This window comes from Orrella marina, assembly GCF_003058465.1.
Taxonomy (GTDB): Bacteria; Pseudomonadota; Gammaproteobacteria; order Burkholderiales; family Burkholderiaceae_B; genus Algicoccus; species Algicoccus marinus.
This window is the reverse complement of sequence record NZ_CP028901.1, coordinates 173,014-634,386: the sequence shown is the minus strand read 5'-3', so window position 1 is coordinate 634,386 and position 461,373 is coordinate 173,014. Positions and strand designations below refer to the sequence as shown.

The following is a 461,373-nucleotide window of genomic DNA, read 5'->3' as shown; positions in this document are numbered from 1 at the left end:
TTACTCACCGAAATCGCCCGGGAGCGAGACTGGGACATCTCGGCCGTCAGTTGCCACTGGCAGGAGTGTCTGGATGCACTGGAATCAGGGCGTATCGACCTCATGCCCGATGTCGCACTGACTCCGCAGCGCGCGCAACGCTACGACTTTCATACCGTACCGAGCCATCACAGCTGGTCGCAACTGTTCGCTCGTCCCGGTATCGATGTTGATTCGATACTTGATCTGGACGGCTTGAGGGTAGCCGTGCTCGACGGGTCAGTGCAGCAGGAGTATCTTGCCTCCGCTCTGGACGGATTCGGGATCAAGGCCGAGCTCATCCCCTTTCGCAATTTCGAAAGTGCCCTGGCTGCCTTGGAACAAAGCAAGGCCGACCTTATCGCCACCAATCATCATTTTGGTGCGATGGCAACACAGCGCTCAGACATTGAACCCACCAACATTCTGTTTGATCCGGCACGTCTTTATTACGCCACGCCAAAAGGCCAGAATGCAGACTTGCTGACAGCGATTGACGAACATCTGTCAGACTGGCGGGCCGATACAGACTCTTTCTACTACGACAATCTGAAGCGATGGGCTGGTGGAACTGTCATTGAGGAAGTGCCTGATAATGTCTGGTGGGGACTTGGTGGCGCGACTTTGCTGTTGCTGATCACGCTGGCAATGGCATTGTTTCAGCGCAAGACACTGCGCGAACGAACCGCACAGATACGCACGACAGAAGCAAAGTTTGAAACCATCCTGAATTCAATTGACGCTGGCGTTTTTATCAAAGACAAGTCACTGGTCTATCAGTATGTCAACGACAATCTGTGCAAGCTGCTGGGCATGCCCGCCCAGCGCATCATCGGGCATACGGACAAGGAACTGTTCGATGAGCCCACTGCGAAGTTGCTCTCAGAGAGCGACATCGATCTGCTCGCGGAGAAAGAGCGTTTTTTCAGCAAAGAGGAATCTCTGCAGCAAGCCAACGGTACCCGCCTGGCGGTCTTCACTGTCAAGATGCCTTTGCTTGATGAGCACGGCAAGCCTTATTCCATCTACGGTGTGGCAACCGACCTGACCCGGGAACACGAGGTCGCCAGGCGCATGGACGAGCTCAGCCGGTTTGACAGCCTGACCTCGTTGCCCAACCGAAGCAGTTTCCTGAATGCACTTGAATCGGAGATGGCCATCATGCGCCAGGAATCTGGCGCGCTAGGACTGATTCTGGTCGATCTCGACAATTTCAAAAGCCTGAACGACACGCGCGGACATGCATACGGTGATTTGCTTTTGATTCAGGTCGCAAAGCGACTACGGACATTTTGTGGGCGGCATGGGAGTACATCGCAGGCTGCCAGACTATCTGGCGACACATTCGCCATTCTGATGCGTTTAAACGCGCCAGGTGCAACCCATGGAAACACCCAGCTGCGTGGTCTGGCCCAGCAGATCCTGGGCGCACTGACCGAGAACTATCTGCTGGATGACGTCAACTATCGTGCCAGTGCATCGATTGGTGCCGCGATGGTTCGCTCAGGAGGCGTGTCATCACAACGCGTGTTACGTCATGCAGAACTGGCGCTCTACGAAGCCAAATCCAGTGGCACCGGCGAAATCAGACTGTTCGAGATCTGGATGGAGCAAGCCGCTACTTTGCGCTCCCAACTCGAACACGAGCTGCATCAGGCGATCGAGAACAAGGAGTTCCGGGTGTTTTACCAGATCCAGGTCGACTCGAATCTGGCGCCTACCGGCGTCGAGGCACTGGTACGCTGGCAACATCCGACCCGTGGTCTGCTTGCACCGAGCGAGTTCATCGGGTTTGCGGAAAGCAGCGGCATGATCGTTGAAATCGGACTCCAGGTACTGGAAACCGCCTGTCGCCAGATCACGCAATGGCAGGACGCGCCGCAGACCCGGGAACTGGTTGTGGCAGTCAATGTCAGTGCCAAACAGTTGTACGCACCCAGCTTCGTGGACCAGCTCAAGCAGGTTCTTCGAACGACTCGCGCGAACCCGGCCTGCTTGGAGATCGAGATCACCGAGAGCCAGCTGATCGTGGATATGCAGGTCGCAATCCAGACCATGCAGGCGATACGCGCAATGGGCGTGCGAATCTCGCTTGACGACTTCGGAACAGGATTCTCTTCTCTTAGTCACTTGCGCCAGCTTCCGCTCGATCAACTCAAAATCGACCAGGCATTTGTGCGTGACCTGTCGCTCAATCCGAACGACGACGCCATTGTGCGCACGATTATCGAACTGGGCAACACACTCAAACTCGATGTAATCGCAGAAGGCGTTGAAACATGGGCGCAGCATGAGCGACTGGCCCAGATGGGATGCGAGCGTTATCAGGGATATCTGTTTGGACGTCCTTGCAGCGTCGAAGATCTGAACCTCGCCCCCGGCACCGTTCGCCATGAACGCGCCGGGCTCCATTACCAAACCGCCTATTCTTTATGTGAAACGCTTTATCAGAGCCGTTTGATGTCTATCCTGGCGTGATCGGACAAGCGCCGCGCCCTCGCGCGTTTTTTTATTGCCCCCTTGTGCCCTGTCGCCCTCGCCCCTCTGGCGGCCCTCTATTTCACAGACATTGAACTGACATGCTGACACCACCCCTTCCTGAGCGGTAGGATGGCAATCAGTCACATCGTTCTGACCAGACACCGTACAACCAGAGCAGAACAACCTCCCACCTGATATCGTTGCCTCCCGCCATGAACAGCACTCACAACCCCCGTCACTCTCAAGCTGAGTCTAGCTCCCCACCTACCCTCGTGTTCGCGAGTCCTCTGGATCGCTTTGATGACTGGAAACAGGCCCTTGGCCAGGCGATGCCGGAACTGAACGTCGTGCGCCACGGCGATGACATCGATCCACATTCCGTACGATACGCACTGGTCTGGAAGCCCGAAACCGGGTTCTTTGAAAAGTACCCTGAACTTGAGATGGTGATTAATCTGGGCGCAGGAGTGGATGCACTCGTCGGGCGTCAGGACCTGCCAGCGATTCCGATCACCCGGCTTGTCGATCCGGATATGAGCCAGATGATGGCCGGATTTGTCCTGTTTGCTGTCATGCGTTACGCCCGCCACATTCACTTGCATGAGCAATACCAAAGACTCGGGCAATGGCACTACATACATCCGAAGAATCCTGAGGACGTCCGGGTAACGGTACTTGGACTGGGTGAGCTCGGTACGCGGGCAGCAACAGAGATTGCCCGTCAGGGGTTCGATGTCTGGGGATGGTCGAGATCGGAAAAATCCGTGAAAGGCATCACCTGCCGACACGGCCTGGAAACCCTGCAAACCGTGCTCGGTCGCAGCGATATTCTGGTCATTCTGATGCCGTTGACCTCGGAGACTCATCACTTACTTAACGCACAACGACTTGATCAGCTACCGCAAGGCTGTTGTCTGATCAATGTGGCGCGTGGACAGATCATCGACGAAACCGCACTGACCGAGCGTCTGCAAAATGGTCAGATTGGTCATGCAACGCTCGATGTTTTTGAGAAAGAACCGCTGAGCCCGGACAGTCCGCTCTGGAAAATGGATAACGTGTTGATCACACCTCATCTGGCCTCAGTCGCACTGCCCAGGTCCGCCGCCAGACAAATCGCCCTGAATATTCGACGGGTGCAACAGAACCAGCCACCGTTACATCAGATCGAAGTCGGGCGCGGGTACTGATATCGAATGGATCGCACATGCTGCTGCGCGTGAATGCCGAGCAGCAGCAAGCGGGATCGCTCATTTTAAGCAGCCGCATTTAAAAACCGCATTTAAAAACCTCACTCACCAGAATCATCGGTCAGAACTCGCCACTGTGGATACCGCACTGGTGGCGCTGTATCCACCAGGCCCGCCATGTGTCTATGATTCCTTGCGTCATCCGCTGATCCAGGTTCGCCGCGATCGATTCGTCCGTCAAGGATCAAAGCCAGTCTGCAATGAATCCGGTTCAGTCAGGTGACAGACGTAACAGAGACAGCACACCGCATACAAACCACAATCAAAACTCAAAAGGGGAACCCACACATGTCCGCCTATGTCATTGACAGCGAACTATTCCGTGACCAGTTCGGCACGCAAGTCATGCGAGACATCTTCAGCGATCAGACCACCGTCCAGCGCTGGCTTGACGTCGAGGCCGCACTGGCCAAAGTCCAGAGTGACATGGGCATCATTCCTGAATCCGCTGCCCAGGAGATCATTCGCCAATCCAGAGTCGAGAACATTGACCTGGCAAAGCTCAAGGCCGAGATGGACCGCACCTCTCATCCGATCGTGCCGCTGCTTCGCGCGATGAAACAAGTGTGCTCAGGTGATGCCGGCGAATACATACACTGGGGTGCAACCACGCAGGACATCATGGATACGGGCACCATCTTGCAGGTGCGTGACGCGCTGGACGCCATCGAAAGCAGTTATCGCGAACTCTACGCTAACACGCGTGAACTGGCCCGGAAGTATCGTGACCAGGTGATGGTCGGACGCAGCCACGGACAACAGGCACTGCCGATCACCTTTGGCTTCAAGGCTGCCGGCTGGACGGAAGAGCTGCGAAGGAATTTCCAGCGGTTGCGCCAGATGCGCGAACGTGTACTTGTCGGGCAGTTCTCTGGCGCAGTAGGTACCCTGGCAGCACTCGGTGAATCCGGCGTCGAGGTTCAGGAAAGACTTTTCAAGGAACTCGGACTGGGATGCCCGGTCATCACCTGGCACACTTCACGCGACAGTATGGCCGAACTGATTTGTGTTATGGCGATTGCCTGCGGCACGGCTGGCAAGATTGCGCATGAGATATTCAGCCTCCAGAAGACTGAAACGGCCGAGCTGGAAGAACCGTTTGCCACCGGCAAAGTCGGCAGCAGCACGATGCCACACAAACGCAACCCACCGATCTGTGAGGGGGTCATCGCCGTCAATCGTATTGTCAAGTCCACGGTGACGCTCGCCATTGAAGGCATCGTCGCTGACCATGAGCGCGACAAGGTCGTGCTTCAGTCAGAGCGCGAGTACGTTGGCAAGGTGTTCAATCTTACCCATGCCGCCATCAAGAAAATGGCGTTCGTGACTGGCGGACTCAGCGTGCGCACGCAGAACATGGAACGCAACCTGTTCACCCAGCAGGGATTGTTGATGTCGGAGTCCGTGATGATGGGGCTAAGCGAGGCGTTAGGCCGTCAGGAAGCGCACGAGATTCTCTATCAGATCTGTATGCAGGTGTTCGAGAAGCAAACACCCCTGAAGGACGCGCTGATGCAGAATCACGAGATTGCAGAACGTCTGAGCGAATCCGAAATTGACCAGATGCTCTCACCACATGCTTACATCGGCCATGCGACAACATTTGTGGACAAGGTGCTGGCGCAGTCTCTTGACGAGTAAGCGCAGAATCTGAAGTGCTGTGTCCTGGCTGCTCATTGCGCCAGGATGGCAGCAGACAGTTGCGGACGGTTGCGGACGGTTGCAGAATGTTCTTTTACGATGCCTGCACCATCCGCAGAAATGCCTTGCGGACCTGATGTCTCACAACAGCAGGCAAGCCGGGGGCGTACTTTCCAGGGTCGGGTAGAACGCGTTCGGACTTATCCCCACGATCTGTGCATAACCCTTGGGACAAGCCGTTGGCAGACGCTGCAAGTGTCCGTTGCGCAAAGGATTTGAACAACCTGCCCAATTATTGCGATCAGGTGACAGCGCCTGAGCGATCAAGCTGCAAACACTGACCCGCTACGCATGACAACCCGAACAGACCGGGTTAATCCGTACTTTTTGACGGGCTGAGCAAGATCATGTAAAGAGCATCACGTCCATCCGCAAAGCTTCTAGACGTTCCATCCGTAGTTATCCCCATCATCTGTGCATAACCCTTGGGACAAGCCGTTGGCAGACGCTGCAAGTGTCCGTTGCACAAAGGATTTGAATAACCTGCCCAATTATTGCGATCAGGTGACAGCCCCTGAGCGATCAAGCTGCAAACACTGACCTGCTACGCATGAAAACCTGAGCAGACCGGGTTAACCCGTGCTTTTTGACGGGCTGAGCAAGATCATGTAGAGAGCATCACGTCCATCCGCAAAGCTTCTGGACGTTCCATCCGTAGTTATCCCCATCATCTGTGCATAACCCTTGGGACAAGCCGTTGGCAGGCGTTGCAAGTGTCTGTCGCACAATGGATATGAACAATCTGCCCAATTATTGCGATCAGATGACAGTAGCCGTATCAACAATGATCGGGCAGACCCACGGTGGGATCAAGGACCCGCATCGCCAGAGTTCATCCTGCGCACTACGCATCAGACTCTTTTCTGGGTGCCTCACTGGCTAGCAGTGAGATTGGCCGGCAGATTCCCGGTGAAGTTGGCGACCATGTCAGCGTATTCCTGTCCGGTCCGCGCAACTCGGTTCGTAGTTATCCCCATCATCTGTGCATAACCTTCTGGAAAATGGCTTGGCAACTGCGGCAATGCATTGATGTATCGACCAGTTCTCTGCCCTGGTCAAACTCTGCCATCCGCCGCTCCGTTTCAGAGCAGAAGCAGCAATGCGGCGGGATGGCAGGCACAAGCCGTTCTCTGACGCAGCAGGACCAGCAAACAAATTCGAGCAGTCACATCGTATCTGCAACCCGGGGCGATCACAAAATGTTGCCTGGACGAGACAGACACCGGTCAGCATCACTTCCAGAGTTGATCAGGTGCAAATTTGAGCATTTCACTCACAAAATCAACCCATAACCACATAAAATGAATTTGTTATTTTTTTCACTAAAATTCACATTTTTATTGATGCTCCATGCTCCTGCAGCCTCTTCCTGATCCGGTTTTTCCTCCAGACTCAGCCTTCAGGTATTTGACGAGTCCTATGGATCAGGCTTTAGCGCTTGAGAGCGTTCGCCCCATGCCATGGATTCCATCTGACACATGACACCTTCCTCGCCTCCTTCTTCCCGAGCGCGAACGCTGGCTTATCTGCTAGCCACAGCCCTTACAGTCGGGCTGTGGACCATCACGCTGTATCAATTGCACCTGGCCAGAGACATGCATATGCAGATGACTCAGCGCAATCTCGTATCAGTGACCCGCTCTCTTCACGCCCACGCTACCCGCACAATCCAGCTCGCAGATCAGGCTGCAATCTATATAAAGCGTGAGTTCCAGCGTCAGGCAATGGCCCTGGACCTGAACCAGATGGTCCAGGACAAGGCACTGACTGAAGACATCTTTACACTCTTTACGGTTGTCGATGCGAATGCAGATGTCGCGCTGTCAACTCGCTCCTTTGAACGCGTCAATCTGTCTGACCGGGAACACATCAAGGTGCATCTCGACCAGGACTCGGAGCAGCTCTACATCGGTAAGCCGGTGGTAGGCCGGGTATCTGGCAAAGCCTCGATCCAGTTCACACGACGCATCAATACAGATGAAGGAACATTCGGCGGTGTGGTCGTTGTCTCGATGGACCCCTATTACTTCACCGATGTCTATGGTTCTCTCAGCCTGAACGAGCAAAGCGTGATCAGCCTGACCCGCACCGACGGTCTGATCCTGGTTCGACGCACTGGATCTGACCAGGCCATAGGAGTCGATGTCTCGGATTCAGTCGTCTTTCAGACAATGATGAAAAATGGCCTGTCCGAGGGCATATTTGAAGCCTCCAGCGAGATTGACAAGGTCAATCGCATCTGGTCATACCAGATGCTTGACCGTATGCCACTTGTGGTCGCGGTCGGCGTGGATCTGGGGGAAGAACTGGCACCGTTTCACGAGATGCAGTCCCAGATCTACGTCCTTGCCACCCTGCTTTCTCTGGTCATCTACGGGTTTGCGTTTGTCGTAGGTCGGTTTGTCGACAAGATTCACGAAAGCAGGCAGGAGGCCGTTCAGGCCAACAGCGCCAAGTCCGAGTTTTTGTCAAATGTGTCGCACGAGCTTCGCACCCCGATCAATGGCATTCTCGGCTATGCCGAACTGCTCGAGATCCAGGAAACAAATCCGGAGAAAGCGGGATTTTTACGCAACATTCAGCAAAGCGGCTCGCACCTGCTCTCGCTGGTGAACTCAATCCTGGCACTGAACCGGATCGAGAAAGGCCAGATGGATCTGGCTCTCAAGGATGAGGATCTGAGACGTCTGCTTCAGGAGGCGATCGATTCCCACCAGCAAAGTGCACGCGCAAAAGGACTCAGCCTGACCCTGGAAGTCGCCCCGGACGTCCCACAAAAATACACCTGTGATCGAGTCAAGCTGCTACAGATTCTGCACAACCTGATTCATAACGCCATCAAGTTCACCCCCAAGGGTAGCGTGACTGTACTGGCGGGTACGGGACCTGGTGAGCTCATAATCCAGGTTCGCGACACAGGTCGAGGCATTTCTGAAGAACACCAGTCCACAGTGTTTGACCGATTCTTCCAGTCTAGTTCAAGTGGACATGAGCAGACAGAAGGATTTGGCCTGGGCCTGGCGATCGTCAGACAGCTTGTGCAGTTGATGCAGGGCCAGATTTCAATGGTATCCCGACCGGGAATCGGAACAACATTCACAGTGAATTTGCCATTGAGACCAGTCGCTCACGATTGAAACTGTTGCACCACCGTATAACCCGCATCGCCAGCCCTTCACGCCTGGTCAAGCCCCAGCAATGCCTGACTCTTTAACTCACACTCCCCCACAGCCATGTCTCTCATCCATACATACAATCCTCACGTACTCGTTCTGGAGGACAATGAGTTTCAGCGCATGGCTGCGGTCGCTGCACTTCGGTCCATTGGCGTGACTCGTATCACACAGGCCGCCAGTGCAGAAGAGGTGCTCACCTGTCTGAACAGCCAGCCAGGCTACTTTGATGCCACGATCTGCGACCTCAGACTAGAAGGCATGGATGGACTGGCGTTCCTGAAAATTGCAGCGGCTGACCGTCTCGGCACCATCGTGCTGACCTCGGCTCTGCCAGCCGATATATACCAATCCAGTTTGCGGGTCTTGCAACAGTCAGGGACCAGAATCGCTGGCTGCCTTCCCAAACCAATTGACACGACGGCACTCAAGCTGATGTTGCTCGACCCTCCGCGTAAGTCCGCACATACCCGGGGCTGCTCCGTCAGTGCACTGATGGAATCCACTAGCGTGACGCAGGAGTCCATTGTCGAGGGGCTGAAAAACCATGAGTTCATCACCTGTTTTCAGCCAAAAATCGATCTTCAGACGGATCAGTTCAGCGGGGCTGAAACCCTGGTTCGCTGGCAAACGCCTCAGTGGGGTCTTTTGCAGCCCGGCCAGTTTATCGATCAAGTGCAGGCTTACGGCCTGATGGATGCCCTGACATGTCAGGTTCTGGCGCAAGCCTGTGACCTCATCGTTGCCTGGCCCAGAGATCTGCCCTCCCTGCGTCTGAGCGTGAACATTTCCGCCACTTCCCTGCAAGACAGCGAGAACATCAATCGCTGGAGAGAAATTCTGGATTCTCGCTGGATTCTGCCATCACAGATCTTGCTCGAACTGACCGAAACAACGTTTGTTGCCAATGATCTCGAACTGCTGGAGGCGCTGACCCGGCTTCGTATTGCAGGATTTGGAGTTTCTCTGGATGATTTCGGAACAGGCTTCACGTCCTTGAAGCAGCTCAGAACCTTACCTGTGACTGAACTCAAGATTGACCGCTCCTTCATTCATGACGCGTCAACTCAGTCTCGTCCAGCCATTGTTCTGGATTCCATCATCAATGTGGCCAAGCGACTGCGCATCACCACAGTCGCCGAAGGCATTGAAACCATCGAAGATGCAACTTACCTGACGGACCTGGGGTGCAAGATCGGACAAGGCTACTACTTTTCTCGACCGCTTCCAGCAGACCGACTAATCCTGTGGCTCAGACAAAGACAGCGGGAACAGGACAGCAAACACGCCTGAGTCTATTGAGATGGTGCCAGGGAACATGCGCCATCTGAAGCCGGCACAGCCCCGCATTGCACGCAAAGTCGTCATGGATCCCGAGTCAGCCACTAGCCAAAGATTCGCCAACCACTGCCTGACATATGCTTTACGCCGTCATAAACGGGTCGATTCGGGCGCGCTCGAATGCTGGTCGAGCCTGGATGGCCGCCCACCACTTTGTGACTTTCGGATTCACAGCCTGGGTGACGGCAGATGGCGAAATCTCTTCACTGATGCGCGCAATGAACGGCACAACAGCGATGTCGGCAAGAGAATACGCTCCACCGATCAGCCAGCCTCCTGTCATCATCGATTCCATCTCCCGGACCAATGCTTCCAGATTTGACCGCGATTGAGCAAGCTCAGTCTCCGTGTAAGGATTTCGTGCAACACGTCGCCACGCTTCCCGGCGCTCTGGGCTCGGAATCCGGGCAATCATCTGCTCCAGTTCTTCATCACTCATCGACTCGGCCCGTTTCTGAATACGGTGCCGCCAGTTAAAGCGGATCAGATTGCCAATCAACCCATCGACATGACGCACCCAGTTACGCATCCTGGCCCGATCATACGGGTCTGAGGGGCATAGTGGGGGCTCTGGAAAGACCTCATCGATATACTCACAAATGGTCGCGCTTTCATGCAACGCACGTCCATCATGAATGATGGCGGGTATCACCCCGTTGGGATTGATCCGAAGGTACTCCGGACTATGCTGCTGCTGAGCAGCCAGATCAATCTCGTGAGACTCGTAAGTGAGGCCTTTCTCTTCCAGGAACAACCGGACTCGTCGCGACGCACTGGATGTCCAGCCGTGATAGAGCACGAGTGACATGACATCTCCTTGAAAATTTCTGTTGATTCAAACTTCGATCAAGACCACTCAGCGTGAAAATCAGGGCACAAGCACAACAGGTGCCGATAACTGCCTGGACTCGAGCTGACGGTGCGCTGTTGCGGCTTCTGCAAGGGGCAAACGAGCACCGATCGGAGTCTTCACAGTCCCGCTTGCGAGTACGTCAAAGAAAGCGCGGGCAGCCTGGGCAAGTTCATCCGGGTCACTGATCCAGCTGCGCAAGGTTGGACGGGTAACGATGATTGACTTTGAGTGCAAGAGCTGCAAGTCGAACTCCCCGACATTACCCGAGGCCGTTCCGTAACTGATCACCATCCCTCTGGGTTTGACACAGTCCAGGGACCCCCTGAAAGTTGCCTTACCAACCCCGTCATAGATCACGTCCGCTCCGCGGCCATCAGTCAGCTCCAGAACTCTGGTAACAAAATTCTCGGTCGAATAGTTGATCACAGCGTCATAACCATGTTGAAGCGCCATCTCGGCCTTGGCCTGACTACCAACCGTGCCAATCACACGCGCTCCGAGTCTGGCACTCCACTGCCCAAGCAGCAGACCCATACCACCCGCAGCAGCATGAACCAAAACGGTCGAACGCTCACTAACCGGATACAGGCGACATAGCAGATACTCTGCTGTGAGCCCCCGCAGCAGATAGCCACCCACGACATCATCTGCCACATGGTCAGGTATCTTCACGACCCTGCTGGCTGACACAAGGGTGTGCGTTGCATAGCTGTCTGGCGCAATGTAGCCAACGCGATCACCAGGTTTTAACCCGGCCACCGCCGCCCCGGTACTCTGCACGATGCCTGCTGCCGTTCGTCCAAGCGTAATGGGCATTTTGCGGGCGCTATGGGGACCACCATGATCGCCTTCACGTTCATAGATGTCCGCATAGTTCACACCAATGGAGGTGTTGCGCACCAGTACCTCCTGACTGGCTGGTGATTCAATGTTGATTTCTTTCAGTTGAAGGCGATCCGCACCGCCGTGCTGATCAATACGGATGGCGTGTGCCTTAATCATGCTTGTCTCACTTGTTCAGTACTTGTTCGGTATGGTTCGGTACGGTTTGGTACGGTTTGGCAAGAACGGGTGTACTGTGCCCGAAACAGAGAGCAAAGCCCACTGTTCTGGTGCCTCCAGTCTTATTGATGTCAATTGCAGCACACGGACTTGCTCAGTGCAGTTGACCGTTTCAATACGCTCAAGCAAAGCGGCAAGATCATCGGGACCGGGGCGATTTGCCTGGTCCGCACGCATCAGACATGTTGTGGCAAGCGCTCCTTCTAGTTTGAGCTCGGGAAGCCCCATACCAGTTTCCTTATCAGTTTGTTTTCTTCGATACTTTTACGACTCAAGTATCAGCTGACTGCCACGAGGATCTGGCAGGTTCGACATACAGAAAGAGAAAGGCATTATTGATCAAGCGCGTCCGTACTGGAGCGTAGCAATGCAATCATGGCGTCGCCTCCCCTGCTGATGTGCACCCGCATGCATGACTGGGCAAGCGAGGTCTCTCCTTGCTCAATTGCATGAACAATCTGCGAGTGCTCATCATGGGAGATATTCAAACGCCCTGGAACTTCGAAACTGCGATAACGATACGCTACCAGCAGACTACGCGAGTTCCGGATATGATCAGCTAGCACCGCGTTTCCTGCTGCCTGATGAATCGCCTCGTGAAGTCGCGTGTTGGCATCGCGATACCCCTGGATATCCTGCATCTCGGCGGCCTGGCCTCCTTCTGCGAGCGCGAGTCGCATGCGGTCAATGTCGGATTTCGTGGCTCTCTTCGCTGCGAGACCTGCAACCACGGCTTCGAGCTCGCAAATCGCCTCCAGCGCACTGACCAGCTCAGCCATACTCGCCTTGCGAACGTAAATACCGGAACGCGCAGCGATCGTCACCAGACCGCGAGCCGAGAGCGCAATCAAAGCCTCTCTGACAGGAGTACGTGAAGCGTTGAACGCTGCAGCGACGTCTTTCTCGTCAATCGTGCTTCCGGGTGGCCGTCTGCCACCCAGAATATCCGACTCGATCTGACTTCTTATCCGCTCCTGGAGGCTTGTCTGCCCACACTCAGTACTTGCCTCTCGCTTCACAAATCCTCCATCAGATACCTGGAATCACTTGGGCTTGGCACCGGTACTTTCCAGTCGTTCGAGCGCGAACTCGCCATTGCTCTTTGCCCACTGGTAGAACGCTTCGGAAGACTCCATTGGCGCAGCCTCATTTCCGGCCTTGACCATTCGTTCCTGAATCTCTTCGCTGCTGAGAATCTCGATCGATGCCTCGGCCAGTTTATCCCTGATCGCATCAGGCAGGCCGGCCGGACCGAACAAACCAAACCAGAAGCTGAACTCAAAGTCAGGCAGCCCCTGCTCAGCGATTGTCGGAACGTCTGGGGCAATTTTTGAGCGTTCGGCTGACGATATGCCCAGCATCTTCACTTTCCCGCCCAGGCCGAGCGGCAGCACAGATGCTGCCGTACCAAACGAGAAGTCCACATCCCCCGCCGCAACTGCCAGCAAGGCCGGGCTCCCCCTTTGTAGGGAACGTGCGTGAATTCGGTACCGATCGCGTTCTCAAGGACCAGCGATGACGTCTGAGGTGACCCACCTATCCCTGACGAGGAGTAAAACATCGTGCCGGGGTTTGCTTTCGCTTTCTCAAAAAACTCCGGGAAAGTATTGATGTCACTTTCCGCGCCAACGGCCAGAATCAGCGGAGACATAGAAAGGCGCATGATCGGTGTGAAATCATCCGGAGAGTATGAAACGTTGTAGACGTATTTATCGATCCCGTACAACGTGCCGCTGGCCATGCCCAGCGTGTAACCATCGGGATCGGCTTTTGCAATCGCAGCCGAGGAGATCGTGCTGCCTGCACCGGGACGGTTCTCGATCACGACAGGCTGACCCAGCTTGTCCGCAAGCGCCGCGCTGTAGATCCGCGCGACCGCGTCCGCTGCTCCACCCGGACTGTAGCCAATGATCAGCTTGATCGGACGCTCCGGATACTCGGCAATCGCTGCGCCTGAGATCAACAGACTTCCCGCCAGAACTGCAAGACACTTTAGTTTCATTTCCGTTCTCCTCCGGTTTCGCTCGTTGTAAACTGATATATCAGTTTTAATTGTTGATATATTTGGACACATGGATCTCCTTGTGTCAAGGATCGGATCGATCTCACGACAGCCACCGCGGCCAGATACAGGCTAGTCACCATACGGTCCGCAAAACTGGCATCACACCATGAAACGCACAATTAGTCATATGGCGCATCGTGCCTGTCTGGCACCCTGAACGGAATCAGACTGCGTCGATTCCCGTCCTCCCGGCAAGAGTCATAGCAGCGACTCCCACCATGAAAACTACCCTGTCTGATGAGCGCAACAGTGCGCCTGACTGATATGCTTGGCGGGTCTTCTCCTGATCATTGACAACCCTGACATGACTCGATCCAATCGCGACCAGCCGACTCTTTCCACGGAAACCTCACGAGCCCCGCAAGGCACGCAAGGTACGCAAAGCACACAAAGCACGCAAAGCACGCACCAGACCGAGGCAACCGGGCGTGTCATGCCAGGTGACGCCAGCGCGTATCAGGCACCCGATACGAGACGCACGCTCAGACAGATCCTGAGCGCTGATGAATGTCTGGTTGCCGCGTCGGTTTTCGATGCGGCATCGGCCAGACTGGCCCGGCATATCGGAGCCGAAGTTGGCGTTCTCGGCGGATCGGCGGCTGCTCAGGTTGTACTGGGTGTACCCGATATCGTGCTGCTGACAGCGAGCGACCTGGTCGAGCAATCCAGACGGATCTGTCGCACGGGATGCGTTCATTTGATTGTGGATGCGGATCACGGCTATGGAAATGCCTTGAACGTCATGCGCACCATCAGTGACCTGCAGGCGGCCGGTGTGGCGGCTACCTGTCTTGAAGACTCCCGACTTCCAAAAGAACACGGTTCAGGCCCGCAACAGGCGCTTGTCAGTATGGAGGAAGGTTGCCAGAAGATGCGGGCGGCCCTGCACGCCAGAGGGGATGGGCCCATGTTGATCCTGGGGCGAACCAACGCGATTGATTCAACGGGTATTGACGATGCGATTGCACGTCTGCAGGCCTATGAATCCGTGGGAGTCGATGCCTTGTTTGTCCCGTACCTGAAACAACGTGATGATCTGGAACGGATCGCCTCTGCGGTACGGTCGACTCTGGTCGTGGCCGGTGCACATGCCTCTCTGTTTGATCCGGCCTGGCTGGCACAAATGGGGGTCAGGGTATGGATGTGGGGACACCAGCCACTTGCTGTAGCAACTGCTGAGTTGCTACGGGCGATGCAGTCAGCGCAAAACGGGATGCCTGCTAGCGAGCTGCTCAACGAAGACGCCAGGCGTGCCAGCAAACTGGCAACCGCCAGCCAGGCGTACGAAGGTTTAACAGATCAGTTTCTACGTTGACACCCGGCGGGCCGCTACCTATAGTCCCCTTGATATTCCTTACGTACTGACACTTGCCATACCGTGCGAGAGCTCGAGCAAATCGATCAAGAGGCGGGTCGCAAGTGGCTCACAAGTGGGTCGCAAGCGGGTCGCACACAATTCTACGCATTGAGTGATCACGCAGGCCGTACGTCAGGAAATACCGCTGTTTCTATACGCCGGATTCCGTTTTCTCAGATGATCCGTCGCACATGCACCACTGATTCAGAACCACCCACTCTGAACCACCACTCTCCAGGCTCACCAACCAGGCAACCACGCGTCATGACTGTATCCCCATCTCAATCCACCCAGCCAGCCGAACCCACCTTTCTGACTCTTCATGAGATCATCCAGAAGGCCAGACAGAAACTCAACCATGACAACTGGGACTATATCGTAGGTGGCACGGAAACCGAAACAACGGTATGCCGCAACCGGGCAGCCATAGACGCGCTAGGATTTCGGCCCCGGGTATTAAGAGATGTGAGCAATATTGATACGGGCACACAATTCCTGGGTGAACAGTTACGTCTGCCACTCCTGCTCGCCCCGGTCGGCAGTCTGGAGCTGTTTGCACCAGACTCAGCCATCGCAGCTGCCAGAGCGGCACAACAGTTTGGCATCGGCCATATGCTGAGTTCGGTCTGTCTGGTGGATTTCAAGCAGGTTGCCCAGGCGGTTCCGCACGCTCTCAGAATGTATCAACTGTATGTGCACGGCGACCCTTCCTGGGTCGACCAGCGGGTTGACGAGGTCCAGCAGGCTGGCTGCAAAGCGTTCTGCCTGACGGTCGACAGTGCCTATTACAGCCGGCGTGAGAGGGATCTGGCCAAGCGCAATATCCGTCGCAGTAACGTGCCCGGGCGTCACCACCAGGCAACCCTGACGTGGAAAGACGTCGAGCGCGTCAAGTCTCGCCTGCATATCCCCCTGATCCTCAAAGGCATCGCGACTGCTGAGGATGCCAGAATCGCCGCGGACATGGGCGTTGACATGATTTACGTCTCCAACCATGGTGGCCGCCAGATTGACCATGATCGTGGCACCATGGATGTTCTGCCAGAGGTAGTCGATGCGGTCGCGGGCCGTGCCCGCATCGTCATTGACGGTGGCTTTAACCGGGGCACTGATATTGTAAAAGCCATCGCCATGGGTGCTGATCTGGTCGGGCTGGGTCGGATGCAGTGTTATGGCCTGGCGGCAGATGGGGTCGCCGGTGTGGTTCGCTTGCTTGAACTGCTCGAAACCGAAGTACGCACAACCATGGGACTGCTAGGTGTCACACGTCTGTCTGAACTCAACCCGTCATATCTGAGCAGACAGGCTCCCGTGCACAACAGTACGGTCTTGAGCGCATTTCCTCATCTGAGTCTGGATGAACGATCGTTCTACTGAGAACAGCTCTGAGCAGAGCTCATCCAGATCATTCATGGCGTGAGGCAAAGCGATAGTTGTTACGACCCGAGTTCTTGACCTGATACAAGGCCGAATCTGCGCGGCCAACCAGTGTGTGTGGAATGGTACCGTCGAACGGACAGACCGCAACACCGATGCTCACGCCAAGATGTCGCGGCTGGTCGCCGATCAGGATGGGCTGATCAAACACATGGAGTACGCGTTCACAGACCTGCTCGATGCTGGCCAGGTCTGTCACGTGAAACTGGATGATGGCGAACTCGTCTCCGCCAAAGCGCGCCACCACGTCCCGATCACGAACACAGGCCTTTAGCCGATTCCCCACTTCGATCAACGCCTGGTCACCCGCCTGGTGACCGAACTCGTCATTGATCGGTTTGAAATAATCCAGATCCATCATCAACACCGCACAGTAAGCATCCGAACGCAGGCTGGCCTGAACGGCCAGCTTGAGTTGATCATCAAAACCCGCACGATTGATCAAACCGGTCAAACCATCGGTCAGGGCCTTGCGCTTGAGATCAAAGCCCTGTCGCAGTTCTTCCACCAATTGCAGCAAATTTTTCGCTTCCTGAAGCTCGATGTCAGTCCACGGCTCAGCCTGCCCAAAAGTCTGCGATTTCCAGAGATCGAATGAGTGACGCGGCGTAAGCGGCTTGGTCTTGTCTTGCTCAGGTGGCTCTCCCGCCCAGTTGACATCAAGCAACTGCTCGGATCGCATCATCACCAGAAAGTCATCAGCGGGCAGACGAACACACAACACACCACTGGCACAGGCTCGCAAAGACGGGCATTCACGCATCGGTTCCGGTAGCTGGTCGAACGACACAACGGCTTGTCCTGGGTTGTCAACGATCCAGTCTTCAAGCAAGCGCAAGGCTGCATCGTCAGGCACGTTCCCCTCAAAATGGGAAACCGCATTCAGACGCACCCAGACCCCATCTGCATCAAACAGATGCCTCAGCTTGCTGATCTGAGTCGCGATCGACTGGCGCCCCATTCCCAGATCAAGCAGCTCATACTTGATCTGTTCCCGAGTCATGAGGTGCCTCAACCGCTGCCGCTCAATCACCAGGTGGGTCTGATCCTGCATTCTTACGGAACCGACGAATGCGATCTGCTCACACACCTGGCGCCTGAGAAAGCCGACGGGCTGGACGGTGAAGTGATGACAAGCCACCAGACCCCAGAGCTTGCCGTTGACCACAAGCGAAACACTGAACGAAGTTGCGACACCCATATGTTTCAGATAGTCGATATGAGTGGGATGCACGGACCTCAACTCCGAGCGGGACAAATCAACGCTCAACCCAGCATTCAGAGCGACTACGGGAACAGGCTGATCATCAACGTCCTGAATCACGCGTTGTCGCTTGAGCACATATAGACGCCGAGCAATCTCAGGGATGTCACCCTGAGGAAAATGCAGACCGAGATAACTCGGCACATCCTGTTTAAGCACTTCCGCGAGAACCTTTCCATGCCAGTCAGGCAAAAACTGGTAAAGCATCACCCGATCGAGTCCGGTCACCCTGGCAACTGCCTGCATCACGGCGGTCGCTGTCTCCTCAATACTCGAGGTCGACTCGAGCTGCGCCAGACTTCGCATGAACTGACGATCTCTCCACACAAGATCCAGAGCCGGCAAGTCGATGCGCTCGAACTCCAGCACCCAATGGTGCGCAGTCAGATGAATAGCGACATAAAGATGCTGATTATTGAGCAATACTGGATGAAACTCGAATCCGGCCGACGTCGTCTGCTCTGCGGCCGACGGCAATTCCACGACATGCAGGCAGCTCACATCATCAAAACTGCGATCAAGCAGCCTGTTGACTGACTCCCCCAAAAATGCCTCGATATTCTCTGATGCCGCCACAATCTTGCGACTCGCCTTTTCGACAACGAGCATCGACCCAAACGACTGGATCGTATTTCCGCGATGCAGTTGTGCGGTGAGACAGTCACCAAAGGGTGCGTTGATCAATTGCACTCCTCCGATGCGAATCCATCGCGAAAAACCTGAAAACAAAGGTTGGCGGAGGCCGTCACAAGAGGAATCTTCTGGCCTGGGACATCAACACCACAGGACAGGCTTTGCAACCGATTCCGGATAAGCGGCCAGTCCTTGCCAACCAAGGCTTGCACCTGCCAGAAATGCCATGCCTGCCGGACCATGTCACCAAGCTGGGCGAACAGGTGTCGGCAGATCAGTCGCGACCCCATGCTGGAACCATCCAGAACATAACGCACGCCAAGCTCGAACTCAGCTGGCGAATTCCTGACCAGTCTGTGCATCGGGTCACGCAGTGAAGAACCCACCTCGTAAGGCACGCTCTCGGGTCTCGAATCATCTGTCACACCCGGCCCATCCGGGAGAGCTCGAAGCTTACCGGAGACAAAAGATCCTCGCCCCTCACCTGCAAGATGGGCGAGATCGCTCTCGAGCGCAGGGAATCGCTTGCGATACGGCGCAACGCCGGACAGCCATCCAGCCTCAGCGCGCTCGACCATTCTCTCTCCGGCTGAATCAATCAATGACTCAAGCAAGCCGAAACAGGAACGGTATCTGGCAAGTACCTCCCTGTAGAAACTGAGGTCAACAGGTCCCCTGGCCAGCCGCCCCAGCCGGGGTGACGAGTCAAGCTCTTGATGTTGCGTTCGAGTCGCCTCTCTGAGAATTCCCAGTAGCTCTGCACCTTGCATTCTCCCTCCTGGACAAACTCAACAAGTGACACCCACAATCACTGCCAGACACCCAGGTTCGACCAGCAAAGTGGCGATATTAAACAATCTTTGCGCAGTTTATACATGAATATATTCCGGTTCGCGAGTTCCCGTATCGGAAATACTGGATTGAGATACCGATTGATGGGATATGCCAGACCTCGATCCCGCGCATGCAGCATATCGTGACGGGTCCAGACTCATCTGGTGAACGGGATAAATACATAAACACTCACACCTGACCATCTGCTCGTCACATCACAAAGCTGCAACATCGAAACACAGTCACCAGATCCGGACATACAAGCCCTGTTTGCAGGGCGTCTAAGTAAAACGGGTGCCGTAGCACCCGTTTTTTACTACTCTGCGTGCGCAAGTGAATCAGTTGTCGCGAGACGATTCTTTCTTCTTGCCTTCATTCTTGCCTTCACTCTTTCCATCAAAGGGGAATGCGGAACCGGACGACTCTCCCTCCTTCGCAGGAAACTTGACCGACAAAATCATGGTTGCGGCCAGCACCAGCACTGTGAATCCGAGCGAAATACCAATCGGGATCTTGTAGAGGTCAATCAGCAGCATCTTGGTGCCAATAAAGACCAGCACGATCGCGAGCCCGTAGGACAGCAAGTGAAACTTGTCGTGCATGCTTGCAAGCAGAAAGAACATGGCGCGCAAACCGAGAATGGCAAACACGTTTGAGGTCAGAACGATAAATGGATCCGTCGTGATCGCAAAAATCGCCGGAATCGAGTCAACCGCAAAGATGACGTCAACAATGCCGATCAGCAGAATCACCACGAACAGCGGGGTCGCCATACGGATGCCATTCTGATAGGTGAAGAACTTCTCACCGTCGTAGCCAGACGAAATCCGGATATGACGGCTGACCCAGTTCAGGGCAGGATTCGACTCAAGGTCGGGTTCCTCGCCGGACGCCCACCACATCTTGATCCCCGTGAACACCAGAAATGCCCCGAAAATGTACATCACGAAATGAAACTGGGAAATCAGCCAGGCACCGACCAGGATCATGATTGCCCGCAACAGCAGCGCTCCGATGATGCCGTACATCAGGACCCGCTTCTGAAACTGGGCAGGCACCCCAAAATAAGTAAACAGCATCAGAAAGACGAAGATGTTGTCGACCGCCAGCGCCTTCTCGACCAGATAACCTGTGACAAATTCCAGCGCCTTCGCATTGGCAAGCGTTTTAGTTGCCGGATCGCCTGACAACCCTCCCAGGTACCACCACAGCCAGGCAACAAAAACGAACGACACCGCAATCCAGATGAGCGACCAGATCGTCGCTTCGCGGATCGAGACGGTGTGTGCGCCTTGCCTTGCCATGGCAAAGAAGTCCACGGCAAGTGCAACGACAACGAAGGCCACAAAAAGTGACCACAGCATGGGTGTACCAACAGAAATCATGATTCGAGAACCTGAAACATTGTGCTGGCAAAGCACAATTGACGGGATATGTCAGAAGGTCCTCTCCAGTCTTGCCACCCTGAGATACATTTCAGGTCACGATACCGGGTGCAGATCATCTGCCAGTCAGACCTGCGCCGTAGTGACGACATCGTGCGCGACACATTGCATGCGCGCTGGCTACTCCCCGTGGAGGAGTGTGTATTTAACCAGTCCCCCGGTTTGCCGTCAAGTGATCTCTCTCAAATAAATTGACTTGAATCAATTTATTTGAGAGAGATCTGACATCTGATCTGCGTCAGGATGAACTTTTCTGATCGCAGCCACCCGGAACCAAACTGTCGATGCTGTCAATGCCAGGTGATACAGCTTGAACCGCATCAATTGATTTGTTCACCCGGATCACACACCGCGCAACATACGCTGGCTACCTGCGGCCAGATGGACCAAGCTGGCTGTCTGGCAGCAGATGCAGACCGGTGCGCTCGACAAACTCTGCATAGGAAATGGGGGGACCGGCTTTTGCGGAAGCATCATTGGCCTGCCAATGTACCCAGGATCTGGCCGTATTGGGGTCATAGACGACTTTGTACAAATAATCGGGCACGGCGACCCTGCCATCACCGATCGTAGACGTAGCCCCGTCCTCACGGCTCCCATAAACCGGTCCCGTCAACACATACACATCACCCTTGGCCCGCATGATGTACTTGCGTGTCGCCTGCTCGATCTGATTCCAGGGTCCGGCATTCTGGCGCTGATTCTGAGGGACCATGTTGGCAAGTGAGAAACTCTGCGCCATACCTTCTTCTGTGTGCATATCGCCTGCCGGTGCCATGTGGCCACGGGAATAGCCCGAGCCACGATAATCAGCCAGACGGGCCCGCTCACGCTCTGGCAGTCGCGCCTCTTCGTAAAACCGGTCACGCCTGTCCACAGATTGCGCTTGCTGCAACATCTGGCGATTCAGGCGCTGGGCCACAAAAACCGGGGTTTTTGTGTGGCCGCTGTGCAAAACGGCGAATACGCTGAAGCACAACTCTCGCAGCTCGGGCATGGCCGGAACAGTTGGCATACTCCCCGGCACAAAAAACTCCGGACAGTGCGCGAACAAAGTCCGATGTGTCGCATTTCCTTGTTGAACTGAATGCCGGGAGGCAGGAAAGCCGTACCCACTTCGGGCTGCACCAGAAACATCACTGGCACTCTCGCCTGACCCGTCTTTCAGGAAGGCAAGAACCGGAAACTGCTCGAGATCCCCCCAGTCGTAAGGGATCCACTGCGCAAGCGACCACTCTTGCGTGACCTCGGGCCTGGTCAGCCATTCTGGAGCCGTCAGGTAGTCTCGCCACTGGGGGATGAGGGCATAGCTTGCAACGCTGAAAGAGGCGAATGCCGAAATCAGCATCGCACGCAAGAATCGCTTCACAGATCCGGATGACCTGCGCCGGGATGTTGCGGCACCAGAACGAGACCTGGTGGTTCGGGAACCCGCGCTCATGACAACGCCGCCTGTGACCTGACCACACCAGCTACAGAAACGAATGGCCGGAAAGTCGATCTCAGACCATTTCGACGCCAGCAGACATTCAAGACTCCAGTCGACTGCGGAACCTGCCGACGACTTCCACAACAATCCAGAACAGGCTCCATAAAGCCAGTCTGGCTGGCGCCAAGACTGAGGCACGAAACACCGCCGCCGACCAAATGGCTTGCAGAATGGATGGGAGAGACTGAAATGGTGTGGTAAACCTGAACAGAAAGGCGCATTCGAACAGACCTGCGTTGTGCCATAGCCACCCGATAGGGGTGACTTCAGCAATTAATGACAACTGAGTAATCCGTATTTATACGTGCTTAGGCAGCAAGGGGCAAATCGAGGTCAGGTTCACGACTCTTGACAAGCCCGACAATTTACTCGCTGCAAATCACCCTTAGCCGTACACACGCGACAACCCTGACACGAGATGAAGGAGCAATGGATGAGCAACTGGTGAGCAACTAGCACGATGTGCGGGCATGAACACAGACTCCGTATTAGAAAGGGCGCTACACCCGTCATGTCGAGTGCAGCGCCCTGTCAAACCACCACCTGCCCATCGGAAGTGAGACAAGGGAGTGGTCGTGCCCGAGGTTCTCAGATGATGGTGATCAACTGATGAAGAACGATCACTTCGGCATGATCACGGAATCAATCACGTGGATGACACCGTTATCCGCCACGATGTCGGTCTGAACGACAGTGGCGTTATCAACCATGACGCTCCCATCCTTTGTGGTGATCGAAATCGCACTGCCTTGAACCGTGTCAACCATACCAGGCGCAACATCCGCCGCCATGACCTTACCGGGGACGACGTGGTAAGTCAGGACTCTGGTCAGTGCTGCCTTGTCTTGCAGCAGCGCCTCGAGATCAGCCTTGGGAATCTTTGCGAACGCATCGTCGGACGGAGCGAACACGGTAAACGGACCAGGACCTTTCAGGGTGTCGACGAGATCGGCTGCCTGAACGGCCGTCACGAGCGTATTGAATGAACCAGCAGAGACAGCGGTATCCACAATGTCTGCCGCTTGTACAGTACCCATGGCAAATGCGACGGAAACTCCAGCCAGAATGCGTTTCATGAAATGCTCCTTAGTTGTCATTGGAAGGCACTGCTACTGCAGCGCAGCAAAACTCACGTGCGATTTAAACTAATTGGTATTTTTTTAAACCAAATAGTCTTAAAATAGTTATAGGAGTCTATTCATAAGCACTTTGTTCCGATAAAATCCCGTAAAACACGGTTCAACATCGTTTCGTACTGGAGTGCACACAATGACCGCACAGCATGTTGCAGGTAGTCCATCTACCGAAAGCGCCCCCAACACAGACCGGATCATGTACCGCAGCGGTGCGGCGGCAAGACTGGCTGGTCTATCCCCAGAGACCCTGCGAGTGTGGGAGCGACGATATAAGCTGACCGAAGCGGCACGATCTGCCCGTGGACAGAGACTGTATTCAGCGCTACAGGTCCAACGACTCGGGGTGATCAAACAGCTTGTTGATCAAGGGCATGCCATTGGCGCACTGGCAAATCTGACGACTCAGGAAATGCTGGCCATGCGCTCTGCAGCACTAGCGTCGACATTGATTGAAGGCTCGCTCAACATTGGTGTCGTGGGTAGTCTGCTATCCAGACGAATTTCAGCCAGTGGACGCGACACCGTCGATCTGGCGATCCGGCAACAATGGCCGAACCTGGCCCAGGCAGTTGCATCACCCGAACTGCCTGATCGCGGCCTGGAGGTCCTGTTCATTGAACAGTCCGAGTTTGACGAGAGTGCGCTTGAGGACATCAAGACCTTTCGTAAACGTTGCGCGAACCCGCCGACTGTCATCCTTTATCGCTTCTGCTCAAGCGCGACTATTCGGGCCTTGCGCGCGCAAGGATGCATGGCGGTGCGCATTCCGGCCGACATGGGTGAACTCCCACTGATCGCCCGTGCTGCCATCTCGGGAGAACGAACGCCTGCACGACCTCTGACATCCGTCTCATCGCCTCGGTTTGACGAGCAGTTTCTGTCCTCCATCACATCAAAAGGTACGCAGATCGCCTGTGAGTGCCCGAAACATCTCGCAGAACTCCTTATGATGGTAGGTAGTTTCGAGCGCTATAGTGCTCGTTGCGCGCACAGAAATGCAGAAGATGAGCACCTGCACAGCGAACTCGCTACTGCCGCAGGCCAGGCTCGTGCCTTGCTTGAGTCTGCCATGGAACGACTGGCGCGCGCAGAAGGAATTGAAGTCCCGCCACCTTACCAGACAGACCCGCGATGATGGCATGAAAATGAGGACCCGTCTTTCTTGTGCAGAGATATGCAGCTGGGATTAACCCGTCGTGGCGAGTGCTGCCACCCGGAGCGGATGGATTTGATCACCTTGAAAACAGTTCGTCCTCACCCGGTGAATCACAATACCCTAATACTTCAACAAAGATCTGTGTGAAGCGGTCGAGCTGAATCGTCCTTTTGTGCAGACCCTTTGACCTGACAGAAAAACAGGAAGTGATACTGATTATGCAGCCCCAAGCAACGCCAGCAACCTCAGCAACACCATTCGATCGACTCGGCGGCGAAGTCAGGGTTAAAGCGCTTGTGGATCGCTTTTATGACCTGATGGATCTCGAACCCCAGTACACAGCGTTACGTGCAGTTCACGGAGAGGATTTGAGTCGAGCGCGCGAGCATCTATTCTGGTTCCTGTGTGGCTGGCTCGGCGGACCTTCATACTTCACCGAGAAAGTCGGCGCCCCCATGCTCAGGAGACGACACCTGCCCTTCTCAATCGGTGTACTTGAGCGTGATCAGTGGATGGCCTGCATGAATCAGGCAATGGTCGAGACAGATGTCCCGGACGATCTTCGGGAACAGCTTTATCCAGCCTTCATGAAAACCGCTGACTGGATGAGGAATCGCGCAGACTGACCCGACCTTCGTTCATTCTTAGTGTGGCCAATCCCCTGCGGACTCAGGATTGTTCGGTTGACAGGCAGTCACGCCGGTCATCACACTGGATGTCTTTCTCTGTTGGTAAAGGTCAAGCAGACCCAGCAAGCCAGACAGACCGATAGAGACCACTTTATCAACAAACAACAGATAGCAGTGCACAAAGCAGTGCGCGGAGATAATTGAATGAAGTCATACTGGATGGGCATAAACGACGGAGTGGCGCAAGTTGAACTCAAGGACTGCCCAAGCCCCGAGCCGGGCACAGGACAGATTCTGATCCGGATGCGGGCCGCCGGCCTGAATCGCGGCGAATTTCTGCTTAAACACGGCCTGCACAAAGCAGGCGCTCCAAAACCAATCGGGATTGAAGCCGCAGGCGAGGTCATTGCGGTCGGCCCGGGTGTCTCTAGCTTCAAACCGGGCGATGAAGTACTAGGAAAGTGCCAGGGAGGATTTTCAGAAGAGGTTCTGCTCTCTGAAAAGGAAGCGATGCACAAGCCTTCCACACTATCCTGGGAGCAGGCAGGCGGTCTTGCCCTGACCGGACTCACTGCACATGACTGCCTTGTCATTCAGGGGGACCTCAAACCCGGAGAGTGGGTTTTTATAGCGGGTGTGTCGAGCGGAGTCGGCGTGAGCGCGCTCACAATGGCCAAGGCACTCGGAGCCAGAGTCATCGGCACATCGGGTTCAGAGCAAAAACTCGCCAGACTCAAGACACTCGGCCTGGATGTCGGTCTTTGCATGCGTGGTCCCGGCTTTTTTGATGCAGTCATGCAGGCGACTGACGGCAAAGGCGTGGACCTTGTCGTGAACACCGTCGGCGGAACAGTTTTTGAGGAATGTATCCGCATCCTGGGATTCCAGGGCCGCCTGGCGACTGTCGGTTATGTGGATGACGTCGTCTCTTCCACCATTGACCTGAAGACCCTGCACGCCAGACGCCTCAGATTGTTCGGTGTGTCAAACAAGCAGCGCACGGCAGACCAGAAGGCCGAGTTTGTACCTGACTTCAGAAACCAGATTCTCCCCCTGGTCGAGGCAGGAAAAGCCCTGCCACTCGTCGACCACGTATTTGCATTTGAAGATCTGCCCAAAGCCATTGAAATGATGGAGGCCGGCGGGCATGTGGGCAAAATCATACTCTCGGGTAAGGCCTGAACCTGGTTTCAGACAACAAAATGACACATCGTGTCAGCAGTCGCAGTCAGGCACGAAATCGGCAGACACTCCTGCTCGGCTGAATATAAATAAATAAGTAAATAAACAAATGGAGACAGACCCATGAAATGCATTCCCAGAAAACTGACCCGGCATCTGGTTGCAGCGATGCTGGTAGCCGGACTTGGCCAGAGCGCACTGGCACAGAGCGACTATCCGAACCGGCCAGTCAAGCTGATCGTCGGATTCTCCCCAGGTGGTGCCGCTGACACCACCGCGCGCACCGTCAGTGAGGCCCTGGGCAGGGAACTTGGTCAGCCGATCGTTATTGAAAACAAGCCAGGTGCCGGATCGAGCATTGCAGCTGACTATGTGACCAAAGCAGATCCAGATGGTTACACCATCCTGATCGCCAGTCCGAGTGCCATTTCCGTCAATCCGGCAATCAATCCGAAGCTGCGATACAAAGGGTCCGACCTGCTGCCGATCACCAAGATCACTTCCTCACCCCTTGTACTCGCAGTCAACCCGGACCTGGGTGTCAAGTCAGTCGAGGAACTGGTTGCGCTGGCCAAGAAGGATCCGGGCGCACTGAACTTTGCCAGTTCTGGTATGGGTTCAGCTCCCCATCTTGGTGGAGCACTGTTTCAGGACGTAGCCAACATCAAGATGCAACACGTTCCCTTCAAGGGAGGTGCACCGGCAATCCAGTCTGTCGTGGCAGGTGACACGCAGGTAACGATCGGAACACCGCCATCGGTGATGCCACAGGCCAACGCTGGCAACCTCAAGGCCCTGCTCGTCACCAAAGAGAATGGATCCAGACTCTTCCCCGACCTGCCAAGCGCAAGTTCGGTTGGTTTGCCTGCGTTCGATCTGGACTTCTGGTATGGCTTTTTCGTGCCACTCGGCACGCCGGATGCCGTGGTCCAGAAGATTTTTGATGCGACCCAGAAAGCCATGCAGGACCAGAAAGTGATTGACGGGCTGGCGGCTTCTGGCACTGAGGTTTCCGTATCAGCCTCTCAGGAAGACTTCAAGAACTATCTCGTTCGCAACGAGAAGTTCTGGGTTGAACTTGTAAAAAGTGCCGGAGTGACGGCTCCTTAAGCCAGTCCTGACTCCATCGAAATACGCATCCGGTGGAACTCACAAACTAAGAGCCTCTGCATATGAACTTGTGAGTTCTACCGAATGTAGTCATTAAGGAGACGTCGTCGCGCGACACTAGAAGTCTGCCGAACCTGGCCCTGCATAGATCTCCGAGACCTGATTCGCTGCATGTAGCAACGCTGACGTCATCCCTTCCTGACTTCTGCCAACTTTATTAAGAAAAATTGAGAATTGAAAAATAGTTGTTATTTTTCAATTCCTTGCAATTTCCCAGAAGACGTAAACACGTACTAAATGCTATCTTTTCGCTCATGCGAGGAGATCTCACCGTCAGAAAGACCCGGACCAAATCAGGCGCGACCGCCGTTCAGGTGGTGCGATACAAGGCATCGCGCTGTGAGGTCGTCAAACACATGGGCAGTGCGCACGATGACAGCACCCTCCAAACCCTGCTGGCCGAGGCCCATCGCTACGCAGAGGCACATTGCGTGCAGCCCAGTCTCTTTGCCGAGGAGCTGGCACCACCCCCAGCGGTTGACATGCGTCACGCCAGTGTCATCGGCGTCACCCATCAGTTTGCCCGTTCGGCATTGCTGGCCTGTGCCAAACGTTGCGGTTTGAGCGAACTGCACGAGCTATACCTCGATCTGGCCCTCATGCGGATCATTGAGCCAGCTTCCAAGCTGCGCACTCTACAACGACTACAGGAACACTTTGACGTGCGCTATGCGGAGCGCACCGTCTACCGCTTGTTGCCTCGACTCGTTGAGCAGCAACCGCATATCGAGTCAGCCGCCATTGCCCTGGTGCAGAATGAGCTCAAGGAGCCGTTGAACCTGGTTCTCTATGATGTCACGACGCTGTACTTCGAGTCGTTCAAGGAATATGACTTTCAACGACCCGGTTTCTCCAAAGACAACAAACCCCAGCAACCTCAGATCGTCATCGGTCTGATCACCACCACGTCAGGCTTTCCCGTCATGCACGAAGTCTTCGAGGGCAATACCTTCGAAGGTCACACGATGCTGGACATTCTCAGGCGCTTTGAGCAACGTGTCGGATCGGCTTGCAAACCCGTCATCGTGGCCGATGCTGCCATGCTTTCGACGGAGAACATGCACCAGTTACAGCAACAAGGCTATCGATACATCGTAGGGGCTCGACTGGCCAACCACAGCAAGGCATTCATTGATCAGATCGACGCAAAAATGCCACGCATTGACAAAGCTGTGCGCCGGTTCTCTCACACACTCAGGAATAGCAAAGTTCAAGTTGACGTCAGTATCGTGTGCCAGTTCTCGGACGCACGCTACAAGAAAGACAAGCGAGAGCTCGAAAAACAGGTCAGCCGTGCGCGAGCACTGCTCGATCGCGACGAGCCAGGCAGAAGGGCTCGATTCATCAAGAAGTCCAACAGCAAGGGCCAGTTCGAGTTCAACGATGAACTCAACGAAAAGGCGCAGACGCTGCTTGGCATCAAGGGTTACGTGACCAATATCTCACCACAGGATTTGTCTGATGAGGACGTGGTGCGCCATTATCACGACCTCTGGCATGTCGAACAGGCATTCCGGATCAGCAAGTCAGATTTGCAGGCACGGCCCATTTATCATCGTACGCAGGACGCGATTCGTTCGCACATCGTCACCTGCTTCATGGCCTTGATGATGGCGAAGTATCTGGAAATCAAAACCAGTGTGTCGATCAGGCGAATTCGAGATGAGTTGTGGAAAGTGCATGATGTCCGGATTCGTGACGACCGCACCGGGTTCGTCCACCCCCTGAGGATGCAATCGGAATCCGCCGTGATCAAAAAGCTGACCGAGCTGTTGAAACTCGAAAACACGTACTAAATGGCAGAACTCGGGAGACGTCGTCGCGCGACACTAGAAGTCTGCCGAACCTGGCCCTGCATAGATCTCCGAGACCTGATTCGCTGCATGTAGCAACGCTGACGTCATCCCTTCAATCACGTCTTCTGTCATTCGCTCTGAGGGGCCGCTGATACCAATTGCCGCCACGGACTTGCCTGAACGATTCAGGATCGGAGCCGCAATTGAATTCACATTCAAACGCCAACCACTAAGACTGATGGCGTATCCAGTCTGGCGAATCTTTTCAAGTTCGGTCAGAAGTTTCTCCACATCCAGATCACGGGCCTGAGGATGGGAACTGATGATTTCCTGGCAAACAGCGCGCGCGTCCTCCCTGAAAGCCAGAATGGCCTTGCCTGATGCAGGAAAGACTGCAGGCACCCGGCTTCCTGGCGATGCGGTCGTCCGAAGCGGATAGGGAGAAAGGACATTATCCAGATACAGGACTTCCTTCCCAACCAGGATGGACAGGTTCACATTTTCCGAAAACTGTCTGTTTAACGCATGCATCGAGGGCTGCGCGCACCGTTTGATGACGTTCCTGCCAAGCACTTTCACCCCAAGCTCCCATGTCTTGAGACTAATCTCGTAGCGACTGGTCGAAGTGTCCTGGCGGACGTAACCAAGCGCCTTGAGCGTTGACAGCAGGCGATGAACATTACTCTTTTGCCAGCCAAAGTGCGTGGCAATCGACGACACACCAATGGGCTCGTCCTGATCAGCAAGGAATTCGACCAACTCGAACCCTTTGACAACCGTCGAGTCCAGACTAGGCGCTTTTTTCGGGGGAGCCACTTTCGTTGTAGGCTCATTCACGGGGGAAGTTGGGGCATAAGTTAGATATCCTTGCCATGGACTCATCATGGAACCCGTTCAATGACAAGGCGAGCTGTGTAGCAGACCATTGGATTATAGGTGAGCTGCCACACACAGCCGAAATGGCGGCCGCCAGCACTCTTGCAAACATCGAAACCGTGAAGCACGGCTTCAGTTTGCAGTCTTTTCCTTTGCGTACGCATCCTTGTACATCTGGATGTTCTTTTCCGCGTCTTTCTTGTAGTCATCCAGGGTTCCCGGATAATCTTCAAGTGAGACCTGTTCGCGGGACTTCTTCATGGCGTCAGACACGGTGACTTCATTAAGCGTCTGACGCAGTTTATCTTTAATCGGCTTGGGCGTATCCGAGCGAACTGCCACGCCATAGAGACTCAGAAACTGAAGATCTTCAACACCGAGATCGACAAATGATGGCACACCCTCAAGGAACTTGTTATTGCCGGGGTTACCTGTCGTCGCAAGAATGTTGACTCGGTCGTTGCCTTCCAGCGTGCGTGTCAGTCCGACCGTTGCGAAGTAGACATCGACCTCACCTGCCATCAATGCATTGACCCCCTGGGCGCCACCTTTGTAAGGAATAAAAACTGGCTTGACGTCCAGCGCAGCGGCCAGTGCATTGCCCATTATGCTGTATGAGCTCACGCCAATGCCCAGCGTACCGATCGTCAGCTCACCATTGTTTTTCTGTGCGTGAGCCTTCAGATCATCCAGGCTACGGATGTTCAGGCCGGCGGGGGTGAGCAGTGCATAAGGTGTCTGTGACAGAGGGGCAATGATCTCGAAGTCTTCGATTTCGTATGGAATCGTAGGCGACGAGAGCTTTCCATTGAATAACCCGTCCACCTGAAACAAGAGTGAATACCCATCAGCCGGGGCGTTCTTCACATTAAGCGCACCAACAGTGGTTCCCCCGCCTGGCTTGTTATCCACAATGACCGGCATGCTCGTCGCCTTTGCTAGTTCCTGCGTGAAGACACGTGCCAGATTGTCAGTACTGCCTCCGGGTGGATACGGCACGACCATGCGAATAGTCCTGTCCGGAAAGCTGCCCTGTGCAGACACTGAAGCCGACAGCCCCATGACTGCCATTGAGGCCAGAATCAGACTGACGACTCTGGCCTTCCCTCTCATACTGTTTGCAAACATCTTACGTCTCCATTGATCAATTGTTGTTTTTGGCACCGGACCGGCGCATTCAGGCTTGTCAGATACTGAATCTTGCTAGCGGTTGTTCAAGGCCAAGGTCAACCTTCAGCCTGACGGTCTCACCCACGGCCAGACGTTGTGTGTCACCCTCGATATTGGTAATCAACTGAGGCCCCTCTCGCAGGCGTACGATGGCCACGTTGTAGGGGAGCCTGTCCTTGAACTCGGGGTTGTACGCCACGTGGTAGACGACCCAGCTGACAACTGTCGCCTCGCCACTGGCCTGCTGCCATGTGACATTCTCGTTCAAGCAAGCCGGACAGTGCCGACTCGGTGGCAGCCAGTGATGTCCGCACTGACATGCCTGATAGAATAATTGCCCTTGCTTCAATCCATCCCAGTAGGGCTTGTTGATGGAATCCACATCAACTGCAATTTCTGTTGTCATCTGCTTCAAGCTCCGAGGATCATCGTTGCATGGGTATGCATGGTTCCACCCTGATTACTGACAAGGCTGTAACGCACATCCGGCACCTGGAGATTGGCGCTCCCACGCACCTGACGTACCGCTTCGAGTACGAGTGGAAGGCCCGGCGTTCCGGTTTCAGACAACAAGCCACCGCTGGTATTGACGGGCAAGCGTCCACCGTGCTGAATCTGTCCATCGCGCACGAACTCGTAGACGCCACCTTTGTCGCAGAATCCATAATCCTCAAGCGTCATCAACCCGGTGATTGTGAAACAGTCGTAAATCTGGGCGACACTGATGTCTGCTGGCTTGACTCCTGCCATCTCGAACGCCAGCTTTGCGCTGCGTGCAGCCTGCGTCGTTGTCAGGCATGGCCTTAGATGAACGTCATATGACTCCTGTGCGCCGCCAATACCCAGAATCGGAACTGGCTCGCGAACCTGCAACTGCCGGGCCTTCTCTGCACTCATGACCACCACCGCCGCTGCGCCATCCGACACCAGGCAGCAATCATCACGACGCAAAGGATCAACAACCCAGGCAGAGGCCAGATAATCATCCATCGAGATCGCCTTCTGCAACTGTGCATTGGGGTTCTGTGCACCATGCTTTCGCACCGCAATCGCAAACTCGCCGAATGCTCTCGGATCAGTCTGGTACTGTGCCACGTGCGCCCGATGAATCATCCCGTAGCCAGCAGCGGTCGAGAACCATCCGTAGGCTGCATCGTTACCCCTTGGGCGACCGTAGACCTGCCGGTTACCACTTCTCGGGTTGTCAGCGTATGACACCAGAGCAATCTCGCACTGCCCGGTTTCGATCGCCATCATCGCTATATTGATCAGTGTCAGATTGGCCGCGCCGCCTTGATCCCAGGCTCCGCCCCAGCGGGGTTGCATTCCCATGGCCTGGGCGACCTTCTGGCCATAAAGAATTTCTTTCGCCGAGGTTGGAGTTTTGAGTAGCAAGGCGTCGACATCAACCTTGTCAACGCCAGCGTCTTCAAGCGCCGCCTTGCACGCCATCACATTCAAGGTGACGGTGTCGAGCCCCAGTTTGCCAAACGCTGTGTTGCCGATTCCCGCGATCACATATTTGCCTCGCATCATCTGAGCACCCATCAGTTTGCCTTGAACACGGGAGCACGCTTTTCCTGAAACGCCCTGGCGCCCTCTTTTGCGTCTTCTGTCATGCGCAACATGCGATTGACGTATTGCTCCATCCTGAGGCCGGCCGACAACCCCAACTCTGGCGCTTTGACTGCCAGCTCCTTGGTGGCCTGCAATGCCAGCGGCGCGTTGGCTGCCACGCGTCTGGCGTATTGCATGGCCTCATCCAGCAGACGATCGTGCGGAACAATCTTGTTGATCAGGCCCCAGCGTAGTGCTGTCTCGGCATCAATCGCATCGCCCGTGAGCAACAACTCCATCGCAATGGGATATGGAAGTTGTGCGACAACCCGTTGTGTACCACCATTGGCCGCGACGATTCCTCGCTTGACCTCTGACAGGCCGAAAGTCGCGTGCTCCGATGCCACACGAATGTCAGTGGCCAGAAGCAACGTCATACCACCACCGATGCAATAACCATTCACAGCTGCAATAATGGGCTTCCATACTTCCAGCCCACGGTTCAGAAGCTGATCTTTCTGGGTCAGCCAGTGTTCAGACATACTGGACTCGCGACCGACATAGGTCTTGAGGTCAGCCCCGGCACTGAATGCTTTATCACCTGCACCGGTGATGACGGCGACCCTGATTGCAGGGTCGTCGCGCACGGTCTGCCATGCTTCAGAAATCAGGCGATAGTGCTCAGCATCAAATGCATTTCTTCTCTCAGGACGATTGATCGTCACAAGAGCAATCCCTTCCTGGTCTAATTGGAGGTCAATCGACATATTTCTGCCTCTCAGACGTTGTTGCCACTGAAAAGCTCGCGTGCGAGCACCATGCGATGCACTTCAGAGGGACCTTCGCCGATCCGCTTGATTCGCATCTCCCTGTACCAGCGCTCGAGCGGCATTTCTTTCGAGACACCCATTCCCCCCAGAATCTGGATACAACGATCAATCACTCTGCCGGCGGTTTCGGTCGCGACAACTTTGGCAATCGACGCTTCTGTCTTGAAAGACAGCCCCGCATCACAACGTCTGGCTGCCTCATAGACCAGCAGACGAGCCTGACGCAATTCCATCTCACTATCAACGACCATCCACTGAATTGCCTGTTTCTCCGACAGTTTCGACTTGAAGACCTCCCTTTCGCGAGCCCAGTCGATGGCAATTTTCAGGGCTGCCTGCGCAATGCCGATCGTACCGGCAGCGTACGGCACCCTGCCCTCGACCAGCCAGCGCTCTGCCAATGCAAACCCCTGCCCTTCTTCACCAAGGCGGTGCTCAACCGGAATCTCGACATCCTCAAAATGCAGCTCATACGGGGAATACGAACGAATCACGCCGATCTCTCGTACGCTCATACCTTTGGGTCGGCCATCGACGATGAAACAGGTGATGCCACCACGCTGGCCCTGTTCACCCGTTCTGGCAAAAAGCAGGCCCCAGGAAGCCTTGGCAGCGCCAGTGATCCACATTTTTGTGCCATTGACGATGTACCGGTCACCTTTCAGGACCGCACGTGTCCGGATCGACCGGGCGGGATCCGCCCCACCCGACGCTTCGCTGATGGCCATGTAAGCCTTGCTGCCATCACGAATCGCAGGCACTGCAAACTTCTCGATCTGCTCTTTGGTGCCCAGGAGAATGGGTGCTGGCGGATTGGAACCCGTTGCACCACACGCCGGGATGTATGCACCCATTCTGCATTTTGCGGTTTCCTCTGCGATCACCGTTGACTCGAGCAGATTCAGACCAGCCCCACCGTATTCAACAGGTGAGCGGACCGCCCACAAGCCTATTTCTTTGGCGCGTGACTGCAGCGGTTTGAGCAACTCGGGCGGCAATTCGTGGGCGTCGTGTTCCACCTTGGCTTCGACTGGCAGAACCTCCTTCTCCATAAAGCGCCGAGTGGTTTCACGAATCTGGATCAGGTCCTCAGATAGACCTGCGTCATGGTTCAGCATTCAGTTGTCCCCTTGTAAATAGATACGAAACATCGTTAAAAGTGTTCAGTGCTGCCAGGTTATTACTGCGTGTCACTCAGGCGTGCTGGAGCGACGAACGATCAGGCTCCACGGGTCACCGACATGACCCGTTCTACGTCATCTGAATCGAGCCCCAACATCTCCTTAAGCACATGCTCTGTGTCTGCACCGAGTCGCTTGCTCGGTTGGTACTGCGGCATGTCGTGTCCTTCAAACTTGAGCGGACTGCCATGCGCCAGAACATGTCCATATTCAGGATGTTCAACCCAGGAGAGCATGCCGGTCTCGTGCAGATGCTGGTCCTGAATGACCTCGTCAAGCTCACGCACAGGCGCACTCGGAATGCGAGCCTTGACGAGCATTTCGAATAGATCCTGTTTGGCGATTCTGGCGGTCAACTCACCGATGCTCTCATCCAGCAGATCCATGTTTTTGACACGCATTTCCTTATTGCAAAACTTCGGATCGTCCTTCCATTGCGGTTTGCCGAGCACATCGGTCAACGAACTCCAATGGGCTTCGCTAACGGCCAGAATGGCAACATTGCCGTCCGCTGCCGGATAAACGTTGTAAGGCGCCATGGTCAGTCCGCCATGCCGGTTTCCGGTTCTCTTGCAGCTTGTATCACCAAGCTTGTGCATACCCAGACTAGAAAGCATGGTCGGGAATGCGGAATCCAGCATCGACACCTCGACTTCGCTCGCGCGTCCGGTCGCAGCGCGTTCGTAGAGAGCGGTCATGATGGCCCCATACAAATGGATTCCCGCGAGAAAATCACACACAGCTGGACCCGCTTTCAATGGTGGTGTTTCGGGCGATCCCGTAATCGACATAAAGCCAGACATTGCCTGAAGCGTCAGATCCATGGCTGGATAGTTGCGGTAGCGACCGCTGGTGCCGTAACCGGTGCTGCAAGCAATGATGATGTCCGGATTAGCTTGCCTGATGACCTCGTTGCTTAGTCCAAGTCTGTCCATCGCGCCTGGCGCAAAATTGTTCACGATCACATCAGCCTGCGACACCATCTTCAAGAGTGTCTGCACGCCGTCAGGGTCCTTCAGGTCCAGACATACACTGAGCTTGTTCGAGTTCAGAACCCCGAACGGTTCGCAAACACCACTTGAGCGATGCCGCTTTCTCAAATGCTCGCCACCAGGGGGTTCGACTTTGATAACGGTTGCACCGGCGCGAGCCATTAAAAAGGTTGCATACGGTCCGTTGTAAATCTGCGTGAGATCCAGAATTACGACGCCTGTTAGCGGAGCAGGTGCATGTGAAGACATAAACAGTGAGGTCCTGATGTGTGTGATTGAACAAATGCGAAAAAAGATGAACAATACATATTTTGCTACTTCGTTCTGAATATCGGAACAAAGTAACCATGTTGAGACGAAATACCTCGTCTCGCAATTCGGGTAAACCCTTTATTCCAGATTTACCGGGCGTTCACCGGGATCCCGCGAATGGTTGCTCCCAAGCCTTCGGGTGCGCGGCCCAGTCGCGCAGGAAGTCGAGAAACAGGCGCAGGCGTAGCTGGATGTTCTTGCGCGATGAGTAGATGGCGTAGATATCCAGACTGGTCGGTAAGTAGTCAGGCAGTACAACTTTTAACAATCCCTTCTCCAGCTCCTCGGCGACCATGTAGTACGGATGCATCGACACGCCAAGCCCGGCAATGGCTGCATCTTTAAGCGAATCGCCGAAGTCAGATTTGAGGTTACCCATGACCCGGACAGAAACTGCCCCTTGCGACCCATTCAGGGTCCAGATCCCGGTAGGAGATTTATTCAAATTGATCAGACAATTACACTCAGAAAGATCCTGGGGGTGCTGAATCGGCCCGTGTCTGGCAAGGTAGCCTGGTGACGCGACAAGCGCCTGCGGAGCTTGTGCAAGAGGGATGGCCACATGACTCGAGTCTCTCAAAACCGGAACAATGATGATCCCGACATCGAGCCCCTGCTCAACGAATGTTTCCTCCTTGCGAACGGTCAGCAGAGTCAGAGAAACCGACACTTCGGGGTACTTCTGCAGAAACTCGCTCACGACAGGCAGCATTCTGCGCGTCCCAAATGAAGGTGGAACGCCAATTCTGATCTCTCCACTGACTTCCCCTGACAAGTTGGTGACCGATTCCCGCAGTCCTTCGTACTGTTCGAGTAATGCAGCAGCGTTCTCGAGAACCTTCTCTCCGGCCCGTGTCAAGCCCATCTGCTTGGTCGTGCGATTAATGAGCTTGGTGTTGAACGATTTCTCCAGCCAGGCAATCTGTTTGGTGACGGATGCGCGGGACACCCCAAAATGGCCTGCCGCCCCTGCAAAGCTATTGCGGCGAGCCACCTCCAGAAAGGTTTTAAGGCAACGCAACTCGTCCATGCTCATAGCTCCTTACTTCGGCAAGAGGATTCAGGGATCCAAATCCGCACCGATTCTCAACTGCGGATGAATCAATGCCCGCAAAGAATCAACTCTGCATCCAACCCCGAGGTGCCCGCAACAGCGGGATTGCGCAGAGCGTCTCAAACATGCCCAACAGACAGTAAAGCGGCGTACTGGACTCAAGCCAGCACGCCGCTTACGCATGAACTGATCGGCTGGAATCAGATCAGAGACCTGACCGGCACAATCTCATTTTCAGTTCACTGGCATGTTGAGTGCCTTGGCTTCGCGCGCATAGAACTCTGCGAACTCATTGATCTGCTTCTCGTACGCTGTCGCATCCCCATCAAATGGCTCCATGCCGAGATTGCGCAGCACCTCCTTCATCTCTTTGGAATTCATGACTTTAGCCATGGCGTCGCGTAGCTTCTTCTGGATATCGTCTGGCGTGTCGGACCTCACGATCAATCCGTAATCTGCAAGCGCATAGACACCGGGATAGCCCTTCTCTGCAAAAGTCGGGATGTCTGGAAAAAACTCACTGCGAGTCTTGCTAGTCACCGCCAGTGGCGTGATACGGTCTTGCCCCTTCTGGCTGGTCGCAAAGGAAACCGTTGCCGAATAGGACACCACGTCTCCTGCCAGCAATGCATTCATGGCTGGCGCGCCTCCCTTGTAAGGGATATTGGTCCACTTGAAACCGGCCTCTTTCTGAAATGCATTGCTAAGCAGAACATGAACTCCTCCTTCACCGAGCGTTGCAACGTTGAGCTTGCCTGTGTTTGACTTGAGGTAGTCAACAAATGTTTCAAGGGACTTCGCATAGTCCTCGTTCTGGGCAAGCATGATGAAGGGCGTATAGCCAAGCGCGCCAATCGCGTTGAAATCACTCATCTTGTAGCCAGGATTCTTCATGCCATATAGCGATGTCATGAATCCACTGGACTGCATGAGAATTGTGTAGCCATCCGCATCGGCGCGCAGTGCAGCGTTAGTGGCAATGGACGTCCCGGCACCAGGCTGATTTCTCACAATCACAGGCTGCCCTAGAATGTCCTGAAGTCCCTTGGCTGCGGCCCTGGTGAGATTATCTGTCGAGGCACCCGGTGTAAACGGCACAATGACCGTGATTGGACGATCCGGATAGGATTGTGCCTGCGACACAACCGGCAAAAAGCCTAGTGAAAGAACTGCGGTAGCGATTGCGAATTTACATTTCATCATCAATGTCTCCTTTCTATCCCCGTTTAGTAATTGTCTAGCAAGATTAAATTCACATTGTTCTATTATTCAGAATATCGTATCAAAATAATTGATCAAAGTGCTGCTTGACTTAGTGCAAAAATCGCACGCGCATGATCAGACCGTCAAAGCATCTGACTGGCAAATGTGTCATACAAATATTTCGGACTCACCCTGCTGATATCCGGGCAACCGATTAATCCCTGCGTCCGGACGATTTCCTCTTGCAACAGCGACAGGACGCGGTGGGCGCCAGACTGCCCGCCCACCGCGACACCGTATAGAGTCGCTCTGCCAACCATCACGGCTGTAGCACCGAGCGCCAAGGCTTTGACCACATCGCTGCCGCGGGAAACACCACTATCCACAATAATGGGACAGCGTCCGTTCACCGCATCCACAATCGCCGGCAAGGCCAGAAGCGGCGGGATCGAATGATCAAGCATGCGCCCCCCGTGGTTAGACACAACGATTCCGTCTGCACCGGCGTTAATCGCCTCGCTTGCATCCTGTGGATGCAGAACCCCTTTTGCCAGCAAAGGACCTGTCCACATCTTGCGAATTTCTTTGAAATCAGACCAGGTCATGTTGTCTGCCTTGGCCATGGCTCTGCCAATTGGTTTAGCCGTCACCGTCGAACGCAGTTGCGCTGGGTAATTCTCGTACTTTGGCATACCGGTCGACATCATGTAACGACCCAGGACATTGACAAGCCAGCGCGGGTGACACATGACATCAGTGATGTTGCGACGACTGAACTTGAATGGAATACTGAAACCATTGCGAAGGTTGTATTCCCGGTTCGAGCCGACAGCTGTGTCCACTGTGACTAGGAGCGCCCGACAGCCAGCAGACTGTGCCCGCTGAACCAACTCGAGGGACAGTGCCTTTTCTGGCCACATGTAGAGCTGGAACCAGCAGTTGCCCCCTGATTCCTCGACCACACGTTCGAGCGATGCAAGCGAGCCGGTTGCAACTGTGAAAGGCACACCCTTTTGCGCTGCGGCTTTGGCCAGAGCGACCTCTCCGTCGTGCCACATGAGTCCAGCCGCACCTGTCGGTGCGATGGCGACAGGCATTGCCATCTTCCGCCCAAACAGCTCGATCGCACTGGTTCTTGCAGAAACATCTACCAACGTGCGAGGCACAAACTTGTAGCGCGCATACGCCTGACGGTTGGCCAGGAGTGCCACCTCATCCTCGGTTCCCCGGTCAACAAACTCGTACAGCCCTTTCGGAAGCCGCTTGCGGGCGAGAACCCGGAAGTCTTCTATATTCAGGGCCTTCTCTACAACTGAAGCCATCTTTAGCAGACACCGTGGTCGAGTGTACCGATGCCCGAGACCGAGATCCGGACCTGATCTCCCGCCTTGAGCCAGACCGGTGGCTTTCTGGCTGAGCCCACGCCTGCGGGCGTACCTGTTGCAATTACGTCACCAGGCTCGAGTTCAACATACTGCGTGATGTACTCAATCAGTGTACGCACGGTAAAGATCATCTGTGCCGTGTTGCCGTGCTGCATCTGAGTACCATTAAGTTCGAGCGAAACATCGAGCGCCTGGGGATCTGGAATCTCATCCGCGGTCACCAGCCATGGTCCCATCGGACAGAACCCGTCCATGCTTTTGGCAAAGGAGGTCTGGGCCTGCGGGACGTCATGCTGAAACTCGCGCGCACTGACGTCATTCAGGATGGTGTAACCAGCAATTACATCTAGTGCCTGCTCAGCCTTGACTTGACTGGCAAAGCTGCCAATCACAACAGCCAGTTCCGCTTCGTAATCCATCTTTCGGATGATCGGCTTTGCGTGCACCTGGGCACCGGGCCCCACAACGACGCTTGGAAACTTGGAAAACAGCTTTGGTGCAGCCAGTGTCGCCGACCCGACTTCTGCCGCGTGATCCGCATAGTTCTTGCCAACGCCAATGATTTTGCCTGGCCGCATAACGGGCGCCTGCAAGTCAACTTCCTGTAAAGCGTAGTGTTTGAGCGACTGGGGGCCTGACTTCAAAAGCGAACGCAAACTTTCCAACCCACTAGACCCACAGCCCAGCAGCTTGAGCATGCCGGCCTGGGGAATCTGTTCGAACCAGCGCGCCTGCCTGGTGCCGGACACCATGGGCTCAAGGCCACCAACAAAGTCGGTCACATCATAAACCCGGTCATTCTGAACCACACCGACTCGAGGCGACGACTGCGAAACACGGAATGTCACAAGCTTCATGCTGGCACTCCTGTTGACTTGAACATGATGGGGTGAGCTGTTCCTTGCGCACCGTAAAACCGGGTTGCCATGACCTGGCAACGCTTCATGAAACGGTGTTGCTCAGGGGTGTAATCTGCCACTGCATTGTGGGTCGTCCCAATGTTGTCCCACATCAGAACCGAGCGTTTCTTCCACTGATGAGAGTACAGATACTCTGGTTGAGTCTGAAACTCGAACAAGTATTGCAACAGCTCATCGCTCTGCTCCCGGGGCATGTCATTCACGAACATGGCATAACCCGGGTTGGCGTAAAGAACTTTCTTGCCAGTGATCGGATGGGTGAGAAATGCCGGGTGTTGTACCGGCGGTCTGGCGGCCTTCTCCTTTTCTCCGAGTGGCGGTCTGGTGCTGCCTGGTCGCTGGCGCATCATCTCCCAGAACTTGTTGAAGTCATGGGTGATCGTCTTGCCTTCCAACTGTTTTTTAATGGACTCGGGCAGATCCTCATACACCTTGTGCATGTTCAGAAACTGCGTGTCACCCAAGGGTGTACCAGATGCATCATGTGGAACTTCGATTCCATAGAGCACATTGGCCAAGGCAATCATGCGCGCATAGGACATGTCAGTGTGCCAAGACTGACCGGCATCGGCCAAGCCCAGTGGTTTGCCGTCTTCCTTCATATTGCTCAGAAACATGACTTCAGGATGTTCCGGATCCTGGGCACGACCTCCGGGGCTCACCCAGAGCTCCCCGAAATTCGCGCTGAACTGTTTGAGTCCGACCGTGGTGAGATCCTGATCAGGAAACTCGAGCACACCATGTTGACCGAGCGCCATCATCAGGGCCTCGAACGTTTCCTTGTTCAGCGGTCTGGCAAGGTCTATCTCCTGCACCTGAGCGCCGAGCACTGCATGATTAGGAACTATTCTCATCATTTTCTCCATACTTGTCATCCTGACCAGTCAAGCAATCAAGCGAAACCAGCCTCATTTCCGGAAGTTGAATTCCACGTGACTCGACTGAGAAACAATTTTCCACACGTCATCAACCCGCATCACGTCACTTTCCAGTACAAACAGCTTGGACGGGCCAGCGAGATCGACCGGAAGCGGGTGCATCGACCCATCATCGAACGTATAACTGAGCATATAGGCCCTGACCGTCACTCTGTCTTCTGTCTTTGACTCGACATGGGTGTTCGTGATTACGTGACGAACAATCTGGGTTGCAGGCCTCTCGTTGAGCGAAGCAAGAATATCGTCACGTCCGATACGCCACTTATCCTTGCGCAGCCATTTGCCATCGGGCACAAACAAAGCCAGGATATCCTGGTATCTGCGCTCGTCCAGAAAATAGAAAAGCTTGGTGACAGTGTCGACTGGATCGGATTTCTGCATGATATTTTTCCGCTACCTTGATGTGGATTAAAGACTTGTCTCGAGTATTCGATTATGAGTAGTGGAAGCACCGCCAACAAGATGGCATCAATAAATTCACAATTTCGATTCTGGAAACAATGGTGACACTCATCGCTTCCATATCGGAGACATGAAGGCTCCCCGTTAGCAGCCACTTGCTCCTGAACACGTTAAATGCCGGGTCGTTCGACACGGGTCCCGGCGCAGGCCTAATATCCAGTTACCACCATCGCCTACGAGCCGCATTCACTTGTGAACAGCAAAGACGAATCAATATCCTCGATACGGGTGATGCCAGAGAGTCTCATGGCTCTGGCGGCCTCATCCTGAAGAATCTCCAAGGCCCGGATTGCGCCAGGTTCGCCAGCCGCAAGCGCACCGAAAAGGGTTGCTCGCCCAACAAGCACACCTTGTGCACCCATGGCACGCGCTTTCACGACATCCACACCGCGACGGATGCCGCCATCCACAAGGACAGGAACCCGGCCATTGACTGCACGCACAATACCAGGCAAGGCATCGCAAGTCGCCGGTGCAGCGTCAAGCTGCCTGCCGCCATGGTTGGAAACAATCACGGCATCAATCCCCATTTCGACTAGCCGCACTGCGTCGTCTGGCCGGACCACCCCTTTGACGATCAGTTTGCGTTTCCAGCCATCTCGGATCTTCTGAAGATCGTTCCAGTTAAACGACGGGTCATAGTGCTTGCCAACAGACGACGTTGACTTGCGCACAGTGCTCGCCGATCGCCTCTGCATTTCTTTGAGATTCTCCATCACGGGAACCCCTTGCGTGAGCATGCGCAAAGCCCAGGCGGGACGCGCAGCAAAACCCAGCACATTGCGTGGGGTAAATTTCAGCGGAAACGACAGTTGATGATGCAAATCGCGCTCACGCTTGCCACCGACAGGCAGATCGACGGTGATCATCAATCCTTCATAGTCAGCCGAAAAAGCTCGATCAATGAGTCTCTGGAGCTCGTCCTTATCACTGAGGATGTACGCCTGAAACCACAACCTTCCTGGTGCTGCCAGTGCAATCTGTTCGATCGATGCTGTAGCAGACGTGGACAGAGTATACGGAATGCCCATTGTTGCAGCTGCCCTTGCAATGGCAATATCCCCTCCGTGCCGTCCAAAACCCACCCCACCCGTTGGTGCCACAGCAAGGGGCATCGGGCTGTGTCCTCCGATGATCTCGCAACTCAGATCAACTTTCTTCACATCGACCAGCACTTTGGGACCCAGCGTGATCTGGCGCCATCGATCACGGTTTCTCGTGAGCGCCAACTCGTCCTCGGCTGCTCCGTCAAAAAAGTCATAAATACTTCGCGGCAGACAGCCTCGTGCAAGCGGCCAGAAATCCTCTACGCAATGGGCTCTGGCGGCACGTTTTTCAAGCAGCGAGTTCTGTTTCATAGGTTCTTTATAGTTAGCTCTGAATGCATTGGTCCTGGCGAGATATCTTGTGATGGGGTGTCTTCGGAGGGGATGGGTCCGATCAGGTCCGACGCAAGATCCGGCCACCGCCCGCCACGCGTAAGACCGCACCGGAAACATAAGATGCCTCGGCGGACAACATCCACATGATCGCGTGCGCAATTTCCTGTGGTGTTCCCATACGCCCCATCGCAATCGTCTGTGCCAGCGCCTCCATCGACTTGCGGACCCCGTCTGGATAATGAATATCCGTATCTATCACCCCAGGAGAGACAACATTCACCCTCACACCTTTCGCGGCGACTTCCTTGGCCAGTCCAACCGAGAAGGTTTCAACTGCCGCCTTGGAGGCACCATATGGAATGTAGTGAAAAGGAGCTCCCTCTTGAGCAGCACCTGACGACAGGTTCACGATTACACCAACGCATTCGCGACCGCTACCTTCTGGCACCCGGTCAACACGAAGCAGAAACTGTCGGCAGCACTCGATTAATCCAAGCACGTTGACTGCGAACACATCGGCTACCGACTCGGCCGAAATATCCAGCATAGAACCTCTCTGGCCGATGATGCCGGCATTGTTCACCAAGCCATAGAGTGGAGGAAAGTCGACATCGAGTGCCTCAAACAGCGATCGCACCTGTGTGAGATCGCCCACATCGGCCTGGATCGCCCGAGCCTGTACGCCATAGGACTTCGCCTGTTCAACGACAGAGTGCGCTTCGGTTTCGTTCTGCACATACGTGATACAGACCGGGTAACCTGCCCTGGCTGCCTCAATCGCGGTTGAGCGGCCGATCCCCCGGCTCCCCCCTGTTACCAGCACAGCACCGGGTTGTTGCGTCTTGTTCATAGTCATCCTCTTTCATCAAGCCCCAGATGTCTCCTCTCCTGCTCGACTGTCAGGATGACTGTTCGGAGGAAAGCGTCAGCAGCCGGGGACAGTTTCTCTCCAACCCGTCGGATCAGACCAACGGTGCGGGACATCCGCAAGGAACGGATCGGAATCGCGACCAGGCCAAGTGCCTTGAGTAATTCCGGATTGACGGCAGGCATGACGGTCGCGCCTAATCCGGCCGCCGCCAGCGAAAACAGTGTAGGATACTGCAGCGCCTCATATCGAATATCAAACGTCAACCCGTTCTCCCTGGCCGCCTTGTCGAGCACTTCGCGTGCGGTCGTGCCAATAGACGAACTCACCAGGTTCAGCGATACCAGATCCTTAGGACGCGCAAAGCCTCTGGCCGCAAGCGGGTGATCCTGAAGAATGATCAAAAAGAACGGTTGCTCGAAAATAGGTTCGAATGAAACACCACCAGGAACGCTCTTGTAGGGACCGATCCCAAAATCGATTGATCCCCCTGACACTGCGGACAGCATCTCATTTCCCAGATCCTCTCGCAGTAGCACCTTCACGTTCGGGTAGTGCTCCTGAAAGACCTTTAGCGATGGCGGGATCAGACCAAATGCCACTGTTGGTGCGAACGAGACGTAGACCTGCCCTTTATCAACGGATGCGTGCGACCGGAAGTCGGCAACCAGGCGATCAGTGTCAACGAGAAGCTTCTTGGAGCGATCAAGCAGATCGGCCCCCGCAACCGTCAAACGTACCTGGCGAGTCGACCGGACAAACAACGACACCCCCAGATACTCCTCAAGCTGTTGTATCTGGGCGGTGATTGCTGGCTGTGATCTCCCGATGATATTTGCGGCCTTCCTGAAATTCAATGTCTCGGCAACCACCACAAAAGAGGCAAGACGACGCGCAAACAAGGACAGATTGACGAGTTCTGAACCATTTAACATGGCAAATTCAACTTTAATAGCAATGGGTCATTGAGCAAGATCATCAGGTCGCATCACCTCGAACACATCGCCAACACGACAGTAATCTCGATAACCACACCGCGCGACTGTTTGTGCCTTGACCATGTCAAACTGTCCATCCACGATGTACTCATCCTGAATGTGAACGCCCACCACCTGACCGACAATCAGATACCGATCAGTAGGTTGACCTGAGAGCTGGGTGAACTCGCTGAACATGACGACTTTGCACTCGATCGCGGCTGGAGACTGTGCAACTCTCGGTGCCTTCACAATCCGGCTCTCGGCCATCTCTATGTCGGCAAAGTCGAATTCACTGATATCTGATGCGACCGAAGCCGAACTCAGATTCATCTTGTCGAGTAGCGGCATCGTTACAAGGTTGAACACAAATTCGCCACTGTCGCGAGCGTGCCGGGCACTGTCCTTCAATCCCTCGCTGGTAAACGCGATCATGTCAGGACTGCTTGAGACCGCATTAAAAAAGCTGTACGGAGCCAGATTGGCCCGGCCGCTGGAGTCAACAGTCGAGATCCATCCTATCGGACGCGGCGCAATGATCGCTTTGAATGGATTGTGGGGCAAGCCATGCCCATGACCCGATTCGTAATACATTCAGACTGCTCCAGAATAATCGTGATTTCGTTACACTGTCTGACCATATGCACCACTGGCTTTGGCGTAAGGTGACTCAAAAATCCAGTCAGCCATCACCTGGCAGCGATGAATGTATCGATGTTCGTCTGGCCCGTAGTCGGAGAGTGCATTGTGCAAGGTACCAATGTTCTCCCACATCAGCACATCCCCCTCGTTCCACTCATGTGTGTAAATGTACTTGTCCTGTAACTGGTGCTCGAAGAGATAGGCGATCATCCGGTCACTTTCTTCCTGGGAGAGTTCGTTGATCTTCATCACATACCCGGGATTGGCGTAGAGAACTTTCTTGCCCGTGATCGGATGAGTCAGAAACACCGGATGATTGACAGGAGGTTTGCGCCGGCGCTGTTCCTCGGTGAGCGGTGGTCTGAGGCTGCCCTCTCGCCTTCTCATCATTTCCCAGAATTTGTTGAAATCATGCAATGCCGTGGCGTTGGCGAGTCTGTCTTTTATATCCTGAGGCAGATCTTCATATGCTTGGTGCATGTTGGCAAACTGGGTACCTCCCAGCGCCTTGCCGTTGCGCCTTGGAATCTTGATCGCATGCAGCACATTTGCAAAGGCAATCGTCTTGCTATAAGACATGTCCGTGTGCCAGCCTTGTCCCGCATCGCCGATGCCAACCGGTTTACCGTTTTCTTTCATGTTCGAAAGAATCATCACTTCTGGGTGTCCCGGGATCTGGTACATGTTGGCGACATTGGTTTCAAGCGAACCAAATCTTGAACTGAATGCCTTCTGCTGCTCGGGATCCACCTTCTGACAGGGAAAACAGATCACTCCGTAATCACCCAGCGCGTTGACCACCTGGTCAAATGTCTGTTGATCTAGTGGTTCAGCCAGATTTACCCCGTGAATACGTGCTCCCAGGGTCTGGCCAGTCGGTTCAATTGTCAGGTTGTTAGCCATCTCTCATTCCTCTCAGTCTTTCGGGTTGTCTTTCACTGCGTCGTGCCGCCCGCGTCTGGTCTGTTTCGTGTTTATCCTGTCACTCGACTGTATTGTGTAACTCACCAATTGCCGGGCAAAACAACCTGACCCGATCGCCAGATTGCAGATACCTGGGCGGTTTCATGAAATGCCCCACTCCAGCGGGTGTCCCCGTCGCAATAACGTCGCCCGGATCGAGGGTAATGAAGCGACTGATGTAAGACAGGATGTACCCGACCGGAAAAATCATGTCACTCGTGCTGCCATCCTGGACCAGTTCATCGTTGACCCAGCATTTGAGATCAAGATTGCCCGGATCTGAAATCTCGTCGCATGTGACGATGCACGGTCCAAGAGGAGTGAAGGTGTCCATACTTTTTGCGAAGGTGGTCTGCGGTGGCGTGACATCAAACTGAAACTCTCGGGCCGAAATATCGTTCAGGAGAGTGTATCCAGCGACTCTTTGCATGCACTCGCTGACCGACATGTTGCGCATGACCGATCCGACTACAGCCGCCAACTCCACCTCCCAGTCGAGCTTGTGCACCGATGCCGGACTCACAATGTGCTCGCCTGGACCTATCACAGATGAACTGAGCTTGACAAAAAGCCTGGGTTCCTCCTGCCGGGCCATTCCACCTTCCTGTGAATGCGCTCCGTAGTTACGACCCACGCCAATAATCTTTCCGGGGTTCGGTAGCGGCGCAATGATTCTCCAGGCGCTCTGGTCCAGAAAACACCGTGAATCAGCCTGTGCCGCGACGAATCCAAGCTGGCGCAACGCAGTTTCTCCCAGTCCAAGCAGTTCGATCATGGAACAAGGGACTCTGATGCCATTTTCTGGCTGACGTTCCAAGGCAGAAGCGGTGGCCAGCCATTTCTCGTAGGCCATCCGCAGGTCAATGATGTTGTCTGCCCGCAAGGCACCGATTCTCACCTCACCTCGATTCACCACACTCACCAGCTTCATGGTCTCGTCTCCTAGCGCAACAGTTCTGGAAGGAACAAGGAAATGGCCGGGAATGCCAGCAACAGGCCTAGAATCACTAGATCCATGACGATGAATGGCGCAGCCCCTTTAAAGCCGTTCTGCGGACTGACGCCTGTGACGCCAGATGCGACAAAAACATTCAACCCCAGGGGCGGTGTCACCAATCCGATCTCAGCGGTTTTGACAATAATGATTCCAAGCCAGACTCCATCAAACCCGAGCCCGGTCAACACCGCATGTGAGACCGGTACAGTCAGAACGATGATGGCGAACTGATCCATGAACATGCCAAGCATCAGATACACAAACACGATCAACAACAAAACGACGTAGGGCGACAGTCCGACATCGGCAATCCATTGAATCATCGCGTCAGTAACCTGCGTGTAGGCCATGAAGTAGCCAAATAGCATTGCACCAAAGATGATGGTGACAATCATGGAGGTCGTTCTGAGCGTGTTTCCCGTCGCCCGAATGACCGCCTTGCGGGACATTCTCCCGAGCATCATGCTGATCAACAGCGCACCAAAGGCTCCGATCGCCCCAACCTCGGTCGGGGTGGCAAGTCCGCTGTAAAGCGCACCCATCACGATGATCACCAGCAACACGACTGGCCATACTTTTCCGTATTGCTGCAGCGCCGTTCCGCCTTGCTTCATCTGTTCGGCAATTTTCTTTGGATCAGGTGCGAGATGTGGCCACACTCTAACGGCAACCGAGATAGTCAGCACGTATCCCAGCGCAGTCATCAGACCGGGAATCATGCCTGCAATAAAAAGTCTGCCGATACTTTCTTCAGTGATGATGCCGTAAACCACAAACGCAATCGAAGGTGGGATCATGATCGCGAGTGTTCCGGCAATCGCCATGGTCCCAATCGAGAAGCCTTCGTCGTAGCCCAGACTCTTCATTGTCGGAAAGGCCGCACTAGCGATTGATGCGACCGAAGCCGTGCTACTTCCCGATGCGGCAGCCAGTACCGAACCGGCCAGCACACAGGCCATGGCCAGCCCACCCTTGATCTTGCCCAGCAGACGGTTGCAGGCAATCATCAAATCTTTTGCCATGCCGCTCGCGGTCAGAAGCTCCGCCATCAATACGAACATCGGAATCGTAAGCAAGACATAATTGGAAGCCGTATGGTGGACGACTTCAGCCATCAAGCCCATCACGACAGGGGTTGGAACCATCATGAAAAGGCTGATAACACCAGAAATTCCAAGTGCAAAACCGACAGGAATGCCAGACACAATGAGTGCTAGCAGCAAACCGACACCGATCAGGATATCCATGCAGTGATCCAGATATGTTTATTGGGTATGTTCAGGACGAGTGCGAACCTGGGCAGACTCAGTGGGCGCCGCCCATCACTCTGAGTCTGGACGCGGTGGCATCCAGCAACAGCCGGGTGCTGAGCAATGCACAACCGATCGGCACCCAGATCCAGGACCAGGCAACAGGCCAGTCGATGACACCCATGACGACAGTGTCTCTAACCCATGCCCTCTCAAAAACCTCCCAGGCTTTCACCGCAAGAACGGCCACGTAGGCCGATGACGCAAGCAGCCCAGCTCTGGCGACCAGACCACGGATGTTCTCCGGTAGTCGGTTGACCAGAAACGTAATCTGGATGGATCCGCCCGAGCGATACCCCCAGGACAGACCGAGCATGGTCAGCAAGACCAAAAGGTAATACTGGGTAAGATGCAACTGAAAGGTAAGCGGTGCAGCGAATGCATACCGCAACAAGGCATCAAACGACACCAGCACCATGCAGAAGAGCAGCACCGAACCCGCGATGACGGCCCCAATGTTTTCCAGAACCTGGACGAACCGGTCTAGCACACCATGCAGTTTGTTCATGTTTCATCCCGACACTCGAGTCAGCAAAAGGCCTCAAAGACTTGCAAATAGACCTGACTGCGCCGTGTGACCAAGAATATCCAAGCGTGCCAGGACAATCTCGATCACGCGGTACTTGCCCGCTTACTTCACGCCCAGCAGAGTCTTGTATCCATCCAGTGTCTCTTGAGCTGGCAGACCTCGTCCGCTCAGTCGCTTGACCCAGTCGCTCTGAACGTTACCCAGTGCCCCATTGATCGCAGCCAGATTCTCGGGGGTGAACTCGTAAATATCGATACCTAGTGCAGCGAATTCCTTAGCCAGCTCTTTGGCTTCGGCATCCATGGTTTGCGCAAACTTTTGCTCGGTCTGGATCCCACAATCTATGAACACCTTCTGAGTCTCAGGCGACAACGCATCGAATTTGTCTTTCTTCATGGCCATGACATTAGAGAACGTACCGAACGCACCATTGGAACTCATGCTTTTCATGATTTCCTGCAAGCTGAACGGCTTGACGCTGGCGAATGCCGAAATGGTGCTGTCAGCTGTGCCACGTTCCAGTGCGATATAGGTTTCACCAATTGCGATTTCTGCCGGAGAGCCACCAAGCTGCTGAATAGCCAGATTCATTGCACCACCAGCGGACCTCACGACACGACCCTTGAAGTCATCCAGTGAGTTGATCTTACCTCTGGTGGATACGATCTGATAAGGCGGAAACGCCATGGCCCAGATCGGAACAATATCAAGCTGTTCAAACTCCTTGGACAGAATGCCACCCGGGCGAATGGCCTTTGAATAAGCCGTGACAATCTCTGTCGAAGTACTTCCAAGGCCAGGCAACATCACCACGCCACTCAGGGGCATTTCATCTGAAACGTAGCCAATTGGAACCGGAGCCAGGTCCGCCACGCCACTATCAAGCGCCCGAAGCAATTCAGGCGTCTTGGAAATCTGGCCGGCTGGATAGTAGTTGAAATCAACCTCCTTGCCAGCTTTCTCCTTCACACACGTCATCCAGGGTTCTGCACCCAGAATGGAAACAACGTGCTTGACCGGACTGCCATGCACAACTGAAAGTTTGGTCTGGGCACTTGCTGGCGCAACCGCCAGCGCAGTACAGGCAGCAAGCAGTCCGGCTGAGATCGTCGCGAACTTTCTAGTCATCATTAGTCTCCTTGTTCTTTAATTTGATGAACACACTGGCCCTGATCGACCACGGTTCTTCGTCCCAGGAACAAGCCATTAGAAATGGCGATTGATCCGCGCACGGATAGGAAACCCGAGCGCTCAGGACGATCCAGCCTCAATACAATCTGCATCTCTCTGGATGCCTTCTGTGCACTGAAAACTCAGCGTAGATCAAAGAATCAATAAGCGACCAGTCGTTTTTTTGAATTGTTTGATCCGTTTATCTGATCAATAACTCAAGTCACCCCTATGAATAGAGTACATTTTCCACAGCCCGTCATTCAGCACTCACCGAAGGTCGGTGTCAGCATGACTCTTACATGCAATATGAGTGCGGCTCCCGCCTGACGGCCGGGCGCATGGGGAAAACCATGGGTTGCTCCACCTTGTTCTGGGTGAGATAGTTTTTGCGAATCAACACAAGTAAAACCACGAAATCACCAGACGAATGAACAACTATCAGAATCTGTCAGCACCCGACACCTGGCTGACACATAGGGGGCGGTTCGTCAACGTCACTTTTCTGCTCAAGTCGGGCGCAGACGAGTACCTGATCACCATTCGTGACGGCGCGGTGCATGAAATCAGACCCGGGCCGCATGTGATGCCGTGCTGGACCTTTGCTCTTGTCAGCGATCCCCAGTCCTGGTCATTGTTCTGGGCTGACAATCCAAGACCCAGATTTCATGACCTGATGGCGATGGTCAAGTTCAAGACTCTTCGTATAGAAGGCGATCAGGCGATTTTCATGGCCAATCTCCTGTATTTCAAGGAGCTCGTTTTTCGCCTGGGGAGTGAGATCCATGCGCGCTAGAAAAGAGTCCACCGTTGGCGGCTATGTCCACTTTGACATTGGAGGAGTGACGCACCGTGTCTACTACGAAACAGCGGGACAGGGTCAGCCACTGCTGTGCCTGCATACAGCAGGAAGCGACACCAGACAATTTCGTGGTCTGCTAAACAGCCAGCGAGTCACCGAGAATCATCAGGTCATCTGTTTTGATATGCCTTTTCACGGCAAGTCATCGCCACCTGAGGGCTGGCACACAAAACCGTATCAACTGACCAGCGACACCTACGTCGAAATGATTCTGGCCTTCATGCAGGCCATGGAGATCGAGCGTCCCATCACGATGGGTTGTTCGATTGGTGGTCGGGTCGTTTTACATATCGCGCTGAGAGCGCCCTCAAGCTTCAAAGCCCTGATCGGTCTGCAATCTGGTGCGCACGTCGAACCCTATTACGATCTCCAATGGTTGCACCGACCCGACATTCACGGCGGTGAAGTCTGCGCGGGTATCGTGTCCGGGCTGATTGCACCCGGTTCGCCTGAGAAAGAACGATGGGAGACGCTCTGGCACTACATGCAGTCTGGTCCGGGCGTCTTTAAGGGAGATCTCCATTTTTACAAATCGGAGGGCGATTTGCGGGGCATTGTCGAGAACATCGACACGAGCAACTGTCCCCTGTATCTCCTGACGGGTGAATACGACTATTCCTGTACACCAGAGGACAGTCAGGAACTTGCGTCTCTTGTTCGGGGCTCAAAGCTCACGATCATGAAGGACATGGGTCATTTCCCGATGAGTGAGCACCCGGAACATTTCATTGACTACCTCATGCCGGTCCTGGAAGACATTCGAAGGGGCTAGATGACATCGAAGTGCAGTAGTGAAGACTCATTGTCTGAATGAGCGCCGGGTGAACGCGTGAAGCAGGACTCGACCCAAACGAATAAAACAAAAGCAGATGCAGTTCTAAAGGAGACATACATGAAGTCATTTACAAAATCAGCTGTTCAGCTTGGCGTGGCAGGTCTCATGGGCGTGACCGCCTGTAGTGCACTTGCTTCAGAAAACAAGATCAGTGACGGTGTGGTCAGAATCGGCGTCCTGACGGATGTGAACGGCCCGTTCATGGACAACGTGGGCCGCGGGTCCATTGTGGCGACAGAGCTGGCGGTCGAAGACTTCGGCGGTAAAGTGCTTGGGGTCCCAATTGAAATCGTGACCGCCGACCATCAAAACAAGGCAGATGTGGGGTCAGCCCGAGTTCGTGAATGGTTTGATGAGGGCAAAGTCGATGTGGTCTCGGAACTCGGCAACAGTGCGGTCGCTCTGGCAGCCATGAAACTTGCGCAGGAGAAAAACCGATTGGCGCTTGTAACTGGCGCCGGTGCTGTCAGAATTTCGAACGAAGACTGCTCTCCCAACAGCCTGCACTGGGTTTACGACACCTATTCGTTAGCCAAGGTTGGCACTCAGCCTATCGTCAAGGAAGGCGCAAAGAAATGGTACTACCTCACGGCAGACTATGCATTTGGACACTCACTCGAGAACGACGGAAAGACATTCATTGAACAGGCTGGCGGCGAAATGCTTGGTTCCTCTCGCTACCCTTTCCCGGGCAATGACTTCTCGTCCTACATTCTGCTGGCACAGGCTAGTGACGCCGATGCAGTCGCGTTTGCCACAGCAGGACTCGATTTGCAGAACGCCATCAAGCAGGGCAAGGAGTTCGGCCTTGGAGAAGATGGCAAGCAGTCAGTTGCCATGCTCATGAGCATCATGGATGTCCACGGACTTGGACTTAGTGACGCTGCAAACATGATGTTTGCTGAGTCTTTCTACTGGGATCTGGATGACGAATCCCGCGCATTCGCCAAACGTTTTCAGGAGCGCACTGACCGCATGCCAACCGCCCTTCAGGCAGGCCAGTACTCCGGTGTTCTGAATTACCTGAAAGCAGTCGAGAAATCCAAGTCTGACAACGTCACCGATGTGGTTGAAACCATCAAGACCATGCCGATTCAGGATGCGTTTGCGAAGAACGGTAAGGTCCGCGCTGATGGCAAGATGGTTCACGATATGTATCTCGTCCGGGTAAAACAGCCTGCCCAGTCCAAAGGTCCGTGGGATTACTACGAAATCGTCGAAACAGTATCCGGAGACCAGGCATTTCACCCTCTCTCAGAGAGCAAGTGCAGCCTCGTCAAATAAGCATACCTTTCCATCAAAAGACGCTGGAAAGACTCGCGTGAGACCTGTCACGGGAGTCTGGACAGACTTTGAATCGATGCAAGACACTCGGGTAATCCGTTACCAGTGACCGATAACGCAGCGTAAACATGACCCAAGATATCATCCTGCAGACAGAGTCTCTGACGCGAGACTTCAACGGCTTTCGGGCAGTCGACAGCGTATCGCTGTCCGTCAGGCGCGGGCATATCCATGCGATCATCGGACCTAACGGCGCGGGTAAGACGACGTTTTTCAACTTGCTCACCAACTTCATCCGACCGAGCGCTGGCAAGGTGATGTACGAAGGCGTCAACATCACCGCCCGATCTTCAGCCGATATTGCCAACCTGGGGATCGTCAGGTCATTTCAGATTTCTGCCGTGTTTCCTCATCTGACCTTACTGCAGAACATCCGGATTGCGCTTCAGAAACGAGCCGGAAAGGGACTGAATTTCTGGAGTTCCAAACGGATTCTGAATCAGTTCGATGATCAGGCCATGCAGATACTGGCGCTGGTCAGACTTGAGTCACTGCACGACAAGCTGGCCGTAGAAATTGCCTATGGGCAAAAGCGCGCACTTGAGCTCGCCACCACAATCGCCCTGGACCCAAAGCTTGTCCTTCTGGATGAGCCCACGCAGGGAATGGGCCACGAGGATGTGGAACACATCATGGAACTGGTCCGGCAGGTCGCACAAAACAGGACTGTCGTCATGGTTGAACACAACATGAAGGTTGTTGCAGGCATCAGCGACCAGATCACAGTTCTGGCACGCGGAAAAGAGCTCGCAAGCGGCACTTACTCAGACGTCTCCCGCAATGAGGCCGTGATTGAAGCCTACATGGGACGCAAGCGCAAAAGAAACATCGGAACGGCACATGACAATGCATGAAGGCACCACTGACATGGGAGCGACGGTACTCGGGATTCGGAATCTTCACGCATGGTATGGCGAGTCCCATGTCCTGCATGGTGTGAATCTGCAGGTTGCCAAGGGGGAATGTGTCTGCCTGCTGGGCAGGAACGGTGCGGGCAGAACAACCACACTTCGCGCGATTCTGGGCTTGACAAGCAGACGCACCGGCCAGATCTCGCTCAATGGCAAGGAGACGGTAAACCTCTCCACTCACCAGATTGCACGGCTCGGCGTCGGCTACTGCCCGGAAGAGCGAGCCATCTATTCTTCACTGACCTGCGAAGAGAACCTGACGTTGCCACCTGTTCTCAAGCCGGGGGCATGAGTCTGGAAGAGATATACGAACTTTTTCCGAACCTGAGGGAAAGACGAAAAAGTCAGGGCACCAAGCTTTCCGGGGGTGAGCAGCAAATGCTTGCAATGGCCCGGATCCTGCGAACCGGGGCTGACATCCTTTTTCTGGACGAAATCTCCGAAGGCCTGGCACCAGTGATCGTCGAACGTCTGGCGCATGTCATTGAAACGCTCAAGCAGAAGGGATTCACCATCGTACTGGTCGAACAGAACTTCGAGTTTGCGTCGGAGCTGGCCGACCGAATCTACATCATCGAGCACGGCAAGGTCGTGGAACACCTTGCCGCCCGCGAGATACCCGAAAAGCAACAGCAACTCACTGAACTGCTTGGAATTTAAGGATCAGCATGGATCTGTTTGGTTTACCGATGCCAGTCGTCATGGGACAGTTGATGGTCGGCGTGGTCAATGGCTCGTTCTATGCTGTCTTGAGCCTGGGCCTGGCCGTCATCTTTGGAATGCTCAACATCGTGAACTTCGTTCACGGTGCCATCTACATGCTCGGCGCCCTCCTTTCCTGGCTTTTGCTGACAAAACTCGGAATCGGGTACTGGTACTCCCTCCTTCTCATCCCGTTAATCATCGGTGCGATCGGGTGTGTGATCGAACGCACCATGCTGCGCAAGATCTACAAGCTTGACCACGTCTTCGGCATTCTCATCACACTCGGTATCGCTTACGTGATCGAGGGACTTGCAAGATACTGGTTTGGCGTGGCTGGCATGGCCTATACCTCTCCTGAAATACTTCGGGGGACGGTCGACCTGGGCTTCATGCGCATGCCCAAGTACCGACTCTGGGTCATTGTGGCATCCCTGACTGTGTGCTTTTCTGTGTGGATTCTGATCGAGAAAACCAAGCTCGGCGCCTACCTCAGAGCGTCAACAGAAAACCCTGCAATCACTCGCAGCTTTGGCATCAATGTATCTCTGTTAGTCACCCTTACCTACGGTTTCGGGGTTGCCCTGGCCGGGTTTGCAGGTGTGCTTGCCGCGCCAATCTATCAGGTCAGTCCGCTGATGGGACACAGTCTGATTGTCGTGGTGTTTGCTGTGGTCGTCATCGGCGGGATGGGGTCGATCATGGGATCGATTGTCACCGGCCTTTCTCTGGGCGTCATTGAAGGACTCACACGCGCGTACTGGCCACAAGGCTCATCGGTCGTGATTTTCATTGTGATGATTCTGGTACTCATCGTTCGGCCATCCGGCCTGTTTGGCAAGGAGTGAATTTTGAACGACGAATTTCTTGAACGCAAAATCACGTGGGCTGTTCTTGCGATTGCCATTGTGCTTCCACTGTGGGTCTACCCGGTTCTACTGGCTCAGGTGGCGTGCATGGCGTTATTTGCCTGTTCGCTCAACCTTCTTTTCGGGTATGCAGGTCTTCTCTCTTTCGGGCACGCAGCCTTCTTTGGCATTTCGTCCTACGCGACCGGATACATGATCAAGGATGTCGGACTCACTCCCGAACTGGCCTTGCTTGTTGCGATTGCGATCACGCTGGTGACAGGGTATGTCTTCGGTTCACTCGCCATTCGCAGAAAAGGCATCTACTTCGCCATGATCACGCTCGCCCTGTCGCAACTGGTTTACTTCATCATTGTTGCTGCTCCTTTCAGCCACAACGAGGACGGTTACCAGGGTGTACCGAGAGGTGAGCTGTTTGGTCTGATCAGCCTGCAAAACAACTACGTCCTCTACTACGTGATACTGATTGCGGTCGCACTGACCTGGTGGGGGGTGCATCGTGTCGTGAACTCGCCGTACGGTGAAGTACTCAAGGCGATCAAGGATAACGAGCCGCGGGTTACTTCTCTGGGTTACAACGTCAATCGCTACAAACTGGTCTGCTTCACGATTTCAGCGGTGGTTGCAGGCGTGGCCGGAGGACTGAAGACCATCGTATTCGGGCTGGCAAGCCTGTCAGACGTTCACTGGCAACTCTCAACTGACGGTGTCATCATGATGATCCTCGGCGGTATCGGATCCATCATTGGCCCGGTATTCGGCTCCGTGGTCATCGTACAGATCCAGCATATGCTTGCTGGTCAGTTTGACTCACTGGTCCCCGTCATCATGGGTCTCATTTTCATTGCCTGTGTGCTGGCGTTCCGCGGCGGGGTTGTGCACTATGTCAAGTCAGCGCTGAACATGGTGATGAAGAAATGAGCAGCAAGCTGTATTCCATCCCGACCAGAGCCAGGCCGTCACACCTGAGAGAAGAATCCAGAGAGAATCACAATCGGTCACCCGTTCAACATCACATCGAGAACGTGCTGAACACAGTGATCAACTCGCTGCCAGTCGTCTAGCCATCGGCTGCATCTCTGAGCAGACTCGCCGCGGTGAGCCTGAACTGTCTCTGCAAGTACACCACGCCTGATCCCAGCACCAACAGACACAACGAGGCCGCCACCAGAAACCCTGTCTCAATCTGCACGGAATCCGGTAGTCCGATCCGGACTCTCAACAGGTAGCTACCGATCGCCGCGCCCACGGAGGCACTAAAAGCCACCAGTACCCCCGCCAGAAGCAGGTACTCGAGCAGCAAGGCATTTCGAAGGACGCTCACCCTGGCACCCATGGTATGCAGGATCGTCATGGTGTGTGCCTGCCGGGCACGGATAGCCGACATGACGCTCAATAGCACCAGCGCGCTTGCAAACAGCGTGATCAATCCCGTCAGCGCGAGTGCGAGACCCGCACTGTTCAAGATCGATCTAGCCCTCTCCAGCAGCAGATCCGTCCTGACGGTGATGACCGCCGGAAAGTGCCGGGCCACGTCATTCTGGACGCTGACCACTTCAGCCGGATCAACAAACGCCATACCGACATAGCGAGTGACAAACGGATCAAGCGCGCCTTTTGAAAAAAGGCCTTCAAGCCACAACCGTGACTGCAGACGCTTCTGGGCATAAATGGCAGCCAGTCTGCCCTCAAGCACTTTCCCCTGAATCTCAAACTGAACCCGGTCACCAACCTGCAGCCCCATCTGATCTGCCTCCCGATCTTCCATGGCGAACAGGGGTTCCCCGGAATAGTCCTCGTCCCAGATGGCCCCTCGCACGACCACAACCTCGTCGAAAGACCTGTTCCAGGTACTGAGTTTGTGTTCATCCCGGGACGCCATCTGGTTTGCGACGTCATTTGACTCTCGCAGCACATCACCGTTCACTGCGGATACCCGCCCCAGCACCAGAGGCATGAGATCCAGACTCGCCACCCCCGGACGCTGCTCCACCTCGCTGGCAAACGCACTGCGCTGGCTTTGCGGGATGTCATAAAACACCAGGCCAGGTGCGTTTGCGGGAACAGTCTCGGTGACGGTGACAAACAGCGCCATGACGGCCAATGTGGAGGTCACGACCAGCGTCAGTGAGGCACCCAGTGACAGCAACAACGGTCTCAAAGGCGAGTCTGTCCGGTTCAGTGATGACACAGCCAGTCTCCAGATGAATTGCCCATTGAACAGACTTCCCCTGGTCACCAGGCCTGCCAGTACCCGGATAAGCCGAACAATCAGTTCGAGCCCGGCAAATACTCCAATGACAGCAAGCAGGTAGATCGAGCCGAACCAGAGGTCGGGCAAGAGCATCAACATCAAGGCGACGGATATCAGACCTAGTGAGATGGTCACAGTCCAGTCTCGAGTCCCGACAGAGCCAGTTTTAAGATCGGAGCGAAACAAGTCAGACGGCGAGACAGTCAGTGCTCTGGCTAACGCCGGCCAGGCAAATGTCATGGCAACCGTCATGCCCAGACACCAGGCCAGTACCCATGAGCTCACCAGCCCCTGCCAGGCCAAGGGCACTGGCAACTGCCCCTGGAGCACCTGCATGCCGACCATCGCCAGCGCACTACCGATCAGACTGCCCACCGCAGAACAGACACTGGCCAGAAGCAGTAGCTGAAACCCGTACACCCAGCGCAATCCGGCATCACGCAGCCCGATCGCACCCAGCGTGGCAAAGGTTCGCAGTTTTGAGTTCAAGTAAGCGCTCACGCTGTTGTATACGCCGAGTGATCCAATCAGAAGGGCACTAAATCCGATCAGAAGGATCCCGGACCCGATCTGGCCCAGCACTTCACCGAGGCGTACATTGCGATCTTCAAACGTCCTGACTTCTGCCTGCCCTTGCGGGAACGCCGCCATGAAATCGGCCCGCCACTGCTCGACATCCCCGGGCACCCTCACCCGATAGCGATAATCCGCCCGACTGCCAAACTGCAACAGTCCAGACGCATCCAGCGCCTTGGCCGAGACGATCACCGGCAGTCCGTTCCAGTCTGCGTTCAGCCCCCGATCCGGTTGATAGTCGATCACACCCGTGACGTTAAACTGTCCTGAGCCCAGCGATACCGTGCTGTCCAGGTCAAGCCCCAGGCGGTCAGCGAGTACCCGATCAATGACAACGCCCTTTTTCTGGTCTGCACCTTCACCGCCTTTTGCCTGTCCATCGGGCACTGCTGCCCTACTTTCACGAATCGCCTCGGACAACGAGCGATCAGGGTCCAGGACGACCTCCCCATACAGCGGGTAGGCATCATCGACCCCTTGCAGCAACACCAGCTGCGAGTCCCCTTGAGGCGTCATCAGCATCGTCCGAAGCTGGATGAGCAATGAAACGTCCGAACGCTCCTCAATCCATGAGAGCTCGCTTTCGGACAGAGGAGCGCGCGAGAACACTTCTGCGTCGCCCCCGATCAGCACACGCGTCTGCGCCATCAGCGCCTGTTGAACCACCCGGTACAGACCAGCGCTCGCGGAAATGAGCGACACACCCAGAACCAGACAAAGTGCAAAGACCCAAAGTGTTCGTCGACTGCCTCGCAAATCTGCCAGCGCGAAGCGAAGCAAGGACCTTCGCTGCAGCGCATCAGACATGGTCGCTGACCTTCTCTTGAAGCTTGCCCGCTGACATGGTGAGAACACGGTCACACCGGTTGGCAAGCGCCATGTCATGGGTCACCAGTACCAGTGTTGTCCCGGCGATTGCATCGAGTTCTAGCAGCAGGCTGGCCACCTCAGCGCCAGTCTGTGCATCCAGGTTACCCGTCGGCTCATCAGCCAGTAGCACACTGGGTCGATGCGCAAGCGCTCTCACGATTGCCACCCGTTGCTGCTCTCCTCCCGATAGCTGACGTGGATAATGGGTCAGACGATGTCCGAGTCCGACTTTTTCCAAAAGTTTTCTGACCCGCGATCGGGCATCCCGGGCCCCGGCAATTTCAAGCGGCAAGGCGGCATTGTCCAGAGCATTCAGGCTGGGAATCAGGTGAAACGACTGAAACACGATCCCGATCTGGTCACGACGCATATCCGCCAACGCATCCCGACTGAGCGCATCCAGCCGTTCACCGTTGAACTCAACCCAGCCTCCAGTTGGCGCTTCGAGCCCCGCCAGCAAAAGTAGCAGTGATGTCTTCCCGCTACCGGATGGCCCGGCGATGGCAACGCGCTCGCCTGCAGGAAGAGCCAGGTCGACGTTACGCAGAATGTCGATCGGGCCTTGCTCGGTCTGGTACTGCAGATTGACACTGTTCAACGTGATCATATTCGCCCTGGATGATGATTCTTGCGGGTGATTCCGTTTTGTAACCTGGTTGCGACTATGTGATCAGACTTTGGTTCCTGTCCGTTCCTTGAAAAAGCTGGTCAAGAGACGGACAAAGCGAACAAAGCGGACAACACGGGCAATCCTTTGCAATATGAAAAGTTTCAGAAATGAAATATGCTTTTGACAACATATGCTTTCTAAGCCATAATTAATCTCTGCCCTGAAATCGTATGGTTGTTACATGGCAAAAAAACAGAAGTACCGGAAACCGGACCAGCGTCTCGCTGCAAACCCACTCACGGGAGCCGAAACGATGTCCCTCACGACACTGAAAGATCTTCGTAAACGAGCGGGCCAGACCCAGGAGGAACTGGCGGCGTCCCTTGGTGTCGGGCAAGACACGATCTCCCGACTGGAAAAACGCAGTGATATGTTGCTGTCCACCCTGCGGCACTACGTTGAATGCATCGGCGGAAAACTCGATCTGGTCGCCACTTTTCCAGGTCAGCCGGCGATGATCATCGACTACCGCGACGTTAAACACCACGAACCCAGGAAACGGGGCCCTAAACCCACCCCTGCCGGAGCCGAAACGCTTTGACCGATACCACGCTTCAGACACCTTACTACCTGATTGATGAATCAGCCCTGCATCGAAACCTGCAGGTAATGGACCAGATCCGCAAGCAATCGGGTGCCAGACTCCTGCTGGCACTCAAATGTTTTGCGACCTGGTCTGTGTTCGACCAGATGCGCCAGCACATGGACGGCACCACGTCCTCCTCACTCTACGAAGTCAAGCTCGGGCAGCAAAAGTTTGGCAAGGAGACACATGCCTACAGCGTGGCTTTTGCAGACCATGAAATCGACGAGGTAATCAGTCACTGTGACAAGATCATTTTTAACTCCCTGAGCCAGCTGACTCGCTTTGAGTCACGAGCAAAGAAAAAACCGGTTGGTCTGCGACTGAATCCAGGCGTGAGCCTGGCAGGCTTTGATCTTGCAGACCCAGCCAGGCCTTTTAGCCGGCTGGGGGAGTCCGACCCGCATGCGATCCTTTCAGTCATCGATCGCATCAGCGGCGTGATGATACATAATAACTGTGAGAACGCCAGCTTTGAGCGCTTTGACGCACTGTTAACCGAGGTGGAAAGCCGCTACGCAGACGTCCTGCAACAACTCGAATGGGTCAGTCTTGGCGGCGGCATCAGTTTTACGGAACCGGACTATCCGGTCGAGGCTTTCTGCGAACGATTGAAGCGGTTTGCACAAGACTATGGTGTTCAGGTCTATCTCGAACCTGGTGAAGCCGCAGTCAGACATACCACCACGCTCGAAGTAAGTGTGCTGGATGTGGGGTTTCGGGGCAAGCATCTGGCGGTGGTCGACAGTTCGACCGAGGCCCACATGCTGGATCTGCTGATCTATCGCGAGTCGGCTCCACTTGGCAATGCCAGCGGTATCCATCAATATCAGGTCTGTGGCAAGACGTGTCTGGCCGGAGACATTTTTGGGGAGGGTCTGTTTGACCAGCCATTACAAGTCGGTGATCGACTGTCCATAGGTGATGCCGGTGGGTACACCATGGTCAAGAAAAACTGGTTTAACGGCATTCACATGCCGGCAATCGCCATTCGCAAGGTCGATGGCACCATTGAGCTCGTGCGCGAGTTTTCTTATGACGATTATGTTGCCAGCCTGTCTTGAGACCCGGGTCTGCAGAGATGCACTGCATACTCGTGCTGCAGACCCGCTCTGAACGAATTTGCTGACGACATCGCTTAACTTTAAAGAGATCAAATCGATGAAACGCAACGTCCTGATCATCGGTGCCGGCGGGGTTGCTCACGTAGTGGCCCACAAATGTGCACAAAACAATGCCCTGCTGGGTGATATCCATATCGCGTCTCGCACGCTTGCCAAATGTCACGCGATCATCGAATCCGTCCATGACAAAGGCAGCTTGCACATGCCCGGTCTGCTTCAGGCCCATCAGCTAGACGCCATGGACATTGAGGCAACCAAGTTTCTGATCCGAGCCACTCGCTGCCAGATCGTCATCAATGTCGGCTCGCCGTTCGTCAACATGTCGGTTCTGCAGGCGTGCATCGAAACGGGTGCTGCTTACATGGACACCGCGATCCATGAGGATCCAGCCAAGGTGTGCGAGACCCCGCCCTGGTATGCCAATTACGAGTGGAAGCGCCTGGACGCCTGCAAGCGAGCCGGAGTAACCGCCATACTCGGCATCGGCTTTGATCCGGGAGTGGTCAACGCCTACGGCCGTTACGCGATGGACACTTACTTTGATCAGGTCGATTCAATCGACATCATCGACGTCAATGCTGGAAGTCACGGGCGCTACTTTGCGACCAACTTTGATCCGGAGACCAATTTCCGGGAGTTCACCTCGACCGTCTGGTCATGGGAGAACGGCGCCTGGAAAGCCAACGCCATGTTCGAGCGCAAGAAGGAATGGGATCTGCCAGTCACAGGCAAGAGCACAACCTATCTGACCGGGCACGACGAACTGCACTCGATGTCGCGCAATCTCGGCGTTCCAGACATTCGATTCTGGATGGGCTTTGGTGAGCACTACATCAACGTTTTCACAGTACTGAAAAACCTCGGCCTGCTTTCAGAGCATCCCGTACGCACGGCCCGCGGTCAGGAGATCGTACCACTTGAGGTTGTCAAGGCAGTATTGCCAGATCCCGCTTCGCTGGCTCCGGGCTACACCGGCAAGACCTGCATCGGTGACCTGGTCAAAGGCACCAAAGACGGCAAACCTCAGGAGGTCCTGATCTACAACATTTGCGATCATGAAGAGGCGTACAAAGAGGTCGGCAGCCAGGCAATATCCTACACAGCAGGTGTCCCGGCGGTTGCTGCGGCCATGCTGATCGCCGACGGCACCTGGGATATGGGTGGCATGGTGAATGTCGAGGAGCTGGATCCGGCCCCGCTGATCTCATTGATGAACCGGATGGGGTTGGTCACCCGGGCGCGCCACGGAACCGAGGACTATGTGGTGGAACCACAAATGGCGATCGCCGAACAGGTTTCCTGCGACAAAGTAGCAAGCATGGGATAGTGGACCATTCGTCTGCAGACCTGGCCTGATCGCACTGTTTTGTGATCAGGCCCTGAATACCCCAAACCACTGGCCCTGCTCCGGGACGGACCGACCAGCAGGAAGCTCGCCTTTGCGGACCCGTTCGGCTCACCGCTACGTGTGCGTCCATCCAACCTTCGTTATGATGGCGGTATCGACATCAAGTCAATGAAAGACGCCCACCTGAACCCGGGCTGTGTACCACCGTATCTACCGAGGCAGACACGATTTCGGGTGCCATGCATCGCCTCTCGCACGATGTCATGCACGGTTTCAGGTGAGAAAGAAAGCATTGACCAGTTACAACCGCCTAAAAAGGAATTTGGCATGAATTCATGGAGTTTTACCGGCAACCTCGGACGTGATGCAGAGGTACGCTACACCCCCAACGGAGATTCGGTCGTCAGTTTTTCTGTTGGTGTGAAATCCGGTTTTGGCGAAAGGGCGAGCACCGTTTGGGCACGGTGCTCCATGTTTGGCAAACGCGGGGAATCCGTTGCACCGTTCCTGATCAAAGGACAGCTCGTTGGCGTGAGCGGCGAGTTGTCCGTGCGGGAATGGCAGGACAAAGAGGGGCAGACCCGAAACAGCGTCGAAGTCAGAGTCAACGACCTGACGCTTCTAGGTAAGCGAGACGACCAGTCTCGCAGTTCGGGACAGAACTACGAACCTGCAAAGCCACAACCTCCCAGGAATCAAACGCGCTCGACTCCCCAGCCCGTCAGCGATTTTGATGATGACCCACCGTTCTGATCATACAGACCCGGTCTAACAGCGCAACCTGTCCGGCAACGCGATGGGCGCCCGGGCGCCCGGTAGACTATCAAATGGCCGCGCGCGCAAGTCGCGCGTCTGCCCCACAATTACCTGACCAGCCCATGCATGAGCACGTTCACCATCTCTCGCGCAAGGCTTTCGCGAGAGGCGGGACTGGTGTCTTGATCGGGTCGATACCAGACAAGTGACCACTGGATCCCCCCTAGCAATGTTTTGGCGGCAACCGACACACTGGCGTGCCTGAGAAAGCCGGCTTTCTTCAATCGAGCCAGTTGACCCTTGAAAAGGCTCTCGAAAGCGTCCCGACTGGCAATCAACTCATCGAGAGTCTGTCGTTCTTCAGGAGTCATCGCCCCAAAGCGATGCAGGTGCACACCTTGTACCACCACACTTTCATAGGTGTGGTGCTCCAGCAAGGCCAGCGCGTGGGCCTGCAACATGGCCTCTAATGTTTCTAGCGTGCTCTGTCCTGTATCTTCCTTTTGCACAACTGGAACAACGGCGTCGAACAGGCGTTTCATGCCCTCTCTGTGCACCGCAAAGAAAAGATCAATCTTTGAAGCAAAGTGATGATAGACACGACCTTTGGTCGAACCGAGCGCGCGTGCGATATCATCAATGCTGGTGGCGTGGTATCCCTGCCGCATGAAGCACTGCGCAGCGGTATCAAGAATCTTCTGACGAGACAATGCGCCCGCTGTCACGTTCACGCCCCCCTCTTCCGGATAACCGATGCGTATTCACGCGCAGCCAGCCCAGGCACGACCCGGGCAAGCAGGATGGCTCCGATGATGAGTCGCAAGACCATTAGCGCTGAATCAGCCAACACCGCCCTGACGGTCACGACTGCCCCGCTTTTCCGTAACGCACGTCAGTTGACAACTGGCGGCGATACGTCAGCCCATCCACTTCCAGGGTATAGCGTGCAGACCCAACGTACTGACTGGCGATCTTATTCTGATGCGCGTCGACTTCGGCCTGCATCACACCCTGTGCAGGCAACTGCATGCTGCCATCAAGTACGCGAGCCAGCCATGTCGCCTGCACCTGAACCAGTGGAATTGTGGGCCCGATTGGCTGTATCAGTCCCAGCATGAACAGGCCCGGCGCACTCAGAGGAACCATGCGTCGATACAAGGCCGCCTGACCATCTTCAATCTTGAACACATCGGGCTTGAGAAACGGGAACGTGGACCGATAACCCGTCGCGTAGATGATGGCATCAATCTCCTGACGAGTTTCGTCCTTGAACACCACCGACTTGCCGTCAAGCAGTTTGATGTCTGGCTTGACCTTGATCCAGCCATGCCCACAATAAGGCAACAGCTCCTGACTTAACGTTGCATGTTCCTTCCAGATTGGGTGTCCGGGATGCGGCACCCCAAAGCGCGCCTGATCGCCCGTCACAAGATAAGCCAGTCGATGAACCAGAACGCGACTCCATTTTGTGGGTAGTCGCAACCGCTTTGTGAAAAATGTACCCCACCGATCGGTCGGGATGCCCATGATGTACTTGGGCAGAATCCACGCACTGCGTCGGGTCGAAAGAAACGTCTGACGCGCATTCTTGCAGACATCGACCGCAATATCGACTGCCGAATTACCGATGCCGACCACCAGCACATTCTTGCCCTCGTACGGCGCGGCCGTTCGGTAATGATGAGAATGGATGGCCTCGCCATCAAAGGATCCGGGAAACGCGGGCATTCTTGGATCCCACAAGTGACCGTTTGCTACAACCACTGCCCGGTATCGTCTGGAGGTTCCATCATCGAGTGTCACCAGCCAGTTTCCGTCCGCATCGGGCGAGACGTCGACCACAGAAGTATTGAAGGTAATGAGAGGATAAAGACCAAAGTGAGCGACAAACGCCTCCAGGTATTCGATCACCTCGTAATGAGACAGATAGTCAGGGTAATGGTCCGGAATGGGAAAATCCGAGTAACCCAGATTCTGGCGGCTGGTATCAATATGCAGACTCCGGTAGGCAGAAGATAGACCATTGTCGTTCTCGTAGCGCCACATCCCACCTATAGCTGAACCGCTCTCGAAGCAATCAAACCGCACGCCTCGTTGCTGAAGGGCCTTGGCTGCGCAAAGGCCTGATGAACCCGCACCGATAATGCAGACCGGCAACTGATCGGACTGCTGTGATGGGCAAGCAGATTGATTTGCACTCATGGCTCAACCCTCCCGGAACGCTTTGCATGCAAACTGCTTTCGGGCACTCCTGATCTTCTGAGCAAATAGTCATTCACAATCTCATCCACGCCTGCATCGGCCCGGATACCAAGTGAAAGTGCGTGCTCGGAGGTGAACTGCCGTGGCCAGCCATCGACAATGGTCTGCAACATCGGATCCGGTTTAAAAGACACCTGGCCGACCGTCTGGCCGTGCGCATGACGAGCCACGGCGTGAATCATCTCGGCAGGCGTAACCGTCAGGGACGGCAGGTTCATGACCCGGCTTGGGGGAAGATCATGTTCTGGCAACTCGCTAAGTTTGAGCAATGCCTTTGCGACAGCCGTGACCGACGCCACCGGCATTCGGGTATCCGGTCTGAGCCCACAGTCGAAGTCACGCCCTTCAAGCGGCTCACGCACGATCGCAGCAACTTGATCCGAGACCGTGGGTTGTGGACTCGAGTCTCTCACCAGCACGATTGGCAAACGCAAGCTCCGAGCACTGACCCGACCTTTGCGCGAGGCGTCGGCCAGCATCAGTTCAGACATGGCTTTGTGCGTCCCGTATGTCGTTTCTGGGGCGGGCGCAACCGTATCATCGACAGCGTCAGGTAATGTTCCCCCGAACACTGAGATCGAGCTGGGGTAGATCAGCCGGCACTGAGTATGGGATCTCTGGATCATCTCATGCAGGCAGGCGATATTGAGCTGATAGGCCAGATCGTCCTCACGCTCTGCTGTCAGGGTCAGTGCGGCAGCAAAATGAAAGATGACATCCGGAGAAAACGACATCATCTTCTGCACAAAATGTCGTTGCGTGAGGTCACCGCACTGGGCCGAAACCGCCAGCCCGGGACGTGCCCAGCCCGCCGGTTTAGCAGGTGCCGCGCGATCGACCAACAACAAATCCGTCACCTTCACGGCAACTCCATCCAGGTCTGGCTCTAGCTCGCCACGCTGCACAATCGCGGCACTCACCGCCTGACCCAGGAAGCCGCTCGCTCCTGTCATGAGTACTCTCACATCACCCTCCTTGCTGACTCGACGTAGAGCGAACCCGGCGCCCTGTTCTTTGTGTACATTTCAGATTCGTCGATAAAACATACTACTCAGTATGTTTTTAGTCAACACGAGTATGTCTGCATGAACGCGTTATCCTGTTACGTGCTGAAGACCACCAGGGGCAACGCGGTCCTCACGGTCTGTACAGCAGCGTGAGTAATGTCCATGGCTGAGTTGCAAACCAGAAACTGGCTGCAGACTTGACAGATGCAACGTCTGACTGCACTCGAGCCAGATCACCTGTCACGTGTTGCGTTGATCTTCGTCCACCCGGGTCAGGCAGCGGCAACACGCGCCAGAGAATGTGCGTCACGAAATGACTGACGTAGCGCCTTTATAACCACACTGGAACGGGCAGTTGCGGGCGTCTCACTTGTATGCCTGCAAGTATCGGACCACGCCACACAACTCGCTCATGACAAAAAGCGCCAAAAGTGTCCGTCGCTTTGGTATGCTTCTTCCCACGGGGTTCGACCCCACCCATGCTCCAGAGGCGTCTTCAAATGACAGACAGCAAAGCAAACGCTGCGGGCAGCATTCTGATTCTGGATGACGACGAATCGGTTACAAATACCGCCCGGATCATCGCCCGTCGAGCCGGGTTTGATGTGCGCGCCTCACTCAATGCTACTGATTTTTTCAAGTCACTGCGTGACTGGCAACCGGATTGCGTCTTGGTTGACCTGGCGATGCCTGATATGGATGGCATCCAGGTCCTTCGTGAGCTACAGGTGCTTCACTATCCCGGCAGAGTGATCCTGACCAGCGGACTGAGCAACCGGATACTCGAGGCAGCGGGCCGAACGGCCACGGAATATGGCCTGAATCTCGCTGGCATCCTGCCCAAGCCGTTCACTCCCGAAATGTTTCGCTCTCTTCTTGGCGCAGGTGCCGAGAAACAGCAGGTCAGGAACCCGACAGACCAGATTGTCGATGAAGACATGCTTGTTCAGGCAATCAAAGAGTGCTGGATCGAGCCCTATTTTCAGCCGAAATTCACTTGTCAGACACAAAGACTATGTGGATTTGAGGCACTGGCCAGACTGAATCATCCGGAGTTCGGAATGATCAGCCCTGACAGCTTCATCCCGCTGGCCGAGCGCACCGGACTCATCACGCCGCTCACGCTGCAGATCCTGGAGTCCGCCGTACTCTGGCTTAAGCAACTGGACGCGTACGAGATCGGTCTGGCGGTGAACTTGTCGCGTAGTCAGACCGACCCGGCACTGGCCGACCAACTCCTGACGCTGTCATCCAAGCATGGTGTTTCCCCTGGTCGCATCACACTAGAAGTAACGGAAACAGCACAGCATCAGGACCCCATGCAACTGCTTGAATTTCTGACCCGATACCGGATTCAGGGATTCCATCTGTCGCTTGATGATTTCGGGGTCGGATACTCGTCTCTTGTCGAACTGGCACGTCTGCCTTTTTCCGAGATCAAGATCGACAAACGATTTGTCGGCAATCTGGCCCAGTCAACGGAGTCTCAGAAAATTTGCGCTGCCATCATTGGACTCGGTCAGGCAATGGGCCTGGAGGTCACGGCAGAAGGTGTCGAGAATCAGCATGCCCTTGATTTTCTGGCGCAAGCGGGTTGCGACAAGGTTCAGGGGTATTACTTTTCGCGACCCATGCCAGGTTATGAGGCGCTGCGATGGAGCAGACAGTACAGTTCTGGCGCATCGGCAGGCACACTGTGAACGCTGATCACAGCCTTCTTTTTACTTGCCATCCGGATCCGATGTGGGTCTATGATCTGGAGACACTGGCATTTCTGGCGGTCAACGATGCAGCCATCCGCGCCTATGGTTACACACGGCAAGAGTTTCTGGGCATGACGATTCGCGACATTCGCCCGACAGAAGATATCGACAGACTGGAACAGAACATCTCGGCACTCGACAGTGGAATCGATCAGGCTGGCTCCTGGACGCACATTCACAAATCAGGCGCCAGACGCACGGTTGACATCACGTCCGAAGTCATCGAGTTCATGGGGCGCAGAGCCGAGCTGGTGTGCGCGAGAGACGTGACGGAGCAACGAGCGATGACCGAGCGACTGGCACAAGCCAGAAAACTCGAAGCAATCGGTATTCTGACGGGCGGCATCGCACATGACTTCAATAACCTCCTGACAGTCATCCTGGGCAATTCAGAACTGATCTGCGAGTTGACGAAGTCTTCTCAAGAGGGTGAGCCTTTACAGGACATTCACGAACTGGCATCGATGGTGACTCTCGCAGCAGAGCGCGGAGCCGCACTGACACAGAAACTGCTCACGTACGCAAGACGCCAGACCCTGGCGCCCAGACTGACTGACGTGAACAACTTGATCCGCAACATCGACCCTGTACTTCGACAAGTGACAGGACCCGCAATCGCCCTGAAACTGACACTTGAACCTGCACTATGGTTATGTCATGTCGATCCTCAGCGGCTTGAAACTGTCATACAGGATCTGGTCATCAATTCAGTGCAGGCCATGCCCAGTAGAGGATCAGTCGAGATCGGTACAGCCAACGTCGTCCTCTGCGAACCCAGTCTTAACACGTATGCGAACATTCCTGCCGGCGAGTACGTTTTACTGTCAGTCAGCGACGACGGACACGGCATCCCCGGAACAGTCATGGAGCGTATCTTCGAACCTTTCTTTACAACCCGGGCAGCTGGCAAGCACTCCGGTCTTGGTCTGAGTGTCGTTCACGGATTTGTCAAACAATCGGCCGCACACATCCACATCGCATCCTCTGTCGGCCAAGGCACGACGGTCAGCCTGTACTTTCCGATGATGAGATCGACCCACTCCGACCAGAGTCAAGCCGAACTCGCCACACCAGAAACCTCAAATCCGGCTCCATCAAGGGACAATCAAGGCGAATCCATTCTCGTCGTGGAGGATGATCTGCTCGTGAGACGCCATGTGACGAGCCTGCTCAGTGCCGAAGGATACCAAGTAAAGGAAGCTTCTGGCCCCGACGAGGCCCTGAGTCTGCTCGCAGCACACCCGGAAATCTCGCTTTTGCTCACCGATGTTTTCCTGGGGACAGACATGGATGGTCGCCAGCTTGCAGAGCACGCCCAGCGTCTGAGAAAAGGACTGCGTGTCCTGTTCTGCTCGGGCTATTCGGGACTGGCACTCAGCGGCAAGGGTGGCCTGCCAGATGGAACATCTCTTGTATCGAAGCCGTACACACGGGATGCTCTGCTGGATGCCGTCTGGACGACACTGAAAAAACATTAATCACATCTGAGCCCCCTGGGCTGCCGTGTCTGCCAGATGCGCACGACTTAACTGTCCAGTACCGACCGAATCCTGGATGCGAGCTGATCACGGCGATAGGGTTTGGTCAGCAGTTCGACGCCTTGATCAAGCCGGCCATTATGCACAATCGAGTTCTGGGTGTAGCCAGAGGTAAAGAGCACTTTGAGCCCCGGCAGCATGGCCTGTGCAATCTGCGCCAGCTCCTTGCCACCCATCCCGCCTGGCATGACCACATCAGTGAACAGCAGATCGATATCCGCGTGTTGCTTCAGGATTTCGAACGCGCTCGGTCCGTCAACCGCTTCCAGCACCCGATAGCCCAGACTTCGGAGTTGGGCCAGGACATGGGCTCGTACCAGCGCGTCGTCCTCTACCAGAAGAATCGTCTCGGAGCCACGGGCCATGATTCGCCGGGAGGAGCCTGCCCTTTCGGTTTCACTGGGACGATATGACCTCGGAAAGTAAAGCTTGAAGGAAGTCCCCTCGGAAACCTCTGAGTAAACCCGGATGTGACCGCCTGACTGCTTGACAAATCCGAACACCATGCTCAGCCCCAGGCCTGTGCCCTTGCCAGGTGATTTGGTGGTGAAGAACGGTTCAAATACCCTGCCCAGATGTTCAGGTGCAATACCGTGACCGGTATCGGTCACGATGATCATGACATACTGACCCGCGACGATGTCGAGCTCGTTGGCGACGTAATCATCGTCCAGCTGTGCGTTGACGGCTTCGATTGTCAGGCATCCGCCATCAGGCATGGCATCGCGCGCATTGAGCACCAGATTCAGCAAAGCCGACTCGATTTGTGCAGGATCGACCTCCGCACTCCACAGGCCACCACCACACACAATTTCGATGTTGATGGTCTCGGGCAAAGTCCGTCGAAACAGGTCCTCCATACCCAGAATCAGGTTACGCACATTGACCGAGCGCGGCTCGAGTGGCTGTCGTCTGGAGAATGCCAGCAACCGACTCGTCAGTTCAGCGCCTCGCCCGGCAGCATCCACAATCATGCTGGCCGCTGTATACAGACGCGGGCTGTACTCGAGCGTCTGTGTCAAGGTTTCTGCATTACCCAGAATAACCGTAAGCAGGTTATTAAAGTCATGGGCCACGCCCCCGGTCAACTGGCCCACCGCTTCCATTTTCTGGGCCTGATGCAATCGCTCCTCGAGTTGCAAGCGTTCGGAAATGTCATTCACGCTACCAAGCACTCTCACCGGTGCACCAGATTCATCCTTGATCACGAAGGCACTATCTTGCACCCGGGCCCACGTACCGTCTGCACGTCGAAACCGGTACTGCTCGGTAAAGCTGTCCGCGTCCTGGGTGAGCAATCTGGCCAACCCTGCCAGCAGTCGTGCCTTGTCATCTGGGTGAATGTTTATGTTCCACACATCGCGAAGATCCTGCACGGACCCGGGCTTGTGCCCGAATATCTCGGTCAGGCCTTCACTCCACCATTGATTTCCGGTCTCGATATCCAGTTCCCACACTGCGTTGCCCGTTGCTCTGGCGACCAGCCTGAAGCGCTCCTCACTCAACTGGAGTGCCTGCTGGGCAAGCTTGCGGTCCGTGATGTCGCGCTCGATCGCAACCCAGTGCGTGAACCACCCTGACGCATCTGCCAGCGGCACGATATCAAGCTCTATCCAGAACTCCTCGCCAGATCTGGTGTAGTTAATGAGTTCTGCACGCACCGGTTGCCAGTTCTCAAGGGCTTGCCGAATACGGTCAAGCTCAGCGCGCTGTGTGCGTGGACCTTGCAGAATCCGGGGGGTCTTGCCGATAGCCTCCTCGCGCGAGTATCCGGTGCGACGAACAAACGCGTCATTGACATAAACAATTTCGGGTCCGGCATCGCTGTCAATCGGCTCCGCGCGGGTGATCAGCAAGATGTCATTCTGGCGCGAGACGGCAGACTCAAGCAACAGCAACTGCTCGTCGCGGGCTCTTTGCTGGGTCACATCCCGAAAGTACACCGCCAGCCCTTCATCGGTAGGATACGCGGCGACTTCGAACCACTTTGCTAGCGTTTGATAGAAAGCAAGAAAGCGCACTGTTGTGTTCTCGCGAACAGCTTTCTCGTATTCCGTCTGAAACGTGGTTCCAACCGCTGCTGGAAACTCTTGCCAGACAATTCGCCCCAGTAGCTCCTCGCGCGGGCGGTGCAGGACGACCTCTGCTTGATTATTCAGAAATGTGAAACGCCACTGGTCATCCAGCAAGAAGAAGGCATCACTGATTCGCTCCAGAGTCTGCCGCAGCCGTCTCGAGAGGTCTTCAGAGAGGTCTCTTGCGGCAATGAACTCGGAGATATCCTGAAACGCGCCTTCGGCGGCAACCACCTGTCCGTGTGATCCGTACACGGGCTCTCCGATCGCCCGAACCCAGATGCATCGTCCTTTACTGGTGGTGAGCTGCAGTACCTCGTCGAACGGCTTGCCCTTGCTCACGCAGGCATCCACCATCTCCTTGACCAGGTCCCTGTACTGCGGTGCGTAGTACTTGATCGACTCTTCCAGTGACGGCGATGTCCCTTCGGGCTCATCGTGCATTGCTGCGGTCTCGGCACTCCACACGATGCGTTGCGGATTGAGTTCGAGCTGCCAGGTCCCGAGTCTGGCCATGTATCCCGCCCTTCTCTGAAGACGCGCCGCCTCAAAAAGCTGATGCTCAGCATGCTTGATCTCTGTGATGTCCTGAACGTACCCAAGAATGACTTCGCGGCCCTCGATCGCGTGTCGGGCGCCGACCCCGCGCACGTATGCAACAGAGCCATTGGCACGCACGATTCGGTGTTCAAAAACAAGGCTCGGCGCACGCTCGCGCTCGAACTCTCTGTATCTGGCGAGCATCTGCTCACGGTCATCCGGGTGAACATTCGCGACATATCCGTCCAGACTGACAGGCAGCTGCTCGGTCGCGAGCCCGTAAACATCAAACACCCGGGGCGACCAGCTAAACCGTTCTGATGCCAGATCGAACTCCCACACACCGAGCTCAAGCAAGGACTCGGCGGCTCTGAGGCGAGCCTCACGATTCTGAAGTGCAGTGAGTGCGGCGGACATCTCGGCGACCGGCGCATAGCCCCCTGGCTGGCCAGAGGCCATTGCCAGACCATTTTCAATCCCGGCTGCCTTGCTCTGCGCATCTGCGGTCCGCAACAATCCAGTCACGTCCTCCACTCTGTGAATGATGAAGAGCAGTTTGCCCGCATCATCCAGTACAGGCTTGTTCAGCGAGAGCCAGTACCTTTCCTCGAAGTGTCCATCCGGCATCAGAACGGGGTAACGCTGGATGTTCATGACGTCGGTCACATGCAAAGTCATGACACGATTCAGGGAAGCCTGCAGATTACGCGACCCATCGGCTTCTGGCTCATCAGGGTCATCCGGAAACGCATCGAAAAGCTGACGACCGATCAGATCCTCACGCGTGCGTGAAACAGCTTTGGCGTACTCATCGGTGACCCCGGTGATGACAAATCCGTCCGGCAGAAGCGCCAGCATCTTTCCCGGCACGGATTCGAATAGCCTGCGAAACTGTTCTTCATGGAGCACCATCCGCTCACGCATGGAGGCCAGGCTGGAACTTAACGAAAGGCTGGTGGCCCGCTCCTGAAAAATATGGGTCATGTCACGGATGCTTGCAACAATCGCCTCCTGCTCATCGAACAGGACTTTCGTCCACCCGAACTCGACCCGAAACTGTGCACCGCTTCCTGCGATGATGGTCCAGATACCGGCGTCAATGTTGCTGCCTTCAAATCCCCGTATGCTGGCCAGAAATCGCGCCCGTTCAGTTGCAGGCCGGATATCGAGCACTGTCATCTGAAGCAAAGTCTCGCGCTCATAACCGAGCCATGTCAGCGCTGCCTGATTGACGGCCAGTACCCTGAGGCTGTCTCGCGCAAAGACCCATACTGGAACTGTCAGTAGTTCGTATGCCTCGAACGCATCACGGGATAAACCAGGCACTTTGTTCATTGTTCTTCCTTGGCAGGAATATCATTGCCTCGATGCGTGACCCAGATCACAGGTAACCCTCACAGGGATCGCAACCCTCAGGAGCGTCGCACCTGTTCAACGAGACCTTGATCCGGATACCGCACACGGCACAGAGGTCACTACCACAGCGAGCCCTCGTTAATGCGAGAGCTTAGAACCGTCAGAATAACTGATGCATATCAAGGCGCACAGCCTGCCAGATGGATTCACACGCAAGACTGATTTGCGCTATCGTAAGAGCAGTCAGCCTGATTCGCGATCAGGTTGCGCCCAGTTCCATCACAACCAACCACATTTCATCCCATCCCATCTCATCCCATCTCATTGCCAAGCGTTATTTTCAGACTATGACAAAACCTGGACGAAATGACCCATGCCCCTGCGGTAGCGGTATCAAATTCAAGAAGTGCTGCATGATCCAGCAGACCACCCCCGCCAGAACAGACGTAACGGAAATGGCTGACACTGCAGGCAAGCGCGATGCTGGATTAGCCAAGCTCAAACGCACGGCAGAATCTTTGCTGTTTGCTCTGTTTGAGCATGCGGATATGTACTACGCGTCTGACTCTGTTGTACGCGCATGGGAAACGATGACACTGGATGCCGAACTGATGATGGACAAGGACGTGTTTCCGGAGGTGGAAACCCTCTTTCCACACTGGTTCCTGCATGACTGGCGCCCGGATGAAGTCAGGCTTCTTGAAACGGGCAACGCTGAGCCCGAACAACCCGTTGCCGAGCACTACCTGCAAACGCGGGGACGTAGCGTTGCAGCGCTTGAGCGTCGAATTATCGAGGCCATTGACAGGTCGTACTTCAGCTACTACCGCGTTCTGGACTATCAGACGGGACACTCGGTCATGTTTGATGATTTGATGACCGGCAAGCAGCATGTTGTGCACGATCTGCAGTATTTCGTCGACCTGGAGCCTGGCATGGTTTTCTACATGCGGTTACTCACTGTCGACGGGAACACGATTCCCTACGGGCTTGGGCCTTTGATCATTCGTGCGCACTGGCTGGACGACATCCAGAAGTTGCACATACATCTTGCAATGACCCACACAGGCTTGTCCGACTCACCAGACACACTGCCATTGCTCGACCCGGAGGTTTTACGGGAGGAAGAACCCACGCTGCGGAAGCTGTACTTCAGCATCCGGAGAAAGGATGACGAAAGTTACGGCAGGATGTGGCCCAGTATCTACGATGAATTCAAAATCACCCAGATTATCTACTCCCTGAATTGCCAGCCTTATGAGGCATTGGATGCACTGGCCAGCCTGTCAGGGTTTGATGTCTCTGATCTGATGGAATTTGATGCGGTCTATGACGACGATGACAACCTGGTGTACGTCTACATCCCCTGGTTCGACCACGAGGACCCGGACAATCCAAGCTGGGACAGCGACACACTGGCCGATATTTATATCGACCAGGACGGCATCACTGTCAACATGAACTCCATAGAAATGCTTGACGAGATCGAAACCGAAATTACCTCACTGCTGGGTGATCTGGCCAGACTGGAGTCCAGCGGCGAGGTGGTGATCCCCGAGATATTCGATGAATCTGACTTCCTGGATGACGCCTACGACCCTTTGATCGACTCATTGCCATCGCTCACCCGGAGCCTGAACAATCAGACGGCGTTCGATCGCAATGCTGAGGATTACTGGGAGAAATGGATGGACGACAAGCTACCAGAACTGGGCGGGATCACTCCGCGCGAAGCGTCCCGGACGAAGGAAGGATGCCAGGCGCTCAACGTGATGCTCGCAGAGTTTGAAGACCTGGCCAAACGCCATATCTGGATCCGCCCTGTCATAGAGATGCTCAGACGCAAGCTCGGACTGACTGATTGAGACGATCAGTAACCTTTCGTGCAAACCTGTGAGAGACTGACTGAGAACTCATGGATCATCACACGACAGGCATTTCTGATCAGTCGATCTTACCCAGGCTCAGTCAGTCACGCGCCGGCACATCCAGCAAAGGAAAACGAGAGCCGTCCATTTAAAGCGCCTGACAGACAGTTCAAGAGTCGGCTTCAGCATCTGCGATCAGAGCGTCAACGGGGATCCCCAAATCGGGGAGAATGCGACGAGTCATTAAAAAGCTCAGCAGCCTTTTGCGCGCCAGCGCTGGCGATACGTTGAATCCACCTCGACAGAACCTGTGTCGGGACGTCAGTGGGTTCGCCGGCGTTATCATTCTGGTCTCCAGATACTCACCAGCTCAAAAAAACAAGGCGGTCTCAATGGCGCTCGGCGCAACGATCTACAAGGTGGACATTCATGTCGCAGACACTGATCGGCACTACTACGACAGTCATTCTCTGACGATTGCCCGTCATCCGTCGGAGACCGCCGAGCGGATGATGGTCCGTCTGTTGGCATTTGCCCGGCACGCTCAGGAAGATCTGAGCTTTACCAAGGGTTTGAGCGAGACCGATGAACCTGACCTCTGGCTCAAAGACCTGACCGGTGAAATCAAGCTCTGGATCGAGGTTGGCCAACCGACCGACACCCGCATTCTTCGCGCGTGTGGCAAAGCAGACCAAGTGATCATCTATTGCTTCAACGGACATGCGAGCAAGCTCTGGTGGGACGGCGTGAGCAAAAAGGTGGCGCGCGCCAGAAACCTTCGGGTCATCTGCCTGCCTACCGAGCCAATCCGCACACTCGCCCAGAAGGTCGAACGGAACATGGACTTGCACATCAACATTCAGGAAGGCGAACTGTTCGTACCGACAGGCGACGAACAGATCAGCCTGACGCCCAGCACCTGGCATGACAGCGCGAGTCGCTAACAGATCACAATCGTATGCAAAGAGCCCCATCGCCAACAAGACGCGTTCTTGCATTGCGTTCGTTTTAAAGGGTTTTCCCTTAGATCAAACCACCTCCATTTGAGAAGCCCGGTCGATATACTCTTGACGATCAGGCAGGTCTGAACAGACCCAACAGGTTGCGGGATCGTCAATCTGAGCGCGCCATGAGGTCATGTCACCAGATTACGTTGGATGTTTGCTGGTCTGACTTGATGCTTTGTGCAGGTTGCACCGTCATTTGATCCTTGGCTCGCGCCCTTCTGTTTCAGTTTCAGTGCTTTTTCTCTGCAGTGCTCTTGCCCCAACAACAAACCCGGGTCACAAGGAGCGTCAGCATGACTTCAAAGTGTCAGTTCTCGAATCACCAGACATCTAGTCAGATTTGCACAGACAGCGTTGCCTCCATCTCGACTGAGGGCTCTGTTGCTGGTGACTGCACAGTGAATTCCATTTTCATCACAGATCGACCTGGAAATTCGCGTTCGTTTCTTCGATCAAACCGGAAGATGACAATGCCTCCAGCTCTTTCGTGCACGAATATGAGCCGCCTGGCTCTGATCAAACTGCTATCCCTGGCGTTTTTGTCGATGGCTCAGGCCCAACCTGATCCCACCACCTTTGCAGCCTATATCCAGTTGCAGCGCCCCGTCCTCATCAACGCCGATCTCTGGACCGACCGTCCCGAGATTCTGGCAGCCGGATACGGGTTTGAGGGCATCATGGGCGTGCCTGGCCTGTTCAATGCCGGCGATCTGAACCTTGCGATTGAGGCTGGTGCCGGTGTCAACATGGACTGGGCGGGACTTGATCCCGTACCACCGCTTCGAAACCTGACCAGTGCAGCAAGTCCGATTGGCGTTGCCGCGGCCGGATTCGGGACTTACCCGCTATACGCTGATGCCATGCCGATTGAAGTCAGCTGGCCACTGTTGCCTGGCACGGTGGCCCCTGAGAACATCGCAATCACCCTGAATACCGGTGAGACCGTTAACCCGGTCGCTGCTGCACTCAATCCGAATTACGATCACAACGAACGTCACGTGGTCGTGGTCTTCGGTCGCTTTGGCAACCGGTTGACCCCGGGAACACCCGGTGCGGTCTACCCGGTGAACGTGAGCTTTGTGGAGGGGAATTCTTCCATGATGGCAGTCGGTCCGAATGGCCCGGTCTCTGTGACCGGATTGTCCAGAACCAGTTCCAATCCCTATGTGGCGGGACCATCGCTGGTGGGCGCAAAGCTGAACCACTTCTCGCCCGTAGGTGATTCGCCCCCGCCTGCTCTGGGCGGAGCCTTTCCGAACGACGCTTACACACTCTACGGAGACGATGCCCAGTACCGGTTGCGGCTCTACACATCCGGGGGCTTTTCACCTGACGGCGTGAGCGGATTTCTGCCCACCGACTTCGAGCAGTCATTTCGTCTGCACGCAGTCGATGCGAACGGCAATGAGGTTGTGATCACCCGCACAGGGGTCAGTTACGACCTTGGAGTGGGCAAGGTCCAGGTCGTCGGCCTGGCTGAAGTGGGCCCGCCACTTGAAAGTCCGATTGTCGAAGGTCAGCCGGATCGTGCCTACTACGTCGAAGATCACGACAACTATTTCGACATTGTGCTCAAGGGTGACGAGGAGGCAATTCGTCTGCTGCAATGGGTCGAGATTCCCACCTCGGCAGAACCCGGTTATACCGACATCTACAACCCGGGTGGTCCGGGCCGCACGCCCGCCCCTGGCGTGGCTTACACCAAACCGGCATTGCAACAGAAGTTTGCAATAGCTCTGAGTCTGGATGCAGACGGGACGATCAGTTACGCCGGCCAGGCACTGGCTGATTACGACCAAGACGATGACCTGCCGGTCGTACTACGGCTACGCGACCCATCTGGCGCCGAGACACTGACATCGAGTTCCATCGTCGCGGCCAATCTCGTGGATACCGGGCAGGATCTGGTGGACATTCCGTTCGCCAACGAACCCGACCGACCCGGTGTGAGTGACGTCAAGTCTTATCTGAATCAGAAGACTGGTGCGCGGATCTACACGATGGATGTTGGAGAACAGACTGCGCTGGATAACAACCCCGCCTGGCAGGACGAAGGTCGCATATTCGGCGCGTTTGACCGTGCCTGGCCGGGTGCCGACGCCTTCTACCGGTTCTACGATGCAAGTACCGGGCAGTACTTCTTTAATGGCAATCTAAACGCCGTCTTGCAAGACGCTGATCTCGGCTATCAAGGGATCGGCTGGTATGCCGCGCAGTTTGTTCCGCAGCCAGCCGAGCTGTCGTTCTCGCGCAGCGATTCCCTGGTGCTGACGAACTTCATCAGCGCACGCAGCAAACTCCTCACGCAGGGCAGTGGCGCACTGACGCTTGCGGCAGGTGGGCGTTTTGATGGGGGAGTCGAAGTGGTCAACGGCCAGCTGATGGTCAACGGTCCGTTATCAGGCGGCCCACTGACTGTTCGGCCGGACGGCACGCTGGGCGGAACCGGCACAATTGCCAGTGCGAGCCGAATTGAGGGCCGTCTGGCGCCGGGAGGCTCACCTGGAACGCTGACATTTCTTGCTCCGGTCACCATGGCAACTGGCAGCACACTGGAAATCGAGGTAGACGGTCCGGGAACGGGTTCTGGTCCAGGAAACTATGATCGCACGGTCATGCTGGGGTCCGGCAATACTTTTACCACGGCTGGAACGGTCGAAGTGCGCCTGCGCGGTATCACGCCACCTGCCAGCAACAACTTTACACCCACGATCGGTCAGCGATTCGCGGGCATCGTCACGGCTCAGGGTGGCGTGCTAGGCGGTTTTGACGGATTGCAGCAACCTGGCGCAGGTTTGCCACCGGGTACCCGGATGGATCTGCTTTATGCGCCGCAATCAATCGATCTCGTGGTCACACCTGCGAGCTATGGCAACCTCGGTGCAGCTGGCATCACGGCCACAGACAATGAGAATGCTGTCGGAAGTGCACTCGACTCGTTCCGCCCGGCGGCCGGTATTCGACCCACGGGAGTTGCTGCGGATTTCTTTCCTGCACTGGCCACCCTCCCCGGCAACCAGATTCCGGGCGCACTGGCTAGCCTTTCAGGTGAGATCTACGCATCTGTTCAGTCACCAATGATCGAGAACAGCACCTTTGTTCGCAACGCCGTGCTCGATCGGATGCGTGGGGCATTCGGCGGTGTCGCCGCGTCCCGACTTGCGCAACAGCCCTATGGGCTGTCTGCAGTGGCGGGAAGTCCTGGCACCACCGATCTGACAAGAAGAGGGGCGACCGGGTGGGCACAAGCCTTTGGAAGCTGGGGACAGTACAGCAGCAACGGCAATGTGACTGGACTGAGATCGGATACCAGAGGACTGTTTGTGGGTGTTGATACACCGGTGGGAGATGCCTGGCAATTGGGCCTGGCCGGTGGTTACAGTCGCACATCTGTCGACCTGGATTCCTGGAGCTCCTCTGCAGATATCGACTCGTACTCGCTCGGTGTATACGGCGGGGGCAGTGGGATGTTATTGGGCTGAGACTCGGTGCCACATACGGCTGGCACAACGTAAGCTCAACTCGCACGGCCGCCTTCTCCGGATTCAGCAACAACTTGTCAGCGTCTTACCAGGCACGCTCAGTCCAGCTTTTCGGGGAAGCTGGGTATCAGATCGACGTCCGGCCAGCACGTCTTGAGCTCTTTGCGGGTCTGGCATACGTCAATCTGAGTACCCCGGACTTCGCGGAGTCCGGCGGTGTTGCAGCTCTGAGGATCAAGGGGAATGACTCGAATACAACCTTCAGCACACTGGGCATGCGGGGCGATACGCAGTTCAGAATGGGCCAGATGCAGGCAACGCTGCGTGGCACCCTGGGATGGCGACATGCCTTCGGCGATGTCACGCCAACATCAACGAATGCCTTCATCTCGGGCTCGCCCTTCCCGGTCAGTGGTGTGCCCATTGCCCGAAATGCAGCCATTGTGAGCGCAGGGCTGGACATGCAGATCAGTCAGCAAGCCACTCTCGGTATTTACTATGAAGGTCAGTTTGGCAGTGGTGAGCAGCAACATGGCGTCAACGCAAGTCTGAGCGTGAGGTTCTGATGCCCTGATCCGGAATGGGCGACACCACTGCTCGAGTGCCACCTCCTTGACTCGTGGAAGACTCTGCGGATCCGTTACTGAGCGTAACAGTGCAGAGTGGAGCGCGGCAACACGTTCATCAACCGGGTTGAGATGATTGAAATGGACGGCGAGAGCGACCATGTGCACTTGCTGGTGGAGTACCCGCCGAAGGTGTCGGTATCGGCGCTGGTGAATAGCCTCAAGGGCGCATCCAGTCGGCGGCTGCGTAACGAGCGTCCAGACATTAAGGGACGGTATTGGAAAAACATGCTTTGGTCGCCTTCCTACTTTGCCGCATCTTGTGGCGAAGCACCTATCGGCATCGTCCGCCAGTACATCGAACAGCAGCAAACACCGCATTAAGAGCCACGACAAGGACGGCTATGCCGTGCGCGCTATCCTTCCCCGACCAAGTTCGGCGGCTTCGCCTAAAGGTTGCTACGCAACCAAATCACTTGGACGAGGTTTGCCGCACATTCCGATCAACCATCTCTCTTGCACAGTGGGGGAGAACGTCAGCATCGTTCCGGACGCGGGCATTTCAGCTGCACTGGTCTACCGATACTTCTCTTTCTACGGTCAGAGAAGACTATACGCGACGATGGCAGGTGTCATGGGGTTTGGAATACCCGGCTCTATCGCGGTCGCACTTCGGGAACCACGAAAGAAGGTTATCTGTCTGGTCGGGGACGGCGGCTTCATGATGACTGGATTTGATCTCGCCATCGCAGTCGAAAAGAAGCTTCCCATCTGCATTTTTCTGGCAAACAATCGGTCACTGGGCCCCATCTATTTTCATCAGGAGAAACACTATCCGGGTGGTGCGCATGCCACTGCTCTCCCTGGACCGGATTTCAAAGCGTTAGCCGAATCGTTCGGATGTACCGCCTTGCGCATTGAATCCGAAGAAGATATTGCCAACGTGGCCACTCAGGCTTTAAAAGTTGAAGGACCTGTACTGGTCGAGGTCAACACCAGCCTGACTATCTTGAGAAAGTGACCCATCCTTTTCAAATACCAGCATTCCGTTTCGACTCATCTAACCGTAGAAGAATGAAAGCAAAATAGATGCTGGTGCAACATCACAAACAAACAAGCAGTCGACACAAAGCTCCGGGGCTCTGAAATCGATTCTATGTCACCGCTCGCTTAACGCCACTGACTTGATCTGAACCCAGACACTGACTTGCGCTTCGAGCTTCAAACTGGCAACTGCCTTGCGTGTCACCCGGGCAATCAGACACTGGTCAGCGTGTCTGATTCGAACCAGACAGCTTGCAGGGTGGCTGTCATCGTCAATGACGTCGACCACACCCCTCAGAATGTTCTGAATCGAGGTATCCCGTGGCTCGGAGGTGGCAAGACTCACATCATTGGCATGGATATGCAATCTGACAACTGTCCCTATTCTCGCGTCGCGCTTTCGCACCCAGATTTCTGATCCATGCAGATCCACGCAAGTGAGATGGAAAGCATCATCGTGCGACTTGATTATGCCGGTCAGAACTGTACCTGCCTCGCCACCGACTGCGGCGGCAAACTGAGGATCGGACAAGACCTGCGAGACCGGGCCTTCAATCCTGACCTGTCCACCCTCCATGAGCACTACGTGATCAGCGAGCCGCGTGAGTTCCTCCATCGAATGGGTGACATACAGCACAGGGATTTGCAACGCCAGGTGCATACGCTCAAGCCAGGGCAAAAGCTCCTGGCGACGCACCACATCCAGGGAGGCCAGTGGTTCATCCAGCAAAAGAATCCTGGGTTGCGTCGCTAGTGCCCTTGCAATCGCCACACGCTGGCGTTCACCACCGGACAGGCTCTGAGGTTTGCGTTTGAGCAAATGACCAATGCCAAGCATTTCAACGGCAGCATCCAGTGCTTGCTGTCCACTGGCCGTCTTGGTACGCTGCAGCCCAAACCGAAGATTGGCCTGCACATCCATGTGCTCGAACAGACTGGCCTCTTGAAACACATAACCCAGATCGCGTGCCCATGTGGGCAACCAGGCACCACGGTCACTGTCTTGCCAGGCCTCGTCACCGATCAGAACACGCCCCCTGCCCCGCTCGAGCCCTGCCACACAACGAAGCACCGTGGTTTTACCGGATCCTGATGGCCCGAACAGTACTGTTACACCCGTTGCAGGCAGGCTCAGATCAACCTGCAGACGAAAGTCCTTCCGATCCAGTTGTAGCTTCAGAGCCAGATTCTGCTTCATCGTCGAACGCAACGGTGCGATCACTCTCGATTGCTCGCTCATGGCATCACTCTGTCGGACCGTTTCTTTAAAAATGAAAGCGAAATCAGCACTCCGAATGAGAACACCACCATTGCTCCTGCAAGCCAGTGGGCTGCGGTGTACTCCATGGCTTCGACATAACCGAAGATCTGAGTCGACACCACCCGCGTCTGTCCTGGGATGTTGCCACCAATCATCAATACAACCCCAAACTCACCCACCGTATGCGCAAAACTCAGAACCGTGGCGGTCAGCAGTCCAGGCCTGGCCAATGGCAACGCGACGTTGAAAAATGCATCAAGCGGCCTGGCTCGCAAGGTGGCTGCCACCTCAAGCGGCCTTTTACCGATCGCTTCAAACGCATACTGAATCGGTTGCACCGCGAATGGCAGCGACGCAATGATCGAACCAGTCAGCAGCCCGCCAAACGAAAAGGAGAGAAGTCCAATACCCAGCCACTCTGTCAGCATGCCAACCCAGCCCTGAGGGCCGAGAAGCACCAGAATGTAGAAACCAAGTACAGTGGGTGGCAACACCAGGGGCAAAGTCACAAGCGCTGCGATCGGGGCGCGCCATCTGGATTGCGTCTGAGACAGCCACCAGGCGAGCGGCGTGGCAATCACCAGCAAAGTCAAAGTCGTCATGGCGGCAAGCTGCAGCGTCAGTCCAATCGCCTGCCAGGCCTCAGGTCCGATAGGCCAGTCATGCATTGCCACAACCTGTTCTAGCTCGATTGACGCAGTCGTTTTTATCCAGCATGGTATTCATTCCAGAGGTTTGTCCATTGTTATGCACAAGATAAAAGAAGTTACCGGAAAATGCAGGTTGACTGGTGCTCACATCAGATCGCAGAGTCGATCAACAGAACCTGAACCACTCCATGGCTAAAGCCAGGGGCTTGCGCTCATAGTTGGTCAACAAAACCGCGACCACCGCTACTGCACCACATATCCGAACGATTCGATCACGGCTTTGGCTTTGTCGCCATGCAGATACTCCAGCAGGGCTGTTGCAGCTGGATTGTCTTGTCCTGAACTGAGTAAAACTGCGTCCTGACGGATCGGTTCATACAGACTCCCCGGTACGATCCAGCCCGAACCTTCTCTGATCTGCCCTTTCTCTAACACCTGTGAAAGCGCGACAAAGCCGATCTGAGCGTTGCCTGATGAGACAAACTGGAAGGTCTGGGCGATATTGCTCCCCTCCACAACCTTCGGTTTGACTGTTGACAACAGATCGAGCTTGTCCAGCACGTCGTATGCAGCACGTCCATAGGGTGCTAGCTTTGGATTGGCGATGGCAATCCGTTGAAACCGGGCTGTTTTCAGAACATCAGCCGAATCCTTGATCAGATCGGGCTGCCTGCTCCACAACACGAGCTGTCCGGTTGCATAGGTAAAGGACGTTCCCTTCACCGCAAACCCTTCGCTCTCCAGTCTGGACGGCGTCTCCTGGTCTGCAGCCAGCAAGACACCAAACGGAGCACCATGACGAATCTGCGCATAGAACTGCCCTGTTCCCCCGAAAGCCAGTATTGCCTTGTGCCCCGTTTTCTGCTCGAAAGACTGAGCAATCAGTTTCATCGGCGCTGTAAAATTCGCGGCCACCGCCACGTTGACCTCGGCAGACTGCGCAACCAGCGGCGTACTGAAAGCAGTCATTAGAAGCAGCAATTTTTGAGCAAAGAATGTGCCAGACGTTTCTGTGCCGATTCGAGAGTCCGCTCCAGATGATCGATAGGACGTTCGCTTGAAGCGGATTGGAACCATGACTGAAATCAACGCTGACTCCGCTATTATTATCAGGAACATTAAATCTAACACGCTATTCATTTTTGGAATAGCGATATCAGCACCAGCGAGCTTTCAGAAGCACCGAACCTTGACGTCGACATTTAGCGTCAATGGCGTGAGACCTTGCTTTGCGATCCTGCAAGCGAACCATTTTCAAGGCAATGCACGATGACCGAATCAGCCATTCAGTTTGAAGAGGTTCTGGGTAGTACGACAACCGATCGGAGAATCGAGATTCTCCGATCGATCCATCTGTTTGGATCGATCTCCGAGGCGGCGCGCGCCAATGGAGTCAGCTACAAAGCAGCATGGCAAGCTGTTGAAACGCTTGGCAATCTCGCAGGCGTGCCACTGACTGAAAAAGCTGTGGGTGGATCAGGCGGTGGCGGAACCCACCTGACCCGCGCAGGACTGCAGCTCATGCAGGCGGCCGAGATCCTGAATACTGCCAGAGCCGATGCCCTGACGCGTATTCGTGCAGCCATGAATGCTGAGGCAGTTGAAAACATCGCTGTAAAAGACAGCGGATCCAGGCCCGAACTACGAAATATCGTCGGCATCGGGTTGCGCACCAGCATGCGCAATCAGCTGCCTTGTGAAGTCGTCGAAATCCAGACGCGACATGCAGACGTGCAAGTGACGCTAGCACTTGCAGATGGTCAACACCTGGTTTCCAGGATCACTCGAGAGAGCCTGGAACTGCTGGGCCTTGCCAGAGGCATGTCTGTACTTGCGCTATGCAAGGCAACAGCGGTCACTGTCGCCCCCACTATCGTGGGTGTTGGGGAGGTCAACATCCTCAAAGGCACCATCTCGAGGCGATCGCGATCCTCCACAGATCGCCAGGTGTCGCTGGCATTGTCACCAGGCTTGCAGATTGCCGGACTCACCAGCCCTGATTCGACTTCACCTCTCAGACTCAGACAATCCGCTATGGCGGCGGTCCAAGCGTCTGCGGTCGTGATCGGTCTGACAGGCTGAACATAAACACAGAACCAGCCGATTCCGTCGCGATCACCTCACTTTAAAATCAATCTGCCCGGTTTCTGATGATCGGCACCATGATGACCAGCGATCATTTGACTTTCAGGGATACACGATAGACCGTACCGAGTTCGCCCGCAGTTCGTGTGGACACCGCGTTGGCGCCGTAGCCTTTGGCCAATGATGCAATGTCGATGCCCGGCAGTTCCAGACCCGCAACGTTGGGGGTTTCCTCAAGTTCAGCGAGCTCTTTCAGAATATCGTACTCCTCTTTCTGTAAAACGACATGGGTCAGGTGCGCCTCACGCTGCACTTCCGTATACACACTTTGCAGAGAGTATTGGCAGGAACTACCCCCTATCACACACAATACCGGTCGGTTGCGTCCACTCTCTTGCTCAGCCAGAGCCAATTCGACAGAAGCAGGCACCAAGCTTGAAGCGATCTCTGCTCTATATCGAGAGTGGGCAAAAAAAATGACGGTCAGCAACCCGGAACCAGTTAACGATTCTTAAGCGCTGCGTTATAAAAGAAATAACTGATAAGACTCAATATTGTTATTGGTTGACACGGTCCAAACATCGTACTGAGCAACTGGCATACGGGCACCGTTCCATCGGAGATGCTTCAGATCGAACGCCCATCTCATGCATCAAGGACAGAGAGATGACTGCTACGCATGAAAACCCTAAAACCTCAATTGAGCACCTCCATGTGGTGCGATCCGGAATTTTCAGATCAGTACGGCGTTACTGGCTGGAAGGCGAGTTTTTCTGCTGGAGCGATGCGGACGGCCAGAACGCACAAAGCGTTTCTCTGGCCGACGTTTCAAGTCTGCGCATTCAGTCCCGGACTGCTGGCATGCAAAGTCAGGCCTTGTGCTACCTGACAGAGAAATCGGGGCGCAGACACCTCATCACGGACCTGCACTGGCAAAGCCGTGCAGAAAGAAAAGAATCCGCAGGCGCACGCCACGCACTGCGTTCGCTATCCTACTGGGAGTTGGTATCAACCATCATCAGGCGACTGCGACTGGCCAACCCGGATGCCCTCTATCTGAAGGGACCAAGTAAAATCGAATGGATATCCACAATTGTGGTCGCCATCGCCTCGGTGTTGATCGTTGTGATTGGTCTGTACCTGATGATCTCGGAGCAAACCTATCCATTTCATGTGATCGGCTTCATCGCGATGGCAGCGGTGTACCTGCCCTTGTTGTGGCCTACCATCGAATCAGGCGGACCCAAACCGTTTGATCCGGAATCTATCTGACACAGGGTTACTTGAACACCCATCACGAACGTCGCACACCAGATTTCCCTGAGGGTTGATTTGCTCGATCCTGGTCAGGACATACTGACTATCTTTCTCGATCGCATCAAAGCGGACTTGGTGAGTGACCTGGATCCCCTTGAGAATTGAGGGCGACTGCGCGACAAACACCATTGTCACAGACTCTGTATAGGCTCATACAGCATCCCTGGTTTGAGGTTAGGGGCAGCACTCACTCGGGCTGTATTTTGCCGACCATTCCCGCCTGAAAATGTCCTGGTAGCAGACACGCAAAACCAAACGTCTCCAACCGATCGAACTGCCAGATCACGTCGCCCTGCTGGCCGGTATCCACGTGGGCCATATACGACTCGTCGTGCGCCATGTCGGGAAGCTTCTCCACCGGTTCGGCATGCTTGTGCAGTTCTTCTGTATTCAGTCCATTGACCACATCATTGTTTCGTAAGCGCCTCTGGCGGATCATGTCACCGATACTTTTTTCGGCGTCAGAGGTAGATGACACAGTACGATTCGTACGCAAGCGATCAAGCGGATGACTCTCTCGCCACGAGATGCATAGCCAAATCCTTGTCATGAAGTTCCACGGCAACGACGTTTCGTAGTCATCACCGGTCTGGGCCAGCGGCAGCAGCTCGATCACATCAAGCTCCCGACCCAATCCGCCGTGAATCCCTGTCCGCGTTCCTGGCGTTGGCCATATCCGGGCCATGGCGATCCCTTCCTTATCCTGTCGTCAACCGATCAAACGCCATCGCAGCCACCCTTGCCACGCTCCGCAAGGTAGTCACACCAGTCGAGCCAGAACATTGACTCGGGCCATGTTCTCGACCGAGCTCACGGGAGTACGAAACAATGCTGGCTGACCCACCACGATGGCCAGCGCCTGTGCGCGCGAGATCGCGACATTCAGTCGGTGCTTGTCGAACAGAAACTCCAGGCCGCGAGGTGCTTCGGAAGCATCGCTGCAACACAAGCTGAAGAAAACAACCGGCGCTTCCTGCCCCTGAAACTTGTCGACACTGCCCACTCTGGCCTGCTCACCCAGCGCCTGCCTGAGCTTGCCGACCTGGTGGTTGTAGGGTGCAACAAACAACATGTCGCGCCAGTCCAGCGCCCTCACTCCACCCTTTTTGTCCGTAAAGGCACGCCCCAGTAACTGACTGGCGAGCCGGGCGATCGTCTGGACCTCTTCGTCACTTGCCTGAGTATTGCCCTGATGCTCGACCGGCACGAACATCACCCCGGCAGCAAGGTCGGCTCGACGAGGAGAGTCCAGTTGGCTCATCTCCTCCAACGGTTCCTCGCAGGACACCGCAACCTCGATCTGCTGTCGGGCGTTGTCCGGGTGGGCTTTGAGTTCGCCTTCGTAAATAGCCTGGCTGATAAACCGGTTTACCGCGGGATGCATGCGGTAAGTGGTATCCAGAAACACGCCAAGTGCGGGATCGATGATGGGCTGATCGTGCAGCAGATAGTCCAGGACCGAAGCACCACTTTCGAGCGGATGGGTGCCCTGGGTGGGTTGGCCCAGTTGCATCTGATCCCCCATGAGAATCAGATTTCGAGCACTTCGGCTCATACCAGCCAGATTGGCCACTGCCACCTGACCGGCCTCATCCACGAACAGATAGTCCAGCGTGCCGGCCATGTCCGGGCGAGTGAAACCCCAGGCCGTCGACCCAAGCACACACCCTGGCTGGACATGAAGATGCAGTTCGGCATTCTTGATGCACGCCACACCCAGATCCGCCAGTTCCGGCTCGGTGTCCCTGGTGCAGCAGCAGTGCGCGACAATTCCAGTGTCCTGGCAATATCTCGCGACACCTAGCAGCAGATTATTGATCGCCTTGTGACTGTTGCTACTGATACCGACACGCTTGCCCTGACTGACCAGGGCGCCGATCATGCGCGCTGCAGTGAAGCTCTTGCCTGCGCCAGGTGGTCCTTGAATCGCCAGGTAACTGCTCTCCAGCGACTCCGCTGCTGCAATGACCTGATCCAGCCGCTGAGCGGGTTCTTCGGCAGTCACCAGAGGCTGCCCCGTCAGCTCTCCGCGTCTGGGGCTTGCGCGCAACAAAAAGTCGACAATCGCCGAGGGAGTCAAGGTTACGTTTGCCAGATTGTCTGCCCAGGCGCGCGCGACATTTTCGATCGCACCGGGGATAGAGGCCGGGTCGACATATTCGTCTGGTATCAGGGTGATTACAGGCCCAGGATCGGCCTTGCACTGCACCACGATCAGGCCCTCATCCAGCGCTGATGCGCTGGCGAGAAAGGTGACTTTGAGCTGCTCCTGACTGCCCAGGACATGAAACGGTGCTTTATCATCACGTGGCGGTTTGAACTCCTGATCCGGATTGAACCGGTACTCATACGCGTGATTGCGTGCCCGGGATGTCGGCAGAAACGGTTCGCGCGCGGTACGCACGCAGTTGGCCACACAGTCGATGTCATCTTCGAGCTCGTGATGGTCCTGACCCAGTCGATCGAACAGACGCCAGAACACGGGTTTACTCTCGCGTCGGTGAAACTCCAGCATCCAGGCAAGATTCTCGGTTACTCGAGCACGATCCGGATGCGCCTGCCGTTGAACCTCGGCAAGTTGCAATAAACGATCGCGCAATGACACCCGTTCCTGAATTTCACTGGACACCTCTGGTTCCCGGACCTCTTTCATGCCCTCATAGACCATACCGGATTCTTGCTGACGGGCTCTGAGCCACTGCGCCAGTTCCTCGGTCGAGTTGCAATCATCCCGGTTGTAGTCACGCAAGCTGCGCAAGATCTCCGAGGTTTGCCATGTATCGCCGTCCAGGCCAGCCGAATTGGCTTCACGCCAGGCCTCATAGGCGACAACCGAGTCGCCACCCGAGGCCACATCGGTGCTGCGTCCCGGTCGATACAGGTGTTCGATGTTCTTGATGGAATAGCGCGGCTCCCCGACTCGCAGGCCGGTCCTGACCACGGCATACAGATCCACGAACACACCGTTGCGCAGCAACTGGTCAACTTCGTGTTCCCGAATCCCATAGCGACCCATGAGTTTGCGGCAGGCAGTGATCTCGTAGCTGGCGTAGTGGTAGATGTGCATGCCGGGATCCTGCAGCCAGCGTTCATAGACCCAGTCGATGAAGTCGACGAACGCCCGCTTTTCCTGCTCTGCATCGTGCGCCCAGAAGTCGCGAAACTGACGCTCACCACACTCGTCGAAGTAAGTACATCCCCATAGGTACTCCAGACCGCCCTGCTCCAGGGGATAGCCTTCGATGTCAAAGAACACATCCAGCGGACTGTGTGGCGGCAAGGCCGACAGCCCCCAGCCAACTCGCTCTGGATGCGGTGGCAGCAAATCAAACAGAGGGACTGGCAATCCTTCGCTTCGCTGCTGCAGACTGGCTTGCGCACGCAGGCGGTGCAGTACTTCGTTCTGAAGGCCCGGTACCGTATCGGGGGACGATTCGATCAGTTGCTGACGTGTTTTGATACCTGCCTTGTTGAGTTTTTTAATCTGGGAGCGACTCATGGTGGCCACTGTGCCAAGATGGTCGAGCTCCACCAACCGTTGCTGTGCATGGGTTGACCAGCGACCGTGCGATGCATAGTCCGCCGGATCAGGAGCCCGATCCGGATCAAAACCGTTGCGCGCTTCAATGAAAGCAGCTTTCAGGGCCTGATAGTAGTAAAAATAGTCATCGGTCCGAAACCGTGCAAGTTCCCCACTGCCCAGTGCAACCACCACCGACTGCGAACGCACTCCCTGTATCGCTTCGAGCATATCAGCGTAGCAACACAACTGCAGCAGGTGCGACGGTTTGACCGTTGAAGACAGTTTGGTATCCCAGACTTCATATTGATACTCGCCAAACTCGCTGATGCCGGGCACTTTCACCAGAAAGTCTGCCAGACCACGAAACGGTCGCTGTTCCAGCAGCGCCTGAAAGATCACATCGGCACCCTCCTTCATGGCCTGCCGTGTCATCTGGCGTGCCTGCGCCACACTTTCAGGTCTACGCGCACTTACGTCAGGAATGGTCACCACCTGCTTGCCCAGATCACGAAACATCGAGAGTTGTCTGGCCTCGTGCCGCAGTCCTTTGCGCGCAAGCGCCATACTCAAGGGATCAGCGGGGTCGGACTGCGGCGCCCGGTCGGGGTGAAGCAGGCGCAATTGATCCATCCACGCGGCATAAGGACTCGCTGCAAAGGTGGTCAAATCGCTTGGAGAAAAAATGATGTCTCGGGTCAGGGCATCCAGGTACATGGGACTCCGCTCAATCTGTCAGTCAGGCACGGTGAATCAAAACCTCAACCAAAGCTTAACTTAAAGCAGGCACGAGTGAAGTGTTCCGTGCAGTCTGTGCAGTACGTGCGTGAACGGTCAGTGGATCGTACAAGGGGTGAGGATGCCGGGCAATGCGACTTCTGACCGAAGCTTCTGAGCCACCGAAGGGATGGATGTGCCACAACTGGTCGAGACGGCTCGCCCGACATTGTCTGTCCCGGAAATTACTCCCAACTCTGCGTCGTGTTTCACTCTTTTCCCATGCATGCTGCGAGCACCATTCCTGACGTGCCAGCACCGTCTGCTCAAGGCCGGCATATGCTAATCAGAACTTATTATTTCCGCTTCTGATCGGGACTCTACATAATGCCTTCCATCTGATTCTTCGACTTTGAGGCATGACATGAGAGCCCTGTTCAAATCCCTGGTGATCGCCGCAACACTGGCTGCCACCACTTCCGCTATCTCGCCCCCGGCCCAGGCGCAACAAAGCCTGCTGAACGTCTCATACGACGTCGCACGCGAGTTCTACAAGGACCTGAACGCGGCATTTGTCGATCATTACAAGAAAACGACCGGCCAGGACATCAGGATCGACCAGTCTCACGCCGGATCCTCGGCGCAGGCACGTGCCGTGGCTGACGGACTCGAGGCCGATGTGGTCACCATGAACACCACCACGGACGTGGACTTCCTGGCCAGCCGTGGCGTGGTTGCACAAGACTGGCGAACCCGGTTTCCGGACAACGCAGCACCCACCACGTCAACCATGCTGTTCCTGGTCCGGGATGGCAATCCCAAAGGGATCAAGGATTGGGACGATCTGATCAAGCCTGGCATCCAGGTGGTGGTTGTCAACCCCAAAACCGGCGGCAACGGCCGGATGGCCTACCTCGCAGCCTGGGGCAACGTACTCAGCAAAGGCGGGACACCCGGGCAGGCACAGGAATTTGTTGCCAACCTGTACAAGAACGTGCCCGTGCTCGCGCGCGGTGGACGGGACGCGACCGGGATTTTTCTGCAGCGCAACATCGGTGACGTGCTGATCACGTTCGAATCCGAAGTGGTGTCGGTCGAGCGTGAATTCGGCAAGGGCAAAGTGCAGGCAATCCATCCGTCTGCAAGCATCATCGCCGAGAATCCTGTGGCGATTGTAGAGCGTACGGTCCAGAAAAAAGGAACCGAAGAACAGGCTCATGCCTACCTGACGTTTCTCTACTCCCCCGAAGGCCAGCAGATTGCTGCCCGCCATGGCATTCGTCCACGCCTGGAAAGCGTTCTGAAACAGTATCAGGACACGTTCAAGCCATTAGAACTCTTCACCGTCGAACAATACTTCGGATCGCTAGGTGAAGCTCAGAAAGTGCACTTTAACGATGGCGGCTTGTTCGACAAGCTTTACACAGTCGGTCGCTAAGCCATGGCCCACAAGCGTGTTCTACCCGGGTTCAACATCACCCTGGGATACAGCCTGCTCTACCTGGGTCTGGTGGTGTTAATCCCGCTCAGTGCGCTGGTGCTCAAAACGCTGTCGCTATCCTGGCCCCAGTTTGTGGAAGCGGTCACCTCACCCAGGGTGGTCGCATCCTATCAGCTGACCTTTGGCGCATCGCTTCTGGCTGCACTGGTCAACATGGTGCTCGGCCTGCTCGTGGCGTGGGTTCTGGTGCGCTACTCCTTTCCGGGCAAACAGTTCATTGATGCCATCGTCGACCTGCCGTTCGCACTGCCTACAGCCGTGGCTGGCATTGCGCTAGCCACGGTTCTGGCCAACAACGGCTGGGTCGGCCAGTTCCTGCATCCGCTCGGGATCGAACTCGCGTTCAATCAGAAAGGCATCGTGATCGCACTCATCTTCATCGGCCTGCCTTTCGTGGTTCGCACAGTGCAACCCGTCCTGGAGGACAGCGAGCGTGAACTGGAAGAAGCCGCACTGTGCCTGGGTGCCAGTCGCCTGCAGACCTTCATCAAGGTCATTCTGCCCACCATTCTGCCCGCCTTGCTGACCGGTTTTGCGCTGGCTTTCGCGCGTGCAATCGGTGAATACGGATCGGTGATTTTTATTGCGGGGAACGTTCCCATGGTGTCCGAAATCACCTCGCTGGTCATCATCGGAAAGCTCGAGCAGTACGACTATGCCGGTGCGACAGCGGTCGCCTGCGTCATGCTGCTCATCTCGTTTGTGATGCTGTTTTTCATCAACGGACTGCAAGTCTGGCAACGTAAACGTGCAGGAGCCTGATCATGGGAGTTTCTTCGAACGCCATCCCGAAACCCTTGTCCGAGCCACGCTGGGTGCAGTACTCACTCACGGCGCTGGCGCTGCTGGCCCTGCTGTTGTTTCTGGTTTTACCGCTGACTGCCGTCTTCGCTGAAGCGTTACGTAACGGCTGGCATGCCTACTGGCAGGCGGTGACCGAGCCCGATGCCATCTCGGCCATCTGGCTGACCCTCCTGACGGCACTGATCGCCGTACCACTGAATCTGGTCTTTGGCGTTTGCGCGGCCTGGGCCATCGCCAAGTACGAGTTCAAGGGAAAATCGTTTCTGACGACACTGATCGATCTGCCGTTCTCGGTGTCGCCGGTAGTCGCCGGTCTGACCTACGTCCTGGTGTTCGGCGCACAAGGCTGGCTGGGACCATGGCTGGCCGAGCATGATATCAAAATCATCTTTGCGATTCCGGGCATCATCCTGGCCACCATCTTCGTGACCGTGCCGTTCATCGCACGCGAACTGATTCCCCTGATGCAGGCTCAGGGAACCGATGAGGAACAGGCCGCCATTGTGCTCGGCGCCTCGGGCTGGCAGACATTCTGGCGCGTGACGTTACCCAACATCAAGTGGGGACTGATCTACGGCGTGATTCTGTGCAATGCGCGCGCCATGGGTGAATTCGGTGCTGTCTCGGTCGTTTCCGGGCATATCCGTGGACAGACAACGACCATGCCACTGCAAGTCGAGATCCTGTACAACGAGTACCAGGCCGTTGCCGCGTTCTCTGTAGCATCCTTGCTGGCGCTGCTGGCGCTGGTGACCCTTGCGATCAAGACCACTGCGCAGTGGCGTATGGATCGCGAGATGCGAGCGCTCGAGCAAACAGCCGAACCACCCCATCCGGACACTGATCTGCTGACACCTTTGTCGCCCTTGCCGGTCAGATTGCCGAACATGCAGTCGCGATAAGCCTATGACAGAAGCCATCGCAAGATCTCACCTGGGAGCACACCGTTGATCGGTGCGCTCTCCCACTGGCTCACGCACTCTTGCTGGCCAATTCGACAGCTATCCGAACCATCTTTACTTGCCACCCTATCATGAGCATTCAAATCCGCAATCTGAACAAGCACTTCGGGAACTTCCAGGCACTCAGGAACATTGATCTGACTATCGAATCCGGCGAGCTACTTGCCTTGCTCGGTCCCTCCGGATGTGGCAAGACCACGCTGCTTCGCGTCATTGCCGGACTGGAGTCGGCCGATTCAGGGCAGATTGCATTCAGCGGCGAAGACGCCACGCACCTGCACGTCCGGGATCGAAATGTGGGGTTTGTGTTTCAGCACTATGCCTTGTTTCGCCACATGAGCGTATTTGAGAACGTCGCATTCGGACTGCGCGTCAAACCCCGGGCGACCCGTCCTTGCGACAAAGAAATCGAGCACAAGGTGCATGAACTGCTCAAGATGGTTCAACTGGACTGGCTTGCAGACCGATATCCATCGCAACTCTCTGGCGGTCAGCGCCAACGCATCGCACTCGCCCGCGCACTGGCCGTCGAGCCCAAGGTCCTGCTGCTTGATGAACCATTCGGTGCACTTGACGCGAAGGTGCGCAAGGAGCTGCGCAGGTGGTTACGACGCCTGCACGATGACCTGCATGTGACGAGCATATTTGTGACGCACGATCAGGACGAAGCACTTGAAGTATCTGACCGGGTGGTACTGATGAACAGGGGGGTCATCGAACAGAGCGGATCTCCGCAGGACGTGTGGACCCATCCGGCGAGCCCTTTTGTGTACGGATTCCTGGGTGATGTCAATCGCTTCGAAGGCGTCGCCGACCGCGGCATGATGCACTTTGAGGGCATCAAGATCGAGGCGACAGGACTTGAACATGCACGCGACCAACCGGCTCAGGCGTACGTGCGACCCCATGATCTCGAGCTCTCCCGTTTGTCAGATGGGCACCAGGGCATTGCGGCCACACTGGATCGGGTGTTGATGATCGGACCGCTGGCTCGCCTGGAACTGACTCCGATCACCCGACCAGGGACATCGGGTCAGGATGACAGGATGGCGACGTTCATCGAAGCCACGGTCAGTTCAGATCAGTTCTCGTCTCTGCATCTGCGAGAGGGCGACAAGGTCTCGGTACGTCCCCGACACGCACGGGTGTTTCTGAACACGTAATCCCTTCTTTGCCGTTTGAACGACGGCAAAGACGAGGGGCAGTCACGTCTGGCCAGAACTGATCGGGGCATGGCTTGCTCCTCTTAAAAGGAACGTAGGTCGGGTCCGCATTCTGCAGTTTCTGGATGATCCGGATTGTGGAGGGCCTGATCCGCAGTATGCGGCAGGAGTCCTGATTGGGGCTACGCAGGTAATGAGAATTTTTCTCTAGCAACAATTCAATCATTCTTGTATTATTGAATAATGCATGAAGCACAAACCATTTCCGCACTTGGTGCACTGGCCCATGCTCAAAGGTTGCGTACCTTTCGCGCGCTGGTGATAGCCGGACCGATCGGACTCACTCCGAGTACGCTGGCTGACCAACTGCAGATCGCTCGCAATGCCATGTCTTTTCATTTGAAGGAACTGGCCCATGCAGACCTGGTCAGTGTCGAGCAACGAGGACGGCATCTGATCTATCGCGCGAATTTCGGACAAATGGACAAGCTGATCGGTTACCTGACCGAACACTGCTGCCAGGGAAGTGACTGCTCGCCTGCTCCGGCATCATCAACACCCAGAGTGACAGATGTATCAACCACGCTGCATACGCCGTCCTCATTGACTTCACCGGTCTCACCGACTTCCTGTTGCAAACCCGACTCTTGAGAGGCCTATCACCATGAAGCGTTTTCACGTACACCTGCATGTCGATGATCTGAGCCGCAACATCGACTTCTACTCAACACTGTTTGCAACGCAACCGGCCCGCGTCGAGAGTGACTACGCAAAGTGGATGCTGGATGACCCGCCGGTCAATTTTGCGATATCAACTCGCGGCAGCGCACCTGGAATCGATCACCTGGGTGTTCAGACAGACGATACAGAAGAACTCGACACTTTGAGAATGCGTGCCCAATCCGCCGACATGACGCTGCTCGATGAAGGAACCACGACCTGTTGCTATGCACGCAGCCATAAGCACTGGGTCACGGATCCACAAGGCATCGCCTGGGAACACTTCAAGACACTTGGCGATATCCCGGTATTTCATGAGACGGATCCGAGAACGGAGTCGGACCCACCCACCCTGCCGGTTACCCCCTGTTGTGAGCCGGTTGCGCGAACCTGCTGCTGAGGCGTCAGACAGACGAGAGTGGGAGATTTGCAATCAGAATTCAGGGTGACCATCGCCCGGAACCGGATCCAGATGTCATTGTCGACCTGCTGGACCGGATCACCCTCAGAGACTCGGCCCTGAGTCTGAACAATGAATACTATGCTGGAGTTCAAACATGCACGAATTCTTAGTCGACTCGCCCAATATCGACCCCGAGCTGTTTCATAAACCCGATGGGCTTTCACTGTTCTCACCCGAACGAGCGAATCACCCTCCCCGGTTTCTGCTGCTGTATGGGTCTCTGAGAGACCGCTCGTACAGTCGCCTGGTCACAGAGGAAGCGGCGCGCATTCTGCAGGCACTAGGCGGCGAGACCCGGATATTCAATCCATCGGGGCTTCCACTGGTCGACGACGCACCGCAGGATCACCCCAAGGTCAGGGAGCTGCATGAGCTAGTGCAATGGGCTGAGGGCATGGTCTGGTGCTCACCCGAGCGGCATGGCGCCATGACAGGTCTCATGAAAACCCAGGTTGACTGGATTCCGCTGTCGGTCGGTGCGGTACGCCCCACCCAGGGCAAGACACTGGCCGTCATGCAGGTATCCGGTGGGTCACAGTCCTTTAACGCCGTGAACCAGATGCGTGTGCTGGGTCGCTGGATGCGCATGATCACGATCCCCAACCAGTCATCTGTTGCCAAGGCCTATCAGGAGTTCGACGAAGCAGGAAGAATGAAGCCGTCTGCCTACTATGACCGCATCATGGACGTGATGGAAGAACTGATGAAGTTCACCCTGCTGACTCGGGACGTCGCCCCCTATCTGGTCGACCGGTACAGCGAGCGCAAGGAAACGGCCGAAGCCATGAGCAAGCGGGTGAACCAGACGGCCCTCTGAGCACGCCACTGGCGTTCAGTGCCTGGCTGCGAGTTTGCCTGATTACGCATTTTCCTGGCATTATCCGCTGACTCTGTTCATCCAGTTGACGCCTTTCGGCCAGATCGCCCGGAAGGCCTTGCACACTGTCTGTGCGCTTTGCGCGAGCTGATCGGGCGCAAACTGCCGGTCAGGAGTAATCAAACTAGAATCAGGCATAGCGTTGACACAGGACTGACTGGGGAAAGTCGGCAGATTCAGCTCATCTTTCGCTCCGACTTCCGGGCCAACGTTGATCCCCCTCTTCATCTGACTTTGCATCGCATCGTGAAGGTTTACGCCGCATGCCCTGTCCCGGGCCATGGCTTTTGTCCTTCGAACGTCACCGCGCCTGACGCTTTTTACGCATACACTTCAATCAGCATACTGACACGCACACCCATAGAACCCCGGAATCTCGATAAAGCATGGTGAAACCCGAGGCAAACCAATCGGTCAAAGGAATTGCAGAAGGCTCGGCCACGAACGCAACAGCAGGCTCGCCGCAAAACTCACCAAGGGTACCCCCAACGGGTATCACCACAGCCCCCAGCTCTCAGTCAGCAGGAGCGACCACACCAGTGGACCGTGGCCCCAACGCCACGCGGCGAGCTCTGGCTGTGACGTGTGCCCTGGGCGTTTGTGCTGCCATTCTCTACTTTCTTGCCTTGTATCTGCCGCAAATGTCATGTTGGCAAATGCTGGCCGCGATCTCAGTGGTCTCGATTCCGATCTGGATTGCTCAGCGAGAACGCGCCCTCTCTGGACGCCGGATTCTACTTGAGGGTGCCACCGTCGAGCGCAACGTGCTCAGGCGAATGTTCTGGTCGGGGCAGATTACCTCGGCGCTGTTGCTGATATGGGCTCCAATGTGGGGCGGTGTGATGCTGGTCACTGCTTCGCAGCTGCAATCGGCTCACTGGATTGCGCTACTGCTCGCCTTACTGGCTTTTCTGGCGCTCGTTCCACTCCTGTATCGCCTCTTTGGCAAGGGACTCAAGCCGCAACACGCGGGTGCCCTTATGCGCCGCTGGCCGTTGCGGATGACGTTTTTACTGCTCACGATGCTCGCCTTGTTCTGGGTGGACTTTGCGGTGGTTGGAAGCCCGGACGTACGCGCCCTGCCGTGGCGGGAACTGGTGACGGATACGTTCGCGCAGACGCGCGAGCATTTCGATTGTGCACTGGCGGGCTCGGCTGCAGGTGTCGCACAGGCCACTCGCGTACTGGGTTGGCACTTCGCCCAGATGGTGATCCCTGGGCAACCTGCCTTTGATATCCGTGCCGCAGCCTGGATTCTCTTTTTGCTGCCAGGCGGCCTGCTGGCTGTGACGCTCTCAAACCTTGTATGCGGGGTGATGGCAGTCAGTGATTACCGGCGGCGCAGACCGGGTGCTCGATCGAATCCACGCGAGCGCGCATTCTCATGGGGTTTCTTTTCTGTGATTGCACTGGCTGCCTTGCTCACTCTGTATGCCAAATCACGTATCGCATCCATTGATCTGAACGCGTTTCAGGATCCCGTTGTTGCGCTTGGAAGCGCGCTCGACCCATGCCAGCGCGAGCGGTCAGTCATCGAGGCAAAAACAAGCCGCTTGCAGTCAACCACAGACAAGGAGATCGGCCAGGCGCATGCGCACATCGATAGTGAGCAAGCGCGCCAAATTGATGAAGCCGTCGATCGTCTGTTCGCAGAGGCAGATCGGCGTGTTGATGCCTATCTGGACTGGTACTTCTCGCTGACCGGGGAATATACGCGCCTACTAGCCGCGATGACAGGCGGTTTCCCTGAACTGATGCAACGCAAACTGGAAGAAACGGTGTTCGCAGACAGTGACCTGGAATCCGGTATCAGCGCCTTGCGTGAGTCGGTTCTGACCTCGACCATCGCCTCCTTTTCTACAGTGGCCAGCGTTGCCCGCAAATCCCTTGAACAAGCGCTGAGCGAGAACGCCTGTCTGAACGAGGCCATTCAGTTTCAGCCCATGTTCAATGTTCAGGCGGACATCGCCCGGGCGGGTACAGCATTTGCGACTGGCTCAGTGGTGGGCACCGTGACCAGCGCCGCGCTGGCCAAGAAGGTGATTTCAGGCACACTCGCAAAAGTTGCTACCAAACAAAGTTTCAAGCTCGCAGCGGGCGCAGCTGGCAAGGCTGCTGCCAAGAAGGGAGGGTCTTCGCTGCTCTCGGCGGGTACCGCAGCCGCCATCTGCGCACCGTCCGGTCCGATTGCACTGTTATGTGGAGCCGGGGCCGGTGCACTCACCTGGCTTGGTACCGACAAGATATTCATCGAGGTGGAGGAAGCTTTGCATCGTGACGAGATGAAAGCTGACATTCTCGTCACACTGGATCAGACGAGACAGGAGTTAAGCGCACAACTGCGTGAAGAGCAGCTCGCACTGTCGAATTTCCTTGCGAGCACAGTCCGCAGCACCGTGGACGGGGTGTTCATTCCCCGTCGAGACGGGTTGTGAAACCAGATAGCGGGCATCCGCCGACCAGACTGGAACGAAGTAGACTCATCAAACCAGACGATCGCATGAGTCTCATCGCATGAGTCGATCCACCGGTTTCGGAACAGAAGCTGCTGCGTTGCGCCAGGCCGGCCGAGCTACTACCGTTAACTGTCGTCGCTCTTTTGGGGATCGAAAACCATCCACAGCCTGTTATTCGTTAAGGGCAAGGGTCACCTGTGATGAGACTTAAAACGCTCACGCTCTACGCTGCGGTCCTACTCGGGATCATTCTGATATCTGGCGTATTCATTTATCTTTACAGTGCCGTTCAAATCCATTACGCGGTTGATTGCGGCCCAGATTGCCAGAAACACGAGTCTGTCTGGCACAGCCGCTGAAGGCGCCGGTATCCCATGCCAATGATCGCACATCCAGGAATGAGAGCAGTCGGATGTCAGAAAGGGAAAAAGTATGGCCATCGCACTTCCCACCCAGCTGAGATTACAGCCCACAAAAGGAACACATCCTTTATGGGATGACTCGTCGGGCATGGCTGAGGCCACTGCAATTGACCCTGCTTCGCCGGGACTGAGTCAGGGATTGCTGATTCGCCTGCGGCAGTGGGATGAAGTGTTCCAGCGTGCCGCACCGGACCCGACAGAGAAGAACCTGCCACAAGGCAAGTTGGCACCCTTTGTCTGGCATTTTGCGGACATGAAGAATGAGTGGGCCTGGTACGAGCAAGGTGTTTCAATCGCGGCAGATCTGAATCAAGAGATGCAAAGACTCTGGGCGACTCAGAGCACCCTCGGAAAACTGGTTGTGCGACTGTCAAATCTGGAGACCCTGATCAGACGCGCGATGGGTACGCAATCACCCTGGGAATGGAAGCCGGAAGATCACGTTGCCGAGATTGGCCAGCAATGCGGGGTGCCGGAGATCGGCAGAGTCATCGAAAGGCTGAATGAGCTTTCGGTCGCACGTGCAGAAACGCCCGACTGGGATGGGGATACCAACGAAGACATCGCCAAGGCGCAGCTCATGTTCGGTCAGATACTGGGTGCCGTCCCATCGCACTATCTTGATGACATTGCACAAGGATTCTCAAGCGATCAGGCGGATACACGTTTTTACGTGGGATACGGCATGGCCAAACATGGCAAGGCTGCCCTGCCATGGCTGACCCGTGCAATCCAGAACGAGTCCAACCTCGTCACACGCACCACGCTGGACATGCTGATCGGTGCGATCGAGTAAACCCTGACAGCAAGCAACAATCGACGACCGTCAACCATTTACATCCCCTCAATGCGCACCAGGGTGATTTCAGGGTAGTTCCGTCATGCCAGCTGCGCGCAGCCATTGCATCACTTCTGTTTCTGTTGACAAAAGGGGGCAGTTGAGAGAATGATTGTCGCGTTTCAGGCAAACCGGCAGCCGGTTCGACAAGGTGGCTTCATGGGCATGATTCTCCTTTCGATGTCGCATATTTGTGCTCGCTGGGCGGGTATCGACCGTACTGTGCGCTGGCTGAGCTGGCTCGGTCAGCGTACACGCAAACGTCAGCCAGGTCTGATAACCGCCCCGATCCTGGCAGAAAAGGCTCTCTCAGGAATGGCTTACCTACCCATGCGGATTGAGTGTCTGGAACAGAGCCTGGCGGTCTGGTACCAGCTCAACCGGTACGGTCACCCCGCAGAGCTCAAGATCGGCATGCGAATCACCCCGTTATCAGGCCATGCCTGGGTGGTCTGCGAAGATCAGACCTACGTGCAGACACCAGGGCTGGAGGACTTCACTGTGGTGGCGAACTATCCACCATGGGCACAGTCAAGCGTCTGAATCAGCTTTGCACCTGAACCAGATTCGCATCGGACAGTCCATCAATAAGCGCCTGCAAGTCCTCACTCAGCTCCTGGGCATTGACCGAATACTCCTCAGCGAGCTTTTGCACGGTCCGTGCAACACCGAGTTCGAGGCACAGCGTCAGCATGTGCGCTGCGGTTTCATTCAAGCCAAATGACTCTCCCGACTTCACAGAAAACAAGACGTGCTTGCCGCCCACCTCAGTGAGCGTCGTTCCCTCGGCCAGTTTGATCGAATCGTTCATGTGTCCGTCCTGTTGAGTGTCTCAATTGATGAGGTACTTAGTTGGTGTTCCTTGGGACTATCCTGCGAGTGCTGGCGTACCGACTGATGACGCCACAGGCGCCCGTACAGCCCATCGCGTGCAAGAAGCTCGGCATGGCTACCAGATTCCAGTATTCTTCCTGCATCCATGACCAGAATCCGGTCCATTCCCCGCAAGGCGGAGAGCCGATGGGCAATGCTGATCACCGTCATCCCCTCGCGCAAGGTATCGACCTGTGTCAGGACTTCGCGTTCGGTTTCACTGTCTAGTGCCGAGGTGGCCTCATCCAGAATCAGGATATGTGCGCGCCGTAACCACGCCCTGGCCAGGGTAATACGCTGGCGCTGCCCACCCGAAAGCCGGCTACCGCGCTCTCCTGCGTTGGTATCAAGCCCCTGGAGCGGGTCGCCGTTGCCAAGTGCCGCGACAAAGTGCTCGGCATCTGCCTGGCGTAACGCTTCGAGTAATTGTTCTTCGCGGGCATCTCCGGCGCCGCACAAGAGGTTCTCGCGCAGACTGCGATGAAACAACGAGACGTCCTGCGTCACCACCGCCATCTGTTCGCGCACACTCCCCGCGTCAAACTGACTGATGTCCTGTCCGTCGATAAGAATCCGTCCTTTGTCAGGCTCCACCAGTCGTAGCAGCAACGCCATGAGAGTGCTTTTCCCAGCACCGGAACGTCCAACGATTCCGAGCTTTTCTCCGGGGGCAATGCGCAAGGAGAAGTTATCCAGAACCGGTGCTCCATCCGGATACCCAAAACTCACGCTTTCAAACTCGATTTCTCCATGCGTGACCTGAAGCTTGTCAGAGTGAGGGTCCTGAAGGTCGGGATTCGAGGCCGCGATAACACTCATGCCTTGCCTGATCTCGCCAAGGTTCTGATAGATACCAGCCACTTCAAAGGCCACCCAGCCGCCGGTACCGGCGATCTGCCAGACCAGTGGCAACGCCATCGCCACAGCGGCGGCAGCCACCATCCCGTGCAACCAGAGCCATCCTCCTATGATCGCGGTCACCACCAACAAGAACGTGTTGAGCCAGGTGAGACTGGCGATCAAACCCGTCACGGCCCCCATCTGATTTGCTTGTGATTGCTCGTGTGCGCGAAGGCGTGTGCGTATCCGCTCGTCCGAGGTAGCCGCGATTCCAAAAAGCCGCACTGCCAGCACATTGCCATAGATATCTGAAAGTTCTGACAGGAGGTGCGAATACTGCTCGGCGTTGTGGTTCGCCAGTGCGCGCATTTTCGGCACAAAGTACTGCAACAGCAGCACATAGACCACTAGCCAGACAATCAGCGGGAGCATCAGGCGCCAGTCTGCATTAGCCAGCAACACCAGACTGGTCAAGCCGTACATGCCGAGATACCAGACCGCTCGCAAGGCTGACTCGGCCACTTCCCGAATCGCACCCGGTGTCTGCATGACCCAGTGCGCGAGCTGACCAGGAGACTGGCCTTGAAAAAATCCCCAGCGTTGCCGGATCACGTACCAGTGACTAATCCATCGCATTCGGGTGGTGACGCCTGGTATCAGCCTCGCGTTGCGCCAGTACAGATCAAGCCAGATCAGGATCGGCCGGATGACACCAATCACCATGAGCAGTCCCAGCAGTGTTGGCCATTGCGCGTCCCAGGCAACCTGCCGGTCAGACTGTCCCACCAGTCCAACCAGCTTGCCAATAAAAACCGCCACCATGGCATCCGCGCCTGCCACGAGAAACCCAAGCAAAAACAGCCAGGCAAAAACCCGCCTGTGTTCGTTCAGAAGGAATCGGCAGAACCCGTAAATCGTCTCAGGAAGGGGTACGACAGGATCAAGGTCGTCCAGCACCGCGCGATGCCGAGCAGTTCGATCGGGAGGTTCGGGACGCAAAAGAGGAGAACAAACGCAGGAAAGACATGGAGCTCCGAGCGTGGTGAAGGGACTCGAAACTCCGGAAACTGGCGCCCGGATCAGACCGTGACGCCAGGGGGCTGTTTACTTGAAAAAGCCGGAATATTTGCGTCCATCGGTGCTTGGACCGGTGGCGTTCGAACGGATCAGACGAATGTCGCCAAGCTTGACGAAGGTGGGCTTGATGTAACGCTTCATATTTTTCTCCAGAATAGAAGTTCAGGTTCACGTAAAAAATGAAAAAATCAAATCAACGACTGAAATACCACACACAGGAAACGACATGGAAGTCGATTGAAGCAAAAACTCAAAACTAACCAAAACCTTAAAGATTGATTTCAAGATGCCTGAGTATCAGGCAAATTAAATTTACCAGCAAGGCATCGTTAGAGCAACTGTTGTCAGCAGGCAGCAACCAAGTTGACATGCCCCGACAAAGATTGGGCAATGGTTTCTCTATCGGAGGCGATCGACTCCCTCACTGCCCCTCCCTCTTGCTCACTCTCTCTCACTCTCCCGTGCGACCACTCGCAGTCCATCGCACCCTTGGTATTCTTGCGGGGCAGAAGGAACCGGATAGGACGAATTTAACCCCCCTCCAACCAAGCAAGTCAGCACTGGTTTTTTGAGAACGCACCTCGTACACTCCTGGAGAACTTTCTTGTCGCTGGCGCTTCACTCATCAACGCTTCTCACTGGCTACTGACTATTCCTTTTGGAGCAACCCATTTGTGAAGATTTGTGACGACTAGTAAAGCAAGTCTGACACTGCCAGACTGTTGCACAGGTTTTAATAGAGTTCGTGAGAAAACGAACGCGCAGTTCCGGCTAGTCGGACTGCAGGGCTGCCGAATATTTCATTCGCTGGTCATTTCCCTGGAATCTTTTTATGTCCTGATCATAAGCATGATCGATCAACCGCTTGATATACCTGTCAGTAACGCTCACTGCACCACGTTGAAGTGGCGTGCAGGGATCGTGTTCATCGAAGGAATCATTCAGCGCGTACAAGGTGACACCGGACAAAAGGCACTAGAGAACCTGATATCCATGCTGGATGCGAGTGGCCCTGCAGCCCTGGCTGACGTTCAGGGTGATTTTGTGGCGCTGGTCAGATCGGAGGGCGCGATCCATGCATTCAAGAGCTTCACCTCCCAGTTTCAACTGTTCTATCGGCCGAAGGACCGTCTTGTCTCAAATCGTCTCTACCCTCTGTGGGACTCAGACTCTGAATGGAACCCTGCTTACTTCGCGCGCCACTGCTTCATCGTGCCTGGCTACCAGTTCATGTCTGCCGAGTCGCCCATCGCGGGGGTGAATCGTGTCTTGCCGGGAGAACTTGTGACGTTTACGCGCTCTGGCATCGAACACCAGACGTATGTTCAACGTCAGTATCGCTACAAGCTCGATACGACACAGACGCGAGAACAGGAAGCACCGGGGATTCTGGCGTTACTGCGAGATGCCATCGCCACCCGGTTGCAGGCACGCCCTGATGCCGACATCTGCGTCGAGATTTCTGGTGGACTGGACTCTTCATTTGTTGCCTGTCTGCTGGGAGAACAACGCAAGAACGTAAACGCTTGCCCGGAAGGGACTCGGGCGATACGCGGTGTGATGTTCTCGCAGCCCGACATTCCCTCTCACGCCATCAGTGAACGGTACGCACGTGAGGTGGCTGATCGCTACGGCATTGATCTGATCATCGTTGCACCCGATGCGCTGCCTTGGGACAGCGTGCACGTCCAGCACTATTCAGATGAACCCAGTGACTTCTTCTGGTATGGGGACCTTTTTTCGAGAGCGGTAGCCGAACTGGCCGATCCAGGATCCTACGTCTTTACGGGATTTGGTGCAGATCAATTGTTTCTGCGTTCGCCAGCGTTTCTACCCTACCTGCTTGGGCGAGGCGAGTTTGCCGCCTGGTACAAGACATTACCGCATGTCAGCAAATTGCTCGCGCGCGGGCAGATCAATCTGACCTGGCAGTGTCTCTTGTCCCAAATGCCGGCTTCCTGGCACCGGACGTTGTGCAACAGCCGTCTGTTCGCCCGGTCGAGTCTCTGGGACGTGAGTGATGTCAATATGGACCGGATGCTGACCAACGAGGTTCCATGGCTCAAGTCCAGGCAAAGCCTCGCGGCATTAACCGAACAGCGTCGTCAGCAAGAGGCACAGCTTGTGGGAGTTGACGGCATCATCTGTGATGACTGGGGATATTTTTCTGCGCCACGCACGGTTTGCCAGTCGCACTTCGATCATAAAGGGCTGGTCGACGCATCACCATTCTGTGACCTTGCGCTCATGGATCATATGTACAACCATGTGAGTGCACATCTGGTGCATGACTTCGAAAGCCCCTACAAATCGCTTCTGAGAGAAGCCCAGAAGGGCATCGTTCCTGAAACGTTGCGCCACCGTAAAAGTGACACCTTCGTTTTCAATTCCTTTCAGCTGCGTTACATCGAACAATCCAGAGAACGATTCGAGGCTTTGATCGAGAGCGCCAATGCGGACTGGATTGACATCGCCGGTGCGCATCAGGCGCTCGAACAAGTGACATTCGGCATGGCCACCAGCTCCACCCGATCGGTGGTGGCTTTGCTTGGCTACCTGCAGTGGCAGGAGACATTCAGACAGAAAGCGCCACGCCTGAAGTCACAACCTGAGGCGACATGCCATATGGCGCAGATCTGACGGCGTGTGAGAATCTCAGCCAGACGAGTCTGAGCGGTAGCCAGTGCGCCTGAAACTTTTCCCTTATTTTGCAGGAACTTGCTCAGAGACTACCTTTGACGGACACTAGGGTGACCAGGCCTTGAAAACATCTTCGCCTGTCATCTCGCGGGTTCTCTGGATGAACGCATAGTTTGCGGGTTTCTCGTCCACAAAGACCTGTAACTCGAATGGCCAGTGTTCTGCCTCTTCGAACAGCCCCGCCGGCAGCGCGTAGAACTCGCCTTGCTTGAGGCGATAGAAAAGATGCGTGCCACACGTACCGCAAAACCCGCGTTCAGCCCAGTCGGATGACGAGTAAGTCCGCACATTCTCCGCCCCCTCCATTTGAGGTGCCTGGTGCGACTCTAGCGTCAAGAATGGGCCACCACTCCAGCGCCTGCAGATTCGGCAATGACAAGCACTCATGGTGGGATTGTCATGCTTTAACCTGATCGAGACGCCACCGCAAAGGCATTGTCCTTGAAGCAGCTTTCCGTCTTTCATATCAGCCTCCTGGAATCTGTTAAATCCCCACACTGCATTTCACCACAGGATGCGTTATGTGCAGCCGGCCACTTGATGCAACCGCACGGCGCGACACATCAGTCCGTCGGCAATTCCACCTCAATTGGCAAATCGTGATGAGCCGACCACTCGTGCATCGACCCAATGAAATTACGAACCCTGGCGTAACCGGCGTACCGGAATGCGAAGTACGCGTTCGCAGACCTGGCTCCGCGATGGCAATACGGGACCAGCTCATTCTGATCTGTGATGCCTTTCGATGCAAGTAACTGTCGAATGGACTCGGCTGATTTGTAGCGTCCATTTTGCAGAAAGGAGGTCCATTCAAGCCAGACAGCACCAGGTACGTGACCACGTCTGTCGCAACACACAGTGTTGTCGAGTCCACGATACTCGTCGCTATCCCGAACATCAATGAGTTTGCGACTTCCCTTGTCTAGTGACTGGCTGATTTCGTTCGCAGTGATCACGAGCTCTGGATTGATGGTGGGCTCGAACTTTGACGGTACCGCTTTCACCTCACGGTGCTCGACATCACCACCCATCGCCCGCCAGGCATCAAGGCCACCATGAAGCATACGGACGTTGCGGTGACCGAGCCACTCGAGAATCCACATTTCCCGTGCGGCACGCATGCCAGTGGCATCTTCGTACACAACGACCGGTGTGTCGTGGGTGACGCCTATTGCCGCGTATCGGCTTGACACATCCATTGCAAACGCATGCAATCCGGCCTGGCTCGAATCGGGAATAAAACAGCCGTAAGTAGACAGGAACACAGCGCCCGGTATATGGCCTGCCTGATAGGCTTGTGGCGTTCTGGCATCAATGACCAGAGCACCCCTGGGGTCGTAATTGGCAAGCAGTTCATCGGCTTCAATCAGAAATTCAGCTGTCATGGTGTGGGGGTCCAGATCTCTTGTTCAGGGGTACTTCTTATCATAATGGACGGTTGAAGTGCGACGGTTCTTAGCAAGGCAAACAAGGACGTCTGCCCGTGTGTTAGCCAAACGTCCTGAGCTTTCTGTCACGTCCTGACCTCCCGGCAAGATCCCACGCTGGCAATGCATTATGTTTGAATCCCCCGCTCAACTGGCCAGGAACTTTCAATCAGACCGACAGGACAAGAACAAGCAGAGGTACAGATGGGCTGACAGAAGGACTCATCCAGCGTCTGGACATCGAACTCACCGGACTCCTCGAAAACCACAAACTTCTGCAGGCCATCTCGAGATTTTCGAGCGTGTTGGTGCAGATTTATTCGGCTGGAACGAACCGTGAACATCTTAGAGAGAAAGAGAGAGAGAGAGTGAGAGAGAGTTCGACACTTCTTTTCAGGCTCTTTTCACCAAGCCTCCATCCGCAACAGTGGTTGGTGTAATCCTGTCGGCGAGATATCCGACGCACGCCAGCTGACCGGCAGCACGGTGATCGGGACCATCTGCTTTGAGCAATCGACCCTGTCCCTCCTCGCAGTGTCTCGCAGTATCCCGTAAGGGTACCGACGCGCAGGTGGTGGGCGCAAAACTGGGCAGACGAACCAGCGAATGCGCGGGACAGACTGGCAGTCTAATACTACTGACCACGCCACGGAGCATGGACGCAGGAGGTTTGCAGCCAGGTATCGAATCCACGAAGGACAACTATCCGGATTCCGGAGGAGGTGCAGACGATTACGCAGCCACGACCCATTCGATGATATTTGCCGGCAACATACAGCTTGCTCAAGGAGCTGTCCTCTGCATTTTCTGGAGAGGATATGGATCTTAAATCAATAATTTGCCCGGGATGGCGACCATTGAGAAAAACGATGCAAGTGACCGGGGTCGAGGTAGCGCAGCCAGAAGTGAGAAAGACCTGGAGAAGTGATGCCAACTGGTAACTGGTGTGTGGACTGGGTATAACGAGTCCACAGTGCGGCTTGTGCTTGATTCGTACTGTCGTCCCCATCGTCATCAAACTCGTCCTGGTTTCGGGTAGGTCAGGCTCAGAATCATTTGATAATGAGGCACAAACTGGTGCGACAATCCACGCATCCTGGTTACAAGTGCAGTGCAGACGGTGTGACAATGTAAACAAGCATACAAGTCACGCACAGTGTGGACGCGTATGATCGGTTCGCAGGCGCAGCCTCTCACAACTATTCAGACGGCTTAGGCCGCACAGACTGACCTGCGTACCACTCTCAGGAACGCCCGAGAAACACTACAAGCAACCAAGAAAATGACTGGACCTTACGAAACCACCGCCTTGCTGCACGCACTTTTTCTGATTGCAATCGTGGTTGAAGCCATGACCGCAGCACTGGTCGCCGGCCGTCGTGAAATGGACTGGGTCGGCGTCTGCCTTCTGGGTTGTGTGACTGCGCTGGGTGGGGGTTCGATGCGCGATGTGCTATTGGGTAATCACCCACTGACCTGGGTCGCCCATCCCTACTACCTGCTCTTGACCGGTGGAGCTGCATTGCTGACCATTGCCGGCGCCCGCTATATGCACAAGTTGCGCAATGTATTTCTGGTGCTGGATGCGGTGGGTCTGGTGGTCTTCACGGTCATCGGGTGCAATGTGGCGTTAAGCCTGGAGTTGCCGTTTGTGGTAGTGATCGCTTCTGGCATGATCACGGGATGTGTCGGCGGTGTACTGCGTGATTTGTTGTGCAACACCATTCCGTTACTGTTTCGAGCCGAACTCTACGCAACCGTATCTATCCTGACCGGCATTCTCTATGTGGGAGGTCTGCACCTGGATCTGAATCACGATGTGGTGATGGCATCTGCCATGGCGGTCGGACTCAGTCTTCGACTGCTGGCCATTCGCTTCAAGTGGGGGATGCCCAAGTTCATTTACAGCGGCAACATGGATTGACGCCGGAGATCGACCATATAGGGAAGCATCAGATCATCAAGTTCCATACTGATCGTATTAAGTGTCTGCGGGTCAATGCTGAACTTAAGAGTTAGATCAATGTCCGAGCCTTTCCGGAATCGCCCCATCGACCTTGATGCATACAGGACTGCCTCTTCGACAGCAGGATATTTTCGGAGGATTTCACAAATCACAGCCCCCTGATCCGGTCTCAATCCATCGGGTTCAATCGTAAATCGAGAACTCGCAGACCTCACTCACCCCCCCATCAAGGACTCCAGCTTTGATTCCAGTACTTTGAACAACGGATGATAATGCGTCAAAATGAAGGCCACGATCGCGTCTGCAGTCGCCTGATTATATGTATCTGAAGTGCGGTTCCTGGTGACGATCATGTTCATCCATTGCTCGCCATCAGAAATGAGCCCAACCGCGAACGCTTGTCGGTTCGCGTCACGCGGACCCATCAAAGGCTGAATGCCCTGGAACTGCAAATAGTCTTTAAGACAGTTCCACGCAAGCTCATGGGTGTACTCAAACGCTTGTATCAGTCATTGCTTTTCCAGGTCCGAGTAAGGCCGCACTTTCCCGAGATCAACCGCATCAGACAGACTCACGAGGGCTCGTTTGTAGTTCGAAAACCGTTGTCGCCAGCGCAAATCTTCGTTCACTTTTGCTTTGCACTTGAAAACATGACCTAAACCCTGCAACTGAAGCAAAGGGACTCAACGCCCCAGATCACTAGCTCCCTCAACAATCAAGCCCGCTGCTCCTGGATGGCAGCTTAACGTTGACCCTGTACACAGGCAAGCGACCTTCGAATCAGCATCACTGCAGAAGCTGTACACCGAAGTGCTGGGTACAGAATTTAGCCTGGATGATTACGACGGTAAAACTCCCATTCATCAACCCGGGTGCCATCCGATAGCACGCATGTGCTCACATCGCCTTGCGGACTCTCCCTGATGTCTATTGTCCCGCCTCGTTCGACGCAATACACAGATGCAGGATTGGGCAACTGGACGGCCAGTAGCGGATCAGGTCCCGAGATTGTGCAACCACTGATCACAAATGAAGCAAAGGGGATGGCTAACCAGATTCCTTTCATATTGGCTCCTTGTCCGACTGACCAAGAGTGTACTGCCGGAAAACAATGAGCATTCCAGTCGATCGTGACCACTTTCGAATCATCGGTTGGTTCATGCGCGTGAGAACTGTTATCGGCAGACGTGATGCCGACCTTAATTCTGTGATCAGGAATCAGGACCGGTCAGGTGTGATTAAATGGGTTTGCCTGACGTTCTGAGCCACGGCAGAAATAGCTTTTCCCGTTTACAAGTTGCCTTTCTCTGACATAGCGTGGGGGATATAGACTATGGAACACGAACTGACTGCCCGGCTCTGCGTCAAGAACCGATTAGAACCTTTGCGTTGCCAGAAGGCAGATCAAACACTGGGCTTATTTCGATCCAGGCAGAGCTCATGCCAGAATCAAGGCGTGCGGGCACGTTCCGGTGTTTCGGATGGTGGGTCGTTCAGGGTGATGGAGTACATGATGGAACCCTTTCTTTGACGGATGCTTGTACTGGGGTTTGTGATGCCAGAAGTGATGCCCTGGGCGGTGCTCAGTGTGACGCCTCGTCTGTGTAGCTGCTTAAATATACAGTATTTATAGCAAGAGTGTCACCCGCTGGGCAATCTGCAGATCATGTCTGGGTACCCGTGGCTGGATTCGTCCATGATCGCATCTGAAACATTGATGAAAGAGGACAGACCAGGACAAGGATGATTCAAACGGAACAGTTGCGTGATGACCGAATACTCGGCAAGCCCCGTCCAGGTCAGGATCAGAAATCAGCGCAAAGCTGGTCAGCGCTGAGGACGATGCTGGAATACAGGTGCCATCAGGCTGGTATCGTCTTCGAGGCAGTCAGCGAAAGCGACACGATCCAGACTTGTTCATGCTGCGGGCGCATTCCCGCCAGCAGTCTGAAAGATAGAGCAGGTTTGCGAATAAGAGAATGGGTTTGCAGCGAATGTGCAACGGCACACGACCGGGACATCAACGTGGCCAAGAACATTCTCGCAGCGGGACATCGCCGTCTTGCAGAAGGAATCGCCTTCTCCTCCGGGCGGTGAGGATGTCAACGTGAACCGTACGCAACCGGAGGGATATGAACCGAAGCGGGCACGACGCGACCGAGTTCGGTTCCCCGGGCGATCAAGGCGCCGAGCAAGCAGACTGGAGGCCTGCGTTTGAGGATGAATGTCATGGATCGTGCGAGGGATTTAACCCCAGCCGATTCCACTCCAGTCTGCGGCGGCTCCAGTGCTCCACGATCGTTTGCGTGAAATCCGGACGCACCAGCTTGACCCTGGCTTCACACCAGTCTGCGCTTTCCTGACGAATAACAATTCCTTCCAGTTTTCCGGCCCGATACTGACTATCTACATTGTCAAGCATGGCTTTCAGATCGTCCAGGGAGAACCGGCCGTGAAACAAGGTTGGCACCGTCGCCAGACCACATTGTGCGGCCAGTGCATTGCGCCTGGCGCTACTCCAGAAGCGTTGGCTGGTCCGCTCATAGACGTCAAATAACAGGAACCAGTCGGGTAGTGCTGTGTAATCAAGCGAATGCCGTGCAGCACACCATTCGCCAAACAATATCAGGCCCGCATCGGCATGAAGCTCCAGCGCAGCGTGGACATCACCGCCGTGTACAGCCAGCCATTCGGGCAGGCGAGCAAACTGACCGGCATGCGGCTCATGCAGATACTGTCCACGGTTTTGCGCGCGAATCGTTCCATCCGGAGCCAGAGAAAATCCCAGATTGGCGCCGTCAATTTTTTCTTCAACGAATACATCACTGACCAGAAAAGTATCGGCTTGATCCGGCGAGAGCACCTTGTCTTCACGCGGGGTGCCTTTGGCCAGCCATGCGATGTGTGTCGTGCCAGGAAATCGAAAAAAATCACTCATGTCTTGTGTCGCTTATCGTTTCAGCTTTTCAGCATGTTTTTGTCTTGACCATTTCTCAATGATAGGCTCAAGCAGCACCTGGTGCTGAGCCAAAGCGTCTTCCCAGTCGTGCCAGTCCGTATCACCGGCAAACGCCACGCAACCTTCACCAAATATGAGATGTGAGGAAAGGGCTGCGGCCACCATTTTCCGGTCAGCGCCATCATGGATGACTGGCGACAGAGACTCCGGCAGCAAGGCACTGCCGTCTGCATCGTATTCAACCGGAACGTTATCGACTGCGGCCGTACTCCATTTGTGCATGACAACTTGCATGCCGTAATCGTTGAAACCGAGCTTGCGACGGTACTCGTCGAAGATTTTGAGTTCGGTGTCCAGGACCAGTCGGGAGTCACTTTGCTCAAATTGATTGAGCCACTCCCACACTTTCATCCGCAGCGCAGGGTCATCCGGTGTCGCGTCATTGTCTCTGGGGTGGGTCGGATCGGCGGCACTCGCGGCAATCAGAACGTTGGTGTCCACCACATAGCGTGCCTTCATGAGCGGGCGCCTTTCTGGCGCTCGAGCATCAGACGGGCCTGTTCCCGGGTTTCTCCCATTGCGTCCCCAAAGAAACCGTCTGGCCAGTTCCTGAGACGACCAAACTCATCAATCTCCAGTTCGCGCAATTGTGCAGACTGGCCGTGATGTTCGACAAAATACATCGCAGCCTGATCGGTGGAAACCTCTTGCCTGGCGATCAATGTCTGCATCCGCCGGAAAAGGTGCTCCGAATGCGTTTCGACGATGAACTGCACATTGCGCTCCTGACTGACCGTGACAAACAACTCAGCAAGGACTGACTGTGCCAGTGGATGCAGGTGTACCTCCGGTTCTTCCAGCACAATCGTACTGCCGGGTGGCGCGAAGTATGCAACAACCAGAACGGGCAGCACAAGTGGTACGCCAATACCCACATCACTCAGGTTGCTTGTTACACCATTGCGGTGCACGATGAGTTCATAGCGACTGGATCGCCCTTGCTGGCGGACCTCCAGTCGGTCGGCTACCTGCATCCGTTTCAACCAGTGCGAGACGCCTTGAATAATGTCGCTCTGCTCATGGCCTTTGAGTAAGGCACTGGCCAGTAATGCATCCATGGCGCTGCGACCGTCCACACCTACTTCTCCCGGTCTGCTTTTGTTCCAGGTGTAGTCACGCTCAGGCTTACTGCGCAGCGGGCCGAGATAGCAGATGCCTTCGAGCTCGCGCCGGATGGCCAGGCTCAAGTCCTCCACCACGGCACCGTCCTGATTCAGATCGGCAATCGCCGCAGCTGAGAACGCAATCGAGCGTTCAGGTGTGTACTCACGGCCTTTCAGGCGCGGACGCGACGCCTGGTCAACCACGATGGAATACGCCCCCTTGTCACGGCGGATCGCCGAAAAAGTTCTATTGGCCGTTCGGAGGATCAATGCTTGTGTCGCGACGCCGCCCGAAGCCGTTTTGACATAGGTGCTGTCGAACTGGCCTTCAGTAATCCGGTCATTGCCTGGGCGTTCAAAGTCAAATGCAATCGAGAACTGCCGCTCACCTTGCACACTCTGGTGCAACACATCGTCAAACCCGCCAAAGTGAAACAGATCGTTGGCCTCGTCACCGCCCAGATTCAAATGGACAGTGCGGTCGGGGGACAGGACGGTCTGTTTGAGCAGTAGCAGGCTCTGGATCAGAGTCGACTTGCCCGAGGAGTTTGTACCGAGGAGCATGGTGACAGGCTTTAAGCGCACGTCTTCGGTATCAACCCAGGCTTTGAAGTTTTTCAGGCGAACTCGAGTAAACATCAGCGCGTATTTCCTTTGTTTGCAATGGTTCCAGCGATGGCAGTGACTGCCTTTTGGCATCACGCTCACGTGGATGTTCTTGCGTATCTTGGATTGATCTGCTGATTATCGCAAATGGCGATAGCCAAGGTCTGACCACGGTGCGAGGGGCGAGCTCTGGCGACATCTCTTGGTGCCGCTTGTTCGCAATCCAGCCGGTATGCAGGTCGATAAACCATAGTCGCTTTTCCGCTTCAGACCATTCGGCTTCTCCAGACGCGCCATGCTCACCGCTCCAGGGGCCCGATCATCGATCGGCTGTCCCACACGGCTGAGAGTGCCGGCGGCAAGCTCGTGGCATTGAACACCCACCGCCTGGCGATGCGTCAATATGATCAGGTATCGGACTCACGCACGAAGAAACCACTGTCGCAACGCTGGCACCGCTTGAGTGGTGCGAGCCTGATCGTGCCGCGGGATTGCTATAGCATTTTCCCGGCAAAACACGCCACACAAGACGGGCACAGTCCGTCCCGGCTCGCAAAGGGCTGGGCGGTTGCGCAACCGCTACCAGAACGCGCGGGACTGTGCCAGCTTCTCGAATCGACAAGCGGGTTGCCTTGCGGCAATCCCACGGTGGCTATACCGTCAGAGTCGATCGCGCCAGAAAGAAGGTTTGTGCAAGGTCTCGGCCGGGATGCTGTACATCGCCAGACGCAAGAGCCCGAATTTCAATCAACGATCTCGGTTCTTCCGGATATCATGCCCACCTTTTCATGAAAGGCAGCCCGCATTTGCTGTGCGGGTTGCGCCAGACGAATCGCGAGATAGAAGATGCCTAAGCTGAAAGCTGCGGACAGAGTCATCATAGCCACAAAGCCGACATGACCGTGCCCACCAAGCTCGCCGGGTGCAGTCCATGCCAGTAGCCACATACCAGCAAAGTACGGGGCAAGCCACCAGGCATGGCCTGCCCCGAACGTAGACCAGGGCTGCTTGCGCCAGGCGAAGTGAACCGTATGGATGACAACGATCAGAAGCACCAGACCGAAGATGAATTGCAGTGTAGCCAGTCCTGCCCACAACATCACCCAGTTGGCACAAATGAAGGCAACGGGCACCAGCCCTCGCGCGCCCCACAACTTGAATGGTCGGAGCACATCAGGAAGCGATTGGCGCAGACAAATGAGCAAGATAGGTCCGATGCCGTATGACAGAACAGTAATTGAAGAAACGTACCCCACCATCTTCTGCCAGGAGGGAAACGGCAGAAACAGCACAAGCCCGGAAAAATAGGTTAGCAACAACGCAGCCCAGGGCACGCCCCGGGAATTCACTCTGGCAAAGAAAGCGGGCAAGCTGTGATTCTGAGCGCTCGCCATGACGATTCGCGAGGTCGTGGTGGTGTACACAAGTCCACAAGCACCCGGTGACACGATAGCATCTGCATACAAAATCGTGGCCCACCATGCTGCGCCGATTGCAGCCGCGAGCGCCGCCAGCGGGCCTGCAATGCCCTTGAAATGCAGACTCGCCCATCCACCTTGCGCAATCATGTCAGGGTCAATGGCAGCGATGAAGCCAAACTGCAGAAACAGGTAAATCATGGTCCCGATCAAGACTGTCCCGATAATGGCAATCGGCACATCGCGCTGCGGGTTGCTACTCTCGCCAGCCAGATCCAGTGCCTGCCGAAAGCCGAACAAGCTGAAAAACACACCGCCGGTCGAGATTGCTGTGAAGATACCCTCAGTACCGATACTGCCCGTATGAGAGAAAAAGTTCTCGGGGTGCCAGGAGTAACTGACCAGCACGATAGCAGTGGCGACTGGGACAAAAACCTTCCACACCGTGATCCATGAATTGACAGCCAGCACAGTACGGATCATCAGGAAGTTCAAGCCCACCATGAGTGCGAGCACCAGTGCCGATACGAGAAATCCTTTCGCAGTCAATACACTGTCAGTCGGGTGGGTCAGATCTGGAATGTAGGCACTGGCGTAACTGACGATGGCCATGGCCTCAATTGGCGCAATCGCGATATACGCGAGAATCAGGATCCAGCCCCAGACAAATCCGACCAGAGGGCCATGACTCACATCGCTCATGTGAACCAACGCACCAGAGAGCGGAAACAAAGTGGCAAGTTCGGCAAATACCAGCGCAATCAGTAACACCACCACTCCACCGATGAGCCAGGAAGCCATACTCCATGGCCCCGCCTGCGTGGCAGTTTCCAGCGGACCAAACAACCAGCCGGATCCGATCATGCCGCCAACGCCTGCGAAGAGCAGGCCAAACAGACCGGCTTGTTGTTTGAGGGAAGCGTTCGTGGCCGGTTTGCTCATGGCATCCTGTAGACTCAATCATCAAGGACTTGAAGGATGTCCAGTATGCGCTTCACTGACCGGATTTAACCAGCGTTTTTTCAACCAACCTCACATTGACGGTCAAAATGTACCGTAGCTAGCAAATACGCCCAGAAATGTCGGAGGATATCCCGGATGCTCATTGAGATTTACTGTTGTCTGAGAACTTAAGTCCCTTCTTCTCCCTGACCAACACCAGTCCCTTCTGACACGGCACTAGCCAAAGTCACCTCACTATCATGAATATCCTCAAACTGCTTGTTCGAAATCCGAAGTTGAGATGACCCCGACAATCGACACCAGACTCCCATTTTGAAGCTGTGCTCAGTTTGCCTGGTTACGCCGTCGCTGGCTCTGAATCGATGAAGCGAACCTTTGATGGCCGTAGCGGCATATGGAGTATGCCGTTAGCCTGCATCCCACCTACAGTACCCGGCATGCAGATCCGCACAGGGCGATTCGAGAGATTGAGGTCAGATTGGATAGAGACGGGGTACTAGGTGGTAAAAATAAACGATAGATAACACTCGATTGATCTGACCAGCACTGTTCAGCCCCATCGGCGTGCATGTGTCGATATTCTTTTACTCGGTCACTTACTCTCCTTCGGTCCTTCGCTGCACAACCGCCGCGTTTACCCAACTTCGCCGTAGTCACAAGAACTTTGCGGTTTTATGCCCGCTCGCCCAACCCCTTCTTGCCAGAGCATCCTCTGCGATTTCTATTCGTCGACTCGCAACCTATGCTCGGTGCTTAGCTCTCCCCACCACCCTAAGCTGTGCGGCCACGCGAGGCCCTCAACTCAAAAAGGGCGAACGCCAATATGGTGTTCGCCCTTTGAAACTCGCCAATCTAGACTATCGAATGGCCGCTTTTCTTAACTCAGATCAAGTGCTGTTACAACGGCGGCAGATTCGCATCCGTGGCAATTCGCTTCCAGTTTTCACCTTCTTTCTTTACCGTTTCCATCATGCGATCAGGTCCGCCCGGCACGATATCAAGATAGGTCACTGCCAACTTCTCCTTGAGAGCTGGATTTTGTTGGACTTTGGCCAACGCATCGCTCATCTTCTTTACAACTGCAGGATCTGTTCCCTTTGGTGCGACCAGACCGTTCCAGATATAAAAATCAATGTCAGGAATGCCTGATTGCGCGATGCTGGGAATATTGCGTGCTTTGGTGATTTCTGTCGAACTGGTTGCAGCAATCGCACGGGCTTTGTTACCTTCAATCAGAGGATAGGCAACATTCGGGGCAATCATGGCCAGATCAATCCTTCCCGTCGAGAGGTCACTCACCACCGCAGCAGCGCCTTTGTAAGGTACCTGGGTGACTTCAATATCAGCCAGCGCCTTGATCCACTCTGTCGCCAACTCGTTGACACTGCCAACTTGAGCAACATTGAGCGTTCCTGGGCTGGCTTTAGCTTTCTCGATGAAATCCTGAAATGAAGATATGTCGCTTTCAGGACCGACAACCAGAATATGGGGATATCCTGCCACCATTCCGATCGGCACAAAATCCGTAAGCGGATCAAAGTCAAGGCTCGCGTAACGAGCAGGTACGACAGTCATCGGTCCGTTGGAGACCAGCATGATGGTATAGCCATCTGGCGACGAGTTAAGAAGATCTCTGGCCGCAATCACTCCCCCTGCACCCGGCTTATTCGAAACAACAACTGGCTGACCAAGCTCTTTGCTGAGCTCCTCAGCAACCACTCGCGCTGCGTTATCCGTTGGCCCCCCAGCCGAGAAACCAACCGTCATGGTAATCGGACGAGTTGGGAAGTTCGCATCGGCAAAGGCCGATGACGAAACCACGAGCATCGATACAAGCATGATCGCTGAGGCACAAAAAACCTTTAATTTACTGAAAATAAATAGCACTTTCATTACGCTGTCTCCTTTTATAAACCCACCTAAACCGGGCGGTGTAATTAGCTGGTAATCAGAATAATTCGTACCAAATGGATGGTGTTGTTTCGTCAGTAATCGAACACTCACAGCCATAGCTTCACACACAGTGAAGTGCCCTGGTCACGTGACAGTCACCTGCTCACTTGATCAAGACATAAGTCAAGCATTGCTTTCAAAAACTGACGTCGTCGACTTGACCTGATTAACCTGTAGCCTTCCATCACAATACTATAACTTTACACTTGTGATTAATTAATTTATAGATGTAAATTACAAATCAAACTAAGAGCTGACGCTTACTGCCCATCCCTCAAGCAGAACAGACAAGTTACAGAAACAGGAGACAGTGTTGACCATTGAAGTCATGCGATTCCCATCATTTCGTGAACCCGAGGCTTTGCGAAATTTCAGACGTGAAATCAGAACTTTTCTTGACGATCAGCGTGCACTCGGCTTGTGGGCACCTAAGCCCAGTGGCTGGGCAACATTCGATCCTGGCTTTAGCAAAACTCTGGCAAGTCAAGGCTGGATTGGCATGACTTGGCCCAAAGCATACGGTGGGCATGAGCGCAGCCCGATTGAGCGACACATTCTCACAGAGGAGTTGCTCGCCGCCGGAGCCCCCGTGCGCGCGCACTGGGTGGCCGATCGACAAAGTGGCCCTCTGTTACTGAGGTTCGGCACGGACTCCCAGAAAGAACGATTTTTGCCTCGTATCGCAAAAGGAGAGTTGTACTTCTGCATTGGCATGAGTGAGCCGAACTCGGGTTCAGATCTGGCATCAATCCGCACCCGTGCGACGCAGGTACCTGGGGGCTGGCGGATCAACGGATCCAAGATCTGGACCAGCAATGCGCATCGTGTTCATATGATGATACTGTTTGCCCGCACTGGCGATGCCGGGAAAAGCCGCCACGAGGGGGTCAGCCAGTTTCTGATTGATATGCAATCACCTGGTCTTACTATCCGACCGATTCGTAACATGTCAGGCGAGCACGACTTCAACGAAGTGTTTTTTGATGAAGTCTTTGTCAGCGATGAAGATGTCGTTGGTCAGATCGGCAACGGATGGAAGCAAGTGACTAGCGAACTCGTTTACGAGCGAAGTGGACCCGATCGTTGGATGAGTTCAATCGGCCTGCTCAACGATCTGCTGGAGCAAGCCAGCCCAAACCACAACAGCGTGGCACAAGAGGAGATCGGACGACTGGTCGCTCATCTGTGGACGCTGCACCACATGTCACTCTCAGTGGCAGACCTTGTCAGACAAGGGTCCATGCCAACCACCCAGGCTGCCCTGATCAAGGATCTAGGAACCACATTTGAGCAAGAGATCCCCGAGATTGCACGAAGGCTGATACCGCAGTCATTGCGAGACGATCCAGCCAGTGTTGGTGCATTCGAACAGGCTCTCGCATTTGTAACGCTCAACGCGCCGGTTTACAGCATTCGCGGTGGAACTCGCGAAATTTTGAGAGGCATGATCGCAAAAAGCCTGGGGATGAGATGACTTATCACGATAAAGAACATCAGGACGAAATCGAGTTTCGACACATGCTGCACGCAGCGGGGGCGCGAATACTTTCGGACTACTGTGATACACACGTACTTGAAAAATGTACCGCTGGTCATTGGCCTCAGGCACTGTGGGATGCCTTGCAAAAATCGGGGCTGACCGATGCGGTCAAGCCTGATTCCACCGGCAATGAGCTACTAGACTGGGAAACTCTCTCAGTCCTGATCTCACTGGCTGGTGAGTTTGCTGCACCCATCCCGTGGGTCGAAACCCTGCTCGCCCAGCGCCACTTCACATTTGCGGGCTTGGCATTTCCAGATGGACCGCTAAGCATTTCCAACAACATCCCAGGCGTTGCACTCCCCACGCTAACCTCGACTAAAAGCGGCTGGCGTGTCAACGGGCGGATCTCTCGTATCGGCTGGGGCCACCGTGCCGCTGCAATTGCGGTACCTGTCCAGTATCAGCAAGGCACAGCACTTGTCCGGCTTGAGCCGGCCATTCTGTCAGCAGATAGCATATCCCCGTCGTTCAATGTCGCAGACGAGCCCAAAGACGCGATAACACTGTCCTCTGTCAATGTGTCATCAGACTGTGTCAGCCTGAGCTACAAACCCGTTAACAATCTGCTAGCAGAAGGATCCCTTGCACGAAGTCTGCAGATGGTCGCAGCAATGCGCAAGGTTCTCGACTTGACACTGCAATACAGCAAGGACCGAGTTCAGTTTGGCAGACCAATCGCGAAATTTCAGGCTATCCAGCATCTGGTCGCCGTTCAGGCAAGCCACACCGCCGCAGCGAGCGCCGCGGCACTGGCAGCGACATTCGCTGCGAAGCAAGGCCCCGCCATGTTCGAAATTGCAGCAGCTAAAGTGCGAACTGGAGAAGCAGCAGGCCTGGCCGCCAGAACCGCACATCAGGTGCACGGAGCCATGGGCATCACTAAGGAATATTCGCTCCATTTCTGGACACGGCGGCTCTTTGCTTGGCGAGATGAATTTGGCAATGAAGCCCAGTGGGCAGACGCACTCGGCAAGATTGCACTGCATGCCGGTGGGGTTGGTCTGTGGCCACTCATCTGCGACCCGTCACCGACCGCGTCCAGACTCACGGCCTTGATGGAGGGCTTGTCCACATGAAGCAGTTCTTTTACCCCGAAAGTATTGCCGTGATTGGTGCAAGTGAAGGCACGGAAAAAATTGGTGGCAAGACACTTGATGCCATTATCTCCCACGGATATGAGGGGCGGATCTATCCCATTCACCCTAGACATACCCATATTGGTGGCCTTAAAGCCTACCCGGATGTAGTGTCTATTGAAGACAAAATTGACTTGGCTATCATCGCCATTCCTGCCCAGCTTGTATGTGAGGCTGTCCGTCAGTGCGGCCAAAAAGCAATCCCGTATGTGCTGGTGGTGAGCTCTGGGTTCAACGAGGCTGGGGCCGAAGGACAGGCACTGCAGGCAGAGCTCTTGCGGGTCTCAAAAGAAGTCGGTGTTCGGGTGAGTGGGCCCAACTCAGAAGGCCTGTTCACGACGAGAACCAAGCTGGCTGCGACTTTTAGCCCCGCTATCAATATCGAAATCGGCGATCTAGCCGCCAAGCGTCAAATCGGCATTGTGTCGCAAAGTGGAGGTCTGGGGTTTGGGTTTTACAACCGAGGACGACGCGACAATCTTAACTTTAATCATATCGTCAGCGTAGGTAACCAGGTCGATCTCGAGCTCAGCGACTACGCGGATTACATTATCGAACAACCTGAAACCGCAGTTGTAATGATGTACGTTGAATCATTTGCGAATGCCAAGCGGTTTGTCGAGTTAGCACGTCGAGCTGCAGTTCTGCGTAAACCGATTGTGATCGTCAAGGTTGGCCGTTCCGTGGCCGGTGGGAAAGCTGCTGCATCGCACACCGGAGCCCTGGCCAGCCCGGCCAAGGTCGTGGATGCCGTGCTAGACGCGTGCGGAGTCTTGCGCGCTGACGATCAAGGTGAGTTGCTCGATATCGCAGCTGGTTTGACCAACTACGCACTCCCAAAGGATGACCGAGTTGCAGTCGTGTCGCCCTCTGGTGGTACCGCTGTCTGGCTAACGGATGCCCTGCAGGCACAGGGATTCGAGCTACCCACACTAGACGAGAACAGCCAGTCAGTATTACAGACCTTCATTCCCTCTTTTGGATCTACGGCCAATCCGGTAGACATCACAGCGCAGACGACAGTGCATGGCTATAGCGAAACGTTGGAAGTTCTGGCAAAGGCTGACAACATCGATGCAATCATACTGGCCGCGTCTTTCGCCCACGAGAAACGTCTTATCAGCGAAGGCCAGCGAATTGCCGAGCTGAGTCGCAGCATCGGAAAACCCGTACTGCTCTATAGCTACACACTCATTTCAGAAGGGTCACGAGCCAGACTTAGAGATCTTGGACTGCACTGTTTCACCACGATCCGAGGATGCGTGCTTGCTCTGGCTGCCATGCGCGATTATCGCAACTTTCTGGATAAGGAAAAACAACCCGAGCGAGTCGACTGGTTACCCGGTCCAGTACAAACCAAAGTAAAAGCAGTACTGAAAAGTTATCCCGGCAAGGTCATTGCCGAATTCCAGGCCAAACAGTTAATGGAACTTTACGGCATCCCGATCGCGCAAGAGGCTATTGCTACAGACCCTGAACACGCAAGACAGATCGCCGCCAGAATCGGCTATCCGGTTGCACTCAAAGTCCATAGCGCGGACATCACCCATAAAACGGAAGCGCAAGTCGTACAGCTTGGCTTACCGGATGATCGCTCGATTGAGCCAGCCTTCAGGCAAATCCTTTCCAGGGCGAAGCCCTACGCCCCGGATGCCGTTATCGATGGCGTTCTGGTACAGGCAATGGCCAAACCGGGGGTCGAGATGATGGCTGGCATCGTGATGGATAAACAGTTTGGCCCGATGATCATGATTGGATCTGGTGGAATATTCGCTGAAGTGCTTGAGGATACGGCACTTGCACCTGCACCACTTTCTCTGTCGGAGAGCCATTCATTGATCCGACGCCTCAAGGGCAACAAGCTACTCGATGGCGTCCGAGGACAGCCAGCCGCAGACAGGAACAGTCTTGCACAGTTTCTCGTCAGACTATCAATCATGGCTGTGAACTTGCAGAACGATCTGGTCGAATTTGATGTCAACCCTGTGTTTGTTCATCCAGACGGTCAGGGCATCACGATCGTTGATGCCCTCGGAATCCGCAGCACTGATGAAGGATGAAGCGCAGGTCTGAGTGTCTTTGCCACATCTGAACCCTTGACCAAATACCATCAAAACCTGATTACTACATAGTCCTGATCTACCAGTAACCGAACTCAAATCCAGAGCCAATAACAACAAACAGGCATCTACTAATTATTAACAAGGAGCGGAACTCATATGCAACAAGAGCTGGTTTACGAAGTGAAAGACAACATTGCAACGATTCGACTGAATCGTCCAGAAAAACTTAACGCGTTTACGGGGGAAATGCTGCACGCCTGGCACGATGCGTTGTTGGAGTCCGAGCAACGTGATGATGTGAATGTTGTTGTTCTCACCGGCACGGGCAAAGGTTTTTGCTCAGGCGGTGACGTTGGAAGCTTTGCAGAGCGCCATGGCGTGGAGACCGCATACAGCCGCAAACAAAGTCTGGCCCACAGGGTCCACAGAATCCCACTCCTGATGGAGCGCATGGATAAGCCAGTGCTTGTCGCTGTTAACGGGGTTGCAGCCGGTGCAGGCATGGACATGGCACTTATGGGTGATATCCGTATTGCAGCGCGTAGTGCGCGCTTTGCTGAAACATATGTCCGCATGGGAATATTTGCGGGGGACGGTGGTGCGTGGTACCTTCCGCGTATTGTGGGGGTTCCCATGGCACTGGAACTACTCTTCACAGGAAGATTTGTCGATTCTGACGAAGCCAAGCAACTCGGACTGGTGAATCGAGTCGTTGATGATGACCAACTGATGGAGGCCACCTACGAGATGGCTGCCAATATTGCTTCACAGCCACCGCTGGCAATAAAAATGATGAAACGAGCTGTGTACCAAAGCATGCATATTGATCTCAGAACACACTTGGATCTTGCTTCATCTCACATGGGTACAATCTTTACGACAGAAGACCACAAGGAAGCAGTAGCGGCGTTTCGCGAGAAAAGAAAACCTGTTTTCAAAGGCTGCTAACGCGCAAGGCAAAGTCAGAGGCACTGGGCTTGTTCAGCCAGGACAATCGATGGAGTGTCCGGATCTGCGCGGGTGCAACGAAGATCCGGACCGGCGCTATAGCTAACAATTCACATCGAACAGTCAGATACTTCAGATGCCCACAAACCGATCAATCGCAGTTGAACCAAACATGGTTCCAGAAGATGACAGCGAACTCTCTGTGACCCGGTCTTCGACCGTGAAGTCTGCGCAGCGCGTACTCGAAATTCTCGAACTCTTTGACCGCGTCCAGCGTCCCATGTCACTGACTGAACTGGCTCGCAGGCTGTCCTACCCTGTTCCCAGTGCGCTGGCACTACTCAAATGTCTGCAGTCGATGGAATATGTTTTTTACGATCCAGTCGGCAAGCTATACACCCCGACCATGCGCGTCTGTATGCTCGGGGACTGGTTGCACGGTCAGATCTTTCAGGACGGCGCGGTGATCGCTTTGATGTCAGACTTACAGCAGAAAACGGGGGAAACCGTGATGCTGGCCATGCAGAATGACATATTTTCTCAATACGTCCATACAATGCAGTCCCGTCGCGCGCTTCGCTACTTTCTCAGGCCTGGTTCTTTAAGACCCATTCATCGCAGCGCAACCGGGAAAATGTTACTCGCCCAGATGACTGAGTTATCTGTCCTCAAAATGCTCAAGCGCATTAATTCACGAGTCCCAACACACGAACGCATCGAAGATCCAGATGCATTTATGAAAGAGATCGACCAGATCCGTACGGCCGGGTATGCGTACAACGATCAGTTCACGGATGGTGCGGCTGCGATCGCTGTCGTATTGCCAGTCCCAGAAGGGATGGCAAGCGCTGTGTTGGGACTTGGCGGCCCCTCTCAGCGCATTCAGATCAGAATATCAGACCTCGTCAAGTTGATGCACAATCTCATCGAAACACACATCGAGCCCAACATACTAAACGACCTGAAGTAAGCCGTGTTTGCAACAAGGAAACACTCCAAATGCTCCGTACCTGACACGTTCTCCAGCTCTTTTACCGCGCTCGCTGCCCGAACGACCAAGCCTTGTATATTCCCTGCGTCTGAGTCTTGGACCGTGACAAACGAATCGCCGTCAGCAAATTGACTTCACTAGACGCAAACGCAGGCAGTAACACCGAACCGTGCCGCCTCGGTCGTTACGATCAGACAAACCTGAGAATGTCCCGATAAACGAAACGTGAGGTTGACCAGTCAGTACTCATGCTGCGTTCGCTTCGAACTGGCGACCAGATAGGTACGAATATCCCCAGACACATCCAGATCCCTTGACGAGAACCCAAAGAGTATCCATATGTGAGATGCGTTCTGCCAGACACGACGCCCGAATATCTCAGACGAAATTGCAAATGCTGACCTGATTAGCAACGAGTCTCAGCCGCACGGATCTTCCGCTGGGGCAGCGGTCCACAGTCCGCCACTGCAACGACAAGACGCTGGTGCAGTGTTTTCAGATCGAAACGACGGTTGAAACGATAGGCAAATGCAGCAAGGTACTGGGCGGCATACTTGCGAAAGGCAAATGCATGATGACTTCCGCTCAGACTGGTCTTGAGATTACTCAACACGGTATTGATCCAGCGAAACTCCGGCATATCTTTGGGCTTTCGCCCGCCCACAACGGTGCGCTGATGATGGCATTGTGCCGCCATCACGCCTGTGAAACAGGCCAGTCCGTCAGAATGGACCGTACTTCCAGGAGCGAGGTTGCCTTTGGCCCAATCAGCCACTGCCTCGATACTGAAGGTCGCAACAGGCGTGAGCTTGACACGAATCGGATGACCGTCATCGGTCAGACTGACGGCGGCGATGAATGGAACCTTGTTCTCTGAGCCACGGCCCGATTTGCCGCTGCGCTCACCACCAAGATAGGCGTCATTCAGTTGCACTTGCCCTTCTAGGGTATAGCGTCTCTCCCTCTGGGCCATGGCATGCATCAGTTTGTGATGCATGAGCCAGGCGCTCGGGTAGCTCACGCCCAGATGGCGTTTGAGCGCCAGTGCTGAAAGACCTGTCTTGGCCTGACTGATCAGGTAAATGGCCAGAAACCAGGTGGTCAATGGCAGCTTGGTGCCCTGCATGACGGTGCCCGCAATGAGTGATGTCTGATGCCGGCAGGCTTGGCATTGAAACAAGGCATGCGTACGACCGCCAATCTTGCTGTGATTGGACTCATGGCACCGTGGGCAGACAAATCCGCTGGGCCAGCGAGCCTTCTCAAGCGCTGCCTCACACTGAGATTCTGTGCCAGACTGCTGTATGAATTCCGGCATGGAGAGTCCCTGTTGAAATTGAATTCGATTCATCGCCATTGTGTCACCTCGCCAAGAATACTGATCATTTAGTCAGTATATGCGAGATTGGTGTGTGACGCCAGTGTGGCTGAGGTTCGTTTCTAATCAAGAATGCTGATGACACTTAGTCGGGGCTGATGAAACGGCGTGTAAAACGGTATCACCATTGTCATTTTGGAACGCTCCTCAAATCTGTGTGTTAGCGCTTTAGCCCGAACGTTTCATAAACCGGGCCTGAGTGCTGCGACTTCCCTGGTTCTTCCTGATTTCTGCACCCTTTGACGTTTCCGTTGTATGCGCTCCATTATGACGGGGCTGTTCGTTATTTTCCGAGCATGCGATTCTCTCGTTGTCTTGCAACTGGAGATTCCAACATGTCAGAGACTGAACAATTCTGGCGAAAGCACCTGGATGCCATCGACGCTTCAGGATTGACCACCAAAGTCTATGCCGAGCAGAACCAGCTCAAAGCGATCGAGCTTTACAAGTGGCGCAATCATTTCCGGCGACAGGCTGAGCGTTCGCGCAAGCAGCAGTCAGGCTTCATGCGCGTGAATCTGAAGTCTGTCCAGTCGCGACCAGCACCGCTAGCTACCTCACGACCCGGCATTGCCTGCACGATCATCCTGGACGATATGCGCATTGAGCTGGCGAAGTTGCCACCCGCCAACTGGCTCCGTAGTCTGTGTCTGACCGCTCAGGGAGATCAGTGATGCACCCTGGATACGCGATTGAGCGGGTCTATCTGAGTTGCCACCCCGTGGACTTTCGCAAGTCCATTGCGGGCTTGAGTGCCCTGGTCGAACAAGAGCTCGGATTGAATCCGTTTGATACCGCATTGTTTGTATTCATGAACCGTCACCGCAACCGGATCAAAATTTTGTATTGGGATCGCAACGGATTTTGTCTTTGGTATAAACGTCTCGAGATTGACCGTTTCGCCTGGCCCAGGGGTGAGGCAGGGTCAACGGTCAATCTCTCGCCACGGGCCCTTCAGTGGCTTCTGGAAGGGTTTGATGTCTGGGCGCACGGTCCACATAAAACGCTTAATTATCAATCTGTTACATAGATTTTTGGGGCAGACTATGCTACAATGACGCATGTCTGCACCATCAAGCAAACCTCTCATCGAGATGCCTGAGATCGATCCCGAACAGTTCGGGATCAGCGCCTCGGCGCTCGAGCAATTAACGCAGACCTTGCACGAACAGCTCAGTGCGCAGTACGCCGCCCACTATGAGGCGCATTACTCGGCACACTACGCTGCGCACTACGATGCTCATTATGATGCCCACTACTCGGCACACTACGAGCGTGAGTTTCAGCAGCGCATGCAAAAGCTCTACGAAGACCTCATCCTGGCCCGACGCCGAATGTTTGGCCGCAGCAGCGAAGCGCATCCGGCCCAGGGTCGTCTGTTCGCCCGAGACCACCGAGGCCGATGACCAGGCGGTGATTGCACCGGCCAGCTCCGAGTCTTCCAAAACGCCCAGAACACCCAAAGCGCGCGGTAAACGTGGGCCAATGCCCAGTGATCTGCCTCGCGTGGATATCGTGCACGACGTGCCCGAGAGCGAGCGGCTCTGTGCTTGCGGCACACCGATGGTGGAGATCGGCGAGGAAGTCTCCGAGCAACTTGACATCGTGCCCATGCAGATCCGGGTGCTGCGCCATATCCGCAAGCGCTACGGCTGCCCGGACAAGAGCCAGAATCCGGTGATTGCCCCTGTGCCCAAGCAGGTGCTGCCACGCAGCAACGCCAGCCCCGATTTGCTGGCGATGTTGCTCACGGTCAAGTATGTCGATGGTCTGCCGCTGGCTCGTTTCAGTCACGTGCTCGAACGCTCGGGTGCGCGTGTCACCCGCCAGACGCTGGCCCGATGGGTGATCGGCACCTCGCAGGCGCTGCAACCCCTGCACAACCTGTTGCGAGATTCGCTGCTCGACAGCCCAGTGCTTGTGATGGACGAGACGATTGTGCAGGTGCTCAAGGAGCCTGACCGAGATCCGACAGCCCAAAGCTACATGTGGGTGCAGGTAGCAGGCCCGCCTGGCAAGAAGATGGTGCTCTATGACTACGATCCAAGTCGCTCCGGCACGGTCCCTGTGCGACTGCTCGAGGGGTGGACGGGATACCTCATGACCGATGGATACAGCGGCTACTCGGCCGTGGCCCGAACACCTGGTGTGGAACATCTCTCGTGCTGGGCGCATGCGCGTCGCCCGTTTGTCGAAGCCCGGGCCGTGCACAAAGGCAAATCCGGCAAGGCCGATCAGGCGCTGGCCATGATCGCTCGTCTCTACAAAATAGAGAAAGACGTGCGTCAGGCCAGCGATGCAGACCGATACCTGGCTCGCCAGCGGCGCAGCCTGCCCATTCTGAACGAGATTCGACAGTGGGTCGATCAAAATCTGCCACTGGTGCCGCCGAGCACCAAACTGGGTGCAGCGCTGGCTTATCTGGACAAGTTCTGGGGCCGGTTGGTGCGATACACCGAACGCGGCGATCTGCCCAGTGACGGCAACCCAGTCGAGAATGCCATTCGCCCGTTCGTGGTGGGCCGCAAGGGCTGGTTGTTCAGTGACACACCGGCTGGCGCACATGCCAGTGCAGTCATCTACTCCCTGGTCGAGACGGCCAAGGGCTTCGGGTTCGAACCCTACCTGTGGTTGCGCCACGTCCTGCGTCGTCTGCCATTGGCGCAGACTGTCGAGGACTATGAGGCCTTGATGCCGTGGAATCTTCATCCACAGGATTTAATCACTCAGCGCGAAATCTGAACATCCTGTTATTGCTGGATCGCGTACTTTCCGTTGCGCGTGCCATGCAGATTGGAGAGTGGATTTTGCCAACTTCTTACCTGCTTTCGCCGATTTCGGCCTGAACGGGTCAGCAACAAGCGTGCATCAACCTCCGATGTCTCGGTTTTGAATTTTTAAAGGGTTGTCTGATCGCGTGTCTGCGCTCAGGCCGGTGCGGGTGGCCGCTGTGTCTGGTAGAGCAGTTCGGTCACCCGCTCCAGAATCCCTTTCACCGGACACCCTGTGGGCAAGGACAGACGGTATTTGTCGAGTCAGCCCGGGGCACTTCCCCCCGAGCTGCTCACAGAACCGTACGTGACACTCTCGCGTCATACGGCTCTTGTCATTGAACCTTTGCGACCTGTATACAGAAGACGCCAATGCGCAAAGAGTCTGGGCATCCGCTGACGAAAGCTCAGGAGAATGTCCCAGGATTTCTTGCGGTTTCGGCGCACACTTTTGTATTTCCGTCGTATCCAGCTTGCAAGTCGCTCCTCAAGTCGTTTGAACAACAGACCCAGCTCGGCATGATTGAAACCTCCGTAATAGTCGATCCATCCACGCAACACCGGATTGATCTCACTCGCCAATCCTTCCAGCGTGTGCAGAACCTTCCGGTGCAGTTTCCAGCTCCGAATCTGAGCGCCCATGGCTTTGAGGGCTTTCCTGCTAACCGCCGGATTGAAACCCACAAACAGGGACCCATCGTAGGCCCGGGTCGGACGATTTCTGAAGGTATATCCCAGAAAGTCGAACGAGCGGTTTGGATAAGGATCCGGTGGGTTGCCTTTGCGACAGTCCACAATACGCGTCTTCTCGGGATGAAGCGTCAGCCCACACTGAGCAAAGCGTTCCTCCAGACTTGCCTTCAACTGTTGGGCCTGTTCCATACTGTCACAGTGACACACCACATCGTCCGCATAGCGGGCAAAGGGTGTATCCGGCCAGTTCCGGTCCATCCAGCAGTCAAAGACATAGTGCAGAAACAAGTTTGAAAGTATTGGACTGACCACACCGCCCTGGGGGGTGCCGAGAGTGCGCGTACGCCGTGTCCCATCGCTCAGGATCAGGTCGGCTTTCAGCCACCGCTCGATGTACAGCAGTACCCAGCGTTCTTGCGTGTGACGACGAACTGCTTTCATCAGCAGTTCATGATCGATCGTGTCAAAGAAACCCTTGATGTCGAGATCGACAACCCAGCCATAACGCCAGCAGCGTTTTCGCGTGATTGCCACGGCATCCAGTGCACTTTTACCCGGTCTGTACCCGTAGGAGTCAGCATGAAAGTGCCGTTCCAGCTCCGGTTCCAGATACCGTTTCACGACCATCTGCGCCACACGGTCCGAGACGGTCGGAATGCCCAGCGGCCTGACACCACCCCCTGCCTTGGGTATTTCAACCAGCAACACAGGTGGCGGCATGTAACTGCCAGAACACATCCGGTTCCAGAGTTTGTAGAGGTTATTGCCAAGATTGGCTTCAAACGCCTCCAGACTCTGGCCGTCGTGACCCGGTCCGCCCTTGCGTGAGCGAACCTGCTTGAAAGCTTCCCAGACCCACTGTTTGGGGATTTCGAAAGGTTTTGTCTTGCTCATCAGATCCTCCCGCCAGGCGGTTGTCGTAACAAACAAGACCCAATGACGTGACCCCTTGGCTCGACCGCCATTACAGCGGCTTCAACGCTACTACGGGTCACTCCTTCCCTGCGCTCTGCATCGGTACGCTGGATCTTGCGGGGAGCGCCCGCTTGATCGTCTCCCTTGCCATCAGAGCAACAGGTTCCCACGTTCCATACCCACGCCTGAAACAGCGTCACGCCGTCTATACACCGGATGCCGTCTGGCCAATCATCAGGCACTCGCCAGACCTTGTCCCGGGTCTCTGACATGACCACGGTTTTGACATCATTTATAACTTTTCGATGCTTCATCAACGGTTCACTTGCGTTCGTCTCAATGTTTCATACCTGACAGGTCACGCCTGCCGTTTCCTCAACGCTCACGACCACGACTCTTGACCGCAGCCGCTTGAGGCGGTTTGACACCTCCACCTGAATGGCGATGTCGAGGGACCTTCCCTCATCATGGGTACAGCATGCAGCCTGTATAAATCCTGCCACTGGCTGCTTCGTGGCACACGTCAGAATGGTTGTCGCCTCGATAAGTTTTGAACCCGAGGGTGGTTTTGGAAGATCAAATTGGCCAGATACGGACAAGCATTTAAAGACAAAGCAGTGGCACGGTTGTTGCCTCCCGAGAGCGCTTCGCTGGAAACGGTTTCTCGTGAGTTGAGTATTTCTGTTCAAACCCTTGAGCGCTGGCGTGCGCAAGCTTTGACCATGCCCGCTCGCGAGCGGGCATGGTCAGCGGCGGCTCGATTCGAGGCGGTGCTCGTCACCGCAGCCATGGACGAGGCAGGCAAGAATGCGTGGTGCCGGGAGAAAGGCATCTACCCCCAGGAGCTTGACCAATGGCGACAGACAGCGACCCAGTCGCTGGCCGATCCGCAGGATCAGGCGAGCGCTAACGACCAGCGATCCAAGGTCGATCGCAAGCGGATCCGGGAGCTCGAGCGCGATCTTAATCGCAAGGACAAAGCACTGGCAGAAACTGCCGCCTTGCTGGTGCTTTCAAAAAAGCTCTCGGCGATCTTTCCAAAGGACAGGGGCGAGGACGAATGATTGCCCTGAAAGATCGCCAGACACTTGTCCAGCACATTGATTCAGCCCATCAGCAAGGGGCCAGGCTTGACCGTGCCTGCTCACTGGCGGGCCTGACCATCCGGACGCTGCAGCGATGGAAACGTGATCAAGAGAAACTCACGGTAGGTGATCGTCGTCCGCTTGTTGCCCGACCGACCCCGGCCCATGCGCTGACACCACAGGAGCGTCAACGGATTCTGGACGTGGCCAATGAAAGCCGGTTTGCTGACTGTCCGCCTGCGCGCATCGTGCCGATGCTGGCTGACGAAGGTGTTTATATCGGCTCTGAGGCCACGATCTCTCGTGTACTCAGACAACACGGGCAGACCACCCACAGAGGCCGTACACGCCCGCCACAGCCTTCCAGGAGACCCACTACGCACGTGGCAACGCGACCGGGTCAGGTCTACTGCTGGGACATGACTTATCTGCCTACACACGTGCAGGGACACTGGTTCTACATGTATCTGATTCTTGATCTTTACAGCCGAAAGATCATCGGCTGGGAGATCCATGAGAAGGATGACTCGAGTCACGCTGTTGCCTTGCTCAAACGCACGGCGCTCGCCGAAGGCGTGCATGCCATGGCCGACAAGCCCGTCATGCATGGTGACAATGGCAGCACACTGAAAGCCACATCGGTGCTGGCCATGCTGCACTGGCTTGGTATCGAGCCGTCGTACTCGCGCCCAAGGGTGTCCGATGACAACGCATTCGTCGAATCGTTGATCAAGACTGCAAAGTACCGGCCCGAGTTTCCTGCACGGGGATTCGACACACTGGAAACCGCTCGACAGTGGGGGGCTACCTTCGTGCATTGGTACAACCATGAGCACCGCCACAGTGGCATCCAGCACGTCACGCCGGATCAACGGCATCGTGGTGAAGACATCAAGATTCTGGATGCCCGCCATGCGCTGTACCAACAACAGAAACGGAAGAATCCGGCCCGTTGGTCAGGACAAACCAGGAACTGGTCGCCGGTCGGTGCAGTCACCCTGAACCCGGAACGAGAGGAGGCGGTGAAAGCCGAGATTCAGATCAAAGATAAAAAGCGATTTGTTGCATGATTCAGGCGACAACCCCCTTGACATGCTCCGGTTGTACCAGGTCACAAATCGATGCACCCACTGGCGCGCCTGCTCAATGTCGGCAAAGGCTGTCGACGGGTAGCTGGGTGCGTACTTCAAGGTACGGAAGAGCGCCTCCGAGAATGTCATCGGATACCGATGGCCTGCTGAACGATGGGACGACACCAAGCCTTTGCAAGGTGGCCAGCATCGTCGCGCCCTTCATAGGACTGCCATTGTCGGAGTGCAGAATCAGCTGATCAGGTTTGATCTGGTGCTTCAGACAGGCCTTCTCCATCAGGCGCGCAGCATGCTCGGATCGCTCATCCTCGTGGATCTCCCATCCGACAATGTTGCGACTGTAGACGTCGATCATCATGTACAGACGCAGGAACTGGCCCCGTATCTGTGTCGGTAAAAAGGTAATGTCCCAGCTCCAGGCGGTATTGGGTGCCCGGGCAACAACGGGTGCCGGTTTGGGTACCTTACGAACCGGTTGTGCCTTGCCCCGATGGTTGTTCTGACCATGCTCTTTGAGGACCCGGTAAAAGCTCGACTCACTTGCAATATAGATGTCACGGTCAGCCAGTTTCGGCACGATCTGCGAGGGTGGCAAGCTCTTGTAGGCAGGCTGATTGGCCACCTCCAGAATCCGTCGCTTCTCCCAATCTGTCAGAGCGTGGGAAGGTATACGTTTAACCCGCCCACGCTTGTCCTGAAGATCGTCAGTGTCCTGGTGCCAGCGTCGCAAGGTTCGGCAAGACAAACCCAGCACATTACAGGCCTGTGCGTAACGGGCACCGGCTTGAACCGCTTCATCAATCAACTGGATGGCCATCTGTTTCATCTCCACCGGAATCAGTCTTCCTCTTTGATGCCCCAGATGGCCGATGCTTTTTTTGACAGGGCCAGCAAGGCGGCTGTTTCAGCCAGCGCCTTGTCCTTTCGGTTCAGTTCACGTTCAAGTTGCTTGACCTTCTTGCGTTCGGCTGCCAAGTCAGCTTTGCTCGTAGGCTGGCCATCCAGATCAGCCGACTCCAACGCAGCTTTCCACGCATCGAGCTGTTCCGGATACAAACCGTTGGCACGGCAGTACTCACTGCGCTCGGCTTCATTCATGGATGCGGTCTGAATGATCGCAGCCAGCTTTGAACGGGTATCCCACTGATCAGGTCTGGATGGTTTGGCAGGCACAACATGTCCCTTGGCACGATACTGATTCTTCCAAGCATACAAGGTTGGTGCAGAGATGCCCATCTCCTTGCTGATCTGACTCACACTCTGACTGTTCGGTGGCATCATCTTGCGCACAACCTGGGCCTTGAATTCATCACTGTAGGATGGCATGACTTTCACTCCATCCGCCCCTCTTTTGATTTAAGAAAAAGAAATTAAATGACCGGACATGTATTGTGACGCAGGGGGCATTTCACCAAGTACTAACCTTGTGCACCTCGAAAAACCTCATTCCCAGGAATCCTGCTCTTTATAGATCAGTTGCTTACGCAACGCATCCGAGCATAGTGGTAGGTTATTCGAGGCGCCCTACTGCCACCCCGGCACAGCAGTCGGGGGATTTCCCACGTTTGTTTAAGAAGAACAACAAAGAAACGCGGGCATACAAGCCTGAAAGTTTCAAATAAATGGAAAATCAAAAATTGAAAAGGCAGCCACGACATTCCTGAAAAACAAAAGGTCACGAATAAGAAATATCTCATATCGTGGACCAACAGAATTGCTGAAAGCAAAACTGTATGATACCTTTACCGCACTAAGATAATTTTTTGCTATAAGCCACTTTCCAAGATACGACTGGAAAACTACGGCGCTTCTGACGTCCATAGAAAATTCAGCATAATTCACAAGAGCAACAAATCCAAATAAAATCCAGCATTCTCTGGAATGGAAAGAATTTATTACCGATCAGATTATAAATATCTGATCGCATCAATCTCAAAAATAAAATATTTTCTAAAAAATATATAAATTTTAATTTAATAAAAAAGGAGGATCCATCCAAATCCAGAAAATCTACACAGAAGCCGCATGAATTAGTTTTTTTATATTAAAAAAATAATAAGAGATAAAGAGAGGATGACATGAATTACAAGAGAAAATTATTAAGTTATTGTGGCCTTACTTTTTGTACTATAGCCTCACTCGGAGTATTGGGGATAGCAGTTGCAAATACACAGGATAACTTTCCGCAGCGCCCCATAACAATAATTGTTGGCTACGCTGCCGGGGGTCCCACTGATCTTGCAGCCAGAACCATTGCAGAACAAATGAGCAAGGAATTAGGCCAGCCAATCGTGGTGAGCAACAGGCCGGGGGCAAGCAGTCTGGTAGCAGCAAAGGAGCTTATGTCATCAAACCCAGATGGCTATACAGTATTGGTGACGGCAAATGCATTTTTTACACATGGCCCAGCGCGATATGAGTCTGTGGAATATGATTATGATAAAGATTTCACGCCAATAGGTGGAGTATCAGGGTTTCCTCACATATTGACTGTTTCTCCAGATAGTCCGATAAAAAGCACCGCCGATCTTATCGCATATTCAAAAGAAAACCCCAACAAAGTAAATGCCGCACGAGTGGGGTTCGCGAATGAGATTGCAATTGAATGGCTAAATCTTACTGGAAACGTGGATATAACCCAGATCCCTTATAAAGGAGCCGCAACGGTCGTTAGTGATTTAAGCTCAGGACGCGTTGATATGGCCCTAGTAGCGCCTTCAGTTGCATATCCACTCGTAGACGGCGATAAAGCAAGAACCATTGCAACGACCAGGAGCACATCAATAACCGAGGCCCGAAACATCCCCAGTATCTCGGAAACTCCAGGCATGGAAGATTTTGATATGTATATATGGTACGGTCTGCTGGCGCCAGCTGGCCTACCGACCTCTGTGGGAAAGAAACTGAACACAGCGCTCAACGACTCCCTGAAGAACCCGGCCGTTGTTCAGCATCTTATGAATGTATATCAAGAACCTATGATTATGAGTCCGGAAGAAATGACCGCGGCAATTCATAAGGAACGCAAGATTGCTGATGATCTGGTCAAGGAAGCGAATCTGCCTCTACTAAAGCATCAGTGACTGAATTAAAATAATTAACATTTGGCTGGCCTACAGAAAATGCTAGCCGAAATACGGGTTCCATCATATTTAATTTAACCATTTAGTATGTAAGTTGTTTAATTTGTGAAATGATGGAACCCATGCCAATCAATTTCATTGAAATAGAAAGCATGAAAAAATTCTTTTATCCTGAAAGCATAGTGCTAGTTGGCGCAAGCGAAAACAAGAACAAAATAGGCGGAAAAATACTGAATGCAATTGTATCCTGCGGATATAACGGCACAATCTATCCAGTAAATAACAAAAGGGAATATGTTAATGATATAAAATGCTATCCCGACGTGACTTCGGTATCAAAAAAAATTGATCTTGCAATTATATCAGTACCAGCCCCTCTTGTTCTAGAGTCAATTTCCCAATGCGCTGAATGCAATATTCCCTATGCAATCATCATAAGCTCTGGATTTTCAGAGGCAGGCAATTCAGGCAAAAATCTGCAACTGGAACTAAAGAATATTCTCAGAAATCATTCCATGAGAATAAGTGGACCGAATGCTGAAGGCTTTTATGCTGCAAACAACAACCTAGTCGCCACTTTTAGCCCTGGTATACGCATAAAAAACAAAAATCAGGAAATAAAGCACGTAAAAATCAATAAAAGCATAGGTTTAATATCACAGAGCGGCGGGCTTGGATTCTCTTTTTACGAACGCGGGAAACTCGTCAATCTGGATTTTAACTATATTGTAAGCACCGGAAATCAGGTTGATCTTGAAATTAGTGATTATGCAGACTATATGCTCGGTCAGGACGACACAGCAGCACTTCTTATGTATGTCGAGTCTTTTATTAACCCCAAGAGATTTGTTGAAATTGCAAAGAATGCGCTGAAATCTAGAAAACCAATTGTGATGATCAAAACCGGGCGAACGGATGTAGGGACTCGTGCCATCGCCTCTCATACAGGTGCAATTGCAAGCTCTTCTCGAATAGTTGACGCAGTTCTTGAAGATTGTGGCGTCATACAAGGATATGATCAGAGCGAACTCCTTGATATTACTGCTGCTTTAACTCAGAACCCAACACCAAACGGAACCCGGGTTGCGGTCATATCTGCATCAGGAGGTGCGGCAGTTTGGATGTCGGATGCGTTGCGTGAAGAGAAATATGACCTCCCAATACTGACAAAAGAACATCAGAACGCACTTAGCAAGTTTATCCCATCATTTGGATCTGTCATCAATCCAATAGACACTACGGCGCACATGTTTGGCAAAGGAATAGCCGATATTCTTGAGATGGTCATACAGTTTGATTATATTGACGCCATCGTTCTCGCTGTGTCATTGGCTAACACACAGCGTTTAGTTAACGAGGGTGAAAGGATAGCATCGCTGATTCGCTCAGTTGAGAAGACAATTCTGATTTACAGTTACACTGTTCCATCAGATGAGTCTGTTCAACTTCTAAGATCCTTCGGACTGTACTGTTTCACTAGTATTCGGGGATGTGTGATCTCTCTAAATGCATTGAGGGATTATGGGAAGGCATATTTTTTTGAAAAGAACAACACAAAAATTTCTTCTATTAATAGCAACACAAAATCAGATTCAGTTTCATTAATTGAATCTTCAATAAAAAAAATTATTCCAGAATTTCATTCCAAGAAGATTTTAAGAAAATACGGAATTAGTTCTGTTGATGAGGGAATTGCAAGAAATATCCAGGATGCCAGAGCCATTGCATCCCAGATTGGCTATCCAGTCGTCCTAAAGGCACACAGCTCAGATTTGGCGCACAAGTCTGATGCTCATGCCGTTATTTTAAATATAAATAACGACGCTGAACTTGAGGCTTCGTATAAAAAAATAATTAACAATGTTAAGGATTTTGATCCCTCATTGGTTATTGAAGAAATGCTTATTCAATCAATGGCAGGTCAGGGAATCGAGATGATCATGGGCATTCAAGTCGATAAAGACTTTGGCCCGATAGTCATGATAGGCGCAGGAGGTATTTTCGCAGAAGTTTTAGAAGATGTTGTTCTTGCTCCAGCCCCATTATCCTTAGAAAAAGGATGGGAATTGATTTCACGATTGAAAATTTCAAAAATTCTCTCGGGAGTTCGAGGAAATCCCCCGGCAGATGTTGAGGCATTAGTTGATGCTATTGTGAGGTTCTCTATCCTGGCAAATGACCTTCATGAGGTAATTTCTGAGTTCGATGTGAATCCAGTCATTGTCCATCCAAAAGGACAAGGGATAAGTATTGTCGATGCATTATGTGTCAAGAGATAGAACTTTACAACTTCATATTTCCATAGAAATCTCCACAATCAAAGTGTTTTTTATATTCATGATGAGTAAAAAATAAAAAAGGCATTGTATTTTAGGTTGCACCTAAAATATCACTCTAATATGGGGTGACGTGGAAGTTTTATTTTCAAATGCAAGTGAATTCATTGGCTAATAATGTACAAGCACATAATAACATCCGCAGATGAAGGCATTTTTATCATCAAGATCAATCGCCCCGAAGTTCGCAACGCCGTCAATCACGATTGTGCCCATGAAATGGCCCGCGCCTTCGAGCAACTGGATAACGATACATCACTGAGGGCTGCTATTTTGACAGGTACGGATGAGGTATTCAGTACCGGCATGGACCTTAAAGCTTTTGCGAGCACGCGCTCTCGCCCTCATGTCGAGGGAAGAGGCTTTGGTGGTCTGGCGGAGAAGCCTCCTGCCAAGCCTCTCATTGCAGCTGTTGAGGGTTATGCTCTGGCGGGAGGCTTCGAAATGGTGCTGGCGTGTGACTTGATCGTCGCATCAAGCGTTGCCAGGTTCGGTTTGCCGGAAGTCAAGCGTGGACTCGTTGCAGGTTCCGGAGGAATGCTTCGTCTGCCTAGAAGGCTACCTTATCACATAGCGATGGAATTAATTCTGACTGGAGACCAGATTACTGCAGAGCGTGCTGCAGAGTTTGGCTTGATTAACAGATTATGTGAGCCAGGTACTGCACTTCGCACGTCGATTGAACTCGCCAGACGTATTGTCGAGAACGCACCACTTGCTCTTCACATCGCCAAAAAAATTGTAAATGAAGGACTGGACTGGCCGCAAAGTGAGATGTTTGAGCGCCAACGGCCGTTGAAAACATTTGTTTCATCTTCGAAAGACGCTCTGGAAGGTGCACGTGCTTTTGCTGAGAAACGTAAACCCGTCTGGCGAGGAGAATGATATCTCAACATATCAACAGGCTGATCGCCGGACCCCAGCGACTCCAGTCCGTTATAGAAATGCAATTCTCTCCGCTCATAGGCTGCCTGCAGTCGCATCAGAAACAGCCGACGAAACAGTCTGGAGAGTACGCGAACCAGTAGGAAGAACCCCGGGCGACAAGCCACCCAGCGATCACCCTGTGGGCTCAGTCCTCCCCGGGGACTACACAGTGCAGGTGCGGATGATGCTGCAGGTTCTGACCCCAGGTGGCCAGGATCGCAATCAACCCGATCTCGGCACCCAGATGTTTCGGATCCCGGGCAATCGTTTGCAAGGTTTCGGCTGTGGCCTGAAACAGCAGATCATAGACGGCGGGAAGCGGTGATGAGGAGGCGTATCCCCTGCTGATCGCATATCGATAAAACCCCGAGAGCAGACGAAACTTGACTCTCCAGGTTGAAGTGACTGGACCCTTGCCTTGAAGAAACGACAGCACCTGGTGTGCTACCGGAGTGTCAATATCCACATCACCCATCGTGCACGCATACTGGCGTAAAGTGCGTCGGGCTGTCGTAGACTTCAGACCCATCGATTTCTGAAACTCGATATACGTCTCGATGGCGTTTGCAAGTTTCATGGCAGATCTCCCAGATCGAAATTCCCAACTTGCCGCAGTGCCACCATGTCAACCTTCGCGTATGTCCGGGTTGCCAGCATAGTCTGGTGACCAAGGTGATCACCAATCTCCTTGAGGGTCGACCCTTGATTGATCAGACGGGTCGCACAGGCATGGCGAAGTGCATGAGGCCCGCGATGTGCAGCCTCAATGCCGAGAGCGGTGAACTTCTTGTTTACGATCTTGTAGATCGCTGCCCGAGTCATTGGGCGCAAAGGGGAATGCACACTCAAAAACACTTCTGGGAAAGATCTATCAGAACGTACGTGATCAACGTAGTGTGCAAGGGCTTGTGCCACGGATTCCACCAAGGGGTACTCCTGGGGTTGCCGCCGTTTGAGCCGGAACACTCTAATGACACGTCGGCGCCAGTCAACCTGATCCAGTCGTAAAGTCGCGACTTCCGTGGCCCGCATGCCATAGATCGACAACAGCATCAGAATGGCTCGATCGCGAACGTCATTCACACGATCGCTCTGGGTTGCCGCCAGAACTCTTTGCACATCATCCCAACCCGGTGCGTAAGGTAGCGTCTCTTGCCCATAAATGCGGGGGCTGCGTATCGTCTCGGCCAACAGGGGCTTGCACCAACCTTGCGAGGCCCCATAGCGCAGAAAGATTCTCAAGATCGTGGCTATATTGGCTACAGTGATGCGACCCCAGTGATGGGCATCCTCATCCATGAAGTAGTTATCGATGTCGGATGGAACCAGTTTCCCCAGGCCTAGCCCGTGCGTGTCGCACCAGATCAGGAAATCGCGAACGCGGGATCGCCAACCTGCAATGGTGGTCTGCGAGAATCCGCGCTCATTGCGCATCCACAGGCAGTACTGATCAAGTTGATCTTGAAACGAGTAGGTCTTGACAGGCTCCGTCCACCAACCAAGGAATCGCAACCACGGTCGGGTGACATTAATGAATCGCGCTCTGGTGGTCGATGAGTTGTGATGACTGACTCGCCTGTCAGTCAGATCATCCAAGGCCTCGGAGTCAAAAACTTTGGTGCCATTCGAGCCAATCAGTTTGGCTGCCCACAAGAGCTCATTGCACTTGGTGCGCAACGACCAGTAAGTTGCTCCGGAATCGGCGCAATGCTTTATGTACCGATCCCGCTCCTGAGCAAGGGGACCTTCTTGATGCCGACGTAGAGCATCGGCAGAAAGCAGAAGCGTCTCAAACATGGTGAACCTCCATTACATAGGTGGATCACCAGATCACTCCTGATTTTATGTTGCGTCAAGCTCCTTGAGTCTAGGCCCGCGCTGGCTCATGTACATTGGCAGCACAACATATCTTCGGGCGCAACATACTAGGGGAAAATGTGTTCGAACACATTTCCCATTCGCCGAATCGCTTTTTAAAACAGCCAAGTACCGACCCGAGTTTCCGGCCCGTGGATTCAAGTCGCTGGAAGCTGCACGTCAGTGGGGAGCGACGTTTGTGCATTGGTACAACCATGAACACCGCCACAGTGGCATCCAGTACGTCACGCCGGACCAACGGCATCGTGGTGAAGACATCAAGATTCTCGGTGCCCGCGATGCGCTGTACCAACAACAGAAACGGAACAATCCGGCCCGTTGGTCAGGACAAACCAGGAACTGGTCGCCGGTCGGTGCAGTCACCCTGAACCCGGAACGAGAGGAGGCGGTGAAAGCCGAGATTCAGACCAAAGATAAAAAGCGATTTGTTGCATGATTCAGGCGACAACCCCCTTGACATGCTCCGCCCATCTGACACAGACTTTTAAAATTAGCAACGATCCGAACTTTGCAGAAAAAGTGGTCGACATTGTCGGACTCTATATGAATCCCCCTGCAAACGCGATGGTGCTATCCTTCGATGAGAAGACACGGATCCAGGCATTGGACAGAACTCAGGTCCAGTTGCCACACTTACCTCCTCGTCCCGGTCAGGTCGAGCGTCGTACGCATGATGACAAGCGCAACGGTACCGCCAGTCTGTATGCCGCCTTTGACTTGGCCTCAGGAAAGATCATCGGGCGAGTGACCGAGCGCCATCGTGCGAAAGAATTCCTCGAATTTATGCGGCAGATCGAGCGCAACACACCAAAAGAACTGAACCTGCACGTGATTCTGGACAATAGCTCAACGCACAAGACCGCTGATGTGAAAGCCTGGCTGGAAAAGCACCCTCGCATCAAACTGCATTTCACGCCGACCAGTGCATCCTGGCTCAATGCGGTTGAACGATGGTTCGGTCAACTCGAGCGCAGAGCCCTGTACCGCGGATGCTTCACCAGCGCGTGAAAGATCTGCGAGACGCCATCAAGACATTCACTGAGACGCACAACAAGCTCAGCGCCAAACCGATTCGCTGGGCCAAATCGGATGATCCGATTCTGGCCAGCGTGGATCGTGCAAAAACGGCGATGTTTTTAAATAATTGAACTAACCAATCAGTACACTAGAGTTCGAACAGCTTTACAGATCCATACTTGCAAACTCGGCCTCTTTGAGCCGGCTCTGGATTGTCGCCACCGCATTTTGCAAAGAAGAGACCTTATCCGCAATGTTCGGACCTGACAGTCGCTCTCTGAGCGCCGAGATACTCAATGCACCAACAGGTCGACTCATGGTTCCAATGATTGGTGTCGCCATCGACCGGATCCCGTCGACTTCGACGACTTCGTTGATCAGGTAGCCGTCCACCCTGGAGTTATTGATCTGTTTCCACATTTTCTCCAGACTGAAGGTCGGATAGTTTTGTTCGATACGAGCTCTGTTCGCACTCCAGATGCGCTCAATCTCATCATCTGGCAAAGCGCTCAAAATTGCCAGCGCTCCACCACCGATGTTAAGCGGCCTGCGTCGTCCGATATCAAGCACAAACGCCTTGATCGGGAACGCACCCTCCGCTCGCCCAATGCAGACACCATCTAGACCGGAGCGGATCGTCAGAAAAACGGTGTCTCCGGTCTCCTGTGCAACGCGCTGCAGCATCGGCTGGCAGATGTCCCGCAAATCAAGTGGCGGTGCAGCAGCAACCCCCATTTCATAGACCAGAGAGCCAAGGTAATAGCGACGATTATTCTCATCCTGCCGCACAAGGCCCTCGGCAACCAGTGCCTGAAGAATCCGGTGAGTCGTTGGCCTGGTCAGCCCTGCACCTCGATACAAATCGATCAATCTCATGCCGGCCCTGTTGTGGGTTGTGATCAACCGCAATAACAACGCACAACGCTGGATCGTTTGAGTTCCGCTGCGGAGATTTTCAGTAGTCATTTTTATGAATTTTACAAAGTGGACTTTTTGACAGAAATACCAACATTATTTTCGCTCTCACCCCATTAATATCTCACTATCAGACAACAAAAGTCCACAATAAGGGAGATTCGCATTGTGCAAGATAACATAGCAGATGGAAGCACGGATACATCGGACATCTCGGCTGTCGTCGGGATAGGACACACAGATTATGTCGATGACTATAGACGGGTTCGCAACGGAGAGAAGCCACACGACTCCTACGGCTATGCAACCGTCGCGTTCAAGAAAGCGCTCGCCGATGCGGGCATTGATCGCAGCGAGGTCGATGGCCTGATCGTAGGGCCAACCACCGCATACGAACGTATGGGCGAGATTCTGAACATTGATCCAACCTGGGGAGGCCAGGCCGATGCGGTGCAGGCTGTATTTCAGGCCGTGATGGCGATCAAGTCTGGCATGGCAGAAGTTGTGGCGCTGGTGTACGGCAATGATCAGCGCTCGGCGGCGGTTCAGTACGGAGGACCGCAAGCCATGGGAGGCCAGTCGTTTCTCTCGTACGTTTACCACAGCCCTTGGGGCCTGACTTCTCAGGGAGCGCTTTACGCACTAATGTTTCAACGTTACAAAGCGCTTTGGGACCTCTCGGACAAGGATCTCGGACAGGTCGCAGTCGGTCAGCGGCAATGGGCCTCTCTCAACCCTAATGCCATCATGAGCAAGAAGCCGTTGACAATTGACGACTATCTTGCTGCACCGTACGTCGCAGAACCCTTGCGCCTGAACGACTATTGTCTGATCAACGATGGAGGTGTTGCGTTGATCATCATGGAGGCCAGTCGCGCAAGAAAGGTAGCACAGAAACCGGTCTACATTCGTGGCCTGGGTCGCTCTGATCTGAACCACCAGGCAACAAGCCTCGGTCCTCGACTCGTTGACTTCTACCGACCCGCACAACAGAAAGCGGCTCAACAGGTTTATTCGGCTGCCGGAATCGGGCCGAAAGACATTGACGCGCTGCTTGTCTATGACAGCTTCACACCGCACATATTCTTTGCACTGGAAGGATTCGGTTTCTGCGAACAAGGCGAGGCAGCGCACTTCATCGCGCAAACAGGAATTGGTGTGAACGGCAAGCTACCCATCAACACACATGGCGGCCATGTTTCTGAGTCGTACATGCAAGGATGGAACCACCAGATCGAAGCAGTTCGGCAGGTACGGGGCGGACTTGACCAGCGCCAGGTGACGGATTGCAGGCATGTGCAGTACATATCCGATGTCGCAGGAAAAGCCATGTCCGTCATCTACGGCGCTTGAAAGGAGTCTCGAATAATGAGTCAGCAACCCCGCCTCTACTCTCCATATGACGAACCCATGTGGAAAAGTATCGCCCAGGGAGAAATGAAACTGCAACGCTGTACAGAGTCCGGCGTGTTCCGTTACCCGCCTGGACCTGCGTGCCCGGAAACGCTAAGTCTGAATTATGAGTGGGTTCCTATCTCCGGCAATGCGAAGATCATCTCCTGGACGGTATTTCACCGAAAGTACCTGCCTGCCTATCCCGCTCCGCATCTCGTCGTGGCCATTGAGCTTGAAGAAGGTCCCATCATGGTCAGTTACATGGATCATGATGTGATCGACCGTATCCGACTGGACGCACCGGTGAAACTTGAATACGTTGATCATCCTGACGGATACAGGATCCCGAAAGCCGTTCTGGCAGACTGAGTACGCCGCTAGCCTTTGTACGATCTTCGCGTTCGCGATCAACTGCAATACTGGTTGGTTGCGAACGCGAGATTAAGCTGACACCGCACTGGACTGGCCAGGGTTCGCGCATTTTCTTTAACCGCATGGAGGGACGACTCATGATTGCCTCAGGCGCAAACGACCCGCCACACAGACAGGACTGACCCGGTGCGCGACAAGCCCCGCCGTTCAGGCCTGGGAGGAAGTCAATAATCTTGCATGCTGACTGAGGTTCATTCAGTGATTCGGAATCAAGAATTTTCTGCACGTCCCACACTGGCCAGAATTGCATCAGCCGATTTGGTCCAGCGAAACGGTTTGGCGCTGAGCTTGTTGTGTGTATCAATGAATGTCTTGATGGTTTCCCGTAAATCTTTCACGCTGGTGAAGCCTCCCCGATCAAGGGCCTTGCCCTCGAGATGACCGAACCATTGTCCGACCTCCTCAAGCCAGCATGCGCTAGTAGGCGTGGAGTGCAGCTTGATGCGAGGATTCCTCTCCAGCCAGGCTTTTACTGCTACGGTCTTGTGCGCTGAGCTGTTGTCCAGAATCACATGCAGGTCCAGCTCTTTCGGGGTGTCGTGATCGATCTGCCAGATGAAATCGAGGAAAGCTTGTGCACGATGGCGCTCGGTCACGCGCCCGATGACCTTGCCGGAGGCCACATCAAAAGCGGCATACAGACTTGCAGTACCATTGCGCTTGTCATCATGCGTACGACGCTCGACCTGACCGGGACGAGGAGGTAAGTGTGGTAACTGGACCTGAGTTCTGTCCAGAGCCTGGATCTGTGTCTTCTCATCGACGGATAGCACCATCGCGTTGTCAGGAGGATTCATGTAGAGCCCGACGATGTCGATCACCTTCTCGACAAAGTCCGGATCGTTGTTGATCTTGAAAGTCTGGCTCAGATGAGGTTTCAAGCCTGCGGCTTCCCAGACCTGACTGACTTGCCAGACTGTGGTGTCCGTGTACTTGGCCATCAGGCGCAGGCTCCAGTGGGTGGCTTCTTTCGGCACCTGATGCACGGTCTTGTCCAGGATCTCCCGAACCTTCTTCTCACTGAGTTTGCGGGGCTGACCCGGGCGAGGCAAATCGTTCAGTCCCTCAATGCCTTGCTCCAGATAACGCTTGCGCCACTTGAAAACTACTGGAGCCGTAACATCGAGCTTCTCGCTGACTGCCCGTGGCGTCATTCCTGCACCGAGCTCCAGCAAAATCCTGGCTCGCTGAGCCAGCCGCTGATCCAGTGTACTTTTGCGCAGCCAGCCCTGTAATGTTTCCCGATCGAGCAAGGACAGATTGAACGGTGCAGCGGGCTTGGCCATGGCAAACATCCGAAAGACTCAATAACCTTTCATGTAACTGGGTATCACCCTATAAGTCGATACATTCCAATCAAACAGCTTGCTGGATCGATTCGCACGGTAACAGAACCATGAGCTCTCGAACCGTTCGATCGGAATGAGTGAGCGCTGTTTCAAAAAAAGCATCCCCCTGGTCAGCAAAGCCACCAAATGACATACAGTCATCCCATTTTATCTTGAGTTCCTGGTCGCTTAATGGATGTTGCATGGATCCATGCAAGGTCGTGATTTTTTTTCGGATAGATTGACCATTTACAAGTTCAACAGTCAGTTCGTTCCAGCGAGGAGTCTGGGGACCAGCACACTCTGCTTTGGTAACTTTCGACAGGAATGACTGAATTTCGGGCCTCATGACAGCCTCATCCGTAAAACTAGCCAGACTCATTCGTCGATCCACGACTGCCGCTGCCATGGCATATTCCATGCTGAATTTGGCCTCAAGACCAGTTGTGGGCCGGCTGTGAATCAAAGGCACTAAAGCGCGGTAGTTGCTCGTCACATGAATCGCCCTCACCTGTTGCGCCTCAAACCGGTGTTCACGGACAAGCGAAAGTATCCCGTCCAGGGAGCGGTGCGCTGCGTAGCACATCGGGTACTTCTTGATTTCAATGCCACTGTTCAACAATTCATGTGGGCTCGACTCCAATCCGGCAAGGCACTCGTCCAGCCGTTCATACTCACCATACAGGCGCGTAAATCCTTGCTCCCCGTCAAGCGCTTCATCACTGGCAGTCATCCCGAACTGTGCAAGCAGCGCAGCGGTCATGCCGGCAACCCCACACTGTCCAGTCTGAAAAGACTTGGCCATCGTCCCAAAGTTTCCCCGGGTACCAGCAGCTTGTGCGACGGCAAGTCCAATGCAGTTGACCGTTTGATCCTCAGTGAGCCCAAGCAAGTTCGAGCAGGCGATCGCTGCACCAATTGTGCCCAGTGTAGTGGTCGCGTGCCAGCCCTTTGCGTAATGATCCTGGACCATTGCACGGGCGATTCTGACCATTACCTCAAATCCGACGACGTACGCAGCAGCAACTCTGGAAACTGTCAGATCGTTTGCCTCTCCCAGTGCCAGCAATGGCGGCAACAACGCAATACTGGGATGCCCGCGAAGCGGTGAGTTCACATCGTCGAAATCTAGCACATGCGCAGCAATTCCATTATACAAAACGCAGGCATGCAGCGACAGTCTATGCCTTTCACCCCAGGCGCGCGCCACTTCCTGCGAAGGCAGGGACCGTGCATATTTCATACCGATCAAGCTGGCTGGCTCGTGTCTGCCTGCTACACCAACCCCTACCGTATCAATAATGGCCCTGCCCACCTGATGGGACAGATCATCAGTCAGATGCCGCTGATCAAGCTGACTTGCAAACTTTGCAATCAACCGGGAAGCATTCAATTCACTCATATATTTGGTCCTGCTGCGATCGCGAGTTAAAGAGACTGCTCCAGGATCCGCTCGAGCCGATCCCGGTGCAGATGCAGTCCCCCGCTACGGTTGGCGTTGAAATTGTGTAAAGAATTATGCAAAGCTGGAAGGAGATCACTTAGCTCGACCCCATGTTCGCCCAGCGTCAACGGAAATCCAAACTGAGCAAAATAGTCTCTGACTTGCTGGCAGACTCGATCTGGGTCCCCAGCCTCGCACGGCTCGAGACCGAGTCGCGCACCAATTGTTTCGACCGCGGTTGAAGACAGGTCGTGAAAGTTCTGAATTGCTGCCGGAGTCAGTATGGCATGCGTAATGCCCTGATCCAGGTGCCGCACACGATTGAACAATGCTGCGCCCAGCGCATAGACACTACTGGCAATCCAGTGAACATCAAATGGGCGTCCACCATCATCCTCGTCTCGGTTCTGCAGCAATGCAGCAGCGCAAAGACTCATGCGAGCGGTCACATCCTCAGGATCACCCGCCCGGGGAAGACTGGTTCGAGCCAACTCGAACGCATGCAGACGAGAGGCCTGGACCAGCGGGTTCGCCGTATCAATCGCCGCAATGTTCATTAGCGATCTCCAGAAAACGCTTACTCCCGTCGATATCGCCAGGGAGGGTGGCGCGGTCATGAGCGCTTCGTGATCCCAGAAAACAGCACACGGTCGTGTCTTGGGGTCGAAAAACTCCAGACGCGGACCACCGGTCGGGTTATGGATCGCCGCCCCCGCCCTGTTCTGAGCAGAGGTCGCAGCTGTAAGCACGTTGATGATGGGAGGCTTGGGAGCGAGTAGTTTTGGGCTCACCGGTGGACGGTCTTCGAAGAAACGGGTTGCAATATCCTGCACGGATTTATTCTCGCCAAGCATCATCGCCACAACTCTGGTCGCCTTGAGGACACTGCCCGCACCGACCGCAATCAGCACATCAGCTTTGATCTCGCGTGCATACTCTACCGCGCCAAGTACGTCCTCGAGCGGAGCATCCTTGCCCATATAGCCAAACATGCCAGCCCAGGATTCACCGAGTATCTCTCTGATACGGTCCGGCAACGAGGTTCTGGTGGCAACACTATTGCCACAAATCACCATTGCCTTGCTCGCTTTGAGCCGCGACATCTCTCGTGGCAAATTCTCCAGAGCCCGCTCGCCGGCATACAGGCGCATGTCACGGCTTTGCGAGATAAAGTTTATCATCAGGCTTCCTTTAATTTTCCGGCAATCCGTTTCTCAGAAGCTCACGGGCAATTACCCAGCGATGAACTTCACTTGGCCCTTCAACAATTCTCATGACGCGACACATTCTCGAAATATATTCAAGAGGTAGTCCCTTTGACACACCCATTCCACCAAAGAGCTGGATCGCACGATCGACAACCCTGGTGATCATTTCGGTACCCTGCACTTTGACCATTGAACCATCAAGGCGCACATCACCTGCGCCCGAATCCATTTTCCAGGCCATCTGGTAAACCATCAGCCTGACCATCTCCAACTCCTGGTAGCTGTCAGCAATCCACCATTGAATCGCCTGCCTGTCGGCCAGTGGCGCACCAAATGTGTGCCGGGTGTTCGCTTGCTCAATCATCATTGAAAGGCAGCGACTCGCTAATCCCAGGCACCGGGAAGCGATTTCCAGACGACGCACACCAAGGCGCTTGGACAACGGAGCGAACCCTTGCCCGACCTCGCCCAGTACCTGACTGTCGTCAAGCTCCACATTGTCAAGGACTACCTCGTAAGGGTGGTACTCACCAATCATCGGATAAGAACTGGGAACTGATAGACCAGGGGTTCCCTGATCTACGAGGAACGCAGTGAAAGCTCCTTTCTTGCCCGCTTTTCGGTCAGTAACAGCCATGACAATCATGAAATCGGATCTGCGGGCGTTGCTTATCCATATCTTGGTACCATTCAGTACCCATTTGCCGTTCCTTCGTTCTGCGCTAGTCTTGATCGCTGCAGCATCCGAGCCGGCACCAGGCTCGGAGAGAACCAGGCAGCTTTTCTTTTCACCTCGCGAGTATGGCAGCAGATACTTGTCGATCTGATCGCCCTTGCACAACTCCTTGAGCATGAAGAGATTCGGGCTCTCGGGAGGCAAGACAAATGGCACGATGCTGTGCTTGAGCTGTTCGATCACCAGACACTTGGTCAGCATTCCCAGATCCTGTCCGCCAAACTCTTGCGGAACATCAATTCCCCAAAGGCCAATCTCCCTGGCTTTGTTCTGCAGGTGTGCATCAAGCTCGGCAGGAATCAACGCTGTGTCTTCGAACCCGCGCTCAGCTTCACGTCGAATAATCAGCGGCTCGTTCGGGATGAGCTCAGATTTGACAAATCGTGCGACGGTGTCACGGACCATCCGTGAAGATTCAGGCAATTCAAAATCCATCTGTATATCCGGTCAGTTTAAAAGGAGCCTGATTCAGGCATTGAATGATGCTTAAAACGAAGTAACCCGGGGTCAGCGTCCCTTGTACTCTGGCTGGCGCTTCTCCTGAAATGCTCGACGCCCTTCGATCCGGTCCTCGGTGTCGCGCAACAGGCCGAACACGTAGCGCTCGGCGTCCATGGCGGCGGGCAAAGGCATATCCAGACCCTGATACACCAGGCGTTTGATTGCGCGCACCGATAAAGGTGCGTTTTGCGCGATTCTCAGGGCGATTGCCCGCGCCTGCGCCATGAGATCGGCGGCGGGAACAACCTGACTAACGAGACCAACCCTTAGTGCCTCTCTTGCATCAAATCGGTCACCCGTCAAGAGCATCAGCATTGCGTTCGATGCGCCGATCGCTCTTGGCAGACGCTGTGTTCCGCCGGCGCCAGGGATGCTGCCAATTCTGACTTCGGACAGTGCAAACTGTGCCCTTTCTGAGGCGATGCGAATGTCGCAAGCCAAGGCTAGCTCCATTCCACCTCCCATCGCGTAACCATTGATGGCGCAAATCAACGGTTTGTCCGTATCCAGTCCGGCAAGTAGATGATCAGACTCGGACCGGCCAAACGTCAGCTCCGCAAAGCTCTCCCTGGGTGGCATGGTTTTCTTCAGATCGGATCCGGTGCAGAACGCTTTCTCGCCTGCGCCGGTCAGTATTGCGACACGTATTGCATCGTCTGTCTTGATTCTGATCCAGGCATCATGCAGCTGCGACCGGGTTTCCGGATCAATACTGTTCATGGCCTCTGGTCTGTTGAGCGTAATGGTCGCAACGTGGTTATCGACTTCAAATACAAGTGGCATGTCTTTTTCCTCGAGAGACTGTTTCTTGAACGTATCCGTCAGTTGAGTACGCCCGATTTGCGCAACTCTTGCAACTGGTCCAAATTCAATCCCAACATGCCTTCGAGTACTTCATCGGTGTGCTGACCGATCAAGGGCGCTGGCGCATTCGGTGTGGATTGCGCCTCAGAGAACCGGTAAGGCGAGTTGTTGTACAGACTTGGTCCGACCTCAGGATGATTTAACGTAACCCAGTGCCCGCGCGCTGCCAGTTGAGGGTCGTTGCTGACAACATCGCGAGAATCGTTGACTGGACCAGCAGCAATCGACAACTGCTGCAGTCGCGCAGCCAGCACCAGTGCATCGTGCTTGCTGGTTTCCTCCTCGATCAATCGATCGATCTGGTCATGGTCCCGTCTACGATTCTCGACCAGGTCCCAGTCATCATTGACAGGCAGTCCAAGGGCTTTGACCAATGCCAACCACTGTGTCTGATTCTGTATACTGATCGTGATCCATCGGTCATCCCCATTCGCACGGTAGACACCTTGCGGCGCATAGTCCCGATGCCGATTGCCGCACCTGGTGTCAACCACGCCGTTGACGGTGTAGTTCATAAGCGAAGGGGCTATCATGCACAACGTAGGTTCGACCTGCGCAATATCAATCTGTTGTCCCTGACCCGTCCTTCGCTGATGACGCAAAGCTGCCAGAATCGCAAAGGCGGCATGGCCCGGGTTGGGGATATGATCAGGATAGTTCGTACCCGTACCGGCAGGCAGGCGATCGGGCAAGCCAGTCATGTGCTGAAATCCGGTAACTGCCGTGATCGTAAGTCCGTATCCCAGGTCTGCTCGCTCGGGACCTGTAGACCCCTGCATCGACATCGCGGCATAAACGATTCGTGGTGATATTGCCCTGATCACGTCATAGCCAAGTCCAAGCTTTTCCATCACGCCTGGCGTGAAATTGTTGGTGACGAGATCGGCCTTGACGATCAGCTGCTTCGCCAGGTCCAGCCCCTGCGGATGCTTGATATTGAGTGTGATGCTTTTCTTGCTTGAATTTCGATCTGCAAAATATCCGCTTCGATTTACACCTGGCACCCCATCCTTGAACGGCTTGGTGACCCGCAGGGTATCGAGCCGGCTGGCCGTCTCGATCTTGATGACATCTGCACCAAGGTCAGCTAGCAACTTGGTCGTGTAAGAGCCTGCCCCGATCCAGGTAAAGTCAATTACCCGCAATCCATCAAGAATTTTTTTCATGATTTCCCCCGCCCCGCACTTGACTGTTCAACCTGTGACGCATCGAAACCGGCCCAATTCAGAATCTCGGCGTTATGTTCGCCAAGTTCAGGTGCCGCACGTTCAAGTCTCCATGGAGTTTCAGACAGAAGCGAAGGAGCCCCAGGCATTCTGATGCGTGTATGTTTCGAGTCCTCAATATCGACAAAAAACTTTCTGTGCTCACGTTGTCCGCTCGAAGCGATATCGCTGGCATCACAGATAGGCGCAACAGGGATACGGCGGGCACGGCCTTTTGCCTGCAGTTCGGCCTTGGTTAACTGGCGCGCAAATGGTGAGAACACATCATCGAAGATCGCCTTGGCTTCATCACTGGCCAGAAATGCCTGATCGTTCCATCTTGGCTCTCTGAACTGCCGTGCTTTATCCAGCTTTTCTTCGAGCAACCAGTCTGTGGTGATTGACCAAAATCGGTTGCTGCCAATACCACCGGCCATCAGATAAATGAAACCGTCCTTGCATGCAAACACGCCCGTACCGGCAAGTCTCTGAGTGCCTGCATTTCGCTTTCGAACCGTGCCCTCCAGGTCATAGAACTGCACGGCGTTCTCTAGCCCCAACACCACACATTCCTGCATGGATACGTCAATGTGCTGCCCTTGTCCCGAAATTTCGGCATCCAGAATGCAGGCCATTGTCGCGACGGATGCAAACAGGTTGGCCGCTCCGATCGCTTGCTCACCGCAGGCGACCATCGGAGCTGTGTCGGGATAGCCTGCAAGGTAAAGCATGCCTCCCATGCCCATCGCCGTCAGATCTGTTGCCTGCCAGTGCGCAAACGGACCGTCCTGACCAAACGCAGTCACGCTCGTCATGATCAGTGCCGGATTGATCTTGCTAAGCGTCTGATAGTCAAGTCCTCGTGCAGCCATGACTCCAGGCTGCTCACTTTCCAGGACAATCTGGCATTTTCTCGCCAATGCGAGAAACACGCTCTTGTCCCGAACACAATCCAGATTCAGTGCGATGCTGCGTTTGTTCGTGTTCTGATACTGAAAAACCAGACTTGCATTGAGGTCGTCACGACCATTGATGAATGGGGCGGATTTCCGCGTTGGAGCACCATCGGGTGGTTCAACAAGGATTACATTTGCCCCCATATCGGCAAAAAGCTTGCCGCAGTAATTACCAAGTGGACCTGCGATATCCAGGATTGTGATCCCTTCAAGTGCATTGCTGGGAGTAATCTTCTGAGTCTGCATCAGTAAAGTTCTATGGACAGTAAAAAAGAGAACCGGATGTAATCGTGCCCAGTCCGGCGAGCTCCACCCGGAGGTTCTGCGGGATGAACTGGCCTCACGGCCCTGGAATTGATCTGAGCGCCACCTCGTTTACAAGGAGGTGGCTTCTTCACATTCCTGTAGTGAACGACACTGTGGAACCGGGCACATCCTCTGGACTACTGGGACTGGTAGATGCCAGCCTTCTTCGCTGTGGTTGCCCACTTCTGAAGATTGGTTTCAATCGACTTGCGCATTTCATCAGGCGTGCTTGCAACGATGGTGTACCCCAGCGCCTCGAGCTTCGGACGATTGTTGTTCAAACCCTGAACAATCGCCTCGCTGAGTTTTTGCTGAACAGCAGGATCCGCCCCACCCGGCATATTGAACCCATACCAGGTGTTTGAATCGTAGCCATCCAGCCCTATTTCCTGAAAGGTTCTGACGTCAGGAAGGATCGCGCTGCGCTCCGGGCTTCCAATGCCCAGAATTCTGATCTTGTTGTCTGCAGCAAGCGCCTTGGCGGATGCTGTTTGCACGAGCATCATGTCAATGTGCCCGCCGAGCAGGTCTGTCATAGCCGGAGCGCCGCCACGATAAGGGATATGCTGAATATCCACTTCAGCCATTTCCTTCATTAATTCCCCGGCCATATGCTGGGAGCTGCCCACACCGGCCGAACCATAACTGAGCTTGGTTGGGTTATTTCGTGCAAAATCCAGCAATTCCTCCATTGTCTGAAAGGGCGAATTCGTGTTAACAACCAGCACCAGAGGAACGCTCACTGCAACGGACAGTGGACTGAAATCCTTTAGTGAGTCATACGCCAAAGACTTGTAGATTGCCGGATTCACCGACATGATTCCGTCGGTTGTCAACATGAATGTATAGCCATCAGGATCCTGGCGCCTGACATAATCCGATGCAATGGTGCCACCAGCCCCGGCACGATTCTCGGCAATCACCGGCTGCCCGAGTATTTCGGAAACTTCATTACCGACCAGACGAGCCAGGCCGTCCGTGCTGGCACCGGCAGCGTATGGAACAACGACTTTGATCGGCTTACTCGGATAGTCATTGCTTGCAAGCACGGACGAAGCCACCATCATCGTAAGGCTCGTCATCAGCCCTTTAATCAATCGACCTTTCGACACGTTTATCTCCTCTATGTTGTTTCCGGCATCTGGTCGGCATGGTGTTCGGCAAACTGAACTGAAGGTCTTGCCTCTGACCAGATCAGAGTTGGGGATCGTAAGAAACCACCACCAGAACGTCAATTCAAAAAAGTCCATATTGCAGACTAAAATATGGAATAGAATGCCAGTATCAATCATTAACCAATTAAATATCAAATGTTTATGATAAAAATTTGGACATAATTCATTCTTGATTTAATCACATTAAGATTATTTTTATCTCGTATTGTGGACTATTTTGTGGTATTGGGGACTTTCTCTCGACACTAACCGGAAGTTTTGGTTTGATGGACTGCAAGACTCCAGCGACCATTCGGAATCCGGTCGACGGCATGAAAAACAATCTGAGTCTGCAAACAGAGGAGACAGAAATGAAGGTACGTTTACTTGCGAGTGCTTTGTGCGTGGCATTGACGTCAGGAGTCGCTCATGCCGAATACCCGGACCGGCCGATTCGTGTTCTTGTCGGATATAGCCCTGGCGGTTCGGCTGACTTGATTGCCAGGCTTGTAACAGGCGCGATGTCAGAGAAGCTCGGACAGCCGATAGTGATTGAAAGCAGACCGGGTGCAGGTAGCACGATTGCCTCCAATGCACTTGCGAAAGCCCCTGCTGACGGTTACGTGCTGGGTCTGGCAACCGGCAACATCTACGGAGTCGATCAGACGGCATACAGTGTGTCATACACGGCCGACGACTTCACTCCGATCAATCTGCTCGGTAGCTATCCGCTCATTCTTGCTGTCAACACCGAAACCGGCCCAAAGTCTTTTTCTGAGTTTATGGACAAGGCGAAAGCAAACCCAGGAACGATGTTCTATTCATCTTCTGGTATCGCCGGTTCTCCGCACACATCGGCGGTCATGCTCCAGGATTACATGGGCACAGAGTTCACACACGTTCCTTTTAAGGGAGGAAACCCGGCGCTCGTTGCGGTTGCGCAAGGCGAAGTCGACTTTTCAATGGGAACAGCCCCGTCAGTACTTCCGCTAGGTCGCGGCGAAAAAGTCAGGATGCTCGCCATATCATCTGCAAAGCGGTCACCGATTGCACCAGAGCTACCCACGATTGCAGAGTCCGGTGTGGATGGATTCGAATACAGTTTCTGGTTCGGTCTGTTTGGACCAGCCGGTCTGCCAGATGATGTGACACAGAAGCTATTTGAAGTCAGCAAGGAGGTGCTTGCCGATCCGCAGGTTCAGGACAAGCTGATCAAAATTGGTAGTGAAGCCGGGACGTTTCAGAGCCGTGAAGACTTCGTGACATTCGCCAAAGAGAACGGTGAGTTCACCCTGGAGAAAGTCAATCGCGCCAGATCACTTGAATAACACATAGCTCGGACTTTGCGCCAGGCAGCCCGAAACAGTCGATTGACCAGATCGCAGATCCATTGGTCTGACGAATTGCGGCCCATGCCACGGTACCGTCAATCGAAGCGCCTGCCTGGCTACTTCTTGCTGAACCATACGGGGTTGTACCATCTGGTCGCCATTATGGCGACCAGCCTGCCCACTACGACCCGATTGTCCGTAAACCGGAACACAGAACCTTGATACTTCGGGGCGAGGACGTGACAAAGACCAACCCGCCATTCATCGTTACCCGCGAGCAACTTCCTGCAAGAACCCAGCGAGGCAGGCGATCGTACTCAATCGCAGCACTCAACCCCGTCCTGAACCCGCAAGCCCGCTTGTGAGGACGCGCCCGTAAACTCGTCTGCTCTCAGTCATCCCAGACCTTCTGGGGCATAGGCAATCCGGCAAACGCCTGGTCTGGAATGGGATCTTTCACCAGGACGTTCATGCCCTCGAGCACCCACATCAGCTGTCGTGCATGCTGGCCACAATGCCAGACAGTCCGTTCAAGAAACTGGTGCTGATTCTGCTCCCCGTAAAACACGTCAGCTCGCTTCTTCCAGTCACACGCTGCAAACGTTTTGTCATGCCAGTCGTTGAGCCGGGAACGAACAGTCTGTGCATAGGCAGCAATGTGCTCGCGACCATTGGCCCCCTCGGCAGGCCGCCGGCGATAAGACTCGACGACCAGTGGAATGCCTTCTTTTTCTTCTACGAAGGCATCGGCATTGCTGAAGATGTGATACACAAGATCCGTGTAACTGCGTGGTCTGTTGGGCAGCAGATTATGCAAAGCGTCATCTGGTATCTGAGCGTATAAACGCATTGTCCCGTCGAGAAACAGCTCCAGACGTCGCCACAGTTCCTGCGGTGGCAACATCGTCATGTCGACACCTTCAATACCGACCAGATCTGCCACATCCTTCAAGATGGCACCATTGGCCCAGCGATCACCGCGCGTGACGATCGGAACATGACGCAGCCCGAACCGGGCGAGTTCTTCAAAGGCCTGATCGTCAGCCAGAACATTACGTGACTCGAACGGCACGTCATACCTTGTCAGAAACTCTTTGGTTCTGAGACAACTGGTGCATCCGGGCTGCCAGTAAACACGAATCACATCATCCTTGCCCATCCCTGTACTCCCTCGTCTGCTTTCCTGTCTTACGAATGACGGTGTCATTGAACCTCTATAGAGAGTTAACGCAAGGAACGGGTCACGAACAGATATTTACGGATGTAGAGACGGCAACGGGGTAACAAGTTGTGACTGTTTCGGGAAACGAAACATCAAAGACTATTGCCGAGAACCCGGTTTCTCCCTTCAGCCTTGGATTGATATAAGGCCTCGTCAGCGCTGCGCAGCCAGTCGCTTGCCTGACTGTTCGCAAGCGGTATCTTCAGACAATAGCCGATGCTGACAGTCAGATTGATCCGGTTACCCTCAAAGTAGACTGGCTCGCTCGCGACACTCTCTCGCAACTGTTCCAGCTTGGTGAATGCATCAGGGTTCTGGGCGTCTTGCGTCATCAGCGAAAAAACAAGGAACTCCTCGCCACCGTAACGAACCAGACGATCCTCGGATCGAGCAAAGTGTGCTCTGAGTATCTCGGCTATACGACGCAGAGACTCATCACCCGCAGCGTGACCAAAGTTGTCATTCACCGATTTGAAATGGTCCAGATCAAGCATCGCAACCATGAAATACACTTGCTCTTGCTTCGCCTGACTGAAGAGTCTCTCGAAATCCTGGTGAAACAATGTGCGATTGCCCAGACCGGTCAAATGATCCGTCATGCCAATCAAAGCCAGCTTGCGATTGGCCAGAGCCAGCTCATTATTCAATGCCTTTAGCTTGCGCAACCAGTACGCCAGCAAAACGAGCAGGATAATCGCCCCGCCCAGCGCCTGCCATATGAGCGTGTAGTCGGTCTGCTGCTGTAGCCGCACGGTTACCCACTCGTCGCCAAGCCGACGCAACTGCGCTGGCGGAATCGAACTGACCACACGGCGCAAGATACCAGCCAGGATCTCCTGATCAGCCTGAGTGGCCATGGCAATCGATGTGTCGCCCGGCACCCGACCAATCACGCGAATATCGGCCAGCCCAAGGTCCTGAAGAGCCTGACTACTCGTTGCCAGGGTTCCGACATAACCGTAGACATCACCACTGGCGACCAGTTTCAAGCCTTGTGCCTCGCTTTCGACCTCAACAAGATCCAGGCCCGGATAGCGAACTCGCAGTTCCTGAAACAGCCCCGTCTCAGCCAGCACCGCCAGCGTCTGCCCCGCAAGCTCAGACATGGATCCGAAAAAAGCAGACTCAAGCCTTCCAAGCACCACCGTCGGCAAATTGTAATAAACGTCCGTGAACAACATAGGATGTGTTGACCGCAAGGCAACCGGTGCGGCAGCCAGCAGATCACACTGACCAGCTTCGAGCGCATCAACCGACTCGGTCCATGAAGCAGTTCTGTGGAGCTCGAGCTCAACAACAACCTGGGAGTGAACCCGGCTCAACATCCCTGACGCGAGTCCCATTTGACGCCCCGAAGTATCCACACCCTCGATCGGCATCCAGTCAGGGTGGGCACAAAAGCGCAGAACCCTGTTTCTGGAGGCTAAAAATGCCTGTTCCGCATCAGTCAGAAGCAAGGGTTCAACCCAGCCATCGGTTGCCATGAACTTGGCCCCGAGCCAGCGATTCTCGATTGCTCGCATTTCCTTGGGAGAAATCGACGCCAGCGCCTGATTCAGAATAGGCACCAGCGGCTCAAGAGCGGGTCGAACGGCAAACCTCAAGTCCTCACGAACCACATCATCAATACTCAACTCACCGGCGATATAGACATCGCCCATACCCAGCTCCCGGATCCAGTGGTTCCCGTTGTCCAGAGCGGCGAGCACAAGATCGACCTTACCTTGCTGGAGCGCCTGGAACATCGCCTCCTGACTGTCAAACGCTATCGCATTCTCGCCGATCGCAGCACGCAAGGCGGTTTCATAGAAAATACCGCCCCCGTAACCCACCCGCAGGTCTTTGACATCGTGGATCGACTTCATCCGCCTGGAAGAAGACAAGGTAAAACCGACGACTGACACATCATGATACGGATCTGTAAAACGCGCAAAAGAGTGCCGCGCCGGCAGATCAGAGATGTTCGTCATGACGTCGATTTCGCCGCGTTGAAACATCTCGATGAGCTGCCCCCAATGGCCGACCACCGGGATTGCCTGCAGGCCCGACATGTCCATCACCCGCGCCAGTACATCCACCGCAAATCCAAGAATCTGGCCACCATCTTCAAAGCTTAAAGGCGCATAGTCCCGAATCAGTCCCACGCGTAAAGGAGCTTGCTGCCTGACCGTTGCCTGCTGCGCGGGTGTCAGCACAAACCGGGCAGTTTGCAGAGACTTTCCTCCATATTCCTGCCAGCGTTCCAGCACATTCCGGATCCAGTTCGGATCAATGGCCAGAATTGCCCTCTCCAGCTGGTCATGCAGATCGAGATCATCGAGCTGAACTGCAATCCGGAAGTCCTCTGCCTCCTGACCATTGAGTGGGGCCGGCCCGACGACCTGCAAGTTCGCAAAACCCTGTTGACGCGCAAAAAACTGAAGAGTGGCCTCGGAGCCAATGATGGCATCGACCCAGCCAAATGCCAGTGCGCGCACCAGATCAGATTGCAGGTTGTATTCATGCAAATCCAAATCGGCGCCACGCAAGGAATCTGCGTAGTAAACGTCACGCAACATGCCGATGCGCAAACCCCTGAGGTCCTCTACCGAAGAAACACCCTTGAGCGGACGATTGGCATCGTGCATGACGATAGTCTGCCTGACGTGATACGGACTGGTGAAAAGCATGCGCTCGGCTCTGTCCTCACGCCAGGAAATCTCATCGACCGCATCGAGCTCGCCACGCAGAAACGCCCCATAGATCTCCGGCCAGCTTCCCATCCTGTACTCAAAGCTGACGCCACTGATTCGGCTAACCTCGTCAAGCACATCAATCGAGAAGCCCTGCAAGCCCGCGCTGCCAAAACTCGAATAAGGCTCGTTATCCGCCACCACACCTATAGAGACAGCTCTGGCGAAAGCTGTCTGACAGACAAATACCAGCAAGACAAAGCTTACGAACCGCAGGGCACTGATCCAGCCCACACGGCCGCTTATGCTATACATGTAATATAAATTTTTGATTTTGATGAGTTTTCTGCAAACCAGCTGAACGTGAGCTTAGTGTATAGGCCGCACCTCATTTCGGACACAAACAAAGCCTTAGCGCCAGAACCCATCGGCTCTTGCTCACACGCATCCTGGACAGTTGTCTCAATATATACGGTTGAACGGCCGCTCATGCAATGAGAGTCCGGGCTCTCACACCGGATCCTCCGAACGTGCCCGACCCGCCTGATGCCCCCGAACGCTCAGCACGCAGAGGTCCGACTGCGCCGGGTTGCCGGAATGGGCAAGCAAGCGCACCTTGCCTCACCGGACTCAGATACCCGCTGAAATGAGCATATGACCCAGGCAGGGTTGGAGGATATCCTCTCCTCAGGCTGTCACCAGATGAGTCGTGGTGACACATTCAATGGCTCAAACACTGGATGGCGAGCGAGAAGATTCCATGATCTTAATTACCCATGATTATAAAAAAATGACAAAAATGTCGTTCTGGTTTTAACGGGTTTTCATTACTCTGTCCCATTGTCCGGGTGTGCCGTTCCGGACAGCGTTTGTGTAGCCGGCGCCGAGAAGATGGGATATGTCGAAAATTTATGTGATTCATGAGAACTCCGCCTGGGTGGAACCATTGCAAGCTGCTTTTCGGGAACTGGATTTACCTTACGAAGAGTGGTTTCTCGACGAAGGCAACCTGGATCTGTCCGTGCCACCGCCCGAGGGGGTGTTCTACAACCGGATGAGTGCTTCGTCGCACACGCGTGATCATCGTTACGCACCTGAATACACGGCAGCGGTTCTCTCCTGGCTTGAAGCGCATGGTCGGCGGGTTGTCAATAACAGTCGTGCCCTGCAACTTGAAGTGAGCAAGGTCGCCCAGTACGTTGCCTTGCAGAACTACGGCGTCAAGACCCCGCGTACCATCGCTGCGGTTGGCAAGCAGAACATCATCGAAGCCGCCCGCCAGATGACAGGATCATTCATCACCAAACATAACCGGGCGGGCAAAGGACTGGGCGTACAGCTTTTCCATAACATCGATGCGCTGCAGGACTATGTGAACGGCGAGCAATTCGACCCGTCCGTCGATGGCATCACGCTGATCCAGCAATACATTCGCGCGCCACAACCCTACATCACACGCGTCGAATTCGTGGGCGGAGAATTCCTTTATGCCGTGCGTGTTGATACGTCACTGGGGTTCGAACTCTGCCCGGCAGACGTCTGCCAGATCGGTGATGTGTTTTGCCCGGTGGGGGAAACCGCAGCGGCAGCACAGGCAGCACCTGCAGCACCCTCGCCACGCTTTCATATCATCGAGGGTTTTGACAACCCGGTCATCCAGCGCTACCAGCGTTTCATTGCAGAAAACGGGATAGAAATTGCCGGGATTGAGTTCATCGTTGATGAAGCAGGTGAAATCTACACCTACGATGTCAATACCAATACCAACTACAACAGCGACGCTGAAGCGGTAGCGGGCGTGTACGGCATGCGTGCAATTGCGCGATATCTGGGGGAACAGTTGCATGAACTGAACGCCCGCCAGGCAAATATCCCCCAGTCTGCAGCCATTGCCTGACTGAATGTCGTTTCTATCCTTACCATTGCAACCCGAGCAGACTTCCTGCATGGGTTGCAGTGGGTTTGAGCCGAACCAATCTAACAGAACGCCTGGGCTGAGCGACGCAGTCAATGATGACGGGTTTGACAGTGTTTCTGTGAGGATGCACTGATCAAGGAGCTGGTCAGTCGGTGAACAACGTGAAATTCCTGTCATCACCCAGGCCAGAGCAATTTTACCGGATGTGGTCAGCTACGAGGCAAAGCAGGAAACACTTGCATTATTGAAAGTGCTGGCCTTCGGGCAGCAGGAAGTGGCCTGCAGTAAAGTCAAACCACTTTCTGATATGTTGGCAAGGCTCAGGGCCAGGAAAGCGTTGGCCCGATGACGTCGAACGACAACGTCCTGTTCACAGAGGGAGCATGATCTGGATACGATCTACGTATTACATCACCGAGTTCGATGACCTGACGAGCGAAAATCACGTTCTGGTTCGGTTGTTGGCGACCACAGAGTCACTTGCTACCATACCGGGGTGCAACCGCTACGCAGAGAATTTCTCGAACTCGTAGACATACCGCCTGGGTACTCTACAAGCCGTATCGCCTCGTCTATTGATTGATGGGGCATGACGGTGTGGTGTTCATGATTGCCCAACGGCCACCGCGACATGCAGCCACTTCTCGCGCGTCATTCGCTGGATGCCTGATCAGTCGCATTGCAGGGATCAGGGTGTGCAAAATGCCGGGAACAATGACACCTGTCTTATTGCTCTGTGCTGCGACAAGACCAGATGATCAACACTGCGGGGTCGCGATCATGAGGGCAGGTATTCCTGGTCTGGTGCGGGCGGGTTGGGGCAAAACAGAAAGAGATTGGCCCAGATGACCTCTGGTAGCAGGAACACATGACCAGGCGACGCGTTCCATACCGCATCGCACTCACCGTTTCTTGTGACATGCCAGCCTTGTTCAGAGTGGGCCACTATGGCATCAAAGGTGGCCAGATCGGCAGGGAATAATTCAAAATAATGCTCGTACCAGCCGGGTTCCTTCCAATATGGCTCTGGAGCATGGAGGGTGCTGGGCGAGAACGCAGCCAGGGCAGTCAGCAAAGCCTGATGATGGCCATTCGCATCGCAGGGATCAGCGGCAGGCAAGAAGATGCGAATCCGCAGGCTGGCAGGATTGGGACAAGAGTCGCCTGCCGTGCAGGATTCATCAAACACGTCATACCCTGCCGAGGCCAACTCATGCTGAAGTCGCGAAAAGCCATCCTGTGCAGCCAGCCGAAAGCGCGTTTGTTCCTCAGCAGACCAGCGCGCAGGCCCTCCAGCATCATCCCAGTCCAGCGAAGTATCAAACCAGGCAATCAGATACCGCAACCATTGTCGGGTGTTGATCGATAACGGCAGATCGTCAGCGTCAATAGCAAAACCGTATTGTGCCTCTGTCGCATCGTCACCCGACCACAGACATACGCCACTGCCTGCATCAAAAAAGTAACGCAGTCGCAACTTGTTCCCTTTGATCATCTTGTCCAAATGCTGCTTTATGCCTTTCAAGGAAGAGAGCCATGCAGGAAGCCAGAGCAAAGCCGCGCAGGCGATGAACAACCAATTGCTTTGATCATCCGCATCAGAGCAATTTCACCGAATTCGCCGGAAAGTGCAAGTAGATAGACAAACCTCGGCACCTCTTCAGGTGAGCGCTTTGCTTTGAGGTGATCTGGTGCGACAACCAGCCTGCACTCATCAGGGTAACGTTCAACAGACCACGGAGCCTTTCGCAGAAAACCACCCACCAGAATCACGCATGTGTCGGTGCTCACAGTGCAGCAAGCCATGAACGCCCTTCTTGACGTCACCCGTCTTTCGCGTGATCGGACACGTCGATGGACACGCCTGCATACTTCCTGACCGTGGCGCAGGTGTTCCCGATACTGTGTTCAGCGCATTCACCGCGGGTTGATTCGAGCGTAACCTGATTCATCGCCAGATTCATCGTCAAATCTGGTTATTCACACTCGACTGCAAAGACGCATGGCTGCCACCCACAGTCTGGTCCGGCACCTGAATCTGTGTTTTCTGTGTCTTCTCATCGTATACATTCCCACAGTCTCGCCCCTTTCCGGGCGACGCGCAGATCAAGGTGCATTTTGTTGGGCACTCACAGCAATTGCGCGAATCCCTAATACACTCCCCTGAACTCACTTTCGGATCGATATACTCCGGGAGAATGGTCTGACTTGAGGCAATAGAATGGCAATTTGGGGTCGTGGTCTTCGTGCCAAAGCGTTGTTAGCACTGATGCTGGCCTGTCTGATGGCACTGCTACCCGCCAGTTTGATCGGCTGGCAGGTGCTGGAAAGTGTTCGCAACTATTTTGGTAACGCCTATGCCGTCAACTTCACGCAACTCAAGAGACAGAGCATCATGGCCCCGGTTGCCATGGAACTCGCGCTATCTCAGCGTTTTGCTGATTCAGTGCTGACGCGCCAGTGGTTGCTGGACGAGCAGAACAAGGAGAAGAAAGCACTTTTCTTCAATGAGGCCGAGGGCTACCGCAAGGATTTTAGTGATCAGGCCTATTTTGTTGTGAGTGATTTGAGCCAGAATTACTACTCCAACGACAACAGCAATCCCTACAGCGAGTCACCGCGCTATACCCTCGAGAAGGGCAACCCGACCGACGCCTGGTTTTTTAGCTCAATGGACAGTGCTGATGCTTACAACATCAATGTCGATTTGAACAGCGAACTGCAAACCACCCGGGTCTGGCTGAATGTCAGCATTCGCGAGAACGGTCACAAGATTGGCATTGCCGGCACGGGTATCGACCTGAGCAGTTTTCTCGAAGAATACATTGCCGGAAACGAAGCAGGTGTGACGACGATGATCATCAACGAGACGGGTGCGATCCAGGCGCACCGCGACGAACAGTTGATCGCCTTTAACCAGACTGGCAGCACTGCCAGCCCTGACCAAACCCTGGCAGGTCATCTGCCGGAAGGCGCACCACGCGCAGCGCTGGCAGCAGCCATGAAGCAGGCGCAGGCTCACCCGGGTGAAGTCAGCACCTTGCTCGCAGACCTCGATGGCAAGGAGCAGCTACTGGCCCTGTCCTACATTCCTGAGCTGAAATGGTTCGTTGTCACCGCGGTCGACCTCAAGTCTGCACAGGTGCTCGACAAAAACTGGTTGAATGCTGCCATTCTGACCCTGGTTGTCTTGATCAGCATCTGGCTGCTGTTTTTTCTCTTCGCCATGGAAAAACTGGTATTGCAACCACTGCGCAAACTGCGGTTTTCAGCGACTGCCATGGCAAAAGGTGACTTTGAAGTTTCCCTTCCACCACCAGGCGGGGACGAACTGGGCGATCTGAGCCGGGCGTTCGGCATCATGGCCGAACAGGTTCGCAGTAATACCGAAGAGCTGGAAAACAAGGTCCAGGCACGCACCCAGGCGCTGGAGTCTGCCAATCAGGACATGCGGCGCGCTCACCAGAAGATCAACGACTCGATCGACTACGCGAGCCTGATTCAGCGGGCCATACTTCCCGATCAGCAACTAAGGCAATTGCTCGGGCCGCATCACTTTGTGCTCTGGCGTCCGCGAGATGTCGTAGGCGGAGATTTTTACATCTTTCGCGTCGAAGGCGAGCGATATCTCGTTGGCGTCATTGATTGCGCCGGGCATGGCGTGCCCGGCGCACTGATGACGATGCTGGCGCGCTCGGCGCTGGATCATGCCATGAACCAGGTCGGCATCGCATCCCCGGCCAGCATCCTGAGCCACACCGACAACACCATTCGCGGCATGCTGCAACAATGTGACTTGCCACGAGCCATTGCCACCAATATGGACGCGGGCCTGGCCTATGTAGATCGTGAGAACCGGATACTGCGCTACGCGGGTGCCAAGATTGGTTTGTACTGGAGCGATGGTCAGGAAGTAGGCGAAATCAAAGGCGGTCGCCGGGCGATCGGGGACAGGCGACAAGGTGTCTATGTCGATACGGAAATCAGGCTGCGCCCCGGCGTGACCTACTACCTGGTAACGGACGGCTTCCTCGATCAGGCCGGCGGAGACAGAGGTTATGGTTTTGGTAACAGCCGTTTTGCCCAGTTGCTTTTGCAGCATGCCCGCTTGCCCATGGAGCAACAGGCCAGTAAACTGGATCAGGCTCTTGAAGCCTATCGAGGCAATTACCCGCAACGGGACGATATCACGATACTATCGTTCCGATTCGAATGAACAGGATCTGCAATGGACTCAATAGATCTCGTTGGATTGAGAGAGCATTTCAATCGCCGCAATATTCTGCTGTGTTTCAACGGTCCTATTTCTCGCAGTCTGATCGAAGAGATCGGCAATGCCCTGAAAAATTACCTGCAAGCAGACCAGGCGCAACCTTCTGCCGCGATGGATGTTTTTAGTGCCTATATCGAAATGACCCAGAACATCCGCCACTATGCAATGGCCCAAGGCTACAATGATCTGGAAAGCTCCGCCACTGTGGTCGTGGCACGGGATGCGGAAGGTCATTATGTCGTCGAAGCGGGAAATCTGGTCCGGCAATCCGATGGCGAAGCGCTTTTGCTGCGCGTTGATAAACTGGCAAGCATGGACAAGGCCGCACTGAAAAATGCCTACAAAATTCAGCTTCGCCAGCCTCGGGATGAAGACGCCGTCAGTGGCGCAGGCCTGGGACTGATTGATATTGCGAGAAAATCGGCCCGGCCGTTGCAAGGCAGTTTGACCACCACCCCAGACCAGCGTGCCTTTTTCAGCCTGCGTGCCGTAATCTGAATTTTTGCTGGTATCGTATCACCATGAACGCGTTAAATATTCAAGGCAGTCAGTCCACGCCGACCATCATCGGGACGTGGGAAGAAGGTCGCCTTTTCATGCAAGGGGATTCCTATCCAGAGAACTCCTTCGAGCTCTTTAGTCCCGTCATTGACTGGATTGAGTCCTATCTTAAGGAAACCACAGCACCGCTGCAGCTGGAGCTGCGCCTGGTTTACATGAACACCAGCTCAGTCAAAGCCATGATGGACATCTTCGACCTGCTGGAAGATGCGCACAGCAAAGGCCGCGGCGTGCGCGTGAGCTGGTACTACGACCCGCAAAATGAACGGGTGTTAGAAGTAGCCGATGAGTTCAGAGATGACTGCAGCTTCCCCTTTCAGATCGCGGCCGATGAGCGATAAGCACTTGCATGCTTCTGAGGAAGAGCAGCTGCTTCGAGACATTCAAGCCCTTCTGGCGGATTCTCAGCACAGCGACAATCCTTTGTATCCCTTTCTCTCTCAGTTGTTCAGCCTGAATGAGCGGCAACGGGAGCGCCTGTATCGTCTTGTGCGAATATCCGACGGTTATCACGGCATATCGAGAGACCGGAATCTGACGCTGGTGCAGCAATACGACTGGCAATTGCGTCGACTGGAGAAACTCGCGCGCATTTCAGACCGATATCAGAACAGCCTGCGTGAAATGACCGAAGCGCTGCGAGACGCATCTTTGCAAGATCCGCTGACCGAACTGGGCAACCGCCGTTTCCTGATGAACCAGCTAAAAGAGGAAACCAAACGCGCGAATTGCAAAGGCACTTCCTATGTTCTGGGCGTTTTGGACGTCGATCGCTTCAAGGAAGTCAATGACAGATACGGACATGAGGCCGGAGACAAGGTGTTACGTGAAATCGCCTTTGCCATTCGAGATGCACTGAGAGAGCAAGATCTCTGCGGCCGTTGGGGTGGCGAGGAATTCCTGATCATACTGCCGGAAACCTCCATTGAGTCCGCTGTGCCGGTTTTCGGGCGTGTGAGCCAAGGTATCAAGCAGATCCAGGTCGATTTTCTTGAGAAGCTCGTCTCGGCCAGCATCGGCCTAACGAGTTATCAACCTGGAGAGTCCTACTCCAGCACCTTGAATCGGGCCGATACGGCATTACTGCAAGCAAAATCTGCTGGGCGTGACCAGATCAAAACGCTTTAACCTGGACTTGTACGGGTATCTTCCAGCACCCACTTGCAGCATTCACTTTTTTGCAATTTTGGCCAACCGCGTGCGCTGGCTGACGCGCGCCTTGGTTGAAAATCTGATGGCTTTCTTCTTTCCTTGGAACGCGAGGCACCTCGACAATCGCAATCAGAGCGCCTGCTCGAAGGACTCACTGCACAACGCTATGCACTGGATCTGCTTGAGACCATTCCAGGTGTAGATCGTATCGGTGCAGCCATGCTGATCGTTGAAATCGGTACCGAGATGCAAGCCTTGCCGCTTATTCAGGCGAGTGAGTGTGCTCACGTGATTTGATGGACTGGTTTTCACGTTTGACGATGGTCAACATGCGGCGGGAGGAAGGTAAAAATGGCGCCGTCGGCGCCATGATTCCTTTCAAGGGGTCTGTGTTTCTCAGAACGGCAACTCGCCCTGGGTGGGTCGTAAACACATAATCCAGCTTCTCGCCTGCACTGAACATGAAGGCTGCTTTCTGTCTAAGATAAAAAGCAGATCAGAACTCCTCAGGAGCGACGAACAGTTATAACTGGCTTGCTAACTTCAGAAGCCGCTTCATGTTGTCAGGGGGCGAAAATATTGCGACCGTCAAGCACTATTACCCAACCAAACGCGTTGAGATGAACCCCTGATCCGCAAGCGAACGCATAATTCCACGAACCAAGTAACTATTCGCAAGTCCTGCCGTGTAAATGCGAGACTTCGGCCCGGTAGGTACCAGCATTCTTGATTCAACCAACTTGCCGATGCGCCTCGTACGTTGTGAGTCACTTAAGTCCGGCATAGCAACAGCAAGATCAGCAGATCTCACCTGACCTCCATTGGCATTAAGGGCGATCATCAGCACTTTTGACTCCAACTCGGTAATCCAACGACGTTCCACAGAAAACCGAATGGCTGGAACCAATATCCAAGGAAGGAGATATGAAAAGTCAAGGAGTTGATCCACCTTCTTCAACTCCGCAAGCACACCTGTGAGGACGTAGGTGCACCAGCACTCCAACCCATCATCAGTACCTGTGTCGGCAACACCCAACATCTCGTAGTATCTGTCCCGGTCACTACAAAAGACCGCGGTTAGATTCAAAAGCCTGCCGCCCTCCTGGACATTGAAACCGTACTCGATCATCAATGCATATGTAAGCAGTCGCACCACCCGACCATTGCCATTACCAAACGGATGTATCCAGCCAAACCGATGGTGCGCAAGGGCAACCTTCATCAAATCATATTTCTGAGGATCTTCGCGGTTTACAAAAGCGACAAATTCAGCCATGTACTGAGGAACGAGGACAGTATCAGGAGGCAAATGCTTGGATTGGGCAATTGAAACCTGGTTGGTGCGATATGAACCAGGATTTCGATCTCCTTCACGATCAAGTCCCTGTACAGTAAGAGTATGCAACTCTCTGATAAAAACTTCTGTAACGATTGACCCAGGCTTTATGCTTTCCTCTACGAAGTCCATCGCGCCTTAGATATTCTCAATTTCCCTAAGCTGATCAACCTCGCCACCCCTGATTCTCTATGACGTCACGACGTTGTATTTTAAGTCGTTCAAAGAGTACGACTTTCAGCGACCCGGCTTCTCCAAGGACAATAAACCCCAGCAGCCGCAAATCGTCATCGGTCTGATCACCACCACGTCAGGCTTTCCTGTCATGCACGAGGTCTTTGAGGGCAATACCTTTGAAGGTCACACGATGCTGGAGATTCTCAAACGCTTTGAGCAGCGCGTCGGATCAGCCTGCAAGCCCATCATCGTGGCCGATGCCGCCATGCTGTCAACTGAAAACATGTACCAGTTACAGCAGCAAGGCTATCGATACATCGTGGGCGCTCGATTAGCCAATCACAGCAAGGCATTCATTGATCACATCGACTCAAAGATGCCACGTATCGACAAGGCGGTGCGCCGTTTCTCTCACTCGCTCAGGAACGGCAAAGCCCAGGTCGACGTCAGTATCGTGTGCCAGTTCTCGCACGCGCGCTGCAAGAAAGATAAGCGAGAGCTCGAAAAACAGGTCAACCGTGCGCGGGCATTACTTGATCGTGGCGAACCGGGCAGAAGAGCCCGATTCGCCAAGAAGGCCGATCGCAAGGTTCAGTTCGAGTTTGACGATGAACTGAACAACAAGGCACAGGAATTGCCCGATGAGAACGTGGTACGCCACTACCACGACCTCTGGCATGTCGAGCAGGCATTCCGGACCAACAAGCCAGACTTACAGGCACGTCCGATCTATAGCCGCACGCAGGATGCCATTCGTTCGCACATCGTCACCTGCCTCATGGCCGTGATGTTGGCGAAGTATCTGGAGATCAAAACCGGTGTCTCGATCAGGCCAATTCGCGATGAATTGTGGAAAGTGCGCGATGTCCGGATTCGTGACAACCGGACCGGGTTCGCCCACTTGCTGAGGATGCAGTCAGAATCAGCCGTGGTCAAAAAATTGACCGATCTGCTGAAACTCGCAAACACATACTGGCCAATAATCAGGCACTCCCCAGACCTTGTCCCGGGCCTCTGACATGACCACGGTTTTGACATCATTTATCGTCTTTCGATGCTTCATCAAAGGTTCACTTGCGTTCGTCTCTATCCCGGATTTTTCACGGAAATGGGCGGCATTTGTTTAACCCATTGATATAATTGGGATTACGCCAATAACGCTTCGTAAGAAGCTTAAACAAAACCGCCCATGAATGATTCTATCCCAACCCAGCTTCGCTTTCCTGCCAGTGCTGGTTTCACCGAGCGTGCATAGTTTGATGGTGGTGCCCTGTCGAGCGATTTCGGCGCCATCCTGCTTCGGGGTACGGATCTGCAAACCGGGCTGATCTCGCGTCTGGCTGGCGCAATCCATGACAAACGCCATCCGTCGTATATCTCTCATTCCATGACCGATCTGCTGCGCCAGCGCGTGTTCCAGAGCGCATGCGGATATGCCGATGGCAATGACGCCAACGCCTTGCGTGCAGACCCGATGTTCAAGCTCGCCGCGGGCCGTGCACCGCTGGACGCAGACACCGACCTTGCCTCAGGCCCGACGCTGTCACGGCTGGAGAACAGTCTGACTCGTCGTGATATCTATCGTCTTGCCAAAAGCTTTGTGAGCGCATGCGGATATGCCGATGGCAATGACGCCAACGCCTTGCGTGCAGACCCGATGTTCAAGCTCGCCGCGGGCCGTGCACCGCTGGACGCAGACACCGACCTCGCCTCAGGCCCGACGCTGTCACGGCTGGAGAACAATCTGACTCGTCGTGATATCTATCGTCTTGCCAAAAGCTTTGTCCACGCCTTTATCGACAGCTATGCCCAGGCCCCGGCCTTGATCGTGCTCGACATGGATCACTCCGAGGATCTCACTCACGGCCAGCAGGAACTCGCCTTTTACAACCACCATTACCGCCACCACTGCTACATGCCGCTGTTTCTGTTCGAGGGACTCTCGGGCAAGCTGATCACGGCCATCCTGCGCCCGGGCAAGCGCCCCACAGGTCGGGAAAATGCCGCCATCATCGCGCGTGTGGTGCGCGCGCTGCGCCAGGCCTGGCCCGACACCCACATCATCTTGCGCGGTGATGGCCATTTCTCCAACCCGGAACTCATGGCGTTATGTGAGCAGGACCCCGCAATGGACTTCATCTTTGGACTGGCGGGCAACAAGGTGCTGCTACCCCTGGCGCAACCGTTGCTTGAGCGAGCAAAGTCCCATTACCAGTCGCGCTGCGAAAGCGCCCGCCATCTCGGCTTGCCTGCCCCGGGTGCAACCCGCCTGTATGACGACCTGTCCTATCAGGCCGGCACCTGGCGGGTCGTGCTCAAGGCTGAGGTGATGGCGCTGGGCGAGAACCCCCGGTTTGTGGTGAGTTCACTGAACGAGCCCACAGCCGAGTTGCTCTATCGCGAGCTGTACTGCGCTCGCGGCCAGGACGAGAACTACATCAAGGCCATCAAGAACGATCTGGCCAGCGATCGCACCTCTGACCACACCTTCCTTGCCAACCACATGCGGATGTTCTATGCCTGTGCAGCGTATGTGCTGATCCACAGCCTGCGTGAGAATACGCTGGCACACACGGAGCTGGCCAGAGCGCAGCCCGGGACCATCATCCTCAAGCTGTTCAAGCTCGCCGTGCGGGTCGTGCAGTACAAAGACCGGATTCGTCTGTCCTTGCCCACAGGGTGTCCGGTGAAAGGGATTCTGGAGCGGGTGACCGAACTGCTCTACCAGACACAGCGGCCACCCGCACCGGCCTGAGCGCAGACACGCGATCAGACAACCCTTTAAAAATTCAAAACCGAGACATCGGAGGTTGATGCACGCTTGTTGCTGACCCGTTCAGGCCGAAATCGGCGAAAGCAGGTAAGAAGTTGGCAAAATCCACTCTCCAATCTGCATGGCACGCGCAACGGAAACGTCAAAGGGTGCAGAAATCAGGAAGAACTAGGGAAGTCGCAGCACTCAGGCCCGGTTTATGAAACGTTCGGGCTATATCCTTTAGTATCAAAAACAAAGCTTCTTGTAAGTTTTCACAGAGGAGCTGGTAGTGAAACCCGTCTCCCCTTGAAAGACGAAAAATCGAGGGAAGGTCAGATTGGTTGCAGGATGAAAAAGACCATTGCCGTAAACAGCATGACATCGCGTGGTCGGCCAAAGTTGCTCGATAGGCCCCAGCGATGAAAGAGGTAACCGCCAAGCATGCCCTTGGCAGCATTGAAGATGCCAATGAAGAGACCGCCAAAGAGGGGTGGCCCAGACCAATAGGACAATAGCGCCTGTCCGAGCAGTACACCAGGGGCCATACGTGGTCCCCAGAGAATGAACCTATAAACAGCAGTTAGCCCGTCGCCGGCAGTGTCAGACAGGCTGGATGGTCGTCCATCCGGGGTGCAATTCTCTGGCATACGTACTTCAGCAAGGTGCCCCATCGGTCAACATCCTTGAACTGCTCCGCGGTCGATCTGACATGCCGCAAAGCCGCACGAACGTTGATCAGCAACTGATTGATGGTGTCCGTTCTGGCATGCATGGACGTCAGATACAGAGTCGTCTGTCCGGCATGGCTCGCGGCCTTGCCCACCGCAGCCAGCAACAACGGGCGACTCGTGATCGCCTCGAGTCTGCCGCCCGGGTGTGCGGCCCGACAGTACCAACTCCACCAGTTATAGATCAGAGCTCCCGCACGCGCTGTCGTCTGACTGCGATTCAGGTCCCGGGTGGTGAATCCTGACAGTCCCCACTGATTCTTCAGCTCATCAAAGCCATTCTCGCAATCACAGCGATCCCGATACAGCTGGGCAATCGATTCTAGGCGATAGTCCGCGTTGGTCACCAGTACGGTGTATTCCCACATCCGGGCTGCATCCAGAATATGGTGATCGGCAAAGTCCAGACGCAGCTGGCCATGATCATCCATCGCCTCCCGGGCAATGCCTTCGCGCAGCCGGCGACGCAGAATCACCACCCGTCGTGCCTGGCTCCAGCCTGAGAGCCTGACCTCGTCCTGAATCGCCTGAAAGCCCTGCGAATCGGTACGGCTCCAGTCCAGCCGCTCAAACTGGCGTTGCACCAGGCGCTGAACGTTCGCCGTCTGGCGAAGACGCAACAGATAGGGTTGCTGGCGTTGCTCAAGCGCCACCAGAACCCCCTCGTTACCATAGCCACTGTCATCGCGCACCAGCGCAGGCGTCTTGTCACCCAGATCGCCCAGAAGCTGTTCCAGTCCAGCTCAGGCGTGAGCGCTCGCGTGCTGGTTACCCGCCGTCAGCTGCACATCCAGAACCTGTCGCAACGGACTCACCCAGTAGGTATGCAGCACGTGACTGGGTCGCCCGGGCTTGCGCGGGTTGTACCCCTTCAAGGCCCCTTCCTCTTTGCCGTACAACGGCTTGACGCTCGCATCAATGTCCAGTATCCAGTCCCGATCCAGTGCCTCGCGTACACTCGACATGAGTGCGGGGCGCAACCACGCCTGACTGGCTTGCTCATCGATCCGGGCCAGTGCCCGGCGTAAGGAGTCCTCGCTAATGATCTTGTTCATGCCCAGAGATTTCTTCGCCACCTGATCACCCCCCTGTCGTTACGAAAGGCGGTCACGTGTGCATAGCGCTGGTGTCCGGCCAGGATGGCCAGCAGCAACGTCCCCAGCACGTCCCGGTTGCCCGGCGAGTTAGGGCTGGTGTAGGTCAGCGGGCAGCGCTCGACCCAGCGATCAAAGACACCCGTACAGGCGAGAAACTCGGCAAAAAAGACCAGCTGTCCATTGGGTATGGCTTGAGCCGACTCGTCCCACTACACGTGGATGCGACCACCCATGGTGCCCACCACCATCGGCTCAGAGACAGTCGCAATCGCCATTTTTTGCTTGTTTTTGCGCTCACCCATTTGGTGAATACCCCCATCTGATGCAAACCCGCACAAACATTAGCGTCTAGCCGGATTGGAAGCAAGCAACTGACGGATTTAGGATGAAAAAAACCAGGGCCACACCCTCAGGAGCAAAAGCCACACTGGTGACATTGCCAAATTGAACCGAACCAAGAAAGGTCAGGCGACCCAGCAGGATGTAGGCCAACATGTTAACTATTCGGTGAAGACGTCTGCCCGACTTGATGGGTTTTTAAGTATGTCTCAGCAGCACAGCGAATGTCTGTATTGCTTGTGAAGCGGATACAGCCAGATGTCCTTGGTGGGTAGCAACTGTTTGCTGGTTTTGCTCATCTTGCCCCGTCCGGCAGTTCGGCCAATGCACTGCCAGTTCGCAGCCTTGTAGCAGGTGCCGGCATGACGAGGACTCTCGACAAAGGTTTCAAGCAACACGGGTTGGTAGTCGTAGCGTTGTTGCCAGTCGTGCGGCAACTGGCGCGCCACCTTGGCCAGGATCTTGGAGGCCAGGCCCTTGGATTTGATCCAGGGCAGGATCAGAAAGCGGGTGTTGTTGATCACTTTGTGCAGATTGCGCAGGCGTTGCTCATCGCTCCAGCCGATCAGGCGCTCGCGATCGGCGAGCTTCCAGGCACTGGCCCCAAACCCGAGCAACGCCACCAGGGTGTCACCGGCGTAGACCTGATAGCGCATCTGGTGGCCCGACAGCGGGGTGTAACCCAGATAGTGATATCGAGCCATGTACTCGTTCCACAAGCGTGACGTGGCTTTCTGTCCCTGCACAATTTCAATGCGCAACGGTGGCAACTCGTGAACAGGTTGCTCAATCTCAGGCTGCGGGTCCGTCAGTGCGGTGGGTTCATATCGGGCGCGACGCCTGGGATTGGGAATCTGCGAGACCGGCAGGGTGATCAGGCCATCGCGTTGCAACCTTAGCATGATCACCCGACAGGTCATCTCGCTCAGGCGTCCATCCACGCCGCGCCAGTCGAGCGCCTCGCAGACCAGGCGCGAGAGCGGTGAGCGCTTGATACCGGGATTTGCATTCATCAACCGGGTGAGCGTCTCTACCAACACACTGGCCGGATAGCCACCGTAGGTCTTCATCCCTTTACCTCAGATCGGTCGTCAGTCTTGCCGTAATGTAGCAAGTCGTTCTTCACACATCTTTCTTGGGGCGATCCCTTCCAGAATGGTACGATGAAGTTATCATGCCGTATCGACTGACACACCACGGCCCGGTAATTCACAGCAACCCGATGAGGCGGGAATCAGCCTCAAAAACCTTTGATACCTCATCCAGCTAAGGGAACGTGCCGCCCTCAGCTTTTGTGGCGAGAGGTGAAGAAATGCCAACTAACCATAAACACCAACCCGCTATTCTTAAATTCATTGCAGGCGAAGCCGCCGATCAGGCGAACCGATCTCTCGAGTTATTGAGGGCTATCGAGGTTACGTTGCAAGCGAATCAGATGCTCGCAGAGAGATTTGAACAAACCAACGCCCGAATGCTGGATGCTATCGAACAACTCTGTGGGAAGTCTGGTCGAAGCCAAGGCGAAATGCTTGACGAGTCTGGTGAAATTCAAACCTCATTTGAACAGACTCTAGACGCCATCTCCATGATCATAGATCAGCAACGGGCTGCAAGAGAGTCTGCAGTAAGAGACCGTGAGCTCAACCATGAAGATGGCGTGGTTGAATCATTTGACAGATTCATCTCAGCCTTGATTGAGGCTCACGACCTTATAAACGAGTTGAAATGGGCCATCATGGAGCACGATGCAGATCGCTCCCCGTCTTCAGGCAAGGGTCCGTTCAGATCCGCCAAGGAACTTCTGGCATCATTCCAGTAGGGCCTGCTTTCTATGCAAATCAATGGAATTGACGCAAAAGAATCATTTCAAAAGGATTTCAAGAAGGCTCCCGCCAATGTCCAGGAAGCTGCAACGAAAGCTATCGATGACCTGTTGAAGAACCCGCAGCCAAACAAGCTGCGTCTGCACTCCTTGTCCGGCTGCTTCAATCCCAAAATCTTGAAGATTGATGTCATGCCGAACAAATCCTGGCAAATCACCTTCGAGATGGATGGTTCAACAGCAATATTGCGCAGATTGGGCACACACAAAACTATCGACAGACGCCCCTGAGCGCATCCCATTACATACAACTTTAGGAATGGCGCCTAACACACTGACTTCGTATTGGGTTGCGCAAAAGCGGCGTGAGTTGAGCAGCAGAAGAATTCAAGAACATCGATCTGGGCGACAAGCGCCTGAACAAACGCACGGCGCTGCTCGCCGAGCAAATGGCAGCCAATCTCATGGCGAGCATTCCTCAGGCCGTTGGCGGCATGTCGCCTTCAGGCGCATTCAGTGTCGGCGCCGGCCCCCTTCCGCTTCTGAAGTCTACCGGATGGGAAGCATCACATGGAACTGGAACCGACCTACAAACGTGCCATTGGGCTCGATATTCACCAGGCGCAGATCACGGCCTGTGCCTTGATCGAACACACCAATGGCTCGGTTCGTATCGAACAACGGCAATTTGGCGGCTTCAAGAAAGACAGGCCAGCGCTGGCGCAATGGGCGGCGTTGCTCACGCGCGGGGCTTTGCGGGCCTCGTTTGTCCCGCCCGCTTTATTGCCTGAACTGCGCCTGATCGCGCGCCAGAGGCAGAATCTTGTCGGACAGCTGGCCTCTGAGAAGAACCGTCTGCAAAAGTGCTGACCGATGGCAGCACTCGTCTGGGCGTGGTGGTCAGCGATCAGCATGGGAAGTCGGCCTGCGCAAATGGTACACGCCATTGCTCAAGGCAAGTCCGTGCCCGAAGTCCTCCAATACGCCAGCACCCGTCTGCGAGCCAGTAAATAAGAAATATTTTATTTACTGCGGGGAGATCTCTCGGCGTCAAACCGGTTTGTCCTGCAAGAGTTGCTGGCACCCGCCCCAGCGATCAAATCCGAGGTTTTCGAGGTTCCCATAAACTCACATTCTGGTTTGGTTCACTCATGTTTCACCTTTCGAGGACTCGTATGTGCCCTGATCAGCCGACTCGGCCAGATCCAGCAACTCCTGCACCTCGGTTTTGAGTTGGGCATCGATCTCGCGGGTATGGCCATAAGACAGTGCCCGGTGCCGACTGGCATTGGCACGAATCCTGGTGCCACCCAGACTGACGATGCCAAAGCGCGAGAGTTGGGTCTCACGGGCGACTTGCAGGATTTGCACAAGGGCTTTGGAGAACCACTCACCGAACCGGCGACGAAACGTGGGAAGGGTGTCACGATCAGGATGCTAATCACAGGCGATGAATCGAAAGGCAAGCGAGTCATACGTGGCCCGCTCGATCTTGCGGCTCGAATGAATGCCTGTGGCGTAACCGTAGATTAGCAACGACAACAGCATGGCGGGATGGTGAGCATCGCTACCCCGACCCGCGTAGGCCATTTCCAGCTCTGACGAATTCAGACTGTCGACCACATCCACCACATACCGTGCCCGATGAGATTGTGGCAACCAGTCCTGAACCTATGGGGGTAGAAGAAAATCTGTCTGGCGGTCAATCAGACGAAAGCGCATGAACCCGGACTGCAAAAGCGTTACGCTCTTTTACCGAACGGCAAAGTCCGACGTGCTCCTAGTGCCACACAGCAATTATATGTACAATTAACAGTACAAGTTTTACGCTTGCAAAACAAAACCTCCAATAAATGCTGTGAATTTTCTGATCAACCAACACACGAGGTAGCCTAGGAGAATGAGAGTCGTTAACTTCAGCGACGCTCGCAACGGACTGAAGTCTCTAATTGATAATGTGGTTAACGACTGTGACGTTGCAGTCATTACCCGTCGCGATGCGCCAGATGCAGTGGTCATGTCGCTGGATCACTACAACAGCCTTTTGGAAACGGTACACCTGTTGAAGTCTCCCGCAAATGCTGCTCATCTTGCTCGTTCCATAGCTCAATTGCGCTCTGGTCAAGCGAAGCGTCAGCCATTAATCACGGATGAAATGCCTGATGAGGAACATCCTGTTCACCCCTGACTGCTGGGATGACTATGTTTACTGGCAATCTCAGGACAAAAAGACCCTGAAGCGAATCAACAACCTCATCAAAGACATACAACGTTCCCCATTTGAAGGGATCGGTAAGCCAGAACCCCTCAAAGCCAACCTTTCGGGATTTTGGTCTCGAAGAATCGATGAAACAAACAGGCTGGTGTACGAGTTTACAGACGCAGAAATTATCATTATTTCCTGTCGTTATCACTACTAGCAGATCGTTTCATCAATGCATGTAGGTCAAGTCGCCACCCTTTATGGCGCAGCTGAAATTGGTGATCGTTGTTTCGTGACGGCACAAGACGCACCAGACGTTGGACAGTAGCCGCTGGCGGATGTTGGCAGGGATGGACTCCCCGCACTGGCTGGCCGGTTTGGTAAAAGTGAGAAGTGATTAGATGGTCATGACTCACCGGACCCAGCGACGGGCGTCCTTCAAGAGCAGCAGCAATTGCGGTTCGCGCAGCGGTGACGCGATGAACCCGAACCGGGTGCAGAACCTCGCTGCTTCTTCATCGATGGGGTGAGTCAGCATGGCACGGATGCCGGCCTGCTCGGCAATCAGCATCGTGCGGCGAATGGCATTCTGTAGCAGACCAAAGCCGATGCCTCGCCCCTGATCGTGAATGGATACGGCCAGTCTCGCCAAGATCACCACTGGTAAAGGGTACTGCCCCATCCCCTTGCGGATGCGCTCCGGCGCCTCCAGCGTGTCGACTTGCCCCACGGTCAGGCTGAAGTAGCCCGCCACGCGGCCATCGTCCTCGGCAACAACAAAGGTCTTGGCCGAGCCACTGCCCTGGGCCTGGCGGGCGTAGCGCAACAACCAGTCATTGAGCGCAGGCTTGCCGCAATCAAAACCCTCCAGCCGATGTTGCGCGTCCAGAGGCTCCGGTGCGCGCAACGTCACTTCGTGTCCCAGGGCGCCTTGCAGGCAAACAGGTCACGCAAACCCTCATTGGCCTGTTCAGGGCGATCCAGCAGATCCATCAGGGCCTGGTACTGGCTGCCCGAAACCATGAACAATCGTTGATCGAGCAGGGTCTGCTCGGCGGCCAGGCACGCACTGTCGAGGATGAAGTCAGTCAACGACTTGTGGGCCACCTCGGCAGCGCGGCGCAGCATCACCTCCTGTTCGGGGGTGGCGCGTAGCCCCAGCCGGGCAGAGCGGGCGGAAGACGACGATGCAACAGCGGTCATGGCAGCACCTCTTTTGTTAGATCAATTGTCGTTATGTTAGTACAAGCGACGTACATCGTCTAGTTGTGCTGGTGACTGATGGCCTTGGTTGACGCTGAACCGACGCGCGTAAGTGGTTGTTTTTTCACCAACCATCTGCGCCTACCCGCGGGCCAAACGGAGAACAGAGACGACTCTGGCCGAGGAAGTGGCCGATTCGGGCTTTTGCGAGGATGGTTTCTTGCGGCACCTGGAGCACCAGCAACTGCGCTACACGGTCGCCTTGAAGATGGTTCGCCCCTTGCAGCATCGCCCGGTCAGTGCCACGTGGTGGCCCTTGCAAGACACCGATGATGCGGGCAAACCGACCACCAAGGTGCCTGGTGGCATTGAGTTGTGCGAATTCGAGTATCAGTCAGACAGTTGGGACAGGCCGCGTCGGGTCATTGGCATACGTCAGCACATCAAGCTGCGTGATCAGGCCAAAGGCAAGAACCTGAGCCTGTTTGAGGATGATCCGGACCTGAGCCAATGGCGTTACGGAGCAATTGTCACGAACCTGGGTCTGTCCGCAGTCGAAATCTGGCGGCTCTACCGCGGGCGCGCTGACTGCGAGAATCACATCAAGGAGCTGAAGTACGACTTTGCACTGGGCACGTTAGCTCGTCAGAACTTCTGAGCCACCGAAGCAGCGCTGCACTGGGTGATGCTGGCGTTCAATCTGATGAGCTTGTTCAGAACGGCACTGCAGCGCCAGCTGAACCGAGGTGCGTCGATGCAAACACTCGCAACCTTGCACCAGCAACTGCTGACTCAAGCCGGATTCATCACCAAGACGGGCCGACTCAGGACCCTTAAACTGGCCACGGCCCGATAACGACGGGAGTGAATCACAGGCCTGTGGGATGCGACCAAAACCTTTGAGATCCCGAGGCCAGTCAAACCCATCTTCAGCCCTGTTCAAACTGTCTAATGGGATATCTGGGTTCAATGCGCACTGGAGAGAGTCTACATGACCAGCTGTGCGGCCCTGGCAGGCAGTTAGCCATTCCCGCATCAATGCCCAACTGGCTGCCCACTACCCCAATGACCCTACGGTTGGTTTGACGGCATCGCAGAGATGTCCGGATTCACAAGGTTATTGACATCCTGAGAGGTTTGCGCAGCCAGGGCACTGAGCTGGGCCAGCAACTGCCTGGCCAGATCAGGGGACAGGGTCGGGGTCTGTGGTGCTGTCTCCCGGAATTTAGCGTGAATCGCATGTTTGCTGATGTGGATGTAGCGCTGCAGGCTTTGCAACGTCTTGTGACCCGAGATGGCTTGAATCTCGGGCAGCGTCCAGCCTTTCTCAGCTAGTCGCGAACACGCCTCGTGACGCAGATCATGCCAGGTGAAGTCCCTGATCTCCAGGGCATCACAAGCCGTTTTGAGCAACCGGTACGCCCGATCCGCCACCAGAGTTCCGAACACCGGATCATCCGGACCTCCCCTGCCCTCCCGGTCGGCCTGAACTTTGAGATCACGCAGAATCTCAACCGCACGCGGTGAGAGTGGAAGGTAGGCCGGCACCCCTTTATTGATCGGACCCAGATACTTGACGGGGATGAGCAAATGCTCGCGCTCCGGCTCAAAATTCACCCAGCCCCACGCTACAGAAAAAAGTTTGCCGCGACGCAGCGCACACTCGATGGCAAGCAGGAAGGCCACGTGGATGTATCGCAGGCTGTCGTGCGGCGGCACCTGCACGGGCTTGTCGTTGCAGGAGACGATGACATGATCGCGGGTGGCCTCGGGCGCATCACTTTGCGCCTTCGCGATGGCTTGCAGCAGCGTATCCAGTGCGCCGAGTTCTCCCTGGCCCAGACGGCGATCACGCTGTCGGGACTGTCCGATTTTTCTAGCAGCCGTCGCGGGTCCGACCGGATCGTCGATTTGCCAGTGCCATCCAGGTGCGAGATAGGTACTGGTGGTGGCCGCCGCATGTTTGAACAGGCGCGACAGCAGGTTCAGGTCGTTGGCAATCGTGGAGTCTGCCCGGTCCTCCTCGCGGCGATCATCAATGAAAGCCTCCACCTCGAGTTGCCCGATGTCTCGCAAGGCGACGTTGCCAAAAGGTCCCTCGGACCACAGTTTGGCCCGACTCTTGTCCTTGATGAACCGTTGGTACAGGCTCTGGTACTTGGGCTCATCGGGGCGGGCCTTCATGCAGCGCTCCAGATGCTGGCGGGTTTCCTCGCGCCACAACCGGATGGCCTGGGCGAGCGTGATGGCGGTCGGCATGATGCGACCATTCTTGCGGATTTGCTTGAGCGACTCGTCAACGGCATCAGCCCACGCCTGCGCCTCGCGTTTGGTATCAAAAGTGCGAACCTTTCTGACCGGCTTGTGACCAAGGCGCACGGACCGCACTTCTGCGCGCCAGGTTCCTGCGGATGTTTTCGAGATATGTGCCATGTTGAAATATTCCCATGTAAGAAAAAATTTACAAAGGCGAAACAGGCAAAAAACTGAAACTTCCTGAAAATTTTCAGAAAGCCGATCCGCATGAGGGTCCGCATGGAGGCGATTATTTCGATCACCTCCCATCACCGCCACCGTGGTGCCACTGCGCCCATTTCTGGAGAGGCGCACCAGCACTGGCTTTGCGCGATGGGTGGCAAGTCGATTTGCCACCGGAATTTCAAAAGTGCCACTAAAAGTGCCACTATTTGCTCACTTATTGAGCACATCAGAGAAACCTAAATACAAGCAAAAAGCCCGAAAGCCGCATGGATAGTGGCTTTCGGGCTAGGTATCTCTGGTGGCGCATCAGGGACTCGAACCCCGGACCTGCGGATTATGATTCCGTCGCTCTAACCAACTGAGCTAATGCGCCGATGTCTTGATGACAGGAACGAGAATATAACATCTTTTTTAAAACATTTCAGCAGACGTTTTGGCCATCCATTAATGAGACCAAGCTAAACTACTTTATGCGCTAACGGTGTCCCCTGGCCTCTTTGGGACATGCCGTTCCAGCAACCAATTTCCCGTCACTGCATGAGATTCAAAATGAGTTCATCCAATCGATCGGCCATTCGCGTCTGGGACTTGCCCACACGCTTGTTTCACTGGCTGTTTGCTACCTGTGTCATCGGCGCAATCGTGACCGTCAAGTCTGGCAATGTTCTCTGGATGGAATGGCACATCCGGTTTGGCATCATTGCGCTAGCCTTGCTGGTTTTCAGAATCATCTGGGGATTCACTGGTTCTCGTTACGCCCGATTCGCGAACTTCGTGAGATGCCCACGCACAGTGATTGAGTACCTTCGCTCCGGCACACCTTCTCTGCCGGGTCACAACCCGCTTGGAGCCCTCTCCGTCGTCGCATTGCTACTGGCTATTGGTGTGCAGGCTGTCACTGGGTTGTTTGTGTCGGATGACATTCTCTATCAGGGCCCCTTCTACAACGATGTGAGCGGTGAAACAGCCGCGATCATGCGTACGATCCATCAGACCAACGAGTATGTAATCTTCAGCCTGGTGATCCTGCATTTGCTGGCGATCATTGCCTACACCATCAAAGGCAAACGTCTGGTCACTGCCATGGTCACAGGCGATGCGCCCGCCAACCTATACTCCAGCGACAGCCCTGTCGCACGGGACGACATCGGCATTCGCCTATGGGCACTTGTTCTCGCTATCGGACTCGGGATGGTAGCCTGGTGGCTGATCGACAAGACACTGTCTGCGGGCATGAGCTTCTGACGCACTGGGATAATCCGGGATACAACGCAAATCGACCCATAGGCCGTAACGGCCTATGGGTCGATTCTTTTGATTACAAACATGCGTTCAAACCAAGTCAGAGAGTGAGCCTGACTGTGTCACGCTGTCATCTGATGAAGCAAGCCCCAAACTGATACGCACCGATGGACCTGTCCCCCTGGCCGGGTATCAAGGCAACGCCCCTCCCTGTACTCACCAGAGGTCTCGCAACCCCTTGCGGGTGAAGCGATCGTGGTTCACCCGCAAGAATGCATGCAGCAATCAGTTCCGGTAGGAGTCGTGACAGGCTTTACAGGACGCACCGGTCTTGGCAAATGCCGCGCGCAACTTGTCGAGATCACCCTCATCTGCAGCTGCCGTCAAGGGCTTGAGCGAATCCAGAAAATTCTGTTTGGCTTTATTGAAACCCTCTGGATCGCTCCAGACATTGTCTTTGGCACCGCCACCCTGAGTACCTTCAGCGAACGCGGCCCATGGCAGCCTGGCCACGACATCTAGCACATAGATGTCTGCGGCCACAGCATCTTTATCGTAAGGCACCTGCCCTCTCACAACAGGTTGCAAAGTTCCAAAGTGCGTTTTGATGAGCTGGAACGCGCCCTGCCGGTATTTGATGGCATCCTCAGGCTTTGCGAACTGGATCGTCTGGGCACCAGCTGAAACAGCAAACACAGCGGCACAGCCCGCGGCAACCAGTGAACCAATCAAAGATTTCTTCATGCAATACCTCCAACAGTTGAGTCGGGCTTCAAATAACGCCCCGAGCTAATATACCTTTAGATCGTGCTCATTCAAACAATGAACAGAAACAAATGCGTTCAAATGCTGTTTGCAAATCCGGTTCACGCTCGCCTGGCCAGTTCGATAGCCTGTCCCAGATAGGTCCTTGGCGTCAGCGCCAGCAGCCTGCTGCGTTCAGCTTCAGGCAGATCCAGTCCGGCAATGAACGTCTGCAGTGCTTCCTGGGTGATTCCCTTGCCACGCGTTAGCGCCTTGAGTTGCTCATACGGCTCCGGTAGACCATAGCGGCGCATCACCGTCTGAACAGGCTCTGCAAGCACTTCCCAGCAGGCATCCAGATCGGCATCAATCGCAGCCGAGTTGACTTCGAGCTTGCCCAGACCGCGAGCACAGGCGTCATACGACACCATGCAGTATCCGAATGCCACACCGACGTTACGCAGAACAGTCGAATCGGTCAGATCCCGCTGCCAGCGTGAAACAGGAAGCTTCTCGGACAAGTGGCGTAGCAAGGCATTGGCCAGACCAAGATTACCTTCGGAGTTCTCGAAATCGATCGGATTGACCTTGTGCGGCATGGTCGACGAACCCACCTCACCTTCCTTGAGCTTCTGCTTGAAGTAGCCCAGCGAGATGTAACCCCAGACATCGCGGTTCAGATCCAGCAACACCGTGTTAGTGCGAGCAATCGCATCGAACAGACGCGCCATCCAGTCATGCGGCTCGATCTGGATAGTGTGTGTATTCTGCTTCAATCCCAGTCTTGCCAGCACATCGGCACTGAATGCTTCCCAGTCAAGATCGGGATAGGCACTGAGGTGCGCGCTGTAGTTACCGGTTGCGCCATTGAGTTTAGCGAGCGGCACAACCGCTGCAATCTCGTCGATACACGCCTGCAGACGATGGGTGACGTTGGCAAACTCCTTGCCAAGCGTTGTCGGTGTCGCTGGCTGCCCGTGTGTACGGGACAACATCGGCTGATTGGCATGCTCGAGTGCGAGTGACTTCAACTGCGCCAGCAGACCATTGAGTGCCGGTAACAGCACGTCCTGACGACTGCGTCCGAGCATCAGTGCATGGGAGGTGTTGTTGATGTCTTCGGATGTGCAGGCAAAGTGGATGAACTCGGCCGCAACAGACAGTTCCGCGTCGTCCTTGACTTGTTCTTTGAGCCAGTACTCGACCGCCTTGACATCGTGATTGGTGGTGCGCTCGATGGCCTTGATCCGCCCGGCATCTGCTTCGCTGAACTCCGCAACGATCCGGTTGAGTCTGTCGAGTGCCGCCTCGGAAAACGGCTTGACTTCAGGCAGGCCAGCCTGACTCAAACCGATCAGCCAGGCGATCTCGACTTCGACACGATGGGCCATGAAGGCTGCTTCAGACAGAAAGCCCCTCAGGCTCTGACAACGACCGGCATAGCGACCATCAAGGGGGGACAGCGCATTCAATGCGCTCAGTTCGGGAGAGATTTGCATGAGATTGTTTGCAAAAAACCAACAGTTTTGATGCCGGAGAGTTTAGCACTGCGCTAATGCCACCGGTTCACCATCATGCAGGGATACACTGGAAAGTCTGGAGCAGACTCAACGCGCCATCCTCTCTGGATCAGCACCCAGGGCGAACAACGCCTGCAACCCTTGATGGCCTGACGCACACGGTTATTCCTGGCTTATGAAACTGATTGGTTCCCTCACAAGCCCCTACGTCCGCAAGGTTCGGATCGTTCTGGCAGAAAAAAAGCTCGACTACCAGCTCTCTCTGGACAATGTCTGGTCCCCCGACTCCACCGTTCAGTCTTACAACCCGCTTGGCAAGGTTCCGTGCCTGCTGGTTGATGAAAGCGCCTTGCTTGATGGTGCGCTCTTTGACTCACGTGTGATCGTCGAATACCTCGACACCATGTCGCCGGTGAGTCGTCTGATCCCGCAATCCGGGCGTGAGCGTGCAACCGTTAAGTGCTGGGAGGCATTGAGTGACGGGGTGCTCGATGCTGCAGTAACCATCGTCAAGGAAAAGCAGCGTCCCGCAGAACAGATCAGTGAGGAATGGATTGCCCGCCAGCTAGGAAAGATCCAGGCCTCGCTCAAAGCAATGAGCGAAGCACTGCAAGATCAGAATTTCTGCACCGGCATCAACTATTCACTGGCCGATATCGCCGTGGGATGTGCACTGGGGTACCTGGACTTCAGATTTGGCGAGATCGACTGGCGATCGCCCTATCCAAATCTGGAGCGGCTCCACAAAAAGCTGTCTGCCCGTGCTTCGTTTGCAGACACCCTTCCACCGGTTGCTTCCTGAAGACAGGGCACTCGCAAGCAGAGCAGTCTGAACCGAGCCGTCCTCGCGAATCAACGCTATACCTGTCCCATGATGATCCCGCCCCCGAGGCAGATATCACCGTTATACAGCACGCTGGACTGGCCAGGAGTCACCGCCCACTGCGGCTCCTCAAACGCCAGGGTCAGTGACTCTTCATTGGCACTGACAAGCTTCGCCTGTGCATCAGTCTGCCTGTAACGGCTCTTGACACCAAAAGTCCGTCCCGCTTCTGGTGGCTCACCTGCCACCCAGCTCGTCTGTCCGGCGGTGAGCTCAGATGCCAGCAGCCACGGGTGATCATGTTCAGGTACGACATACAACGTGTTGGACTTCAGATCCTTTCTTGCCACGTACCAGATGGGTCCGCTGCCATCGGCACGCTGATAGCTGCGCACCCCCCCGATACCCAGCCCTTTGCGCTGACCCAGCGTGTAGAACGACAAACCATGGTGCTGACCAATCAGCTCCTCCTTGTCGGTCTTGATGGGACCGGGATCCGAGGGCAGGTAACGGTTCAGAAACTCTCTGAACGGACGCTCACCAATAAAGCAGATGCCCGTGGAATCCTTTTTGGTGGCATTGGGCAGCCCAATCTCCTGGGCGATTTTTCTGACCTGGGTCTTGGGAATCTCGCCCAGCGGAAACAGGCTGCGTGAGAGCTGCGCCTGATTCAGGCGATGCAGAAAGTAGCTCTGGTCTTTGGTTGCATCGACGGCTTTCAGCAATTCGTAGCGTGAGGCATCCAACGGACTCTGGCGAACCCGCGCGTAGTGTCCAGTTGCAATGGTCTCGGCACCTAGCGTCATGGCGTGATCGAGAAAGGCCTTGAACTTGATCTCAGCATTACAGAGCACGTCCGGATTGGGGGTACGCCCCGCTGAGTACTCGCGCAGGAACTCGGAAAACACCCGGTCCTTGTACTCGGCCGCAAAGTTCACTGCCTCGATATCAACGCCCACCAGATCAGCCACACTCACGGCATCGAGCCAGTCCTGACGAGTTGAGCAATACTCGTCATCATCATCGTCCTCCCAGTTCTTCATAAAAAGTCCAAGCACCTTGTATCCCTGTTGCTTGAGGAGCCACGCTGTGACAGACGAATCCACGCCTCCGGACATCCCCACCACAACCGGCTGACCTTTTGCGGTGGGAGTTGGCAAAGCGCCAGGAAGACCGGTGACTCCGGCAGGGGAGGAAGAAATAGGTTGGGTCAATGTGTTCATTTGCCTATTTTAATCGGCCGTTCTCACCCTCGATGTATAACCTGTTACAACTTCCTGATACGCTTAGCGTTTGACAAGCCTTGAGCAAAGCGCTTGAACACCTCGTCCAAGGAGTCGAGTCGGTGAAGATTGGTATACCCAGAGAGACACGGGATGGTGAAACGCGCGTAGCCGCAACACCGGAGTCCGTCAAGAAGCTTGTGCAGGCGGGTCACACCGTGCTTGTTGAGCACGGTGCCGGATTCGCGGCCCAGTTCCTGGACGAGCAGTACCAGGACAGCGGCGCGACGCTGGTGACGGCCAGTGAGGCACTGGATGCAGAACTGGTCCTGAAAGTGCGCGCCCCGGACCAGATAGAGCTGGCGCAGATGTCGGCAGGCACCGTCCTGGTCGGTATGCTAGAGCCCTACGATGCTGTCTCAATGGAGCGTCTGGCAGCCGCCGGGCTGACAGCGTTCGCCCTGGAGTCGGCTCCACGAATCTCCCGCGCTCAAAATATGGACGTTCTCTCTTCCCAGGCCAACCTGGCCGGATACAAAGCGGTGATCCTTGGTGCCAATGCATTCGGAAAGATTTTCCCCATGATGATGACCGCGGCCGGCACCGTCAAAGCCGCCCGGGTGGTGGTGCTCGGTGCGGGCGTAGCAGGATTGCAGGCGATTGCAACGGCCAAACGGCTGGGTGCGGTGGTAGAAGCATCGGACGTCAGACCCGCAGCAAGGGAACAGGTCGAGTCCCTTGGTGCCAAATTCATCGACGTACCGTTTGAGACAGAGCTGGAGCGACAGGCTGCGCAAGGGGTGGGTGGCTACGCGCAACCCATGCCACCGAGCTGGATGGCTCGCCAGGCCGAGAAAGTGGCCGAGCGCTGCAGTCAGGCAGACATCGTGATCTGCACGGCACTGATTCCAGGTCGCCCTGCCCCGCAGCTAGTCAGTGTTGGCACAGTCAAAGCCATGAAGCCTGGTAGCGTCATCGTCGACATGGCAGTCGAGCGAGGCGGCAACTGCCCGCTAAGCCAGCTCGGACTGACAGTCGTGGAGCATGGCGTCACTATCATCGGGCTGCCGAACCTCCCGGGCCTGCTGGCAACCGATGCCTCAGCGCTCTACGCGCGCAACCTGCTCGAATTTCTCAAGCTAATCCTGGCCAGGCCCGATGACAAAACGGCAAAGGCTGAAGCAAACGGGACAGCGAATACAAATGCAGACACTGGTGCAGAGAAAAGTGTTAATACCACGGCACCCGGTCTCGCGATCAATCGTGACGACGAGATCGTGCAGGCGTGTCTGGTCTGCGAAGATGGTCAACTCTTGAAAAAGGCATGACATGGAAGCCATCGATCCCACCCTGGTCAATCTGATCATTTTTGTGCTGGCTGTCTATGTGGGCTACCACGTTGTCTGGAACGTGACCCCGGCCCTTCACACCCCGCTCATGGCCGTCACCAATGCCATTTCTGCCATCGTGATCGTGGGCGCCATGCTGGCTGCTGGCCTGACCGAAGGTGGACTCGCCAAAACGATGGGCGTGATTGCGGTTGCCCTGGCAGCCGTGAATGTATTTGGCGGTTTTCTGGTGACTCGCCGCATGCTGGAAATGTTCAAAAAGAAAAACAAACCAGCAACGGGTAACAAGCCGTCTAACTCGGGATCCGGAGGTCAGTCATGATCTCGATGAATCTGGTGACTCTGCTGTATCTGATCGCATCGGTCTGCTTCATCCAGGCACTTAAAGGTCTTTCACACCCCACAACCTCCAGAATGGGGAACGTCTTTGGCATGGCTGGCATGACCATTGCGATCCTGACCACTGGCGCACTGGTGGTCAGCCTGTCGGGCAAGACAGCGGAATCAGGATGGGGGCTGGGATGGGTCATGGCTGGCCTTTTGATCGGCGGCACGGCCGGCACGATCATGGCCAAACGCGTGCAAATGACCAAGATGCCCGAACTGGTGGCGTTCATGCACAGCATGATCGGTCTGGCGGCTGTTGCGATCGCGGTGGCCATCGTGGCCGAGCCACACGCCTTTGGCATCACCTTGCCAGGCACACCCATCCCTGCGGGTAACCGCATTGAGCTCTTTATTGGCACGTTTGTCGGAGCGATCACCTTCTCGGGCTCTGTGATTGCCTTTGGCAAACTCTCAGGACAGTACAAGTTGCGCGTGTTCCAGGGCGCGCCGGTCGTGTTCAAAGGCCAGCACGTACTGAACCTGCTACTGGCGATCGTCATGGTCGCCTGCGGAATCTGGTTTATGGTGAGTCAGGCCTGGACGCCGTTCATCATCATGACGCTGATCGCATTTTTACTGGGCGTATTGATCATTATTCCGATTGGTGGCGCCGACATGCCGGTGGTGGTCTCGATGCTCAACAGCTACTCGGGATGGGCGGCCGCGGGAATAGGATTTTCACTGAACAATTCGATGCTGATCATTGCCGGGTCCCTGGTTGGCTCGTCCGGTGCGATTCTTTCCTACATCATGTGCAAGGCCATGAATCGCTCGTTTTTCAATGTGATTCTGGGGGCTTTGGTGGCGAAGGTGCCACGGGTGCCAGTGGCGCAGCAGACGGGCATGAGCGCAATGTACGCTCGGGTAGCCCGGACGACGCAGCCTTCCTCCTGGGCAATGCCGAAACGGTGACCATCATACCGGGATACGGACTGGCAGTTGCCCGCGCGCAGCATGCGCTCAAGGAACTGGCAGAGAAACTGACTGAACAGGGAGTCACTGTGAAGTATGCCATTCACCCGGTTGCAGGCCGCATGCCCGGGCACATGAACGTGCTGCTGGCCGAAGCCGAAGTACCCTACGATCAGGTTTTCGAGATGGACGACATCAACGGCGAGTTTGGCCAGACCGATGTGGTGCTCGTGCTAGGTGCCAACGATGTCGTGAACCCGGCGGCCAAGACCGATCCTGCCTCACCGATTGCCGGCATGCCGATACTTGAGGCCTACAAGGCTCGCACCGTGATCGTGAACAAGCGCTCGATGGCTGCCGGTTACGCCGGGCTGGACAATGAGCTCTTTTACATGGACAAGACCATGATGGTGTTCGGTGATGCCAAGAAAGTGCTGGAGGACATGATCAAGGCCACTTGATCTTCAGTTCTGCGTGCGTGGCTTGAGCGCCTGATCGATCACCTCGACCCAGTGTCTCACAGGCACGTCGGTGCCTGACTGCAGTTGCCCGATGCAGCCAATGTTCGATGAGACGATCATCTGCGGCCTGACAGCCTCGATATGTGCCACCTTGCGATCCCGCAGCCTGGTCGCGATTTCGGGTTGCAACATCGAGTAGGCACCGGCTGAACCACAGCACATGTGCGACTCGTCAAACTCCTTGAGAGCCACACCTAACCGCGAGAGAACGGTCTCGGTGATGGGGCGCAGCTTCTGCCAGTGCTGTAACGTGCAGGGAGGATGAAACACAATGTCTTCCGGCACCTTGAGCGGATCAATTTGCTGCAGCAACTGCTCGCTCAGCGGTTCCAGAATCTGGGCGATGTCCAGTACCTTTTCAGTGATAGTCTGCGCCTTGTCTGCATAGGCCGGGTCCAGACGCAGGTGATGCGCATATTCGCGGACCATTGCGCCACAGCCCGACGCGTTCACGACGATTGCCTCGACCTGGCCGGATTCGATCAGAGGCCACCACGAGTCGATATTACGCCGCATCTGGTTGCGTGCCTCTTCTTGCGCATCCATATGAAAACTCACGGCCCCACAGCACCCCGAGCCCGGTGCAATCTGTGTACCGATGCCCAACCGGTCCAGAACCCGGATGGTTGCCTGATCAATCGACGGCATCATGACAGGCTGAACACAGCCAGCAATCATCAGCACCTGCCTCTCGTGCTGTCTGCCAGTCTGCAGATCAGTACGAGAGGGTTTGATCGGGGGCTTTGCCTGCCTGCCGGGCTGGACCTTCTCCTGAATGCCCGGCGGCAACCATGCATGAATCTTTTGTGCCAGGCGATAGGCTGGCCCAAACCAGGGGCTCGTAATGACGCGGCGCAACCCTTCAATCCGAAGCTTCTCCAGTCGAGGACGCGGGGCTTTGATCTCCACGATATGGCGTCCGATATCCAGGAGATGTCCGTATTCGACGCCTGAGGGACAGGTGGTCTCGCAGTTACGGCAAGTCAGGCAGCGATCCAGGTGCTCGCGCGTAGCCGGCGTGACGGGAGCCCCCTCGAGTACTTCCTTGATCTGATAAATACGACCTCTCGGGCTATCCAGTTCACTGCCCAGCACTTCATAGGTCGGGCAAGTCGCCAGACAGAATCCGCAATGAACACATCTGCGCAGAATCTCGTCAGCCTGTCGGCCAAGCTCCGAGTGTTTGATTTCGTCGGACAGGTTCGTTTGCATGGATGATTCCTACAGATCCAGGACCAGACGACCCGGGTTAAAGACGCCTTTTGGATCGAACTCCCCCTTGAGGCGGCGTACCACGGCGTGCATAGTGGGCGCCAGAGGCTGAAACACTCCGTCTGCAGGGATCCGGGTTGTATGATCGTGCCGAAACAGTGTCGCATGGCCACCCGCCTTCGACGCCACTGAGCGGATCGTGGTTGCATCGTTATCCGGCACCAGCCATCGCACCTCGCCCGCCAGATCAAACGCGCACGGACCCAGATCAAGGGCGGGTGTGCCGGAACGTACCGCCAGCCGCCAGAGCGGGCGCCGTGTAAAAAACGAATGAGTCTGCTCGCGCAAGGCTGACCACCAGGCACTGGCCTCTTGCTGGTCGAGCACCTGACCACCCAGGGACTGGCGTGCATGCTCCACAGCCGCCTGTGCCCCTGCCAGCCTGACGCAAAGCGTGCCCGCACCAACACCTGCGTCGCCGGGTAACCAGGCGGCGGCCTTGACTGGCCAGGTACTGGCCCGAAAGGATCGACATACCGCCAGCGCAGCAGCTTCAGACAGTTCCAGCACACAACTGATATCGTGTTCTGGTCGTGGCAGCACTTTGATCGAGACCTCTACAATCGCTCCGAACATCCCCATGGAGCCAGCCAGCAGTCGGGATACGTCGTAGCCTGCGACGTTTTTCATGACCTCACCCCCGAAGCGGAGGATTCTCCCCTGGGCATCAAGCAAGCGGATGCCGAGCACGTAATGTCGCAAAGGACCGTAGCCAAAGCTCGACGGACCAGACAGTCCGGCAGCGACCACGCCACCTAGCGTGGAATCCGGCCCAAACCCAGGCGGGTCAAACGCCAGCATCTGATTGCGCTCATGTAATAGCTGACTGATCTCTTGCAGACGGGTCCCTGCCCATGCGGTCAAGACGAGCTCACTGGGCTCGTACCGGATCACGCCATCCAGACCACCCATCTGCAACTTGAAGGCATTGTTGTCAGAGGCCTGCATCGGGTTGCCGTAAAACCGCTTGGTCGCCCCCCCGACGATCTCGATGGGACGGTAACTGGCGCGCGCAGTCGTCACCTGCTCTGACATTTCTGTAAGCCGATAGTCCATGTGCTAGAACCTCGGCAGATCGGCAAAGGGTAGTTTGCCACCATGGACGTGCATCTTGCCGTACTCGGCACACCGTGCCAGTGTGGGAATCACCTTGTCCGGATTGAGCAGACCATCCGGGTCGAAGGATCGCTTGACGCTCAGAAACGCATCAAGCTCCTCTCTCTGGAACTGCACACACATCTGGTTGATTTTTTCCATGCCAACACCGTGCTCACCAGTAATGGTTCCGCCAACCTGCACACACAACTCAAGAATGGCCGCGCCAAAGAGATCGGCCCGATACACCTCATCGGAATCATTGGAGTCAAACAGGATCAAGGGGTGCAGATTACCGTCACCTGCATGAAAGACGTTGGCACACCGCAGCCCGTAGGCTTGTTCCATTGACTCGATCTCTCGCAGGACCCGCGCGAGCTGGCTTCTGGGAATCGTGCCATCCATGCAGTAGTAGTCCGGCGACACACGACCTGCTGCCGGAAACGCGTTCTTGCGCCCTGCCCAGAATCTGACACGTTCGGCTTCGTTTTGAGACACTTGCAGCCGGGTCGCCCCGGCATCAGAAAGCACCTGCTGCATACGGGCAATTTCCTGCTCCACTTCAAGCTCGGTCCCATCCGATTCACACAACAGGATGGCCTTGGCGTTCAAGTCATATCCGGCCTGAACGAACGGCTCAACCATCTCGGTTGCACGCTGATCCATCATTTCAAGTCCCGCTGGAATGATGCCTGCGGCAATTACGGCTGCCACCGCATCACCTGCAGCCTCCACATCCTCAAAACTGGCCATGATGACCTTTGCCAGACCAGGCGTTGGCAAAAGTCGCAGCACGACTTCAGTAACCACCCCGAGCATTCCTTCGGATCCGATTGCAACCGACAGCAGATCAGGCCCGGCGGCATCGGGGGCCTCGCCTCCGAGCACCAGAACCTCGCCGTCAAGGGTGATCATCCTGACTTGCATCACATTGTGCAGGGTCAGGCCATACTTCAGACAATGCACCCCTCCGGAGTTCTCTGCGACGTTACCCCCGATCGTGCAGGCAATCTGGCTCGAAGGATCAGGCGCGTAGTACAGGCCGTGCTGACTGGCAGCCTGTGACACAGCAAGGTTGCGAACCCCCGGCTCGACCACCGCGATGGCGGACTCCGGATCAATCAGCTTGATCCGGTTGAATTTGGCCATACCCAGCAGCACCCCTTGCGCGTGCGGCATGGCGCCTCCGGACAGACCGGTACCCGCCCCTCGTGTAACGACCGGGACATTCAGACGACGGCAGGCTCGCAGCACACCGCGCACCTGTTCTTCTGTTTCCGGCAAGACCACAACCATCGGAATCTGCCGATAGAGCGACAGTCCGTCACACTCGTAAGGCTTTTTCTGCTCGGCACGAAACAGAATGCAATGCTCGGGCACCACCGCCCTCAGGGCATGGAGAATTTCCTGCAGATCAGGAATCACCAAGTCGGCTGGTCTGTCTTCAACGTTCAGATTCATCGCGCCGCACACTAAAAATTACTGTGGAACAATTCCATTCTGAACCATACCCCGTAAGAGAGCTTCTCGCGAACAGGATAAACCCCATATATCGGTCCAACCTAGGGTAAATCCGGCGGCAAAACCTTGCCTGGATTAAGAATATTCTTGGGGTCATACGCTCGCTTGAGGGCCCACATCAACTCGAGCGCATCATGGCCGTGCTCCTCTCGCATGAAACCGAGTTTATGCAGACCAATGCCATGCTCTCCCGTGCAGGTGCCGTCCGCGTCCAGGGCAATCGAAACGATTCTTTCGTTGATCGTTTCAGACGCTTCCCATTGCGCCGCATCATCGGGGTCGAGCAGCATCAGCACGTGGAAGTTTCCATCACCAACGTGCCCGACAATCGTGGTTGGAAACGGCGCGCTCTCCAGTAATGCCGTGGTCTGGTCCAGGCAGTCAGCCAGTCTGGAAATCGGCACACACACATCCGTGGTGCTCGCCCTGCAACCCGGTTTGAGTTGCAAGCCCGCAAAATACGCGTTATGCCGGGCGGTCCACAGTCGGGTCCGGTCTTCTGGCCGGTCAGCCCATTCGAAATCCAGTCCGTTGTGATCGCGTGCGATTTCCTGAACAGTCTGCGCCTGCTCCTTGACGCCTGCCTCTGTCCCGTGGAACTCAAACAGCAATAGTGGTGTTTCTCTGAGATCAAGCTTGCTGTAGAGATTGCAGGCTTTCACAGCAGCAGCATCCATCAGCTCCACCCGTGCCACTGGCACACCAAGCTGTATGGTCTGAATGACGCATGCAACCGCATCGTGCACGGTTGGAAACTGACATACCGCGGCACTGATGGCCTCGGGTTGCGGGTAAAGCCGCACTGTCACCTGCGTGATGACGCCAAGCGTTCCTTCGCTACCGACAAAGATGCGAGTCAGATCATATCCGGCCGAAGACTTGCGCGCCCGCCTGGCAGTGCGTACCACCTTGCCTTGTGCGGTCACAACTTCGAGACTCAGAACGTTCTCGCGCATGGTGCCATAACGCACGGCATTGGTGCCGGATGCGCGGGTACTCGCCATGCCACCGAGCGATGCGTCTGCCCCTGGGTCGATCGGAAAAAACAACCCCGTGTCCCGCAGTTGCTCATTCAGCTGCTTGCGGGTCATTCCCGGTTCAACAGTCACAGTCAGATCTTCTGTATTGAGTGACAGGATCCGGTTCATACCACTGACATCAAGTGAAATACCACCGTGCAAAGCCAGCGTGTGCCCCTCCAGGGACGAGCCCGCCCCGTAGGGGATCAGCGGCACTTCGAAGGCATCGCATGCCTTGACCACACGCACCACATCATCGGTGGAGGTGGCAAAAACGACTGCGTCTGGCAGCATCTCGGGAAAGGGTGATTCATCACGCCCGTGATGCTCACGCACCGCCTGCGCCGTCGAAAACCGGTCCCCGAAGTGACTGCGCAACTGTTCGACCAGAGCCTCTGGCAAGGGCTTGCGCAAGACACTGGCCTCATGAACGGATACCTGACTCATTGCGACCTCACTTTCCGGATGTGGCGACAACGCGTCTGCGCTCGCGTACGGCCTGGGCAAGATTATCCAGCACCGCCTCGGAGGCTTCCCAGTCGATGCAGCCGTCGGTGATGCTCTGGCCGTAAGTCAGTGGCTGCCCCGTCACCAGGTCCTGACGACCGGCAACAAGGTGGCTTTCCACCATTACACCAACGATACGCGTATCGCCTGCAGCGATCTGCTGACCGATGTCCTGGCAGACAGCTGGTTGATTCTCGGGCTTCTTGCTGCTGTTGGCGTGGCTGGCGTCAATCATCAGACGCTGAGCCAGTCCGGCTTTGGCCAGATCCTCGCAGGCCGCCTGAACACTGGCGGCATCGTAGTTCGGTGCCTTGCCACCACGCAGGATGGCATGACAATCTTCGTTGCCGCCAGTCGATACGATGGCAGAGTGCCCACCCTTGGTGACCGAGAGAAAGTGATGCGGTTGCGAAGCCGCCTTGATGGCATCGACTGCGATGCGTACGCTACCGTCCGTACCGTTCTTGAAGCCCACCGGGCAGGACAGCCCCGAGGCCAGCTCGCGATGCACCTGACTTTCTGTCGTTCGGGCACCAATAGCGCCCCATGACACCAGATCCGCAATGTACTGAGGGGTGATCATGTCCAGGAACTCGCATCCAGCCGGCAGGCCTTTCGCGTTGATCTCCAGCAGCAACTGGCGGGCCAGACGCAGACCTTTGTTGATCTGGAAACTACCATCCAGATCGGGATCGTTGATCAGGCCCTTCCATCCAACCGTCGTACGAGGCTTCTCGAAGTACACCCGCATGATGATCTCGAGGTCGTCCTTGAGTCTTTCGCGCACAACCTTGAGCTTGTCGGCGTACTCCAGTGCGGCCTCGGGATCGTGGATCGAACATGGGCCGATCACGACTGCAACCCGGTCATCCATGCCGTGCAGGATGCGATGCAGGGCCCCGCGGGCATCGTGAACCAGCTCGCTCACGAACTCGGTGCAGGGGAACTCGCGCATCGCATGCGCCGGAGGCGAAAGCTCTTTGATTTCTCGAATACGAATGTCATCGGTGTTGTGTGGCACTTCTTACTCCTCGGTCAAGTCAGTCTGGGATCGTTCGATTCATTGTGATACTGAAAACAGGGCCTGTTCGATCGGTCTGATGTTCACAGGAAGATGGTGTCGGGAAACTTGCAACTCGGTCGCAACACAGTGACTTCAGTTGCAGCAGGTTAAAAAAAAACCGCCAGCTCAGGCTGGCGGTTTTTGGATTCTCTTGTTTCATTGGGCACTACGCATCCGTCCTTCCGCCAGTTTGGTAGGAAAGCCATAAAAGTAAAACCAGAAGAATGTGGCTGCGTTTTTCATGACAACGAATCTAACACAAAAAATCTTTCCGAATACGACAACTCACGAAAAAACTGTCAGATTATTACAACAGGAGCGGCATTCTGCAGGCCAGGAAAATGCGTTTTTCGTCCTCATGAAACTCAAAAACCGCCTGTAAAACAACGAGATCAAGCTGAACCACCCCATGGCTAAAGTCAGGGGCTTGCGCTCACAGCTGCTCAAGCTGTGCCGCCGACCGTCAGCCCGTCCATACGGATGGTCGGCATGCCGACACCCACCGGAACACTCTGGCCTTCCTTGCCGCAGGTACCCACCCCGCTATCGAGTTGCATGTCGTGACCAATCATGGACACCCGTTGCATCGCCTCAGGGCCGCTACCGATCAGCGTTGCGCCCTTGACCGGGTACGTCACCTTGCCATTCTCGATCATGTAGGCTTCTGAAGCAGAAAACACGAACTTGCCGCTGGTGATGTCGACCTGTCCGCCGCCGAAGTTGACCGCATACAGACCACGTTTGACCGAGCCGATGATCTCCTGCGGATCGTGCGAGCCCGCCAGCATGTAAGTGTTGGTCATCCGTGGCATGGGCAGATGGGCATAAGACTCGCGACGTCCGTTACCCGTCACGCCAACACCCATCAAACGCGCGTTCATGTTGTCCTGCAGGTATCCCTTCAGAATGCCGTCCTCGATCAGCACATTGTGCTGGGAGGGGTTGCCTTCATCGTCCACGTTCAGCGAGCCACGGCGCCCCTCCAGGGTGCCATCGTCCACCACGGTCACGCCTTTTGATGCGACCCTGTCGCCAACGCGACCGGCAAAGGTGCTGGAGCCCTTGCGGTTGAAGTCACCTTCAAGGCCATGTCCAACCGCTTCGTGCAACAGGATGCCCGGCCAGCCCGAACCGAGCACGACCGTCATTTCACCAGCTGGCGCAGGTCTGGCGTCCAGATTGACCAGTGCTTCGTGGACTGCTCGCTCGACGTACTGCGCCAGCACATCATCCGTAAAGTACGCCAGATCATGGCGTCCACCGCCACCGCCGTGTCCCATTTCGCGCCGGCCGCCCTTCTCCGCGATGACGGTCAGCGACATCCTGACCAGTGGACGGATATCAGCCGCCTGGCGGCCATTACTCGCCACCACCATCATCACGTCATACTCCATCCCAAGGCTTGCCATGACCTGGACCACATGCGGATCCCGGGCGCGAGCCATGCGCTCTACCCGCTCGAGCAACTTGACTTTCTGCTCTGCAGGCAAAGACATAAGCGGATCAATACCCTCATACAAACGTGAGCTCGGCACCAGGATGTCTGAACCGATGGTGGCACGCCTGGACTGACCCGAGCGGGCAATCTCTCGCACGGCGTGCGCACTTTGCATCAGGGCATCGGCTGACAAGGCATCGGAAAAGGCAAAGGCGGTTTTTTCGCCGGAGATTGCCCGGACACCGACACCCTGGCTGATCGAAAAGCTGCCGGTCTTGACGATCCCTTCCTCAAGACTCCAGCCTTCGCTGCGCGTGTACTGAAAATACAGGTCCGCGTAGTCGACCTGATGACGAAAGATTTCACCCATGGCATGGTCCAGATTGCTCTGGGTCAGCCCCCAGGGCTGCATCAACAGAGAATCGGCACACTGCATTGGGTCGGTCATGACAAGACTCATCTAATATTCACTCGCATCAAAAAGATTGCATTCACAGCATTGCGTTCGTTGGATGGCGTACGCAGGGGCTCAGATCTGGAACACCCGGTTGCATAGCGCTGGCAAGGACTGACGGACTGCTCGCAGTCGCTCAAGGCTCAATTGTCCCATGATCACACCGGGCCCCTGTGGCAGTTCTCCAATGATCTCACCCCATGGGTCGATCAGCATCGAATGACCCCACGTGCGACGTCCATGTGGATGGGTGCCACCCTGTGCGGGTGCCAGCACGTAGCACTGGTTTTCAATGGCCCTCGCCTTAAGCAGCGTTTCCCAGTGCGCATGTCCTGTCGTATATGTGAAGGCAGACGGTACAAGAATCAAGTCCACCTCCCCCATCTTTCGATACATTTCCGGAAACCGCAGGTCATAGCAGACCGACATACCGACGCGAATCGTAGTGCCACTGGCTGACTCGACATCAGGCGTCCCGATCCGCTCCCTATCAGCTACTCCGAACCGGCACGTTGCCACAACGGACTGTGTGCCTGCCAGGATCGTTCTGCCTTCATCGAACTGTTCCGTATCGGACGTATACCGAAAAAGATGGATCTTGTCGTAACGGGCAACGCTCGCGCCGTCAGGCGCAAACATCAGACTGGTGTTGTAGACCTTGGCGGGATCCGGGCTTTGCAATGGCAGGGTCCCTGCACAAACCCAGACACCAAGCCGCCTGGCCAGATCTGACATGAAGAACTGGATTGGTCCCTGCCCTTCAGGCTCGGCCACCTTGACCTTCGCTGTCTCGTCCGGACCAAGCAGGCAGAAGTACTCTGGCAAAGCCACCATCTGCGCACCTTGGTGCACCGCCTGTTCTACCAGCGTCCGCGCCTGCTCCAGGTTGTCCTGAACGCAGGGACCCGAAACCATCTGGATCGCTGCAACAATCACCTGTCCAGTCGCGCCTGTTTCGACCTGGTCCTGGGTGCCACTTGAGTCATTATTGGTACTCGTGCGAGTGTTCATATGAGCACTCCTACTTGATCAGCGCCAGCGCTTCACGGAACTTCGGATGCCTGCATGTTCGAAGCCACTCAAACGCCACCATTTCAACCGATGCGAGCACCAGGCCTTCGTGTTGGAGCATACCCAGTCGTTCAATTGCCGCAAGTCGGCTGAGATCGGCCCGTGATCCAATTGCATCGATCACCAGTGTGACCCGAAAATCGCGTTCCAGCAAACCCATGCAGGTCTGCAAGACACAGACGTGTGCCTCACAACCTGCCACGATCGCGTGCCGAGAGGTTGCCGGCAGCATCTCGGTCAATCCCTCCTCGCATGCATTGAAGTGGGACTTGCTCATGACCCGGTCACACTCGGCCTGAATACGCGGGTCACTGTGACCTAATCCTTGCGGGTTCTGTTCCGTTGCGACAACAGGCACGCCGAGTACGCGGGCGATCCGGGCAAGACGCACGGCCTGCGTCACGATCCGCTCACCCTCATGGATACTCGGCATCAGCCTGGCCTGTAAATCAACGAGAATGACTGCGGACTGATCGGCCCGGTGCAACATTTCCATGACTTCTCCTGCCTACAAAAGAGTTTTCCAAACAACCGGGTTTGCCCAGCCACCTTTACCGCAAAAGATGCGAAGCCGGATTGAATCGCTGCTGAGTCGAACGATAAGGCTGTGAGCTCACCCGAGAGAACTTGTCTCACGACACACCAGATGTAACGCGTACATCGCTAACGAGGCCGTTGCCCCTCCTTTGCCGTTTCGCAGGCTTTTGCTTGCGGTTATCTGATAGTACGTCCGGACTGGTCGTTCAATCGTGAAATACGCCCCTTTCGTCAAGGTTGGGCGCCGTTGCAACAAAGAAACCCTGAACCACCCAATGACTAAAGTCTGGGGCTTGCGCTCACAGTTGGTCAACTGCTGCAACGCGCACTTAATCCATCCCGGAATCCGCCTTGCGGACTATCCGGATTTCTACTTCGACACTTTGCAAAGGACTTTCTGAAAAATCCAGGCACTGCAACCAACACCTTGGCAGACTCAATGTACCGGGCGCACTTTGGCCGTCTTGCAGCAGCTCTCATTCTGGTGTTTATGGTCATACCGACTGCTTCCTGTTTGTTCCGACCACGGGACTGGATCGTAGTATCGAGTTCTCGTTTGCGACCAGCGCATGCGTATCAAAAGAGACTCGCAGGGATATTATGGGACCTCGCCGCGCTGACAACTGACCAGACTGGCCAGTCATCCTCTGGACCGCTGAAACTCGACAGCTCTTTTGAATATTTTTAACAACAACTCCTTACATCCTCCGGATTGAATTGACTATACCTCGCTCGATGTTATGCAACTAAAAAGACGCAAGTACAGTGACACGACTCACTTTCAGGCAAGGTAAGACAATCCCGGGAATCTCTCCCTCAGTTACGCGCATCCTGCCATGCTTTCGCGCAACGTTAGGAAATCATCCGCCCCTGGCAAAATTCTACTTAATCCTCGGATCGAGAAATGGATATTACATTTGTCCGGACATGATAATAATTTCACCAGTGACAAGCATTTATATGGATTAATGTTTATAATTCGCAAAAACATGAACCATGCAATCAATAATAGCTCTCAAGATACAGGTCGAAATCAGTTGCTCACTGGATCAAACAGCTGGAAAGCCGCTTCCGACTTAACCGGAGCGTCTGTCAGGAAACCAGCAGTTGCACAGCCCGCACCCGTGTGGTTACAGGCGCCTCGAAGTGCAACTGTCGTTCAGCGCGTGATGGTGCCAGGCAAGACTCAACAGTACGACTCACGTGGACTGTGCATCAAACGGATCAACACTTACAGATACGAGCTGCCGGCGACTCAAGGCATGGAATGTGAATCACGACTTTTATGAGCTAGCGCCTTTGATTCTCTCCCTCAACGAGTCTGCCCTGGTTACTCCTTCAGTTTCCCTTTAAGTTGTTTGGCTGTTTTTGAGCTGTTTCATTGTTTGTTAATTTGCTGGAAACTTTGCTGGTTTCCCTATCTGAAAGCCGGTACTGATGAATTTTAGTTGCACTGAACCAATGGTTTTATTTGGCAGGATGGTGTGTTCCATCTGGACAACTCCAGATCTCTCTTCTTCGAAGGATGTCTTTTAAAAGCAAGGACTCTTTGGTCATGCTTTACATACCGACACCGCAGAAAATCGTTATGTTAACGATGGGTGGTGTTACAAGAAGACTGTTTGATGACTTCGTGCAGACCGACTTTAAAGCTCACATTAGAACCAGATTAATTTAGAGAATGCTGTTTTATGCACTACTGTTTTATAAATTGCTCTTTTACTCATCCTGCATCCGTGACTGAAAAATAAAGATTGATTTGATATTCAGCCAATGAGGAGTGGTTTGCCCCAGGCGTGAACACCTTAAGAACTTGCAAACCGGATTAACCAAAATTTAGTCGCACTCTATTATGACTGTGCCTTTTTTTGAGCGTCTGTTTGGTAACTGACTTTTTACCCCGCTTGTTCGTCGCGTTTTTTGTTATCCGCCTTGTGGACTTTTCGGGAACAGTCCTGCACAAGAGATTCAGGAGACTGAAGGAATCGATCAGTGATCCGAGCCCATCAAAAGGCTGACCAGGCAATTCAGATTGCTGAAACAGTGCCTGCGCATAGAGATCATTGTTTTTACCGTTCGTTTTTTTAAATTTTCTTTTATTCACAATCAATTAACTTTTCCAACCATAAAGGGGAAGCACTCATGGTACGCAACAGCTTTGCAGCCAAAAAAGCCAAGATCAAGAAAGAGATGGAGAAGCTGCAGCGACAGATCGAGCTTCTTGAAAGCAAGAATCGTCAGCCAGTGATTGACAACATCATCCGGTCGATGAAAGAGTATGAAATCACCCCGGAGGAGCTGCTTGCAGCCTACGCCAAAGGTGGGCGCGTCGCGGCCAAGACCCGCACAGCACGCAAATCAGTCGGCGCACCTCGCGGACCCGTTGCACCCAAGTATCGCAATCCGGAAACTGACGACAAGTGGACTGGTCGTGGCAAACCACCACGCTGGATCACAGAAGCAGAAAGCCGTGGCGTCAGCCGGGATCAGTTTCTGATCGAACCCAAGGAGCAGCCACAGCCTTCAGCCGATCAGAACACTCTGAGCCTCAGCAATAGCACGTCTGGCATCTGAGGACCCGGCAAACGCCAGTCCTTCGCTTGACTGAATCGGAATATGGCTAGCCATACATGGCTGGTCGCACGCTAGTGGTCGCACGGAGCGCGACAGACCTTATCGAGTGCCTTGCTTGATCGTCAAGTACTTCTCTTTGACGAGCACGCCACTCCTGCACTCCAGTCACAGTGAAGAATCTGGCTCCATCGGCGCGACATAGCGGGAAACTCTGGTGGCAGGACCCACCGCACTCGGGCCCTGGCATCCCCGCTGTATCCAGATAAACAACGCTTCCATCGAGATCCCGTTTACTCTCAAGTAGAGACCAGTCCGGTTGATGCCCTTCTGGGCGCACGCGCCATGTTGCCCGAATGGCTTCAGTATTCATCACAACTGGATCTCGTGGGGGAAGGCGCTGTTGCGAAGATGATGATCGGGTAATGTTCCGGAGAAACGCACTTCCACAATGAACCTCCACGATTTCTGCTGTTTCTGCTGGGGCTGTTTCTGATAGCAGACAACCACTTGCCAGACGCAGGTCATGGCAGAAGACCGTCTGGCATTGAGGGTTGAGAAACGTCTCCCGAACGCCAAACATCAACGCACACGGCACCTTCGCCATTGGTCACTCATGTCTGCGAACAGCATTACCTTAGGACTGAGCCCATCCTGGTTCTACCTGGGACGGGAGACTAATCGACCTCCGAGCACTCATGCCCGGAATGCCCACCATTTCGTTCGGCGATAGCGATTTCATGAGCGAACCTGAACTGCAAAATTTGCCCACTCCCGGCGTTCAAGCAGTTCCGCTCTAGCATTGCTGCGCAATGCTCGCCTGCTTCCAGAACGAAACGATCACAGGCGCCCATCCCTCCGGCCGACAAGAAGAGAGGGGTTCTGTTCAGATCTTTCGCCCGTTGCTATGGTAGAGAGAAGATGTGAAGTGAAGAAAGCAAGTCTGCCCTTCGAACCAGACCGGATCCTCCGGGGCCTGGGATCAAGTTGCTCTCAGTTACGTACCGTGAGCGAGGGGCAGCGCATAACCGATGGAGATGAGTTTTGAGTTCTGAACGACCAGGGTGGGTTTTCTATGTTTCAGCGCTGATATTAAGCGGGTTTGTGTTTTACGGGGCAGTGAGCCCTGCAGAGCTCGCCACCACCGCTGCCAACGTGTTGCACTTCACAACTTCTCATTTCGGCTGGCTGTATCTAGTCATTACCACTGGCTTTCTTGTATTTTGTCTGGGAGTGGCCTTTAGTCGATACGGCGATATCCGCCTTGGTGTCGAGGGTGAGGCACCCGAGTTTTCGTATTTCTCCTGGCTGGGCATGATTTTTTCGGCTGGTATGGGGGTGGGTCTGGTGTTCTGGGGTGTGGCCGAGCCTATGACTCACTTCATCACGCCGCCTTTGGGCAGGGCAGAGCCCGCCACTGCACAGGCAGCCAGTCTGGCAATGCAGTATTCCCTGTTCCACTGGGGTTTCCATCAATGGGCCAACTTTGCCGTGGTTGGCCTTAGCATTGCGTACGTGCGCTTTCGACTGCAACGCGGCGGCCTGATCAGCGAAGGATTTCGTTCGACGCTGGGTAACCGCGTTGACGGCAGCCTGGGACACGCCATTAACATTCTGGCGGTGGTGTCCACCGTGTTTGGTGTCGCCACGACTCTGGGCCTGGGCATGATTCAGCTCAATAGCGGGGCTCAGGCAGTCTTTGGTTTCCCATTTGGTTTCGAATCACAACTTATGATTCTTGCCGGGGTCAGCCTGATTTTCATGCTGGCTTCATTGACGCCACTTGAAAGCGGTATCCGCTATGTCAGTGATCTGAACATTATGCTGGCGGCAGTATTGCTCGTTTTTGTTTTCTTCGCTGGCCCTACCGACTTTATTACAGCAGCCATGACAAACGCCATTGGCGACTATTTCAATAACATGTTTGGCATGAGCTTTGTCATGTCGCCCTACACCGGCGAAGACTGGGTGCAGCGCTGGACGATTTTCTACTGGGCCTGGGGGTTGTCGTGGGCGCCCTTCGTCGGTTCGTTCATTGCGCGCATTTCACGTGGACGCACAATACGCCAGTTCCTGCTTGGCGTCATCGGCGTACCTGTCTTGCTGAGCGCTGTCTGGTTTGCCACGTTTGGCGGATCAGCACTGTATTTTGAAATGTTTGAGAACGCCCATCTGGCGCAACTCGTAGACGTAGAAGTGAGCGCTGGCTTGTTTGGCATGCTGGAGCTATTGCCAGCCTATAACGTTAGCAGCATTCTTTTTCTGATTTTAATCGGGCTGTTTGTAATCACGTCCGCCAACTCCGCCACCTTTGTGCTGGGCATGTTTACCGCAAAAGGGGCTTTGGTACCCAGTCGTACTTTGCGCTTTGTCTGGGGTGGAATCCAGGCTGGGGTAGCAGGCGTTTTGTTGCTGACAGGTGGGCTTCAAGCCTTGCAAACCATTTCAATTGTCGCCGCATTTCCGTTCATGGTGCTGATGGTGTTCATGGCCGCGTCATTGTTAAAGTCACTACGCGACGAGGTGCGTCAAACCGAACTGCACGATGCAATGATCCGCGAGCGCGTTCTGCGCATGCTGGATGAGCATGAGGCGCAATCCCGGGTTGCTACTGCATCAGAACTCGTGTCGCAGGCAATGACCCAAAGCGAAAAATCCGGGGCGGATCAGTCTTTAATTGCAAACTCCAGTCAACCTTGAAAGCATGACGCCCGCCTCGCTTCATAGCGATACCCGATGTGGTGCGCCAATCCGGGCTAGCCTTTCAAAGGGCGGAGACAGCCCGCCATACGACTCAGCCAGGCTGATCGGATGCGCTCACCTCCGTTCGCAGAACAACACAACCACGCCCAACCCGGCCTCCAATCGACCTTGAATCAAGCAAGGCTTGAATGTCGGTCATACAATGAGGCCCATATGGAAGGATTCCTGAAACGCATTTAACCGGGCCCCTGGGCAGATCTGCGCATGACAATTCAACGAACTGATTACACCCCCTACCCTTACGAGCTTCCTGCCATTCATCTCGAATTCGATCTCGATCCGAAGTGCACGCTGGTGCATACGAAGATTGACGTCAAGGCCAAGGCCGACACGATGACAGGCGAGGCGCTGATACTTGATGGAGAAGCGATTGACCTGAGAGGCCTGCGGATCGACGGGCAGAGCTGGGACCACTACGAACTCGACAAAGATCTGGGCAAGCTCATTATTCGAAGCTTGCCGCGGGCGTGCACACTGGAGATCGACAGTTCCTGCAATCCGTCGTCCAATGATGCCCTGATGGGGCTTTACGTATCGGGGAAGAGTCTCTTTACCCAGTGTGAACCGGAGGGTTTCAGGCGCATCAGCTGGTTTGCCGACCGGCCAGATGTCATGTCACGGTTCCAGGTCACCTTGAGAGCAGATCCCGATGTGTATCCCATTCTGCTGTCCAATGGCAACCGGATTCACGCTGAGCAGTTGCCCGACGGGCGTCAGTCCTGCGTCTGGGAAGATCCGTTTCTCAAACCCAGTTATCTGTTCGCCCTGGTAGCCGGACAGTTTGACTGCCGCGAACAAACTGTGCGCACCCGCAGTGGGCGAGAGGTGTTGTTGCAAATCTACAGCGACCCAGGGACGTTTGACCGAACGCTGTGGGCCATGGAGAGCCTCATCAGGGCACTGCGCTGGGACGAATCCCGATTCGATCTGGAACTTGATCTGGACAGATTCATGATTGTGGTTGCAGCCGACTTCAACATGGGCGCCATGGAAAACAAAGGTCTGAACGTCTTCAACGCAGCATATGTACTTGCTGACCCGGAAACCGCAACTGACTCTAATTTTGAGGGGATTGAAGCAGTCATCGGCCACGAGTACTTCCACAACTGGACTGGCAACCGGGTCACCTGCCGGGACTGGTTCCAGCTCAGCCTCAAGGAGGGATTGACTGTATTTCGGGACCAGGAGTTCACAGCCGACATGAAGGCTGAGGGGCTTGACCCGGCCCGCGCAGCGAGTGCCCGCTCAGTCAAGCGCATTGATGATGTGGCGATGCTGCGTGCGGCGCAGTTCCCGGAAGATGCCGGCCCGATGGCACACCCGATCCGCCCGCAAAGCTACGAAGAGATCAGCAATTTCTATACCGCCACAGTCTACGAGAAAGGCGCGGAAGTCATCCGCATGATGCATACACTGCTGGGAGAGGAGATCTTTCAGCTGGGGATGAAAGAGTATTTCAGACGCCACGATGGCCAGGCGGTGACCTGCGACGACTTTGTGGATGCCATGCAGCATGCATGGCAGACCCGTCACCCGGAACGTGACCTGACCGTGTTTGCACGCTGGTACTCGCAAGCAGGTACGCCGAGCGTCAAAGTGACGACCGAGAGGACCTCCGAACACGACCAGATTCGACTGACACTTTCTCAGCAGTGTCCGCCAGTTGGCGTGGAGCGCAACGCAAATATCGAGAAGCAGCCATTTCACATTCCTGTTCTGCTCGGTGCAATCAACCAGCAAGGTGAGTCGCTCACACTCCAGTGCGATGAGCAACATGGGCAGACCCTTTTGCTGGAACTGACCAGGCAGTCCCAAAGCTGGCTGATCAACGGCTGGACGCAGGACGCAGCCGGGTCCTTCCTCAGGGATTTTTCGGCACCTGTCCGGCTTGAGATCTCGCAGCCACAGGAGGCGCTGCATCGGCTGGCGCGACACGATCCGAACGCCTTTGCGCGCTGGGAAGCGACCCAGATACTCTTGAGCAACGCAGTACTGAAACTTGCAGAACTGGCGGACGACGGGCAGGCCCGGACTGATCTCCCCGAGAGTCTGACAACCAGTATCCATACACTATCGGATACGTTCTCGCTGATCCTGCAGGACACCACACTGGACGATGCTTACCGTACCCGACTGCTTGAGATGCCAAGTGACAAGTATTTGCTGCACCAGATGGATCAGATGGATCCTCTGGCCGTTGCACAGGCAAAGAACAGACTCGTCCAGATTCTGGCGCGCCCCCTCGAAACAGCGCTGGTGCAGATCGTCACTGAGGCGCAGGCTGATGGTGATGATAGTAAGGACGTGTTTGACCCCTCGGCACTGGCTGCGGGTCGCAGGGCGCTGGTTAATCTGGCACTGGACTGGCTTTGCCAAATGGGCAGCACCCAGGGTAAGGCGCTTGCGTTGGCACAATATGACAGGGCTGGCAACATGACCGCCAGACTTGGTGCTTTACTGGCTCTTTTCCGTCACCCAGAGCATGATTCTGCCGTGCTCGATGCGAGCGAATCTTTCTACACACGTTTTCAGGACAATGCACTCGTCATTGACAAATGGTTTGCCCTGCAGGCGAGCGCACCGACGACAGATGTAGCCAAAGCCCGTTCGCTCATGCAGCACCCTGCCTTCAACCGACGCAACCCGAATCGCGTCCGGGCTTTGCTGTTCCAGTTCTGCGCTAACAATCCGCTCGGATTCCACGCTGCAGACGGCAGCGGCTACCAGTTCTGGGCCGAGCAAGTCATCGATCTGGACCGCAGCAACCCGGAAGTTGCTGCGCGTCTGGCACGGGTATTGGACCACTGGCGTCACCACCGTCCGGTTACGCAAGATATGATGCAGGCTGCACTACAGTCAGTTGCGGACCAGTCCGATCTGTCACCAAACACGCGTGAGGTGGTGGGCAAGGCACTTGCGCTCTGACGACCATGCCGGCCTTTTCAGGCTTGGGGAGGATATCCCCGGGCCTGATCACCTGATGAATGCGGTTTCCTGTTGAACCAACAAGCTTTAAACGAGTGACCCCACGATGAACAAGAAAAGAACTTCCCTCACCCAGTACCTCGTCGAGAAACAACGTACTGACAAAGCCTTGCCGCCAGAGCTTCGCCTGCTGATCGAAATTGTTTCACGTGCCTGCAAGACCATCAGCCACCATGTCAGCAAAGGTGCGCTTGGTGGTGTACTGGGCAGTCTCGGGACCGAGAATATTCAGGGCGAAGTCCAGAAAAAGCTCGATGTGATCTCCAATGAGTATCTCCTTGAAGCCAACGAGTGGGGTGGCCACCTGGCTGCCATGGCATCAGAAGAGATGGAGGCGATCTACCTGATTCCCAATCGCTACCCCAAAGGCGAATATCTGCTGCTGTTCGATCCGCTCGATGGCTCCTCGAACATTGACGTCAACGTGTCGATCGGCACCATTTTTTCTGTAATCAAGGCACCAGCCGATGCCTCTGGCCGCGACATCTGCGAGGCCGACTTCATGCAGCCAGGACATACCCAGGTCGCAGCAGGCTACGCAATCTATGGCCCGCAGACTATGCTGGTCCTCACGGTTGGCGAGGGTGTGGTGGGCTTCACGCTCGATCGGGAGATGGGCTCATGGGTGCTCACGCACGAGGACTTGACCATCCCTGAGCAAACCAGCGAGTTTGCCATCAACATGTCGAATACCCGTCACTGGGAGAAGCCCGTCAACCGTTACATCGACGAGTGCCTGGCTGGCACGGAAGGTCCTCGTGGCAAGAACTTCAACATGCGCTGGATTGCCTCGATGGTGGCTGACGTTCATCGTCTGATTATTCGCGGGGGTGTATTCATGTACCCCTGGGATGCCAGAGACCCGAACAAGCCGGGCAAACTGCGCCTGATGTATGAGGCCAACCCCATGTCATTTCTGGTCGAACAGGCGGGCGGCATGTCCACCAACGGTCGCACGCGCATCATGGACATTCAGCCACAGGGACTTCACGAACGCGTCAGTGTCGTCATGGGGTCAAAGGAAGAAGTCGAGCGCGTTACACGCTACCACCTCGAAGCTGATCAGGCGAAGTGAACTCACTCTGATGTAACAGGGCGAGCACCGGGTGAGGCTGCACGACAGAGCGCATCAGGGGCCTGCCGTGTCGTGCCACTCTGCGGTCTTCACCTTGCCATGGATTTCTCCAGCGTGCGATACAGACCGTGCCCGACCAGCCAGGCCAGCCACCTGGCATCACTGACATCCGCTGGTCGGGCCGGCACGCGTTTGAAGTAGTGCGTATCGACAAGAAGAACCTCGCTCACCCTGCTTTGCACAGGATCCGTTGATGCGATGCGCTCGCCTCTCATCAAAAAGACGTTCCGAAGGGCCTTGCAGAGGGCCTCGTCAATAAACGGTTCTCTGGATCGACCAGCGTTCGCAACAGGACTTCGCAGGCTTTCAACTGCAATGATTTCGGGTGGATCAGCCTGGATCCAGGATAACAGCGCTGCCTGACCGTCTTGCGTGTCGGGAAACGTCCACTCCCGGGCAACGCCATCCTGATCCAGTTCGCCCGTCAAGGCACAACCAGAAATCCGTCCGCGCATCAGAACCAGTCCGACGACGCGATCATGCAGCAAAGGCAATCCTCTGCGGCCCAGGCTGCCATGGTGATTGCCATCTGACATGACCTGCCCTCCAGCACCCACGCGCCCAATCGAGCACGCGGGCGGATCTGACGGTGTCGTGCAATCAGTCCAGCACAAACACAGAAGCACCTGTGGTCTTTCTGGCGGCCAGAGCTTCCTGAGCCTGCGCAGCTTCTTCCAGTCGATAGCGCTGGTCAATACGCACCTTGATCTTGCCTTGAACGACCAGGTCAAACAGTTCGTCCGCTGCGGCCTGCATCTTCTCGGCAGTATTGACGTGCACGGCGAGTGTAGGACGGGTCACGTACAGTGAGCCCTTGGCTGCCAGGATGCCAAGATTCACGCCTTCGACTGCACCAGAGGCATTGCCATAACTGACCAGCAGACCACGCGGCTGGAGGCTGTCAAGTGACATTTCCCAGGTACTCTTGCCAACGCCGTCGTAAACAACTGGTACTTTCTTGCCATCGGTCAACTCCAGCACCCGCTCAGGCACATTCTCGGTCGAGTAGTTGATCATTTTCCAGGCACCGTGTTCCAGTGCGAGATCCATCTTCTCCTGGCTGGAGGCTGTACCGATCAGCTTCACGCCAAGCGCCTTGGCCCACTGACAGGCGATCAGACCAACACCGCCGGCGGCTGCGTGAAAGAGAATGGTCTCCCCTTCCTTGATGCGGTAAGTCTGGCGAAACAGATACTGAACAGTCAGACCCTTGAGCATGATGGCAGCAGCCTGCTCGTAAGAAATGCCGTCTGGTAACTTGACGACCTGGGCTGCGGGTACGTTACGCACGTACGCATAGGCGCCAATCGGGCTCTGGCCGTAGGCAACGCGGTCACCCACCTTCAGATGCGTGACATTCTTGCCGACCGCGGCAACCTCGCCTGCCCCTTCAAAACCCAGCCCGTGCGGCAAAGGAGACTTGTAGAGACCGGTTCTGAAATAGATATCAATAAAGTTCAGACCAGCTGCGTGCTGCTTGATGGTGATCTCGTTGTCCGCGGGGGCCGGAACCTCGATTTCCATCATCGTGAGGACCTCGGGTCCACCGTTCTGTTCGATGCGGATTGCTTTGGTAAGTGTAGACATGCGTGCTCCAGATTGATGTTGACCTGCACTTGCCGGAAACCCGGCCAGGACGCCATCGTGACGTAATTTCTGTACAGAACGCCAAGATATCGCATGGCGCACGAATTGAACACTGGTGCGTAACCCGATGACCAGGAAAAGTTCGAGTCGACTCGATTCTTCAAGACCCGAAACGGCCCAAGCAATCAGTGGGCTTGTCGCGCTAGAATGGGGGTTTCATCAAAACAGACGAATACACATATGGCGGGTCATAGCAAGTGGGCCAACATCCAGCATCGCAAGGGACGCCAGGACGCCAAACGCGGCAAACTCTGGACCAAGATCATACGTGAGGTCACGGTCGCAGCCAGAGCCGGCGGCGCAGATCCTGAAACAAACCCGCGGCTGCGCATGGCCTGGGACAAGGCCACCGCGGCCAACATGCCCAAAGATAATATTCAGCGCGCCATCCAGCGCGGTGCGGGTGGCGCAGACAGTGACAACTACGACGAGATCCGTTACGAAGGATACGGTGTGGGCGGTGCGGCGGTCATTGTCGACTGCATGACTGACAACCGGACCCGGACTGTTGCCGATGTTCGCCACGCGTTCACCAAGAATGGCGGCAATCTTGGCCAGGACGGTTGCGTGGCGTACATGTTCAAACACTGCGGCCAGTTCTTTTTTGCGCCTGGCACGTCCGAAGACGCTGTGATGGAAGTGGCGCTTGAATCGGGTGCGGACGATGTCGTGACCGACGATGAAGGCATGGTCGAGGTCATCTGCGAGCCCGGCGCCTACACTGCGGTCAAGCAGGCATTCGAAGCCAATGATCTGACGCCCGAGATGGCCGATGTCATCATGAAGCCAGAAAACGAAGTCACGCTTGAGGGCGATGACGCGATCAAAATGCAGAAACTGCTGGATGCACTTGAGTCTCTTGATGATGTTCAAGAGGTATACACCAATGCAGTCATGCCCAACGAGGAATAACTTTAGTTTATGAAACTGCTTGTCATCGGTTCGGGAGGCCGCGAGCACGCGCTCACCTGGCGCTTGCTAAAGTCTCCCCGCGTTTCCCATGTTCTGGTTGCCCCTGGCAATGGCGGGACAGCCACCATGGACAACGTAACCAACGTTGATGCCCACACACCGCAGGAACTGGTTGAACTGGCTCGCCGCGAGAACGTGGGACTGACCGTGGTTGGCCCAGAGGCCCCGCTCGCTGCGGGTGTGGTCGATGCATTCGAAGCCGCCGGACTGCCCATCTTCGGGCCAACGCGGGCAGCAGCTCAACTGGAAAGCTCCAAGGATTTTGCGAAGCAGTTCATGCTGCGCCATGGCATCCCGACTGCGGCCTACGAAACCTTCACCGATCCGGTCAAGGCGCATGCGTACATTGATGAGCAAGGCGCACCGATTGTCATCAAGGCCGACGGACTGGCTGCGGGCAAAGGTGTGGTCGTGGCCACCACGGTTCAGGAAGCCCATGATGCTGTTCAGGCGATGCTGGGTGACAGTTCACTTGGCCAGGCCGGTGCGCGCGTGGTCATCGAAGCATGCCTGACCGGAGAGGAAGCCAGTTTCATTGTCATGGCCGACGGCAAACACATCCTGCCCCTGGCCAGCAGTCAGGATCACAAGCGATTGCTCGACGGGGATCAAGGCCCGAATACAGGTGGAATGGGAGCCTACTCCCCGGCGCCGGTTGTCAGCCCGGTCCTGCATGAGCGCATCATGAAGGAAGTCATCGAACCCACGATTGCTGGCATGGCAGCAGACGGAATCTCCTACCGGGGTTTTCTGTATGCCGGCGTCATGATTGGTGACGGCGACGATGAAACACGCCCGATCGGTGTGCTCGAATTCAACTGCAGAATGGGGGATCCCGAAACGCAACCCATCATGATGCGCCTGCAAAGCGACCTTCTTGATGCCGTGCAAGCGGCGGTGGCTGGCACGCTCGACCAGATCTCACTGCAATGGGATCCGCGCACGGCACTCGGCGTAGTGATGGCCAGTGCGGGTTATCCAGGCAAAGTACGCACTGGTGACGTGATTCACGGGCTACGTGAGGTCATGGACGCACGCGACGAAATGGTGGTATTTCATGCGGGAACGGCGCTAGTGGACGGCAACGTGCAAACCAGCTCCGGACGGGTTTTATGTGTAACGGCACTTGGTGACTCTGTGCAGGCGGCGCGTGAACGCGCCTACACAGCCCTGGAAAGGATCTCGTTTGAGGGTGCGCAGTACAGAAAGGACATCGCGTGGCGAGCAATCAAGCGTTGAACACCTCAGAACAAACGCCCGACATGAAAGTCGATGTGCCAGCCGTGCACCAGTATTTTCTGGGATTGCAAAACCGTATCGTGTCTGCCCTGGAAGCGGCTGACGGTTCCGCCTTCCGGACTGATCAGTGGATACGCCCCGAGGGCGGTGGTGGCATATCAAGACTCACAGAAAATGCAACGCTTTTTGAGCGCGCGGGGGTACTGTTCAGTCATGTGATGGGGGATCAGCTGCCGGCATCGGCCACGGCTCACCGTCCCATGGTTGCCGGGCGGCGATGGGAAGCCATGGGCGTTTCCATGGTGCTGCACCCCGAAAACCCTTTCGTGCCAACCACGCACATGAACGTTCGGATGTTCGTTGCATACGCTGCGCCAGGCACGACTGACCGCGACATCTTCTGGTTTGGTGGCGGCATGGATCTCACGCCCTACTATGTGTTTGAAGAAGATGTTCAGCACTTTCACCGGAGCTGCAAAGAGGCGCTCGATGCCCACGACCCGATACTCTATCCAGCCTACAAGCGCTGGTGCGACGAGTATTTCTATCTGAAGCACCGGGACGAGACCCGTGGTGTGGGCGGTGTGTTCTTTGACGACTTGAATGAGCCCGGATTCGAGAAATCGTTTGCCATCACGCGCTCGGTCGGCGATGCATTTCTTCACGCCTACCTGCCCATCGTGGTAAAACGACGGGACTTTCCATATGGTGAGCGTGAGCGCGAGTTTCAACTGTACCGCCGCGGACGCTATGTGGAATTCAATCTGGTTTTTGACCGGGGCACCCTGTTCGGACTTCAATCCGGTGGTCGCACGGAGTCGATCCTGCTATCCATGCCGCCGGTTGCCAACTGGCGCTATGACTGGCACGCCGAGCCGGGCAGTCCCGAAGCAAAACTTTACGATTATCTCAAACCCAGGGACTGGTTTTAATGCGTATTGGTCTGCTAGGAGGCAGTTTCGATCCGATTCACAAGGCTCACATTGCGCTCGCGCTGGCAGCCCTTCACAATCGCCACCTTGACGAGGTTCAGCTCATACCCGCCGGGCAACCCTGGCAAAAGCCTTCCCTGCATGCGACCCCGCAGCAGCGGGCCGAGATGATCGAGATCGCGATCAATGGCATCGCGGCTCTGAGCATGAACCGGATGGAGCTTGAACGCTCAGGGGCGACCTACACCATCGACACCCTTGAGAATCTGAGCCCGAAACACACGTACTACTGGATTCTAGGCTCCGATCAACTGGCCAACTTTTGCAGCTGGCATCGCTGGAGCGATGTTGCCCAGCGAGTGACCTTGCTGGTTGCTGCCCGACCCGGAGTCAGCCCCGAGATCCCCGCACCCCTTGCACAGCAAATCGAGCAAGGACGGGCCTGTGTGGAATTCCTGCCTTTCGAGCCCATGGACGTATCAGCCAATGACTTGCGACAACGCATTGCCAGTGGCGAGTCATTCGACGAGCTGGTCGATCCTGCTGTGGCGCACTACATCAAACAACACAAGCTTTACGAGAAATCAGGCCAGGAGTAATCTCAATACATGGATATTCGCAAACTGCAACGTGCTGTTGTTGACGCACTTGAAGATGTCAAGGCACAGAACATCAAGGTCTTCAACACGACCGAGCAGACGAGTCTGTTTGACAGAGTCGTCATCGCATCAGGTACGTCCAACCGGCAAACGCGCGCGCTCGCATCCAGTGTGGAAGACAAGGCGCGTGAGCTCGGCGTCAAGGTCATCGCACGAGAAGGCGATGACACCGGCGAATGGGTCCTGGTGGACCTTGGCGATATCGTTGTTCACATCATGCAACCGGTTATCCGTGAGTATTACAACCTCGAGGAGATCTGGGGTGCCAGGCCTGTGCGTATGAAGCTCGGAGCCGATGCCCCCAAAGCGACTGCCGCCACCGCAACCAAAGCGAGCGCCACAAGCACCAAAGCAAGCACCTCAGCCAGTACGACTTCCACGCGTGCCAGGAAGGTGAAGTCCACGGTCAAATGAAGATTCTGGTGCTTGCAGTCAGTCAGAAAACCCCGGAGTGGGTCAGACTGGCCTGGCAGACCTACACCAAGCGCCTGCCGTCGGAATGGAACCTGGAGCTTCGGGAGGTCAAACCGGCACCTCGGCAGCTCGGCAAGACGGCACAGCAAAACATGGCTCTCGAAGCCGAACGACTCGGGGCTGCCCTCAAGGGTCGCAACTGCATCAAAGTAGCACTCGACGAGCACGGCAAGGCGCTAACCACACAGGCATTGCACGATCTGGTAGAACGCTTTCAGTTGCAGGCTCCCGAAATCGCATTCATCATCGGAGGGCCGGACGGACTCGACGCCACGTTCAAGCAGTCGTGTGATGTCAAGGTTCAACTCTCCGCCATGACGCTACCGCATGCCATGGTGAAAGTGCTCTTGATCGAACAGATCTATCGGGTTGCCTCCATTGCCACCAATCATCCATATCACAGGGAGTGACCATGTGGATTCTGAACGCCCCGCAATTGCTTCTGGCCTCTGCCAGCCCTCGCCGGCTGGATCTGTTGCGCCAGTTGCACATTCCGGTCGACCGGCTCATCCTGCCTCAGCAGGCTGACGACGAACCCCGACTGACAGACGAACCTGTGATTGACTACGTGATGCGCACCAGCGCAGACAAGAACCTGCGGGCACAGGAACACGTTGCAAAGAACATGCCTATGCTCGAAGATATGCCTATCTTGAGTGGTGACACGACTGTTGCGATTGACCAGACTATTCTGGGCAAACCGCAAGACGACAAGGATGCCCGTGAGATCCTGCACAGACTCAGTGGACAGACGCACGATGTGTTCAGTGCGGTAACGGTGTTCTGGAAAGGACAATCAAGGCACGCCTTGTCACACTCGAGAGTGACCTTTACCGAGCTTAGTGAGATGCAGATCCGGGCGTATGTCGCAAGCGGTGAGGCGCATGGCAAAGCGGGTGCCTATGGCATTCAAGGCAGCGCAGCGGGATTTGTGAGCCGGATCGAAGGCAGCTATACCGGCATTGTCGGCCTGCCACTCTTTGAGACGACGCAGACCTTGCACATGATGGGACTGCTACGTGTACCAGATCAGGACTGAAGCCGTTTCATGCCAGATCTCGTATCATTCTGCCCTTGCGAACCTGAAGTTCAAAGCAATGTCTTGACGCAGGCAGTACGTTGAAAACAAGCAAACCGAACCGGTCATGAAAACCATCGAAGTATTCAGCTGGCGGCAGTTCCTGGAGGAAACATCCAAACTCGACCAATGGGCGTTTCGAGGTCAATCAAAATCAGGATTGCCGCTCTACAGTTCCCTCTCGCGTCGACTGATGCTGCTGGGCAGTCCTGCCGACGATTGGTCTATCCGTGAAAAACGTGCGATCCGGGTCTTCAAACGCAAGGCCCATGTTCACATCAGCGATCACAGCATTCTCTACAACACCTTGCGCTGTCTGGCGATGATGCAACACCACGGTGCGGCGACCCGACTGCTGGACTTCACGAAATCACCGTTTGTGGCAGCTTTCTTCGCACTCCACTCAGCCAATAGCGATGCGGCCGTCTATGGTCTCAATACCCCGGCCCTCTGGTACCTCAGTCCGCCAGGCATGCCAGAGCTAAACCGCACCAAGATCAATCCGCGTGCAAATGACAATCTGGAAAAGTATTTTCTGAGCAATGAGTACCCGCTCATCTGGTTTGGCGAACCGGATGAAATGGATAGCCGACTGGTGGCGCAATCCGGGCTGTTCGTGATTCCTGGCCAACTCCATTTGTCGATCGAACACCTGCTGCAGGGGTATCAAGCCTCTCATGACATCAATCAGCGAAACAACCCGACTCGTGTAGCCGAAGCACAGGACAGCCTGCTGGTTCAGCTGATTCTCAAACAGGAAATGCGGCAGGAATCAATTCGCGAGCTCTATCGTATGAACATCACCCATGCATCGCTGTGGCCCGATCTCGATGGGCTTGCACGATCCATGAACCAGGAACTCGAGATCATCTGGCAACCGCTCCTGCAGGAAGCCGTGCAACAGAGTCGGCGCCAGTCGTGAACGATTCCAGACGCAGCCTTGGACCAGAGGCTGGCCGAGGTTTGATTCGGGCGAATGGAGCCTGACGATCCTGGGAGCACAAGAAACGAGTTGTGCAAAGCAAAAAAAAAGGCTAGGATTAAAAATGTAGTGATTGCTACATTTTTAATCCTAGCCTTTGCTTTCCGGCTTTACGTGTATTCAGCATTTATTTCAGACAATGAAAGCGACTGTCAGAACTGAATCCGGTCAGGTGAGAACATACAAGCGAAACGGTTTCTTAGCTTGAAAGACCCGCTTTCTGTTTTGCACCTGAGACCTGTCAGTGTACCGCCTGAGACGCTCGCACCCAAACAAAAACGGGCAGATGCTCGATACACAGAAGCCTAACTGGCATCAGGCACGGCGTTCTGAACGGTCAGGATGCTCATCCATACGCCGGGCCTGACCCTGACTTTGGGCCAGTTCCTGTACAACCAGTTTTTTAAAGCCAGGCATCCTGAATGCCAGGGAGTGATACCCATTATGAATTTCAGACGTTTTGCGACCTTGCTATCAGCCACCCTGGCCATTACGGTCAGCCCCTTGTCAGTCGCAAATGCTGACAGCACCTATAAAATCACGCTGGCAGGCGGATCGGTCGGCGGCGCCTGGAGCGCGATCGGCACGGCGATTGGCGAGACCATCAAGACGGCATACCCGGATCTGCCTTCACCTATGAGCCTGGGCGTGAGGCGGGCAACCTCTTGCTGACCTCGACCGGCAAGGTTCAACTCGGCATTGCGCACGCTCAAATGGCACTTAGAGCACAAAAGGGTCTCGATCCATTTCCCAAGCCACTTGGAGATATTCGGGCCATTGCGATGATCGACCCACAGGCAGCGGTACAAATTCTGGCTACGCGACGCTCCGGCATCACCAGCCTCGAACAGATCAAAGCCAACAAGATGCCCGTACGGGTCTCCCTTAACCAGAAAGGGACGCTGATGGCCATTACCGGTGAGGCGGTTCTCCAAGCATACGGCATTTCGGTCCAGGACATTGAAACCTGGGGCGGACGTGTCACCTATGGCTCCTACAGCACCGGACTCGAACAAGTCAAGAACGGCCAGACCGACCTGATTATCAACATGCTTGCGTTTCCATCCAGCCATATCAACAATGCAGCCAGAGACACCGAGTTCCGGATGCTCGGGCTCGACCAGGCGACCATCGTAAAGCTCAATGAGGAACTTGGAACACAAAGCATCACGATTCCTGCTAACACCTATGATTTCGAACCTGACGCCATCGAGACCATCCGCGGCAGTGTCATTGTGATCGCGTCAACAGAGATGTCAGACCAGGAAGCGGGTGATATCGTGCGCGCGATGCTGGCAAACTTTGATTTTCTGCAAACAGCACACGCGACGCTGTCCCGGCTGACACCCAGGGCGCTAACCGAGACGGCACCGATTGCCCTGCACCCAGGCGCGAAAGCGGCGTATGAAGCAGCAGGTTTGCTCAAGTGACAACACGCACTGCGAACATGTCCCGCGCCACCTTGCCGAATGCATCTGACCGGATAAGGATGTGATTCGTCTTCTGAAGCTTTTTGCACCTGGCCAACCCAGACAGCTCGACCCAGTCACCAGCAGCATTAGCCAGGCGATCAGTCTTGGCATGGCGGTTCTTTTTTTACTGATTGCCGCGGGCAAGTACATCGATCCGGTCATGTCGCTATACCTGTTCCTGGGGGGCATTCTGGTGCTGGCTTTCCTGCACCGCACCGGCAATCCGCTGCGTCCGACGCGGTTAAGCGTATTCGGGATAGCAGGTGCAGGGTTCTCCGCGCTTTGCTGTGGCTACCTGATCCTGGAGCAGGGACGTCTGGCCGAACGACTTCCCGTGCTCGATCCTCTGACAGATCTGGACATTACCGTTGCAGTCGTGCTGGTTCTCCTTGTGCTTGAGGCAACGCGGCGATGTATTGGCATGACGCTTGTCACGCTGGTCGCAGGATTTCTCGTCTACGGCTTTCTCGGTGACCGACTCGACGGACCGTTTTACCACCGAAGTCTTTCTCTCTCCGAGATTGTCGAACATCTCGTTTACACACCTGAGGGGCTATTCGGTCCAGCACTCGAAGTCGCCGCACTGCTGGTGTTCGTGTTCGTGATGTTTGGATCCCTGTTTGACCGGTTTGGCGGAGGTGAGTTTTTCTATCAGCTTGCGCAGAGTCTGGTCGGTCGCCAGACTGGCGGCACAGCCAAGGTGGCTGTCCTGTCTTCGGCACTGTATGGCTCGGTCTCAGGCTCGCCCACAGCGGACGTGGTGACCACGGGGTCTTTTACCATTCCGCTGATGATCAAGACAGGATTCTCCCGGGTGCGTGCATCTGCAATCGAGGCTGCTGCATCATCGGGCGGCTCGGTGCTGCCCCCCGTGATGGGGTCCGCAGCCTTCCTGATGAGTGATTTCACCGGGATTGCATACAGCGAGATCGTGACTGCCGCCATCATTCCTGCCTTTTTCTACTATTTCTGCGTTTACATGACAGTGCACAACTACGCCCACCGTCATCAACTGAACGCCCCTGCCTCGCTGGCATTGCCCCGATTCTGGGAAGTCCTGCGCGCCAACTGGCTTTACTTCATTCCACTGCTGACCATTGCCTGGGCGGTGTTAAACCTGAACCGACCCGCCTTTGCCGGCGCACTGGCCTGCCTGGCGATTCTGCCGGTGATGTTCAAGCCAACACCGCGCGCTCAGGAGATCCCCCGCAAACTGACTGCAGGTCTGATTGAAGGCGTACAGCGAATGATTCTGGTCGGGGTTGCCTGTGCAGTGGCTGGACTGGTGATTGGCACACTGTCGATCACCGATCTCACCGGTAAGATCAGTTCTGTCATGTTTGCGATGGCCAGTGGCAGCTACCTCCTCACAGTCATCACAGCGATGCTGGTGGTGATCGTACTGGGAATGGGCATGCCGGTTCCGGCTGTGTATGCGCTCGCGGCAGTGCTGGCCGCACCAGCACTGGTGGCACTGGGATCTGATGTTCTGGCGGCCCATCTTTTCATTGTGTATTTTGCGGCGATGTCCGCCATCACACCGCCGGTTGCAGTCGCCGCATTTGCAGCGGCGTCTATTTCCGGAGCCAATCCCATGTCAATCGGGATCATCGCCTGTCGAATGGGCATTGTTGCCTTCATCATTCCACTGGTTTTTCTGATGACGCCAGAGCTCCTCCTGCAAGGATCCCTGATTGACATCTCAGTTGTGTTCCTTACGACGCTTGTGGCTTGCTGGGCCCTCGCGGGCGTAACAGAAGGTTACCTGCTTGGACCTCTGAAACTGCCCGCAAGGCTACTCCTGACAGTTTCGACCGCCGCTACCATGATGACCACCGGATGGATCAGTATTGTTGCAAGCCTAGTCATTCTGGCAGTACTGTTCAGGCAATGGCAAATACTAAACCTGATCACAACAAAACATAACTGACAACAAGGGTGCCGACATCGCGCCCAAAGGGAGGAAACCCGATCATGTATGACCTGTTTCAAACCGACCGCCTGATTGAGCTCTGGCTTCAGGAGGATATTGGTTCCTGTGATCTTACGGCTCAGTTAATGCTCGATGCAGACGCCACCAGCAAGTTCCGGATGGTAGCCAGAGAGCCGATGATCATCGCTGGAATCGAGGTCGCTGCCCGGGTGCTCAAGCGCTACGATCCCGGTTTGACGGTCAATGTACTGGTCTCGGATGGGCAAGCTGTCAGCAAGGGTAACAAGCTGATGACCGTTTCCGGATGTGCGAGAAGCATCGTAACGGCCGAGCGCCCTGCCCTGAACATCCTCCAGCGCATGAGCGCCATTGCGACCGAGACCGCCCGCTACTGCAAGGAGATCGAAGGGACCCGCGCAAGGCTCATCGACACCCGCAAAACCACACCCGGACTGCGCATGCTCGAAAAACACGCCGTGACCTGTGGCGGCGGACTGAACCATCGCCTCGGCCTGGACAACGGTGTCATGATCAAGGACAACCACATCGCAATTTGTGGCAGTATTTTCAAAGCAGTGGAACGAGCACGAAATGGCCTGCCAGTCCTGACCCGGATTGAAGTTGAATGTGATCGCCTTGAGCAAGTGGAGGAAGCACTTCAGGCAGGCGCCGATGTCATCATGCTGGACAACATGGCAATCGACGAAATGCGTAGAGCAGTCAAGCTGATCAACGGCGCTGCCAAGGTCGAAGCGTCAGGCGGCATCAATATCAAGACGATCCGGGACGTCGCCATGACTGGCGTAGACTATATTTCGACCAGCAAGATCACTCAGGCCGCACCTCCTGTCGATATCGGACTGGATGAATGAAGCACTGAATGAGTCGCATAATCTGAGCAGACCGAATGCAAGAATCGCAGCAGACCCACCCAGACTACCCAGACCAGGCTCACCGCCACCAGGGAGATTCAACAGAAAGCAAACCTGCTCAGCAACCTTCAAGTCAGGAACCAGGGTATTTCTTTTGTGTTGTGGGACCGAGTGGAGCCGGTAAAGACAGTCTGATTGACGCGGCGCGTGAGCAACTATCATCCAGACAATTCGTCTGTGCCACACGTGTTATTACGCGCACACCTGGCCTGCCCGGGGAAGTCTACGAAAGCAGCACAACAGAAGCATTCCTGGCTCGTGAAGCAGCAGGAGACTTTCTGCTGACCTGGAAGGCACATGATCTGCACTACGGACTTCCCAAAGCACTCCTGGTGGCTCAACAAGCGGGCAAACATGTCATTGCGAACGGATCCAGAGCCGTTGCCGCAGAACTCACTCAGAAAGTCCCCAAACTAGTTGTCATCGAGATCACAGCACCTGTCGAGATCCTGGCCAGACGCCTTGTGAGTCGGGGTCGCGAAACCGAAGAGGAGATCCGTGAACGGCTCTCACGGGCGACCGAGCCGTTTGCCATGGGCCTGGATGTGCAAACTGTTCAGAATGATCTGACGCTCGAGATCGGGATCAGCCGATTCCTGAGCCTTATCCGCATCATGACGGGTGTAACCGACCCTGTCATGGCTCCTTTGCACAGGAAAATTTCAGGCCTTTGCCTGTCGTCCGAAGACATACGAAAAGCATTTGACATTATCAATACAGGCCGCGCTCCGCAAGGCGACCTCGAAGCCTTTCTCATCGAGTACTGCAAGCGTATCAGCGACGAGGAGTTACAGGATATCGCCCGAATTCGCAGCGAGTTTGCGCCCCGAATGACATGGCCCGACAAGATGGTCGTCGATAAGCACTCGCTTGGTGGCACACCCGGCAATCGTGTGACCATGATAGTGGTACCGATCGTCGCAGCCCACGGTCTGCTGATCCCTAAAACATCAACACGGGCCATTACGTCTGCTGCGGGTACCGCTGATGCCATGGCTGTACTGGCAAATGTTGAGCTTTCCCAGCAGCAGATTCATGACACTGTCCTGAGAGCCAGAGGATGCATTGCCTGGAGTGGAAAGGTCAACCATTCGATACTCGACACGGCCATGAATGCTATCACGCTTCCCTACGACCTCGACACACGCAAATGGGCAGTCGCTTCGATTCTTTCAAAAAAGTACACAGCCGGTTCCACCCATGTTCTGGTCGACATTCCATACGGCCCCGCGGCCAAAGCCCACGACCTCTATGAGGCGTTAGAACTGGTCGAGCTGTTTGAGACGGTTGGCGCCTCACTGGGCATGAGCGTTAAAGCATTCGCTACACCTGGCAACGTACCGATCGGGCGAGGAATCGGCCCGGCGCTCGAGGCACGGGATGTGATGAAGGTGCTTGCGAACGAGCCCGATGCACCCACAGATCTACGAGAAAAAGCTCTGTTTTTTGCTGGACAAGTCATAGCATTCGATCCCAAGGTCAATGACTTTGAAAAGGGGTACCAGATTGCAACGGACATTCTGGCCTCCGGTAGAGCGATGAAGAAGATGCAACAGATTATTCACATGCAGGGTGAGCACTCGCAGGTTATTAAGCAGGCAACGTATCGTCGAACTATCCGCTCAACAAGATGTGGCAAAGTGACGGCCATCAATTGTCAGACGATAGCAAGGATTGCACGTGATGCGGGAGCACCAGTAGACGTGTTTGCTGGTCTATCCATACATGCCACAGTCGGCGAGATGGTTCACGAAGGCCAGATTCTTTACGAGATTCACGCCGAGAACATTGCGAAGCTGGAAACAGCAGTCGCTGAAGCGTCAAAAAATCAAGGATTTACACTTGATTAAGCTCCCACCCACGTCCCGCCGCCAGCGATCCCGAAGAAGCGACGTTGCTGTAAAAGGGGGATTGGCAGCGTCCCATGACCGCTATTTCATTGGTGTGAGTCTGGGGCGTCTCTGATGCATCAGTACGAGCCCGGTGATTAACGTGATCCGGGAATCGTAGGAGAGATTAGTTGATGAGCAATGCATCCCGTTTGAGAGATTGAGTCTGAATCGACGTTTCTCATGGCGCTGCTATTTTCCACTTCGCAACAAACGGATCATGGACAGAAAAACCAGTCGCGCCGCTCTGATGCTGACAGCAGAGCGGCGCACAATGCTCACGCAACTTGCGGGCTCTCGATCCGCTCCGATTCGCGAGGTTGAGCGCGCCAAATCGATGTGGGTCGAGCCATGATTTACAAGTGCATTGACAAGGCACTGGCTGCCGGTGCAAGCGCCGGCTTGAAAGACATCTACCACCGTCCACACGAGCCAGAAATCTCTGACGAGGCGAAAGCTCGCTACGAGGGTGTTTTTCCAGCCAGGCCTTCACATCAGCTGTCTTGTGCGTTGAGCTATTGTCCAGGATCAGGTGCAGGTCCAGTTCTTTTGGTGTGTTGCGCGCGATGGCGCTCGGTCACCCGACCGATAACCTTGCCTGAGGCCACGTCAAAGGCGGCATACAGACTGGCGGTGCCATCGCGCTTGTCATCATGCGTGCGGCGCTCGACCTGATCGGGACGAGGAGTTAACTGTGGCAACTGGGGCTGGGTTCTGTCCAGTGCCTGGATCTGCGTTTTCTCATCGATGGAGAGCGCCATGGCATTGTAGGGTGGATTCATGTAAAGCCCGACAATGTCGACCACTTTCTCGGCAAAGTTCGGATCGTTGCTGATCTTGAACGTCTGGGTTAGATGGGGTTTCAAGCCTGCGGCTTTCCAGACCTGGCTGACTTGGGCACCTCGATAAACCTCTGACTTTCGCAGGCCTATTGGTTTAGATCTTGGCAAAATGTAGCTATCACTACATTTTGATTGAATTGCCATGCACCGTAGCGCCATCAAGCCCGACCTCTTCGCTGACCAGGAACACAAGAACAAGATCGATACGCTCGGTGATCCACTGGCCGAAATCGAGAAGCATATCGACTTTGCTGCCCTGGCAGCCAAGGTTGACAAGGTGGCACCGCGGGTGGCCTCACTTAAAGGCGGGCGTCCTGCCTATCCGACTGAAACCATGGTCAGGATCCTGGTGCTCAAGCGCCTGAACAACCTGTCGGATGAGGCAATGGAGTATCAACTGCTGGATCGCATGAGCTACAAGCGGTTCTGTGGCCTGACCGACTCCCGAACCATTCCCGATCGCACGACCATCTGGACATTTGAGAACCGCATTGGTGAAGCAGGTGCCAAGGCGCTGTTCGATGGGGTTGACAGCCAGCTCTGGGCGAAAGGCTTCATCGCCCGCTCTGGACAGATCATTGATGCCACGATCATTCCGACTCCAAAGCAGCACAACCGTAGTGCCGAGCGTGATCTGATCAAGCAAGGTGCCATGTCCGCAGACTGCAAGCCTGCCAAGCGACGTCAGAAAGACACCGATGCCAGCTGGACGAAGAAGCACGGCAAGAGCTTCTTTGGCTACAAGCTTTCTATCAATGTCGACAACAAGTACAAAGTGATCCGCAACTTTGAGACTGACACCGCCAGTGTGGGTGACAGTGACCATTTCAACGCTGTGATTGATCCGATGAACACCAGTGCAGATGTCTATGCTGACCGAGGCTATCCGTCCAAAGCCAGAGATCAATGGCTCAAAGAGAACGGTTATCGCAACCAGATCCAGCGCAAAGGTCAGGCCAACAAACCGTTGTCCGAAGCCCAGCAGCGTCGCAACCATCGCATCGCCAAGACCCGGGCACGAGTCGAGCACGTGTTCGCGACCATGGAGCAGATGGGTGGCAAGATGATTCGCACTATCGGTCAGGCCAGAGCCGACTTTGCCATGACGATGGTGGCCACCTGCTACAACCTGAAGCGGTTTGTGTACTTCCAGAAGCACGACATTAAGGCCTTCTGACGCCCAAAATGGGCCGAATCGCCGAAATCCGGGGCGATTCGAAGCAAAATCCGGTCAAAAAGTGAGCAAATCGCTCACGGAATCAGGAAAAATGCTGCCGATGACAGCCAGGTGTCGTGCTGACTTCGTCAGGTTCATGAAAATCAGCCGTTAATCGAGGTGCCCTGACTTGCCACACCGTGGTGTCCGTGTACTTGGACATCAGGCGCAGGCTCCAGTAGGTGGCTTCTTTCGGTACCTGATGCAGGTCTTGTCCAGGATCTCCTGAACCTTCTTCTCACTGAGTTTGCGGGGTTGACCCGGGCAGGCCAGATCGTTCAGCCCCTCAATGCCTTGCTCCAGGTAACGCTTGCGCCACTTGAAGACCACTGGGGCCGTGACATCGAGCTTCTCGCTGATTGCTCGCGGGGTCATCCCTGCATCGAGCTCCAGCAAAATCTTTGCGCGCTGAGCCAGCCGCTGATCCAGTGTGCTTTTACGCAGCTAGCCCTGCAATGTTTCCCGATCGAGCAAGAACAGATTGAACGGTGCAGCAGGCTTGGCCATAAGAAAAATCCTGAAGATTCAATAGCCTTCTAGTCAAATAGAAATCACTCTATACGTGAACGAGTTAATCTAACAATAAACTAGGGAAGCAATCCGGGGGACGACTCAGTCCGGCTGATCATGTTAGGCTCGGTGTCGAACCACCATAATGTTTCACGATCTTGACCTGCGCGCCTTCCACCTTGAAGTCTCTTTCATCCTCTCGGGTGGATGCAAGATCCATGACTGTTAGGAACGGGCAAATCGGGTTGTTGCTTCGAACTCAACATAGCATTGCATCTGCATGCCGTTGACATGAACGTTCAGCAGTTCATCAACGAGCTTGTACTTGTACTTGTACTTGTACTTGCCCTCGTCCCCGCCCTCTTCAATCGAGGAGGGTAGCAGGCGGCGCTTGCGATGCCGGGCCAAAAAGTTCGGCAATGCCCTCAATCTCAATCCAGCGTAATGTGCGGAGGGTGTACTTGATGCCTGGATGTGGGGCCGGGAGCCCCGAGACGACAGTGGCCAACGAGCAGGTGTCACAGAGAGTACGCGCTGCAGCGCTGGTTACAGCCGTGTTGCAGCGTTAGCAGCCACTCTGCCCGAGACACGACTGGTGTGTGTGGCTGATCGCGAGACTGACATCGCAGCACTGATGGCGCTGGCCCGGGATCTGGGCCATCCGGCTGACTGGAGGGATCCGCTCACAGCACAACCGGGCATTACGGGATGGTGGCAATCTGTCGTTGGCAGTGACCGAGGACGATCCCCTGGGAGGCATCTACTTTACGATGCCCTCGCGCCAGGGCCAGAAGGCGCGTGAAGTCCGGCAACGCATCTGGGTGCGACGCCTGATGATTCCCGATGGCAAGGGCGGTGAGATCGAGGTCAGTTGCCTGGTGGCACGGGAAGAAGAGGCACCCAAAGGTGCCAAGCCAGTCGAGTGGCGATTACTCACCAACCGCGAAGCGCAAACGCTCGAGTCAGCCATTGAGTTGATAGACTGGAACGAGCACTGGCCTTGTTCATGGTGGTGGCCTGGCGCATTGCGCGACTGATGCGTCTGGACAGAACCTGTCCAAATCTGGATGCCGCCCTCCTGTTTGAAAAGGACGAATGGCAGGCCGCATACATCCTCAACCGTAAGAAAGTGCCCAAGTCACCCCCTAAACTCAATGAAGTGATCCGCCTGATTGCCGTGCTCGGTGGATTTCTGGGTCGCAAGGGTGATGGTGAGCCTAGCGTCAAAACGATCTGGCTCGGATTACAGCGGGTGGTCGACCTTGCAGCCGGACTCAAATTTACCTAGGAACGTCAAGAGGAATAACTTGTGTGTAACGACATGCTTTGAATCCCTCGCGCAGTTTGCCTCACGACGGTCTGCCTCCCGCATCAACGGTCAGCACCCAGTCGAGACCGAGCGCCTCGAGCGCAGTTGAGATAAGCGTCGAACGCAAACATCCCTAGCTGGCTTGATCATCCATCCGGGCCAGCGCTTTGCATAATGATTCCTCGCTAAAAATCATATTCATGTCCAGAGAACTCATGGCCACCATACACCATCCAACGACGTCACCTGGGATACCACCGAAGCCCAGCTAGGACGGCTCGGAATCAAGCAACTGACGGACTTAGGTTAACTCAACCTGGATTCAACAGCCGAAAGTTAAACAATCGATCGATGATCGTTATACATCCCGGAAGCAAGTGATCATCTCATGCAATTAGGGTCAACGCCTATTTATCTCATCAAAGTAAAAGTGATATCGAGATCAAACCCGTCGCAGCGAGCGCTACTCGCTAAACATATAGTCAAAAAGACATGCCACCTGAAACATCAAAAGCGGCCTTGACTAGACCATGGCATCTCTGTACAAATGAAAAAACAAAAAGACACTATAAAAACACAGGGGACAAATGATGATTAAGGCAAGCCTTCCTAATGACCGTACGAATTTTGAAGTCCTATTGGACAACACTTCCATAGTCAACCGACATAAGGCCATCTCAAATTACGCATTAAGACGATAAGGCCCATGCCCCCACCAGCTAACGACTCGAAAGCACCTCCAAAACACTTTTACAGTCTGTTTATCAACAGTTCGAAAGCAGGACCGAACTAGATTTCGGAAAGAGAAGAATGAGAAACACTTCGAGCATTTACTCTGATGGTTACCAAACTAATAAAGAGAGTCATTACAACATGCATACAAACAGTGTTCGTGCCAACAATTTGAAAAGGATGCTAGATCCGAAATCAGTCGCAGTGGTAGGAGCTTCTGGAGACACAAGGAAACCAGGTGGCCGAGTCGTCAAGTATCTTCATGACAAACACTATCAAGGTAAAATTTATCCAGTCAACCCAAAAGTCAGCTTCGTTAATGACATTAAAGCATTCGCCTGCCTAGAGGACCTTCCAGAGATTCCAGACCTAGTCGTTATATCAGTGCCTGCAGCACAGGTAGTACCTACAGTAGTCTCCTGCAATGCATTGGGCGTACCGTCTGTAATTATATTTTCGAGCGGATTCTCTGAGGTTGGAACAGCCGAAGGACTTTCATTAGATGAACAACTAAGAGACTGCATTAACGGCTCAACCATTGTTTCTGGACCAAACTGTCAAGGAATAATCAACTTTCATACTGGGTGTATTGCTAACTTTTCATCCGTAATGGTTGCATCCGAAATCAAGGTAGGATCAGTTGGAATTGTTTCGCAAAGTGGACTTTTTGCCGCGCTAATTATTGATTCACTAAAAGAGAAAAGTGGCATTGGATATGTCGCCACAACCGGAAATGAGATTGATGTTGAGTTTAGTGATATGGTCGCGGTAATGGCCGAAGATCCGAAAATTAAGGTCATTGTCGGATATCTAGAAGCAATACGGGATGTTGAACGTTTCAAGCATGCTGCGAGGATGGCAAAAAAGAACAATAAACCACTGATTATTTTGAAAGTCGGTAAAACAAAAGAAGCCGCCCGCGCAGCACAGTCTCACACTGGCGCACTTTCGAGCCCAGCATTTCTATACGAAAGTCTTTTTCGTAGCCTAGACATCATTCAGGTAAATGATCTTGATGAGCTAAATCAAGCGGCATACATGCTTTCACTACCACTCCCAAGGAATGATTTTTCTAATCTTGCCCTGCTAACCAATTCTGGTGGATTGGGCGTATGGTGTACAGACCAGTTGAAATTTCAGAAATTTGAACTAGCAAATCTGGCAGGAAGCACGAAAGACTCAATCCAATCAAATATGTTTGCATTTGGCTCGGCTGATAATCCTGTTGACATTGCAACTCTAGCAATTTCAAACATGCCTGCCGTAGAGCGAATACTTGAACATTTATATAACGATGAAAACGTTGACGTAGTTTTCTTAATTCTGGCCTTCACCCATGCAAATGCCAGTCCATTTGCACAGAAACTGATTGATCTCTCAAAAAAGAAAAAGAAAACAATCGTCGTTTGCTGGATTTCCTCAGATAAAGAAGCTCAGCGAATGCTTGAAAATAACAGTCTACCAGTATTCGAATCCGCTACAGAAGCATTACGCGCTCTAACGCATGTCAGAAATTTTCAGCACGCGAACCAATCTGACCAGCAATCCGTTAAAAGCCAACTTAATGAAGAAGCGAAGTTAAAAGTAGCAAAGCATCTTGAACGCAAGGATAAATCAGTTGGCGAATACGACGCCATGAATATTCTTAAAGCAATTGATATTCCGACGCCTCAAATTAAACGCATCACCGAAGCCAAAGACGTGGGCGATGTATACAAAGAGTTTAACTCAACTGTCGTAATGAAGGTTGACTCTAAAAACATCCATCACAAATCAGATGTCGGAGGTGTTGTCCTAGGTGTCAATTCAGAATCCAAAGCGATTGATGCGTATGAGAAAATTAGCAGCGATGTAAAAAGAAACTGCCCAAATGCAATTATTAACGGAATTCTTATGTGCCAGGAAGTAAAAGGAATCGCAGAAATAATTGTTGGAGGTGTCAGAGATCCTATACTTGGACCTTACATCATGGTGGGAATAGGTGGAATTTATGCTGAAGCATTAAAAGATGTCGTTTTCAGACCAGCACCAATCAGCGATTTTGCCGCTAGCGAAATGCTCAAAGAATTAAAAATGTACTCACTACTCACGGGACTTCGCGGTCAACTAGGCTGTGATCTCACCGAATTAACAAAGATTATCTCAAAAGTTTCAGATCTTCTTGTAGAAGTTGAGCAACTTCTAGAGATTGATCTTAACCCAGTCGTAGTTGGAAGCAAGCCTGAACAGACCAGGGTGGTTGACGCGCTCATGACATTCAGGTGATTTGTACGTAAAAAAGGCGCTGCATGGCCCTTTTTTTAATATCAATTCAGGAGACAAAGATGAGAAACATCAAGAAAGTAATGACAGCATCTCTAATTGCTGGCTCTCTCGCGCTAACAGGGGCGTCAGCCTCTGCCAAACAGTTTGGTCAGTTTCTAACTGGTAGTTCCGGTGGAGTTTACGACATTGTCGGAAGTTCGATGGTCAACGTGATCAACAAGAATGTTCCCGAAGTGAGGCTTAATCCTAGTAACCCTCCGTCTTATTCGCAAACCCCACCCACTGTCAATAGCGGCGCTGCGATGTTTGGTCTAAGCGATGCTGATCAATTTTACAAAGCATATAACGGCATAGATGAATTCAAGACACCACTCCAGAACATTAGTATTGTAATGCCTATTTACTCCAACATCATGTCTCAGATCACGCTCGACAAGAGTGGAATCAAGACAATGAAGGATGCAAAAGGAAAACGGATTGCGGTTCCTTCTGTAACCACAAAGAACATGGTTGCACAAATGTATGAATACGCCGGGGTTCCCAGCGATGATATCAATTGGGTTTATCTGACGTATGCAGAGTCAGCATCTGCACTGAAGGACGGGAATGTGGATATAGCCACATTCACCGCGTACCCTAAGAGTGGAACGGTGGAGGGAATTGCCTCCTTGGAAAAGATGCGGTTCATTGAACTTGATCCGGATACGATTGAGAAATGGAACAAGGCCAATCCAAGAGCGCGTGTAGGAATCATTCCTGCTGGTACTTATCCGGGTGTCGATGAAGACGGTAAGTTCTATGCTCTTTACTCACTTTTAATTACTAACGACAAGGTCGATCCAACAATCATCGAAAAAGTGGTAGATGCGCTCTATGCAAACTCATCCGAAGTTGCCGCAAGCCACCCCGCTGGAGCTCAGATAAATAAAGACAATCTTCCAAAATATATTAAAGAAGGTATTATTAATTCTACTTATGTAAATGAAGGAACGGCTAAGTACTACAAATCCATTGGAAACCCACTTCCAGGATCCAAATAAATTGAACTAATATCAGAGAGTCGTATCCATGTCCATTAGCAGAAAGATTTCTATACACGGATCGCTAGTAACCACTATCTGTTTAACGTGGTGCATATTTCAACTGTACACCGGCGTATTTGGTGTCTTTCCTGCACAGTTACAACGATCAATTCACCTCGCGTTTGCGATCACATTAATATTTCTTTTACGCGACTGGAAAGGAAGAAAACGATCAGGTGAAGGCGATCTCGTTGGGCAGATCTTCTGGATCACGATCTCTCTGATTCCGCTGATTTACATCGCAGTAAATTATGAACAATTATGGGTACAGACTGAAACGGCAAGCGACACCCAGATGGTGCTATCTTTGATGTTGGTAATAGGCCTCCTTGAAGCCACTCGCCGGACAGTAGGAAACGCCGTACCTATTATTGCAATCGTATTTATTATTTATTCACGCTTTGGTGAAATGCTGCCAGGCATCCTTGCACACATCAATTACAGCATCTATGACATCGTTCAATATCAAGTTCTTGGATTGCAAGGAATTTTCGGTGTCGCACTGGGAGTTATGGCGACATTTGTATTCCTTTTCATATTGTACGCTGCTGTTTTAAATGTTAGCGGCGCAGGTGAGCTCTTTATCGCAATTGCAACTAGGTACTTTGGAGGTGTCCGAGGCGGCCCTGCGAAAACAGCGGTAGCAGCAAGTTGTCTTTTTGGCTCGATCTCTGGGAGCGCTGTAGCAAATGTGGCTGGGACTGGCACGTTCACCATACCGCTGATGAAGAGAACGGGTTTCAAACCCTCGTTCGCGGGTGCAGTTGAAGCGGTAGCATCAACGGGCGGTCAATTCATGCCACCGCTAATGGGGGCATCTGCTTTCTTGGTGGCAGAGGTGACATCTACTCCGTTTTGGCAGGTCGCATTAGCAGCGACGATTCCCGCACTGCTGTATTACTTTGCCGTCCTGTTGATGGTCGACTTTGAAGCTGGGAAAACAGGACTCAAGGGTATACCAAAGTCGGAGCTCCCATTGATTGGCCCCTTAATAAAGAAGAACTGGCACCTCCTCATTTCTCCTTTGTGCCTTCTTTTCTTCTTACTGATTATGCACTGGTCCGCGATGAAGGCCGCAGTCTGGACAATTGGAGTAACCTTCCTGACAATGGTGATTAACCCAAATTCGAGACTAACTTTCTCTCAATGCATAGAAATGGCACGCCAAGGAGCACTAGGGACGATAGAGGTTAGTATCGCGTGTGCAACAATAGGAATTGTCATTGGAGCAATGGCGCAAACAGGCCTTGGTTTTCAACTATCTTCCGTTCTGATTGAGCTTGCGGGTGGCCAATTGTGGCTATTGCTCATCCTGACAATGCTCACATCGCTCGTGCTAGGAATGGGCCTTCCAACCGTCGCTGCCTATCTAGTGTTAAGCGTCACCGTTGCTCCAGCGCTAGTCGCATTAGGCGTACACATCATTGCTGCACACTTATTCATTTTCTACTTTGGAATTATATCGGCAATCACTCCTCCCGTGGCTCTGGCTTCATTTGTAGCGGCTGGGATTGCACAGGAACGGATCTGGCCAACAAGTATGACGGCCGTCCGTCTTGGTAGCGTAGCGTTTCTGATTCCATTTGTGTTCGTGTATGACCCTGCCCTGATCATGGAAGGGAGTATAAGCGATATAGTTTGGCGCACGTTTATCGCTGTTTGTGGAACACTACTATGGGCGGCTGGGTTACAGCGTTTTCTGATCCATAAAATGGGAAAATTCGAAACAACGATTGCACTCTTTACTGCAGTTCTACTGATTGCTCCTTATATTTATACAGACCTGGTTGGGTTGGCAATATTCGGGTTGCTAGTCACGTACAACCTATTTTTAAATAAAAGTAAACCTATCAATGTTTAATTCCCGTGCTAGAAATGCACTCTCTTTCTTCTGATCAAATCGAAGAATTGATGCATGAGTTTTTAATAAATAATGGTCTTGATTTCAAGCCAGTTACTTTATGGGGTTGCAGATGTCCTGGAAAGAAGAACTCGACGAGTTGGCGTTACGCCGTGAAATGACAAAAAAAATGGGTGGACCGGAACGAATAGAGCGACACCGGGCAGCGGGTCGCCTCCCCGTTCGAGAGCGCATCGACGGACTAGTAGACAAAGGCTCATTTCTTGAAGTTGGTGAGCTTGCGGGAACAGGTGTGTACGATGAGAATGGAAAGCTAATCGATTATGTACCGTCTAATTTTCTCACTGGAAGAGCAAAAATCAATAAGCGTCCCGTAGTCATTGCTGCTGACGATTTCACCGTAAGAGGCGGCGCTAACGACGGAGCTGTTGGTGATAAGCTAATGGCGTCAGAAAGAATGGCCTATGACCTGCAACTTCCACTTGTAAGACTCGTAGACGGCACCGGTGGCGGTGGATCAGTAAAAAATATTGAAACACATGGTCGTACTCTATTACCAAAATTAAGAACCTGGCCATTAATGACACAGAACCTTGCCACTGTACCAGTCGTGTCAATGGCACTTGGGTCAGTGGCTGGACTTGGTGCCGCTCGTGTCGCGGCAAGCCATTATTCCATTATGGTTCGAAAAAGCTCGCAAATGTTCATCGCAGGCCCACCTGTAGTCGCCCATATTGGACAGCATTTTGAGAAGGACGAGTTAGGTGGTAGTGGTATCCATACAAAAAATGGCGTAGTCGACGACGAAGTGCTTACCGAACAAGAGGCATTTGAACGGGTACGCGCATTTCTTTCCTACTTGCCACGTTCCGTAAACGAACTACCTCCAAGAGCTGAGCCTGTCCCACCAAAGAGCAGTGACTTTTCTTGGTTGAGAAATGCCGTTCCGAAACAATCCAGGTCAGTCTACAAGATGCGACCGATTCTTCAATCCGTCGTTGACGCGGATTCATTCCTGGAAACCGGAAAAGGATGGGGACGCCCGCTAATCACGGGGCTTGCAAGGGTTAACGGATATCCTGTTGCGGTGTTCGCAAGTGACCCGTACCACTATGGCGGTGCCTGGGACAAACAAGCCTCAGAGAAGTTTGTACGTCATCTTGATCTTGCGGAAATTTTCCAGTTACCCGTTATCAATTTTGTGGATATACCTGGCTTTCAGATTGGTCTCGCCGCAGAGAAGGAAGGTGCAATGCGATATGGGGTACGAGCACTAAGTGCAGGAGTACAGTCTCAACTACACTGGTGCACGTTCATCGTCCGAAAAGCATTCGGAGTGGCAGCTGCATCACACCATCGTGAGGGGCGTTACAACTTTCGTTATGCTTGGCCATCCGCGCAATGGGGATCTCTGCCAATCGAAGGTGGGCTTGAAGTCGCTTACAAACGTGTGATCGAAGCGGCAGATGACCCGGATGCAGAAAGAGCAGCAATCGAGAAGAGATTACGTGCCCTAAGTTCTCCGATGCGTAGTGCTGAAACTTTTATTGTGGAAGACGTGATCGATCCAGCACGTACGCGTGAGTTACTGGAAGAGTTTGTCGAAACAATCGCACCGCTCCGCACCACTGGTATCCGCGCCTTCACTTACAGACCTTGATTCGAAATACGGCATAATCTTTTAAAAAATCGTGAATCTTCCTAGTAAGAATCGGGTTCGGTAGGGAGATTCACTACTGCTCAAAGTAGACACAGGCGCACCGCATCGAGATTATGTGACGCGCACTGATAGTGCAGATAAGTGCCGGATCGGGACGTTCACAGACACCGATGAGCTGACCACGCGTGGAAGGCGTAATAGCGAGACTCAACCAGGACCCGGCTTGTCTCGCATCAAGTCATCTGACGATTCAGACTGATCCGTGGTCGAGTCTGCTGTCGAAGCACCCTGTCTCAAGTTGGCCGATGGCAAGCCCTTCGCATCAGAGGATCTCCTGGATCGGGGCTGCGTTTTTGGGATGACCGCCTGAAGCTTTGCTTTAAACCAACTGCGACCCCAGACGCCCCTTTCGCCCACGATACCGGTAGCAAACGCCGTCCCAACCAGAATGATGAGGCAACCTGCCATGATCTCAAGCCCCACATCTTCCCCGAGCCACATCCATCCCCACAAGACGCCAAACACTGGAATCATGAGCGTAACGGTACTGGCCTTGGCAGGCCCGGCGTTCAATACAAGCCGATAAAACAGAATATGGGACATTCCAGTGCAGAGTAATCCGAGCATGAGCACACCGCTCCAGGCGGTGGTCGAAATCGGTGTATCGGGCCAGGTGAGCCACGCAAGAGGCATCAGAATGATCGTAGCGGACACAAGGCAGCCGCATGCCACGGCAGACGCACTCGCGCCCATCAGATGCCGTTTGGTGTAGCTTGCCGAAAACCCATAGGAGACTGGAGCCAGCAATCCTGCGGCGAGCGCAAGCCCGGACTGCAGCATGGCATCCATGTCGAGCTCATCCCAGACCAGTAAAAGAATGCCGCTGAACCCGATTACCAGACCAAGAATACGCAGAAATGGCAACTTATCCTTCAGCCATAACCAGGTAATCAGGCCCCCCCAGAGCGGCGTAGCAGCGTTCATAACAGAGAGAACACCGGCGGGGAGCGTCAGTGCTGCGTAGGCGAGCAAGGAAAACGGAATTGCCGCGTTAAAAATACCAACTGTAAAAATCGGTTTCCAGAACTTGATGAGAACCGGGAGACGATGACGCCAGAACAGCAGCGGGATCAGAACGAGTAATGCGAGACCAGATCGAATGGCCATCAAAGCGAAAGGCCCGAAATCCGTCACCGCAATTCGAATAAAGAGAAAGGAGCTACCCCATATCGCAGCAAGGATAACCAGGTCAGAAAGATCTTGTGAACGCATGGGGATCCATTCTACCGCTTCGCAAGCGCATCATTAAACCTTCGCCAGTCATATCCTAATGAGGCTGGGTAAGATCGTGATGCCTGAATGCTGGCTGGTCGTGCCCGGGTAGCGATTCACCAGGCATTGCTCGGCGTGGGGTGCTTGTGTGTTGTAGGATCGGCAAAGGGGGGGTAGCCCGTAGGCTACACCCCTGCCACACCACCCGGCATGCGGGTCCGCACCGGGCGGTTCGAGAAGTGGGGGTCATGAGAGTCGGGGTAGACCCAGCCGGTCAAAGTACGCAAACGTCAGTACACCATTGAGCCTAAATCCGTCAGTTGCTTGCTTCCAATCCTGCTAGACGCTAATGTTTATGCGGGTTTGCATCAGATGGGGGTATTCACCAAATGGGTGAGCGTAAAAACAAGTCAAAAACAGCCGTTGCGACCGTCTCTGAGCCCTTGGTGGTGGACACCATGGGCGGTCGCATACATGTGCACTGGGACGAGTCAGCGCAAGCGACTCCCAACGGACAGCTGGTCTTTTTTGCCGAGTTTCTTGCCTGCACGGGCGTCTTTGATCGCTGGGTCGAGCGCTGCCCTCTGACCTATACCAGTCCCAACTCGCCGGGCAACCGGGATGTGCTGGGGACGTTGCTGCTGGCCATCCTGGCCGGACACCGGCGGTATGCGCACGTGACCGCCTTTCGTAACGATAGAGGGGTGATCAGGTCGTAGCGAAATCGCTGGGCATGAACAAGATCGTCAGCGAGGACTCCCTGCGCCGGGCACTGGCCCGGATGGACGAGCAAGCTAGTCAGGCGTGGTTGCGCCCCGCACTCATGTCGAGTGTACGCGAGGCGCTGGATCGCGACTGGATACTGGACATAGATGCGAGCGTTAAGCCTTTATACGGCAAGCAGGAAGGGGCGTTGAAGGGCTACAACCCGCACAAGCCCGGCCGACCCAGTCACGTGCTGCACACGTACTGGGTGAGTCCGCTACGACAGGTTCTGGATGTGCAGCTGACAGCGGGCAACCAGCATGCGAGTTCCCATGCTCGAGCAGGTCTGGAACAGCTACTGGACGAGCTGGGCGAGAAAGCGCCTGCGCTGGTGCGCGGTGACAGTGGTTACGGCAACGAGGGGATTCTGGTGGCGCTTGAGCAACGCCAGCAACCCTATCTGCTGCGGCTGCGCCAGACTGCTAACGTTCAACGCCTGGTGCGACGCCAGTTTGACCGGCTGGACTGGAGCCGCACCGACTCTCAGGGCTTCCAGGCGGTTCAGGACGAGGTCAAGCTCTCGGGCTGGAGCCAGCCACGGCGGGTGGTGATCCTGCGTCGCCGGCTACGCGAAGGTATTGCCCGGGAGACAATGGATGACCATGGGCAGTTGCGTCTGGACTTTGCGGATCACCATATCCTGGATGCCGCCCGGATGTGGGAATACACCGTGCTGGTGACCAACGCGGACTATCGCCTGGAATCGATTGCCCAACTGTATCGGGATCGCTGTGATTGCGAGAATGGCTTTGATGAACTGAAGAATCAGTGGGGGCTCTCAGGTTTCACCACCCGGGATCTGAATCGCAGTCAGACGACTGCACGTGCGGGAGCCCTGATCTACAACTGGTGGAGCTGGTACTGTCGGGCTGCCCATCCGGGTGGCAGACTCGAGGCGATCACGAGTCGCCCGTTGTTGCTGGCCGCCGTGGGTAAGGCCGCGAGTCATGCTGGACAGACGACCCTGTATCTGACGTCCATGCACGCCAGAATGGACACTATCAATCAGTTGCTGGTCAACGTTCGTGCGGCTTTACAGCATGTCAGATTGACCGCGGAGCAGTTCAAGGATGTCGACCGATGGAGCACCCTGCTGAAGTACGTATGCCAGAAAATTGCACCCCGGATTGATGCTCAACCAGCCTGTCGGACACTGCCGGCGACGGGCTAACTGCTTTTTTTAGGTTGAGGGACTTCGCGCAGTTGCTCTTCACTTTGCTCACTGTGACCAGCTCGCAGCGGGACTTGCACCCGCAGGGGTGCGCCCATGCAGGGCGCACCAAGTAAAAAACCCTCGCTTTTGAGGGCGAGGGTTTTTTGTAATGAGGAGCCTGACGATGACCTACTTTCACAGATGTCCATCCACTATCATCGGCGCAAAGGCGTTTCACTGTCCTGTTCGGGATGGGAAGGAGTGGTGCCACCTTGCTATGGTCGTCAGGCGAAGGGGTTGGCGGTACTGGGGTTGAGTCCAGTTCCGCCGGATCGGGAAGAAGCGTGTTCAACGAGTCGCTGCGCAAGTGGCAGCGGGGTTGGATGTATGGTGTTGGTTGCGTTTTGAGGCGCACTATTGACTATTTTGTTTCGGCACACTTGGCTATAACCAGCAAAGTTATAGGATCAAGCCGCACGGGCAATTAGTATCGGTTAGCTAAGTGCATTACTGCACGTACACACCCGACCTATCAACGTTCTGGTCTTGAACGACCCTTCAGGGGGCTCGAGGCCCCGGGATACCTAATCTTCAGACGAGTTTCCCGCTTAGATGCCTTCAGCGGTTATCTCTTCCGTACTTAGCTACCCGGCAATGCCATTGGCATGACAACCGGTACACCAGAGGTACGTCCACTCCGGTCCTCTCGTACTAGGAGCAGGCTCCGTCAAGTATCCAACGCCCACGGCAGATAGGGACCAAACTGTCTCACGACGTTTTAAACCCAGCTCACGTACCTCTTTAAATGGCGAACAGCCATACCCTTGGGACCGGCTACAGCCCCAGGATGAGATGAGCCGACATCGAGGTGCCAAACACCGCCGTCGATATGAACTCTTGGGCGGTATCAGCCTGTTATCCCCAGAGTACCTTTTATCCGTTGAGCGATGGCCCTTCCATTCAGAACCACCGGATCACTATGTCCTGCTTTCGCACCTGTTCGACTTGTCAGTCTCACAGTCAAGCACGCTTATGCCATTGCACTATCAGCACGATTTCCGACCGTACCTAGCGTACCTTCGAACTCCTCCGTTACACTTTAGGAGGAGACCGCCCCAGTCAAACTGCCCACCATGCACTGTCCCCAACCCGGATCACGGGCCAAGGTTAGAATCGCAAACAAACCAGGGTGGTATTTCAAGGATGGCTCCACGCGATCTGGCGACCACGTTTCTGCGCCTCCCACCTATCCTACACAAGCCGGTTCACAATCCAATGCAAAGCTACAGTAAAGGTTCATGGGGTCTTTCCGTCTAGCCGCGGGTAGATTGCATCATCACAAACACTTCAACTTCGCTGAGTCTCAGGAGGAGACAGTGTGGCCATCGTTACGCCATTCGTGCAGGTCGGAACTTACCCGACAAGGAATTTCGCTACCTTAGGACCGTTATAGTTACGGCCGCCGTTTACCGGGGCTTCGATCAAGAGCTTGCACCCCATCACTTAACCTTCCGGCACCGGGCAGGCGTCACACCCTATACGTCGACTTTCGTCTTGGCAGAGTGCTGTGTTTTTAATAAACAGTCGCAGCCACCGATTCTCTGCGGCCCCTTCATGCTCCGAGCGCAGGCTCTTCACACTACCGGGGCATACCTTCTCCCGAAGTTACGGTATCAATTTGCCGAGTTCCTTCTCCTGAGTTCTCTCAAGCGCCTTGGAATATTCATCCCGTCCACCTGTGTCGGTTTGCGGTACGGTCTCGTATGGCTGAAGCTTAGAGGCTTTTCCTGGAACCACTTCCAATCACTTCGCGACACTTGGTCGCTCGTGCCACACCCTTGAATCACGCGCCCGGATTTGCCTAAGCGCCTTCTACAGTGCAGCAACAGGGACTTCCAACACCCTGATGACCTTCCGCGATCCGTCCCCCATCGCACCATACGACGGTACTGGAATATTAACCAGTTTCCCATCAGCTACGCATCTCTGCCTCGCCTTAGGGGCCGACTCACCCTGCGCCGATGAACGTTGCGCAGGAAACCTTGGACTTACGGCGAGGGGCTTTTCACCCCCTTTATCGCTACTCATGTCAGCATTCGCACTTCTGATACCTCCAGCAGCCTTTACAAGCCACCTTCGCAGGCTTACAGAACGCTCTCCTACCGCGTGTACAAAGTACACACCCGCAGCTTCGGTCTATCGCTTAAGCCCCGTTACATCTTCCGCGCAGGACGACTCGATCAGTGAGCTATTACGCTTTCTTTAAAGGATGGCTGCTTCTAAGCCAACCTCCTGACTGTCTATGCCTTCCCACTTCGTTTCCCACTGAGCGATAGTTGGGGACCTTAGCTGGCGGTCTGGGTTGTTTCCCTCTTGAGTCCGGACGTTAGCACCCGGTGCTCTGTCTCCCACGCTGTACTTGCCGGTATTCGGAGTTTGCCATGGTTTGGTAAGTCGCCATGACCCCCTAGCCATAACAGTGCTCTACCCCCGGCAGTAATACGTGAGGCACTACCTAAATAGTTTTCGGAGAGAACCAGCTATTTCCAGGTTTGTTTAGCCTTTCACCCCTATCCACAGCTCATCCCCTAATTTTTCAACATTAGTGGGTTCGGTCCTTCAGCACGTGTTACCGTGCCTTCAACCTGGCCATGGATAGATCACCTGGTTTCGGGTCTACACCCAGCGACTGAATCGCCCTGTTCGGACTCGCTTTCGCTACGCCTGCCCTATTCGGTTAAGCTTGCCACTGAATGTAAGTCGCTGACCCATTATACAAAAGGTACGCAGTCACCCCTCAAGGAGGCTCCTACTGTTTGTATGCATGCGGTTTCAGGATCTATTTCACTCCCCTTCCGGGGTTCTTTTCGCCTTTCCCTCGCGGTACTGGTTCACTATCGGTCGATCACGAGTATTTAGCCTTGGAGGATGGTCCCCCCATCTTCAGACAGGATTTCACGTGTCCCGCCCTACTTGTCGTACGCCTAGTTCCACAATCGTGATTTCGTCTACAGGGCTATCACCTGCTATGGCCACGCTTTCCAGCGTATTCAACTATCACAACTGCTAAATCGTACAGGCTGATCCGATTTCGTTCGCCACTACTTTCGGAATCTCGGTTGATTTCTTTTCCTCGGGTTACTTAGATGTTTCAGTTCACCCGGTTCGCCCTCGCTGGCCTATGTATTCAGCCAGGAGTACCTCCCTTACAGAAGGTGGGTTTCCCCATTCGGATATCTGCGGATCAAAGCTTGTTTGCCAGCTCCCCGCAGCTTTTCGCAGGCTGCCACGTCCTTCTTCGCCTGTGATCGCCAAGGCATCCACCACATGCACTTAGTCACTTGATCCTATAACCTTGCAGGCTATAGGCTTTACTTGCTTTGCTGAGTTTTCGCGTTTGTGTGCCGTTCTTCCTTTCAAGGCTCCAATCCTGTCATCTGCGTCTTGCAACACACACGACCCGATCGGTCTCGAGTAAGAACAAATTACTACTAATGCAATCACAACCCGTATTCACGTCACTGCGCACACCCTCAAACTCGCCCGCCTCCTGTAAGGCCGGCCCGCTTGACAATGCACCACGCAAATACTATTTTCTCGTTGTGCTTCTTCCTGATTGTTAAAGAACAAAGTGTTAAGTCTCTCGACTACGCAAAGTGCTGCCGCTTCACCGCAAACCCGACTCTCGCCTGACTTGCCGCACTACAACAGCCCTCTGCACAGTACGCAGAGATGAAATCTCTAGCCAAGCCCGCCACTATAGCACACTTGCCTAAAACACCTCAGCTCTACACACTGGTGTTGGTGGAGGATGACGGGATCGAACCGACGACCCCCTGCTTGCAAAGCAGGTGCTCTCCCAGCTGAGCTAATCCCCCAGTACCCGATCTTGGTGGGTCTGGTTGGATTCGAACCAACGACCCCCGCCTTATCAAGACGGTGCTCTAACCGACTGAGCTACAGACCCAACCGACCCAGCATCTCTTAACCCTTTGAACATCCGAACAACCGATAAGTGTGAACAGCTAACTTGCCAACTCCCCCTGGCGCACTGCACTGAACCTACATCCAGTCCAACACCAGAGCCTTTCTCTTAAAGGAGGTGATCCAGCCGCACCTTCCGATACGGCTACCTTGTTACGACTTCACCCCAGTCATGAATCCCACCGTGGTAATCGCCCTCCTTGCGGTTAGGCTAACTACTTCTGGTGAAACCCACTCCCATGGTGTGACGGGCGGTGTGTACAAGACCCGGGAACGTATTCACCGCGACATTCTGATCCGCGATTACTAGCGATTCCGACTTCATGCAGTCGAGTTGCAGACTGCAATCCGGACTACGATCGGGTTTCTGGGATTAGCTCCCCCTCGCGGGTTGGCAACCCTCTGTCCCGACCATTGTATGACGTGTGAAGCCCTACCCATAAGGGCCATGAGGACTTGACGTCATCCCCACCTTCCTCCGGTTTGTCACCGGCAGTCTCATTAGAGTGCCCTTTCGTAGCAACTAATGACAAGGGTTGCGCTCGTTGCGGGACTTAACCCAACATCTCACGACACGAGCTGACGACAGCCATGCAGCACCTGTGTTCCGGTTCTCTTGCGAGCACTCCCAAATCTCTTCGGGATTCCAGACATGTCAAGGGTAGGTAAGGTTTTTCGCGTTGCATCGAATTAATCCACATCATCCACCGCTTGTGCGGGTCCCCGTCAATTCCTTTGAGTTTTAATCTTGCGACCGTACTCCCCAGGCGGTCAACTTCACGCGTTAGCTGCGCTACCAAGGCCCGAAGGCCCCAACAGCTAGTTGACATCGTTTAGGGCGTGGACTACCAGGGTATCTAATCCTGTTTGCTCCCCACGCTTTCGTGCATGAGCGTCAGTGTCATCCCAGGGGGCTGCCTTCGCCATCGGTGTTCCTCCGCATATCTACGCATTTCACTGCTACACGCGGAATTCCACCCCCCTCTGACGCACTCTAGCCCGGTAGTTAAAAATGCAGTTCCAAGGTTAAGCCCTGGGATTTCACATCTTTCTTTCCGAACCGCCTGCGCACGCTTTACGCCCAGTAATTCCGATTAACGCTTGCACCCTACGTATTACCGCGGCTGCTGGCACGTAGTTAGCCGGTGCTTATTCTGCAGGTACCGTCATCCACCCGGAGTGTTAGCCCGGGCGATTTCTTTCCTGCCAAAAGTGCTTTACAACCCGAAGGCCTTCGTCGCACACGCGGGATGGCTGGATCAGGGTTGCCCCCATTGTCCAAAATTCCCCACTGCTGCCTCCCGTAGGAGTCTGGGCCGTGTCTCAGTCCCAGTGTGGCTGGTCGTCCTCTCAAACCAGCTACGGATCGTTGCCTTGGTAGGCCTTTACCCCACCAACTAGCTAATCCGATATCGGCCGCTCCAATAGTGAGAGGTCTTGCGATCCCCCCCTTTCCCCCGTAGGGCGTATGCGGTATTAGCCACTCTTTCGAGTAGTTATCCCCCGCTACTGGGTACGTTCCGATACATTACTCACCCGTTCGCCACTCGCCGCCAGACCGAAGTCCGCGCTGCCGTTCGACTTGCATGTGTAAAGCATCCCGCTAGCGTTCAATCTGAGCCAGGATCAAACTCTTCAGTTTAATCTCTGTATTACTCCATACTGACAGATCGCTCTGCCCGTACGGCGCTTGTACTCAAAAGCTTGACAAGGTGCCTAAAGCCCTAAAGCTCCAGACTTCCTTACCTTGCTTCAATGTGAGCACACTTCTATTGCTTGATGACTCCAGCATCGCCCGGCACCACTTGCGCAGCACCAGCCAACACTTCAAAGGTCGTCAGCGATATCAGCTGCCCACACTTATCGGTTGTTCAATTGTTAAAGAGCGTCTCGACTTCCTGTCGATTCCAGAATTATAACACACTCCGGAAGATCCTGCAACTTACTGCGATTTGCCAGAAGTTACTGCTTTTTCTGACCGCGTTCGGCGCTTTTACAGCACCGCCGCCTCGCACTTCCCGCTGTCCGTTCGTTTGTTCGTTCAGCAAAGAAGCGAGATTATGCATCGCATTTTTTACGCTGTCAAACCCGTCTTCGCAAAAACACCTGTAAATGACCACTTATCTGGACGAGATACGCTGAAACTGAACCAAAATTTTCAACTAACCATTTGAAAAACAATAATTATTTAAAATAATTCGAAGACACACAATTTTTTCGGATTTTTCTGTCTTTTCGCCAGCGTGTGTCGGCACAAGCCCTGCAACTCCCGTAGACTCTCGGATGACATCAACATATCTGCAGCACAACAACATGGAATCTGGCCTGACTGAAGACATTCTCATCAACGTGACACCTTTTGAGACGCGAGTCGCACTTGTCGCCCAGGGAGAGGTTCAGGAATTGCACCTTGAACGTACGATACAGCGCGGCCAGGTCGGGAGCATCCGGCTTGGCAAGGTCGTGCGTGTCCTTCCTGGAATGCAAAGCGCGTTTATAGAGATCGGACTAGAGCGGGCCGCATTCATTCATATTGCGGACGTTCGAGAAAACAGATTCGAACGCAACTCCGGCCAAGCCATCACCCCCATTGAGAAGCTTCTTTTCGAGGGACAGACAGTCATGGTTCAGGTGATCAAGGACCCTCTGGGCACCAAAGGCGCCCGACTCTCTACCCAGATCAGCCTGGCGGGACGACTACTTGTCTATTTGCCACACGATCCACACATCGGCGTCTCTCAACGCATCGGGGGTGAAGCGGACAGACAGAGACTGCGCGAAATGGTGCAGGAACTGATGCCGGAAGACGCCACGGGTGGCTTTATCGTTCGGACCCAGGCCGAGGATGCACCACGAGAAGCGATCTGCGCAGACATTGAGTATCTGCTTCACTTATGGCGCAACATTCAATCTGCGGCCAAGACATCCCCCGCGCCCAGTGTGCTCTACCAGGACTTGACGCTATCTCAACGCGTACTGCGTGACATGGTCGGGCCTCGCACACATCAGATCCTGGTAGATTCCCGCGCGGAATCATTAAACATGCGCCAGTGGTCGCAGATCTATAGTCCCACCGTCACGGAGCGGATCAAGCACTTTTCTGGTGAACGTGCACTTTTCGATACCGCAAATGTCGAGGAAGAGATCAAGCGGGCGCTATCAAGAAGAGTTGCACTCAAGTCTGGTGGTTACCTCATCATCGACCAGACAGAAGCGCTGACAACCATTGACGTCAATACCGGCGGGTTTGTCGGCGGCAGGAATTTCGATGACACGATTTTCAGAAACAATCTCGAAGCAGCGCAGGCCATCGCAAGACAGCTACGACTCAGGAATCTGGGCGGGATCATCGTCGTGGACTTCATTGACATGGCAGATGAGGAACACCGCCAGGCAGTACTCGAAGCATTGAAGCGTAGCGTTGCTGAGGACAGAACCCGGACCACAGTCAGTCACTTCAGCCAGCTAGGTCTGGTGGAGATGACTCGCAAGCGCACACGCGATGCATTAGTCAATCAGCTGTGCGAACCTTGCCCCACGTGCGATAGCAGAGGAAAAATTCTCACCGCGAGAAGTGTGTGCTACGAAATCTTGCGAGAGATCCTGAGAGAGGCCCGTCAGTTCAACCCGAAAGAGTTTCGGATTCTGGCCTCGCAGCCGATCGTGGACCTGTTTCTTGAAGAGGAAAGTCAGCACCTGGCCATGCTAGGTGACTTTATTGGCAAGCCCATTTCGCTTGAGGTTTCAAGTGAATGCACGCAGGAGCAGTACGACCTGGTTCTGATCTGAGGAAATTACTCAAGCCCGATCTCAAAAGTACGTCGCTTGAAACCCACCTTCCAGGCGGATCGCTTTGTCTGAAAGGTCCTGTACTTTGTCTTGGCAGGTCACTCAGTGCGCACCGCCAATGCCACGGCGCGCACTGATGAAAGTGCTCGATGACATCACTTCCGGAACTGCATTTTGTAAAGCGCAGCGTAAGCGCCGTCCTTTTCTAACAATTCGCTGTGAGATCCCGTTTCCAGAATTTCTCCGTCATCAAGCACGACAATTCGGTGGGCATTCTGGACGGTTGAAAGCCGATGAGCGATCACCAGCGTGGTGCGTCCTTTCATCAATGTTTCGAGCGAAGCCTGAACCTGACGCTCTGATTCGTTATCCAGGGCTGAAGTCGCCTCATCAAGGATCAGGATAGGCGCATCCTTGATCAATGCACGCGCAATCGCAAGTCGCTGTCGTTGCCCACCGGAGAGCCGGGTCGCGTTCTCTCCGACCTCTGTGTAAAGGCCGTTGGGAAGAGACTCGACAAATGACAACAGATTGGCAGCGGCGAGTGCGTCGCGGATCTGCTGCTCACTCGCATTACCCAAAGTGCCGTAGCCCACGTTCGCTGCAATCGTTCCGTTAAAAAGCACGACATCCTGACTGACCAGAGACAATTGTGAGCGCAGGTTGCGCAACGAAACCTCAGCGATGTCCTGCCCATCAATCCGGATCTGCCCCTGACCAGGATCGACAAATCTCGGAAGCATGTTGACCAGGGTCGTCTTGCCACTGCCTGATCGCCCAACCAAGGCGAGCACCTGCCCGGGCTCCACTGTGAGCGATATGTTCGAGAGCGTGTCGCGCTCAGCATCAGTAAACCGGTGGCTGACTTGATCAAACTCGATCTTTCCTTTCACCTTTCCTGCAAACTGCTTGCCCCTGTCATGGTCTTCGCCCGCATGGTCAACCAGGTCAAACACACTTTCCGCAGAAGCCAGCATCTTCTGCATGTGCCCAACCACATTGGTCAACCGTCTGACCGGATCAAAAATCTGGGCCAAGGCAGCCATGAAAGCCGCAAAACTCCCGACCGTAAGCACACCTGAATCAGCCTCGTGCAAGGCAACGCCGATCGTGATCGCGACAGCAAACGCGATGATCATCTGCGCAATCGGTCTCAATGCTGCGTCCGCAATGGCCGCACGCATCTGGTGACGGCGCTGTCGCCCGTTCACATACTGGAATCTTTCATTCTCGTAGCCATATCCATCAAACAGCTTGATGACACGCTGCCCGGAAATACCCTCATTGACCACTTCGGTCATCTGGGCATTCGTGGCAATCGTTTCGCGATTGATGCGGCGCAGACGTTTCATGAAAATTCGCGACACAAATACAGAAGCAGGCATGATCACCAGGATAATCAGTGCAAGCTGCCATGACATGTAAAAGAGAACACCGAGCAGAGACAGCACCACCAGCGATTCGCGCACAAGGACTGTCATCACGCTGTTCGCGGCGAATGCAATGTTCTGCGCATCCACCGTAAATCTGTTTAGCAAGCGGCCGCTATCACCCTTCTTGTATTCAGAGTCGGGCATCGCAAGCAGGCGGGTGAACATGTCGGCGCGCAACTTGAGCAGCACATTGTTGGCCACCCAGGCCAGGAGATAGTCACTGAAAAACGTGCACACTCCCCTGAAAAAAATCAGCACGATGATGGCAAGAGGCACCTGCCAGACGTAGTCCGGCTTGGCCCCGGTGATGCCCTCATCCAGAAGCGGCTTCATCGCGAGCGCCAGCGTGGGCTGCGTCGCGGCGGCCAGTGCCATGAAGAAAATGGCAACTGCAAGGGCCTTCCAGTACTGACCCACCCTCTCGTAAATACGCCCCCAGACGACATTCTTCAGAGGGTGTTCCGGAGCCGAATCCCGCTTTGACTGCTTCAAATCACTCTACCCTTTATTGTTGGATGTCGCCTCGACCGTCGGACGACTTGATTCACCAAAGGACACTCTTGGAAAAACTCCCGTGATTGTAGCGAGTTGTTCCACGCGCCCGCCAATGAACCGATAGCCGCTACACGGAATGCGTAAGATCGCGTATTCTGCGCGTCATGTTATCGAAGACCACTTCCCTCCCCACAATCGTTGTCCGCCTGCCAAACTGGGTGGGCGATGTCTGCATGGTGATGCCTTGCCTGGCCTGGCTTTCTACATCTGGCTGTCCACTTGTGATCTGTGGCAAACCGTTTGCCAAGGCTTTCATTGACTCGCTCATCGGAGAAGACCCGCAAAGCGAATTCATCGCGCTGACAGGTTCGATCATCCCGGATGCCCGGACGATCCGTCAATCGCTCGCCCACCGGCGTGCAATGACTGGTCGCCATGAGAAGCTGTCCGGATTACTGTTTCCCGACTCGCTCACAAGCGCACTGACATTCCGGCTGGCCGGCATACCGTGTCTGGGGCACCGTGACGACGGACGCAGCCTGCTACTCAGATGGCCAGTGAACAAGTCCGACTCCAAACAACACGCAGTCTTGCGCTGGTATCGTCTGGCACGCATTGCAGCAAAAGAATGGAGGCTGCCGATTCCCTCGCCTTTCCCTGACAAGCCACCGGCTTACTATTACACCCCACCGACGCAGGCCATCCAACGGGTGCAGGAGTGCCTGACCTCGCACGATCTGAATCAGCGTCCCATTGTTCTGATCGCTCCAACCGCGACAGGACTCCATCAGGGCAAGCGCAAAGTCTGGCCGGGCTTTGCGCAGCTGACCGACGCACTCATTGCCAGAGGCTATGCAGTCATCACGTGCCCTCCCGCTCATGAACAGGATCAAGCCCGCAAGGCCGCACCTCGCGCCATGCTGCTCGAGGCATTACCGCTTGACGCGTTTGCGCAACTCACGCGCGTGGCTTCGATCGTCATCTGCAACGACTCAGGGGTCTCTCATATCGCAGCCCTCACGGGTGCATCCCAGATCACTTTGTTCGGTGTGACTGACCCTGCTTTGACAGGCCCCTGGTCAGACAAAGCGATCTGTCTGGGAGCCATGGACGACTGGCCGTCAGTCGATGCTGTCCTTGATGCCTGTGCTGAACAACTTGGCATACAACCCGGCATACCGCATCGACCACAGAACGATGAACAATCGCCTTGCTCATCGATCGGGAATTAAACTACGCACATGTCGACAACCGTTGTGTACAGCCTTCTGTTTGCGCCCAACGTCCTGATTCTGATGGCGATCATCAGTGCGGGACTTTGGCTGCTTCGCTGGCGCAGAACAGCTGTCTGCTTTTTGATTGGCGGCATGCTCTGGGTTCTGCTCTGGTCTTTGCCCATCACGACCGTCATGGCGGGCGGTTATCTGGAGAAACGATATGAGCGTCTCGAACCGGATGCCTATTCGCAGGCCGACGCGATTGTCGTACTAGGCGGCCACATCCAGGGAAACCGTCATAACTGGTTTGAAGAGTACGATCGCAACAAGGTCGTAAGCCGGGAGTCCATGGCTGCCCTGCTTTACCAGGCAGGCCGGTCTGACTTGATTCTGCTCTCAGGCGGGGCGCTCGAAGGCCCGATCAGCGACACTGCCAACATGGCTCGATCACTTCAATCGATGGGTATTCCACCTGAAGCCATTGTTCAGGAAACCCGAAGCCAGAACACGCTCGAGAACGCCAGACTCACGGACGAGACGCTGCGCAGCCTCGAACGTCAGCGAATCTTGCTCGTGACATCAGCCCTGCACATGCCTCGAGCCATGTCTGCATTTGCCGGCCGTCCGATGGAGATCACCGCTGCCCCATTGCCTCCACAGATCATCTGGCCTGCTGATCGGAACAAGTCCATTTTTGCGCCAGATCTTCATACACTGCTTGCGAGTCAGACCATTATCAAGGAATACGCTGGCCTGATCTTGTACTGGATCAGGGCGTTAATATAGGATCCATCTGGATAAAGACCACCCGGAATCATAAAACCCAGGCCGAGTCAGACAGTTTGGTGTCCTGATCATGTTGCGTTGCAGGATGCGCTGTTTTCCTGGCTCATTCCATAACCCACTCATAACCCACTCATAACCCACTCATAATCCACTCATAACCCGTAGATAACCCGCTCGCCTGAGGACCGGCTTCTGACCAGACTGCCTCAGAGGTGAACGGGTTGGAACATCCCACACTGTGTGAAGTTTTAAACAATCCCTGAGCGCCAGACACCGGCCTGTTGTTTCAAGCCGCAGACTTAATTTTGCAGACACCGTTATGACCCGTCAGGACCTGAATTACTCCATTGAGGCTTTTTTGCTGTTTCTTTTCGGACTCTCGATCTGCGTCTGGAAACCCGGCATCTATGTTGCAAGCGGATCAATCCTGTTTTACGCATTGACCAGGCTCTTGACCGATCGAGACTATCGGGATGCCATTTTTGGAAACTGGCTTGGCTGGGCATCGGTTAGCCTGTTTGTCTTCGGGCTGATAGCAACCTGGATCTACCCGGGACTGTACGAGGACGTCTCTTTGTACGCACGCAAGGCAATGTTCATGCTGCTCGTTCCACCTCTGCTGGTTGCGTTCACACAGCAACGAAACCGCCAGGCAGGACTGATCGGACTCTTCATCGGATTCTGGATTGCGAGCATTCTGACTTTCAGCGTAATTGACTGGCCGTGGCATGGCGCTGGCGTCAACGGCACATGGACGGTCGACGTCTGGGGTGTGATCACCGGTTTCCTGGTGTCATTTCTCACACCATTTGCCTTTCACCGACAATCACGCGGCTGGCAGATCTTTTTCGTGGCAAACCTCCTGCTGGCAGTGTTGATGCTGATCATGAGTTCGAGCCGAGGCCCATGGATTGGTGCGTTCGGAGGGATTGGACTCTTCTTGCTGCTGACTCATCGTAAAGCCCTGATTTGGCTTGCAATCGCACTGATCGCTCTGTACTGGCCGGCCAGGCAGATACTTCCAGGTCCCTTTGATGCGTTTGAGACCAGGGTAGTGTCGATCTTTGAAGTCAGAACCAATGATTCCAACTGGGTCCGGATCAATCTTTGGCAACTAGCACTCGCCCATGACCAGGAGAAACTCGAGAACAGCCCGATCACCTTTGTATTTGGGTCTGGCCCTGAGAATCACATTCATGAAGTTCGTGCATTTTTCGAACGAACAGAGGCACTGAGCGACCAGCAAAAAGACTACTTGCGCCAGTTCAACTACCCCGGCAATGATCTCCACAACATGTATCTCGACACCACCGCCAAGATGGGAATCATCTGGACGGCCCTGGCACTGGCCTTTCTGATCAGCTTTTGCGTTCACTGTACAAGACAGGCGACATCTGCTGACAGGCGGCCTCTTGCTTGCCTGCTACTGATGGTGAACTTTCTGATTGTCGGCATGTTCTATGACATCATGCTGCACTTCGCGCCCTTCTTTCTTGTGTTCTTCATGACACTGTCGGCAGGGTCGGCATCAACCGCATCAGATCACAGGTCAAGGCAGGGAAATAACTGCCTTTAATACAGCAGGACTCTTACCGGCACGAAGCCATGAAGTCGAGCACCAGGTACTGCCGCCTGATTTGGCGCATCGAAAGCGGACAGCGTCGCTGGTTCATGCAGCGGGATTGCTATAGCGCCTTCCTGGCAAAGCATGCCATGCAAGACGGGCACAGTCCGTCCCGGCTCGCACGCACGCCTTCAGAACCCCCTGGCTTTAGCCAGGGGATGGTTCAGCACCTGTCTTCAGGCCGATCAGTCCGCCAAACACAGTGACGGCCCGTGTGAACATCAATCGGAACCCGAAGAAACCAGTTGAATGTATGCCTCAGTGAACGCCTCCAGTCTGACGGCATCAATATGCTGCGGTTTGACTGTCGGCGCAAACAAAGTGATCGCCTTGCTCGAGTTCGGATTCCACTCCCGATATTTCAGAACAGTGGGCGTATCCGGGTTGTAAAGACAGATCTGTGGCTTTGACAACCCACTGGCTATGTGAACGGTAGCAGTATCCACCGTCACGATGAAGTCGCTCTGGCGTATGCGCGCAAACAGAAAGTCGACACCATCGCCAGACTCAGGCAGGTAGACTTTGTCATCCGCAAGATCGTCGAGTAACTTACGCATGCGGCTACGTTCGGCGGCTGCGACCAGCAAAACGACTGAATGACCACTTACCTGACGAATGATGCGGATCAACTTTTTCGCGAACTCGTCTGACATTCGTCGATCCCAACCGGCTCCAAGCGGACAAAATCCGGTCACCGCACCAGCCGGCCAGCTCTGCTTCACTTGCGTCTGAATGTCAGCATTGAAAGGAATCACGTACTGCATGTTCTCAGGTGTGATGCCAATCGATTTGAACCAGGGCAACAGTTTGCGGCTGACGTGTTCGGCTTGCACGCGCTTGCCGAGTTTGAAGCTGACGGACTGGACCGAGTCATCGAGCCCGACCACTTCACCAGGTGCGACGCAGCGGATGAACCAGAAATCTCTGGGTTTGAACTGCTCGGTCAGGTGCACAACATAACGAGCGTGTCGAATCTTGCGCGACAGACGCAAGACCTCCAGAAACCCTGGACGCTTGGAGCTGATGATGACATCCTCAACCCCAAAATCTTCTCTGTGCATTTTTGCGAGTGCCACGTGGGTCAGCACAGTGACTTTGAGTTCTGGCCGCGCGCGTCTGATCTCCCGATAAATCCAGGACAGCACAATACTGTCACCTAGCTTGCCGTCCCAGCGCACAAACACAACCTGATCTACAAGGTTGTCGTGCATTTGAGGAGGCCGGTCAAGCAACCCGCGGGTCACCCGGCTTCTGAAGGTGTCGCGCGCGCGTCTGACCTTTTCAATAACGGATCTGTATCGAGCTCGCATCCACCCACTGCGCCAGTTGTTTCATCAATTCGTCTGGCAGGCTCACGCGCCAGTCATCTCCAAGCTTGAGCATGCAGCTTGCCACATCAGATTCGTAAAACACTTCGACGGGAGTCCCGTCAAACTCCGGCGCAAGTCGATAAGGCTCAAGCACCTGCGCGAGCCTGGTTGCATCTGCATTGCCGTTGAACCGGATACTCAATGCCCTCGCCCGCGCCTGACGCATTGCCTGAAGACTGTAAAGATCTTCCACGTTGACTCGCATGCCACCTGAGTAATCGTCGTTGGATACTTTCCCGGTCAGGATCAGCAGCGTGTCCTCACGCAGCCAGCTGCGATTGGCCTCATAAAGCTCGTTATACAACGTAATTTCGATCTGGGCCGTCCCATCATCGATGGTCGCAATCAGCATTTTTCCGCGACGCGTCATCTGCGTTCTGAGTCCAGCAATGGTGCCCGCAAGCCACTGGATCTCTTTTGAAGGCATCACCTGGCTCAGAGGGCGCGGAACCACGCGACGCACCTCTTCTTTCCAGAAATCGAATAAATGCCCGCTGAAGAAAAATCCCAGCGCTGTCTTTTCCTGGGAGAGCTTCTCACGCAGATCCCACGGCGCAACGCTTGCGAGTTCAACCGCGACCAGTTCATCGGTGTCGTCCCCGAAAAGCGACGCCTGCGCAGCGGTTCTTGCCATCTGCTCAGCCGCTTCCATGGCCATTGGCAATGAGGCAAGTAGCGCTGCGCGGTTCGGTTCAACCGAATCGAACGCACCTGCACGAATCATGGCCTCGACACTACGACGGTTGACCACTTGCCGGTTGATTCGTCGGCAGAAATCGAACAATGACTGATACGGTCCCTGGCGATCCCGCTCAGCCACCATGTCTTCAATGGCGGCCTGCCCGACCCCTTTGATCGCCCCCAGACCGTAGCGAATCGTGCGCGGCGGTCTGCCCTTCGCACTGACTTCATCATGAACCGGCTCGAAACGGTAGCCCGATGCATTGATATCCGGTGGCAGAACCAGCACGTTATTGGCCTGGCAATCGCGCCAGAAGGCCTGCACCTTATCGGTGTCATCCATATCGGACGACAGGGTTGCCGCCAGAAACTCGGCTGGATGATGCGCCTTGAGCCAGGCGGTGTGATAGGCGATCAGCGCGTAGGCCGCGGAGTGCGACTTGTTAAAGCCATACCCCGCAAACTTTTCCATGAGATCGAACAGCTTGACCGCCAGTTGCGGATCGTGTCCCTTTTTCCTGGCCCCTTCCTCGAACAGTTCGCGCTGTTTGGCCATCTCTTCGGGCTTCTTCTTGCCCATCGCCCGGCGCAGCAAGTCAGCGCTACCAAGAGAGTATCCCCCGATGATCTGGGAGATCAGCATCACCTGTTCCTGATAAACAATAACGCCATAGGTGCTGCGTAGTGTTGACTCGAGATCAGGATGGAAATAATCGACAGTGGCCTTGCCATGCTTACGTGCCACAAAGTCGAGCACCATGCCCGACTCCAGCGGCCCCGGGCGAAAGAGCGCGAGCACAGCAATCACATCTTCGAAGGTGGTGGGCCGAAGGTTCTTCAAAAGCTCCTTCATCCCCCGCGATTCCAGCTGGAACACGGCCGTGGTGTTGCCTTCGGACAGCAGCCGGTACACCTGCGGATCATCCAGCGTCAGAGACATGATGTCGAACTCGGCCATCCCCGGGTTGAAACGGCGCACGTATCGCACGGCCCAGTCCAGAATGGTCAGGTTTCGCAGCCCCAGAAAGTCGAACTTGACCAGGCCGGCCGCTTCCACATCGTCCTTGTCGAACTGGGACACTGCACTGCCGTCCTGACCCGGCTGGCAGTACAACGGACAAAAATCGGTCAGTTTGCCGGGTGCAATGAGCACGCCTCCGGCGTGCATGCCGATGTTGCGAGTCAGCCCCTCCAGTGGGCGCGCCAGATCAATCAGCGCGCGAACCTCTTCTTCCTTGTCATAACGGGCCTTGAAAGTCGGTTCGTGTTCGAGCGCGCGCTCCAGAGACCAGGGGTCGGCCGGGTTGAACGGAATCAGCTTGGACAGTCCGTCACACAGCATGTAGGGCATATCCAGCACGCGACCGGCATCGCGCACCACCGCCTTGGCCCCGAGTGTGCCAAAGGTTGCAATCTGGCTCACCGCCTCACGCCCGTACTTCTGCTTCACATACTCAATGACCCGTTCACGATTATCCTGACAGAAGTCGATATCGAAGTCAGGCATCGAAACCCGTTCCGGATTCAGAAACCGCTCAAACAGCAAGTCATAGCGAATCGGATCCAGATCGGTGATGCCGAGCGAATACGCAACCAGCGAACCCGCTCCTGAACCCCGGCCAGGTCCAACTGGCACACCGTTGCTCTTGCCCCAGTTAATAAAATCCTGAACGATCAGAAAGTAGCCGGAGAATCCCATCTGGATGATGGTCTTGCATTCCCACTCCAGTCGCTCCTGATACTTGGGCGCTTGTGCCACCCGCTCTTCAGGATGGGGATAAAGCTGCTCCAGACGCCTGGCGAGGCCCTCTTCAGACAGTTGCACCAGATATTGATCGATCGTCAGACCCGGTGGAGTCGGAAACTCTGGCAGTCTGGGTTGCCCGAGGGTAAGAGTCAGGTTGCAACGCATCGCGATGGCGAGCGTGTTCTGCACAGCTGACGGCACATCGGCATACAGTTCAGCCATCTCCTGACTGCTCTTGAAATACTGATCGGCCGTAAAACGACGATTGCGCTTCGGGTTAGTCAGTATCTCTCCTTCCGAAATACAAACCCTCGCCTCGTGTGCGTAGTAATCCTCGGGTTTGAGAAACTGCACCGGATGGGTCGCCACCACGGGTACGTCCAGGGATTCGGCCAGTTCCAGCGTAGCCTGCGTGCAACTCCAGTCCTCATCGTTCTCGGTGCGCTGCAGCTCCAGAAAGTACCGGTCACCCAGCGATTCGCGCCAGGCAAGAGCCAGCTTGCGCGCCGCGTCCGCGTTTCCGGCCAGAAGGCTCTGGCCCACGTCGCCAAGGCGCGCTCCGGACAGGACAATCAACCCCTCGCTCTGCTCGATCCACTCGCGCCTGACCTCGGCCCGTCCACCATGCGAATTGCTCAGCCAGGCCTGTGTCAATATCTCGCACAGACTGCGATACCCTTCATGACTGGCAACCAGAAGTAGAATACGGAATGGCTTGTCCCGATCGCTGTCGTTTGTCACCCAGACATCACTGCCTGCGATAGGTTTCAAGCCGGCGCCCCGCGCTGCCTTGTAGAACTTGATCAACCCGAAGACATTGCCCAGATCGGTCAGTGCAACGGCAGGTTGAGCCAGTTCTCGGGCTCTGGAAACCAGTTCGGGAATACGCACGATGCCGTCCACCACGGAATATTCCGAGTGCACGCGCAGGTGTACAAATGTTGGGGAGTGCAGATCTTCAGCCATAGTGGAGATTGTACTCAAGGAGTCGGATTGAGATTATGAAGTGGCTGATATTGTTTGCGTGGCTCGGGTCCATCCTGTTTGCCCATTACAGAGGCGTCGTCCGCCTTCCATTGAAACGCCAGTTGCTGGATCACTCCATCATTCTCGCCCCGATCAACGCCTTCATGGTGCTCACCTCTCGCGTGCCCACCACGCCATACGTACCGCTGTCACGCATCCCGGAGCTGCAACTGCTGCAGGACAACTGGGAAACCATTCGTGATGAAGCGCTGGCGCTGCAAGCCGAAATCAAGGCACCGGACAAGCACAACGATATCGGATTCAACTCGTTTTTCAAGTACGGCTGGAAGCGCTTCTATCTCAAGTGGTACGACGCCAAGCATCCTTCGGCCGAGGAGCTGTGCCCCAAAACGGTGGAGTTGCTCAACCGCATCCCTTGCGTCAAGGCAGCCATGTTTGCCGAGCTCCCCCCGGGTGGCAAGCTCAATCCGCACCGTGATCCGTATGCCGGTTCGCTGCGCTACCACCTCGGGCTGTCCACGCCGAACGACGACCGTTGCTACATCGACGTGGACGGGATTCGCCACGTCTGGCATGACGGTGAAGGGGTGATTTTTGACGAGACCTACGTGCACGATGCGTACAACAAGTCTGAAACCAACCGCATCATCCTGTTTTGTGACATCGAGAGACCATTGATCTGGCGCTGGGCTGAAAAAGTCAACTACTGGTTCGGGCGGATTTTCATGTCCGCAGCCAGTTCCCCTAATGCCGACTCGGATCAGACCGGATTCATCAACCGACTGACTCACTGGCACTGGGTCATCGACCAGAAGCGGAAAGCCTTCAAGGCAGCCAACCGCCCGCTCTACAAGGCAACCAAAGTTGCCCTGATCGTCCTGGCCATTCTGCTATTCCTTGCAATCTGATTTGACCGCATCGTTTGCACGCATCCTTTTGCGCTCTTGCCTGCCCCTGGTCCACCCCTTTCTCCTGGCGCTTGGGCGCTCTGAGGAGAGGGGCAAATGGGTGCAGGGTAATTGATCAGGCGACTTTTGCTGATCAGCGCTGCAGTGCCTCCCATGCTTTGTGCAGTCGCTTGACCGAGACGGGCGCAGGAGTGCGCAGGCGCTGTGCAAACAGTGCAACCCGTAACTCCTGAAGCATCCATCCGAACGATTCCAGCCCAGGGTCCTGGGAATGGCCCTGGGACTGCATCGCCTGCCGGGCACGTTGATAGTTTGCAATCAACGGCGCCATCTCACCCATCTTGGTCTGATCCCGCTGCGGGTCGTTTCGCATCCCGTCCAGACGCACCAGCACCGCCTGCAAATACCGCGGCAGATGAATCAGATTGTCATAAGGCGTCTCGCGAACAAACCGTGGGCCGACCAGTTGTGCAAGTTGAGACTCGATATCCCGGTGCGCCTGTGCATATGGTTTGAATGCGGGTAATTTCTTGTGAATCGATGCCAGCAACTCCAGAATTTCAAGTACCAGACGGGCGATCTCCTGGGCAAGCAGACCAACGCGTTCCCTGGCGTGTGCACACGCCTGCTCAAAATCCTGCTGTTTGTCCGGCACGCCTTGCCCGAACGCACTGCGCTCAAGCGCCACATCAACAATCTGGTCCCGCAACGACTCCCAGGTCCCCAGAGGCATGTACAGCACGCCCAGCCTGAGGGCCTGCGGAATATTCTTCTCCAGATACTTGACTCGGTCCTTGAGTGACAGTCTGAGCAAACGGATCAGTCCGTCGCGATGCACTCGCTGCGCCTGCTGGGGATCATCAAACACATCGATCCGGCAGTGACTCCCCTCGTCAACCAGCGCCGGGTACCCAATCACACTGTTGCGGCCACGCCGGATTTCCATGATTTCAGGCAGCTCGCCAAATGCCCAGTCAGTGATCTGCTCAGCAGGCAAATTTGCCTGGACGGCGTCGCCTGCAGCCGCCATTTCCTGAAACGTCTGCTGCGCCTGCTCACTGAGCTCGGAGCGGATCTGTGACAGATTCCGTCCCGCACGCAGCATCCGCCCGTCCTGATCAACAACTTTGAAGATCATGAACAGATGCGCAGGCAATGTGTCAGCCCGGAATTCTGACGCCTGCACCCTGACACGAAACTGGCTATTCATATCGTCAATGATGGCCTGTATCAGACTGATACCCGGATCGTCGAGCCGGTCAAACCAGCGATCATAAAAAGCCGCGGCGTAGTCGGGCACCGGAACGCAGTGCTTGCGCAGGCGCTGCGGAAGCGACTTCACCAGCCACTGGACCTTCTCCTTGAGCATCCCCGGCACCAGCCACTCCCAGCGGGAAGACTGAATCTGGTTCAGCAGCATCAGCGGCACTGTCAGCGTCACACCATCTTTTGGGGAACCTGGTTCGAAGTGATAGTCCAGACGCAACCGGGTACCTTGCCAGTCAATCGACTTGGGGAATACATCGGTGGTGATGCCTGCGGCTTCGTGCTGCATCAGATCATCCCGGGAGAGCAGCCACTTGCGGGAGTCTTCTTTGGGCAGACGGCCGAACCAGTGCCTGAACGTTGCAGTCTGACAGATATCCTGCGGCAGCAGACGATCGTAGAACTTCGCGATCAGTTCGTCATCGACCAGAATGTCGGGACGTCTGCTACGGTGCTCGAGCTGCTCGATCTGCCGGATTAGCTTGCGGTTATGTGCCAGGAACTCAAAATCCAGCCCCAGCTCGCCCGGTACCAATGCCTCCCGGATAAAGACTTCGCGGGACGCCTCTGGATTGATCTTGCCATAATGCACCCTGCGTCCACTGTAGATAGGCAATCCATACAGTGAAGCGCGCTCATGGGCAACAACCTGCCCTCTGCGCGCATCCCAGGATGGATCTCCCCAGCTTCGCTGCAGCAAGTGTCCGGCGACGCGCTCAATCCAGACGGGTTCGATCTTTGCAATACACCGGGCATACAGCTTGCTGGTCTGAACCAGCTCGGCCGCGATCACCCACTTGCCGGCGCGTCGAACCAGATTCGACCCGGGATGGATCCAGAAACGGATATCCCGCACGCCACTGTAAACCGATGCCTCATCGGACTTCAGACCGATATTGCCAAGCAGGCCACTGAGCAAGGCACTATGGATCTGCTCATAGGTCGCCTCGGTCTGGTTCACCCGCCAGCCCTGCTCCCCGACCAGTGCAGCGAGCTGTCCATGTACGTCGTGCCATTCTCGCAACCTTGAAACCGACAGGAACTGCTTGCGCATCTGTGCCGCAAGCTTGCGCTGGGAGGCCTTGTGAGCAACTTGCTCGTGATACCAGTTCCACAGTTTGATCCACCCGAGAAACTCGGACTGCTTGTCATTGAACGGCGCATGCGCCTGCTGGGCCGCTTCACGAGACTGCGTTGGGCGCTCTCTCGGGTCCTGGACGGCAAGCGCCGAGGCGATGATCAGCATCTCGTGCAGGCACTGCTGGTCCCGTGCAGCCAGTAACATACGTCCAACTCTGGGATCGAGTGGCATTTTGGCGAGCGTCTTGCCGATCGCCGTCAGCTGGTTGCGCGTATGCCGACCATCATCGGTCTGCAAAGCACCGAGTTCCTGTAAAGTCTGATAGCCATCGGCAATGGCTCTGCCTGATGGCGTATCCACAAACGGAAAGCTCTCGATGTCGTCCAGCCGCAACGACTTCATCCTGAGAATGACACCCGCCAGAGAGGATCGAAGGATCTCAGGCTCGGAAAACTCACGCCTTCTCTGAAATGTCTGCTCATCGTATAACCGGATACAGATGCCTGGACCGAGACGCCCGCACCGACCTGCACGCTGGTTTGCTGCGGCACGGCTGATCGGCTCCACGCCGAGTTGCTCGACCTTTTGTCGCAGGGAATAGCGCTTGATACGGGCAAGACCACTGTCAATCACGAATCGTATACCAGGGACCGTCAAGGAGGTCTCTGCCACATTGGTAGCAAGCACAACCCGGCGGGCACTGGTAGTCGGACGAAATATCTGTTCTTGCTCGTTCTGCGACAGTCTGGCAAAGAGCGGCAGAATCTGCGTGCTGGGCGGGTGATGCTTGCGCAGTGCCTCGCCCGCTTCGCGGATTTCACGCTCGCCCGGCAGGAACACCAGAATGTCGCCCTCTCCTTGCCGGGCGCACTCGTCAACGGCATCAACAATCGCATCGCTTAACTCTCGCGACTCGTCGTCTGCATCATACGCACTGGAATCGCCTCGACCTGGGCCGTCTGCACTGGCACCTGACTGCGAGTCTGTCGCTGAATCACCATCCACACGCACTCTCGACAGCGGACGATAGCGAACCTCGACCGGATAAAGACGTCCGGTGACTTCGATGACTGGCGCCAGCGTCCCATTCTGGCTCGCAAAGTGCTCCGCGAACCGCTTCGCATCGATCGTGGCAGAGGTGATGATGACCTTCAGATCCGGTCGCTTCGGAAGCAGCTGACGCAAGTACCCCAGCAAGAAGTCAATGTTCAGACTGCGCTCATGCGCCTCATCAATGATGATCGTGTCATAGCGCCTGAGCAAGGGATCACGCTGTGTCTGGGCAAGCAGCACTCCGTCGGTCATAAGTTTGATCGCCGTGGTCTTCTGGCTACGCTCCTGAAACCGGATCTGGTAGCCCACCCATTCTCCGAGGGGGGTATCAAGCTCCTGTGCAATCCTGCGCGCCACTGACGTCGCAGCCAGTCGTCTGGGCTGCGTGTGCGCGATCATCTTGTCTAGCCCCCTTCCCATGGCTAGACATATCTTCGGTAACTGTGTGGTTTTACCGGAACCTGTTTCGCCGCTGACGATGATGACCTGATGAGCCGCAATCGCCTCTTCAATTTCCTTGCGGTTGGCACTGACGGGCAGGTCAGCCGCAAACTTGATGTCAGGCAACGTCCTTGAGGGCGAAACACTTGCAGGCTGGGACAGATGTGTAGATTCCAATGAAACGACCGAAATGTGTGTGAGCAAAATACTGAAAACATCAGGCGTAACACCACCCGACAGACAAAAACAGGGTGCGTGACCGCACAAGAAGTAACCGCTGTTACAAACTCATTATAAAATCCAGGGTTACCCTTTTAATCCAGAGTCCCTCCTTCATGACCGACACCACAGAACCCAACCCGAGCGGTGTGGACACACCGTCCGAACCAGACGTCGAAACAGTATCGGCGCTCGAGGCAGCCGAACACTCGGCCCCTCAGTTCGTTCGCTGGTTCAGGGAGGTGGCGCCCTACGTCCACGCGTTCCGGGGCAAGACTTTCGTTGTGGCTTTCGGTGGTGAGTTGATCCAGGCCAATGCACTCAATGCGCTGGTTCAGGACCTGTCCCTGCTGTCAGCGCTCGGTATTCGCCTGGTACTGGTGCATGGTTCTCGCCCACAGGTCAACGAGCAACTCAGACTCAAAGGTTACACCCAGCAGTTTGGCCGTGGATTGCAGCCCACAGATGCCGCGGCACTGGAATGCGCAAAAGAAGCAGCAGGCGAGATCCGTCTGGACATTGAAGCGGCCTTTAGTCAGGGGCTGCCCAATACCCCCATGTCGCACGCCCAGATTCGCGTCATCTCAGGCAACTTTGTCACTGCGAAACCGCTAGGGGTGATCGATGGTGTGGACTATCGTCACACAGGACAGGTCCGCAAGATCGACACCGACGCGATGAAAGCGGCGATCGAGCGCGGCTCCATTGTCGTGCTCTCTCCGCTTGGGTTCTCGCCGACTGGTGAAGCGTTCAGCCTGGCCATGGAAGAGCTTGCCACCAGTGTCGCAGTCGGACTGAGAGCCGAGAAACTGATTTTCATCACCGAAACGCCGGGCGTGGTGGACTCCGAAGGAAATGTAGATACGGAACTGGCTCGTCTGGATGCCGACGCACTGCTTGCCTCGGGTGAGCTTGACGAAACAACCTCTTTTTACTTGCAGCACGCCTCGCGTGCGGTCAAGCGCGGCGTGGCGCGTGCACACGTTGTCCCCTTTAGTCTGGACGGCGTCGTGCTACTGGAGATTTTCACGCACGATGGTGTGGGAACCATGGTGGTGGAAGACACCCTTGATGATCTGCGATCCGCAACAATTGATGACGTGGGCGCCATCCTCAGGTTGATCGAACCGCTGGAACAAGACGGTACACTGGTGCCTCGCGGCCGCGCAACAATTGAAAGAGAAGTCGAAAACTTCTCCGTACTCGAACACGATGGCGTGATTTTCGGATGCGCAACGCTCAACGACTATCCGGCCGACAAGATGGCCGAAATGGCCTGCCTGATCGTGCACCCGGAATGGCAAGGTACAGGAGAAGGCGACCTGCTGCTGCGTCACATGGAAGCCAGAGCAAGAGCGCAGGGAGCAAAACGACTGTTTGTCCTGACCACACGCACGGCACACTGGTTCATCAAACGGGGGTTTGTACAGGGTGGCGTCTCTGATCTGCCAAAAGAAAGGCAGTCAGCCTACAACCGGCAGCGCAACAGTCTGGTTTTTTTCAAGCGTCTCTGATCAGGCACGATCCGATTTGCAGCACCCGCGATGTGCTGAGTGAGTGAGCAAGAAACTGTGTATGGACAATACCTTGCCATCGCAACAAGAAGTCGGCGCGGGCCCCGAACCATTCCTTGGTAGCGCAAGGGTTCATTGCAGGAAGCACTGGGGTCGGAGTCTACAATTCAGTCTGTCTTACACAATCCATACGAGAGGAAAGTTTAGCCATGAGCAGAATGGTCCAGTGCATCAAACTCAAAAAAGAGGCCGAGGGGCTCGACTACCCACCCTATCCTGGTGAGATTGGCACCAGAATCTGGCAGAGCATATCCAGGGAAGCCTGGCAACAATGGGTCGATATTCAGACGCGCCTGGTCAACGAGAACCGGCTCAACCTGGCCGATGCAAGGGCGCGCAAGTACTTGAAAGAGCAGATGGAACAATTCTTGTTTGAAGACAGGGACGTTGAAGCACAAGGCTTCGTTCCCCCGAGTGCCTGAGCACCCAGCCAGGCAAGTAACCAGCCCGCCCCCGGACCGGCAGTCTGATTAACACGCAGACAACCGTCCGGGCAAACGTCTCTTTGTACAGATCAAGTACGCACTGTACCCAGATATTCCTCTGCAGACAAAACTTTGCCGTATGCGAATGCCAGAGCGGCCATCAGTGTCGCGTGGGCTTGCGCTGCAGGTACGGTCTGACCGTTAAACTCCAGATCCCGGGTTGCGCAAGCATCATGAACGACGGTTGTCTGATACCCCAGATCTGCCGAAGCGCGGGCAGTGGCATCAATGCACATGTGGCTCATCGCCCCCACAAGCACGACATCGGTCACACCTTCCTTTTGCAGGATATCCTGCAACGCGGTGTTGCGAAACGAGTTGGGATAGCTCTTGACGATAACGGTTTCATCGTTCAGTGGTTGAACACAAGAATGAATCTTGACGCCATCTGAGCCTGGGGTGAACACGGGAGCATCGGGAGTCTGGGCCTCATGCCGCACATGGATCACCAGATCACCTGTTTGTCGGGCATGATCGAGCACCCGCGCTGCATTGTCACTTGCTTTACTGATACCAACCAGTTCGAGCTTGCCCCCCGGAAAATACTCATTCTGGATATCAACTGCGATCACTGCTCGTTTGCCCATGCTGCCTGCTCCCTTGGTTCTCATGAGTGAGAAAAAAATGTACTACAAATGCTCACCATGCCGATAAATCGGTGCGCCAGCTGGCGTGGCCACCTAGACAGCAGGTCGATTGAGCAGTCACACCAATCCGAAACGGATCGGTGGCTATCCAGATGTCGTATCAAAGACGGCGATTCATCGTTCAAAGGCTGCGATTCGGGGGGACAGTCCATCGGCAAGGAATTCCGCTCGAAAGTGACATTCCTTGCCGATGAGGCCAGTCACTCAGGACTGACTTCCACTCTCTGGCTTGACTTCCTGGGATACATCAGGGGTTGACGCATCCGCGGCTGTTGTCGCGTCCGGCGTCGAGATCGACTCGGTGGCTGCGCTGGTGGGCGCTTGCATTGCGGAGATATGCCGAGTCGCCTTCTTGACCAGGCGTTCAGCGGCTTTGGCACCCTGGTGACGCACATCCTTGCCATGGACCATAAAGATCACGCGCTCAGCCATGTTCTTGCAATGATCACCGATCCGACCCAGCGAACGCGACATCAACATCAGGTCAATTGACCCTGTAATCATTCTCGGATCCTCGATCATGTAAGTGATCAAACCACGCATCGCAGCCTTCCACTCTTTATCAACCTTCTTGTCACCACGAACCACAGAGGCTGCGAGCACCGAGTCATGACGCGCAAAGCTGTCCATGACATCATGCAGCATGCCCAGCACCGCAGTCGCAACGTGCTGCAGTTCCATTTCCGGCACGAACTTCTGCGCATCTTCATGCATACGGCGTCCGAGCACAGCAATCCGCTCAGCCTCATCACCGCAACGCTCCATGTCCGTGAGCATCTTGGTTACGGCCAGCAACAGTCGCAGATCAAATCCCAGGGGCTGGCGCCTGGCCAGCATGGTCGTGATGCGGTCATCGATATCGAGTTCCAGCTGGTTGACCTGTTTCTCGTTCTCCTTGACCCGTTCAAAGCACTCTGCATCACCTGTTGCCAGCACTTCCATGGCATCGGCGATCATGCTCTGAACACACCCTCCCATTTGCAGGAAATCGGAGCGAATTTCATCAAGTTCAATGTCAAACTGCTTGTAGGTATGATCGTTCAGTTCCATGGCTTTCATCCAGCACAAAACGGGACCAGACTGGTCCGCAAGATAATATTATCCAGCGAGTGTACGCAGATTTGATGACAGTAATTTGACAGTTGAGTCTCGAACCATCACGAGCATCCCGATCTGAACGTCAGACTGTCCTGGCCATCAGCTTTCTGACACCCTGAGGATCGGCAACGAGAGCAACCGAAGCGCTGTGCCGGGCAAAGATGCCGTTTGTCACCACGCCAGGCAACTGGTTCAATGTGCATTCTAGTTGTGCAGGGTCCGCGATCGACAACCCGGCAATGTCGACAATGACATTGCCGTTGTCTGTCACAAAACCTTCACGGACTGCGGGATTCCCTCCGATTCCACGGGCAAACCGCATCACAGACGCCACGGCCATCGGCAGCACTTCGACCGGCAGCGCAAACGCTCCGAGCACGTCAACCTGCTTGGATGCGTCCACAATGCAGACAAACTCGCGGGCCACTGAGGCTACGATTTTTTCTCGAGTCAGCGCACCGCCACCCCCTTTGATCATCTGCAACGCAGGATTGATCTCATCTGCCCCGTCGACGTAAACCGGCATGGTTTCCACATCGTTCAGATTGAAAACTTTGACGCCACCCTGCATCAGTCTTTGTGCCGTGCGTTCCGAACTGGCCACTGCTCCCGCAAACTGTCCAGCAAAAGGCGTCAGGAGGTCGATGAAGCAATCGGCAGTGGAACCGGTACCCACGCCAATGATCGAGCCGGGCACAAGATGCGGGCGGATGTAGTCGATGGCCGCCTGTGCGACGGCTTGTTTGAGTTGCTGCTGTGTGGGTATTGTCATGGGTTAAACGGCCTTTGCCAAACCTGAAATCTCGACGATCCGGGCATCAGATATTCCATTGTCTGACCGGCGACAACCAGACGGAAATCACCCAGGAAACACGCTGAAAAACCTTAAGCCGGATCATGAGTACGAATGTGATAAGAATGCGGCCCACTCGAAACATGTCAATGAACAAGTCCAAAGGAACCTGCCAGGACCGCCTGCCAAACCATCATTATCCCTCACGATTGCCTGGAGCACGAACCGACAAGGACCTCGCTTGAACCCGAACCCTGACTATCAGGGCTAAATCGAGGACCGCCTCTGGGGTCAGGCCGTATCATCCACAACAGGGTGTTCGAGAGGTGCGTTTGCCCACAATGCATCTCAAAAAAACCAGCGTATCTGATGTGAGCTCCCTGGGTGCCTCTTCGGACTAGTGACGGTCTGGTGTTCGGCTGAAATCATCAGAAGGCGCAGCCGCCTTAAGAACTGAATCTGACTCTCCCACCCCGGAATCTTCAATTTCCTCGCCGCCTTCGACATGCTTGAGGGTGCGCAACATGACTCGCGTGCGCGTCTCTGTCTGACCAATGCGGTTCGATGCGCTCTCCAGTGATTTGCGTACGTCCGCAAGCGCCTGACCAAACTTCCCGAACTCGGTCTTGACGGCCCGAAGTGTCTGCCACACCTCAGAAGAACGCTGCTCGATCGCCAATGTCTTGAAACCCATCTGCAGGCTGCTGAGCAATGCACCCAGGTTGGCAGGTCCTGCGACGTTGATGCGCAAGGACTGCAGGCGATCGAGTAAGCCTGGCAGGCGCAATGCTTCGGCGTACAGGCTTTCGCTGGCTAGAAACATCACACCAAAGTCCGTTGTGTGGGGTGGCGCAAGGTACTTCTGTGCAATCAGACGGGCCTGTGCCTCGATCGCACGCCCCAGCGCAGTCGCTGCAATCTGAACGGCTTGTTTATCAGATCGATCCTGGGCGTCCTGCAGTCGCTCGTACTCTTCCTTGGGAAACTTGGCATCAATCGGCAACCAGACAGGCTGGTCATCCAGCGACTTGCCGGGCAGTCGAATGGCAACTTCCACCATGGCGTCGCTGCCGGGGACTGTCTTGACGTTGGTGGCATATTGATCAGGGGTGAGCACATCCTCGATCAGGCGCATCAACTGCACCTCACCCCAGGTTCCACGGGTCTTGACATTGGTCAACACCCGCTTCAGATCGCCCACACCGATCGCCAGAGCCTGCATCTCCCCCAGACCTTTGTGCACGGCCTCCAGGCGGTCTGACACCTGCCGGAAGGACTCTCCCAAGCGCTGTTCGAGCGTGGCATGCAGCTTCTCGTCCACAGTGCGCTGCATTTGGTCGAGCCGCTGGGCATTGTCCTGCTGCAGAAGTTGCAACCGCTTGTCGACCGTATCGCGCAGATCCTGCATGCGTCGCTCATTGGCCTGCACCAGTGAGTCCAGACGTTGCGCAAATCCTCCGGCGAATCGCTCCAGGCCTTCGTTGATCTCTGTTCTGGCCATGGTCGCGTCACGAGCCACTGCCGAGCGAAACTGTTCGTTGGCGTGCAGAATCTCCTGTCGAAATATCTGCTGACTCTGCTGTATCTCGGCGCGCAACTGTGCATTGCCCTGACCAAGCTCCGTCCTCCAGACTTGCTCGAGTCGCTCTTGCGCCTGCAATATCTGGACCAGATCGTCCGTCAGGACCTCGGCCAGGCCGGACTGCCGGCGTGCGCGCCACAAAAGCCCAATCATCACCAGCGCCAGAACCAGCAGGGTGATGAGGAGCCCGAGCATCAGCAAGAGCAGCGTCGTGCCTTGCATGGACGGGTCACCAAACCCGGCTTGCGCCAACCAGTCCTGCAACCCGCTCACCACAGGCACCACAAGCACCGCAAGGCATCACTCACCCTGTAACTTCTTGGCAAAGCGCGCTTCATTGAAACCCGTGGAAACAGAACCATCCGCATAGACCGTAAGTGGTCTGCGCACCAAGGTGGGATTTCGGGCAATCAGTGAAGTCCATTGTTCATCAGACACAGCAGCCTGCTCTGCTGCGTCGAGCTTGCGCCAGGTTGGCGAGGCGCGGTTGACGAGCTTTTCCCATCCTCCCAGGTGCTGTGCGTAGCGCACGAGATCTGACGCCGCTAGCGGCACTTCCCGGTAGTCAGTGAAAACATATTCGACGGCATGCCCGTCGAGCCAGTTGATGGCTTTCTTGCAGGTACTGCAGTTTTTAAGACCGTAAAGATGCATCACGACTGAAACCTCCTCTGGCGACGCTGGACCGCGCTGGCAATGAGTACGACGATGGCCACCGCGCCAACAAACAGTGTCGCAAGCGCGTTGACCTCAGGCTTGAGTCCAAGACGAACCCTGGAGAAAATCTCGGGCGACAGCAAGGTCGAGCCCGGACCTGACAGGAAGGACGCAATGACCACATCGTCAAGCGACAACGTGAAAGCAAGCAACCAGCCTGAAACAATCGCCGGTGCGATCAACGGCAGCGTGATCTTGAAAAACACTTTCGCCGGTGTTGCACCCAGATCGAGCGCCGCTTCTTCCAGCGACCGATCCAGATCCCGTATCCGCGACTGCACGATCACGGTGACAAACGCCATGCAAAATGTCGTATGTCCGACCCAGATGGTGAACATTCCACGCTGGCCCGGCCAGCCGAACAGGCTGTCCAGCTCGACAAACAGTAGCAACAGCGAAATCCCCAGAACGACTTCGGGAATCACCAACGGTGCACTGACCAGACCGACATAAAGAGAAAATCCGCGAAACTTGCCCTTTCTGGCCAGCACATAACCGGCCCAGACGCCGATCACGCTGGCAGCCGTTGCTGTCATGAGCGCGACCTGCAAGGACAGCCAAGCCGCGTTGAGCAGTGCTGCATCCTGAAACAGGGACTTGTACCATCTCAAAGAAAATCCGCTCCAGGTCGTCATCATCGCCGAATCGTTAAAAGAGAACACGATCAGACTCAGAATAGGCACGTACAGAAACAGGAAACCCAGCCCCAGCGCCAGCCACTGGCCTAGCCTGCTAGGAGCGTTCGGTGCGAGTCGCCTGGCCATCACCGCCCCCCCTGAGATTGATAGCGATGCGCCTGATTGACCTGGAAGACGATCAGCGGAATCAACAACAGTGAAACCATCACGATCGTGATCGCAGACGCAATCGGCCAGTCAGCATTGGTAAAAAACTCGCTCCACATGATCCTGCCCATCATCAGCGTATCCGCTCCACCGAGCATCTCCGGAATCACATACTCGCCGACTGCCGGAATAAAAACCAGCATCGCCCCCGAGATCACGCCTGGCATCGACAGCGGTAGTGTGACCGACAGAAACGCCCGCCATGGCCGCGCGCCCAGGTCATAGGCAGCATCAAGCAGTCTTAGATCCATTTTGACGAGGGTGGCATACAGTGGAAGGATAAAAAACGGCAGATAGGCGTACACGAGACCGATATAGACAGCCAGGTCCGTGCGGTAGATCTCGAGTGGCGAACTGATCACACCAAGATTCATCAGCAGTGAATTGAGCAACCCGTCAGAACGCAGGATCCCGACCCAGGCGTAGACCCTTAGCAGGAGCGACGTCCAGAACGGCAGGATGACTGCGAGCAGCAGCACGTGCCGAATCCGCTCGGGAGCCCGTGCAATGTAGTAGGCCATCGGATAACCGATCAGGATGCAGACCAGCGTCGTGATCCCCGCCATCCGCAGTGAGTTGATGTAGGTCGACACGTACAGCGAGTCACTCAGCAGCAGCAGGTAGCCGCGCAGATGCAGAGTCAGGCTCAGTGCCTCATCCTTCAATTCGGTCAGCGAGGTGTAGGGGGGCACACCAAACTTGAGATCGGCAAAGCTGATCTTGAGCACCAGAATGAACGGCAACAGCAAAAACAGCACCAGCCAGACAAAGGGCGGTGCGATACTGATCGCATCCGAACGAAGACGGGCCAGGCGGGTACTCATGATGACAGAACCGTGACGCTGTCACGTCCCCAGCTGACATAGACTTCTTCATCCAGTCCGGGTGGCTCGTCCTGCATCAGCAACTGTGACGGCATGGTGGCTTCGACCACCTTGCCCGAATCGAGCCGAATCTGGTAAAGCGCATAGCTTCCCATCCAGGCCATGTGATTCACAACACCGTGCCCCCAGTTATATTCACCGGCCGGTGCCTGCCGGCTCACCCGTACCTGTTCCGGGCGCAACGAAACCGAAACCTGCATGCCCAGCGGCTCGCTCACACCGTGATCGACATAGAACGCTCTGGGCAGATCGTCGCTTTCGATCATGACGTGGTCAGACTCGTCGACCGTGATCTCACCTTCAAAAAGATTGGTCGACCCGATGAAGGCGGCAACAAAGCGTGAATTCGGGAAGGCGTAGACCTCTTGCGGTGAACCGATCTGACGGATCTGACCTTCTGTCATGACCGCCAGACGACTGGCCATCGTCATGGCCTCTTCCTGATCATGGGTCACCATGAAACACGTCACCCCCAGCTGGTCCAGAATGCGGACCAGCTCGATCTGGGTGTTATGACGAATCTGCTTGTCAAGGGCGGACATCGGCTCGTCGAGCAACAGCAGCTTGGGACGCTTGACCAGACTACGCGCCAATGCGACGCGCTGCTGCTGGCCACCAGAAAGTTGATGGGGCTTGCGTCTGGCATAGGGCGACATCTGCACCAGCTCGAGCGCCTCGTACACCCGCTCGTGTATCTCGTTGCGCGCCACACCTTCCTGGCGCAGACCAAACGCGACATTGGCTTCGACTGTCATGTGCGGAAACAGTGCGTAGGACTGGAACATCATGTTAACCGGCCGCTCATAGGGAGCGAGGCTGGTGATGTCCTCTCCATCGAGAAAGATCTGACCAGATGTGACGGTTTCAAATCCAGCCAGCATGCGCAGCAAGGTCGACTTGCCGCAACCGGAGCTACCCAGTAGCGCAAAGATTTCATTACGCTGAACAGTCAGGTTCACGCTCTGGACGGCCACTGTCTCGCCGTAGATTTTGGTGAGGTCGACGATTCGAACAAAATCGTGCGCATCGCCAGAAAAAGAAGTCAGATTACCGACTGAAGTTGCCATGCCAGCTCACACCCCGATTGGGACATCCCGCGTTAAACGAAAACGGACAGAAAATTTGAACGATGAAACCGGATCTCAAAACAGATCTCGAAGTAAAGCTTCAAAAGCGAACGTTGATGAATGATAAAACTCTGGCCGCCGGCAGGCGGCCAGGCAGTCATGACCCGATCAGCGGCCGGATTAACGACCAGACTTCAGCTCAGCCCACATCCTGGACTGCTGGCGTTGCACGTTCAGCGGCTGCGCCTGAATCACGAAGATCTTCTCGGCCACTTCGTCAGGCGGATAGATCGACTCGTTGTTCGCCACTTCAGGCTTGACCAACGCCCTTGCCGCCTTGTTGGCGTTCGGGTAGAACATGGTGTTGGTAATCGCAGCCGACACCTCGGGCCTGGACAAGTAATTGATGAAATCAAATGCCAGTTCAGGATTGGCTGCATCTTTGGGCACGGCCATGGTATCGAACCACGCAGGTGCCCCGTTGCCGGGCAGGAAGTAATCGATTTCGTAAGGACGCTTGCCTTCACGCGCCCGGTCAGCCGCGATCAGGACATCCCCGGAAAACGCGTACACCATGCACAGATCACCCGAGGCCAGCTCGTCGATATACCCCGATGAACTGAACTGCCGGATATAGGGGCGAATCGACTTCATCAGCTCTAGCGCAGCCTTGAGATCATCCGGGTTGCTACTGTTGGGATCCTTGCCAAGATAATGCAGGGCTGCAGGAAACACCTGGGCTGCCTCGTCGAGAACCGACACACCGCAGCTGGCGAACTTCTTGATTTTCTCTGGATCAAACAGCAAAGACCAGTCAGCCAGATCGACGTCTTCGCCCATGATTTCCCTGGCTTTGGTCACGTTGAATCCGAGCGCGTTGGTGCCATAGCCCCAGGGAACCAGATACTGATTGCCCGGATCCACTGGCTCAAGCAGCTTCATGATCGCCGGATCCAGGTTCTCCCAGTTCGGAATCCTGGACTTGTCAAGCTTCTGAAACAATCCACCCTCAATCTGCCTTGCAGCGTAATGTGTGGACGGAACAACCACGTCATAGCCGGAATTGCCCGTGAGCAGTTTGGCCTGCAATGTGTCATTGCTGTCGTAAGTGTCGTAACGGACCTTCACGCCAGCTTCCCGCTCAAAACCGGGAATCGTGTCTTGCGCAGTGTATTCAGCCCAGTTATAAACGTTCAGCGTCTTGTTCTGTGCAGTGGCTGTACTCACCACACCCAGACTGCTTACCAGCAAAGTCAGTAAAACTCGCGCTTTCATCCAGGCCCTCCGATGGAATGGTCACGCCGCCGTGACAAAGATTGAAGGAAACAGACCCTTGCAACACCGTTGCGCCAATGAGCATCAGGCCGTTGCGACAACCCGATCCACTGGCTCCTCGATCAAGGGACTTGCTCTCGGATCAATGAAGAACGCAGGTTCCGGCCTACATCAATCCCTGAGCTTCCAGTTTAGTTTCGACAGCGCACGAATAATCATGACAAAACGCGGCTGCAACGAAATTCATGCAAATAAAAATCCCGTCTCTGACATGCAAAACGGGATCAAGACCCGAATTCTAAATCCATTTTCCGCCCGCGACCACCACTGACCGGTCGGCACAAGCTGTTACGAGATCAATCGGGCGCGCGAGCGTACCCTGAGAGCAACATTGGCCAGCAATCGTGGATGCGTTCAGAGCACACTTTACGAACCGAACGTTCAAGTCGTTGCAGATTGCCATACAGACGTTTCGGATCGGTAACGCCTGTGCGTGCCCTGTCAAAGTCAATCAGCCAGATTTTTTCATGGGGATCGATCAGAATATTGTTCACGTTCAAGTCAGCATGCCAGACGCCTGCCCTGTGCAAGCGCGCAATCATCTGGCCTGCACGCTCCCAGATCAGCCCATCGTCGTATTTCCAGAAGGCCTCGGCCTGGGCAATCCGCTGCGTGATCAACGCCGCCCGATAGAAGAGTCCATGCGTGCGACACGCCATGGCAGCCACCGGCCGGGGCACGTTCAGGCCCTGGCCGGAACGTTCTGCAAGCGCGGCAAGAATATCGAACTCCCTGAAACTTCTTGTCTGATCTCGCCCTGTCCACCAGTAAAGATCACGACTGAGTTTCGCAATCATCCCCCCCGGCGATACTGTCGCAGCACGCCTGGCTGGCCTGCCACATCCACGTACCACGCACTACCGCGACCACCATCGGCTACGGGGTGGGCATGCAACTCATATCGCTGCGGATCGAACCAGGTGGTATTCACGGCATCGGACCAGCCCTTGATCGCACAAGTACCTTTGGCCAGTACGACAGGCGTCTGGTTCTGCTTCTGATCCGGAATCGGCACGTCACTCATCTCCTTGCATCTCGAGAACAGGCCTCTTTAAAAACATCGGACGAACATCGGGCAAGCATATGACAAAGCGACAAACGCGACCGCAGACAAAAGTCCTTGTCAACTTTGGACAAGCCATCCTGCACCCTCCAAAGCGACCGCGTGCTTAGGCCTCGTTTCGCAGAATCAACAAGGGTGGGCTGCGCAGCACACCCCGCAACACAATCGACCCGGCCAGCCAGGCACCCGGCATGCAGACCGCCAGGCCAAGTACCCAGGGTGTGATCGACCATTGCATCGCAAACTCAAACACCCAGACAGACAAGGCCCACGCAGCCAGTGTCGCACCTGTGGCCGCGAGCAGCCCTGCCATTGCGCCGATAAAGAGCAGTTCGATACGCTGGGCTGATGCCAGCTGGCGGTTGGTCGCACCGATCGCGCGCAGCAGGGCAGCTTCGCGCACCCTTTCGTCGCGGCTTGAACTCAGGGCAGCAGCCAGAACCACCGCGCCAGCCAGGATGGCAAAGACGAACAATCCCTGAATCGCAACCGACACCCTGTCAAGCACTGACTGCAACTGCGAGAGGACTGCGCCCACGTCAAATACGGTCAGATTAGGATACGTCCTGACAAGCGTCTGTGTCAGCGCGGCCTGCTCAAGCGGCAGGTGAAACGAGGTAATGAAGGTCTGCGGCTGACGATCGAGCGCGGCAGGCGTGAGCACCGCAAAGAAGTTGGGACGCATTGAGTCCCAGTCCACCTGGCGCAAGCTGGTGATGCGCACCTTGACCGGTTGTCCGGCAATCTCGAACACGATCTCGTCACCAAGAGAAAGCCCAAGATCGGTCGCGATGTCGGTCTCCATAGAAACCTCGAATGCCTCGGGGTCAAACTCGCGACCAGCAATGATCCGTCCATTATTCTCCAGCGAAGCTGCGTACGAAAGATTGAAGTCACGTTGCAGCAGTCGCTGTGCCCGCGGGGACTCGAAGTCCTCTACCAGCAGGGCCTTGTCGTTGCGCTCGATCAGACGGCCGCGCACCATCGGATAAAAGGTCAGGTCATCGAGCTGAGCCTTGGCCAGCGTCTGCCGCACGGGCTGCACCTGATCTGGCTGAATGTTGATCAGGAAGCGGTTCGGCGCATCCGGTGGAAGTGTCTGCTGCCAGCCCTGGAGCAAATCGGTCCTCACAATCGTCAGGAGCAGAATCGCCATCATGCCAACCGCCAGTGCGCTGACCTGCGCAATCGTCGCCCCTTTTCGACGCACCAGTCCTGCCATCGCAAAGCGCCAGTGGACACGACGACCCAGCACGCCACGCAGACTGTCAACCACTTTTAACGCCACCACACCGAGCAGACTGAACAGCACCGCTGCGCCGACAAAGCCTGCCGCAAGTCCGAAGCCGTACTTTGGATCACCAGCGATCCACCACATGAGCAAGGCAAAACCGCCGAATGCCAGCAGGTAACCCATGACACTGTGCAGAGGAAACGCGGGCACATCGCGACGAAAAATCTGCGCTGGCGACACCCGGCTCAAAGCTTGCAACGGCGGCACCGAAAACGAAAACAGCAACCAGAACCCGGCGTAGATGCCCTGCAAAGCCGGCATAAGCCCGACACCGGGCAGCTCATCGGAAACCAGTTCCTGCATCACACTGACCAGACCCATCTGCGCAACCCAGCCAATCAGAAGACCGACCAGCGAGCCGGCGAGTGCCACCAGGGCAAACTCCAGCATGAGTACATTGCGCACGGTTGACTGGGTCGCCCCCACGCAGCGCATCACGGCCACTGCAGACTGCTGGCGCTGACTGAACCGCCGCGCGCCCAGGGCAATGGCAACGGCAGCAATGAGCACGGCAATCATCACCACTAAAGTCAGGAACTGCTGGGCTCGATCCAGCGTACGCCGGACTTCTGGCCGGCCTTCGTCCAGTGTCAGAATCTTCTGGGCAACGTCAAGCTGTGGTCGCAGCCACTCCCGGTAGGCACCAACCGCCAGCTCGTCCCCCGCCACCAGCATCGAGTGTCCTACGCGACTCCCTTCGCCCAGCAATCCGGCGTCGACCAGATCCTCCGCACGCATCAGCACCCTGGGTGCAACGTTGACGAACTGGACACCTCGGTCCGGCTCGTAGGTGATGGCACGGTCGATTCGCAACGCCTTGCGCCCGACTTGCAGAGTCTCCCCAACTGACAGTCCCGTGAGCGCCAGCAACTGTGGATCCACCCAGACCTCGCCAGTCTCGGGCGCACTGGTTGTGACCTCGTCAGGTTCTGTCAGCGACCGCGTTGTGCGCAACTCCCCCCGTAGGGGATAGCCAGACTCGACAACCTTGATGGAAGCCAGTTGCAGGTCGCCATCGGCTGAGCCCACCATGGAAGGAAACCGCCAGACCCTGATAGCTGACAGTCCTCTGTCGCGCGCCTCATCGAGCCACTGCTGACTGGCTTGCTCCGGCGTCTCGAGCACCAGGTCCGCGCCCAGCATCCGCGCAGCATCACGCTCAAGCGCGCGTCCGACACGATCTGACAAGAATCCGACACTACTCACAGCGGCGACCGCAATCACCACTGCCAGCGCCAGCAGACGCAGGTCACCTGCGCGAACATCGCGCCAGGTCTGTTTGAATCCGAACTTCACCCACTTCCCTGTCATATCAGCGTCCGTTCCTGTATTGCGTTGTTTTATGATTGCTTGGCTAGCATTTCTGCACTGTGAAACGGCTACAACCCTCGCACAGCATCAATCGCTTCTTGCAATCGGCTGACCGGAATCACACGCAATCCTTCGATTGCCTGCTTGGGAGCGTTAGCGGCAGGGACGATCGCCACAGAAAACCCGAGCTTGGCCGCCTCGCGCAAACGCTCCTGACCGCGAACAGCCGGCCTGACTTCACCTGCGAGTCCAATCTCGCCAAACGACACAAGCCCTGCGGGCAGTGCCCGATCCTTGAGCGAGGACAGAATCGCCAGCAAAATGGGCAAGTCTGCGCCTGGCTCGGTGATGCGCACGCCACCGACGGCATTGACGAACACGTCCTGGTCAGCGGTCGATACGCCTGCATGGCGGTGTAACACTGCCAGCAGCATCGCCAGCCGATGACCTTCCAGACCCAGCGCAAGGCGGCGCGGATTCGGCACATGCGCGGTATCGACCAGCGCCTGGATCTCCACCAGAAGCGGGCGAGTCCCTTCCTGTGTCGCCATCACGCAGGAACCAGCAACATCGCGCGAGTGTTGTGACAGAAAAAGTGCAGAAGGGTTCGCAACACCTCGCAAGCCTCGGTCGGTCATCGCAAAAACACCCAGTTCGTTGACCGCGCCGAACCGGTTCTTGAACGCCCGGACCAGACGAAACGAAGAGTGGGTATCCCCCTCAAAATACAGTACCGTATCGACCATATGCTCCAGCACGCGCGGACCTGCCAGCGAACCGTCCTTGGTGACGTGTCCGATCATGACGATAGGCACCCCGCTCTGCTTCGCAAGACGGGTCAACTGTGCAGCACACTCGCGCACCTGCGACACAGAACCCGGGGCAGCACTCAGCTGGGCGCTGTAGATGGTCTGGATGGAATCAATCACGGCAACAGCGGGTGGGTGATCGCGCAACTGGGCTTCGATCAGATCCAGCCGGATTTCCGGTAACAGATCGACTGCCGCGCCATCCACACCGAGGCGCCTGGCACGCAAGGCGACCTGGTCTGGCGACTCTTCACCCGTGACATACAGGACACGCGCAGTCTGGGAGATTGCTGCGAGCGCTTGCAGCAGCAACGTAGATTTACCGATTCCAGGATCACCACCAATCAGTACCACTGCCCCGGTCACCAGACCACCGCCCAGCACGCGGTCAAATTCGTGAATGCCGGTCGGCATGCGTGGCAGCTCACGCGCCTGCACGTCAGCCAGTCGCTGCAACTGCGCCTGACTACCGCTCATCGACTCGTAGCGATGGGCCGCGACAGGTGTCTCGTTTACACGCGTTTCTTCAAGGGTGTTCCATGCCTGGCATCCTGAGCACTGTCCCAGCCATTTGGGACTGGTTGCTCCGCATGCCTGACAAACATAGCGGGTCCTGATCTTGGACATCTGATCCTGTTCTCGAGTAGACAACTGCAACTGGCAGAAAAATGGTGAAAGCCGGCTGACTGGCGAGCCCCGACATCCGGGGCAACCCCTGGACCCGGGACACACGATACGCTCGGATCGCGATACCCAGCAGTCCAGCCAGCCCATATCAGACGGAACACAAAGATTACACGGGCGGCGCAACGCGGGCCTGAACAGCCCTGTCACCTGTCACCTGCCATCTGTCAGCAGGCAAGAGACACCGGATCCAGCCCAGGCGCCAGAGGCAGATGCCAGACACAGCCCTCAGACAAACACTCGTGGCACCCTTGGCGTGACCGCTGTGAGAAGCTCATAACCGATGGTTTCGCTGGCCTGAGCCACTTCATCGATGCTCGGGCCGCCTTCCCCCATAGGATCACCTCATCACCCACATCCACTCTGGGCAAATGAGACACGTCAACCGTGAGCATGTCCATCGAGACTCGGCCCGCCAGTGTGGCTCGCTGGCCATTAACCACAATGGGTGTGCCGCTTGGGGCGTGACGCGGATAACCATCGGCATATCCGCAAGCAACCACGGCGACACGCATGTCCTGCCGGGCCCGGTAAAGATAGCTGTAGCCAATGCCTTCGCCCGCACGCACCACCCGCACACTCAACACGCGCGAAACAAGCGTCATTGATGCCTGCAGGCCGAGTTGATTGGCGGGCCTGTCCACCAGCGGACTGGCACCGTAGAGACAGATGCCTGGACGCACCCAGCTAGCAGGAGAAGCAGTCCCGCCTGGCGGTACAGACAAGACGCGACCCTCTCCAGCGACCGCACCCGAATCAACCATCTCGATCATCTTGCGTGTGTGTGCCAGCACGGCAGCCGAATTGGCCACGCATCGCAACCCGGGCAACCCCTGCACCACCCCGTTGAATACTTCCAGCGGAACATCGATGCCATCGGGCTCATCCGCGCACGCAAAGTGCGTCATGTGCCCAATGGATGCCAGCTTGCCGGCTGCCTGCAAACCGCAAAGTACATCAAATGCCTGCCGATACCGATCGGGAGGGAACCCGAGCCGATGCATACCAGTATCGAGTTTCAGGTAGACATGGATGGACCTGTCAAAACGATGAGCGTCGATCATGTCGATCTGACCCTGCTCATGAACCACCGGGCACAGGTCATAGCGTTCGCAAGCCTGCAGATCGGCCTGATCGAACGCGCCCTCAAGCATCAGGATCGGCTTTGTCCAGCCCGCCTTGCGTGAACGGATGGCTTCCTCGAAGTCCAGCATGGCCAAGCCATCAGCGGTCGCAAAGGCACCGACCGCCGTCTCGATTCCATGGCCGTAGGCATCTGCCTTGATCACGGCCCAGACCCTTGGCGTACTGGGGAAATCACTGGATGCCTGACGCAACAGATCCCGGACTCGACCGAGGTTATGCGTCATGGCGGCGGGATTGATCAGTAATCGAATGGGACGTGTCATGCAGAAAATTCCTCAATCCCGGTTAGTCTAACCTACCTTAGCCGGACCGAGTAAGCGAACTAGCCTTTAGTGACAACTGCATGGCGGCCAAACCACGCTGACTGGCAGAGCTTCTGACAACATGCCGCAGGGAACCTGTTGCAAGGATCGCAAGTCTACTGTTCTATTGATGCAAGTGCTGTCGAATCGGCCCGAATCCGCCACGGCCACTTCTTGCGGCCAACGGCGAACCATGTGCCTTTCCCTGGCATTCCTGCATCGGCAGGACAGCCGACTACAATGGCCGGGATTGCATTTGTCAGGTTGCAGTCAGGTAGTAATAGACGCCAGACACCTGCCGGATTGTCATCCGCCTGCACTCGTGCGTCCGACAAGCCGCCTCAGGACATCTGGCGCATTCAGTCCGCGGACCTCGCTCTGGACCATCTGGTCGCGCCTGGCGCCTGCTAACTGACATTCTGACTGACCTGTCCCGGTTCACCTTTTCGCCTTAGCTACCGAATGGCCGTTGATCATTACGAAAACTTTCCGGTTGCCTCGCTCCTGTTACCCAGAGCGATTCGCGCCGACGTCGTCAACCTGTACCGGTTCGCCCGCTCGGCAGACGACATTGCAGACGAAGGAGATGATGCGCCCCTCGTGCGACTCACCCGCCTCAGGGAGTATCGACGCGCCCTGCACGACATCGCCGAATATGGACGAGTAGCGTCCGAAGACAAGCAGATTCGTGGCGTCTTTGAGCCGCTGGCGGCAAGCATCAGCCGTCATGTCCTGCCGATCACACTGCTAGACGATCTGTTGACCGCGTTTGAACAGGACATTTCTGTGAAACGCTACGCGACCAATCATGCGCTTGACCAGTACTGCATGCGTTCGGCCAATCCGGTAGGCCGACTCATGCTGCATCTGTTTCGCCAGACCGATCGCGACAGCCTCGTACAGTCCGACGCCGTCTGTACTGCCCTGCAACGTGTCAATTTTCTGCAGGACGTCGCCATCGACTGGCGCAAGGGCCGGGTGTACCTGCCACAGGAGGACCTCTCACAGCACGGCGTCACTGAAGCGCAGATTGAGGCTGGCTGCGCGGACCAGAACTGGCACAATCTGATGGCCGAACAGTCTCAGCGATGCAGGGAATTGCTACACTTCGGCCAACCTTTGGGAAAACAGCTCAAGGGACGAGTCGGGCTCGAGATCCGGCTGATTATTCAAGGGGGATTGCGTGTGCTAGAAAAACTTGAAGCCGTAGAATTTGACGTGTTCAGACGTCGACCGGTGCTGGTTCGGTCCGACTGGCCCGTTATGCTGGTTCGTGCAGTGGGTTTCTGATGACCCCGCAAGCCTACTGTCAGGAAAAAGCGGCCAGTAGCGGCTCGAGCTTTTACTACTCCTTTCTGTTCCTGCCCACAGAGCGGCGAAAGGCCATCACCGCACTTTACGCGTTTTGCCGGGAAGTCGACGATGTGGTCGACGACTGTACTGACCCGTCAGTTGCGCGCAGCAAGCTGGCATGGTGGGCCACCGAACTGGACAGTCTTTACAAAGGGACCCCCACTCATCCTGTCACGCGCGCCTTGCAGCCCCATCTGGAGAGTTGCCAGATCACCCGCGACCGCCTGCTCGCAGTGATCGAAGGCATGCAGATGGACCTGGACCAGACCCGGTATCTGGACTGGCCTGGTTTGCGCAAATATTGCTGGCACGCAGCTGGCGTTGTCGGGGAGCTATCAGCAGGTGTATTTGGTTACATGGACGACCGAACACTCGAATATGCGACCAACCTCGGGCTCGCCTTCCAGATGACCAACATCATTCGCGATGTGGGCGACGACGCACGTCGGGGCAGAATTTATCTGCCAGTCGAAGATCTTCAACGATTCGGCGTCAAGGCAGCAGACATTCTGAATGCCAGGCACAGCGAAGAGTTTGAGGCGTTGATGGCATTCCAGGCTCAACGTGCCAGGGAACTGTATGTCCGTGCTATCAACTCCCTGCCGGATGTGGATCGGCGTGCACAACGCCCGGGATTGATGATGGCCGCGATTTACTACACGCTGCTCGATGAGATCGAGAATGAGAAGTGGCAGGTGCTTGAGCAGCGGATCTCACTCACACCGATTCGCAAGCTGTGGCTGGCCTGGCGCAACTGGGTTGGTGGCGCACGTCCGGTCATCGCGCATATCCGCAGGAGCGAACGTCACCATTCACACTCATCAGACGCTGCGGACAACTCCTGCGGCCCGCAATGAACGTTGCCATCATCGGCGCAGGCTGGGCAGGCATGGCAGCAGCACAAGCCCTGCTTGAAATGGGACACGCAGTGTCCGTCTTCGAGATATCACACCAGCCCGGTGGTCGGGCACGCGGCATGACAGACCGGGAACTGGGCCGGATTGACAACGGCCAGCACCTGCTCATCGGTGCCTACCGGGAAACACTCCGACTGATTGACTGGGCCAGTGCACAGGAACAGGCTCCGGTCGAAACAGCACAAACGCCAGACAACCCAGACAACCCAGACAGCCCAGACAGCCCAGACAGCCCACACCAGACGAGATACATCAGGCAGCCATTGAATCTGGTCGCTGCAGATGGTGCACTGTCGCTTTCAGTGAACCCATCGCTGCCACCCTCCATTGCCCGGATAGTGGCCCTCCTGAGCGCAGGTGGGTTGTCTTTTCTTGAGCGCAGTCGGGCGCTGACACTGCTCGGCAGACTCAAGCTGGGTGTCCGGCAGCCATCGACGGGAGAAACCGTTCTGGAGTGGTTGCAGCGACACAAGCAACCCGTGAATCTACAACAGCGACTCTGGATTCCGTTGTGTCTGGCCACCATGAACACACCTGCCGAGAAAGCATGTGCGCACCTGTTCGCCAGAGTCTTGCGAGACAGCCTGCTCAGCCCTGATCAAGGCGCGACCGATCTGCTGATCCCGAAAGTCGATCTCACCCGGCTCTGGATTGACGCCGTTGCCAGGCGGGTACGCCTGGCAACCGGCATACAGATCACAGACGTCACACCGGGGCTTGAGGACACTCCTAGCGGATCCTCTCAGGTATCGGTCAACGGCGAAGTGTTTGACGGGTGCATCATCGCTACGCCGCCTGCTGGCGCAGCCCGCATCCTGGAAAAATGGGTGACTCGCCCGCCTGCTGACGCTCGACTGGAAGCAGATCAGGAAACTCTGAACAAGCAGCTGCAAGACCTGGCTGCATTCGAATTCCACCCCATCACGACCTGCTATATCGAGCTTCAGAGCCCGTTTCGTCTGCCTGAACCCATGCTCATGCTCAGTAGTGGTCATCTGCCAGGGGCACCCTCCTCGTGCAAACCAGCGATAGCCCAGGCGAATCTCAATCCTGGACAATGGGTGTTTGATCGCAGTGCAACGCACAGCGACGTTCGCCGTGGCCAGCTCGCTTTTGTCATTAGTCACGCGGGCGATTCCATGTTTGACCGAAGCCTTCTCACGAACGCCCTGATGAAACAGCTTCAGCGGGAACTCGCCGGGTCGAACGTTCAGGCGAGTCGATCACTGGCGAGCCGGATTCCTGATGTTCTGGCCAGCCGGATCATCACAGAAAAGCGTGCGACGTTTGCGGCCATCCCCGGACTGCGCCGACCTGGCTACGATACGATCTGGCCGCACGTCAAACTTGCCGGGGACTGGACTGATACCGGCTACCCGGCGGTGCTCGAAGGTGCTGTGGTGAGTGGCCAGACAGCGGCCGTTGCGCTGGCATCCTCCTGGAACAATGCTTGACTGCGCGGACATCCAGGTAGACAACTGACGGGCATCCGACACGGCTCCGTATCGAATGTGAAAAAGATCGTCCAGCACCAGGATCGGTCCGCTACCCTTTGAGGGTGTGCAGGGTGAACCACCCCAGCGCGGTCAGCGCAAGAGATCCGACCAGCGACAGACTGACGTAAATGAAGGCCAGCCCGATCCTGCCAGACTCCAGATAGGTCACTGTTTCCGCAGAAAACGTCGAAAACGTGGTGAGCGCACCCAGAAACCCCGTCACCAGCATCAGGCGCAGCAACGGTGACCAGTCAGGATTTGAAAGCGTGTACGCCAAAGCCAGGCCGATTACATAAGCACCAGCCAGGTTTGCACAGAACGTTCCCCATGCAAACCTGCCAGGACCAGGATTGAGCCAGAGCGACAAGCCCCAGCGACTCCATGCACCCAGTGTCGCGCCCACCGAAATGCTCAGCAGATTGAGCCACAACGCCGGATGCCCGTTTGCCATGCAAGCCTCAGACCTTGGCGTGCTCGACGATGTAGTCACGTACGCTCGCCACATCGCACGGCAACACAGTGACTTTCTGCTCACGTGACTCGAGATCCTCAAGTCCGGGCGGCAACGGTGCCGGCCGGCCGATCGATTCCTGAATCGTATCCGTGAACTTCGCTGGCAATGCGGTTTCGAGCACCAGCATGGGTGTACCTGGCTCCACAAAATCACGTGCCACCCTGACACCGTCAGCCGTGTGCGGATCAATCAGAACACCAAGCTGATCGAACACGCGCCGGATGGTGCCCAGGCGGTTGCTATGGGTGCTGTGGCCAGCGACAAACCCATACTGCTTTGACAGCACATCGAGCTTGTCCGACAGGTCAAACATCCCTTCGGTTGCCAGCTGATGCCAGAGCTTTCTGACTCGATCGGCGTCTCGACCAACCAGATCGAACACAAACCGCTCGAAGTTCGACGCCCTTGAAATGTCCATGGAAGGACTCGAGGTCACATGCGTGTGGGCAGGAGTACGAGGGCGGTAGATACCAGTCGTAAAAAACTCTTCCAGTACGTTGTTCTCGTTTGTCGCCAGGACCAGACGGCTGATCGGCAGACCCATCTGCCGGGCGTAATGACCAGACAGGATGTTGCCAAAGTTACCCGTCGGAACAGTAAACGAGACGGAACACACGTCCAGGTCGGTCGCACGCAGCCAGCCCCAGAAGTAATAAACGATCTGGGCTGCGATCCGGGCCCAGTTGATCGAGTTGACCGCGCCAAGCCGGTAGCGCTCCTTGAACGCAAGATCGCCCGATAGCGCCTTGACGATATCCTGCGCCTCGTCAAACACACCACGCACGGCGATGTTGTGAATGTTCTCATCCTTAAGCGAATACATCTGGGCACGCTGGAACGCACTCATGCGTCCATAGGGAGACAACATGAACACTGCAAGCCCAGTTTTGCTGCGCATCGCGTATTCGGCTGCAGAGCCGGTATCACCCGAGGTTGCACCCAGAATATTGAGTGTGGTGCTGCGCGCTGCAAGCACGTGAGGGAACGCTTCGCCAAGGAACTGCATGGCCATGTCTTTGAATGCCAGCGTCGGACCCTCGGACAATCCCAGCAGGCTGATGCTGTCAGCTAGTGGCCTCAAGGAAACAATGGTCTCGCTACGAAACTTCGATCCCTCATAGGCGCGGGCTGTCATGGGCTTGAGGACATCGGGTTCGATATCGGTCACAAAGTAACCCAGCACTTCAGCGGCCAGTTCAGGGTAGGACAGTGAGCGCCAGGACTCCAGCGTGGACTCGCTGATATGGGGCACCGACTCCGGCACCGCCAGTCCGCCGTCGGGGGCCAGACCCTCCAGCAGCACATCACAGAAACCTTGTGCGGCCATCTCGCCGCGTGTTGATATGTAGCGCATCAGAACTCTTCCACTCGCAGACGTGTCACCTGGGATCGCATGAACGGCATTGACTCAATCGAGGCAATCGCCCGATTCACCGCCTGCTCCTGGGCCGAATGGGTCAGGAACACCAGTCGGGCATAGCCCTGTTCGGAGGGTTGCTGGATCATCGATCCAATCGAGATGCCGGCATTGGACAACTCCCGGGCAATATCCGCCAGTACGCCGGGGACATCATCAACCATCATACGCAGGTAGTACGACGATACCACCTCATCAATCGGCAGAATCGGGATGTCGGCCATTGCATCTGGCTGGAAGGCCAGGTGCGGGACTCTCTGTCCGGGATCGGCCGTATGCAGGCGGGTGACATCGATCAGATCGGCCACAACGGCTGACGCGGTCGGCTCCTCGCCAGCACCCTTTCCGTAGTAAAGGGTCTGTCCCACTGCATCACCGTTGACCAGCACGGCGTTCATCGCATCTTCCACATTGGCCAGGATTGAGTTCGCCGGCACCAGTGTAGGATGTACACGCAATTCGATTCCCTGGGCGCGTCGCCGGGTGATCCCCAGAAGCTTGATGCGATAGCCGAGATACTGTGCTGTCTCGAGATCCTCATCGGACAACTGGGTGATGCCTTCTATATACGCTTTGGAGAACTGGACCGGAATCCCGAACGCCATTGATGCCAGCAAAGTCAGCTTTTGCGCGGCGTCGATGCCCTGGATGTCAGCGGTCGGATCAGCCTCGGCATATCCGAGTTGCTGGGCCTGCTGCAACGCCTGGGCAAACGTCAGCTTGTTGGTACGCATCTCGCTCAGGATGTAGTTGGTGGTGCCATTAATGATGCCGGCCACCCACTCGATGCGGTTAGCGGTCAGACCTTCGCGAATCGCCTTGATGATGGGAATTCCCCCAGCCACCGCCGCTTCGAACGTGATCATGACGCCTTTCCTGGAGGCCGCCTCAAAAATCTCGGTGCCGTGCATGGCCAGCAACGCCTTGTTGGCTGTCACCACGTGCTTGCCATGGGCGATTGCTTCCAGCAGCAATTCGCGAGCCAGCGTCACGCCACCAATGAGTTCGACCACAATATCGATCTGGGGGTCACGCACCACCTCGAAGGCATCATCCGTGATCTGCACGTCTGCACCAACTTTGGCACGTGCCTTGGCGACATCGCGCACCGCTACCCGTACGATCTCGATCTGGCGGCCAGCCCGCCGTCCAATTTCCTCGGCGTTACGGCGCAGCACGTTCCAGGTCCCGCCACCGACGACACCGAGCCCCAGCAGGCCTACCTTGATTGGTTCCATCAGAGCAATCCGTCCTTGCGAAACATTTCTTTGATACCCCGTACGGCCTGACGCGTGCGCTGCTCGTTCTCGATCAGTGCAAACCGGACATACTCGTCACCCTGATCGCCGAATCCGATACCTGGCGAGACAGCCACCTTGGCCATATCGAGCAGCTTTTTAGAGAACTCAAGCGATCCCATCGCACGATAAGACTCCGGGATGCGGGCCCAGATATACATGGAGGCTTTAGGAACCTCCACATCCCAGCCGGCTTCCTGCAAGCCTTTGGCCAGCACGTCACGACGACGCTGGTACTTGGCCGTGATTTCACGCACAGAGTCCTGCGGACCATCGAGCGCGGCAATCGCCGCAACCTGCAACGGAGTAAAGGTCCCGTAATCGTGATAGCTCTTGATGCGCGCCAACGCATGCACCAGCTCCTTGTTACCTACCATGAAGCCGATGCGCCATCCGGCCATGTTGTAGCTCTTGCTCATGGTGAAGAACTCGACTGCGACATCGCGAGCACCCGGCACCTGCATGATCGATGGCGCCTGGTAGCCATCAAAACAGATGTCGGCATACGCCAGGTCATGAACTACCAGAATGTCATGCGCTTTGGCGAGTTCGATCACCCGCTCAAAAAATGCCAGATCGACACACTGTGCGGTCGGGTTGCTCGGGAAACCCAGAATCATCATCTTGGGTTTGGGAATCGACTCGCTGACTGCACGCTCGATCTCGGCAAAGAAGTCCACTCCCGGCGAGATTCTCACCGACCGGATGTTGGCGCCGGCAATTACCGCACCATAAATATGGATGGGATAGCTCGGATTGGGCACCAGCACCGTGTCACCTGCATCCAGCGTTGCAAGCATCAGGTGCGCCAGACCTTCCTTGGAGCCGATCGTGACAATCGCCTCACTATCGGGATCAAACGTCACGTCATAACGGCGCTGGTACCAGTCCGTAATCGCCTTACGCAAACGAGGAATCCCTTTGGAAACTGAGTAGCCGTGGGTGGTGGGCCGACTTGCTGCCTCAACGAGCTTGTCAACGATGTGTTGTGGTGTCGGACCATCCGGGTTTCCCATCGACATATCGATAATATCTTCCCCCGACGGCGCGCCGCCATCTTGAGTTCGGCCGTGATATTAAAAACGTACGGCGGCAGCCGCTCGATTCGGGGAAACGTCTTCACTGTCTATCCTTTAGAGGCAAACCTGCTGGGAGGCAATCAAAAAAATTCAACAAAACTCAACAACATTCAACAACATTCAACAACACCAAAAAACCGCAACCTTTCACAACCCGATCCGACAAAACAAGCCGACGCTTGCACCGGTCGGCAGAACACGCCAAAGATCGCCTGCCATCGATGATCACCGCCGACTCCGCCAATCAGCGCTCCCGCGCAGAGCATCGCTTGAACAGATTAAGCAACATCCCGGGGCACATGCGACGCCCTCACGCAAGCCATGGCCAAGTTCACAGGAATCCGACTGCGCGGTGCTCAAGCGCAACTGTGCGAGCCGATCATGGTAAACCAGCAGACTCAGGCCAGATCGATCTGACCGTTGTATGGTCTGGCCATTGAGCTACCGGTCCTGGAATCAAAAATCCATCCATAACAAGACTGAATCAGATTGTAGTGCGTTTGGATAGCCCTCTAATCTATCGTATCGGACCAACTTCGGCAAATCTGGCCCGTCATTGACCCGACACGGGCTACAACCATCACGCTCGTTCGCGCCAACCCATGTTGTTGAGTCGCACGCTCGGCCACGAATACAACAGTCTGTTCCTTGGCCCAGCCTTTGACCCCGCCTTTGCCCGCCAGTTTGTCTGCCATTCGCCCCTGTCGATGGTGCGGTCAGCCTTCACTTTTTTCTTATCTGGTTTACGCTATGATCAAACTACTGTTCTGGAGGGTACTTATTTGAAGTTGCACGCCGACGTCAATCCATCACTCAACACGGTTACTGCCTACGGGCCGGGTTTTATTGAGATCAACCGCGTCCAGTTCACGAACGCAGTGGCCTTTGGACCCGAGGGCGACATCGATGACTGGCCTGCCCTCAGTGCGCAAGACATATCCACTGCATTGCTGCGCCAGGCTTGCCGTCTCGCCGAGGTACGCATCGATCCGATGGCGTTCCTGGACGCCGACGAGAGCGCGACATCACCACGCGATCCAGATCAACCGGAAGTGTTGCTAGTTGGAACCGGCGCTCGTCAGCACCTGCTGCCCATGGACATTCTGGCTCCCCTGATGCGCCAGGGAATCGGTGTCGAATGCATGACCACACCTGCTGCGGCCCGCACGTACAACGTCCTGATGGCCGAGGGCCGACGCGTGATTGCCGCGCTACTGACCGAATAGTGACAGAACAATGACAGGGCGATCGTGATACGTTGAGACGTTGGGACGTTGGGAACACAGTATCCCCCGGACTCAGTTCCCAAACCTCAGTTCACAGATGGCCAGCCAGTCCGAATCTATGCGAGGAGTTTTTACATGTCGTCCCAAACGTCTTCCCTGACCGCCGGTCAACCAGCACCGGTGTTCGAAGCCCAGAGCACGGCCGGATCCGTTCAAATGAGCGACCTGCAAGGCCAGGCGGTGGTGATTTATTTCTATCCTCGCGACAATACGCCGGGATGCACTATTGAAGCCCAAGGCTTCAAAGAGCACTGGCCGGCGTTCCAAGAGCAGAATTGCCTTATCTATGGTGTCTCGCGCGACAGCATGACAGCCCACACAAAGTTCAGCAACAAGCTGGAGCTTCCCTTTGCACTGATTTCCGATCCGGACGAAACCGTGTGCAATCTCTTTGGCGTCATGCGTGACAAGATGATGTACGGCAAGCAGGTACGTGGAATTGAACGCAGCACCTTCCTGATTGATGCACAGGGCAACGTGGCGAAAGTCTGGCGCGGGGTCAAGGTACCCGGCCATGTCGAAGAAGTGCTTCAGGCAGTCCGTGACCTGTAAGCTTCACTGTAGTCCGGACAACTTGAAGCCTGACCACCGCACTACCATTCAGACACATTGTCTGGACGCGAATCCGAGCCGAAGCGGATTCGCTCGGTATGTCAGGCTTTTCAACCGACGCCACCAGACCGAGCACACTCTGCACATTGCCCCTCATCGTTTGCCAACCGGTTTTCAGTCCCGTTTGTCATGCGACAATAGCTCAACCGATTTGCTGCAGGTCTGGCAATCCATCAGCAGCCGCTTGCAACTTGCCAGACTACGACGACCGGCACGCGCAAGTCGTGAGACAGACCATGCTTGCAGATTAAGAAACACCGTGAAGCCACGCTTTGATACAGTAAGCGGTCAATCCCGATTTCATCGTTGGGGGCGTACACGTCCCGTTGCGAGTGACCGCTTGCCAGGACACACATCGGGACGAAGGCATGTGGACCGAGCAGGTCGCGCAGCCCGCATCGAACCTGCCCATCCTGCGCTCACACAAACCATCAGAATCTGTCCTTGCACACGGACGCTCAAACGAGATACTCATCATGCCATTGCCTAAAATGCCTACCCGCCCAGCTGCACTGCTGGACATGGCTTCGGTACCCAAGCCGCGTCCCAGCCAGCAAAGCCGCAAATCAAAAAAGGCTGCCGCCGAATCTGCAGTGACGCCACTGCCGGCTGACCAGCCCGTCAATCCGTCTAGTGAGCCTATCGAGACCGCCGCACCTGCACACGCACCCAAGCCGGCTCCGCCCGCACGCGAAACAGCACGTTCTGACCGCACGGGTACTCATGCGTCGATTCAAACCGAGCTGACTGGCATCCAGGAGTCGTCCACAGAAGCGGGTACCGAGTCCAGGCCAGTACAGAGCGAACTCACAAGCAAGTTGCCAGAGAAAGCCGCTGACAAGCCGGATCAGTCGGATCAGTCAGGTGCATTGGGTAAAGCGGGTAAAGTGGGTAATGCGGGCAAAGTGGGAAATGCGAATGATCGTTCCCGGTCGTCGACGGCCAGACAGTCCGCGAGTGCTGGCAACCAGAGCGATCGAAGCACCCGCAGTGGTCGCAAACGCGCCGACAAGACAGGTGTGCGTCAGGCAACCAAGCTGTTTGTTCTCGATACCAACGTGCTCCTGCATGACCCGAGCAGCCTGTTCCGGTTTGAGGAGCATGACATCTTCCTGCCGATGATGACGCTGGAAGAGCTTGATCACCAGAAGAAAGGCATGTCGGAGGTTGCCCGCAACGCCCGTCAGGTCAGTCGCTGGCTCGACGAGCTAGTTGGTGACACCACAGATCTTGAGTCGGGTGTTGCACTCTCGGCAATGGGACACAAGAATGCCGGCGGACGCCTGTACTTTCAGACGAAAGCCATTGCAAGCGTACTGCCATCAGACATGCCGATGGCCAAGGCAGACAACCAGATTCTCGGGGTCGTGCGCGCTCTGCATCAGGAACATAGCCAGCGAGAGGTGGTCCTGGTTTCCAAGGACATCAACATGCGCCTGAAGGCGCGTGCACTGGGTCTGGCCGCTGAAGATTATTTCAATGACCAGGTACTGGAAGACACCGACCTGCTCTACTCCGGCGTGCTGACGCTGCCAGAGGACTTCTGGAACAAGCACGGTAAAGGCATTGAGTCCTGGCAACAGGGGGCATGACGTTTTACCGGATCCAGGGGCCGATGTGCAGCCAGTTCCTGATCAATCAGTTTGTCCACGTCGACGGGGCCATGCCGCTGTTTGCCCAGGTGCGCGAGGTCAGTGGTCAGACGGCTGTACTTGCCACCTTGCGTGACTACAGTCACGCCAAGAACAATGTGTGGGGCATCACCGCGCGCAATCCCGAGCAGAACTTTGCGATGAATCTGCTCATGGACCCGGACTGCGATTTTGTGTCGCTACTCGGGCAAGCGGGGACCGGCAAGACTTTGCTTGCGCTGGCGGCCGGCCTGACACAGGTGCTCGAGACCAAACGCTATACCGAGATCATCATGACCCGGGTCACCGTGCCGGTTGGAGAGGACATCGGTTTTCTGCCGGGCACGGAAGAAGAGAAGATGCTGCCCTGGATGGGCGCGCTCGAAGACAATCTCGACGTACTCAACATGAATGAAGACGGTGGCAATGAATGGGGCCGTGCGGCCACCATGGATCTGATCCGCTCGCGTATCAAGGTCAAGTCACTGAACTTCATGCGCGGCCGAACGTTTCTGAACAAGTATCTGATCATCGATGAAGCACAGAACCTGACCCCCAAGCAGATGAAAACCTTGATCACGCGCGCCGGTCCTGGCACCAAGGTCATTTGTCTAGGCAATATCTCGCAGATCGACACACCCTACCTGACCGAAGGCAGTTCTGGCCTGACCTACGTCGTTGACCGATTCAAAGGCTGGCCGCACGCCGGTCATGTCACGTTGCAACGCGGCGAACGCTCACGCCTGGCTGACTACGCGGCAGATGTCCTTTGAAACACGACGCACCTTTTGAACTGACCGGGCTCGCCATTGTTGATGGCCTGACAGGATCTGACCGGAGACCGGGTTGAACGATTCCATGACATCGCCAGTGCACAGCCTAAACGCTCCCATCGGCATTACCATGGGTGACCCGGCCGGTATTGGTCCGGAGATCGTACTGAAACTGCTGACGGGCCATGGGGAATCCTCAAGGGGCAAAGAGGACACGTACTCAGAAAGCACGGGATCAGGTGACGCAAAGCGTCTGGCGCAATGCGTGGTCTATGGCGATGCAGGCGCACTTCGCCGCACGGCTGCCCGGCTTGGAATCGATTGCCACATTGAAACCATCGATCATGCACAGGTCGCCGGGCGCATTACCTCACCGTCGCCATCGGCAGAATCTGTGCCTGAGGTGCCAGTCATTCGTGTCATCCAGACTTACCAGGTTCCAGAAACGCTGGTAATTGGCAAAGTAAGCAAGCAAGCAGGACGCAGTGCCTATGAGTCAGTGAGCCGGGCGATTGACGACGCCCTCGCGGGCCATATCCGCGCAATGGTCACTGCGCCGCTTAACAAGGTCTCGATTGGTCTGGCTGGAATCGAGTTCCCCGGTCACACGGAAATTCTGGCTGCACGCAGTGGAGACGTTCCTGTTGCGATGATGCTGGCCAATCCGGTTTTGCGCGTCATCCTGGTGACGATCCATGTGCCCTTGCGAGATGTCCCTGATCTGATCAGTGTCCAAGCCGAACTGCAGACGATAGAGATGGCCGCGCTCGCCTGTCGCCAGCTTGGCATTGCACGGCCCAGAATTGCTGTGGCCGGTCTGAATCCACATGCAGGTGAGAATGGCAAGTTTGGCGACGAGGAGCAGCAGGTCATCGAACCTGCCATCCAGGCTGCGCGAGAGCGTGGCTGGGATGTCAGCGGACCCTGGCCAGGCGACACCATCTTTGCCCGAGCCCGTCAGGGAGAGTTCGACATCGTGGTGGCTCAGTACCACGACCAGGGGCTGATACCCGTCAAGTATCTGGGTCTGGATGAAGGTGTCAACGTGACCGTTGGACTACCGTTTGTCCGGACCAGTGTCGATCATGGTACGGCGTTCGATATCGCTGGAAAAGGAATTGCCAGCCCGGAATCATTGCGTAGTGCCCTGAACATGGCGGATCAGCTCTCTCGAAACGCCATGATCTGAAGTTTGCTGTTACCAGTCACGACCGCTGGCTTCGGCTGACTTCGGTTGACAACTGCTGGCGTCGAACGACTTTTCGGTAAAGTTCAGATATTGATCGGCGCACGACCGCTGCGCGGATCAATATCTGAACACCATAGATCCAAACCAGACCTCTGCACCACACCCGCCAAAACCTAATACGTCATTCCAGGCGTGAAGTTCAGGAAGCGCGTGCTCTCTCCCTGGAAGGTCAGACGCACGGTACCAATCGGCCCGTTACGCTGCTTACCAATGATGATTTCCGCCGTTCCCTTGTCGGGCGAATCAGGGTTATAGACCTGATCACGATAAATAAACAGGATCACGTCAGCATCCTGCTCTATGGCGCCCGATTCTCGCAAGTCGCTCATGATCGGACGTTTGTTGGGTCGCTGTTCAAGACTGCGGTTGAGCTGCGAGAGGGCAATCAGCGGGCAATTGAGCTCCTTGGCCAGCCCTTTGAGCGAGCGGCTGATTTCAGAGATCTCGGTAGCACGGTTCTCGCCTGAACCATTCGCAGACATCAGCTGAATATAGTCGATGATGATTAGCCCGAGCTGACCACACTGGCGCGCCAGACGCCTGGCTCTCGCACGCAGTTCAACAGCAGTCAGACCAGGGGTCTCGTCGATGTAGAGCTGCGCATCCTGCATACGCTGCACTGCATGGGTCAGTTTGGGCCAGTCATCCGCGACCAGTTTGCCTGTCCGCATGCGGTGCTGATCGAGCATGCCAACCGAACCGATCATCCGCATGGCAAGCTGCACCGCACCCATCTCCATCGAAAAAACAGCCACTGGCAGACCCTGCTCGATCGCAACGTGCTCGCCGATGTTCATCGAGAACGAGGTTTTACCCATGGATGGACGTCCGGCAACAATGATCAGATCGCCAGGCTGCAATCCCGATGTCATGCGGTCAAGATCCGCAAAACCCGTAGGTATCCCCGTGACTTCGGAATCCCCTTCCCTGTGATACAGCTCGTCGATACGTTCGACAACCTGCGACAGCAGTGGCTGGATCTCCTGAAAACCCTGGGTTCCACGAGCACCCTCCTGAGCGATCTTGAACACGCGGGACTCGGCCTCGTCAAGCAACTGCCGAGCTTCCTTACCCTTCGGATTAAACGCGGTGGACGCGATCTCGTCAGCCACTGCGACCAGCTTGCGCAACATGGAGCGCTCGCGAACAATCTCCGCATACCGACGGATATTGGCGGCAGAGGGCGTGTTGTGCGCCAGAGAGTTCAGGTAAGGTAACCCGCCAGCGGCGTCGCCCTTGCCTGCGCTAAGCAATGACTCGTTGACCGTAATGACATCTGCCGGTCTGGACAAGTTGATGAGCCGCGATACGTGATGCCAGATCAACCGGTGCTCATGCCGGTAAAAGTCGTCCTCGGAGATCACATCGGAAATGCGCTCAAAAGCGGCGTTATCAAGTAGTAGTCCACCCAGAACCGACTGCTCGGCTTCGATCGAATGCGGCGGTACTCGTAGATATTCTAATTCGGTGTCTGGCGGAGGCTGATTCATGACAGAGAGTAGAAAGACGGAATGAACAGGTCACGACGGGCGTAGACCACTGAACGATGAACAGGGAACGACGAACGATGACGGCGAACCCACGATCTGTGGCGATCGAGCAAGTGAATCCGGGCGTGTGAGTAAGCCTGGAGGAGTGCTGGACATTAGAACACTCAAGCCATGAGGTCAGTCGATCGACCCGAAAGAAAATAGCACGGTATCACCTTGGAGGTTAACCGTGCTATCGAGTACTGCGGATGCTGCAGGTCACTGCAGAACTGCCAGTCAAGGCAGTTCTGGCATGAGATGTTCCCGCTATCAGACGAGATCGCCCTCGACCTTGAGTGTGATCTCTGCTGTGACGTCCGGGTGCAACAGCAACTGGGCTGTGTACTCACCAATTGACTTGACAGCACCTTCAACCACACGGACCTGCGTCTTGGCGATCCCTTCAAAACCTTTGCTACCGAGTGCGGTGGCAATGTCCATGTGCGTAACCGAACCAAACAGACGTCCGTCAACACCGGCCTTCTCGGTCAGGGTCAGCACCACGCCTTCGAGGCGGGTTGCCAGGGACTGGGCTTGCGCCAGACGTTCAGCCTGAAGACGCTCGTGCTCGGCACGACGCTCTTCAAACTCTTTGAGCGCCGCCTCGGTTGCACGACGGGCTTTTTTCTGGGGGATCAGATAGTTACGAGCGTAACCATCACGAACACGAACCACATCACCCAGGTTGCCGAGATTGACGATTTTTTCCAGAAGAATAATTTGCATGTCTAGGCCCCTGATTACTTATGGTTGTCGGTAAAGGGCAACAGGGCCAGGAAGCGGGCACGCTTGATGGCCGTGTCGAGCTGGCGCTGGTAATGCGCTTTAGTACCGGTGAGGCGAGCAGGAATGATCTTGCCGTTCTCTTGAATGAAGTCACGCAGCGTGTCGAGGTCTTTGTAGTCAATTTCCTGGACGCCAGCGGCGCTGAAGCGGCAGAACTTGCGACGCTTGAAAAGCGGGTTCTGCTGGGTGAATTTCTTCTTGTCCTTGCGTTTTGCGAATGCCATGTTGGACACCTTTTAACTGTTCAATGTTTGGTCTGTGTCGACAAGCCGGATATGAGTTGCGTGAAGCCGTAGCCGGGGGGAGCCTTTTCTTGCCGGGGCAATAAATCCTTCCACTTCCAGCATGCTGCCCAGTTTCAGGGACTTGTACATACCGGCCAGTTCAGCCATCGCGACCACCGAAATGTCGCACTGGATTCGTCTGGGAGTACCTGCTTCCACAGTCTCGCCATCATGAAACAGCCTGAACTCCAGCACCGGGATACCTGCAGGTGTCGTCCGGATGGGTGAAAGTTCGAGCAGCTCTCCCGTGATAACCAGTCTGTTCAAGGCTGGATGACCCGAATCCTGTTCACTTACTGTTGTGCGGCAGGAGCGTCGGTGGTGACCTTGCGGGCCTCTTCACGCTCGACAGACTTCATCATCACGGATGGACCGGCAGGCGCAGCGGTGGTCTTGATGACCAGGTGACGCAGCACGGCATCGTTGTAACGGAAGGAATGTTCAAGCTCGTCGAGCGTTGCCTGATCGCACTCAACGTTCACGCAAACGTAGTGAGCCTTGACCAGCTTCTGGATCGGATAGGCCAACTGGCGACGACCCCAGTCTTCGAGACGGTGGATCTGGCCATTCTGACCGGTGATGAGCGCCTGGTAGCGCTCGATCATCGCGGGCACCTGTTCGCTCTGGTCAGGGTGCACGATGAAAACAATTTCGTAGTGACGCATGTCGTAGAAACTCCTGTGGTTACCTGTCAACGTGACAGCGGTAGCCCGCCTCTTGACCCTTTGTTCGCCTGTCTCATCTGCAAGCAGATAGCCACACGGCAGGTCGGGAGGTCGAGCAAGACTCATGAGCAAAAGATGGGTCAGACTTGGTACCGGGACCCCCACTGGAATCCCGCACCGGAACCCATCCATCACCCAAACTCCCGGTACTCTTTCGCTTTGTATGTCACTGCCCCTGATGATCGCGGGAATGCAGGGTGGAGAACCTCACACGACATGCCTCATACGAAACGGAAACAACGACAGCCGGAATACGGGAAGCCTTCGATTATCCCACGCATTTTAATGAGGCGCAAGTCAAGGAGCACACACGGCCAGTACAAACAGCGCCTAATCGCCAGAAACTACCGGGCATGTTCGACTCAAAGGGAATACCGGGCCAACAAAAGCCGGACCGTAGGGCATTACCCTGCGCCTCTACACCAGACTCGGACTTGAACTCAGGCTGCCGACCTTTCGTGCAGCAGCCCGCCAAAGCGGTTCCGAACGGACGACTCGATACCCGCCGCATCGAGCCCGAGGCCGGCCAGCAACCTGGCCTGATCGCCATGATCAATGAACTGGTCAGGCAAGCCGAGCTGGAGCACTGGGCAGACGAGGGCCGCGGCATTGATCGCCTCGGTCACTGCGCTGCCCGCCCCACCCATCACGCTACCTTCCTCAATGGTGACCAGCGCACGGTGAGTTCTCGCAAGCGACAACACCTGTTCGGTATCGAGCGGTTTGACAAACCGCATGTCAACCAGTGTGAGGTTGAGCGTGTCGGCGACCTTTGCCGCCTCTGGAAGCCGGGTTCCAAAGACCAGCAGGGCGATATCCCTGCCTTCGCGCCGCACAACAGACTTGCCTAGTGGCACTGTTTCCAGGTCAGCTGTCACCGCGGTACCCGCTCCCGCTCCTCGCGGGTACCGAACCGATGCAGGTCCGGGATACTCATAGCAGGTATTCAAAAGCAACCTTGCCTCGTTCTCGTCCGAGGGCGTTGCAACCACCATATTCGGCACACAACGCAAGAACGCAATGTCGTAGTTGCCCGCATGGGTTGCTCCGTCAGCCCCCACAATGCCTGCTCTGTCCAGCGCAAAGGTGACATCCAGGTTCTGAAGTGCCACATCGTGGATCAACTGATCGTAGGCGCGCTGCAAGAAAGTGGAGTAGATCGCCACAACAGGCTTTTGTCCTTCGCAGGCGATGCCGCCCGCGAAAGTGACAGCATGCTGCTCGGCGATCCCGACATCAAAGTAGCGGGTCGGAAACTTCCGCTCGAACTCGACCATACCACTGCCCTCGCGCATCGCTGGCGTGATCCCGGTCAGACGCGAGTCATGCTCGCCCATGTCGCAGAGCCATTGGCCAAACACCTGCGTGAAGGTCGGCCTGGATGGCTGGGCAGACTTCTGGATGCCAACGCTCGGATCAAACTTGCCAGGCCCGTGATACAGAACCGGGTCAGCTTCAGCCAGCTTGTATCCCTGCCCCTTGCGGGTCACCACATGCAGAAACTGCGGCCCTTTGAGTGCGCCAAGATTTTGCAGCGTCGGAATGAGGGACTCAAGATCGTGACCGTCAATCGGCCCGACATAGTTAAAGCCAAGCTCCTCAAACAGCGTGGCCGGGGTGACCATCCCTTTGGCATGCTCCTCAAACCGGCGAGCAAGCTCAAGCACAGGTGGCAGATGCTGCAAGACCGCTCTGCCCACATTCTTGGCAGCGGCGTAGAACTGCCCGGACAACAGACGGGCCAGATAGCGATTCATGGCACCGACTGGTGGACTGATGGACATATCGTTGTCGTTCAGTATGACCAGCAGATTGACATCAGGGATGACCCCTGCATTGTTCATCGCCTCAAAAGCCATACCAGCCGTCATCGCACCATCTCCGATCACGGCGATATGCTGCCGGTCCACTCCCGCATTGCGAGACGCAACCGCCATTCCGAGCGCAGCCGAGATCGAGGTCGATGAATGGGCCGTCCCAAACGCGTCGTACTCGGACTCACTGCGCCTGGGAAAGCCTGAGATTCCGCCGGCCTGACGCAGCCCGCTCATCTGTTCCCGCCGGCCCGTCAGAATCTTGTGAGGATACGACTGGTGCCCGACATCCCAGATGATGCGATCGTGCGGGGTATTGAAAACATAGTGCAACGCAATCGTAAGCTCGACCGTGCCCAGGTTAGAAGACAGATGACCGCCAGTGCGCGAGACCGAGTCAAGCACAAACTGGCGCAACTCGTCGGCCAGGCCTGCCAGGTCCTCGCGATCGAGATCACGCAAGTCCTCAGGCGAATTGATCTGCTCAAGCAAACCGTGTTTCATAAATCAAAAATCCTAATAACTGCGCTGCACCACAAGATTGGCAATCGCTTTCAGATACCGTGCCGACGAACCGAGGGACTGCAGCGCATGCTGAGCACGCTCATTGAGCTCAAAAGCATACGCCCGTGCACGCTCAACCCCGAGCAAACTGACATAAGTCGCTTTCTGATCCGCGCTGTCCTTGCCTGCGGTCTTGCCAAGCGTGGCAGAGTCGGCAGTCGCATCCAGCACATCATCAATCACCTGAAACGCCAGACCCACTGCCGACGCATAGCGACGCAGCGACTGCCTGTTGACGGAACTCGACCCGGTCACAACAGCACCCAGCATGACGCTCGCCTCCAGCAACGCACCGGTCTTGAGCGAGTGCATTTGCTCGAGCTCCTTTTCTGTCAGCGTGATCCCTGAGCTTGCAAGATCAATTGCCTGACCACCCGCCATGCCTGCCACTCCAGAGGCAACCGCCATGGTCTGCACTGCCTGCACCACCAGACCGGGTGCGATCGGCATACCCGCGAGCCATTCGTACGCCATCGGCTGCATGGCATCTCCAGCCAGCAGTGCCGTCGCCTCACCGAACTGGATATGCGTGGCAGGCTTTCCCCGGCGCACATCATCGTCATCCATGCAGGGCAGATCATCATGAATCAAAGAGTAAGCGTGAACCAGTTCAACTGCCGCAGCACAGCGATCGATCGCCTCGTCCGTAGCCGGATCAGATGTGGCACAACAGGCGTGCGCAGACGCATAGACCAGCAAGGCGCGGATACGCTTGCCCGATCCCAGACTAGCCCATCGAATGGCTTCATTTAGTTGAATGAGCGGCCCCGTCGGTTCGGGCAAAAGTCGCTCAAGCGCACGTTCGACCCGCAGGACACTCTCTTCAAGCCAGGCGGCCTGGGCCTCAGGAACACGATACGGTGTGCAGTGGTGAGTATCCTCGAGCGCATGGGTCGATCCGCCACCGTTGCCTGCCCCTGACTCCCCCACCAAGTTTGCTCGCTCATGCTGCGTATCCATCACCATGATCACCTATCCTCCTGGTCCAGGCTAAGGGGTTTGAGCAGGTCGGATTCCAGTACTTGCACCTTTTGCTGGGCAACCGACAACTTGCGCTGACAAATCTGCGTCAGCGCCACACCCCGCTGGTATGCGGCCAGAGACGCCTCCAGCGTCAGATCACCTCGCTCCATGGTCGCCACACACTGCTCGAGCTCCCGCAAGGCGGATTCAAAGTCGTCTGGCAGCGCATTCTGTCCAGACTCGGTTCCTGTCTTGTTTTCTTGGCTCAACGTTATTCCACTTGATCTGTACTGTTCTTTCATCAGGCCCGGTCAGGATCTGAATTCGTCCCGCGCTGCACTCTGCCAGCGCAATAAAAAACTGTCCGGTGTCGAGCACACTGGCAACACTGGCAACACTGGCAACCCGCACAACCTGACGTGCTGCCCCTCGCTGGGCTCCCTGACGTCCTGCCTATACGCTGCCAACCCACCCATACGACCGCCAAATACTCAGACTTCTTGCGCACTTATCGCTCAAGCGCCCTGCCTGAGCAAGACTTGCATTGACCGGCTCTGTGCCAACAATCCGCGAGCACAGCACGAGTTCTGCCATGCTGACGGCCCGGGTCTCAGAACCGACCCACACCCCGTACATGGCCTCATCGTCAGTACAGGGCATACAAGTCTGCCCTGAAAAAAAATCCTGATCAGGGGAACTCGAACGCTTCGTCTCAGTCCATTGTATTAAAGTTGACTGCAATGCTCGACAAAAGAACGCTCACCTGCGGGAATTTAGTGGCGCACCCCTTTCGGGGCAGGCTCGCGGGCACAAGGTTTCGAGTGTACTTTGCTTTAGAGCGGACAGATCTGTATCTGGTATCGGGTACAATCAAGAGAGGTAATCGGCCAGTCCGATTTTTCTTCGCGCCAGGGTTTTAACAAGCCGCTGGCTTTTTTTGTCATTGCGGAGGGAATCATGACCGACATGGGTCGGATGGCGCATCTGGCGCCCGCAAGTTCGCAGTTACCACCGTCCAACTACTTTGACCAGGACATTCTGGCGCAGGAGAAATCGCTCATCTTCGAGCACTCCGGCATTTACGTGGGACACGAGAAGTCCGTCCCCGAGGTTGGTGACTGGCGAGCACTCCCGCAAGAAAGCAACGCGCGGATTCTGGTCCATGGCAAACAGGGCATCGAGCTTCTCTCCAATGTCTGTCGTCACCGGCAGGCCTTGATGCTCGGCGGTGAAACAGGCAACGTATCGGGACCGGTCAATCTGTCCGGTAATCTGTCATCGACTGGTGGCAACATCGTTTGTCCGCTGCATCGCTGGACGTACGACGATGCGGGCAAGCTGATCGGTGCCCCTCACTTCGAGCAACAGCCATGCGCAAACCTGAAGCGCTGGCCACTTAGCAACTGCCACGGGCTGCTGTTCGAGGGCGGGCGGGATCCGTACGCGGACATTGGTGCGCTGTTTTCTCGTCCAGAGTTCGACTTCAGTGACTACGTGCTAGATCATGTCGAGGTCCACCAGTGCAACTACAACTGGAAGACTTTCATTGAGGTCTACCTTGAGGACTATCATGTCGAGCCATTTCACCCGGGTCTTGGCCGGTTTGTGACATGTAGTGATCTGCAGTGGGACTTTGCTCACATGTATAGTGTGCAGCGAGTGGGCGTGCATCGTGCGCTGTCTCAGCCAGGCAGTGATGCTTACCGGACATGGCACGAGAAGCTGCTTGAGTTCCGGGGCGGAGAAGCGCCTGACTTCGGTGCGGTCTGGGTGACGTACTACCCAACCCACATGATCGAGGTCTATCCGCACGTACTGGTGCTCTCAACGCTCTATCCAGTCTCGCCGCAGGACACCGTTAACGTGGTGGAGTTCTACTATCCGGAGGAAATCGCGGCGTTCGACCGGGAGTTTGTCCAGGCACAGCAGGCTGCCTACATGGAGACTGCGGTCGAAGACGACGAAATCGCCGAACGTATGGATGCGGGACGTCTTGCGTTGATGCGTCGCGGTGACGTCGAAGTGGGCCCCTATCAGTCCCCGATGGAAGATGGCATGCAGCATTTCCACGAGTGGTATCAGCGCATGATGAAGCAGGGTTAATCTGGTGCTAACCTGGTGTCAACACCTGGTGTCAACCTGGTGTTAAGCCGGCGCGGACCGATTCTGGCATGAAACCGGGCCATCAGATCTCAGGGGCCACAGCCCTTTGAAATCTGGTGAGCCGGTCAGAGTACGTCGAAACCAAACTGATTCGTTGTACAAATGCGTCAATCTCGTACCAGGCTGCTGGCTGGCTGACGGTTTTCTGGAACCTGTCGCCTTTTCAATCGTCTAATAATCACGTTTCCTATCAACACTTGACAGGTCATCACGCAACATGAAACGCATTGGGCTCTTCCTGGCGACCAACCTCGCCATTCTGATCGTCCTCGGAATCATTCTGAACATCACGGGCGCGAACCGGTTTCTCACGCCACAAGGGCTGGATATCCAGACTCTGCTGGTGTTCTCGGCAATCATCGGCTTCGGTGGTGCATTCATTTCATTGCTGCTCAGCAAAACCATTGCCAAGTTCAGCACGGGCGCCAAAGTCATTGATCCGCAGGCACCCGCCAACGCAAGAGAGGCCTGGCTGGTCCAGACCGTGCGCCAGCTTGCCGAACGCGCCAAGATCGGCATGCCGGAAGTCGCGATCTACGAAGGGGCACCCAATGCATTTGCAACCGGAGCGTTCAAGAACAATTCTCTCGTGGCTGTCTCGACCGGATTGCTCCAGAGCATGACCGAAGAAGAGGTGACGGCAGTCCTGGGCCATGAGGTTGCTCACGTCGCCAATGGCGACATGGTGACCCTGACTCTGATCCAGGGTGTGCTGAACACATTCGTGGTCTTCTTTGCCCGTATCGTCGGGTATTTTGTTGACCGGGTCCTGCTCAAGAACGAAAGAGGGCTCGGTATTGGCTACTTCGCAGCCGTGATCGTTTCTGAGATCGTGTTCGGCGTTCTGGCCAGCATCATCGTGGCCTGGTTCTCACGGCAACGAGAGTTTCGGGCTGATGAAGGTGCAGCCCGCCTGATGCAGTCGCGTGAGCCAATGATCAAGGCGCTGGCACGCCTGGGTGGTCTGACACCTGGCGAACTGCCTCGCAGCTTTGAGGCATCCGGGATCAGTGGCGGGGGTGGTGTTGCAGCCCTGTTCGCTACCCACCCGCCGATCGAACAGCGAATCGCAGCACTCAAGTCACTCTGACCACAGGGCACTCTAACCACCCTTGTCCGCTAATCGACTAGCCAGCCGACGCTCTCCCTGACGACGAACACAGGAAAGTGAAGGTGAGTAAAGGCAGGGGAAATTCGAGCTTGACTTGCCATGAAACAGAGCACCAGCAAATACGCCAGTCCATATGGGCTGGCGTATTTGCTGGGCTGATGTTCTCTTTGGCTGAAATTTCTACTGTGCTAACCACGCGCGCATGCCAGCGAGCGCGATCTCATCATCAGTGAGCCTGCTCCCAGTTGTCACCTTGACCGACTTCGGCCAGCAAGGGAACAGCCAACGTCGCCACACCACACATCAGTTCGGGCAGTTTCTCATGAACCTGATCGAGCTCCCTGGGCACCACATCCAGTACCAGTTCATCGTGCACCTGCATCACCACCCTGCTCTCGAGTGAAGCCTCACGAATCCACTGATCGACGGCCACCATGGCCATCTTGATCAGGTCAGCTGCCGTACCCTGCATCGGCGCGTTAATGGCTGCCCGCTCAGCCGCCGCACGCTTGGCGCCACCGGCATTGATATCGGGCAACCACAGTCTGCGTCCGAACACCGTCTGCACATACCCCTGGTCATGCGCCTGCGCCTTGGTACTGGCCATATACTCAGCCACCCCGGGATAACGCGCAAAATACCGGTCAATGTACGACTGAGCTGCATCCCGATTGATGCCCAGGCCGGAGGCAAGGCCATGTGCACCCATGCCGTAGATCAACCCGAAATTGATTGTTTTGGCGGCCCGACGCTGATCGGCAGTGACATCCTCAAGCGACACATTGAACACTTCACTGGCAGTCGCCCTGTGAATATCCTCACCTTGCATGAACGCACGTCGCAGACCCTCGTCTTCTGACACATGCGCCATGACCCGCAATTCAATTTGAGAATAGTCAGCGGAGACAATCTTGCCATCCGGATGCGATGCGACAAACGCCCGTCTCACGCGCCGTCCTTCGGGTGTGCGAATGGGAATATTCTGCAGATTGGGATCAGACGAGGACAGCCGCCCGGTGATCACAGCGGCCTGAGCATAGTGGGTGTGCACCCGCCCGGTACGCGAATTAATCATCTTGGGCAGCTTGTCAGTGTAGGTCGACTTGAGTTTGGCCAGACCGCGGTATTCCAGCAAAGTCTTGGGCAGCGGGTAGTCCAGAGCCAGTTTCGAGAGTACCTCCTCTCCGGTCGAAGGTGTGCCACTCGGCGTCTTGCTGACTACGGGCAAGCCCATCTTGCCAAACAGAATCTCGCCAAGCTGCTTGGGAGAGTTGAGATTGAATGGCTGCCCTGCAAGTTCGTGCGCGCGGGCCTCCAGATCAATGAGGAGCCGTCCCATCTCGTGACTCTGCCGGTTCAGTTCTTCAATATCGATGGCAACGCCCTGGCGCTCGATCGCCCAGAGCACACTAGAGACCTGAATCTCGAGCTCGTAAATTCGCTTCAAACCATCGTCTGCCTCAACCTGGGGGTACAGAATGCGGTGAATCTGTAGCGTGAAATCCGCGTCCTCGCAGGCATAGAAGCTGGCTTTCTCGAGCTCGACCTCATCAAACCCGATCTGTTTGGCGCCCTTGCCGCAGAGTTCCTCATACGGGATACCACCGCGTCCGATCCAGCGTTTCGCCAGCTCGTTGAGCGCCACACTGCGGTGGGATTCCAGCACATACGCCTGCAACATCGAGTCATGCAGCACACCAGCGAGCTCAATTCCCTCGTTGGCCATCACGTGCATGTCGTACTTTGCATGATGCAGAAGCTTGGCAGCACCTGGATCCTGTAACCATGGTCCGAACAGTTCGAGCACCTGGGCTTTGTCGAGTTGCTCGGGCTGGTCCGGTCCACGGTGGGCAACCGGGACATAACATGCCACACCGGGCTCAACAGAAAGAGAGAAGCCGACCAGTCGCGCCTGCATGGCATCCAGCGAAGTGGTCTCTGTATCAAATGCAACCAGATCAGCCTTGCGAATCCGGTCCAGCCACGCCTGAGCCTGCTCGATCGTGGTGACGGTCTCATACTCGGGTGCCCCGGTTTCAGGGCTATCGACACTGACTGCACTGTCACCATTCGAGCCCTTTGCCCCGGCTGTGTGCTCAACGGCCCCTGCGCCAACGACTCGACGCGGGACCGGCGCCACCATTCTGGCATCACCAAGCGGAACCCGCTCGTCATCACCGGTCAGATCACGCAGCCAGGTACGGAACCCATAGGTTTCGTAAATGTCGATCAGTGTGTCCGTATCCGGTTCGCCGGGCGTCAGATTCGAGATCTTCATATACTTGTCGGGGAGGTCGCAATGCGTGCGAACAGTAATCAGATCCCGAGTCAGCTCAAACTGACCAATTGCCGCCTTCAGATTGGCACCTGCAACGCCTTTGATTTCGTCGACATGCTCTAGCAGCGCGTCCAGGCTTCCATAGGCCTGCAGCCACTTGGCAGCGGTCTTGGGTCCGACCTTCGTGACACCCGGCACGTTGTCAACGGTATCGCCGACCAGCATCAGGTAATCGACAATCCGCTCAGGTGGCACACCGAACTTCTCCACCACGCCTGCCTGGTCCAGGCGCTGCCCGCTCATGGTATTGATCAATGTGCAGTGAGGATTGACGAGCTGGGCCAGATCCTTGTCCCCTGTGGAGATGATCGTATCGATACCCTGCTGCTGCGCATAGACCGCCAGTGTCCCGATCACATCATCAGCCTCCACCCCCTCCACGCCGATCACAGGCCATCCCATGGCCGCTATCGCGCGATGTATCGGTTCGATCTGCAGTGCCAGATCTTCAGGCATGCTCTCGCGGTTAGCCTTGTACTCAGGATACATCTCTTCGCGGAAGGTTTTGCCGCGCATATCAAACACACATGCGGCATACTGTGGCTGAAACTCCTGCAGTATCTTTCGCATCATATTGATCACGCCATAGAGGGCACCAGTCGGCTCCCCCTTTTTATTGCGCAAGTCAGGCATGGCGTGATACGCCCGGTAGAGATAGCTGGAGCCATCAACGAGCAACAAGGTTTTATTCATGAGCAAGACCTCAAATACGACACCTGCAGTAGAGCAGGTACCCAAGATTATGTCAGAGTTGCTGACAGCCGCCGAGACACTGGCTTGCCTCGGCCCTGCGGTCAGCATTTTTGGTAGTGCCAGGCTACCTGCAAACTCGCCCTACAGTCAGATGAGCCGGGAGCTTGGCCGTAAACTCGCCGAAGCAGGCCTGGCCGTGATTGCAGGCGGCGGACCTGGCATCATGGAAGCAGCCAACCGAGGGGCGTTTGAAGCCGGCGGCACCAGTATCGGCCTGAACATCCGCCTACCCGCCGAACAGGGCGACAACCCTTATCAGACGATTGGTCTGAATTTTGAGTATTTCTACGGCAGAAAGGCCACGTTCTTCATGCACAGCACAGCCTACATCGCCTTGCCAGGTGGTTACGGCACGCTGGACGAGCTGTTCGAGGCGCTGACCCTGATTCAGACCGGAAAGATTCCTCGCGGTCCTATCGTGCTGGTGGGCTCCGAATTCTGGAATGGCCTGATTAACTGGCTCAACTCAGAAGTGCTCAGTCTGGGCATGATCACCGACTCTCACCTTTCTCTGTTTGTGGTGGAAGACGATCTCGACAAGGTTGTCCGGATGATAACGGATTATGAACACACCCATTATGAGGAAGCGCACCGTAGCAGCACCCTGCCCAAGTCGTAATCGCGGCAGGGGGACACCCGTGCTCTGGCTGTCCGTTTGCGCACGACTGGCTATTTGCCGCAGATTCGATGCAGGCGCGAGTCACTTTGCCCCTGGAACACGGTCGACACGGCGTGACGCTCGGGCGCTAAACTTGGATGGACAAACCTGAACGTTCCGAACCGCGCGTACACCCTTGATCACCAGACGTTTGCACAGACTGTAAAAACTGACGCAAACTGATGCACATGCGCCGTTCCATCAAAGGTGCACCACCTCAACGAATACCGACAACACACCAACACACATCTCAGAACAAATCAAAGGAAATGGATATCAAAATGGAGCAAACCAACTTCCCGGTCAAACTCGACAATCCGAAGCTTCTTCGCGCCCAGGCCTACATCAACGGCCAATGGGTCTCAGCCGATGACGGATCCGTCTTCTCAGTCGACAACCCGTCTAACGGGCAGACCATTGCCCAGGTTGCCAATCTGGGCCCCGACGAAACCGGGCGTGCGATTGATGCTGCAAACAAAGCCTGGCCCGCATGGCGCGCGCTGACCGGAAAAGCCCGCGCCAACATTCTGCGCAAGTGGTTTGACCTGATCATCGCCAATACCGAGGATCTCGCCAGACTGATGACCATCGAGCAAGGCAAGCCGATTGCTGAAGCACGTGGCGAGGTTGCCTATGGCGGCTCCTTCGTCGAATGGTTCGCAGAGCAGGCCAAGCGCATTATGGGCGACACCATCGACGCGCCCATGCCCAACACACGGATACTGGTACTCAGGGAGCCCATCGGTGTCTGCGCAGCAATCACGCCGTGGAACTTCCCGAATGCGATGATCACGCGCAAGGTTGCACCGGCCCTTGCCGCTGGATGCCCGGTTGTGCTCAAGCCAGCCGAACAGACCCCGCTTTCAGCTCTGGCCCTGGCAGAGCTCGCGGAGCAGGCTGGCATTCCAGCCGGTGTTCTGAACATCGTGACAGCTGACAGCGATAATTCAATCAAGGTGGGCAAGGCTCTGTGTGACAGCCCCGTCGTGCGCAAGCTGACCTTTACGGGATCCACACAGGTTGGCCGGATCCTGATGGAACAGTGCGCACCCACCATCAAGAAGCTTTCGCTCGAACTCGGTGGCAATGCACCATTCATCGTATTTGACGACGCCGATCTGGACGCTGCTGTGCAGGGAGCGATGGCATCAAAATACCGTAACGCAGGCCAGACTTGTGTGTGCACCAACCGGTTTTACGTCCATGCCAAGGTCTACGACGCTTTCAGCGAGAAGCTTGCCGAGGCAGTCAAAAACAGCCTTCGCGTTGGCGACGGATTTGAAGATGCAGTCACGACCGGTCCGCTGATTGATGCGGCAGCCATTGCCAAGGTCGAAGAGCACGTTGCCGATGCGATCAACAAAGGTGCCAAGGTTCTCACGGGCGGTAAACCCGACCAGCGCGGTGGTCGTTTCTACGAGCCCACCGTTCTGACCAATGTTTCTAGTGACATGATCTGCATGCGTGAAGAAACGTTTGGCCCGGTTGCGCCAATTGTGAAGTTTGATAGCGACGCTGACGTCATCCACCAGGCCAACGATACCGAGTTTGGACTCGCAGCTTACTTCTATAGCCGGGATATTGGCCGCATTTTCCGCACAGCCGAAGCCCTGGAGTACGGCATCATTGGTGTGAATGCCGGCATTATCTCAAGCGAGGTTGGGCCGTTTGGTGGCGTCAAGCAGTCTGGTCTGGGCCGTGAAGGCTCCGTATATGGCATCGATGACTTCCTCGAGATGAAGTATGTATGCCTGGGTGGAATTTAAAGCGCCTGACACCCGCGGTCACCCGGCAGTCATCTGTCGGGTGAGTGGTTAACCAGAATCACTCGCCCCTGAAGCAACGCGTACGTCCCGGTAACCTCGATATGTTATCCGCAGGTTCGCATCCTTATGATTTACAGGCGCGAGTGGTACCCCCATTCTGCATAAGCGCGAGAGCTTCAGTTGATTTCGTGCCTTGGCACCCAGAAACTCTATCCCCAGTGTCCTACATGTACCGAAGGTTCGATAACAGACTAGCTGGGCTGGTTAACTGCTACTTCCGGAGCATGTCAAGGGGGTTGTCGCCTGAATCATGCAACAAATCGCTTTTTATCTTTGGTCTGAATCTCGGCTTTCACCGCCTCCTCTCGTTCCGGGTTCAGGGTGACTGCACCGACCAGCGACCAGTTCCTGGTTTGTCCTGACCAACGGGCCGGATTGTTCCGTTTCTGTTGTTGGTACAGCGCATGGCGGGCACCGAGAATCTTGATGTCTTCACCACGATGCCGTTGGTCCGGCGTGACGTACTGGATGCCACTGTGGCGGTGTTCATGGTTGTACCAATGCACAAACGTCGCTCCCCACTGACGTGCAGCTTCCAGCGACTTGAATCCACGGGCCGGAAACTCGGGTCGGTACTTGGCTGTTTTAAAAAGCGATTCGGCGAAAGCATTGTCATCGGACACTCTTGGGCGCGAGTACGACGGCTCAATACCAAGCCAGTTCAGCATCGCCAGCACGGATGTGGCTTTCAGTGTGCTGCCATTGTCACCATGCATGACGGGCTTCTCGAGCATGGCATGTACACCTTCGGCGAGCGCTGTGCGTTTGAGCAAGGCGACAGCATGAGTCGAATCATCCTTCTCGTGGATTTCCCAGCCAATGATCTTGCGACTGTAAATATCCTGAATCAAATACAGATAGAACCATTGTCCCTGCACGTGCGTAGGCAGATAAGTCATGTCCCAGCAGTAAACCTGACCCGGTCCCGTTGCCACGTGCGTGGTGGGCCTTCTGGAAGGCTGTGGAGGGCGCGTACGGCCTCTGTGAGTGGTCTGCCCGTGTTGTCTGAGCACGCGAGAGATCGTGGCCTCAGAGCCGATATAAACGTCTTCGTCCGCCAGCATCGGCACGATGCGCGCAGGCGGACAGTCAGCAAACCGGCTTTCATTGACCACGTCCAGAATCCGCTGACGTTCCTGCGGTGTGAATGCATGGGCCGGGGTTGGTCGGGCAGCAAGCGGGCGACGATCACCCACCGTGAGTTTGTCTTGATCACGTTTCCATCGCTGAAGCGTCCGGATGGTCAGACCCGCCAGTGAACAGGCACGGTCAAGCCTGGCCCCTTGCTGATGGGCTGTATCAATGTGCTGGACAAGTGTCTGGCGATCTTTCAGGGCAATCATTCGTCCTCGCCCCTGTCCTTTGGAAAGATCGCCGTGAGCTTTTTTGAAAGCACCAGCAAGGCGGCGGTTTCTGCCAGTGCTTTGTCCTTGCGATCAAGATCGCGTTCGAGCTCCCGGATCCGCTTGTGATCGGCCTTGGATCGCTGGCCGCTGGCACTCGCCTGATCCTGCGGATCGGCCAGCGACTGGGTCGCTGTCTGTCGCCATTGATCAAGGTCCTGGGGGTAGATGCCTTTCTCCCGGCACCACGCATTCTTGCCTGCCTCGTCCATGGCCGCGGTGACGAGCACCGCCTCGAATCGGGCCGCCGCTGACCATGCCCGCTCGCGAGCGGGCATGGTCAAAGCTTGCGCACGCCAGCGCTCAAGGGTTTGAACAGAAATACTCATCTCACGAGAGACTGTTTCAAGTGAAGCGCTCTCGGGAGGTAGCAACCGAGCCACTGCTTTGTCTTTAAATGCTTGTCCGTATCTGGCCAATTTGATCTTCCAAAACCGCCCTCGGGTTCAAAACTTATCGAGGCGACAACCATTCTGACACAGAGGGCTTCTATACCGTCAGTGTTTTCTACCAAAGTCTAATAAGATATATCCATATATAAGTACATTTTTATATACTTGTTTATATTCTCCTAGAAAGAGGCGCACCTGGATCCAGTACGCAATCCTTTTGCACCCGGAGCAGGTAGGAGGCCACGTGAGCTTGCTGGGCGCCAAGCTATTGTCGAGGACGCACGTGTCGCGATTGAGCGCGCTATGCTTTGCAAGCCCAGTCGATCGCAGATATTTTTAGGTTTACGCGGCGTAGGCAAGACCGTTCTTCTTAACACCGTCGAGCATATGGCCACGGAGCGTGGTCACCTGACATCCAGTATCGAGGCTCCTGAAAACAAGTCTTTGGGCGAGCAACTGTTACCACGGATACACCAGGTGTTGCGCAAGCTCTCTATCATCGAGAACGCCAAAGGCAAAACATTCGACGCAATGCGAGCACTAAAGTCGTTTGCTGCAGCCTTCCGACTGGAATATGGAGATATGACAATTTCTGTCGATCCTGAAGTGGGGGTTGCAGATAGCGGCGACTTGGAGAACGATCTTCCCGAATTGTTCGTTCGTGTCGGCGACGCTGCCAAGGCTGCCGGGAAGGCTTGGACACTACTCATTGATGAGATCCAATACCTCAGCGAAAAGGACTTTGCAGCTCTGATCGCCTCTCTGCATAAAACGAGTCAGAAAGATCTGCCAGTACTCTTTTTTGGGGCTGGATTGCCGCAAGTTGCAGCTCTGTCAGGAGATGCGAAATCGTATTCGGAACGGTTGTTTCATTTTCCGGAAGTTGGTGCCCTTTCAGATAAGGACGCTATAGCGGCAATCCGTCAACCCATACTGGACGAAGGAGCTATGATAGATAACGATGCTCTGGCAGAAATCATTTTAAAAACGAGAGGATATCCATATTTCCTGCAGGAATGGGGACATCAAACCTGGAATCTTGCCAGCGATAACAAAATTACCCTTAAAGATACACAGCAGGCTGAAGCAACAACACTCGCGCGTCTGGATCAAGGTTTTTTCAAGGTGCGCTTTAATCGCCTGACACCGAAAGAGCGCGAATATGTGATCGCTATGGCGCAGCTGGGAAATGGTCCATATCGTTCATCAGATATCGCCGACGCGCTCGGTGAAACTCCGCAAAGCCTTGGCCCGCGCCGTGCACAAATTATCAGCAAAGGGATGATTTATAGCCCTTCGCATGGAGATGTAGCGTTCACGGTACCCATGTTTAATGAGTACTTGCTTCGAAATCTGGCAAATCTCAGCTGAAAAGTTGTTTTTGACAGTGATCTTCCGATCGACAGATCAGACACAAAGAGCCCCTCTTCAGACTTCGAAGAGGGGCTCTTGTCAAGGCTGGCCTTCGGGACTATCGGGGTTGTTACGCCCGTTGATCAGAACAACCCGGGCGTTGTCTTGCTGAATTTTTATGCCGATGCAGATTCACGCGACATGCGACGACGCTCATGTTCCTGCAGGTAGCGTTTACGCAGACGGATCGACTTGGGCGTCACTTCAACCAGCTCATCATCATCAATGAACTCGACCGCATATTCGAGCGTTAGCTTGACAGGTGTGATCAGATCAATGTGCTCATCCTTGCCTGAGGCACGCACGTTCGTGAGTTTCTTCTCACGGATCGGGTTCACAACCAGATCGTTGTCACGCGAATGGATGCCAACAATCATGCCTTCGTAGAGTGCATCACCCGGGCTCACAAACATGCGACCGCGGTCCTGCAGCTTCCACAATGCGTACGCGACAGCGTCGCCATTGTCCTGGCTGATCAGCACGCCGTTGCGACGTTCACCAAGTGAGCCATCGCGTACTTCCGCGTAATCATCAAAAATATGGCTCATCAAACCGGTACCACGGGTCATAGTAAGAAACTCTCCCTGGAATCCGATCAAACCACGCGCAGGAATTCTGTATTCGAGACGCGTACGACCCCGGCCATCAGGTTGCATGTCAAGCAGATCGCCCTTGCGACGCCCGATTTCTTCCATGACCGAACCTTGGTGACCGTCTTCTACATCGCAAGTCAAGAGTTCGTAGGGTTCACAACGCACCCCATCGATTTCCTTGAAAACCACGCGTGGACGCGAAACGGCCAGCTCATAACCCTCACGACGCATGTTCTCGAGCAGAATGGTCAGATGCAACTCACCCCGTCCTGCAACCTCAAACACGGTATCGTCATCAGTGTCCCGCACGCGCAAGGCCACGTTGGACTTGAGCTCGCGATCAAGGCGATCACGGATTTGACGGCTTGTCACAAACTTACCCTCACGTCCGGCAAGCGGCGAGGTGTTAACCATGAAGTTCATGACAAGCGTCGGCTCGTCAATACGCAGCATGGGCAGTGGCTCTGGCGTAGCCGGATCCATCACTGTGCAGCCAATTCCGATCTCTTCAATACCGTTAATCAGCACGATATCGCCAGCCTGCGCCTCATCAACGAGCACGCGCTCCAGACCATGAAATTTCAAGACCTGATTGATTCTTCCACGAGCGATCGGGCTATCTGGTCCGAACTGGTAAACCACGTCCATCCCTGAACGAACGCGTCCACGGTTGATACGGCCCACGCCAATCTTGCCCACGTAGCTGCTGTAGTCAAGAGAAATAACCTGCAACTGCAGTGGCCCATCGGCGTCGTCGTTACGCTGCGGTACGAATTCGAGGATTGCATCGAACAGTGGACGCATGTCACCCTCACGGACATCTTTGTCCAGCCCGGCGAAACCAGCCAGACCGGAAGCATAGATCACCGGAAAGTCCAGCTGCTCTTCTGTCGCACCGAGCTTGTCGAACAGGTCAAAGGTTGCGTTGACAACGTAATCCGGGCGAGCACCAGGACGATCAATTTTGTTGACCACCACGATCGGCTTGAGACCCAGGGCGAGCGCCTTGCGTGTCACAAACCGGGTCTGCGGCATCGGACCCTCAACGGCATCGACCAGTAACAGCACCCCGTCGACCATCGACAGCACGCGCTCGACTTCACCGCCGAAGTCAGCGTGTCCCGGAGTGTCAACGATGTTGATGTGCGTGTCTTCATACTGGACCGCGCAGTTCTTGGCGAGAATCGTGATGCCTCGCTCTCGTTCGATATCGCCCGAGTCCATCACTCGTTCGCTGAGTTGCTGGTTGTCACGAAATGTACCGGACTGCCTTAAAAGCTGGTCCACAAGAGTTGTTTTGCCATGATCGACGTGAGCAATGATGGCGACGTTACGCAATGCGCGTGACATGTAATTTCCTTTTATCAGTTCAGACGGGATGCGGACTGCCTGCCGGCATTGGTACCGCACCCTTCAATTCATCTGGCAGTTCGGTTGGCCCAATGAGGGCAGAATCGATCTCCTCAAGCGCCGCCAGTCGCTCAAGTGAGTAGGCATCCTTGATATCAAAGGGCCCGATTCGTGTACGCTGCAGTCCCACCAGGTGGGCGCCAACGCCAAGCACTCTTCCAACATCCTGCGCCAGCGTCCGGATATAGGTGCCTTTGCTGCATTCGACTTCAAATCTGGCAATGGATCCATCCAAATCAAGCAGACGGATCCTGTAAATCGTAACTTTCCTGGGTTGCCGCTCTATTTCTATCCCCTGGCGAGCATAGGTATACAACGGCTTGCCCTTGTGTTTGAGCGCAGAAGTCATGGGAGGCAACTGCTCGATCTCCCCTTCAAACTGCGCCAGTGCCTGCCCGATCTCCTCCTGCCCAAGCGCTGGCGCAATCTCGTGGCGCGCGGTCACCTCACCTGTAAGATCACCCGAATCGGTTTCCACGCCCAGTTGCATCGTAGCGACATAGGTCTTGTCCGCTTCCAGCATGTGGCCGGCAATCTTGGTCATACGCCCAAAACAGCAGATCAGCAAACCGGTTGCAAATGGATCGAGTGTGCCGGTATGACCGGCCTTCTGCGCATCAAACAGCCGCTTGGCACGTTGAAGTGCATGGTTACTTGAAAGGTCAACCGGTTTGTCCAGCAACAGCAATCCGTCGAGGACACGTCCGCGTCTTTTTCTCATTGAGGTCCAGCCTGTCTGTTTGGAAAAGGTCAGTTCTCAGCCTTGACATCGGGATCGTCCGGTACAGCCGGATCCTGCGTCGAGGTCGCATTGGCCTGGTCAATCAGGCGGGACATTTCAAGACCGCGCTCGAGCTGCGGATCATGAAAAAATCTCAGTGTGGGAACCGTATGGATATGCAGCAGCTTGAAAAGCTGCGAATGCAGCCAGCCGGCCTTCTCGTTCAGCAATGCTTCGGCATTCTCGGCCTCTCCGCCGATCACCGTGAAATAAACTTTTGCGTGGGCATAATCTGCCGACAGCTCGACCCCGGACAGGGTGATCAGGCCAGCCTGGCCTGGATCGATCTCACGCTGGATTAAATGTGCCAGATCTTTCTGGATCTGGTCAGCCAGACGCACATTGCGTCCGGCTGGTAACTTCTTCTGCTTGTGTCGTCCCATCAAACCGCCTTAGAGTGAGCGCGCCACTTCGCGAATCTCGAAGACCTCGAGCTGGTCACCAATTTCGATGTCATTGTTGCCACGCAGACCAAGACCGCAGTCAAAGCCGGAACGTACCTCCTTGACATCATCCTTGAAGCGACGCAGTGACTCCAGGTAACCTGTCCAGATGACCACGTTGTTGCGCAGCAGACGAATCTGCGAGTCGCGCTTGATAATACCTTCGGTCACCATACAACCCGCAATCGTTCCGATACGTGAGATGTGATACACCTCGCGTACCTCGACCATGCCGATGACTTCTTCACGACGCTCGGGTGCCAGCATGCCTGACAGCGCCGCTTTGACTTCGTCGACCGCATCGTAAATGATGTTGTAGTAGCGCATGTCAATGCCGTTGGATTCGGCGAGCTTCTTGGCGCTCTGGTCTGCCCGGACGTTAAATCCGATAACCACGGCACCGGCTGCAATCGCCAGGTTGACGTCACTCTCGGATATTCCACCAACCGCCGCATGAACCACCTGCACCTTGACTTCGTCGGTGGAGAGCTTGATCAGGGCATTGACCAGCGCCTCTTGTGAACCCTGCACGTCGGTCTTGACGATAAGTTGCAGTGTCTGCACGCCTTCAGCACTCTGGTCAAACATTGACTCGAGCTTGGCTGCTTGCTGCTTGGCCAGTTTGACATCGCGGAACTTGCCCTGACGGAACAGAGCAATCTCGCGTGCCTTGCGTTCGTCTGCAAGTGAAATGATCTCGTCACCAGCAGATGGTACGTCCGACAGGCCTTGAATCTCCACAGGAATCGAGGGGCCCGCCGACTGAATCGGTTTGCCATTCTCATCAAGCATGGCGCGCACGCGACCATAGCTGGCACCTGCAAGTACCACATCACCGCGATTCAATGTACCGGACTGGACCAGAATCGTCGCGACGGGTCCACGCCCTTTATCCAGACGCGCTTCAATGACCAGGCCTTTGGCCGGCGCATCCACTGGCGCAGTCAGTTCAAGAATCTCGGCTTGCAGCAGCACGTTCTCGAGCAGGTCGTCAATGCCCTGTCCGCTCTTGGCCGACACCGGCACGAACGGCACATCACCACCGTACTCCTCAGGCACGACTTCCTCGACGACCAGTTCCTGCTTGACACGATCTGGATTCGCCTCTGGCTTGTCGATCTTGTTAATTGCCACAACCAGCGGCACACCAGCTGCCTTGGCGTGATGGATTGCTTCCCGTGTCTGGGGCATCACACCGTCATCGGCAGCCACAACCAGAATCACAATGTCAGTTGCCTGTGCGCCACGGGCACGCATGGCCGTAAACGCTTCGTGACCCGGGGTGTCGAGAAATGTCACCATGCCTCGTTCGGTGTTCACGTGATAAGCACCAATATGCTGGGTAATGCCACCGGCTTCGCCTGATGCCACTTTCGCTCGACGGATATGGTCCAGCAAAGAGGTCTTGCCGTGGTCAACGTGACCCATCACCGTCACCACAGGTGCACGCGGCAGCAGTTCCGCTTCGCTTTGCCCTTCAGGCTGCTGCAGGAAGGCTTCCGGATCATCGAGCTTGGCAGCGACTGCGATGTGCCCAAGCTCCTCGACCACGATCATGGCTGTCTCCTGATCCAGAACCTGGTTGATGGTGACCATCTGTCCAAGCTTCATCAAATGTTTGATGACTTCGGCAGCCTTGACCGACATTTTGTGGGCGAGATCTGCAACCGAAATCGTTTCGGGCACGTGAACCTCGCGAGCCACGAATTCGATCGGCGCCTGCTCCTGCTGCTGATTGGAGTGACGTCCGCGACGGCCACCGCCTCTGCCACCACCCTTGCCAGATTTCCAGCCATCACGTGCAGGCGGCTGTGCGGCCTTGGCGACCACAGCTTTCTTGCGGCCTGACTCCTCTTTCCAGCCTGCGGGTGCATCGCCGCCTCGCGCAGGCTTCTTGGCGCCATCTGCGGGCTTCTTGTCAGCAGCTTTGCCAGCGGCCGGTTTATGCAGCGTACCTTTAATCGCATTCGGATCAGGCTCCGGCTCGGCCCGCAAGACTTTCTTTGGCCGGTTCAGCATGGCACGCAATGCAGCAGCTTCCTGCTCTGCCTGCTGGCGCGCACGCTCGCGGCCTGGGTCAACGACATCACCCTCGTTTGCACGCACGCGGCTCACTCGCTTGGGCGAGATCTTTGGGGCGCCTTTCTGCGCGCCGGTACCCGCGCCAGCGGATGGCGCTGCGCCTTTCGACAGGGCACCCGTTGCAGGCTTCGCTGCCTGTGAAGACGCATCACGCTTGACGTCGCCTGACCTGGCCTGCGACCCGGTCGCATTCTGTTGTGAAGGTTGAACCTGCTGTGCGGACTCTGTCGTAACACTCATTGATTTTTCATCCGGCTGCTCGCCAGACTTGTCTTGTGGAGACTGAGCAGCATCAGTCGCTGCAGTTGTAGCCTCCTGGATTGGTTCGGACGTCTGGGCAGATGCGTCTGACCCTGCGTCGCTGTTTGCAGTTTCATCGGAGGACGTTGCAACCGACGCATCAGGCTCTGCCTTGACGGCCGCGTCACTCTGTGCAACGTCAGACTTCGCGTCTTCGTCTGACAGATCTTTCGCAGGCGTGTGCGCGACGTCAGAAACCGGGCTCTGTGCAGTTGCTGATTCGCTTACGTCAGCTGCCTCAGTTACCTCAGTTACCTTAGTTACCTCAGCCCGCACCTGATCACCAGACACGACTTCATCGGCCTGGCTGGCAACAGCATCGGCTGAGCTTTGGGAAACGGCAGACGTGGCCGGGTGATGCCCGGGGTCGGCCTGTTCCTGGGGTAGGCTTGAGGACTCGCCAGACACGACCTGGCCAGACATCGCTGGACTTGCCAGCCCTGCCTCAGGCTTGGCAGTTTCAGCCGGATTGCCAGATGCGGTGGATGTCGTTGCCTGGGCAGCCGTTGCGGACTCGGCAAGTTCTGCCGGATCGCGTTTGACGAACACCCGCTTCTTGCGAACTTCAACCTGAATCGTACGAGAGCGTCCACCTGCGTCAGCCTGGCGGATCTCCGAGGTTTGCCTGCGGGTCAACGTGATCTTGGTACCTTCCTTGACGCCATGGGAGCGTCTGAGCGACTCAAGCAGTTTTGCCTTATCAGCATCAGACACTGCATCATCAGTCGCATTGACGGCCACACCCGCGGAACGCAATTGTTCCAGCAGCACATCAGCCGGCATCTTCAGTTCGGTGGCAAACTGGGCGACAGTATTACTCGACATAGACTCTCTCTTACATTTCTGCCAGTGCACCGCCAGATCCTTCTGGCGGCCTGGCCTTATTTACTTTTCATCTTCGAACCAGTGCGCGCGTGCAGCCATAATGAATCCTGCGGCCTGCTCGGTATCGATACCAACCATCTCAGCCAATTCGTCGGTGGCCAGCTCGCCCAGGTCATCACGGGTTGTCACACCCTGCTCACTAAGACGGGCAACGATCTCAGGGGTCATCCCTTCCAGGCTCAACAGATCCTGGGCGGACTCGACCCTTTCCTCCTGAACGATCGCTTCGGTCAGGAGCGCATTGCGTGCACGCGTTCTCAACTCGTTGATCGTATCTTCATCAAAAGCCTCGATTTCCTGCAACTCGGCGATCGGAACATAGGCAATTTCTTCCAGCCCGGTGAACCCCTCATCGATCAGAATATCGGCCACTTCTTCATCAACATCAAGCTTGGCCATGAAGTTGGCACGCAGTGCCGAACGCTCCTGATCCTGACGGGCCTGACTCTCTTCGGGCGTCATGATGTTGATCTGCCAACCCGTCAGCTCGGACGCCAGACGAACGTTCTGTCCTCTGGATCCGATTGCTTTGGGAAGGTTTTCTTCGTCGACCACCACGTCCATGACGTGACGGTCCTCATCCACAACAATCGATTCAATGTTGGCAGGTGCCAGGGCACCGATCACAAACTGGGCGGGTTCTTCCGACCAGAGAACGATGTCGACCTGTTCGCCGCCAAGTTCGTTACGAACGGCCGTGACACGGGAACCGCGCATCCCAACGCAGGTGCCGATCGGATCGATCCGGTTGTCATAGGCAACCACAGCGATCTTGGCTCTCACGCCCGGGTCTCTTGCCGCACCTTTGATCTCGAGCAACCCCTGCTCGATCTCGGGCACCTCATTATCAAACAGTTGCTTGATGAACTCTGGCGACGTGCGTGACAGGATGACTTGCTGACCCCGGGCGGCACGATCGATGCGCAACACAAGTGCCCGGACACGATCACCAATTCGCAGGTTTTCCTTCGGAATCATCTCGCTACGGGGCAGGCGCGCTTCAATCTTTCCCGATTCGATGATGCAATCGCCTTTATCCATGCGCTTGATCGTACCCGAGACGATTGTTTCGTTCCGGTCAAGGAAATCGTTGAGAACCTGCTCGCGTTCGGCGTCGCGTACGCGTTGCAGAATTGCCTGCTTGGCCGCCTGTGCGCCGATACGACCAAACTCAACAGGTTCGACCGGCTCCTCGATGTACTCACCCACTTCAATGTCGGGTATCGATTCGCGAGCGTCCGAGAGCAGTTCTTCTCTGTCAGGTTCCTGCAGACCAGCCTCGTCCGGCACAACGAGCCAGCGCCGAAACCCTTCGTGCTCGCCTGTAGTACGGTCGATGACAACGCGGATATCCGCGTCCTGCTCGAAACGCTTTTTCATGGCAGACGCCAGCGCGTTCTCGAGGGCCTCAAAGACCACCTCACGACTGACATTTTTTTCGCGCGCCAACGCATCAACCAGCAATAAAACTTCGCGACTCATCGCTTTTTACCCTTGAAATCCAGTAGCGGGCTCAGCTTGGCTCGCTCAACCTCGTCGAGGCTGAAAGAGACCTGCCGGACCACACCTTTCTTTGCTTCGAATTCAACCGAGAATCTCGCATCACCTTGCGGCGAACGCGCTGGTTGCCCAGAATCGTCCGTACCCGCTCGTTCAGACGTCTCAACCAGTTGCCCGACAAACACCTTTTGCCCGTCAACAGGCTCGCGCACACGGATCTCTACCCTCTCGCCTGTAAAGCGCCGAAAGTCCGAGAGCGTACGCAGCGGGCGATCAACACCCGGCGAACCCACTTCGAGTCGACGGTAGTCGATATTCTCAACCTCATAAACCCGCGACAATTGCTTAGATGCCTGCTCACAGTGCTCGATGCGAACGCCGTCCGGATGATCTATCGTCACCCGAAGCAGCCCCATTGGTGCGCGCTCGACGTCGACCAGTTCCAGGTCAAACATCGCCAGTGCGTCACGAGTCAATTGAAATAGATCGACCATACCTTTAAAAAAAAAGGGCTGTTGAACAGCCCATTCTCACTCGGCGACCTCACGAATCAAAACTGTCAGAGAACAGCAATCGGAGCCACTCCGGGCAAACTGCGCACCCCGAGCGTCCGTCATCCTGAATCTGGAACTCAGCACCGACCCGGATCAGCCAGCACTGGATGCATCACAAGTTCTTCATAAACTTGCCGATACACCCGCCTGTCGTCGCCATCCTTTCCAGCTTGGGCCGCTGGATGAAACCAACGGCAGGGACTGTCATGGGTCAGAGCAAAAGAGAAACTGGCACTTGATTCACTATTATCCAGTCAACCGCGACTGGTCAGCCACAACCGTTTCCCTTCGCCGGTTCTTACTTTGAAGCGGAGGCATTCAAGCCGATGACTTTAACACGAAACCACCTGATCCCGATACCCCCAACCAGACATTTATGCGCCTAAAAGCGTGATTTATTTGAGAGGAGCGCACTTGCAGTCTGGTCAGACATCGATACGGGTGCACCACCCACCCGCGGACTCACAGCAGACGAACAACCAGACCACTACCCGGAACGACCCGGATATCTAGCGTCGCTTCAGAAACGGCAGACTCGATTCATGAGCCGATGCACCTGAAGGCTGCCAGTCATCGGAGCGCGCTCGCCTTGGGGCAGCCCCCTGTTTGCGACTCACCTTGGGTGATTTGGCTTTTCCTGCTGATCGCGATGAGCCTTTTGCCGGGTCGTTTCCAGCCCCCCCTCGAGCGGGCCCTCTTCCAGCACCCCCGAGCGCCGCGCCTGGTTTGCGCCGCTTGCCCGCACCTGAACCTGCTGCTCCACCACCCGCACGCGACGAACCACCCGATGGGTGACCGTTCGCATAGCCGCCTGTAACAGTCAGAACACCGGTTGTGAGCGGGTCCGGTATTTCACCCGACCCGCGGACCTTGGTTCGACGCCCTTTCTGCAATGCCGCCCGACCTCTTGCAGGCTTATCCGAAACCGGTGCTGCGAATCCGGGTGGCATAGCATTGTCGTGACTGATCGGCTGGCGCTGGCCGCGCCCACGAGCCCCTGGCGCTGACTCTGTATCACGCAACAGGCCGAGCTGAACCATCAGTGCGCTGACCAGATTCGGACTCATTTCTTCCCATCGACCACGGCGCATCGAGCTCGGCAGGACAATATCGCCAAACCGCGTGCGAATAAGACGACTGACAGTCAGACCCACCGCCTCGAACAGACGGCGAACTTCCCGGTTACGACCCTCCTGGAGAGTGACGCAATACCATTTGTTACTACCTTCGCCACCCAGGAACTGGATGGAGCCGAACTGTGCAAGTCCGTCCTCAAGCTCGACTCCTTCGAGCAGACGCTTGCGCATATCCTCATCAAGCTCACCCAGCAGACGAACGGCATACTCTCGTTCATTGCCATAGCGAGGATGCACCAGGCGATTCGACAAATCGCCAGAAGTGGTCAAAATCAGCAAGCCTTCCGTGTTGAGGTCAAGTCGCCCGACCGACAACCACTTGCCGACCTTGAGCTTGGGCAAACGAGAAAACACAGTCGCCCGCCCCTGCGGGTCATCATGGCTCACGATCTCGCCTGCCGGCTTGTGATAGAGAATGACTCGAGGCGGCTTGCGGGTCGACATCCGCGATAAAGGTTTACCGTTGATTCGCACCACGTCATTGGAAGAAACTCGCTGCCCGATGTGCGCCGGCTCACCGTTGACTGAGACACGACCGGCAATAATCAGCTCTTCCATCTCACGCCGGGAACCGATACCAGCCTCAGCGAGCACCTTGTGCAACTTGGGCATCAGTAGCTCACTCTGCAAGTACTTGCCAAGGCGCTGATCTGTCTTGGGTGCTTTACTCAGGTACTGATAGGCTTGCGTGGGTTCATCATTCAGATCCGCACCGGACAAGGCCCCTTGCTGATCAGGCAAGCCGCAAGCATCCTGATCCTGCGCGGACTCGACGCCATGAGCAGCACCGTGTGCCCCGGCACCCGCCTTGCGACCCCGCGTGCCACCCGGCGCGCCTTTTCTGCCGGCCGGCTTGCCATCGGGCCGAACAGAGGTCTTCGCAGCTGGTCGAGCGCCAGAACGAGATTTCGACCTGGCTGGCGGCCTGGGGCTGGCATCCTGAGCGCCAGCGGAGCTGGCTGAGCCGGCTGGTCCCGCCGTGTCGACGACGCTGGATACGCTGTCAGACGCGTCTGACGGAGCTGAAGCATCCAACGCACCACCGGACACCTCAGGCCCATCCGCACGCCGACGCCTGAAAGGCGTTCTCAGCTTTCTGGACCGGGCTTTCGGTCTGGAATCATTCTCATCGCTCTGACCAGATGCCTTGCGGCTCCTGGGAGCGCGGGCTGGTGCAGCCGCGGGCGCAGTATCCGCGCTCGCAGCTTGCTGGGGCGCAACGGTTGAGCCCTGGTCCTTTGTGTCGTCTGTAATCACTTCTTCTCCACAGGGGCAGCAATGCGTGCCACGCCCTTTCTCTTAAATCACTGTTTTTTTGAATCATCTGGTGCAGGAAAGCTTTCCTGCGAACCGGTTGCTGCATCTGACTGGGCCTCGCTATCCGGGGAGGCAACCTGGGGCACATCAACGTTCACACGGTTGAGCGAGACATCCGGGCTTTGCCGCTCCGTGGAGGACTCGAACTCCAGCCCCTGCTCCTGCATGGCTTGCTGCAACTGCGCACTATCTAGCGACGGAAGTTCGTCGAGCGCTCGCAAACCCAAATCATCGAGGAATTGTTTAGTCGTGCCCAGCAACGCCGGACGCCCTGGACCGTCACGATGTCCGATGGTGTCAATCCAGCCTCTTTCTTCCAGTGTCTTGATGATCTGTGACGATACGGTAACGCCCCGTATCGCTTCGATGTCACCACGCGTAACAGGCTGCTTCCAGGCGATGATCGCCAGGGTTTCCAGAACTGCTCTGGAGTATCGAGGAGTACGTTCAGGATTGAGACGCTCAAGATAGCGTTGCATGGACGCTTTACTCTGGAATCGCCAGCCGCTGGCGATCAAGACAAGCTCCAAGCCTCTATCTTGCCACTGTTGTTGCAATTTTTCCAGCCAATCCTGAACTTCCTTCACACTAACTGGCTCTGGATCGAACAAATTTTGCAATTCTGCAACTGTCAGAGCTGTTCCTGCACATAACAACGCGGTCTCGACCACTTTGATTGCCTGAGTTTCTTCCATGGTGTCCTGCACACAGTAGGTTTGTCTATAGAAGCGACGACGGGCTAAACGATACCCAAATCTGACCCCTAGTGTTTCAGAAATGTTGCCGATTTGCACATACCGCCAGAGTTTGTTATAGTTCAGTTTCCAGACGCGGGGTGGAGCAGTCTGGCAGCTCGTCGGGCTCATAACCCGAAGGTCGTAGGTTCAAATCCTGCCCCCGCAACCAGTTCCAAAAAAGCCGGTCTCTTCGCAGAGTCCGGCTTTTTTCTTGTGTATCTGATGCCTGCTTGTGTGTCTGATTCGTGTTTGTGCATCGACGAGGGCAGTACCATGCAACTTCTTACTCAGCTGCCTTGCATGATCAGTGACCGCATCAGGTAAGCATCCCATGCCAGAATCGTGCCGGCAAGCCTGCTCCGGTCCTTTCTCTCTCTTCCTGAGTTGATCTTCCAGAACTGCACAGTTTCTGCACCGGTCATCCGGCTGTCGAACGCAGCATATTGAGATTGAACCTTGTCGCGTTTTGCCAGATCCTACACATTCACTCAAGCTCAACGCGCAATCCGCTCGACCGCTCCCCTCACCTCACCTCACATTGAGCGAACTGCGTCAAGCGAGTCAGGCGAATCCTCACCGAGAAATCCAGCCAACGTGCTCACGCATCCTGTTGCGTACATTCCGTACCCTGCATAGCCATTGCAGTCAATCTATTCGGACTCGGCGCCCGCCCCGATGATCCCCTCGTAGGGGATCCCGCCACATGGCTGACATACCAGTTCAGCCGGCAAATCCGCAGATCAGTTATTTTCCTCCATACAACCGTACAACCCGGTCGCTCGCGCGAGCAGCGTTTCCTGCCAACTCATTTGCCAACTCATTTGCCAGCTCCCTCGCCAGATCTCACGTTCAAACCATCAAGTAGTTCAGGGGGATTTCGACGACCGTATCAGCGTACCGAAAACCGTCAGTCGCTGAGACCCTGACCTGGACGCCGAACTCGGCAGATTCGGTGCCGGGTGAATCGAGCCTGCGGTCAAGCTCTCGCAGATCAAAGCTTGCACCCGACTGTTGCAGGGCTACGGTTTGCCAGGGTTGCTCCTGAGTCCAGTGCGGCGCCTTGTCAGCAAGTCGATACGCAACCTGGTATCGCAGATCGTCCCCGGCACGCTTCCAGCTCAGAACATCACCAGCCAAACTCACTTCGGGCGGATTCAGCGCATCACCGGGAACGGGGTAGGAGGCGATCTCGCGCTCACCCTGCCCGATCACCAGTGAACGCACATCTCCCCCCTCAAAAAGACTGACAGGCAACACCTGACGGAAGTACCGCCATGACTCTGGCATGGCCGGCATCACCCACTCATGCTGGTTCCCGCCGGATGGTCGAACCACCTCGTCTGCGACGAGCAAGGGCATCGACAGTCGGACACCCCCCTCTTCGGTACGCAACTCGACCCAGTGCTGTAGATCAGGCTTCGCATCGCCGGCATCCTGCGAAGAGACGTCGACGTTCCCTGACGTGTGAGACAAGGGTGGGGAGCTTTCTGTGTGCATTTCCTCTGATAGGACGTGACCTGGTTCCGGGTGAGCGTACAAACCCCTGACGGGTGGATACAGCATCGCGATCCCCGCCTCGCCAAATATCGCACCGGACAGCAGCAACGACTCAGTCCGAGCCGTCACACCCCCTGGAATTGACACACCGTTCACCACCGGGTCAGCATCCGAGAGTGTCTGCTGTCGGGCAAGCGCATCACCCGGGATCTGCGCCATCCTGGAAGCGACATTCGACCTGACCGAGTTCAACGCCCATCGCGCATAGGGTTCGTTGTATGTTTCGTCAAAAAACCTGTATCCCTGAGGCCAGAGCTGCTTCAGGTCATTGATCCAGGAGCGCCCCTGAAATGGCTTCTCGATCTCGGACTGGACGTGCTGGTACTCCGACTCGGTGATCAGGGAGGCGGTCGAATCCAGCACCAGGGGCCACATCAGTGATGCCAGGTCATCAGACTGGGCGTTGCCGTCAGTGGTCGACTTGTTCCAGCCATCCAGGCCATCTTTGGCGATCTTGAAACCCTCAATCGACTCATGGCTGTGAGGGACATAGGAGGAAAGTGTGCTTGCGTTACCCGGGTTATGTGACAGACCAAAGGTGTGTCCGAACTCGTGGACCAGCCCAACCCCCAGCGCATCAGCGGAAAAGCCGGTATCAATCCGCATCACCACGCTACGTACCCGGAATTCCAGCATCATCCCGTGATAAAGCGGATTGTCGGCATCCGAGATGCCTCGACCGAGCGTATCATCAGGGAGATAGCGAGAGGGTATGAACATCACCAGCATGTCGTCTCTCGATATCCGGTCAGACAGGATGTCCTGTATGTAGCGCATGTAGGCGCCGAGCAGAATCTGGGAAGCGTTACTGGCCGGACTTCCCAATTGTCCATGCGCGAGTTCATGCTGAATTCTTGCGGCAACCGTGACGGGATGGATCGCCGTTGCAAAGTGACCAGCCAGACCTGATCCGCCGTCATTACTCAACCGTTCGAACTGCCCAAAGGTCACCCATGCCGCGAAGGTCGCGGGGTCTCTGAACATACTGATCAGAAAGTCCACAAACGAAGGCGGGTTGCCGATGAACTGGGCACTGGCACCCCGATAAGGCAGATACTGAGCAACGTAGTCCTCGGCCAGGAACAGTGAACGCAACAGATGCGACTGCACGTCGACCGGAACGTCTGACCCCCACTCCCCCACGAGGGCATAGGTGTAGTAGATATCGAGATCACCTGGATCATGCTGCCAGACATCGTATTCATTCTCGGCCTTGTGCTCAATCGTTTCGGCACTGCTGGGCCATGGATCGTGTGCGCGAACGGTGAATGTCTGTGTTCCGCTACCGCGAGGTTTCCAGCCAAAAAAATTGACCGTTTGCTGAGCGTGCCTGCGATCCTCATCGTTGAACTGTTCCGGATCATCGTAGCGCCAGACACGCACGGCATCTGACACAGGCAAAGCATCTCGCTGACCGACCCAGCGTCCGTAGCGTTCTGATGGTTTGAACTGCAACCTGAAACTCTCTGGCTGCATGTCTCGTGCAACCTCCTCGTGCGGCTTCCAGGTAACATACGCCCGGGTCAATGTGGGTTTGTCGACTGTGAGCTTGCCATCCCGGATGACCTGGTAGTTATGCAGTCGTACTGGCACATCGTCGTCTGGCCCCTGCGCGTCCAGATCCAGCAGGCTGGAAAACCGCCATTCATAGGGTTCTTCGAGCCAGGCACCCTCCCGGGATTCGACTCCGTCGCGTCCACCCTCAACACGGGCAATGTAGGTCGTCCCGGAGTAAAGCTGCTCTTCGGGCACAAACCGGTAGGTTGTGGGTCCGTTCTGTTGCCAGTCTCCTTCAATGTTCAGTTCTGTGCCATCCGCAGAGTACGTGAAGAGATCAAACGCGTCGTCCAGTGTCGACGCTTTGATCCGGTCGCTAAACACGACTTCGAGTCCAGGATCCTTGAAGTTCACATTCTCGCGATCTTCGACAGGCGTGACTCGGTCAATCTGGAATGGCTCCAGACATGCATCCGGGTTGGCGCGAAGCTGCTCCACCGCAACAATGCACCCTTTCACCGGTCCGGTGCGACCGGGTCGCGAGGTGATGTAATACTTACCCCCGCAAGGTGGCAATGACAGGCGGGGACCTTCGCGAATGGTTTCACAAAAGACAGCCGTCGCAGAGAAGTTGATCAGCAAACCCTCGTCACGCTGATCCACCCGCACGATCCCGTCGTGGTTGGCCAGGCTGCCTGGGTTGTCGTTGCCTCGCAACGAGTCAGTCTCACGACCGGCTGCAGAAAGATAGTTGGTACCAGGCGAATGAATTCCCGCTGCACTGACTGGCTGATCGCCTGTCTGCGTGAAATAAACATGATCCAGCTCGGACCCACTGGTCATCACAAAGAACCGGATCGGTGGTCCACCCTGATCCTGTTCCAGAGTCACTCGAATGAGCTTGCCTGCGTCCGAGCCGGACCCAGTCACCCGGGCCTGACCATATCCTTGCATGTCGACGCCCCAGTCGCCATCGGCACGCAGAAACCAGGCCACATCGCGCAAAATCCGGCTACTGGATACATTGGACAGCGGTTCGGCCTGATCACTCGACTGATCCGGGTCGACCGAGGTGTCTGTCGAACTGTCTGGCTTGTTACCCGGCGTGCCTGTTTCAGGGTCACCATTTCCTGGCTTGCCTGGCCGGGTGAAGGTGAAGGTCTGACGCTGCTGGGCATGGGCGGATCGATCCAGAACACCCAGGATGTCAGACACGCCTGGCATAGCAGACAGACCCGGCACCTGCGACAACCCGGGCAGACCGAGTGTTGCGCACAAGGACAGACAGCTTCCCAGAAAGAATTTACTGACTCGCATCATTGAAGCCACTCATTGAATCAACTCACTGGAACCATTCACTACTGTTATTCAAGCATCAGCTCGGACTGTCCACTGACGGCAAATGGCAGACAGTCATCGGCAATCAGTTTGAACTGTTCCACCCGGCAGAGCCGGCCGCTGACCTCTAGCGTGACCGTTGCGAGATCCCCGTCGATCTTGAAGTCTCGTACAATAGCCTGGGCTCCTCCCTCACCGTCCTGTCCCGAATAGATGAGCTTGCTGCCATCCACCATAAACGTGACATCTGCGTCCATCGGTTCGTTCAACCGGAACCCGTCGATGTGTTTGCTGAGAATCGAGATGCTCATGACATCCTGAGAAAGGAAGTTCCCGGCTTCAGGAGAGTAGCCCTGCAAGCTGATACCCGCGGGCTTTCCACTGATTTCAGAGAACGTGGCGCTCCCTTGATCAGATCCTTTGGGCAGAATGGTCATCCACTGATAATGGTTATCCCCGACAGTGCCTTCGAGCTGCCCCAGTACATCCACCTCCACATTCCGGTCAGGGCCTGGCTGGGCTGCCATGGCTTGTGCATCCCCGATATCGACTTGAAACGCAACCTCGCCCGACTGGCAAACGGGCTCGCCATTTTTAAGAACCGGCTCGTCCTTCCCATTTGCCGAATCATGCAGACAAAACTTGTCAGAAACAAGGCGACCTGCAATCGAACCACCCTCTTCAGTCAAATCAAGGCGATCGATGGATACGGACGACGCTTCGTCGCTCTCGGCAATCCAGGCGGTACGCGGATCAGCCTCGTCCGCGACCCATTTGTCCGCCAGCATGATCATCACTGAAAATGGCATATCTGCCTGCAGATCCTCGAGCTGATAGTCGCCTTCTGTCTCGACCGCCACGAAGACCATCGCACCCTTGACTTCCTTGCCTTCGGGCTCAAGCCCGAACATGATGACATCAAGCTCGGCCGTTGCACCATCAGACGCAAAATCCATCATGGCCCCGGGAAAGCCCATGGGCTCACCGGACAAGTTGTATTGAAACGACTGACCACCCAGACTGCCCGAGATTTCACCTGTCTGGGCCAGCACACTCGCAGACAGCAACCCCGACAGACCTAGTGCCGCGGCACCTGCGGCCAGGACGCGCTTGAGATAGCCGAAGCGACGCAAATTTCCGGAATATCCGGGGAGGCCGCAAGCCTCAGCCCGACCATTGGTGCCTGTGTCGGTGCGCGTCCTCGACACACTGTTCGGACAGACCACAGTCCATTGACCATGCGGCTTGCAATCTGAGCTCGAGCGGATTCTTATGTTCATTCAGGGTCCTTATCAAAACGCAATCTCAAAATCCTGGTACCGGCACAGAGATGGAGGGTTCGCAGTCATCGGTCTGTTGCCAGCTGACATGTCGCAGCCTGAACCGTTGCCACGGCGATCACGACATCAACTGAAACAATTCAGCCCTGCCAGTGATCAGCATTGCCTGACATGGTTTGCTGATGGTCTCGTGTACGGTCTCGTGTACCGTCTCGTGTACCGTTACCTGGAAGATCCAGACCCTTTGTATAGCCTTTCTGAACGCTCGATGCCCCGTTTAAATGAACGGGGTACTTTGACAAGGTAAAGCGTGCATGCGGCAGGCAGTCACACGTCTGCCCGGGGCGGGCCCATTGCTTGCCAAGTGCGGAGCCGCGGTGTGACCTGGCTTGCGGGGCTATGCGAGATCCAGCATCCCGCTGTAGACATAACGCTGCGCGAGAAACGGTGCATGTATGAGGGATTGTTCCAGCAATGCCGGGTCCGGTGAGCTTGTGACAACGAACACGGCCTTGACCACAGGCTCTCTGCGCGCCAGGAGTGACATGAAAAGCTGCCCCAGAAACACATTGAGCTCGGACCTGAAACTGCAGCAAAGACAGCCCTGTGCGACGGAGAGTTCATCGGTCGAAAGCCTGTGAAATCGCAGTTCCGCAGACATCTCGGCAACAGGAGCCTGTGCGTCAGACTTGGTGTTCTCCGACAGATCCGGAGCCACCACGTAAACCGAGCGATGGTCTGCTGGTTCCATTCGTCTGACCAACTCAGCAACCGGATCATCCATGCCCTGCGCGGCCACCATGACCACTGCAATCCTGTTGCCTGACTCTCGTGTCAGGTGGTTCAGATCGATGCGCTTACTCAAGACCTCGTCCTGCAAAATGAGAAAAGAAAACTGGAAAGATGCAAAGATGGAACCGGGCAATGAGCGAATCGATCCAGCGCTCGCACAAAGGCATCACTGGAAGGTATTAGCCCCTGCAATCTTCGCACAGGTGTGATTGATCACAGAGGTGACCATGGCGTAAGGATCTAGCTCGCTTTGCGGATCCGCAAACGTTCCTATGGTATCCGAACGCCAGCCATCCACGTAATCTCCTTTGGCATTGTGCAGATAGAACATGGAGTAGACATCCTGCCGCCAGCCTGTGAACTTGAGTGCCTTCACAATGCGCAAAACGCCATGCAGGACGTACTCGCTATCAGTCTTGCCTGCGATGCTTGCATACATCGCAGGCTGCATCCCGAACGCCGCATCAGGCTGTGCACCACTTGCAGCCACGGCGGCCTGGACTTTCGCTTCGGGCACAAATGAGAAAACGTTCCTTTGAATCAGGCAGGTTTCGAGTTTATGACTTGCGAACTGGGTGATCGCAGGATCATCCGAGTACATGACAAACGCAACCTCCGGTGCCTCGCCAGTGCGCACAGTCAGGGGTGGTTCTTCTTGCAGCGAGAGTGTCGTGAAACAGCCTGTCAGGAGCACCGGGAGCGCAAGCGACATACCTGCCATGGCGAAAGAGCGAGAAAATGCGCGACGAGAATTCATGGGTTCATCCCTTAGCGTGACTTCTGGTTGCCTACTGAGGTTGCGCAACATTGAACACAGCGATGGCTGTTACGTCCGCGATAGATTACGCCCGCGATAGGCCTGTCATTTCATCGTAGACAGGTGAACCGCTCTCGGGAACTCTATCATTCCGGGATAATTGACATGGATCAGAGCTTCACAGCTCAGGCGCCGCCTGGCCAGCTTTTCCGTCTTGAAACGCGTACGTTTGCGGGTCTACTTTGCGCCCAGTATCAAACTATCAAAACTGGTGAATAGTCTCAGAAGTGTTTCAAGCCGCCTGTTTCGCAAACAGTTCCCCGAGCTTGAGAAAGAGGCAAAAATGTGCTCAGGAGTCGCAGCTATTTTGCGGCATCTTGCGGTCGGTGGTGCTCGGCTGGAAGTCATTCGACAGGATCCTGAGCAGCGGAAGACACCCGATGAATCCGATGAATCCCAAGGATGCCGTTGGTGTGCATCCGCACTCAGCCCAATCGGGTCGCCTGCGGCTAAAGGACGCGAAACGCAAGGCGCTCGATCCGGTTTGCGTGAAGCTGACCCTGCGCTTGGGTATAGTGGACAACCATGCAACCTGCCAGACGAGACAAGGAGGAAGAAAAGTTCATGATCAAGAATGAGACCCAGCGCACCGTAGACGAGGTCATCCAGGCACGTCACTCCATGAGAGCGTTTCACCCCACCCCGATTGCCCGGGAGGATCTGGAGAACATTCTGGAGGTGGCCGCACGCGCACCGTCAGGATCAAACGCCCAGCCCTGGAAAGTGTATGTTGTCAGTGGCGATCCGCTCAAGACCATGTCCGAGGAACTGGTAAAAACCTTCATGGATCCTGAACTGGACAAGCAACATGTCGAGGAGTACCCGTACTATCCAGTCGAATGGAAGTCACCCTACCAGGATCGTCGTCGCAAGGTCGGGCTCGATCTATACAAGCTGCTGGGCCTGGGTCGCGAAGACAAGGATGGTATGAAACGCCAGCACGCCAGAAACTTCAAATTCTTTGATGCGCCGGTTGCCATGGTCTTCACCATGGACAAGATCATGCGTACCGGATCATGGCTGGATTTCGGGTGCTTCTATCAGTCAGTCATGATCGCCGCCCAGGCGCGTGGCATCGACTCGTGTCCACAGGCAGCCCTGAACCGTTATCACAAAATCCTGCGCAAGCATTGCGGCATTCCTGACGATGAGATCGTTCTGTGCTGTCTGGCACTCGGTTATGCAGATCACAGCAAAATCGAAAACTCGCTGGTCAGCGAACGTGAGCCAGTCAGTGGCTTTGCGCAGTTCATCAGTTAAGGTGACTAGATCGTGCACGTCAACCTCATTGGTTGAACCAGCAGAACCAGCAGGCTCCTGCCTGCTGTCTGCCGCCCTATCATCGACGATCCCTTCGACGATCCTGTCAGTGATCCAGCCATGATGACGGAGAGGCTTCTCCAAGGGCCACGTAACGATCAACTCGTATCAAGACCATCGCCGAAGGGATCGAGACGGCGCAACGGCGTGACCGGCCTAAAGAGATGGGTTGCGACTACGGTCAAGGCTGTTTCTTTTCCAGACCGATGCCCGCAGTTGCCGCAGTTGCCGCAGTTGCCGCAGTTGCCGCAGTTGCGTTCGAGCGCCTGCTCAGAGATCGCCAGAGGAACACCTGACACCACCGGAATACAGATCAATCAGTACAGACCAACCAACGAGGGACAGTACCTGTCGGGTCGATCCAGACCGGCTGAGCTTGCGCTCGATTGTCGGGGTGGTTCAACATGCAGGAACGATGCACCTGTCTCAACAAAATCCATCAACGACAACCAGCAGTTCGACTGCACCTGGCAAGATACCTGGCAGCAACCGTTAGCGGCATCTCGTACCGACCTGTCTGCATAGCCCGTATAGACTCCATACCCCCCGTACTTTGCCCGTCACAGAAAGCAGCAAAGCCCCGCTTTGTATGAAGCCGGGGCTTTGCTGCTTTAATTGACAGAGGATGCCAGCGAGTCCGTTAGTCTGGCTCTGACTCCAGACCAGACGCTGGCCCAGTGGACTCGCTGAAATCTTCCCAGACCAGGTTCACTCTCATGCGGCAGTTGGCAGCGGCGAGACCTTCTGCGCCAGTTTGGTCAGGAGCGCTGCAGCGATGGCAAGCACGACGCCGCCAAACGTCAACTGCAGGTGACTCAGGCCCAAATCACCCCCACCCGGGATAGCCATCATCACACCGCCAGCAAACAGCACCAGGCGGGCAATGAATCCCAGGGCACCACGGTGCATGGAGCCGATCTTCAGCATGTACCCTTCGAGCGCAGATGCAATGAGCCCGATACCGATAATCGCCGTGATCACCACGACGATCACATCCGACATCTCGCCTTGCAGAATCAGGGCAGGGTTGAGCACAAAGAAGAACGGCACGAAGTACATGGCACTACCAAGTCGCATGGACTGCACGCCTACCTCGACGGGCCTGGCGCCCGCAACACCGGCTGCCACAAAGGATGCCAGTGAAACCGGTGGCGTGATGAAGGACACCATGCCCCAGTACATCATGAACAAGTGCACGGCCAGCGGATTGAAACCCGATGCGATGAGCGGAGGTGCCAGCACGATCGCCAGGAAGATATAGCACGCAGTGATGGTCATGCCCATGCCGAAGATGAAGCTGGTGATGGCACCCATGACCAGCAGCACGTACACGTTGTTGCCAGCCAGATAGATCAAGTCGTTGGCAAGCGTTCCGGCCAGACCGGTCACCGACATGGCGCCGATGATGAGACCCACACCGGCCAGCAGTGCTGCGAGTTCAGCGAGGGACGCCGTCACCCCTGAAATCAGGTTCATCAGCTTGGACCAGTTCAAACGGTACTTGGGGCTAAACTGGTTGATGACCAGCAGCAGTGCGGTGGCATAGAACGGCGCAAGCGACTCGATCTGCTCGACCAGCAACAGCCAGACCAGCACCACAAACACCAGGATGTACTGCCAGCCTTCTGCAAATGTCTTCTTCAGAGCAGGCAACTCATGCGCAGGCAACCCTTTCAGGTTGTGACGGGCAGCATAGCCGTCGATCTGCATGAACAGTGCAAAATAGAAAAGAATCGACGGGATCGCAGCGGCCAGTGCGATCTGGCCATATGGCATACCCAGAAAGGCAGCCATCACAAACGCCGTGGCACCCATGATGGGCGGCATCAGCACGCCGCCAGTCGATGCACAGGCTTCTACACCGCCTGCATACTTGGCAGAAAACCCGGTTCGCTTCATGGCCGGGATCGTCACAACACCAGTGGTGAGAACGTTGGACACCACACTGCCCGAGACCGACCCCATCAGGCCACTGGCAAAAATCGACACTTTGGCTGGGCCTCCACGCACCTTGCCAAACAATGCGAACGCGACGTTATTGAAAAATTCCGAGGCACCGGTGTACTGCAACACCGCGCCGAACATCACAAAACCGATCACAAGCTCACCGAAGGCACGCATCGGAATGCCGAGCACACTTTCGCTGCTGGTGAAGTGATAGGCAAGAGTCGTGTAGATGTCCTGGCTCAGTCCCGAGATGGGACCTGGCATGACTTCTGCGAAGACTGGATACAACGAGAACAGACCAACCACCACGAACACGGCTGTTCCGCCTGCGCGGCGAGTGGCCTCAAGCAGCATGAGCCAACCCACGGCTGAAACCGCGATGGCCGACTGGGGTGCCATGAACTCCCAGGCCTCCATGATGATGCGATGGGCATTGAACGCAAAGTAGGCAAAAACCGCTGTGGTCAGCAGAAAAAGGACAGCGTCGTACCAAGGCACCCGGGTTCGGGATGCCTTGGCCGTCGCTGGAACATAGATAAAAACCAGTCCGATGAGCAGCGCACCCAGTACGTACAGGTACGCAGTATCAAGGAGTGTGACCCCGATGAAAAAGCCCCAGTTGAGCAACTGATTGAGCGCCAGGAACAAGGACGAGGCGCCCATCACGACCACGACAAACTTCCAGAACCCGGTCAGGGTTCTGAGTCGGGCCTGCTCTTCTGCTGCGGCCGCCGGAGCGGATATCGGCTCTTTCTGAGCTTCTTGACTGGTGTTCTGACTCATCGTGACTCACTACAGGGTTACAGGGATACTACTTACCAGGAGGTCATGACCGGGTCCATGCCAGCCTTGGTCAAGGCTTCAGCACGGGATTTCATCCAGTCCTTCTGAAAGGCCTCTTCATTGGCATGTTCACGGCCTTTGACCTCTTTCCAGGTGTCGGCAAGGATTTGCTGACGCTTGATCAGCATGTCGTTGTTGGCCTGGTGCTCGTCGGTCCACATGTTCTTCTCTTTGAAGAACTCGATGGCACCATCATGATAAGGCATGACCCAGCTCAGTTTCTGACGATCCAGTCCCCAGCCAATGTTGCCAGGCGCAGCATCTTTATAGGTTTCAAATGTGTCAGCCATGGCGTACATGACTTTCTTGACCAGCTCCTTCTCCTGCTCTTCATACGTCATCAGCACAGGATAGGGATAAGCAGCAGAGATCGCAGGATGCTCTTTGCTCAGATCAGCACCTTCAGTACCACGTGCAGGGAAGAAAAACGGGGCAATTGCCTGCAAACGCTTCCAGCCTTCCTTGTCATCCGGGTTGAGTTCCGGGTAAACGATGCCACGTGGTGATTTGGCCAGTGCATACGCTTTACCTGAAATCGACGAGGTGAATGCCGCGTCAGCCTGACCGGCTGCCACGCCATCCATGGCCGCACCGAACCCCCCAAAATCGACCTTCTCCACGTCGTCCCAGGTCAGGTTGGAGAACGCCAGAATGGCGGTGATGTTCTGATTCAGCGATGGAGAACCAATCACCCAGGCCACGCGCTTGCCCTTGAGGTCAGCTGGCGTCTTGACGCCAATGTCACCTGCGGCCACCACTGTCAGCACCTGGTCGGAGTTGTTCAGCAACAGGCCTCGAACGGGCTGGGGACCCCACTGGGACTGTCCGAAGTCATAGAAACCTTCCTGGGCCATGTAGCTGCCGCCCACGCCGTTGGCGGAGAAGGCAACCTTGCCTTCACGCAGTGGCAATGTACGCGAGACGTCATTCTTGCCCGGCAGGATACGCAGGTTGATGCCGTACTTCTGTTTGAATGCATTGCCGATGGCGACGGCCTGGTTATAGCCCCCGGAACCCACGTCGTACGCACTCCAGGCCAGCGTCGACGGCAGTCCCAGCGAGTTATCCTGCGCGCTGGCCAGCGGTGCGAACAACGTACCAGCAACAGCAAGTCCTAGTACCTTTAATCTTAATTTCATCAATGTCTCCTCGGTCAAAAAATTCAGAAGCTTGTTCCTGACGGAATGCTTCTCTGAGCCACTTAGGGTGACCGAATTACGGTCACACTCAATTTGACCGCCAAAGTGTATCGAAAACATAACATCTTCACGTCTCTGGTTTACCCCATGAAACATATCTTAGCAATCGTGAGACACCTTCAAATATATTTGATTTATATAGTTATTCTTACAAATTACAGCATTCCACCATGTAGAACCGCATCAAAAAATTTAATGAGATTCCTGTCAGTTCCGTTGCCCGTTCAATCGATATGCTTAATGGTTGCGCAAACTGGGGCAGTTTTTGGGTCGCGCAGATGGCAAGATCCGATCACATTCACGCCCCCCCGTCACACAGCGCAGATGCTGTTCGGATTCGGCAACTGACGCCGGCACAAACCCCTAACGATCTGTGCCGGCGTCAGGCAAGCTCAAGCAAACAAGCAAGTTGCTCAGCAGTTACCAGCTTTGGACCACCGCATCCATGCCGGCGTCCGACAGCGCCTTGGCACGTGTCTTCATCCAGTCGTCCTGGAATGTCTTGTCGTCAGCATGCTGGCGGGACATGACATCCTTCCAGGCGTCTGCCAGAACTTGCTGACGCTTGAGAAGCTGGTCATTATTCGCTTGATGCGCATCCGTCCAGACACCTTTCTCCTTGAGAACTTCGATCGCTCCCTCATGGAACGGAACAACCCAGTCAAACTTCTGCACGTCCAGGTTCCAGCCGGTGTTGCCCGGCGCCGCGTCTTTGTACATGTCAAAGGTGTCGATCATGGCGGTCATGACTTTCTTGACCAGATCTGTTTTCTGGTCGGCGTAGGTCATGAGAATCGGGTACGGGTAGGCCGAGGAGTTAACGGTATTGGTCTTGCTCAAGTCCGCACCCTCACCTGCCTTGATGGGATAGAAGAACGGGCCGATGGCCTGGACGCGAGCCCAGCCTTCTTTATCTGCCGGATCCATGTCCGGATAGACAATGCCGCGTGGCGATTTAGCCAGTGCGTAGGACTTGCCGGCAATCGATGATGCAAATACCATGTCGGCCTGCCCATTGATCACACCATCAAGCGCGGAGCCGTAACCGCCGAACTCGACTTTCTGAACGTCATCCCAACCCAAGCCTGCGAATGCAAGGATGGCGGACAGGTTCTGGTTCAGTGCCGGTGCACCAATAATCCAGGCTGCACGCTTGCCTTTGAGGTCCGCTGGTGTCTTGACACCGATGTCACCTGCCACGACAGCGGTCAATGCCAGATCGACCACGTTGAGCATCAGTGCACGGACGGGCTGTGGGCCCCACTGTTTGGCACCGAACTCGTAAATGCCTTCCTGGGCCATGTAGCTGCCGCCCACACCATTGGCCGAGAACTCGACCTTGCCTTCACGCAGGGGAAGATTGCGGGAGATGTCGTTCTTGCCTGGCAAGATGCGCAGGTTGACACCGTACTTCTGCTTGAATGCATTTCCGATCGCAACGGCCTGGTTGTAGCCAGCGGATCCGACGTCATACGCACTCCAGGCCAGCGTCGATGGCAGACCGACCGTGTTGTCCTGTGCTGCGGCACCGGGCGCATAGGCCAGGCTACCTGCCGTCAATGCGGCTGCCAGACACGTGGCGAGTCCTGTGCGATTCATATATCCCCTCATAACCATGTTCTCCATTATGTGTGTACTAAGAGTGATCGTCATGCTGACCATCGGAACAACGGATGTCCAGACTTTTTTAGCGGTTGCCGGATGTCTTGCGAGAACGGGTCACTTCAATCAACCCCGCAAGACCGCCCGTGAGCACAGTCACCCAAACCCGTTGTCCCTGCTCGTCAGGCAAGGAGATCAGCATCAACGTGAGACTATCGAACAGGATGTCCTGACACACCCCGTTCATACCCTCGCGCCCGCAGCAAGGACGTATTCCTTGACAATCGCCGGATTCACGTTGAGCAATCACGACCTGGGCTCGGCTGAGGTCCCGGCTTGAGAGGCAGCTTGAAAGGCAGCTTGAATGGGTGATTTGAGTGGGTGATTTGAGTGGGTGATTTGAGTGGGTGACTTGAGTGGGTGACTTGAGTGGGTGGCTTGAATAGTGGCTTGAATGGCGACCTGGGCGCTCCCTGAAAGGCCAGGGCAGATGCCAGCCTGAGACAGATCTACCAGATCCACCGTGCGACGATGCATTTACGAGATCCGGGTACTGACCAGGAGAGACCGGGACAAACCTACTTGATCCAGCCTTCGGCACCCAGAAATTTGGTAAGAAACGGCATGGATAGCAAGAGTGCAATGATAAGCACGGCCAGGACAATCACCACCCAGAACGGCATCCGGTTGACGATCCGTCGGGTCAGGTGAAACAAAAAGATCTGCAAAATTCTGGTCAGATCTCCCATCGATGCCCTTCTCCTGAATTGGTTGATAACCGGTTTGCTGTTCGCTCGATGCCGCTGACAATGAAACGCCTGCTGCCCAACCGCTCGTGCCAGCATCCAGCCTGTTTGCTACTTGTGACCACTGAATGGTGTCTACGTGAACAGACCAGTAGATACGTTCGAGCCGGATTGCTGTCTTTGCGCGAGATCCTGGTTGGCTGATCAGAGAATGATACCGCTGAGAAACCGAATCTGATGACCAGGTGTTCAGGGGGTAACAATCTGAAACAGCTGTTCCAGCGCAGACTCATCCGAGATCAATCGGGGCAAGCCATTATGGATCACCTTCTCGATCCCCTCGCGACTGTAGAAACCGCCATTGAGTTGAGTAGTGTGGATAACGGTGTCGCGGAAGCACTTGAAAAGGTAAGCATCCGGACGATCTGGCTGCTGCCAGAACGCATCGAGTCCATGTTGCGCGGTCAGCCCCGGCATCGAATAGATCGGGTCGCTAAGCGTGATCACCGGACTGCCATGCTCCAGTGCGGCAACTCCCGTGGTGCTATTGACGGTGACAACCCCTGCTGTTCGTTTGAGAATGGGATTTAAGGCACCTGTATCAACATATACCGCTCGCCGCTGGATACCCAGCTCGTCAGAAAACTGATCAACCATCTTGCGGTAGTTGATCAAACCGATATCAAGTGGATGGTTCTTGATCAGCAGGTTACTTTGCGCGGGCGCATGACGGGCAAACGACTCCATCACATAGCGCAACACATCCTTCATCCCATCAAAATCCGAGTGATCCCGGATCTGGCTATCGCTGTTGAGCTGCAACGGCAAAAAGAAGAAGGGGTCGTCCGATCGAAGCACGCGTCTTAAACTTTCCCGATCAGTCCTCTGATAACGGCTCTGTCGTGCCTGGCGCCACAAAAACCCGCCGTACTCGACTGGAGCCGTCACGGGAGCGTGTGTACGGTACCCTGGATAAACGATCGGATTGAGCATGCCGGCCCCGTGATACAGCACATCATAGGTGGCACGCTTCCAGAATGGGTTGTCAAACGAGGAGGACTTGCCTGAGGTCGGCAAAAGCGGGCCAATCTCGCGATACCACTCCGGATTCTTGGGAAGCCCAGAGTGTCGGTTGACCCCACCGCGCTCAAGCGTTACCCAGTAGGGCCGGAAGTAGCCTTCTTCAAATACATGCGTGGTAATGCCATATGACGGCGCAGTAACGATGGCCGGTCGGTGAACCGCTCGCCGGTCCCCAAAAAGAATCTGATCGGTGATGTCGTAGCGTTCGTAGACTGAACGCATGAATTCGTCCAGTTCATCTGGCTTCTGCCGGAATGAAACTGACGCCCGCCCTCCCCAGTTGGCCAGATCTCCCATATTGAAATTGATACGGAACACGCCGTGCCCCTGAGCAGCGAGTGCATCAGCGAGACGGGGGAAAAAGGGTGTACTGACCCCTTGCAGAAACAGAAATCGGCGCGCTGGCTGGGACAATTGGCAGTGAGGTTGACGTGCGAGGTGGTAAAGATTAGTTACGGGGGGAGTATATCGTAGATACCTGCCATAACTGAAACCCTGCCTACGCCCGTGCCGCTGGCCCATCTCGCTCGTGCACCAGACACTGCATTCCGGCACGCTCACGATCCATCCAGTCCTGACCGGCCGTTAGCAAAAAGGCAATGAGCGCGTTCCCTGACTCAACGCTCCCACGGCGGCAACACATTACGCACGCGTCCAAGGCGCAGGTCCGCTCGACCTTGATTGAGGTTCGGGTTGTAGAAGGGGTCATTGGCAATCACCTCAGGCCATGTGCGTCGCATGTACTGGGCTTCCCTGAGTGCTCTGGCCTGTTTCTCCGGGTTATTATCCGACCCGCGGGAAACCGACTCGTAATGAAAGAGTTCGGCATAGGGCGTGTAGACGACTCTGTATCCTGCCTGACGCACTCGCAAGCAGAAATCGACATCATTGAACGCAACGGGGAGATTGTCGGCGTCAAACCCGCCTATTTCCTCGTACAGGCTTTTGCGCACTAGCAGGCAGGCAGCAGTGACCGCTGACAAATCCTGCGGCAAAACGGCGCGATTCATATAACCCGGATCGTCTCCGGCAATCGGACCATGCAGATGCGAAGCACAACCGCCCGCACCAAGCACATCACCTGCGTGCTGCAGACGGCCATCGCCATACAACAGTCTCGCACCCACAATACCGACGTCCGGCTGGGACAATCTGCCTGCCATCTCGTCAAGCCACTCCGGGGTGATGACCTCAGTATCATTGTTCAGCAGGCAGATCAACTCCCCTTTGCTCTCTTTGACGGCATAGTTCTGGATGGCGGCGAAATTAAACGGGTGATCGTATGACAGTACACGAACCCGGTCTCTTGTACGCAGTGTCTGCATATAAGCCAGTGTGTCGGCACAGTCACTCTGGTTGTCCACCACAATGACCTCGTAGTTTGGCCAGGTTGTCCTGGCCAGAACGCTCTCCACGCAGGGCTGCAGCATGTTGAGCAGATTACGGGTGGGGATGATGATCGAAACCATGGGCTCAGGCTCCGGTACCTTGTATCGAACCCTGAGATGCCCACGACAATCTGATGTGACCGATGCCGCAGTAGCGCCGAGACTGATCTGCTCCTGAACCTCCTGAACGCCAGGTCGGGCGTACCCATCACCTGACTCTTTCCTGGCGTGCCAGAGGATTGCAGGAATATGACCGACTTTCTCGGTCGTCGTCAGTCGTGCTGCAGACATAAAAATACTGTATGCAGACCCTGACTGAGTCTCCCTCGATAGTTTGCGCCAGAGACCTGCCTTGATCCAGAATGCCTGCCCCATGTATCCGGTCACCGTCGCCAACTCGGGCGACCAGTCCGGTTTGAAACAGGGCTGACTGCGCACACCTGACGCATCAATGACGTCATGATCGCTGTAGACCAGGTTGTACCGGGACAGCGAAGCATCATACGCAAACCAAGCCAGCATCCAGGGTTCGAACTGAATACCAGGCTGACAAAAACAGATCCATTGCTCACCCCCTGAACAACCCGGCTGATCAAAAGAGTTGGTATCAGGCTGATTGCCATCCAGAAAAGACAAGGCAATACGATCTCCCCCGGTTACTCGGTGCAGGCTTGATTGTGTGATTTGTACCTGCACAGCAAAATCACTTTCTGACCAGGTTCTGGCATCTACAGAGCCCATGCCCAACGAGGCGCGACTCTGGCCAACTACCACATGGATCGCAAAATCAGCAGGCAGAGACATTCGACTCAACCTGACCAGACTATCTGGCGTGACACTTTCGCAGCGGTCAATCCACTCTTGATAGCCGAGATCGGGATAGTGGTAGCGCAGACGTCCGACCAGGTTATTGCTGTGCTCCAGTCGAAGCATCATGCCAGGCCAACGCAAATTCAAGCGTTGCCTGTCAGACGGAGTCATCCGCTTCCAGTAATGCCAGACTCGCAACCCCATCAGAAGATAGGCGCGCGCGGCTGACAAGCCTCTAACGCGGTGCCTGACAAGCGTGGGACTTGCCCCCTCTTGAGCAGGCTCAAGAAATAAAGCAACTGGGCGAAAAGGGGCATGAATCACTTCACGCACCCTGCCCTTCAGGGTAACGGGTAGCCCCAGGCGAAACTCAGCGCCATCACGGCTGACGACCCGCAAAAATAGAATCAGATCATCATCACGACCGTCAACGACTGCGTCGACCAGAAACCAGCGAGACATCGAACCCGAAAATTTCAGTGGCAAACTCGCCATCACGACCAACCGTCCTGCTTGTTGATCATCATGGCATTACGGGATCCACTCGTATACGACATAGCTGATTCAATCAACAGGAACTGACCTGAAAAGCGTTGCACCAGTTGGTCCTGCACTGGCGTGATACATCCTTTCCTACGATTGAATAGTCGCGAGACACACATGCAAAAACTTTTTCTCGATCTGAAAACGGTAATGAACGATGAACAATGACCCAAATCGACCCGAATTGACGCGAAACAATCAAAATCCGGATCATCAGAAAATCAAAGCACCTATGGTCAGACATTGATATCGCCACCTATGCACGCCTGAAAAGGTCACGTAGACCTGTGACAAACTGCCTGATGGCACTTAAACACGGTCAAGCATTGACTCGTAAACATTTTTCAGTCGCTGGGCCAATACATCCGGATGATAACCCTCAATCGCGCGCTTTCTTGCCGCCTGCCCGAACGCCACCCGGATCCGATCGGATTGCGCAAGACTGACCAGCTTCTCTGCGACCGCCTGAGTATCTTTGAAAGGAACGAGGTAACCCGTTTCGCCGTCAACAATCAACTCAGGTATAGCACCCCACTCATAGGCGACCACTGGCCTACCTGCCGCCATCGCCTCGAGCACCGTCCGCCCGAATGACTCCTGAAAGTGCGACAAGTTCACAAGTACGTCCATTTCTAGCAGCACCTGCTCAGGCGACTCGACATAGCCCGCGTAAACCAGATTACTCGGCACTTCGCCTGATGCTTGTCGTACCAGGACATCCTGGAGTTCTGGCGTGCGCGGCCCTGCAACCAGAACCCTCGCCTTCGGCAACAGTTGTTCAAGATGACGGGCAACATCCACCAGGTCATTCAGGCCTTTCTTCGGAAGATTGCTGCTGATCATTCCAACTGCAAACGGCCGCGACGAGGAGCCCGACGACGCCCCGCCTTGATCCCGAGCAGTTATCTGATTTGCCGGATCGTCTGCTCGCGCTGAATCAGGCCATGGCGGCGCAAGCAACGGCAGTTCAAGCAAGTTATTCATTGCAATCGTGTTAGGTACGACCACGACTTCACAATTATCAGACGACCGGGATTGTCTTGCGTCGCTCACTTCAGATGCATGAGACGAAATCCAGCGTGCGACTGACAGGGAGTTAGCAACAACTTGATCTGCAAGGCTCTGAACTCGATGGAGCAACTGCTGTGGTGTTGCATTCAATGTCCAACACAGATCCTTGTCATGATCTGGCAACTCTCTCACGTGGATCAGGCATGGAACTCCGGCCTGTCGAGCAGCGATCAGTGGCTCATCCAGAACAAGCGTGTTGACGTGAACAAGATCGACATTGAATTCCTTGAAAAGAACGCGGAACTGCTCGACTGTGATGGCACAGGACATCTTGCCCGTCTGCCACCAGCCATACGGCATGATTTTGAGGGCGACAGACTCAGCCCGCAATGCATCGCAATATGCCACGTTCACGGCGCCAGGCAAACAGACGACAAGGTTGTAGCCCAGCTGCCTGACTGCACGTGCAACATCCAGCAAGCTTCTCTCTGCTCCGTATAGACGTGGGCCCGCAATATGACCGACAAGCAGAACCGTCTGCCTGCCCGGTTTGTGATGGACTCGGCCCTCCAGCACGGGGCAAGGGTCCCTTGCGGCAGCACGCCCTTCCCGCAAATAGTCTATCAGGGGGTGTAAACCTGACTGCAGTACGGCGGGATATTTTGCCAGATAGCCAGATGTGCTAAAGCATGGACCAGGGTCACGGCCCTGGTCCACACCGTTTCGCCAGTAATGCTCGATCGGGTCAATTCGCTGGCTCTGAAGATCCATGCAGGTTTCCAGATACCATCCTGCATCAAAGAGACCAGAGTACTGGATCTCATCAAGCGGATCGGAGTGCTGGACGGGTAACTTCTTCTTGCAAATCGCCACTGGTGCCGGGAAGGCTCGCACAGACTGGCTTGACGCGAGGTACAACTCACTTCGACCGACGGTTGGCGTCTCGGATGACGTTGGCGTCTGGGGCTTTCTAAACCGGGCATGCCAGCGTCTGGCGCTTTGCATGTAGTCTTTACGCACACCGTTAAATTCGCTGACCAGATGGGTCTCACGGTGCTGGCTCAAAGAGCCCTCGTCCGCCCGCCCGATACTCAATGGGGTCTGAGGATCGGTAAAAACAACTGCGTCATCCCCCCAGACTGCCCGCAGACGCTCCCAGTACTCGCTATCACCATTGACCCGGACCTCATCCCAGAATCCGATGACGTCCAGCACTTCGCTTCGAATCATCAAGGAAGACAGGTTGGGATAGGTCCATCCATAATGATTCAGTCGCCACCGGTGAAACAGTAGATCGTCTGTGGCCCTGACCCACCATGACATGGAGGCCTTGGCATTAGGGTTCTGCTCCAATGAACCTACCTGTCGCGATATCTTGTCTGGATGCGACCAGTCATCACTGTCATGGGTCGTCAAGAAAACGCCCTTCGCCCGCGTCATGCCAGCATTGCGTGCAGCGTAGGCCCCGACATTCTCAGGCAACTGTACGAGACGCAACGAGACACCTGAAGGACAGCGCGACATCATGTCTTGCACGCAGGCTGGTCCTTCGTCCTTGCTGCCATCATCAACCACGATGATCTCGAGCGGCCGCCAGGTCTGTTCGAACAGACTCCTGACCGCGGTTTCGATCGTGCGCGCTGCGTTGTAAAGGGGAATGATGACAGAGACCAAAGGACGGTCCAAAGCCCCACGCTCTACCCCGGCAATCGTGCTCACCAGATCTTTTCTGCTGTCACGCCCCTCGAAGGGCACCGTACTTGCCAGAACGCCAACCAGATTATCAATATGAAAACGCAGATCACTCGGGGGATGCGACGACATCTCTGATGCCTCTGGCCCGTCAACCACTAAAGAATAGGGATCTTTCAACCCCACGGCTGACAAGCCACGACTCAACCAGATCTCATTGAGCAATCCAAGACGTGCTTGTGGACTGTCTTGATCAATCCATGGTTGTGCGTTGACCATCGCCAACGCTGTGTCGGCATGATCCGGATATCTCCGTTTAAGCTCATTCAGAACATCCGAGAACAGCATCTGTGACATAGCGGCGCTCATTGATGGCGCGTGAGCGACGTTCTCTGGATCCTGAGCTACACATACCCGGCTTTGGCGGCATAGTGCTTCAATACACAATAACCATGGACCTGCACCAGCGAGACTTTCATCGAAGTGAGCGATTCCTGGAAGGAGCATATCGAGAACGGCGTTCCAGTCGCACTCCCACGCGAACCATCTAGCCAATGCCCAGCGGGCAGCCAATTTTTCCTGTGGCGTTACCCCTTCTGCTTCAGATCCCGATAGCAGGCTTTGTAATCGGGGAACCATGACTGCGTGCGCGCCTGCCCATAAATGCTCATCCCACACCAGTACACGATTACCTTGGGGCAGTCGTCCCTCTGTCTTACCAAAACGCCAGTAATGCACCCAAGGATCCATCCCGGCGGCAGCAACGTCAGGGTACTCATTCAGGTACCACTTACCGTTGAACCCGGGTTCGGGCTTTGGAATCTGAGGAGTCGCTTTACCCCTAAACCCCGGGACTCGCTTTAGATACTTCCAGATTGATTGCATAAGAGGGTGAGATTGGCCCACAAGTTGTGAACACCGAAAAATGACAATGACCCCGAACATACGGGAAAGTGGCTTCATGGTGATTACTTCATTGTTACTAAATTACCACCTAACGAAATCCTACCTGATTCGGAATCAGCTCGCGGTCACAGTGATGTAGCCCCAGCTTCATTCGCCCCTGCCCGTTACACCTCAGCCCGGCTAACACTGAATTTGGAGACCGAAGCCCTGTTGTATCATTCAACACAACGGTTCGACTGTGACGTCTTGATTCATGGTCGCATCATTTGCGAGTTGGACAACATGGCGATGTAAATAACTGAAAGCGCGACTTGATTCACAATTGGTCCCCCATTGACCACGGAGGATCCGCATCAGGTTCCAGTATGATTCAAACATCATGCACGCTGCGACGGTACCGCGCAACAGATGGGTATTGGGGCGAATTTGACTGTCATTGCATCACGTCAGCCGAACAAACTGACCAGTTGGACAAACCACTTCAACTGATGCAATTTGACTCTGGCATGACGTGCGCCAACAGTGGCAGCTACTGTGCTTCACTCAGTAATCTCAGATGCGAGTCACACCTGGATAGAACAAGTCGAGCCGAGGATGCATCTGGTGATTACCAACAGCTGTTTGTATTAATTTTCCAAGGATAGTCAAAGGCTTGAATTAGCCTTATGAGAGACCCGTATATTGGGTGACGCTCTTGAATTGACTGACTCGATGAGTCAGTTTCCGGGTCATCGCGTGGCCATGATTTATAGCATTGCAGGATTCTGCTGGAGTGAGTGTGAAGTTTGCGTTAGCAGCCATTGTTAAAGACGAGCGAGACAGCATCCTGGAATGGCTAGCTTTTCACCGTGTGATGGGTGCCAGCCATTTTTTCATTGCAGATAACGCTAGCACCGACGGTACGCGCGAATGCCTGGCAGCACTGGCTCTCCAAGGCTGGCTCACATTGATCGACTTTCCTGGTGAGCCGGGGATCAAACCACAACTACCCGCCTACCAGCGAATCCTTGCACAATGCAGGAACCTTTGCGATGTCGTCGCTTTCATTGATGCAGACGAGTATTTGCTGCCGTTGCAGGAACAATCTGACCAAGGACTTGTGCCTTGGCTGGAGACCGTGTTTTCTGACGATGGTGTCGGTGCTGTCGCAGTCAACTGGGCCTGCTTCGGATCGGGGGGCGCCAAGTTCCGCGATGTCGGCCTGATCATCGAGCGTTTCACACAGCGTGCGCCACATTACTTTGGGCCCAATCGGCACTTCAAAAGCATCGTCAGACCAGACTGGGTTCAGGCATTTGGCAACCCTCACTACGCTCGTCTCAAACGCGGTCGATACGTTAATGCAGAAGGCTCTCCACTCGAAATCAGAATTGATAAGGAAGGGAAACAGCGCTCTGGGTTAAGTCAGTCCGTTTGCTGGAAAGGCGCCCGCCTCAACCACTATCTGGTCAGATCGGTCGAAGAGTTCGTGCTCGGCAAGGCTCGCCGCGGTAGTGCTGCAACCCCTGGATACAACAAACAGCGAACATACTTCGAGAAGCATGACCGTAATGACGAAGTGTGTGAGTTAGCCCTGCCCTGGGTGCCAAAGGTCAAAGCAGAACTGGCAATACTTGAAAAGCTTGTCGGGCAAGCACCCCCCCACTTGCCGAATGTTTCGCCACAGGCAACTGAGTCTAAGACGCCCTCAAAGCAGTCAGTGTTTTCCGTGTCGCCCCCTGCAGGCAAGAGTCACCGCGGATCACATTCGACCAGCCTGATTTCCTGGTTCAAGAGAAAACTGCCCGGTGGTGAACCGGCCTCTGCATCACCCGTCTTGCGGTTCGAACTCGACTACCCCTCGGTTAAACGGGATCCGTTCGTTACAAAATCGGGCCGTGTCGTTCAAGGCTGGTTATTGCTGCACCCGGAGCTTGAGCATTCGCGCCAGCAGTTGAAGATCATCGCAGAGTGGAATAGCCAGTTCGAACTCGAATACCCGTTTAACGTTTCCAGGCCAGATGTCATCACGCAGATCCTCGAAGCCGATCCTGAGAATCATGCTCAATTGACATGTGGGTTCAGTTTTACTGTGCCACTCCAACTAAGGCACTTCCGTCTTTGGCTTGACTGTGAGGGTGAAAGGTTCCGTTTACCTGACGTTCATGTCGAGGATCCGTCGGAGTACCCGGATCGCCCCAAAGTACTTAAGGGCGAACACGGCTGGCTCTTCCTCGATAACGACACCAATGGCAGTGTGGATCAGTTCACTGGTCATATGCGTCTGAGCACAGCAGGCCTCACGGGCTGGCAAGATTACTTCACCGAGGCTGGAAAACTTGCAAGTAAGCTCGGTGTGCCATGGGCCCTTCTCATTGCGCCATCTAAAGAAAGCATTCTGGGGAATCGATACCACCCCAGAAAGCCCGGCACTGCAGGTCCGATTGATCAGGTCAGAGCGATTTCCGCAACGCACCCGTTAGTCTATCCGGACGATACTTTGCGAGATCTTGGCGAAGAAGCGTTCATCCCGACCGACACGCACTGGTCGCACCGGGGTGCGATGCACGCCGCACTCGAACTTGCAGGCAGGCTGGGGGTCAACGTACATCGCTGCAAGCAAGCATTTGAGAAAGACGTTTATGCGCTACGAGAGATGGGGGGGGATCTGGGTAACAAACTGACACCAAGACAATCCTCAAAGGTCCAGGTACTTACCTCATTCAATCACGTTCGACAAAAAAAGTACGACAACGGCTTGCCGAACTTTGGACGGCTGATAGTCACCGAATACCCGAAAGCACTAAACAAAGGCACGTTAGTGTTGTTCGGATCATCTTCGAGCTATGCCATGTTCAACCACCTTGTGCGGATCTTCAAACGGATTGTTTTCGTGCACAGCGCAGGCAATATTGATCCGTTTGTTGTTCAGCAGATCAAGCCTTCATTTCTGGCAGCCCAGACCAATGGCCGGTTCGTCATCATGCCGCCGACCGTCGGACAATCACTCCGGTCGCAGATTCAGGAAAAAATTGAGCGACTGACCCCCGATGAACGAAAAACGGTAGAAACACGCCGAATCATTGCAGAGCCCGGTTATCTGCAGGAGATAGGTCTCGAAGCTTTCGAAGAGGCTTTGGTAAAAGCATGGGGTGAAAAGACCGAATAGTCAAACATACAATCTTGAAACTCTACCGCTGCTCACAATCATGAACGCGCGTTCTTATAGAGTGAACAACAAAGTCTCCTGATTCCTGGACGAAGTCTCATCCTGGATGCTCAGACAAGGTGACAAAGGTTCGTACCATCGGTAAAACGCAATTCGACATAAGAATCTCATCACCAACCGTAGGAGCAGCGCTACGCAATGCTTGCATGAGACCCGATGCCAGACTACCTGCATCACCGGCCTTGCACGCAACAATCCTTTCGTACTGGTTGGCGTAGTGCGCGAGCGGATTGACATCTGACACGACAATACGTTTGCCGTAAGAAAGCGCCTCTACAACCTTCATGGGTGGCACCAACTGACAAACCGCATAAGGCTTGCGCGGAATCACAATTACATCAGCGAGCGCATAGTAGGCTTGAACCTCAGTGTGAGGTACGCGACCTGCTCTGATCAACCAGACGGGATCCTGACCCGACTCCACTAGCCTATCGGACAATGGCTTCAGGCGATTGGCCAGTGGTTGATCATCGCCAACAAGCATCAGCTTAAACGACTCGCCTTCTCTATGCAGCCTGTGGCAGGCATCAAGCAACAAATCAAGCCCTTCGTACTCATTGAAGCTACCGATGTAGCCAATGACTTTATCGCTGGACTGGATTCCAAGGCGGCCCCTGAGCGCCCTCACTTCCGACGACCCGGCATCTGGCAACGTCTCCCGTCTCCGGACCGCGTTCGGAACAAGACCAATCTTGCTGGCATCCACACCACGCCGCACGAGCTCATCGCGCATGGGTGGATTCAGGGTAAATATATGTTGCGCCTTCTGCGCGACAAACGTGTCTAATGCCCTCGCCTCCCTGAAAACTTGACGCTCCGTATACGAGGGATTCTTTGCTGCTTCTGAAAGCTCCCAGAATCCGCGGATTTCATTCAAGAACGGTAACCCCATTCGGCTCGCTGCTATCCAGGCAGGGATCCCCACCTTCCAGTCCGAAGCGGCAAGCACAATTGACGGGCGGAATACTCGAAACAGCTCCTGCAATGTTGCGGCACTTGCTGAGATCATATCGAATGGATCAGAAGCCACTTTACCTAAGGGACTGTGCACATAGCGAACGCCATCAATCTCTTCTACCGGACCTACAGATGTAACACTCGTCACTCCTGAACCAGTAAGGGACCACGGCCGACCGGGCTGGACCATGCACAGCACATCCAGCCCATGGCCTTTGAGCGCGGATGCGACACTATGCGTTCTGACTGCATATCCATTGCTGGCGTAGCTCACGCCATGCGCAGCGATGTAAGCAATACGAGATTTGACTGAAGAAACAGGCGCATGGGAGCACTCTGCTAAACCAACAGCATGTTGAATCAGTGCGTCCATGAGCAGATCCACAGCTCTCGCCGACAATACCACCACTGAGTGGCTTTCGTCGCTCTCGAAACTGTCATAGCACAAGCGGAGTCCTTGTATCGAGGAGTTTCCGCCTCGCCTAGGAGAGCAATCAGGGTGTCATTCGCTCGACACAAAGGATTGGAAAATCTCCGAACAAATAGCCCCACCAGGCTCTCTAACCAGGCACTACAAAACGTGATCATCGCGTTGACAGAAAATGCACCAGCGGATTGGTTCTGGACGCTTTGAGCTCAGAGTGCGTGTCAAGGTAATGAGCCGAATCAAATCCGGGACCAGGATCTCTTCCCTCGAAACCGCCAAACTTCAGATAGTGCCGCGCAGGTGCCTTTGAAAACTCAGGATGCTTGGCAACATCGGGGTATTTCTCCAGATACCACTTGGCATCAAACTCACGGCTGTTCTCGATGAGTTCGACCAGTCGCCTTTCTTCTCGCTTTCGTTTGTTACCGCTGAACCATCCTCCGCCTGAGGTTGAAACTGGTTGATCAACCGGCTTGCGCGCATTCTGATCAATCTGAGTTCCTTCTGGAGACGTCGCATTCTCCAGCATCTGCGTCAAGGCAGCAATCTCGGTGTATTTCTCCGAGAGTTGGCGTCGAAGCTGACTCTCGACCGACTGTAAATTAGATGTGAGTTGCTTTTGTTGTTGCAACTGGCTTTCAAGCGCCTGGAGTGAAGACTTCGTTTCTGACAAGGATTTTGCAAGAGATTCTGCTTCGCTATCGCGACGAGCCGCTCGTTCCTCGGCATCATGCAAACGGCTCTTCAATTGAAGAACTTGTTGTTCCAGGTCTGTCTTGATATCTTCTGCATCGATTTTGACTTGTTCAATTGCAGCATCATGCTCAGCTAGTTGCGCTTCGTGTGCTTGCCTGAGTGCATCCCACTGCTCTGCACTCTCCTTCGATTGATTTTCGATCCGAGAGGTCAACTCTTTAGTCAGCGCCTGCGATGAAGCCAACTCGCCCTGGAGCCTTTGATTCTCAGTGTCCTTATCCTGAAGACGTTCTTCAGCCTCGCTCAGATGACTCTTAGTCTCGTGGGACCTCTTAGCCTCGGCGACTAGCGATTGGTTCAGGCGAGTAACCTCTTGCGTCAGTTCACTCTGGAGTTTTTCTCTTTCTGCACGTTCGACTTGAGCCTGCTGTAGGGCGCCATCAGCACGCTTTTGTTCACCAAGCAAGGACTCCTTGATCTCTAACAGCTGCTCCTTTGCTGCTGTGAGTTGTTCTTCACGAAACTCATCCTGAATTCGAAGCTTCTCGAACTCGAGCGCCTGCTGGCTTTGTTCCAACTGTTTTGCAATCAGCTGCTCGGCTTTTTGATCAAGCAACCTGCTGCTGTCAGCCAACCGATGTTGGAGCCTGTCAACCTCCAATCGAAGCGTGTCACGCTCCTCCTGCAAGCTGCTGACGCGCTGAGCCATTCCACCTCGCTCTTGTGCATTTCTTTCTACTTGCTGTTCAATGCGTCTCGCGTACTCAGCGGACTTAGCCTCCTGCCTCGTCAGTTCACTACTTGCACTCTGGTAACGCTCAGAGAGCACTTGAACCTCTTGTTCTTGCACTTTGAGAGCTTTCTCTACTTCTACCAAGCGAGCTTCTCGATCCGCCACGACCCATGCATCGTGACAGGCACGCCCGAGTCTCGCAAATACTTCCCGTGCGACCTGAATGCCTCCTGCGCCGTCGGCAAGCTCAAGCAGTCGCGCGATAAGCAACCGTGGACTCGACCCAACAGCCACAAGACCCACTCCACCGCCGTGAGTAAACGAAAGGGATGGATACTTCTTTGTTAAACCATCGAAAACACGTCTACCGTGATTTCCATCTCCTCTTCTGGCGGTGCCAAGGATTACCATGACTGATTGAGGGGACATCAACGGTGCCCAGGCCTCAACCTCATCTTCTATTGCTGGGGATGATCCGTCGAGCAACAGCAGATCAACCGAACCTTCAGCAAACTGCTTAACGGCATCAACAGCGCTCTGTTCGATACACTGCGAGAAAGCAACATAGTTTTCGTTGCGCTGAAAGACTTCTTCACTCAACTCTGCATCAACGGCATAACAATTCGCATCGAGTCGTAAACGCTCGACCGCCTGGCATACTGCAAAGTGGTGTGCGCCACCTCCAAGATGCAAGGAAACGACGTTCTGAGGCTGAACAGCTTCAACCAACCAGAAAAGCATCGGCAAGTGCTCTAGCCACGGGGAGGATACGAGGTAGTCTGGTTTCCAGAAGACCGCTCCCTGCGCAATCAAACCCATAGCGGGTGTCTGGGCAACCTGGTTGCGATTTGAGTACTGGGGAGTGGTGTCAGTCATGATGGATACTTTTTCTTAACAAAATAGACAATCAAGATTATCGCTCAATGAACAGCCTCGAAAAGCTGTGTAAACAATTCTGTCAAAGTTGGCTCATGTACTCTCTGGATTCACACCGAGAGAGGTTGCCACCATGCACAGTACTACGTCGGTCGTGAAAAACTCAGTTTCGAGCAACATTCGTTGTCTATTGAACACATCTTCACACCGTGGATCCTGTTCCACTGTTTACTATATCGGCCTAAGCTATCTGGTTGATGGTGATGTCAGCACGACAGAACCCGACTGTCATTCAAGTCATCAGTCACAAGCCCAAGTTACCTGAGGGCCAGTCGTGCAGTCACAGACTAGTCCAACATGACGCGCATTGAACACCCTTCACACAAAGAAAGTCTTACATTTGCGATTCATCTTCAAACGGAAAGGTTGCCCTACCATGGACTGGACAGCTGCGTGGCGAAAAATCAATGAGCACAATGCTGAACAAACGCAAGACTGGGTTACTCAGGTCAGAAACGGTCTGATCGATCTGGCCAAAGAGACGATATGCACTCAAATCCACAAGAAATCACACTCTGAGGAAGCAGACCGGAGTCACGCAGAAGGACAGCCATGCGAACAATGCTTTTCGATCGACCACCTCTCAAAGGAGCAATCTCTACATCCACATGACCATCATTCGATGGACTCAGCCAATTGCAAGCACCGGCCAACTGAAGAACCCGATCTGACAACGAATAGGGAATACGTTACACCCAGAAAACTTGCATCAGTAGTTAATGAGCGGATGCACGAAGACTATGCGAGCTTGCATGTCAGAATGACCGCCGCCATGCTGGCTCAATCGATCGAACTGATCCGGCAAATAATTATCAGCACCCGGAATGGTACGGTGTCCGTTAGAGGGCTTGGAGAATTCAAATGCAGAACCTTCCCTCAGCCCACAGAACGCGGTGAAGATGGCCGTCTGATCCAGCGGGTAACGTTCCGACCGGCAAGTGTCGCTACCTCGATTGCGATCTAGCCTCGCAGGCCCAAGTCAAACAGCGTTTTAGCCACGGGCATCTCGTGTCTCGCATGAGCCGGGGTGCCCTGCCCTCAAAAACTGGCCATACCTCCACTGCTGGCTGGCAGAACCTTACCGTCCAGCCATATTTCCGCATCGGCAGACAGCCGCTTCGAGACTTCTCGCAGCAAGGGTTCGACCTTTTCACCAAAATCGCTCTCACTGTCCATGTGAACACAAACGAGATCCACTCCTTCCAACCCGTATAGCGGATCTTCGAGATCAATCGTGGACTCCCACCTTCCCGGAGTCGCTACCGTGTCTAGCGAGCTTGCAGCCTCGACAGGTGTCATACGATCAATGCTGCGCAACTCTACCCAAATATCAAGATTCTTCTCGCGCAACAATGACCGCACCTGCGTCAAAGATCCCTCCGAGAGTCCCAGCGAAACAGCCTGCCCTCTTGAGTTCTGACGCAATGCATCGGCAATGACCAGAGTGGTGATACCCGCACCTATTTCAACGATCTGTCGGTACTTCTTGAACTTGATGCGTTCATGAAGCTTGCTCAACGCGCTGGTCGCTTCCTCGGCAAAACCAAATGACGAAGGAAGGGATAGACTGGCTAGTATCGCAGGCAGTTCGCCGGAAACATCAGAATCAGAAAATGCCACATGTTCAGCTTCGCCAGACACATCCCCAAGAGCCAACTCCTCTGACTCGTCGTCTGCCAGTATCACGGATAACGGAGACAACCAGGCCAACTCAATCAGACTGTTCTCTGTGACTCGCGTTAGCTCTGCCTTGAAAGACTCATTGACAAGTTTCTCACTAAATACCCGCGATCCATCAGGAAGTAACGAGATCATCCGGGCGATAGAGTTCCAGTCAATGCCAGTGTCTGACACGAACTGAGGCCTGAGAAGCACGAGAACTGGTGATCGCACACCACGCATTAACGCCGGCACCAGTGAATCGAAGGCGGATGGTTCCGAAATCCTGTGTAAATTGATCTGCGGATGCCCATTCATCACAGAACCCAGGACACTCAGCATTTCACTGACATCTTTACGACGAGAAGAATAAAACAAATGAAGTCGGGCGTGCTCTGCTCGACCAGCCACATCTTGCAGCCACTTTTTGTCCGAGACATTACCCAAGACTAGCAGACTGGAAATGTCTGTTCGAGCCACCAGAGCACTCGTCAGATCCGACACATCAAGCTCGCAATACTCGAGGTTCATCTGGCTTCGATGTTTAACCGTCGCCAAAGATTCAAGTGGAGAAGGGGAAAAAAAATAACGCTGAGAATAGCGGTCGTTGGTTACGGGTGAGGAGACGCCAGACCATGTGTGCCCGCCGAATTGCTCGAGTTTCCGGATATGACACTGAAGGCGGTCATTCTCTTGTTGTAATTGACTAATCTGCTCAGCAAGTGATGCCCGCTCGCGGGCATACTCGAAGGATAGTTCCTGCAGGCGAAACTCCGGAGAGTCATCAGTGTCTGGCTCGTCGTAACCTTCGCTTTCTGTCTCAGAGGCTGCTTGATCCTTCACCTCTTCAGAAACATCCTCTTCTCGGGGCTCATCAGAGGGCAGGTCTTCTTGTTCAGTCATGGCTCACCTCCATGGCAGCACCCAGGCCAGTGACAACGTTGACCGCTAGGCCGCGCCGTTTTGCCCAAGTGGTGCAAAGGGCTTTCAGTGAATCTGGCAGGTCCGTGCTGATCCACACTTCCCCAGTTTTGGTCATGCGTTTAAATAGGGGCGGCAGCATGGTCAGAAGCACTGTAGCCAAGCGCTTCTCCGTAAAACCAGTTGGCGTGATCACCAGACGGCCGATGCCTTCCAGGCCTTTGAGCGCGGCCTTGTCGGCAGTGATCAGCGGTGTCGACGTCAGCGGGCGGCAGCTCAGCCAAGTAGTCAGGTAGTGTTCCTTCAGCTGCGCCTGGGCCTGCTTGCAGTCTGCGGAATCATTTACCAGCAGGCTGACATGTCCAATCATCTGCTCCCGGTGCGACCGGACCAGCGCCAAATAGGCCGGTGAGCTTCCGATCATGACCGATTGAGTTACGGGATCGACTTGCCGGCTGGTCCCCAGCAGCGTTGCTAGCGGAAACTCGGGGATATCTGCCTTCTCGGATGCCGGTGCAACCTTGTCTTCGGCCATGGCAAAGCGGAAACGTGTGGTGACGTTCAGCCCACGGCGCTCCTTGAACATCACCCGCAGCACCTGGCTGGATTCCACCTGGTTGGCCTTGTAGGAAATACAGCTGAAGACCTTATCGCCCTCGCGCCCCTTCGCCACCGAGAGGTTATCCGGGATCTCGCCCTCGAACTCAATGGTCAGCCGACTTCCTGTGGGGCTGATGACCACCACCTGGCTATCCTCGATGGTCAGCATCTTGTCCTTGGGGAAGTGCCACTGAAAGGTGACATTACGCTGCTGGCCGTCATCGGCAGAGACCGTATCCTCTACCTTCAGCACCTTGGCCGCGGCATCGAAGGCTACCTTACGCTCGTGAACCACCGGAGGTAGCACGTCCAGCCTCATGGTGAGCTGTGGGGCGGGCGCGGCTTCCGAGTGATCGGTCACCTGCCAGGCGCTTAGCCGGTGTTGGAACTCCTTGGCATAGCTGGCATGGGAGATGATCGGCACGTTGTGGCCGGGACGGCCCCGCATGTACTTCCGCACCGGGTCCTTGTTGATGTAGTTGTAAAGACCCGAATCAATCAGCCAGTCCTCACCGCCGGCATAAAGGCTGATATGCCCCTCATCCTGCTGATGGTGATAGCGGCTGGAGCAACCCACCTTGGCGATCAGATGAAAGGCTTTCTGGTAATGCTCCTTGGCGGGCCACTGGTCGCGGAAAATCGCGTAGCCGGACTTGGGATAAACGCGGTTGAGCACCGGGGGCCTAATACCCTGCTTGCCCTGGGTCAGGGCATAGAGGAAGTGCTGGTACTCCAGGCGGTGGCCGAACATGTCCCGGTAGGCATCCGAGGTGGGCAGCTGCTCGGTATCGCCAATGGGCGGCAGCTTGCCGTCCGGGCGCAGGATATGGGTGATGAAAGACAGCGCCTTGGCCGAGAACTGGCTGAACTGCTCGGCCAGATCCCCCAGCACCTCCTCCGGGTAGTCCTTGATGATGCCCAGGAACACCTTGAAAACGAAGATGTGATAGGCAGGGCTGTTCTCGACGTGGACGCCCTCATCGGTAAAGGCAAAGGTCAGCTCGCTGCTAATGCGCCGAATGGCGATCTGCTGCCACTCCCGGGCCTGCTCCCCCTCGAACACGGTGCCGAGCAGCAGCAGCACCCGCGCCTGCTCAAGCCCATGGTTGGTGTGCTCAGAATAGAAGCTATCCTTGGCCAGCCACTGGCCATGCACCACCAGCGCCTGCTCCAGATAGGTTAGAAACTCAGCATGCTTGCTCACCCACTCGGGGGCGTGTTCGCGGCAGTAGTAGGCAAACAGCACCAGCTGTTCCGCACGCAGCGCGGTGGCATGGTCGTGCCAGATGAACTCAAACGGGTAGCTGGTGTCCGTTTCCAGGTAGGCATCCAGCCATGACTGAATCGCCTCGCGGGCCGAGTCCAGCACCGCCTCATCGCCAGAGGCGTGGTGGTAAGCCATCAGGTAAGACAGAAACGACAGCCAGTTCAGCCGCCACTGCCAGCTACGGTTGTTGAGCGGGTCCTGTTCCCAGTCACCCCAGCCAGAAAATGGGACGGCCTTGAAGGGAGCCAGCTCAAGCTGCTGCTTGACGACCAGCTTCTCGCCCAGTTCCTTGTTACGAGACTGAGCCGAAAGCCTCTTAACCTTATTATCGACGCAGCACAAGATTTCATAAGAGTCACTGGGCTTTAACGGCATAACAACCTACTATTAATCAAAATCACCCCAAAGATTATTTGAATTTCTGAAAGCGTCTACCATACCCATGATCAATCAACTTGATCATCACATAAAGCACTCGGAAAGTTAAGCATACGCTAAATCTAGTCGCTGCCGAACAGGTCCCGGGTGTAGACCTTCTCGGCCGCATCGGCGAGCTCATCCACCATGCGGTTGGCAAGAATCACGTCGGAGAGGGCCTTGAAGGCCTCCAGGTCGCGCACCACCCGGGAGCCGAAGAAGGTCGCCTCTTCCAGCACCGGCTCGTAGACCACCACTTCGATACCCTTGGCCTTGATGCGCTTCATCACCCCCTGCATGGCGCTGGCGCGGAAGTTATCTGAGCCCGCCTTCATGATCAAGCGGTAAACCCCCACCACCCGGGGCTTGCGCCTGAGCACCGCCTCGGCGATGAAATCCTTGCGGGTGCGGTTGGCCTCCACGATGGCGCCGATGATGTTGTTGGGCACGTCCTGGTAGTTGGCCAGCAGCTGCTTGGTGTCCTTGGGTAGGCAGTAGCCGCCGTAGCCGAAGCTGGGGTTGTTGTAGTGGTGGCCGATGCGCGGGTCGAGTCCCACGCCCTGGATGATCTGGAGCGCATCCAGGCCGTGAGTTTCGGCGTAGGTATCCAGCTCGTTGAAGTAGGCCACGCGCATGGCCAGATAGGTGTTGGCGAACAGCTTGATCGCCTCGGCCTCGGTGCTGTTGGTCAGCAGCACTTCGACGTCCTGCTTTATCGCTCCCTGGCGCAGCAGCTCGGCGAAGGCCGCGGCCCGCTCCGAGCGTTCGCCGACGATGATCCGCGAGGGGTAGAGGTTGTCGTGCAGCGCCCTGCCCTCGCGCAGAAACTCCGGCGAGAAGATCAGGTTCCGGGTGCCCAGGCGCTCGCTCGCCTCGGCGGTATAGCCCACCGGCACGGTGGACTTGATCACCATCACCGCCTGCGGGTTCACCGCCATAACCTGGCGCACCACCGACTCCACGCTCGAAGTGTCGAAGTAGTTGGTCTCCGGGTCGTAGTCCGTGGGGGTGGCGATGATCACATAGTCCGCGCCCAAGTAAGCCGCCTCGGCATCCAACGTAGCGCTAAAGAAAATATCGCTGCGTTCGAGAAACGCTGAAATGGTCGCATCCTCAATAGGCGAAAGCCGGTCATTCAGCATTTCTACCTTGGTAGCATCAACATCAACCGCTATTACCTCTTGATTCTGGGATAGTAAAATAGCATTGGAAATTCCCACGTAGCCAGTGCCTACAACAGCAATCTTCATACGAAACCATTGTTAAAATCTTAATTAGTAATATGCGCAACAGATTTCACACCATTACGTAGCCTTTTATTAGTCCGCCTAAAGACCAGCTCTAATGTGCCTCCACCGTTACAATCTCTTATTTTTTCCCTCAAAATCCCCATCAAATCATCATTTAGATAAAAATGAGTCGCCTCACTAAAAGCAACCCCTTTAACTTCTTCACGAACCGTTGGGCTGAACTCAAAAAGAATCTCACCATTCCATTTTAGCGCAACTACCGGAACTTCCTCTGAAGCAGTATCTAGAACCCAACCACTAATCTTTTCAACCCCGAGATTATACGCCTCACCATATACACCTATATCGATCATAGGCTGCTTATTCATAGCGCAAGAATAAGGGCTCTTAAAATACAAGGACACCCACCTTTTGAAATTCGAATTTTTTATGAACTTTAAGAAGTTGCTCTCGGCTTTATCGCTAGAAAAGCACAGCTTCTCACCCTGAAATGAAAGCCACTCCCCCTGATCGCTCAAAGACGCGCTATTGAAAAAATTAATTATTTGCTGCATATAAGAATTGCAGACACCATTATCACCATGGGCAAGCAAGTCGTGCCGCGGGTTATTCAATATATCGCTCAAGGTGACATTTTCTTTAAACATACCTCTGCTATTTATTTTATTATAATTAACTTTAATTCGCCTCTCGAGAGAACTACTTTGCCGATGCAGCAACCAAAAGTTCATAGACACTTCATGGGGGGCACAACTGATGGGCGAGCAGCTATTATGCCCACTAGGGTGTTTGCACCCGACATCAGAGGGCATAAAGTACTTGCCCTTTTTCACTCCATCGAAAATTTTTAAGAAACTATCCCCCAAGACATATCTATCACTTCTCCCTGGAACACTGTTTAGCCAATAGCAGTGTAGAACTTTTCCTTTATTAAAATTGCACCAAGTCGAAGCCCTTCGGCGAACCTCCTCACCAGTCACAAGCCTTTTGTTATCTATAAAAACCAAAAACTCATCTGTGTCAAAAAAACCAAAATAACGACACCTCTCCTTAACTGCCTCATAAAACCTTGAATAGCTCTTCCTGCTCTCTGGATAATGAATTAAATTGTGTCCTCTATCACCATCACCAAAAGTAGCGATCAAGCCCACCTTATCACAGTACTTTGAATAAACTTCATGCACAGACGGCTCATCAGAATAGTTATCCAGTATTATTATGCTTTCATAGCCAAACATCTTCCCATAGTGTTCAATCCAGTCTTCCAGCAGCTCAACTTCATTTTTCGTCTTGAGGATTACAAAGAATTCTTTTCTTTTGATGAGCTGAATCTTTTCGACCACACTGTCAATATCGAAATCCAAGTTAATATAACTCAATTACCCTTCTCCACACTCTATCAAAAAACTTTTTGCCAACTTGCGGCGCTGCGGCCTATTGCTAAACTGTGAAAGAGGGCAGCCCAATTCTCTTAAATTTGAAAAAGGTATATTTTCGTTTCTACGTAGAGCATATTCGAGTGCCACTTGATCCAGCATCCAGCAGCTCTCTTCATCATTAAAAACGCCATCAACAAAGCTAGAAACATCTTCCAAAAAAGACATTGAGCTATAATTTCTTTTATAGACCCCTAGCCCAGCCAAAACATAGGTCCAAGGAAAACACCTGCCTTTACCCTCGTTAACATAAAGACCAAAATCGCCGCTAACGAGATCAACAACATCTCTCGGGGAGATCTTAAATTCCAGATCTATATCAGACACCACTATATCTTTATCGTAAATCTCCATAATCTTCCCCGCAACCACATAGCGGGACACAGAGGAGTAAGTTTTAATCTGATTTATACAAATATTCTCAAAAGACAACCCAACAGCACTATCACTTATAAAGCTGATTTTTTTAAAAATATCTTCAACAGGGTTTATAACGTGAAAGTGAACACAAGGTGAGGGATCTAGCTTCTTGATCGAGTCAAAAAAATCTCTTCCATATGCTGCAAGATAGCCAGAATCACAAGACACCAACACAACATGGCCCGCCTTTGATGAAGAGCACTTAACAACCTCAAAACGCCCTGGAAAACGTCCTTTACCACATACTTTGGGACCGTAAGGATTCCTATACATCGGCCCTCCAGTTCTATGAAAAAGCGGTGGCCTTGGGTAGTTTTTATCATAAAGCTGAAAGCTTTTTTCTGCATGCGCATAATCACCAAGAATGTAGTTAACCACTCCTTTAGCGAAATGAGATTCACAATCCCCCTCCTGCAAGCCTCTACTCAAGATTGAAAATTTCTCCAGATTATTTTTAAAAGCATCAGTTCCAGCCAACCTTGCATTCGCAAAGACCGCTAGCTCAAAAACAAACCCATGCCCTTCAGAATTTTGTTCAAAAACTTCCAAAAGCTCATCAACAAGGCTTTCAAACCAATCATTCTGTACATCTTTTTTTGAGCTATGGACATATGCTCTAACAGAAGAAAAGGCATCTGCAATCTTAATCCGGGAACTCAACAACTCAGATACAAAGCCAGAAGGTGAGTAGTCTTTAATATCAATAGCCATAACAAACCTTAAAAATTAACGGCATCAAAAATAAAGAATATAGATGATGCATGAGAAGTAAGACCCTTGATAGCCTTCCACTCCTTTACATAAGGGCATTAACAATGGCCTTTTCCACCGCTCCAATATCAAATTTTTCTTTTGCAAAACCTTTCAATCTGGCCTGATCCCCCGGGCCAGCCTTTATGCCGTCAGCCGCCACCTTGGCATCCGCATACACCCACTCCTTCGGATAGATCTCATCCGCCCCTTCCCAGGGAAGAATGATCGGCGTGCAGCCTGATGCGGCACCTTCTGCAATGGCAAGATGAAAGCTTTCGTGGTCGCTGACAGAAAGGATGACATCGATGCCGGCATACCACTCGGGCATATCGTTACCGTGGGGGTCGAAGAATACTGCTCCTTTCAGGATCGGGTCTTTTTCCAGGCGGCGGTATTGGGTTTCGTACCAGGCCACTTCCTCGGGGCGGTTGGCCATCCAGGGGTAGTCTTCCGGTCGTTTGCCTTTTACCCGCAGGGTGTAACCGTCGTCTTCCTTACGCAGCTCCTTGAGGATGTCCAACGCACGGTCGAGGCGTTTGCTTTGGGGCACCATGCCTACCAGGCCAAGCACCTTGCCGTTGGTGGGCTTGCGGGATACGGCCTGCATTGCTTCGATATCTACGCCGTTGTAGATCACCACGCCGTTTTTCTTGAGTACCGGGTTGCGCTTCTGGGCGTTACGCAGCATGTGCGGGCCTACGAAGATGACGGTATCGAAGGCCTCGAACGGTACCTTTTCAAACAGCGCGCTACGCATTTCCTGCGCGTGCAGCCTGCCTACCAGCTTCTGCTCTTCCCGCTTGTGCTTGCCGTACCAGATGGCGTTGCCCAGGGTCCATTCACAGAACACCGTATCGGCCTGGCGGACCAGGCGCTTGCTGGCGGTCTCGTTGTGCTGGTTGTGGCCGGTCCAGAAGTCCAGCAGCAGGCGAATACCCGCCTTCGAGAAATAGGGGTAGAGCGGCTTGATGAACTTGAGGTCGTGGCCGGCGATCACCACCGTCTTCTTGGGCGCGACGTTGGGCGCTTGCTCGTGAACTTGCGGCGGTTTGCGCAGCGCCAGGGTGGGCTGCTGGGCGCCCCAACCGGCAAGATCGCTGGCCGGCATGGCGGTATTGGGGCGTACCAGCTGCAGCCCGGCGTCGATGGGATGATTCTCCAGCGCTACACCAGGCCACTCGCCTTCGGCCAGTTCCGGGCGTCGATTAAAGCCGATGCGCGCCTGAGGGGCATAGACCGTGGGCCAGGCGAGGTCTTCCAGGTCTTCCGGTTCGAGGTCTGCCAGGGTGCAGGGGGCTGCCAGCAGCCAGAGGCTGCCCGCTTCGGCGCTCTGTGCCTGGGGGCTGTCGCAGGCAATGCCGGCGGCTTCCAGCGTTGCCTTGGCGCCTGCCTGCCACTGGCTGGCCAGAATGCGCTGGGGGCGCAGGGTCTGGGCCAGCAGTCGCCCTGCCGCCGCATTGGTGACCTCTTCGGTGAGCAGCGTGATGGCCGGCGGCTCGGGGGCCAGCATCACTACGCCGGCGGTGCGCAGCATCTGCACCAGGCGATGCTGGGTGGTGTGGGCGCGCATGATGGTCCGTGCGCCTTTCAAGGCGACCCGCCAGCGGTAGGCCGGGTGGTGCAGCAGGTTCTCCAGGGCTTGGGCGGCGTCGCTTTCGGTGCGCACGATATGCCCGGCACCTTCCATATAGCGGTTCATGCCCAGGGCCGGGCCGGAGATCAGCGGCGAGCCGCAGGCGGCGGTCTCCACCACGCGGCGCGAGAACATGGTGGGGGAATCCAGCACCGAGTTGACGTTGATCTGCACCGGGTGGGCCTTGTAGGCCTGAATCATCTCCTCGTAGCTGAGGCTACCCGCCACATAGCCCCCCAGCGGCCCCGGGTACTTGTAGGGGGATTCCGGGTCGTCGTGCTGACGGTCGTAGATCGTGAGGCCCAGCGGTGCGGCGGCGCTCATGATCTTGTCCATGTACTCGGTGCGCTCGGGGTAGCGCTTGCCGTAGTAGGTGCCCCCGTAGGCCGCGGTGGCCTGCCACTCGCGCGTGGAAGGCAGCAGGTTGTGGATCTTCGGCGAGGCGTAGAAGGGGCCGCTGCTAGCGGTCTGGCTGAGGGCACCCGGGGTGGCCAGGTAGGGAATGATCCGCCGGCTGTCGGTGGTGAAAACGTGATCGCACAGCGCAGCCGTCTTGCGGAAGCGGTCGAAGTGGACCGGGTCTTCCTTGTTCCAGAACAGCGAGGGGATGCCCTGCTCGCGGCAGTGGGTCAGCAGCTCGCTTAACGGCGCGAACTCCTCATCGCTGTAGTAGCCCACCTTGCGGTGCCACTGCCAGTCGTTGCCCTTCCAAGCGGACTCCACGAATATGGCGTCGATGGGCTGTTTGGTCAGCTCTTCTCGCCAGTTCTCCGGTGAGAGCGGCACCACCTTGACGGCGCTGGCCAGGGTGTCGGTGGTGAACTGATCGGCGATCAGCCCCAGGGTGATCTGCTCCAGGCGCTTGGCGTTGTTCTTGCCCTTGCCAGATGCAAGAGCAGCCTTGGCCACTTCCGCGGTCCTGCTCCGGCGCACGTGCTGCAGGGCATCGGCATAGCGGCGGGTCACGTGGTTCCAGGTGCGCTCCTGCTCAATCCAGGCGCGGGCGGCCTGGCCCAGGCGCGTACGCTCTTCGGGGCTGTCGATCAGCGCCTGCAGGGCCTCACTCAGGGCCTGGGCGCTGTCCTTGGTAAACAAGCGGGCACGCTCGCCGTTCGGCCCGGCCATGGTGGTATGCGGGGAGACATCCGAGAGCACCAAGGCCTTGCCCATGGCCATGGCTTCCAGGGGTTTGAGGGCAGAGACCATCTCGGTGACCGCCGACGAGAGCCGCGGAATGGGCAGGATATCCATGCAGGAGAGATAGCGCGGCACTTCTTCGAACGGCACCCGGCCGGTAAAGCGGCACTCCTTTTCGATGCCCAGTTCCTTGGCCTTGGCCTTGACGGTATCGATCACCTTGCCGTCGCCTACCAGCACGAAGGTAAAGGCCTGGCCATTTTTCTTGAGAGTGGCCATGGCTTCCATCAGCAGCTCCAGGCCCTCATAAGCTACGGCGCTACCTGCATAGCCGATCACCGGCACGCCGGGCTTGAGCTTGAGCTCCTTAGCTATGGCGGCATCTGCAGCTATGGGCTGGAAGCGCTCGGCGTTGACTGCGTTGGGCACTACCTCGATACGCTCGCGGGGCACACCCCAGCTGGCCAGCTCGTCGGCAAGTTCTTCGGTGAGGGTAATTACCAAGTCCGCTTCCAGAGCGGCCTGCTGCTCCAGTTCGCGCATCAGCTGGTAGCGTTCGGAACCGGCCCACTCCGGCTGGGTGGAGGCCTGAGTGACTTCCCACAGGCCGCGCACTTCGTAGACGAACGGCAGACCCAGGCGGCGTGCCGCCATCAGCGCGGGCAGCGCCGTGATGTGATTGGAGGCGGCGGCGATGATCTCCGCTCCGCTGGTCTGGGCTTCGCGCAGATAATGGTCGGCGGCTTCGGCCAGGTAGTAGTCCAGCGGGGTCTTGTTGAGGTTCCAACCAGCACAAGCAGCGTAGGTGACGCCTTCCACCTCGGCTTCGTGATAGCCCTTGTTCAGCCCCTTGGCACCGGCATCCCAGGGGAAACCGGGCCGCGTGGTGGCACGCACCTTGAAACCCGCCTGCTGCAGGCCCACCGCCACCCCGTGGGAGCGGGTGGAGTAGCCGTTGGTGGCGTGGGGCACCGACTGGTGCAGGCAGTAGAGGACGTTCTGGCGGCGGCTCATCAGGCCGGCATTGGGCTGGCGAGGCGGCAGCGGCCAGCCGCCCTTGAGCCTGGCCATACCGGCCACGAAGGCCTGGAAGTCACGCTTGGGCTTGTCGAGCTTTACGCCGCGGGCCTGCAGGCTCTCCAGGGCACGCAGGGTGTCGGTGAGATTGCCCTGGCGGTAGAACCACTGGCTAGCGGTGGCGTAGTCCACCTGGCTGACGTCGCGCAGCTTGACTTGCTTGGGTGGCGCCACCGGAGCCGCTTGCGGCTTGGCTTGCGCCTCAGCCATCGCCTTCTGCCACGGAGCACTCCCCTCCCCCCTCAGCGCCTTCACCATCGGCTCGGTATGCGCAGAGAACAGCAGCTCGGTACTTGGCTTTGGCGCTGGCAGCTTCAGTGACCTCTGAAGGGCTGTGGCCAGGCTTTTGGCACTGCCGGCCTCAAAGCTCACCACGCCATCAAAATTGGCGGCGTACTCGGCCAGCGGTGCCACATCCGAGACCACCAGGCGCTTGCCGTAGGCCAGGGCCTCGGCGGCCTTCATGGGCGGCACGAGCTGGCACACCGCCAGGGGCTTGCGGGGGATCACCACCGCATCCAGCAGCGCGTAGTAGTCCGCGACGTGCTCATGCGGTACCCGCCCAACCTGAATCAGCCAGGGTGGGGTTTCCTTGAGCCCGCTATCGGCTAGGTGGGCGGCTGAAGATCCTATGAGGGGCTGGCTGTCACCGACCAGCAGCAGCTTGAGTTTTTCGCCGCTTTGCACCAGTTCGGTGCAGGCGTCGAGCAATATATCCAGACCTTCATAGGGGCTGCCCCACCGGAACCAGCCTATAACTTTTTCATCTGGCTTGATGCCTAGCTCTTCACGCAACGTAAGACTAGCCCGTTCAAAGACGTTAGGAGAACCCACACCGTCGGGCATGAGAAATATTTTGCTCTCATTCACTCCACGATGAACCAGCTCTCCTTTCATGAGCGCATTTCGCGTAAAAACAGCCTTCGCATCTTTTGCGACAAAGGCTTCGCGGTCCGCGACTAACTTGGGATCCAGCTGTGGAGAGGTATCTACAACACCTGACTCCATCTCCAGATCCGTGAACGTCCGGGCTTCACAGAAAAATTCGACGCCCATACTTTGAGCGGCTACCCACGCAGGAAGCCCAATCCTCCAATCCGACACCGACAACACAGCACTTGGACGAAAGATCCTGAATCGTTCCAGAAGTATTTCAACAGAATCATTCAGCTGATCGGACTCTGTACCGATCTGAACTGGACCTCGTGAACAATCGAAGTAGCAGATACCTTCTTTCTTATTGTTGAACAAACCTCTTGAGTCATCATCACTATGAAAACCCGGCCCACTGGATGATGCCGACATCCCAAAACAAAGCACTTCCAACCCATGCTCTCTCAGCGTTTGAGCGACCCAATGGGTTCGAAGCGCATCATCACTGCGTCGCGAAGGAAAGTCGCTGGGTACGACGTACGCAATTCGATCTTTGATAGCTCGTATCGGGGAAGTCTTCTGCGACGCCAGCTGATTGGCCAGGACAAGCATTTCATCCATATTCTGTTCTTGTTATAAGTAGAAAATTAACAAAATAGTTCAGCAATCCACCTGAACGGTTACTGTTATCTCTGGTACTTCAGCGAATAATGTCCACGCAAAGAAAGTGCTTTAACAACCCTTACGATGCCGCAATCGTCCTGGCCTGGCGCGCCATCAAGCCCAATAAAACAACTGCAAGATCTGTCATAATCGACGGTGCCGAGTTGGAATATGGACAATCCATGGTACGCAAAGGCAACAAAGTCAATAATCTGAGCACCAGTCGATCCACCTCATGGAGCCGAGCTATCAGCTCGCTACAACCACTCCCCCAGCGCAACCACCTCACTGATTCATGTACGCCGCTCAAGTACAGTTAATCAATCAAGCAATCGCCCAGCAAAAGCCTGATATCCCTGGTCAACGCTTCATCACACCAACCTCTGGCATTCAATCCAACACCAGTGCCATAACTACCTTGAACCGGGTTCGTTCGTGTTGGATTGGAACTTGGACGTTGCCAGAATTCCGGCTCATTGACGTGACGCACTTTACTGAACCAGCCCAAACCACTCGGTAGAGAACTACCCCAACAGTCCCACTGTATCCACAACAGCCGGATGCTTCTTCAATTTCTCGCTCGCATCACCAAACGGTGTGTGTTTGACAAGCACGCACAAAGCGTCAGCCTGCTTGATCGCGTCATCCAACGACACAAGCTGCACGTTATCCATTGCAAGTGATTTCGGAAGTTCATGGATATTGGGTTCAACAACCAGAACCTTGCAACCAAGCTTTGCAACTTGTTGTGCAATTCCCAGTGCAGGACTCTCACGCAGATCGTCGATATCGGGTTTAAACGCCAGTCCCAGACAAGCAACTGTCAGGTCCCCTCTTCCAGCGGAAGGCTTCTCAATGTGCAACTGTTCAATCGCTTGCTTGACCTTGCTCAGAACCCATACAGGCTTGCTATCGTTGACCTCTCGTGCAGAACGAATCATTCGTGCCTGATCCGGGCACGAGTCGACGATGAACCAGGGATCCACCGCGATACAGTGTCCACCCACGCCTGCGCCAGGCTGGAGAATATTGACTCGGGGATGACGGTTTGCCAGGGCGATCAATTCCCAGACGTTGATATCCAGTTTGTCACACAAAATAGACAGTTCATTGGCAAACGCAATGTTGACGTCTCTGAAACTGTTCTCGGTCAGTTTGGCCATCTCAGCCGTGCGTGCATTGGTGACAATGCAATCGCCTTCAACAAACGTCTTGTAAAGTGCTTTTGCAACTGCCGAACACGCCGGGGTCATTCCGCCAATGATGCGATCATTTTGCACCAGTTCACGAAGAACGTGTCCCGGTAAAACTCGCTCTGGACAATGCGCCACCCGGATATCAGACGACTCTCCATGCGTTTGCGGAAAAGTGAGATCCGGGCGTGCTTCAGCTAACCATGCGGCCATCCGCTCGGTCGCGCCAACCGGACTGGTTGACTCAAGCACGACTAGATCACCTTTTTTCAATACTGGAGCGATCGCCTTCGATGCGGACTCGATGTAAGACAGATCCGGACGATGGGTATGCCCCAGATCATCATGAACAAAGGGTGTTGGGACTGCAATCAGGAAAGCATCAGCGGCTTCCGGTGTCGTGACTGCCTTCAGAAACCCTTCAGTCACAGCCGCGTGCACAACCATATCGAGGTCTGGCTCAACAATATGAATCTTGCCCTGATTGATGATATTAACCGCACGTTCGTTGACATCGACACCAATGACTTTGATCTTGCGTGACGCAAACACTGCAGCCGTGGGCAATCCAATGTAACCAAGTCCTACAACCGAAATCGTCTTAAATTCCACAAATATTCCTTCTAGACATAACCCTCGCATGTCCATCGGCTGCAGGGTCATTTAAATAAACGTTACCAGGCAACTTACTTCCAATCGAACTCACGGATCACCTGGGAACCTGAATTGCCACCAGAATTGTCGAGCAATCCTGCAGCTCCCGGAAAAACCAGCAATCCGCAATTCACAACTACCCAGAGCAAACTCGATATAAACCGTTGAACAACTAAACCGCTGCGTTGTGTCATGGACTCTTGCGCAACTGCCGCAGCGAACCTCGAAACCATACCTTTTCTGGCAACCTGGCCCCAAAAAGATGCATGACGACGTGTGCGGCACTCACTCTGCGCGGTTGCTGGCCAACGCCTCGCAAATGCGACCACATGCTTTGCCATCCCCATACGGATTGTGAGCAAAACTCATGCCATCGTATGTTTGCTGGCAGTCCATTAGCTTGGAGACACCATCAACGATGCTCATGGTTTCCGTCCCGACGAGTTTGACCGTCCCTGCATCCACCGCTTCCGGACGCTCCGTCGTGTCACGCATCACCAGCACAGGTTTGCCCAGTGATGGCGCTTCTTCCTGGATACCACCCGAGTCGGTCAGAATGATGTAAGACCGGTTCATGAGATACACAAAGGGAAGATAATCCTGAGGCGCGATGAGATACACGTTCGACAGCCCGTAGAGCAGTCGATTGACCGGCTCTTGCACATTCGGATTCAAATGAACCGGATAGACGATCTGCAAATCCGGGTAGCGCTTGGCCAACTGTGCCAGTGCCGAGCAAATCCGCTCAAACCCGCCACCAAAGCTTTCCCTGCGATGACCGGTTACCAGCAGCATCCGGCGGCTCGAATCCAGGAACGGAAACTGAGCCGCTAATCTTGCGGCCAGCTCGGGTGATGCGTCAAGCTTGGCCACCACCTCTAGCAACGCGTCAATCACGGTGTTACCCGTGATGTGAATGTGCTCCTCTTTAGCGCCTTCAGCGAGCAGATTCTGCCGACAAGCAGGCGTGGGCGTAAAATGCAGTTTTGCTAGCGCACCTGTCAGCTTTCTGTTCGCTTCTTCTGGCCAAGGCGAGTACAAATTTCCCGTACGCAAGCCAGCTTCAACATGTCCAACCGGCACATGCTGGTAGTAGGAGGCCAAGGTCGTCGCAAACGTCGTCGCCGTATCGCCATGCACCAGGACCATGTCTGGCTTGAACTCAGCCAGAACTGGCTTGAGCCCCTGAAGGATGGATGTCGTCACATCCGTCAGGTCTTGACCGGGGCGCATGATGTTCAGGTCGAAATCCGGCTTGAGAGCAAACAGATCGAGCACCTGGTCCAGCATTTCGCGATGCTGTGCAGTCACACACACCTTCGCATCAAAACGTTCATCAGCGGCAAGCTTCAAGGCCAGCGGCGCCATTTTGATGGCCTCTGGCCGGGTACCAAATACTGTGAGAATTTTCATGGGGAGGGATTGGTGGTTTGGTTATTCTTATTCTGGTCGAGCATGGCAAACCGCAAGGTTTCATACTGCACGAAATAATGCTCCAGCAAACGCTGGGTCTCGGCGAGCTGCTCTTCGGCCGTCGGAGTCTGTCGATCTTCCTTTCCTTCGCTTTCCAGACCCTTGGCAATCGCCAGCGACGCTTCGTTGAGATCCGGGGAATACCGTGAATCGGCAGATACAGGTACAGGCGGCGCACTGCGTCCTTCGTTCTTTCCTTTCTCCAGAAAATGAAGCAAGGGATTGATGCCAGCGCTCTGAACATCAGGATAACGTTCGAGGTATGCACTCGACTGGAACTTGACGGAAGGGTTGCGTTTTAAACGCCAACCGTACTTCAGAAAGTGTGTCGCTGGATCAAGACTGATCTGCCTGACATCAGGGTACTGGTTGCAATACCACTCAGCATCAAAGAAACCGCTTTCCTCAATCAATCGGGCATCGCTTTTCAAATCACGAGCTTCAGTAGACTCGGAAGACATATCGGACCTTAAAAAACTTCGACTCACCTGAACATGAACAACACTCGAGCAACCGTATCAACCACCCACCCACTCCACAGCGCAAGGGAACACCGACAACTGACGCGAGTGGAGAGCATGGCAATCAGGGCGAACGGGGCGTAACTGACACGCGTGCCATCAACACCTCCCAAATACCGTTTTCCACTTTGTAAACGGCGCCATGCCAAGCTGTTTTCCAAACGACTCCCGTCACAGAACCTGTAACAGCTAGTTCGCAATCATTGCGAGCTAGCTGATTAGCTCCAATAAGCCATTTGTTTAAACCATCTACCAAGCATGGTCACTGAGCAAACACCATATGCTACCAGTTTCACCTTCTATCGTATGCAATTTTGGTGGCTTCGTTGCGCATCATCAAATCATAATTGATTGTTACGTATCGCTTATGAATATTTCATGACTGTGATTTACGGTGAGGAACGCTGATTACGAGAGTCAATCAAACCGACAAATCGGATCGACAAGTTCTCGCCCGCACACTGGATTTCATTTCAGCACGTAGTGCTTCGTCTCGAACCAACTGGCATATCGCGGCTACCCAGTGCTCGGGCTCGTTATCAATCAGCAATCCATCCACGGCCTGACGCACAAACCCCTTGTAGGGCTCAACATCACTATAGATCCCGACTGCGCCCATTCGGGCATAGTCAAAGAATTTGACAGGTCCTCGGGCGTGATTGAAGCGTGCTGGTAACAGTGGTGCCAGACCGATATCGGCCTGGTGAGTGCTCGAGTAGTGCAGATAACTGGGCCATGACATGGTGTGCATCACGAGTACCCGGGGTACATCCCTGTAGAGTGCACCGACTTTTGCGTCGCCAAAGAGCTGAAACTCCACTCGGGGCTCTCGCTCGATCACCTTTTTCATCACGTCGTGAAGCCAGACAATTTCTGCACGATGCGACAACGTTCCGTGATAGACCACACGAACGGGTGATTCCTTCACCTCTACGGCAACGGGCCGTGCTTCGAGTAGCTGTGCACCAGCCTTAACGTACTTGGCACAAAGAGAGGGGGTGGAAACCCATAGCTCAGAACAATACGTACGAAGCCACGACGCATGATCAACTGCCTTTCTGCGCAAACGCCTGGCGTATCCCTGGGGCAGTCCAACAAGCACGCCCGGATCCAGGAGGTCGTCATCCATAAAGTAGGCCAGACCCGCGAGATCGCGATAACGCGCCTGCAAAACCGTTCGCCAACCAAATGTGATGTAGCGAATGATGACCACCACATCGCCGCTTTCGATCAAATTAAAGTTCGCTGCAGTGGTGGCAATATCGATTTTCTTGACAGGCACGCCAGCAAAACGCTCACAGATCGATGACTCAAAATACGCCAGCGAAGGGTTGTCATGCTCATGCAGGAGAACAAGACGACGCGCCTCCCCCACCTTTGCTGCGTCTCGACCTGGAAGGCGCAAAGGTAGGCGAAACGACAATCTTGCCCGGAGCGAGCGGAGGAAGCCAGGGGGATTATGAATGGTCACGATCAGTCGATTGTACCCAGTCCACGTGGCAGCGGATTCAACTTATCATCGATTTGGTTGATATCGCTCATTCGACGAGCGAATGCTAAGCCATCGTATTTAACGTGCGAAAGGAATCAGTGAAGCGAAGGCGGGTATAAAACGCCAGACATGCTACCCGATATAAAAGCAGTAGAAGAGATCAACAGGCAGCAGGCCCAACCAGGAGAAAGTCAGGATTTCATTCATCGTTTACAAGCATGGCATCCACAATTCCACGCTTGTTTCTAGATTTGCCAGCATCGCCTTCATAGGCAGAGATGCCTTCTTCCACATCATCGAAGAGCTTAACCTGACCTTTCTCTAGTAAAAGAACGCAATCGCACAACTGGCGAACCTGACCCATGCCGTGAGTCACCAGGATTATGTTGGCTTTGCCAACCTTGTCTTTAAAGGCCTTGGCCGCTTTAGCCCTGAAATGCGCGTCACCGACTGACATCGCCTCATCGACGAGGTAGTAATCGAACTCAAACGCCAGACTCATTCCGAAGCCTACCCGGCTGCGCATACCAGAGGAGTAGGTTCGCATGGGTCGATCGAAGTACTCACCAATCTCCGCAAACTCTTCTACCCTTCGAATTATGTCCTGAAGATCAGCACCTCGCTTACCTTGGATACGGGCCACAAACTTCACGTTCTCGCGAGCACTGAGCGACGACTGAAAGCCCCCTGACAATCCCACCGGCCAGGAGATGCTATCAGGCGTAATGATCTTGCCGCTGTCCGGGCGATCATTGCCCGCAATCAGACGCATCATGGTCGACTTGCCAGCACCGTTACGCCCAATAAGTGCGACATTACGTCCTGGCGGAACGGAGAACGAGAGATTCCTGAAGACATAGTGCCGTTTCTTGGTGACTCTGTCCTTGTAGGACTTGGTGACGTTCCGGAACTCGATCATTGCGCCAGCAACTCCCGCTCACGCAACTTGAACAGTAGCATTCCCAAACCCAGTGTCACCACCGCCCATTTGACCGCATAGTTCAAATCGATCCCGTACGTCAACGGGTAATGTTTGAACACGCCAATCCGGATACTATCCATCACATGAAGATAGGGGTTCCAGAGCGCCCATTCAATGAATCTCTGCGGCAACATCCAGGATGGAATGATGACACCAGACAGAAAATAAAGCGGCAAAAACAACAGTCGAATGATCATCGCCAGTTCAGGAACCGCCTCGACAACCACACAAAAAATCAGGCCCAACCCAAAAGAGAATGTGATCCCCACAAAAATCGCCCACATCCAGTACAAGGGCCGATCAATACTGATGTCATAGCCAAACCAGAACCCGAGCACAAACATGAGGATCGCGTAGACACACGACATCAGCACAAAGTTCACAATCAGTCGTGCAATGAAAGTGTCAAACGGCGTGATCTGTTTGTAGACAAACAGGGCCCGGTTGGCATCGACTGCACCCATCAATCCAAGTGCGATATTTCGCATCATAAAAAAAGGCACCAAGCCGGTGAGAAGAAACACCGGAAACTCCATACCCGGAATGCTGCGCAGACGGATGTAGGTGAACACAAACATCAGCACCGCGATGTGTGCCATGGGCTCAAACAACATCCAGAACAACCCCAGACGATGCGAACCGATACGCGCCTGCACCTCGCGCAGTACGAGCGCGTAGACCACGGTCACCATGATCTTCCAGGATGGCCTCTTTTTCATGGGCGCAACCGATTCGCCACGCCACCCTCTTCGAGCAGTTGATCTGACATGAGAGAACTCACCAAATCCCAACTCATCAGAAGCCGTTGGAGACGGTGCGTCCGAGGATCAGGACCTGAACGATCGGCGAGATGATCTGTTGCCACTCGTAGACCGCCGCATTGGTCACATACACCGCATCTTCCGGGTGCACCAGGAACTGGCGTGCCAGGAACATCGCAGCCGGATCCTTCATATTCAGACGAAACACTTCTGGTCTGGGCTCGTCACCAGGCTTCTCAGGTTCGTTGAGGCGAAACACAAACACGCCACTGGCATCAGACTGACTACCTTTAAGGCCTCCAGCCACGCCAAGTACTTCCAGAAGGCTCGGGTTGTTTGACGGCAGATCCAGAAGGCCGGGCGAGGCAACTGCTCCCATCGCCACAAACCGCTTGCGGGCGCGCTCAAGAACGATCTCGGCATTGGGCGGAACGGCTCGATTGCGACCATTTAGCACCTGCTCGTAGTTCATGGAGTAGGAGTTTTTACCCGTTCGCACCACCACTTCGGTCAGATGGGGCTCCAGAACCGGTCCCCCGGCCTGGTTGATTGCATCCAGTAGGGTCAAGGGACCGGTCAGTGTCGAGAACCGACCCGGACTTCTGACGGCACCCGCCACAAGAATGGAACCTGCAAGATCACTGGTGAGTGACACATGGACTTGCGGGTCTACCGCAACATCTCTCACACTGTCCTGGATGATGGTTTCAACTTCGTACAGTGTCTTGCCTTTCACGTTGGGACGCCCAACATAAGGCAATGAAATCTGCCCTCTCGGGTTGACACGAATACTGTTGAACACGGTGCCACCTGAGGCCAGGGGCGCGAACGTGCCACCTTCTGCGACCGTGTCAGCAATCATGATTGACATGGTGTCACCCGGCATGAGACGCACTTCCGGAGTCTGTGTACTGGAAACATAGGGCTCCGGCTCTGGCGCCTTGGGCCGCATGTAGGGGCCAATCGTCTGGGCTGACAAGTCAACCAGTGCGTATTGCGCCTCACCATTCGCATCGCTGGCACCATCCTGGATGGCACCGATCGATGGACCGGTAGCCGGCAGGAATGTCCCTGCGCACCCAGCCAGCAATGTGCTCACGAGCGCCATACCCATGACGTGAAACAAACGAGATTTATATTTGCGATCACCCTGAATTGTCATGCTGGATCCCTTCAATGCTACCGCTGAGCGAGTCGGACTCACCCATCCCTGTCGTGTCGTCGTCATGTCAGTCACTGTGATCTTCAATATTGGCCAGAATAAAGCGGATGATGCCATACAGCAACAGCAGTCCGATCAAGAGCGTCAGCAGGTTGTAAAAGACCCGCGGATACGTCGCTTCCTGAGGAAGATTCGGGCTCACTACCGTGATCAGGCTGCGGATCTTCTTGCTCGCCTCAATCCGGGCGTTTTCTACTGCAGCAACGCTGAGTTTGTAGGCTTCTTCTGCAATCCCGACATCGATCGTGAGGTTACGGAATCGCGCAGCGATCACGTTCAACTGATCCCCGCCCGGCGCTGAGATCAAGCGATCACTTTCTGCTTCGAGCTGCTGCTCGAGCGCAGAGATGCGATTTTTCCTGGCTCTGACAGCAGGCGAATTCTGTGCAAGCGTTGATTGCAAGCCTCTGAGCTCAGCCCTCTCCCTGACAAGCTCGGCCTCGAGTTCACCAATCACCACAGCGCGGTCAGTTGCGGCCCGCTCGGCATCCAGGAACTGGTTCTGACTCTGGAACTCGATCAGACGCTCACGCTGGTCTTCATAGTTGCGCCGGGCGTTGGCCAGCTCTGACTGCGCAAACGACATCTGCTCACGCGCCATGCGGTGCGACAGTTCGTTTACAAACCGCTCACTGGTCGCAAGAATCAGCGTGAGTACCTCTTCCGCGAACTCTGGCGTGTAGGCCTGCACATCCACCAGCAACAAGCCGGTCTGCTCATCGAAGTGTGTGGTCACCACCCGCTGGAAGAACTTCAGCTGTTCTTCCGAAGTCGCATCCTCTGGCAGCCAGTACAGCGGATCGCGCCACTGGCCTGCGTAATGATCCAGCCAGTCCAGATTAGCCTTGAGCACATTGAGCATATCGGGTGAGATGACGTACTCACGCAGGTACATGGTTTCTTCACGTGAGGTCGGATTCATCCCGCTCAACATGAGCGCAAGACCCGGAACCTGCCCGCCTGATTCGCCCGAGGCCTGACGCACAGAGATCTGGGCGCTACTGACGTACCGGTCTACTGCGAAGAACGCGTAGTAGATCGCGGCGAGAATCATCGGAATGACAACAACGCCTATGAACAGCTTTTTACGGTTAACCATGAGAAACCCAGAATGTCAGACGCAACCACCACTGTCGCTGCCCCAACATGTCACTAAAAATCCGGTGAAAGGCGAAACTATACTCCTGACTCACGACGGGAACCAACCGAGCCAGTAGGAACGCGCCTTGTTACAGAACCGGAGCAGACGATCCGATCGCAGTCGCTCCAGCATGCCACTTGCCTGCAGAGTACGTTTTTCATCGTACAACCGGTGCATAACCGCTTCACACGTACTGGCGCCACGCATCTTCCAGTTCCAGTACATGGGGTAGTGCAGCAGGCAGATCGCAATCATTTCCGGCAACGTGCGTCGCCTTCTCGGGCGCACGGGTTCGACCATATCCTGTGTCAACCCCCAGCCAGAATAAAACGGGCGCCCGTAAACAACCACTTCCTTGCCCCGCAACAGGGCATCGAACCCACTGAGTGAGGTCAGCGTATGCACGGCAGTACAGGCTTCGATGCACGAAATGATAGACGCCTGTGTCTCGACATGATTGGCCCACTGCCTGGCCTGCGCAACTGACACTCCGCCCTTGCGGTTACCTGAGGCCACGTCAGGGTGCGGCTTGTAAACAATATAGGCGTCAGGGTGAGCTTTCCTTGCGGCCTGCAACAATCCCGGATTGCTGTTGACCGCCCCGGCGCCGAGCCGAACTGACGCATCGTCAGCCACCTGCCCGGGCACCAGAATGATCGCCTGCCCTGAGCGATGCCCTGGCCAGCGCACGGTCTCGTCAGGCTCAAGGTTGTACTTCGTTATCCGATGTTTGACGATGAACGCCTGCAACACCTTTGCGCGCTCAAGATCCTCGTCTGAGACTTCGACGGTGTTCAGCATCTGCTCAAGTGTACTGACCTTGTGCGGATCAAAGTACAGTCCGCGGGGGTCAAACACCAGACTCTGAGGACGCACGCGATCGGTACCCAGTCCCACCGAGCGGATGAAACCGTCTTCCAGATGACAAAGACGCGCCCCGCTACTCTCGGCGACCTGACTCAGCCCCGCTGGCACAGAAGCGCCCCAGAACACCATGGTGTCATCAGCCCTTGGGTTCAACGACTGGGCCGCACTCGCGTTGCGCACAAAATGCAGTCGCTCTGGATGCAGTGACAACAACGGGCGCAGCGCACTCTGGCGCCAGCGCTTGAACCCTACACAGATCACACGCGCCGGAAACCGGGCAGCATGTTCTTTCTGACGAATCAGCCATTCGATCGCATCAAATATGCTTCCTTGCCTGCCCGTCTCGGGGTCGATGTAACGGGTGTAGTCTAGGTAAGCCGCTGCGAACAGTTCCTGCACCGAACGCGTGCGAGTACGACGCGAGCAAGTCTGCTCATCGCGGGTCACCCCCCAACCCGCATACCAGGGCAACCCAAAGCACCGGACAGGCTTGCCTGCCAGCAACGCCTCAAACCCCATCTGCGAACTGACTGTGTAGACCTCGTCCACACTGGTCAGCAATGCAAAGGGCTCGACCCGCTCACGTACACATACCGTGCGCTCGTCATCGACCAGATGAGAGAAATACCCCGACTTGTGGCCGGCGCTGACTTCAGGGTGGGTCTTGATGACCAGCAATGCATCCGGGTGGGTCGCTCTGGCCGCCTGCACCATACGCGCAAATGTCTGCTCGTTCGCGCCGGCACCCGTCACGCCCACATCCCCAAACGTCTGGTCTATCAGCAGAATCACGGGTGCGAGAACTCCCCGGCCTGCCGCCATCTGAGACAGACGGTGACGCGCGATACGGTCCCGCACCACATCCGGCACAGGCCCACCATTGTTGTATTTACTCAACCGCTTGCGCACGATCAGATCGACAGCCCGGCCCACCTCTTGCTCTCGGCCATCCAGAAGCGCACCATCTGACTGAAGGATTTGTTCCAGCTCACTCGGTTGTGTGCTGTCGTAGTAGATCCCGCCGCAACGATCGACCACCATCGATATCGACGGAAAATCCCGGCCGGTTCCGAAAGATCGAAGGAACCCGTCCTCGAGCTTCCAGTATGGAATCCTGTGTCGGTTCGCGTAGGCAAGCGCATTGGCGTGGTACCTGCCCTCTTTGTTGCCCCAACCGGCGACAGCGAGAACAGTGCTCGCATGGTCGCCCAGGCTGGCTTGAACGGATTCACCAGAAGGGAAAGAGGTTGATGAAGATGCGGATAAAGTCGAAGAGGAAGGTAAAGACGGCGATGCGGGTAAAGACGACAGGGCCAAAGGCGAGCTGTGCAACTCAGCATTCACGCCATTCTGTGAACTGGTCTCCGAGTCAGCGTTTGCGCCTCGCGCGGGTGTCAATTCGGGTGAAGGGACGCCAGGACGCGACTGCGGATTAGGCTTATCGCTGTCTTGTGACAGGCTATGATCTAGCGAATCGGTTACTCTCTCGCCTTGTGCCAAGACCTGTCCCGGTTCGGACAACGTAGTTGAACCACGCTCAGAACCAGCGTCAACCGGGCCATCTGTAACCCCATCCGGACCGCACACGTTCTGGGCGGAATAGACAAAAACTGATTGAACAAGCCGGACAGGACGAACGCGATCACCCGACACCCTTCCTGCGACAGGAAGACCGAGAAAAGATTCCAGATATGGAATGCTGGCAATACCAGGAGAGGAAACGACGACAGCGCCCAAGGACCAGTGAGACCCGCAAGAAAGGCTTGTTAAGCGAACTATAGTACCATTCTATAATACGTCCCCTCAATGTGGGGAAGCCTGGGTGCGAGGAGCGTCGCTGCTTTGGTATACCTGTAAAAGCTCACCAGTTCTCACGAACTGGTGTCAGACAGACATAAAGTTAAAAATCAATACACTCTGCTCAATGAAGAAAGTAGCGATCATCGGCGGCGCGTTTCGCTTTCCCGGTACAACGACGGACCAATACTGGACCGACCTGCTCAATGGTCGGGATCTTGTCAGCACTGTCGAGGCTGATCGATGGTCTCACGAAGCGTTTCTTCACCCTGATCGCAGTCACCCTGGCACGAGTTACACGTTTGCAGCGGGTTCCATTGGCGATGTTTCAAAGTTTGATGCCGCGTTTTTCGGGATCAGCCCGCGCGAAGCCGCTCAAATGGATCCGCAGCAGCGCCTGCTGCTGGAGCTTTCCTGGGAAGCCATCGAACATGCCGGTATTGCAGCTGACCGCATTGGCGGAACCGACTGCAGTGTGTTTATCGGCATGGCCAGTGCTGACTATTCCTACCGGGTCGCCACCGACCTTGGCGTGGTCGAATCAGCGTTTGCGACGGGCAACACAGCCAGCATCGCAGCCAACCGGATCTCTTACATATTCGACCTGAAAGGTCCCAGCATGGCGGTTGACACCGCCTGCTCCTCTTCTCTGGTCGCATTCCACCAGGCCTGCCGCTCGATCGTCAGCGGCGAGAGCACCCATGCTCTGGCGGGTGGCATCAGCCTGCACCTGCACCCGTACGGGTTCATCACGTTTTCCAAGGCGTCGATGTTGTCTCCCGATGGCCGATGCAAGGTGTTTGACGCCAACGGCAACGGCTATGTGCGCTCCGAAGGCGGCGCCATTGTCTTGCTTAAGGACTACGACCAGGCGGTTGCCGATGGCGACCGGATACTGGCGGTGGTGCCATACACTGCAGTGAACACCGACGGACGCAAACAGGGGTTGACGGTCCCGAGTTTCAGAGCACAGGCCGAGCTCGTTACGCGGGCGTATCAGTACTGCGGTATCGAGCCCGATGACATTGATTACATCGAGGCCCACGGTACAGGTACCGCGGTTGGCGACCCGATCGAAACACGGGCTCTGTCTGAAGCGCTGGGCTCGCGTCGTCGCGCCGACAACCCACTGCCCATCGGCTCGGTCAAGAGCAATATGGGGCATCTGGAAACAGCCTCGGGTGTGGCTGGACTCTTCAAAGCGATCTATGCCATCCAGAACCGGATGGTGCCTGGCACCATCGGTATCGACACGATCAACCCGGCGATTCCGCTAGACGAGTGGAATCTGCGTGTGGTTCAGGAGAATCTGCCACTCAAATCCAGCGGTCAGATCACCATTGGCGTGAACTCGTTCGGTTTTGGGGGGCTAACGCACACATCGTGCTGCAGAGCCCTGAAGCAACCAAACCTGTTGAATCCGGAAACGGCACCAAATCCCGGAGTCCCAGCAAAAGAACCAGGGCGAGCAAAGCGGCCAGCACCTCTGATACGCACCGGCAAAGCCTGCAAATGCCGCCCTACGGCGTACCGCTTGTGGTCTCCGCACGCACGGCGGATGCCTTGCGTGACACCGCTCGTCAATGGGCTGATGCGCTGACCAGCCAGCACGGCGCGCAAAGCGGGCAAGACTCGTCAGACACGCTTCAGACTCCTGATGCATACGATATCGCCGGACATAGTGTGTTTCGTCGTCAGTGGCACAACGAGCAAGCGGTCGTTTATGGACGATCAACCGAGGAGCTTGTCGCAGCACTGAATTCGCTCGCAGACGGCAAGCCGCTCAAGCAGATCGCAACCGGCAAGGCGCTAAACAAGGACCAGCCCGGCCACCCCACCGTCTGCGCCGAGACGGTTTCCGGAATTGGCCCGGTATTTGCCTACTCTGGCAACGGCTCTCAATGGCATGGCATGGGTCGCAAATTGCTGGCAGACCCCGTGTTTGTCGCTGCCATCGAACAGGTAGACACCCATTTCGAGCCGCTGGCCGGCATCACCATTCGCTCACTGATCGACTCCGAAGACGAGTCCATTTACGCTGCTACCGAGTATGCGCAGCCAGCGCTGTTTGCCATTCAGGTTGGCATCACTACGATGTTGCGCGAGGCGGGTGTACGACCCACCGCCGTGATCGGACACAGCGTCGGTGAAGTTGCAGCCGCCTGGGCCTGCGGGGCACTGAGCCTGAGCGATGCCGTCTCGGTGATCTATCACCGCAGTTACTGGCAGGGACAGACCCGTGGACGGGGCTTCATGAGTGCCGTCAGCCTGCAGGCCGAGGCGACTCAGCAGTGGCTCGATAAACTAGGCCTCACCGAGTCAGTCTGGGTTGCCGGTGCCAACAGTAGTCGCGGCTCGACCATTGCAGGTACTTTGCAGGGTCTGGAGCAGTTTGAAGCGGCCATGGCTCAGGAGAGTGTGAGCGTCAAACGCCTGGACCTGGACTACGCTTTTCACAGCCCGATGATGGACGAAGTGGAGAGTGGCGTACGCACCCACCTCGCCAGCATCACGCCTCATCAGTCGGCGATTCCATTCTATTCGGTGGTTCACGGTGGACTTCTCGAAGGCACCGCGCTCAATGCCGAGTACTGGTGGCTGAACATCAGGCGCCCGGTTCAGTTTGAACAGGCAACAGCTGCCCTGGTGGAGACCGGTCAGCGCGTGTTTGTCGAAGTGGGTCCTCACGCCATCCTGCGCGGCTACATTACGGACGCGCTCAACGCCGCCGAAGCAACGGGCAAGGTAATTGCGACAGGCCGCCGCGGAGTCGAATCCCCCGAGCACATCCTGGCCGCAGCAGGTCAGGTGGTCATCAATGGCGGTCAGATCGACTGGCCGACTCTGTTTGCAGTTCAGCCCCGATGGGTCGACCTGCCCGCCTATGCGTGGCAGCGCGAAAGCCTCTGGTACGAAGGCACTGCGCAGAGCATGGATCTGCTCAATCGGGTCAGGCTTCATCCCCTGCTCGGGTTTGCCGTGCCACAACAACAATGGATGTGGGAGTCGACCCTCGACACCGATATGTTGCCCAGTTTTGCGGATCACAAGGTCGGAGAGTCCGTAGTGTTCCCGGGAACTGGATTCGTCGAAATCGCACTGGCGGCCTCCACGCAATGGCAACCCGGCGCAGTGGCACGCGTGCACGACCTGGAGATTCTGAGTCCACTGCTGCTTGATGCGGGGGTTTCACGTCAGTTGCGTGTCACGCTCGACCCGGCAGATGGGCACCTCACCATCCATGCTCGCACCATCGGTGCTGACGAGCCTTGGCGTCTTCATGCCCGGGCGCGTGTCTTGCCAGAGCCCAGCCTGGTAGGCTCCCAGGCCAGTGCCCCGGCCCTGCCGGCGCGTCAGGCCGACTTCACCGGTAATGAGCACACACTGTTCACGCTCGGAGCAGGTTTGCAGTACGGCCCTGCCTACTGCGCGATCGACAAAGGCTGGCAATCCGCTCAAGACGGACGTGATATCGCCGCGCTCCTGACGGTGCCCGACTCTATTTCAGCGGAGATTGGTGACTACCTCCTGCACCCTTCGCTGCTCGACAACAGCTACCAACTCATCATCCACTATCTGAGGGATTTTGTGGCGCTCGACGCCGGGGTGACATACGTCCCGACCCAGATGGGCGAAATCATCTGGTACCAGCAGGAAGACAACGTCGCGCACCAGGTACAGGTCCGGATTCTGACCCGCAACCCCAACTCCATCACCGCAGAGTTTGCGCTCTTTAATCGCAGTGGGCAGATTGTTGCCAACGTGCGCGAAGCCCGCTTTAGCGCCATGCACCTCAAGCGCCAGTCTTCCAGCGCGCTGCAGTACCTGAAGTTTCAGAACATCCCGGCACCACGTGCATCGACGCTGACCATACCAGGTCCACTGGGTCTGCACGAGTGGTTTGCATGCATGCAAAACACAGCCCAGACCATTCAGCAAAGTCCTTTTGAAGAGCGGTTTGCAACCGAAACAGATCCTTTGCTGGACGTGCTGGTTGCCCGATATTTCGCCGATTATCTGATCAAGCACGGCGGCAACGACCCGCGCGCGCTGGATGACAAGATTCACGCGCTCGAACTGGCCGCCCACGCCGCAGGCAGCAGTCAGCGACGTCTGCTCGAAGTCCTGCTGGACCTTGCCCAGCAAAATGACCTGCTGTCCAGGCGCGACGATGGCTGGCAGCTCAATGAAGAGGCGTTCAGCGAGGTGTCGGCCAGCGACATCTGGCTCACACTCTTGCGTGACAGTGGCCATGCCTTCCCGCTGGTCCATGCAGCCGGACGTCTGGGCATGCACCTGGAGAACCTGCTGGATCTGCACAGACCCGGTGACAAACAGGAGCATAACTGGAAAGCCGAGCAGTCAGCGCAAGGCAACACCAGCTATTCCAGCACCACGGAAATTGAGTTGTCTGGTACACAAGGCCCAGAGCAAGAAGAACCGACACCTGGCAACAACGCCGGTTCCAGCGACTGGTCCTGGAGCACCATGCTGCCGGTGCTGGTCGGCCCGCACGGCATGCATGCACTTGAGCAGTCGATCCATCAGCGTCTGCAGTACGCGCTGAGCGAACTCGAGCCTGGTCAGAAGGTGTTTGTTACCGAGATCAGTGCTGGTGAACCCTGGTTCGGCAGTGCCTGCACACAAGGGTTGAACGCAGACCTGATCCTGTACACCGCACAATCTGTACCCACACTAGACGAGCAACTGAGTGCGGATCCTGAAGAGGTCTGCCTGCAGATGGCCATTGTGGTGCTCGATGCTGATACGCCGGATGAGGGCCAGCGGATGTTGCGCTGGGCTTGCTCACGCCTGCTTCCCGACGGTGTCCTGATGGTGGTCGGCGCGAACACATCCGACTGGGTCCAGGCCTTGCTCGCTGCTGAAAGCCCAGCCCAGGGCACCCAGGGCATTCCGGGCAGCGCGGGCGTGGGTGCCTGCCAGTTTGGTGCCCAGACATGGGCACACGAAGTTGAAACGCTATGCGGAAAGCCCGTCAAACGTCTTGCGTTGTGGCCCACCGATGAGGGTACAGGGGTGAGCGGACCGTACCTGCTGTTTGCACAAAAGCAGGCGACTGAGAAGCAGACGACTGGTGAATCAAATCAATCACGTGAACCAGTACAAGCCACTCAGACCACTCAGGCCACTCAGGCCGTCCAGACTCGTCTGCCAGAACACTGCCTGATTCTGACCGATCAGCATACTGATCATCCCAAGGACCCGGGTTTGGCCTTGCTGGCTGAACTGAAAGCGACATTCGTGCACTCGCTTGAGCTCAGTCTTGACGCGAAGGCAGTGTCATGCGCTGGCACGCAGGACGAAATCGAGCAGTTACTTGCAGCTTTCTGCGAACAGGTCAACACAACGCCTGATGGCGACGAAACCAGGCGCCCGGCACACATCATCGACCTCAGAGGATTGCTGGGGGTAACAGATGAGTCAGACTCACCGGGCATTCTGGCCAACCAGGCGCAGCGTTGCGCTGACATTGCACACGCAGCAAAGACTCTGCAAAGTGTGCAGTTCACCGGCCAGTACTGGGTCCCTGCAATGCAGAATCTGGCAGATGCTGCCGTATCCGGGTTCATGCGCACACTGATGAATGAGGTCAGCGGCACCACCGCGCGCCTGGTCACCTTCGAATTTGCAGCAACCTGCGACGCGCAGACTGTCACGAGACAGGCTCAAGCCTGGGCACAGGAAGTGCGAGATCCCGACGCCGAGCAGGAGATCGTGTTCAGCCGCGCCGGTATGCGTTCAGTGCCCCGTCTGCGTGCACTGCCTGCACCGCCAGCCAAGGCATGCAAGCCAGGCGAGCATCATACCGGGCAAAGCCAGAGCACAGCAGAGTTCTCGCCTGATTTGTTGCAATCGCGTCAGATCCGTCTGGGATTTGACATGCCTGGCCAGTTGCGCAACCTTCGCTGGGAGGCGGTGGACCGTCCCGCCCTGCAGGATCACGAAGTTGAAATTGCCGTGAAAGCAACCGGCCTGAATTTCCGTGACGTGATGTACACGCTCGGACTTCTGTCTGATGAGGCTGTCGAGAACGGATTTGCCGGAGCGAGCATCGGTCTGGAGTTTGCCGGCGTGGTCTCCCGTGTTGGAGACGAAGTCACCGATTACAAGTCTGGCGACGAAGTGGTTGGTTTTGGGCCCCATGGCTTTACCAACTTCGCGATCACGACGTCCAGTGCCCTGGCACTGCTGCCGCAAGGGATGTCGTTCGAATCGGCGGCAACGGTGCCCAGCACCTTCTTTACAGCCTACTACGCCCTGATCCATCAGGCGCGTCTGCAGCCTGGTGAATCGGTGCTGATTCATGGTGCAGCCGGTGGCGTGGGTCTGGCTGCAATCCAGATTGCTCTCTGGCAAGGCGCCAAAGTGTACGCAACCGCAGGATCCGCTGCCAAGCAGGATCTGTTGCGTCTGCTCGGTATCGAGCATATCTACAGCTCACGCCATCTGGACTTTGCAGACGAGATTCTGCGCGACACCAACGGGCAAGGTGTGGATGTGGTGCTGAACTCCCTGAGCGGAGAAGCCATCAACAGGAACCTTCAGGTGCTCAAGCCATTCGGGCGATTCCTGGAGCTTGGCAAGCGCGACTTTTACGAGAACTCTCGTATCGGTCTGCGGCCATTCCGCAATAACGTGAGCTACTTCGGCATTGACGCTGATCAGCTCATGAAGGTACGTCCTGACCTGACCAGCCAGCTCTTCAGACAGGTAATGAACCTGTTTGAAGAAGGGGTCCTCTACCCGCTTCCATACGAAGCACACGAGGCGGCCCATGCACTGGATGCATTCCGCCAGATGCAGCAAGCCCGTCATATCGGCAAGATTGTGGTCACCTACAACGATGGTGTCCCCGTACCGGTGAAGGTGTCAACCCGTTCGGCTGGAGCAACAGGATCCGGTGCTGGTACTGCCAGTAGTTCAGGTTCAGACTCATCAAGCGACGCCCGTCAGGATGGGTTGCGTCACGATGGCGTGCAACTGGATGCCAATGCCAGCTATCTGGTAACAGGTGGACTTTCCGGGTTCGGACTGCGCACTGCCCAGTGGCTTACCGAGAAGGGTGCGCGGCATCTGGTGCTGCTTGGACGACGCGGTGCGGTGACCGAGCAGGCGCAAGAGGCCGTCGCAGAGTTTCAGCACAAGGGTGTGACCGTGATCGCTCCGCCTTGCGACATCACCCTTGCAGATGATGTCAAGCGTGTATTGCAGCACGAGATGAAGGATATGCCACCACTCAAGGGTATCGTGCACGCAGCGGCGGTATTTGAAGACAGCCTCATCATGAACCTGGATCATGACAAGATCCAGGCCGTGATGGCCCCAAGATCCTGGGTGCACTAAACCTGCATCGTCTGACAATGGAACAGACTACGGCTTTGCCACTGGACTTTTTTATTGTCTACTCATCGGGTACCACCCTGTTCGGCAATCCAGGGCAGGCCAACTATGTCGCGGCCAACACCTGGCTGGAAGCTTTCTGCGAGATGCGGCGCGAGCAAGGTCTTGCCGCCACATGCGCCTTGTGGGGCGCCATTCAGGATGCAGGCTTTCTGGCACGCAATACAGAGACACTCGATGCGCTGCAGAACCGCATGGGCGGCAAAGCCTTGCAGGCAACCGAAGCGCTAGACGCACTAGAGGGCCTGATGCTGTCAGGACGTTCCGGTGAAGGTGTGCTGGATTACGAATGGCGCGCACTCAAGCGCTTCCTGCCTTCGGCAAACAGCCCGAAGTTCAGCGAAATCGCAGCGCTTTCGCCTGATGCAGCCGATGGCGGCGGCCAGTCCTCGGAGATTCAGGCGCTGCTTGACACCATGAGTGACGAGGAACTGCTGCCGATCTTCATGGATATGCTGCGCACAGAGGTGGCGGAAATTCTCCGTATTTCCCCTGACAAGCTTGAAGCCGATACATCGTTGTACGATATTGGCTTGGATTCATTGATGGGTGTTGAATTGATGCTGGCCATTGAAAACCGGTTTGGACAGTCCCTGCCGACCATGTCACTCGCCGATAACCACACGCTGAGCAAGCTGGCAGCGCTGTTGCTCAAACAGATGCGTCAGTCTGGCGGGATTGGTAACGCCGGTGGTACTGGCGGGGACGGAACTTCAGGGGAAATTGAGTCACCTGCGCAGGATGCTGCCTTGCAGTCTCAGGCGCATCATCTTGCCAGACAGCACGCTGCTGACATAACGACGGAACAGATCGAAGAAATTCTGTCCACCATCGAACCCGCATCCAAGGGTGAACAACGATAATGTCGCACCGCTCCCGGCCTGGTCTTTCATCGCAACTGAAAGACAAACTGATTCAGAAGGCACTGGCACGACGGCTGCAGCAGGTCGAACAGGCGACGCCATCGACCCTGCCACGCTCGTCTGCGCACCCCGTGCCTGAAGCCTATTACTCGTTTCGCCACCATCCTGCCTATCAGCAGGTGAAGCTGATCGCAACTGGGGCGGAGCGGCTTGGCATTGAAGACCCGTTTTTCAGGCAGCACACTGGCGTAGCCGGTGCCACGACGCAGATTGATGGTCACACATACATCAATTTCTCGAGCTACAACTACCTGGGACTCGCCGGACACCCGGCGGTCAATGCTGCGGCCAAGCAGGCGATTGACACTTACGGCACCTCGTCTTCTGCGAGTCGTTCGGTCTCTGGCGAACGGCCTTTGCACCGCTCCCTTGAACAGGCGCTGGCCAAGGCATATGACTGTGAGGCAGCGCTGGTGTTTGTGAGTGGTCACGCCACCAATGTCACCACACTGGGCCATCTTTTTGGGCCGCGCGACTTGATCGTACACGACGAACTCTGTCACAACAGCATCTTGCAGGGCATCAAGCTCTCAGGTGCGACACGGCTATCGTTCCCACATAACGATTACGCGAGACTCGAAGCCATTCTCTCGGAACAGCGTATCCGTCACGAACGGGTGCTCGTGATCGCCGAGGGGATGTACAGCATGGATGGCGACTTCCCGGATTTACCAAGACTGGTGGAGATCAAACGCCGTCACTATTGCTTCCTGATGGTCGATGAGGCGCACTCGTTTGGCACCATGGGTACGCACGGACTGGGCCTGCGAGAGCACTTTGGCATGGCTGGTAGCGACGTAGACATCTGGATGGGCACGCTTAGCAAGACGCTCGCCGGGTGTGGTGGTTACATCGCGGGTGGCGGTGCACTCATCGACAATCTTCGTTTTCTGGCGCCCGGGTTTCTTTACAGTGTCGGCATGCCGCCCCCGATGGCGGCGGCATCGAATGCTGCGCTGTCCTGTATGCAGGCGGAACCAGAGCGAGTGGTGCAACTGCATGAGCGCAGCCAGTATTTTCTTGAGAAAGCAAAGAGTGCGGGCCTGGATACGGGACTGAGTCAGGGTATAGCCATTGCACCCGTGATTCTGGGAAGTTCTCTCAGAGCAGGACGTCTGTCGAACGCACTCTTTAAGCGTGGGATCAACGTGCAGCCGATTCTCTACCCGGCTGTTCCGGAAAAAGCGGCTCGATTAAGGTTCTTCCTGTCTTGCCAGCATACGCCTGAGCAAATCGACTTCACTGTCAAAGCAACGGCAGAGGCCATCGCCTCGATCTGAACCGAGTCTGAACGCGAACGGAAGGCCCCATCATCGAATACTGTCAAAAAATACGCTATTTGTACGATTCGTACGATTCGTGCGATTCGTGCGATTCGTATTCAGACCCGGGACTCCGTGAAACTCCGAGTCAGTACTGACCCCGGAGCACTGCCTCTGGGTGAACGCCTGTTAGATCTGAATCTTAATAACGACGATCAATGTACCGAGGCTTCGTGTTGATACGTCGAAGTTTACCCAGACCTTTCTCGAAATCGATGTACTCAACCGTCATCCCGTGTTTTTCGGCCCAGTCGGCGCAGATATCTTTTTCTTCCTGTCGAATGGTGTCGTCCATCCACACTTCGGCGTCTGGAGAGAGTCTCTCTGCGAGTGACGGTAATGCCGGGTATCTCGAATACTTGCAGGTTCCTCCTGGAGGACCGTCCACAAAGAGCAGATCGATACCCTCAAGATCCGACATTTGACTGGCGTCGTACCAGCGAAGTTCAGGTGGATCCTGCGCATCAGAAGCATCGGAACTGCCTCGCGACGCCAAGTGATCCTTTTCCCATGCCGTCAAGTCGTTGACACGCAAGTCAACCCAGACATCCAGGTTCTCACGCACCAGATAACTCAAGGTCTGGTCAGCGAAATCTGTTGAGTGCTCGAAGGACACCAGCTTACCGAATCCATTTTGGCGTATCGCGTCAGCAATCACCAGTGTAGAGCTACCACTACCAAACTCAACCACCAGTCTCGGTCTGTGTTGGCGAACGTGCTCGTGCAACAAGAGCAAGACATCAGGCGAAGCTGCCCAGCCACGTAAAGCGGGCAAAGAATAGGAAAGCTTGAGGGAACGCGTCAGCCATCCTAACTTTTCCAACTGAGCGTACAGTCGATTCTGTACGATCAGCAGATCTCTCGTACTTTTGGAAGACGCGTCCTTGGTCGCCTTAAGCAGTACCGTTTCGACTCGTTTGATGTCGACGTCTACTGCGGGGGTATTTTGATCTTTCTGCATCGAGGATCTGCCATCTTTAGAAAATTGAACTTTGGAACGCCTGTCACTAGTGTTCAAGTCATGGGAAGCTACTGCTAAATAATAAACACCAAGCAACTGGTCATGGACATGTTTTTCATTAAAAAACAGTCGTATCAGCTGATTGGAGAACTCTCCGAGTTTTTATCTGTAGGTTGCAGATGCGAGAACTCGATAAAGATCTTTCTGTACGTCCTCAGGACAGTATTCGCTATGTTTATTACCCACACCGCCGAAATTCGTGTAAACACCTGTTTGCCAGTTTTCGTCGCAAACCAGACCAGTGTAACCTTTGCTCCCAACCGCGATCACCGGAACCGCGCAGGCCATCGCCTCAATTGCACAACGCCCCGGCGCGATCACACACGAGCTTGATCGATAAGCATCTCGAAGTTCCTGACCTTCAAGCCACCCAACAAAAGACACCGGATTTTCTCCACGCACTTTATCGAGCCTGAGTTGAAACTTTTCGGACTGGGTACCATCTCCGACAACAATCCAATCGATCAAACCAGAAAATTGACTTGAAGCGTACTCGACCGCATCAGAAAAAACATCCAGAATGAATTGCTTGTCTTGATCCAACCGAGACACTAGCGAAATACGAATCTTCTCGGATGAACCTTCTCTCTCTACCTCACCCGAAGATTCCCGAGGAGAAAACAGTTTTTGATCCGGAACATTAGGAATATTCACCATTCTTTCTGGCGAAATCTGAGACTCCTGCAATAGGTAGTCCCGTATTACAGATGAAACGGTCAGGACAGTCGCAACCTTGGATTCGTAACTGGAAAGGTCGTCCGTATATTTCCCGTGAATCGTAAGCACAAAAGGAATATTCAAGCGTTCTGCGACCACCAGTCCAAACTTGCGTGACGCGAACGGGTGCGCGTGAACTAGGCTAATCGGCCGTTGCCTGTGTAAATCCAGGACTGACTGCAGAAGATCATCGTAATTAGCGTAGTTGGTTCGTACAACTCCGATCCCATATTCTGCCAGCGAATCTGAAAAAGACCCTGGTGGACATACAATCGTCGCGCTATGTCCGCTTATGATCAAATGACGAGCAGTCGCAAGTATGTTCTCATGCAGGCCCCCATGTGCCGCTTTGAAGAAAACAGGGATAAGAATATGCAAAGGAGCCTCTCGCTTCGACAGATACTTGCTAACCAGTTTATTGAATGACTCGAAAGTCATTCAACAGCATTCAACGATGTCTGTTGAATGAAACAAGGACATGGGTCCCAACCGATCAACACGACACCCTCTATATTACCAACAGGACACCAGGGCATTTTTTCTGCTGGCACCACCGAAGCTGAATCTCTCAGGACAAACGACTTTTCGGATAACACGGATCTGAAAGACGATGCCAAACTGCAATGCACCAAAGAACATAAAGATCCTATAAACGCTAGGTTGCCTCCTATCCATTGCTGCCGTGTCCGTCTCTGATGGTTCTATATCATTGGGCTTGCAGCACATCGGCCCCGTGAACTTGCAGTACGTTCTTTGCCAGATCAATACCGACTGTCGTAATCTTCATGGTGGACGCCCTCCTGTCAGGTAATGGTTTTGACATCCATAGTTTAAGGCACTTCTGATGCCGTAGCCTGAGGTCGGGGAGTCCATACCATTGGTTCAAACTCGACCCATCAGGCAGTGACATCGGTGTCTATACACGCAAGCGAGATTTTCTCGATAGTCCGAGCTGGTGTCTGGCCGGGACGTCGAGAGCAAGACTGCCCCCTTGTCTGAAACCGGGTCCCAGCGATAGCGAGTACGTCAAGAAGAAGCCCAGCGGGTTTCATGGCACATCTGTGATGGGTTATCTGGTCGACAGACAGATCGACACGATCATCGTTCTGGGCGGTGCCACCAGCAACTGTGTACGCGCGACTGTGTTTGATGGTGCGTCTTACAACTATCGGATCATTGTTCCGCATGATGCCGTGTTTGACCGGTTTCCGGTCTCTCACGCCATCAGTCTGTTTGACATGGACCGACAATTTGCTGACGTGGTGGATACTGAAACTGTACTGAGACACCTGAGCGTCTCGAGATAGCCCACGTGCCAACAGTCGTGCGACCAGACAGCACACGCCCAATGTGTAGCCAGACATGGCGACCAACAGCACAAAAATATGTATTTTTAATTAAAGTACAATGAGTTATATAATAAACGCCACTCTACGCCAGGCTACAGAATTGGCGTAGAGTGGCATGATTTGGCGGGCAAATTGCCCCAAATCACTCCAGGAACCCAGCGTTCAATCTGGAGCATAGCGCAGCATGTGTGGACGTACTTAGCTGGTACTTAGCTGGTACTTAGCTGGTACTTTGCCTTCACTTCCACCACTGCGCTCCAGCATGCTTCACAACCTCGAAAACACCTGCCTTGACTCCATTATCAGAACACAAGTTGGCAGAGTCTTGCTGCTTTCACGATGTCAGAAAAAGGTGTACTGTTCTTACACAGTAGAGGTACCCGATGAATACGTTGCCCGAGACCATTCTTCAACAAGCACAATCCCTCCCCGAGGGAGGTGTTCTGTCGCCCAAAGAGTTCCTGCATCTGGGCAGCAGGTCGGCAGTGGATCAAGCATTCTCGCGGCTGGCCAAGGCCGGCAAACTTTTGCGGGTGGCGCGCGGCACCTACGTTGCCCCGGTGGCCGGCCGGTTCGGCTCGCGCTCCCCTACCCCCGAGAAAGTCGTCAGGGCACTAGCCGAACAGATCGGCGAAATCGTCGTGCCTCACGGTGCCAGTGCCGCCAACGCCCTGGGCCTGACACAGCAGGTTCCTATTCGCGAGGTCTACCTGACTTCCGGTCAGACCCGGAAACTCAAGCTCGGCCAATCGGAAGTGCTGGTGAAACACGCACCGCGCTGGATGTTGATCCTGGGTACACGGCCGGCCGGCGCGGCCGTGCGCGCACTGGCCTGGATCGGGCCAGATCACGCCGGCGAGTCGCTGGCATCGCTCCATCGCACCCTGCCCCTCTCAGAATGGCAAGCACTGACCTCGGCACGAGCGACACTACCTGGCTGGATGGCTCAGGCCATCGGCAAGGAAGCAGCACGTGGCTGAATACTTCTTTGATTTGAGCGAGCAGGATCAACGCGAAGCGCTGGAATACGCTCGCGCCGAAACTGGTCGCCCCGCCCACCTGCTCGAAAAGGACATCTGGGTGGTGTAGGCGTTACACACTCTGTTCGAGTCGCCGCTGTCGGCTGATCTGACCTTCAAGGGTGGCACATCACTCTCGAAGGTCTACAAGGTTATCGACCGCTTCTCCGAAGACATCGATCTGACCTACGACATTCGCAAGCTGATCCCGGACCTGATCGGCGAAGGAGGCGATTTGCCGGCAAGCCGCAGCCAGGCTGGCAAATGGACGAAGGCCGTGCGGCACCGACTGCCCGAGTGGATCACACAGAACGTGCAACCGGTGATTCAAGCGGCCCTGACACGCGACCGCCTGAACGCCCGGCTCGAACTCGGTGGCCAGGACAATGACAAGCTGTTCTTGCACTACCCTGCCCTGGCGCAAGGCACAGGGTATGTAGCACCTGCCGTTACACTTGAGTTCGGTGGCCGTGCCACAGGAGAACCACACGAGGTATTTCAGGTGACCTGCGACATTGCAGAACACTTGCCCGAGGTGTCCTTCCCTACCGCCTCGCCGCTGGTCATGAGCGTAGCGCGCACCTTTTGGGAGAAGGCCACGGCCGCGCATGTGTTCTGTGCACAGGGCCGCATCCGAGGAGAGCGCTACGCGCGACACTGGCACGACCTGGCCGCGATCGCGCGAAGCCACCACTTCGCCGCCGTGATGGCGGACCGCTCGGTGGCAGCAGCCGTCGCTCGTCATAAATCACACTTCTTCATTGAGAAAGATACCGATGGGAAGGTCATTGATTATGCAGCGGCGACCTCTGGACACCTGAAGATCGTCCCTGAAGGCGAAGCAAGGGCCGCACACGCCAAGGACTACGCAGCCATGTTGGACGACGAAGTAATGGTGGGCAACGCTCCATCCTTCGACGACCTGCTGAAAACATGCGCCGATCTGGAAATCACGGTGAACAGGATAATCACCTAACGACGATAAAAAGAATTGCCGATATTTCGATCAGCATGTCCGATTTCAAGAAGAACTCGGCGCAGATACTGCATGAGGCGGGCGATAAGCCGCTGGCCGTGCTCAGTCATAATCGGACTGCTTTTTACATGGTGACGCCCGGTTTGTTTGGGGCGCTAGTGGAAGAACTGGCAAATCGGGAACTTGAAGCCATCGTACGCAAGCGTCTGACGCTCAAAGACACCTCTGTTGAGGTGAATATTGACCTGATCTGAATTCGGCGACAGAACTCACTATCGCCATTAGACAAGTACGGCTTTGCGTGCGGATATCTGATGCGCAGCAAAGCCATGCGAGGACTCCAGACGGGTGACCTCGTGCAAGCGGATGAAGGTCAGACATCACCAGGCTGCTCAAAACCACCTGGTACTCGAGGTGCCCCTGGCGGCCCTTTGGTGGCCCTTTGGTGGCCCTTTGGTGGCTCTCTGATAGCCCTGCCGCAGCCCTTTGCGTCGTGCGCACTCGGCGGACTCTCCTTTTAGAAGCGCCTCACTTTTGAAGCAACCCCATGGACTTCAGCCAGAAGCTTGCCAGATTCGACAGACGCATTGGCTGACCCTCTGTCGGGGTGATTGACACCGGTTTTGCATTGCGGCCGGTTGCTGGATCGGTTGCTGGATCGGTTGCTGTTATGCCGGTGTCACCCTCATCCACATTAACATTCCTCCAGACGAAGTAGGCTGTCTCACCAGATGGCTCCCCAAAGAGCGCATAGGGCTTGGTGAGAATCGGAACATGATCGCCGTAATAACAGATGCTGACAGGTCGTTGCATGCGCTCAATGCCTGACTTCAAACTCTCCAGCATGGTCGCTGCGTTGATCACATGGCGCAGATACAAGGTCAGATCCTCACACCCGGCCGGTGGTGGTGCTTTATGCAAACGTTCTACATCACCGGATGCGAGTCGCTCAAGGTGCAAGGGCCCGTGGTTCTCCATGGTGATGACAAACACAAACAGTGGCTCCTCACGCTCGAGCAAAGCCAGGAGTCTGGCTCCCACCGCCTGATCGCCAATATAAGGGCCAGTACGGTCGTCATCGGAGAACGCCGAAATGTCGATGAACTCATCAAACCCTAGCGCGGGAATGATTCGGTCGCGCTGGTAGAAACTCGCCGCATATGGGTGCAGGCAGACGGTTCGGTACCCAAGCGAGCGCAAATAGTGTGCAAGGGTTGGCACCCCCTGGTGGGCAAGCACACGATATGGATTGAACTGGTGTACGCCGAGATCCTGTGCCGTGAGCCCAGAGAGAAACGCAAACTCCGAGCGCACAGTGTTCGCACCCCAGGCCGGCACACGGACCGACCCATACGCTAGCGCCTCTGCACACATGGCATCAAACCCCCGGTACACATCCGGCGCCACATTGTCGACCCAGCGACGGACATCGAAAAACGATTCACTCTGAATCGCAACCAGATGCGCAAGTTGGCCCGACTGCAAAGAAGGTTGCGATTTCGGTAGGGATTTCAGTCCCGACAACGGATCCGACATCCGCTCCAATCCCGCCTTCCGTGCTGACGTCGACTGCTCTGCCTGTGCCGACGGACTTTGGGCAGGATCATCTGAGAGATTCTGTGCCGCGTCGACAAGGTCCCTGTACGGCGAGTTTTTAAGAAAACCGGCTGGACCGTTTGTGCGTGACTGTCGCTCGGCCATCGCATAGGCCCAGCAACACCCGACCAGACCCAGGCGCCTGATATCCTCAAAAGGGTCGAAGGTCAGATTTGGTCGACTGCGACTCGAAAGCCATAACGCGATCGCCCCTGCACCAAAAAGTGGGACCGTCACGCTCAGCACAGCCTCCCAGCCGAACCGGGCGACGATCGAAGGTTCGAGCCAGACCGCGAGTCCGACACAGACCGCGAACGCCAGTGCCAGACCAATCGCGCGCCACCAGCCAAAAAACGGGAAGTAGAGTCTGGGATGACGAAACACATCAATCAGGTACTCGAAGTCCTGCGCCACAAACGGTTCTCGCAAGGCTTGTATCTTCAAGTGATTGATGACCGCAATGATCGCCACCAGCGCCCAGATATTGGCAATGCCGAACCAGGGACGCTGCCAAAGCATCACCTCAAACGCGAACCATAACGACCACAGGCCGATGCCCGCAAAGTGGGCCCACCAGGGCCGCAGCCAGAGGGCTTGTGGACGGGGTTTGACCAGCAGGTAATGAACCAGTACCAGACCTGCCAGGCCCAGACAGTACGGCCAGGCCAGCGCCTGGAGAGCATCTGCCCATCCACCCGACGCCAAAGTGCCTTCAAGTTGACCGGAGACGTTCGCCGATTCATTCACACTCGATGCCAGGGCGGTACTCCAGGTCAGCAACCCTGGTATCAGGCATAAGAAAGACAACCACCACTGCGTAAGCACTGGTTGCAATGATTGCCTGGCGCCTGGAAACCGGATTCGTGAGTACATCGTCAAAAAACCGCGCAGGAACGCACTGACCCTCTGACGCATACTCACGGCTTCCCGTAGCCGGAGACCTTGAGGAACCACTGGGCAACAGTTGGTCGCAGCACCGACAGTCCCCAGCACGAGAAATTCAACGGAAACGGAAAACTGATCCGAGGCGGGTTGCGCCGCAGCCCCTGACCAATCCGACGCGCAGCCTTGTCGGGCTGCCAGAGAAACGGCTTTGGGCCAGGCATCGCCCGGCACATGGGTGAGTCAACATAGCCTGGCAGCACCACCGTCACACCTACGCCATGCGCAGCAAGATACCCTCGCAGACCTTCACCATAGGCTTTCAATGCAGCCTTGCTCGCTGAATAAGCCGGTGTCAGAGGCAGCCCGTAATACGCAGCCAGAGAGGACACCAGCACAATCTGCCCATGCTTGCGTGTCACCATGCCTGGCACCACAGCATCCACCAGTGCCATCGCCGCCCGAAGATTGACGTTCAGAAGTGTCTGGACTTCATCAAACGGCTCAAGCTTGCCGTCGCCTTGCACATGGGTGTTCTGCCCAGCGTTGACAATGACCAGATCTGGCGTGTGTCGTTTACTCAGTTGCGCGATCCAGCGTTGAATGCCCGGCACATCCTGTACGTCGAGCACCTCGAGTTCAACCGTCGCCCCCTTGTCGCGACAAATCGCAGCCACGCGCTCGAGCGCATCGATCCGCCTACCTTGCAGAACCAGCGTGCGGCCAGGCTTTGCGTACCACTGGGCAAGTGCACTACCGATCGAACCGGTAGCTCCGGTCAGAACAATACAGGCTGGATCATGAAAACTAGGCATACTGGACTCGATTGATGGTGGATCGTGAATCGTACCGCAGCGTATCGGATCAACTGGGCCGGTATCGAATGAAGTGGGTCCGACAGCGAGTATTGAATCACGAGTACGGATGAATCACGACCACGATTGAATCACGAGCACAGTTCCCGGGCAGGACTGATCAGTAAGCGACACGCTTACAGGATGAGCCAGACGGGATGAAGCCCTACGAACAAGTCCTGGCGTTTACCTGGTTACGTGGTCAGACCGAACGACGCCAATGAGTGACCTTCGACAAGGCCATTCATTCCAGATATCCGGTCACCGCCAATGTCACCGCCGATCTCACTGTTGATCTCACCGGCCAGGCCACCGCGCTGATCACCGCGCTGATCACCATTGTTCGCAAGGAGCAGCTACCCGTTCAAGTCCAGATCCAGCGAAGCACACTGGATGACGACACGGTTCACCACCACAAGATCTTCTTGAACGAGGATGGCATACTCGCTGTGCGCTGCTCACGAATGTGTCAACATCGGTTTCAACAGAGGTTTTCATACGGGTTGCCACACATGTTTTTTCTGTCGCTACAATAGCGCCGGTCTGCATGGACGCGGCGGACGACAACATCATGCTAGCAGGTCTGGGCATACGCGTATGCTGCACTGACTTTTGCGATGTTCTCGGCAGTCTATACGGTCGTTGCAGTGGCTGCAGTCGTTTCACCCCCATTCAACCTGGTGGTACACACAGCGAATGATGCATAAAGGTACGTGATTGCGTCTGCATCGATCGTCTGCATTGGCACCGGTGTCGAACCGGTGCAAGTAGCGTGCGTCTCACCAATTGACGATGGGGTTGCCGTATCACTGTCTGATTTGCTGCCTGATTCGCTGTCTGATTTTTTAGTTGTTTTTATTGAGTTTGTTCAATATCCGGAGTTGAGTCCGACCGTCATGTCTCACAACGTCTTTGCTTATGGGTCCCTCATGTTTCCAGGTGTCATGCAAGACCTGCTTGGACACCCGGTTCAGGGTCATGCCGTCACGTTGGCAGGCTGGTCGCGCCACGCACTTTCTTTTCGGGTGTATCCCGGTGCGGTGCCTGCAATGTCCACGTCACAGATCGAAGGTGTGGTGTGGCAGGATTTATCCGATGAAGACTTGCGCATCCTTGATGGATTTGAAGGCGACGAATACCTGCGATGCCAGGTTTCACTTGAGCTACCAGCGGGCGACACGGTCAAGGCCTGGATCTATCAATGGAAGGACATCAGCCTCTTGCTGGGAAACTGGGATGTGCAGCGCTTCGCAGCCAACGAGCTAGAGACGTTCGTGGATGTTCATCGAGGCAGTTGATTCGTACGAACGCGCTCTGGATAAAATGAGGCCACGCCTTTTCAGTGGTGGCCACTGATTGACTCGCGCATCCGGTTCATTCCTGCGATACGCAAAACGCATCCCCGAGATCTTTTCAAGGTATGCAGGCCTGCCCTGCACTCATTTCCAGACTTCCTGCCATGCATGAAAATCGCTGAGTCTGAGGCGATAACGGGCGATGTTGCCTTCATGCAGGCTGAGCAACTGGTTGTCGATCACCTCAATGAATCTTTCACGATCTGCTGCGTCAATCCGCTACTGTGCAAAACCATAGATGTGGCTGATTGCCAGTGGTTTACTCAGCCTCTGGCGTACCACGGTAGCCACCACCTCCATAATGTGCTGCCTGTGGTGCAAACGGAAGGGATCAGGTTCACCGAGTGACTGGCGGACAGCAGAGTAGCGTGCGCAGGAACGCTTGTAGGCTCAGACAAACACATCACGCAGAAGCTCAACACGGTTGATCTCGTAGATACCCGATAAGGCGCTGATGTAGACACTCTGCGAAACATCGACAAAAGACAGGGGGCACAGATTGTGCTGAATCAGTGAAATGTTAGCGGCCAGGCGCGAGACACATTTGCTCACATCCTCAAAAGGTTGCCAATACGGCAGATGCACCATCGCAAAGAATGCCTGCTCAAAGGGGTCCCGTATGGCAGCAGCCGTATCAAGCACCTGGTCAAAACATTCTTCTATCCGTTGCGGCCCTTCTAGCGGCAAGAAAATGGTCTGGCCAGTGCCAACGGCATTGGTGCGCAAGCTGCCGCTGGCGGAGGGATCGTCCAGCAGATTGTCTGATTAAGAGGGTGTGCAGATTGAGAAGCGTATAGCAGTTATATCCAGTCTCTGCAGCCGAGTCGATCAAGAACTCTATGGCCTCCTTGTGAGTAATACACACAATTGACAGACGTCTGTCAATAAGATATCTTTTAGATATCTTTAAAGAGGAAAAGAAACCAACATGGCTACTGCTACCGCTCAAATTGCGTTTCGCTACCGCGCACAGGATAGCGCAACAGGCGTGACACGCTCCACCGCGAAACGTTTGGCCGAAGTGCTGGGCGTAGATGAAACCCAGGTCATTCATCTGGCCCTGCATGAACTTGCCACCAAAATGCTTCCTCAATACGAAGCTGACGAGGGCGCTCTTACCAAATCCCAACTCAACCAAATCAAAAAAACAGCACCCCAGGCAAAAGGTGGCACGGTACGCAGTCGCCTTTTTGAAATTGAAAGCGTCTGATGCGCTGGTGGCCGGAACCCATGGCAGGCGATATCGCCTGGTGCCACTTCCCTGACAACGTTCATCCCAAACCCAAGCCACGCCCTGCCCTCATTATTTTGACGAAGGAAGACGATGAGGGCAGGATCTTCGTGAGCGTGGCGTATGGCACCAGCCAAAAAACTGATCGACTCTACAGAGGTGAGTTTCGCGTCACCAAGGGTGAGCATCCCGCCGCTTACGCAAGTGCTGGTCTTAGCTACGACACAAAATTCGACTTGAGCAAAACACTGGATCTGCCATACAACGACGACTACTTTTCTGTGCCGAATCATGCACCCCATGGTCAAATTCCGAAACTTGGCACTCTGCACCCGAGTATGGTCCGGATTGCAGCCGCTGCGTTTGCGGCCACCAGGAAGCAGGCCTAAGCTTTCCTTCCACCAAACCGGCTGGGCATTTGTAGTGGGGGTTTCGCGCAACACATACGTGGACTTGCATCCGCGCGTCAAAAGCAGATCAACAATTGCGCGTGCGATGTGACCATTGCCATCTTCAAACGGGTGCAGAGTGACAAACCACAAGTGCCTCAGGCCAGCGCGAACAAGCGCAGGATCATCAGAAACCAGGTCGTTGACCCAGTCGAACCGGCGTGACATCTCCGTAGCGATTTGACCAGCGGGTGGCACCTCAAAATAGACCTTTTCTTAACCGATCGGGTCTCACACGACCTGTATGGAAACTTTGCGATCATCTCACCAGTCGCCTGCACGGATGGTGCTCATGCCTGAAAATCCGATCGGAGACAGTGGCGTGTGCCAGCCGGACAGACGCTCGACTCTCAGAAGAGCCATCGTATTGCGTTCGCATCCAGTATGACATCGACAATATCGTCCAGATGATGGTCCGCAGGCGCCAAAGAGCCAATACAGTAGAAATCCAGTCGACACCCAATCGGCACACCACGGATGAACGAAGAGACTGTAAATATTTAACTTGGTTATTTATTGGGAATCGGCTATGCTTATCGAATGCCGAATATCTCACCAATCGCTTTGCGCTGGGAGGCGCTGAACGAGACACTCAATGAGCGTCAGAGAAGATTGTTGCTCGGCGCAGAAGCCAAAGCACTCGGTCGAGGTGGCATAGCCGAGGTGGCAGCGGCCACTGGTGCATCCCGCACAACGGTAGCCGCCGGTATCAAGGAGCTCGGCTCGTTGAGAAGTATCGACGCGTCGGAAGAGTCTCGGTCCACGACGGCAACAGGGTCACGTCGACCGGGAGGTGGCCGCAAGCGACTCGAGACAACCGATGAGACCTTGGTTGCAGACCTTTTGGCTCTGGTCGAGCCGACCACGCGAGGTGACCCGGAGTCACCGTTGCGCTGGACATGCAAGAGTCTGCGCAATCTGGCCGATGAGCTCAAGACCAGACATCATCAGGTCAGCCATGTGGTGGTGGGCAATATATTGCGTAGCCAGAATTTTAGTCTGCAAGCAAACGCCAAGGTGCTCGAAGGCAACCAGAGTCCTGATCGAAACGCACAGTTTGAGCACATCAATGCAGCCGTGAAGATCGCACTGGATGCAAACGAACCGGTCATTTCGGTCGATACCAAAAAGAAGGAGCTGGTTGGGGCCTTCAAGAACGCGGGCCAGCGATGGCTGCCTAGAGGTCAACCCGATCAGGTCCAAGTTCATGACTTTGTCGACAAGGATCTGGGGCGCGCCAATCCGTACGGCGTTTATGACATAGGTGCTGATGAGGGTTGGGTCAGCGTGGGAACGGATCACGACACGTCGGCATTTGCCGTGCAAACTATCCGGCGCTGGTGGTTCTCGATGGGCCGAGCGCGCTATCCTGAAGCCAGCCGATTGACGATCACAGCAGATGGTGGTGGCAGCAATGGCCATCGGGTTCGGCTATGGAAGTATGAGTTGAGCCAGTTAGCCAGGGAACTGGGGCTCGAGATTCACGTGCATCACTTTCCTCCCGGGACCAGCAAATGGAACAAGATTGAACACCGCTTGTTCTCGTTCATCACCATGAACTGGCGCGCGCGCCCACTGATCAGTCACGAAGTCATTGTCAATCTGATCGCCAACACACGAACCCGTAGCGGCCTGTCGGTTAAGGCCGAGCTCGATACTGCCGCGTATCCGAAGGGAATTTCTGTCACTGACGCCCAAATGGCGACGATCAAGATCGATCGAAGCGATTTCCATGGCGAATGGAATTACTGCATACGACCCTAGTCATTCGACTATATTATTTGTTAACAGTCCCGAACCATTGAAATACCCAGCGAATCACCTTCCTATTGGCTGGTCTGGACCGCACCCTCAGTCGGTGCGCCCAGGTTCGCCAGATCGAGTAGTGACATGCCAGCACCTGTCGGTCAACCGACAAACCGTCCTTGTGCACGGCTGACAACCACGACCAGCGCTGTTAAAGGCATCAGATTGCCAGTCAGGCCAATGCACCGCTTGATCCCAACCATGGTCGAATGGACTTGCCGTTCAGGCGGTCCCCCAAAAACTGAATGAGGAACGAATTAAACAATCTCGATATCGAACGCTACGATCTGACGTTGCGACCGGGAGAACTCAACACCGATCTGATAGATCTGCTTGCCACTGGCCCGGTACTTGTCGGCGTATCGCTTTTCTTTGATCTGCGCGAGCGCCTGACCTGCGGGAGAGGTCTCGACCACTTTGAACTCAAACAGGTAGACGTTCTCGTCGAACTCGACAGTCATGTCGACTGACCCATAGTGGCTTGCGTCCTCTACTGTGATGGACAGGCCAAGGGCTGCGAAATGACTGTAAAAAATACTGGCGTAGTGTCCTTCGTAGCGAGCGATCGAATTGTTTCGATACCAGTCATGCGGCAGACCCGCATACAGTGACTGCAGGTGGGTTTTGAGTGCCTGAAAATCATTTCTTTTAAGGATATCCAGCAAAGCCAATTGATAGGTTTGCGCTTGACGATGAGAGATTCCAAGCACCGGCAACAACAGATCATTCAGGCTGCTTTCGACTTCCAGATTCGGGAACCCTAGCGTGTAAATCCGGTAACCGAGCATCGGCTCTTCAATGTATTTCACCGTGATGTAACCCGTCTGGAACAGTAACCCCTCGGTTGTGATGTCATCGACATCAAAACGCCCAAGAATCTGCGCCTTGGCCTGCAGAACATCCAGCCTGGGCGTAAAAACGCCACGTTTTCTGAGCAGATCGACCAGAAACGTCGGTGTGGCACTTTCAAACCAGTATGGCGCAAACTCCCGCTTCTGGAACAAAAGCAGTACATCAAACGGGTTGTAGACTGACACGACACCAGGATCACCCCAGCGGTAACCGTTATACCAGCGACGAATGGCGTCGCGGTCCAGTCCGCTCAGTTCCGGTGCAAAGACAGTGTCGACATCCTCGTCGGTGTAACCGCAGATCGTCGAAAACGGTGCATCCAGTGAGATGTCATTGAGATTGTTCAGGCCAGAGAACAGACTGATCTTGCTGAACTTTGAAACCCCGGTCAGCAAGACAAAACGCAAGTGCGGGTCTGCTTCTTTCAAAACACTGTAGATATTCTTGAGCCCCTCACGCAGCTCTCGCGCAGTATGCGAGTCGAGAATGTTATCCAGAATGGGTTTGTCATATTCATCGAGTAACAATCCCCCGGCAAAGCCGGGGGCCTTCATTTGTGAGCCGCTCAAAGCGGCTATCCGGAGACGCTAACGCGGCTCCGTGTCTTGTGCCACCGTTCGGTGGCCAGATTCAGAGCAGATTCAATTGCTCCAATCGAGAGTCCTCTTTTTCCTGGTCCTGGATGTAACGCCGAATGACCTCTTCGTCACGCCCAACCGTCGAAACAAAATACCCTCTGGCCCAAAAGTGCTGCCCGACAAAGTTTCGCCTCCTCTCTCCATACACCCGGGCAATGTGAATCGCACTTTTGCCCTTTATGTACCCAACCACCTGAGAGACCGCGTACTTTGGCGGAATTGCGATCAGCATGTGTACATGATCTGGCATCAGGTGACCCTCCAGAATCTCGCTCTCCCTACGACGGGCTAACTGCCTGAACACCTCACCCAGGTGCTTTCTCAAACTGACATACAACGTCTTTCTTCGACACTTGGGAATAAACACCACATGGTATTTGCACTCCCAACGGCTATGGCTTAGGCTTTCATACTCGTCCATCGTGAAACTCCTTTTCTCGAGTGTGCTTGGCGGCTCACTCGGATAGTTTCATCGATGGACTCCCCTAAATGTCAAACTTCTACTGCCACCCCGGCATAGCCGGGGGATTTCCCATGTTTGTTTAAAACGACCGTCGTTTGACCAAACTTCTCATGCGCATGACGAATCAGCATTGAGAACTCGCAAGACACCAGTTCCGTGCGCGAGTCGGCCAACCCCAGTTGGTGTCGCTGCGTATCCAGTTGGTGTCGGATGTGGGCATCCAGTTCTGATCGGCTTTTGATGACGCCGTCAGAGAAGCTCAAACGAACAACTGGGTGTCTGGTCTGCCAATCCCAGCGATCCTGGATGTGCAGCCCTTCAAAGAGTTCTCTCTTGCCCTCAAAGAGGCAACGCAAGGTATCAAGCAGCAGACTTTTTCCAGAACGTCTGGGACGGGACAACAAGTAATACTTGTTCTGGCGGACCAACCGGTCGATGATGGGCGTTTTATCGACGTAGTAGTATCCCCCCTCGCGGATATCGGAGAACGTTTGAATGCCAATCGGCAACCGAAGCCGTCTATCACTGACTGATGTACCGCTCAAACCTGATCCCGTTAAAAGAGACATTCCGGTTTTACCGAAAACCAGCACAAACCAGGAAAATCACTCGAAAACCTAAAACAGCCATCACCCCAGAAAACGCTTGTATTGCCGCAGTCTGAACACACGGCTCGCTAACCGTCAAAGACGACCAGCGCACGCTTCCAGCGTATACCCTGGAAGCGACTGGCATGTACCAGACACAGCCAGAGTTTACGCCGACCATACAGTTCCCGATACGAAGCCCGTCACATGCGCTGTCGCAGGAAATTTCGATAAGCAACGGGTGTCCACAAGACACAGGGACAGATACGATTGAACACACCCCGGAATCGGCTTCAGACCGATTCCGGGGTGTGTTCAAATGCTCAGTGGTAACCAGTGGTGATCAGCGTGGTGAAGTGACGCTGTGACAGCGACTTGTCAGCTCGGTAGCGACTGAAACTTCTGTCCGGCAAGTGGCAGACTGCGCACACGCTGGCCGATCAGTGTGGCAACAGCGTTCACCACGGCAGGTGGCACGCCAGGCAGGCCTGGCTCACCAATACCACCCATGGGCTGTGCACCGCTTTCGACGATCCGGACGTGCACGCGCGGCATCTGGGTCGGTCTCAGAATCGGATACGCCCCGAAATTCCTGGCAACCGGTTCACCGTTCTCGTAGACATAAGCCTCGACCAGCGTCTCGGACAGACCGAGTGCAACAGCCGAACGTACCTGATCCTCGATGGTCGACGGATTGACGATACGACCCGGATCGATGGCAACCCAGACATCATGGACGATCACTTCGCCCGCGGTATCGACACTGACTTCTGCAATCGTTGCCACCTCGGTTGCGAAGGCAGAGATGAGTGCAATGCCTCTGGCCCGTCTCGAACCGTCATCCGCCGTAAACACACCCGACTTCCAGCCACCACTTAGTTCTGCGACCGTCTCGACCAGGTGCTTCTGGCGAGGACTCTTTTCCAGCAGGGCAAGGCGAAACTCGTACGGATCATGACCGCCTGCGGCGGCGAGCTGATCCAGGAATGCCTCGTAGAAATAGTCGTTCATTGAGTGACCCACCGAGCGCCAGAATCCGATCACTGCGGGGATGTCGACTGGCACCTGGGAGACGCGACGGTGGGGAATGTCATACGGCTTGCGAACCATGCCTTCGACTGCGGACGAATCAACAGCATCTGGCTTGCGACCATATGCTCTCCCGATCGGGCCTTCGCCAACTGCTTCAATCTCAAGCGCCACTGGCATGCCTTCATCATTCAGACCCGCCTTGAACCGGGCCATACCCATCGGACGCAAGGCATCGCGTAAAAACTCCTGCTCGCGACTCCAGATAACCTTGACGGGCTTGCCCACCGCCTTGGCCAGCACGATTGCCTGAGAAAACGGATGTGCCGACGGATACAGAAAATGCCGTCCGAAGAAACCACCCAGAATGGGTGAGTGCAGAATCACCTGATCAGGCGAAACCCCGGCCACCTTGGCCGCTGTACCCTGAAACAGGTCAGGCATCTGGTTCGGCACCCAGAGCTCCAGTGTGCCGTCCGGGTTGAATCGGGCAATGGAAGACGGGGGCTCCATCTGTCCATGCGCCAGAAACGGAGCATTAAAGTTACCGTGAACAATCCGGCTCGCAGACGCCATTGCTTGCTTGACATCCCCCACCGACTCGCCCGTCACCCCGGGCCCTTTGGCGGCTTTGAGTGCCTCAAGCATGCTCTCAGACGAAAAGTTCGCGGGCATGGCGGGTTTGAGATCAGAACTGCCGTACTCCCACTCGATATCAAGCGACTCGACCGCCTTGCGGGCACGCCACCAGCGGTCAGCGACCACGGCCACTGCACCTGGCAGCTTGTGAATGGAGTGCACACCGGCCAAGCCACGCGCCCGATCTTCGTTCTTGATCGCACCTGGCTCACCGCCAAGCCGCGGTGCGTGCACCACTGCTGCCTGCAGCATGTCAGGCACACTGAGATCAATTGCGTACTGGGCCTTGCCCGTGGATTTGTCGTGCAGATCGATTCTCGGAACCGGCTTGCCAATCCATCGTCGCGATTTCTCGTCACGCAGCGAGACGTTTTCTGGAAGAGGCAGCTTGCTGGCCGCTTCGACCAGTTCGCCGTAGGGGATCGAACGGCCACTGCCTGACTCAACCACTCGTCCTGGCTCGGTCGAGAGGCGCCCCACGGGCACCGAAAACTTCTGCGAGGCGGCTTGCAGCAGCATCATCCGCGCGCTTGCCCCCAGGTGTCTCATCGTGTCATACGACGACCGAACCGACAGGCTGCCGCCCGTCAGGCGTCGACCGTTCACAATCAGAAACTGTGGGCCGGGCTCTGCGCAGATCACCGTAAAACTGGCCGGGTCGACATCGAGTTCTTCGCCCACCAACTGAGCCATGGCGGTGTTGATACCCTGGCCACCGTCAACAAAAGCACTGTGCAGCAAGACGGAACTGTCCGGACGTATCTCGATGAATGCCCAGGCATCCGTGCCGGGCCTGGCAGCGTCTGCCCCCTGAGCCCGGGCGAACTTGCCAGGCAGGATCGCGCCCAGCACCATCGCGCCAGCCGACGCGCCCAGGAACTGGCGCCGGGATACTTTCACATCGAGTTTGACAATAGAAGACTTGACTGAAGACCACTGAACGAGATCTTGACTGGAATCCATGGTGAGCTCCTTCATCAGGCCTGGGCCGCTTCGCGAACCGCGGCGGCAATGTCACTGTAGGTTCCACAACGGCACAGATTCGTCATAGCTGATTCGATCTGCTCATCCGTCGGGTTCGGGAACTGCTTGAGCAAGGCAGTTGCTGCCATCACCTGACCAGACTGGCAGTACCCGCATTGCGGAACCTGCTGCCTGATCCAGGCTTGCACAACTCGCTTGCCAACCGGATCGGACTCGATCTCCTCAATCGTCACCACCTCACGTCCTTGCACCGCCGAGACCGGCATGACACAGGATCGCTGGGCCTGACCATCGATCCAGACCGTACAGGCCCCGCACTGCGCAACACCACAACCATACTTGGTGCCCGTCATGCCCAGATCATCCCGGATGACCCATAAAAGCGGGGTATCGGCCTCGACCTCAACCTGCCTGCTCTGTCCGTTAATTTTTAGTTCCATCGTACTCTTCTCCAATGCCCGGAACAGTTAAGAGTGTCCCTGAACAAACCTGATCGATTCCTGACAAACTGCAGCGATCGACTTGCCGCCATCGTCACACAACTGCCTGGCCTGGTTCGCAAAACCGTCAGGTGGCCAGCACGGCCAAGACACTAACCCCAACGCACAATGACCATCACGCATCACTGATCGAATGCTTATAAAGCCGTTCATTGCCGTCGTTCATGCAGCAACAACCAACACAGCAGTAACCAACACAAGATACTAAAGCAATGTTTGCACAACAGACCAGATCCCCGGATGAATATCAGGTCCTGAACCTCCCCATGGCTAAAGTCAGGGGCTTGCGCTCACAGTTGGTCAAACAACGGGCTTTAGCGCTGAAAAATGTAACCCGCCGGATCATCTGCACAGATGGCCGCTCCGCACGTCAGCACATCAGACACCAGGTTGCCTGCCGACAACAATAGCAGCAGGACGATCAGCACTGTAGTCAGTACTGGCCTGGATGAGCCAGCATTGCCACGAGATGCGCCCCCATAGTCATTGTCAGCCTGATCAAGTTTGCGTCGATCGATGAACAGCATCACTGCGCTGAAAATGATGCTGGCAACAAACAACACAAACCCCCATGTGTACATGTGATAACCAAACACCGCGGATCCAAACCCTGGATCACCAGGCGCGATATGCAGAAGGATCTGGCGCACCGAGACGCTGGCACCGACAATCGACGACAAGATGACGATGGCGTAATGCACGGCCGATGCCCCAAACCTGACATTCATTGCAAATCCCAAGCCCACCAGCATCAAACCCACGCGTTGCAACATACACAACGGGCACGGAATTTCTCCTAACGCCAGCTGAAAGTAAAAACCTCCCAGCAAGGCAGTGCAGATACCGGCAAGCGCCAGGGAATTGAACCAGTACGAGATGCCAGCCTGGTGAGCGCTGGAGGAGCGAGCGCTGAACACAGTTTGCATAGTGTCTCCCTTTACAAGCTGATGTTCATGGGATCGTTCATGTGAAAATACATCGCCATGAGCATGCTCAGCAACGCCAGTACCCAGCTAGTCAACGCAGCAGGCCTGCGTCCGGTCAGTGTGGCCAGTACGGCCAGCACACCAAACAACAGAGAGGGAAAAATAATCATGAATGCTCGCTTGCAGTGAGTCGGTTGTTCGCGAGGTGCGAACACAGATACCAAGCGTTACATATCTCGCAAGTCACGTAAAGAGAAAACTGCTAGAGAAATGAGGGAAAGACGAACGAGAACAAACGAATCGGGCAGTGCTGGACGATTCGTAGCTCGAGTAAAAGTATGTCACCACGTCGTAGCAAGGCAGCAAGCGTCACTGAATACCGTCTGACACCATCAGTCAACTGGCAGAAGGTTGGGAATACACGGAGCCACGCTCGACGGCGACTTTGAGCCAGCAGTGCAACGAGCAGCCTCCCCAGCGCACTGACACGCACATTCAGTTGCTCTGTTTTGCATCGGGCGTTGGTGGGCGCGTGATCGTTCGTGTCCTGCTCGTCAATCGGGCCTGATCTACCTTCAACACCCCGGCGCAGCAGAACGCTGGTTCCCAGCTTCTTGGACCCCGCTCCGGCATCAGTTGCTACTCCCATTTTCGTGGACAGCATCAAATGCGCATCACGCCAATTGCTGCGCAAGAAGCCCCCATCCAGAAGCACGACTGGAAGGGGGCTGGTCGCCGTCGCACCTCGTTTCGTCTTGCAGCGGCACCTCGAACAATCGCACACGCAGCGCTGAAAAACGAAGGCGCGGACAAAGGCAAACGCGAGGACGTTTGCGATATCCGCGCTACCGTTGTCCGCCCTGAACGGCGGCGCTTGTCGCGAACAGGATCAGGTCATACTATCCGAAAGCGAGACGACTCTCAGTGAATCGAGGAGGGGTGCCTGGCCAGTGGTGTGACCTTGATCTGCATATACGGAAACAGAGGCAGATTGCTCAGCATGGTGTGCAGCTCGTCGTTGTCCCTGGCTTCGAAGACACTGTAGTTGGCGTACTCACCTACCACGCGCCAGATGTGCGGCCACTTGCCTTCTCGCTGCAGCTTCTGTGAGTATTCTTTCTCCTCGGCCTTGACGCGGGCAGCCTCATCAGCAGGAAGGCTTGCGGGTATGTTGACAATCATGTGAACCAGAAACAGCATGATGAACTCCTTTGGTTATCGGGAAGAACCGTATAGATCCCCCGGGACAGAATGAAATAAAACCGGGGCGCCAGTTGGCTGCAAGTCTGTCGCAAGAACGCTCGTAAAGACGGTCGTTAGCACAGCCCTCTGCGTTGCACACAGTGGCACCCGCTCACCCGCCTAGCGCCTCGATTTCTCGAGAAATGCCAGCACAGCGTCGTTGTAGTCTTTCGCCGCTTCAACATTGGAGATATGCGAGACTGGTAGTACCACCAGTTCCGAACCCGCAATCGCATCATGCATGGCCTGCCCGTCTGCCACGGTGGTGGCCGGATCAAACTCGCCGGCAATAATCAATGTCGGGTTGGTAATTCTCCCGAGGTGGGGACGCAGATCCGAACTGCCGAGTGCATCGCAGCAACTGGCGTAACCCTCGGGATCAGTGCTCGCAATCACGGCCTGCATCGCCTGGACCGCTTGCGGGTCTCTTTCCACAAACCCTTTTGTGAACCAGCGTCCGGGGGCTGTGCTGGCGAGTGTTTGCATGCCGTCCTTGCCGTTGGCACGAACCAGGTCGGCGCGCTCTTTCCAGGCTTCGGTGGTTCCAATCCTGGCTGCACTGTTACACACGATCAGCGCCTCGAAACGCGCCGCTGCGTGTATGCCCATCCAGAGCGCGGAATGACCACCCATGGACACCCCGCAAAACGATGCCTTCTCTATCTTGAGTGCATCCAGAATCGCCAGAGCATCCTCTCCAAGCCCGTCAAACGTATAGGGGCCTGGGGCGACCGGACTGCCTCCGTGGCCGCGGGTGTCATACCGGATCACGCGATAGTGTCTGGTGAAGGCCTCGATCTGCGGCTCCCACATCTCCAGAGTGGTGCCAAGTGAATTGCTCAGCATCAGTACGGGTGCGCTTGGCTCGCCCTGATCACATACCCGGAACTTTCCTTGGCGGGTGTCGAGCAGGTAGGGCTGCTGGGATTGGCTCATGCTTGTTCTCCTTGTTCGATAATGATGGCATACGGGCGAGCGCTTGTTTCTTTCACTGATCCCGCAACCTTCGCTGCCATCTTCCTTGACTGGCGTCCTGCTTGCAATCAGTTCTTGCACAAGACACGCCTCCCGCAGGAATGACGCGACTATTTCTGAACTCGCTGGATGCTCAATCCGGTCAAGGCCTCCAGGTCTTCATGACTGACGCCATCAATTGCGTCGATCAGCTTCAGTCCGTGCGGCGTGCAGGCAAACGTGGCGAGATCAGTGTAGACACGCTTGACACACGCCAGTCCCGTTAACGGATAGGTACACGCGTTCACCAGCTTGCTCTGGCCCTGTCTGGTTAGCAGGTCCATCATGACCCAAGTCTGCCTGGCTCCAATGGCCAGGTCCATGGCACCACCGACGGCCGGGATCGCCCCAGACTGACCTGTGCTCCAGTTCGCCAGATCACCTGTCTGCGAGACTTGAAACGCACCCAGCACGCAGATATCGAGATGACCGCCACGCATCATGGCAAAGCTGTCCGCATGATGGAAGTACGCCCCGCCCGCCAGCAAGGTGACAGGCTGCTTGCCCGCGTTGATGAGGTCATAGTCTTGCTCACCTTCTGCCGGAGCGGGCCCCATGCCCAGGATCCCGTTCTCGCTTTGCAGAATCACCTCGATATCGCGGGGAATGTGGTTGGCAACCAGCGTAGGCATGCCGATACCCAGATTGACGTAGGCACCATCATGAATGTCCTGGGCCACCCGACGTGCCATTTCGTCCCTGGTGCGACGACGGAGCTGATCGAGCCGAAGGCGGGTGTCGTCATGAGATGTCGCTGTCGGTAAGTTTTGAGTCAAGCTGATTCCTCTGATTGTGCGCGCAAAGATGGTCGGGGACGTTTGGCCCCGGTGATACTTGCCCGGTGATACTTGCCCGGTGATGCCTGACTGACGGGTTCTGGTCTGTCATTGTTGACCTGACCGGTTGTCCGTGGGCTCAGGAAGACGTTAGGCTTTGAACCCACCCGCCTGGGTCTTCACTCGGGGGACCTGAACAATTCTGTTCACGTGAATGCCCGGCGTCACCACCGCTTCGGGATCGATTGCACCAAGCTCCACCACATCAAACACGCTGGCAATGGTGGTCCGGGCAGCAGTGGCCATCACCGGACCGAAGTTGCGGGCAGCCTTGCGGTAGGTCAGATTGCCCCAACGATCGCCGCGTTCGGCCTTGATGAGTGCCACATCACCACGGATTGGTTCTTCAAAAACGTACCAGCGACCGTTGATCTGACGGGTTTCCTTGCCTTTGGCAAGCTCGGTTCCATACCCTGTCGGGCAAAAGAACCCGCCCAGCCCTGCGCCGGCGGCACGCAGCCGCTCGGCGAGGTTGCCCTGCGGCACCAGTTCGAGCTCGATTCGTCCACTGCGATACAAATCATCAAACACCCAGGAGTCTGCCTGCCGCGGAAAGCTGCAGATGATCTTGCGCACGCGACCTGTTTTTAACAGTGCAGCCAGGCCCTGGTCACCATTTCCGGCATTGTTGTTCACGACTGTCAGGTCACGCGCACCTTGCTCGATCAAGCCATCAATGAGCTCAAACGGAATGCCGGCCGTCCCGAACCCCCCGATGAGTACCGTAGAGCCATCCTGGATATCGTGTAGCGCCTGCGCAACGCTGGCAACTTGTTTATCGATCATGATTCGCGTTCCAGAAAAGTAGTGAGTGGCTCAACAGTGACCGCGCCCGATACGGCCTGAGAGCCCTGAATCAGAAGCGATGCAGATGCACGCAGATGGATGCAGAGGCGGTGTGCCGCTCTCAAATGATGAGGCATCCAAGGTCGCTGCTTTGCTGACATTGAAGCAATGATGCGGTAAGCAATGCTCGACAGTGCAGAGTTGAGAGGTCATGCTGAATCGACTGGCAGGGGGTGTCCGATCATTGACTCATCCAGACACCCTCACCTGCCGATCCAGGCTTCACAGCAAGTAGCACTTCCTCAGACCAGGCTACCTCAGGCAGATGCCCGGGCCCGTTCGACAACCTGATTGTCAACGCCATCGATCAGCGGGGTCAGATGGAAATCGAACTTGATCTCGGCAAACGGACCCTTCAGCCCGTGAGCCTTGATGCTCGCCTCGTCGGTGTGCTCGATCACAGGTGGAACCAGCCCTTCGCGAGTTGCAAACGCAAAGTCGTCGTTCACCAGCGGATCTCCATCGATGTTGATCTGCGTAGTGAGCTTGCGGTGTTCATCTGCTGACACGAAGAAATGGATGTGTGCCGGACGGTTACCGTGACGGCCCAGATGGTTGAGCAACTGCTGGGTCGGGCCATCGGGCGGACAGCCGTAACCCTTGGGCATGATGCTCTGAAACTTGTAGCGGCCCTCACCGTCTGTGATGATCGTGCGACGCATGTTGAAGGGCTGCTGCTCACCCGTGGGGTCAAAGTGCGAGTAGAACCCTTTGGTGTTGGCGTGCCAGACTTCAACCTGCGCGTTCGGTACCGGTTTGCCGTCCGAACCAAAGACCGTACCATGCATGATGAGAGTGTCACCATTGGTATCGCTGCCATCATCCAGACGTGCGAATCCGTGCTCGACCGGTGCACCAGCCACGTAAAGGGGGCCTTCAATGGTGCGAGGCGTTCCTTCCGGCTCACCAATGGACTGGTCTTCGGCATCCATACGCATGTCCAGGTACCGGTCAAAGCCCAGTCCGGGCGACAGCAGACCGGCTTCCTGGTTTGAACCGAGTCGGTTGATGTAGGCCACGGCAGCCCAGAACTCGTCAGGACTGACGTCGTACTCCTCAATGACCTTGAACAGATCGGACACGATGCGATGTACCAGTTCCTTCACGCGTGGGGTTCCACCGTCCTGGTTCAGGCCACTGGCCAGCTTCAGAAAATCCTGGACTTCCTGACTCTCAAAAATTTTGACACTCATGTTGCTCTCCTCTGGATCTCAAAATTAACCAGGCGTCTTTCGCACGGTTGCGAGACACCCCTTTGTTGATGTCGGATCGTCGACATCACGGTTTGACTACGTTTGCGAGCGACTCCACCCCATATGCCCGGGACCAGGCGTTCACTCAAAACCCTTTCCTGACACTGTTGCAACGTTCAAACAAATCCGGCCGCGTCAATTCATGTGTCAATTCATGTGTCAATTCACCTTGCGGGTGAAATGGCGCACTCGGTCTGTGTCTAGCTCAATACCAAGACCGGGCAGTGACGGCACCTGCAGCTCGAAGTCCTGATACTGCAACGGATTCACCAGGATTTCCTCTGTCAACAAAAGCGGCCCGAACAGCTCGGTTCCCCACTGCAACGACCTGAAGGTCGAGAACACATGGGCCGATGCCATGGTGCTGACGGCCGCCTCCAGCATGGTGCCGCCATACAGCTCGATATGTGCTGCATCGGCAATGGCTGCCACCTGCTGCGCTGCTCTCAACCCACCTGATTGTTCGATCTTGATCGCGAACACATCCGTACCACCCTGACTGGCAATTTCCATCGCCGATCGTGGACCTGTGAGAGACTCGTCGGCCATCACAGCAATCGGGAACCTGCCTTTGAGTCGCATCAGTGCCTGCGCGCTCGATACGGGTTGCTCAACCAGCTCACATCCCGCATCGGCGAGCGCGGGCAGACCTTGATTGGCCTGCAATTCGCTCCAGGCCATGTTCACGTCCACGCGCACGCTTGCCCGGTCTCCAAGCGCCTTCTTGATGGCTGCAACGTGTGCCACATCTTCTGCCACGCTGCGCTTGCCAATCTTGAGCTTGAAAATGTTGTGACGACGCTTGTCGAGCATCGTCTCGGCTTCTTCAATATCTCTGACTGTATCGCCAGAGGCCAGCGTCCAGGCCACTGGCAGACTGTCGCGCACCCGACCACCGAGCAGTTCAGAGACAGGCAACCCGACGCGCTTGCCCAGTGCGTCGTAGAGCGCTGTTTCAACCGCACACTTCGCAAACCGGTTGTCCCGGATGGCTGTATCGAGGCGTGCCATCAGTGCCGGCACACGATTGGCATCTGCACCAGCCAGACAGGGAGCGAAGTACGTATCGATCGCGAGCTTCATGCCCTCTGGAGACTCGGCACCGTAGGCGAGTCCACCAATTGTGGTGCCCTCTCCGATACCAACCGTCCCGTCCGAGCAATAGACGTGCAGCAGCATCAAAGTCTGACCGTTCATGGTCGCCATCGAGAGCTGGTGCGGGCGGATGGTCGGAAGGTCGACCAGAACGGTCTCGATGCGTTCGATCACAACCATGTCGCTCCAGCCTGTCCGTCTAGAAGTGTTCTGCATGACATCTCAATCTGAATTCGTTTCAACCTTGCAAGGCGATATGTTCGGTACGATCAAGGCATTCATTTGATGGGCGCTGAAGGCATGAAGCACTTCAGGCATATCTGGCGAATGGTGCTCTGGCCTGTAGCCGACTTTGTTTCCCTGCGTCTGACAAATTAGAAATCCAATTGCAATGAATGGCCAATATGAAATCAGTCACGATTGATACCAAAAAAGTATAATGACATCTACTTAGATACTGTAAATAATTAACTTGGTTATTTATTGGGAATCGGCTATGCTTATCGAATGCCGAATATCTCACCAATCGCTTTACGCTGGGAGGCGTTGAACGAGACACTCAATGAGCGTCAGAGAAGATTGTTGCTCGGCGCAGAAGCCAAAGCACTCGGTCGAGGTGGCATAGCCGAGGTAGCAGCGGCCACTGGTGCATCCCGCACAACGGTAGCCGCCGGTATCAAGGAGCTCGGCTCGTTGAGAAGTATCGACGCGTCGGAAGAGTCTCGGTCCACGACGGCAACAGGGTCACGTCGACCGGGTGGTGGCCGCAAGCGACTCGAGACAACCGATGAGACCTTGGTTGCAGACCTTTTGGCTCTGGTCGAGCTGACCACGCGAGGTGACCCGGAGTCACCGTTGCGCTGGACATGCAAGAGTCTGCGCAATCTGGCCGATGAGCTCAAGACCAGACATCATCAGGTCAGCCATGTGGTGGTGGGCAATATACTGCGTAGCCAGAATTTTAGTCTGCAAGCAAACGCCAAGGTGCTCGAAGGCAACCAGAGTCCTGATCGAAACGCACAGTTTGAGCACATCAATGCAGCCGTAAAGATCGCACTGGATGCAAACGAACCGGTCATTTCGGTCGATACCAAAAAGAAGGAGCTGGTTGGGGCCTTCAAGAATGCGGGCCAGCGATGGCTGCCTAGAGGTCAACCCGATCAGGTCCAGGTTCATGACTTTGTCGACAAGGATCTGGGGCGCGCCAATCCGTACGGCGTTTATGACATAGGTGCTGATGAGGGTTGGGTCAGCGTGGGAACGGATCACGACACGTCGGCATTTGCCGTGCAAACTATCCGGCGCTGGTGGTTCTCGATGGGCCGAGCGCGCTATCCTGAAGCCAGCCGATTGACGATCACAGCAGATGGTGGTGGCAGCAATGGCCATCGGGTTCGGCTATGGAAGTATGAGTTGAGCCAGTTAGCCAGGGAACTGGGGCTCGAGATTCACGTGCATCACTTTCCTCCCGGGACCAGCAAATGGAACAAGATTGAACACCGCTTGTTCTCGTTCATCACCATGAACTGGCGCGCGCGCCCACTGATCAGTCACGAAGTCATTGTCAATCTGATCGCCAACACACGAACCCGTAGCGGCCTGTCGGTTAAGGCCGAGCTCGATACTGCCGCGTATCCGAAGGGAATTTCTGTCACTGACGCCCAAATGGCGACGATCAAGATCGATCGAAGCGATTTCCATGGCGAATGGAATTACTGCATACGACCCTAGTCATTCGACTATATTATTTATTAACAGACTCTTAGATGAAGTATCAATAGCTTAAATTCGTCATTAGAATGAAACATATCGTTTACCCTAGGATAGAGTTACACATTCTCACAAACTGGCTATCGCTTGCATCCTGAACGCTGATGCGGGGCCTGTGGCAGCGAGTCCGGAACGACGTACAGAAGATTTCTGTCCGGGGGTATCTGAAGCTGAGTACCGCTGAGCACCTGCAGTGTATTGACCTTTGTTTGCCTGCAAGCGGGACCAGACGCCTGCACGGCAGACCCGCACGCTGCCTGTAGACGCTCATTGCTGCGCGTCGTACCTGCTATTTCGTAGTGAGTCATTTGGTGGATATCCAGTATGGATCTGAGACAAATCCGGTATTTTGTGGCGGTGGCCAATGCGCGTAGCTTCACTAAAGCATCTGCACAACTACACATTGCACAGCCCCCTTTGAGCAGACAGATACAGATGCTCGAACAGGAACTTGGAGTGCAACTGATCTCCCGGGAGAGTCGGCCACTCCAGCTCACTGAGGCGGGACGTGTTTTCTACGAACAGGGATTGCAGGTGCTGCACCGGGTTGAGCAGATGAAGGCGGCAACCATACAGGTCGGGCTGGGTCAGCGACAGCGACTTTCGATCGGGTTTGTGGCATCCACCCTTTATGAAGGACTTCCGATTCTGGTCCGAAAGATTCGCCAGCACTACCCGGAAACCGAATTCCAGTTCCTGGAGCTGACTTCGATTCAGCAAATTGCCGCGCTCAAGTCAGGTCGGATCGACATCGGTATCGGCCGCATCCGTCGCAACGATCGCCAGGTGTCACGAATCGTGCTGCGAGAGGAGCGACTGGTACTGGCGGTTTCTCCCACTTCATTGCTCGCTGCAGACTCGGGCCCAGTTGCTCTGGACGTCGTGCGCGATCAGGCCTTGATCGTCTATCCAAAGGAGCCTCGACCGAGCTTTGCGGATCACGTGCTCACCGCCCTGTTCGACCACGGCATTGAACCCCGGGAGATCCACGAGGTGGCTGAACTGCAAACCGCACTGGGACTGGTTGCAGCCGAGGTGGGCGTATGCCTGATTCCAGCCGCTGCAAAACTTCGAAGCGATCTGGTGTACCGCCTGATTGATGACGAGAAGGTCACCTCCCCTATCATTTTGAGTCACCGTGCCCACGACTCATCCTGGTACATCGATGCCTGCAAACGTTTTATCCAGGAGATCTATGCCGAACAGCCGCCATGGCTCAGCTTTGACCAGGCGAAAAAACCTGACAAGAGTGAAGCCTGAACCAGAACCGGGCAAACGCGTTTACGCGAGTAAAACACTGCATGCACGACATGCATTGCATGCGGATCGCCCGAGTCATTTCCATGACTGACAGCGATGCTTGCTGCTTGATTTCTCTGCGCGCAGGCAATGCAGGAAATATCCGGAAAATGGCCAGAATGAATTCCATCACCGGGACTCATGGTGTTTGAAAGCCTAGCGCTCTCTGAGCGCTTCGCGTACGTTCTCGAGCGGCCTGAAAATGTACTCCAGCACCGTCTTTTGCCCGGTCAGAATGTCCACGGTCGCAGTCATGCCAGGCTGCGGAACCATCCGCATCCCCGCCCGTTCAATGCCAGGATTGGTGATCTGCACCAGAATCTTGTAATGGCCCGGCTCGAAGTTGACTGAAGAGGACAAGGAGCTCGAAGCCATCTGGCTTTCTTCCATCACAATATCCGGACTGATCAGTTTGACGATACCGTCAAGTTCGCCGAATCGACGCGAGTCAAAGGCACTGAGTTTGACACGTGCAGGCTGACCCACGTCAACATACGCCACTTCGGATGGCAGGATGTATGCTTCAACCAGCATTTCATCATTCACAGGAACGATCTCCATGATGGTCGCACCCGAATCGACCACTGCACCGATCGTATGAAACCGGATATCCTTGACGATTCCGTCAGCAGGCGAGACAACTGTCGCTCGCTTGAAAGCTTCCTGGTGCGCCAGCAAGATTTCTGAAACCTGCTTAAGTTCGGAGTCCACCCGCACAAGCTCCGAACTGGCTTCGGCCAGATAGTTTGCCTTGAGTTCGGCGACCTGTCTTTGCAAAGTTGACTCTTCTCGACGTAGTCGCAACACTTCGACTTCCGAAATCACACCTTGCTTGACCAGAGGCGAGATCAGGTCGATCTCGCGCTGCAGGACCACGCGCGAATTCTCCAGCGCCTGAAGCTGGTCTTCAAGCGCTGTACGGCGTGTGTTGTAAGCCTGTTTTTCTCTTTGCACAAGAGACTTGTCTTCCTGCACGGTCTCGGGAAACTCCAGCTCGAGCCCGAATGCCTGGGCTCTTAGCCTGGCTTCCTGGGCCAGCAATGATCGCCATCTCTGTGTTGATTCCCGGTAAAGCGGCCCGACCCGGCTGTCGTCGAGTTCAAGCAGTACATCGCCCTGCTTGACATGCTGCCCTTCCTCGACATTGATCTTACGCAAAATACCCGCCTCAAGCACCTCCACCACCTGAGAGCGACTGCTCGGAATCACTTTGCCACTCGCCACTGTCACTTCGTCCAGTTCAAAGTACGCCGCCCATGCGAACGCCAGCACAAGCATCAATGACACCAGATAAACCAGATACCGCCCCCAGCGACCCACACCCTCGTCGCCATCTGTCCCTGTGTAGACAAAAGCGTCTTCCTGCGAGGCCGATGAATGTCGCCCATTCGCCTGCACACTCGCTTGATGATTCTGTCGTTTGCTCACGCTGGATTCACCGGATTCTGGTCTGTTGGAGGGGTTTGAGCAGTGCCGGGCTGGGCACGACGTCTCTTTGCGTTCTGGGCCAGCTCACGCAGAATGTCGTCGCGCGCGCCTTGTTTGACCACCTGACCGCCTCGCATGATCGCCAGCTGGCTGACCAGAGACAGCAACTGCGGACGGTGGGTGGCCACCACCAGCGTCCTTCCCGCAAGCCATTGCCCGAGCAAAGTAATGACTGCAGTCTCGGTGTCCTGATCGAGGTTGGCAGTCGGCTCGTCCATGAAGACATACACAGGGTCACGCAACATCATCCGGGCAATTGTCAGCAACTGGCGCTGCCCACCCGACAAACCGCCCCCGGACTCTGTCAGCGGCATATCCAGCCCTCTGGGATGTGACGCAACCAGTTTCTGCAGACCAAGCCTGGAGAGCACATCCCTGATGCGTTCATCAGTGATCCACGTGTCTGTCAGCACCAGATTGTCGCGCAACGTCCCCATGAACAACTGGGCATCCTGACCAACGTAGCCAAAGTGAGATCGCAGATGCGCGGGATCGATCTGCAACATGTCCAGATCGTCGACTTTGACACTGCCCGTGGTTGGTTGATACAGACCACTCAGAAGTCTTAGCAAAGTGCTCTTTCCGCACCCCACATGTCCAAGCAAAGCCAGGCGATCGCCTGGTTGCAGCTCAAGTTGAACTCCCTCGACCGCACTGGCCGGCGCACCCGGGTACTTGAATCCGAGATTCCCGGCTGACAATTTTCCTTCAAACTTCTCCGGAATGACATAGCGCTGGTCGTTATCGTGATCAGTGGGTCGTCGTATCAGCCCGTCAAGGGTGTCAAGCGCTGCTCGCGCCTGCTGATAGCGTGTGGCGAGCTGAACAATCTGACCAAGAGGCATGAGGGTACGGTTAACCAGAATGTTGCAGGCAATCAGGGCACCTAGTGAGAGCGCGTTGTCATGGATCAGGTACACCCCCATGACGATCACGGCAATCGATGAAAGTTGCTGCAGGGAAGTGGTCAAACCCGTCACCCACAGATTGATCCTTCTGATCTTGATGTAGGACTGCGAGGATGCCGCGTTGGATTTCTCCCAGCGTCTTTGCAGATAACCTTGCGCGTTGTGCGCCTTGAGCATCTCCATGTTGGTGACCGCTTCCACCAGCACACTCTGCTTTTCTCCCGCATGCCGCATATTTTCTCGCATGGCATGCACGAGTCTGGGTTGCACCACCAGCGAGAGAATCACGATGACAGGTAGAACCACCGCCGGGATGATGACAAGCGGACCACCAATCACCCAGACAAGTGCCAGGAACATGAAAATGAACGGCAGATCGGCGATGGTGACAAAGAGGGTAGAGGAGATGAACTCGCGCAACACGTCAAAATCGCGCATCGAACTCGAAAATATGCCCACTGACTGCGGTCTGGCATCGAGTCGTACCGCCATGATTTCTCGAAGCAGCGTTGCGTTGACCGCCAGATCGGCGCGCTTGCCTCCTTCGTCAACCAGTCGACCTTTGAGATGCCGCATCGCAAATTCAAGCAGCAATGCCACCACCACGCCGATCGTAAGCGTCCACAGCGACACATACGCCTGTGAGGGAATCACCCTGTTAAACACGTTCATTGTGAAGAACACAGTCGCCAGCGTCAGTACATTTGTCAGGACGCTCGCAACCATTGCGTCGTAATAAAAACGACGAAAGCGCCACATCGTTCCCCAGAACCAGTCAAACGCCTTTTTCTTGTCCGCCACAAGCTGCTGCTTGCCTGCTTTAGCTGGTCGCTTCACAATCAGCGTGTCGCCCGTGAGCAAAGCATCCAGTTCCTGGACGGCCATCTGGTACGACTTCATCCCTGAGTCGGCGAACAGCAAAGTCGCCTGACCGTCATTGACAGACTGCAGAACCACCGCTCTGCCATCGATCAATGGCGCAATGACAGGAAGCGCATAATTGGGGAATGCCGTGGCCTTTCGCCGGTTCCATATCGCCTGAAAACCGTTGCGTGCGGCAACCTCTGGCATAGAAGCCGCTGGAATGTGGCCTCGAGAGTCGAGTGCAAAACCCGAGCGCAACGCTGCCACCGGAACGGGGTGCTGCAAAAGGCTGGTCACCATCGCAAGACAGGCCAGTAACGGGTCGCTTTGTACGGGATCCTGATGCGGCTGCTCAGGAAAAGAATCATTCGCAATATTCACGGAGTCTGATAGGCTGTAGCGAGCCTGTTGAGGACGGCCAGCAATCTGGCCCGGGCAATGAGCTCCTCGAACCGGGCGTTATTGGCCTGGGACTCATACTGAAAAAGGTTGTCCTGGATGGTTAGAAGATCCAGCAATGATCTGCGACCCACCCGAAACTGTTGATCGTAGCCCACAACAAGTTTCCTGGCGGTCGCCACCTGACGGGTACCGACCTGGGCACGTTGCCGGGCAGAAACGAACTCTGCCCAGGTACTCAGTGCGTTCTCTCGCAAAACAATTCTCGCCTCCGTCATCCCCTGCTGCGCTGCCTCTAACCGTGACTGCGCACTTCGGGTGGAGCCGTAGGCAGCCCCGCCATCAAACAGGGGCACACTGAGGTTGAGTTGCGCAACATAGTCGCCCTGGCCCAGTCCCTGCGTTGTCTGCTTCTGGTAACTGAAGTTAACTGTCGGAGAAAAACCAGCCCTGGCCTCCCGGACAGTGGCCTTGGCCGCCTTGATTTCGGAAGTCTGCTGGGCAATCACAGGGTGGCTATCCGTGATTGCGCTCAGGGCCTGCTCACTCGACCCGGGAAAAGTGCCTTTGATCGTTTCATAACCTGTCGGTTTGGCGGGCAGACTTCCCATCAACATCCGGGTCAGCCGCAACGCAAAGATCTCATTGCGGGCCTGGCTATCTTGCAGAGCCAGTCGGGCGTTCTCCAGTCTGACCTGCGCCTGCTCGACATCGATCCGACGACCTTCGTCCGCCGCAGCAATACGTCCGATGTCGCGTCTGAGCCTTTCATGCGCAGCTACATTGCTCTTCGCAATCTGCACCAGTTCTCCGGTGCGCGCCCAGTTCAGGTATGTCTCGATGACAAGAAATGCTACTTCATCCCGATTGATACGTTGTTCGTGTCTGCGAGTGTCGAATGTTGCCTGCGCGCGTTCGACACCAGACTGAATACGCCATCCAGACCAGATATTGATATTGACCGCAGGAGACTGGATCCAGGTGTCATTCGGACCAAACGGTGTGGTCGGAACGTTGCTGTAAACACTGTTAGTGCCTTGCCAGCTGACTTGCGGAAAGTGCCCGCTCCTGGCCGTGACAATGTCGTAATCTGCTGCCTGCACTCGAGACTGTGCCGCCAGAATCGAGGGATACTGGGACAGTGCAATTGCAACAGCCTCTGACAGCGTCTGGGCGCTGGCCATGCTACTGGCACTTGCCATGCCACAGGCCAGCCAGAACATCATTGATGATGTGCGCATAAAGTATCGCTCACTCTTTAGAACAGCAATCGTACGAAGGTGATGACAAGACCAGCCGTAAAAATAGCAGTTTTGCTAACAGCACGTCATCACCCATCCGTGCACCCTGGTTTGTTCAGTGCGACACACTTTTTAAACCTGGTACGTGACAGAACGACCGAATAGGGCTGTGCATCAACCTGGAGCACCCTGGCGCGCAACTCTTGCCAGTCGACAGATCATGGACCAACTCAACCAACTACCTGAGAGACAGCGTACGTCGGCGGGATCGCGATCAGCATGTGTACATGGTCCGACATCAGGTGTCCCCCCAGAATCGCGTTCTCCCTGCAAAGAGCCAGCTACCTGAACACCTCACCCGGGTGCTTTTTTCTCAACCTGACATACAGCGTCTTTCTTCGACACTTGGGAATAAACACCACATGGTATTTGCACTCCCAGTGGCTATGACTCAGGCTTTCATACTCGTCCATCATGAAACTCCTTTTCTCGAGTGTGCCTGGCGGCTCACCGGGTTGGTTTCATTGATGGACTCCCGCAAACGTCAAACTTCTGCTGCCACCCCGGCGGAGTCGGGGGATTTCCTATGTTTGTTTAACCCGGGAATCTCGATCAACATGGAGCAATCAACAGGCAGTAAGCAGACAGGTGTAAGCGCGTAGTTGTAAGCGTGTAGTTGTAAGTAACAAACGCCCCGCTAACGTTCACGATACACCACCAACTCGGGAAAGGGCCAGTGTCCTGGCAGGCGCCAGGACAACCATGGCGAGGCACCATCACACCGACATCCCTGACGGCACCGACGGCACAGACGGCACCGACAAACCGAGAGTGACCTGCACTGCACTGCACTGCACTGCAATGCGGCTTGAGGATCTGGTTTTCACATAAAACAACAAATCTTGTATCGGTACTTAATATTGATTGTACCAATACACTATCAATACGATAATTACTCCTGCTCCAGCAATTGCTGGTCAATTGCTGATCAATTGCTAGTCAATTGCTCACACAATTCCCTTTTCAAACAGAGGACAAAATGAGTACCACCCTGCCCATAGGGGGCCAAGATCCGGTCATGACGGCGCCTGCACAGGACTATGCCAGTCTCCTGCAAGACACTTTGCGTGGCGGCTACGGTGTGTCCGCGGGACAGAACGATCGCCAGCGCCCGTTTCCACTCAATCTCTTCGCTGCCTGGCGCAAACGCCAGAAGGCGATCGCACAGCTTCGCTACCTGATCGAAACAGCACCAGACCACATCCTGAGCGATATCGGACTGAGCGCATACGAGGTCGAGAAAGAGATTCATCGCCTGGAAAGCATCCCTTTCTTCAAGCCTTGAAGCAGCATGGCTGACTCTGCAGTTGCATAGCGATCACCCTCACAGGCGTGCGCGCAGAAACATCGAGGCACAGGGCCGCCGGGTCATCCGACCCAGGGCCCAGCCTCATGAGCAAGATTGCGAACCTTCACTGGACACCCAACAGCATGTGAGTATGCCTGGATCACACGGACACACAGGCATAGAAAACAGCGAGTGTCTTGAGCTCCTCGCGAGAGACAGAACCAGAACACTGGGGTATCCACTCGTTGCAATGAGACACTTTGGGCATGACAATGTGACAACTATGATTGCGAGTCTTTTTTTGTCATGAAGCTTTTGTCACCCTGGACACCTCGCCTGGCCGATTCGGAAGGCTTGATTCACGAACGGCTGGTCGTTGCCGTCACACAGGACATTCTCTGCGGGGACATACCTTCGGGCGCCCGGTTACCCACTCACCGTCAGGTGGCGGATCAGCTAGGCGTGAGCATCGGCACGGTCACCCGAGCCTATGCCACCTTGCAGCGTCAGGGTCTGGTGAAATCAGAAAAGGGTCGAGGCATGTTCGTGTTGCCTCATATCCGGCACACAGAACGCAGACTTGATCTGAGTGTCAATGCACCGCCACCGGTCGTGACAGGCCGGATGCTGACAGAAGCGATTAACAAACTCGGTGCCACAGTCGATGCCGACTTCTTTACCCGCTACATGCCAGCAGCCGGTCTACCAGAACACCGCCTGATGCTGGCTCGCATGCTCTCGCACAACCATGACTTGTCTGTCGAGCCTTCACAGATCATCATGACCAACGGTGCCCAGCAAGGACTGTTCCTGGCCATGGCAGCCGCCACATCTGGCCCACTGGCCATTGAACAGCTAACCTACCCCGGTGCCTTGCGTGCCGCCCGTCAGTTAAAGCGGCCACTGGTTCCACTCGCAATAGACGAACAGGGCATCGTCCCCGAAGCGCTCGAAGCGGCAATGACTAGTGACAATCCGCCCACGCTGCTCTACCTGGTGCCTTCGGTTCAGAATCCCACCGGCGCCGTGATGGGGCTTGAAAGAAGACGAAGCATTGCAGACATCGCAAAGCAATTTGATCTGACGATCATCGAAGACGATGTCTACTCGCTATTTACGCCCACCCAGTTGCCACCCCTAGCCAGGTTTGCACCTGAACACGTTCTGTATGTGGGCAGTCTGTCAAAGTGTCTGGCGCCTGGTTTACGGGTCGGATACATCGCCGCACCCGCGCGCATGGTCGACGAGGTCAACCACTGGCTGCTGGCCACCCAGACCATGGCCACACCGCTTTCCGGATTGTTGATGGCCCACTGGCTTAGCGAAGGTGTGGTGCAATCCATTGCACAATCGATTCGGGCCGAGGCCACCAGACGCAACAAGATCCTGCGATCAGTGCTCGGCCCGTGTCTCTCGCCTTTGCACCGGGATGCGCTACACGCCTGGATTCCCATGCAGACCAGCCGTGCCCGAGACATCGTTCTGGCAGCGTCTCAATCCGGTATCACACTGGCCCCGCCAGACGCCTTCATGGCAGACCCCAACCTGAGTGACTCGGGTATCCGGATCTGTCTGGGCGGGCTGGATGACAGCGAATTAAGAGAAGCGCTTGGCCGCCTGGACGCTCTGCTTGCAGGTGCCTGCACATCCCGGTTGAACGTTGCCAGCATTGTCTAAACCTCCCCATGGCTAAAGCGAGGGGGTTCTCGCGTTCGCTGGGTTCAGGCCAGAGGTCTCTGACTTATGGGTGCGCCACGCAATGAACACCATTCCACCTGGTTCAAGCCACATTTATACGCTCATGCTTGACCGCCAGACAGCGTTATGGCGCACACGCGGCCAAGGCGCGGTCTTGCAGTCGCTCCTGTAAAACACGACCGAGCTGCCTGAGTGCGGGAACGAACAGTCTGACCGCTTCATCATGCGAGTAGTCGTTGATATTAAAACTGACGTTGGTCACAAACACACCTTCGGTCAGTATCAGCGGCACGGCAATGGATTCCGTTGCCTGATTCCAGACGACTGAACAATAACCTTCCCGCTCGAATGTCTGAAATGCCAGATCGAGCTCGCAAGATATCCGCTGCCATCGATCTTCAGGATGTCTGGCCGCGCATCGACGCAGCAGTGCTTCACGCTCATTTTTCTCGAGAGCAGCCAGATAGGATCTTCCGACCGCGTTGATCTCAATTGGCTTGCGATGCCCGGCCTCGATGCGTCTTGAGTCTCGTGAGGAATCTCCGTAGACAACATGCAGATAAACCATTTCCAGCTCATCCCGGACAGAGAGACCGACATTGATTGACCGGTCCTCACCCAGATCCTGCATCAGCGGCAAGGCCTCATGGGCAACCTGGGAATCAAGCATCACCGCATGCGCCAGGCTCAACACGGAATAAGACAGTCGAAACTCGTTTGAACCCGCCACCCTGCGTAAAAAACCGTTGTTCACCAACGTCTTGGTTAATCTGCTGACAGTCGCTTTCGGGAGTCCTGTCTTTTCCACCAGATCCATATTGCACAACGCACCAAGCCCGGGCCTGAAACACCGCAGAATCATCAAGCCTCGCTGAAGTGAGCGGTTCGGTGACAGATTCTCTACGGGCAGACTCGACACAGGGTCTGCCTGCACGGGTAGCGTGGACCTGGCGCTTCTCCCCTGACTCTCCATTGCCATCTCTCCCTGTTACACGTGTTCGGATGCGTGCCATGCATGGCCAGTTTCTTCTAGTGAAACAAGTCGCTTTTACTACAGCCGCCCTGGTGAAACAATTTCTCCCGGTGCTGACAGACAAAGCCACCCTCATAAAGAACAACGGAGACAAGCATGAAACTGATCAAACTTGCAAAAGGTGCCTTCGCCACGATTTGCCTCACCACACTGATGTCGTCGGCGTTCGCCTACCCGGATCGACCGGTCAAGATCGTGATTGGATACCCACCTGGCGGCACGCTTGATACGCCTTCCCGCATTCTTGCCAAGGAACTCTCCAACCTGTCGGGTCAATCATTCGTCATCGAGAACAAACCCGGCGCAAGCGCGACCATTGCTGGCAACACCGTTGCCACCGCAGAGCCAGATGGCTACACCCTTCTCGTGAGTTCCTCCGCCGTCTCGTCGGCCAGAGCACTGCTCAAGCAGATTCCGTTTGACCCTGTCGACTCGTTTGAGCATATTGGCATGTTTACCACCTTGCCAACCCTGATTGTGGCGCGCGCCGACTTTCCGGCCAACTCCCTGCAGGAAGTCATCGAGATGGCCAAACAAAAACCGGGTGAGCTCACCTATGCTTCGCCAGGCGTTGGAACGGGTGCCCACATGGCTGGACAGGTCCTGAACAAATACGCCGACGTCAACATCCAGCACATTCCTTTTAAAGGCTCTGCGCAGTCCCTGAACAATCTGATAGGCGGACACGTTGATCTGCTGTTTGGCGGACTGTCTTCTCTTAAAGGTGCACTCGACAGCAAACAGATCAAGGTTTTTGCGGTGACCAATGCAGAGCCCTCACCAGATCTGGTCGATGCGCCAACCATTGCACAGGCACTGCCGGGCATCGAGATCCCCAGGGAGTACCAATTCACATCGTGGCTCGGACTGTCTGCACCAGCGGGCACGCCAGACGAGGTCGTGGAAAAACTGGCCGAGCTCCTGGAACAGGCGCTTCAGAACCCGTCACTGCGTCAGGAGCTCATCGGTGTGGGCGTCAACCCCAACTATGTCGGGCGTGAAGACAAAGTTCAGCACATTCAAACTGAAGTTCCCGCTTATGCCCGGATCGTCGAGGAGATTGGCATCACGAACTGACAAGGATCCTCGCCATGACAACTCCTGCAATCCGGCCTGATGTGCAGTCAGAAACCAACTGCCAAACAGTCCTGCTGAATTTCGATGGGTACGTCGCCACCATCACCCTGAACAGGCCAGACCGTCTGAATGCGATCACGCCTGAAATGGATGAAGCTTTACGCCGGGCCTTCGAAACAGCTTTCGCTCATTCACCCTGTCGTGCAATTGTTCTGACTGGGGCCGGACGGGGGTTTTGTTCGGGAGCCGAACGGGGCTCACCGTCCAAGGGACCGCCCAGCCACTGGCAACCCATTCCAGCCTCGCTTGACCAGTTCAGGTTCAACTACCTGATCGAATCACCTGTTCCGGTCATCGCAGCGATCAACGGTGCTGCGATTGGCGTAGGCCTGGTGCTTGCCTGTTACTGCGATATCCGGCTCGCTGTCCAGGATGTAAAACTGGGATTGCCCTACTCCCGTCTGGGGCTGGTGGCTGAGTATGGGATTGCCAAGGTGCTCTCTGATCTGGTCGGTCAATCGAGGGCCAGGGAACTGCTGCTATCGGGCCGCCAGTTCAAAGCCCAGGAGGCGCAGGAGATGGGTTTGGTCAGCCACATCGCACCTGCAGAAACGTTCGATCAGATGGTGAAAGAGTACGTCACATCGCTGGCCTACGAATGTTCCCCAGTCGCGATGCGTGCGATTCGAAGGCAGCTTCATGCGGCAACGCATCAGGACTTGCTGGCGTGTGCGGCGATGGCAGGCAGTGAGCTCGAGGCGATCAGAAAAACAAATGATTACACGGAGGCGTTAAACGCCCGGCGCGATAAGCGCCCACCGATGTTCACTGGCACCTGAGTCAGCCGTGGGCAAGCGTCTTGAAAACAACAAGACAGCACCCTGTCTGCAACTGACACATGCCAATCCCTGCGCCTGCGCACATTTGCAAAGAAGCAGGTTCAATTCTAGGAACGATTCATGACATCACCTCAATATCCCCTGGAGGGAATCACAGTCCTTGATCTTGGCCAGGTTTACCAAGGGCCTTACTGTGGATTTCTGCTGGCCATGGCCGGGGCGCGAGTCATCAAGATCGAGCCGCCCCATGGCGACTCGGTCAGATCGCGTGCAGAGAATACCAACGGGAATTCGCTTGCATTCTCGATGCTCAACTCGAACAAGGAGGGCATCGTACTTGACCTTAAAACCGGGACTGGCCGCGAACTGCTCCTGCGTCTGGTCGAGAAGGCCGATGTTCTGGTACAGAATTTTGCACCAGGGGTCATGGACAAACTCGGCGTGGGCTACGACGTTCTGAAGGAGCGCAACAACCGACTCATTTACGCCTCCGGCAGCGGGTACGGATCGAGCGGGCCTTACCGGGACTATCTGGCCATGGATCTGACCGTACAGGCGATCGGTGGCATCATGTCTGTGACCGGATTTGAAGACGGACCGCCGGTCAAGGCGGGTGCCGCTGTCAGTGACTTTCTCGGAGGGTCACATTTGTATGGCGCCATCATGACGGCGTTGTTCCACCGCGAGCGTACTGGCGAAGGGTCAGCCGTGGAAACCGCCATGTTTGACATGTGCTATCACCCCTTGGCCTCGAACCTGTCGATGACTCATCTTCAAGGAAGACTGATCCCCCGGACCGGCAATCGCCATGGCGGCCTGTCTGTTGTTCCGTACAACGTATATCCCGCCAAAGACGGCTACATCGCCATCATCTGCGTCAAGGATGCGCACTGGAAGGCACTCTGTCGAACCATGGGCAGAGAAGAACTGGCAACCGATCCAAGATATGCCATCAACAAAGAGCGTGCGGCACGAATCGATGAGGTCGACAAGATCATTTCAGAGTGGTCGGGCACACTTGAAAAGGAAGAGATTTTTACACTCTCGCAGAAAGAAAAATTTCCTGCAGCACCAGTACGCGACTTGTACGAACTCAGTTCGGATCCTCACCTTCACGAACGCGGCGCCTTGCAGAATTTCGACCACCCCATTCTGGGTCCGATCGTTCTGCCGCACTCACCCATCCGTTTTACGCACCTTGCGCTCAAAGAGTTACGAGTCAACCCCAACCTTGGAGAACACACGCAAGCAGTGCTGGAGGATCTCCTGAATATCGATGAGGACCAGATGCGCCAATACCGGCACGATGGAGCCTTCGGTAGCTAGTCTGTTAACTGATTGAAGATCGAACACTTGCGACGGTACCACCAGAGTCAGGCAGAGGAGACGAACGAAGCAAATCTCTGCTTCGCTCGTCTCCTCTGCCTCGTCACGCGAGCCACTTCTGCTTGAAACTCACTGGATCCAGTGGATGGCCGAGGTGGTAGCCCTGGGCGTAACAACAGTCAATGCTCTTGAGAAATGCCAGTTGCTCTTGCGTTTCCACGCCTTCGGCGATGACATTCATACCCAGCGACTCGGCCATCGCCACAATCGTGCGGATCACCGTCTCGTCGTTGCGGCTGTTTGGCACCCTTGAGACGAACGACTTGTCGATTTTAAGAAACTGCGCGTGCACACGGGTCAGAAAGGCAAGTGACGAGTAACCTGTCCCGAAGTCATCAATGGCCCAGGAAAAACCACTCGCCCGGATTCGCTCCATCTGGCGGATGCTGATCTCAGGCGCGCGCATCATTGCCGTTTCAGTGAGTTCGAACACGACACCAGATGGATCGCGGCCGGCCAGAATCGTCAAGACACGCTCCGCAAAGCCCCTGCTCTCCAACTGTATGGTGGATATATTGATGCAAAGCTTGCCAGGCAACGAAGTCCCGCTGGCATCCCATTCGTGGAGTTGGCGGCAGGACTCCCTCAGAACCCAGTCACCCAGTTCGATAATGAGTCCTCGTTCCTCCGCCAGCCGGATGAACTGACCGGGCGGCACCCATCCCATCTCTGCATCATGCCATCGACAAAGCACTTCGGCACCCACCAGCTCTCCGGTTCGAAGGTCAATCTGGGGCTGGTAGTGCAGCGAGAGACCGCCTTCACGCAATACATCGGACAGCCGGTCAAACATGCGCTTTCGATACTGCCGGGAGTCCACCATGCTCGATTCAAACACCAGCACCGACTGGCCGAGCGCCTTGGCTTCTGCCAGACTGACACCAGCACGGCGAAGCAGTTCGTAACCAACGGACCGAAACCGCTGGCCATCGAGCTGACTCGCAGTTGCCGCGCCGATTGTGATGCCGATTTGAAACTTTGCCGAACCGGAAAGAATGGACGGCTCAAACCACTGCTGGATCTGCCGGGCCTGGTCGAGCACGGTTCCCGACCATTCGTCAAACGGAATGATGACGTACTCGTCGCTCGATAGTCGCCCCAGAAAACCCAGTCCTGACACACGTGATTTCAGGCGCTCACCGACGGCATACAGAACCGCATCTCCAATCAGATGGCCATGTAGATCGTTGATGTCCTTGAAGCGCTTTATATCCAGAAGAATGACTGATTGAACACCTGGCGTTTCATCGAGCCAGTCAAGAATTCTGCGTCGGTTGGCGAGTCCTGTCACTGCATCCTCAAAAATGAGTGACTGGATCCGATGCTGGTTTCGTGCCAACTCCATGTTGGCCCCGATCTGGGCCGCTGCAATCCGCATGATCTCCTGGTCAGCCTCACCGAGCTTGACCGGGCGCTTTGCCAAAGCGATGAGGATCCCAAGCTTCTCACACGAAGATGTCAGGACCGGCATCCCGCAATAGCTCTGAATGCCGAAATCCTGCAACATCTTGTCGTCTGGAAACTGCGTCGAGACGCTTTCCGGGTACTGACACAGTTCGCGCTCTGGAACTGTTTCGCATGGCGTGCCGTGAAGGTCGTAGAGGATGTTGTCAGCGGACTCCCCGCGAAACGACACCGCAAGCGTCGTGGCCTGATGGCTCGCTTCCGGGACGGCAGCAATCATGACGTAATCGACATCCAGAACCAGTGCCAGCTCGTTCACAAGCGTCTGAAAGAAATCCTCATAGCCACTGCGAATCAAAGCGTTCGCGAGTCGCAAAAGTTTGGCTTCAGAGCTCAGAGCAGTCAGCATACCGCGTTTCATGGGGGTCGCCTGATATCGAGGCCCCAACAGGTGTCAGAACGTTTGGCAAAGGGCCTTCAAGCAGTGTTCACATCAGTCTGACAGAGCTTGACGAACATCATGAATATACCTTACCCCATCACTGTCCGGTTAACTCAGTAGTTTTTCAGTGAAAACGAGTACTGGTGCGGCTTCTGAGACGATCTTGTTTGGTGCCGATTTGAAACCCGGAAACCGGGATGTGACCCTGTCTGAGGGTCCACCTTAGCGTGCACTCAAAGATGGGGACGTTTTCGCGCAGAGCTTTCGGATTCAGGAACTGTGAGAAATACCGTATGGGAGTGCTGGCGCTTAGCGGCTGGAATGGACTATTTAAGGGGGATGGATGAGCTTCGCTGACCTCGTTCATGGCGAATTGCCGGAAAACCTCACGGCTGAACGACCGCCAACTGCTATCTATTTGCTATCTTTTCCGTCAAATGCAGAACAAGACAAGTAGCGAGAAAGCCCTAACACGTTGAATGAATTAGGAAAATCTGGTGCCGATGAGAGGAGTCGAACCTCCGACCTTCGCATTACGAATGCGCTGCTCTACCAACTGAGCTACATCGGCGAAGCGCAGATTTTAGCAGAAACAAGAATTTTGTTCAGACAACTCGCCTCTTCACACCATAGACCGGTGAATCCAACGATTTGCACAACACGATAGATGCTGCCAGCTCGAGCACGCCCGAGGAGGCTGAGTCTTTACACTGCCAGAGTTCTCAATATACAACTCAGGAAATACCGTGCTCGACCGTGCTCGTTACTCGGGTTGACTTTGCGCTCATCTTCGGGCTTGCATTGAGTCGCATCGGCCTACCTCCAATGGCCGGCTTTTTTCCTAGCCGGGTTTGCTTACAACCTTTCGGGCCTGGACAAGCCTGCAGCACTGGAGCTGGTTGCCGATCTGGCCGTGACATTACTGCTGTTTACGATTGGTCTGAAGCTGGACATCAAAAGTCTTGCTCGTAGTGAGACCTGGCCAAGTCTCGCAGACCCAGGTTGCAAACTATAAAAATAATTGGTATAGTCTTGTTTCTTCGCGATTCCCCAATAGCTCAGTTGGTAGAGCGCCGGACTGTTAATCCGTAGGTCCCTGGTTCGAGCCCAGGTTGGGGAGCCAAAAAATTCAAGCACTTACGCCAATCCTCCGGGGTTGGCGTTTTGTTTTGGTCGGCTCATGTCAGCACTTTGCAAGTACTTTTCATCAATCCAGAGTGCAGGACTGGGCATGTTCAGGTCTGCGCACCTTTATAAACACTAACCACCTCCAGACCGCCACCATAGCGCCAGATTCGGTCAAGGGTTAGTCAAGGGTTGAAGGTTACATAGGAAACGACTACTAATATTGCATGGCAGGAAACGTGCCTGATAGTTTTGAATAGGGTTCCGTCGCACCATAAGCACCACACCGTTCGGACAATGCCACCCTGACGCGCTCCGGCCATGCAAAGTGAAAGAATCTCACTTCGTGACCACGCCCACGCCAGATGATAAAAACCCGGTTCGGAGTACGACTCCGGAATCACTGGTCACGATCCCGGAACCTCAGAAATACACAGTCAGAAGTCGAGGTGGTCACGATGACCGGAATGAGTGGTCACGATCATCGGAATTCGCACTCAGCCCTTGGCTCACCTAAAAACCATGAAACAAGAAGTCGATAGCCCCCACGATGACATCGTGGCGATGCTGAAGGCTGGATACCGGGTTCTTGAGCTCTTTAGCCGGAACCGCAGCCATGTATTGGGTCACCATGACATGCTCGACACCGTCAATGTCGAACAAAGGGTTCAGTGTGGCCGCGGGCTTGGGAGCGTCGTCCCGTGACAGCAAGGGCACCACAACACGCGTGTTGAAAGGCTGCATGATGTCAGCCTGTACATTCAGTAAATACCCTGGACCTGACGGGTTGGGGTAAACGTTGTAGCGTTCCAGACCCATCAGAACATCCTGTAATTAGCCAGTGGCAACCCGTGCTTTTCAACGAACGCATTAGAGCTTTCAATCGCCTCATGGTTTTCGGCAAGCCAACGCTCTGCGCGCTTGCGTGAAATAGCCTGCGCAATTCCCGCTTCGGCGGCCTGAGAAATATTGATGTTCAGGGCCTTGGCCTGGGTCAGGATGTCTTCGGCCAACGAGACGTTTGTGGCGCGCTTGGTGGCGCGCTTGGTGGCGCTGCGTGCTGGGCTTGCGGTGAGCATTATGAGTCTCCTGAAGCAACCACGTAAATGATGCGCATAGTCATCAACACATTATATGTGTATATTTTTGTTCATCATATACGGCCTGTTACCAAACATGCTTCATAAACAAGCATGCTTGGGCCCCGCGTTCGACCCGGTAATGGTAGTACCTGAACTGGCGATTTTGACAGCTCAAATGATAGCGTTGAAGGTGCTGCCAAGGGTCGGAGACTGTCGCTTGCTGTCGTTCTCTGTCGCGTACGTGTTTGATTTTAATGTTACAGGCGTTCTCTAGAGCAACCAGAAACCATGCGGAACTGGACTGTTAATCCGTAGGTCCCTGGTTCGAGCCCAGGTTGGGGAGCCAAAAATCCTAGCACTTAGGCCAACTCACAAAGCTGGGCTTTTTGTTTGTGCGCCATGGACGCACACTTTCGGATGCAAGCCCCGCTGCGAGCTGGTCACAGTGACCAAAGTGAAGCAAGAGGACGAGAGGACGAGCAGGCAAGCAACCGGAAAGCCCTTGTGACCAAGGCGATGTGGTGTCAATGTGGCGGTTATATGACAAAGGTGGATGGAGGATGATCTGAAGGCGTTCAGATTAGCCGAAATGCCGGTGGCGATCGTCTGCCATACCCGCTTAGCGATCTCTTGCAAGGATTCCGAGCATTCGGCCAAGTGTCATTTCGGGTACAAGCCAAGGGCGCGCAACTCTCCGTTTACGCTGGATCAACCCACCATCTCGTCAATGTCTCGAAAAATTGAAGCCCATTTTTCGTCGTCGATCTCCAAACCAACGAGGTTTCGCAGAAAAAATGCTCCCTCTCCTGCCAGAAAGGCTAGTCGGCGCTGCCGGCTTTCCCGATCATTTGCGTCCAGACCGTCCATGCGAACCCGGTACCAGTTTTGAATCTCTTTGCTCGCATTGCCGCTGCTTGCCAGAGTGGCGAGCAGCGCGGAAGCGGTCCGGCTGACATGAGTCTCTTCTGTTTGTGTGGACTTGAGGTGAGCTTTCAACCGGGCACCAGGAGAGCTTTCATTACCCAGAATGGCCTGATACGTCTCGGCTTCGCGAGCCATCCACCTGGTCAGAAGTGCCTCAATCATTGTCTCGCGGGTTCCAAACACCGCTTGTACACTCGCCTTTGACAAGGAGGCCGCTTTCGCCAGTGAGCCAAATGTCAACGAAGCGCCCCCCCTTGCGCAACCAAATCCAGTGCTAAATCGAGCAACTGTTCACGATCGATCGATCTTGGTCTGGCCACTTGATTTTCTCCCTGATTTTGTTAACATACGATCGTATTATAACTGCTGACGCAAGATTTTTAGTCAATTCAAATTAAGTCGGATTGGATGTGAATGATGCTCTCTCCACTCGCTCGCCGGATCACCTACGTTCTGCTCTTCGAAACTTTCGCAATCGCATCGGCGACATTGCTCCTCATGAGTTTGAGCGGAGGCGAGGTACACGGATCGTTACCAGTGGCTGCAGCGAGCTCTCTCGCCGCAGTGGTCTGGAACTTTATCTACAACACACTCTTCGAGCAATGGGAGACGCGACGTAAGATACGGACTCGATCCACGGCCCTGCGCGTTGTCCATGCGATGGGATTCGAAGTCGGACTGGTGGTTATTTTGATCCCGCTATTCATGTGGTGGTACCAGGTGGGGCCACTTCAAGCGCTTAAGATGGAAGTGGCGCTATTGGTGTTCTTTCTGGTTTTCACGTTTGTGTTTACGTGGATTTTTGATCGCATCGTACCGATCAGACGCGAGGCATGAGTCTAGAGATGTTTCTCGCTCGTCAAGTCAATGATGATCGGCAACCATCTCTGCAGATTGTTCGACTTATTGCGTGTACGAACAACCTGGAAGCGATTGAGATCGGATATCGTGGCCAAACCACTGACCCAAAGGTGGTCACGATGCCGGAATTCCCGGTCACGATCGACCGGAATACCTAGTTGAGGCTCGTCGCGAATCAGGAATACTAAAATAATAACGACTATGGTAAAGCCAAAAAGCAAAACAATCCCCTGGCCCATACTGGGCATCGTCTATGCCTGCTTGCTATTTGCCATGTATATCAGCCTCAGTACGCTTGTATTGGGGTTTTGGGGGCAGACGACGGTGGGCACAATAGACAGCTATGAGAGCCGCCTTGACAACCGAAATGCGGGTGAAAACCGTTCTCGCACCGTGTCGAAGGGTTACCACTTCACGGTCAACGGGAAGGGTTACCGTGGTTACGTTATTTATCTCAGCGATGAGTCATGGCCACGTCTTTCAGCTGGTGAAACGCGTACCGAACGCATCAGTTATCTGCCCGTTTTTCCCTACATCAACAAACCCGGTGCCCTGGTCGAGTTCAGCAAAATGGGCGAATTGGCCATTGCTTACCATTTTCTAGCTCCGTTTGGTTATCTGTTTTTGCTGCTGCTGGTCAGCCGTACGGTCATACGTCAACGGAAAAAGTCTCAACGCTTGTCAGATCAGAGCGTCAAGAAACCTATGGCTGCATCCAAAGCCACTGAAATAACGTGTTCAGCGTGCGGCAGAAAACTGCCAGGTGACGCGCAGTTTTGTTCGGGATGTGGTGCTTCGACGAAGCGGCCAGACGATCACTCGTGCCACTCATGCGGTTGAACCCTTCCTGAACATGCGCGATTCTGTGCAGGTTGTGGTGCCCAGAGGCCGACTGCCCGTGATTGAAGCGACATCACAGGCGTCGGCTTTTCACGCATCGACGACTCCAACGGTTGGGTTTTCAAACCATGCAACCACCCGGAGAGTCTAGAGGCGGCATGTAAAAGCCGTAAAAGCAGTATCGGCTGCACGTGGATACTGACCCTGGTGCCGTTGTTCGGGTTTGTAGCCGCGGACTTGCTGATCGAGGAACTTCCTTTCGGGGAAGCCGTTGTGATCGAGGTGGGTGTTGCCTTGTTTATGCTTGTTGCGAACCTGAGTGCGCTGCGCAGAGCCAAAAAACCTGCATGGGAAGGTGTCGTAATTAACAAGTCCAGCAAAGATCGCAGCAAGTGACAAAGAAAAGATGACAGCAACTATATTACGTACACAGAATACACCACGGCAATTACCACCGCGAACGGGAAGAAAAAACGATTGTCGAGCAAGACTGCAGAAGGGATATCTACGACTACTTGTCAGTGGGGGATCGGGTGCGTTACCACCCCGCATTCGGTACCTACGAAAAATACGACAAGTCGAAAGAACGTATTATTTATTGTAATGTTTGCTCAATGAGAAACCCAATCCATAACGACCATTGCAAAAGGTGCAACAACCTGCTACTCAAGTAGGTCGTGTTTTTCTGGCTACAGTGAAATGCTGTCGTCACCAAAAAGTGTCAATTACATGAAAGGGGAACACGTTGAATAAAAATCGGTCGGAGGTCAAAAAGATCGTTGCAAATACCGTTTGGGTTGCAGCGGCTGGTGTCATTATATTTGCGCCCTGCACGGTGTTGCCGGCGGCTCAGGCCCAGCAAGTCCACACATCCAAAAAGCCAGCAGTCAATGGAATCCGTCTATCCACCGCAGAAAGGCCGTCCATTGAGGACTTCAAATGGTATCTGGATGACGTGGAAAAGAACGGCGTGCCCAAAGGAGTCACTCGCGAAACGGACTTCGACAACCTGGCCGCCAAATGGAAATGCCTGTTTATCTACGACCCTGAGGCGAAGGACACCGGCCGACTTTATGACTTCCTAACGCTCACGCTGTCGGGGGCCGAGGGGAATGGTGCGGTCACTCTGGACTGGTCTCATATGTTTGCGGGTGATGAAGATATTGATGAAACCCGGATGGAAGATACCGTCTTGAACATGAAATGGAAGAACGGGACGTTGTACGGGTATGGTCCGATGAATCTGAGCATCAAGCAGTTCTATTCTCACAACGGAGCGCAATATGCGGTAGGCACGCTGACATTACCCGATGGTACCGAGGGACTGGTGGCCATGACACGTCCGTGAGTCGGGTCTGGCAACAGGCTCTTTGCCAGATCAACGCCAATGACTGTAATCTTCATGATGGAACTCCTCCTGTCGCGTATTGTTTGATTTAATACCCTCACTTTAAGGCACCTCGATGCCATAGCCTCAGGCAGGGGCGACCAGACCATTGCGTAAGGACACCATTATGAAACAGTTTAAATCTCTGCATGAGGCTGCAGAATATGCCACAAGCCTTGCAGGTCAGTGGTCTTTTGCCAATTCTGATGCCGCGTATGCCCCAGAGGGTTTGTTAGTACTGGCGCAAACCAGCGATGCTGAAGACCCGATTGATGAAGACAGCGTCTACGTTGTATCTGATGGGGGCTCGATTGGTCTATGCGAAGACGAAGAAGATATCGACTGGCTGTTCATCGCCGATCAAGAAAAGGATCTGGCTCTACCTGACACGTTTGCTAGTGGCGGCACTCGGCGAATTTGCAATCAATGCGGGCAAGAAGTTGAGGCGGACGCCCACTTTTGCGACCAGTGCGGAGCAAGCCTGAACTGACTTAAAGCCACGAAACCCGGTGCCAAACTTCAAGTAACCCTGTCAATAACGCACCATAACTGGATATTTGCCATGAGCGCTTTCGCCGTTGTCTTTCGACCCCTGTTTTTTGTGCTCGCGTTATGGCTGTGTGTGATTCCGCGGATGGCACAAGCACAAGCACAAGACACAAAACTGGCTATCGAGTTATGGGCGGAAGCCGAATCTTTCAGGTCACTGGCTTCTCAGAATTTTTTGATGGCTTTGCGTAGTGCCTCGACACCCGACGCCAACCTTACGTTTGCTGAATTGGGCAAAGCGTTATGGCGCGAAGACGCAGGTGCCGATGGTTGGTCGGTGTTTTTTCGTCATAGCTTGATCAACTTCGTGGCCGGTGGTTCCGAGCTTGAATTCGTTGCTTTTCAACACCCTTGGGCCGACATTGTCCTCATGACAGGATGGTCTCGTAGCTCGACCGATAGCCGGCTGCGCATTGTGGTTGTGGGCATGGCCATGGGCAGTGTCGCACGTGGCGCCAAGGCACCGTTTCCAACGGGTCTGGCCTGGATGAACGGGAAGCGGTATGCCCCCGAAGCAGTCGGTGAGCTCAATGCCTCCACCACCAATGCCATCGCCAGTTTTGAGGCCGGTATAACAAGAAACCCGTTTGCGGATATTGGCGAAGCGGGGGGCGAGGCCATGGTTGCAGGTGCGGCTCTGCAATGGATGGAGCATCAGGTCAATCTGTCTGCGCTGTTTGGCAATCACCCCAAAGCGAGAGCGATGCGCTTTGCCTGGAATGAACTCATTGTCGCGGGCCAGCGTGGCACCTTGGGGAAAATACTGCCACCCGCTATTTCAGCCGACATTTTCAAGGCGATCGAACCTGAACTATGGGCAACTCTGGAGCCGGTTGTTTATCTGGAAAGCAGTAAAACCGCAGTGGCACTTTTTACTTCCTGGCGCAATCCTGATGTTTATGCGGTGCTAACCCTGCGCGGCGACGATGATCATATGGAAATCGTTGATTTCGGGTTTTACAGGTTTTCCGGCTTTATCACAGAGGACGCCCAATGAACGCTCGTTTCGTTACTGCTGTCGGTTTGTCACTGGGTATCGTCGTGCCTGTCTTGGCCCAAACGAAGGCCGTTATGCCGCCGCCCAGCAGTTTCAGTGTCGTCCCGTTGACCCGCAGTGACGCTGAAAACAGTGAGCCGATCTGGGTGTCAGCTCAGTCGGGCAACGACAGTCAAACCAGTAGCCTCAGCTCTCTTGAAAAAGGCCTTCTGAAAGGAGGCGAAGTGGTGACCTATGCGCCTTTCGGTGCCGCAATCAATGAAATAGAGAAGGGGGCAAATGCTTACGGTGAAATGGCGCAAGAGTTCATTAAAGAGACTGCTGAAAAAAAAGCCAAAGATCCCAACGTTGCAAAGTTCACTGACAAGCTGAAACCCAAAGTACCTGATAGCAATGCCGCCGTCAAAACGGCCAAGAATCTGGAGAAAGTCAGTCAGCCGTATGACGCCAAAATAAGCAGCGCAAAAGACAGTTTAGACAGCACGAGAAAAGCAGGGACAGTACTGTCAAAGTTGGGAAGTTTTCTCGAGATGCTTGATGTCGTGTCGATAGCAGCTGAAAGTGCGGGCTATCTTGTTGAAGGCGACACGACCGGAGCCAAAGGCGCGCTCTGGCGAGGAGGCACGAAAAAAGCCGCAGAAGGGGCCGGGGCGATGGCAGGTTCATTCGTGCCCGGCGGTTCAATCGTTGGAGCGTGGGCAGGTAACGAGGTTTGGGAAGAGAACGTCAAACCGGTTATTGACCAACGCGAAGACGACGAGCGTTTTGAGAAGCTCAAACGCAAAACCCTGAAAAAGCCATGGTTGACACCTCAAGAGTATATGGACAGCAAAGGGAACGTCCGTGATCTTGAGTTTGACGAATATGTCGATAGCAACACGGGCATTATCCGTCGCCGTTCACCCGAAGATCAGGAAGAATTCGAGCGCGCTGAAAGAGAAGCGTGGTCGAAGCAAAAGGACTGGGAGCGAATCAAAAAAGACTACAAAGCCGGCAAGATCAGCGATGAGGTCTTTAACATGGCGTATCAAACCCAAGACCCTTTCGACAAATATGACGTGAAGGCTCCCATGGGCAAGCTGCCACACGCGGTGGCTCCCGTGAATCAGACCGTATCCAGTGATACGCTCGCACAGATTGAACCTGTCCAGGTGACAGCATCGGGGTCACTGACCAGCACCTACGGCGAAATAAAGGTGGTAGAGACATATACCTTTACTTTCTGGAATATTGGCGCCTATTCAACCCGTTATGGCAAGGCCAGTTTGAAGGTGACGTTTTCGAGCATGTTCGACAGCCATGTGATTGAAGGAACGTTTTCGGGGGGGCCGAACGGGGTTGTGCGCATTTTGACTGAAGAAGGGGCTAAAACGTTCAAGTTACATGATGGCAAGCACCTGGTTGGCCAGTTTGAGCGTGCCGTAGACGAAGGGTCAAAGCTTGAGTCCGTGATCATGACATTGCCGGTTGCAAATCCTTCAGCCTTTTTAAACTGGCCTAAAGACTTGAAGTAACCTTGTGCGGGAAGCGGGGATATTCCAGACCAGAACCGGCAGCTGAACATTAAGGCTTTCGCCGCGAGTTTGACTACGCGCCCGGTTCAAAAGTTCAGGACTGGATCATTCACAAAACACCCTGGATTACGTTCTATCCAGGTTTTCCCCGACAAAAGAGCTATCTTTGCACAGGGTTCTGGTAAAGGTTACGGTGAAAGCAATGGCGACTGATTCAACCGGACTCTGTCCAAGCAATTCGGTTTCCACCCCGTTAATGGTGCAGGTATTCCTGCGCTAGCCCTGAAAGGACACCTCGATTAACAACTGATTTAGACGAACCTGGCGAAGTTCGCGCGACACCTGGCTGTCATCGGCAGCAATTTTCCTGATTCCGTGAGCGATTTGCTCACTTTTTGACCGGATTTTGCTTCGAATCGCCCCGGATTTCGGCGATTCGGCCCATTTTGGGCGTCAGAAGGCCTTAATGTCGTGCTTCTGGAAGTACACAAACCGCTTCAGGTTGTAGCAGGTGGCCATCATCGTCATGGCAAAGTAGGCTCTGGCCTGACCGATGGTGCGGATCATCTTGCCGCCCATCTGCTCCATGGTCGCGAACACGTGCTCGACTCGTGCCCGGGTCTTGGCGATGCGATGGTTGCGACGCTGCTGGGCTTCGGACAACGGCTTGTTGGCCTGACCTTTGCGCTGGATCTGGTTGCGATAGCCGTTCTCTTTGAGCCATTGATCTCTGGCTTTGGACGGATAGCCTCGGTCAGCATAGACATCTGCACTGGTGTTCATCGGATCAATCACAGCGTTGAAATGGTCACTGTCACCCACACTGGCGGTGTCAGTCTCAAAGTTGCGGATCACTTTGTACTTGTTGTCGACATTGATGGAAAGCTTGTAGCCAAAGAAGCTCTTGCCGTGCTTCTTCGTCCAGGTGGCATCGGTGTCTTTCTGACGTCGCTGGCAGGCTTGCAGTCTGCGGGCATGGCACCTTGCTTGATCAGATCACGCTCGGCACTACGGTTGTGCTGCTTTGAAGCCGGAATGATCGTGGCATCAATGATCTGTCCAGAGCGGGCGATGAAGCCTTTCGCCCAGAGCTGGCTGTCAACCCCATCGAACAGCGCCTTGGCACCTGCTTCACCAATGCGGTTTTCAAATGTCCAGATGGTCGTGCGATCGGGAATGGTTCGGGAGTCGGTCAGGCCACAGAACCGCTTGTAGCTCATGCGATCCAGCAGTTGATACTCCATTGCTTCGTCTGACAGGTTGCACAGGCGCAGTCAAGAACCTTTCCTATTGCACCAGGATCCTGACCATGGTTTCAGTCGGATAGGCAGGACGCCCGCCTTTGGGTGAGGCCACCCGCGGTGCCACCTTGTCAACCTTGGCGGCCAGGGCAGCAAGGTCGATATGCTTCTCGATTTCGGCCAGTGGATCACCGAGCGTATCGATCTTGCTCTTGTGTTCCTTGTCAGCGAAGAGGTCGTGCTTGATGGCGCTACGGTGCATGGCAATTCAATCAAAATGTAGTGATAGCTACATTTTACCAAGATCTAAACCAGTAGGCCAACGAAAGTCAGAGGTTTTTCGAGGTGCCCATTAATGGGTACGGAAGTGGGGTCAAAATTGGAAAAATAAGAGGGTAATTTTCCTGAGTTCTGCCAATTAGTACGTGTTTGCGAGTTCCAGTAGGCCGACCAACTTTTTGACCAATGAGGATTCCGACTGCATCCTTAGGAAATGGACGAAGCCGGTCAGGTTGTTTCGAATCTGGACATCATGCACTTTCCATAGATCATCGCGAATTCGCCCGATCGAGACGCCAGTTTTGATCTCCAGATACTTCGCCATCATCAAGGCTATGAAGCAGATGACGATATGCGAACGAATCGCATCCTGCGTGCGGTGATAGATCGGTCTGGCCAGCAAGTCTGACTTGCTGATCCGGATTGCCTGCTCAACGTCGGAGCATGTCAAGGGGGTTGTCGCCTGAATCATGCAACAAATCGCTTTTTATCTTTGATCTGAATCTCGGCTTTCACCGCCTCCTCTCGTTCCGGGTTCAGGGTGACTGCACCGACCGGCGACCAGTTCCTGGTTTGTCCTGACCAACGGGCCGGATTCTTCCGTTTCTGTTGTTGGTACAGCGCATGGCGGGCATCCAGAATCTTGATGTCTTCACCACGATGCCGTTGATCCGGCGTGACGTGCTGGATGCCACTGTGGCGGTGCTCATGGTTGTACCAATGCACGAACGTCGCCCCCCACTGACGTGCAGCTTCCAGCGACTTGAATCCATGGGCCGGAAACTCGGGTCGGTACTTGGCTGTTTTAAACAGCGATTCGGCGAACGCGTTGTCATCGGACACCCTTGGGCGCGAGTACGACGGCTCGATACCAAGCCAGTGCAGCATGGCCAGCACCGAAGTGGCTTTCAGTGTGCTGCCATTGTCACCATGCATGACGGGCTTGTCGGCCATGGCATGCACCCCTTCAGCCAGCGCCGTGCGCTTGAGCAAGGCGACAGCATGAGTTGAATCATCCTTTTCATGCACCTCCCACCCGATGATCTTTCGACTGTACAGATCCAGAATGAGATACATGTAGAACCAGTGTCCTTGCACGTGCGTAGGCAGATAAGTCATGTCCCAGCAGTAGACCTGACCCGGTCCCGTGGCCACGTGCGTGGTGGGTCTTCTGGAGGGCTGTGGCGGGCGTGTACGGCCTCTGTGAGTGGTCTGCCCGTGCTGCCTGAGTACGCGAGAGATCGTAGCCTCAGAGCCGATATAAACGCCTTCGTCAGCCAGCATCGGCACGATGCGCGCAGGCGGACAGTCAGCAAACCGGCTTTCATTGGCCACGTCCAGAATCCGCTGACGTTCCTGCGGTGTCAGTGCATGGGCCGGGGTTGGTCGGGCAGCAAGCGGGCGACGATCACCCACCGTGAGTTTGTCTTGATCACGTTTCCATCGCTGAAGCGTCCGGATGGTCAGACCCGCCAGTGAACAGGCACGGTCAAGCCTGGCCCCTTGCTGATGGGCTGTATCAATGTGCTGGACAAGTGTCTGGCGATCTTTCAGGGCAATCATTCGTCCTCGCCCCTGTCCTTTGGAAAGATCGCCGAGAGCTTTTTTGAAAGCACCAGCAAGGCGGCGGTTTCTGCCAGTGCTTTGTCCTTGCGATTGAGATCGCGCTCGAGCTCCCGGATCCGCTTGCGATCGACCTTGGATCGCTGGCCATTGGCACTCGCCTGATCCTGCGGATCGGCCAGCGACTGGGTCGCTGTCTGTCGCCATTGATCAAGCTCCTGGGGGTAGATGCCTTTCTCCCGGCACCACGCATTCTTGCCTGCCTCGTCCATGGCTGCGGTGACGAGCACCGCCTCGAATCGAGCCGCCGCTGACCATGCCCGCTCGCGAGCGGGCATGGTCAAAGCTTGCGCACGCCAGCGCTCAAGGGTTTGAACAGAAATACTCAACTCACGAGAAACCTTTTCCAGCGAAGCGCTCTCGGGAGGCAACAACCGTGCCACTGCTTTGTCTTTAAATGCTTGTCCGTATCTGGCCAATTTGATCTTCCAAAACCACCCTCGGGTTCAAAACTTATCGAGGCGACAACCATTCTGACACAGAGGGACGTGCCAGAAGACATCGATCCTGGTGTTGATGAACGGCATGATCTCGGTTTCCGTGTCTGGCTTAAGCCCAAAGGCTGGCAGGATTTTCTCGATTTCGATTTCTTACTTTTCAACGCAGCCTGGAGGAAGGTGTGTTGCGCCACTAAAAGGGTTGAGCCATTGTTCAACCATCTTGGGCATGATTAGGTCTCGAAATGAGGGGCTTTTAGCTGCCTTTTGCATTTCATACACAGTGTCCGTCAAGCCTTTTCCAATGGCGCCAACCACCGACTCCATATCCGCCTCATCCAGCTCTAGCGCATACCTGCCAAACTGGAAAAGAGCGTCCAGGCTCCACCAGTGCTTTTCCCACCTTTCGTTGTCCAGCGTTAGCGCTGGATTTTCAAATTCCCCCTTGCCATAATCAACATAGGCGCACGTTGAAACAAGATCATAAGCGGGTGAAAGTCGAGGCTGCGCTTTCCCGTCACTCAGGATGGCGAAATTCTTTAGGTGCGCATCTCCATTTTGTGTTGCGACCATGAAAGCCAGCTGGGAGAAAAACGCCAGACCATCAGCCTTTTTGTTACCACAAAAACGGTAAATCGCATCTGCAACAACCTCATAACTCGCCAGGTATTTCTGATCATTGGAAAATCCCATGAGAGCCCCGGCCTCATCAAGGCAAAGACGGTTGTCGCTATCTGGCAGAGTATCAAAGCGCTCCACCGCGATGACGGATAAGTCTTGCGAAAGGTGGGTGTTTGCCGTGTTGATAACGGATCGTTGTGAAGCGCGCATTGTCCAGAATTCATTTTCGGCCAACGCAGGAAAGTCTTCTTCAACAAACCCCTTGATAATGAATTTTTCGCTAAGAACAGTACGTGGATCACGCTTGCTGAAATCTCTTTTTCCTGCTCGCGGATCGGTCTGTGCCAGGATTTTTTTCTGAACGCCAGAAACACCCTGTCCTGATCCATAATCAAGCAAAATCCTCTCAAAATGTTCGCGTCCGCTTTTTGTGATCTCATCAAGCGCGATAATCGGTGTTGTTGCGTTGGGAGGTTCTTTGCCTGGCGACACGCTGACTCGGCCCACCATGTTTTGCCCGATGATGGACAAAATGCCAAAATCGTCAGAAACATCAACGTAGCGTCGCAACTCAAGGAACTTCTGGAGCCGCTCACCCTCAGGGAAATTCTGTTTCAGGCAAAATGGCATATCATCAAAAAAATAAGCCTTTTTAGAGACCGGCAAGGTTAGAGAAATGTGTTCATCGGGTCTGACATGATCTTCGTAGAGCAACCGATAGCCTGGTCGGCCCGATGTTGCCGCCTCCTCGTGAAGGGTCGCAACATGTCTTTTGTTCACGAAGATGTTTAATGAGCGCATATCAAGCCGACTCGCTATTGTTTTTGTTCAATCTGCGCGCATAACTCATGCGAAGCAGCTCTTCGGCATCAGGCGGTACATTTGGCCCTACGTCAATGCGATAGTTCACGGCGCGCAAAGCTTCGACAACGGTACCCAAGGCCACTTTGCGAATGTCGCCGCTCTCCATTTCGGAAACGGTTTTGCGGCTTACGCCAATGGCTTGAGCCAGCGCGGCTTGTGTCATCCCCTTTTCTTTGCGTGCTTTCGCAATCATCGGAGACAAAGCGTACATGGACTTGAGCATCTTCATAATGTAACTTTTAATGGACAACACGAGCGCTATAATCTCATGGTAGCTGGATTTTTGCAACCTTAAGGTTTCAAAACGGTTCGGTTCCCCATGGCAGATGGCTATGCGAACCACATGGTCGTTCTGCCATCATCGAAATCGTTGCCTTTTCGAGCCAATCGATTGGAGCCTGCGCAGGCTATCGATCCACAAAACCCGCTGTGGGAGCGAATGTTGGGCATGCACATGAAGGAAGTTCGAAGTTCAGCAGCGGGTGAGCGGTGCGGCCATTGCCATCAACGAACGGGTGAACCCTCACTAAACGAGTGCGCAGTTCGGCGGCACGCTCAATGGGGTGCATCTGCCCACCTTAGTCGTACCAAGCGATGATATTCAGCAGATCTGGGGTTTGACCCTAAACACGACCGCTATGGCTCACCCCTGATGCTGATCTTTGCCTGGGCCGCGATTTCGCGGGCGTGCTCAATATAGGCCGCGTCACCAGAGGCCTCGGCGTGGGCCAGATACGCATGTATGGCTTGCGCGCTTTGCAAGTCCTCGACCAACACCTCGCGGCCAACTGCCGGGGCATCAACCCATTCTCGTTCTTCAGGCGATAACGGGTAGGCCCCGGAGGTTTCGGCTCCAGCCAGCAGTTCGTCCAACGTGTAACGCGGCTTGGTCATCTGCGGGCCTCATCGAGCCATGCCAGCGTTTCAGCATCGCGGGCCGCCACACGGGTCAGCAACTGACGCACGAAGGCCGTCATGCTGATGCCGTGTTCGGCCAGGACGGTAGCCACTTCTGCCTTCACAGTCACAGGGACGGTGGCGCTTACTGTTTTCATGATCGTACCCTCGCGTGTTCCAGGCGGTTGCAGCAGGTTCATTTCATGTTGTCGCATTCGCCGATGTATTCGGAAAATGGTGGTTTTCTGAACAGATGAAAACAACAACCCCAGGGTAGAGGCATGCCACGATTTCTGACCGCACAACGCACCAACAAGTCCAGCATCGACGCGCTTGCGGACTCCCAAGGGAAAGCGGCTCTCATCGACTTCCTCATCATTAAGCGGACGCTGGCGATCAAGGGGCAACTGAGCAGAATCCATCGGCACGAGAAAGGTGCAGTACGAAACCGGTCATGGGGACATCGCACTGGTTGCTGAAGCCTAAAGGAAGTTTTTTGTGAGTTGAAGGGAAAATCCCCCCTTTTGATTTGTAATCGTTCAACTTACGAGTGCATAATTTCTGTATGGTGGAGATTTTTAAAGAGTATGCATCTCGCCATATGTAGCCACCTACATCGATACTCTCAGCTCAAGAAGTGACTCCTGTCGGTGGAGCAACAGAATTTGCAGATATGCGTGCGGCTTGGGATGCTTTAGAAAATGAGAGGAAAGTGGAGTTTGAACCCTTAATTGCAACGCATGACTATTTCCACTCACGGATGCTGACCGGTTTCAAAGTTGACTCGGTTCCAGACGACTGGTGCCAGCGCCAACCCCCGGTACAGCAGGTTCTCGTCAGAACGCATCCAGCCACAGGTCGTAAGTCGCTGTACTTAGCATCTCATATTTCTCATATCGGTCAGATGAACAAGGAAGACAGCCTGCGACTACTTGATGAATTGATGCAGTTTGCCACTCGTCCCGAATTCACTTACCGCCATCGCTGGCGGACAAATGATGTTGTGATTTGGGATAACCGCTGCACTATGCACCGTGGCAGACCTTTTAACGAATCAGACAGGCGAGCAATGCGAAGAGCTACCGTACAGGATTCAGCTCCAACGGTTGCTGCAGATCCAGCATTGGCATGATTGACATCGACAGAATGCTCGAAATTCCAGATGAACTCTCCCACCGCTCAACTCCTTGCGTCGTTGTAGCGGGGGCGCTTGCGGCCAGCAGGCAAAGCCGCCCCAACTGGCTGGAGAGGTAAGCGCCGCTGGCACTGTGGAGGAACCGGGCAGGCAGGTCGCGCAAAAAGCGGGCCTGAACCGGAGCGTTCATGTAGGACATTCTGGACACCGCCCCTGGGCGGTTCACATCGTTGTTTCGCGACAAAGTGCTGGAAACTGGTGGCCAATGGGTGGCGATTGGGTGGCCAATGGGTGGACGCACCAACCCGCAAACTCGAACCCGGCCAGTTCCTGGCCGAGACGGGGACTCATCCTCCCCGTGAAACGCCATCCTTTGCTGCGCATAGGGTAAAGTAGTTCATTTTCGCAAATGACACCCAGACTCGGCAGCATCACCCATTGGCTCAAAGAATATCGAGTGATCGCCCGATACCGGGCGCAGTGGCTACTTGCGCTGTTTTTACTAGTCATGGCGGCAGCCGCTACGCTCACCGTACCACTGGCATTTCGGGATCTGGTCGACACAGGACTGACCAGCGAGACCGTCAACCGAAAATTCTTGAATCTGCTAATCGTTGCAATGGTGCTCGCCCTGGCCACATCCGGGCGCTATTACATAATGTCGTGGCTAGGCGAGCGGGTCGTGGCCGATATCAGGCAGACCGTCTATCGAAACATCCTTCGCCAGAATCCCGCCTACTTCGAAACATTGCAGACCGGTGAGGTGCTCTCCCGTCTGACCAGTGACACCACACTGGTCCAGACACTGGTTGGATCGAGCGTTTCAATTGCATTGCGAAGCGCAGTCATGCTCGTTGGCGGCATGGCCATGATGCTGATCACCAGCCCGACGCTTGCCGGCATCATGATTGCACTATTGATTGGTGTGGTGCTGCCACTCTGGGCACTGGGCAGACGCGTCAGAAAGATTTCACGAGCCAGCCAGGACAAAGTTGCAGACACCAGTGCCATGGCTGGCGAGGTACTCAATGCCATGACGACCGTTCAGGCTTTCGTGCGCGAGTCGCATGAACAGAAGCGATACGAGAACGCCGTTGAACTAGCCTTTAACGAAGCCAGAAAGCGCATCCGCATGCGATCTGCGCTGACCGCACTGGCCATCATGATGACGTTCTCGGTGATCGTGTTTGTGCTCTGGATGGGTGCACGTCAGGTAGCAGATGGCAGCATGACCATTGGCCAGCTCACCCAGTTCGTCCTGTATGCCGTGTTTGTTGCCGGTTCGATTGGCGCTCTGTCTGAAACCTGGGGAGACCTGCAGCGCGCAGCAGGGGCCACCGAGCGACTGGTCGAGTTGATGCAGGCAGACCCCGATCAGAAACAGGCGGTGCACGAAACCGCTTGCCAGCCACTTCAGACATCAGACTCCATGGATGTCCATGTACAAGATGCCCCGACTGGCTGTTCACCGCCATCTGAGCCTGGGTCAAGGCCAGAACCAGCCATTCAGTTCGTCGACACGACTTTCTACTACCCTTCCCGGCCTGATGCACCCTCACTGGATCACTTGAACCTGACCATTGCAAGCGGGGCTCGCTACGCACTGGTCGGCCCATCTGGCGCGGGTAAAACCACCCTGTTCTCGCTGCTTTTGATGTTTTATGAACCCTCGGCAGGTCACATTGATGTACTCGGGCGCAACATTACCCAGTGGCCTTTGAACGAGCTTCGACACAAGATCGGAATTGTTCCTCAGGAGCCCGTGATCTTCGCATCCACTGCCATGGAGAATATACGTTACGGGCGGCTTGATGCCACAGACGACGAAGTGATAGCTGCTGCCATCAGTGCCCACGCGCATGGTTTCATCTCAGCACTGCCGCAGGGATACCAGAGCTTTCTGGGCGAACGTGGCGTGCGTCTTTCTGGTGGACAGAAGCAGCGTATCTCGATCGCCCGGGCAATTCTCAAGAACCCGCCCATCCTGCTGCTCGACGAAGCCACCAGTGCACTGGATGCCGAATCCGAACGCGAGGTACAACACGCCCTCAATACGGTTCTGCCGGGCAGGACATCAATAACCATCGCTCACCGTCTGGCAACCGTTCAGAATTCAGACTGGATTCTGGTAATGGATAACGGCCGCATTGTCGAGCAAGGCCTGCACCGGGACCTGATCACACAGGGCGGACTGTATGCACGACTGGCCAGACTGCAATTCGCCAGTGCGAAGCTGTCTTTTGCATAGCATTGACAGCGAAATCAGAAGACGCGGGGACAAATCAAAAGCGGCCATACTTCACTACCCGACAGACCGGTAAATTTATATTAGTATCACTGGTACCATCAAGCTGATACATTGCGCGGTCCCGACGTTTCGCAAGATCGCAAAATGGCAAGATAGCAAGGTGTCTGTCGACAGTGATCAGATTGCCAGGCAGAAACTGGACTTCAGACAGGGCAATCGTGCAAACAAGAAGCCGATGTACTCCCCAAAGGCACTCATGCTAGATTCACTGAAAAATGCCCGGCACCATGCGTGTCAAACTGGCGGGTGTTCTGAGGCAAGCCCCACCGAAAACCAGCAATCGCTCATACAGTCGCCTGGACTGCAGTCATCTTTGTATGCCAGGGGCTATCTGGCCTGGTTGCCCGGGATATCTGGCCGCCTGGGAGCGACGTCAGAGTTCACCGGTGTCCATGGAATCGGCGCACTGCCTGAACCCATCCAGGTCGACCCCGGGCATCTCTCGCCAGAGTCTGCACGACCAGCTCCAATGGGGCATGACGGGTGGTGCGCGCAGTGGCGCACCCATCAAGACCGCCAGATCACCCTTCAGTACGACTCGCGCCTGCCGATCAGCGTCGCAAGTCGAGATAACTGCTATGTGCTACTGCTCGGACACGTTGTTTCGCTGGCTGACGATCCCGGCCAGCCTGACCATCAGGATTGCCCGGACATCTCGGCAATGCTGGCAAGACGGCTTCTGAGCGGAATGGACGCGTTTCTCGATGCGCTGGATCTGTGTTCGGGCCGATTCGTCTGCTTCTACAAATCTGCCGATCATTGCGAATTGCAGGTCGTGTCAGACGCCACCTCAATGCGCAGCGTCTTTTACTCGGAAGCCTGTGCCGGGATCATTTCCTCCCACCCCTCTTTGCTTGCACAAGCACTTGGGCCGGTAATCGGGTGCCGACTCGACCCGGCTGTTCAGACATTCTTGAGCGAAGCCAGACCTCGCCCATACAACATGAGCTACCTGCCCGGGTTTGCAACGCTCTATGAACACGTCTATCAACTTCCTTCGAACAACGCATTGCGTCTGACGGACAATCATCTCACGCGCATATTTCCCAGAAATCCCAGAAAGGAGCTCTCGCTTGACGAGGTTGTTAGCCGTTGCTCAACCCTTTTTCGTCGCACCGTCGAGTCGTTCTCGCGCAACTACAAAACCGTGGCGTCTCTAACCGCAGGACTGGACAGCCGACTGACACTGGCGGCATGCCGAACTTCCTTGCCCCGTCTCTCGTTCTTTTGTTACACGCGAGCCCGGGAGCCCGTGAACTATGTGGATGTGGCGCTTGCCAACCAGATCGCAGGCCGGTTTGGACTGCAGATTCACAACGTCACGTTTGACTACGAGCACCCGCCGTCGGACCCTGCATACACCCGGCTATTGAAGGACCTCAAACAAAACAATACGTTCGAGCATTTCTATCCACTGGCGCACGCTTACGCGACCCAGATACCCGGATACGACCTGCATCTGCGCTCGAACATCGGCGAAGCACTCAGAGCCTACTACCACCGGGGCGCGGTCGGACGCATCACCAATGGCCAAGCCAGCCTGATCGAGAAGTTTGCTGCCATCTACTGCAAAGAAGCCCTCTGCAAAACGCATCCGTTCGTGCTGACCCAGTCCGAGCGCTATCTGCGTCTGAGCGGATTGCTGGAAGGCAGCCTGGGTTTTGATGTGATGACCTTGTATGAACTCGAACACAGCATTGCAGTCTGGCAGTCAGGGCTAGTGCGAGAAAGCGACATCGCCTTCGAAACGGTGTGCATCTTTAACTGCCGGGAAGTCCTGCGACTTTTCATGTCACTGCCATTTGATGACTGGCTTGAAGCCCGGGGCATGTACGGGTGCCTCGAGATGCTGTGGCCCGAACTACTGGACATCCCGGTCAACCCTTCCCTATCGGACCTGTCTGACGAGGCGTTCGAGTCGTTGCCCTTCGTTGACATGGGACTGGTGCACAGCAAGACACTGATCAGATGTCGCATCGAGATTCTGGGCAACTCCCTGGTGGCAACAGCATCTGTACGAGACGTATTCGCAGCCAATGCCACACTCGAATACGCCTTTTACGTGTACGTGAACGGAACCAGACACGACACTGTCTGGTACACCCCATCCCCGGCTCTGACCTACCCACTGGATGACAGCATGCGTGGCGCGGAGCTTTCCGTTCGCGCATTTGCCAGACATGTGCAGGCACCAGACACCAAGGTCGCCAGCACCAGCCCATCTTTGCTTTATCGATAGACCCATTGATCGACACATCGCTTCTATCTGTAGCGCGTGTCATGCTCGCGCACCGCAGTGGATTGTGCGGTCAGCGTCCATGGAATCTGTGGCAGTAAGAATCAGTGAGAAACGAGCACATTCAGGCCTGGGAGGTCGTCTTTGACATGCGGCAGATCAATACTTTTTACAAAGCCCCACATTCGCACCTGAGGTGACTGCCAAATATCTTGCAGACATGCTAAAAAAAGCAAAGAATCCTGTCATGCATGTTGTCAATAAAAGGTGAATGGTGCCTGCTGAATGCGCTTGGATGTCGACTGTCCATCTCACACTGATCTGGTTGTCTCGAATCCAGACCCTTCGGGGCTGTGGCTATTTTCATGGTGGGACTGTGCCACATATCAAACATCGTCACCAGCACGATCAACACCGTCCGAGTGATCAGGTCAACAAATACAACCAGAACACTCATTACTTTCAAAGTAGTCACCCGGCCGACGAATCTCGTCACTCGATGATTTCACGGCAGCCACCCCGGCGCAGCGCTTGCCGATCCGACAGATTCCACCTCTTACTGCAAACCAGTTACCCATTGCCGCCCTGTCGTAGCGCGCCATCCGGTTTCGCCAGGGGGCAGAGGCACATCTCGTATGCGCAGGAACCGGAGAATCTTGCACAGACCCAGGCAAGGCTCTGGACCAAATGTCTGACACAGTGAGTCAGTGCAGTGAGCCAGATAGCCCGGCATGCGCGACAGCCCCAACCGCCCTACCCGATACAGCAACACGTTTTTCCGATAGAGGAATCATCATGACAGGTGTACGAAAAGAATCCGATAGTCTCGGCGTGGTCGAAGTCCCCGAGGACAAACTCTGGGGAGCCCAGACACAACGTTCGCTCGAACATTTCAGCATTGGCAAGGACTTGATGCCTCGGGAAATGATTACCGCCTACGCCACGCTCAAGAAGGCTGCTGCCAATGTGAACCATGCCAGCGGTCGTCTTGGCGACACGCAGCATGACCTGATCAACCAGGTCTGCGACGAGATCCTGAATGGCCAGCACCATGACATGTTCCCGCTACACGTCTGGATGACCGGTAGCGGCACCCAGTTCAACATGAACGTCAACGAGGTGATCTCCAATCGTTGCTGCCAGCTTGCTGGCACCGCACTGGGCAGCAAGACCCCGGTGCACCCAAACGATCACGTCAACATGTCGCAGTCGTCTAACGACTCGTTTCCGTCTGCAATGTATATTGCCGCAGCGGTCAACACCACGCAAAGACTGATCCCCGGCGTTCAAGGTCTGCGCGATGCCATGCACGCAAAAGCCGAGGCATGGAAGGACATCGTCAAGATTGGTCGCACGCACATGCAGGACGCCACACCGCTCACGCTGGGTCAGGAGTGGTCTGGATATGTCGGCATGCTCGACGATGGCATGGAAAGAATCACAGACTCGCTCAAGAGTGTGTATCACCTTGCACTAGGCGGCACGGCAGTGGGCACCGGGATCAACGCGGCACCCGGATTCGACGCAGCTGTGGCGAGTGAAATTGCCAGGTTGACCGGCCTTCCGTTCATCACGGCACCCAACAAGTTCACCGTTCAGGGCTCGCATGATGCATTGGTTCACCTGTCAGGTGCGCTGCGCACCATGGCGGCATCGCTTTTCAAGATCGGTAACGACATCCGCCTGCTGTCATGCGGACCCAGAGCAGGCTTTGCAGAATTACATATTCCGGAGAACGAGCCGGGCTCATCGATCATGCCGGGCAAAGTCAATCCGACCCAGGCCGAAGCGCTCACCATGCTGGCCGCACAAGTCATGGCAAACGATGTCGCAGTGGGATTTGGGGGTGCGAGCGGCTACCTCGAGATGAACGTGTACAAGCCACTCATGATTTACAACATCGCGCACTCGATCACGTTGCTGACAGACGGTTGCCAGAATTTCCGCAAGTATCTGGTTGAAGGGACAGAGCCCAATCACAAGAAGATTGCCGAGTACGTCGAACGCTCGCTCATGCTGGTCACCGCGCTCGCGCCGGTCATTGGCTATGACAAGGCATCCCAGATCGCACACCATGCCATGGATCACGACATGACACTCAAGGCGGCCGCACTGGATCTGGGATTTGTATCTGAAGAGGAGTTTGACCAGGTTGTGGACCCATCCAAGATGGTGCACCCCTACGTGGCTCACGCCGATCAACCCAGATAAGAAACCGCAAGCCAGAGAACCAGCTCTAGAAGCCCGATACACAGACAGACAGGCGGGGTTGCCGTCTGGCACACCCGCCTGGCTGCATGCACACCCATCGCACAGCTCGCGGCCTCGTAGCAAGTCAAGCTTTCAAATCACGTTTCATTACAACCCAATCGCTCATTCAGGAGTCATTTCATGTCGAACAGTCCTTCAGCCAGTGGCTATACCCTGTTGCATGACCCCGTTCAGAACCGTGGCACCGCATTTAGCCAGCAGGCCCGTCAGCAGTCCGGTCTGGAAGGACTATTGCCCCCGGCGTCGACACACTCGAACTGCAAATCGCACGCGTGCACACCCAACTTGACATGCTCGACAACGACCTGCAGCGTTATCTGTTCCTCATGGATCTGCAAAGTCGCAATCAGACGCTGTTCTATGCTGTGCTGATGTCTGATCCAGCACGTTTCATGCCGCTGGTCTACACCCCTACAGTCGGTGAAGCCTGCCAGAAGTTCGATCACATCTTTCGTAGTGCACACGGCCTTTACCTGCCCATTACAGCCAAAGGACGGGTCAAGGAGTTGCTGGCGAACTGGCCCCAGAAGGATGTCAGGTTCATTGTCGTGACCGACGGCGAACGCATTCTCGGACTCGGTGACCTGGGTGTAGGTGGAATGGGCATCCCGATCGGCAAACTGGCGCTCTATACGGCAGTCGCTGGCGTGCCACCTGAGCTGACCCTCCCGATCACGCTCGATGTTGGCACCAACAATCACACGTTGCTCGAAGACCCCCTGTACCTCGGGCTGCAGCAACCCAGAGTGCGGGGCGAGGAATACGACGCGTTCATTGAAGAGTTCGTCGATGCGGTCCAGACGATGTACCCCAGTAGCTGCATCCAGTGGGAAGACTTTGCAAACTTCAACGCTGTGCCGATCCTGGCGCGATACAAGGACAAGATCTGCACCTACAACGATGATATCCAGGGAACCGCTGGCGTCGCACTGGCCGGTATCTACGGTGCATTGCGGATTTCCGGACAGAAACTCACTGACCAGACCTTCCTGTTCATGGGTGCCGGGTCGGCTGCCACCGGCATTGCCGAACTGATCAGTCAGGCGATGGTGATGGAAGGGCTGACCATCGAGCAAGCGCGCGCTCGCAACTGGCTGTTCGATATCAATGGTCTGGTCGAGAGCAGCCGCACCGATCTCGCGGACTTCCAGAAACCGTTTGCACACGACAGCAAGCCCTGCAATTCTTTTGTCGATGCCATCAACATGATCAAACCGCAAGGCATCGTCGGGGTCAGCACAGTTCCCAAGCTCTTCAATCAGCCGGTGATCGAAGCCATGTCGGCTGTTAATGAGCGGCCCATCATCTTTCCGTACTCCAATCCGACCTCACGCTCGGAGTGCACTGCAGAAGAGGCCTACAAATGGTCCAGAGGCAAGGCGATATTTGCCAGTGGAAGCCCTTTTCAGCCGGTCAGTTACATGGGTCAAACGTTCGTGCCCGGCCAGGGCAACAACGTGTACATCTTCCCGGCCATGGGCATGGCAGTGCTGGCAACCGACGCCAGGCGCGTGACAGAACAGATGTTCATCGTCGCCGCCAAAGCGGTTGCTGAACAGGTCAACCAGGCCGAGCTCGATACAGGTCTGATCTACCCGCCTCAGTCCCAGATACTGGATGCCTCACTGCATACGGCGGCCCGTATTGCCGAGTACATATTCGAGCAAGATCTGGCTCGGGTCGAGAAACCGGCTGATATCGAGGCTCATATCAGAAACATGGCCTACAAGCCGGTTTATACCAACTGATCGACCAGGGCTGTGGATTGCTTGCGGCAATCCACCCGGCAATGACACCAACGGGGGGCAGCGAAACAGTCACCGTCACCCCTCCGTTGACACCGTACCGAAAAAAGCGGTCAAGTTTGATCGCGCGGCATGGTGTACTTGGTCTGGTCATTCGGTTTGGTTACTTCCTTCACGGTTTCGCGCCCTAAAACCGACATATCCCGACTCAAGAAGATTCAGGCATAGCAGACGCATGAGCACGACACCCATCGAGATCATCCACCAGGTCATCACCCTGCTCATGGCCAACGGTCAGACCACACACCGCGTGATTCAGGACACCACGCGACTGGCCACTGCATACGGCCTGCAAATCCAGATGGTGCCACAGTGGGAAGGGATTGCCTGCCAGATCGTGCCCATCGACAAGGAGCCATCCGAACAACCAGGCGGCAAAGTGGCTGGCATGCTTTCGAAGCAGGTGACCACCGAGCTCGTGGTGGTTCGACCAGTCGGGGTCGACATGAACAAGGTTTCCCGAACGCTGGGTTACATCAACCGGATCTGCAAGGATGCACAACGGCTGAGCCCTGAACACCTCGGGCGTGCGCTTGAGGATTTGCAGGCCATTGCCCATCTGCCACCAGCCAGTCATCTGCGGTTCATTCTGATGGCGGGGTTAGGCGCCAGTGCACTGGGCATTATCTTCGGAGTTTCTGACCTGAGCACCCTGCTCCTTATTTTCATGGCAGCCACCCTCGGCGCAGGGGTTCGCCGTCTGCTGGCCGCCCGCTCTTGCAATCTGTACGTGCAGCCTCTGGTCGCGGCGCTGATCGCTGGACTGACCGGTGGCCTGGCCCAGCACTTTCTCTCGGACGCAGGACTACAGTTTGTGGAGATCGCACCTTGCATGATCCTGGTTCCTGGCGCACATATCCTGAACGCATCCCTTGACCTCGTGCGAGGCCGTCTCGGACTCGGGTTGCACCGGCTAACCTACAGCGCCATGATTCTGCTGGCGGTTTGCACTGGCCTGTTGCTGGGCTTGTCTGTGACTGGCGGGTCGCTGGCCTCTGACGGGTCATTGGCCAGCACGCCGTTGTGGCTCGACATTCTGGCCGCAGGGGTCGCAGTCGCTGCCTTCGCGGCCTTTTTCTCGTTGCCCTGGACGATCGCATCCGTACCGGTCATCGTCGGGATGATTGCTCATGGCAGTCGCTGGTGGGTACTGGACCTTGGTGGTGGTGTGGTCGCAGGCGCACTGATCGCCTGCATTATCGCAGGCTCGGTGCAGACGTTTCTTTCGCGTCGTCTGAACTTGCCATTTGCCGCGCTCGCCTTCGCCTCAGTCGTCTCGTTGATGCCCGGAATATTTGTGTTCAGGTTCGCAGATG

The 461,373-nt window shown here is 55.2% G+C and carries 357 protein-coding genes, 6 tRNA genes, 3 rRNA genes and 27 pseudogenes (2 of these 393 cut by a window edge); 177 read left to right on the top strand and 216 right to left on the bottom strand.

The features are described from left to right. The 5 genes from DBV39_RS02805 to DBV39_RS02780 all read left to right on the top strand — a co-directional run. Positions 1–2,496: the 3' portion of an EAL domain-containing protein gene (locus DBV39_RS02805; RefSeq protein ID WP_159078761.1), read on the top strand. It extends 165 nt beyond the left edge of the window; the window shows 2,496 of its 2,661 coding nt (coding positions 166–2,661); the start codon falls outside the window, past its left edge; it ends in the stop codon at positions 2,494–2,496. Positions 2,497–2,711: 215 nt separating this feature from the next. After that, positions 2,712–3,689, top strand: coding sequence for a 2-hydroxyacid dehydrogenase (locus DBV39_RS02800; protein WP_108620263.1), 978 nt, complete (start codon positions 2,712–2,714; stop codon positions 3,687–3,689). Positions 3,690–4,037: 348 nt separating this feature from the next. Then, positions 4,038–5,390 carry an adenylosuccinate lyase gene (gene purB / locus DBV39_RS02795; RefSeq protein WP_108620262.1) on the top strand — a complete coding sequence of 451 codons (1,353 nt, stop codon included), beginning with the start codon at positions 4,038–4,040 and terminating at the stop codon, positions 5,388–5,390. A gap of 1,538 nt (positions 5,391–6,928) precedes the next feature. Further along, positions 6,929–8,587 (top strand): sensor histidine kinase, encoded by a 1,659-nt coding sequence (locus DBV39_RS02785; RefSeq protein ID WP_108620260.1) that lies wholly within the window; start codon positions 6,929–6,931, stop codon positions 8,585–8,587. Between the two features lie 159 nt (positions 8,588–8,746). Further along, positions 8,747–9,916 carry an EAL domain-containing response regulator gene (locus tag DBV39_RS02780; protein WP_159078760.1) on the top strand — a complete coding sequence of 390 codons (1,170 nt, stop codon included), beginning with the start codon at positions 8,747–8,749 and terminating at the stop codon, positions 9,914–9,916. Positions 9,917–10,046: 130 nt separating this feature from the next. On the opposite strand, the gene DBV39_RS02775 is transcribed toward DBV39_RS02780, so the two are convergent. The 6 genes from DBV39_RS02775 to DBV39_RS02750 form a co-directional block, all read right to left on the bottom strand. Then, positions 10,047–10,772, bottom strand: coding sequence for a glutathione S-transferase family protein (locus DBV39_RS02775; RefSeq protein ID WP_108620258.1), 726 nt, complete (start codon positions 10,770–10,772; stop codon positions 10,047–10,049). 60 nt (positions 10,773–10,832) lie between these two features. Then, positions 10,833–11,819 (bottom strand): quinone oxidoreductase family protein, encoded by a 987-nt coding sequence (locus DBV39_RS02770; protein WP_108620257.1) that lies wholly within the window; start codon positions 11,817–11,819, stop codon positions 10,833–10,835. 15 nt (positions 11,820–11,834) lie between these two features. Next, the gene (locus DBV39_RS02765; RefSeq protein WP_108620256.1) at positions 11,835–12,107 is read right to left on the bottom strand and encodes a hypothetical protein; all 273 of its coding nucleotides are present in this window, start codon (positions 12,105–12,107) and stop codon (positions 11,835–11,837) included. Between the two features lie 104 nt (positions 12,108–12,211). Continuing rightward, positions 12,212–12,898, bottom strand: a complete 687-nt coding sequence (locus tag DBV39_RS02760) for a GntR family transcriptional regulator (RefSeq protein ID WP_108620255.1) — start codon at positions 12,896–12,898, stop codon at positions 12,212–12,214. 24 nt (positions 12,899–12,922) lie between these two features. Next, positions 12,923–13,303: a tripartite tricarboxylate transporter substrate-binding protein gene (locus DBV39_RS20540; RefSeq protein WP_159078759.1), complete on the bottom strand. Its 381-nt coding sequence runs from the start codon at positions 13,301–13,303 to the stop codon at positions 12,923–12,925. After that, complete coding sequence (locus DBV39_RS02750) at positions 13,243–13,881, bottom strand: Bug family tripartite tricarboxylate transporter substrate binding protein (RefSeq protein ID WP_159078758.1); 639 nt, start codon at positions 13,879–13,881, stop codon at positions 13,243–13,245. The genes DBV39_RS20540 and DBV39_RS02750 overlap by 61 nt, the downstream gene beginning before the upstream one ends. Positions 13,882–14,248: 367 nt before the next feature. Here DBV39_RS02750 and DBV39_RS02745 point away from each other — a divergent pair, with 367 nt between their 5' ends. Beyond that, positions 14,249–15,259, top strand: a complete 1,011-nt coding sequence (locus tag DBV39_RS02745) for an isocitrate lyase/PEP mutase family protein (protein WP_159078757.1) — start codon at positions 14,249–14,251, stop codon at positions 15,257–15,259. Positions 15,260–15,565: 306 nt separating this feature from the next. Further along, on the top strand, positions 15,566–16,678 hold the full coding sequence (locus tag DBV39_RS02740) for an alpha-hydroxy acid oxidase (RefSeq protein WP_108620251.1): 1,113 nt from the start codon (positions 15,566–15,568) through the stop codon (positions 16,676–16,678). Positions 16,679–16,706: 28 nt separating this feature from the next. On the opposite strand, the gene DBV39_RS02735 is transcribed toward DBV39_RS02740, so the two are convergent. From DBV39_RS02735 to DBV39_RS02715, 5 genes are all read right to left on the bottom strand, one after another. Beyond that, complete coding sequence (locus tag DBV39_RS02735; protein ID WP_108620250.1) at positions 16,707–18,686, bottom strand: sensor domain-containing diguanylate cyclase; 1,980 nt, start codon at positions 18,684–18,686, stop codon at positions 16,707–16,709. Then, positions 18,683–19,405, bottom strand: a complete 723-nt coding sequence (locus tag DBV39_RS02730; RefSeq protein ID WP_108620249.1) for a biliverdin-producing heme oxygenase — start codon at positions 19,403–19,405, stop codon at positions 18,683–18,685. Before DBV39_RS02730 ends, DBV39_RS02735 begins: the two co-directional genes overlap by 4 nt. 402 nt (positions 19,406–19,807) lie before the next feature. Next, positions 19,808–20,833 carry a TerC family protein gene (locus DBV39_RS02725; protein WP_265416027.1) on the bottom strand — a complete coding sequence of 342 codons (1,026 nt, stop codon included), beginning with the start codon at positions 20,831–20,833 and terminating at the stop codon, positions 19,808–19,810. 448 nt (positions 20,834–21,281) lie between these two features. After that, positions 21,282–22,355, bottom strand: a complete 1,074-nt coding sequence (locus DBV39_RS02720; protein ID WP_108623045.1) for a DNA/RNA non-specific endonuclease — start codon at positions 22,353–22,355, stop codon at positions 21,282–21,284. Positions 22,356–23,023: 668 nt separating this feature from the next. Next, a complete protein-coding gene (locus tag DBV39_RS02715) occupies positions 23,024–23,479 on the bottom strand; it encodes a fasciclin domain-containing protein (protein WP_108620247.1) in 456 nt (151 codons plus the stop codon). A 193-nt stretch (positions 23,480–23,672) separates the two neighbouring features. On the opposite strand from DBV39_RS02715, the gene DBV39_RS02710 reads away from it, so the two are divergent. From DBV39_RS02710 to DBV39_RS02690, 5 genes are all read left to right on the top strand, one after another. After that, on the top strand, positions 23,673–24,674 hold the full coding sequence (locus DBV39_RS02710; protein ID WP_227870780.1) for a MerR family transcriptional regulator: 1,002 nt from the start codon (positions 23,673–23,675) through the stop codon (positions 24,672–24,674). A 239-nt stretch (positions 24,675–24,913) separates the two neighbouring features. Then, the gene (locus tag DBV39_RS02705) at positions 24,914–25,321 is read left to right on the top strand and encodes a group II truncated hemoglobin (RefSeq protein WP_108620246.1); all 408 of its coding nucleotides are present in this window, start codon (positions 24,914–24,916) and stop codon (positions 25,319–25,321) included. Between the two features lie 207 nt (positions 25,322–25,528). Further along, positions 25,529–26,506 carry a quinone oxidoreductase family protein gene (locus DBV39_RS02700; RefSeq protein WP_108620245.1) on the top strand — a complete coding sequence of 326 codons (978 nt, stop codon included), beginning with the start codon at positions 25,529–25,531 and terminating at the stop codon, positions 26,504–26,506. A gap of 123 nt (positions 26,507–26,629) precedes the next feature. Beyond that, on the top strand, positions 26,630–27,616 hold the full coding sequence (locus tag DBV39_RS02695; RefSeq protein WP_108620244.1) for a Bug family tripartite tricarboxylate transporter substrate binding protein: 987 nt from the start codon (positions 26,630–26,632) through the stop codon (positions 27,614–27,616). Between the two features lie 314 nt (positions 27,617–27,930). Then, positions 27,931–29,472 (top strand): IS1634 family transposase, encoded by a 1,542-nt coding sequence (locus DBV39_RS02690; protein WP_227870591.1) that lies wholly within the window; start codon positions 27,931–27,933, stop codon positions 29,470–29,472. Between the two features lie 33 nt (positions 29,473–29,505). Here the strand turns inward: DBV39_RS02690 and DBV39_RS02685 are convergent, their stop codons facing one another. From DBV39_RS02685 to DBV39_RS02580, 22 genes are all read right to left on the bottom strand, one after another. Further along, a complete protein-coding gene (locus tag DBV39_RS02685) occupies positions 29,506–30,288 on the bottom strand; it encodes an IclR family transcriptional regulator (protein WP_159078756.1) in 783 nt (260 codons plus the stop codon). A gap of 192 nt (positions 30,289–30,480) precedes the next feature. After that, complete coding sequence (locus tag DBV39_RS02680) at positions 30,481–31,476, bottom strand: Bug family tripartite tricarboxylate transporter substrate binding protein (protein WP_108620242.1); 996 nt, start codon at positions 31,474–31,476, stop codon at positions 30,481–30,483. Between the two features lie 58 nt (positions 31,477–31,534). Next, positions 31,535–31,924, bottom strand: a complete 390-nt coding sequence (locus tag DBV39_RS02675) for a Zn-ribbon domain-containing OB-fold protein (protein WP_108620241.1) — start codon at positions 31,922–31,924, stop codon at positions 31,535–31,537. A 5-nt stretch (positions 31,925–31,929) separates the two neighbouring features. After that, positions 31,930–33,066, bottom strand: coding sequence for a thiolase family protein (locus tag DBV39_RS02670; protein ID WP_227870779.1), 1,137 nt, complete (start codon positions 33,064–33,066; stop codon positions 31,930–31,932). Further along, the gene (locus DBV39_RS02665; protein ID WP_108620240.1) at positions 33,066–33,842 is read right to left on the bottom strand and encodes an enoyl-CoA hydratase/isomerase family protein; all 777 of its coding nucleotides are present in this window, start codon (positions 33,840–33,842) and stop codon (positions 33,066–33,068) included. Before DBV39_RS02665 ends, DBV39_RS02670 begins: the two co-directional genes overlap by 1 nt. 11 nt (positions 33,843–33,853) lie before the next feature. Continuing rightward, positions 33,854–35,023 (bottom strand): acyl-CoA dehydrogenase family protein, encoded by a 1,170-nt coding sequence (locus DBV39_RS02660; protein WP_108620239.1) that lies wholly within the window; start codon positions 35,021–35,023, stop codon positions 33,854–33,856. A 101-nt stretch (positions 35,024–35,124) separates the two neighbouring features. Continuing rightward, positions 35,125–36,327, bottom strand: a complete 1,203-nt coding sequence (locus DBV39_RS02655; RefSeq protein ID WP_108620238.1) for a CaiB/BaiF CoA transferase family protein — start codon at positions 36,325–36,327, stop codon at positions 35,125–35,127. A gap of 163 nt (positions 36,328–36,490) precedes the next feature. Then, positions 36,491–37,420, bottom strand: coding sequence for a LysR family transcriptional regulator (locus tag DBV39_RS02650; protein WP_159078755.1), 930 nt, complete (start codon positions 37,418–37,420; stop codon positions 36,491–36,493). A gap of 258 nt (positions 37,421–37,678) precedes the next feature. Then, entirely contained in the window at positions 37,679–38,647 is a 969-nt protein-coding gene (locus DBV39_RS02645) for a Bug family tripartite tricarboxylate transporter substrate binding protein (protein ID WP_108620236.1), read from the bottom strand. 143 nt (positions 38,648–38,790) lie between these two features. Continuing rightward, positions 38,791–39,969: an alpha-hydroxy acid oxidase gene (locus DBV39_RS02640; protein ID WP_108620235.1), complete on the bottom strand. Its 1,179-nt coding sequence runs from the start codon at positions 39,967–39,969 to the stop codon at positions 38,791–38,793. 2 nt (positions 39,970–39,971) lie between these two features. Next, positions 39,972–40,889, bottom strand: coding sequence for a fumarylacetoacetate hydrolase family protein (locus tag DBV39_RS02635; RefSeq protein ID WP_108620234.1), 918 nt, complete (start codon positions 40,887–40,889; stop codon positions 39,972–39,974). Next, the gene (locus DBV39_RS02630) at positions 40,886–41,818 is read right to left on the bottom strand and encodes a TauD/TfdA dioxygenase family protein (RefSeq protein ID WP_227870778.1); all 933 of its coding nucleotides are present in this window, start codon (positions 41,816–41,818) and stop codon (positions 40,886–40,888) included. Before DBV39_RS02630 ends, DBV39_RS02635 begins: the two co-directional genes overlap by 4 nt. A gap of 42 nt (positions 41,819–41,860) precedes the next feature. After that, positions 41,861–42,271 carry a nuclear transport factor 2 family protein gene (locus tag DBV39_RS02625; RefSeq protein ID WP_108620233.1) on the bottom strand — a complete coding sequence of 137 codons (411 nt, stop codon included), beginning with the start codon at positions 42,269–42,271 and terminating at the stop codon, positions 41,861–41,863. A gap of 254 nt (positions 42,272–42,525) precedes the next feature. Then, positions 42,526–43,710, bottom strand: a complete 1,185-nt coding sequence (locus DBV39_RS02620; protein WP_108620232.1) for an alpha-hydroxy acid oxidase — start codon at positions 43,708–43,710, stop codon at positions 42,526–42,528. A gap of 82 nt (positions 43,711–43,792) precedes the next feature. Then, positions 43,793–44,584, bottom strand: coding sequence for an SDR family oxidoreductase (locus DBV39_RS02615; RefSeq protein WP_159078754.1), 792 nt, complete (start codon positions 44,582–44,584; stop codon positions 43,793–43,795). A 2-nt stretch (positions 44,585–44,586) separates the two neighbouring features. Further along, positions 44,587–45,537, bottom strand: coding sequence for a LysR family transcriptional regulator (locus tag DBV39_RS02610; RefSeq protein ID WP_108620230.1), 951 nt, complete (start codon positions 45,535–45,537; stop codon positions 44,587–44,589). 27 nt (positions 45,538–45,564) lie between these two features. Continuing rightward, positions 45,565–46,173: a flavin reductase family protein gene (locus DBV39_RS02605; protein WP_108620229.1), complete on the bottom strand. Its 609-nt coding sequence runs from the start codon at positions 46,171–46,173 to the stop codon at positions 45,565–45,567. Between the two features lie 30 nt (positions 46,174–46,203). Continuing rightward, positions 46,204–47,124: a TauD/TfdA dioxygenase family protein gene (locus DBV39_RS02600; RefSeq protein ID WP_108620228.1), complete on the bottom strand. Its 921-nt coding sequence runs from the start codon at positions 47,122–47,124 to the stop codon at positions 46,204–46,206. Between the two features lie 79 nt (positions 47,125–47,203). Beyond that, a complete protein-coding gene (locus tag DBV39_RS02595) occupies positions 47,204–48,115 on the bottom strand; it encodes a fumarylacetoacetate hydrolase family protein (protein WP_227870777.1) in 912 nt (303 codons plus the stop codon). Between the two features lie 11 nt (positions 48,116–48,126). Further along, positions 48,127–49,428, bottom strand: coding sequence for a TRAP transporter large permease (locus tag DBV39_RS02590; protein ID WP_108620227.1), 1,302 nt, complete (start codon positions 49,426–49,428; stop codon positions 48,127–48,129). A 58-nt stretch (positions 49,429–49,486) separates the two neighbouring features. Continuing rightward, positions 49,487–49,999, bottom strand: a complete 513-nt coding sequence (locus DBV39_RS02585; protein ID WP_108620226.1) for a TRAP transporter small permease — start codon at positions 49,997–49,999, stop codon at positions 49,487–49,489. A 123-nt stretch (positions 50,000–50,122) separates the two neighbouring features. Continuing rightward, entirely contained in the window at positions 50,123–51,151 is a 1,029-nt protein-coding gene (locus DBV39_RS02580; RefSeq protein ID WP_227870776.1) for a TRAP transporter substrate-binding protein, read from the bottom strand. A 469-nt stretch (positions 51,152–51,620) separates the two neighbouring features. Here DBV39_RS02580 and DBV39_RS02575 point away from each other — a divergent pair, with 469 nt between their 5' ends. The 8 genes and pseudogenes from DBV39_RS02575 (at position 51,621) to DBV39_RS19385 (ending at position 57,777) form a co-directional block, all read left to right on the top strand. Then, positions 51,621–51,986: a hypothetical protein gene (locus DBV39_RS02575; RefSeq protein WP_108620224.1), complete on the top strand. Its 366-nt coding sequence runs from the start codon at positions 51,621–51,623 to the stop codon at positions 51,984–51,986. Then, positions 51,976–52,824: an alpha/beta fold hydrolase gene (locus DBV39_RS02570; protein WP_108620223.1), complete on the top strand. Its 849-nt coding sequence runs from the start codon at positions 51,976–51,978 to the stop codon at positions 52,822–52,824. Before DBV39_RS02575 ends, DBV39_RS02570 begins: the two co-directional genes overlap by 11 nt. A gap of 120 nt (positions 52,825–52,944) precedes the next feature. Further along, complete coding sequence (locus DBV39_RS02565) at positions 52,945–54,171, top strand: ABC transporter substrate-binding protein (protein ID WP_108620222.1); 1,227 nt, start codon at positions 52,945–52,947, stop codon at positions 54,169–54,171. A 128-nt stretch (positions 54,172–54,299) separates the two neighbouring features. Further along, on the top strand, positions 54,300–55,085 hold the full coding sequence (locus DBV39_RS02560; protein WP_108620221.1) for an ABC transporter ATP-binding protein: 786 nt from the start codon (positions 54,300–54,302) through the stop codon (positions 55,083–55,085). Between the two features lie 13 nt (positions 55,086–55,098). Next, positions 55,099–55,802, top strand: a pseudogene (locus tag DBV39_RS02555) (ABC transporter ATP-binding protein). A gap of 8 nt (positions 55,803–55,810) precedes the next feature. After that, positions 55,811–56,692, top strand: a complete 882-nt coding sequence (locus DBV39_RS02550; RefSeq protein WP_108620220.1) for a branched-chain amino acid ABC transporter permease — start codon at positions 55,811–55,813, stop codon at positions 56,690–56,692. 3 nt (positions 56,693–56,695) lie between these two features. After that, a complete protein-coding gene (locus DBV39_RS02545; RefSeq protein ID WP_227870775.1) occupies positions 56,696–57,634 on the top strand; it encodes a branched-chain amino acid ABC transporter permease in 939 nt (312 codons plus the stop codon). Next, a complete protein-coding gene (locus tag DBV39_RS19385; protein ID WP_159078753.1) occupies positions 57,631–57,777 on the top strand; it encodes a hypothetical protein in 147 nt (48 codons plus the stop codon). Before DBV39_RS02545 ends, DBV39_RS19385 begins: the two co-directional genes overlap by 4 nt. Here DBV39_RS19385 and DBV39_RS02540 read toward each other — a convergent pair. Together DBV39_RS02540 and DBV39_RS02535 are read right to left on the bottom strand one after the other, a co-directional pair. Beyond that, positions 57,774–60,350 (bottom strand): ABC transporter permease, encoded by a 2,577-nt coding sequence (locus DBV39_RS02540; protein ID WP_108620219.1) that lies wholly within the window; start codon positions 60,348–60,350, stop codon positions 57,774–57,776. The genes DBV39_RS19385 and DBV39_RS02540 overlap by 4 nt on opposite strands. Continuing rightward, a complete protein-coding gene (locus tag DBV39_RS02535) occupies positions 60,343–61,020 on the bottom strand; it encodes an ABC transporter ATP-binding protein (RefSeq protein WP_108620218.1) in 678 nt (225 codons plus the stop codon). Before DBV39_RS02535 ends, DBV39_RS02540 begins: the two co-directional genes overlap by 8 nt. 244 nt (positions 61,021–61,264) lie before the next feature. Between DBV39_RS02535 and DBV39_RS02530 the strand changes: the two genes are divergently transcribed. The 4 genes from DBV39_RS02530 (at position 61,265) to DBV39_RS02515 (ending at position 64,891) form a co-directional block, all read left to right on the top strand. After that, positions 61,265–61,624 (top strand): helix-turn-helix domain-containing protein, encoded by a 360-nt coding sequence (locus DBV39_RS02530; RefSeq protein WP_108620217.1) that lies wholly within the window; start codon positions 61,265–61,267, stop codon positions 61,622–61,624. Between the two features lie 68 nt (positions 61,625–61,692). Continuing rightward, complete coding sequence (locus DBV39_RS02525; protein ID WP_108623039.1) at positions 61,693–62,730, top strand: carboxynorspermidine decarboxylase; 1,038 nt, start codon at positions 61,693–61,695, stop codon at positions 62,728–62,730. Positions 62,731–62,827: 97 nt separating this feature from the next. Continuing rightward, positions 62,828–64,117: a saccharopine dehydrogenase family protein gene (locus tag DBV39_RS02520; protein WP_108620216.1), complete on the top strand. Its 1,290-nt coding sequence runs from the start codon at positions 62,828–62,830 to the stop codon at positions 64,115–64,117. A 348-nt stretch (positions 64,118–64,465) separates the two neighbouring features. Continuing rightward, positions 64,466–64,891, top strand: a complete 426-nt coding sequence (locus tag DBV39_RS02515) for a single-stranded DNA-binding protein (protein WP_108620215.1) — start codon at positions 64,466–64,468, stop codon at positions 64,889–64,891. A 110-nt stretch (positions 64,892–65,001) separates the two neighbouring features. Here the strand turns inward: DBV39_RS02515 and DBV39_RS02510 are convergent, their stop codons facing one another. From DBV39_RS02510 to DBV39_RS02500, 3 genes are all read right to left on the bottom strand, one after another. Further along, positions 65,002–65,625, bottom strand: a complete 624-nt coding sequence (locus DBV39_RS02510; RefSeq protein WP_227870774.1) for a TetR/AcrR family transcriptional regulator — start codon at positions 65,623–65,625, stop codon at positions 65,002–65,004. 130 nt (positions 65,626–65,755) lie between these two features. Beyond that, positions 65,756–67,096, bottom strand: coding sequence for a flavin-containing monooxygenase (locus DBV39_RS02505; protein WP_108620214.1), 1,341 nt, complete (start codon positions 67,094–67,096; stop codon positions 65,756–65,758). Beyond that, a complete protein-coding gene (locus DBV39_RS02500) occupies positions 67,093–68,109 on the bottom strand; it encodes an NAD-dependent epimerase/dehydratase family protein (RefSeq protein WP_108620213.1) in 1,017 nt (338 codons plus the stop codon). Before DBV39_RS02500 ends, DBV39_RS02505 begins: the two co-directional genes overlap by 4 nt. A 554-nt stretch (positions 68,110–68,663) precedes the next feature. On the opposite strand from DBV39_RS02500, the gene DBV39_RS02490 reads away from it, so the two are divergent. After that, the gene (locus DBV39_RS02490) at positions 68,664–69,863 is read left to right on the top strand and encodes an EAL domain-containing response regulator (RefSeq protein ID WP_159078752.1); all 1,200 of its coding nucleotides are present in this window, start codon (positions 68,664–68,666) and stop codon (positions 69,861–69,863) included. Next, the gene (locus DBV39_RS02485; RefSeq protein WP_108620210.1) at positions 69,818–71,404 is read left to right on the top strand and encodes an ATP-binding protein; all 1,587 of its coding nucleotides are present in this window, start codon (positions 69,818–69,820) and stop codon (positions 71,402–71,404) included. The genes DBV39_RS02490 and DBV39_RS02485 overlap by 46 nt, the downstream gene beginning before the upstream one ends. Before the next feature lie 47 nt (positions 71,405–71,451). On the opposite strand, the gene DBV39_RS02480 is transcribed toward DBV39_RS02485, so the two are convergent. Further along, the gene (locus DBV39_RS02480) at positions 71,452–75,414 is read right to left on the bottom strand and encodes a PAS domain S-box protein (RefSeq protein ID WP_108620209.1); all 3,963 of its coding nucleotides are present in this window, start codon (positions 75,412–75,414) and stop codon (positions 71,452–71,454) included. 221 nt (positions 75,415–75,635) lie between these two features. On the opposite strand from DBV39_RS02480, the pseudogene DBV39_RS20385 reads away from it, so the two are divergent. The 7 genes and pseudogenes from DBV39_RS20385 to DBV39_RS02445 all read left to right on the top strand — a co-directional run. Next, a pseudogene (locus DBV39_RS20385) lies at positions 75,636–75,827 on the top strand (hypothetical protein); the annotation flags it as partial. A gap of 21 nt (positions 75,828–75,848) precedes the next feature. Further along, the gene (locus DBV39_RS02475; RefSeq protein ID WP_193853093.1) at positions 75,849–77,300 is read left to right on the top strand and encodes a hypothetical protein; all 1,452 of its coding nucleotides are present in this window, start codon (positions 75,849–75,851) and stop codon (positions 77,298–77,300) included. A gap of 395 nt (positions 77,301–77,695) precedes the next feature. Beyond that, positions 77,696–78,247, top strand: a complete 552-nt coding sequence (locus DBV39_RS02470; RefSeq protein WP_108623036.1) for a YaeQ family protein — start codon at positions 77,696–77,698, stop codon at positions 78,245–78,247. A 560-nt stretch (positions 78,248–78,807) separates the two neighbouring features. Next, complete coding sequence (locus DBV39_RS20205; RefSeq protein WP_108620207.1) at positions 78,808–81,792, top strand: autotransporter outer membrane beta-barrel domain-containing protein; 2,985 nt, start codon at positions 78,808–78,810, stop codon at positions 81,790–81,792. After that, entirely contained in the window at positions 81,699–82,358 is a 660-nt protein-coding gene (locus tag DBV39_RS20200) for an autotransporter outer membrane beta-barrel domain-containing protein (protein ID WP_322348756.1), read from the top strand. The genes DBV39_RS20205 and DBV39_RS20200 overlap by 94 nt, the downstream gene beginning before the upstream one ends. A gap of 129 nt (positions 82,359–82,487) precedes the next feature. Further along, positions 82,488–82,742: pseudogene (gene tnpA, locus DBV39_RS02450) on the top strand (IS200/IS605 family transposase); the annotation flags it as partial. A 25-nt stretch (positions 82,743–82,767) separates the two neighbouring features. Next, positions 82,768–83,379 (top strand): thiamine pyrophosphate-dependent enzyme, encoded by a 612-nt coding sequence (locus tag DBV39_RS02445; protein ID WP_159078751.1) that lies wholly within the window; start codon positions 82,768–82,770, stop codon positions 83,377–83,379. A 138-nt stretch (positions 83,380–83,517) separates the two neighbouring features. On the opposite strand, the gene modC is transcribed toward DBV39_RS02445, so the two are convergent. The 3 genes from modC to modA all read right to left on the bottom strand — a co-directional run bounded on the left by modC (position 83,518) and on the right by modA (position 86,282). After that, positions 83,518–84,642, bottom strand: coding sequence for a molybdenum ABC transporter ATP-binding protein (gene modC, locus DBV39_RS02440; RefSeq protein ID WP_227870773.1), 1,125 nt, complete (start codon positions 84,640–84,642; stop codon positions 83,518–83,520). Further along, complete coding sequence (modB, locus tag DBV39_RS02435; RefSeq protein ID WP_108620204.1) at positions 84,639–85,331, bottom strand: molybdate ABC transporter permease subunit; 693 nt, start codon at positions 85,329–85,331, stop codon at positions 84,639–84,641. Before modB ends, modC begins: the two co-directional genes overlap by 4 nt. A 225-nt stretch (positions 85,332–85,556) precedes the next feature. After that, positions 85,557–86,282 carry a molybdate ABC transporter substrate-binding protein gene (modA, locus tag DBV39_RS02430; RefSeq protein ID WP_108623034.1) on the bottom strand — a complete coding sequence of 242 codons (726 nt, stop codon included), beginning with the start codon at positions 86,280–86,282 and terminating at the stop codon, positions 85,557–85,559. A 300-nt stretch (positions 86,283–86,582) separates the two neighbouring features. On the opposite strand from modA, the gene DBV39_RS02420 reads away from it, so the two are divergent. After that, positions 86,583–87,395, top strand: a complete 813-nt coding sequence (locus tag DBV39_RS02420; protein ID WP_108620202.1) for a TOBE domain-containing protein — start codon at positions 86,583–86,585, stop codon at positions 87,393–87,395. Between the two features lie 94 nt (positions 87,396–87,489). Here the strand turns inward: DBV39_RS02420 and DBV39_RS02415 are convergent, their stop codons facing one another. Continuing rightward, on the bottom strand, positions 87,490–87,762 hold the full coding sequence (locus DBV39_RS02415; RefSeq protein WP_265416026.1) for a thiamine pyrophosphate-dependent enzyme: 273 nt from the start codon (positions 87,760–87,762) through the stop codon (positions 87,490–87,492). A gap of 302 nt (positions 87,763–88,064) precedes the next feature. Here DBV39_RS02415 and DBV39_RS02410 point away from each other — a divergent pair, with 302 nt between their 5' ends. Then, positions 88,065–88,670 (top strand): hypothetical protein, encoded by a 606-nt coding sequence (locus DBV39_RS02410; RefSeq protein WP_108620200.1) that lies wholly within the window; start codon positions 88,065–88,067, stop codon positions 88,668–88,670. A 232-nt stretch (positions 88,671–88,902) separates the two neighbouring features. Here DBV39_RS02410 and DBV39_RS02400 read toward each other — a convergent pair whose 3' ends face one another. Together DBV39_RS02400 and DBV39_RS02395 are read right to left on the bottom strand one after the other, a co-directional pair. Beyond that, positions 88,903–89,400 carry a cupredoxin domain-containing protein gene (locus DBV39_RS02400; RefSeq protein WP_108620198.1) on the bottom strand — a complete coding sequence of 166 codons (498 nt, stop codon included), beginning with the start codon at positions 89,398–89,400 and terminating at the stop codon, positions 88,903–88,905. A 75-nt stretch (positions 89,401–89,475) separates the two neighbouring features. Continuing rightward, entirely contained in the window at positions 89,476–92,952 is a 3,477-nt protein-coding gene (locus tag DBV39_RS02395) for a TM0106 family RecB-like putative nuclease (RefSeq protein ID WP_108620197.1), read from the bottom strand. A 424-nt stretch (positions 92,953–93,376) separates the two neighbouring features. Here DBV39_RS02395 and DBV39_RS02390 point away from each other — a divergent pair, with 424 nt between their 5' ends. The 10 genes from DBV39_RS02390 (at position 93,377) to DBV39_RS02340 (ending at position 103,701) form a co-directional block, all read left to right on the top strand. After that, complete coding sequence (locus DBV39_RS02390) at positions 93,377–94,390, top strand: sulfate ABC transporter substrate-binding protein (protein ID WP_108620196.1); 1,014 nt, start codon at positions 93,377–93,379, stop codon at positions 94,388–94,390. A gap of 3 nt (positions 94,391–94,393) precedes the next feature. Then, the gene (cysT, locus tag DBV39_RS02385) at positions 94,394–95,215 is read left to right on the top strand and encodes a sulfate ABC transporter permease subunit CysT (RefSeq protein WP_108620195.1); all 822 of its coding nucleotides are present in this window, start codon (positions 94,394–94,396) and stop codon (positions 95,213–95,215) included. A 2-nt stretch (positions 95,216–95,217) separates the two neighbouring features. Beyond that, positions 95,218–96,159: a sulfate ABC transporter permease subunit CysW gene (gene cysW / locus DBV39_RS02380; protein WP_108620194.1), complete on the top strand. Its 942-nt coding sequence runs from the start codon at positions 95,218–95,220 to the stop codon at positions 96,157–96,159. 131 nt (positions 96,160–96,290) lie between these two features. Beyond that, on the top strand, positions 96,291–97,382 hold the full coding sequence (locus DBV39_RS02375; RefSeq protein WP_108620193.1) for a sulfate/molybdate ABC transporter ATP-binding protein: 1,092 nt from the start codon (positions 96,291–96,293) through the stop codon (positions 97,380–97,382). 243 nt (positions 97,383–97,625) lie between these two features. After that, positions 97,626–98,033, top strand: coding sequence for an ArsR/SmtB family transcription factor (locus DBV39_RS02370; protein WP_108620192.1), 408 nt, complete (start codon positions 97,626–97,628; stop codon positions 98,031–98,033). Between the two features lie 13 nt (positions 98,034–98,046). Further along, positions 98,047–98,502 (top strand): ArsI/CadI family heavy metal resistance metalloenzyme, encoded by a 456-nt coding sequence (locus DBV39_RS02365; protein ID WP_108620191.1) that lies wholly within the window; start codon positions 98,047–98,049, stop codon positions 98,500–98,502. 157 nt (positions 98,503–98,659) lie between these two features. After that, a complete protein-coding gene (gene arsH, locus DBV39_RS02360) occupies positions 98,660–99,382 on the top strand; it encodes an arsenical resistance protein ArsH (RefSeq protein ID WP_108620190.1) in 723 nt (240 codons plus the stop codon). 716 nt (positions 99,383–100,098) lie between these two features. Next, positions 100,099–101,877 (top strand): hypothetical protein, encoded by a 1,779-nt coding sequence (locus DBV39_RS02350; RefSeq protein WP_159078750.1) that lies wholly within the window; start codon positions 100,099–100,101, stop codon positions 101,875–101,877. 531 nt (positions 101,878–102,408) lie between these two features. Beyond that, complete coding sequence (locus tag DBV39_RS02345) at positions 102,409–103,116, top strand: hypothetical protein (RefSeq protein ID WP_159078749.1); 708 nt, start codon at positions 102,409–102,411, stop codon at positions 103,114–103,116. A 150-nt stretch (positions 103,117–103,266) separates the two neighbouring features. Further along, on the top strand, positions 103,267–103,701 hold the full coding sequence (locus tag DBV39_RS02340; RefSeq protein WP_108620186.1) for a lasso peptide biosynthesis B2 protein: 435 nt from the start codon (positions 103,267–103,269) through the stop codon (positions 103,699–103,701). A gap of 1 nt (position 103,702) precedes the next feature. Here DBV39_RS02340 and DBV39_RS02335 read toward each other — a convergent pair whose 3' ends face one another. Beyond that, positions 103,703–103,969 carry a PqqD family protein gene (locus DBV39_RS02335; protein ID WP_108620185.1) on the bottom strand — a complete coding sequence of 89 codons (267 nt, stop codon included), beginning with the start codon at positions 103,967–103,969 and terminating at the stop codon, positions 103,703–103,705. Beyond that, the gene (locus DBV39_RS02330; protein ID WP_108620184.1) at positions 103,966–105,828 is read right to left on the bottom strand and encodes an ABC transporter ATP-binding protein; all 1,863 of its coding nucleotides are present in this window, start codon (positions 105,826–105,828) and stop codon (positions 103,966–103,968) included. The genes DBV39_RS02335 and DBV39_RS02330 overlap by 4 nt, the downstream gene beginning before the upstream one ends. Before the next feature lie 969 nt (positions 105,829–106,797). On the opposite strand from DBV39_RS02330, the gene DBV39_RS02325 reads away from it, so the two are divergent. Further along, on the top strand, positions 106,798–108,588 hold the full coding sequence (locus DBV39_RS02325) for an asparagine synthase-related protein (RefSeq protein ID WP_108620183.1): 1,791 nt from the start codon (positions 106,798–106,800) through the stop codon (positions 108,586–108,588). 105 nt (positions 108,589–108,693) lie between these two features. Here the strand turns inward: DBV39_RS02325 and DBV39_RS02320 are convergent, their stop codons facing one another. Together DBV39_RS02320 and DBV39_RS02315 are read right to left on the bottom strand one after the other, a co-directional pair. Next, positions 108,694–109,113 (bottom strand): GFA family protein, encoded by a 420-nt coding sequence (locus DBV39_RS02320; RefSeq protein WP_108620182.1) that lies wholly within the window; start codon positions 109,111–109,113, stop codon positions 108,694–108,696. Positions 109,114–109,211: 98 nt separating this feature from the next. Beyond that, positions 109,212–110,033 carry a sulfurtransferase gene (locus tag DBV39_RS02315; protein ID WP_108620181.1) on the bottom strand — a complete coding sequence of 274 codons (822 nt, stop codon included), beginning with the start codon at positions 110,031–110,033 and terminating at the stop codon, positions 109,212–109,214. Positions 110,034–111,426: 1,393 nt separating this feature from the next. Between DBV39_RS02315 and DBV39_RS02305 the strand changes: the two genes are divergently transcribed. Beyond that, positions 111,427–111,999: a trimeric intracellular cation channel family protein gene (locus tag DBV39_RS02305; RefSeq protein WP_265416052.1), complete on the top strand. Its 573-nt coding sequence runs from the start codon at positions 111,427–111,429 to the stop codon at positions 111,997–111,999. On the opposite strand, the gene DBV39_RS20535 is transcribed toward DBV39_RS02305, so the two are convergent. From DBV39_RS20535 to DBV39_RS02290, 3 genes are all read right to left on the bottom strand, one after another. Next, positions 111,978–112,193 carry a nucleotidyltransferase domain-containing protein gene (locus tag DBV39_RS20535; RefSeq protein ID WP_227870886.1) on the bottom strand — a complete coding sequence of 72 codons (216 nt, stop codon included), beginning with the start codon at positions 112,191–112,193 and terminating at the stop codon, positions 111,978–111,980. The two genes, DBV39_RS02305 and DBV39_RS20535, sit on opposite strands and share 22 nt — an antisense overlap. A 63-nt stretch (positions 112,194–112,256) precedes the next feature. After that, positions 112,257–112,493, bottom strand: coding sequence for a nucleotidyltransferase substrate binding protein (locus tag DBV39_RS20530; protein ID WP_407669218.1), 237 nt, complete (start codon positions 112,491–112,493; stop codon positions 112,257–112,259). Between the two features lie 374 nt (positions 112,494–112,867). Continuing rightward, positions 112,868–113,107 carry a putative hemolysin gene (locus tag DBV39_RS02290; protein ID WP_108620177.1) on the bottom strand — a complete coding sequence of 80 codons (240 nt, stop codon included), beginning with the start codon at positions 113,105–113,107 and terminating at the stop codon, positions 112,868–112,870. Between the two features lie 677 nt (positions 113,108–113,784). Between DBV39_RS02290 and DBV39_RS02285 the strand changes: the two genes are divergently transcribed. Next, on the top strand, positions 113,785–114,138 hold the full coding sequence (locus tag DBV39_RS02285) for a transposase (protein WP_227870772.1): 354 nt from the start codon (positions 113,785–113,787) through the stop codon (positions 114,136–114,138). Positions 114,139–114,268: 130 nt separating this feature from the next. Here the strand turns inward: DBV39_RS02285 and DBV39_RS02280 are convergent, their stop codons facing one another. The 5 genes from DBV39_RS02280 to DBV39_RS02260 form a co-directional block, all read right to left on the bottom strand. Then, a complete protein-coding gene (locus DBV39_RS02280; protein ID WP_108620176.1) occupies positions 114,269–114,979 on the bottom strand; it encodes an RNA ligase family protein in 711 nt (236 codons plus the stop codon). Between the two features lie 12 nt (positions 114,980–114,991). Then, a complete protein-coding gene (locus tag DBV39_RS02275) occupies positions 114,992–115,519 on the bottom strand; it encodes a hypothetical protein (protein ID WP_108620175.1) in 528 nt (175 codons plus the stop codon). Further along, positions 115,516–116,802 (bottom strand): AAA family ATPase, encoded by a 1,287-nt coding sequence (locus tag DBV39_RS02270; RefSeq protein ID WP_108620174.1) that lies wholly within the window; start codon positions 116,800–116,802, stop codon positions 115,516–115,518. Before DBV39_RS02270 ends, DBV39_RS02275 begins: the two co-directional genes overlap by 4 nt. Before the next feature lie 710 nt (positions 116,803–117,512). Beyond that, positions 117,513–119,129: an APC family permease gene (locus DBV39_RS02265; protein WP_108620173.1), complete on the bottom strand. Its 1,617-nt coding sequence runs from the start codon at positions 119,127–119,129 to the stop codon at positions 117,513–117,515. A gap of 918 nt (positions 119,130–120,047) precedes the next feature. Next, entirely contained in the window at positions 120,048–121,154 is a 1,107-nt protein-coding gene (locus DBV39_RS02260) for a Bug family tripartite tricarboxylate transporter substrate binding protein (RefSeq protein ID WP_159078748.1), read from the bottom strand. Between the two features lie 262 nt (positions 121,155–121,416). On the opposite strand from DBV39_RS02260, the gene DBV39_RS02255 reads away from it, so the two are divergent. From DBV39_RS02255 to DBV39_RS02235, 5 genes are all read left to right on the top strand, one after another. Beyond that, complete coding sequence (locus DBV39_RS02255; RefSeq protein WP_227870771.1) at positions 121,417–122,577, top strand: acyl-CoA dehydrogenase family protein; 1,161 nt, start codon at positions 121,417–121,419, stop codon at positions 122,575–122,577. Continuing rightward, positions 122,574–123,722, top strand: coding sequence for an acyl-CoA dehydrogenase family protein (locus DBV39_RS02250; RefSeq protein ID WP_108620171.1), 1,149 nt, complete (start codon positions 122,574–122,576; stop codon positions 123,720–123,722). Before DBV39_RS02255 ends, DBV39_RS02250 begins: the two co-directional genes overlap by 4 nt. Beyond that, entirely contained in the window at positions 123,719–125,842 is a 2,124-nt protein-coding gene (locus tag DBV39_RS02245) for an acetate--CoA ligase family protein (RefSeq protein WP_108620170.1), read from the top strand. Before DBV39_RS02250 ends, DBV39_RS02245 begins: the two co-directional genes overlap by 4 nt. A 159-nt stretch (positions 125,843–126,001) precedes the next feature. After that, positions 126,002–126,793, top strand: a complete 792-nt coding sequence (locus tag DBV39_RS02240; protein ID WP_108620169.1) for an enoyl-CoA hydratase/isomerase family protein — start codon at positions 126,002–126,004, stop codon at positions 126,791–126,793. A gap of 172 nt (positions 126,794–126,965) precedes the next feature. Next, entirely contained in the window at positions 126,966–127,763 is a 798-nt protein-coding gene (locus DBV39_RS02235; protein ID WP_159078747.1) for an IclR family transcriptional regulator, read from the top strand. A gap of 427 nt (positions 127,764–128,190) precedes the next feature. On the opposite strand, the gene DBV39_RS02230 is transcribed toward DBV39_RS02235, so the two are convergent. Next, entirely contained in the window at positions 128,191–129,141 is a 951-nt protein-coding gene (locus tag DBV39_RS02230) for an IS1595 family transposase (RefSeq protein WP_108620167.1), read from the bottom strand. 356 nt (positions 129,142–129,497) lie between these two features. Between DBV39_RS02230 and tnpA (DBV39_RS02225) the strand changes: the two genes are divergently transcribed. From tnpA (DBV39_RS02225) to tnpC, 4 genes and pseudogenes are all read left to right on the top strand, one after another. After that, positions 129,498–129,836, top strand: a complete 339-nt coding sequence (gene tnpA, locus DBV39_RS02225; RefSeq protein ID WP_108620166.1) for an IS66 family insertion sequence element accessory protein TnpA — start codon at positions 129,498–129,500, stop codon at positions 129,834–129,836. Next, positions 129,836–130,192 carry an IS66 family insertion sequence element accessory protein TnpB gene (gene tnpB, locus DBV39_RS02220; protein ID WP_108620165.1) on the top strand — a complete coding sequence of 119 codons (357 nt, stop codon included), beginning with the start codon at positions 129,836–129,838 and terminating at the stop codon, positions 130,190–130,192. Before tnpA (DBV39_RS02225) ends, tnpB begins: the two co-directional genes overlap by 1 nt. Before the next feature lie 31 nt (positions 130,193–130,223). Beyond that, on the top strand, positions 130,224–130,568 hold the full coding sequence (locus DBV39_RS19380) for a hypothetical protein (protein WP_159078746.1): 345 nt from the start codon (positions 130,224–130,226) through the stop codon (positions 130,566–130,568). Then, positions 130,552–131,904: pseudogene (gene tnpC, locus DBV39_RS02215) on the top strand (IS66 family transposase); the annotation flags it as partial. The gene DBV39_RS19380 and the pseudogene tnpC, both read left to right, overlap by 17 nt. 350 nt (positions 131,905–132,254) lie before the next feature. Here tnpC and ltrA read toward each other — a convergent pair. Both ltrA and DBV39_RS02205 read right to left on the bottom strand, forming a co-directional pair. Then, positions 132,255–133,520: a group II intron reverse transcriptase/maturase gene (ltrA, locus tag DBV39_RS02210; RefSeq protein ID WP_108620163.1), complete on the bottom strand. Its 1,266-nt coding sequence runs from the start codon at positions 133,518–133,520 to the stop codon at positions 132,255–132,257. Continuing rightward, complete coding sequence (locus DBV39_RS02205; protein ID WP_108620162.1) at positions 133,520–133,855, bottom strand: hypothetical protein; 336 nt, start codon at positions 133,853–133,855, stop codon at positions 133,520–133,522. Before DBV39_RS02205 ends, ltrA begins: the two co-directional genes overlap by 1 nt. 267 nt (positions 133,856–134,122) lie before the next feature. On the opposite strand from DBV39_RS02205, the gene DBV39_RS02200 reads away from it, so the two are divergent. Next, positions 134,123–135,696, top strand: a protein-coding gene (locus DBV39_RS02200; RefSeq protein WP_108620161.1) for an IS3 family transposase whose coding sequence is annotated in 2 segments (ribosomal slippage) — positions 134,123–134,567 and positions 134,567–135,696 — 1,575 coding nt in all. Because the reading frame shifts where the segments join, the coding sequence is not laid out codon by codon here. A gap of 73 nt (positions 135,697–135,769) precedes the next feature. Here DBV39_RS02200 and DBV39_RS02195 read toward each other — a convergent pair. After that, a complete protein-coding gene (locus DBV39_RS02195; RefSeq protein WP_159078744.1) occupies positions 135,770–136,534 on the bottom strand; it encodes a DDE-type integrase/transposase/recombinase in 765 nt (254 codons plus the stop codon). Between the two features lie 20 nt (positions 136,535–136,554). Then, complete coding sequence (locus tag DBV39_RS02190; RefSeq protein WP_108620159.1) at positions 136,555–137,043, bottom strand: transposase; 489 nt, start codon at positions 137,041–137,043, stop codon at positions 136,555–136,557. A 752-nt stretch (positions 137,044–137,795) separates the two neighbouring features. Between DBV39_RS02190 and DBV39_RS02185 the strand changes: the two genes are divergently transcribed. The 3 genes from DBV39_RS02185 (at position 137,796) to DBV39_RS02175 (ending at position 142,021) form a co-directional block, all read left to right on the top strand. Then, positions 137,796–138,800, top strand: coding sequence for a Bug family tripartite tricarboxylate transporter substrate binding protein (locus tag DBV39_RS02185; protein WP_108620158.1), 1,005 nt, complete (start codon positions 137,796–137,798; stop codon positions 138,798–138,800). Positions 138,801–138,922: 122 nt separating this feature from the next. Continuing rightward, entirely contained in the window at positions 138,923–141,079 is a 2,157-nt protein-coding gene (locus DBV39_RS02180) for an acetate--CoA ligase family protein (protein WP_159078743.1), read from the top strand. A 174-nt stretch (positions 141,080–141,253) separates the two neighbouring features. Continuing rightward, entirely contained in the window at positions 141,254–142,021 is a 768-nt protein-coding gene (locus tag DBV39_RS02175) for a crotonase/enoyl-CoA hydratase family protein (protein ID WP_108620156.1), read from the top strand. Positions 142,022–142,056: 35 nt separating this feature from the next. On the opposite strand, the pseudogene DBV39_RS02170 reads toward DBV39_RS02175, so the two are convergent. Both DBV39_RS02170 and DBV39_RS02165 read right to left on the bottom strand, forming a co-directional pair. Then, positions 142,057–142,373: pseudogene (locus DBV39_RS02170) on the bottom strand (transposase); the annotation flags it as partial. Positions 142,374–142,636: 263 nt separating this feature from the next. Next, positions 142,637–143,860: a tyrosine-type recombinase/integrase gene (locus DBV39_RS02165; RefSeq protein WP_108620155.1), complete on the bottom strand. Its 1,224-nt coding sequence runs from the start codon at positions 143,858–143,860 to the stop codon at positions 142,637–142,639. A gap of 157 nt (positions 143,861–144,017) precedes the next feature. Here DBV39_RS02165 and DBV39_RS02160 point away from each other — a divergent pair. Together DBV39_RS02160 and DBV39_RS02155 are read left to right on the top strand one after the other, a co-directional pair. Then, positions 144,018–144,377 (top strand): annotated as a pseudogene (locus DBV39_RS02160) (integrase core domain-containing protein); the annotation flags it as partial. A gap of 32 nt (positions 144,378–144,409) precedes the next feature. Beyond that, positions 144,410–145,089 (top strand): annotated as a pseudogene (locus tag DBV39_RS02155) (IS630 family transposase); the annotation flags it as partial. A 34-nt stretch (positions 145,090–145,123) separates the two neighbouring features. On the opposite strand, the gene DBV39_RS02150 reads toward DBV39_RS02155, so the two are convergent. Further along, positions 145,124–145,834 (bottom strand): IclR family transcriptional regulator, encoded by a 711-nt coding sequence (locus tag DBV39_RS02150; RefSeq protein WP_159078741.1) that lies wholly within the window; start codon positions 145,832–145,834, stop codon positions 145,124–145,126. 207 nt (positions 145,835–146,041) lie between these two features. Here DBV39_RS02150 and DBV39_RS02145 point away from each other — a divergent pair, with 207 nt between their 5' ends. Together DBV39_RS02145 and DBV39_RS02140 are read left to right on the top strand one after the other, a co-directional pair. Continuing rightward, entirely contained in the window at positions 146,042–147,226 is a 1,185-nt protein-coding gene (locus DBV39_RS02145) for a thiolase C-terminal domain-containing protein (RefSeq protein WP_227870770.1), read from the top strand. Between the two features lie 15 nt (positions 147,227–147,241). Continuing rightward, positions 147,242–147,637: a Zn-ribbon domain-containing OB-fold protein gene (locus tag DBV39_RS02140; RefSeq protein ID WP_108620152.1), complete on the top strand. Its 396-nt coding sequence runs from the start codon at positions 147,242–147,244 to the stop codon at positions 147,635–147,637. 272 nt (positions 147,638–147,909) lie between these two features. On the opposite strand, the gene DBV39_RS02135 is transcribed toward DBV39_RS02140, so the two are convergent. The 8 genes from DBV39_RS02135 to DBV39_RS02100 form a co-directional block, all read right to left on the bottom strand. Continuing rightward, a complete protein-coding gene (locus tag DBV39_RS02135; RefSeq protein ID WP_108623030.1) occupies positions 147,910–148,986 on the bottom strand; it encodes an IS630 family transposase in 1,077 nt (358 codons plus the stop codon). 70 nt (positions 148,987–149,056) lie between these two features. Then, entirely contained in the window at positions 149,057–150,430 is a 1,374-nt protein-coding gene (locus DBV39_RS02130) for an MmgE/PrpD family protein (protein WP_108620151.1), read from the bottom strand. A gap of 26 nt (positions 150,431–150,456) precedes the next feature. Next, a complete protein-coding gene (locus DBV39_RS02125; RefSeq protein WP_108620150.1) occupies positions 150,457–151,653 on the bottom strand; it encodes an iron-containing alcohol dehydrogenase in 1,197 nt (398 codons plus the stop codon). 10 nt (positions 151,654–151,663) lie between these two features. Then, positions 151,664–152,851, bottom strand: a complete 1,188-nt coding sequence (locus tag DBV39_RS02120; RefSeq protein ID WP_108620149.1) for an acyl-CoA dehydrogenase family protein — start codon at positions 152,849–152,851, stop codon at positions 151,664–151,666. A gap of 72 nt (positions 152,852–152,923) precedes the next feature. Continuing rightward, the gene (locus DBV39_RS02115; RefSeq protein ID WP_108620148.1) at positions 152,924–153,700 is read right to left on the bottom strand and encodes an enoyl-CoA hydratase/isomerase family protein; all 777 of its coding nucleotides are present in this window, start codon (positions 153,698–153,700) and stop codon (positions 152,924–152,926) included. Positions 153,701–153,738: 38 nt separating this feature from the next. After that, complete coding sequence (locus tag DBV39_RS02110) at positions 153,739–154,947, bottom strand: CaiB/BaiF CoA transferase family protein (RefSeq protein ID WP_108620147.1); 1,209 nt, start codon at positions 154,945–154,947, stop codon at positions 153,739–153,741. Further along, positions 154,944–156,188 (bottom strand): CaiB/BaiF CoA transferase family protein, encoded by a 1,245-nt coding sequence (locus tag DBV39_RS02105; RefSeq protein ID WP_108620146.1) that lies wholly within the window; start codon positions 156,186–156,188, stop codon positions 154,944–154,946. Before DBV39_RS02105 ends, DBV39_RS02110 begins: the two co-directional genes overlap by 4 nt. A gap of 197 nt (positions 156,189–156,385) precedes the next feature. Continuing rightward, complete coding sequence (locus tag DBV39_RS02100; protein ID WP_159078740.1) at positions 156,386–157,360, bottom strand: Bug family tripartite tricarboxylate transporter substrate binding protein; 975 nt, start codon at positions 157,358–157,360, stop codon at positions 156,386–156,388. A gap of 413 nt (positions 157,361–157,773) precedes the next feature. Between DBV39_RS02100 and DBV39_RS02095 the strand changes: the two genes are divergently transcribed. Next, positions 157,774–158,730: a Bug family tripartite tricarboxylate transporter substrate binding protein gene (locus DBV39_RS02095; RefSeq protein WP_108623029.1), complete on the top strand. Its 957-nt coding sequence runs from the start codon at positions 157,774–157,776 to the stop codon at positions 158,728–158,730. A gap of 394 nt (positions 158,731–159,124) precedes the next feature. Here the strand turns inward: DBV39_RS02095 and DBV39_RS02090 are convergent, their stop codons facing one another. Both DBV39_RS02090 and DBV39_RS02085 read right to left on the bottom strand, forming a co-directional pair. Continuing rightward, a complete protein-coding gene (locus DBV39_RS02090; protein ID WP_159078739.1) occupies positions 159,125–159,892 on the bottom strand; it encodes a glutaredoxin family protein in 768 nt (255 codons plus the stop codon). 155 nt (positions 159,893–160,047) lie between these two features. Then, positions 160,048–162,942 (bottom strand): transporter substrate-binding domain-containing diguanylate cyclase, encoded by a 2,895-nt coding sequence (locus DBV39_RS02085; protein ID WP_108620143.1) that lies wholly within the window; start codon positions 162,940–162,942, stop codon positions 160,048–160,050. A gap of 583 nt (positions 162,943–163,525) precedes the next feature. Here DBV39_RS02085 and DBV39_RS02080 point away from each other — a divergent pair. Beyond that, positions 163,526–164,524 (top strand): ATP-grasp domain-containing protein, encoded by a 999-nt coding sequence (locus tag DBV39_RS02080; protein WP_108620142.1) that lies wholly within the window; start codon positions 163,526–163,528, stop codon positions 164,522–164,524. A gap of 799 nt (positions 164,525–165,323) precedes the next feature. Here the strand turns inward: DBV39_RS02080 and DBV39_RS02075 are convergent. Both DBV39_RS02075 and DBV39_RS02070 read right to left on the bottom strand, forming a co-directional pair. Beyond that, positions 165,324–166,040 carry a hypothetical protein gene (locus DBV39_RS02075; RefSeq protein WP_159078738.1) on the bottom strand — a complete coding sequence of 239 codons (717 nt, stop codon included), beginning with the start codon at positions 166,038–166,040 and terminating at the stop codon, positions 165,324–165,326. A 26-nt stretch (positions 166,041–166,066) separates the two neighbouring features. Beyond that, positions 166,067–166,318, bottom strand: coding sequence for a hypothetical protein (locus tag DBV39_RS02070; protein WP_159078737.1), 252 nt, complete (start codon positions 166,316–166,318; stop codon positions 166,067–166,069). A gap of 448 nt (positions 166,319–166,766) precedes the next feature. On the opposite strand from DBV39_RS02070, the gene siaA reads away from it, so the two are divergent. From siaA to DBV39_RS20195, 5 genes are all read left to right on the top strand, one after another. Further along, complete coding sequence (gene siaA, locus DBV39_RS02065; RefSeq protein ID WP_108620139.1) at positions 166,767–168,761, top strand: biofilm regulation protein phosphatase SiaA; 1,995 nt, start codon at positions 166,767–166,769, stop codon at positions 168,759–168,761. A gap of 12 nt (positions 168,762–168,773) precedes the next feature. After that, positions 168,774–169,316 (top strand): biofilm regulation protein kinase SiaB, encoded by a 543-nt coding sequence (gene siaB / locus DBV39_RS02060; protein WP_108620138.1) that lies wholly within the window; start codon positions 168,774–168,776, stop codon positions 169,314–169,316. A gap of 23 nt (positions 169,317–169,339) precedes the next feature. Then, the gene (gene siaC, locus DBV39_RS02055) at positions 169,340–169,720 is read left to right on the top strand and encodes a biofilm regulation phosphoprotein SiaC (protein ID WP_108620137.1); all 381 of its coding nucleotides are present in this window, start codon (positions 169,340–169,342) and stop codon (positions 169,718–169,720) included. Next, positions 169,665–170,507 (top strand): biofilm regulation diguanylate cyclase SiaD, encoded by an 843-nt coding sequence (gene siaD / locus DBV39_RS02050; protein ID WP_322348735.1) that lies wholly within the window; start codon positions 169,665–169,667, stop codon positions 170,505–170,507. The genes siaC and siaD overlap by 56 nt, the downstream gene beginning before the upstream one ends. A gap of 123 nt (positions 170,508–170,630) precedes the next feature. Next, positions 170,631–170,828, top strand: a complete 198-nt coding sequence (locus DBV39_RS20195; RefSeq protein WP_108620135.1) for a hypothetical protein — start codon at positions 170,631–170,633, stop codon at positions 170,826–170,828. A 301-nt stretch (positions 170,829–171,129) separates the two neighbouring features. On the opposite strand, the gene DBV39_RS02040 is transcribed toward DBV39_RS20195, so the two are convergent. Beyond that, entirely contained in the window at positions 171,130–171,999 is an 870-nt protein-coding gene (locus DBV39_RS02040; protein WP_108620134.1) for a Fic family protein, read from the bottom strand. Positions 172,000–172,048: 49 nt separating this feature from the next. On the opposite strand from DBV39_RS02040, the pseudogene DBV39_RS02035 reads away from it, so the two are divergent. The 3 pseudogenes from DBV39_RS02035 to DBV39_RS02025 form a co-directional block, all read left to right on the top strand. Further along, positions 172,049–173,062: pseudogene (locus DBV39_RS02035) on the top strand (IS1634 family transposase); the annotation flags it as partial. 171 nt (positions 173,063–173,233) lie between these two features. Continuing rightward, positions 173,234–173,599: pseudogene (locus tag DBV39_RS19675) on the top strand (transposase); the annotation flags it as partial. Between the two features lie 6 nt (positions 173,600–173,605). Further along, positions 173,606–174,799: pseudogene (locus DBV39_RS02025) on the top strand (IS1380 family transposase); the annotation flags it as partial. A 332-nt stretch (positions 174,800–175,131) separates the two neighbouring features. On the opposite strand, the gene DBV39_RS02020 reads toward DBV39_RS02025, so the two are convergent. The 3 genes from DBV39_RS02020 to DBV39_RS19800 are packed head-to-tail and all read right to left on the bottom strand — an operon-like array spanning position 175,132 to position 176,582. Next, positions 175,132–175,344, bottom strand: coding sequence for a hypothetical protein (locus tag DBV39_RS02020; RefSeq protein WP_108620130.1), 213 nt, complete (start codon positions 175,342–175,344; stop codon positions 175,132–175,134). Between the two features lie 35 nt (positions 175,345–175,379). After that, positions 175,380–176,219, bottom strand: coding sequence for a transposase (locus DBV39_RS02015; RefSeq protein ID WP_265416025.1), 840 nt, complete (start codon positions 176,217–176,219; stop codon positions 175,380–175,382). A gap of 51 nt (positions 176,220–176,270) precedes the next feature. Beyond that, positions 176,271–176,582, bottom strand: a complete 312-nt coding sequence (locus DBV39_RS19800; protein ID WP_227870769.1) for a hypothetical protein — start codon at positions 176,580–176,582, stop codon at positions 176,271–176,273. Positions 176,583–176,638: 56 nt separating this feature from the next. Here DBV39_RS19800 and DBV39_RS19795 point away from each other — a divergent pair, with 56 nt between their 5' ends. Further along, complete coding sequence (locus DBV39_RS19795; protein WP_227870768.1) at positions 176,639–176,947, top strand: hypothetical protein; 309 nt, start codon at positions 176,639–176,641, stop codon at positions 176,945–176,947. 225 nt (positions 176,948–177,172) lie between these two features. On the opposite strand, the gene DBV39_RS02005 is transcribed toward DBV39_RS19795, so the two are convergent. Next, the gene (locus DBV39_RS02005) at positions 177,173–178,033 is read right to left on the bottom strand and encodes a DUF4338 domain-containing protein (RefSeq protein WP_108620128.1); all 861 of its coding nucleotides are present in this window, start codon (positions 178,031–178,033) and stop codon (positions 177,173–177,175) included. Positions 178,034–178,275: 242 nt separating this feature from the next. On the opposite strand from DBV39_RS02005, the gene DBV39_RS02000 reads away from it, so the two are divergent. The 4 genes and pseudogenes from DBV39_RS02000 to DBV39_RS19790 form a co-directional block, all read left to right on the top strand. Then, the gene (locus tag DBV39_RS02000) at positions 178,276–178,782 is read left to right on the top strand and encodes a hypothetical protein (RefSeq protein ID WP_159078735.1); all 507 of its coding nucleotides are present in this window, start codon (positions 178,276–178,278) and stop codon (positions 178,780–178,782) included. A gap of 12 nt (positions 178,783–178,794) precedes the next feature. Continuing rightward, entirely contained in the window at positions 178,795–179,076 is a 282-nt protein-coding gene (locus DBV39_RS01995) for a hypothetical protein (RefSeq protein ID WP_108620126.1), read from the top strand. Between the two features lie 104 nt (positions 179,077–179,180). After that, positions 179,181–179,225 (top strand): annotated as a pseudogene (locus DBV39_RS20525) (hypothetical protein); the annotation flags it as partial. Positions 179,226–179,355: 130 nt separating this feature from the next. After that, positions 179,356–179,895: pseudogene (locus DBV39_RS19790) on the top strand (IS110 family transposase); the annotation flags it as partial. Between the two features lie 72 nt (positions 179,896–179,967). On the opposite strand, the pseudogene DBV39_RS01980 reads toward DBV39_RS19790, so the two are convergent. Next, positions 179,968–180,507 (bottom strand): annotated as a pseudogene (locus DBV39_RS01980) (transposase); the annotation flags it as partial. A gap of 178 nt (positions 180,508–180,685) precedes the next feature. Between DBV39_RS01980 and DBV39_RS01975 the strand changes: the two are divergent. Both DBV39_RS01975 and DBV39_RS01970 read left to right on the top strand, forming a co-directional pair. After that, positions 180,686–180,973, top strand: coding sequence for a type II toxin-antitoxin system Phd/YefM family antitoxin (locus DBV39_RS01975; RefSeq protein ID WP_108620124.1), 288 nt, complete (start codon positions 180,686–180,688; stop codon positions 180,971–180,973). Then, positions 180,948–181,205: a Txe/YoeB family addiction module toxin gene (locus DBV39_RS01970; protein ID WP_108620123.1), complete on the top strand. Its 258-nt coding sequence runs from the start codon at positions 180,948–180,950 to the stop codon at positions 181,203–181,205. Before DBV39_RS01975 ends, DBV39_RS01970 begins: the two co-directional genes overlap by 26 nt. A 195-nt stretch (positions 181,206–181,400) precedes the next feature. Here DBV39_RS01970 and DBV39_RS01965 read toward each other — a convergent pair whose 3' ends face one another. Then, positions 181,401–181,901 carry a GNAT family N-acetyltransferase gene (locus DBV39_RS01965; RefSeq protein ID WP_108620122.1) on the bottom strand — a complete coding sequence of 167 codons (501 nt, stop codon included), beginning with the start codon at positions 181,899–181,901 and terminating at the stop codon, positions 181,401–181,403. Further along, entirely contained in the window at positions 181,898–182,191 is a 294-nt protein-coding gene (locus tag DBV39_RS01960) for a type II toxin-antitoxin system TacA family antitoxin (protein ID WP_108620121.1), read from the bottom strand. Before DBV39_RS01960 ends, DBV39_RS01965 begins: the two co-directional genes overlap by 4 nt. A 112-nt stretch (positions 182,192–182,303) precedes the next feature. Between DBV39_RS01960 and DBV39_RS01955 the strand changes: the two genes are divergently transcribed. Continuing rightward, on the top strand, positions 182,304–182,849 hold the full coding sequence (locus DBV39_RS01955; protein WP_108620120.1) for a transposase: 546 nt from the start codon (positions 182,304–182,306) through the stop codon (positions 182,847–182,849). A 45-nt stretch (positions 182,850–182,894) separates the two neighbouring features. Then, positions 182,895–183,047 (top strand): hypothetical protein, encoded by a 153-nt coding sequence (locus DBV39_RS19365; RefSeq protein WP_159078734.1) that lies wholly within the window; start codon positions 182,895–182,897, stop codon positions 183,045–183,047. Positions 183,048–183,262: 215 nt separating this feature from the next. Here the strand turns inward: DBV39_RS19365 and DBV39_RS01950 are convergent, their stop codons facing one another. Continuing rightward, on the bottom strand, positions 183,263–184,624 hold the full coding sequence (locus tag DBV39_RS01950) for a tyrosine-type recombinase/integrase (RefSeq protein ID WP_159078733.1): 1,362 nt from the start codon (positions 184,622–184,624) through the stop codon (positions 183,263–183,265). Positions 184,625–184,968: 344 nt separating this feature from the next. Then, positions 184,969–185,045: transfer RNA gene (locus DBV39_RS01945), tRNA-Met, on the bottom strand. A gap of 176 nt (positions 185,046–185,221) precedes the next feature. Between DBV39_RS01945 and DBV39_RS01940 the strand changes: the two genes are divergently transcribed. Further along, positions 185,222–185,917: a cytochrome b/b6 domain-containing protein gene (locus DBV39_RS01940; protein WP_108620118.1), complete on the top strand. Its 696-nt coding sequence runs from the start codon at positions 185,222–185,224 to the stop codon at positions 185,915–185,917. A gap of 282 nt (positions 185,918–186,199) precedes the next feature. Here DBV39_RS01940 and DBV39_RS01935 read toward each other — a convergent pair whose 3' ends face one another. Further along, entirely contained in the window at positions 186,200–186,658 is a 459-nt protein-coding gene (locus DBV39_RS01935; RefSeq protein ID WP_108620117.1) for a c-type cytochrome, read from the bottom strand. A gap of 122 nt (positions 186,659–186,780) precedes the next feature. Then, the gene (gene purB / locus DBV39_RS01930) at positions 186,781–188,157 is read right to left on the bottom strand and encodes an adenylosuccinate lyase (RefSeq protein WP_108620116.1); all 1,377 of its coding nucleotides are present in this window, start codon (positions 188,155–188,157) and stop codon (positions 186,781–186,783) included. Between the two features lie 196 nt (positions 188,158–188,353). On the opposite strand from purB (DBV39_RS01930), the gene DBV39_RS01925 reads away from it, so the two are divergent. Further along, positions 188,354–188,980 carry a glutathione S-transferase gene (locus tag DBV39_RS01925; protein ID WP_108620115.1) on the top strand — a complete coding sequence of 209 codons (627 nt, stop codon included), beginning with the start codon at positions 188,354–188,356 and terminating at the stop codon, positions 188,978–188,980. 56 nt (positions 188,981–189,036) lie between these two features. Here DBV39_RS01925 and mnmA read toward each other — a convergent pair whose 3' ends face one another. Then, complete coding sequence (mnmA, locus tag DBV39_RS01920) at positions 189,037–190,161, bottom strand: tRNA 2-thiouridine(34) synthase MnmA (protein WP_227870884.1); 1,125 nt, start codon at positions 190,159–190,161, stop codon at positions 189,037–189,039. Between the two features lie 185 nt (positions 190,162–190,346). Between mnmA and DBV39_RS01915 the strand changes: the two genes are divergently transcribed. The 3 genes and pseudogenes from DBV39_RS01915 to DBV39_RS01905 all read left to right on the top strand — a co-directional run bounded on the left by DBV39_RS01915 (position 190,347) and on the right by DBV39_RS01905 (position 193,333). Continuing rightward, on the top strand, positions 190,347–191,552 hold the full coding sequence (locus DBV39_RS01915; RefSeq protein WP_108620113.1) for a Re/Si-specific NAD(P)(+) transhydrogenase subunit alpha: 1,206 nt from the start codon (positions 190,347–190,349) through the stop codon (positions 191,550–191,552). A 1-nt stretch (position 191,553) separates the two neighbouring features. Next, positions 191,554–191,895 carry an NAD(P) transhydrogenase subunit alpha gene (locus DBV39_RS01910; RefSeq protein ID WP_108620112.1) on the top strand — a complete coding sequence of 114 codons (342 nt, stop codon included), beginning with the start codon at positions 191,554–191,556 and terminating at the stop codon, positions 191,893–191,895. Further along, a pseudogene (locus DBV39_RS01905) lies at positions 191,892–193,333 on the top strand (NAD(P)(+) transhydrogenase (Re/Si-specific) subunit beta). The gene DBV39_RS01910 and the pseudogene DBV39_RS01905 overlap by 4 nt, the downstream one beginning before the upstream one ends. Before the next feature lie 3 nt (positions 193,334–193,336). Here DBV39_RS01905 and glcF read toward each other — a convergent pair. The 8 genes from glcF to DBV39_RS01865 form a co-directional block, all read right to left on the bottom strand. Then, on the bottom strand, positions 193,337–194,605 hold the full coding sequence (glcF, locus tag DBV39_RS01900) for a glycolate oxidase subunit GlcF (RefSeq protein ID WP_108620111.1): 1,269 nt from the start codon (positions 194,603–194,605) through the stop codon (positions 193,337–193,339). Between the two features lie 9 nt (positions 194,606–194,614). Continuing rightward, positions 194,615–195,721: a glycolate oxidase subunit GlcE gene (gene glcE, locus DBV39_RS01895; protein ID WP_108620110.1), complete on the bottom strand. Its 1,107-nt coding sequence runs from the start codon at positions 195,719–195,721 to the stop codon at positions 194,615–194,617. Between the two features lie 3 nt (positions 195,722–195,724). Beyond that, positions 195,725–197,221, bottom strand: coding sequence for an FAD-linked oxidase C-terminal domain-containing protein (locus DBV39_RS01890; protein ID WP_108620109.1), 1,497 nt, complete (start codon positions 197,219–197,221; stop codon positions 195,725–195,727). Positions 197,222–197,322: 101 nt separating this feature from the next. Then, positions 197,323–198,747 carry an FAD-binding oxidoreductase gene (locus DBV39_RS01885; protein WP_108620108.1) on the bottom strand — a complete coding sequence of 475 codons (1,425 nt, stop codon included), beginning with the start codon at positions 198,745–198,747 and terminating at the stop codon, positions 197,323–197,325. Between the two features lie 7 nt (positions 198,748–198,754). Beyond that, entirely contained in the window at positions 198,755–199,828 is a 1,074-nt protein-coding gene (gene aroG / locus DBV39_RS01880; RefSeq protein WP_108620107.1) for a 3-deoxy-7-phosphoheptulonate synthase AroG, read from the bottom strand. Between the two features lie 485 nt (positions 199,829–200,313). Beyond that, positions 200,314–201,756 (bottom strand): metalloprotease TldD, encoded by a 1,443-nt coding sequence (gene tldD / locus DBV39_RS01875; protein WP_227870767.1) that lies wholly within the window; start codon positions 201,754–201,756, stop codon positions 200,314–200,316. Between the two features lie 81 nt (positions 201,757–201,837). Next, on the bottom strand, positions 201,838–202,677 hold the full coding sequence (locus DBV39_RS01870; RefSeq protein WP_227870883.1) for a carbon-nitrogen hydrolase family protein: 840 nt from the start codon (positions 202,675–202,677) through the stop codon (positions 201,838–201,840). 106 nt (positions 202,678–202,783) lie between these two features. Continuing rightward, a complete protein-coding gene (locus DBV39_RS01865; protein WP_227870766.1) occupies positions 202,784–203,329 on the bottom strand; it encodes an isochorismatase family protein in 546 nt (181 codons plus the stop codon). A gap of 2,183 nt (positions 203,330–205,512) precedes the next feature. Here DBV39_RS01865 and DBV39_RS01855 point away from each other — a divergent pair. The 4 genes from DBV39_RS01855 to DBV39_RS01840 all read left to right on the top strand — a co-directional run bounded on the left by DBV39_RS01855 (position 205,513) and on the right by DBV39_RS01840 (position 212,764). Then, complete coding sequence (locus tag DBV39_RS01855; RefSeq protein WP_108620103.1) at positions 205,513–205,944, top strand: H-NS histone family protein; 432 nt, start codon at positions 205,513–205,515, stop codon at positions 205,942–205,944. Between the two features lie 1,041 nt (positions 205,945–206,985). Next, entirely contained in the window at positions 206,986–208,641 is a 1,656-nt protein-coding gene (locus tag DBV39_RS01850; RefSeq protein WP_108620102.1) for a BCCT family transporter, read from the top strand. A gap of 267 nt (positions 208,642–208,908) precedes the next feature. Then, positions 208,909–211,629, top strand: a complete 2,721-nt coding sequence (pepN, locus tag DBV39_RS01845) for an aminopeptidase N (RefSeq protein WP_108620101.1) — start codon at positions 208,909–208,911, stop codon at positions 211,627–211,629. A gap of 106 nt (positions 211,630–211,735) precedes the next feature. Then, positions 211,736–212,764: a class 1 fructose-bisphosphatase gene (locus DBV39_RS01840; RefSeq protein WP_108620100.1), complete on the top strand. Its 1,029-nt coding sequence runs from the start codon at positions 211,736–211,738 to the stop codon at positions 212,762–212,764. Positions 212,765–212,853: 89 nt separating this feature from the next. On the opposite strand, the gene DBV39_RS01835 is transcribed toward DBV39_RS01840, so the two are convergent. Next, on the bottom strand, positions 212,854–213,360 hold the full coding sequence (locus tag DBV39_RS01835) for a hypothetical protein (protein ID WP_108620099.1): 507 nt from the start codon (positions 213,358–213,360) through the stop codon (positions 212,854–212,856). Between the two features lie 64 nt (positions 213,361–213,424). Further along, positions 213,425–214,411: a quinone oxidoreductase family protein gene (locus DBV39_RS01830; protein ID WP_108620098.1), complete on the bottom strand. Its 987-nt coding sequence runs from the start codon at positions 214,409–214,411 to the stop codon at positions 213,425–213,427. Positions 214,412–214,651: 240 nt separating this feature from the next. On the opposite strand from DBV39_RS01830, the gene DBV39_RS01825 reads away from it, so the two are divergent. From DBV39_RS01825 to DBV39_RS19785, 14 genes and pseudogenes are all read left to right on the top strand, one after another. Beyond that, positions 214,652–215,383, top strand: coding sequence for a YebC/PmpR family DNA-binding transcriptional regulator (locus DBV39_RS01825; protein WP_108620097.1), 732 nt, complete (start codon positions 214,652–214,654; stop codon positions 215,381–215,383). A 9-nt stretch (positions 215,384–215,392) separates the two neighbouring features. Beyond that, complete coding sequence (gene purD / locus DBV39_RS01820; protein WP_108620096.1) at positions 215,393–216,682, top strand: phosphoribosylamine--glycine ligase; 1,290 nt, start codon at positions 215,393–215,395, stop codon at positions 216,680–216,682. A gap of 23 nt (positions 216,683–216,705) precedes the next feature. Beyond that, positions 216,706–217,614, top strand: a complete 909-nt coding sequence (gene hemF, locus DBV39_RS01815) for an oxygen-dependent coproporphyrinogen oxidase (protein WP_108620095.1) — start codon at positions 216,706–216,708, stop codon at positions 217,612–217,614. Beyond that, the gene (gene nadD / locus DBV39_RS01810; RefSeq protein ID WP_108620094.1) at positions 217,614–218,213 is read left to right on the top strand and encodes a nicotinate-nucleotide adenylyltransferase; all 600 of its coding nucleotides are present in this window, start codon (positions 217,614–217,616) and stop codon (positions 218,211–218,213) included. The genes hemF and nadD overlap by 1 nt, the downstream gene beginning before the upstream one ends. A gap of 9 nt (positions 218,214–218,222) precedes the next feature. Then, on the top strand, positions 218,223–218,687 hold the full coding sequence (gene rsfS, locus DBV39_RS01805; RefSeq protein ID WP_108620093.1) for a ribosome silencing factor: 465 nt from the start codon (positions 218,223–218,225) through the stop codon (positions 218,685–218,687). Beyond that, the gene (gene rlmH / locus DBV39_RS01800; protein ID WP_108620092.1) at positions 218,684–219,157 is read left to right on the top strand and encodes a 23S rRNA (pseudouridine(1915)-N(3))-methyltransferase RlmH; all 474 of its coding nucleotides are present in this window, start codon (positions 218,684–218,686) and stop codon (positions 219,155–219,157) included. Before rsfS ends, rlmH begins: the two co-directional genes overlap by 4 nt. Positions 219,158–219,159: 2 nt before the next feature. Continuing rightward, positions 219,160–219,786, top strand: coding sequence for a Maf family protein (locus DBV39_RS01795; protein ID WP_108620091.1), 627 nt, complete (start codon positions 219,160–219,162; stop codon positions 219,784–219,786). Between the two features lie 106 nt (positions 219,787–219,892). Then, positions 219,893–220,747 carry an FRG domain-containing protein gene (locus DBV39_RS01790; RefSeq protein ID WP_108620090.1) on the top strand — a complete coding sequence of 285 codons (855 nt, stop codon included), beginning with the start codon at positions 219,893–219,895 and terminating at the stop codon, positions 220,745–220,747. A gap of 504 nt (positions 220,748–221,251) precedes the next feature. Continuing rightward, positions 221,252–221,479, top strand: a complete 228-nt coding sequence (locus tag DBV39_RS19360) for a hypothetical protein (protein WP_159078732.1) — start codon at positions 221,252–221,254, stop codon at positions 221,477–221,479. Beyond that, entirely contained in the window at positions 221,473–222,237 is a 765-nt protein-coding gene (locus DBV39_RS01785) for a TAXI family TRAP transporter solute-binding subunit (RefSeq protein ID WP_159078731.1), read from the top strand. The genes DBV39_RS19360 and DBV39_RS01785 overlap by 7 nt, the downstream gene beginning before the upstream one ends. A 61-nt stretch (positions 222,238–222,298) precedes the next feature. Further along, positions 222,299–224,209, top strand: a complete 1,911-nt coding sequence (locus DBV39_RS01780; RefSeq protein ID WP_108620088.1) for a TRAP transporter permease — start codon at positions 222,299–222,301, stop codon at positions 224,207–224,209. A 44-nt stretch (positions 224,210–224,253) separates the two neighbouring features. After that, on the top strand, positions 224,254–225,084 hold the full coding sequence (nadC, locus tag DBV39_RS01775; RefSeq protein WP_108620087.1) for a carboxylating nicotinate-nucleotide diphosphorylase: 831 nt from the start codon (positions 224,254–224,256) through the stop codon (positions 225,082–225,084). 35 nt (positions 225,085–225,119) lie between these two features. After that, the gene (gene phnN / locus DBV39_RS01770; protein WP_108620086.1) at positions 225,120–226,994 is read left to right on the top strand and encodes a phosphonate metabolism protein/1,5-bisphosphokinase (PRPP-forming) PhnN; all 1,875 of its coding nucleotides are present in this window, start codon (positions 225,120–225,122) and stop codon (positions 226,992–226,994) included. 259 nt (positions 226,995–227,253) lie between these two features. Beyond that, positions 227,254–227,492 (top strand): annotated as a pseudogene (locus tag DBV39_RS19785) (IS630-like element ISCARN21 family transposase); the annotation flags it as partial. Positions 227,493–227,499: 7 nt separating this feature from the next. On the opposite strand, the pseudogene DBV39_RS01765 reads toward DBV39_RS19785, so the two are convergent. Next, positions 227,500–227,929, bottom strand: a pseudogene (locus DBV39_RS01765) (IS630 family transposase); the annotation flags it as partial. A gap of 88 nt (positions 227,930–228,017) precedes the next feature. Between DBV39_RS01765 and DBV39_RS01760 the strand changes: the two are divergent. Continuing rightward, positions 228,018–229,052, top strand: a complete 1,035-nt coding sequence (locus DBV39_RS01760; protein ID WP_108620085.1) for an IS5 family transposase — start codon at positions 228,018–228,020, stop codon at positions 229,050–229,052. Between the two features lie 201 nt (positions 229,053–229,253). Here DBV39_RS01760 and DBV39_RS20520 read toward each other — a convergent pair whose 3' ends face one another. Both DBV39_RS20520 and DBV39_RS01750 read right to left on the bottom strand, forming a co-directional pair. Continuing rightward, positions 229,254–229,466 (bottom strand): helix-turn-helix domain-containing protein, encoded by a 213-nt coding sequence (locus tag DBV39_RS20520; RefSeq protein WP_159078730.1) that lies wholly within the window; start codon positions 229,464–229,466, stop codon positions 229,254–229,256. 360 nt (positions 229,467–229,826) lie between these two features. Continuing rightward, on the bottom strand, positions 229,827–230,021 hold the full coding sequence (locus DBV39_RS01750; protein WP_108620083.1) for a hypothetical protein: 195 nt from the start codon (positions 230,019–230,021) through the stop codon (positions 229,827–229,829). 34 nt (positions 230,022–230,055) lie between these two features. Here DBV39_RS01750 and DBV39_RS19775 point away from each other — a divergent pair. From DBV39_RS19775 to DBV39_RS01720, 5 genes and pseudogenes are all read left to right on the top strand, one after another. Beyond that, a pseudogene (locus DBV39_RS19775) lies at positions 230,056–230,889 on the top strand (IS4 family transposase); the annotation flags it as partial. Between the two features lie 894 nt (positions 230,890–231,783). Continuing rightward, a complete protein-coding gene (locus tag DBV39_RS01735) occupies positions 231,784–233,907 on the top strand; it encodes an acetate--CoA ligase family protein (RefSeq protein ID WP_159078728.1) in 2,124 nt (707 codons plus the stop codon). 59 nt (positions 233,908–233,966) lie between these two features. Then, positions 233,967–234,947, top strand: a complete 981-nt coding sequence (locus tag DBV39_RS01730) for a TAXI family TRAP transporter solute-binding subunit (RefSeq protein WP_159078727.1) — start codon at positions 233,967–233,969, stop codon at positions 234,945–234,947. Positions 234,948–234,975: 28 nt separating this feature from the next. After that, positions 234,976–236,850, top strand: a complete 1,875-nt coding sequence (locus DBV39_RS01725) for a TRAP transporter permease (RefSeq protein WP_108620078.1) — start codon at positions 234,976–234,978, stop codon at positions 236,848–236,850. A gap of 112 nt (positions 236,851–236,962) precedes the next feature. Beyond that, the gene (locus tag DBV39_RS01720) at positions 236,963–238,510 is read left to right on the top strand and encodes an acyl-CoA carboxylase subunit beta (RefSeq protein ID WP_108623027.1); all 1,548 of its coding nucleotides are present in this window, start codon (positions 236,963–236,965) and stop codon (positions 238,508–238,510) included. Between the two features lie 207 nt (positions 238,511–238,717). On the opposite strand, the gene DBV39_RS01715 is transcribed toward DBV39_RS01720, so the two are convergent. Continuing rightward, complete coding sequence (locus tag DBV39_RS01715; protein WP_108620077.1) at positions 238,718–239,782, bottom strand: DMT family transporter; 1,065 nt, start codon at positions 239,780–239,782, stop codon at positions 238,718–238,720. A 389-nt stretch (positions 239,783–240,171) separates the two neighbouring features. On the opposite strand from DBV39_RS01715, the gene DBV39_RS19665 reads away from it, so the two are divergent. Both DBV39_RS19665 and DBV39_RS01710 read left to right on the top strand, forming a co-directional pair. After that, positions 240,172–240,501 carry an MBT domain-containing protein gene (locus DBV39_RS19665; RefSeq protein WP_193853042.1) on the top strand — a complete coding sequence of 110 codons (330 nt, stop codon included), beginning with the start codon at positions 240,172–240,174 and terminating at the stop codon, positions 240,499–240,501. Between the two features lie 14 nt (positions 240,502–240,515). Further along, a complete protein-coding gene (locus DBV39_RS01710) occupies positions 240,516–241,718 on the top strand; it encodes a transposase (RefSeq protein ID WP_193853041.1) in 1,203 nt (400 codons plus the stop codon). 158 nt (positions 241,719–241,876) lie between these two features. Here the strand turns inward: DBV39_RS01710 and rrf are convergent. The 5 genes from rrf to DBV39_RS01680 form a co-directional block, all read right to left on the bottom strand. Continuing rightward, positions 241,877–241,989: ribosomal RNA gene (gene rrf, locus DBV39_RS01700) — 5S ribosomal RNA — on the bottom strand. 174 nt (positions 241,990–242,163) lie between these two features. Beyond that, a 23S ribosomal RNA gene (locus DBV39_RS01695) occupies positions 242,164–245,047 on the bottom strand. A gap of 455 nt (positions 245,048–245,502) precedes the next feature. Continuing rightward, a tRNA-Ala gene (locus DBV39_RS01690) sits at positions 245,503–245,578 on the bottom strand. A gap of 12 nt (positions 245,579–245,590) precedes the next feature. Then, a tRNA-Ile gene (locus DBV39_RS01685) sits at positions 245,591–245,667 on the bottom strand. A gap of 128 nt (positions 245,668–245,795) precedes the next feature. Next, positions 245,796–247,326, bottom strand: a 16S ribosomal RNA gene (locus DBV39_RS01680). Together the 16S, 23S and 5S rRNA genes with 2 tRNA genes alongside form the textbook arrangement of a ribosomal RNA operon. Positions 247,327–248,009: 683 nt before the next feature. On the opposite strand from DBV39_RS01680, the gene rng reads away from it, so the two are divergent. Beyond that, positions 248,010–249,473 (top strand): ribonuclease G, encoded by a 1,464-nt coding sequence (gene rng, locus DBV39_RS01675; protein ID WP_108623026.1) that lies wholly within the window; start codon positions 248,010–248,012, stop codon positions 249,471–249,473. A gap of 155 nt (positions 249,474–249,628) precedes the next feature. Here rng and msbA read toward each other — a convergent pair whose 3' ends face one another. Continuing rightward, positions 249,629–251,398: a lipid A export permease/ATP-binding protein MsbA gene (msbA, locus tag DBV39_RS01670; RefSeq protein WP_108620075.1), complete on the bottom strand. Its 1,770-nt coding sequence runs from the start codon at positions 251,396–251,398 to the stop codon at positions 249,629–249,631. 167 nt (positions 251,399–251,565) lie between these two features. Between msbA and DBV39_RS01665 the strand changes: the two genes are divergently transcribed. From DBV39_RS01665 to DBV39_RS01655, 3 genes are all read left to right on the top strand, one after another. Beyond that, positions 251,566–252,633: a glycosyltransferase family 9 protein gene (locus DBV39_RS01665; protein WP_108620074.1), complete on the top strand. Its 1,068-nt coding sequence runs from the start codon at positions 251,566–251,568 to the stop codon at positions 252,631–252,633. A gap of 9 nt (positions 252,634–252,642) precedes the next feature. Next, positions 252,643–253,404: a YdcF family protein gene (locus DBV39_RS01660; RefSeq protein WP_108620073.1), complete on the top strand. Its 762-nt coding sequence runs from the start codon at positions 252,643–252,645 to the stop codon at positions 253,402–253,404. A gap of 319 nt (positions 253,405–253,723) precedes the next feature. Next, a complete protein-coding gene (locus tag DBV39_RS01655) occupies positions 253,724–254,980 on the top strand; it encodes an O-antigen ligase family protein (protein WP_108620072.1) in 1,257 nt (418 codons plus the stop codon). 269 nt (positions 254,981–255,249) lie between these two features. Here the strand turns inward: DBV39_RS01655 and DBV39_RS01650 are convergent, their stop codons facing one another. Together DBV39_RS01650 and dnaE are read right to left on the bottom strand one after the other, a co-directional pair. Beyond that, complete coding sequence (locus tag DBV39_RS01650; protein WP_108620071.1) at positions 255,250–256,338, bottom strand: glycosyltransferase family 9 protein; 1,089 nt, start codon at positions 256,336–256,338, stop codon at positions 255,250–255,252. Next, a complete protein-coding gene (dnaE, locus tag DBV39_RS01645) occupies positions 256,310–259,792 on the bottom strand; it encodes a DNA polymerase III subunit alpha (RefSeq protein ID WP_108620070.1) in 3,483 nt (1,160 codons plus the stop codon). The genes DBV39_RS01650 and dnaE overlap by 29 nt, the downstream gene beginning before the upstream one ends. 35 nt (positions 259,793–259,827) lie before the next feature. On the opposite strand from dnaE, the gene DBV39_RS01640 reads away from it, so the two are divergent. Next, positions 259,828–260,721: an aspartyl/asparaginyl beta-hydroxylase domain-containing protein gene (locus DBV39_RS01640; protein WP_108620069.1), complete on the top strand. Its 894-nt coding sequence runs from the start codon at positions 259,828–259,830 to the stop codon at positions 260,719–260,721. A 133-nt stretch (positions 260,722–260,854) separates the two neighbouring features. On the opposite strand, the gene hrpA is transcribed toward DBV39_RS01640, so the two are convergent. Further along, positions 260,855–264,739: an ATP-dependent RNA helicase HrpA gene (hrpA, locus tag DBV39_RS01635; RefSeq protein ID WP_227870765.1), complete on the bottom strand. Its 3,885-nt coding sequence runs from the start codon at positions 264,737–264,739 to the stop codon at positions 260,855–260,857. 158 nt (positions 264,740–264,897) lie between these two features. On the opposite strand from hrpA, the gene argA reads away from it, so the two are divergent. Continuing rightward, on the top strand, positions 264,898–266,295 hold the full coding sequence (argA, locus tag DBV39_RS01630; protein WP_108620068.1) for an amino-acid N-acetyltransferase: 1,398 nt from the start codon (positions 264,898–264,900) through the stop codon (positions 266,293–266,295). A 209-nt stretch (positions 266,296–266,504) separates the two neighbouring features. Continuing rightward, positions 266,505–266,777 (top strand): oxidative damage protection protein, encoded by a 273-nt coding sequence (locus DBV39_RS01625; RefSeq protein WP_108620067.1) that lies wholly within the window; start codon positions 266,505–266,507, stop codon positions 266,775–266,777. Positions 266,778–266,869: 92 nt separating this feature from the next. Here DBV39_RS01625 and DBV39_RS01620 read toward each other — a convergent pair whose 3' ends face one another. From DBV39_RS01620 to DBV39_RS01580, 9 genes are all read right to left on the bottom strand, one after another. Further along, positions 266,870–267,427 (bottom strand): cysteine hydrolase family protein, encoded by a 558-nt coding sequence (locus DBV39_RS01620; protein ID WP_108620066.1) that lies wholly within the window; start codon positions 267,425–267,427, stop codon positions 266,870–266,872. A gap of 264 nt (positions 267,428–267,691) precedes the next feature. Further along, the gene (phoU, locus tag DBV39_RS01615; RefSeq protein WP_108623024.1) at positions 267,692–268,531 is read right to left on the bottom strand and encodes a phosphate signaling complex protein PhoU; all 840 of its coding nucleotides are present in this window, start codon (positions 268,529–268,531) and stop codon (positions 267,692–267,694) included. A gap of 136 nt (positions 268,532–268,667) precedes the next feature. Then, entirely contained in the window at positions 268,668–269,357 is a 690-nt protein-coding gene (gene rpiA / locus DBV39_RS01610) for a ribose-5-phosphate isomerase RpiA (protein ID WP_407669217.1), read from the bottom strand. Positions 269,358–269,775: 418 nt separating this feature from the next. After that, on the bottom strand, positions 269,776–271,182 hold the full coding sequence (locus DBV39_RS01605; RefSeq protein ID WP_407669301.1) for a DNA recombination protein RmuC: 1,407 nt from the start codon (positions 271,180–271,182) through the stop codon (positions 269,776–269,778). A 78-nt stretch (positions 271,183–271,260) separates the two neighbouring features. Next, positions 271,261–271,614, bottom strand: a complete 354-nt coding sequence (locus DBV39_RS01600) for a Spx/MgsR family RNA polymerase-binding regulatory protein (RefSeq protein ID WP_108620065.1) — start codon at positions 271,612–271,614, stop codon at positions 271,261–271,263. Beyond that, positions 271,614–272,441: an ABC transporter permease subunit gene (locus DBV39_RS01595; RefSeq protein WP_108620064.1), complete on the bottom strand. Its 828-nt coding sequence runs from the start codon at positions 272,439–272,441 to the stop codon at positions 271,614–271,616. The genes DBV39_RS01600 and DBV39_RS01595 overlap by 1 nt, the downstream gene beginning before the upstream one ends. Then, complete coding sequence (locus DBV39_RS01590) at positions 272,441–273,346, bottom strand: ABC transporter permease subunit (RefSeq protein WP_108620063.1); 906 nt, start codon at positions 273,344–273,346, stop codon at positions 272,441–272,443. Before DBV39_RS01590 ends, DBV39_RS01595 begins: the two co-directional genes overlap by 1 nt. Then, a complete protein-coding gene (locus DBV39_RS01585; RefSeq protein ID WP_108620062.1) occupies positions 273,343–274,473 on the bottom strand; it encodes an ABC transporter ATP-binding protein in 1,131 nt (376 codons plus the stop codon). Before DBV39_RS01585 ends, DBV39_RS01590 begins: the two co-directional genes overlap by 4 nt. Positions 274,474–274,653: 180 nt before the next feature. Continuing rightward, positions 274,654–275,748 carry a polyamine ABC transporter substrate-binding protein gene (locus DBV39_RS01580; RefSeq protein WP_108620061.1) on the bottom strand — a complete coding sequence of 365 codons (1,095 nt, stop codon included), beginning with the start codon at positions 275,746–275,748 and terminating at the stop codon, positions 274,654–274,656. A gap of 31 nt (positions 275,749–275,779) precedes the next feature. On the opposite strand from DBV39_RS01580, the gene DBV39_RS19355 reads away from it, so the two are divergent. Continuing rightward, positions 275,780–276,079 carry a hypothetical protein gene (locus DBV39_RS19355; protein ID WP_159078726.1) on the top strand — a complete coding sequence of 100 codons (300 nt, stop codon included), beginning with the start codon at positions 275,780–275,782 and terminating at the stop codon, positions 276,077–276,079. A gap of 25 nt (positions 276,080–276,104) precedes the next feature. On the opposite strand, the gene DBV39_RS01575 is transcribed toward DBV39_RS19355, so the two are convergent. From DBV39_RS01575 to alr, 5 genes and pseudogenes are all read right to left on the bottom strand, one after another. Then, positions 276,105–276,605, bottom strand: a complete 501-nt coding sequence (locus DBV39_RS01575; protein ID WP_108620060.1) for a 3-deoxy-D-manno-octulosonic acid kinase — start codon at positions 276,603–276,605, stop codon at positions 276,105–276,107. Beyond that, a complete protein-coding gene (locus DBV39_RS01570; RefSeq protein WP_108620059.1) occupies positions 276,602–276,832 on the bottom strand; it encodes a protein kinase family protein in 231 nt (76 codons plus the stop codon). The genes DBV39_RS01575 and DBV39_RS01570 overlap by 4 nt, the downstream gene beginning before the upstream one ends. Before the next feature lie 145 nt (positions 276,833–276,977). Next, positions 276,978–279,476 (bottom strand): ABC transporter permease, encoded by a 2,499-nt coding sequence (locus DBV39_RS01565; RefSeq protein ID WP_108620058.1) that lies wholly within the window; start codon positions 279,474–279,476, stop codon positions 276,978–276,980. A gap of 68 nt (positions 279,477–279,544) precedes the next feature. Continuing rightward, positions 279,545–280,912, bottom strand: coding sequence for a DNA repair protein RadA (gene radA, locus DBV39_RS01560; protein WP_108620057.1), 1,368 nt, complete (start codon positions 280,910–280,912; stop codon positions 279,545–279,547). 285 nt (positions 280,913–281,197) lie between these two features. Further along, positions 281,198–282,378, bottom strand: a pseudogene (gene alr, locus DBV39_RS01555) (alanine racemase). 501 nt (positions 282,379–282,879) lie between these two features. On the opposite strand from alr, the gene hpnC reads away from it, so the two are divergent. Genes hpnC through DBV39_RS01535 form a run of 3 tightly spaced genes read left to right on the top strand, consistent with a single transcriptional unit; the run spans position 282,880 to position 286,141 of the window. Further along, positions 282,880–283,707, top strand: coding sequence for a squalene synthase HpnC (hpnC, locus tag DBV39_RS01545; RefSeq protein ID WP_108620055.1), 828 nt, complete (start codon positions 282,880–282,882; stop codon positions 283,705–283,707). Further along, positions 283,707–284,627, top strand: a complete 921-nt coding sequence (gene hpnD / locus DBV39_RS01540; protein ID WP_108620054.1) for a presqualene diphosphate synthase HpnD — start codon at positions 283,707–283,709, stop codon at positions 284,625–284,627. Before hpnC ends, hpnD begins: the two co-directional genes overlap by 1 nt. Beyond that, positions 284,624–286,141 carry a hydroxysqualene dehydroxylase gene (locus DBV39_RS01535; protein ID WP_108620053.1) on the top strand — a complete coding sequence of 506 codons (1,518 nt, stop codon included), beginning with the start codon at positions 284,624–284,626 and terminating at the stop codon, positions 286,139–286,141. Before hpnD ends, DBV39_RS01535 begins: the two co-directional genes overlap by 4 nt. 91 nt (positions 286,142–286,232) lie before the next feature. On the opposite strand, the gene crcB is transcribed toward DBV39_RS01535, so the two are convergent. The 4 genes and pseudogenes from crcB to alaC all read right to left on the bottom strand — a co-directional run bounded on the left by crcB (position 286,233) and on the right by alaC (position 290,535). Continuing rightward, on the bottom strand, positions 286,233–286,634 hold the full coding sequence (gene crcB / locus DBV39_RS01530; RefSeq protein ID WP_108620052.1) for a fluoride efflux transporter CrcB: 402 nt from the start codon (positions 286,632–286,634) through the stop codon (positions 286,233–286,235). A 7-nt stretch (positions 286,635–286,641) separates the two neighbouring features. Continuing rightward, complete coding sequence (gene thrC, locus DBV39_RS01525; protein ID WP_108620051.1) at positions 286,642–288,051, bottom strand: threonine synthase; 1,410 nt, start codon at positions 288,049–288,051, stop codon at positions 286,642–286,644. Continuing rightward, a complete protein-coding gene (locus tag DBV39_RS01520) occupies positions 288,051–289,352 on the bottom strand; it encodes a homoserine dehydrogenase (protein WP_108620050.1) in 1,302 nt (433 codons plus the stop codon). The genes thrC and DBV39_RS01520 overlap by 1 nt, the downstream gene beginning before the upstream one ends. Continuing rightward, positions 289,352–290,535: pseudogene (gene alaC, locus DBV39_RS01515) on the bottom strand (alanine transaminase). The gene DBV39_RS01520 and the pseudogene alaC overlap by 1 nt, the downstream one beginning before the upstream one ends. Here alaC and DBV39_RS19660 point away from each other — a divergent pair. Further along, complete coding sequence (locus DBV39_RS19660) at positions 290,483–290,716, top strand: hypothetical protein (RefSeq protein ID WP_193853092.1); 234 nt, start codon at positions 290,483–290,485, stop codon at positions 290,714–290,716. The pseudogene alaC and the gene DBV39_RS19660 overlap by 53 nt on opposite strands. A 287-nt stretch (positions 290,717–291,003) precedes the next feature. Here the strand turns inward: DBV39_RS19660 and DBV39_RS19350 are convergent, their stop codons facing one another. Then, complete coding sequence (locus tag DBV39_RS19350) at positions 291,004–291,186, bottom strand: hypothetical protein (protein WP_159078725.1); 183 nt, start codon at positions 291,184–291,186, stop codon at positions 291,004–291,006. Positions 291,187–291,273: 87 nt separating this feature from the next. Here DBV39_RS19350 and DBV39_RS01510 point away from each other — a divergent pair, with 87 nt between their 5' ends. The 4 genes and pseudogenes from DBV39_RS01510 to pdxA all read left to right on the top strand — a co-directional run bounded on the left by DBV39_RS01510 (position 291,274) and on the right by pdxA (position 295,982). Next, on the top strand, positions 291,274–291,717 hold the full coding sequence (locus tag DBV39_RS01510) for an Mth938-like domain-containing protein (protein ID WP_108623021.1): 444 nt from the start codon (positions 291,274–291,276) through the stop codon (positions 291,715–291,717). Positions 291,718–291,852: 135 nt separating this feature from the next. Next, entirely contained in the window at positions 291,853–292,329 is a 477-nt protein-coding gene (locus DBV39_RS01505; RefSeq protein ID WP_108620049.1) for a peroxiredoxin, read from the top strand. 536 nt (positions 292,330–292,865) lie between these two features. Then, positions 292,866–294,793, top strand: a pseudogene (locus tag DBV39_RS01500) (PhoH family protein). An 85-nt stretch (positions 294,794–294,878) separates the two neighbouring features. Beyond that, positions 294,879–295,982, top strand: coding sequence for a 4-hydroxythreonine-4-phosphate dehydrogenase PdxA (gene pdxA, locus DBV39_RS01495; RefSeq protein ID WP_108620048.1), 1,104 nt, complete (start codon positions 294,879–294,881; stop codon positions 295,980–295,982). Positions 295,983–296,155: 173 nt separating this feature from the next. Here the strand turns inward: pdxA and DBV39_RS01490 are convergent, their stop codons facing one another. The 8 genes from DBV39_RS01490 to DBV39_RS01455 all read right to left on the bottom strand — a co-directional run bounded on the left by DBV39_RS01490 (position 296,156) and on the right by DBV39_RS01455 (position 302,976). After that, a complete protein-coding gene (locus DBV39_RS01490; RefSeq protein WP_108620047.1) occupies positions 296,156–297,532 on the bottom strand; it encodes a replicative DNA helicase in 1,377 nt (458 codons plus the stop codon). 309 nt (positions 297,533–297,841) lie between these two features. Beyond that, positions 297,842–298,297: a 50S ribosomal protein L9 gene (rplI, locus tag DBV39_RS01485; RefSeq protein ID WP_108620046.1), complete on the bottom strand. Its 456-nt coding sequence runs from the start codon at positions 298,295–298,297 to the stop codon at positions 297,842–297,844. A gap of 14 nt (positions 298,298–298,311) precedes the next feature. Continuing rightward, positions 298,312–298,581, bottom strand: coding sequence for a 30S ribosomal protein S18 (rpsR, locus tag DBV39_RS01480; RefSeq protein ID WP_108620045.1), 270 nt, complete (start codon positions 298,579–298,581; stop codon positions 298,312–298,314). A 12-nt stretch (positions 298,582–298,593) separates the two neighbouring features. Next, complete coding sequence (gene priB, locus DBV39_RS01475) at positions 298,594–298,908, bottom strand: primosomal replication protein N (RefSeq protein ID WP_108620044.1); 315 nt, start codon at positions 298,906–298,908, stop codon at positions 298,594–298,596. Positions 298,909–298,934: 26 nt separating this feature from the next. Next, positions 298,935–299,306 (bottom strand): 30S ribosomal protein S6, encoded by a 372-nt coding sequence (rpsF, locus tag DBV39_RS01470; protein WP_108620043.1) that lies wholly within the window; start codon positions 299,304–299,306, stop codon positions 298,935–298,937. A gap of 500 nt (positions 299,307–299,806) precedes the next feature. Beyond that, complete coding sequence (gene dxs, locus DBV39_RS01465; RefSeq protein ID WP_108620042.1) at positions 299,807–301,684, bottom strand: 1-deoxy-D-xylulose-5-phosphate synthase; 1,878 nt, start codon at positions 301,682–301,684, stop codon at positions 299,807–299,809. 12 nt (positions 301,685–301,696) lie between these two features. Further along, positions 301,697–302,710: a polyprenyl synthetase family protein gene (locus tag DBV39_RS01460; RefSeq protein ID WP_227870762.1), complete on the bottom strand. Its 1,014-nt coding sequence runs from the start codon at positions 302,708–302,710 to the stop codon at positions 301,697–301,699. Between the two features lie 2 nt (positions 302,711–302,712). Beyond that, the gene (locus DBV39_RS01455; protein WP_227870761.1) at positions 302,713–302,976 is read right to left on the bottom strand and encodes an exodeoxyribonuclease VII small subunit; all 264 of its coding nucleotides are present in this window, start codon (positions 302,974–302,976) and stop codon (positions 302,713–302,715) included. A 688-nt stretch (positions 302,977–303,664) separates the two neighbouring features. Here DBV39_RS01455 and DBV39_RS01445 point away from each other — a divergent pair. Together DBV39_RS01445 and htpX are read left to right on the top strand one after the other, a co-directional pair. Continuing rightward, complete coding sequence (locus tag DBV39_RS01445) at positions 303,665–304,810, top strand: aromatic ring-hydroxylating oxygenase subunit alpha (protein ID WP_108620039.1); 1,146 nt, start codon at positions 303,665–303,667, stop codon at positions 304,808–304,810. Between the two features lie 277 nt (positions 304,811–305,087). Next, positions 305,088–305,960: a protease HtpX gene (gene htpX, locus DBV39_RS01440; RefSeq protein WP_108620038.1), complete on the top strand. Its 873-nt coding sequence runs from the start codon at positions 305,088–305,090 to the stop codon at positions 305,958–305,960. Positions 305,961–306,207: 247 nt separating this feature from the next. On the opposite strand, the gene polA is transcribed toward htpX, so the two are convergent. Further along, the gene (gene polA / locus DBV39_RS01435) at positions 306,208–309,012 is read right to left on the bottom strand and encodes a DNA polymerase I (protein WP_108620037.1); all 2,805 of its coding nucleotides are present in this window, start codon (positions 309,010–309,012) and stop codon (positions 306,208–306,210) included. On the opposite strand from polA, the gene DBV39_RS01430 reads away from it, so the two are divergent. Together DBV39_RS01430 and DBV39_RS01425 are read left to right on the top strand one after the other, a co-directional pair. Then, positions 309,011–309,691, top strand: a complete 681-nt coding sequence (locus tag DBV39_RS01430; RefSeq protein WP_456093827.1) for an LOG family protein — start codon at positions 309,011–309,013, stop codon at positions 309,689–309,691. The two genes, polA and DBV39_RS01430, sit on opposite strands and share 2 nt — an antisense overlap. A gap of 320 nt (positions 309,692–310,011) precedes the next feature. Then, on the top strand, positions 310,012–311,496 hold the full coding sequence (locus DBV39_RS01425) for an NAD-dependent succinate-semialdehyde dehydrogenase (RefSeq protein WP_227870760.1): 1,485 nt from the start codon (positions 310,012–310,014) through the stop codon (positions 311,494–311,496). A gap of 308 nt (positions 311,497–311,804) precedes the next feature. Here DBV39_RS01425 and DBV39_RS01420 read toward each other — a convergent pair. Continuing rightward, positions 311,805–313,378 (bottom strand): IS3 family transposase gene (locus DBV39_RS01420; protein ID WP_108620036.1). Its coding sequence is split into 2 segments (ribosomal slippage): positions 311,805–312,946 and positions 312,946–313,378, totalling 1,575 coding nucleotides; the frame shifts between segments, so codons are not numbered across the junction. Between the two features lie 168 nt (positions 313,379–313,546). Between DBV39_RS01420 and DBV39_RS01415 the strand changes: the two genes are divergently transcribed. Continuing rightward, complete coding sequence (locus DBV39_RS01415) at positions 313,547–314,722, top strand: AAA family ATPase (protein WP_108620035.1); 1,176 nt, start codon at positions 313,547–313,549, stop codon at positions 314,720–314,722. Positions 314,723–314,880: 158 nt separating this feature from the next. Here DBV39_RS01415 and typA read toward each other — a convergent pair whose 3' ends face one another. The 8 genes and pseudogenes from typA to scpB form a co-directional block, all read right to left on the bottom strand. Beyond that, complete coding sequence (gene typA, locus DBV39_RS01410; protein ID WP_108620034.1) at positions 314,881–316,707, bottom strand: translational GTPase TypA; 1,827 nt, start codon at positions 316,705–316,707, stop codon at positions 314,881–314,883. A gap of 19 nt (positions 316,708–316,726) precedes the next feature. Then, positions 316,727–317,488 (bottom strand): tRNA pseudouridine(55) synthase TruB, encoded by a 762-nt coding sequence (truB, locus tag DBV39_RS01405; protein WP_108620033.1) that lies wholly within the window; start codon positions 317,486–317,488, stop codon positions 316,727–316,729. 29 nt (positions 317,489–317,517) lie between these two features. Continuing rightward, a complete protein-coding gene (gene rbfA / locus DBV39_RS01400) occupies positions 317,518–317,931 on the bottom strand; it encodes a 30S ribosome-binding factor RbfA (RefSeq protein WP_108620032.1) in 414 nt (137 codons plus the stop codon). Between the two features lie 9 nt (positions 317,932–317,940). Further along, the gene (gene infB / locus DBV39_RS01395; RefSeq protein WP_108620031.1) at positions 317,941–321,198 is read right to left on the bottom strand and encodes a translation initiation factor IF-2; all 3,258 of its coding nucleotides are present in this window, start codon (positions 321,196–321,198) and stop codon (positions 317,941–317,943) included. Between the two features lie 60 nt (positions 321,199–321,258). Then, positions 321,259–322,740, bottom strand: a complete 1,482-nt coding sequence (gene nusA / locus DBV39_RS01390; protein ID WP_108620030.1) for a transcription termination factor NusA — start codon at positions 322,738–322,740, stop codon at positions 321,259–321,261. Further along, entirely contained in the window at positions 322,737–323,252 is a 516-nt protein-coding gene (gene rimP, locus DBV39_RS01385; RefSeq protein ID WP_108620029.1) for a ribosome maturation factor RimP, read from the bottom strand. The genes nusA and rimP overlap by 4 nt, the downstream gene beginning before the upstream one ends. Positions 323,253–323,821: 569 nt before the next feature. Then, positions 323,822–325,705 carry a pseudouridine synthase gene (locus DBV39_RS01380; RefSeq protein WP_227870759.1) on the bottom strand — a complete coding sequence of 628 codons (1,884 nt, stop codon included), beginning with the start codon at positions 325,703–325,705 and terminating at the stop codon, positions 323,822–323,824. Positions 325,706–325,929: 224 nt separating this feature from the next. Next, positions 325,930–326,460, bottom strand: a pseudogene (gene scpB, locus DBV39_RS01375) (SMC-Scp complex subunit ScpB); the annotation flags it as partial. A gap of 134 nt (positions 326,461–326,594) precedes the next feature. On the opposite strand from scpB, the gene DBV39_RS01370 reads away from it, so the two are divergent. Next, positions 326,595–326,671 (top strand) — tRNA-Met (locus tag DBV39_RS01370). A gap of 680 nt (positions 326,672–327,351) precedes the next feature. On the opposite strand, the gene DBV39_RS01365 is transcribed toward DBV39_RS01370, so the two are convergent. The 4 genes from DBV39_RS01365 to DBV39_RS01345 form a co-directional block, all read right to left on the bottom strand. Next, entirely contained in the window at positions 327,352–330,876 is a 3,525-nt protein-coding gene (locus DBV39_RS01365; RefSeq protein ID WP_108620028.1) for an Ig-like domain-containing protein, read from the bottom strand. Positions 330,877–330,920: 44 nt separating this feature from the next. Then, positions 330,921–332,174 carry a hypothetical protein gene (locus tag DBV39_RS01360; protein WP_159078724.1) on the bottom strand — a complete coding sequence of 418 codons (1,254 nt, stop codon included), beginning with the start codon at positions 332,172–332,174 and terminating at the stop codon, positions 330,921–330,923. A gap of 397 nt (positions 332,175–332,571) precedes the next feature. After that, positions 332,572–333,039 (bottom strand): hypothetical protein, encoded by a 468-nt coding sequence (locus tag DBV39_RS01350; protein WP_159078723.1) that lies wholly within the window; start codon positions 333,037–333,039, stop codon positions 332,572–332,574. A gap of 93 nt (positions 333,040–333,132) precedes the next feature. Beyond that, positions 333,133–333,723: a hypothetical protein gene (locus DBV39_RS01345; protein ID WP_159078722.1), complete on the bottom strand. Its 591-nt coding sequence runs from the start codon at positions 333,721–333,723 to the stop codon at positions 333,133–333,135. A gap of 624 nt (positions 333,724–334,347) precedes the next feature. Here DBV39_RS01345 and DBV39_RS01335 point away from each other — a divergent pair. Continuing rightward, entirely contained in the window at positions 334,348–335,043 is a 696-nt protein-coding gene (locus tag DBV39_RS01335) for a nitroreductase (protein WP_108620022.1), read from the top strand. A 167-nt stretch (positions 335,044–335,210) separates the two neighbouring features. Next, positions 335,211–335,399, top strand: a complete 189-nt coding sequence (locus DBV39_RS20515) for an EAL domain-containing protein (protein ID WP_108620021.1) — start codon at positions 335,211–335,213, stop codon at positions 335,397–335,399. A 418-nt stretch (positions 335,400–335,817) separates the two neighbouring features. Here the strand turns inward: DBV39_RS20515 and DBV39_RS01325 are convergent, their stop codons facing one another. The 3 genes from DBV39_RS01325 to DBV39_RS01315 form a co-directional block, all read right to left on the bottom strand. Further along, entirely contained in the window at positions 335,818–337,833 is a 2,016-nt protein-coding gene (locus DBV39_RS01325) for a TRAP transporter permease (protein WP_108620020.1), read from the bottom strand. 32 nt (positions 337,834–337,865) lie between these two features. After that, positions 337,866–339,032 (bottom strand): TAXI family TRAP transporter solute-binding subunit, encoded by a 1,167-nt coding sequence (locus tag DBV39_RS01320; RefSeq protein ID WP_227870758.1) that lies wholly within the window; start codon positions 339,030–339,032, stop codon positions 337,866–337,868. A 480-nt stretch (positions 339,033–339,512) separates the two neighbouring features. After that, positions 339,513–340,691 (bottom strand): TAXI family TRAP transporter solute-binding subunit, encoded by a 1,179-nt coding sequence (locus tag DBV39_RS01315; RefSeq protein ID WP_108620019.1) that lies wholly within the window; start codon positions 340,689–340,691, stop codon positions 339,513–339,515. A gap of 52 nt (positions 340,692–340,743) precedes the next feature. Here DBV39_RS01315 and DBV39_RS19345 point away from each other — a divergent pair, with 52 nt between their 5' ends. Next, complete coding sequence (locus DBV39_RS19345; protein ID WP_159078721.1) at positions 340,744–341,034, top strand: hypothetical protein; 291 nt, start codon at positions 340,744–340,746, stop codon at positions 341,032–341,034. Positions 341,035–341,272: 238 nt separating this feature from the next. Here DBV39_RS19345 and DBV39_RS19340 read toward each other — a convergent pair whose 3' ends face one another. The 4 genes from DBV39_RS19340 to DBV39_RS01300 all read right to left on the bottom strand — a co-directional run bounded on the left by DBV39_RS19340 (position 341,273) and on the right by DBV39_RS01300 (position 348,930). Then, positions 341,273–341,443: a hypothetical protein gene (locus tag DBV39_RS19340; protein WP_159078720.1), complete on the bottom strand. Its 171-nt coding sequence runs from the start codon at positions 341,441–341,443 to the stop codon at positions 341,273–341,275. A 246-nt stretch (positions 341,444–341,689) separates the two neighbouring features. Next, complete coding sequence (locus tag DBV39_RS01310; protein WP_227870757.1) at positions 341,690–342,841, bottom strand: capsule biosynthesis protein; 1,152 nt, start codon at positions 342,839–342,841, stop codon at positions 341,690–341,692. A gap of 299 nt (positions 342,842–343,140) precedes the next feature. Further along, the gene (locus DBV39_RS01305; RefSeq protein ID WP_108620017.1) at positions 343,141–345,216 is read right to left on the bottom strand and encodes a glycosyltransferase family 2 protein; all 2,076 of its coding nucleotides are present in this window, start codon (positions 345,214–345,216) and stop codon (positions 343,141–343,143) included. A gap of 357 nt (positions 345,217–345,573) precedes the next feature. Further along, entirely contained in the window at positions 345,574–348,930 is a 3,357-nt protein-coding gene (locus DBV39_RS01300) for a glycosyltransferase (RefSeq protein ID WP_159078719.1), read from the bottom strand. 721 nt (positions 348,931–349,651) lie between these two features. Here DBV39_RS01300 and DBV39_RS01290 point away from each other — a divergent pair. Further along, positions 349,652–352,021: a glycosyltransferase family 2 protein gene (locus DBV39_RS01290; protein ID WP_108623014.1), complete on the top strand. Its 2,370-nt coding sequence runs from the start codon at positions 349,652–349,654 to the stop codon at positions 352,019–352,021. A 97-nt stretch (positions 352,022–352,118) separates the two neighbouring features. Here the strand turns inward: DBV39_RS01290 and DBV39_RS01285 are convergent, their stop codons facing one another. The 17 genes from DBV39_RS01285 to DBV39_RS01190 form a co-directional block, all read right to left on the bottom strand. Continuing rightward, positions 352,119–353,411, bottom strand: coding sequence for a glycosyltransferase (locus tag DBV39_RS01285; RefSeq protein WP_159078718.1), 1,293 nt, complete (start codon positions 353,409–353,411; stop codon positions 352,119–352,121). 211 nt (positions 353,412–353,622) lie between these two features. After that, complete coding sequence (locus DBV39_RS01280) at positions 353,623–355,635, bottom strand: class I SAM-dependent methyltransferase (RefSeq protein ID WP_227870955.1); 2,013 nt, start codon at positions 355,633–355,635, stop codon at positions 353,623–353,625. A gap of 1,233 nt (positions 355,636–356,868) precedes the next feature. Further along, a complete protein-coding gene (locus DBV39_RS01270; protein ID WP_108620011.1) occupies positions 356,869–358,392 on the bottom strand; it encodes a class I SAM-dependent methyltransferase in 1,524 nt (507 codons plus the stop codon). Continuing rightward, positions 358,385–360,652 carry a heparinase II/III family protein gene (locus DBV39_RS01265; RefSeq protein ID WP_108620010.1) on the bottom strand — a complete coding sequence of 756 codons (2,268 nt, stop codon included), beginning with the start codon at positions 360,650–360,652 and terminating at the stop codon, positions 358,385–358,387. The genes DBV39_RS01270 and DBV39_RS01265 overlap by 8 nt, the downstream gene beginning before the upstream one ends. Before the next feature lie 125 nt (positions 360,653–360,777). Continuing rightward, the gene (locus DBV39_RS01260; RefSeq protein WP_108620009.1) at positions 360,778–361,944 is read right to left on the bottom strand and encodes a nucleotide sugar dehydrogenase; all 1,167 of its coding nucleotides are present in this window, start codon (positions 361,942–361,944) and stop codon (positions 360,778–360,780) included. A gap of 20 nt (positions 361,945–361,964) precedes the next feature. Beyond that, positions 361,965–363,323, bottom strand: coding sequence for a glycosyltransferase family protein (locus DBV39_RS01255; protein WP_108620008.1), 1,359 nt, complete (start codon positions 363,321–363,323; stop codon positions 361,965–361,967). Then, positions 363,324–364,511 carry a hypothetical protein gene (locus tag DBV39_RS19335; RefSeq protein ID WP_159078717.1) on the bottom strand — a complete coding sequence of 396 codons (1,188 nt, stop codon included), beginning with the start codon at positions 364,509–364,511 and terminating at the stop codon, positions 363,324–363,326. It lies immediately after the preceding gene. An 85-nt stretch (positions 364,512–364,596) separates the two neighbouring features. Next, positions 364,597–369,456 carry a glycosyltransferase gene (locus DBV39_RS01240; RefSeq protein WP_227870756.1) on the bottom strand — a complete coding sequence of 1,620 codons (4,860 nt, stop codon included), beginning with the start codon at positions 369,454–369,456 and terminating at the stop codon, positions 364,597–364,599. 1,004 nt (positions 369,457–370,460) lie between these two features. Continuing rightward, positions 370,461–371,741: a UDP-N-acetyl-D-mannosamine dehydrogenase gene (gene wecC, locus DBV39_RS01230; RefSeq protein ID WP_108620003.1), complete on the bottom strand. Its 1,281-nt coding sequence runs from the start codon at positions 371,739–371,741 to the stop codon at positions 370,461–370,463. 327 nt (positions 371,742–372,068) lie between these two features. Continuing rightward, positions 372,069–373,196, bottom strand: coding sequence for a non-hydrolyzing UDP-N-acetylglucosamine 2-epimerase (gene wecB, locus DBV39_RS01225; protein WP_108620002.1), 1,128 nt, complete (start codon positions 373,194–373,196; stop codon positions 372,069–372,071). After that, a complete protein-coding gene (locus DBV39_RS01220; RefSeq protein WP_159078716.1) occupies positions 373,193–373,717 on the bottom strand; it encodes a hypothetical protein in 525 nt (174 codons plus the stop codon). The genes wecB and DBV39_RS01220 overlap by 4 nt, the downstream gene beginning before the upstream one ends. A gap of 481 nt (positions 373,718–374,198) precedes the next feature. Beyond that, the gene (locus DBV39_RS01215; RefSeq protein ID WP_159078715.1) at positions 374,199–375,248 is read right to left on the bottom strand and encodes a glycosyltransferase; all 1,050 of its coding nucleotides are present in this window, start codon (positions 375,246–375,248) and stop codon (positions 374,199–374,201) included. A 220-nt stretch (positions 375,249–375,468) separates the two neighbouring features. Then, complete coding sequence (locus DBV39_RS01210) at positions 375,469–376,188, bottom strand: ABC transporter ATP-binding protein (protein WP_108619999.1); 720 nt, start codon at positions 376,186–376,188, stop codon at positions 375,469–375,471. After that, positions 376,185–376,970, bottom strand: a complete 786-nt coding sequence (locus tag DBV39_RS01205) for an ABC transporter permease (protein WP_108619998.1) — start codon at positions 376,968–376,970, stop codon at positions 376,185–376,187. The genes DBV39_RS01210 and DBV39_RS01205 overlap by 4 nt, the downstream gene beginning before the upstream one ends. Before the next feature lie 76 nt (positions 376,971–377,046). After that, positions 377,047–378,240, bottom strand: coding sequence for a polysaccharide biosynthesis/export family protein (locus DBV39_RS01200; protein ID WP_227870755.1), 1,194 nt, complete (start codon positions 378,238–378,240; stop codon positions 377,047–377,049). A 1-nt stretch (position 378,241) separates the two neighbouring features. Beyond that, a complete protein-coding gene (locus DBV39_RS01195; protein ID WP_108619997.1) occupies positions 378,242–379,333 on the bottom strand; it encodes a Wzz/FepE/Etk N-terminal domain-containing protein in 1,092 nt (363 codons plus the stop codon). A 90-nt stretch (positions 379,334–379,423) separates the two neighbouring features. Next, positions 379,424–381,979 carry a capsular polysaccharide biosynthesis protein gene (locus tag DBV39_RS01190; RefSeq protein ID WP_193853040.1) on the bottom strand — a complete coding sequence of 852 codons (2,556 nt, stop codon included), beginning with the start codon at positions 381,977–381,979 and terminating at the stop codon, positions 379,424–379,426. A gap of 187 nt (positions 381,980–382,166) precedes the next feature. Here DBV39_RS01190 and DBV39_RS01185 point away from each other — a divergent pair, with 187 nt between their 5' ends. The 4 genes and pseudogenes from DBV39_RS01185 (at position 382,167) to DBV39_RS01160 (ending at position 391,664) form a co-directional block, all read left to right on the top strand. Then, positions 382,167–383,639 carry a type I polyketide synthase gene (locus tag DBV39_RS01185; protein ID WP_227870754.1) on the top strand — a complete coding sequence of 491 codons (1,473 nt, stop codon included), beginning with the start codon at positions 382,167–382,169 and terminating at the stop codon, positions 383,637–383,639. Next, a pseudogene (locus tag DBV39_RS19770) lies at positions 383,552–389,541 on the top strand (SDR family NAD(P)-dependent oxidoreductase); the annotation flags it as partial. The gene DBV39_RS01185 and the pseudogene DBV39_RS19770, both read left to right, overlap by 88 nt. 6 nt (positions 389,542–389,547) lie before the next feature. Further along, positions 389,548–390,324 carry an acyl carrier protein gene (locus tag DBV39_RS20190; protein ID WP_407669300.1) on the top strand — a complete coding sequence of 259 codons (777 nt, stop codon included), beginning with the start codon at positions 389,548–389,550 and terminating at the stop codon, positions 390,322–390,324. Continuing rightward, on the top strand, positions 390,324–391,664 hold the full coding sequence (locus DBV39_RS01160; protein WP_108619995.1) for an aminotransferase class I/II-fold pyridoxal phosphate-dependent enzyme: 1,341 nt from the start codon (positions 390,324–390,326) through the stop codon (positions 391,662–391,664). The genes DBV39_RS20190 and DBV39_RS01160 overlap by 1 nt, the downstream gene beginning before the upstream one ends. A gap of 184 nt (positions 391,665–391,848) precedes the next feature. Here DBV39_RS01160 and DBV39_RS01155 read toward each other — a convergent pair whose 3' ends face one another. Both DBV39_RS01155 and DBV39_RS01150 read right to left on the bottom strand, forming a co-directional pair. Then, positions 391,849–392,667 (bottom strand): class I SAM-dependent methyltransferase, encoded by an 819-nt coding sequence (locus DBV39_RS01155; RefSeq protein WP_108619994.1) that lies wholly within the window; start codon positions 392,665–392,667, stop codon positions 391,849–391,851. 162 nt (positions 392,668–392,829) lie between these two features. Further along, positions 392,830–393,882, bottom strand: coding sequence for a glycosyltransferase (locus DBV39_RS01150; protein WP_108619993.1), 1,053 nt, complete (start codon positions 393,880–393,882; stop codon positions 392,830–392,832). 416 nt (positions 393,883–394,298) lie between these two features. Between DBV39_RS01150 and DBV39_RS01145 the strand changes: the two genes are divergently transcribed. From DBV39_RS01145 to DBV39_RS01130, 4 genes and pseudogenes are all read left to right on the top strand, one after another. Then, the gene (locus DBV39_RS01145; RefSeq protein ID WP_108619992.1) at positions 394,299–394,751 is read left to right on the top strand and encodes a cysteine hydrolase family protein; all 453 of its coding nucleotides are present in this window, start codon (positions 394,299–394,301) and stop codon (positions 394,749–394,751) included. Between the two features lie 425 nt (positions 394,752–395,176). Next, entirely contained in the window at positions 395,177–395,773 is a 597-nt protein-coding gene (locus DBV39_RS01140) for a DUF6088 family protein (RefSeq protein WP_108619991.1), read from the top strand. Beyond that, a pseudogene (locus DBV39_RS01135) lies at positions 395,766–396,788 on the top strand (nucleotidyl transferase AbiEii/AbiGii toxin family protein). Before DBV39_RS01140 ends, DBV39_RS01135 begins: the two are co-directional and overlap by 8 nt. Positions 396,789–396,823: 35 nt before the next feature. Continuing rightward, positions 396,824–397,042, top strand: a complete 219-nt coding sequence (locus DBV39_RS01130; protein WP_227870753.1) for a type II toxin-antitoxin system Phd/YefM family antitoxin — start codon at positions 396,824–396,826, stop codon at positions 397,040–397,042. 274 nt (positions 397,043–397,316) lie between these two features. On the opposite strand, the gene DBV39_RS01125 is transcribed toward DBV39_RS01130, so the two are convergent. Then, a complete protein-coding gene (locus DBV39_RS01125) occupies positions 397,317–399,299 on the bottom strand; it encodes an LTA synthase family protein (protein WP_108619989.1) in 1,983 nt (660 codons plus the stop codon). A 2-nt stretch (positions 399,300–399,301) separates the two neighbouring features. Continuing rightward, a complete protein-coding gene (locus DBV39_RS01120) occupies positions 399,302–400,081 on the bottom strand; it encodes an SDR family NAD(P)-dependent oxidoreductase (RefSeq protein WP_108619988.1) in 780 nt (259 codons plus the stop codon). A 263-nt stretch (positions 400,082–400,344) separates the two neighbouring features. On the opposite strand from DBV39_RS01120, the gene DBV39_RS01115 reads away from it, so the two are divergent. Further along, complete coding sequence (locus DBV39_RS01115) at positions 400,345–400,656, top strand: hypothetical protein (RefSeq protein WP_108619987.1); 312 nt, start codon at positions 400,345–400,347, stop codon at positions 400,654–400,656. A gap of 177 nt (positions 400,657–400,833) precedes the next feature. Beyond that, complete coding sequence (locus tag DBV39_RS01110; protein WP_108619986.1) at positions 400,834–401,418, top strand: gamma-glutamylcyclotransferase family protein; 585 nt, start codon at positions 400,834–400,836, stop codon at positions 401,416–401,418. 447 nt (positions 401,419–401,865) lie between these two features. Here DBV39_RS01110 and DBV39_RS19755 read toward each other — a convergent pair whose 3' ends face one another. Beyond that, positions 401,866–402,201, bottom strand: a complete 336-nt coding sequence (locus DBV39_RS19755) for a Fic family protein (protein WP_227870752.1) — start codon at positions 402,199–402,201, stop codon at positions 401,866–401,868. A 202-nt stretch (positions 402,202–402,403) separates the two neighbouring features. Between DBV39_RS19755 and DBV39_RS19330 the strand changes: the two genes are divergently transcribed. Together DBV39_RS19330 and DBV39_RS01100 are read left to right on the top strand one after the other, a co-directional pair. Beyond that, entirely contained in the window at positions 402,404–402,685 is a 282-nt protein-coding gene (locus DBV39_RS19330; protein WP_227870751.1) for a hypothetical protein, read from the top strand. Next, positions 402,685–403,095, top strand: coding sequence for a type II toxin-antitoxin system PemK/MazF family toxin (locus DBV39_RS01100; protein ID WP_108619985.1), 411 nt, complete (start codon positions 402,685–402,687; stop codon positions 403,093–403,095). The genes DBV39_RS19330 and DBV39_RS01100 overlap by 1 nt, the downstream gene beginning before the upstream one ends. 138 nt (positions 403,096–403,233) lie before the next feature. Here DBV39_RS01100 and DBV39_RS20510 read toward each other — a convergent pair. Next, positions 403,234–403,323: pseudogene (locus DBV39_RS20510) on the bottom strand (hypothetical protein); the annotation flags it as partial. Between the two features lie 372 nt (positions 403,324–403,695). Here DBV39_RS20510 and DBV39_RS01090 point away from each other — a divergent pair. Beyond that, entirely contained in the window at positions 403,696–404,919 is a 1,224-nt protein-coding gene (locus tag DBV39_RS01090; RefSeq protein ID WP_108619984.1) for an ISAzo13 family transposase, read from the top strand. 299 nt (positions 404,920–405,218) lie between these two features. Here the strand turns inward: DBV39_RS01090 and DBV39_RS01085 are convergent, their stop codons facing one another. From DBV39_RS01085 to DBV39_RS01050, 8 genes are all read right to left on the bottom strand, one after another. Next, positions 405,219–406,382 carry a PD-(D/E)XK nuclease domain-containing protein gene (locus DBV39_RS01085; protein WP_227870750.1) on the bottom strand — a complete coding sequence of 388 codons (1,164 nt, stop codon included), beginning with the start codon at positions 406,380–406,382 and terminating at the stop codon, positions 405,219–405,221. A 61-nt stretch (positions 406,383–406,443) separates the two neighbouring features. Then, the gene (gene tnpA / locus DBV39_RS01080) at positions 406,444–406,872 is read right to left on the bottom strand and encodes an IS200/IS605 family transposase (RefSeq protein ID WP_108619982.1); all 429 of its coding nucleotides are present in this window, start codon (positions 406,870–406,872) and stop codon (positions 406,444–406,446) included. Positions 406,873–406,943: 71 nt separating this feature from the next. After that, a complete protein-coding gene (locus DBV39_RS01075; RefSeq protein WP_227870749.1) occupies positions 406,944–407,507 on the bottom strand; it encodes an AAA family ATPase in 564 nt (187 codons plus the stop codon). A gap of 372 nt (positions 407,508–407,879) precedes the next feature. Then, a complete protein-coding gene (locus DBV39_RS01065; protein ID WP_108619980.1) occupies positions 407,880–410,132 on the bottom strand; it encodes a xanthine dehydrogenase family protein molybdopterin-binding subunit in 2,253 nt (750 codons plus the stop codon). A gap of 14 nt (positions 410,133–410,146) precedes the next feature. Further along, the gene (locus DBV39_RS01060; RefSeq protein ID WP_108619979.1) at positions 410,147–410,593 is read right to left on the bottom strand and encodes a (2Fe-2S)-binding protein; all 447 of its coding nucleotides are present in this window, start codon (positions 410,591–410,593) and stop codon (positions 410,147–410,149) included. A 374-nt stretch (positions 410,594–410,967) separates the two neighbouring features. Next, positions 410,968–411,579: a disulfide bond formation protein B gene (locus DBV39_RS01055; RefSeq protein WP_108619978.1), complete on the bottom strand. Its 612-nt coding sequence runs from the start codon at positions 411,577–411,579 to the stop codon at positions 410,968–410,970. Between the two features lie 11 nt (positions 411,580–411,590). After that, entirely contained in the window at positions 411,591–411,749 is a 159-nt protein-coding gene (locus tag DBV39_RS19325) for a DUF5993 family protein (protein ID WP_159078714.1), read from the bottom strand. A gap of 92 nt (positions 411,750–411,841) precedes the next feature. Beyond that, positions 411,842–412,243, bottom strand: coding sequence for a hypothetical protein (locus tag DBV39_RS01050; RefSeq protein WP_108619977.1), 402 nt, complete (start codon positions 412,241–412,243; stop codon positions 411,842–411,844). A gap of 3 nt (positions 412,244–412,246) precedes the next feature. On the opposite strand from DBV39_RS01050, the gene DBV39_RS01045 reads away from it, so the two are divergent. After that, on the top strand, positions 412,247–412,507 hold the full coding sequence (locus DBV39_RS01045; protein WP_108619976.1) for a hypothetical protein: 261 nt from the start codon (positions 412,247–412,249) through the stop codon (positions 412,505–412,507). Here DBV39_RS01045 and catC read toward each other — a convergent pair. From catC to DBV39_RS01015, 6 genes are all read right to left on the bottom strand, one after another. Then, positions 412,501–412,779: a muconolactone Delta-isomerase gene (catC, locus tag DBV39_RS01040; protein WP_108619975.1), complete on the bottom strand. Its 279-nt coding sequence runs from the start codon at positions 412,777–412,779 to the stop codon at positions 412,501–412,503. The two genes, DBV39_RS01045 and catC, sit on opposite strands and share 7 nt — an antisense overlap. 162 nt (positions 412,780–412,941) lie before the next feature. Further along, positions 412,942–413,757 carry a 3-oxoadipate enol-lactonase gene (gene pcaD, locus DBV39_RS01035; protein ID WP_108619974.1) on the bottom strand — a complete coding sequence of 272 codons (816 nt, stop codon included), beginning with the start codon at positions 413,755–413,757 and terminating at the stop codon, positions 412,942–412,944. 149 nt (positions 413,758–413,906) lie between these two features. Next, complete coding sequence (locus DBV39_RS01030; RefSeq protein ID WP_108619973.1) at positions 413,907–414,527, bottom strand: 3-oxoacid CoA-transferase subunit B; 621 nt, start codon at positions 414,525–414,527, stop codon at positions 413,907–413,909. A 234-nt stretch (positions 414,528–414,761) separates the two neighbouring features. Continuing rightward, positions 414,762–415,457, bottom strand: coding sequence for a 3-oxoacid CoA-transferase subunit A (locus DBV39_RS01025; protein ID WP_108619972.1), 696 nt, complete (start codon positions 415,455–415,457; stop codon positions 414,762–414,764). Between the two features lie 317 nt (positions 415,458–415,774). Next, a complete protein-coding gene (gene catA / locus DBV39_RS01020; protein WP_108619971.1) occupies positions 415,775–416,710 on the bottom strand; it encodes a catechol 1,2-dioxygenase in 936 nt (311 codons plus the stop codon). A gap of 219 nt (positions 416,711–416,929) precedes the next feature. Continuing rightward, complete coding sequence (locus DBV39_RS01015) at positions 416,930–418,081, bottom strand: muconate/chloromuconate family cycloisomerase (RefSeq protein WP_322348734.1); 1,152 nt, start codon at positions 418,079–418,081, stop codon at positions 416,930–416,932. Positions 418,082–418,372: 291 nt separating this feature from the next. Between DBV39_RS01015 and DBV39_RS01010 the strand changes: the two genes are divergently transcribed. Further along, on the top strand, positions 418,373–419,596 hold the full coding sequence (locus DBV39_RS01010) for an ISAzo13 family transposase (RefSeq protein WP_108619969.1): 1,224 nt from the start codon (positions 418,373–418,375) through the stop codon (positions 419,594–419,596). Positions 419,597–419,959: 363 nt separating this feature from the next. Further along, entirely contained in the window at positions 419,960–420,895 is a 936-nt protein-coding gene (locus tag DBV39_RS01000; RefSeq protein WP_108619967.1) for a LysR family transcriptional regulator, read from the top strand. A gap of 195 nt (positions 420,896–421,090) precedes the next feature. Here DBV39_RS01000 and DBV39_RS00995 read toward each other — a convergent pair whose 3' ends face one another. The 4 genes and pseudogenes from DBV39_RS00995 to tnpA (DBV39_RS00980) all read right to left on the bottom strand — a co-directional run. Continuing rightward, positions 421,091–422,362 carry an HlyD family efflux transporter periplasmic adaptor subunit gene (locus DBV39_RS00995; protein ID WP_159078713.1) on the bottom strand — a complete coding sequence of 424 codons (1,272 nt, stop codon included), beginning with the start codon at positions 422,360–422,362 and terminating at the stop codon, positions 421,091–421,093. Continuing rightward, a complete protein-coding gene (locus tag DBV39_RS00990) occupies positions 422,359–424,575 on the bottom strand; it encodes a type I secretion system permease/ATPase (protein WP_108619965.1) in 2,217 nt (738 codons plus the stop codon). Before DBV39_RS00990 ends, DBV39_RS00995 begins: the two co-directional genes overlap by 4 nt. Then, positions 424,572–425,834 carry a TolC family protein gene (locus tag DBV39_RS00985; RefSeq protein WP_108619964.1) on the bottom strand — a complete coding sequence of 421 codons (1,263 nt, stop codon included), beginning with the start codon at positions 425,832–425,834 and terminating at the stop codon, positions 424,572–424,574. Before DBV39_RS00985 ends, DBV39_RS00990 begins: the two co-directional genes overlap by 4 nt. 233 nt (positions 425,835–426,067) lie before the next feature. Beyond that, positions 426,068–426,307: pseudogene (tnpA, locus tag DBV39_RS00980) on the bottom strand (IS200/IS605 family transposase); the annotation flags it as partial. 566 nt (positions 426,308–426,873) lie between these two features. Between tnpA (DBV39_RS00980) and DBV39_RS00975 the strand changes: the two are divergent. Next, positions 426,874–427,179 (top strand): DUF1127 domain-containing protein, encoded by a 306-nt coding sequence (locus DBV39_RS00975; protein WP_159078712.1) that lies wholly within the window; start codon positions 426,874–426,876, stop codon positions 427,177–427,179. Between the two features lie 309 nt (positions 427,180–427,488). Then, on the top strand, positions 427,489–428,859 hold the full coding sequence (locus DBV39_RS00970; protein ID WP_108619962.1) for an aminotransferase-like domain-containing protein: 1,371 nt from the start codon (positions 427,489–427,491) through the stop codon (positions 428,857–428,859). A gap of 145 nt (positions 428,860–429,004) precedes the next feature. On the opposite strand, the gene DBV39_RS00965 is transcribed toward DBV39_RS00970, so the two are convergent. Then, positions 429,005–429,853 carry an IclR family transcriptional regulator gene (locus DBV39_RS00965; RefSeq protein ID WP_159078711.1) on the bottom strand — a complete coding sequence of 283 codons (849 nt, stop codon included), beginning with the start codon at positions 429,851–429,853 and terminating at the stop codon, positions 429,005–429,007. 156 nt (positions 429,854–430,009) lie between these two features. On the opposite strand from DBV39_RS00965, the gene DBV39_RS00960 reads away from it, so the two are divergent. The 3 genes from DBV39_RS00960 (at position 430,010) to DBV39_RS00950 (ending at position 433,155) form a co-directional block, all read left to right on the top strand. Then, on the top strand, positions 430,010–430,990 hold the full coding sequence (locus DBV39_RS00960; protein ID WP_108619960.1) for a Bug family tripartite tricarboxylate transporter substrate binding protein: 981 nt from the start codon (positions 430,010–430,012) through the stop codon (positions 430,988–430,990). 14 nt (positions 430,991–431,004) lie between these two features. After that, a complete protein-coding gene (locus DBV39_RS00955) occupies positions 431,005–431,829 on the top strand; it encodes an enoyl-CoA hydratase/isomerase family protein (protein WP_108619959.1) in 825 nt (274 codons plus the stop codon). 120 nt (positions 431,830–431,949) lie between these two features. Next, a complete protein-coding gene (locus DBV39_RS00950) occupies positions 431,950–433,155 on the top strand; it encodes a CaiB/BaiF CoA transferase family protein (protein ID WP_108619958.1) in 1,206 nt (401 codons plus the stop codon). Between the two features lie 103 nt (positions 433,156–433,258). On the opposite strand, the gene DBV39_RS00945 is transcribed toward DBV39_RS00950, so the two are convergent. Then, the gene (locus DBV39_RS00945) at positions 433,259–435,040 is read right to left on the bottom strand and encodes a bifunctional diguanylate cyclase/phosphodiesterase (RefSeq protein WP_108619957.1); all 1,782 of its coding nucleotides are present in this window, start codon (positions 435,038–435,040) and stop codon (positions 433,259–433,261) included. A 516-nt stretch (positions 435,041–435,556) separates the two neighbouring features. Continuing rightward, positions 435,557–435,632: transfer RNA gene (locus DBV39_RS00940), tRNA-Thr, on the bottom strand. A 476-nt stretch (positions 435,633–436,108) separates the two neighbouring features. Here DBV39_RS00940 and DBV39_RS00935 point away from each other — a divergent pair. Further along, positions 436,109–436,184: transfer RNA gene (locus DBV39_RS00935), tRNA-Asn, on the top strand. 515 nt (positions 436,185–436,699) lie between these two features. Here the strand turns inward: DBV39_RS00935 and DBV39_RS00930 are convergent. The 3 genes from DBV39_RS00930 to DBV39_RS00915 form a co-directional block, all read right to left on the bottom strand. Further along, complete coding sequence (locus DBV39_RS00930) at positions 436,700–437,005, bottom strand: CcdB family protein (protein ID WP_227870748.1); 306 nt, start codon at positions 437,003–437,005, stop codon at positions 436,700–436,702. After that, on the bottom strand, positions 437,005–437,265 hold the full coding sequence (locus DBV39_RS00925) for a type II toxin-antitoxin system CcdA family antitoxin (protein WP_108619956.1): 261 nt from the start codon (positions 437,263–437,265) through the stop codon (positions 437,005–437,007). The genes DBV39_RS00930 and DBV39_RS00925 overlap by 1 nt, the downstream gene beginning before the upstream one ends. A 711-nt stretch (positions 437,266–437,976) precedes the next feature. Beyond that, positions 437,977–438,432, bottom strand: a complete 456-nt coding sequence (locus DBV39_RS00915; RefSeq protein WP_108619954.1) for a TetR/AcrR family transcriptional regulator — start codon at positions 438,430–438,432, stop codon at positions 437,977–437,979. A 174-nt stretch (positions 438,433–438,606) separates the two neighbouring features. Here DBV39_RS00915 and DBV39_RS00910 point away from each other — a divergent pair, with 174 nt between their 5' ends. The 7 genes from DBV39_RS00910 to DBV39_RS00885 all read left to right on the top strand — a co-directional run bounded on the left by DBV39_RS00910 (position 438,607) and on the right by DBV39_RS00885 (position 444,340). Further along, entirely contained in the window at positions 438,607–439,029 is a 423-nt protein-coding gene (locus DBV39_RS00910) for a PACE efflux transporter (protein ID WP_108619953.1), read from the top strand. 225 nt (positions 439,030–439,254) lie between these two features. Continuing rightward, the gene (locus DBV39_RS19750) at positions 439,255–439,893 is read left to right on the top strand and encodes a zinc ribbon domain-containing protein (RefSeq protein WP_227870747.1); all 639 of its coding nucleotides are present in this window, start codon (positions 439,255–439,257) and stop codon (positions 439,891–439,893) included. Between the two features lie 207 nt (positions 439,894–440,100). Beyond that, positions 440,101–440,289, top strand: coding sequence for a hypothetical protein (locus tag DBV39_RS19745; protein WP_227870746.1), 189 nt, complete (start codon positions 440,101–440,103; stop codon positions 440,287–440,289). A gap of 349 nt (positions 440,290–440,638) precedes the next feature. Beyond that, complete coding sequence (locus tag DBV39_RS00900; protein WP_108619952.1) at positions 440,639–441,241, top strand: hypothetical protein; 603 nt, start codon at positions 440,639–440,641, stop codon at positions 441,239–441,241. A gap of 166 nt (positions 441,242–441,407) precedes the next feature. Continuing rightward, complete coding sequence (locus DBV39_RS00895) at positions 441,408–441,770, top strand: zinc ribbon domain-containing protein (RefSeq protein ID WP_108619951.1); 363 nt, start codon at positions 441,408–441,410, stop codon at positions 441,768–441,770. 72 nt (positions 441,771–441,842) lie between these two features. Next, complete coding sequence (locus DBV39_RS00890; protein ID WP_108619950.1) at positions 441,843–442,826, top strand: hypothetical protein; 984 nt, start codon at positions 441,843–441,845, stop codon at positions 442,824–442,826. Then, positions 442,823–444,340 carry a hypothetical protein gene (locus DBV39_RS00885; protein WP_108619949.1) on the top strand — a complete coding sequence of 506 codons (1,518 nt, stop codon included), beginning with the start codon at positions 442,823–442,825 and terminating at the stop codon, positions 444,338–444,340. Before DBV39_RS00890 ends, DBV39_RS00885 begins: the two co-directional genes overlap by 4 nt. Before the next feature lie 453 nt (positions 444,341–444,793). Here DBV39_RS00885 and DBV39_RS00880 read toward each other — a convergent pair. The 8 genes and pseudogenes from DBV39_RS00880 to DBV39_RS19650 all read right to left on the bottom strand — a co-directional run bounded on the left by DBV39_RS00880 (position 444,794) and on the right by DBV39_RS19650 (position 450,460). After that, positions 444,794–445,843, bottom strand: a pseudogene (locus tag DBV39_RS00880) (IS5 family transposase). Between the two features lie 156 nt (positions 445,844–445,999). Beyond that, positions 446,000–446,296, bottom strand: a pseudogene (locus tag DBV39_RS00875) (IS1634 family transposase); the annotation flags it as partial. A gap of 32 nt (positions 446,297–446,328) precedes the next feature. Further along, positions 446,329–447,902 (bottom strand): IS3 family transposase gene (locus DBV39_RS00870; RefSeq protein WP_108619947.1). Its coding sequence is split into 2 segments (ribosomal slippage): positions 446,329–447,458 and positions 447,458–447,902, totalling 1,575 coding nucleotides; the frame shifts between segments, so codons are not numbered across the junction. 171 nt (positions 447,903–448,073) lie between these two features. After that, complete coding sequence (locus DBV39_RS00865) at positions 448,074–449,342, bottom strand: type II toxin-antitoxin system HipA family toxin (protein ID WP_108619946.1); 1,269 nt, start codon at positions 449,340–449,342, stop codon at positions 448,074–448,076. 1 nt (position 449,343) lies between these two features. Next, positions 449,344–449,658, bottom strand: a complete 315-nt coding sequence (locus DBV39_RS00860) for a helix-turn-helix transcriptional regulator (RefSeq protein ID WP_227870745.1) — start codon at positions 449,656–449,658, stop codon at positions 449,344–449,346. A 154-nt stretch (positions 449,659–449,812) separates the two neighbouring features. Then, on the bottom strand, positions 449,813–449,974 hold the full coding sequence (locus tag DBV39_RS00855; protein WP_108619945.1) for a Fic family protein: 162 nt from the start codon (positions 449,972–449,974) through the stop codon (positions 449,813–449,815). 67 nt (positions 449,975–450,041) lie between these two features. Further along, positions 450,042–450,299, bottom strand: coding sequence for a helix-turn-helix domain-containing protein (locus DBV39_RS00850; protein WP_108619944.1), 258 nt, complete (start codon positions 450,297–450,299; stop codon positions 450,042–450,044). Continuing rightward, the gene (locus DBV39_RS19650) at positions 450,296–450,460 is read right to left on the bottom strand and encodes a hypothetical protein (protein ID WP_193853039.1); all 165 of its coding nucleotides are present in this window, start codon (positions 450,458–450,460) and stop codon (positions 450,296–450,298) included. Before DBV39_RS19650 ends, DBV39_RS00850 begins: the two co-directional genes overlap by 4 nt. Before the next feature lie 123 nt (positions 450,461–450,583). Between DBV39_RS19650 and DBV39_RS00840 the strand changes: the two genes are divergently transcribed. The 7 genes from DBV39_RS00840 to DBV39_RS00805 all read left to right on the top strand — a co-directional run. Continuing rightward, on the top strand, positions 450,584–450,781 hold the full coding sequence (locus tag DBV39_RS00840; protein WP_108619942.1) for a hypothetical protein: 198 nt from the start codon (positions 450,584–450,586) through the stop codon (positions 450,779–450,781). A 158-nt stretch (positions 450,782–450,939) separates the two neighbouring features. Beyond that, a complete protein-coding gene (locus DBV39_RS00835) occupies positions 450,940–451,434 on the top strand; it encodes a TauD/TfdA dioxygenase family protein (protein ID WP_159078709.1) in 495 nt (164 codons plus the stop codon). A gap of 412 nt (positions 451,435–451,846) precedes the next feature. After that, positions 451,847–453,685: an ABC transporter transmembrane domain-containing protein gene (locus DBV39_RS00830; RefSeq protein WP_108619940.1), complete on the top strand. Its 1,839-nt coding sequence runs from the start codon at positions 451,847–451,849 to the stop codon at positions 453,683–453,685. A 160-nt stretch (positions 453,686–453,845) separates the two neighbouring features. Continuing rightward, positions 453,846–455,984, top strand: a complete 2,139-nt coding sequence (locus DBV39_RS00825; protein WP_108619939.1) for an asparagine synthetase B family protein — start codon at positions 453,846–453,848, stop codon at positions 455,982–455,984. Between the two features lie 792 nt (positions 455,985–456,776). Continuing rightward, on the top strand, positions 456,777–458,192 hold the full coding sequence (gene fumC, locus DBV39_RS00815) for a class II fumarate hydratase (RefSeq protein WP_108619937.1): 1,416 nt from the start codon (positions 456,777–456,779) through the stop codon (positions 458,190–458,192). 332 nt (positions 458,193–458,524) lie between these two features. After that, positions 458,525–460,000 carry an NAD-dependent malic enzyme gene (locus tag DBV39_RS00810; protein WP_322348733.1) on the top strand — a complete coding sequence of 492 codons (1,476 nt, stop codon included), beginning with the start codon at positions 458,525–458,527 and terminating at the stop codon, positions 459,998–460,000. A gap of 232 nt (positions 460,001–460,232) precedes the next feature. Continuing rightward, positions 460,233–461,373 carry the 5' portion of a threonine/serine exporter family protein gene (locus DBV39_RS00805; RefSeq protein ID WP_108619936.1) on the top strand. It continues 167 nt past the right edge of the window, so only the first 1,141 of its 1,308 coding nucleotides appear in the window; its start codon is at positions 460,233–460,235; its stop codon lies off the right edge, out of view.

What these genes read in the sequence shown, in the direction of transcription:
- DBV39_RS02800 (WP_108620263.1), top strand. Translation starts at nt 2,712, where the DNA reads ATGAACAGCACTCACAACCCCCGTCACTCTCAAGCTGAGTCTAGCTCC.
- purB (WP_108620262.1), top strand. Translation starts at nt 4,038, where the DNA reads ATGTCCGCCTATGTCATTGACAGCGAACTATTCCGTGACCAGTTCGGC.
- DBV39_RS02785 (WP_108620260.1), top strand. Translation starts at nt 6,929, where the DNA reads ATGACACCTTCCTCGCCTCCTTCTTCCCGAGCGCGAACGCTGGCTTAT.
- DBV39_RS02780 (WP_159078760.1), top strand. Translation starts at nt 8,747, where the DNA reads ATGGCTGCGGTCGCTGCACTTCGGTCCATTGGCGTGACTCGTATCACA.
- DBV39_RS02775 (WP_108620258.1), bottom strand. Translation starts at nt 10,772, where the DNA reads ATGTCACTCGTGCTCTATCACGGCTGGACATCCAGTGCGTCGCGACGA.
- DBV39_RS02770 (WP_108620257.1), bottom strand. Translation starts at nt 11,819, where the DNA reads ATGATTAAGGCACACGCCATCCGTATTGATCAGCACGGCGGTGCGGAT.
- DBV39_RS02765 (WP_108620256.1), bottom strand. Translation starts at nt 12,107, where the DNA reads ATGGGGCTTCCCGAGCTCAAACTAGAAGGAGCGCTTGCCACAACATGT.
- DBV39_RS02750 (WP_159078758.1), bottom strand. Translation starts at nt 13,881, where the DNA reads ATGAAACTAAAGTGTCTTGCAGTTCTGGCGGGAAGTCTGTTGATCTCA.
- DBV39_RS02745 (WP_159078757.1), top strand. Translation starts at nt 14,249, where the DNA reads ATGACTCGATCCAATCGCGACCAGCCGACTCTTTCCACGGAAACCTCA.
- DBV39_RS02740 (WP_108620251.1), top strand. Translation starts at nt 15,566, where the DNA reads ATGACTGTATCCCCATCTCAATCCACCCAGCCAGCCGAACCCACCTTT.
- DBV39_RS02730 (WP_108620249.1), bottom strand. Translation starts at nt 19,405, where the DNA reads ATGCAAGGTGCAGAGCTACTGGGAATTCTCAGAGAGGCGACTCGAACG.
- DBV39_RS02725 (WP_265416027.1), bottom strand. Translation starts at nt 20,833, where the DNA reads ATGCTGTGGTCACTTTTTGTGGCCTTCGTTGTCGTTGCACTTGCCGTG.
- DBV39_RS02720 (WP_108623045.1), bottom strand. Translation starts at nt 22,355, where the DNA reads ATGAGCGCGGGTTCCCGAACCACCAGGTCTCGTTCTGGTGCCGCAACA.
- DBV39_RS02715 (WP_108620247.1), bottom strand. Translation starts at nt 23,479, where the DNA reads ATGAAACGCATTCTGGCTGGAGTTTCCGTCGCATTTGCCATGGGTACT.
- DBV39_RS02710 (WP_227870780.1), top strand. Translation starts at nt 23,673, where the DNA reads ATGACCGCACAGCATGTTGCAGGTAGTCCATCTACCGAAAGCGCCCCC.
- DBV39_RS02705 (WP_108620246.1), top strand. Translation starts at nt 24,914, where the DNA reads ATGCAGCCCCAAGCAACGCCAGCAACCTCAGCAACACCATTCGATCGA.
- DBV39_RS02700 (WP_108620245.1), top strand. Translation starts at nt 25,529, where the DNA reads ATGAAGTCATACTGGATGGGCATAAACGACGGAGTGGCGCAAGTTGAA.
- DBV39_RS02695 (WP_108620244.1), top strand. Translation starts at nt 26,630, where the DNA reads ATGAAATGCATTCCCAGAAAACTGACCCGGCATCTGGTTGCAGCGATG.
- DBV39_RS02690 (WP_227870591.1), top strand. Translation starts at nt 27,931, where the DNA reads ATGCGAGGAGATCTCACCGTCAGAAAGACCCGGACCAAATCAGGCGCG.
- DBV39_RS02680 (WP_108620242.1), bottom strand. Translation starts at nt 31,476, where the DNA reads ATGTTTGCAAACAGTATGAGAGGGAAGGCCAGAGTCGTCAGTCTGATT.
- DBV39_RS02675 (WP_108620241.1), bottom strand. Translation starts at nt 31,924, where the DNA reads ATGACAACAGAAATTGCAGTTGATGTGGATTCCATCAACAAGCCCTAC.
- DBV39_RS02670 (WP_227870779.1), bottom strand. Translation starts at nt 33,066, where the DNA reads ATGGGTGCTCAGATGATGCGAGGCAAATATGTGATCGCGGGAATCGGC.
- DBV39_RS02665 (WP_108620240.1), bottom strand. Translation starts at nt 33,842, where the DNA reads ATGTCGATTGACCTCCAATTAGACCAGGAAGGGATTGCTCTTGTGACG.
- DBV39_RS02660 (WP_108620239.1), bottom strand. Translation starts at nt 35,023, where the DNA reads ATGCTGAACCATGACGCAGGTCTATCTGAGGACCTGATCCAGATTCGT.
- DBV39_RS02655 (WP_108620238.1), bottom strand. Translation starts at nt 36,327, where the DNA reads ATGTCTTCACATGCACCTGCTCCGCTAACAGGCGTCGTAATTCTGGAT.
- DBV39_RS02650 (WP_159078755.1), bottom strand. Translation starts at nt 37,420, where the DNA reads ATGGACGAGTTGCGTTGCCTTAAAACCTTTCTGGAGGTGGCTCGCCGC.
- DBV39_RS02645 (WP_108620236.1), bottom strand. Translation starts at nt 38,647, where the DNA reads ATGATGAAATGTAAATTCGCAATCGCTACCGCAGTTCTTTCACTAGGC.
- DBV39_RS02640 (WP_108620235.1), bottom strand. Translation starts at nt 39,969, where the DNA reads ATGGCTTCAGTTGTAGAGAAGGCCCTGAATATAGAAGACTTCCGGGTT.
- DBV39_RS02635 (WP_108620234.1), bottom strand. Translation starts at nt 40,889, where the DNA reads ATGAAGCTTGTGACATTCCGTGTTTCGCAGTCGTCGCCTCGAGTCGGT.
- DBV39_RS02630 (WP_227870778.1), bottom strand. Translation starts at nt 41,818, where the DNA reads ATGGAGAAAATGATGAGAATAGTTCCTAATCATGCAGTGCTCGGCGCT.
- DBV39_RS02625 (WP_108620233.1), bottom strand. Translation starts at nt 42,271, where the DNA reads ATGCAGAAATCCGATCCAGTCGACACTGTCACCAAGCTTTTCTATTTT.
- DBV39_RS02620 (WP_108620232.1), bottom strand. Translation starts at nt 43,710, where the DNA reads ATGAAACAGAACTCGCTGCTTGAAAAACGTGCCGCCAGAGCCCATTGC.
- DBV39_RS02615 (WP_159078754.1), bottom strand. Translation starts at nt 44,584, where the DNA reads ATGAACAAGACGCAACAACCCGGTGCTGTGCTGGTAACAGGGGGGAGC.
- DBV39_RS02610 (WP_108620230.1), bottom strand. Translation starts at nt 45,537, where the DNA reads ATGTTAAATGGTTCAGAACTCGTCAATCTGTCCTTGTTTGCGCGTCGT.
- DBV39_RS02605 (WP_108620229.1), bottom strand. Translation starts at nt 46,173, where the DNA reads ATGTATTACGAATCGGGTCATGGGCATGGCTTGCCCCACAATCCATTC.
- DBV39_RS02600 (WP_108620228.1), bottom strand. Translation starts at nt 47,124, where the DNA reads ATGGCTAACAACCTGACAATTGAACCGACTGGCCAGACCCTGGGAGCA.
- DBV39_RS02595 (WP_227870777.1), bottom strand. Translation starts at nt 48,115, where the DNA reads ATGAAGCTGGTGAGTGTGGTGAATCGAGGTGAGGTGAGAATCGGTGCC.
- DBV39_RS02590 (WP_108620227.1), bottom strand. Translation starts at nt 49,428, where the DNA reads ATGGATATCCTGATCGGTGTCGGTTTGCTGCTAGCACTCATTGTGTCT.
- DBV39_RS02585 (WP_108620226.1), bottom strand. Translation starts at nt 49,999, where the DNA reads ATGAACAAACTGCATGGTGTGCTAGACCGGTTCGTCCAGGTTCTGGAA.
- DBV39_RS02580 (WP_227870776.1), bottom strand. Translation starts at nt 51,151, where the DNA reads ATGATGACTAGAAAGTTCGCGACGATCTCAGCCGGACTGCTTGCTGCC.
- DBV39_RS02575 (WP_108620224.1), top strand. Translation starts at nt 51,621, where the DNA reads ATGAACAACTATCAGAATCTGTCAGCACCCGACACCTGGCTGACACAT.
- DBV39_RS02570 (WP_108620223.1), top strand. Translation starts at nt 51,976, where the DNA reads ATGCGCGCTAGAAAAGAGTCCACCGTTGGCGGCTATGTCCACTTTGAC.
- DBV39_RS02565 (WP_108620222.1), top strand. Translation starts at nt 52,945, where the DNA reads ATGAAGTCATTTACAAAATCAGCTGTTCAGCTTGGCGTGGCAGGTCTC.
- DBV39_RS02560 (WP_108620221.1), top strand. Translation starts at nt 54,300, where the DNA reads ATGACCCAAGATATCATCCTGCAGACAGAGTCTCTGACGCGAGACTTC.
- DBV39_RS02550 (WP_108620220.1), top strand. Translation starts at nt 55,811, where the DNA reads ATGGATCTGTTTGGTTTACCGATGCCAGTCGTCATGGGACAGTTGATG.
- DBV39_RS19385 (WP_159078753.1), top strand. Translation starts at nt 57,631, where the DNA reads ATGAGCAGCAAGCTGTATTCCATCCCGACCAGAGCCAGGCCGTCACAC.
- DBV39_RS02540 (WP_108620219.1), bottom strand. Translation starts at nt 60,350, where the DNA reads ATGTCTGATGCGCTGCAGCGAAGGTCCTTGCTTCGCTTCGCGCTGGCA.
- DBV39_RS02535 (WP_108620218.1), bottom strand. Translation starts at nt 61,020, where the DNA reads ATGATCACGTTGAACAGTGTCAATCTGCAGTACCAGACCGAGCAAGGC.
- DBV39_RS02530 (WP_108620217.1), top strand. Translation starts at nt 61,265, where the DNA reads ATGGCAAAAAAACAGAAGTACCGGAAACCGGACCAGCGTCTCGCTGCA.
- DBV39_RS02525 (WP_108623039.1), top strand. Translation starts at nt 61,693, where the DNA reads ATGGACCAGATCCGCAAGCAATCGGGTGCCAGACTCCTGCTGGCACTC.
- DBV39_RS02520 (WP_108620216.1), top strand. Translation starts at nt 62,828, where the DNA reads ATGAAACGCAACGTCCTGATCATCGGTGCCGGCGGGGTTGCTCACGTA.
- DBV39_RS02515 (WP_108620215.1), top strand. Translation starts at nt 64,466, where the DNA reads ATGAATTCATGGAGTTTTACCGGCAACCTCGGACGTGATGCAGAGGTA.
- DBV39_RS02505 (WP_108620214.1), bottom strand. Translation starts at nt 67,096, where the DNA reads ATGAGTGCAAATCAATCTGCTTGCCCATCACAGCAGTCCGATCAGTTG.
- DBV39_RS02500 (WP_108620213.1), bottom strand. Translation starts at nt 68,109, where the DNA reads ATGACAGGAGCGAGCGGCTTCCTGGGTCAGGCGGTGAGTGCCGCGATT.
- DBV39_RS02490 (WP_159078752.1), top strand. Translation starts at nt 68,664, where the DNA reads ATGACAGACAGCAAAGCAAACGCTGCGGGCAGCATTCTGATTCTGGAT.
- DBV39_RS02485 (WP_108620210.1), top strand. Translation starts at nt 69,818, where the DNA reads ATGGAGCAGACAGTACAGTTCTGGCGCATCGGCAGGCACACTGTGAAC.
- DBV39_RS02480 (WP_108620209.1), bottom strand. Translation starts at nt 75,414, where the DNA reads ATGAACAAAGTGCCTGGTTTATCCCGTGATGCGTTCGAGGCATACGAA.
- DBV39_RS02475 (WP_193853093.1), top strand. Translation starts at nt 75,849, where the DNA reads ATGATCCAGCAGACCACCCCCGCCAGAACAGACGTAACGGAAATGGCT.
- DBV39_RS02470 (WP_108623036.1), top strand. Translation starts at nt 77,696, where the DNA reads ATGGCGCTCGGCGCAACGATCTACAAGGTGGACATTCATGTCGCAGAC.
- DBV39_RS20205 (WP_108620207.1), top strand. Translation starts at nt 78,808, where the DNA reads ATGAGCCGCCTGGCTCTGATCAAACTGCTATCCCTGGCGTTTTTGTCG.
- modC (WP_227870773.1), bottom strand. Translation starts at nt 84,642, where the DNA reads ATGAGCGAGCAATCGAGAGTGATCGCACCGTTGCGTTCGACGATGAAG.
- modB (WP_108620204.1), bottom strand. Translation starts at nt 85,331, where the DNA reads ATGCATGACTGGCCTATCGGACCTGAGGCCTGGCAGGCGATTGGACTG.
- modA (WP_108623034.1), bottom strand. Translation starts at nt 86,282, where the DNA reads ATGACTGCTTTCAGTACGCCGCTGGTTGCGCAGTCTGCCGAGGTCAAC.
- DBV39_RS02420 (WP_108620202.1), top strand. Translation starts at nt 86,583, where the DNA reads ATGACCGAATCAGCCATTCAGTTTGAAGAGGTTCTGGGTAGTACGACA.
- DBV39_RS02410 (WP_108620200.1), top strand. Translation starts at nt 88,065, where the DNA reads ATGACTGCTACGCATGAAAACCCTAAAACCTCAATTGAGCACCTCCAT.
- DBV39_RS02400 (WP_108620198.1), bottom strand. Translation starts at nt 89,400, where the DNA reads ATGGCCCGGATATGGCCAACGCCAGGAACGCGGACAGGGATTCACGGC.
- DBV39_RS02395 (WP_108620197.1), bottom strand. Translation starts at nt 92,952, where the DNA reads ATGTACCTGGATGCCCTGACCCGAGACATCATTTTTTCTCCAAGCGAT.
- DBV39_RS02390 (WP_108620196.1), top strand. Translation starts at nt 93,377, where the DNA reads ATGAGAGCCCTGTTCAAATCCCTGGTGATCGCCGCAACACTGGCTGCC.
- cysT (WP_108620195.1), top strand. Translation starts at nt 94,394, where the DNA reads ATGGCCCACAAGCGTGTTCTACCCGGGTTCAACATCACCCTGGGATAC.
- cysW (WP_108620194.1), top strand. Translation starts at nt 95,218, where the DNA reads ATGGGAGTTTCTTCGAACGCCATCCCGAAACCCTTGTCCGAGCCACGC.
- DBV39_RS02375 (WP_108620193.1), top strand. Translation starts at nt 96,291, where the DNA reads ATGAGCATTCAAATCCGCAATCTGAACAAGCACTTCGGGAACTTCCAG.
- DBV39_RS02370 (WP_108620192.1), top strand. Translation starts at nt 97,626, where the DNA reads ATGCATGAAGCACAAACCATTTCCGCACTTGGTGCACTGGCCCATGCT.
- DBV39_RS02365 (WP_108620191.1), top strand. Translation starts at nt 98,047, where the DNA reads ATGAAGCGTTTTCACGTACACCTGCATGTCGATGATCTGAGCCGCAAC.
- arsH (WP_108620190.1), top strand. Translation starts at nt 98,660, where the DNA reads ATGCACGAATTCTTAGTCGACTCGCCCAATATCGACCCCGAGCTGTTT.
- DBV39_RS02350 (WP_159078750.1), top strand. Translation starts at nt 100,099, where the DNA reads ATGCTGGCCGCGATCTCAGTGGTCTCGATTCCGATCTGGATTGCTCAG.
- DBV39_RS02345 (WP_159078749.1), top strand. Translation starts at nt 102,409, where the DNA reads ATGGCTGAGGCCACTGCAATTGACCCTGCTTCGCCGGGACTGAGTCAG.
- DBV39_RS02340 (WP_108620186.1), top strand. Translation starts at nt 103,267, where the DNA reads ATGATTGTCGCGTTTCAGGCAAACCGGCAGCCGGTTCGACAAGGTGGC.
- DBV39_RS02335 (WP_108620185.1), bottom strand. Translation starts at nt 103,969, where the DNA reads ATGAACGATTCGATCAAACTGGCCGAGGGAACGACGCTCACTGAGGTG.
- DBV39_RS02325 (WP_108620183.1), top strand. Translation starts at nt 106,798, where the DNA reads ATGATCGATCAACCGCTTGATATACCTGTCAGTAACGCTCACTGCACC.
- DBV39_RS02320 (WP_108620182.1), bottom strand. Translation starts at nt 109,113, where the DNA reads ATGAAAGACGGAAAGCTGCTTCAAGGACAATGCCTTTGCGGTGGCGTC.
- DBV39_RS02315 (WP_108620181.1), bottom strand. Translation starts at nt 110,033, where the DNA reads ATGACAGCTGAATTTCTGATTGAAGCCGATGAACTGCTTGCCAATTAC.
- DBV39_RS02305 (WP_265416052.1), top strand. Translation starts at nt 111,427, where the DNA reads ATGACCGCAGCACTGGTCGCCGGCCGTCGTGAAATGGACTGGGTCGGC.
- DBV39_RS02290 (WP_108620177.1), bottom strand. Translation starts at nt 113,107, where the DNA reads ATGAAAGGAATCTGGTTAGCCATCCCCTTTGCTTCATTTGTGATCAGT.
- DBV39_RS02285 (WP_227870772.1), top strand. Translation starts at nt 113,785, where the DNA reads ATGATTCAAACGGAACAGTTGCGTGATGACCGAATACTCGGCAAGCCC.
- DBV39_RS02280 (WP_108620176.1), bottom strand. Translation starts at nt 114,979, where the DNA reads ATGAGTGATTTTTTTCGATTTCCTGGCACGACACACATCGCATGGCTG.
- DBV39_RS02275 (WP_108620175.1), bottom strand. Translation starts at nt 115,519, where the DNA reads ATGAAGGCACGCTATGTGGTGGACACCAACGTTCTGATTGCCGCGAGT.
- DBV39_RS02270 (WP_108620174.1), bottom strand. Translation starts at nt 116,802, where the DNA reads ATGTTTACTCGAGTTCGCCTGAAAAACTTCAAAGCCTGGGTTGATACC.
- DBV39_RS02265 (WP_108620173.1), bottom strand. Translation starts at nt 119,129, where the DNA reads ATGAGCAAACCGGCCACGAACGCTTCCCTCAAACAACAAGCCGGTCTG.
- DBV39_RS02250 (WP_108620171.1), top strand. Translation starts at nt 122,574, where the DNA reads ATGACTTATCACGATAAAGAACATCAGGACGAAATCGAGTTTCGACAC.
- DBV39_RS02245 (WP_108620170.1), top strand. Translation starts at nt 123,719, where the DNA reads ATGAAGCAGTTCTTTTACCCCGAAAGTATTGCCGTGATTGGTGCAAGT.
- DBV39_RS02240 (WP_108620169.1), top strand. Translation starts at nt 126,002, where the DNA reads ATGCAACAAGAGCTGGTTTACGAAGTGAAAGACAACATTGCAACGATT.
- DBV39_RS02235 (WP_159078747.1), top strand. Translation starts at nt 126,966, where the DNA reads ATGGTTCCAGAAGATGACAGCGAACTCTCTGTGACCCGGTCTTCGACC.
- DBV39_RS02230 (WP_108620167.1), bottom strand. Translation starts at nt 129,141, where the DNA reads ATGGCGATGAATCGAATTCAATTTCAACAGGGACTCTCCATGCCGGAA.
- tnpA (WP_108620166.1), top strand. Translation starts at nt 129,498, where the DNA reads ATGTCAGAGACTGAACAATTCTGGCGAAAGCACCTGGATGCCATCGAC.
- tnpB (WP_108620165.1), top strand. Translation starts at nt 129,836, where the DNA reads ATGCACCCTGGATACGCGATTGAGCGGGTCTATCTGAGTTGCCACCCC.
- DBV39_RS19380 (WP_159078746.1), top strand. Translation starts at nt 130,224, where the DNA reads ATGTCTGCACCATCAAGCAAACCTCTCATCGAGATGCCTGAGATCGAT.
- ltrA (WP_108620163.1), bottom strand. Translation starts at nt 133,520, where the DNA reads ATGAGCAAGACAAAACCTTTCGAAATCCCCAAACAGTGGGTCTGGGAA.
- DBV39_RS02205 (WP_108620162.1), bottom strand. Translation starts at nt 133,855, where the DNA reads ATGAAGCATCGAAAAGTTATAAATGATGTCAAAACCGTGGTCATGTCA.
- DBV39_RS02195 (WP_159078744.1), bottom strand. Translation starts at nt 136,534, where the DNA reads ATGGCCATCCAGTTGATTGATGAAGCGGTTCAAGCCGGTGCCCGTTAC.
- DBV39_RS02190 (WP_108620159.1), bottom strand. Translation starts at nt 137,043, where the DNA reads ATGCCATCCTACAGTGATGAATTCAAGGCCCAGGTTGTGCGCAAGATG.
- DBV39_RS02185 (WP_108620158.1), top strand. Translation starts at nt 137,796, where the DNA reads ATGAATTACAAGAGAAAATTATTAAGTTATTGTGGCCTTACTTTTTGT.
- DBV39_RS02180 (WP_159078743.1), top strand. Translation starts at nt 138,923, where the DNA reads ATGCCAATCAATTTCATTGAAATAGAAAGCATGAAAAAATTCTTTTAT.
- DBV39_RS02175 (WP_108620156.1), top strand. Translation starts at nt 141,254, where the DNA reads ATGTACAAGCACATAATAACATCCGCAGATGAAGGCATTTTTATCATC.
- DBV39_RS02165 (WP_108620155.1), bottom strand. Translation starts at nt 143,860, where the DNA reads ATGTTTGAGACGCTTCTGCTTTCTGCCGATGCTCTACGTCGGCATCAA.
- DBV39_RS02150 (WP_159078741.1), bottom strand. Translation starts at nt 145,834, where the DNA reads ATGAGATTGATCGATTTGTATCGAGGTGCAGGGCTGACCAGGCCAACG.
- DBV39_RS02140 (WP_108620152.1), top strand. Translation starts at nt 147,242, where the DNA reads ATGAGTCAGCAACCCCGCCTCTACTCTCCATATGACGAACCCATGTGG.
- DBV39_RS02135 (WP_108623030.1), bottom strand. Translation starts at nt 148,986, where the DNA reads ATGGCCAAGCCCGCTGCACCGTTCAATCTGTCCTTGCTCGATCGGGAA.
- DBV39_RS02130 (WP_108620151.1), bottom strand. Translation starts at nt 150,430, where the DNA reads ATGAGTGAATTGAATGCTTCCCGGTTGATTGCAAAGTTTGCAAGTCAG.
- DBV39_RS02125 (WP_108620150.1), bottom strand. Translation starts at nt 151,653, where the DNA reads ATGATAAACTTTATCTCGCAAAGCCGTGACATGCGCCTGTATGCCGGC.
- DBV39_RS02120 (WP_108620149.1), bottom strand. Translation starts at nt 152,851, where the DNA reads ATGGATTTTGAATTGCCTGAATCTTCACGGATGGTCCGTGACACCGTC.
- DBV39_RS02115 (WP_108620148.1), bottom strand. Translation starts at nt 153,700, where the DNA reads ATGCCACTTGTATTTGAAGTCGATAACCACGTTGCGACCATTACGCTC.
- DBV39_RS02110 (WP_108620147.1), bottom strand. Translation starts at nt 154,947, where the DNA reads ATGAAAAAAATTCTTGATGGATTGCGGGTAATTGACTTTACCTGGATC.
- DBV39_RS02105 (WP_108620146.1), bottom strand. Translation starts at nt 156,188, where the DNA reads ATGCAGACTCAGAAGATTACTCCCAGCAATGCACTTGAAGGGATCACA.
- DBV39_RS02095 (WP_108623029.1), top strand. Translation starts at nt 157,774, where the DNA reads ATGAAGGTACGTTTACTTGCGAGTGCTTTGTGCGTGGCATTGACGTCA.
- DBV39_RS02090 (WP_159078739.1), bottom strand. Translation starts at nt 159,892, where the DNA reads ATGGGCAAGGATGATGTGATTCGTGTTTACTGGCAGCCCGGATGCACC.
- DBV39_RS02085 (WP_108620143.1), bottom strand. Translation starts at nt 162,942, where the DNA reads ATGTATAGCATAAGCGGCCGTGTGGGCTGGATCAGTGCCCTGCGGTTC.
- DBV39_RS02080 (WP_108620142.1), top strand. Translation starts at nt 163,526, where the DNA reads ATGTCGAAAATTTATGTGATTCATGAGAACTCCGCCTGGGTGGAACCA.
- DBV39_RS02075 (WP_159078738.1), bottom strand. Translation starts at nt 166,040, where the DNA reads ATGATCAAAGGGAACAAGTTGCGACTGCGTTACTTTTTTGATGCAGGC.
- siaA (WP_108620139.1), top strand. Translation starts at nt 166,767, where the DNA reads ATGGCAATTTGGGGTCGTGGTCTTCGTGCCAAAGCGTTGTTAGCACTG.
- siaB (WP_108620138.1), top strand. Translation starts at nt 168,774, where the DNA reads ATGGACTCAATAGATCTCGTTGGATTGAGAGAGCATTTCAATCGCCGC.
- siaC (WP_108620137.1), top strand. Translation starts at nt 169,340, where the DNA reads ATGAACGCGTTAAATATTCAAGGCAGTCAGTCCACGCCGACCATCATC.
- siaD (WP_322348735.1), top strand. Translation starts at nt 169,665, where the DNA reads ATGAGTTCAGAGATGACTGCAGCTTCCCCTTTCAGATCGCGGCCGATG.
- DBV39_RS02040 (WP_108620134.1), bottom strand. Translation starts at nt 171,999, where the DNA reads ATGGACTTCGTAGAGGAAAGCATAAAGCCTGGGTCAATCGTTACAGAA.
- DBV39_RS02020 (WP_108620130.1), bottom strand. Translation starts at nt 175,344, where the DNA reads ATGGCCCCTGGTGTACTGCTCGGACAGGCGCTATTGTCCTATTGGTCT.
- DBV39_RS19800 (WP_227870769.1), bottom strand. Translation starts at nt 176,582, where the DNA reads ATGAACAAGATCATTAGCGAGGACTCCTTACGCCGGGCACTGGCCCGG.
- DBV39_RS02005 (WP_108620128.1), bottom strand. Translation starts at nt 178,033, where the DNA reads ATGAAGACCTACGGTGGCTATCCGGCCAGTGTGTTGGTAGAGACGCTC.
- DBV39_RS02000 (WP_159078735.1), top strand. Translation starts at nt 178,276, where the DNA reads ATGCCAACTAACCATAAACACCAACCCGCTATTCTTAAATTCATTGCA.
- DBV39_RS01995 (WP_108620126.1), top strand. Translation starts at nt 178,795, where the DNA reads ATGCAAATCAATGGAATTGACGCAAAAGAATCATTTCAAAAGGATTTC.
- DBV39_RS01975 (WP_108620124.1), top strand. Translation starts at nt 180,686, where the DNA reads ATGAGAGTCGTTAACTTCAGCGACGCTCGCAACGGACTGAAGTCTCTA.
- DBV39_RS01970 (WP_108620123.1), top strand. Translation starts at nt 180,948, where the DNA reads ATGAGGAACATCCTGTTCACCCCTGACTGCTGGGATGACTATGTTTAC.
- DBV39_RS01960 (WP_108620121.1), bottom strand. Translation starts at nt 182,191, where the DNA reads ATGACCGCTGTTGCATCGTCGTCTTCCGCCCGCTCTGCCCGGCTGGGG.
- DBV39_RS19365 (WP_159078734.1), top strand. Translation starts at nt 182,895, where the DNA reads ATGAGCTTGTTCAGAACGGCACTGCAGCGCCAGCTGAACCGAGGTGCG.
- DBV39_RS01950 (WP_159078733.1), bottom strand. Translation starts at nt 184,624, where the DNA reads ATGGCACATATCTCGAAAACATCCGCAGGAACCTGGCGCGCAGAAGTG.
- DBV39_RS01940 (WP_108620118.1), top strand. Translation starts at nt 185,222, where the DNA reads ATGAGTTCATCCAATCGATCGGCCATTCGCGTCTGGGACTTGCCCACA.
- DBV39_RS01935 (WP_108620117.1), bottom strand. Translation starts at nt 186,658, where the DNA reads ATGAAGAAATCTTTGATTGGTTCACTGGTTGCCGCGGGCTGTGCCGCT.
- purB (WP_108620116.1), bottom strand. Translation starts at nt 188,157, where the DNA reads ATGCAAATCTCTCCCGAACTGAGCGCATTGAATGCGCTGTCCCCCCTT.
- DBV39_RS01925 (WP_108620115.1), top strand. Translation starts at nt 188,354, where the DNA reads ATGAAACTGATTGGTTCCCTCACAAGCCCCTACGTCCGCAAGGTTCGG.
- DBV39_RS01910 (WP_108620112.1), top strand. Translation starts at nt 191,554, where the DNA reads ATGGAAGCCATCGATCCCACCCTGGTCAATCTGATCATTTTTGTGCTG.
- glcF (WP_108620111.1), bottom strand. Translation starts at nt 194,605, where the DNA reads ATGCAAACGAACCTGTCCGACGAAATCAAACACTCGGAGCTTGGCCGA.
- glcE (WP_108620110.1), bottom strand. Translation starts at nt 195,721, where the DNA reads ATGGACTATCGGCTTACAGAAATGTCAGAGCAGGTGACGACTGCGCGC.
- DBV39_RS01890 (WP_108620109.1), bottom strand. Translation starts at nt 197,221, where the DNA reads ATGAATCTGAACGTTGAAGACAGACCAGCCGACTTGGTGATTCCTGAT.
- DBV39_RS01885 (WP_108620108.1), bottom strand. Translation starts at nt 198,747, where the DNA reads ATGAGTCAGGTATCCGTTCATGAGGCCAGTGTCTTGCGCAAGCCCTTG.
- tldD (WP_227870767.1), bottom strand. Translation starts at nt 201,756, where the DNA reads ATGACCGACCCAATGCAGTGTGCCGATTCTCTGTTGATGCAGCCCTGG.
- DBV39_RS01870 (WP_227870883.1), bottom strand. Translation starts at nt 202,677, where the DNA reads ATGGTTTCGGGTCCCTGCGTTCAGGACAACCTGGAGCAGGCGCGGACG.
- DBV39_RS01865 (WP_227870766.1), bottom strand. Translation starts at nt 203,329, where the DNA reads ATGGAAATGTTGCACCGGGCCGATCAGTCCGCAGTCATTCTCGTTGAT.
- DBV39_RS01855 (WP_108620103.1), top strand. Translation starts at nt 205,513, where the DNA reads ATGGTACGCAACAGCTTTGCAGCCAAAAAAGCCAAGATCAAGAAAGAG.
- pepN (WP_108620101.1), top strand. Translation starts at nt 208,909, where the DNA reads ATGACAATTCAACGAACTGATTACACCCCCTACCCTTACGAGCTTCCT.
- DBV39_RS01840 (WP_108620100.1), top strand. Translation starts at nt 211,736, where the DNA reads ATGAACAAGAAAAGAACTTCCCTCACCCAGTACCTCGTCGAGAAACAA.
- DBV39_RS01835 (WP_108620099.1), bottom strand. Translation starts at nt 213,360, where the DNA reads ATGTCAGATGGCAATCACCATGGCAGCCTGGGCCGCAGAGGATTGCCT.
- DBV39_RS01830 (WP_108620098.1), bottom strand. Translation starts at nt 214,411, where the DNA reads ATGTCTACACTTACCAAAGCAATCCGCATCGAACAGAACGGTGGACCC.
- DBV39_RS01825 (WP_108620097.1), top strand. Translation starts at nt 214,652, where the DNA reads ATGGCGGGTCATAGCAAGTGGGCCAACATCCAGCATCGCAAGGGACGC.
- purD (WP_108620096.1), top strand. Translation starts at nt 215,393, where the DNA reads ATGAAACTGCTTGTCATCGGTTCGGGAGGCCGCGAGCACGCGCTCACC.
- hemF (WP_108620095.1), top strand. Translation starts at nt 216,706, where the DNA reads ATGAAAGTCGATGTGCCAGCCGTGCACCAGTATTTTCTGGGATTGCAA.
- nadD (WP_108620094.1), top strand. Translation starts at nt 217,614, where the DNA reads ATGCGTATTGGTCTGCTAGGAGGCAGTTTCGATCCGATTCACAAGGCT.
- rsfS (WP_108620093.1), top strand. Translation starts at nt 218,223, where the DNA reads ATGGATATTCGCAAACTGCAACGTGCTGTTGTTGACGCACTTGAAGAT.
- rlmH (WP_108620092.1), top strand. Translation starts at nt 218,684, where the DNA reads ATGAAGATTCTGGTGCTTGCAGTCAGTCAGAAAACCCCGGAGTGGGTC.
- DBV39_RS01795 (WP_108620091.1), top strand. Translation starts at nt 219,160, where the DNA reads ATGTGGATTCTGAACGCCCCGCAATTGCTTCTGGCCTCTGCCAGCCCT.
- DBV39_RS01790 (WP_108620090.1), top strand. Translation starts at nt 219,893, where the DNA reads ATGAAAACCATCGAAGTATTCAGCTGGCGGCAGTTCCTGGAGGAAACA.
- DBV39_RS19360 (WP_159078732.1), top strand. Translation starts at nt 221,252, where the DNA reads ATGAATTTCAGACGTTTTGCGACCTTGCTATCAGCCACCCTGGCCATT.
- nadC (WP_108620087.1), top strand. Translation starts at nt 224,254, where the DNA reads ATGTATGACCTGTTTCAAACCGACCGCCTGATTGAGCTCTGGCTTCAG.
- phnN (WP_108620086.1), top strand. Translation starts at nt 225,120, where the DNA reads ATGCAAGAATCGCAGCAGACCCACCCAGACTACCCAGACCAGGCTCAC.
- DBV39_RS01760 (WP_108620085.1), top strand. Translation starts at nt 228,018, where the DNA reads ATGCACCGTAGCGCCATCAAGCCCGACCTCTTCGCTGACCAGGAACAC.
- DBV39_RS20520 (WP_159078730.1), bottom strand. Translation starts at nt 229,466, where the DNA reads ATGACCCCGCGAGCAATCAGCGAGAAGCTCGATGTCACGGCCCCAGTG.
- DBV39_RS01735 (WP_159078728.1), top strand. Translation starts at nt 231,784, where the DNA reads ATGCATACAAACAGTGTTCGTGCCAACAATTTGAAAAGGATGCTAGAT.
- DBV39_RS01730 (WP_159078727.1), top strand. Translation starts at nt 233,967, where the DNA reads ATGAGAAACATCAAGAAAGTAATGACAGCATCTCTAATTGCTGGCTCT.
- DBV39_RS01725 (WP_108620078.1), top strand. Translation starts at nt 234,976, where the DNA reads ATGTCCATTAGCAGAAAGATTTCTATACACGGATCGCTAGTAACCACT.
- DBV39_RS01720 (WP_108623027.1), top strand. Translation starts at nt 236,963, where the DNA reads ATGTCCTGGAAAGAAGAACTCGACGAGTTGGCGTTACGCCGTGAAATG.
- DBV39_RS01715 (WP_108620077.1), bottom strand. Translation starts at nt 239,782, where the DNA reads ATGCGTTCACAAGATCTTTCTGACCTGGTTATCCTTGCTGCGATATGG.
- DBV39_RS19665 (WP_193853042.1), top strand. Translation starts at nt 240,172, where the DNA reads ATGGGTGAGCGTAAAAACAAGTCAAAAACAGCCGTTGCGACCGTCTCT.
- DBV39_RS01710 (WP_193853041.1), top strand. Translation starts at nt 240,516, where the DNA reads ATGAACAAGATCGTCAGCGAGGACTCCCTGCGCCGGGCACTGGCCCGG.
- DBV39_RS01665 (WP_108620074.1), top strand. Translation starts at nt 251,566, where the DNA reads ATGTTATCGAAGACCACTTCCCTCCCCACAATCGTTGTCCGCCTGCCA.
- DBV39_RS01660 (WP_108620073.1), top strand. Translation starts at nt 252,643, where the DNA reads ATGTCGACAACCGTTGTGTACAGCCTTCTGTTTGCGCCCAACGTCCTG.
- DBV39_RS01655 (WP_108620072.1), top strand. Translation starts at nt 253,724, where the DNA reads ATGACCCGTCAGGACCTGAATTACTCCATTGAGGCTTTTTTGCTGTTT.
- DBV39_RS01650 (WP_108620071.1), bottom strand. Translation starts at nt 256,338, where the DNA reads ATGCGAGCTCGATACAGATCCGTTATTGAAAAGGTCAGACGCGCGCGC.
- dnaE (WP_108620070.1), bottom strand. Translation starts at nt 259,792, where the DNA reads ATGGCTGAAGATCTGCACTCCCCAACATTTGTACACCTGCGCGTGCAC.
- DBV39_RS01640 (WP_108620069.1), top strand. Translation starts at nt 259,828, where the DNA reads ATGAAGTGGCTGATATTGTTTGCGTGGCTCGGGTCCATCCTGTTTGCC.
- argA (WP_108620068.1), top strand. Translation starts at nt 264,898, where the DNA reads ATGACCGACACCACAGAACCCAACCCGAGCGGTGTGGACACACCGTCC.
- DBV39_RS01625 (WP_108620067.1), top strand. Translation starts at nt 266,505, where the DNA reads ATGAGCAGAATGGTCCAGTGCATCAAACTCAAAAAAGAGGCCGAGGGG.
- DBV39_RS01620 (WP_108620066.1), bottom strand. Translation starts at nt 267,427, where the DNA reads ATGGGCAAACGAGCAGTGATCGCAGTTGATATCCAGAATGAGTATTTT.
- rpiA (WP_407669217.1), bottom strand. Translation starts at nt 269,357, where the DNA reads ATGACAATACCCACACAGCAGCAACTCAAACAAGCCGTCGCACAGGCG.
- DBV39_RS01605 (WP_407669301.1), bottom strand. Translation starts at nt 271,182, where the DNA reads ATGCAAGGCACGACGCTGCTCTTGCTGATGCTCGGGCTCCTCATCACC.
- DBV39_RS01600 (WP_108620065.1), bottom strand. Translation starts at nt 271,614, where the DNA reads ATGCATCTTTACGGTCTTAAAAACTGCAGTACCTGCAAGAAAGCCATC.
- DBV39_RS01595 (WP_108620064.1), bottom strand. Translation starts at nt 272,441, where the DNA reads ATGGCCAGGCGACTCGCACCGAACGCTCCTAGCAGGCTAGGCCAGTGG.
- DBV39_RS01590 (WP_108620063.1), bottom strand. Translation starts at nt 273,346, where the DNA reads ATGAGTACCCGCCTGGCCCGTCTTCGTTCGGATGCGATCAGTATCGCA.
- DBV39_RS01585 (WP_108620062.1), bottom strand. Translation starts at nt 274,473, where the DNA reads ATGGCAACTTCAGTCGGTAATCTGACTTCTTTTTCTGGCGATGCGCAC.
- DBV39_RS01580 (WP_108620061.1), bottom strand. Translation starts at nt 275,748, where the DNA reads ATGAAAGCGCGAGTTTTACTGACTTTGCTGGTAAGCAGTCTGGGTGTG.
- DBV39_RS01575 (WP_108620060.1), bottom strand. Translation starts at nt 276,605, where the DNA reads ATGATTGCGAAACTCAGTCGTGATCTTTACTGGTGGACAGGGCGAGAT.
- DBV39_RS01570 (WP_108620059.1), bottom strand. Translation starts at nt 276,832, where the DNA reads ATGAGTGACGTGCCGATTCCGGATCAGAAGCAGAACCAGACGCCTGTC.
- DBV39_RS01565 (WP_108620058.1), bottom strand. Translation starts at nt 279,476, where the DNA reads ATGACAGGGAAGTGGGTGAAGTTCGGATTCAAACAGACCTGGCGCGAT.
- radA (WP_108620057.1), bottom strand. Translation starts at nt 280,912, where the DNA reads ATGTCCAAGATCAGGACCCGCTATGTTTGTCAGGCATGCGGAGCAACC.
- hpnC (WP_108620055.1), top strand. Translation starts at nt 282,880, where the DNA reads ATGGCCGTTGATCATTACGAAAACTTTCCGGTTGCCTCGCTCCTGTTA.
- hpnD (WP_108620054.1), top strand. Translation starts at nt 283,707, where the DNA reads ATGACCCCGCAAGCCTACTGTCAGGAAAAAGCGGCCAGTAGCGGCTCG.
- DBV39_RS01535 (WP_108620053.1), top strand. Translation starts at nt 284,624, where the DNA reads ATGAACGTTGCCATCATCGGCGCAGGCTGGGCAGGCATGGCAGCAGCA.
- crcB (WP_108620052.1), bottom strand. Translation starts at nt 286,634, where the DNA reads ATGGCAAACGGGCATCCGGCGTTGTGGCTCAATCTGCTGAGCATTTCG.
- thrC (WP_108620051.1), bottom strand. Translation starts at nt 288,051, where the DNA reads ATGCGCTACATATCAACACGCGGCGAGATGGCCGCACAAGGTTTCTGT.
- DBV39_RS01520 (WP_108620050.1), bottom strand. Translation starts at nt 289,352, where the DNA reads ATGGAACCAATCAAGGTAGGCCTGCTGGGGCTCGGTGTCGTCGGTGGC.
- DBV39_RS19350 (WP_159078725.1), bottom strand. Translation starts at nt 291,186, where the DNA reads ATGGCAGACAAACTGGCGGGCAAAGGCGGGGTCAAAGGCTGGGCCAAG.
- DBV39_RS01505 (WP_108620049.1), top strand. Translation starts at nt 291,853, where the DNA reads ATGTCGTCCCAAACGTCTTCCCTGACCGCCGGTCAACCAGCACCGGTG.
- pdxA (WP_108620048.1), top strand. Translation starts at nt 294,879, where the DNA reads ATGACATCGCCAGTGCACAGCCTAAACGCTCCCATCGGCATTACCATG.
- DBV39_RS01490 (WP_108620047.1), bottom strand. Translation starts at nt 297,532, where the DNA reads ATGAATCAGCCTCCGCCAGACACCGAATTAGAATATCTACGAGTACCG.
- rplI (WP_108620046.1), bottom strand. Translation starts at nt 298,297, where the DNA reads ATGCAAATTATTCTTCTGGAAAAAATCGTCAATCTCGGCAACCTGGGT.
- rpsR (WP_108620045.1), bottom strand. Translation starts at nt 298,581, where the DNA reads ATGGCATTCGCAAAACGCAAGGACAAGAAGAAATTCACCCAGCAGAAC.
- rpsF (WP_108620043.1), bottom strand. Translation starts at nt 299,306, where the DNA reads ATGCGTCACTACGAAATTGTTTTCATCGTGCACCCTGACCAGAGCGAA.
- dxs (WP_108620042.1), bottom strand. Translation starts at nt 301,684, where the DNA reads ATGAAACACGGTTTGCTTGAGCAGATCAATTCGCCTGAGGACTTGCGT.
- DBV39_RS01460 (WP_227870762.1), bottom strand. Translation starts at nt 302,710, where the DNA reads ATGGTGATGGATACGCAGCATGAGCGAGCAAACTTGGTGGGGGAGTCA.
- DBV39_RS01445 (WP_108620039.1), top strand. Translation starts at nt 303,665, where the DNA reads ATGACCGACATGGGTCGGATGGCGCATCTGGCGCCCGCAAGTTCGCAG.
- htpX (WP_108620038.1), top strand. Translation starts at nt 305,088, where the DNA reads ATGAAACGCATTGGGCTCTTCCTGGCGACCAACCTCGCCATTCTGATC.
- DBV39_RS01430 (WP_456093827.1), top strand. Translation starts at nt 309,011, where the DNA reads ATGAGCAAGACCTCAAATACGACACCTGCAGTAGAGCAGGTACCCAAG.
- polA (WP_108620037.1), bottom strand. Translation starts at nt 309,012, where the DNA reads ATGAATAAAACCTTGTTGCTCGTTGATGGCTCCAGCTATCTCTACCGG.
- DBV39_RS01425 (WP_227870760.1), top strand. Translation starts at nt 310,012, where the DNA reads ATGGAGCAAACCAACTTCCCGGTCAAACTCGACAATCCGAAGCTTCTT.
- typA (WP_108620034.1), bottom strand. Translation starts at nt 316,707, where the DNA reads ATGTCACGCGCATTGCGTAACGTCGCCATCATTGCTCACGTCGATCAT.
- truB (WP_108620033.1), bottom strand. Translation starts at nt 317,488, where the DNA reads ATGAGAAAAAGACGCGGACGTGTCCTCGACGGATTGCTGTTGCTGGAC.
- rbfA (WP_108620032.1), bottom strand. Translation starts at nt 317,931, where the DNA reads ATGGGACGACACAAGCAGAAGAAGTTACCAGCCGGACGCAATGTGCGT.
- infB (WP_108620031.1), bottom strand. Translation starts at nt 321,198, where the DNA reads ATGTCGAGTAATACTGTCGCCCAGTTTGCCACCGAACTGAAGATGCCG.
- nusA (WP_108620030.1), bottom strand. Translation starts at nt 322,740, where the DNA reads ATGAGTCGCGAAGTTTTATTGCTGGTTGATGCGTTGGCGCGCGAAAAA.
- rimP (WP_108620029.1), bottom strand. Translation starts at nt 323,252, where the DNA reads ATGGTCGATCTATTTCAATTGACTCGTGACGCACTGGCGATGTTTGAC.
- DBV39_RS01365 (WP_108620028.1), bottom strand. Translation starts at nt 330,876, where the DNA reads ATGATGCGAGTCAGTAAATTCTTTCTGGGAAGCTGTCTGTCCTTGTGC.
- DBV39_RS01360 (WP_159078724.1), bottom strand. Translation starts at nt 332,174, where the DNA reads ATGAACATAAGAATCCGCTCGAGCTCAGATTGCAAGCCGCATGGTCAA.
- DBV39_RS01345 (WP_159078722.1), bottom strand. Translation starts at nt 333,723, where the DNA reads ATGAATTCTCGTCGCGCATTTTCTCGCTCTTTCGCCATGGCAGGTATG.
- DBV39_RS01335 (WP_108620022.1), top strand. Translation starts at nt 334,348, where the DNA reads ATGATCAAGAATGAGACCCAGCGCACCGTAGACGAGGTCATCCAGGCA.
- DBV39_RS01325 (WP_108620020.1), bottom strand. Translation starts at nt 337,833, where the DNA reads ATGAGTCAGAACACCAGTCAAGAAGCTCAGAAAGAGCCGATATCCGCT.
- DBV39_RS01320 (WP_227870758.1), bottom strand. Translation starts at nt 339,032, where the DNA reads ATGAAATTAAGATTAAAGGTACTAGGACTTGCTGTTGCTGGTACGTTG.
- DBV39_RS01315 (WP_108620019.1), bottom strand. Translation starts at nt 340,691, where the DNA reads ATGAATCGCACAGGACTCGCCACGTGTCTGGCAGCCGCATTGACGGCA.
- DBV39_RS19345 (WP_159078721.1), top strand. Translation starts at nt 340,744, where the DNA reads ATGCTGACCATCGGAACAACGGATGTCCAGACTTTTTTAGCGGTTGCC.
- DBV39_RS19340 (WP_159078720.1), bottom strand. Translation starts at nt 341,443, where the DNA reads ATGGGAGATCTGACCAGAATTTTGCAGATCTTTTTGTTTCACCTGACC.
- DBV39_RS01305 (WP_108620017.1), bottom strand. Translation starts at nt 345,216, where the DNA reads ATGGCGAGTTTGCCACTGAAATTTTCGGGTTCGATGTCTCGCTGGTTT.
- DBV39_RS01300 (WP_159078719.1), bottom strand. Translation starts at nt 348,930, where the DNA reads ATGAAGCCACTTTCCCGTATGTTCGGGGTCATTGTCATTTTTCGGTGT.
- DBV39_RS01285 (WP_159078718.1), bottom strand. Translation starts at nt 353,411, where the DNA reads ATGGACGCACTGATTCAACATGCTGTTGGTTTAGCAGAGTGCTCCCAT.
- DBV39_RS01280 (WP_227870955.1), bottom strand. Translation starts at nt 355,635, where the DNA reads ATGCTTTTCTGGTTGGTTGAAGCTGTTCAGCCTCAGAACGTCGTTTCC.
- DBV39_RS01270 (WP_108620011.1), bottom strand. Translation starts at nt 358,392, where the DNA reads ATGACTGAACAAGAAGACCTGCCCTCTGATGAGCCCCGAGAAGAGGAT.
- DBV39_RS01265 (WP_108620010.1), bottom strand. Translation starts at nt 360,652, where the DNA reads ATGCCGTTAAAGCCCAGTGACTCTTATGAAATCTTGTGCTGCGTCGAT.
- DBV39_RS01260 (WP_108620009.1), bottom strand. Translation starts at nt 361,944, where the DNA reads ATGAAGATTGCTGTTGTAGGCACTGGCTACGTGGGAATTTCCAATGCT.
- DBV39_RS19335 (WP_159078717.1), bottom strand. Translation starts at nt 364,511, where the DNA reads ATGGCTATTGATATTAAAGACTACTCACCTTCTGGCTTTGTATCTGAG.
- DBV39_RS01240 (WP_227870756.1), bottom strand. Translation starts at nt 369,456, where the DNA reads ATGGGCGTCGAATTTTTCTGTGAAGCCCGGACGTTCACGGATCTGGAG.
- wecB (WP_108620002.1), bottom strand. Translation starts at nt 373,196, where the DNA reads ATGAAAATTCTCACAGTATTTGGTACCCGGCCAGAGGCCATCAAAATG.
- DBV39_RS01220 (WP_159078716.1), bottom strand. Translation starts at nt 373,717, where the DNA reads ATGTCTTCCGAGTCTACTGAAGCTCGTGATTTGAAAAGCGATGCCCGA.
- DBV39_RS01210 (WP_108619999.1), bottom strand. Translation starts at nt 376,188, where the DNA reads ATGATCGAGTTCCGGAACGTCACCAAGTCCTACAAGGACAGAGTCACC.
- DBV39_RS01205 (WP_108619998.1), bottom strand. Translation starts at nt 376,970, where the DNA reads ATGAAAAAGAGGCCATCCTGGAAGATCATGGTGACCGTGGTCTACGCG.
- DBV39_RS01200 (WP_227870755.1), bottom strand. Translation starts at nt 378,240, where the DNA reads ATGACGACGACACGACAGGGATGGGTGAGTCCGACTCGCTCAGCGGTA.
- DBV39_RS01195 (WP_108619997.1), bottom strand. Translation starts at nt 379,333, where the DNA reads ATGGTTAACCGTAAAAAGCTGTTCATAGGCGTTGTTGTCATTCCGATG.
- DBV39_RS01185 (WP_227870754.1), top strand. Translation starts at nt 382,167, where the DNA reads ATGAAGAAAGTAGCGATCATCGGCGGCGCGTTTCGCTTTCCCGGTACA.
- DBV39_RS20190 (WP_407669300.1), top strand. Translation starts at nt 389,548, where the DNA reads ATGCGGCGCGAGCAAGGTCTTGCCGCCACATGCGCCTTGTGGGGCGCC.
- DBV39_RS01160 (WP_108619995.1), top strand. Translation starts at nt 390,324, where the DNA reads ATGTCGCACCGCTCCCGGCCTGGTCTTTCATCGCAACTGAAAGACAAA.
- DBV39_RS01155 (WP_108619994.1), bottom strand. Translation starts at nt 392,667, where the DNA reads ATGCAGAAAGATCAAAATACCCCCGCAGTAGACGTCGACATCAAACGA.
- DBV39_RS01150 (WP_108619993.1), bottom strand. Translation starts at nt 393,882, where the DNA reads ATGACTTTCGAGTCATTCAATAAACTGGTTAGCAAGTATCTGTCGAAG.
- DBV39_RS01140 (WP_108619991.1), top strand. Translation starts at nt 395,177, where the DNA reads ATGAATACGTTGCCCGAGACCATTCTTCAACAAGCACAATCCCTCCCC.
- DBV39_RS01130 (WP_227870753.1), top strand. Translation starts at nt 396,824, where the DNA reads ATGTCCGATTTCAAGAAGAACTCGGCGCAGATACTGCATGAGGCGGGC.
- DBV39_RS01125 (WP_108619989.1), bottom strand. Translation starts at nt 399,299, where the DNA reads ATGCGTCAGAGGGTCAGTGCGTTCCTGCGCGGTTTTTTGACGATGTAC.
- DBV39_RS01120 (WP_108619988.1), bottom strand. Translation starts at nt 400,081, where the DNA reads ATGCCTAGTTTTCATGATCCAGCCTGTATTGTTCTGACCGGAGCTACC.
- DBV39_RS19330 (WP_227870751.1), top strand. Translation starts at nt 402,404, where the DNA reads ATGGCTACTGCTACCGCTCAAATTGCGTTTCGCTACCGCGCACAGGAT.
- DBV39_RS01100 (WP_108619985.1), top strand. Translation starts at nt 402,685, where the DNA reads ATGCGCTGGTGGCCGGAACCCATGGCAGGCGATATCGCCTGGTGCCAC.
- DBV39_RS01090 (WP_108619984.1), top strand. Translation starts at nt 403,696, where the DNA reads ATGCCGAATATCTCACCAATCGCTTTGCGCTGGGAGGCGCTGAACGAG.
- tnpA (WP_108619982.1), bottom strand. Translation starts at nt 406,872, where the DNA reads ATGGACGAGTATGAAAGCCTAAGCCATAGCCGTTGGGAGTGCAAATAC.
- DBV39_RS01065 (WP_108619980.1), bottom strand. Translation starts at nt 410,132, where the DNA reads ATGGATTCCAGTCAAGATCTCGTTCAGTGGTCTTCAGTCAAGTCTTCT.
- DBV39_RS01060 (WP_108619979.1), bottom strand. Translation starts at nt 410,593, where the DNA reads ATGGAACTAAAAATTAACGGACAGAGCAGGCAGGTTGAGGTCGAGGCC.
- DBV39_RS01055 (WP_108619978.1), bottom strand. Translation starts at nt 411,579, where the DNA reads ATGCAAACTGTGTTCAGCGCTCGCTCCTCCAGCGCTCACCAGGCTGGC.
- DBV39_RS19325 (WP_159078714.1), bottom strand. Translation starts at nt 411,749, where the DNA reads ATGATTATTTTTCCCTCTCTGTTGTTTGGTGTGCTGGCCGTACTGGCC.
- DBV39_RS01050 (WP_108619977.1), bottom strand. Translation starts at nt 412,243, where the DNA reads ATGCTGTCCACGAAAATGGGAGTAGCAACTGATGCCGGAGCGGGGTCC.
- DBV39_RS01045 (WP_108619976.1), top strand. Translation starts at nt 412,247, where the DNA reads ATGCGCATCACGCCAATTGCTGCGCAAGAAGCCCCCATCCAGAAGCAC.
- catC (WP_108619975.1), bottom strand. Translation starts at nt 412,779, where the DNA reads ATGCTGTTTCTGGTTCACATGATTGTCAACATACCCGCAAGCCTTCCT.
- pcaD (WP_108619974.1), bottom strand. Translation starts at nt 413,757, where the DNA reads ATGAGCCAATCCCAGCAGCCCTACCTGCTCGACACCCGCCAAGGAAAG.
- DBV39_RS01030 (WP_108619973.1), bottom strand. Translation starts at nt 414,527, where the DNA reads ATGGCACGTCGGGTGGCCCAGGACATTCATGATGGTGCCTACGTCAAT.
- DBV39_RS01025 (WP_108619972.1), bottom strand. Translation starts at nt 415,457, where the DNA reads ATGATCGATAAACAAGTTGCCAGCGTTGCGCAGGCGCTACACGATATC.
- catA (WP_108619971.1), bottom strand. Translation starts at nt 416,710, where the DNA reads ATGAGTGTCAAAATTTTTGAGAGTCAGGAAGTCCAGGATTTTCTGAAG.
- DBV39_RS01015 (WP_322348734.1), bottom strand. Translation starts at nt 418,081, where the DNA reads ATGCAGAACACTTCTAGACGGACAGGCTGGAGCGACATGGTTGTGATC.
- DBV39_RS01010 (WP_108619969.1), top strand. Translation starts at nt 418,373, where the DNA reads ATGCCGAATATCTCACCAATCGCTTTACGCTGGGAGGCGTTGAACGAG.
- DBV39_RS01000 (WP_108619967.1), top strand. Translation starts at nt 419,960, where the DNA reads ATGGATCTGAGACAAATCCGGTATTTTGTGGCGGTGGCCAATGCGCGT.
- DBV39_RS00985 (WP_108619964.1), bottom strand. Translation starts at nt 425,834, where the DNA reads ATGCGCACATCATCAATGATGTTCTGGCTGGCCTGTGGCATGGCAAGT.
- DBV39_RS00975 (WP_159078712.1), top strand. Translation starts at nt 426,874, where the DNA reads ATGAGTACCACCCTGCCCATAGGGGGCCAAGATCCGGTCATGACGGCG.
- DBV39_RS00970 (WP_108619962.1), top strand. Translation starts at nt 427,489, where the DNA reads ATGAAGCTTTTGTCACCCTGGACACCTCGCCTGGCCGATTCGGAAGGC.
- DBV39_RS00965 (WP_159078711.1), bottom strand. Translation starts at nt 429,853, where the DNA reads ATGGAGAGTCAGGGGAGAAGCGCCAGGTCCACGCTACCCGTGCAGGCA.
- DBV39_RS00960 (WP_108619960.1), top strand. Translation starts at nt 430,010, where the DNA reads ATGAAACTGATCAAACTTGCAAAAGGTGCCTTCGCCACGATTTGCCTC.
- DBV39_RS00955 (WP_108619959.1), top strand. Translation starts at nt 431,005, where the DNA reads ATGACAACTCCTGCAATCCGGCCTGATGTGCAGTCAGAAACCAACTGC.
- DBV39_RS00950 (WP_108619958.1), top strand. Translation starts at nt 431,950, where the DNA reads ATGACATCACCTCAATATCCCCTGGAGGGAATCACAGTCCTTGATCTT.
- DBV39_RS00945 (WP_108619957.1), bottom strand. Translation starts at nt 435,040, where the DNA reads ATGAAACGCGGTATGCTGACTGCTCTGAGCTCTGAAGCCAAACTTTTG.
- DBV39_RS00930 (WP_227870748.1), bottom strand. Translation starts at nt 437,005, where the DNA reads ATGGGTCTGGAACGCTACAACGTTTACCCCAACCCGTCAGGTCCAGGG.
- DBV39_RS00925 (WP_108619956.1), bottom strand. Translation starts at nt 437,265, where the DNA reads ATGCTCACCGCAAGCCCAGCACGCAGCGCCACCAAGCGCGCCACCAAG.
- DBV39_RS00910 (WP_108619953.1), top strand. Translation starts at nt 438,607, where the DNA reads ATGATGCTCTCTCCACTCGCTCGCCGGATCACCTACGTTCTGCTCTTC.
- DBV39_RS19750 (WP_227870747.1), top strand. Translation starts at nt 439,255, where the DNA reads ATGGTAAAGCCAAAAAGCAAAACAATCCCCTGGCCCATACTGGGCATC.
- DBV39_RS00895 (WP_108619951.1), top strand. Translation starts at nt 441,408, where the DNA reads ATGAAACAGTTTAAATCTCTGCATGAGGCTGCAGAATATGCCACAAGC.
- DBV39_RS00890 (WP_108619950.1), top strand. Translation starts at nt 441,843, where the DNA reads ATGAGCGCTTTCGCCGTTGTCTTTCGACCCCTGTTTTTTGTGCTCGCG.
- DBV39_RS00885 (WP_108619949.1), top strand. Translation starts at nt 442,823, where the DNA reads ATGAACGCTCGTTTCGTTACTGCTGTCGGTTTGTCACTGGGTATCGTC.
- DBV39_RS00865 (WP_108619946.1), bottom strand. Translation starts at nt 449,342, where the DNA reads ATGCGCTCATTAAACATCTTCGTGAACAAAAGACATGTTGCGACCCTT.
- DBV39_RS00855 (WP_108619945.1), bottom strand. Translation starts at nt 449,974, where the DNA reads ATGCACCCCATTGAGCGTGCCGCCGAACTGCGCACTCGTTTAGTGAGG.
- DBV39_RS00850 (WP_108619944.1), bottom strand. Translation starts at nt 450,299, where the DNA reads ATGACCAAGCCGCGTTACACGTTGGACGAACTGCTGGCTGGAGCCGAA.
- DBV39_RS19650 (WP_193853039.1), bottom strand. Translation starts at nt 450,460, where the DNA reads ATGAAAACAGTAAGCGCCACCGTCCCTGTGACTGTGAAGGCAGAAGTG.
- DBV39_RS00840 (WP_108619942.1), top strand. Translation starts at nt 450,584, where the DNA reads ATGCCACGATTTCTGACCGCACAACGCACCAACAAGTCCAGCATCGAC.
- DBV39_RS00830 (WP_108619940.1), top strand. Translation starts at nt 451,847, where the DNA reads ATGACACCCAGACTCGGCAGCATCACCCATTGGCTCAAAGAATATCGA.
- fumC (WP_108619937.1), top strand. Translation starts at nt 456,777, where the DNA reads ATGACAGGTGTACGAAAAGAATCCGATAGTCTCGGCGTGGTCGAAGTC.